A 461,373-nucleotide genomic window follows, 5' to 3' on the forward strand; every position below is an offset into this window, starting at 1 on the left:
ACCAATACCCAGCGCCAGCAGTGGCAATGCCAAATAGAACAGCCACTCGTACGGAAGCGACCACACGACACCCGCGACAATCAGCGACGTGTTCGCCACGCCGTTGAGATCCGGCTCACCTAAAGCGGAGAAGCTAAGCCACTGAACGACGCCTTTAAGGAGTGGTAATAGCGGCTCCCGGAGGGTCCAGTTCGACAGGTAAAACACGACAATAAACAGCAGCACCATTACCAGCAGGTACAGCGGCGCCAGCCTCAATACTCTGGAGACATAAAGCCGGCCCCAATCTACAGGCTTGGTCTTAGCGTCCAGTAATTTAGAAAAGAATAGAAAACCGGTGATCATAAAGAACAGAAAGACGCTGGTTTGTCCGAAGTTCGTGTACAGGTTTGACGGAGGCAAATCCCAGCTATGGGATTGCGCGTAAAAGTACCAAATACACGAATGGTGCAAGAACACGAAAAACGCCAAATAACCCCGCAGACCATCGATTGACGCATATCGACCTCGGACAGGGGTGACGCCAATCCATTTTGCCAGTAGGCCGGCTGTTGCCAATGCGACGCACACCGCTACTATTGCTGGGAGGAAACTGACCGGACTCATGGGACATCCCCTATTATTTGAATTTTCGCGCATTGTTACATAGTCGCGCGCACGGAGATAAGTCAAATAAGACCCGTTTTATTGGTCAAAATCCACTAAACACATCGTTTTCAAGTCCTCTCATCACCCGTCGCAACTACTCCAAGTGTTTGGATTTCCACCCCACGCTTCACTTAAAACAATGAGATTCCTCATTATTTTTAAACTGCATTACCCTCAAACCCCCCGGAGCAACGTATGCGTCCGGCAAAGTCATCTATCGAAGCCTTTTTGAACCCGAATGCCAACTATTTCAGCAGAGCGGGCCATTTTCGAGGTACCTACTTCCGCTCCTTACGGTTCGGAAATTCAATACCTCACCGTCAAATGGGATGAGCAATCGCTTAGCGACATTCGCGCGCTCTGCCGCCATTGCTAGCTCTTCGCGGGACACCGGACAATGATTAAGGGCCTCCAAATGGTTTGCAATGACCCTGCCAGCAACCGACCGTGTGTACTCGATGACTTCTTCAACCCCCATGATTATCTCGCTACCGACATCCAGACACGCACCTCCGGCAGGAACCACCGAAACCGCAGGCTGATGGAGAGCCACAAACCGTCGAACCTGGTCGGTGAGTACCGTATCGCCGGCCAGGTATAGGGTGGGCTCTCCCTCTATCTCGATGAAATACCCGACACCATGTTCCATGAGTCGACCGACAAGCCCCCGCCCATGGGTGCATGTAACAGTTCTGATCTTGCCGCCGAGAAATGGCTGCGGACAGTGATGATTGTCTGGCAATGATGCGACGTTCAATCCGCGCCGGATCAAGTACCTGGCATCATGCGGCGTACAGATCACTGGGATTTGTTTCTCACGCAACCATTTTATTGCTGCCCGATCCAGATGATCGAAGTGGCCTTTCTGGCAGTGCGTTATCAAACAGTGCGTGATCGACTCGAGCAGCAACTTTGTAGTCGCTGGTAACGGCACCGTTGGATTGCGCTGCCTATTGCTGAAGACCTTTAGAGAGGGATATGCACCCCGCTTTCCCAGCATAGGATCGACAATGACTCGACAAGGGCCGATCTCAAGCACGATTGTTGCACTTCTAAGTTGATGAATCCGCATTACTAACCTCTGGAAAGTCCATTTAATCGGGGCTAAGGGCTTTGTCGCCGGCTGGGAAGAAGTCAGCGAGCCTTGCCTTTGGCTATGCAATATGAGTTGACGAACGTTGCAGTGTGCTGCAAAGACTGACGTATATCCGGTTTGGCTATTCCATGGCTGTTGGCAAATTGCTCGACCGCCGCTGTATCAAAACGAGTGGTCTGGATAAAGTCCAAGGCTTCGGCGTTTGTATTCAAAAACCGCGCGACGGGAGGAATACTCAGTAGCAACTTCAGCAATCGGAGCGAAATGAAATGCTTGGGAGGCTTTAAGCCAACGGGTTGTGCCACCTGTACCAGGAGTTCTCGCAAGTTGGGCGTTTGGTCATCAAGCGCCAGCAGTTCCTGGCCCACCATGGCAGGATCAAAAGCACAAACCGCCACCAGCTCAACCAGGTAATCCACGGTGACCAACGGCAACCAGTGCTCGGCGGTACCGGGCACTGCAGTCAGCTTTCCCTGCACAAGGTTGCGTATCAGCTCCACCAGCGGTTGACCGTCAAGGATATGCCCCGTGCGGCTGTGGCCACAAACCGTCGCGGGGTGGACAACGGTAATCTCCCCGCCCTTGGCCGACATGACCTCCAGGGTTGCAAAATGCGCCTCCAGCTTGCTCCCCTCGTAACCACCGACATGCCCGTAGACGGCAGGCCAATTGGTCTGCTCCGGATAACGAGGATCAATTCCGATGCGTTGCAGATGTTCATGATTTTTCAGCATGTAGCCGCCGATCATCACTAACCGGCTTTTTTGTTCAGCCGCCAACAGCGCCACGCGCTTTGCCCCTTCTACATTCACCGCACGTGAATGCTCCGATGAAAGCCCCCAAGCGAAGTGGACGCCCAGGTGGAATACGACTCTGGCGTGCCTTAGCACTTCTCTGTCAGCAAGGCTCAGCCCGAGGTTGTCCCGCTCCAGATCGCCAGCTACGGCAAATACCCGGGTTGCGTTCCCTCCCAAATCGTCGACTTGCTCCCGCAGTGCAGCTAGTCGCTCTGGGCGACGCATCAACACCCTAATGGTGTGACCTTTTGCACTCAGGTGCGCCACCAAATGTTGACCGATGAAGCCGGTACCCCCCGTGACAAAGCACTCGACGCGCATTTCCCTGCTCCTTGGTAAGGTGAGAAATCAAGCGTAAACTGTCGACCCAACTCTATAGTCAAGCGGTGTTTTCATGAAAATCGGCGAACTTGAGGCCCGCAGCGGCGCCAGCCGCCATACGCTGCGTTACTACGAGCAAATCGGCCTGATCTCACCGCTGCGGCGACCTAACAACTATCGCGTTTACACCGCGCAAACCCTGCAGGATCTGGACTTTATCCAGCGCGCGCAAAGCATGGGGTTTTCCCTGGGGGAAATAGGCGAGATTCTGGATGCGCAGCGGAACAAGCTGATCGATTGTGCTGACGGCGCTAAGCTAATTGAAAAGAAGATGGTAGAAATCAGACAGAAAATCGCCAATTTCCAAAGCATTTATCGGTATTTGGATGAAGAGCGTGCAAACCTCGAAGCCAGTGCTGCCAAGCAACTTGAGCTTCAGCAGCTGAACAACTCTTCCAACTGAACTGTCAGCCAGCCTGCTTACAGCTTCTGCCGGTCAAATCACGAGGACCGCACCCCTCGGGTAAGCGTCTGTCCAACTCAACTTGCGTAAGTCAGGAAGGCACCCACTGATGCGGCAGCAACTCGTAAATCTCACTCGCACACTGCGTCGACAAGCGCTTGAGAACGTCCTGCCCGGCGAGCAAACTAGATGCGCTCTTCCCGCTCCGTTCTCGCCAACTTCTTTTCCCTATTGGTGGGCCACTTGAACTTGTCGTAACGCTTTCGCATGACACGCGCAGGGGCGTGCGCCGAATTTTCGGAACCGATTAATGCTGCATTAGTGAGGAATCGACTGGAGCCACCATCCCGATAAGTTGGTCAAGCTTCCAGCCGAGATCTCCGTTCTCGTCTAAGTAGATGAATAATTTCGTCATAGAAAGCTGAGTAAGGAAGTGGGCGGTGCAATCCCTAGGGCCGACGCTCTTCCAGAGCGCTTACGATACAAATCATGCTTCGCGGTTTGCCTAGGATTTACTTGCACCGGATGAGAAGGGTATGAATCCATGGTCACATGTCAACAAGTTGTTGATTAATTCGCTTGGGTTGTGCTGGGTGCACATTTTTTATAAAAAACGCTAGCTGCTTGGTGCGCCGAATTTAGCAGGGCTGGCCAACCTACTTTGACGGTGCCACGCGGGTGCGGGATTTCGAGACAGATGGTCGCTGAAGTGATATCTGATCGTGAGGCTGACGACTGTAATGCCAGCGGAATGAAGGCCGGTTGCACGGCAACACTTGTCTGCGATTGCAGTCGAATCCATTTATGGACGAGGTTTGCGTTGATGCTGTGGCTGAGTGCGACGCTGGCAATCGAAGCGCCGGGCTGGGCGCACTCTAGAATGACCTGAATCTTGAAGGATTTGGAGTAAGAACGACGTGGTGGCTGCATGCGATACCCGCTTAAAAGGCTAGAACTGGTGTTCACTTAAATTTAGGTGGACACCATCGCCTTTGGCATCGGGATCAGAAAGGTGTGTTGGCCGGACCATACCGAACGCTCATCCTTCTCCTTGATGTAATGCACCAGTAAAATCTCCCCTAATGAGCCAAAGTGGACAGTGTGCTAATGAACCTATCCCTGACTCTTAATCCGGTTGGGACTCTGTTTGGCTTCTCATCTTGCTCCAGTTGAACGAACGCTAACGTTCGACTCCCTTTGGTTGCATATCCTACAAACCAACCGTACCCGCGAGACTCATCGCTTACGCCGCTTGTGTCACAGGGATAAGTGGTACCTGTCTTACCGTGGATCTCCCATCCATCAGGATGAGTTTCAAGGAGCGATATGCGGGAGGTCAAGATGAAGGCTTTCTCACTCACAGGCAATTCTCGCCTAGCGATTTTCTCTTGAAAGTGGAGCTGTTCGATGGGGGAGATTTTTAACGAGGAGCTGATCCAAGCCCTATCAAGTCCATTTGACGCCCCAGGATCACCGGAAAGATCGGCATTACCGAATCCGAACAATCTAGCGTAATGCTCGACTTGGGCAATCCCCAATGCATGGGTTACTCGCTGCGAGTACCAAACTACCGAGTATTTTATCCAGCGTTCAGGATCGGTGGGTTGAAGCCAGTTAGGGCCTCCCCAATCAGGATCTCCCGGCTTATAGGTCAGCGCAGGGCTGTGTCGATCATGAAGAAAACCAGAATCAAACCCCATTAGGCTAAGCGCCAGTTTGAATGTGGAGGCAGGTGACAATCGGGCCGAGCACTCACCACGCTGATAAAGGATGGCGGACATATTCACATCGCTGATCAGAGTACAAATATGGCCCGCCTCTACACCACCCACCATCCCAACCCAAAGACTAACCACCATGCCCAGCCTCCGTACTGCCATACAGTTGAATCCTTGAGATCTAGTAAGCCATAGAGACTACATTCATGAACTTCCACATGGCAAACGGATGCGGATGTCGCTCCTCTCGCACATTGCATACAGCCCCGGGCTGGAATTAGATAGGTGTGTCCGCCGTCCGCTTACTGAGTAATTGCATGGACTTGACCACCCATTTGCATTCGACTTGACCAGTGCACATGAGCTCCATGACTGGCTAGACTCGACCTAAAGCAAACGGTGGCGCCAGGCAAAAATCGGCCGATTGTGTTGAAAAAGTCGGTCCGGCCAGATTGCCCATGCATCAAGCGGTGAAAATGCCTTTTTTGCACGCTGCTACACCAAATCTGAGCCCTGAACCTTCTGCTTAAAGTTCAGATTTCAATCTCAGACGCGTAATTTTCTGCCGTGGAAACCGAAGCCGACTTTTTCAACAGAATCGGCCAAAAGCGGTCAGTGGCTAGGCGAAATTTAGATCTTGATCGCTGCTGGTTGCGTGCAAGTGTTGAAGCTGATGCCTAATTCACCCACGTGCTGACACAAGACTGGCCCACCTCCAAATCTGCACAAATCCAGCAAAGGCTATTGTTCGCGAGGAACAGACTGGATCAGTGACATTTCGACAAATGGGTCAATTCGGCGTTGGTGCCGACAAACATGAACTTCATCAGCTCCTCCACAACATCGACAACCCGGTCGTACGTGACGATGGTTTCATGCGCCCGGCTTCGTCGAACTCAAGGAAGGCTTTTGGCACGGATGATTGATTATCGTGACCATGCCCATCCAACGACCATGTTTGTGATGCAGGCAATTACATTCGCGCCTTGGTTTAAGCCGGACACGACCCGATGGCTCATCGCCCCCGCGCGCTCTGTGTTCGCTGCCGGATTGTTTCTCGTGCCATGGGCGTCTGATTTTAAATTGATGCTAGTCGTGATCGGTGCGGTTGCGGCCAGTGCTGGCATTTTGTCGCCGATACTTACCTATTGGATCTCAGCCAAGGCCGGAAGCGCGCAGGGCTGGGAACTCGGCAAGCAGACGGCAGCGTTCAGTCTTGGGACAACCCTGGGATCGGCTGCGGATGGAATCCTCTACAGCACTGTCTTTCTCCCTGGTGCCTATTTCGTCTTGAGCGCGAGCCTCGCAATGCTGGGCTTTCTGTTAAGCCTCGGGTTGCCACGTTTATTTATGACTTCCAGTCCATGCTCTCGCCCTTATCCGTTAGATACAGCACGAAAAGTGAAGATTAGTAAGGCATAAAAGTCCGGATTTTCCCGCAAAAAATGGATAGTCGAACCACGAAGGCAAGGGGCGCTCACACCACGGAACTCCGTTAAGCCTCGCCCCAAAAGCCATCTCAGTATTTTCGCACCTACCGTGGGGCAGATCGCTATGGCGTGTACATGCCGTGATCATTTAATATATACCCCCCTATAGTATTTTTTGATTTCAAGGTGCAATCATGGGTCACACCATTAAGGACAAGAAAAAGCTATTGAACCGTGTCAGTCGTATTCGTGGTCAGCTCGAAGCTATCGAGCGTGCGCTACACGAGGAGCGTGATTGCATTGAGGTACTACAGCAAATCACCAGTTGCCGGGGGGCCATGAATGGCCTCTTGACTGTGGTGTTGGAGGACCATATCCGCACGCATTTGATTGACGCGGATTTTGCTGACGGCAAGGAGCCGAATGATGCCAAAGAGCAACTGATCGAAATCGTCCGCAGCTACTTCAAGTGAAATCAATATGAACAACCTGTACGAAGCACCGTTCAATGTCGGTCATGACCACGTCTTTCTAGGCGCTGGCCATGAAAAAAATGAGCGCAAGACATGGGCTGTGATTGTACTGTGCACGGCCATGATGTTGGCCGAGATCATCGGTGGGAACCTGTACGGTTCGCTGGCACTGGTCGCAGACGGCCTGCATATGTCCACACACGCCGGTGCTATGTTGATCGCTGCACTGGCCTACACCTATGCGCGTAAACACGCCAATGATCGGCGGTTCGTGTTTGGTACGGGCAAGCTCGGTGATCTAGCGGGTTTCACCAGCGCCATCATTCTCGCGATGATCGCCTTACTGATAGGCTACGAAGCCGTTTCCCGTTTCCTGTCCCCGGTCCCCATCCATTTCAGCGAAGCCATACCGATTGCTGTCGTTGGCTTGGCGGTGAATATTGCCAGTGCCTGGCTGCTGAGCGGTGCAGATCATGGACATGACCACGGGCACAGCCATGGACACAGTCATGGGCATGCCGGAGGCGATGAACATGACGACCATCATGAAGAGATGCAGCGTATTGTCACTTCTGATGGGGTGTTCGAGCTGTCCATTTTCGAAGAAGGTGTTCCACCGGTATTTCGCTTCTCCAGCGAAGGCTCAGCCCCCTCGCTCTCGCCAAGCGATGTCACGGTTACGACGATACGGTCGGACGGATCTCGGCAAGTCTTTAACTTTCAGCAGAAAGCCGGCTTTCTGGAATCCACCAGCGACATTCCGGAGCCACATGGTTTCAAGGTAGCCGTTGCCCTGCCGTCTGGTGAGCAGATCGTCGAATTCGCGGAGCATGCTCACGACGACCATGAAGTGGATAGCCGTGATCACAATATGCGAGCGGCTTACATTCACGTTATCGCGGACGCGGCCGTGTCGGTAATGGCCATCGTCGGCCTGCTGCTGGCCCAGGCATTTGGCTGGCTGTGGATGGATCCGCTTGCCGGTATCGTTGGGGCGCTCGTGATAGCCAACTGGTCCTATGGACTGATACGCCAGACCGGTGCGATCTTGGTAGATGCCAGTGCAGACACTCGAATTGAAGGCAAGATCAGGACGGTCATCGACGAGGCCGGTGACAAACTGGCGGACTTGCATGTTTGGCGGCTGGGCCCTGGGCATCTCGGAGCGGTGGTTTCGGTCGTCACACGCGAGCCAAATCGGACCTCGCAGTTTTACCATCAGCATCTTGCCCAATTCAAAGGGTTATCCCATCTCACCGTTGAAGTGCATCCGGAAACGAAGGTCTGAGCAATGGCTCTCAAATCCCCTTGCACTGAAGTCTGTAAATTCGATGGTAAGACTACTCTTTGTGTAGGCTGCTTGCGCACCTTAGAGGAGATTCGCGGCTGGAAAAAAATGACGGATCATCGTCGTCATCAGGTAATCAACGAGCGCTCAAAGCGATTAGCGAAATTGCAACGAGAGGTGGCCTCACGATAGCTTGGATCCAGCTTTATGCGGCAATCCAAACATACATTGCGCCGTGAGCGTAGATCTAGGTAGCAGCGTTGGTTGGCAGCTACTACTGGTCGACAATCGCGGCAGCATTTTCACCCAGGCGTGGTGACTAGCGGTCCATGCGAGGCTCTTGGTGGTGCGTAAAAACATATAGCAACAGACGCCATCGAAAGAACAGTGTCGATCAAAAGGGCAAATGGTTTCATCAAGCTAACTCCATGCTCATGCTGTTATTCAGGGCGAGATCTCCCATGCCATGCAGAGTACGGCTAATAGCCTTCGCCGGGCAGCATGCTTGCTTACTCCCCCTCCATGCATTCGATGGAAGGCGCATCGCCTATTCCTTGAGCTGCCATTGCCTATAGTTTAGGATCCAGATATATCCCCCTAGGGGGGATGTCTGTTCATCCATAAAGACGAAGTCAATAACTCGCTGTTTTGCGAGAGAAGTCGGGCAAACGACTCGTCACGCGCTTCGCTATTTGAGATTTATCATGCTGAAAATCCTAGCCAACCGAACCTACCGTCACCTCTTCCTGGCCCAGGTGATTGCACTCGTAGGGACTGGCCTTGCCACTGTCGCGCTGGGACTGCTGGCGTTTGATCTCGCAGGTGCTCAAGCGGGTGCTGTTCTCGGTACAGCGTTGGCGATCAAAATGACGGCCTACATTGGCGTTGCACCAATCGCAGCCGCTTTTGCAGAGCGTCTACCCCGTCGGACTATGCTGGTGTCGCTGGATCTGGTGCGAGCACTGGTCGCGCTCGCTCTGCCGTTTGTGACTGAAGTTTGGCAGATCTACGTGCTGATTTTTGTTCTCCAGTCAGCCTCGGCGGCGTTCACCCCGACGTTCCAGGCGACCATCCCTGACATCCTTCCGGATGAAGACGACTACACTCGCGCCTTGTCGCTTTCGCGTCTGGCCTACGATCTCGAAAGCGTCGCCAGCCCGATGCTCGCCGCCGCGTTGCTGACGGTGATCAGCTTCCACAACCTGTTCGCAGGCACGGTCATTGGTTTCCTTGCCTCAGCGGCCTTGGTCGGCACAGTGTTGCTGCCAAAGGCGAAGCCGACGCCACGACGCAGCATTTATGAGCGAACTACCCGAGGCATGCGCATATTCTTGGCCACCCCCCGCCTGCGAGGACTGCTGGCTCTCAATCTCACGGTAGCGGCCGCGAGTGCGATGGTCATCGTCAATACGGTGGTGCTGGTGCAGTCGCGCTTCGCTCTGCCGCAGAGTTCTACAGCATTGGCGCTGGCTGCGTTTGGTGGTGGCTCGATGGTCGCCGCCCTGGTCCTGCCTCGCCTTTTGAGAAACATCAAAGATCGAACGGCCATGCTGTTTGGTGGGGGAATATTGGTTGCAGGCTTGGCGGTTGGCATCAACCTGACCACCTACAACTTCCTGCTGCCGCTGTGGATGGTGCTCGGCGTTGGCTACTCCCTGGCTCAGACCCCGAGCGGCCGACTGTTGCGTCGCTCGGCACATGCCGAAGATCGCCCGGCGTTGTTTGCCGCACAATTTGCTCTATCTCATGCCTGCTGGTTAATTACCTACCCATTGGCGGGATGGCTGGGTGCCAACATCAGCCTCACGGCGTCGTTTGTTGGGCTCGCTGTCGTGGCAGGGAGTGCACTGGTGGTCAGTATGGTGATCTGGCGTCCTGCTCATGACCAGGAGTCGATCAAACATACCCATGAGAACCTGCCGGAAGATCACACTCACTTCGCCGGCCAAGACGATGCGTGCCACGAACACCCTTATGTGATCGACGACCAGCATCGGAAATGGCCGAACTAAGAACCCGACAGGACGCCGGTCTTTAAGGAAGGTCTCTGCCTACGCCCTAAACCTAGAGGTACTTGGTGATTTGTTTGAAGGCTTCCAGTGGTGCGCGCTCGCCATTGTTCAATGCCGAGACGGTGACCTCCAGGCAATGATCAATGTGATCCTGGATAAGCGTGCGTTTGGCTTGGCACACCGCCTTTTCCACGGCATGCAGCTGCTGAGCAATGTCGACGCACTGACGACCTTCTTCAATCATGGTGATGATGCCGCGTAAATGGCCATCCGCTCGTTTGAGGCGCTTGATGATTGCCTCGTGACTTTGGTGGGTATGGGGACGCGGGTGTTCGTGCTCGCTCATATCTTGAGTCTTCGTCGTAAGTGATTGCGCAAATCATATCCCCCCATAGAGGATAAATTCAAACGCTTACCCTCGCAGCGCTGATCGCGATAGTGGTCGAAGCAGATCATCAGGGTCGAAAATCTCTAGCTATAAAAACAGCAAACTCCCTACACAAAGTACTTCTGATGCTGGCGATGGAGCTTCAGGCGCGCGGTGTTGCCGTTGGCCTAATTGATTGGCTGGCGCTCAACGTCTTACCTCTTGGCGTGCCTGCGCACTTGCAGATCTGGATGAGCAGCGCTGACTACATCCACGCGTCAGCCCATTTGAATACCATGGTTTACCAGCATCCGGAAAGGCGCGGAAAAACCTTGCCTTGGAAGCTTCGTACCAAGCTGATGTGCAAGCTTCTTGCCGGGGATATGGGAATTGACGTTCTGCACGCAATGCGCCCGCAGTTCGAATTGCGGACGGACATAGGCGAAATCCCAGACGACCTGATGAAGGAGTTTAAGAAGACGTCGGCGCTCAGGACTTGGGGATGAATGTGCATCATTGATGGCACGCCACAGGTAGTGCCACCCGTAGCGCTGCTGTAGCCTAACCATGACTCGCTAGGCGAGTGGTCAAGTCGAATGCAAATGCCTGGTCAAGTCCGGTGCAAACAACTGGTCAAGTCGAATGCAAACGGGTGGTCAAGTGGAGTGCAATTTCCCACTTACCAAAAATTAAACAATTTCACAGCTGCAATCACCGCTATGGGGCGACGCTGATCACGTCCTGCTCAGCGCCCAAGACCGCGATTAGATAACGCTTTGGAGGGTAAAAGTTAGGTTCAGATGCTTTCGGGCAGCCGCTCCAAGGAGTGACTTCACCGAACGTGTTCACGATCCGCTTACGCGGCAAACGCGCGGCAGCGCTGATGAGCCTGATCCAGTCGGCCAAGCTCAATGGGCATGACCCATAGGCTTACTTGAAAGACGTTCTGGCACGACTGCCAATGCAGCGGGCAAGTGAGATCGCCGAGTTGTTGCCGCATAACTGGATGCCGCTGCGCAACCTGTGATCCCATTCGGTTACGTAGTTAAGAGGTGGGCCGCGCGTTTGATGCCGTCAGTGATTGTACCCACTGGGTCTTCGTGAGCCCGTAGCATTTCCCTTCCTGAGGCGCCGTCGAAAGGTTCAGCACCGCGTCATACAGATGTACTGCGCCAAGCTTCATTGTGGCTGTCTGCGATCTGATATTCGTGGGAGCGATGTGAAAGTACACGATGTCAAAAACGGTGAAAGCATGCTCAACCATCAGCTGTTTTAGCTCACGATTCGCAGCACCACCCCATTTGGCGCGAATCAAAAATGTAAATCCGATGGCGATGCTATGAGGCAGGTCTGGCGGGGTGTAATAGCTCGACATCCCCACAATTTTTCCAGACTGTGTGTCGATGATAGTAAGCGCTGTTTTCGTTGAGAGGCGGGATGCGAAGTAAGGCTCGAAGATCTCCCGTTTGTATCGATCCTTAGCCGGGTGGCTAGCCCATATCTCTGGATCACCAGCGGCGCCACACATACCCTCAAGGTCATTCTGATTGAGGGCGCGAAGTGTCAAAGTGGTTCCGCGTAGGGTGGGCTGGCAATCGAAAGAGTGTGCAAGCATGGCTTAATCCAATCCTGACTGGAGGTTAGAACGCTAGCCTAGAGCCTTTATGGGTGAGGGATTCATAAGCCAGAAGAGCTTTTTATTTATCACCTCGAATCGCTGAGAGCAAGGCTGGAGCAGAATTCCGGTAGATGTCTGACCTTCGCGACTTCTTTCATAGGTCATTTTCGGTAAACCATCATCTAGTTAATCTCGTAAGGCGTGTTCGGCGGACGCTTACGACCACGTCGCTGAACGTTATGCTTAACCTGCAATACGTCGCTCATCCGGGTGGCGTGCGGGATGTACAGAATGGCGTAGTGGCAGGTTTGCAAATTCAGCCGCAGTTCTCGCCCCTTGGCGACCGGACGTAGTGCCAAGGTAGCAGGACGTAAAGTTTGCTAGGCTTGGCCTTCACCTTAAAACAAGAGACAGCGTTATGACCCAGAACCTCTATCAAATTCCGGTCAAATCCATCACTGGGGACTCAACAACACTGGCGCCGTTCGAAGGCAAAGTGCTGCTTGTCGTCAACGTCGCCTCGAAATGTGGCCTCACGCCGCAGTATGAGGGTCTGGAAAAGCTTTATGAAGCCAAGCGCGCTGAAGGTCTGGAAGTGCTCGGTTTTCCGGCGAATAACTTCAACGAGCAGGAACCTGGCAGCGAAGCCGAAATTCAGGAATTTTGCAGCCTGAATTACAGCGTGCAATTCCCGCTGTTCGCCAAAATCTCTGTTGTGGGCTCGGACAAGCACCCCCTTTATCAAGCGCTAACAACCGCTCTACCCGATGCGACGGGTGAAGGCCCAATGCGCGAAAAACTGTTGGGCTATGGCATCACTGCAAACCCAGCTCCGGAAGTGCAGTGGAATTTTGAAAAATTCCTGATCGGTCGCGATGGTCAAGTGGTTGCGCGTTTTGCGCCTGATGTGACGGCGGATGATCCACGGATGGTCGAAGCGGTTGAGAAAGCGCTGAAAGCAGGTGTTTGATCGTTGAGCAAAAAGACCCACCGATAACGGCGTTAGCGGTCAAGTAGCGTCCAGGTCCGACGTTTCAGCATGTCCAGAAATGTTCGCACCTTGACGCTCAACAAGCGCCTCGAATGCTAGAGGGCCCCACTCCATCCTAGAGTAAGGGTGAAGTGGCGGAACGTGGTGGGACGTAGATGAAGGGTTGAGTTACAACAGGCGCCAACCCAATACCCGTGACAGAAAAGTTTCGACCCGCCAACCCATGATCCCGACTTCAGCCCGAGACGGTGAAGTTGAGGTAATAGTCCCTGAAGCAGCGGCTCCGCGAGAGTTTGTCAAATTATGGAACGACGTTTCGAACTGATTAAGATCTATTGTTGAGCTGCGCCTACTCTTTTGAAAATTGAAGCTATAGTCCTGTCTCCTTCATTTTCATCGGATGAAAACATGAGCACTGGAAGCAGTCAGCAGTCCCCCGCCTACGCCCTGATACCTTTTACGGGTTATTACTCCCTGGACGCACAGGCCGGCTCGTTCCTCATGGTCGATACGCATGAAGAATGTACGATTTCCCCCGCCGGTGGTTCCCTTACCTGTGAGTATTTCGGCAAGATCACGCTTTCCCCCGATGGCAAAACCTCAGAAGTTTTTCCGCTAGGAACAGGTTGCACCTTCGATGGCAATACCCTGCTCATCAATGTTGGTGAGACGCTCGCTAAACTCACTTTTTCCAATACATCGGGCACCAGCTCGGTGTCGGGCACAATCAACGACAACCCTGTGGCCGGCTCTACACCGTTCGGCCCGGTCCAGCTCTCACTGTGGACCGGGACCTATTACCTGCAACAAGCAGCGGTTCAGCATGGCGGGTTGCTGGAGTACCCCTATACAGCGACTTTGCAGGTCAATCCTGACGGCACAATGCTATTTGCTGCAGATCACATCAACCTGACTCCGGTACCCAAGTATTGGTACGACTATGGAATGTTTGTCATCGGGCTGATGCTCGATCCCAACGCTCCAGAAATTCCATCGATCCTTTACGAAATGGGCACATCGTCTGGCTGGGGTCGTGTGGCAGGTACTGCTATAGGCGGCACCTTATTGGTCAGTATTCAATTGCAGGAACCCGCGCCGCATCTGTGACGTTGGCAGAGGCTAATGGCCCTCGGTGTGGGAGGTCGATCCGCTATGGACGATCCTGCGCTGGGGGCCTGCGTTAAAGGCAACCGACCGTTTGGCTCCTGAACCAGCCCCCGCCTATTGGAAGACAATTGCACTATCTTGGCTGCAGCTCATTCGACGCAAAACCTTAAAAGCCTGATCGCAAACATATCAAGCAGGTAGGCGCCCCTACAGACGGCCTCCGGTCCGTAATGGTCAGCAGCGAATACTCGCCTCTAAATCGTAACCGTCCGGCGGGGTCAGCGTCCTGACCCTGACGCCATAAGCTTTACGCCCTCTGCCTAAACGCGACTTCTAATGAACAGCTTTCTGGGGTTAACTGGCCCTTAAAATAACGCCGAGGCCCTCTAACTATGCCTATTGCTGACAACCTTATTGCGTTTACCTTCGCAGCGACGCTGTTAACCATCACGCCTGGCCTAGACACCGCTTTGATATTGAGAACCGCTACAGTGGAAGGAAAGCAGCAGGCTTTTCGTGCCGCACTGGGCATCAATACCGGTTGCTTGCTGTGGGGTGCCGCTGTGGCGTTTGGACTAGGCGCACTCATTGCGGTATCAGAACTAGCGTTCAACATCTTGAAATACTGCGGTGCTGGTTATCTAGCTTGGCTCGGGCTGAACATGCTTTTGCGTCCGCGCAACTCGTTGTCGCCTGTCGAGACGGCATCAATGCAAAGTCATAATTGGTTTCTTAAGGGAATGATAGGAAATATCCTAAATCCCAAGATTGGTATTTTCTATGTCTCTTTTCTGCCCCAGTTCATTCCCCAAGGCCAGCCATTGGTTGCCTGGACGTTTGCCTTAGTAAGCATTCACGTCGTAATAGGGGTGCTATGGTCGATAATTCTAATCGCCGCGACCCAGCGCCTGGCCAGAATATTGCTGAGTAAAAAAGTAGCCACATGGATGGATCGTGCGACGGGAATGATCTTCATTCTTTTTGCCGCGCGTCTTGCGTTCAGTAAACGTTAAGTCGTTGAGAAACGCGACAGTAGAAATCATCTGCCCCCTGCCTACCAACCTAAAATGCAAGTAGCGCGTCAGTAAGCGTCCGCCGAAGTTACCTTGCTTCGGTTCGCTCTCGCGATGGCGCCGGGTTGGTCCAACTCCGGCTCACACGAACGCGTCCAAGCCTGCGCTGCCTGTTTCCGGGCGAAGGTCTTACTCTCTTGGTAGACTTGCACTCCTTCACGCTGATTCGGATTGGAGTGGGATAGCTGGCCGTTGCATCGTCCCGTTTTTTGATCCTGATAGTTGCCAAATCGATTGGGTACGCGCCAGTTTTGAATGAGTATATTGCACCATCAAGTTTGAAAAACGTTCGAAACCACCCTGAAACCCGCCATAAACACGTAGAGCAAAATGTTACCGAAATCAGCTCCATACCCAGTAAACACAAGCTCTACATTATCAAGACGCTTCAGCGTTGCGCCTATGATGGATCGGACCCGCTAAGAATGCGCAGTGCGGGAACAAAGGCCTGTGGGCGTTTTAGGCTTCTCTCGTAAAAGTTCGTACCAATCAACACCCCAGCGCCACTGGCTCGACCTTCCACGCGCACCTGACTCGCTTCAAGTCGGTCGGCGACTATGCCTTCAACTCATCTGGCGTATGCGTCTTGAGCCAATCAGCTAAGGCGGCATTCATCCGGGTTTGCCAGCCAGGTCCAGATGCCTTGAATTGCGCCAATACATCGGGTTCAAGCCGAATCGTTATTCGCTCGCGAACCACGTCCGCCTTGGGTCTACCGCGCCGGATTAGTCGTGCACCCTTGAACTCGTCAGCCTGCTTAAAAAAAGCATCTGTGAGTTCGGGTGCATCGTCTGGGTCAACCCAGGCGGCTTCGGTATTGCGCTTGTTCGCGTTCATTGGCTTTCCTCATAGAAATGATGCGACGAGCCCCGCCGCGAGGTGTCCAGACAATTACAACCATGCGGCCAATCAACAGACCCACGGTGATAAAGCGGGCCTCTCCATAGTCCTCTCGTGTGTCTTCGCCAGTGAAGTGATGCCCGGCAAAAACGGCCCCAGCGTCAGCAAAATCAACGCCGCGCTCCATCAAAGTTTTGTCACGCTTGGCAGCATCGAAGGTAATTTGCATGCATTAATTGTATGCACACAAATTCGTGGACGCAATGTATTTTGTCATGACGATAATAAGACGGCCATCCACTGATCGTCCCGTGTTCGTTGGTGTGGCGTTGGGTGCCGGCTCGCCGCATTGATGATCGTTATGCGAAACGGGAGCGATTGGGCTCACCGCTGCGGACTTGGAGATGGTCCGCGACGGTTATTGAGGCACATATGTGAGTGAAAGCTTATGCGATTAATCGTTTTTGAGCACACGACCACTACTGGCTCATCATGCCCATTATCTGCAACAACGCTCACGGCCTGCAACCGGGCGCAAATATTGGTCACTCCCGCCGCTTTAGCCAGGCCTGCGCCGTCTGCTTACGATCAAAGTCTCGGCTTCCTGATAAACTATGACACCGTTGCGCCGGAGACTGATCTGCGCCGGGTACTTGTTGCCGCCATTTTGTTCTTCCTTTGCGTATTCAAAACCCGGCTTAAAACACCCTAACCGCTATAAACCGACCATTTAAAATGCCTCTAGATATTGCGTCCAGTTACCAGCACACAACACCTAGCCTCTCCCGCCGCTTCAGCGTTGCGCCGATGATGGATTGGACCCGCTAAGAATGCGCAGTGCGGGAACAAAGGCCTGTGAGTGTTTTAGGTTTCTCTCGTACCAGTTTCGTACCAATCACAACCAAGGAGTTATGAATATGAAATGCCCTGTTTGTGGTGCGGCGGAACTGATCCACGACACTCGCGACCTACCCTATACACACAAGGGTGAAAGTACTGTTATTGCTGCGGTGACTGGCGACTTTTGCCCGGCTTGTGCGGAATCCATACTGGACGCAACTGAATCGGATCGGGTTATGCGTGAAATGCGCCACTTTTGAAACCAGTAAATGCAGCCATTGTTAACCCCGTTTTTATCTCAGGTATCGTTTGAGCCAAGCTCCGCCACCTGCAAGCTGCCGGCTTGGCTTGACCCCTCACCGCCCCAGCGCCACTGGCTCGACCTTCCACGCGCACCAGACTCGCTTCAAGTCGGTCGGCGACTATGCCTTCAACTCATCTGGCGTATGCGTCTTCAGCCAATCAGCTAACGCGGCATTCATCCGGGTTTGCCAGCCAGGGCCAGATGCTTTGAATTGCGCCAATACATCGGGTTCAAGCCGGATCGTTATTCGCTCGCGAACCACGTCAGCTTTTGGTCTACCGCGCCGGATTAGTCGTGCGCCCTTGAACTCGTCAGCCTGCTTAAAGAAAGCATCTGTGAGTTCGGGTGCATCGTCTGGATCAACCCAGGCGGCTTCGGTATTGCGCTTGTTCGCGTTCATTGGCTTTCCTCATAGAGATGATGCGACGAGCCTCGCCGCGAGGTGTCCAGACAATTACAACCATGCGACCGATCAACAGACCCACGGTGATAAAGCGTGCCTCTCCATAGTCCTGCCGTGTGTCTTCGCCAGTGAAGTGATGCCCGGCAAAAACGGCCCCAGCGTCAGCAAAATCAACGCCGCGCTCCATCAAAGTTTTGTCACGCTTGGCAGCATCGAAGGTAATTTGCATACATTAATTGTATGCACACAAATTCATGGGTGCAATCTATTTTGTCATGACAATAAGATGGCCAACCTAGGCTGATCGGCCATTCACTGATCGTCCTGCGTTTGTTGGTGTTTCTTGGCACTGCATTAGCGTTTGCACCATCGCAGTCATGGGCAAATCGCCAGCACAAGCCTATAGTCTGATTTGTGCGTATAGCGCGTAACTTCAGTCAAAGGGAATTTTATGATTGGCTCCGTGTGGAACAAATGGGATCTTCACCTCCACTCCCCGCTTACTAACCTGAGTAACAATTTCGGACCATCAAGCCTGCAAGAATACGCGCGGGCTATTAAAAGTGCTGATCTATCACTGATAGGAGTTACTAACTACTTCTATTTCAAGGAAGACGAACTAGAGCATGTTAGAGCTGCACTCAAAGAAATTGACGCCAAAACTGTCGCTCTTGGGAACGTTGAGTTTAGAATCAATCAACCAAATAAAGATGGAGAATGGATCAACATCCATGTTATTTTTTCAGAAACTATAACGACAAAAGCGGTCAACGAACTGTTATCAAAATTTTCAGTGACCAACACTACAGTGGACGGGAAAAGCATATGGTGCTCCGAAGAATCATTTAAAACATGCGGTGTAGATGCTGGTGAAATAGTAATAGATCCTAAGGCCTTGATAAAACATCTTGACGCCAACCTAGTTGTCGGAAAAGACTACATGATCGCGATGTGCCCAAATGGCTATGGCGGATTCCAACCTGATAGAAAAGAAGGGCGATCAGTAGCAGTAGCATTGGAAATTGATAAATTCAGTCATATCATCTTCGGCAGACCGCGAGACCGTAGTTTTTTTCTTCTGACTGATCGGTTTGAAAATGCAATAGCAAAGCCGGTCTTCAATTGTTCGGACGCTCACGCAATTGGCCAGATAGGAGAAAAATATACATGGGTAAAGGCTAAGCCAAATTTCCAGGGACTTCGGCAGTCTATTTTTGAACCATCGGACAGAGTTCAGCAAACTGATGATTTCATAGAAAGATCATTTATCAAACCTTACTTTAGAAAAATATCAGTCCACGGTAAAATTTTTGACGAGGGAGATATAAGATTTTCAGATCAGGAATTACTGTTAAACCCTAACATGGTCGCGATTATTGGAGGCCGTGGCACAGGTAAAAGCTTATTGTTAGACGCAGTATTTTCAAGGTTAGGTAATTGCCAAGGCACGGACAGGGTCAGAGGGGTTAACGTTGAAAATCTATCAATTACCCTCAACCAGGGAGGCGTAGACGGAGCAGACATCGAGTTCGACAACTTAACCGAAGATGCGTATACCTACCTACATGTTTCCCAAGGTAACATACACAGCTATAGTAAAGACCCTATTTCACTTAGTAACGAAATTAAGCGAATGCTGGGTATACGCTCGATATCGTTTGATCCAGTGATCTCACAAGAGTTGATACAAATATTGGGAAGCTATAGGGCCTTCGTTGAGTACTGGAACGCCAAAGATGCAAACGGCTCTCCAGTGAATAAGCCGGGTTACCAGAACGCGATAATAGAGAAGAATACACAGCTGATAAGCACCCTCACAAACCCGCAAAACCAAGCACTGATAGAACGCTACCAAGCAAATTCAAGCATAATAAATGAAAAGAAAGCGTTTACCGGACGATCATCTGAAATATTATCAGAGATGACCAGAACAATAGGTAAACTCAATGAACGACTTGTTGAATACAATGGCTATCGGGACACACTTACAAAAGTACCGTATATCATAACGGATCAAATCGTATTAGGCATAAATCTAAACAACAGCTCTGCCGACGCTAAAATATTAGAACTTAGCAGAGATAATGAACAAATTCGTGCTGAGTTCGCCAAGCAAGGCATAAATCAAGACATATCATCTCTACTCCATAAAATTACCGAATATCAATATGCAATTAATATCGCCAAAGATAAGCTTACTGAAATAGACACGAAAACGAAAGAATACCACAAGTATGTAACCCGACGAGGCGAGTTGGGAGGGGAATATAATTCTTATATTGAAAACATGCGACTAGATGTGGATAAAGCATTTGGTCAACTCCAGCAGCCAAACCCCGAATGGAATGATGAACAAAATGGTTTGGTACAGCACATATTGAAAGACATCAATATAATTGGAACCACAATATTTGATATTGTTAAATTTTATACCGGATTGGAACGCTGTATAAATAGAGGGAAATTTAGAGGTTCCGCTGAAAAAACAACAACAGAGAAATTGGAGTCGACTTTTTGCGTACGAAATAAAGACGATTTTTTCAGGTTGCTGGCCGGACAAAAAATCATCAACATTGATGAAACCCTTATATCAATTGAAGAGTTTTTTTGGAAAGATGAGTATTTCAATCAGGGGGGAAGATACGAACTCATAAACTTTTTATTCTCCCCTGAGAGCATGAAGCTATTTTTATACGTCAACGCAGAATTCACATATAAGGCAAAACCCGTCAATAAACTGTCTGTAGGCCAGCGCGGTACATTTTACGTATGTCTGAAGCTGGCCACAGATCCTTTTGGCAGTCCGTTTATCTTTGATCAACCCGAAGATGATTTAGATAACGAATTCATAGTTACACAACTCGTACCTCTTTTTAATACCATAAAAAAATATCGACAAGTAATTATTGTCACACATAACGCAAACCTAGTTGTAAATTCGGATGCCGAGCAGGTGATTGTAGCCGACAACGATGGGGAGATCATTACATATAGCTCGGGCGCTTTAGAGGACGGAGATGTCAGGAGCGGTAAAGGCGTGAAAGCCAAGGTTTGCTCTATATTGGAGGGTGGACATACAGCGTTTGAACGCAGAGAAAAAAAATACGGAATCTAAACAACTCTAGAGTCTGGAGGAAAGGGTAAGTTTGTTTTTTGGTGATCCTAGTCGCGGGGGCTTTTCGTTTACGGTCGATCTTTGATTGTAGCAATTGCCCCCATGATCCGATTCTGATCTAACGAATGAGCTCTCTTCCGTATTTGTTCTGAAAACGCCGCTTTCCAAGCTGATGCCTAGGGTTCGATTCCCTTCCTTCACCCGCTCCAATAAATTCAAGGCCTTCGGCGCAGTCGACGGACTTCCTATCGCGTCTGGTGACAGTTTCAGTGACAGTTTTCAAGAGTCCACCCTCCCCCATGCTTACCGCCAGCAAGCTGCAGGGTCCAACCTTGAGAGCCTCGCCCGTCAGACAGAGCACCGCCAGCCCGAGATGATTTTTCAGGTTGCGGTTTAAAGTGAGTATTAAAGGTATTTATTTTCTTCTCTACTCTACAGGCCTTATAAACCAGGGTTTCCAGAGCGTTCGACCACTCTCTTTTTTCCGCCTCCCAGACTATTTATGGGGCTATCAGGAGAGCTATTTTCAAATATAGTTAAACTGATGATTTATATAGTTTTTTTATTTTAATACCTTGGAAAATAGTCCACCTGTCCACATAATCGCCACGTACAAAAGCCCCGGATAACGTGGCCTCCAGGGAATTTATCTATCGTTTCCGTGGGGGGTGGCGAAAAATAGCCACTTTCGAAGGCCACCTGAAAACATCGCTTCAAATAGGTGTTCTCGATCTGCTTCCGAATGTTCATCACACGTTGTGAAACCAGTTCAGAGTGAAAAGCGCCAATACACCGCGAACCCACGCCGTGCCCGGCCTTTGGCGCTTTCAATGCCCTCTAGGCAAATATTAATCTGCGCTGAATAGATCGTGTGCAATTTTGAAAAAGACACTGAAACTCGTGTTTTAGTTGTTTTCGCCCAATGAAAGCGGGACTTACGCCTCCGGCTTGCCTTCGCCACCGAGCTCGCGTAGTGCAACCGCATTGCATTTCTTTGCAGAACCTTTCAAAGAATGCAAAACGGCCCAGACCCGCAAGGCCCGCAGCGGGCTTGGCCGAGCGGAGGGTTTGCATAACTCAAATGTTTGCACAAAAAAATTGTACAAGGCCCGTCGGCGGGAGGGGGACAGTGCATTTCTAGCCCAATTTTTTCTCTTCGCAAATATTTGCATTTGAATTCGCGCAGACGTTCGTGCATTTTCCTCTCGGATCTTATCTGGCTGATGCACGCTTCAGGACGTAGGCTGCGCATCTACAGCCAGAGTCCATGATTAAGGGGACAATCACGCACTCGACAGAGCGATGTCAAAGCGCTATCTTTTGTGTAGATGATTACTTGAGCGCGTTTGGCGGGTCCACGAGTCCCTAATCTAAGTCTGGCTTACAAGGTAGTTTTAGTGCAATTAATTATAAAAGAACGTTCCCGAACTACTGCTAGCAGGGATGACGAAATGAGTAACGCAGTAGCACTCTGCAGTCTGGCGATGCTAAACGTGAGCATCAACACCGGCGGCGATTATTTAGAGTATCTCAGACCCTATATTCTAGACGTCTTGGTTAACGATCCTCCAGAGCTGATAACTGATGCAAGTGTCGCAGAAAAGTTGCTAGCTAGATGCGGCCTAAAGATTCCTTCCCGGACTGTCCAAATAATTCTGCAGAGACTCGCCAAAGAGCGTTTGCTTGTAAAAGAATCTGGCGTATTTGTTGTTAGCAGTGAACTGCCCCCTAGCGATTTATCGGCTGCCAGGGCGAATGCTAGCCGACATATTACACTAATAGTAAATGAGCTTATCGGATTTGCCCATAGCAACTCCAACCGCATATTGTCTGAAGAGTCAGCCACTGAAAGCTTAGTATATTTTCTGTCTCAATTTTCTATACCATGTTTGAAATCCTATCTTCGAGGCACAACACTACCGGAAATCAGATCAGGTGCCGACTGGCAAATTTCATTAGTTGGCCACTTCGTAACAGCCCTTCAGGCACAACCAAACTTACTAGATTCTTTTATGATGTTAATGCATGGGCACATGCTGGCGAATGCGCTACTGTGTCCTGATTTGGATTCAGTGACTGATTCATACGCGGGCGTCGTATTCTATTTCGACACACCTCTATTGATTAGGCTACTCGGGTTAGACGGGGAACGAGAGGAGCAAGCAATCAAAGAGATTGTCGCCTTAGTGCAAAGACTGGAAGGACAAGTTCGCTACTTCTCCCATACCTACGACGAGCTAACTACGGCTATAAAGATATCAGCAGACTTCATTGATTCCTATAAAGGTCGAGGAACTATCGTCGGGGAAGCTAAGAAATCAGGCAAGCAAAAATCAGATTTAATCATGATCGCCAGCAGGGCAGCTGAATTGCTGGAACTCCAAGATATAAAGGTTGTGTCGACTCCCTCGTACGGTAAAGAAAATCATAAATTTGAAATATCAGAAGAAGCTTTTTCGGCGGTCTTGTGTGAAGAGATAGAATATAATAATCCTCGAGCCAAAGATTACGACATAAGGTCAGTCCGGAGTATATATGTACTTAGACGGGATACGTCGCCTGTATCGGTAGAGAAAGCTAAAGCAGTTTTAGTGACAAGTAATAGTTCATTGTCTAAAGCAGCGTATGAATATGGAAAAAGCTTTCAAACTTCCCGTGAAGTTTCGACCGTTATAACTGACTTCAGCCTGGCCAATACGGCATGGCTTAAAGCTCCGCAAGGCGCCCCTGCCTTACCCAAAAAAGAAATATTGGCGTTTGCTTACGCGGCTGCGCGCCCGACTAAAGATTTTTGGGACAAGGTTCTGATAGAAGCAGAAAAATTAGAGAGCAGTGGAAAAATAACACCAAGAGAGCACCAACTTATCCGAAGTAGCTATAGCGTGCAAACCGAGCTCACTAGACTTACACTCGGAGTTGAGGCAGCACTGACAGACGAAGGTATCACTGCAACCCTTGCACGAATCTCGGATGAGATTCGTAAAGAAGAGCTAGTTCAGAAGAACATAGTTAACGAAAAACTTGAGCAAGCGAACAGTAAGCTCGAGATGCTTACTGGAAATCTCGACCTGGTGAGGCAAACCATCTATTGGAGTAGTAAATCTAGAGCATCCTTGGAAGGAAGTATTCTCTCTCTAAGTATTTGGACGGGCCAAGCGCTAGTTGCCATTTTCGGATGTTTAAATTTAAAGGATGATACTTCATTAGGATGGTTGATTATTTGTTTGGCAGCAATTAGCGGAGGGCTTAGGGTAGCCGGTACACATTGGGATATTAAACCAGTCAATATCAAACCCCGCTATATCAACTGGAGGTTGAGCAAGCTATACGAGAGGCGTCTGACCAACGTAGGGCTACCGTTCGACGTGGCTCACGAAGAAACCATCAGGAAGTGACGGTTTAACGTATCAAACCGGAGTGATCCAAAAATGACCTTCGGGCAGTCGAAATTGGTCGGGACTGAAGTGAATAAGGAACAAACTCGCAAATTCCGCATCGGCAACCAACGACGAATTGAGCTGTACGCAAATAGCGCTTAGCAAATCGAAAGCGGTTGAAATGTTGCAACCCTATTCGAAGAACCACGCGAACGCCGCGTTGGGCGAGGGCTGGAAGCCTTTTGGCTTTACCTCCGGAACCAATGGCGTAATCTAGGTATTCCGTAAGGCGGCGCCTGAGCCTAAAATGGCAAAGACATTGAGCATCCGCTTTCCGAGCTGATGGGTTACGTCACAAACAAAAAAAGGCGAGGGTTAAGGCATGAGCGGTCAGGACGAAGTAAAGTCTCGATCCAATAAAGCTATGCAGGATTGGGTGGACGGCTGGTGGTTGCGAATCGACGGTCGGTTGCGTGTCTGACTTGCAGCGTTGCGCAACCGGTAAGCGAAAGCTTGGTACCATTTCAGCATCTACCTATTTGCTCACGAACAAGTAGATTCGCCCAACACCCATGGCGCGACTTGGCCAACTGTCTCAGCGGGTAAGCCCCGAAACTATGGCGCAACTAATTTATAACGGCCTGTCGACTTGTTGGTTCAGCGAGGCAAAGTCAGACGGAGACAATTGGATTGATAGTGCAGTTTTCATTAACCCTCAGCCGATCACGCCCTTTATTTTAATCCGGACTTTACCCTAACGAGTGACTATCACGCAGTTTTCAGTCTCGCTGACGGGCTGCTTTTATATTAAGGATGTGGAGATTTCAGCCCATGCGATACCCGACTCTTTCAAGGATACAAAGATTTCGCAAAAACTGAACAGCCTCCATGCCCCCAACAACGCCTAAACATGAGCGAGTTGCACGCCTACAAAATACTAATTGCGCAGCTTTGACAGCTTCTCTCGGGCTAAGAAGAAATTTTTTGCAGCGTTGTAACTAAGCGAATGGCCGCTTCTGAATTCGCCATAAACTGTGCTGCAGTATCTGGTGGTGGGGTAATCGCATGTGTGTGCGCAGCCAGTTGCGTATTCATCTGTCCGATCAACTCCATCAAGTCGCCCAAAAGCTGCAGCACATTGATATCCTCCGACCCTATCCACGTTTTTGGCGCAATTAGTCGCTGGCTGACTGCGGTCATACTATTCCGCAACCCCTGAATTCGCTCCTGCATGTCGCCACCAATTGCGGCATTGTGCGTCTGCCCCACCACCAGATTCAGGTCACGCCCCGTGGCCAGATGCAAGTCGTCCACCGCGCCCAGACTGGCCGAGCCCCCCGACAACAGCTTTAATGCGCCCAGCGCTTCAACGGTCTTACTGCCCCCCACTGATTCGATGCTGTGATCGTCCGTGGTGATTTGGCTGCTTTGGTAGCGCTCGTTGTTGCCTAGGGCATGCACCTCGCGCTCGCTGGCTCGGTCGGTGATTTTGGCATCGGTTTGCCGGGTCCAGTTGCCTTCGGCGTCGGCGCGCTGCTGGACAGCTTCGCAGTGCTGCCATAACTGATCGCCCCTAGGCACTTTGGGCAGGCTCAACCCATGTGGCAGGATCTGCACTATGAACGGCTTGCTGGGTAGCCCGTAGGCAAAGCTCACCACCACCGTGGTGCCTTCGTGCGGAAACCCAAAAAAGCCCGCTTCTTCACCGCCCGCTGGCACCGGCAACGCTACGCCCAGCAGCGGCGGCAAACTTTGATCCGGCTTATCGTCCGGTCCCAGCACCTGCAAGTCCACCGCATAGCGTGGCCGAAAGTCATCACACAGGCCGCTGTCCGCTGGCGGATCGGCCACCCCAATCACGGTGGCAAAGCGCGGCAGGTGGTAGTTTCCGGTCAGTTCCGGAAAGCGGCGTTCAATGATGCGGGTTACGGTCTGTTCCATGTCAGCGACATCTCCGTGCCGGCGAGGATCACGGACGTGACCCGTTCGCCTTGGTTAAGGGTGGCACCCGGCCGCAAACCCGGAAGGGCGGCGACCGTGGCGCTGTGATTCTGGTAGTTGTCCAGCAGCTCGGGCGGTAACTGCAGGGGCGATTTGCTGCCCCAGAAGCTGTCGGTCCAGCTGCCCACGAACACCTGGCCATCGCCCTGCTGCTGCCAGACAAAATCCGGAATACCAAACACCTGCGCCAGGCTGTCCATGGTCTGGATCCCAGCGGCCAGCGAATAAAAATACGGTGTCTTGGTAGTTGCGTAGGTTTTTTGTTCCGGCACCCGAAAGGTCAGCCCGGTCTTTTTCGACACTTCGATCAATACTTCGCTGAGGTTCACATGGCGCAGTCCCATGGGCAGCGGATGGGTGAGGATCGCGGATACTTCGCGGCACAACAGCACCCGCTCGCGGTTGTTGGGTGCCGTGCAGCGCTCCACGTAGCCGACAAAATGACGCTGCAGGGGTTTGTCGTTGTAGCCCAGGTCCAGCGTCACCAGCCCTTTGAGCGTGGCGTCGGCCTTGACCACAAAGCTGGCTCGCCCGGGGCTGCGCAAGTCTAGGCGCACCTCGTCGCTGACCAAGTCATAGGGGGTGCCGTCAACGGTCAAGACCTTGTGTAATTTCATGTCGGGGGCCCCAGGTAGTCATCCATGCGTTTCAGGATCCCTTCAAAGCCGCTCAATGGCGGGTCACCGGAGGCGGCGTGTTCACCGGCCACCGAGGAATCGACAATTACCGTTCCTGGGCCACCCTGCTGCTGCACGGGGTTGTTGGGGCGGCGCATTTCCACCCGCTCCGGGTTGGAGAGTTTTTCAGTCAGGGTAAAATTCACTCGCCACGCGGCCATGGTCTCGTCTTCGCGGGTGCTCAACGTGTCGCTGAATTGCACCTGGCGCATGCCAAAAGCCTGCGCCGTGTCGTTGACCAGGCGGTACGTCTTGAGCTGGCCACCGGCTTCGGTCGCTTCCACCAGGCGCAACAGTTCGCCCAGGTGCAGGCTGTCGCGGTAGGGAATCAACAACGAGACCGACAAGGTCTTGGGCTTGAACCCTTGGTGTGCGCTGTCGGTGTTGCTGGTCTGGCCTGACAAGTCACCGCTTTCGATGCGCAGGTTGGCCACCACTTTGAGCGATTTGCCGTTGACCTTCTGCCCATCGAGCAGCAACGTCATAGACCCACCAGTTCTTGGACCAGGCTCAGGCCTTCCAGCGGACCGACCAACATCAACCCCGCGCACAGCACCCATTCGTGGCCCGGGGCGGCGGCAGCCAGCAAATCGCGGCGCAGCTCGGTGGGGTTACCCGGACCCAGCTGACGCACGAGCATGGAACCGTCCGGACTGGGGTTGGCCAATTGCTGCTTGAGCGCGTCCAGCTGCTGATCGCGGGCCGCGCTTTGCGCCGCCTTGCGTTGGGCCAGGGCGGAAAGATCCCCCAGCGGTGAGCTGTCAGCGGTGTAGCCTTCCAATACCGCCAGTTGCCCGGACAATGTTTGTTTGATCGTCTTGGTCAGCGTGCAGCGCTCTAGGGGCAAGGCATCCCATCGGGGTAACGGGCCCGCGCTGGGCAGTTCCCATTTTTCAATCTCCAGGCGCGACAGGTGCCGGGCACGCTTTTCGGTCCGCACTAGGTCTGGTACCGGTAGCACCGCATTGAACCGCGCCAGAGTCGCGGCTAACTGCTCGACCCCTGTGGACAAAAATAAGATGACCAGGGCGTGCTGTTCACCGGCCAATAGTTGAGTCCCGGAACCGTCCAGCAGCTTGTCGGCCAGCAACTGCACCAGGTTGGGGGCCGACAGGAATCGTTGGTAGCCCTGCCCTTGACCGACACCGGGCTGGAACGGCGTCACCGCAAGACAGGCCGGGGCCTGGCCTAGCTGGCCAGCCAAGGCGGCACGACCCAACTCAACCGCTGCTTTGGCAGCACCGGCGACCGGCCCCGGGGTGGTGGTGGCCAACCCATCCAGATCAGCCAGGCGCAGCGCGGTGCCGACCAATTCCGAACCGGCCAGCGTCTTGGCCATCTCTAGCCCACCCAGCCATTGGGTGGCCTGTTCGGGCCAGCGCAGGGTGACCGGAGCCCAACTGTTGGCCAAGGGCGCGGTCATGCCGGCGGGCTCCAGGCAATGGCTTTCATCGCGACCAGGTCTCTGTCGGCCAGTGCCTGGGCCAGCCGGGTTTTCAGGCGCTCAGCCTGCTGCAGGGTGGTTTGCTTGAAGGTCACCTGGTGCTGGCCCACGCGGTGCAGTTGCTCGGCGCTGTGCTCGATAAACGCCGTGTCGCCGGCCGGGTCGTGACAGGCGCACAATGCGCTCAGGCCGCTTAGGATGGCGCCGGTCAGGTTGACCTGGTCTTCCAGCGCACTGTCGTAGCCAAACGCCGGACCCAGCGCATCGGAATAGAACCCCGACCCGATGTGGGTGGCGCAGCCGCTGTTAATGGCCGCCCGTTTTTCCCCGTACAGTTTGGCCAGCAGCGTGTCAAGGTCATCGACCCATTTGCCATACTTCCACACCTGGCCGGGCCCCGGCGTCTTGACCGTGTAGCCGTGGGGAATCGCGCCCGGGCCGGATAGGGTCAAGGCCTCACGGGAGGCCGTGTTGTAGACGATCAGTCCGTTAAAATAGTCCAGCAACTGCCAGGCCTTGCCGCTCCAACAGGCGGCTTTGAATTCAGGCGCCTCGGGTGGAGGGGTCGTCACGCAGCCACCTGGAATCAAAAACACTTCCGGCTCCAGCGGCGACGGCTCGGCCTCGATCGGGCCGACGTACACACCCAGGTGATTGGTTTGATAAACAATAAGCGTAGTCATGTGCACCTCAGTATTTGACGCAGATCAGAAAGGCGACGTTGCCCGGACGGTTTTCGCTGCCGCCCGAGGCGTGCACCGTGATGCCATGGGCGTGGTTGCCCTCGGGCTGAATGTCTAACCCGTGGCCGTGATCACCTATTGCGTGAGCCGTGCCTACAAGGGTGTGTGCATGCTCACCGGCGGCCTCGGTGACAGTCACGGGACCTACGCCTTGACCGTTGAACGAAGAGGCGCCTTGGGCTCCGGCCCAAGGGCCATAAGTTTGCAGGTTGTGCACATGGTTCCCGGCGTTGTGCGTCGCGCCCGAGACTTCGTGCCCGTGACTGCCTCCGCCACCCACCGAACCGCCGTGGCCGTGCCAGCCCGCCTCGCTCGAGACGGCCCCGTGATCGTGCACCAGGTTCTGGCCTTCCTGTTCGCTGCCCAGCGCCCGATCCGGGTCCAGACCCCGACCGTCATCCAGACCCCGGATAAACCGGCCACGGCTGTCACCCACGTTAAAGGTGGTGTCGCCATCGCCAGCTCCGTAACGAGTGCCAATCACCTCAAAAAGCTTGGCATAGGCGGTGCGCGACACATCCGCACCATTGCGCTTGAGCCAGCCAGTGGGTGCGCTCACCGTATCGAACGCTGCAACCATGCCCACTAGTGAATCACTGATCTGCTGGTTAAGGCGATTGAGCGCGGCGGTGCTGGCGACGATCTCGCTGCTGTTGGTCTCAGGGTCATCGCTGATGGCATTGGGGATCTGGTCCAGCCCCACGTCATCCTTGGTAGTGCCGCGTGCCCGAAGTTCGGGGTAATCGCCCTTACGCGCTGCGTAATGACGGATGACCGCCGATTCAAACGGCTCATAGGTGCGGGTGTCCTGGGGTGCGATGTCGCCCTGGACCATGGCAATCTCCACGCAAAAATGAGCGATGCCGTCGGCGTCGACGTAGTCGTCGAACTTGTCCTGGCTGTAGATCAGGGTCCAGCGCGCCACGCGGTCGTTGAGCTCACGGCCGAGGGTTACGTCCAGCCAGGCATAACCGACACTCGACGGCGGCGGCTCGACCGGCTCGGCCAGAGAGCTGGCCAAGCGGATGCCCTCGACATAGCCCACCCCGGGCAACAAGTGGAAAACAGAGGGTTCGTCTTCCTCGCCGTCTGTTTTTTCCAACCTGAAACCATCGGCAAAAAAGCAGACCCGGCCATACAGATCCCGGTTGTGCAGGCGCTCACGCTCATCAATGCTATTCAGACGCACGGTAAAGTCGTGTTGCCAGGTGCTGGCGTCCACCGTGATCGCAGTCAGGGCCTGTGCCCCGTCGAACACCACCAGGAAGTTGCGGGTGACGTTGTTGCCGATCTGGTGCGGCGGGATGTTTTTGCGCTTTTGCTGCAGCGGCACATAGGCCACCGACAGCAGCACATCTTCCTCGGTTTCCAGACCGATCCAGTTCCAGTCAAAGTCGCCGATATCGCTGCCCAACATCAGGCTGTAGATCACCTGATTGGGGTTGACGAAGCCGCGCTGGGTGATCGCCTGGCTGTACATGATCTGCTCGGGGATTGGTTTTAGGCCGTCGCGGTCCACCGGTGCGTCCGGGTCCAGATCCGGTACCAAAGCGATGACAAACCGCACGACATTGAGGGTTTCACCGTCAGCCTGCTTTTGTGCAATCAGGCGTTCCCCGGCTTTGGTGATGGCAGCGCCCATGAGGCGAGTACTCCTGAAAAAAAACTAAAAACTAGAGGGTCGCGATCAGCGTTTGCTGGTCGTCGTTGAATTCGGCTACGCCGATTAGCAAGGTCACCGGGGTGATGGTTACAAAGTCATAGCGCCGGCAGGTGCGGCCGTACTGGCGCACGATCACCCGCAGCAGCTCGGGGTTTTCCGACAGCTGCGAATCACTGAGCTTGAGCAGCACCACGTCCCAGTCGCGCTCGGGCAGGCGTTCGTCGATCTCGACATAACCCACACCCAGACGATTGAGGATGCGCATCAAGCCGGCGGTGGACCCTGCGTCAATGGAATTAATAAAAGCGAACTTGACCCGGATCCGGAACAGGCTTTCGGGCTCACCGCGAAAACGGCTGATGTCCCGTTGCCAGGCGAGCAACTGCAAAATGGTCAGGTGGCAATGTTCAGCGTCCAGCTGTTGCAGCGGCCACTGCAACCATCCCTCGACGGTTTCCCACCAGACTTGGGCGGCGGCCTTGAGCTTGGCCAGCTCGCCGGCACTGAGCCAGAACGGCAAGTCGAGCTTAAGCATCGAGCACCACCGACAAGGTCTGGATCCGTGGAATGTTCAGCTCCGACAGGATGTCGCTGTTGGCAAACTGCAGCGATTCAATCTGTTGGAATTGCTCGTGCAGCTCTTCGCCCAGACGGCTGAAGGAAAAGCGCGCCTGGGGATAGGTCAGGCTGGGCTCATAACCGCTGGCGGTGTTCTCGCGAAAGGCGGCGCGGATGAACTGCTCGACCTGGTCCTGCAGCGTTTGCCGTTGTTCGTCCGTAAGGTTGGCCCATGGCCAGAGGTTCAGTGCAACATCGTGTTCGGTCTCGGGCATGACCAGGACCAGCAAGTCATCGCCGTGGCCATGGTTGCCACCTTCGCGCAGGTAGGCATTGATCGTGGCCAAGTACTCGTCCGCCGGCACACCGGCTTCAAACAGCACAAAGGCATTGGCACTGCCCGGGCCACGCGGGGCGCCGTGCTCAAAGTACACGCCGTCCGGACGCACGCCGGCGAAGCTGGCGATCATCGCCCGGTACACCGCGTCGGTGTGGTACTGGTTGACCGCCGAGAACTGGTTGCGGGTGCGCAGGCGCAGTTGCTCGTTGGGTTCGCGGTCATCGCCTGGCTGAATCAGCCAGGCCTCGGTGTTGACCACCTGGGCAATGCCCGGTACCGGTACCGGCAAGATGGCGTAATAGCCCGGCGCCAGGTTGAACCCGCTGCCGGCCTCGAGCGCTTCGACCGGGATGCTCAATTGGCTCTCACCGTCGACAAAGCTGCCCACGGCGGTGGTGCGCAGTTCAAACACCCGGTCGTTGATCGCGGCCGACTGCACGCGGGTGCCGATGGCCACGTCCAAAGCGCCGGCGGCGGAGGTCCGGGTAAACAGCAACTCGCCCTGGGCTCGGGTACTGTTTTTACGCTCCACGTTCACCGCCCAGGCCAGCAGGTCCAGCCAGCCATCCACCGCGGTCTTGACGAAGAAGTTAGGCAGCACGGTACTGACCACAAACTCCAGTAGCCACAGCACCGGCTGGGTGACCAGCGCAGTGACCACCCGCCAGAACGGCGAATAGGCGCCAGTGTTGCTGAGTCGGCAGCCCTGGGCGGTGACCTCCTTTTCCCAGGCCTTTTTTAATTCTGCCTCGGTCACCGGAATGCCGGCGTCACGTAGTGCAGCCTTGAAATCCACGTCTTTACTGTCGTTACTATCGCTCACAGGGTCACCTTGATGTGGCCAAATTGCACGGTGGTGGCCGTGACCAGGTACACACCCGGCTGGGCCGGATCAGGTAAAAACATCCGCGCCGTGCCGGGCACCAGGCGCACGTCGACCTCCACCTTGAGTTCGATTTGTTGAATACAGTCGCGCTGCCGGAGGCGGTCGCGCTCGGCGACCAGAGTCACCAGCAAGCCGCTGTCGCGGATCAGGTGCGCAATGTCCTGGGCGATGCTGGCCCGGTCATCGATCATCAGCGGCTGATTTGAGGGGTCGAGCACCAGGTCGTTGTCGACGATCCACAGGTCGATGTACTGGCTGTCGTCACGTAGTCCGTTCATCCGGCCATGTCCATCAAGCCCTTTAGCTGGTGCGGGGTCATGGGCTTGTTGTTGTAGATGGTCTGGTTTTCTACGCGCACGCCCTGGTTCTGGGTGTTGCTGTTCTGAATGCTGGTCAGCAGGCCACCGGGCGGCACGGCCGAGGCACGGTTGGGTGATAACGAGGGAATGGCCGCGTTGATGGTCTGCTGGGCACGGCGGGCCGCGTCCAGGCTGTCCAGGTTTGGTCCCGCCGGCAGCTCGCCAAAGCTGGCCTTGATGTCCACCCCGGGGATTTTGTTAAGCATCGCGATGAGGCTGTTGATGGCGTTATGAAAGATCGCCACAATCCCGTCCCACGCTGCTCTGGCCATGCCCGACCAGCCGCCCATCGACTCGAACCAGCTGGACAGCGCACCGAGCTGATCACTGACCCAGGCGAACGCCGCCGACTCCATCAGCGCGCCGGTCCACTCGTCCCAGTAATAAATGGCCGCCACGATGACCGCGACCAGGGCGATGATCCCCAGTACGATCCACGTCACCGGGTTAGCCATCAACGCGGCGTTGGTCAGCCAGATGACGCCCTGCCACAGGGCCATGGCGGTGGTCGCCGTGCGCAGCCACAGGACCAGCACCGCCATGCGCATCCACGATAAAGTTGCGGCCGCCGCATTGGCGATGTAGGCCACGGTGCTGCTCCAGGACGCCTTCGCGAGCAGCTTCCAGAGCATCAAAATGGGCACAGCGGCGGTGCGCCAGACGCCAAAGACAAAGGTCATCAAGGCGACGCCGGCGGTCAGCGCAACAATCCCGAGGATCGTCAGGCCGATCACCCTGGTCAGGTTGGGAAACAGCGTGGTCCAGCGAATTACCGACAGTCCGCCAGCGGCGAGCTGTTCAATGATCGGGCTGAGCGTCGGCAGAAGTTTTTGCCCGAAGACTATACGCACCGCCTCGACGGCGCTGGCAAAGCGCTGCCACGGGTCGACCATGGCATCCGCCATACCCTTCGCCTGGTCTATGCCCTTGACCTTACCCAACTGGTCGATGTTGTTGGCCAAGCCTGCGGTGTCGTTCATCAAGAGCTTGATCAGGCCCACGGCCTCATCAGAGCCAAAGGCTTTTTTCAGCACATCGGAATCGGCCACCGTCAGGGTGTCGCCAAACTTCACCTTGAGCTTGTCCAGGATACTGAGCATGGGCAGCAGCCGGCCCTGGCTGTCGGTGAACTTCATGCCCAGTTTTACCTGGGCACTGCCCACGCCGGAGAGGAATGACTTGTACTTGGTGCCGGCTTCGCCGCCGCTCATGGTCGACTGCAGTTGGCCCAAAATGGCCATCTGTTCGGACAGGCCGACGCCGGCGGAGGTGGCATTGGCGCCGATGCCGGTAAAGGCCGCGCTCATCTGCGAACCGGTAGTCTTGAACATCTGCACTGCCAATGCGGTTTGTCCGGTCAGGTTCTCGACCCACTCGCCCTTGCCCATGACGTCGGCTTGCTGCTTGAAGATGCCGTACATGGTGCCGACATAGTCGGTGATGGTGGCCGCATCGGCTTTGGTGGCCTTGGCCAGCACGTTGGAGGCGTCGGTAAATGTTGCCAGCTGCGTGCCGGTCAGACCTGCTATCGCGCTCTGAATGTCATAGGCCGAGCGCACGAAAGCCGTGGCGTTTTCACCGTAGGCAACGCTGAACTGCAGGGATTTGGTGTTAAGCAACTCCAGCGCATCGCCGGCCACGCCCAAGCTTTTCACCTCGCCCAGCGCCGCATTTTGCGCCAGTGCTGGCGCCATGGCGGACTTGAGCGAATAGGCGGTGCCAATCAGGCCGGCAAGCCCCACGCCCATCTGTTTGATGCCAGCCTGACCCTGCTGGCCCAGCTGGCTGAAGCTGGCGTTAACCCGCCCCAATGGCTGACTGATCCGGTCGACCAGGCGCAGGACAAAGTCCAGTTTGCTGGTGGTGTTAGCGCTCATAAGACTGATCGCTCATTGACGCTATGCAGAATGGGTCTAGCCCATACCGGTGATGTGCATTGAAGCTTCGGGCTAGGCCGTATTAAATTAATACGCACCCAGACTCGATGGGGTGAAACGTGGAACGTTCCACGCATTGCAATTAGGAGAAAGGCCAGCATGGACAGCACAGCACGCAATGCCGTGGTCGATTTGATCATCGCCAGCGACACCCTCAACAGCTTCGTCAAAGAAGCCATCGCAACATTGAAGACCGGGGCGCCGTATCCGCTGGAAGATGAAGTGCGGGACGAGCTGCGACAGAGCATGGCGCTTATGTCGGCGACCCTAGCGGAGCTGTAGCCATTCATTCTGGAGACCATTGGCTGGTTTAACAGGGAGGCCCGAAGGCCCGTCTTGTATCTGGTGTGATTCATCGAACTGACCTCCCGGGCGAACCCATCCGGTGTTATTGCGGCTAGCTGGCCAACGCCATATCGGCTGAGGCTGCCACGGCCAAGCGTTCGTGGCAGATCGTCACGTTGTGCTCTAGCATTTCACTGCCCAGCCAGTCGTACCCTTCCGTCGCGGCCGCAACCAACGTAGTGCCCGATCCGGCAAACGGGTCGAGAATGACGCCACCGCGTTCGCAGATCTTCACCACGTCTCGCATCAATGCCGTAGGTTTGCCGGTCATGTGAAACTTGTCGGCACGCAGCACGGGATGACGAAACACGCCGGGTAAGACTGACGCCTTACGATCCAGCGGCATGGCGTCCTTGCTGCCCCAGATGATGTATTCAGCCTGGGAGCGGAACCGGCCCGACTGCGGGCGAACGCCTTCGGTCTTGTCCCACACCGCAATACCGCGCCAGGTAAACCCGGCCGCCTGCAGCGCATCGGTGGTCAGCGGCAGCTGCCGCCAATCACTGAACAGGCACACCGGCGCGCCCGGCTTTAAAACGCGGTACGCCTCGGACAGCCACAGCACGTACCAGCTCAACTGTGAGCGTTGGTCCCGGTTATCGCCGACAAATTCTGCGTAGGCCTTTTTCTGCCCACCTTGCACGTACTTGGTCGACGGTGACTGTTGCCGGGTAGCGGCGTGCAGTCCGCCGCTTGAATAAGGAGGATCGGTGATCAAGGCGTCGACGGACGCCGTTTCAAGCGTGGCGAGAAACTTCAGGCAGTCACCTTGGTACAGGTGGTTTTTACGGGTGTGCGACATGACTTAATCCTTAACCTTTGAGTGCCATGGAGATGCCGTTAGCCACGGCGATCTCCATACGTTTCCAATGTTCGTCTTCCAGGTACTTGGCCGTGCCCAGGTTGTGGGCACTGGGTTCAAGGCCCGGCAGCCAGCGCTCGACCAGGGCCATCAACTGGCCCAGGCCGCCCTCGCTCAGACGCTCGGCGCGGTCGAGGGCTTTTTTACGACGATCTCAACGTCCGGCGCGTACTCCTCGAGCAAGGTGCCCGCCAGCTGCATGGTCAACACCGGGTTGCGCAGCAACGGGCGCAGCGCGCCCAGGTGCTCGGCGATCACGGTGTTGGTCAGCAGGTTGTTGGACGGCGCCACCTTGTTGTTGGGGGTCACCGCGTTGAAGTACTTGGTGACGTCGGCCGGGGCCAGGGTGAAGGTAAAGTCGGTGTCGCCGATGCTCAGGGTAATGTCGCGTTTGTCAGTCATGGCGTGGATCCGTTCAGAGGTGAAAAGGTGGGTGAAGTCAGCGCAGACAAACCTGGCGCACATGGTCTTGCAGACCAAGAATCATTTGCCGACTGAGGGCGAGCTGATCTTTGAGGGTGAAATAATCCGGTCGAGCGTCTGCTGTGAGTTCGGCGCTGGCTGCATCAGCCAGGCGGCCGGTGCTGGGGTCAGAGGGCACTGCGGCGCTGCAGGTGGCGTTAACGCGCAGCCGCTGACGGCCATCGTCAACAGCGCGGCGCAGCCCATCGTTTTCAGTGCGTTCATCGTTCAGTTCCTGGGTACGTTGAAGGTCAATCGCGTCACGGGCGGCCAGACGTTCGCCGCTGAGCCGGGCCGCTTCGCGCACGCCGGTCAGTTCATGCACGGCGCTGTCGCGTTCGCGTTGGGCGGTGCCCAGCAGGTCAGCGCCGATCCAGATCAGCAGCCCCACCAGTAACGGGATCAAGGCATAACGGATCACAACCCCACCTCGCACAATTCACCTTCAGCCGCTCGACGCTTGACCAGGCCGGCCAACGGTTTACCGCCGGCATAGACCCAGCGACTCAGTTCGGTACAGGCGCCCTGGGCGTTGCCGTCATTCAACTTGCGCAGCAGCGTGGAGCGGGCGAACTGGCTTTCACCGACGTTGTAAACAAACGAGCCCAGGGCGGCGCGACGGGTCTCGGGTAATGGCACGCGTACCTGTCGGTCAACCGCTGCCAGGGCGCTGTTCAGCTCCTGTTCCAGCAACTGGTTGCACTGGACAGGCGTGGCCACGTCGCCCAGGGACACGCCTCGGGTGATGCCTTCGCAAAGGGTGGGGATGCCGACCGGGTCCAGGTAGGCCACCAGTGAGCGGCCTTCGAACCATGTCACCAGGGCGCCGGCCATGCCCATGCTGCCGGTCAGTGCACCGATGATGACCTTCTGGCGTAGGTTCATGGCCATAGCACCCGCATCAGCACGGGGCCGAACATCTGCAGAATGGCCCACAGCGTGCTGGCCACGGCCAGCGCCCAGGTGATCCTGGTGCTGATACCGGACACCACGCTGGTCAGTTTTTGCTGGCCCACGTTGAGTTCAGACAGCTGACCCGACATGTGTTCGAACTGTTGTTCCAGCTTGGTGACCCGTATCGGCACCGATTCGTGCCGGTTCTCCATATGAGTCAGGCGGTGTTGAATGACTGCCATATTCTGCTCCAGGCTGGCCAGGCGTCCGGACTCTGAACTCGCCTCACCGAGGCTTGGCCATAGACTGTGGGTCATCGGCGGTTTCCTTTCTCGAAAGTGGTCTGGCACGGCACACAACGGACGATCGCGCCCATTGCCTGGCGCCGTGCAGGGATCTTGTCGTCACACGTCAGGCAGTGGCTGCGGCTCGGCCCCGAGGGGCGCGGCCGGGCCAGCAGGCCCTCAATCGACCGCTTGCGCTCCAGCTCCTCGATCACCTGGGCGTCGTCGAGCCAATCGGCCATCAGCTGAACCCTTCGGTTTCGGTCGAGTCCAGGTACGGCACGCCGTTGATGCGGATAAAGTCTGGACTGGTGACGTCGAAGGCCACCTTGTGCGTGGACTTGCTGCCGCCCTTGGGATCGATGTCCAGCAGGCCGGCAATCTTGAGCTTGCAGCCGAAGGCTTCCACCCGCAGTTCATCGGTCGCGGTCTTGGCAAAGAACAGCACGTCAAAGGCTTCCAGCTTGCGAAACGAGCCTGCGCGGCCGGCGGCTTCGATCAGCAGGGAAAAGTTGGTACTGTCCAGCTCGAACTCGCCGCTGGCCGCCACGTCGCCGTCCACGTGCCCGTCAGGCACGCCTCGGGTCTGGGCCACGGCGCTGTTGTCGGTCAAATCCAGTGAGGCTTTTTCGATGTGCACCTGCAGGTCGCCCAAGGTGACGTCGAAGTTCATACCGCTAATGCGTGACATGCTGCTTTCCTCTTACTTTTATTACTCGTCATCGCCCAAGGACAAATCCAGCGCGATGTTGGCGGTCAGGTCCTTGGGGCAGTTGTAGGGGCGGACCATCAGGTAGGCCTCAATCGCGGTGCGGCTTTTCCACACCAGGGTGATGTCGCCATCTTTGGGGGGCTGGATGTCGCCGGGAAACACCAGACCGGCAAAGCTTGCTGAACGCGACATCTCGCGCAGCGGGCGCATTAACTTGAGCTTGGTGCTGGCCATGCTGTTGGGGGTGCTGTTGACCGTGCGGTCCGCCACCAGGCGAATCAGCAAGATCCGGATCAGGCGGGCCGCCTTGTCGACAATGCGCAGGTTCTCGATCACCGTGAAATCGCTGCCCGGAGCGTCGAGCAAAGTGGCGTCACCCCAGAACATGCCGGGGTAATCGGCGTAGGACTGCGGCACCGAGAGGCGCGCCTTGTCCAGTTCACTCAAGACCGCCGAGGACAACGCCTGGCCTTCTGAGTCGGTCGGCACTGGACCCAGGGCGACCAGCGCACCGGTGGCCACCCGCATCGGGCTGTCGGCAATGCTCACCTGAGCACTGGCCAAACGACCGGCCAGCACACCCAGATCATTGCCGTGCAACTGCGGCACCAGCAGCACCCGAGGCGCGGCCACATTCGCTGTCAGGGCGCGTTGTTCAATCAGGTACTCGGACCACTCCTGATCCTTGGCGATGCCAATCGAGCAAGCCATGACAAACAGGCGACGCCCGTAGCGGTTGCCCAGGGCGATGGCGGCGGCGTGCAGGGCTTCCAGTTCCGCCGGGGCGTCCACCGGCTTGGTGATGATCACGGCTTCAACCGCCACGTTAGCGTCTTGCGCCTGGTCCAGCGCCGCTTGCCACTCGCCGTCGGCAGCCAGAGGCGCGGCGGTGCAGGCCCAGCGGTCACCGCCGTTAAAGCGCGCCGCGCTGATCTGGGTCTTGAGGTCCGAAACCGCCTCACCCAATTCAATGTCCAGGTCGCTGTCGGTGTTCAAGGCCAGCAGCTTGCCGACGTTTTTCGGCGCCGGGCCGATGAACAGAAAATAGCGCTCAATCGCCGTGACCGGGCCTTGGCCCAGATTCAGGTTATTGACGCTGACGTTGCCTTGAGCCATGGGAGGTCTCGCTATCGGGGGGCGTTAAGGGTTTGCTGCAGCACGGTGCTCAACACCTGGCGCACGTCCTGGGCAGAAGCGCCCAGCACGGCGCGCGCCGGGAGCACCACGTTCCAGCTGTGTCTTTTGGGGGTCTTGCCTTGCAGCTGGGCCAGGATCAACCCGGCCTGTCCGCTCTTGAGGTGTTCGACGATCCAGCCCAGCGCCGGCCGCTTCCGGCGTTTTCCATTCTTTCCACTGCGCACCTGATAGCCCGCCTTGAGCAAACCCTTGGCCTGCTCACGGGTGGCCGGGGCGGCGTAGTCCGGGGCCTTATTCTGGCGGCGCAGACGGGCCGGGGTCATGGTCTCGGTCTTGCCGGCCTGGTGTTCGTCGGCGATGCGCGAGGTCACGCGGCTCTTCCAGCCCAGAACGGCGCTCTCGCTGCTGACACTGACCACCTGCAGGTTTTTGCCCAGGCCGCTCAACAGCTTGCGTTTGCTGCCCCCGTTGCGTGGCGCGTAGGCCGTGCCGTCCAGGTTGCGCTGGGCGCGGATGCGTTGCCGGTTCGACGTGCGCAGGCGCTTGGCGGCGGTGTTCAGCAGGCGCCGACGCTGGGCTGCTGACAAGGCCAGCAACTGCAACTGCTGCTGGGCACCGACCAGTCCACGCACATCAAAATTAAACATCGGCTGGCTCATGAATCACGGCCCCCTGTTCGGCAATCCACAGGTCATAGGGGACAAAGGCCCAGCGTTTGCCAAATGCTTCGAACTCGCCGTTGTCGTCTTCCGCCAGGTGCTGCGGCTCGATGAAATCCAACTGCAGCTCGACGTCGGCAACGTCCGGGTCCAGTTGGTCAATCTCAAAGCTGGGCGGGGCCAGGTCATCGTCTTCACGGTTGACGTCGTGCAGTTCGAGCCAGTACCCCACCAGGGCCATGAGGCGCGCCGGATGATCGGCAAAACGCTCAAGTGATATGACCGCCCGATAGTGCATGTCGCCCATGTGCAAACCCTTGTCGGTGGGCTTCCAGCGCAGCGGTAAGGTGATGTGTTCGGCCCAGCTGTCGAGCTGCTCGGGCAGCACCACGCGGCGCTCGATCAAGAAGGCGGTCAAGGCCCGCAGCTTGTCCATCAGAGCAGCTCTGCAGTGATGCGCGAACGGCCCTGAATCAGGCGCACCGCTTGTTGGCTGAACGCCAGAAAGGCCGCCGCCGTGTCCGGGGCTTCCTTGGCCAAGTTCTCGGCCGACTCGCGGCGCACCACGGTGACGAATTGGGCCAGCAGGTAGGACTTGGCGCGGCAATACACGGCGCGCTTGTAGCTCAGGACCATCAGTTCTCGTCTTGGCAGCAGCACCAGGTCGGCGGTCGCGAGGGTATCGATACCCAGCGCCTGCCAACGCAGCTGACGCCGGCACAGGTCCAGGTTGATTTCGCCCATGGCCAGGGTAATGCCGTCCACCAGCAACTCGACCAGGTACTCCGCCGGCAGCCGATAACCACGTTGAAATTCAGCCACGTCCAGGTCCGGCCAAAAGCCGTCATTGGCGATCGGCTGATCAATCAAGGTGGTGGGCCTGCCCGAGAAACTCATACCGCCGCGCTCCAGGAACTAAAAAAAGGAAAATGGCTTACAAATAAAAAATAGAGCGGGGAAACGATGTCACGTGAGGCGGACCACTCAAGGCGACTCAGGTCGATCGTTCCCCGCTGGGGGGGGTAGTCTTTTTTAATCGGCCTGCTGTTTCTTGAGGGCCTTGTGCGCATCGTCCTGTTTGGTCTTCACACCGATGCCAGGGTACAAATGCGTGGCCCGCTCAAAGTGGGCAATGGCCTCGCTCCAGCGCTCCTGGTCAAAGGCGATCAGGCCGAGCAACTTGTGGTAGCGCGCAGGGATTTTTTCGAACAGTTGCCACTCGCCATCGACACGCGGCAGCAGTTGCGACAGGTACGGCTCCGGGCTGCGCCCGGCCTTGTACTCGGCGTCAGCCCAGTCGGCCACGGCGTCGCCAATGAAGGTCGGGATGTCGCGCTTGAAGCGCTCGGGCATGGCCTGGTTCTGTGCCATGGCAAAGTCGGCCAGCTCCAGGCCTTGCTCAAACTGCTCGGTGTCAAACAGCCAGACCAGCACCTGCACCAGTACCGGGTTGGGGTGGTTCAGGCCCGACTCGTGATAACGCTCCACGTACTCCAGGTACTTGGGCAGCAGCTCTTCACGCTTGAGGCGCTGGCGGGCTTCCATGGCGTTCAAGTCCGAGAGCCTGGCGCAATCCACGGCCAGGGCACTGGTCATCAATGCCAGGTGTTTTTGTGCATTGGCGGGACCGGCCAGCGCTGTGGCCGGGGTGTACGGCGTCCCGACGGCAGCGGACCCGTGATCGAGCACGCGGCGTTTGTGTTTCAGGGCCAGGCTCATACGCCGAACTCCTCAGGAACATCAGGTACCAGTGGCGTCACGAACTCGACGTTGCGCGGTTCAATCGCGGCAAACTTGCCCAGTTGCTCGATCACATAACCCTCGTTGCGAGCGTTGTAGTCCTCGATCTGCGAGCGTTTGGGGTTCTCGATGATCTGGCGGCGCCAGCTGGTGTCCTGAAAGTAGATCGACAGGTTGTCCCAACTGGTGACCACCACGCCGGTGCTCGGAAAGTGCGGGCACGTGAACGTCGGCAAGCCGCCATACGTGGCGATGACCTGCGCCTGCTCAATGCGCTCCTTCTCTGTCGGGGTGTCGCCCTGGGCGGCGTACAACTTGCCCTTCTCGCGGGCCAGCATATCGCGGCCAATGATCGCGACCAGGTCGCCGCCGTCGCGGAATTCTTCGTCGATCATCAACGAGACGTCAAAGACCAGGGCGTCGAGGTTGGCGTAGTCACCCCCCACGCCGATCTTGATTTTCCATTGGGTCTCGCCACTTTCAAGAATCTGCTGCGGGGCCTGCTCGCGGGCAATCTGCAGCCAGCCCTTGTTCACGTCCTGCAGCAGCGGGTTGGCAATGCGGTCGGTGTTGGCGGCAATGCTGGTGCCATTCCAGCCGATGATGATCCGGTCCAGACCGATCTGCTTTTGCACTGCGGCGGCATAGCGCTTGGCAAAATCGGGGAACTTGGCCCAAGCATCGATCGTGGCGTATTTGAGCGCCACGTCGCTGTGGGTGTCGAACAATTCGTAACCCAGGCCGTCAAGGCCCAGCACGTTGTGCGCTTCGCGGTCGGTGGTATTGGTGTTAGTGCGGCCGGTCACGGTGCCATTGACGCCCAGCATGACTTTCTCGCCCTTGATCTCGCTGACCGGCAACACATTGATGCGCTGCAGGAAGGCCGAGCTCAGGGTGATCTTGTCGTTAAGGGTCTGGGCATGGGTCGGGTCGACATTAAAGGCCTGGCGCACGTCCTCCACGGCATAGGTGGAGGCGATGGCCAGCGCCAGGGTGCTGAATTTCAAACGGGCGGTTGTGCTCAGGCTCATCAGTACACGGCCTCGGGTTTTTCATCGACAGCGCCGGTGACCAGGGGCACGTGTTGGCCTTGGCCCTGGTTGAGCGCGGTGTTGAACAAGTGGGTGAGCGACTGCAGTGAGCCTTGCAGCTCACTGAATTGTTCGGCGGTCACGCCGACACCCGGCGCGGTAATCGTTTCGGCGACGGGAACAGCGGGAGCGATGGGAGCAGCCGGCTGAGCGGCAAACGTGGCCGCGCTTGTTTCGAGGCGGATGGCCACGGTGTCGAGCTTGGCCACGGCGGCAGCAAAGACCTCGGCGGTTTTGGGGTCCATGGAGGAGTTCTCTTCAAAGGGAGGAGCGAGGGGGTTGGCTTGAAACAGGTTCATCAGGCGGGCAAAAAACTTGAGCTCAGTGTCACCCGCGTCGCCCGTCCCAGCAGGCATCAGGTCACCCAGTGGCTCGACGTTGGCAAAGTGATTGCCGGTGGCGGCTTTGCGGGAAAAATGCAGCGGCTCGGTACCGAGGCTCGCCGGTTCATCAGTGACCGCCAGGCCGCACAGGTAGGCCTGGCCGCTGTCACCGAAATTCGGCTGAATTTCCACGCTGCTGAAAATCTTCTGGCCGTCCTTGTTCAGTTGGAGCAGCCGATCGTTGGGCTGCAGTCGGGCGAACAACGCAACGTGGCCACCGTCGAGCTCTTCGGCTTTCACCTGGGCGACGGTGCCCATGCTGCCAAAATAGCGAATGTGCTCGTACCAGATGGTCGCGGTGTAGGTCGCGGGGTTGTAGCTGGCCGCCATGTCGCGCAAATCCTGCGGATCGATGGTGCGACCGTCGGCGGTCTTGCCGCTGGTAGCGACACGTTTCCAGTCAGTAATGAGGGTGCGGGGCATGGGGCCAAATCGCTCGGTGTGGATCTAGTGGCCGCCACCATAGGCAGCTGTTTCGACCCAAACAATCGACTCAACTCCGTGTTTCACCTATTCCCGGGAAGTAGGAGGAACGCGGATTTTTAGCGCGGGTTTCCGGGCGTTGGCCTGCCTAAACTGCGGCCCATGCCCTACGCCCCCGAAGTCAAAGACGCCGCCAAACGCCTGTATTTGCGCCGCTATAAGCCACGCGAAATCCAGGCACAACTGCACCTGCCCAACATCCGCATCGTCTATTACTGGATCGCCAAAGGCGGTTGGGATGACCTGCTCACGGATGAAGAACCGTTGAGCGCGGTCAGCCGGCGCATCACCCTAATCCTGGAAAAGAAAGAAGGCCTGGCCAAGGTCGACCTGGACGAACTGGATCGGCTGATCCAGGTACGCGGGCGCTTGCAGACCCAAACGGCCAAACCCGCCCCGCGCCCTGCAGACGACCTCGAACCTCCCCCGGTATCGCAGCAACGCCGCGATCACGCAGACCGCACCCGCCGCCATGATCGGGACACCCAAAAAAAAGAAAAAAAGAAGACTTTAAAAAACGATATCTCGCACCTGACTGAAGTGGACTTTCTGGAGAAGTTCGTCAGTCGGCTGTTTGGCTACCAAAAGGAGTTGTTTGCCGCCAAACAGAACCCGCTGACCCGGCGCATTCGTAACGTGCTCAAGGCGCGCCAGACGGGACTGACCTATTACTTTGCCGGCGAAGCGTTCATGGACGCGGTGTTGACCGCTGACAACCAGATGTTCCTGTCGGCCAGCCGGGCCCAGTCCGAGATTTTTCGTAACTACATCATCAAGTTTGCCCGCGAGTGGTTTGGTTTGGAGCTGACCGGCAACCCGATTATCTTGAGCAACGGCGCCGAGCTGCGGTTCTTGAGCACGAACAGCAGTACCGCCCAAGGGCACCACGGACACGTATATGTGGATGAGTATTTCTGGATCCGCGACTTTGAAAAACTCAACACCCTGTCCGGGGCCATGGCTACCCACAAAAAGTGGCGCAAGACGTACTTCTCAACCCCGAGCGCGGTCAGCCACCAGGCGTACCCGTTCTGGACGGGCGACACGTTCCGCCGTGGCAAACACAAGGCGGCGAGTCAGTCGTTCCCGAGCGCGGAGGAGTTACGCCGGGGCACGCTGTGTCCGGACGGTCAATGGCGCAAGGTCATCACCATCCACGACGCCATTGCCGGCGGCTGTGATCTGTTCGACCTGGAGCAACTGCGCCTGGAGAACTCCGACGACCAGTTCAACCAGCTGTATTTGTGCCAGTTCATCGACAGCACGCAGAGCGCGTTCAACTTGGCGGACCTGGAGAAGTGTTACTCGGACCTGACCCTGTGGACCGATTACAACTCGGACCCCAAGTGCGATCAGCCCTTTGGCAATGCACCGGTGTGGATTGGATACGACCCCAGCCGCACCCGCGACGACGCGTCGTGCGTGGTGGTGGCGCCGCCGCTCGAACCAGGGGGCAAGTTTCGGATTCTGGAAAAGCACTCCTGGCGCGGTCACTCGTTTACCTACCAGGCGGCGCAAGTCAAAAAGCTCACCGAACGGTTCAACGTGCAGCACATCGGCATCGACATCACCGGGGTGGGTTACGGGGTGTTTGACCTGGTACGGGACTTTTACGCTCGGGCCACACCGATCCACTACAGCCTGGAAACCAAGAACACCTTGGTGCTCAAGGCGCAGGACACCATTCAGGGCCGACGCATTGAGTGGGACGCGGACTGGAACGACATAGCCTCGGCCTTCCTGACCATCAAGCGTGGCGCCACCGGCAGTGGCCAGATCACCTACAGCGCCTCACGCACCGACGCCACTGGCCACGCGGACGTCGCCTGGGCGGTGATGCACGCACTCGCCAATGAACCCCTCAACATTCACAAAAAGCGCAAAAGTCGCTGGTCAACCGTAGAAGGCACCCATGCACGATCACACGCAGGACAATCCGGCGAATCCGGTTCATCAGGGCTCCGCGCCCAACGACAAAAACCAAAAGACGCGGGCCTTCAGTTTTGGAACGCCCGAGTCGGTGCTGACCAGCAACATGGGCGACTACCTAGGCGTGTTCGCCAGCGAAGACGGGCGGATTTACACCCCACCGGTGTCGCGGATCGGTCTGGCCAAGCTGCTGCGGGCCAACGCGCACCACGGCACCATCCCCCGGTTCAAGCGCAACCTGCTGCTGCGTAATTTTATTCCGTCCGCCGGCTGCAGTGCTCATACCATGGGCCGCGCAGCTTTGGACTTCATGGTGTTTGGCGAGGCGTATTTCCAGCGGCTCACCAACGTGATCGGCCAAGTCCTGGAGCTGCGGCATTTGCCAGCGATTAACATGCGTCGAAAAGTGGGGGGAGACTTTGTGATGCTGTTGCCGAACGGCAAAGAGCTGCACTTTGAAAAGGACCAGGTCGAACACGTGATGGACTACGACGTGGAACAAAGCATTTACGGAGTGCCCGATTACCTGGGCGGGATGCATGCCCTGCTGCTCAACGAGTCGGCCACCTTGTTCCGGCGCCGGTACTACAACAACGGTGCCCACGCTGGTTTCATTTTCTACACCAACGACCCAGACCTGTCGGAAGAGGATGAGATCAAGCTCAAAAGCCAGATCAGTGCCAGTAAGGGAGTCGGTAACTTCCGGTCGATGTTTGTGAATATTCCGGGCGGCAGCGACAAAGGTATTCAGATTATTCCGATCGGCGATATCGCCACCAAGGACGAGTTTGAACGGGTCAAGACCATCACCCGCAACGACGTGATCGCGGCTTGGCGGATGAACCCGGCGCTTGCTGGTGTCATGCCAGAGAACGCTGCCGGCTTTGGAGACATTGAAAAGATTGACCGGGTCTACACTAATAACGAAATTCGTCCCATCAGTCAGTTATTTAATCAGCTGAATGGGACGTTACGGACCGACAGGCGATTCGCTTGGAAAGATGCTGAAACCATATAACCAACACTACATGTAGCGCTTGGAAGAAAGATTAACACTACATATTGTGGCAGTATGGAGGCATTGGACGCCCTGGGGAGGGACACAATGCGAGTCGAATGCAAATGCGGGCACAAGGGTCGGATCGCTTCCAGGGAGAAGTTATCGACGGAGTTTGCGAAGCTGTACTGTCAATGCCTCAACGCAAAATGCGGACACACCTGGGTCGCCAACTTGACCTTTTCTCACACGCTGAGCCCGTCAGCCGAGTTATTTGAGAGAGTGCTGCTCGATCATTTGAAAGAGATGCCCAGAGCAAAACAGAGGGAACTGTTCGAACAGCTTGGGGCGCAAGCGGGCGTGTGAGATGCAAACCGCCGACCCAGAACGTCGGCGATGGAAAGAACGAAAATGGTTCGGGCAAAACGATTGTCAGCGGTCTTTTGATCTTTCTGAGTGAGCGGCAAGTACCTCAGAAAGCCTGCGGAGCTGACCTTGATCCTGTCCACTCAACGTTCGGTAAAAGCCAATTAGACGGCGTTCTGCTTTGGTGAGCCCAAACCATTCGAACTCGCCAAACCCAAAGCAAACGAGCAGTTTTTTGATGCGATCCAACATGCTTGGTACTCCATGACTGCATTGCTGAATCAGTGTTTTGGAGTAAGAGAGCACTAATGCCCAACACGCTTTTGTTACGAGTTAAGTCATCCTTTAGCGGCGTCATCTGCCATGGCTCTCAAAAATCGACGTATCGCCTTCTGATCATCGTCCGGAATGCTTCTGTACTGGTTAATCAACTCCTCCTCTCCAGCTGTAATCAGTTGGCCAAGTGGCGTAGATCTGCGCCCGGTCAACACAAAACCAGCGTCCACACCGTTTTCCTCAAGCGCAGCGACGTAGCGAAGGTCGAGCGAGTTAGCCCCCAATTCATAGTTCTTTTGCGTGCCCCTACTGACTCGCAGAAGTGCTCCAAACTCCGTTTGAGTCAGTCTTAAACGCTCTCGTTCTTCCCGAAGGCGTTCACCAACCTGATCCGCTATGAGCATTTTTTTAATCACCAGCATTGACATGAATAAATTTTTGACCAAGAATCGCCACAGAGAGACGCAACCAAACACAACTCAACAGAGTACGCACTATGCCCGCCACCATTACAGCCGAGCAAGCCCGTGAGGGTCTGAATTACAAAGGAATGAGTATTGCTGAGTTCAGCCGCAAACACGGACTGAACAAAAATTTAGTCAGCGACCTATTGAACGGCCGGATCAAAGGTCGCCGTGGGGAGGCGCATCGCGCCGCCGTGCTACTCAGGATCAAAGACGGCGTAATCGAACAGTAAGCGCACTTACTAGCAGGGAACAGCAGAACATGAAAAGCCCCATTCTAAATACACGCCGGCAAGTCGTTAGCGCGATCATCTGCAGCTATCCAGGCGGACGAGAATGCGCAGCAGCCCGTATCGGCCTGGCGTTAAAGAAGTTTGATAATCACGCCTACGAGAACAATAGCAGTCGCCCTTTGACTGATACCCAGCTCTACCAGCTAGAGCAGGAAGCAGGCACACAGTATTTCCCAAACTACGTTGCAGCAATGTACAGCGGCTTGTTCGTTCCTGTTGCGGAGCCAGACACTTTGGATAATGTCGAGATGTACACCCTCTCTGTCCAAACGGCCGCAAAGCGTGGATGCGTAGACACGGAAATAGCCAAAGCGCTTGAGGATGGTTGCATCAACGATATCGAAGCAGAACAGATCTTCAATGCACACAATCTTCACATGGCAGCCCGTCACGTCGAGGTGCTTGCTGCGATTGATCTTTACCGTAAAAAGTCAGGGCCTGCTCAATGAACGGTCTACCTGCGGTCCAGGAATACCAAGACATGCTGAAAGCGTCCGCACTTTCGTTTCTAAAGCGTCATCAAGGCGAGCATTTGGGGGAACCGGTAAAACTTCTGGATCGAGCAATCAATCACCTGGTTTCTAGCTTTAACGAAACTGAATCGGCTGCGATCAAGCTTGTGTCATTGGCATTTATCGACCTGACTGGAATCTCACTTCGTCAGCGTATTGACTTGGACTACAGCACCGATACCACCGTCGTTGTGCGTGATCCGGTCAAGGGTCTGAGCTGGGCCATCCCGGTCGACCTGATCTATGACCGGATCATCAAGGCGCCGGATGCTGGGCGTCTTCGCTTAACTCTCCACTAACACCTACCCCAACAAACCGCCCGCCCCACACCCTGTGGGTATGGGTGAGCTGCGTCCGTGATTGAGGTTTGAAGATGGAAAACGCTATGAACATCAACGCAAAACTGACCCCAGAAGAGGGCAAAGCACTTCTGTTCAATCTGCGCGAACAATACCGTCTCCTCTTCAATGACCTTTGGTACGCAGATCAATATCGCTTGATTCCTGACGGCTTACGGCACGGATCAATTCTCGCTGATAGCCCGGTTATGGCAGCTCAGAAACGTCTGATCGGCGCCCTCACCCACGGCCTCGGCCTTAGTCTGAAAGCAGTGAAATAACCATGAGAGACGATCTGCGTCACGATGTTTTACAGCGTCTCGAGTCCGACTACGGACTCAGACATCGCAGCGGTACTGACTACATGCGTGGCGGTACTTGCCCGAATTGCAATCAAAAGACTCTCTTCACGCGGTTTTCTGCACCTTGGTTGGTTATTTGCGGTCGCCCTGAAAAGTGCAAACACACCATGCCCGTCAAGGAGATTTATAACGATCTTTTTGAAGACTGGAGCAAGCGCGCACCGGCAACAAATGACCAGCCAAACGCGACGGCGCGAGCCTATCTGGAGTTCGCTCGCGGATTTCGATTTGAGGTTGTTACCGGCTGGTTCAGCCAGGAGAGCTATTTCTCTCCTGAAGTGAATGCCGGTAGTGCAACGGTGCGCTTCATCCTTGAGAAAGGCGGTTATTGGGAACGCTTGATTGATCAACCTCACCGTTTCGGCAAGAAAAAAGCTCGATTCAAGCCTGGGGAAAGTTACAAGGGCGTTTGGTGGTGCCCTCCGTGCGTCGATCTGCTTGAGGTTGAAGAGCTCTGGATCACCGAAGGAATTTTCGACGCAATAGCGCTTATCCATAACGACATCGCCGCAGTGGCGGCTATGTCATCCAATGCCTTCCCAGAAGAGTCGCTTAAGAAACTTATTGAATTACGTGCTGCCAATTTGCCAACACTCGTATGGGCGCCAGACAACGAGCCTGAGGCGTGCAATTACGCGCAACGCTGGGTTCGTCTTGCCCGCGAAATGGGCTTTACCTGCAGAGCAGCGTTAATCCCTCAGCCTGGCCGCAAAGTTGACTGGAATGACTTGCATCAGCGCTGGCAGTTCGAAGACGACGAACAAAAGCGTAATCATAGACGCAAGCGTGATTTGGAAGCCGCTCGCCACCAAGGTGATTTGATGGTGGCTGAATCGCCTCGCGATAAAGCGATGTTGATTTACACCTGGGAAGAAAATGGCGCGGAATTCCACTTCGATTTTGCCAACCGTTTGTACTGGGCAAAATTCGACCTGCACAAGTTGGACGACGAGCAGAAGAAGATTTTCAAAAGTGAGAATCACGACGACCAGTTGCTCAATAGCAAAGGAGCCAGGCTCAAAGCACTGGATACTGCTTGTTCTTTGAAGCTGTTGGCCAATTGCAACTTCAACACGTTGTACAAGCAATTAAATGAGTCAACGGGTGAAGCTTGGTATTACGTCCGCATAAATCCGCCTGGCGATGCGCCCAGCGAAAAAATCACTTTCACTCTTAAACAGTTTGCGTCCAGTAGTGAATTCAAAGCACGCCTTCTGTACTCCAGCGCTATTTGGCTTGGTGCGCAAAAGCACCTGGATCAGATTTCGATGAAGCAAATCGAGGGGATCAAGACGGTCGAAACCATCGACTTCGTGGGTTACAGCAAGGATCATGGCGCTTACATTTTTAGCGATTTAGCCTGTCATAACGGAACGGTGTACAAGGCCAATGCGGAGGACTATTTCGAGTTTGGCAAACGCCGCGTGAAGTGCTTGGTCAAAAACGTAAAGATCAACCCAAAGGCCAGCAGCGATGGCTATCGTGATGAGTGGCTTGCGAAGCTGTGGCTCTGCTTCGGTGAAAAGGGATTGATCGCATTGACGTATTGGTTCGGTTCGCTGTTCTCAGAGCAGATACGGGCGCAGTACGAAAGTTTTCCATTTTTGGAAGCAACTGGAGAGCCTGATGCAGGCAAGACCACCTTAATCATGTTCCTTTGGAAACTATTCGGTCGCCACTATGAGGGCTTCGATCCTACCAAAGGCACAGTAGCAGGACGTAGCCGTTCCATGGGCCAAGTCGCGGGGATGCCTATAGTACTGATTGAAGGCGATCGCAATAGCGACGCGTCAAACACCAAATCGTTCGATTGGGATGAGCTCAAAGACTACTTCGGCGGAGGACTGCTGGGCACACGCGGCGTGAAGAACAACACTAACGAAACCTATGAGCCAGAGTTTCGCGGAACAATCGTTATCAGCCAGAACGCACCGGTAACGGGCCATGAGGCCATTATTAGTCGGATCGTCAAGCTACACTTCCTCAAGCCCAAAATCACCCCAGAAAGCAGCGCCGCCGCTGACGCCCTCAATCTGATGGAAATCAACGATGTCAGCAACTTCATCGTTCAGGCGATCAGTCACGAGCCACAGGTAATGGCTCGCTTTTGCGAGACTTATCCGACTCACCGAGAACAACTTCGCTCGCTGCGTACGCTGGGCTCGGCTCGAATCATCAAGAACCACAGCATGATGCTCGCGCTTGTTGACTGTCTCGCCCTGGTCCTGCCGCTGAGCGACGCCATGATCAGCGGTACACGCAAAGAAATCGTTGAGATGGCGCACGAACGACAGGCAGCGATCGTCGTAGATCCGCCTGAGGTGATCGAGTTCTGGCAAGTCTACGAGTATCTGGAATCACTCACTACTGAACCCCTGGTCAACCACAGCAAGAAGGCTGATGTCATTGCGATCAATCTCAATGGGTTCGCAAAAATCGCCTCCGAACACCGTCAGAAGCTGGCCGACATTGGCACCCTGCGCGCCCTGCTACGCGACTGCCGCACGCACAAACTCATTGATATCAACCGCACCACTTCCAGCGCGATCAGCAGCATTCAACGTCGGAACAATTTGGTGAACCCGCCTCCTGAGTCGGTGAGCTGCTGGCAATTCAAGTCTTGATATGGAACGACGAGAAATGCAAATTCAAGTGATAAGTGGATCCCTTAGCGATGAAGCATCAGACCTGATTGGGTTCTTAGTCGCAGGTCTTAAAGAGACAAGCCATGGCTACCCGATAGGTTGAAGGCCTGCTGTTAATTCTGGAAGTGCGCGCCGCTCGAGGCGAGCGGGAGATTCTGGCCATAGAGTGCAGCCGTGACCAGATTCAGGCGGTGTTGGAATGGCAGTCAGTAACGGAAAATAACGTCGATCTGGAGGACCTGGTGATTCACCTTGTGCGAAAGGATCCGGACATAACGAATGCCGATTGAAGCTGGAAAGAAATCGCTTCCAAGCCTGACGAATTAAACAACAAATAACGTCATAGTTAGTTTGAGGATTATCACGATGAAAACGCTGTTCGTCCTAATGGCCCAATACAACGGCCAAGCAGTTATCTCTTTAGATCGAGTCTGCAGAGACTATTTCACCCATCTCACCCCTGATATGTTTCAGCGTAAAGTAGGGGCTGGGCAGATCAAGATTCCCATAACGCGCATGGAGCCTAGTCAGAAAAGCGCAAAAGGAATTCACATTACAGACCTGTCGGAATACTTAGATGCCCAACGCGCAGCGGCTGTCAAAGAGAGCAACCAGTTAAACAGCCCGCCACGCAGCAGCTAAAGTTTTTTCAACGTCCTGGCGCCCAGTTTCACGGGCGCTTGTAAGACTTTCTCAAACCACTCCCAGTTTAAGTAAACATCACCACGTCCCCGCAGGTGCGTGTAGCGACGCATTGAGTTCCAATCTCGGTGGCCAGAAACACTTGCGACTCGAGGAATGTCCCAATCCATCTCAAATAGACGGCTGATTCCATCGTGGCGCAAGTCATGAAAATGCAGATTTTCAATGCCCAGTATCTGACAAGCCCTAGTCCATGAAGTGGATACAGACTCTGCGCTATAAGGAAATATCTCAGGTAAAACCTTCGGCATAGTCTCGACGATGGCCCACGCCTCCGGTGGCAAATGGCACCAAACATCGTTACCCAGCTTTTGACCTGGATTCTTCATGTCTCGCACTAACACTCGTTGCCCGACCTCATCTAGGTCCGACCACAGAATCCTCGTTATTTCTTCCTGGCGCCGTGTCGAGAACATCGCAAATCCGGCCATTTTGAGCATGTTTATCGATGTTGGGCGCCGGGCTTGGATTTCTTGAAAGTGCGTCAGTAGCTTGTTGAATTCCTGTAACGACGGTCGGCGGTCGCGTTCGCGACTTTTCATGTTGTATCCGAGCTTTTTCAACACTCTGCGGGCATCGGTCATTGCGTGTGGATCGACCTCGTAGCCCCAAGCAGGCCGAGCGATCGACAGCACCGCGCCGAGATGCGCCAGATCGTTACCTGCCGTCTGAGGCTGAACGTTCCCGCCCTCTAGCCCCATTCGCCATAATGCATATTCCACCAACTGTTGGCTGTTGATGTCCTGGTCATTTATTTTCCCCAGGTACGACTCGCTGATCGCTTTCAGCGTGGCAAGTTTGGTCTTTCCTAAAGGCCTGACCTTTTCCATCTCCAGCAAGTATCGGTCGATCATCTCTTTGACGGTCGCGCCCTTACGATTCGCTCGTTCAATTGCTCCTGGTTGGTCCAATTCAGCTTCGCGTTTGCGAACCCAAGCCTGAGCGGCCTGTTTCCGGGCAAAGGTCTGGCTCTCTTGGTAGACTTGCAACCCTTCACGGGCCAAGCGTATCTGAACGGTATAGCTAACTGTTCCGTCAGCTCTGGATCGCTTTCTTATCGTAGCCATGGGCAACTGGTACACGCCTGATTTCAACTGGTACATTGTACCAGTGACCCCTAAAAAACGTCCGAAATCGCCCCTAGATAGGCATTAAACACGCAGAGTAAAATGATACAAAATGTAGCTGAAACCCGCGTAATACCTAGCCTTAAGCCTTCTAGACGCTTTAGCGTGGCCCCTATGATGGATTGGACTGACCACCATTGCCGGTACTTCCTACGGCTCCTGTCAAAGCACGCCCTTCTCTATACAGAGATGGTCACCACCGGCGCATTACTCAACGGCGATCACGAGCGCTTTCTGCGCCATGACCAAACTGAGCATCCATTAGCGTTGCAATTGGGTGGCAGCGTCACTGCGGACTTGGCCGCATGCGCGCGGATGGCGGAGGCTGCGGGTTATGACGAGGTTAATCTGAACGTCGGCTGCCCGAGTGATCGGGTGCAGCACAATTTGATCGGTGCGGTGTTGATGGCGCATCCGGGGCTGGTGGCGGATTGTGTGAAGGCAATGCGGGATGCGGTGGCTATTGCGGTGACGGTGAAACATCGCATCGGAATCAATGGCCGAGACAGCTACGCTGAGTTGTGTGATTTTGTTGGTCAGGTGCATGAAGCGGGTTGCACCAGTTTTACCGTGCATGCACGGATAGCGATTCTTGAGGGCTTGTCGCCCAAAGAAAACCGCGATATTCCGCCGCTTCGGTACGACGTGGTAGCAAAGCTGAAGGCAGACTTTCCCAATCTGGAAATCATTCTGAACGGTGGCATCAAGACCCTTGACGCGTGCGCCGAGCACTTGGAGATCTTTGACGGGGTGATGCTGGGCCGCGAGGCTTACCATAATCCGTACATTCTGTCTGACGTCGATCAACGGCTGTTTGGCAGCACCGCGCCGGTAATTTCCCGAGCGCAAGCGCTGTCGGCCTTGCGGCCTTATATTGCTGCGCATATCGAAAGTGGTGGATCAATGCATCACATCACTCGCCACGTACTGGGTCTTGGCACGGGCTTTCCAGGGGCACGGCGCTTTCGGCAACTGTTGTCAGTCGACATCCATAAAGCACAAAACCCGCTGGCGCTGCTCGATCAAGCGGCAGAGCTGCTGGATGGTCGCTAGTTATCTATAAGTTAACGGAACAAGCTGTGCGGATGGGGCTCAAATGTTTCTGGATTGCCCATCCGCCTCAGGACGCATCGACGAAGATGCTCTCTTGAGTGGCCGGCAGCGCTCGGGTAATGTCATCTAACCGCACAGGACAGAGCACACTCATGACTTCCAAGCTGGAACAACTCAAGAAAATCACCACTGTAGTCGCCGATACCGGCGATTTTGATGCCATCGCCCGTCTTAAGCCGGTGGATGCCACGACCAACCCGTCCTTATTACTCAAAGCTGCTTCAAGTTCGAGCAACGAAGAATTGCTCCAGGAAGCATTTAAGGGCAGTAAAAACGATATCGGCTTGGCCTGCGACCGTTTCGCTGTCGCTATCGGTCAGAAAATTCTTAAAGTCGTTCCGGGCCGCGTATCTACCGAAGTGGATTCCCGCCTCTCGTTCGACACCAACGCCATGATCGAACGTGGCGAACGCCTTATCGGTTTGTACGACGAAGCCGGCATCGGCCGCGAGCGGATTCTGATAAAGCTGGCATCGACCTGGGAAGGTATCCGTGCCGCCGAGAAGCTGGAAAAAAGCGGCATCCAAACCAACCTCACCCTATTATTCTCGTTTGCTCAGGCGGTAGCCTGCGCCGAAGCCGGCGTGTTTTTGATCTCGCCGTTTGTGGGTCGGATTTACGACTGGTACAAAAAATCGGCTGGTCACGACTTTGTGGGCGCCGATGATCCTGGCGTTCAGTCGGTCAGCAAGATCTACAACTACTACAAGTCTAACGACTACAAGACAGTGGTCATGGGCGCCAGCTTCCGCAACCTGAGCCAGATTGAGCAATTAGCCGGCTGTGATCGCCTGACTATCAGCCCAGATCTGCTGGAGCAACTGTCGAAAGACATGGGCACGCTGGAGCGCAAACTCGCACCGGGCAACCCGGGCGAACCGCGTCAAAGCCTGACCGAAAACCAGTTCCGCTGGGCATCGAACGAAGACGCCATGGCCACCGAAAAATTGGCCGAAGGTATTCGCCAGTTCGCTCGCGATCAGGAAAAACTTGAGGCATTGCTCGCCGCTAAGGCCTGAATGCATAAAGGGCGGCACCTTTTTGTAGGTCCGCCCTTTTTTATGCCCGCCCAAAGCGATGACTGTGCCAGTCGTTTTAGTGGGCCTTAATGCCCTCAAGCGCATTGACCAGATCATGAAACGCTTCGCGATTCGAGTCGTTAAGGCCCATCAAAATCTTGTGCGCCTCCAACACCTTCGCTTTTACCACTTCCTCGGACTGATCTTGCGAGGGCAGGTCCGTCAACGAGTCAGGGCAGCGAATCGGCCGATCAACGATGTTGAACACCTGATCGAACCCCATCGACTGCAGTAGCCGAGTAATGTCTTCGTGGGTGGTGACAACCGTCGGCAGCAATCCAACTTTTTGCCGCGACATGATCGACAGCTTGGCCAGCAAGCCGAGCGTCGTGCTGTCTATGCTGCGGGTTTCGGTCAAATCGATGACGATTGCCGAAAAATTCCGCGAGGTGAAGATTCTTTCAATAGTTGTATCCAACGCCGAACAGAGCGTCAGCCGCACTTCCCCAACGAACTTGAGAATGAACGTGCCTGCTTGCTCGGCGAACTGGATTCTACCGGTACTCATTAAAGGTTCCTGCTCAACACCAACAAGGCGATATCATCCGGCATCTCCCCTAGCGTGGCCAATCCAAACACTTGACGCAGGCCTTCCAGGCTGCCGCCTGCCGCTTTCACCAATTGAGGTAAAACGGCTTCTTTCTCTTTGAGTGTATCACCCGGTAAAAGGTCCAATATCCCATCAGACAGCAAGGTCAGACTGAACGCTTCGGGCAAATCCAACACATGATCCTGATAGGTCGCTTCATTGAACAGTCCTACTGGCAAGCCTCGACCCTCCAGATAGTGCACTTCAGTGGGCGTATACATAATCGGTAGCGGTAAATGGCCGCCGATGCTGTAGGTCAATTTTCCGGTGTCTTCGTCGATGACGCCGCCAACCATGGTGACATGCTTACCCAGGTTGCAGTTGATCAATCCACGATTGATGTGACCAAGTACTTCCGAAGGCTTGAAGTCGGGCATGGTGCCGTTGCGCTTGAATTCGAACATCAAACGCGTGGTCATGAATTTCAGCAGGACCGTAACAAACGCGGATGAAGCTCCGTGCCCCGAGACGTCAGCCAAATAGAAGGCTACGCGGCGCTCGTCGACGCGAAAGTAGTCTACAAAATCGCCAGACAAGTACAACGACGGAATGATCTCGTGAGCGAACTGAAACTCGCCGACTTCCCACGGGTTCACTGGCAGCATGTTCATCTGAACCTGGCGACCGGCATTCTGGTCTTCCTGGAGCAAATGCAAGCTGGCTTCGAGTTCCCGGTTAGCCGTTTCCAGCTTTTGCCGATAGCGTTGGTTTTCCAGCAGCAAGCGTGCTCGATCCAGGGCTCGACGCACTGAATGCTCGAGCACTGCCAGATCTTCCAACGGCTTGACCAGGTAGTCTGCCGCGCCCAAACGCAAGGCTTCGACAGCGTCGTTCATCACGCCAGCGCCGGAAACGACGATGACCGGCATATCAGGGGCGAGGTCTGTCACCTGACGGATAAGTTCAAGGCCGCCTACCTGAGGCATACGCAGGTCGCAGATCACTAGATCGGGCTTTTTTTGCTCGAAGATCTGAAGGCCCTGCAAGCCATTGCTCGCTTGCAGGACGCTGAAGCCACTGTCTTCCAAATAGGCGGCGATGCTCGCGCGCACTACCTCGTCGTCATCGATTATCAGCAGCGTGGCACTGGTTTTCTGCATGTGGGCAAACGGCGCCAGGGGTAGGTTGGCGTAAGCGATTCGGATCTACCGGAGCGCTTACTGGATTCGCTTCTAGCCTCTCTAAAACGGTAGCGACAGACTTTTCGGTCGCTGACATTGCCATTCAGAGGTGCCCTTCAAGGCGCAGACGGTACTCCCATCCGACGGGCGTTTCAAGCTCATGCCTGTGGTGCCTTGGAGTCTTTACATCACAAATCACAGAGAGTTATAAGAACAGACAAATCAGCAACTAAATCGAAGGACTAGCCATGAGCCAAAATGATCGGGACTACGCGGAAAAGAGAGATTACATCCGCATGCGTGTGGATGCCGACATCACCTTGCTGTATGCAGGCCAGATCATCCCTGCATTCTGCGTAGACCTGTCAAGCTCGGGCATGCAGGTGCAGGCGCCGCGTGCATTCAAGGTGGGCGACAAGCTGAACGTACACATCGACTCGGACCATTCGGCCCTCAAAGGATTGGAAGCTGAAACCGAAGTGGTTTGGCTTGTGGACCATGAAGAAGGCGGTCAAAAACTCGGCCTGACGATTATTTCGATGAATTGATACTAATTTTGTCGTTGCGAATTTATTGAAAAAAAAGGCGCCCCGAAGGTCGCCTTTTTTTCAGATCAAGAACGATTAGAAATCGTCTTTCACCTTGCCGTCTTTGACCTTGAACTCGCGATGCTGCAAGTAAGCGTTACGGATGAACGTGTACTTGTCACCGCTGATCAACTTCTCAGCCGACAGCAGGCTGGCGCGGGTATCAATGATATCCAGCGCCTCAAGCGAATTACGCCAGGCGATGTCATTCATGTAGGGGTACGGCGCGTCATAGGTGTCAGGAAACCTGGCGAGGCCATCACGCACGGTGCTTGGGCCAAGCAATGGCAGCATCACGTAAGGACCGCTGGAAACACCCCAGTAACCCAAGGTCTGACCGAAGTCTTCGTCGTTACGCTGCAAGCCCATACGGGTGCCGACGTCGATGAAGCCAGCAACACCCAGCGTGGTGTTCAACAACAGACGCGCTGTATCGACGCCAGCAGCGTGGGGTTTGGCCTGCAATACATCGTTGGCAAAGTTGCGGACGTCGCCAATGTTGTTGAAAAAGTTATGGATGCCGTCTTCAACGAATTGTGGCGTGATGAACTCATATCCTTGAGCCAGAGGCTTCAGCGCGTAAGTATCAAGCGTATCGTTGAAGCGAAAAATAACGCGGTTGACGCCTTCCCACGGATCTTCATCCGCCGCCTGGGCTGCCAAAGGGACCAGTGCTACACCGGCTATAAAGCACAGTTGAGCCAGACGATTGATTAAGCCTGCACCAGTCACGGGCATAGCTGACACTCCTAATTAATGGGTCGGGCTCTTGCCCTGCACGTCAAGGCCGGCAGTATAAGGCCTTATGCGACATTTTTGGCAGTCTCCCTGATACTGATAGTGCTAATGCACAAAATCGATAGCGTTCTGCCCCTCAAGCGTTCATCTGACTGTCATAAAGCCTCCGTAGCGTAGGAGAATATTTCAGGGACGCCACTATGCCTGCGCCACACGCCCTACATCCGCCTGTACCCGCTCCCGCCTTCACCGCGTTGCTCTTCGGCCTCAGTGGCTGTTTGGTGGACTTTGGCGCCTGTGCAGCGTCCTCATCGAGCAGTAACTCGACCAGTATCAAGCCCGAAAATCTGCGCGATGGGATCAACGAATACGCCAGCGTTACCCCCGGCTCCCTCGCTATTCTGCAAACCCTCAACCGCCAAGGGGTGCCCTGTGCCTGGCTGGATGAATTACCCGAAACCCTGAGTCAACACCTCGCCAAGCCACTCGAAAACTGGATAAAGCCGGCAGGCCGTTCCAAGGCCTGCGCGGATTGGCCTGCACCGGATGCTTGCTGGCAAGCGTTAATGAGCCTCAACGTGCAACAGTTGGACGGCTGCGTGCTGGTTAGCGGCGAGCCACGGCTGTTGCAGTCAGCGCTGAACGCGGGACTTTGGACTGTCGGCTTGGCGACCTGCGGGCCACTTTGCGGTTTGTCGCCCAAAGACTGGCAGGCGCTTAGTGACGCCCAGCGCGAATATCGACGGGGCCAAGCTACCTTGCAGCTCTACAGCCTCGGTGTTCATTCGGTGATCGATCACTTGGGCGAGCTCGCGTCCTGCCTGGCGGATATCACGTTGCGAAGGACCAAAGGCGAGAAGCCCTGATAACGTCTGTTTGATCAAGATCATGCACTTAGGAGCGGAGTGGATTAGTCTTACGCACATCACGGACCTTTTAGCCTTGCGCTGGGTCCATGCCAGAGCCTATCCATAGAGGGAGCACGCTATGCCTGCCCGCGAACTGCAAGAACAACTCAATACCCTGCGCGAGCAACTGGAGAAGAATCCACCGCTTTCCGAATCTGAACGTCAGCATCTGCACGAACTGATGGTGCAAATCGACCGTAAAATCAAACTGGAGTCCATGACCCAGGACCAGGATTCAAGTCTGTCCGACGGTGTTAACCTTGCGGTGGAACGCTTCGAGCTGAAGCATCCAGCCATTGCCGTCACACTGCGCAATATCGTGCAGACCCTCGGCAACATAGGGATTTAAACCTTTTCAGGTTTTATCTTCTGTAAAAAAACCCGTCCTGCCGACGGGTTTTTTTATCACTGTCGCGCCAGCCGGCGATTTTCATGACTGATCGCTTCGGTGCTGCGGTAGGGGTTGATATCGAGACCGCCGCGGCGTACGTAACGCGCGTAAACCGTCAATTTTTCCGGTTTAAGCAGGCGTTGCAAATCAAGAAAAATTCGCTCGACACATTGCTCGTGAAAGTCGGAGTGCTGACGAAAGCTGACGATATAAGCCAACAGACTGGCAGGCTCGAGCGCCCGACCGCGATACTCCACGACAACGCTGCCCCAATCGGGCTGACTGGTCACTGGGCAATTGGATTTAAGCAGATGACTGTGCAGGCTTTCTTCGATCACTCTCGATTCATCGCACCGCAATAACTCCGGACGTGGCGCCTCGTAGCTGGTGACGTTGATATCCAAGTCGTCGATGCAAGCACCGGGCAGTGACGCAACCCCTTCTCGCTCAATGTCGACCAGACTGCGAATGCGCACGCCCACCGACTTACCCGCAGATGCTGACAAGTCTTTTTCCAGTACCGCCACCAGCACCGCGCGATCAGCGAACACGGTTTGGTTCAGCGAGTTTAGGTAGAGCTTGAACGACTTGGATTCGATGATATTCGGCGAGTCTGCCGGAATACTGAACTCACCGATGGCCACAACCGGTTTGCCGGATGGCAATAACCATGACAGCTCATAGCAGTTCCAGAAGTCGACCCCCTGATAGGGCAAGGTTTCAGCGGTCAGACCGAGTTCGGCCCACTTCGCGGCACGGGGAATCGGGAACAGCAATGAAGGCGTGTAGGTGGCGATGTATTCACTGGATTTGCCCAGCGGCGAATGTTCGGCTGCGGGATGCATAGCGGAGACCTGACTAAATTATCCCGCCGAGTTTATAGGGTTTACCCGCCGCTTTCAGCGCTTAGTCGACGATCTCGACGTTGCCAACCATTCCCGCCTGATAATGCCCAGGAACATTGCACGCGAATTGAATGCCACTGGCCTTGCTGAACGTCCACGTCAATTCCGCGGTTTTACCCGGTTCGACCAGCACACTGTTAGGGTCATCGTGCTTCATCGCTCCACCCATCATGCTGCCGTGATCCATGGCGTCATAGTTGACTCCGGTCGGCAGAAGCATTCCGTTTTCCTGCATTTCACGCATTTCTTTTTGATGTTCAGCATGCATGGACGCGCTGCCGAGGTTGAACTCATGCAGTAACTGTCCCTTATTGGTCAGCACAAAGCGCACCGTCTCACCGGCTTTGACCTGCAAGACCTTGGGCTGAAAATAAATATCACCCAGTGTTACCTGCTCGGTGCGCGTGGCTTGTGCGGCCGGGGATGCATGTCCAAAACTCAGGGTTTCGTCAGCGCTGGCCAGCAGGGGCAAACTCAACGCACACATCCCCGTTGCGACTAACAAGCGAAAAAGCGTGGTCATAATTTCTCTCCCTTATGGAATCCATGAATCCTGAAAATCACTCGTACCGCAACGCGTATGCCGGCTGGATCTGCGCCGCACGCCAGGCTGGGTACAGGGTAGCCAGAAAGCTCAGAATAAACCCGGCGCTGCAGATCAAGACGACATCGCCGCCTTGTAATTGGGACGGCAGGTTGTTAACAAAGTACACGTCTGAACTGAAGATGTGCTGACCACTGACACGTTCGAGCCAGCCGACCATCGCGCTGACATTGATCGCAGCAATGACGCCCAAAACGCCGCCGATCAACGTACCAACGATGCCGATAACAGTACCCTGAACCATAAAAATAGTCATGATCTGCCCGGGCGTGGCGCCGATGGTGCGCAGGATCGCAATGTCAGCGCCCTTATCATTCACCACCATGATCAATGTTGCGATGATGTTGAAGGCAGCCACGGCCACAATCATCAGCAACAACAGACCGATCATGGTCTTTTCCATTTTCATGGCGCTGAACAGACTGCCTTGGGTATGGGTCCAGTCATCGGCACGGTAATCAGCCCCCAAACCGGCGACGATGGACGCTGACACCTGGGGTGCGGTATACAAATCCTTTAGCGCCAACCGCACGCCTTGCACTTGATTCGGCTGCCAATGCTGTATCTGTGCAGCATCGGCCACGTTGATCAGTGCCATGGTGCCATCAAGCTCTGCGCCAACCTTGAAAACGCCAACCACGGTCAAACGCTGCAGGCGCGGTGTAATGCCACCCGCAGCCGTCGCGCTGGCTTCCGGGACGATCAAGGTAACTTTGTCGCCGACATTCAAACGAAAGCGTCGGGCAGTGATTTCACCCACCACCACCCCGAACTCACCGGCTTTAAGGTCTTCCAGACGGCCTTGAGTGATGTGTTGAGCCACAATTGATACTTCGTGCTCCAGCGCCGGATCAACACCGCTGACCTGGATCGGCTGCATCGAGCCCTTATAGGAGAACATGCCGTCCATTTCGGTAAACGGAACGGCAGCGGTCACCTCAGGGTTCTTCAGTGCCGCCGCCGCAACGGGCTTCCAGTTGTCGAGCGGCGTTACGCCATTGATGACGGCGTGGGGCACCATGCCGAGAATCCGCGAACTCATTTCACGCTGAAAGCCGTTCATGACCGATAGCACAACTATCATCGCCAGAACGCCCAACGCGAGGCCGATCATCGAGGTCATGGAAATAAACGAAATAAAATGATTTCGGCGCTTGGCGCGGGTATAGCGCGTGCCAATAAAGATCGATAACGGTCTGAACATTCGCGGAGCACCGTAAAAAAGTGTGAAAAACCCGACGCCGTTATGGGCGTCGGGCTAATGGGTCAGCCTTCGACCAGTCGGCCTTCTTCAAGACGCAACACACGGTCCATCTGGCTGGCCAGGCTCATATCGTGAGTCACCACCAAAAACGCCGTGCGCGACGAGGTGCTGAGCTCCAGCATCAAATCCTGAATACCCTGAGCCGTATGCTGATCAAGGTTACCCGTAGGTTCATCAAGCATCACTAAGCCTGGCTGATTCACCAATGCCCGGGCAATCGCAACACGTTGCCGCTCGCCACCTGACAACTCCGACGGCTTATGCGCCAGCCGATGCCCAAGCCCCACGCGTTGCAGCAAGGCCGTAGCGCGCTGTCGTGCTTCCGGGATCGCCGTACGCCCGATCAAGAGCGGCATGCACACGTTCTCAAGCGCGGTGAATTCTGGCAGCAGGTGGTGAAACTGGTACACGAAACCCAGCGATCGATTGCGCAGCAGCCCGCGAGCTTTCTCGCCCAATGCCGACAGCTCTTCGCCCGCCAGCCACACGCTACCTTGCGAAGGTGTATCCAGACCACCCAACAGATTGAGCAGCGTACTTTTACCCGAGCCGGAACTGCCGACAATTGCCACGCGCTCGCCAGGGTGCAATTCCAACTGCAAACCCGACAAAACCACCACGGACTCCGGGCCTTCCTCGTAGGATTTGCCCAGATTGCGGCAACTCAGCACTGCTTTATCACTCATGCCCGACTCACTCATAACGTAACGCCTCCGCCGGCTGGGTGCGCGCAGCACGCCAAGCTGGATACAGGGTGGCGAGGAAACTTAAAACCAATGCGGCGCCGCAGACCAAAACCACGTCTTCGGTCATCAACTGCGACGGCAGATAGTCAATGAAGTAGACATCTGAACTGAGAAACTTGTGCCCTATCAGACCTTCAAGGGCGGAAATGGCTGCGCTGACATTGAGTGCGGCAAAGATCCCGACCACCGCGCCAATCAACGTACCAACCACGCCAATGACGGTGCCTTGGACCATGAAAATACCCATGATCTGCCCAGGCGTCGCACCGAGGGTACGCAAAATTGCGATGTCGCCCTTCTTGTCGTTAACCACCATTACCAGCGTAGAAATGATGTTGAAGGCCGCAACGGCGACGATCAGCAGCAACAACAGGCCGATCATGGCTTTTTCCATACGAATCGCTTGATACAGATTGCCATGGGTTCGGGTCCAGTCACGGGCATAAAACTCGTGATCGCCCAGCTTCTGGGCAATTTCCCACGCCACGCGTGGCGCTTGGAACAGGTCATTGAACTTGAGTCGCAAGCCCTGCACCTGATCCGGCTTCCAGCGATGCAGGCGGGCCAGATCCGTCAGATTGGTCAGGCCAAGGTAGCCATCCAGCTCACCGGCACCGACGTGAAAAATGCCGACCACAGTGAAGCGCTTCATGCGCGGAAAGATGCCGCCGGGGGTCACGGTGACTTCCGGGGCAACGAAGGTGACCTTGTCACCCAGACCAACACCCAGGTTGGTGGCGGCCTTGTCACCGATCACAATCCCGAAACTGCCAGGTGTCAGATCGTCGAGGCGACCCTGCTGCATGAAGTTATCGATAATGGAGACTTTGCGCTCTTCGACCGGATCGACCGCGTCCAGGAGCACCTTCTGCACTTTACCGTTGTTGGTCAGCAAACCCTGCATCTGGGTAAACGGCGCGACCGCCTGGACTTCAGGATGCGTTTTGACCTTTTCAGCCAGCGCATGCCAGTCGTTGATCGGTCGATCCCCCTCAATGGTGGCGTGGGGCACCATGCCGAGGACGCGGGTTCGCATCTCATGATCGAACCCGTTCATCACCGACAACACGACAATCATTACAACCACGCCAAGGGCAAGGCCGATCATCGACGTCAGGGAAATGAAAGAGACAAAATGATTACGACGTTTCGCACGGGTATAACGCGTGCCAATAAATACAAAAAGAGGTCTGAACATTTAGGGGCTTGTTCGGAGGAAAAGGAACGTCCTTGTGGCGAGGCTCAACGAGCAGCTTTACACTCAGACCACCGCCGCTACCATGGGTTCGCCATGTCGACATTAGATGAAGAAGATCGCCGCGAATACTACCGTATCGAGGACACGATCGCACTGGAAATAAACCAACTGTCAGGCTCCGGGCCAGGTCATCCGGCGTCCGCGCACGACACCTCTATTTTGTTCAACCTGCTCAGCGATCTGCATGTCAGCGAGTTCGAATCTCAGCATCTGCTGCGCCAGCTTGGCGAAAAAGACCGCGTGCTGAATAGCTTTCTGAAGGCCCTGAGCAAGCGCATCGATTTACTGGGCCAAGTGGTGGCACATACCGTTCTAGGCAGCATCGGCGAGCCCCAGCTGGTGACGCTGTCCGAAGGCGGTGTGCAATTTCATCATCCGCTCCCCCTTCCAGCCGGCACTCAGCTGTCGGTCAAGATGGTGTTACTACCCGAGGCAAGAGGCCTCATGGTTAACGCAAGAGTCACCCATTGTGATGCCCATGAAATCGGCAATTATGAGATTGGCACCGAGTTCGAAGACCTCTCGGACGCTCAACGACAGCTGCTTGCCCGACACATCCTGCAACGACAATCTCAGCAACGGCGCTTGGCGAAAGAACAAAGTGAGACGCCTGAGTCATAGGATTGCCGGGGCCGCCTGACCATGCTGGGTTGGCGCCGACCTCTTCGAAACTGAATTTACCCTCACAACACATCAGGGCCGGGCGCCACCAGCCCTACCCTTTTCAACCTTGAGTCAATATTGACGGACGCCCCCTAGGAGTAAACGTGACGCTCATTTACGGCCACCGCGGCGCCAAAGGCGAAGCACCGGAAAACACCCTGACCAGTTTCCAGGAATGCCTCAAGCATGGCGTTCGTCGATGTGAACTCGACCTACACCTGTCGCTGGACGGTGAGCTAATGGTCATCCACGACCCAACGCTCAAGCGCACCACTGATCGACGCGGCAAAGTGGTCGAGCACTCCGCCGCCGACCTTGTGACCTATGACGCACGTAAAGGTGGCCCAGGCTGGTTCCAACCTTGCCCGATTCCGCGTTTGGAAGAATTGTTCGAAACCTGTGATTTTGACCATTGGCAATTGGAAGTCAAAAGTGCCTCACGCACCCGCGCTGCAACCACTGTGTTGGGGATTCGCGAAATGGCGCAACGTCATGGCCTGTTGGACAAAGTGACGGTGACGTCGAGTTCCAGGGAAGTTTTGCGAGCAGCGCTGGACCTGACCCCCGATTTATCTCGGGGATTAGTCGCCGAATACGCTTGGCTCGACCCATTGAAGGTCGCGCACGGTTATGGCTGCACGGTATTGGCGTTGAACTGGACCCTATGCACACCTGAGCGGCTACAAAAGGCCCAGCGTCAGGGTTTGCACGTGTCCGTGTGGACAGTCAACGAACCCGCGCTGATGCGCAGGCTCGCCGACTTCGGCGTAGACAGCCTGATTACAGACTTTCCCGGTTTGGCCAGCGCCACGCTCGGGAATCACTGAAATCGGTCTCCCCGACCGGCTCAGGCCACCGGCCGGAGCCGCTTAAAAAAGCCGGTTGAGGCCGTCGTAAGCAGCTACCCGATAGGCTTCGGCCATGGTCGGGTAGTTGAACGTGGTGTTAACGAAATACTTCAGCGTATTGGCTTCGCCCGGCTGGTTCATGATCGCCTGACCGATGTGCACAATCTCTGACGCCTGGTCACCGAAACAATGCACGCCCAGCACTTGCAGCGTGTCGCGGTGGAACAGGATTTTCAGCATGCCCACCGGTTCGCCGGAAATCTGCGCCCGCGCCATGCCTTTAAAGAACGCCTTACCGACTTCGTACGGCACCTTCGCCTGGGTTAGCTCGTGTTCGTTTTTACCGATCGAGCTGATCTCGGGAATCGTATAGATACCGGTTGGCACGTCGTTGACGAAGCGCCAGCTGCCGTTGTCGACAACACTGCCTGCCGCTGAACGCCCTTGGTCATAAGCCGCGCTGGCCAAACTCGGCCAGCCGATTACGTCACCTGCACCGTAGATGGTCCCCACACTGGTGCGGTAGTTCTCATCGACTTCAATCTGACCACGGCTGTTGGCTTTGATACCGACGTTTTCCAGACCCAGCTTGTCAGTGTTACCGGTGCGGCCGTTACACCACAGCAAGGCATCGGCCTTGATTTTTTTGCCGGACTTGAGGTGCAGGATCACACCGTTTTCCAGGCCTTCAACTTTCTCGTAATCTTCGTTATGGCGAACCATTACGTTGTTGTTGCTGAAGTGGTAGCTCAGCGCCTGGGCAATTTCCGAATCGAGGAAGCTCAGCAACTGCTCACGGTTATCCACCAACTCAACCATCACACCCAGGCCACTGAAGATCGATGCGTATTCGCAACCGATAACCCCAGCACCGTAGATAATCAGTTTGCGCGGGGTATGCCCGAGGCTGAGAATGGTGTCGCTGTCATAGATACGTTTGTGGGAAAAGTCGATGTCGGCCGGACGATAAGGGCGCGAACCAGTGGCGATGATAACCTGACTGGCCACCAGCTTTTCCACTGCGCCGTTGGCGCACACCACGTCGACGGTACGCTCGTCAGCAAAACTACCGGTGCCAAAAAACACGTCGACTCGGTTGCGGGCGTAATAACCCGTACGCGAGGCCACTTGTTTATTGATGACCTTTTCGGCGTTTTTCAACACGTCTGGGAACGAAAACCAACGCGGTTCGCCAATCGCCCGAAACATCGGGTTGGTGTTGAACTGGATGATTTGCTTGACCGAGTGACGCAATGCCTTGGACGGGATAGTGCCCAGGTGAGTGCAGTTGCCGCCGACCTGCTGACGGCTATCGACCATCGCGACCTTGCGCCCCGCTTTCGCGGCGTTCATTGCCGCACCTTCTCCCGCAGGACCGGAACCCAGTACCACTACGTCGTAGTTGTAGACAGCCATGCGTACTCCTATAGAACGGGCCGAAACGCCACTCTGGCGTCTCTGGCTAAATCACGTCGCGGCCAGCGACATGAAGGATCAAAACCTGGGGCGCAGTCTAACCAAGCGCCGACGCGGCGAACATTAACCCTTGGTCGCGTCGTAGGCTAATGTTGTATGCACTACATCGCCCATCGCATCGAAAAACCTGCGCTCAGCTACTGTAATTTGCCGGGAAACAGGCGGTCGAATTCCGCACTGCTGCGGATGATAAAGCCGTTATCGGCTCGGATCACAAAAAATGCTGCGATTTTATGCGCGTCGGCAAAGGCCCACCCCCGTTCCGGGCCGAGAATCTCTAATAATGTGGAGAGCCCATCAGCCACTAACGCGGAATGATCAATGACCGTGACGGATGCCAGCGCATGCACAATTGGCGCTCCGGTCAGCGCATCGAAAGTGTGGGAGTAGCGTTTGCCGTCCTGCTCGAAATAATTTCGATAGTCGCCGGAGGTAGAAACGCCATACCCGTCCAGTTCGACAATTTTTTCGGCAACCTGCTGATCGTCTCGCGGCGTTTCAAGGGCTACGCGCCAAGGCGACCCGTCGGCTTTTTTGCCGACCGCCTTGAGTTCACCAGTGGCCTCGGCCAAAAAACTCTGGATGCCCAATGCCTGTAAGCGAGCGCTGATGAGGTCCACCGCGTACCCGGCGGCGATGCTGTTGAAATCGACTTCAACCGGCGCGTCCTTGCACAACTGATCGCCGTCAACGCTAAGGTGGCCGTGACCCACGCGCTGAAGCACCTGCGCCAACTGTTCCGGCGTCGGCACACGTTCGACCCGGGCTTGCGGCCCAAAACCCCATACATCGAGCAATGGCTCGACGGTTAGGTCGTACGAGCCCTGGCTGTCGTTGGACAACTGCTCACCGAAACGCACCAACTGCAGCACGCCTGCGGGCATCGGCTGACAGCTGTTTCCTGGCAGCTTATTGAACCGCTCAATATCGGAGTCGGCGCGGTAGGTCGACATTTGCCGATCCACTTCGGCCAGAATCGCCTCAACCTCCGGCTGAATATCCTTGGCCTGTGGTCCGCCAGAGTGCCTGACGTACTGCACCGAATAGGTGCTGCCCATGGTCGGACCCGTAAAGCTTTCAAGACTGTCACCCGAATCGCACGCGGTCACGGCACTTATCAGCACCAAAGACATCGAAATTCTTACCAGATGGGGACAGAGCCGAAGCGACGTCAGCCGCATACGCCAATCAAAACGCATAGTCACTCTCAAAACCCGTCGTTGGGCAACAATTGTCGTACCTGTTTACGCTAAACACCAATGAGGCTCGGCCGTTATGCGATATCTGCTTCTCTGCTTGTTACTGTTGTTGAGCCCGATCGTCTCGGCCGACTCAGCCGATCGACTCAAGGAAGCCGCGTTTCCCAGCCAATTGAGCGACAAAACACCTGCGCTTGCGCTAAAAGGCCAGGGGGTACTGACTTATTTATGGGCTGACGTTTATGCCGCCGCCCTGTTCAACGAGCCGTCATTGAGCGCCCAACAAGCGTTTAGCGAACAGCGTGCGCAATGTCTTGAGCTGTATTACTTCCGAGACATTGATCGCTCGGACGTGATCAAGGCGGCCGATGCTACGCTGGCCCGTCAACAAGACGAAGCCACCCTCGCCCGCTTGAAACCGGAACTGGATCAACTGCACGCAAGCTTTCACAACATTCAGCGCGGGGACCGCTATCTACTTAGTTTTCTACCGCAGCACGGCCTTAGCTTAGAGCGAAATGGCCAAGTAATTTTCAAAAGTGCAAACCCGGAATTGTCGCGGGTCTACTTCGGTCTCTGGCTGGGGCCCGACGGTTTGTCGAAAAGCTTGCGTAAAGCCCTGTTAAATCGAACTTAAACCGCGTTTTCCAGTTGTCTTGGCGACTTATTAAACATATTGTTACATCTATGTGCTGCATGCCGGCAGGATGCCAAGGTGCAACAACAAAAAAAACAAGGGATTTCAGCGACATAGCCTAACGTGAGTAATTTGAAATGGCCTCGAATACGGGCAAGGGCAAGGCGATTTTTCGCGTTGTCAGCGGCAACTTTCTAGAAATGTTCGACTTTATGGTCTACGGCTTTTACGCCACGGCCATTGCGAAGACTTTCTTCCCTACCGATAGCGCTTTTGCTTCACTGATGCTGTCGTTGGCGACATTCGGTGCCGGCTTCCTGATGCGCCCATTGGGTGCGATTTTCCTCGGCGCTTATATTGACCGTCACGGCCGTCGCAAAGGCCTGATCATTACATTGGCGATGATGGCCATGGGCACGGTGCTTATCGCCTGTGTACCGGGTTATGCGACGCTTGGCGTTGCAGCGCCGCTGCTGGTGTTGTTCGGGCGTTTGTTACAAGGCTTCTCCGCTGGCGTGGAACTGGGCGGTGTCTCGGTTTACCTCGCAGAAATCTCAACGCCGGGTCGTAAAGGCTTCTTCGTTAGCTGGCAATCAGCTAGCCAACAAGCTGCGGTGGTATTTGCCGCCTTGCTCGGTGTCGGTCTCAACCATTGGCTGAGCCCGGAACAAATGGGTGATTGGGGCTGGCGCGTACCGTTCCTGATCGGCTGCATGATCGTTCCGGCGATCTTCATTATTCGTCGTTCGCTGGAAGAAACGCCTGAGTTCCAGGCCCGCAAGCATCACCCAACCTTAGGCGAAATTATTCGTTCGATCGGCCAGAACTTTGGCTTGGTATTGGGTGGCACCGCGCTGGTGGTGATGACCACTGTGTCGTTCTACTTGATCACCGCTTACACACCGACCTTCGGTAAAACCGAGCTGCACCTGACCGACTTGGAAAGCTTGCTGGTCGCAGTATGTGTGGGTATCTCGAACTTCATCTGGCTGCCAGTCATGGGCTCGTTGTCTGACCGCATCGGCCGCAAACCGCTGCTGTTGGCCGCAACTATCCTGGCATTGCTCACGGCTTACCCTGCTCTGTCTTGGCTGGTGGCCCACCCAAGCTTCGAAAACCTGTTGATTGTCGAGCTGTGGTTGTCGTTCCTGTACGGATCTTATAACGGTGCCATGGTTGTAGCCCTGACCGAAATCATGCCCGTCGATGTACGGACAACCGGTTTCTCCCTGGCCTACAGCCTGGCAACGGCGACCTTTGGCGGCTTCACCCCGCTGGCCTGCACCTACTTGATCCACGTTCTGGACAACAAAGCAGCGCCTGGCATCTGGCTTAGCGGTGCCGCCCTCCTGGGCTTGGTCGCAACGCTGGTGCTGTTCCGCAAAGGCAAAAACCGACTGGAAGCGCCTCAGGCGGTTCCCGTTAACGGCTGATAGCTGGATACAAACGTCGTGATAAAAAATGCCCCGGTTAGCCGGGGCATTTTTTTGTCTTGAGTTTGGTATTGACCTACTTACGCAACTATCAGCCGCGATGACGACCCGTGGCTTGCCGACGAATGCGGTCAGTCACCACCGAGTCGCGACTTTCGCAGACAAGCCTGCTCCCACCGTTTTTGATCGTCATGTGGGTGCAATATCCATCGAACACCAGACAGCAGACAAAAAAATGCCCCGACTCATCAGGGCATTTTTTACAACCGCTGCTTACTTCGGAAAAGCTGGCGGGTTAACCCCAGCAATATCTTCCATAACGCGCACCACCTGGCAGCTGTAACCGAATTCGTTGTCGTACCACACGTACAGAACAACGCGGTTGTCGTTGCAGATAGTCGCTTCAGCATCGACAACACCGGCGTGACGCGAGCCAACGAAATCGGTTGAAACCACTTCCAGCGAGTGAACAAAATCGATCTGCTTATGCAGATCCGAGTGCATTGCCATGTAGCGCAAGTACTCGTTGATTTCTTCGCGGGTGGTGGGTTTTTCAAGGGTCAGGTTGAGAATCGCCATCGACACGTTAGGTGTCGGTACCCGGATCGCATTGCCGGTCAACTTGCCAGCCAGCTCAGGCAGGGCCTTGGCGGCGGCGGTGGCGGCACCGGTTTCGGTGATGACCATGTTCAGCGCGGCACTACGGCCACGGCGATCACCCTTGTGGAAGTTGTCGATCAGGTTCTGGTCGTTGGTGTACGAGTGAACCGTTTCAACGTGACCGTTGACGATACCGAACTTGTCGTTGACCGCTTTGAGCACCGGCACGATGGCGTTGGTGGTGCAAGAAGCCGCCGAAATGATCAAGTCATCAGGGGTAATCTGGTCATGGTTGATGCCATGCACGATATTCTTCAGCTTGCCTTTACCCGGCGCAGTCAACACAACGCGGGCGATGCCCGGGCAGGTCAAATGCTGGCCCAGGCCTTCGGCATCGCGCCACACACCGGTGTTATCTACCAGCAAGGCATTCTTGATGCCGTACTGAGTGTAATCCACGTCAGTAGGGTTCTTGGCGTAGATCACCTGAATCAGGTTGCCGTTGGCGGTGATGGTGTTGTTGGCTTCATCAATGGTGATGGTGCCATCGAACGGGCCATGTACCGAGTCGCGACGCAACAGGCTGGCACGCTTGATCAAATCATTGTCGGCGCCTTTGCGCACAACAATCGCCCGCAGACGCAAGCCATCGCCGCCGCCGGTTTTTTCGATCAGAATCCGCGCCAACAGGCGACCAATCCGGCCAAAACCGTACAGCACGACATCGGTGCCTTTGCCCGAGGTAGCGCTTTGCTGACCCACTACATCGGCCAACTCATCACGTACAAATTGCTCGGCGCTGCGGCCCTTGCCTTCAGCCTTGAATTTCACGGCCAGCTTGCCCAGGTCCACCGAAGCGGCACCCAGTTTTAGCTCACTCATGGCTTTAAGCAGCGGGAACGTCTCATGCACGGACAACTCGACGCCATCGGCCTGACGGTGACGAGCAAAGCGATGTGCTTTAAGAATTGCGATGACTGAACGGTTGATCAGGCTGCGGCCATAAATCGAGCTCACCACATTATTATTGCGGTAGAGCTGACCGATGAGAGGGATCATTGCCTCGGCGAGGGCTTCACGATCGATCCATTCACCAAGACACTGGTCGGGCTTCTGAGTCACGGGAACCTTCCACATGTAGGGGCTGAAAAAAGGGACTACATTATGCCGCCGCCTTTGTTTATGAGCAATGCGTGACAGTGAGATCACACAGCACTACATAAATTCCATGCACGTGAAACGCTGAAAACTGACAGCACACGCCTTCGTTCGCTACAATCGCCGGCCCTGTCGCAACGCTGGAGCTCAACCTTCCGTGCCCGTTCTGCGTCTACCGATACTCCCTGCTGCGGCAGGCAAACAACACTGGGGCAATTTGCCCGGTGCTGCCCTCAGTCTGGCCATTGCCGAGGCCGCCAGTGCTGCCAAGCGTTTTACGCTGCTGCTAACCGCTGACAGCCAAAGCGCCGAGCGTCTTGAGCAAGAACTCGGCTTTTTTGCGCCGGACTTGCCGGTTCTTCATTTTCCAGACTGGGAAACCCTGCCCTACGACCTGTTTTCTCCGCATCAGGATATTATTTCCCAGCGCATTGCCAGCCTGTACCGGCTGCCAGAACTGGCGCACGGCGTGCTGGTGGTCCCCATCACCACCGCCCTGCACCGACTGGCGCCGACCAAGTTTTTGCTCGGCAGCAGCCTGGTGCTGGACATCGGCCAAAAGCTCGACGTCGAACAAATGCGCACCCGGCTCGAAGCCAGTGGTTATCGCTGCGTTGATACCGTGTACGAGCACGGTGAGTTTGCCGTCCGTGGCGCGCTGATCGATCTGTTCCCCATGGGCAGCAAACTGCCGTACCGGATCGATCTGTTCGACGACGAAATCGAAACCCTGCGCACCTTTGACCCGGAAACCCAGCGCTCCATCGACAAGGTGCAGTCGGTTCGGCTGCTGCCCGCGCGCGAGTTTCCGCTGCAAAAAGATGCCGTGACCCGCTTCAAGGCCCGGTTTCGCGAGCGCTTCGACGTAGATTTCCGCAAGTGCCCGATCTTTCAGGACTTGAGCAGCGGGATCACGCCGGCCGGAATCGAGTACTACCTGCCGCTGTTCTTCGATGAAACCTCGACCCTGTTCGATTACCTGCCCCAAGACACCCAGGTGTTCTCGCTGCCCGGCATTGAACAAGCGGCCGAGAACTTCTGGAGTGATGTGCGCAACCGCTATGAAGAGCGCAAAGTCGATCCCGAACGGCCGTTGCTGCCGCCCAGCGAATTATTCCTGCCGGTAGAAGACTGTTTCGCCCGCCTGAAAAGCTGGCCACGGATAGTCGCCAGCCAACAAGACGTCGAAACCGGCGTCGGCCGTGAACGGTTCCCGGTTCTGCCGCTGCCAGACCTGGCCATCGAATCCAAGGCCACCCAACCACTGGCCGCGCTATCAAAGTTTCTCGACGATTTTGCGGGGCGCGTGTTGTTTACCGCCGAGTCTGCCGGGCGCCGCGAAGTGTTGCTGGAGCTACTGGAGCGCCTGAAGCTGCGGCCAAAAACCGTCGACGGCTGGACAGACTTCATCGAAGGCAAAGATCGCCTGTCGATCACCATTGGGCCGTTGGACGAAGGCCTCATTCTGGAGCAGCCAGCTCTTGCGCTGATCGCAGAAAGCCCGCTGTTCGGCCAGCGGGTCATGCAGCGTCGACGTCGGGAGAAACGCACCGACGGTGGTAATAACGACGCAGTGATCAAAAACCTCACTGAACTGCGCGAAGGCGCCCCCGTGGTCCACATCGACCACGGCGTAGGTCGCTATCTTGGGTTGGCAACACTGGAAGTCGAAAACCAGGTCGCCGAGTTTCTGATGCTGGCGTACGCCGAAGAGGCGAAATTGTACGTGCCGGTGGCCAGCCTGCACTTGATTGCACGTTATACCGGCAGCGATGACGCCTTGGCGCCGCTGCATCGGTTGGGTTCTGAGACCTGGCAGAAAGCCAAGCGCAAAGCCGCCGAACAAGTCCGTGATGTGGCCGCTGAATTGCTCGACATCTATGCCCGTCGAGCCGCCCGTGAGGGCTATGCCTTCGCCGACCCGAAAGCCGACTACGCGACCTTCAGCGCCGGCTTCCCGTTCGAAGAAACTCCAGACCAGCAAACCACCATCGATGCCGTGCGCGCCGACATGCTCGCGCCAAAGCCGATGGACCGCCTAGTGTGCGGCGACGTGGGCTTCGGCAAAACTGAAGTGGCCATGCGCGCGGCGTTCATCGCCGTGCACGGCGGTCGCCAGGTCGCCATTCTGGTGCCGACCACCCTCCTCGCCCAACAGCACTACAACAGCTTCCGCGACCGCTTTGCCGATTGGCCGGTCAGCGTCGAGGTCATGAGCCGCTTCAAGTCCGCCAAAGAGATCAACGCCGCTGTCGCGGACTTGGCCGAGGGCAAAATCGACATCGTGATTGGCACGCACAAGCTGCTGCAAGACGACGTGAAGATAAAGAACCTCGGGCTGGTGATCATCGACGAAGAACACCGTTTCGGGGTGCGCCAGAAGGAACAGCTCAAGGCCCTGCGCAGTGAAGTCGATATCCTGACCCTGACCGCAACACCGATTCCGCGAACGCTGAACATGGCCGTGTCGGGGATGCGCGATTTGTCGATTATCGCCACCCCGCCGGCGCGTCGTTTGTCGGTGCGCACCTTTGTCATGGAGAACAACAAAAGCACCGTCAAAGAAGCCTTGCTGCGTGAACTGCTGCGTGGTGGGCAGGTTTACTACTTGCACAACGACGTCAAAACCATCGAGAAATGCGCCGCCGACCTCGCTGAGCTGGTGCCGGAAGCGCGCATCGGTATTGGCCACGGGCAAATGCGTGAACGCGACCTCGAACAGGTAATGAGCGATTTCTACCATAAGCGCTTCAACGTGCTGATCGCCTCGACCATCATCGAGACCGGCATCGACGTGCCCAGCGCCAACACCATCATCATCGAACGGGCCGACAAGTTTGGTCTGGCACAACTGCACCAACTGCGCGGCCGGGTGGGTCGAAGTCACCACCAGGCGTACGCCTATTTGCTGACCCCGCCTCGAGCACAAATCACCCCGGACGCCGAGAAGCGTCTGGAAGCGATTGCCAACACCCAGGACCTCGGAGCGGGCTTCGTGCTCGCCACCAACGACTTGGAAATCCGTGGCGCGGGCGAACTGTTGGGCGATGGCCAGAGCGGGCAAATTCAGGCCGTGGGCTTTACCCTGTACATGGAAATGCTCGAACGCGCAGTCAAGGCCATTCGCAAGGGAGAACAACCGAACCTCGACCAGCCCTTGGGTGGCGGCCCGGAAATCAACCTTCGGTTGCCGGCCCTGATTCCCGAGGCGTATTTGCCTGACGTGCATACCCGCCTGATCCTCTACAAGCGCATTGCCAACGCCGCCGACGAAGATGGCCTCAAGGACTTGCAGGTCGAGATGATTGATCGCTTCGGCCTGTTACCTGAACCGACTAAGAATCTGGTGCGTCTGACGTTGCTCAAACTGCAAGCCGAGCAATTGGGTATCAAGAAAGTCGACGCTGGGCCGCAAGGTGGGCGTATTGAGTTCAGCGCAAGTACCCAAGTCGATCCGCTGGTGCTGATCAAGCTGATTCAGGGTCAGCCAAACCGCTACAAATTCGAAGGGGCCACGCTGTTCAAATTCATGGTGCCCATGGAACGGCCAGAAGAGCGCTTTAACACGCTAGAGGCGCTGTTCGAACGTCTTGCTCCGAAAAAAGCGTGATTCCAGAAAAGCGCTCTACTTGAACCGCGCGCCCGGCCATACTGGTCGACGTTTATCACAAAGCACTCAAGGGGCGCATTGCGCCTCTTGCCTTTTGAGCACCGCTGCGGCGTAGGGCTGTATTGAACTGTGTCGTCAATTCTTGAAAGAGTTTTAGCCTCTTCGTGGGCAGATGGTTTCAAAGCTCAGAGCCTTGAGCGAGGGCGTGACTATGCCCGGCAACAACGCATCATGTTGCACCACCTGAGCGGTGAATTAGTCCAGACGCTATGCCGAGGCTCAAGCCTGGAAATCTACACCCAGACCCTCAAGCTCAAGGACCCCGCGAAGTACAGCCAGTTCGTGATCGCCAAATGCACCTGTCCAGTCCGTAACAACTGTAAGCACTGCGCCGCCGCGTTGTTTTTCCTGCAAGCCCCGGAAAATCAGCCGTCAATCCTTGCTGCGCTGGACATCGCCGAACCCACGATCGATCTCGCTCCCCCCGTAAAACAAAAACCGGCGCTGCCCGAACGCGCAATCGACTACTTTCCACGACCACGGCTGACAGTCGCCAGTGTCGAGTACAGTGCCTACGAACCCCGTAACGGCCGTATGCAACGGCACCTCCAGCACCGCGCGGCCTTGGCTTTTGGCTATGGTCCTTACTATGCGGCGGGCAAACCCGTCGATATGGTTTTGCACGAGCAAACCGAGACCCTGCGCCTCCATCGCCACGCCGATGAGGAAAAACGCTGCTACGAGGCGATGCAGGAACGTGGCTTTAAGCTGGCGACTCGGCAAAGCAAGGCACTACCCGACAGCGCCGGGGATATGTTCGAACTGCCGAACGATAAAGCCTGGCTGCATTTCATGACCCACCAATTGCCGCTGCTGCGCGACCAAGGCTGGGAAATTGATATTTACGACGACTTCAGTTTCGACGTCACGCCGGTCGAAGACTGGTATGCGGTCATTCAGGAGCAGCCAGAACACGACTGGTTCGACCTGGAACTGGGGATTATCGTCAACGGCGAGCGCCTGAGTTTATTGCCGATTTTGATCAACCTGCTGCGCACTCACCCTGAGTTGATGAGCGCCAGCGGGATAGCCAAACGCCGCGACGACGAACAGCTTCTGGTACAGCTCAATCATTTCACGCAGAAAGGCGGCGAACCGATTCAGGTGGCGCTGCCTTATGGTCGGCTGAAACCGGTGCTGGCAGCCTTGGGCGACTTCTATTGGCACGACGACGGCAATAACGCGCTACGGCTGAACACTGCTGACGCTACGCGCCTGACGGTATTAGACGACTTGCAGTTGATTTGGGAAGGCGGCGAGCGCGTGCGTCGTTTCGCTGATCGCTTGGCCAACATCAAGAATTTTTCGGTCGGTGTACCTGAGCGCTTGAACGCAACGTTGCGGCCCTATCAGCACGAAGGCTTGAGCTGGATGCAGTCACTGCGCGAGTTGGAAGTGGGCGGCATTCTTGCTGATGACATGGGTCTGGGCAAAACCCTGCAAACCTTGGCTCACCTGCTTATAGAGAAACAAGCGGGTCGAATGGATCGCCCTTCTCTGGCGGTCATGCCGACCAGCCTGATCCCTAACTGGATGGACGAAGCCGAGCGCTTCACCCCTGACTTGAAAATCCTGGCGCTGCATGGCGCTGGCAGAAAACGCGAATTTGCGAACCTGCAGGATTACGACCTGATCTTGACCACCTATGCGTTGCTGCCGCGTGACGTCGAACTGTTGGCGCAGCAACCGCTGCACGTGCTGATACTCGACGAAGCGCAATACATCAAGAATCCCCGCAGCAAGGCCGCTAATGCTGCACGCAGCTTGAATGCCCGACAACGTCTATGCCTGAGCGGTACACCGCTGGAAAACCACTTGGGCGAGCTGTGGTCGCTGTTTCACTTTTTGATGCCGGGCTGGCTGGGTGACAACAAACACTTCAATAGCAATTACCGCAAAGCCATCGAAAAAGACGGCAGCGAGGAGCGGCTGCAGCATTTGAATGCCCGAATCAAGCCGTTCTTGCTGCGCCGAACCAAAGAACAAGTCGCCACCGAGCTCCCGCCGAAAACCGAAATTGTGCATTGGGTCGAGCTCAACGACACCCAGCGTGATGTATACGAAACCGTCCGGCTGGCCATGGACAAGAAGGTTCGCGAGGAGATCAGTCGCAAAGGCATGGCGGGCAGCCAGATCATTATTCTTGAGGCGCTGCTGAAACTGCGCCAGGTGTGCTGCGATTTACGCCTGGTCAACAGCGCTCCTACCACCGGGCGCCATGGCAGCTCAGCCAAACTGCACAGCCTGATGGAGATGTTCGACGAGTTATTGGCCGAGGGTCGAAAGATCCTGTTGTTCTCCCAATTCACGTCCATGCTCGCCTTGATCGAGGCGGAGCTGAAACAACGCGGAATCGAGTATGTGCTGCTTACCGGCCAAACCCGCGACCGCCGTGCGCCGGTGCACGACTTTCAGAGCGGCAAGGTGCCGGTGTTCCTGATCAGCCTGAAAGCCGGCGGTACCGGTCTGAACCTGACTGCCGCCGACACCGTGATTCACTACGACCCCTGGTGGAACCCGGCAGCGGAAAACCAGGCCACCGACCGTGCGTATCGCATCGGTCAAGACAAACCCGTGTTCGTTTACAAAATGATCGCGCGCGGCACCGTCGAAGAGAAAATCCAGCGGTTGCAGCAAGAAAAATCAGCGCTGGCCTCCGGTGTGCTGGATGGCCGAGCGGCGGGTGACTGGCGACTGGAGAGCGAAGACATCAGCGCGTTGTTCGCGCCGCTGCCTTTGCCCTCACCCAAGCCGAAAAAGGCCAAGCACTAACGCAAAATACTCTGAGCTAACTTGTTGGCGAGGCCCTTTAAAGCGAACTGCACTAGACCGCCTCGCCAACAAGTTGGCTACAGAGTGTTGCGGTACTCAATCAGCCGCCAACACTCGGGCCAATGTCGCTTTAACCTTGCCCATTCCGTCGTGTAATGCCTGTTCGATTTCCGCCATGGTAATCACCGCCGAAGATTTTCCCGCAGCAGGGTTAACCACCAACGCCAAACACGCGTAAGCCAGGTCGATCTCACGAGCCAATGCAGCCTCGGGCATACCGGTCATGCCGACGATATCGCACCCGTCGCGCTCCAGACGAACAATCTCCGCCACGGTTTCCAAGCGCGGGCCCTGGGTGCAGGCATACACGCCTTGATCGCTGTAATCACAGCCTTCAGCAGCCAGCGCAGCGATCAGCCGGGCGCGCAGCTCTTCGCTGTAGGGGTAGCTGAAATCGATGTGGGTCACGTGCTCCAAGTCATCGGCGAAGTACGTGTGTTCACGGCCGCTGGTGTAATCAATCAACTGGTGGGGTACGCAAAAGTGACCGGTGCCCATCGCCGGGTGAATTCCGCCGACCGCATTGACCGCCAAAATCGCCTGCGCTCCGGCCTGTTTCAAGGCCCAGAGATTGGCGCGGTAGTTCACTTGATGCGGGGGGAAGCGATGGGGATGCCCGTGGCGCGCGAGAAACAATACTTCGCGCCCGGCGTAGTCACCAACCTGAATCTCGCCAGAAGGCAGGCCGTAAGGCGTGTTCATGGGCAAAGACTGACGGATGTTAAGTCCTTCCAGCTGGGTCAGGCCGGTACCGCCGATAATCGCGTAAACAGTCATGGGAAAAGTCCTTTAATCGATCAGTTGGGCAGCGCGCAATGCTTCAAGCGCTGCCAGCCAGCGCGGGTGCTGACGGTATTCAGTGGTGGCATAGGCCTGCCCGCGCATCCGCGCGATTCGCAGCGATGGCGTGACCTTCATCCGCTGCACCGCGCTGAGGGCCAGTTCAGCCGCCACACGATCGTTACACACCAAACCCATGTCACACCCTGCCGAAAGCGCCGCTTCGATACGACTCGCCGCGTCCCCAACTACATGGGCGCCGGCCATGGACAGGTCATCACTGAAGATCACGCCATCGAACTTCAATTCGCCACGCAAGATATCTTGCAGCCAAAGGCGGGAAAAGCCCGCGGGCTGTGAATCAACCTGTGGGTAAATCACATGAGCGGGCATCACTGCCGCCAGTTGCTTGCTTAGCCTGGCAAACGGCACCAGGTCGTTGGCCCGAATCTCATCCAGGCTGCGTTCGTCGGTCGGTATCGCGACATGGGAATCGGCCTCAGCCCAACCGTGGCCAGGGAAGTGTTTACCGGTGGCGGCCATGCCAGCGGCGTTCATCCCTCGAATAAACGCCCCCGCCAGCAAGGCTACGCGCTCGGGATCACCGTCGAACGAGCGGCTGCCCACGACCGCACTGCGCTGATAATCCAAGTCCAGAACCGGCGCAAAACTCAGGTCCAGCCCCACCGCCAGGACTTCAGTCGCCATCAACCATCCGCAATGCTCGGCCAGTGCTTCTGCATTCGGGTTGTCGGCAATCGCCCGCATCGCTGGCAAGCGGACAAAGCCCTGACGCAAACGCTGCACGCGCCCGCCTTCTTGATCCACCGCGATCAGCACGTCCGGTCGAACGGCTCGGATCGCCGCGCTCAGCTCCCGAACTTGACGAGGATGCTCGATGTTGCGGGCAAAAATGATCAAACCACCCACTTCGGGCTGACGCAGTAGCTGACGATCTTCAGCGGTCAGCCACGTACCGGCGACATCGACCATCAACGAGCCTTGCAGGCCTGAACTCATCATGAAAATTCCTTAACTCAACACTGCCAAGCCCTGCAAGGGCGCGGCATCAAGCACAGTGGAGACAGCCAGACGCGCAACTCGTTGAGGACAAACGAGTGGGCGAGGGAGACATGGATAAACCGAGGGGTACGCATAAGCGGCTAGCTTAGCGGATGAAGGCCGTCACGCCCACCCGTCACCCGCTAAACCTTGGCGGCTACCGGGCTTTTGCTGCGAGGCTTGAGCTGTGCTGAAACCATCGCATCGTCGGTGACACCGGTTTCGGCGCGCATGCCAGCTGCCAGGAACGGCACCATCAGTCGCATCACCTGTTCGATAGAGGTGTTCACGCCGAAATCCGTTTCGGCAATGGCGCGCAAAGCTTTGATCCCGGACATGCTGAAGGCTGCCGCCCCGAGCATAAAATGCACACGCCAGAACAGCTCGATCGGGGGAATGCGCGGTGCGGCTTCGTTGACCAACAGCATGTAGCGCCGGAAGACTTTGCCGTACATGTCTTCAAGGTAACGCCGCAAGTGGCCTTGGCTCTGGCTGAACGCGAGACCGAGCAAACGCATGAATATAGAAAGATCGTTGTTGCTGCGAGGCTGGACTGCCAAGGCTTGCTCGACAAGGATTTCCAGCAGCTCTTCCAGCGTAGGTTTGTGTTCGGGCTTGGTCTGACGGCGCTCCAGCTCACGGTCTAGGCTGACGCAGAAAGGCCCGAGAAAGCGCGAGAACACCGCTTGAATCAAGGCCTTCTTCGAACCGAAGTGATAATTCACGGCCGCCAAATTGACGGATGCTTTGCTGGTAATCAACCGCAGCGAAGTTTCGGCAAAGCCTTTCTCCGCAAACAACTGCTCAGCAGCATCAAGGATGCGTTCTACTGTTTCCGACTGGGCCATGATCTTCGCCTGACAAACACTTGTTTGAAACATACGTTTCAAGCGGGCTGTTTGTCAACCCTGTCCGTTCATTTTCTGGCTGGGCAGTCACGCTTGTATTCAACCATACAACATTGCTTAGACAGCATACGAACCGGGGCCTAAGGGCTTAGCGGAACCGGTGACCGCAGCGAGTCTTTGGTTACTTGGTAGAGACCGTCCAGCGGTCAGGATAAAAAGGACGATTGCCAAGACGCAATCACTGTATATAATCCCAGTCACTGTATAAAAAGCCAGAGCGATCAACATGCTGAAACTGACGCCACGCCAAGCCGAAATTCTGGGTTTCATCAAACGCTGCCTTGAAGACCACGGCTATCCACCGACCCGTGCGGAAATCGCTCAGGAACTCGGCTTTAAATCGCCCAACGCAGCGGAAGAACACCTCAAGGCGCTAGCCCGCAAGGGCGCCATCGAGATGACCCCTGGTGCTTCCCGAGGCATTCGAATTCCGGGCTTTGAAGCCAAATCAGAAGAAAGCAGCCTGCCCATTATCGGTCGCGTCGCTGCTGGTGCCCCGATCCTTGCGCAGCAACATATTGAAGAGTCCTGCAACATCAACCCGGCCTTTTTCCACCCCGCTGCCGACTATCTGTTACGCGTCCACGGCATGAGCATGAAAGACGTCGGCATTTTCGACGGTGATCTGATTGCCGTGCACACCTGCCGCGAAGCGCGTAACGGGCAGATCGTGGTCGCTCGGATAGGCGACGAAGTAACGGTAAAACGTTTCAAGCGAGAAGGCAGCAAGGTCTGGCTGATTGCCGAAAACCCTGATTTCGCCCCTATCGAAGTGAACCTTAAAGATCAGGAGTTGGTGATCGAAGGTTTGAGCGTCGGCGTCATTCGCCGCTAAAGGAGACGTTATGCAGTTCCACCAAGCCCCACAGCATGCTCAATTACCACTGTTCGAGGCATTTATGGCACAGCCCATCGCCCCGCTGCTTACAGATGTGGTCGAAACGCCCTGGAATACAGCGCCAGAAGCTTTTAGTGAACTGTCGTTGCGCGGCGCGGCCGGGAACTGCCTCAACCTTTTGGCGCCCATTCTGCGGGAATTGAGTCAGGATCAGGATGCGCGATGGCTAACGCTGATTGCACCCCCGTCTAGCCTGACTCAGGCCTGGCTGCGTGACGCGGGGCTCAACCGAGAGCGGATTCTACTGCTTCAACCGCGTGGCATTCAAAGCGCACTGCAGTTGACGTGTGAAGCCCTGCGCTTGGGCCGCAGCCACACAGTGGTTAGCTGGATCAATCCGATCAATGGCGTGGGACGCCAACAACTGATCAGTGCGGCCAGGATCGGCGATGCGCAAAGTTTGAATATTCGACTGGGCTGATTATCAGCCCGCAACTACCCGCGATCAGTGGAGAATCCGCGGGCCATTGTGTTTATCGAGGTCACCTTCCGCGAGACGCCCGGCCATCTGCACGCCAACACTCAGCATCGCTTTAGCAATTTCTACGTGCTGTCCCTGCAAGAACGCTTTTGCATCTGCAGAAAAATCCAACGTAACCAAAGACCCTTCGTCCTCGGCGCGGCGCAACTCAATGCGACCGTCAGGCAACTCGACAATTTCTAAAAAAGACGTTGGCATAACGACTGCTCCCCACGAAAGGGCGGCATTGTATCAGCCACTCGACTCAAGCCCTAGCCCATCGATCACTCAGCATTCACTGAGCCCTTCGCGAAAACGAACCGTCAGACCCTTGAGCTGCTGACGCCAGTCTTCCATTTCCGTGCGAGTCAAGGCAGGAGCAGGCTCGTCACCTAGGCTGATGGCAATGATAGACGGCTGAGTCACGTCACCCTTTGGCTTCTTCGGTGCCCGAGGCGGCTGGAACAGCGCGTTATACGCCGCCAACAACTGAGCCAGCCAGGTTTGCGAATGCTGAGCCAGTTCGATCAGTTCTGCCATTTCAGGAATCGCAACGGCGCTCAACACCTCCTGCGTCAGCAACATTTCTGCCCGGGGTGCATTGGCCTGAGGCAAACGATAGAAACCGGCGATTTCATGGCAAAGGCCCAGCAAGGCGCCATACAAATGAAACAACGCACATTCGCGCTCGGACTGGATCAGCGCCTGTGCATTCATGGCGCGGCTGTCTTCAGCTTTGCCAAGCGCTTCCAGGGCGAGCCCAGCGAAATAGATTTTCTGGTTGGTGCGGGTATAAAGCTCATGGGCCATGGCGCGACTCTCCATAACAAACAGTTTTAGCCATCAAAAACAATTTTAGAACAGCTGGACTCAAAGCAAATCTGGCTCGCGCAATACGCATTATGCGTACCGGGCGAGCCAGCATCCGACAACTGAAAGCACCCGACCCAACGGTCAGGCGCACATCATCAACGTTTGTCTTCGACCTTCCAGGCCTTACCGTCGTAGAACGCACGCCAGCCTGTCGGCTTGCCTTCCACTTCAGTCTGCACATATTGCTCTTTGGTTTTGCGGCTGTAACGTATCACCGCTGGGTGCCCGTCCGGATCCTTCTTCGGCGCGTCGCAGAGGAAGTGATACTTGGGGTCGATTTCGTCCCGGTGAGGAACAATCTCGATCACCAGTGGCGCACGGGTCTCGCGATTTTTCGGGAACTGACTGGCGGCCAGGAACAAACCTGAAGCACCGTCACGCAAGATATAGGTGTCGGTAACCTTCTCGCACTTTAGCTCAGGCATCTTCACCGGGTCCATTTTCGGCCCGGCCGCTTCACCGCTTTTCAGCAGTTTGCGGGTGTTTTTGCACTCGGGGTTGGTGCAGCCGAAGAACTTGCCGAAACGACCGGTCTTGAGCTGCATCTCGCTGCCGCACTTGTCACATTCCAGGCTCGGGCCTTCATAGCCCTTGATCCGGTAGGTGCCCTCTTCAACTTCATAACCCACGCAATCAGGGTTATTTCCGCAAATGTGCAGCTTGTGTTTCTCGTCCAGCAGGTAAGCGTCCATCGCCGTGCTGCAGATGTGGCAACGGTGCTTGCCACGCAATACACGGGATTCAGACTCGCCTTCATCGTCCTCGGCGATTTCATCGCCTGGCGTCAGATTGACCGTTGCCTTGCAGCGCTCTTTCGGCGGCAGGCTGTAACCGGAACAACCGAGGAACACGCCGGTGGAGGCGGTACGGATTTGCATCGGGCGACCGCACACCTTACAGGCGATATCGGTCATCACCGGTTGGTTGGCGCGCATGCCGCTGTCGGCAGCCTCGGCCACTTCAAGTTTTTTCTTGAAGTCACCGTAGAACTCGTCGAGGACGTTTTTCCAGTCGCGCTGACCTTGAGCGACGTCATCGAGGTTCTCTTCCATGCCGGCGGTAAAACCGTAGTCCATGAGATTGGAAAAGCTTTCAGACAGGCGCCCGGTAACGATGTCGCCCATTTTTTCGGAATAGAAGCGGCGGTTATGCAGCGCCACGTAGCCTCGATCCTGAATAGTTGAAATGATCGCGGCGTAGGTCGATGGACGGCCAATTCCGCGTTTTTCCATTTCTTTGACCAAACTCGCTTCGGAGTAACGCGCAGGCGGCTTGGTGAAGTGCTGGGTCGGGTCAATCTTGTTGAGCTTGAGGTTGTCGCCCTGCCCCATGTCGGGCAACACATCGTCGTCGCCCGGCTTGGCCATCTGCGGCAGAACGCGGGTGTAACCGTCGAACTTGAGGATGCGGCCCTTGGCCCGCAACTCGAAGGTCCCAGCGGCGACACTGACGGTAGTCGACAGGTATTGCGCCGGAGGCATCTGGCAGGCAACGAATTGGCGCCAGATAAGCTCATAGAGGCGCTCAGCGTCACGCTCCATCCCCGTCAGCTTGCTAGGGTGGGTGTTGACGTCTGAAGGACGAATCGCTTCGTGAGCCTCTTGTGCGCCTTCTTTGCTGCTGTAGACGTTTGGCGCCTCCGGCAGGTATTTCTTGCCGAACTCGGTTTCGATGTAAGCGCGAGCCATGGTCACGGCATCGACCGACAGATTAGTCGAGTCGGTACGCATGTAGGTGATGTAACCCGCTTCGTACAAGCGCTGGGCCATCATCATGGTTTTCTTCACGCCATAGCCCAGGCGGTTGCTGGCGGCCTGTTGCAATGTGGACGTGATGAACGGCGCCGACGGTTTGCTGCTGGTCGGCTTATCTTCGCGCTTGACGATGCTGTAGCTGGAAGCCTTGAGCTTCTCCAGCGCGGCCATGGCGGTGGTTTCGTTCAGCGGTTTGAACGCTTCGCCGTTTTCACGAGCGACTTCGAAACGCACGTTTGCGCCCTTGGCGGTGCCGAGGTCTGCGTGGATTTCCCAATATTCTTCGGGGTTGAACGCGCGGATTTCCCGTTCGCGTTCCACCACCAGCTTCACCGCAACCGATTGAACGCGACCTGCCGACAGGCCACGGGCAACTTTCTGCCAGAGCAGCGGCGAGACCATGTAACCCACGACGCGGTCGAGGAATCGACGTGCTTGTTGCGCATTGACCCGATCAATATCCAATTCGCCCGGTTTAGAGAAGGCTTCCTGGATTGCTTTCTTGGTGATCTCGTTGAACACCACACGCTTGTAGCGGCTGTCATCACCACCGATGGCTTCGCGCAGGTGCCAGGCAATGGCTTCCCCCTCGCGATCCAAGTCGGTTGCGAGATAGATGATGTCAGCATCTTTGGCAAGCCGGCGCAGCTCTTCGATCACTTTCTCTTTACCAGGAAGGATCTCGTACTTGGCTTTCCAGCCGTGATCAGGATCGACACCCATCCGCGACACAAGCTGGCGCTTGGCCTTTTCTTTAGGTGTCAGGACAGGCCCCTCGCCCACAGCAGCCTTGCCGCGCTTGGCAGCAGGCTCTTTGCTGGCGCTAGCCGAACCGCTGGTGGGCAAGTCTCGGATATGGCCGATACTCGACTTCACCACGTACTGGTTACCCAAGTACTTGTTGATGGTCTTGGCCTTAGCCGGGGATTCCACGATGACCAGCGATTTGCCCATGGATCAGAAAATTCCTGAATTTAGAAATGAAAGGCGCTTGGTGCCCTGTTGAGGCACCGCTATATATAGTGGCAATAAGGCGAGGTCAAGCACAGGCTATTGCGCGATCTCTACTCAAGGCCTTGAAAACAGGCTCGGTTCGGCTTGAACCAAAGCAAAGCGTGGCACCTGTTCGCCGTCAACTTCGACGGACTCCAGGAACATGCTCAAGGGACGTACCCAAAGGCCGTAATCGCCATAGAGCGCTTGATAGAACACCACTTCTTCTTCGGTTTCGGAGTTTCGGGCGATGCTGAATACGCGGTACTCAGGGCCCTTGTAATGGCGATAGAGTCCAGGCTGTAACTGCATACTGCGGCCCTCGAAAATGAAACTCGAAAATAAATTATTTTAAAATGCAACTTTTTGCAAAAAACCAGCTTTTTAGAAAAACAAAAGCCGGGGCACTTGGCCCCGGCTTCCCATCTGAGGAACCGTTAAACGCGTTCGAAGACGGTGGCAATGCCCTGACCGAGGCCAATGCACATGGTAGCAACGCCAAGGTTCCCGCCATTCTGTTTCATGACGTTCAGTAACGTACCGGAGATACGAGCACCAGAACACCCAAATGGATGGCCAAGAGCGATAGCGCCGCCGTGCAGGTTAACCTTCTCGTTCATCTTGTCGAGCACTTTCAAATCTTTCAGCACTGGCAGGGCCTGTGCGGCGAAAGCTTCGTTAAGCTCGAAGAAGTCGATATCAGTAATATTAAGGCCTGCACGCTTCAAGGCTTTTTGGGTCGCTGGCACCGGACCATAGCCCATGATTGCAGGGTCCACACCGGCCACCGCCATCGAGCGAATCACCGCCATAGGCTGAATACCGAGGTCGTGAGCACGCTGTGCCGACATGACAATCATGCACGATGCACCGTCGGTGATTTGCGAGGAGGTGCCCGCCGTTACCGTACCGCCTTTAGGGTTGAAGGCCGGTTTCAAGGCGGCCAGGCTTTCCAATGTTGTATCCGGACGAATGGTTTCGTCGTAGTCGAACATTTTCAGGAAGCCATTCTCGTCATACCCGTGCATCGGGATAATTTCGTCTTTGAACTTACCTTCGATCGTTGCCTTGTAGGCCAACTGATGCGAACGCAGACCAAAAGCATCCTGGGCTTCGCGGGTGATGCCGTGCATTTTACCGAGCATCTCTGCAGTCAGCCCCATCATCCCCGACGCCTTGGCAGCGTACAGCGACATGTGCGGGTTCGGATCTACACCGTGCATCATGCTGACGTGGCCCATGTGTTCGACACCGCCGACCACGAACACATCGCCGTTACCGGTCATGATCGCTTGCGCGGCAGTGTGCAGCGCACTCATGGACGAACCACACAGGCGGCTGACCGTCTGCGCAGCGGCGGTGTGCGGAATCTGAGTCAGCAGTGACGTCATGCGGGCGATGTTCCAGCCCTGTTCCAGGGTCTGGTTTACACAACCCCAGATCACGTCTTCAACTTCCGCAGGGTCAACCTTGACGTTGCGCTCCAGCAATTTGCTGATCAGGTGCGCGGACATATCTTCAGCGCGGGTATTACGGTGCATGCCACCCTTGGAGCGGCCCATCGGGGTGCGACCGAAGTCAACAATCACGACGTCTCTCGGATTCAAGCTCATAAATTCCTCTCTGTCGTTGGGCGCTTAACCGAAGAAGCTTTGGCCATTTTCGGCCATCTCACGCAGCTTCGCGGTCGGGTGGTACAAGGCGCCCAGATCAGCATATTTGTCAGCCAGGGCAACGAATTCGGCCACACCAACGGAGTCGATGTATCGCAGCGCACCGCCACGGAAAGGAGGGAAACCGATGCCGTAGATCAAGCCCATATCGGCTTCGGCAGCAGTGTCAACGATGCCGTCTTCCAGGCAACGAACCGTTTCCAAGCACAGCGGAATCATCAACCAGTTGATAATGTCGTCGTCGGACACTTCGCGTTGTTCGTAGACAATCGGCTTAAGGACTTCAAGCACAGCGGCATCCGTGACTTTCTTCGGCTTGCCTTTCTTGTCCATTTCGTACGCGTAGAAACCCTTGCCGTTTTTCTGGCCCAGACGATTGGCTTCGTAAAGCACGTCTACCGCCGAACGACGGTCGTCCTTCATGCGATCAGGGAAACCTTCAGCCATCACGTCGCGACCGTGGTGACCGGTGTCGATACCGACCACGTCCATCAGGTACGCCGGGCCCATTGGCCAGCCGAATTTTTCCATCACCTTGTCGATACGGACGAAATCCACGCCGGCGCTGACCAGTTTGGCGAAACCGCCGAAGTACGGGAACAGCACACGGTTGACCAGGAAGCCTGGGCAGTCATTGACCACGATCGGGTTTTTACCGATTTTCTTGGCGTAGGCCACAGCGGTTGCTACTGCTACTTCGCTGGACTTCTCGCCACGAATGACTTCCACCAGCGGCATCATGTGCACTGGGTTGAAGAAGTGCATGCCGACGAAGTTTTCCGGACGCTTTAGGGCTTTGGCCAACAGACTGATAGAGATGGTCGAAGTATTCGACGCCAGAATCGTATCGTCTTTAACTTGACCTTCTACTTCGGCCAGTACCGCTTGCTTGATCTTTGGGTTCTCGACCACGGCTTCAACCACGAAGTCGACGGTGCCGAAATCGCCGTAGGAAAGCGTAGGACGAATCGCGTTTAGCGCGACGGCCATCTTCGCCGAGGTCAAACGACCTTTGTCGACACGATTGCCCAACAGCTTGGACGCTTCGTTCAGACCCAATTGAATGGCGTCTTCGCGAATATCCTTCATCAGGATCGGCGTGCCTTTGACGGCCGACTGATAGGCAATGCCGCCGCCCATGATCCCGGCGCCGAGTACGGCGGCCTGTTTCACGTCTTTTGCGACCTCATCGTAGATCTTGGCTTTTTTCTTCAGTTCCTGATCGTTCAGGAACAGGCCGATCAAGCTCTGCGCAGCCGAGGTCTTGGCCATTTTGACGAAGCCGGCGGCTTCGATTTCCAGCGCCTTGTCACGGCCAAAGTTGGCGGCTTTCTGGATAGACTTGATCGCCTCAACCGGTGCTGGGTAGTTCGGGCCAGCCTGCCCCGCAACGAAACCCTTAGCCGTTTCGAACGCCATCATCTGTTCAATAGCGTTGAGCTTGAGCTTGTCCAGCTTAGGCTGACGCCTGGCCTTGTGATCGAACTCGCCGGAAATAGCGCGTTTGATCAAATCCAGCGCAGCTTCGGCCAACTTCTCTGGCGCAACAACCGCATCGACCGCGCCGACTTTCAGCGCGTCTTCAGCACGGTTTTCCTTGCCTGAAGCGATCCACTCGATGGCGTTATCGGCGCCAATAAGGCGCGGCAAACGAACGGTGCCGCCGAAACCGGGGTACAAGCCCAGTTTGACTTCAGGCAAACCGACTTTGGCGCTGCTCGACATGACACGGAAGTCAGCCGCCAAGCACATTTCAAAACCGCCGCCTAGCGCGATTCCATTGATGGCTACGACGGTTGGAACACCGAGGTCTTCGAAATCGCTGAAGATCTTGTTGGCTTCGAGGTTGCCAGCCACCAGCTCAGCATCCGGCAACTTGAAGTTCTCGACGAACTCGGTGATGTCGGCGCCGACGATGAAAACGTCTTTGCCACTGCTGACGATCACACCTTTGATCGAACCATCAGCCTTGATGCTATCTACGGCCTGACGCAGTTCGTTTAGGGTTAGACGGTTGAACTTGTTGACGGACTCACCCTTGAGATCGAACTTCAGTTCGACGATGCCACTTTCAAGGGCCTTAACCGTGATGGCTTTACCTTCGTAAATCATCAACTGATCTCCACGATATGGAAGCTGAACAATACGCGCTGGACGCTAGAGGCTGACGTAAACACGGCTTACGCCGTTGCTACTACCAACCGCCTAGGCACACCCGCCGACGCGATACTCGGGATTCTGTAAGAGCTTTCTCGATGCAAACGCTCATTTCATACGCCCGTTTGATTTGGGTGTGGACACCATCACGGAAATCCTGGCAATTGTCAATTCCGCAAAATGCCGGTGAATGCAGCGAAATATCGACACGCCAGTAACCAACGCCACATCAGCCGCAGGTTTGATACGGAACGGATGTAGGAATATTCGCTGGAATAATAATTCGCAGACTCACGCGACTGCCGCACCCAATCGGGGCAATTCAACCGGGCACGGATAAAAAAGAGGCACTATCGCGACAAACCCCGCAGGAAGGTCTACATTCAGCGCACTGACGAATCAGCCCTATGAAAACGGGCTTCAGGTTCGTGACGACAAGTCCGCCCCCGCGTTGCGCAAGGGGTCGCTGCAGATTATCCGGCCTGCCTGGCCAACCCTGGCCCGATGTTGTTGTCGGGCTTTTTATTGCCTGCCTTTCGCTGAAAGCGTATTCGTGGCGTTAAGCCAACGCTCTGAGCGCCGCAGAAATTCGCTGCAATATTTCGGGCTCGCCGCGCTCAGCCCAATACAGGGAAATGAGCTGTTGGCCCGCTTCGACCTTGAAAACGTCGGAGGGCAGCAGACAAAACTGCGCCATCAATGATGCGTTGTCACAGGGTTCGCGCCATTGATTTAGCCAGACGCCCGGCTCGGCTTGCCAGTAAACCCAGCACGCCGGCTCTTTGCGGCTGCGCGGTAGGTGATATTGCGCACAAGGGCTGGGCGGTTCAGTAGGCAGCCAATGCGGCCAATCTTGAGGCGCGAGCTGCATCCCCAAACCGATACGACGCGCCTCCATGCGCAAGGCCATTCTTCCACTTTGCCGGCGTGAAGGTCGCAACCAAGCTAAAGGGCTCAAAATCAGCGCAAGTATTGACAGCACTATCCAGACCGTCATAGTTCTTTCCCAGAAATAACCATCATTTAATAGCGCACATGGTTGTGCGCGAAAGAGCCATACTCAAGGCTATCGTAATCCTCAAGGGGTACTCCTCATGCCGTACGAACATATCTTGGTCGCTATCGACCTTACTGAAGAGTGCGATCCCGTTATTCGCCGAGCGCGTGAATTGGCGGTCAGCAACCACGCCAAGCTCTCACTGGTGCACATCGTTGAGCCCATGGCGATGGCGTTTGGCGGCGACGTGCCCATGGACCTGTCGCAACTGCAGCAACAGCAATTTGATCAAGCCAAAGAAAAGCTCGAAGCCTTGAAATTGAAGTATCCGGAAGTGAGCATCGGCGACGCCCATCTGACTTACGGCCAGCCTCGTCAGGAAATTCATCAGCTGGCCAAAGCGCAAAACTGCGATTTGATCGTTGTCGGCAGCCATGGCCGGCACGGCCTGGCCTTGCTGCTGGGCTCCACGGCTAACGACGTTCTTCACGGCGCGCCATGCGACGTACTGGCTGTGCGCTTGAAAGTGCAGAGCTGACAAATCTGTAGAAGCCAGCTTGTTAGCGAGGCGGTATAGGCGGTGTGTCTGGCACACCGCGTAATCTTTCGCCAACACGCTGGCCGCTACAAATCAACGATCACGCGTCCAGCTCAGCCCAACGTTCCAGCAAGGTGTCGAGCTGCGCTTGCAGGTTTTCCAGTTGCGCCAGCACCGCAGCCGATTGCTCGGCAGGCCGCTGATAGAAACCGGCATCGGCCATTTCAGCGTTCAACGAAGCCATTTGCGCTTCAACGTCGTCGATCTGCTTAGGCAACGCTTCCAGCTCGCGCTGGAGCTTGTAGCTGAGTTTTTTCTTGGCAACCGGCATGTCCTGAGCGGCAACCGGGGTTGCCGCAACGGCAGCGGTAGCCAGTTCAGCTTTACCGGACTTGTTCTCGGTAACGCCCAACAGACGTGGCGAACCACCCTGACGCAACCAGTCCTGATACCCACCGACGTACTCACGAACCTTGCCTTCGCCTTCAAACACCAAGGTACTGGTCACCACGTTGTCGAGGAATGCCCGGTCGTGACTGACCATCAGCACGGTGCCTTTAAACGTCAGCAGAACCTCTTCAAGGAGCTCAAGGGTCTCCACGTCCAAGTCGTTGGTCGGTTCGTCAAGGACCAGCAGGTTGGCTGGTTTGCTGAACAGTTTTGCCAGCAACAGACGAGCACGTTCACCGCCGGACAACGCCTTCACCGGTGTACGCGCACGTTGGGGGCTAAACAGGAAATCACCCAGATAGCTCAGCACGTGACGGCTCTGACCATCGATATCGATGAAGTCGCGACCTTCGGCCACGTTGTCGATAACGGTTTTTTCCAGATCGAGCTGGTGACGTAACTGATCGAAATAAGCCACGTCCAGGCGTGTACCCACCTCAACCGAACCGCTACTTGGCTGCAGGCTGTCGAGCATCAACTTGAGCAAGGTGGTCTTGCCGGTACCGTTGGCACCCAACAGACCAATACGGTCTTCGCGCTGCAAGACCATGGAGAAGTCTTTGATCAGGAACGGACCGCCTGGGTGAGCAAAGCTGACGTTATCCAGAACCATCACTTGCTTACCGGATTTATCGGCCGTATCGAGTTGGATATTGGCCTTGCCGGTGCGCTCGCGACGCTCGCCACGCTCTACACGTAATTCTTTCAGAGCACGTACGCGGCCTTCGTTACGCGTGCGACGGGCTTTGATGCCCTGGCGAATCCAGACTTCTTCTTGGGCAAGACGCTTGTCGAACAAGGCGTTGGCAGTATCTTCGGCCGCCAACTGGGCTTCTTTGTGCACCAGGAAACTGGCGTAATCGCCGTTCCAGTCGATCAAGCCGCCACGGTCCAACTCAAGAATCCGGGTGGCCAGGTTCTGCAGGAATGCCCGGTCGTGCGTGATGAACAGAACCGCGCCCTGAAAACCAAGCAGGGCCTCTTCGAGCCAGGCGATTGCGCCAATGTCCAAGTGGTTGGTTGGTTCGTCGAGCAACAGCAGATCCGGCTCGGATACCAAGGCCTGGGCCAGCAGCACCCGGCGACGCCAGCCACCCGAAAGCTCAGCCAGGGTTTTGTCGGCCGGTAATTGCAAGCGGCTCAGCGTACTGTCGACCAATTGCTGCAAGCGCCAGCCGTCACGGGCTTCGAGGTCTTGCTGAACGTGCATCAGCTTGTCTAGGTCCTCGGCGGTGACGATGTTCTGGCTCAGGTGGTGATATTCGGCAAGCAGTGCGCCGACGCCGTCCAGGCCTTCGGCAACCACGTCGAACACAGTCCGCCCGTCTGCTTCCGGCAACTCTTGCGGCAGTTCGCCGATTTTCAGGCCCGGCGCGCGCCACACAGCGCCGTCATCCGGCTTCTGAATGCCTTTAACCAGTTTCAACATACTGGACTTGCCGGTGCCGTTGCGGCCGATGATGCACACCCGCTCACCACGGGCGATCTGCCAGGACACCTTGTCCAACAACGGCATAGCGCCGAAAGCAAGGGACACATCGCTGAATTTGAGCAGGGTCATGATCTTCTCCAAAAACTGGGGGCGCATTCTACCTGAGATACCCGCCGCATGTTGGCATTCAATAACAATCAAACAGGCGCCATTGGCCCTCGTTGCGCTGAGACGCTGATGAATATCCAACAACATCGAGCCTATTGCCCCGCAAGCACAGGCAATGCTTTCACCCGGAGTAGGCAAGGGCTAAGCTAACGGAACTTTTATCGTTTCCTCTGCACGGAAGTCTCATGCGCAGTCGTTTGCTCGGCCTTTTATCCTGTCTGCTTGTCTCTGCCACCGCCGCCCAATTTGCTCAGGCGGGGGACATTATCCAACAGCGTCAGTATTACGATGAAGCAAAACGGGCATTGGCCAAAGGCGATACCGGGCCTTATATGCGTTACAGCGAAGCGCTTGCCGACTACCCGCTGGAACCGTATCTGGAATATGACGAACTGACCGCTCGCCTCAAAACTGCCAGTAACCAAGAGATTGAAAAATTTCTCGCGCAGCACGGTGACCTGCCCCAAGCCAACTGGATGAAATTGCGCTGGCTGCGCTGGCTGGCCGATCGCGGCGACTGGCAGCCCTTCGTCAAGTATTACGACCCCAAGCTCAATTTCGTTGAGCTGGACTGCCTGTATGGCCAATACCAACTGAGCCATAACCTGCGCTCCGAAGGCTACGCCAACGCCGAAAAACTCTGGATGACCAGCAAGACTTTGCCAGCCTCGTGTGACGGTTTGTTCGCGCGCTGGGCAGCGGAAGGTCAGTTAACCGAAGAGAAACGCTGGAAACGCGCAAAACTAGCCGCGTCGGCGCGCAATTACAGCCTGGCCACGACCCTGGTCGACAGCCTCGTGACCCTCGCCCCCCAAGGCCGACTACTGATCGCGGTCGCACAGAAGCCCGAGTTGCTCAACGACCCTTCGCGCTTCCGGCCGGTCGATGAGGCCATGTCGGACGTGGTGGGCCTCGGCTTGCGTCGTTTGGCCAGGAAAGACCCACAGAAGGCCTTGGAGATGCTGGACAGCTACTCCTTAACCATGCACTTCTCCCGTGACGAGCAAGTAGCGATTGCCAAGGAAATCGGCCTTACGTTAGCGCGCAGCTTCGACGGTCGTGCCTTGGAAGTGATGACCAAATACGACCCGGACCTGCGCGACGACACCGTCACCGAGTGGCGCCTGCGTTTATTGTTGCGACTTGGCCGTTGGGACGATGCGTACCAACTGACCCGCCGACTGCCTCAGGACCTCGCCACAACCAACCGCTGGCGCTACTGGAAAGCGCGCTCACTGGAACTGTCCCAGCCCAACAATCCGCTGGTGCCTTCACTCTACAAAGCCGTTTCCAAAGAGCGTGACTTCTACGGTTTTCTTGCCGCCGACCGCACACAAACTGCGTATCAGTTGAATAATCACCCGCTGATGCTCAGCCAGCAGATCATCAATAAGGTGCGCAACACCCCTGGCGTGCGTCGAGCGTTGGAATTTCATGATCGCGGCGAAGTCGTCGACGGCCGACGCGAGTGGTATTACGTCAGCCGCTTGTTCAATCGCGATGAGATGGTTGCCCAAGCGAAGCTCGCCTACGACATGCATTGGTACTTTCCAGCCATCCGCACCATCAGTCAGGCGCAGTATTGGGATGACCTGGACATCCGCTTCCCGATGGCTCACCGCGACACTCTGGTGCGCGAAGCCAATGTGCGTGGCTTGCATTCCAGCTGGGTATTCGCCATTACTCGCCAGGAAAGTGCATTCATGGACGATGCCCGCTCCGGCGTTGGCGCCAGCGGCCTGATGCAGTTGATGCCAGCGACTGCCCGAGATACCGCGCGTAAATTCAGCATCCCGCTGGCATCACCGCAGCAAGTGCTTGACCCCGATAAAAACATCCAACTGGGCGCCGCGTACCTGAGCCAAGTGCACAGCCAGTTCAACGGCAATCGCGTGCTGGCCTCGGCCGCCTACAACGCTGGCCCGGCGCGTGTTCGTCAGTGGCTCAAAGGTGCAAATCACCTGGCGTTTGACGTTTGGGTTGAAAGCATCCCGTTCGACGAAACCCGTCAGTACGTCGAGAACGTGCTGTCTTATTCGGTCATTTACGGAGCAAAACTCAACTCGCCGCAACCGCTGGTGGATTGGCATGAACGGTTTTTTGATGATTTGTAAGCAGTACGCGGCGCATCTGTAGGAGCCAACAAGTTGGCTCCTACAGAGGACTGCGAATCACTGTGGGACCGAATTCATTCGGGAAGGCTTCAGCCCTGACACATCGGACGCTGGGGCCTCTCTACAGATCTTTACTCCAACACCGTGACCGGCATCCCAACCTCAAGGGTGCCGGGCCCGTCATTGACCATGTTCTGCCCAAACCATATGTCCCCGTCCCGTTCACGGTAGGTTTTCAGGGTCGCCATAGGTTCGCGGTCCGGCGAGCGTTCGCCGGTCTTTGGATCGAGGGTGGTCAGTATGCAGCGGGTGCAGCCTTTGAGCAGACGAAATTCGATGTCGCCGATGCGGATACGTTTCCAACCATCTTCAGCGAACGCCTCACTGCCCTCCACTACCAGATTCGGTCGAAAGCGCAGCATTTCCAGTGGCCGTCCGACCTTGGCCGACAGGTCATCAAGGGACGCTTGGCCAATCAACAGCAACGGAAAGCCATCGGTGAAACCCACTTTATCCTCAACCGTGCCGTAACCGCTGGGCAGCCAGCGCGCACGCTCGGCCGGGACATGCACCATGCGCGTCGGCCGCCCCATGAACGCGGTAAGCCAGTGTGCGGCAGCATCGCCAGCGTCTGGCACACGCAAGGTGTCACGCCAGATGGTCACGCCAAGCAATGAACTCTCGGTAACTTCCGGTACGGGAACATCAAGCGCTGCGAGGCCTGGCGCACTTAAGGTCAAGCCACCCGTTGCGCTCCATAACGCCGACAATTGCGACATTTGTGGCATGGCCCGCTGGGTGAAAAAACGTCCGGTGCCCTCCTCTACCAGCATCCAGCGACGATCACCGGTCAACCCCAACCCGTCGAACGCTGCTTGCTGGAGCGGCTCGGCAATGCCGGACTTGAGTGGGTATCGATAAAGGGCGCTGAGGCGCAGCATGGTCGGTTTTCCTGAATGCGAAAAAAACCAACTTATACGAGTTGCCGGCGCCCTCGACAACCCCCCTTGCTGAGCCTCAACTCAAATCAGCAGCCGTAATCAGCTCTGATCGAGCATCAAACGCTCACGCACCACGTCAACCAATTTATCCGGCTGGAATTTGGAGAGGAAGTTGTCGCAGCCAACCTTTTTCACCATGGACTCGTTGAAACTGCCCGACAACGAGGTGTGTAACACGACATACAGTTTGCGCAAGCGCGGATCGCTGCGAATCTCGGTGGTCAACCGATAGCCATCCATTTCTGGCATTTCGGCATCGGTGAAAATCATCAACAACTTGTCAGTCATCACTTCGCCGGAGTCCGCCCAGCCTTTGAGCATGTTCAGCGCCTTGAGGCCGTCACGAGCCACGTGCATCTTTACCCCGAGCTGAGACAACGTCTCGCGCAGCTGGGACAGCGCAACGTTCGAGTCATCCACCAACAACACTTCGCGGCCACGGGCTAGCTCTAACACTGGGTCCAACAGCTTTTCGCGAGAAACTTTTGCGTTGTAGGGCACGATCTCGGCGAGGACTTTTTCCACGTCGATGATTTCCACCAACTGGTCATCGACCTTGCTGATAGCCGTCAGATAATGCTGACGACCCGCACTGGCAGGCGGCGGCAGAATCGCTTCCCAGTTCATGTTGACGATACGGTCTACGCCACCGACGAGAAATGCCTGCACTGAGCGATTGTACTCAGTGACGATAATGGTGCTGTTTGGCCCTGGAATCAGTGGGCGCATGCCGATGGCTTGGGACAAATCGATTACCGGCAATGTCTGTCCACGCAAGTTGACCACACCACAAACAAAGGGATGACGCTGCGGCATCAATGTCAGCTTGGGCAGTTGCAGCACCTCTTGAACCTTGAACACGTTAATCGCAAATAACTGCCGACCCGCCAGGCGGAACATCAGGATTTCCAGGCGATTCTCACCCACCAGCTGCGTACGTTGATCTACCGTGTCGAGAATGCCGGCCATTATGACTCCTGGAGGTGGTTCAAGTATTAGAGCGCTTCGTAGTGTATCGGCTGAAGCAGGCGAGACCTTAATATCTGGAAGTATGGCACGGAGCCATTGATATCATATTAATATTAAGGGAAACCCTTAGCCGTCATCAGGCCCAACCTGATATTCGCCCTGTGTAATAGACATTAATGTGACGTTATTCTCATTGCATGAACGGAGTCAGGCTTGTGTCGGCTATAACGCGGCCCAAATCAAGCAATACCAGACGCCTTATTGCCTCTCTCGGGCGCCGAGCAGGCCGTGCCGCCATTGGCAGTGAAGGGGCGCCCCGAGCCCCTATAAGAAGGTCGTACAGACAACAGATCGAATCGGTCGATACAGTTCAAAAACAAAACTCGGAAACGGCCTACAGACTTCCGTTTGATTTCAACATTAACTTGAGGCCACTCGCCAAGCGAGATTTACGTTCGCTGACCAAGAGCTGTGGAGATAAAGCATGTTGAAGGACAAAGAGTGGCAACATTCGCTTCCTGATTTTTTGACAGGAGCCCAAACGCTTCTTACCAAATCGGACGAGTGCCTGAGTCACCTCGAACTGTTTACTAACGATAAGGACGCTATCGAATGCTTGCTTGGCACCTTACTGACCCTCGCCCATAAGGCCGACGCGCTCGGCCTCGACGGTATCACTGATTTTTCCCTGCGAATTAATCGCCTGTTAAGCCTCGCTTATCCGCATATCAGCCTGCAGGGTGACACGCTGCGAGCGCTAAAGAACTGCTTCACCCTCCTGGCCTGGCAACTGGAACTAATCGATGCCGACACCGGGCTTTTGCTCCTTGATGACAGCGAACAAGTGGAGTTGCTATACGCCTTTGCAACCATCGCTGGGCTCGAACATGAACTGGCGAGTCTAATGCCCAGCGCGACGTGGTCGACGCCTTTGGCGCTTCGATTAAACGTCATAGCACACAGGCACTGATTCATCAGGCTTCGCCGACCCTGAAAGGCTAACAAAGCATCTTGGGGTCGCGCATAGACTTTCAAGGCGCTACGCTGATCACCTGCTCTGACGCCCTGCCAACTAGTGGCATTGCGTCAGCGCACTCATTTGCATACTTCCCAACCCGAAATTGACTTAATAACAATCCAATCGGGTTATCCGCAGCAAACATCAAACGGCTCCTGCGCTATGTACGCCAGCATCAAATCACTCAAATTTCGGCCGCTGAGCAAGAACACTGCTCGTTGGTTGACCGTCGTGCTCTGCGGGGGGTTGATTGCGGGCAATGTCGCCGTTTATTTCACGGCAATGGCCTTGCCGCCTGAACTGTTGGCGCTAAACCTGGCCACTGTCGCCAGCGTCTGGTATGTCCAGCGCCGGTCGGGTGACTCGATCAACTTTCAGCCGCAAGAACTGGCTGAACGCATGCTCGAAGTTCAAGAAACCGAACGTCATCGACTTAGCCGGGAACTGCATGACGACATTGGGCAGATGCTCACCGCCGCCAAACTGCAAACCGACGTGCTGCAACGTCATATGCCCGCGCAGCTGAATAAGCAGTTTTCAACGTTATGCACCACCCTGGATGAAACGCTGGCGAAGGTGCGCGATGTGTCGGCCATTCTCAATCCCCGCCAACTGACCAGTCTTGGACTGGAAGCCAGCTTGCGTGAGCATCTGTTGCGCACGCTGGGTAATACGGCGGTGCATTGGAGTCTAGAGTGTCATCAACGCCTGGCAGGTATCTCGGAAGAGGTCGCGGTTGCGGCGTTTCGGATCACCCAGGAGGCCGTGACAAATATGCTGCGCCATGCTGCGGCAACAAATCTGCTGGTGCGTCTGCAGCGCTCACCGGAAGGATTGTCACTGCACATAACCGATGACGGCACAGGCTTTCTGCCCGCAGAAAACCCGGGGCAACAAGGTCAACGCGGCATGGCGGGCATGGCAGAGCGGATGGCGCTGCTGAGCGGCACGCTGACGGTCCAAAGCCACCCCGGCAAAGGTACTCACATCGAAGCGCTTTTTCCTTGGGCGCCCCGCGTTCGTGAACGCGCCAATACAAGCAGCGGCTCATGACCTGCAACCTGCTTCTGGTCGATGACCACGCGCTTATCAGGGCCGGAGTGCGCGCGCTGATTGCGGAATTTCCAGGCTACGCCGTGATTGGCGAAGCCAACGACGGCTCGCAACTACTTGAACTGGCGCGTCAGTTGCGGCCGGACATCATTCTTCTGGATATTTCCATGAAGGACACCAACGGCTTGGATGCTCTGGAACAGTTGCTCAGCGAGCTACCCTTGAGCAAGGTGCTGATCTTGTCGATGCACACCGACCCACAGATGATCATGCGAGCACTGGAGAGAGGTGCCCATGGTTACTTGCTCAAAGACGCCACCGGCACCGAACTTGAACAGGCCTTGGCGGCATTGCTTAATAACGAGCGCTACCTGAGTCCTGCCATCGCCCACGCCGTTATCAATCAAGCGCTCATCAGCGCGCACGCGCACCGCCCCGACAGCGTTGACCCGCACAATTTGACCAGTCGCCAGCTGGAAATCCTTCGCCTGATCGTACGCGGCAAATCCACCCGAGAAATCGCCGGAGGTCTTGGTCTGAGCATTAAGACGATAGAAACCCATCGTGCGCAAATCATGAAGCGTTTGCAGATATTCGACGTCGCAGGCTTGGTGCTGTTCTGCGTGCGTGAGCGAATCATAAGTCTCGACGACTGAGGGTCAAACATCGCTCAACAACGGCGAATGCTCGGGCAAATGCACCCGCAACGCCCCTGGACGAATGGAAAAACGCAGGCTTTCGCCACTCAACGGCTCACCGTCAAGATTGATGTCCAATCCCCGAGTTGATTTGAGTTCGACCCACGGCAACCGTGCGCGGATGAACATATTGTCAATTCCCAGCCCCCCGTCGAGCAATCCTTTTAGGGTGCTCACGACGTCCTGAGGTGCAGGCAAAATACTGATATCCAGCAGGCCGTCATCCGCCAGGGCCGTCGGGCACAATACATGCCCACCTCCCGCTTGACGCCCGTTGCCAATACCCAATGCCAACAGGTCGCCACTCCAATGAAAATCAGGCCCGGTCAACTCACCGTAGGCAGCCCGCAACTCACTGAAGCGTGACAAACCGGTAAATAAATACGCCGCGCCACCCAAGACTTTCTTCAGGTCTTCAGACGTATTGGCTGTCACCTGGCTACCAAAACCACCGGTTGCCATATTTAAAAACAACTGCCCGTCGACATCACCCACGTCCACCTCACGAGCAGGCAACTCAAGCAAATCCAACGCCGATTTGGCCGCTAATGGCACACCGGCCGCACGCGCAAAATCATTGGCGGTTCCCATGGGCAACAGCGCCAAGCTGACTTCATGTGGATACTGAGCATCCGCCAATACCAAGGCTTGGGCGATTTCACGCAGCGTTCCGTCGCCACCGCCGGCAATGATTATTCGATAACCCGTCGCCAGCGCCTCGTTCACCAGACGCTGAGCATCCCCCCCTTCCCAGGTCACTCTCACCTCAAGCTGCCAGCCCTCCTCGCGTTTGGCCCCGACAGCGGCGCGGACTTCTTCGTTGAGCGCTTGCTTGCCGTGCAATATCAGAAGTGCCATGCGTTGCGTCATTCAGATTCCCTCCAAGCAGGCTGCAGACGTGCAAACCACTGTCCTTGCGAAGACTGTGACCGCACGGCAGCTGAAAAAAATCCGGTTCTGTGGATAAATTTTCAGTGACGGCATCGGTTTTGACGGCGGGCACTGTTTCATAGGCTTAACGCTCAAAAACAGACCACTCACTTGGATAGCATCAGTGACAATCGCCTCACATTTGTCACCTTTTTGAAGATAATTTCAATTTTTTGAAAAATTCCGATTGAAAAGAAATGAACGGCCATGGTTTATTCGACAAAATATTGGCTTTCATGGAAAGAAATCGCGCAAAAGTCATTTTATTGACTTTCCGATAAATACCGGCCGTTGTGCTGTGAAATCCGGCAACGGTTCATGCCGTAAAGGGGTAAGGAGTTTTATGCGCTTGCGACCGGTTAATAGTCTTTTGCTGACCCGCACTAGCCTCGTCGAATACTTCTTATTCGGCGTGCGCGTGATGCACGGTGTCACTTGTATATTGCCAGGGATGTTGATTTTGGCGTTCTGGCAAAATGACTACCCTGTTGCGCTGAAGAGCTATGTCGCCGTGCTGATGTTTTTCGGATTTATCAGCGTGCTGATCTTCCAAGCCATCGGGGTGTACTCAGAAACTATTTTCAGCAACCTGCTGCGCTTTCGCCTGACACTGTTTGCCTGGTCTTCGGCATTTTGTTTGTTGCTGTTCATGCATCAGGCGCTCTCACTGCTCAGCTACATCACCGACGTCCAGTTGGTGCTCTGGTTCGCGACTAGCTTCATGCTGTTTGGCGTTGAACGGTTGTTGGTGCTGATGGCGTTCCAGCGCTTGATGCAAAAAGGCTTCTTTCTGCAAAAGGCGATAATTCTTGGCGCAACAGAAAATGGCCAGCGGCTGGCGCAATACCTCGAACAGAATCAAGACATTCGATCCGGGGTTTCCGGGTTCATCGACGACCGCATAGGGCGTATGCCCGAGACCGTAGCGAATCTGCCGCTGATAGGAAACTCGGGCGACCTTGAACGGCTGATTCGCGAAGAAAAAGTCACGCAGGTGCTGGTCGCCTTGCCCTGGTCCGCAGAAAACCGCATGGACTACATCATTCGCGAACTGCGCAGGCTACCGGTCAATGTACTGTTAGTGCCAGACATGGTCGCCTTTCGCCACGCCCACAACCGAATCACCGAAGTCGCCAACCTACCGATGCTTAACGCATCCGATGTGCCGTTAAACGGTTGGTCGCCGTTCTTCAAACGCCTTGAAGACATGCTCTTGTCGAGCATCGCGCTGCTAGTGGTTGCGCCAGTCATGGTAATGGTTGCAATCGCGATCAAGCTCGACTCTCGCGGCCCGGTGCTGTTCCGACAAAAACGCTACGGTTATAACAACCGCCTGATTGAAGTCTGCAAGTTTCGCTCAATGCATCAACACCAAGCCGATGCAAACGCTGAAATCCAAACCATTCGGGGTGACGCCAGAATCACGCGCGTTGGGCGATTTATCCGCAAAACCAGCCTGGACGAACTTCCGCAGTTGTTCAACGTCCTGGCGGGGAGCATGTCGATGGTGGGTCCAAGACCCCACGCCACTGCAACCAAGGCCGCCGGCATCCTGTTTGAAGAAGCCGTCAAGGAATACACCTCCCGTCACAGGGTCAAGCCCGGCATTACGGGCTTGGCACAAATCAACGGCTACCGGGGGGAAACGGACACCTTGGAGAAGATCGAGAAACGCGTCGAGTTCGATCTTGAGTACATAGAAAACTGGTCGGTGTGGTTCGATTTATACATCCTTTTGCGTACTGTTCCGGCAGTGCTCTTCACTCGTGAGGCTTATTAATGAGCATCCTCATTCCTTGCATCATCGCTGGCGGCGCCGGCACCCGTTTGTGGCCGGTGTCTCGCGAGGCCATGCCCAAGCCATTCATGCGTCTGCCCGATGGCGAGAGCTTGTTGCAGAAGACCTTCGTCCGCGCCTGCGAGTTGCCGGAGGTTGATCGGATTGTCACCGTGACCAACCGCGACGTGTATTTCCGGACAGTGGATGACTATCGGCAACTGAACAAAACCCACGCGAAACTGGATTTCATTCTCGAACCGTTCGGGCGCAATACTGCGGCGGCCATCGCCTGCGCGGCTCTGCATGTCGCCCGACTGTATGGCGAAGATGCGCACTTACTGGTACTGCCCGCCGATCACCTGATCAAGGATGTAAACGCCTTTGCCGAAGCCGTTGCTGTGGCCAGGCAACTGGCAGACAAAGGCTGGATCGCCACGTTCGGCATTGTCCCAACCAAGGCCGAAACCGGCTTCGGCTACATCGAAAAGGGCCAGATGCTGAACGATTCGGCCTATCAGGTGGCGCGTTTTATCGAAAAGCCCAACGCCGCGACCGCTCAAGACTATCTGGATGGCGGCCTTCATTTGTGGAACGGCGGCATGTTCTGCATGCGCGCTGACACCCTGCTGAGGGAGCTTCAGGAACATGCACCTGACGTATTGAACAGCGTCCGCGCCTGCTTGGAGCAAAGCCCAAACAAGGAAGGCAATCACGAACTGCAAGTGGAATTGGACAGTGAGCTGTTTGCGCTGACGCCGGATATTTCAATCGATTACGCGGTCATGGAACCTTCGCAGAACATCGCTGTGGTGCCCTGCCAGCTTGGCTGGAGCGACATTGGGTCATGGCAGGCGATGCGCGAATTGAGCCCGGCCGATGACAATGGCAACCAATGCAATGGCCAGACCGTGCTCCAGGACGTGACCAATTGCTACATCGACTCGCCGCGACGGCTGGTGGGCGGCATCGGGCTGGACGACTTGATCATCATTGACACGCCGGACGCCTTGTTGATCGTCGACGCAAAGCGTAGTCAAGATGTCAGCATTATTGCCAAGGAACTCAAACGCCAAGGTCATGATGCCTACCGACTGCACCGCGCTGTCACTCGCCCGTGGGGCACCTACACCATCCTCGAAGAGGGCAAACGGTTCAAAATCAAACGCATCGTCGTTCGGCCGCAAGCGTCGCTGTCATTGCAAATGCACCACCACCGCAGTGAGCATTGGATCGTCGTCAGCGGCATGGCGCTGGTCACCAATGGTGAAAGCGAATTCCTGCTCGACACCAACGAATCGACCTTCATAAAACCGGGTCGCACCCACCGTTTGGTCAACCCTGGGGTCATCGACCTTGTGATGATTGAAGTGCAAAGCGGCGAATACCTGGGCGAAGACGATATCGTGCGCTTCACTGATATCTACGGCCGCGTGCCTGTGGAGATCGCCAAGCCCTGACCCCGCCCACCATAGGGGGCGGATAGCCCTCTGTAGGAGCCAACGTGTTGGCGAAGGTCCTTCGCCTTCGGCTCCTAAAGCATGTGTGCATCGCCAACATCTGTGGGACCGAATTTATTCGGGAAGGCTTCCGTCCTGACACCCTGCAACCTCAAACCACACAAAGTGCCACCCAGTTTGCTGCGCGACAGCGCGGCGTCGAAGACGTGGCGGACCCTCCTACAGATTTAGCGGGTGTCGGACCGATATTCAGGCAATCGCGGATCAAACGTATTCAGAGATTTCGATCAAATTCAAATCCGGATCACGGAGGTAAACCGAACGAATCGGCCCTGTGGCGCCGGTGCGCATGATCGGGCCTTCGATAATTGGCCAGTTGGCCGCCCCCAAACGCTCAATTACCTGATCCAGAGGAATCGACGCGATAAAGCACAAATCTAATGCACCGGGCACGGGCAAATGGGCCTTGGGCTCGAACTCCTGCCCTCGAATGTGCAGGTTTATTTTCTGATGACCAAAAATAAACGCCATGCGTCCTGCACCGAAGGTCTCCAGCCGCATGCCTAACACGCGAACGTAAAAATCCTGAGTGGCTGCGGCGTCGGTGGCAGTCAGCACCAGGTGGTCCAGGTGATCAATCATTGTGTGAGCTCCTCAAGCATTTTTGTCGCGAAGGGGCTGTAAACCACTCGCTACTTATGCGGTTACTTGTGCGGTGTACGTGTGCGGTCGCACCTACCAGGCACCGCGAGAGCGCCCTAACCCATGAAATGCTTCACGTGCTCAATAAACCGCGCCACGGCCGGCGCCTTTTCGAAACGTCGATGCACCAGCGACAAGCATGACGAAGGGTGGCAGTCCTCAATACGTCGGTACACCACATTGGGCAGGTTGATGTGGTCCACCACGGATTCAGGCACCACCGCCACCCCCTGTCCAAGGGAAACCAGCGCGATGACCGAGACCAGTCCGCCCGGTTGAGGGCCGAGCGTCGGCGCGAAACCACCGTGGGTCGCTACCTGCAAGGTGCCGGAGATCTGTTCGGGAAGAATGAACGTTTCATTTTGCAAATGCACGGCGTTGACTTCCTTCAAACGGCACAACCATGAGCTGTCGGGCAGCGCCAAGGTAAAGCCTTCCGCCAACAGGCTAATAGTGCTGAGCGAATCGGGCACGTGCATGGGTGAGCGGATGTAACCGACATCCAGCCGTCCTTCCTCAATCAGCGTCGGCAACGCAGGCATCAAGCGCTCGCTGATGGCAAACCCAACGTCGGGATAGCGCTGACGAAAGCTGCTGACCTGCTGCTGCAACGCACCGGAAAACACCGCTGAAGCAACGTAACCCAATTCGATATGCCCGGTCTCGCCCCGGCCAGCCCGCTGAGCGTTGAGTTGCGCGGTTTCAAATTGCCGCACCGCCAACTCCGCTTCCACCTGCAATGCCCGGCCGGCGTCAGTCAGGCTGACCTCCCGCTGTAACCGCAGGAACACCCGTGTGCCCAGTTCATTCTCCAGGTCCTGAATCTGCCGCGTCAGGGTCGGCGGGGCGATGCCCAACTGTTCCGCAGCACGGGTGAAGTTGCGGTGCTTGGCAACGGCCAAAAAATAGCGAAAGTGGCGTATTTCCATGACTGGATTAGCTCAAAGGTAATGAAACTCGGGCGCTTGGGTAATTCCAGGATCATGACGGCGCTTTATGCTGGCAGCGGCATTACCTGCAAGACAATCATGAGTATGAGCAACCGGAGGCACAATTGAAAATCGTTAGCCCGCGCATGACCTTGTTGACCGCTTCCGGGGTCTGCTCGCTCATCGTTCTAGACACCAACATCGTTGCCGTCACGCTGCCCAGCATCGCCCGTGATCTGGGTGCGGGCTTTGCCGACATTGAGTGGGTGGTCAGCGCCTACATGCTGGCGTTCGCGGCATTGCTGTTACCGGCCGGCAGTATCGCTGATCGTTTCGGCCGCAAAAAAACTCTGATCAGCGGCTTGGTGCTGTTTATTTTGGCGTCGGTAGGATGCGGTGCGGCACCGAACATCCTATTGCTCGACATCGCGCGTGCGATCAAAGGTGTGGGTGCCGCGTTGCTGCTGACCTCTGCGCTGGCAACCATCGGTCACGTTTTCCACGACGAAACCGAGCGCGCCAAAGCCTGGGCGTTTTGGGGCGCATGCATGGGCGTGGCAATGACCGCAGCGCCCACCGTGGGCGGATTGATCGCCTCGTTCGTCGGCTGGCGTTGGATCTTTTACCTAAATCTGCCGGTTGGAGCGCTGCTGATGCTCATGGTCTGGCGCAACATCCCCGAGTCGCGTAATGAGCAATCGGCGCGCCTGGACCCTTGGGGCAGTTTGGCGTTTAGCGGCAGTTTGTTGTGCTTGATCTGGGGTTTGATCGAAGCCAACCGCATTGGCTGGGACAACACGCTGACCACCCTGCGCATCGTCGGCGGAATATTACTCTTGGCGCTGTTCGTGGTTGTCGAACGCCTACAGCATCGGCCGATGGTTGACTTGCAATTGTTCAAACACCCACGCTTCATCGGCGCGCTGCTCGGGATGTTCGCCTACGCCGGTTGTGCGCAGGTGATGATGACCATGTTGCCGTTCTACTTGCAAAACGGCTTGGGCTTTACCGCCATTGCGTCAGGGTTAGGCATGCTGCCGTTCGCGGCGACCATGTTGATTTTTCCGAAAATAGGTGCCCGGTTATCGAGCCGGATTTCACCAGCAGGCATGATGACCATCGGACTGATCCTGGTGGGCTGCGGCAACTTGCTCAGCGCGTGGGCGGCTTCGGCCGGGGGTTATCTAGGGTTTGCCTGCGCGATTGCAGTGACCGGCGCCGGCGCGGGTTTGCTCAATGGCGATACACAGAAAAACATCATGGCGTGTGTGCCCAGGGATCGCGCCGGCATGGCATCGGGCATGAGCACCACCATGCGTTTCAGCGCCATCGTATTGGCCATCGGCGTCTACGGCGCGGTGTTGGCCAGCCACACACAACACGCGTTGAATGGCAGCCTGCACGCGGCGGCTCCCGAATGGTTAATGCACACCGATTACATTGCCTCGCGGGTCGTGGCCGGTGACATGGCCGCCGCATTGTCGCCCTTGACGGAGAGTGCCCGGTTGGTGATTCAGCCCTTGGCGCAACAAGCCTTCGTCGCGGGCTTCAGCACCCTACTTTGGCTAGCCGGGTTGTTGGCGTTGTTCGGTGCGGTGTTGGTGGGCACATTGATGCGTAATCCAATTCCGTCGGCGCAGACGAGTCCGGCGTATGAGGTCGAACCCCTGTAGGGTCGCCACGTCTTCTTACAATTCAAGGGGTTATGTCGTGTTTGATGAGGGCTGCCGAAGGCTGCGATCCGTTCGAAGAATCTTCGCCAACAAGCTGGCTCAGATAAAATCGTCAAAAAATTTTCCGTCCCCGGGAATAAACCTCAATGCCCTTCGTCGTACAGGCTCAAGAATTTGAACCCAACCACGAAGAGTGCCTCACCATGAACACTTCACTGAAAAGCACACTGATCGCTTTTTCTCTCTTGGCCCTCAGTGGCGCAGCGTCGGCCGCTGGGAATGATCAAAAATCGGCAGGCGTCGAGGATTACAGCTATACGACCAAACTCGATATCGCCAAGGTGGTCGCCGGTCCAGACCTCAACTACTGTGGGATTCAGCCGGTTGAAATGACCTATCGCGACCACACAGGCAACACCCACACCGTGCGTTACGAAGCATTCGGCAGCGGCTGTAACAACATGGGCTGAAGCTGCACCGATGACTTTTTCGGCACCTGCTTCTGTTTCGAGAACCTGCCGCTTTTTATAGTGGGCCCTCAGCGGCGCATTCAATGCGCCGCGGTTTTCGAGACCTCAACCATGTACCACGCGCTCACCCTGCCGTGCTCTCCCGACGACGTCCATGACCAGCTCTACAGGGGTCATATCCTGGCTATCGACGCTCAACCAGCAATGGCGAAACTGGTGACGTTCGCCGATGGTTTTTTGCGTGAGGCCTTGTTCCCCCACACCCCTACATTGATTCATCAGCACTGGTCCCACGCTCAACAAGCCGAAGGATTCACTCGCTGCCAACAGGACTTTCATCAGGCACAAGAAGTAAAAAACCTCTGGACCCAGCTGATGGAAGACATCGGCTTCGACCCGACGGAGCTTGCCTGTGACCGGCTGCATTTACGTTTCCAACCTCCGCCCTGTCTCGACGCACCCGCGTCCCGCGCACGTGCGACCGCAACCATCGCGTTTCATCGTGACACGTGGGGTTCGAACCTCTATGCGCAGACCAATTGGTGGGCACCCCTCTACCCCGTGAATGCCGAAAGAACCTTCGCCATCTACCCGCACCTATGGGAGCAGCCGTTGCACAACAGCAGTGCTGGGTTCGACCTTGCCGCAGTGCTGGCGCAATCCCGAGCCGGCGGCCGTAACTCGGTAGACGCCGATCAGGCCACGCCGCATTTACTCGAAACCGTGGACGCTAGCCTTGGGCAACCGGTGCTCATCGCGCCCGGTTCGATCATCGCCTTTTCCGGTGCCCACGCCCACGCAGGCGTGCCCAACAGCAGCGCCCTGACGCGCCTATCTTTCGAAACCCGGACTCTGTGGCTCAACGACCTGCGCACCGGGCGCGGCGCACCGAATGTCGATGGCCACGCACGGTGGATGTCACCGGGATTTTTTCAGCGTCTCAGCGACGGCCAACGCCTGAATGAATGGCTGGGGTGTGGCTACATCACCCCGTACACAAAAGGCCAAAAACACGCTTAGCGCGACGCCGCCAACTGCCAGACCTTGGCCAGATCGCGGGCCCGGTCATGCAACAAGTCGGCAGCGTTGCGGCAGGCGTGATCGAGGGTCATCGGGCCGCTGGTCACGGCGAACGCCGCGCTGATGCCGTGTTCGTAAAGCTCGGCATAGCCCTCGCCCAAGGTCCCCGCCAAAACGATCACCGGAACGCCTTTGCGCTGGGCAATTTTTGCAACGCCAAACGGGGTTTTACCGCGCAGGGTTTGGGCGTCGAAACGGCCCTCACCAGTGATCACCAAGTCGGCGCCGTCGAGTGCTTCGGCCAGCCCGACCAAATCAGCCACGACCTCCACGCCAGGCCGAAAGGTCGCGTTCAGGTACGCCTTGGCGGCGAAGCCCATGCCGCCCGCTGCGCCACAGCCAGGGTTGTCCCGCAGGTCACGGCCCAGCACGGCGACGGATTGATCGGCGAAATGGTCCAGCGCAGCGTCCAGTTCCAGGACTTGCTGGGGCGAAGCGCCCTTTTGCGGCCCAAAAATATGCGACGCTCCGTGCAGCCCGCATAGCGGGTTATCAACGTCCGCGGCGACTTCGAAGCGCACGTCGCGCAAACGGCTGTCGAGGCCGTCCAGTTCAATTCGTTGGACCTGCGCCAATGCGATGCCGCCTGGCGCGACACGGTGACCCTCGGCATCCAGGAACCGCGCACCCAGCGCCGACAGCATGCCGCTGCCGGCGTCATTGGTCGCGCTGCCGCCGATGGCCAAAATGATCCGTTGCGCACCGGCATCCAGCGCCGCGCCAATCAATTCACCGGTGCCGTGGGTCGTGCTGATACAGGCGTCTCGTTGCTCCAGGGTCAAGAGTTGCAGACCACTGGCCATGGCCATCTCGATGATTGCGGTGCGACTTTGCTCCAGCCAACCCCATTGCGCGTGTACTGCATCGCCCAGCGGACCGGTGACCGCGGCACGCATCCACTGGCCGTCGCACGCTGCCAAAATCGCCTCGATAGTGCCTTCACCGCCATCCGCCATTGGGCATTGAACGAGTTCGGCATCTGGCCAGACATCGGCCAAACCGCTCGCGACAGCAACGGCGACACCTTGAGCGCTCAGGCTGTCCTTGAAAGAATCCGGGGCGATGACGATTTTCATAGTTATTTTCCTGTGCGTAATGAGTGGATGTTCTCACCCTGGTCGACATTTTCCGCCTGACCTTCGCACAACTAACACCAGGCGTTATTGGTCATCGGAACAACGGTTGCGGTTGTGTTAATCGGCATCACTGCGCGGGGTCATTTGCAAACCCAAATAAAGCCGCAGCAGGTCGTTGGTTCGATAAGGGTCGCAGCCGCTGAGTTCGGCGACCTTCTCCAGTCGATAGCGCAGGCTATTGCGGTGGATACCTAATGCGTCGGCGCAGGCTTGGCTTTCGCCGCTGTAATCGAACCAACTGCGCAAGGTTTCCAGCAACTGGCTGCTGTTGCTGTTCTGTAATCGGGTGATGGGATCGGCCACACCCTGGGCGAGCCAATCGTTACGGTAGCGCCAAAACAACACCGCCAGCCGATGCACCGCTAAACGAAACAGGCGCTGCTGCGGATGAACGTGGCGGGCGTAATCCAGTAAATCGCGGGCAGCGGCGCAGGCGTGGCGTAAGGTCGACAGACCGGCAGACTGCTCCACAGTGACCAAACGCAGAGCTGGCCAACCCTGCTCCGCCAGTTGCTCCAGCAACAGCGCGTCATCGCGTTCTTTACCATTGGCCCGGCACCAATACACCAGCGTCGACTCGCGAACGACGCACCAACTGTTGACGTAACGGGCGTTCAGCCAGTTGCTTATTTGACTGGCGGTAGAGGTGTGCGCTGGCAGTTCAATCAATACCACCTGACGCGGCAACTGCGGTTGCAATCCCAGGTGCTCCGCCTCCTCGACCAGGCTGCTTGGGCAGTCAGGCAGTAACAGCCGCGAGAGCAAATCTTCGCTACGCTGATGCCGCCATTGCTGGTCCGCTTGCTGACGACGATGTTCCATGAGCATTTCGGCGGTCATCTTAACCAATTCGCCATAGACCCGAACCTCGTCCGGTTCGCCGGTGATGCCCAGCACACCGACCAATTGCTGATCCAGCATCAACGGCAAATTAACCCCCGGCCGCACACCGCTCAAGTGCTTGGCGGTCTGCGAGTCGATTTCCACCACCCGGTGATTGGCCAGCACCAACTGTGCCCCTTCATGCCGAGTGTACAAGCGGTCGGCCTCGCCACTGCCGATGATAATGCCCAGGTAGTCCATCACATTGACGTTGCACGGCAAAATCGCCATAGCCCGGTCAACGATGTCCTGAGCAAGAGCGTGGTCGAGCGCAAACATAAAAGGCTCCGGGCAGAGGGGAATGAGGGTGAGTTTGCATGATTCGGAGCGCTGAATCATAGACTCCCGGTAGGAGCCCACTTGTTGGCGAAGCGGCTTGTCTGGCACATCGCTGAAAAAGCATCGCCAACACGTTGGCTCCTACAGAGGGTTGTAGAAATCCCTATTCCAACGGCGCCAATCGCTCTCGACTGTTGCTCAAATGCGTCCACATGGCCGCGCGGGCTGCGTCAGGGTCTTGGCGGCGGATCGCGCTCAGCAAGGCTTCGTGTTCGAGGTTGGCCAAATAACCGTGATGCGCAAGGTTAATGCCCCTGCGTTCGCTGGAGCCAATACGGCTACGCGGGATCATCGCCGGACCCAGGTGCTGCATGATTTCGACGAAGCACGGATTGCCCGTGGCTTCAGCAATCAACAGATGAAAACGTCGGTCGGCCTCAACGCAGCTGTCTTCCTTCGCCAACAGGTCCTGATAGTCATCCAGCGCCTGACGCATAGCCCCCAACTGTTCATCGGTACGGCGTAACGCCGCCAGTGCCACGGCCTGAGTTTCCAAGCCAATGCGCAGCTCAATAATGTCACGCACGCTGGCGGCGGTTTCGACCTTCAAGCGCATGCCAGTCGGGCCGCGATGCTCCAGCACAAAGGTGCCGATGCCGTGCCGGGTTTCTACCAGCCCGGAGGCCTGCAGCTTTGAAATCGCCTCGCGGACTACGGTGCGACTGACGCCGTGCTCACGAACGATTTCGCTTTCCGAAGGGAGCTTTTCACCGGGGCTGATTTTGCCCAATAAAATCCGCTGACTCAGTTGCGTCACCAGATCGGTGGCGAGGCTGTTAGGTCGTCGCTTGGTCAAAACGGGCGGCAAAGTGTGCATGCAAATGATGTCCAGATAGACGCGCTAAGACCCGCGCTGGCGGGGATGATACCACCTGTTTCACTTGCAATGAATTGCTCGCCAGCTTGTATGACAACTATGAATTTTTTAAGTATCCCGCCTACGACAGCCTTTTAGAACAACGCCAAAACCCCAATAAAACTTGGATAATCGGCACCTAACCCACTTGCGCGACGTAATTTTACTTGTATGATGACTGCCAACTGGACGCATGATCCGGTTGCAACATTACCCGCATAAAAATAACGAGTGGGAGTTCAGATTGTGACTACATCCAATGCCAGGGTGAGCGACGGCACGGTGTCCGTGCTCCTTTCAGCCGTATCAAAAGTGAAGCGTCGTGTACTGCCGCTGTTCGTCATCATGTTCATCGTCAATTACATCGACCGCGTCAACATCGGTTTCGTCCGAAGCTACATGGAACACGATCTGGGCATCGGTGCCGCCGCCTACGGTTTGGGCGCCGGGTTGTTCTTTATCGGTTACGCGCTGTTCGAAGTACCCTCCAATATCCTCTTGCAGAAAGTCGGCGCCCGTATCTGGCTGACACGGATCATGCTGACGTGGGGCTTGGTGGCCGCCTGCATGGCCTTCATCCAAACCGAAACCCATTTTTATATCCTGCGTTTTCTGCTGGGCGTTGCTGAGGCCGGCTTCTTTCCTGGGGTGATTTATTACTTCACCCGCTGGTTGCCGGGCGTCGAGCGCGGTAAAGCCATTGCGATATTCCTCAGCGGTTCAGCCCTCGCGTCACTGATTTCCGGCCCCCTCTCCGGCGCCCTGCTGCAAATCAGCGGCATGGGGTTGCATGGCTGGCAATGGATGTACTTGATCGAAGGGTTGTTTTCGGTCGGCCTATGCTTTTTCGTCTGGTTCTGGCTGGATTCCAAACCCCATGACGCCAAGTGGCTGACCATCGCCGAAAAAGACGCCTTGGTCGAGGCCATCGAGACCGAACAGGCAGAACGTGAAGCCGCCACACCGATCAAGCCGTCGATGATGACCCTGCTCAAAGACCGGCAGATCATCCTGTTTTGCGTGATCTACTTCTTCATTCAATTGACGATCTACGCCGCGACGTTCTGGCTGCCCAGCATTATCAAGAAGATGGGCGACCTCAGTGACATGCAAGTCGGGCTGTTCAACTCGATCCCTTGGCTGCTGTCGATCATCGGCATGTACGCTTTTGCTGGACTCTCGGCGAAATGGAAGCACCAGCAGGCCTGGGTGGCCGCCGCACTGCTGATCGCCGCCGCCGGGATGTTTATGTCCACCACTGGCGGACCGATCTTCGCCTTTGTTGCGATCTGCTTTGCCGCGCTGGGGTTCAAATCCGCTTCGTCGCTGTTCTGGCCGATCCCCCAGGCGTATCTGGACGCACGTATCGCTGCCGGAGTGATCGCACTGATCAACTCCCTCGGCAACCTTGGCGGCTTTTTCGCCCCGGCGACCTTTGGCTGGCTCGAAGAGCACACCGGTTCGATTCAAGGTGGCCTGTACGGCTTGGCCGGCACTTCGATCATCGCCGCGATCATTGTGTTCTACGCCCGCAACACGCCTAAACGTTCGCCCGCCACCGCAGTGACCGGCAAACAGGCGCCGACTCATTCCTGAAGCAACGTGGCCGCGCGCCGCGATCCTCAGTGGCGCCGCTGATAAACCACTGCCTCGCACTGTTTATAGGACTCCAGTATGAATACCTCAAACGCCCAAGCTGTCGGCAACGCCCCCGTGATTACCAGCATGCAAATTGTTCCGGTTGCTGGCCATGACGGCATGCTGCTGAACCTGAGCGGCGCCCACGGCCCGTTTTTCACGCGCAACATTGTGATTCTCAAGGACAACGCCGGGCACACCGGCGTCGGCGAAGTGCCCGGCGGCGAACGCATTCGGCAAACCCTGGAAGATGCCCGCTCGCTAGTCGTGGGCAGCCCCATCGGCACGTACCAGAAGATTCTCAATCAAGTGCGCCAAGCGTTCGCCGATCGTGACTCAGGCGGACGCGGCCTGCAGACTTTCGATTTGCGCATCACCATCCACGCCGTTACTGGCCTGGAGGCAGCGATGCTCGACCTGCTCGGCCAGCACCTGGACGTACCGGTTGCGGCCCTGCTCGGCGAAGGCCAGCAACGCGACGAAGTAAAAATGCTCGGTTACTTGTTCTACATCGGCGATCGCAACAAGACCGACCTCGCCTACCGCAGCGAGCCGGAGGCTGAAAACGATTGGTTCCGTCTGCGCCACGAAGAAGCGATGACCACCGAATCTGTGGTGCGCCTGGCCGAAGCGGCCCACGCCAAATACGGCTTCAAGGACTTCAAACTCAAGGGCGGCGTGTTGCGCGGCGCCGAAGAAATCGAAGCCGTCACCGCCCTCGCCGAGCGCTTTCCCGATGCGCGCATCACCCTTGACCCCAATGGCGCTTGGTCACTCAAAGAAGCGATTCACTTGTGCCGCGATCAGCACGCGGTTTTGGCTTACGCAGAAGACCCCTGTGGCGCCGAAAATGGCTACTCCGGCCGTGAAGTCATGGCCGAATTCCGTCGCGCCACCGGCCTGAAAACCGCCACCAACATGATCGCCACCGACTGGCGCGAGATGGGCCATGCGATTCAGTTGCAATCGGTGGACATCCCCTTGGCCGACCCGCACTTCTGGACCCTGCAAGGCTCAGTGCGCGTGGCGCAGATGTGCCATGAATGGGGCCTGACCTGGGGTTCGCATTCGAATAACCACTTTGATATTTCTTTGGCGATGTTCACCCACGTTGCTGCAGCGGCACCGGGCGACATCACGGCCATCGACACCCATTGGATCTGGCAAGACGGCCAACGCCTGACCAAAGAACCGCTGCAAATCGTTGGCGGCTGCGTGCAAGTGCCGAAAAAACCGGGGTTAGGTATCGAACTGGACACCGATCAAGTGGCAAAAGCCCACGCGCTGTACAAAGGCATGGGGCTTGGGGCCCGGGACGACGGCATTGCCATGCAGTATTTGATTCCAGGCTGGTCATTCAATAACAAGCGACCGAGCCTGGTGCGCTAAACCCCTTCATCGCGTTTTCGCCCCCTTAGGCGTGCGGCGCTGAAACACTCGCGCGCCGTTTTTTCATCTGCCACAGAGAGCGTGCTAAGGTTCCCGCAGACCCTCACCGCGATGCTCTCCAATGCCCCACCTTTCCCGTACTCACCCCCGTCTGACCGCCGCTGGATTGGTTGGCTGCGCCAGCGGCATCGCCTGCAGTTTCATTGTTCCCGGCCTCACGCTGACCACCCACATACTGATCGGCTGGAACGTTGGCGTCTGGACCTACCTGATTTTGATGATGTGGCTAACCACGCGCACAGATGCCGACGACGTCAAGCGTTTCGCCATCATTGAAGATGAAAATGCCGGGCTGGTGCTGGCGATGGTTTGCGTCGCGGCAATTGCCAGCCTGGCGGCCATTAGCGTGGAGTTGATCGGCAGCAAAGACCTCAGCACCAGTGCCAAAGCACTGCACTACGGTTTCACCGGGCTGACGGTGGTCGGTTCCTGGCTGATCACCGGGGTGATTTTCAGTCTGCACTACGCGCGCTTGTTCTACACCGCCGACACCCAAGAACCGGCGCTACGCTTTGCCGACGGGGAACAAAACCCGAACTACTGGGACTTTTTGTATTTTTCTTTCACCATCAGCGTCGCCGTGCAAACCGCCGACGTCGGTGTCGCCAGCCGCGATTTACGCAAAACCGTGCTCGCGCAATCGTTGATTGGCTTTGTGTTCAATACCGCGATTCTGGGGTTTTCGATCAACATTGCGGCGGGGTTGTTTGGTTAGGAGAAAGACCCTGGAAGCTCAGGCGTTGTTTCTCTTGCAGCAAAAACCGTCTGAATGACTGCAACCACATCCACGCCGACTGAGCCCTCCGATAACAGCGGAAACTCCTTCAACAATTTATTTGATAACTTCCCGCCGTTCTCTCGAACCGAACGGATAATGCGATCTATGTCGCTGTCAGGGCCTTCCAGCACATTTTTGACCTGCTCACGGGCCAGTCGAAGGGCGCGCAAATGGTCGGCCTCTTTGCGCATTTCTAGTTCGATAGTGACCTTTACCACGTGGCCGAGGTATTCAACGTGGTCCGTCAAATCCGGATAACGCCAAGCAGGTAGCGCGTCCTGGTAAGCGTCGAATTCCAAGCTGTAATGCACCCCATCTTCAGCCACCTGCTCGGCGGCAAATCGCCAGTCGGCAGCATAACGGCGCATCAGAGGCCGAGAAAACAATTCGAGAATCTGATCGTAGCCACGGCGATTCACCAGGCTGCTTGTGATAGTCGCCGATACAGGGAGGATGAAGGGTTCGGGAATAGCTCGATCTCGCCGCAGCACATCGTTGATCAAGAAACGTGAAATTCGACCGTTACCATCAGCCATCGGGTGGATATACACAAAGCCGAACGATAGAACGGCCGCTCGTATCAACGCCGATGCACCCTCAGTACGTTGCGCAACCATCCGTAAACCGCTTAGCAATGAAGGCGCGTCGTTCCAATGGGGTGCGATGTAATGTACGACATCTGTGAAGCCATCCACCTCCCCCACAAATACCGGCGAACGGCGAAGCCCGTAGCGGGTCGCACGCGGACCGAGAATCTGAGCCTGCAGGTCAGTCAACGCAGAATCAGACAACGGCTGCTCATACTGACCACAACGTTGTTCCATTACGGAGGCAAAACGCTGAACGCGATCAGTGTGCTGCTCTTCATGCTCAATAGCGAAACTCGCGCGGCTCTCCTTAATCGTCAACCACACCGAACTGCGTTGCAGTAGATCAGACCCAAACTCGATCTCAAGGGCGTTTAGTTGCTGCGCACAGTTGTATTCTTCGATCTGCCTGATGCGTTCGTTGCGCAATACCATCGGGCAATAGTCACGTGTCCCCGGTAGATTATTGCGCACCCGCCAACGTGGATTATTTTCTGGCCGTGGGGCTGTCAGATAAAGGTTTTCATCAAGGGCCGAGATGTAATTCCCGCTGATAACGCCCTTAAAACTTAAACGGTTTCCGGTCAGAAACTCGTAGAAAAAACCGGCCCGTCGTGCGTACTGCCCGGTAGGTTCAGCATCAATCCAGCGGTCCAACTGCTCTGCTGAGACCTCGTTAAATAGGCGTGCAAGTAACTCAAGATGAATGCCTTCGTGCTTAAAGGCGAAAGCCAAATGGCCTGCAAAGGTGTCGACAGGTCGTGACGTGGCTGGATAGTATTCGTGGACGTAACCGTCTTCACGTTCGGTGGTTCGTGACTTGGAAATTTGACTGTCAACGCGCAATGCCTGTACGCACTGCAGCGAATAATGGTGTTGCAGCCATCGATAACCGATCCAGTCCGTCACTTAAAACCTCCACAAAGTAGCTTAAACCGCTTATTCCCGAGAAGTTTCGATTAGAAATCAGCTTTTCGTCAACAAAACGATTACTGCGCACTCATAATTCCAACGCACCTTAGCGAGGCACTTTGAATGACTTCCCTCCTGCGAATCGCCGTCCTCGACGACTGGCAATCAGTGGCCAGCGACGTGGTGGACTGGGCGGTTCTTAACGCCATCGCCGACGTCAGTTTTTTGCATGAGTTCCCGGCAGACACTGCAACCATGGTTGCCCGGCTGGCATCGTTCGAGGTCATTTGCGTCATGCGAGAGCGTACGCAGTTCAACGACGCCTTGTTGAGCCAACTGCCGCACCTGAAGTTGTTGGTCACCGGCGGCATGCGCAATGCGGCTATCGACCTCCCCGCTGCGGCACGTCTTGGCATTCAAGTGTGCGGCACCGACAGCTATAAAAACGCCGCACCAGAAGTGACTTGGGCCTTGATCATGGGCATCACCCGCAACCTCGTGGGGGAGGCCAATTCCTTTCGCGACGGCGGTTGGCAAATCGGGTTGGGCAGCGACTTGTATGGCAAAACGTTGGGGATTCTGGGCTTGGGCAGCATCGGCAAATGGGTTGCCAAATATGCCCAGGCGTTCGGCATGCGGGTGATCGCCTGGAGTGAAAACCTTACCGTCGAACGTGCCGCTGAAGTGGGCGTTACCTACGTGACCAAGCGCGAACTGTTTGAGCAATCGGACGTGCTGAGTGTGCATCTGGTGCTCAGTGACCGCAGCCGCGGCATTGTCGATGCCCAGTCGCTGAGCTGGATGAAACCGACCGCCTACCTGATCAATACAGCGCGCGGCCCCATCATCGACGAAGCGGCGCTGATCAGCTTGATGCAGCGCGGCGATATTGCCGGGGCCGCGTTGGATGTTTTCGACCCCGAACCGCTGCCCGCCGACCATCCGTTTCGTACCCTGAGCAACGTGCTGGCCACACCGCACATCGGTTACGTCACAGAGAATAACTACCGGATGTTCTTCAGCCAGATGATCGAAGACATTCAGGCGTGGCAAGGTGGTAAACCGATTCGGGTTTTGGGGTAACTGACTGCGGGAGGTCCGCTTTTGTGTGGCTGAGATCACTGATTTTGGCGATGCACAAACTTTTGTAGGCGCTGCCGAAGGCTGCGATCAGATGTTCAGTGCTTACTATTGCGTGTCTGCCAAAAAATCTCTGTGGGAGATTCTATGTTTGAGGGCAGGCGACCCAGGTTTCAGGTCGACATCAGCGGCGCGACTACGGGCCTCTTCGCAGGCAAGCCTACTCCCACAGTATCTGCGGCTGCTTGCAATCTACCGTGTCAATGAAACCCCAAAGCCGTACCGGCTTCGCCCCCAGGGTCCAGATGCGGTTGGCACCGAGAACAATCCGCCCCATGCGTTGCTGCGGTAACCGACTTCAGCACTCAGATCGACGTTGGGATAGAACGCCGCTTCCTGTTGGCTGGTGGAACCGATTTTGATCAGTTCGCGCTACCGCGCCAAATCGCACTCAGCGTTGGTCACTACGGCTTGATCACGCGCGACAACTTGGCCGCAACCACCACCACCGGCTCACCCACACCCGATCAACAGCGAATCGCGCAGCGTTAAAACCGGCAGGCTGCACGGACATTGATAAATGGCCAATAGCCTAATCATTGGGCTCAAGCGAGCAGTGCTACCGCCCGCAAAACATCAAGTGTTCAGCTCGGTGACAGCTGCACCCCACAGGTTCAGGGGCTATGCGCCGTGACGGGCATTCTTGAGCCCGTCGCAAGGCCGGTGCTACCATGCGCAACCGCCAGGACTGGCAAGGAATTCTCTGGTTTATGAGCAGCATTCGCGAGCGAAACAAAGAACTGATCCTAAACGCAGCCAGTGAGGAGTTTGCCGACAAGGGCTTCGCCGCCGCCAAAACCAGCGACATCGCGGCCAAGGCCGGGCTGCCAAAGCCCAATGTCTATTACTACTTCAAGTCCAAAGAGAACCTCTACCGCGAGGTGCTTGAAAGCATCATCGAGCCAATTTTGCAGGCTTCGACGCCCTTCAACCGCGACGGCGTGCCGGCCGAGGTACTCAGCGGCTACATTCGCTCGAAAATCCGCATCTCCCGCGACCTGCCCCACGCCTCAAAAGTGTTCGCCAGCGAAATCATGCACGGCGCGCCGCACCTGACCGCCGAGCAAGTCGGGCAGCTCAACGAGCAGGCCAAGTACAACATCGAGTGCATCCAGTCCTGGATCGACAGCGGCCAAATCGCCCCCCTCGACCCCCACCACCTGATGTTCACCATCTGGGCCGCGACCCAAACCTACGCCGACTTCGACTGGCAAATTTCCACCGTTACCGGCAAATCCAAACTCGAAGACAGCGACTACGAAGCGGCTGCCGAGACCATCATCCGGTTGGTGCTTAAGGGTTGTGAGCTAGACAAGTAGCCCTTGGCCTGACCCCACATTCCCTGGTTCTCGGACTTATCGCAGCCTTCGGCAGCTCCAACAGAAATCTATGCATCGCCTGAATCTGTGGGAGCAGGCTTGCCTGCGAAGACGCCGGTAATAGCGCCGCTGATGTCGACCTGAAAACTAGGGCCCTTGCAACGGCGCTTTCGTTGGCAAGCCACAGAGACTTTTCGGCAAACACGAAAGAGTCGGCACTGAAAATCTGTGGGACCGAATTTATTCGGGAAGGCTTCAGTCCTGACACGCTGCAACCTCAAGTCATCCACTCCACAGAAAGAAAAAAGCCTTTGACCGACGTGCCTCGTCGTGAATAAACTTCGCCCCCAGACATATTGTATACAAATACATACTTAATTGATCACAATAAAATATAAATCCATGAACAAAATCTCCTGCCCCGACTGGGCCGAAGCCATCCTCAACGGCTTTAGCCAAGTCCTGCTGCAACGCCATCCTTTTTGCGGAATGCTTTGTCTGCTGGCAATCCTGCTCACCGCACCTGAATTGCTGGGGGGCGCGTTGCTGGGTGCGGTGGCCGGTTTACTCACTGCTCAACGGCGTGGCTATGACAAAGCTGAACGCCAAGCCGGTCTCTACAGTTACAACGGGGTGCTGCTGGGCGTGTTGTTGTGTCATCAGTTGCCTTGGTCACCCGTATTGCCGTTGCTAATTATGGTCAGCGGTGGCTTAAGCGCGATGCTCATGCACCATTGGTTGGCGAACACCCGGCAAGCGCATTGCCTGAAGGCTTACACCGCGCCGTTTGTGCTGTTCAGTTGGTTGTTACTTGCCGTTGTAATGCCCCACACACCCGCACTCAACACTGCCGACAACACCTTGCTACACGCCGTGTCCCAAGGATTGGGACAAATATTTTTGCTCGATCAACCGTTAGCGGGGCTGATGATCGGTGCCGGCCTGCTGATCGCTGATCGACGTGGCGCCTGTTGGGCGTTGCTGGGCTGCACCGCCGGAATCGCCGTGGCACTTGTACAAAATGAACCCTCCAGCGCCCTGTTCGGCCTCGCCAGCTACAACCCGGCGCTGGCCGGCTTGGCGTTCAGTCATCAGCGCACCAAACCGTGGCTGCCGTTGTTCGCGATCGCTCTGGCCATTGTCCTGCAGCCCGGATTTTCCCAACTGGGTCTGCCGACCTTGACCGCGCCATTTGTCCTGGCTTGCTGGCTGGTTCAGGCCAGCGCCCGTCTGCTGCGACAGTCCACATCCGATCACGGCTTGCACTGGTGAGCCGAAAGCTCCAGGCTTTGCAAAAATTCACTTCGGAATTGACCCATGGACAGCAACACTGGCTGGCGTGAACAGCTACGCATCATCATTTTTCAGACCGACACCGTCGCCGGTCGACGCTTCGACACTGCCCTGCTGCTAATCATCTTAAGCAGCCTATTCGTCGTCATCATTGACAGTATCGACAGCATTCACCGCAATTACATCGATTTGTTCGCCTACATCGAATGGGGCTTCACGCTCGTATTCGCTGTCGAGTACGCCTTGCGGCTGTACTGCTCGCCGAAGCCGATGCGCTATGCCTTCAGCTTTTACGGGCTGGTCGATCTGCTGGCAATTGTGCCGGGAATTCTGGCGCTGTATTACGCTGACGCACAATATTTGCTAATCATTCGGATCATTCGGATGCTGCGAATCTTCCGGGTGCTCAAGCTCAGTCCCTATTTGAAGCAAGCCAATTTCTTGTTATTGGCACTGCGTGGCAGCAAGCAAAAAATCATCGTGTTTCTCGCGACAATTTCCACCTTGGTGATCATATTTGGCACCTTGATGTATGTGATCGAAGGGCCGGCGAACGGTTACACCAGTATTCCGGTTGGCATTTATTGGGCCATTGTCACGATGACCACCGTAGGCTTTGGCGACATCGTGCCGAAGACGCCAGCCGGGCAAATGCTAGCGTCACTGTTGATGATTACCGGTTATTCGATCATCGCCGTGCCCACCGGCATTTTCACAGCCGAACTGGCCAACGCCATGCGCGGCGGTGGGCTTGAGCATGAATGCCCTGTGTGCGCCAAGACCAACCACGAAAACGAAGCGGCGTTCTGCGCCCGTTGCGGCAATGCGCTGTTTCCAAACGTTGATAAACAGGCATAAGTACCTCCGTTTTTAGTATTTATAAGCCGCACTGCATCCGGCTATAGTCGCGCGCACTAAGCCCCACCCAACCTCGAACAAGGAATTCGCCGTGAACAAACTTTTGGGTGCCTCACTATTGGCCGTAGGTCTGGCCATCGCCAGCACGGTCCAGGCTGCTCCGCCGCTGCTCAACGTCTCTTACGACGTCATGCGCGACTTCTACAAAGACTACAACAGCGCGTTCCAGAAGCACTGGCAGGCCGAGCACAACGAGAACATCACGTTGCAGATGTCCTTTGGCGGCTCCAGCAAACAGGCCCGCTCGGTGATTGATGGCCTGCCGGCTGACGTGATCACCATGAACATGGCCACCGACATCAACGCCTTGGCCGACAACGGCAAGTTGGTACCTGATAACTGGATCACCCGCCTGCCGAATGACAGCGCGCCCTTTACGTCTGCCACGGTATTTATCGTGCGCAAGGGCAACCCTAAAGGCCTCAAAGACTGGAACGACTTGGTAAAAGACGGCGTGCAAGTGATCGTGCCCAACCCTAAAACCTCGGGCAATGGCCGTTACACCTACCTGTCGGCGTGGGGCTATACGCTGAAAAACGGTGGTGACGAAGCCGCCGCGAAACAATTCGTCGGCAAGCTATTTGCCAACGTACCGGTACTCGACACTGGTGGCCGTGGCGCAACTACCACGTTCATGACTAACCAGATCGGAGATGTGTTGGTGACCTTCGAAAACGAAGCCGAAATGATCGCCAAAGAGTTTGGCCGCGATCAGTTCGAAGTGGTCTATCCAAGCGTCTCGGCCGAAGCAGAGCCACCGGTGACGGTGGTCGATAAAGTCGTCGACAAAAAAGGCACCCGGGCCGTGGCCGAAGAATACTTGAAATACCTCTGGTCACCCGAAGGCCAGGAAATCGCCGCCGCCAACTACCTGCGCCCACGCGACCCCACCGTACTGGCGAAATACGCCGACCGCTTCCCGAAAGTCGACTTTCTGTCGGTAGAAAAAACCTTCGGCGACTGGCGCACCGTGCAGAAAACTCACTTTGGTGACGGCGGGATTTTCGATCAGATTTATTCGGGTAAATAGTGTTGGATTTCGCTCTGTAGGAGCCAACTGGTTGGCGAGGCAATAGCCCTGACAGGCTCAATCAGGCTGTTTCGCCAACACGTTGGCTCCTACAGATTCGGGTATTTATAGGAGATCCATCATTAATTACATCCTCCGTTTAATACTAAAAATCACTTGCCGAACCTCCTCGACGGGCAGGCGAATTGTTATAAGCTCCACGTTCTCACTCCCCAAAATCAGTACGGTATGAAAATCGTCCTTCGACCTACTTGGCTGCCAAATCACATCCACTGACCCACCAATCAAATAGCGGGTGACGTGCGCATTACAATCCAGCTTTAAAAGGGAGCGCTGGCGCTTCAGCTCTTCAACTTCTTCGTGGTTAAGATTTTCCCCAGACGAAACGCCATATATCAGCCGATAAGCATCTGCAACAGCGTGGGATGACGAGGTAAATATCTCGGCCTGGTCACTCCAGGGTCTCGACGTTACGTGTTGCTGCCCGACGTACCCTTGGCTCGGATAACTGGCTACAAACCCATCGCCACTCAGCAAGGATCGAGGCTTACCGGGCAAGTTAAATTGATAGGAAGAAAAATAAACCGGCGTAGATAACCCTTCTTGATAAGCCGCTTTCATAATTGAAGGCGGTGAATAGTCGCATTTATCAGCCGATGCATTAACGGCGACAATCATTAGTACACTTGGCAACAGCATTTTTTTCATTACATGCTCCTTTGTATCTATGACAAACGCGTGGACTTCAATCATGCCCTGCCAATATAAGGGTCGGGCTGGGGCGGGCGGACGCAACTTGGCCAACCAGCAAGGGCAATCGTCTGACGTAACTATATTTCAGACTCTATAAATATTTCGCGTATATACCTTAATCTTTCTATCTCTTCCCTCACTTCACAGTCACCCTTTAGCATCTCACCTCGCTGACCACCGAGCTCTAAAATAACGGTGCATTTTTCCCTTACAAATAAGGCCCACATAGAATCCATATTTTTTATCTTTAATGCTAGCTTAGTTTGTTCGTCATCATGAATGTCATCATGAAGACGTTCCAAACTCATTTTACGAAGTAGTATTTTTTCATCTTCAATGCAGCTCATAACACTGGGATGCTCACCCTTAGCATTATCCAAGCATTTTGTGTATGCTGGACTATATAGATTATTTCGATCGATCTGAAGAGCGAAAGGTGCAGCGGAGTAAGAAAGCAAAATGAACGCCATAATTTTTTTCATATCTACCAACATCTATTCTGAAATTTCAAAATCTAAAGAACATAGCTCAATAAGTTGTCGCTTTTCTTCTTCAGCTCTAGCAACAAGTCCGCCCCAAAGGCTGGGAGAACTAGCAAATAGCAAGTTATTCTTTTCAATTTTATAGTTTTGTACTTTTTTAACAAAACTGAAATCAGAGATAGATTCCAAATCTGCGCCTGACAACGCCTTGATTATCAATTTTGTTTTAGGTCCAAATTGGACAGCGGTAGACCAAATCAGATCATGGATGGCAGCCCTTTTGTGATTCATAACGACTCCATTATCGCGGAGTACTTCCAACTGGACATCGTAGTGGGTTTCTTTGATAAATTTGTGCTGAGCGGACTTAAACTTGTCTTCCTCTCTTGCCGCTATGGTTTTCCATTTACGATTGAAGTCATCAGATGCCGCAGTCATCCCGATGAATTCAGACTCGAATTCCGATTTTAAAATAAACTTTTGAACTACCCCCATTGCGGAGGACATCTGATAAGTACCATAGGATACTCCACCGTGATCCCCTCGCCCGGTGGAAACGGTTCCTGGGCCTCGTCCTCCTGATTCATATCTCTCTGACGTCGAACCTAATATCCATTTTTTTACGCTGACTACCATCGCCCCAACAAACTCCACCGGATGAAAATAAGAAACCCATCCATCCTTGGGCAGTCCAACCTTCTCCGCTACTTCATCCCAAAACACCAAGTTATTAATCCGCTCACTCTCATGCCGCAGCCACTCAGGGTCGTGACTCAGGCGGTCCCGAAACGCTTGCCAGTTGGCAGCGTCGGCGGTGGTTTGCCATTCGGTGTGGTGGTGGGTAATGAGTTTTGACCAGCGATTTCTGAACGCGGGGTTTCTCAGTGTCAGCCGCAGTTCTTCAGCGCTGACGTTTCCGTCGTGATTGACGTCGGCCAAAGCGTGCAGGTGTTTATAGAAATTACACACCTTCCCCGAAATCAACGGGCTGCAGCTATTGGCACCTTGCTCAACGATCTTGAAGCCAAGCGCCTTGAAGTCGTGTTGACTGACGATCTGGGCCTTGGTTGTGCCGTCCTGTACTCCTTGTTTACTGATCAATGCTTCAAAATTACGGATCGGCGCTTTGGGGGTAGGGACCTTTTCCTGGACGTTAATCTTGTAGGCCAGGGCGCCGTCTTTGTCTTTTACGACCGGCAACTTGTTCAGGTCAAACACATGGTCTTGAAACAGAAATCTCCGGAGCTCGCTTTCGGTGTCTTGGGCCACGATGTCCGGTTGCAGTTTGGGTACGTGGAGGTATTGCTTGCCGTGTTTGAGACCGGCTTCGTTGCTGAGAAAAGCGTCGAGGTTCGGGTCGCAGGTGAAGACTTCCAAATGCACTTGGTGTTTGGATGTCTTGCCGGTTTCGGCGGGTGTTTCGTACAACCCAAGGTAGCCCACCGGGGCGCCAGCTTTGATCGGGATCGGTTTTTCGGGAACGATAACGCTGTCCAGACCCACCGGCTCAGTGCGCGGAAACTCCAGCTCAATGTCATCCACGTAGGCCCAAAACGCTTGAATGAGAGGCTCGCCTCTGATGGTGGTCGGGGCAATGGTGCAGCGCGCCATGGGCCGTCGGGTGCCATCCGGTGCGTTGACCAACACAGTGTGTGCGTTATCAAAACGAAAGGTATAGCCCGAGGGTAATTGTTCCCGCACGCCGTAGCTGGCGCCCGGATCGTTATTCTCAGGCGCGCGATGCATGTCCAACCCGTGGAACTGCCGCACGCGGGCTTCAACCATGCCTTGCCAATACACAGGTCGGGCTCGCGCAGGTGGCAGCACCTTGGCCAACAGCAACCGACAGTTATCTGGGCTGATGGGTTGCCCGTGTTGGTGGCTGGCGAACCAGAGTTCTGCACCGGAATTGAACGGGCCTTCCGGTGGTGCCCAGACAAGGCGGCCTTTGGCAAAGCGATAGCCTTCGGCGCCTTCTCGCTCTTCAAGAATGTCGAACACGCTGCCGGCGAGGATTACACCGATCTTTTTACTGCCGGGTTCACCCAAGGGCACATTGCGGGCTGCGCGGTCGCCGAAACCGACTTGCACGCGGTTGGCGTAGGTCGGGTCGTCATTCGGGTAGCGTTCGAAGGGCAGCAGGTGCATGTACAGGCTGTAAAAGGTCAGGCTGTTTTGCTTGCCGTGGTTGGGCCCTTCTTCGGGATTGGGCGGTGACTGATAAGTGTGGCGGACTAGGCAAAACGAGGTGGAGTATTTCAGTTGCAGGCAACTTGCGTCCTGTTCGAACTGGGAATCGAGGTAGTCGGCATTCAAGCGGTATGCGACCACTTCACCGTCGGCGATGCAGCGCACCGGTTCGTTGTGGACGCAGTGCGGGGCGCTTTCATTGCTGATATGAATACCGCCGTGCCAGAAGCCGCTTTTGCTCAATAAGTAGAACCCCGACGTTTCTTTTTCCAGCAGTTGATGCAGTTGCTCGGCGTCAGCAAAGGGTTTGCCATCTGCTTTGCGGATCGGGAACTGGAAGGAGTTGCTCAGGCTGGATTTCGGGGTATTGGACATGGGCCGGTCTGCATAGTGGAGAGGCCGGGCAAGTTTCCGGTAGAAAAACATACGTATATAGACGCTATGACCGACTAGCGTCGTAGGGTAAATCCCACATAATTGTGGGCATCGACCTAAAGACGGGGATTCAGCTAAAACCTGTTATCCGGCAGTCAAAGGCTATGGAAAGCAGAAAAAAACACTTTGGTGACGGCGGGATTTTCGATCAGATGTATTCGGGTAAGTAAGCCAATTCGCTAGATCCACTGCGGGATATGCGTAATGTCGAAATTTCTGTAGGAGGGGCCACCACGTCTTCGAAGCGGCGCTGTCGCGCAGCAAACTGAGTGGCATTTTGTGTGATTTGAGATTGCAGCGTGCAGGACTGAAGCCTTCCCGAATAAATTCGGTCCCACGGTTTTTGGCGCTGCAAAGATTCTGTAGGAGCTGCCGGAGGCTGCGATCAGGTCGAAGGACCTTCGCCAACAAGTTGGCTCTACAGATGGCCGCCCGCCCGTAGATCGGCTGTGAATTGAATATCGAATTGCGGAAAGAGGCCCCACGAAACCATGCGGCCCCTGGAGCGACGCCGGTGTGAGGGGAGACCGCCTAAGCCTCTCGCCAACACGGTGGCTTCAACAGAGAATTTCTGTCAGGCAAACATCAATGCCCAAACTGCCGACCCAACCCCGGCGGGACACCATTAACGTCGGTGGCTTGCCACGGTCCGTTACGGGCGGTTGACCAGCTCCAGCCGTTGTCCCAGCGGTAGTAGGTGCGCTGGCGGTAGAAGGTGTCCGGCTGGTCGTCCAGCACGTACACCCCGAGCTGTGAGTCCCAGTGGCTGTTGCCACCCGGTGGCGGGGCGAAGTGGGCAGAGGTTTGCGGCGCGCCCGGTGCCGGGTGTTGTGGCGCGGGCTGCGGCGCTTTGTGGGGCACGCTCGGTTGTGACGTGCCGGGCTGCGGCGGGATGGGTTCGCTGCTTTGCGGTGCCGGTGGTTGCACCGCACACGCACTCAAGCCCAGCACCAGACTCAACAAGGTAATGCGTGCGGCGGCGCTCATGGCGTTCTCTTTAATGATCTGGGCTGTCGATGGTCAGCGCTTGCAGCTCCGTGGTGCTGCTGGACAGGGGCGCGCTGCGGCCAATCCACTCACCCGTTGTCGCTTGGCCGGCGCGGGAGATGCGCGCAACCAGTTGGACTTCAGGGAAGTTCGACAGTTTCAGTTGCGGCATCATCGCGTCCGCATCGGCCAGTTCGACTTCAGCGGGCAGGTCAGCCACGGTCAGGCGCTTGACCGCCAACGGCATGGGCGGGCCGGAGGTGGCGCGGGCAAAGATAAACACGCTGTCGCCGGGTTGGACCTTGGCTTTGAGGGCTTCGGCGAGGTCAACATGAACCTTGATCAGTGCCGGCACCCTGCTTTCAACCGCTGACGTCTCTGGCGCCTTGACCGCGACCACAGGTGTCGCAACGACTGGAGCGCCACTGCCAAGTTTCTCGGCAGCGCGGGCAATGCCACCTTCCAGCGCTGAGCGGGAAGGATCATCTGCCGGTAACACCGCTAACAGGCGTTTCCAGTAATCCATGGCTTGCTGATAGCGCTCGCCCTCGAAGGCAGCGATCCCCAACAGCCCGAGGCTGGTGACTTCATTGGGATCGGCTTTAAGCGCTTCGGTGGTCAGCGCCTGGACCTGCGGCGAGAACTTTTTGTCACCGGCGAAATACAGCGCTTGCGCCCACTGCCCGAGCAGTTCTGGCTGACGCCCGGCCAATCCGACCGAACGTTCAAACAGACCCGCCGCGTCCGCAGGCCGGTCCTGCGCCATGTAACTGCGCGCCAGGAAGTACAAACCTTCCGCCGAATCCGGCTGAGCCTTTACCGCACGCTCCAGGCGTGTAGTCATTTCCGCCAGGGACGTTGGCGCCTGAGCGAATTCGCGACTCAGTTCGACCTTGTCACTGGCACCGAAATGCAGGTACAGCGCCAAGCCCAGGACCGGCACCAGCACCGCCGCCAGCAACGGCAATGATTTGCCCAAGCGCGCCGAGCGCGAGATATCGGCGCCTTCGGTGTCGGCCAGCAACTCACGCGCGGCTTCGGCACGGCCGGAATCCATTTGCAAGTCAGAGAGCACGCCCTCCTCCTGCTGGCCCACTAGCTCGGCCACACGCTCCTGATACAGGGCAACGTTGAGCGCGGTACGATCCTCTTCACTTTGAGCGCGACGACCACGCAGAACAGGGATCAACAAAAAACTCAGGGCCACCAGCAACAGCAGGCCGGCAGCTAGCCAGAAATCAATCATTCGTGGTTTTTATCCAACAGGTGGGCGAGGCGCTGACGCTCCTCGTCGGAAAGAACATCTGCATCTTCGGCGCGCTTGCCGCGTCGGCGCGTGATCATGACGCCGATCACCAACACGCCGCCCAACAGTAAACCCGCCGGGCCAAACCAAAGCAGCCAGGTCCCCGAATTGAGCGCCGGTTTGTAGCGCACGAAATCGCCGTAGCGATCAACCATGAAGTCGATGATCTGCTGATTGCTTTGGCCTTCGCCTAGCATCCGATAAATCTCTTTACGCAGGTCGGCGGCGATGGGCGCGTTGGAGTCAGCGATGTCTTGATTCTGGCATTTCGGGCAACGCAGTTCTCGGGTCAGGTCGGCGTAACGCGCGCGCTGAGCCTCGTCTTTGAATTCATATGAATCGATGGCGGCCTGGGCGACACCCGCCAGCCCTGCACTGAGTACCGCTGCGGCTAACCAACGCTTCATGGTTTGGCCTCATCTACCAGGCCTTGATACAGGCCGGCCAGTTGTTCATGCCAAACCACGTCGTCGATCACGCCGACGTGCTTGTAACGAATAACGCCCTTGCTGTCGATCAGGAAGGTTTCCGGCGCGCCGTACACCCCCAGGTTCAGACCGAGGCCACCGGCCTCATCGTTGATGTTGATCTGGTAAGGGTTATGAAAATCCTTCAGCCATTTCTGTGCATCAACGTTGACGTCTTTGTAGTTGATGCCATAAATCACCACGCCTTGCTGCGCCAACTTATTCAACACCGGATGCTCGACGCGGCAGGAGATACACCACGTGCCCCAGACGTTGACCAGCGCCGGCTTACCCAGCAAATCAGCCTGGGTGATGACTTTGCCGCTTTGCACGTCAGGCAAGGAAAACGCCGGGAACTGCTTGCCGATCATCGCTGACGGCAACTCGGCAGGGTCAAGGTACAGGCCGCGATAGAGAAAAGCCGCCACGCCCAAAAACAAGGCCAGCGGTATCAACAGAATCCAGCGCTTCATGCAGCGGCCCCCGTCAGGCCCAGCGCATCACGCACTTTGCTTTTGACTTTGACTCGATAACGACGGTCCGACGCCGCCATCAGGCCGCCCAAAGCAGTGAACAATCCGCCGAACCAAATCCAGCGCACGAACGGTTTGACGTGCAGGCGCACAGCCCACGCACCATTCTCCAGCGGTTCACCGAGGGCCACGTACAGATCACGGCGAAAACCTGCGTCGATACCGGCTTCAGTCATCATCGATTGCTGCACGCTGTACAAGCGTTTTTCCGGGTGAAGCAGCGCAACTTGCTTGCCGCCTTCGAGGACGCGAATAGTGCCTTGGTCGGCAGTGAAGTTCGGGCCCTGAATATGCTTGGCGCCTTCGAACTGGAAGACATAACCACCCAAATACAACGAATCACCCGGCGCCATTCGCAGATCCCGCTGAGCACTGTTGGAACTGGACAGCACCACGCCCAACGCACAGACGGCGATGCCGATGTGCGCAACCTGCATGCCCCAATAACTGCGGGTCAAACCACGAACGCCTTTGATCAGGCCTTTGTGGCGGGTTTTGTCGAGGATGTCGCGAACACCGGCCAGCAAGACCCACGCCGCGAGCATGAAGGTCGCCAGGGAACCCCATTGCGTGTCATGCAGCACGAACGCGGCGACTCCCGCCAGCAACGCGCTGCCGACCAAAACTGGCGCCAACATGCCCAGCAACCATTTCACCGGGGTGTCTTTCCAGCGCACCAACATACCGACGGCCATCACTGCCATCAGTAACGCCATCAAGGGCACGAACAACGCGTTGAAGTAAGGCGGGCCCACCGACATTTTGGTGCCGCTCATCGCATCCACCGCCAGCGGATATAAGGTGCCCAACAGAATCGTTGACGCGGCGACGACCAAGATCAGGTTATTGCCCAACAGCAGCGTTTCACGCGACCACAATGAGAAACCTACGTGGCTTTTCACCACCGGGGCACGGAACGCGAACAGGGTCAGCGAGCCGCCGACCACGATCAGCAGGAAGATCAGAATGAACACGCCACGGGCGGGGTCAGAAGCAAACGCGTGGACCGACGTCACCACCCCGGAACGCACCAGAAAGGTGCCCAACAAGCTCAGCGAAAACGCCGCAATCGCCAACAGCACGGTCCAGCTTTTGAAGACACCGCGCTTCTCAGTCACCGCCAGCGAGTGGATCAACGCCGTGCCGACCAACCAAGGCATGAACGAGGCGTTTTCCACTGGATCCCAGAACCACCAGCCGCCCCAACCGAGTTCGTAGTAAGCCCACCAGGAACCGAGGGTGATGCCGACGCCAAGGAAGGCCCAGGCAATGATCGTCCACGGACGTGACCAGCGCGCCCATGCAGCGTCCAGACGCCCGCCGAGCAGCGCAGCAATGGCAAATGCGAAGGCGACCGAGAAACCGACGTAGCCCATGTACAGCATCGGCGGATGCACAATCAGGCCAATGTCTTGCAGCAAGGGGTTAAGGTCGTGACCATCTGCGGGAATTTGCGGCAGGATCCGCGTAAACGGATTGGAGGTGAGTGTCAAAAACAGCAGGAAGCCCACGCTGATCATGCCCATTACGGCCAATACCCGCGCCAACATGATCTGCGGCAGTTGACGAGAAAAGATCGATACCGCAAAGGTCCAGCCACCGAGGATCAACGCCCACAGTAACAACGAGCCTTCGTGTGCGCCCCATACGGCGCTGAATTTGAAATACCACGGCAACGCACTGTTGGAGTTATTGGCCACATAGCCGACCGAAAAGTCGTCGGTCATGAATGAGTACGTCAGGCAGCCGAAGGAAAACACCAAGAAGGCAAACTGCCCCCAGGCCGCTGGCTGGGCCAGGCTCATCCATTGACGGTCACCGCGCCAAGCGCCGATCAAGGGCACGCTGGCCTGCACGATGGCAAGGCACAGCGCCAGAATCATGGCCAGATGGCCGAGTTCAGGAATCATGGGGTCAGCCCTGTTTCGATGGTAGAGAGGTCGACGAAGACGACACGGGCGCCGACTGGCCGCTGTCTTTCAATGCTTTTGTCACTTCAGGCGGCATGTATTTCTCATCGTGTTTGGCCAGTACCTCATCGGCGACTACCACGCCATCGGCGTTGAGCTTGCCCAAGGCGACGATGCCCTGCCCTTCACGGAACAGGTCAGGAAGAATGCCGCGATAGGTAATGGTCACCGACTTATTGAAATCGGTGACGATGAATTTGACGTCCAAGGAATCGCCGGAGCGTTGCAACGAACCTTTTTCCACCATGCCGCCAGCGCGAATACGCGCATCAACCGGGGCCTCGCCGTTGGCGATCTGAGTCGGGGTGTAGAACAGGTTGATGTTCTGTTGCAGCGCACTCAAGGCCAGGCCGACGGCGACGCCCACTCCGGCCAGTATTCCGACAATGATCAACAGACGCTTCTTACGCAGCGGATTCACTTCTGATTCTCCCAGCGCAGACGTCGCGCCTCTTGTTGCAAGTAACGCCGACGGGCCAAGACCGGCAGCGCGACGTTTAGAGCCAATACCGACAGGCAAATGCCATACGCAGACCAGACATACAGGGCATGACGGCCCATGGCCAAGAAATCACCAAACGAGTCGAAACTCACTGTACGACTCCTTTGACGGGCACTTGATTCAGGCTTTTCATGATTTCGTCCTTGACCCAACTGCTGCGCGCTTCGCGCTTTAGGACTTCAAGGCGCATGCGCAGCAACAGCACTGCGCCAAAGAAGCAATAGAACCCCAAGACCATGAACAGCAACGGCAGCCACATCTCGGCCGGCATCGCCGGTTTTTCCGTGAGGCTGAAGGTCGCGCCCTGGTGCAAGGTGCTCCACCATTCCACCGAGTATTTGATGATCGGTATGTTGATCACGCCAACAATCGCCAGTACCGCGCAGGCTTTGGCGGCGCTCTCGCGGTTGGTAATGGCGTTGCCGAGGGCAATCAGACCGAAGTACAGGAACAACAGAATCAACATCGATGTCAGGCGCGCATCCCACACCCACCACGAACCCCAGGTCGGTTTGCCCCAGATGGCGCCAGTCACTAACGCCACGGCGGTCATCCAGGCCCCCACGGGAGCAGCACACTGCAGCGCAACATCGGCTATTTTCATCTTCCAGACCAGCCCGACCACACCGGCCACGGCCAACATCACGTAGCAGGACTGGGCGACCATGGCGGCCGGAACGTGAATATAAATGATGCGAAAACTGTTGCCCTGCTGATAGTCCGGCGGCGCAAAGGCGAGGCCCCATACCAGACCGATACCGATCAGCAACACGGCGGCGATGCTCAGCCAGGGCAGCATGCGCCCGCTGATACCGTAAAACCATTTAGGTGAGCCCAGCTTGTGGAACCAGGTCCAACTGATGTTGCTTTTCATCACGCTGCCTTTCATCACAGTACTTTCAGGGTCTTTATTGATCAGCGCCCTCGGGCGGCGATGATCCAACCTCAATTATTCGCCGACGCTGATCTTCAGGCCAGCGGCTATTGCAAAAGGTGTCAGGGTTACTGCCAAAGCGGTCAGGCTGCCAAGCCAAAGCAAGTAACCGGTGGCGGGCATGCCATGCAGCGCCGCTTGTAACGCGCCGCTGCCCAGAATCAATACCGGGATGTACAACGGCAATATCAATAACGCCAACAATAATCCGCCGCGCTTCAAGCCGACGGTCAATGCCGCACCCACCGCGCCGAGCAAGCTTAGTACCGGCGTACCCAGCAGCAGCGAGAGCAACAATACAGGCAGGCATTCACTGGGCAAACCCAGCATCAATGCCAATAACGGCGCCAATAGCACCAGCGCCAGTCCGGAAAACACCCAGTGTGCCAGCACCTTGGCTGAAACTAGAAGAGCCAGGGGGTGCGACGAAAGGACCCACTGCTCCAGTGAACCGTCTTCAAAATCACTGCGAAACAGCCCGTCAAGCGAGAGCAGGACTGACAATAGCGCTGCCACCCAGACTAATCCCGGCGACAAGGTTTGCAACAATTGAGTCTCCGGGCCGACGGCCAGCGGGAACAAGGCGATCACGATTGCGAAAAAAACCAGCGGGTTAGCCAATTCCGCCGGACGACGAAATAACAAACGTGCTTCACGGGCGACCATCAGGGTAAACACATGACTCATACCGCCCACTGCCCCAGATCAAGGTCTCGATAACCGCCAGGCATATGGCCCAGCGTATGGTGAGTGGTCAACACAACCATGCCGCCGCGCTCGCAATGTGCCGCCAGGTGCGTTTCGAGTTGAGCCACACCTTGTTTGTCCAACGCGGTGAACGGTTCATCGAGGATCCACAACGGCGGGCTATCGAGGTACAGACGCGCCAACGCGACGCGCCGTTGCTGGCCTGCCGACAAGGTATGGCAAGGCACGTCTTCGAAGCCGCGCAAACCGACCGACTCCAGCGCGCGCCAAATATCGTCGCGGTGGGCGGGACGGTGCAAGGCACACAGCCATGTGAGGTTTTCCTCGGCGGTGAGCAGGTCCTTGATACCGGCAGCGTGGCCGATCCACAGCAGGTTGCGCGCCAGCTCGGTCCGCTGCGTCGCCAGCGGCTGGCCGTTAAGCAGCACGTCCCCCGCCGTCGGCTGCATCAGCCCGGCCAGCAACCGCAACAGGCTGGTTTTACCACTACCGTTCGGGCCGCTTATTTGCAGCATATCGCCGGCAGACAGACGCAGTTCGAGGTTCTCGAAGAGCATCCGCCAGTCACGCTCGCAAGCAAGCGCCACGGCTTCTAGAAGCGGGCTGGGCATGGCTGACCTTTCTTTGATGATCAAGGGCTAAGCGGTTCAAGTCGGCTAAAAACCGGCCGTTATACTGATGACGTTTAAACGTGCACCTACCCGAAAGGAGGGGTGACTTAAATTTTTATCCGCACCCTCCTAGACGGGGCGGCATTATACATGTCATGTCCTACTTTCAAGAGGGCAATTTCCACAGGTTGTAACTCTCCATGACTGGCGACATTAGCAGCCTCCCACCGCTCTCCCCTGCCGCAGTGCTCATTAAGGCTGGGGTTGCGCCGAGTGACGTTCTCAAATTGCTTCAACCTGCGGCGGGATTGTTGGCGGCGGGCGAAATCGTTACCGCAGAAGTCGTCACGACTAAACCCGTGGATCAGGCGTTTCAGTTGCTGTTACGGCTAAACCTGGTGAGCGGCGGTCAAACCCTGATACAAGCCATCAGCCCGCAGCCGTTGCCGGTGGGCGCTAATTTGTTGGTGTCGCAGCCCACGCCCAGCAGCCTGGCCATTACTGTGCAACAGAGCTTGAGTTCGGCGGTTGCCAGCTTACTGACCATCGACACCAAACAATTGCCGGTGGGCACCTTGCTGCAAGGCACTGTGCAGAGCAGCCAGCCATTGCCATTGCCTCAGGGTCAGGGTCAGGGTCAGCCTGCGCTGTTTCGCAACATCATCACCCTGATCAACACCGTTCTCGCCGGCACCAGCCTGACGGTGGACAGCCCCCAGCCATTGGCAGTTGGTAGCCAACTCAACGCTCAGATCCAGGGGCCGCAGTTCTTGAGTTTCGTACAACTGAGCACGCACCTGGATCAAGTGGCGGTTTCCCAGCAGCTCAGCACCCAGCAAAGCCGCCAAGGCTCACTGGACGGTTTGTTCAAGGTGCTGCAGAACATTCAGCAAAACCAAAGCTTGCCACCCGCGCTGCAAGAGAGCATCGATACGTTGTTGGCCGATCTGCCGGATATTCAACAATTAAGTGACCCCAAAGTCGTCGCGCAGGCCTTGAGCGGCAGCGGCGTGTTTCTTGAAGCCAACCTCCTCGGCGGCCAAACCGTGGCCGCCGGTCCAGACCTGAAAGCCAATTTATTAAGGCTGATTGCGCAGATCCTGCCGAACGTTCCTGACAACACCGATTACGACGCCGCAGCGGCCGCTAATAGCATGGCCCGGGTCATGCCGAGCATTATTCGCAATGCGTTGGGCACGCTGGGGTTGGTAGGCGCACGCCCGCACCTCAGTGGTTTCCCGATTCCGTCGCGTCACTTCGGCGCAGAGAATGCGGAAGACCTTGAGACCTTGTTAAAGCTTACCGCCGCGGCCATTTCGCGCCTGCAAAGCCATCAATTGTCCGGGCTCGAACAGACCCGCACCAGCGCCGACGGAAGCCTGTTGACCACGTGGCAATTGGAAATTCCCATGCGCAATATGCAGGACATCGTGCCACTACAGGTCAAAGTCCAACGTGAAGAAACGTCGGATCAGGATCAGAGTGCCGAGAAAAGCGACAACCCGAACAAGCCCGCCAAAGAGAAGCTCTGGCGGGTCGAACTGGCATTCAATTTGGAGCCGCTAGGGCCGCTGCAAGTCCAGGCGCAACTGGTACGCGGTAGTTTGTCTAGCCAGTTGTGGGCCGAGCGTTCGCAAAGCGCCGAGCTGATCGGCCGTGAATTGGGTTACCTGCGCGAGCGTCTGGTGGCGTCTGGCATCACCGTCAGCGAGTTGGCCTGCCATCGCGGCACCCCGCCACAAGGCCAGCGCACCGCCCTTGAACAACGCTGGATCGACGAGAAAGCCTGATGACTCAATCCGACCACACCCCGCGTCAGGCCATCGCCCTCAGCTACGACGGGCAACAAGCGCCAACCCTCACAGCCAAAGGCAACGACCAATTGGCCGAAACCATTCTGGCCATCGCCCGGGAATACAAGGTGCCAATCTACGAAAACGCCGAACTGGTCAAACTGCTGGCCCGTATGGAATTGGGCGACAGCATCCCTGAAGCGCTGTATCGCACCATCGCCGAAATCATCGCGTTTGCCTGGCACCTGAAAGGCAAGTTTCCTGCGGGCCGTGACCCTAACGCCGAGCCAGTGGAACGGGACATCACGCCGAGCGCCTGAGAAACCGCATCAAGCCCTTCGCCAGCAAGTCGGTGCCTACAGATCGGTAAGGCTTTTTCAGCTTTCCGACGCCAGCATATGGTCGAACAGCAGTCGCGCAGTGACCGACAGCGCTTCCCGGGAGCGTACGCACAAGGTCAGTTCGCGGGTAGCCCAGGGTTCGTCCAGCGTGAGGGTTTTTGCATGCTCAATGGCATAAATATCGACACTGCCCTGAGGCAATATCCCGATCCCGATACCCGCTTGAACCATCAAGCATAAAGCGTCGTAACTGGACACTTCCATCCGCAACTTGAGCGATCTTCCTGCATCACTGGCCGCTTTGATCATCTGAAAATTGAGATGGGTGCCGCTGCGTAACGCCACGTATTCATAATCGAGGGTGTCGGCGAAAGTCACGCTGTCGCGGGCTGCCAATGGATGGCCATCGGGGACCAGCAGCACCAATTGATCCGTGCGGAACGGATACACCTCTACGTCCGAGCCATGCGGTAATTGAGTAAATACGCCGATGTCGGCGAGGTTTTCCGCGACGCCCTTCGTAATCGCCAGGCTTTGCTTTTCTTCCAGGGTTATCTGAATCTGCGGGTAAAGGTCCATGAACGACTTGAGCAGTGAGGGCATGAACTGAGTGATGGCTGAGATGTTAGCGAGCACATGAATAGAGCCGCGTCGACCGTGGGAAAAATCGTGCATCTGCACGACAATCTCATTCAAGTTGTTTAGCACGCTACGGGCCATGTAAAGCAAGGAAATACCTGCGGCCGTCGGAGTAATCCCCTTGTTGGTGCGCACCAGTAACTGCGAGTTGAGCAGCTCTTCCAGCTCACTCAAACGCTTGCTGACCGCCGCGGCCGCAATGTGTTCGCGCTTGGCGGCGGCAGCGATCGTGCCTTCTTCAATGACGCTGACAAATAGACGCAACGAGATGGGATCGAGTTTCATAAGGGCCAACAGGCTCAACGGTGTGGACTGCGCCGATGGTAACCCTTTACGTCGGCTTCAGAATGCGCCAGAAAGCAGATAACCCGCGTTTGGCACTTGGGCTTTCAAGCCCAGGGTTTTCAGGATCTGGTAAACGGTGGCGACTGACGCTGACAACACCGGCAGGTCGATACGGTCTTGGACCACTTGGATCGCCGGCAGCGATGGCATCTGTACACAGGCTGAAAGCACCACGCCGTCCGCTTGGCCTATATTCAGGCGATCAGCGTGCGCCACCAGATTCATCGGGTCCAGACGACCCACCGCGAGGTTGTCAGAGACCTCCAAACTGATCGAGTCGGTCACTTCAATTCCGGCGGCTTCGATGTAGTCGATGACTTGTTGGGTCAGCGGCTTCATGTACGGGGTGATCAGCGCGACTTTCTTGTAGCCCAGCACGTTCAAGCTGTCGATCAACGCGCCCGCCGAACTCAACACCGGGGTCGGCGCATTGTTGCTCTTAACGGTTTCACTCAGGCGGGCCTGGGAGACTTTGTGGTAACCGGCGCCTTGGCACATGATCGCCACCAGGCAGGCATAGGCCATGACGTCGACTCGGGCATCGCTCAGTTCCAGTGCGCAACGGTCACTGTCGACGTCCATTCTTTTAAGTTCTTCCGGGCTTACATTCATCATCCGCATGCGCGCGGAGTGAAAGGTGAAATGCTCCTCAGGGAACAGCGAGTATCGCGAGGTCAGCATCGCTGGGATTTCGGTTTCCATGGTGGTGTTGGAGCTTGGAACGATTTGGCCGATACGAAAATTTTTCATAATTCAGTCCTTCTCTAGAAGTCAGTTGCCGCTGGTCAGTTGAGCGCCCTTGGTTTCCTGAAGCGTGAACACCAGGACGGCGGCGATCGCATAAGAAACAGAGGCAAGAGAAATGGTCGCAGTGAAGCCAACAAGCGGGATTAAAATCGGTACCAGCTTGATCCCGGCGATGGCGCCGACACGACCGAAGTTGAAGCAAAAACCTGACGCGGTGGAACGAATGCTGGTCGGGAACAATTCCGAATACCACGAACCGAAACCGCTGAAGTAGCCGGTAAAGAAGCCCAGCAATGCAGCCAGGGAGCCGAGGGTGATCACGTTCTGGGTGGTGAACAGCAGTTTGCCGTCAGTCAATGGCATCAGCGTCGCTGAGTAGGCAAACACCGGCACCATGATCGCCATCCCCGCGAAAAAAATCGCGAACGACAGACGCCGGCCAATTGCTTCGGCTAAATAGCCATACGCCAGGTAACCAATGGTCGCGCCAATGCCGATCCAGATCACAAACACCGGTGCTTGATCAATTCGCACGTTGAGGATGTTCTGCAGATAGGCGGGCATAAAGGTCATGATGATCCAATAGCCGTACATGCCGAGTACCGAGATGCTCAAACCGAGCAGGGTCAGCTTCAGGTGTTGCGGACTAAAGATCTCCATCAGCCGGCCTTTTTTGGCGTTCTGGCGCATAAATTCGCGGTTGGCCAGCCAAACGGGCGATTCTTTGACGAACAGCATGATGAACACCAGCGTGAAATAGGCTGGGATCGAGGCGTAGATAAACAGCGAGCGCCATGATTCGGGGTCGCTGGTCTTTAGAAAGGTCCACGCGAATATTGCTGCCAGAAGGCCACCGCCCGACCAACCGGTTTGCATCACCGCGAAGGCTTTGGCGCGACCGGCCGGCGGCCAGATCTCCGAGACCAGTGCTGCGGCTGCAGACCACAACCCACCCACCGCGATACCGACACAAAAGCGGCAGACGTTGAGTTGCCACAAGCTGTCGGCGTAACCACACAACAGGGTTCCGGTGCCGTAGACAAACACCGACAACAACATGGTTTTTTTGCGGCCGATCTTGTCAGCAATGTTGCCCAGGAAAAAACCACCAATACCGGTCGCTAGCAGGAACCAGGCAACAGTGGAAACCACCTCACCCATGCCGACCGAAAAGCTTTTCGCCACGGCCAATAGGACAAAGCCAAACACGGTGGCGTCCAGCGCGTCGAATAACCAGGCGGCCCAAGAGCCTCCAAGCGTCAGGTAGCGTTCACCCTGAGTAAGGCTGTTGGCGCCCGTCGTGGTAGAAGGTGCTGCAATCGGTCTCGCAGTCATGGTTTTCATCGCATTATCTCGTCGTGATCGACTTATTGTTTTTGCGGACTCACTCGCGACAGCGGTGCGAGATGAGCAATCTGTGAGATGAATACTAAAAGCGGGGATTTGGCGCGTATATCAGGCATTCACGAGCCTGCCATCGCGTATGGCGATGGCTAGCTCCTGAAAGGCATGTTTGCGGGGAATTCAGAGATTCTGGAGGAGCTGCCGAAAGCTGCGATAGGTCCGAAGGACCTTCGCCAACGAGCTGGCTCCTACAGGGATAGGGGCCGTAGACGTGTGCCCTACCCGCGCCGTGGCGACTCGTGCATTTTGCTCATCAACCGAGCTTCTGCCTGGGTCAGGCCGCAGGATTGGGTCAGTTCATCGACGCTGGCACCCATGCCGACCAATCGGGCGGCTTGGGCGAAGGACAGCGTGGACGGGTCACGCTGCTCAAGCTGGCTCAACTTGTCCGGCAGCGGCGCGACGACTGAGCGCAATTCGTGCAAGTCCTCGCCCATGCGAATGGTGCCGCTCTGGTAGTTATCCAGACGTCTGGCCAACTCTCGGATGCGTTGATCACGCACCGTGTCGTCTTCGGCCTGTTGCGTCAGCAATAACCGCTGGCGTTTGGCGTAAGACAGAAACAGCACCAACGAGAGCACCCAAAGGATGCCCAGGAAAATTACCGCAGCCTCAAGAATCAATCAGATGTTCTCCAGGTCCGACCACTCTTCTTCCGACATCATTTTGTCCAGCTCAACAAGGATCAGCAGTTCACCGTTCTTGTTGCACACGCCCTGGATAAACTTGGCGGATTCGTCATTGCCCACGTTCGGCGCGGTTTCGACTTCAGACTGACGCAGATAAACCACTTCTGCCACGCTGTCGACCAGAATCCCGACCACTTGCTTGTCCGCTTCGATGATCACAACGCGGGTGTTGTCGCTGACTTCAACCGGGGCCAGACCGAAACGCTGACGGGTGTCGATGACGGTCACGACGTTACCGCGCAAGTTAATGATGCCCAGCACGTAGCTTGGCGCACCCGGAACAGGAGCGATTTCGGTGTAGCGCAGCACTTCCTGAACCTGCATCACGTTGATGCCATACGACTCGTTATCCAGGCGGAAGGTAACCCACTGCAGGATAGGATCTTCGGAACCTTGTGCTGACGACTTATTCATACCCCTAACCCCTCAAGTGTGTGCTGTACAGACGGCACTGAGCGCCGCCCTATGATTATTTGATAACGCCCATTTGCTTGACCGCGCCACTGGCTATCAGCTCGGCCAATTCGGAAACATCCAGCAATGCACACATGTGTTCAATCACTGTGCCCGCCAACCAGGGGCGTTGGCCGCGCTGGCTGCGCCATTTGATTTCGTTGGGGTCCAGGCGTATTGAGCGGCTGACGTGATGCACGGCCAGCCCCCATTCATAACCCTGAACCGAAATAACGTATTGCAAGCCCTGGCGGAAATCGTCGCGGTAGCGGTCGGGCATCACCCAGCGCGCCGTGTCGAGTACCTTCAAGTTGCCGCTTTGGCTGGGCAAGATCCCCAGAAACCAGTCCGGCTGGCCAAACAACGGTGTCAGCTCAGTCCCGGCCAAGGAATAGATCGAGCCCAAGCACACCAACGGCACGGCCAATGTCAGGCCGGCGACGTCGAACAACAAGCATTCGAACGGCTCGGCAGCCCACGCGGGGCGGCCGTCTTTGGCCAACGGCGGTGGCGTGCCCTGAGCCAAAGCAACGGGCACGTCCACCACGGAGCTGAACATGGTCACCGAACGCTCAACAACTGGCTTCGCTTCGATCACCTTGGGCACAAGCGCCACAGGTGCGGGCAACGCCAGCTCATGAACCACGCTCGGCACAGGCACAGCAACGACAACCGCCGCCAACGCCGCGCTAACCACCGCATCACGGGCTTGCTCTTCGAGCACCGCAGCCTGGAATTCATCCAGGTCGGAACTGACCGTCAGCTCTTGCGTGGCGTCGAAAAGCAACGCATCCAGATAAGACTGCAGCGCCAGTTGTGGCCGTGTTGCGATATCGACAGGGCGGTTCATGACTCAGATCCGAAAAGACGACCTTTAGGGTTTATCGGCCGTGTTGGCACCCGACTTGAATGTGTCGGCAACTCAGCCATAAGCACCTCAAGCGACCTGCGCGAGAAGTTGTTGGGACAGCAAATCTTTGAGCAGCGCGCGGTAAGCCAGCACGGCCCGACTCTTATTGTCGAACTGCGAAGGCGTCACGCCCACCCGGCTGGCGTCACGCAAACGGGTATCGATCGGCACGTAGGCTTTCCAGAGGTGTTCCGGGTAGCTATCACGCAGCACCTTTAGCGTGCCCATGGACGCCTGCGTCCGGCGATCAAACAAGGTCGGGACGATGGTGTAAGGCAGCGCGACTTTGCGTGAACGGTTAATCATTGCCAGGGTGTTCACCATCCGCTCCAGGCCTTTAACGGCGAGGAATTCGGTCTGCACCGGGATCACCAGTTGCTGACTGGCCGCCAAAGCGTTGACCATCAACACCCCGAGCAACGGCGGGCTGTCGATAATCGCGTAATCGAAATCTTGCCAGAGCTGCGCCAAGCTTTTGGCGATCACCAGACCCAAACCGCTTTGTCCCGGCGATTGGCGTTCAAGCACAGCTAGGGCGGTGCTCGACGGCATCAGCGAAATATTGTTATCGCTGGTCGGCAGCAACAGTTGGCCGGGCAACCCCTCTGGCACCAAACCCTTGTGCAGAAACAAGTCATAAGCACTGTGTTCGAGGGTATCGGGGTTGTGTCCGAAGTAACTGGTCATGGAGCCATGGGGGTCAAGATCGACAACGACCACGCGCTTGCGGGCCTCAGCCAGCAAACCGGCTAAAGCGATGGTAGAAGTGGTCTTACCGACCCCACCTTTTTGATTAGCTACTGCCCAGACTCTCATGGTGCTTTTTCCGCTCGGCAATCCATTGACCTACCGAGAATTGGCTATAAGGCGGGCGGCGGAGAATTGACGGCGTTCGCGCGTACCGGCGGTATTAATCGGGGCGGTGCAGTTTGTGTGCCAGCACGCCTTAATGCTGCGTCCGGCTTGGCGTTGGCAGTGCCAGAGCCGGTGAGGCTGCGACGAACTTCCAGGTTGCGGGAAATGACTAACACCACGCGCCGATTGCGGGCACGGCCCTCAACGGTGGTGTTGGGCGCCACTGGCTGAAACTCGCCGTAACCGACCGAGGCCATACGCGCCGGGTTGATCCCGTCAATCGCCAGCATGCGAACGATGCTCGCCGCTCGGGCAGACGACAGCTCCCAGTTTGTCGGGTACTGAGCGGTGCGGATGGGTTGGTCATCGGTGAAGCCTTCGACATGCACCGGGTTGTCAAACGGACTCAGGATCTTCGCGACCTTTTCGATGATATTGAACGCCGCGTCGCTGGGCATCGCATCACCGCTGCCGAACAACATGCTGGAATTGAGCTCGATCTCAATCCACAGCTCGTTACCCCTGACGGTCATCTGGTTGGATTTGATCAGATCGCCAAAACCATCGCGCACGTCGTTGGCAATGGTTTGCAAGGGTGCAATCGGACTTTGCGCGAGGCCGGCATCGACCTCTTGGCTGTCTTTGATCAACGGCTTGGAGGGCGTGATGGTCAGTGGCTTTTCATCGCCAATAGGAATCGGCTTGAGGCTGCGATCGGGCTCGTTGAAGGCCCCGATGAGTGCCTGTGAAAGCACCTTGTATTTACCTTCGTTAAGCGACGAGATCGAGTACATGACCACAAAAAACGCGAACAGCAAGGTGATGAAGTCCGCGTAGGACACCAGCCAACGTTCATGATTATCGTGCTCTTCAACTCGACGACGACGGGCCATGGTTAATCCATCACTCCATGAAGCCTTGCAGCTTCAATTCAATCGAACGCGGGTTCTCGCCTTCGGCAATGGACAAAATGCCTTCGAGCAACATTTCACGGTAGCGCGACTGGCGGACGGCGATCGCTTTGAGTTTGTTGGCGATGGGCAGCAGGATCAAGTTGGCCGAGGCCACACCGTAGATCGTGGCGACAAACGCCACAGCAATGCCGCTACCCAATTGACTCGGATCGGCCAGGTTGCCCATCACATGGATCAGCCCCATGACGGCACCAATGATGCCAATGGTCGGCGCGTAGCCACCCATGCTTTCAAATACTTTGGCGGCCTGAATATCGCGGGTTTCCTGGGTGATGAAATCCACTTCCAGAATGCTTCGGATCGCTTCAGGTTCAGCGCCGTCAACCAGCAATTGCAGACCTTTGCGCGCGTATTGATCCGGCTCTGAGTCGGCGATGCTTTCCAGTCCGAGCAAGCCTTCCTTGCGTGCGGTCAGGCTCCAGTTAACGACGCGATCAATGCCGCCGGGCAGATCGATACGTGGCGGAAACAGAATCCATCCCACGATTTGCATGGCGCGCATGAACGCACTCATGGGCGACTGCAGCAGTGCCGCCGCCATGGTGCCACCCAATACGATCAACGCTGCCGGACCGTTGAGCAGCGCAGCCAGATGACCGCCTTCGAGAAAGTTACCGCCAATGATCGCGACAAACGCGAGGATGAGGCCAATAAGACTCAGTACATCCATCAGATGCATGCCTCGACGAGGTGCTTGCCAATCTCATCCAGGCCGTACACCGCATCGGCGAGGTCAGCTTTGACAATCGCCATCGGCATGCCGTAAATCACACAGCTCGCCTCGTCCTGCGCCCAGATATGACTACCGCCCTGCTTGAGCAGGCGAGCGCCTTCACGACCGTCAGCGCCCATGCCTGTGAGCACCACCGCCAAAACCTTGTCACCGTACGACTTGGCGGCAGAGCCGAAGGTGATGTCTACGCACGGCTTGTAATTCAGGCGTTCATCACCGGGCAGGATTTTCACCGCTCCGCGACCGTCGACCATCATTTGTTTGCCGCCAGGCGCAAGTAACGCCAGGCCCGGACGCAAAATATCGCCGTCTTCGGCTTCCTTCACGCTGATCTGGCACAGCTTATCCAAACGCTCGGCAAACGCTTTGGTGAACGCTGCGGGCATGTGTTGAATCAACACGATGGGCGCCGGGAAGTTGGCTGGTAATTGCGTCAGCACACGCTGCAGTGCGACGGGACCACCGGTTGAAGTACCAATGGCGACCAGCTTGTAGGCTTTGCGCTTGGGAGCAGGCGAGTAGTGAGCCGCCGGCGCGTGAGGCGTGACCGCACGCGCCGGCGTGCTACGAGCAGCCGTGGTTGCGCTACTGAAACTGCTGGCCGTTGAGGTCGAACTGGAGGACGACGAAACGGACGACGCTGAGGCTTGCGGTGTCGGGGTGCTATAGCCGCTGAAACGACTGCGCGAAAGGGTGTGGATCTTTTCGCACAACAGTTGTTTGACCTTCTCTGGATTGCGCGAGATGTCTTCGAAGTTCTTTGGCAGAAAATCAACTGCACCTGCATCCAGCGCATCCAGAGTGACGCGCGCGCCCTCGTGGGTTAGCGAGGAAAACATCAGGACCGGGGTCGGAATGCGCTGCATGATGTGACGCACGGCCGTGATGCCGTCCATCATCGGCATTTCGTAGTCCATGGTGATCACGTCAGGCTTGAGCACCAGCGCTTGTTCAATCGCTTCCTTGCCGTTGGTTGCCGTACCGACAACCTGGATATTGGGATCAGCAGAAAGAATTTCCGAGACGCGGCGGCGGAAAAATCCAGAATCGTCCACCACAAGCACTTTAACTACCATAAACACTCCGTAGGGTATTGCGGGCGCTTAGCACGACCCGCAACCCCAGAATCAAATACGCCGAGCGGCGTAGCGCTTGAGCATGCTCGGTACATCGAGAATCAAGGCAATCCGACCGTCACCGGTAATGGTGGCGCCCGACATCCCCGGCGTTCCCTGGAGCATTTTGCCCAGCGGCTTGATAACCACTTCTTCCTGGCCCACCAGTTGATCGACGACAAAGCCGATGCGCTGAGTACCCACGGACAGAATCACGACATGACCTTCTCGTTGTTCTTCATGGGCGGCTGAAGCGACCAGCCATCGTTTGAGATAGAACAGCGGCAACGCTTTTTCGCGAACAATGACCACTTCCTGGCCATCTACGACGTTGGTTCGCGACAGGTCGAGATGGAAAATCTCGTTGACGTTGACCAACGGGAAAGCGAACGCCTGGTTGCCCAGCATCACCATTAGGGTTGGCATGATCGCCAAGGTCAATGGGACCTTAATGACGATTTTCGAGCCTTGGCCCTTGGTCGAGTAAATATTGATCGAACCGTTGAGCTGGGCGATTTTGGTTTTCACCACGTCCATGCCCACGCCACGGCCTGACACGTCGGAAATCTCGGTTTTGGTCGAGAAACCCGGTGCGAAGATCAAGTTGTAGCAATCGGTTTCGCTCAAGCGGTCAGCGGCGTCCTTGTCCATCACGCCACGTTTCACGGCGATGGCACGTAGAACAGCCGGGTCCATGCCTTTACCGTCATCGGAAATCGACAGCAATATGTGGTCGCCTTCCTGTTCCGCCGACAGAATCACACGACCGCAACGGGCTTTACCCGAGGCTTCGCGCTCTTCCGGCGATTCGATACCGTGATCGACCGCGTTGCGCACCAAGTGGACCAACGGGTCGGCAAGGGCCTCGACCAGGTTTTTGTCCAGGTCGGTTTCTTCACCCACCAGTTCCAGGTTGATTTCTTTCTTCAACTGACGCGCAAGGTCTCGGACCAAACGCGGGAAGCGACCGAAGACTTTCTTGATCGGCTGCATCCGGGTTTTCATCACCGCGGTCTGCAGGTCAGCGGTAACCACGTCCAGATTCGACACGGCCTTGGACATGGCTTCGTCGCCGCTGTTCAGGCCCAAACGAACCAGGCGGTTGCGCACCAGTACCAGCTCGCCAACCATGTTCATGATTTCGTCGAGGCGTGCAGTGTCAACCCGTACGGTGGTTTCAGCTTCGGACGCTGCCGGTTTTTCTGGCGCGGCTTTGGCCGGGGCAGCGACCGCTCTGGCGGGCTCAGGCGCATGCACCGCGGCCGCAACCACGGGCGCAGGAGCAGGCTTAGGGGCCGGTGCTGGCGCAGCGGCGGCTATTTTTGCGACCGCTTCTGGCTCGAACTTGCCTTTGCCGTGCAGCTCGTCAAGCAGTGACTCGAATTCGTGATCGGAAATCTGGTCGCTACCGGGCGCTTTACTTGGCGCGGCGACAGCGGCCGGTGCGGTCACTGCCAGTGCGTCGGCAGCGAAAGAACCCTTGCCATGCAATTGATCGAGCAGTGCTTCGAATTCGTCGTCGCTAATGTCGTTGCTGACGGGCGCGGCGAGCGTGGCAACAGGTGCAGCGGGTTTTGCATCGGCGGCAAACTTGCCTTTGCCGTGCAACTGATCAAGCAGCGAATCGAATTCAGCATCGCTGATCTCGTCGCTGGCGGCCGAACCACCGGCGTAGGCGGCAACCGGTGCCGCTACTGCTGGGGCTGATGCAGAGGCTTCCGCCTGCGCTTTGACCGCATTGAGCGAATCGAGCAATTGTTCGAATTCGGTATCGGTAATGTCCGCAGTGGCTTCGACCGGCATCGGCTCAACGCTGACGGGCGCGGCGACAGCGCTCGCTTTGGGTGCTGGCTCTGCCAGGCGCGCCAATTTCGCGAGCAACTCCGGCGTAGCCGCCGTCACGTCGGTGCGTTCACGCACTTCGGTGAACATGGCATTGACCGCGTCCAACGCTTCCAGAACCACGTCCATCAATTCCGAATCAACGCGACGCTCACCCTTGCGCAGGATGTCGAAGACGTTCTCGGCGATGTGGCAGCACTCCACCAGCTCATGGAGCTGGAGGAAGCCGGCGCCCCCTTTTACAGTGTGAAAACCGCGAAAAATTGCATTGAGCAACTCCGCATCATCGGGACGGCTTTCCAGCTCGACCAACTGCTCGGACAATTGCTCGAGAATCTCGCCAGCCTCTACCAGAAAATCCTGAAGGATCTCTTCATCGGCGCCGAAGCTCATTGGGGTGCTCCCTAAAATTCAATCAATCGACCTAGAAGCCCAGGCTGGATAGCAGATCGTCAACATCATCCTGACCGGATACAACGTCTTCACGCTTATCGGCATGAATCTGCGGACCTTCACCTTGAGACAGATTTTTTTCTTGATCTTGTTCTGTACGGATCGATTGATGGTCATGTTCGATCCCTGCAAAGCGATCGACCTGGCTGGCCATCAGCACCAGTTTGAGCAAGTTGCTTTCCACTTCCGTAACCAGTTGCGTAACGCGCTTGATCACCTGACCGGTGAGGTCCTGGAAGTCTTGAGCCAGCAAAATATCGTTGAGGTGGGCGGAGACTTCGCGGCTGTCTTTCTCTGTACGCGCCAAGAAACCTTCGACCCGTCGAGCCAGTTCGCGAAACTCTTCGGCACCGACTTCGCGACGCATAAAACGCGCCCAATCGGCACTCAAGGCGCTGGCTTCAGACGCCAGCCCGCCCATCAATGGCGTGCTTGCCTCTACCAGGTCCATCGTGCGGTTGGCGGCATTCTCGGTCAGCCTGACCACATACGACAGACGCTCGGTGGCATCAGTGATCTGCGAAACTTCTTTGGCTTGCGGCATGTTCGGGTCAATTTGAAAATTGACGATCGCACTGTGCAGCTCACGGGTCAGTTTGCCGACTTCCTGATACAGACCTCGGTCGCGAGTCTGGTTCAGCTCATGGATCAGTTGCACCGCGTCGCCAAATCGGCCTTTTTCAAGACTTTCGACCAACTCGTGTGCGTGTTTCTTCAGGGTCGACTCGAAGTCGGCCTGGGTTGAATCTGTGTGCTCCATACAGCCCCCACGGCGGACATCAGCTATTGACGCGCTCGAAGATCTTTTCGATCTTTTCTTTCAGCACTTGGGCCGTGAAGGGCTTGACCACATAACCGTTAACACCGGCCTGAGCGGCTTCGATGATTTGGTCACGTTTGGCTTCGGCCGTTACCATCAATACTGGCAAGTGCTTGAGACGATCATCGGCGCGCACATGGCGCAGCAAATCGATACCGGACATGCCAGGCATGTTCCAGTCAGTCACCAGAAAGTCGAAGTTACCGCTTTGCAGCATGGGCAGCGCGGTAGTTCCGTCGTCCGCTTCTGCCGTGTTGGTGAACCCAAGGTCACGCAACAGGTTTTTAATGATCCGCCGCATCGTTGAGAAGTCATCAACGATGAGGATTTTCATGTTCTTGTCCAATTCGACCTCCAAGCAGTCTTAAACGCATTCAGCACCTGAATACGCTGTTCAATCAAAACCGGCACAGCACACATAGGCTGCACGAAAACGACGACGGGCTTGGTAAATCAACACGCCGGAATGGACACAGAAAGTCTAAAGGACTCTCTGAACGGCTTCCGCCTAGTCTTATGCTTCGCACGCAACGCTTTGCACAGCCGGCTTACAGGCAACTCGTCACCACCAGGGGTCACGCCTTGCCCATCAACGCGCTCGCCATTCTCCCAAACGCCCTCGCAAACGAGCTGCGCACTGGCTGTGTAACTGGCTGACCCGCGATTCGCTAACCCCCAATACTTCACCAATTTCTTTGAGGTTCAGCTCTTCGTCGTAGTACAGCGCCAACACCAGTCGCTCACGCTCCGGCAAGTTGGCTATTGCATCCGCTAACGCTGCCTGGAAGCGTTCATCCTCCAGATCGCGTGACGGCTCAAGCTGAGCGCTTGCGCCATCCTCATGCAGCCCTTCATGTTCGCCGTCCTGTAAAAGATCGTCGAAACTGAACAACCGGCTGCCCAAGGTATCGTTCAAAATCCCGTAATAATCATCAAGACTCAATTGGAGTTCGGCCGCAACTTCGTGATCTTTAGCGTCACGACCTGTTTTAGCTTCAATTGATCGAATTGCGTCACTGACCATGCGTGTATTGCGGTGCACTGAACGAGGGGCCCAATCGCCCTTTCGCACTTCATCGAGCATGGCGCCACGGATACGAATCCCGGCATAGGTTTCGAAACTTGCGCCTTTGGTGGCGTCATATTTGGTAGACACTTCTAGCAAACCGATCATGCCGGCTTGGATCAAGTCTTCAACTTGTACGCTGGCTGGCAGGCGTGCCAGCAAGTGATAGGCAATGCGTTTCACCAGCGGCGCATACCGCTCGATCAGCTCGTACTGGGAGTCCTTGGACGCCTTGCTGTACATGCGATAGCCGCTGGCTGTCATAGGACTGGTCCTGCACTCGTCTGATGTACGAGCCGTTCAACGAAAAATTCAAGGTGTCCGCGCGGGTTGGCCGGCAATGGCCACGTGTCGACTTTCTGCGCGATGGCCTTAAAGGCCAGGGAACACTTGGAACGAGGAAATGCTTCGTAAACTGCCCGCTGCTTTTGCACGGCCTTGCGCACACATTCGTCGTAGGGCACAGCACCGACGTATTGTAAGGCGACGTCTAGAAAGCGGTCCGTGACCTTAGTCAACTTGGCGAACAAATTGCGCCCTTCCTGAGGGCTTTGCGCCATGTTGGCCAGCACTCGAAAGCGGTTCATGCCGTAATCGCGGTTCAGCAGCTTGATCAACGCGTAGGCGTCGGTAATCGACGTGGGTTCATCGCACACCACCAGCAGCACTTCTTGAGCTGCGCGCACGAAACTGACCACTGACTCACCGATCCCGGCCGCCGTGTCGATCACCAGCACATCGAGGTTGTCACCGATGTCGCTGAACGCCTGAATCAGCCCGGCGTGTTGCGCAGGCGTCAGGTGAACCATGCTCTGAGTGCCCGAAGCCGCTGGCACGATACGAATCCCGCCAGGGCCTTGGAGCAACACGTCGCGCAGTTCGCAACGCCCCTCGATCACATCGGCAAGGGTTCGTTTGGGTGTGAGGCCAAGCAAGACGTCGACGTTTGCCAGACCCAGATCAGCGTCCAGCAACATGACGCGTCGGCCAAGCTCTGCCAGCGCCAGTGAGAGGTTCACTGAAACGTTTGTCTTACCGACGCCACCCTTGCCGCCAGTTACTGCGATGACCTGTACGGGATGCATGCTACCCATTTTAGTTCTTTACCTTGACTTGCTTAGACCGAGGCCACATCAGTGATTGCGCGTGCGTTGCATGAACAACGTCGGCGCCACCCTTGATGCAGGTACATTCCAATGTCTTGCCCTACCCAACCCGCTTGTTCGGGCTGTGATAAAGATCCGCGAACATATCCGCCATAGCTTCTTCGCTTGGCTCTTCCTGCATTTGCACACTCACCGCACGACTGACCAGCTGGTGCCTACGTGGCAAATGCAAGTCGTCCGGTATTCGCGGTCCATCCGTGAGATAAGCCACCGGTAACTCATGGCTTATTGCCAAACTCAACACCTCTCCCAGACTGGCAGTTTCGTCCAGTTTGGTGAGGATGCAGCCCGCCAGCCCGCAGCGTTTATAGCTGTGGTATGCAGCGGTTAGAACCTGCTTCTGACTGGTAGTTGCTAACACCAGATAATTACGTGCTTTGATACCGCGACCCGCGAGACTTTCCAGCTGCATTCGCAGAGCCGGATCGCTGGCTTGCAGACCGGCGGTGTCAATTAACACCACGCGCTTGCGCAACAGCGGTTCCAACGCCTGGCCCAACGACTGGCCAGGATCGATGTGGGTGACGGATACATTGAGGATCCGGCCCAGGGTTTTAAGCTGTTCCTGAGCACCAATTCGGTAGCTGTCCATGCTCACCAGAGCGATGTTTTGCGAACCGTATTTCAAGACATAACGCGCGGCCAGTTTCGCCAGGGTCGTGGTCTTGCCCATACCAGCCGGCCCTACCATCGCAATCACGCCGCCTTCTTCCAGCGGCTCGACATCCGGGGTCACAATCATCCGCGCCAGGTGCGCCAACAACATGCGCCACGCCTGACGAGGCTCTTCAATTTCAGTGGTCATCGCCAACAGGTCCCGGGACAGCGGACCCGACAAACCGATGCGTTGCAGGCGACGCCACAGGTTGGCCTGTTGTGGACGGCTGCCTTGCAGCTGATTCCAGGCCAGCGAACCGAGCTGTACTTCGAGCAATTCGCGCAGACCGTTCAGCTCCGAACGCATCGATTCGTAAGCTTGCAGCCCGATCATTGGCTCGCTGGCGGCGCTTGCCATCGGTGCAGCAGCACGTCGAGGCTCGTCGAACGTCGGTTCGATGTGCGTTTCACCAGCTTCCAGAGACGCGCCCGTGAACAACTGGCGATTAATCAACGAATCGTTGTCGCCACGCGAACCCAATTCAGCTTGAGCGGAGACGATGCGCGATTGAGTTTTGCGCAACTCGTCTTCAAGCTCGATGTTCGGTACACGCGGTGCCAACGCGGAAAGTTTGTAATCCAGGGCAGCAGTCAGCTCTACGCCACCAGCGATTCGGCGGTTACCAATGATGGCGGCGTCAGCGCCCAGCTCATCACGAACCAGCTTCATGGCTTGACGCATATCGGCGGCGAAAAAACGCTTAACTTGCATGACTCACTACCTCAGCCGTTTGGCCCGACAGTCGCGACGATCGTGACTTGTTTGTTGTCGGGAATTTCCTGATACGCCAGCACATGCATGTTCGGTACAGCCAGCCGTCCAAACCGTGACAGCATTGCGCGAACCGGTCCTGCGACCAACAAAATCACCGGTTGCCCCTGCATTTCTTGGCGTTGTGCAGCATCGATCAAAGAACGCTGGAGCTTTTCAGCCATACTTGGCTCAAGAAGAACGCCCTCTTCCTGACCCTGACCAGCCTTCTGAAGACTATTGAGCAATATCTGTTCCAACCTTGGCTCAAGAGTGATAACAGGCAGCTGCGGCTCAATGCCCACAATGCTTTGCACGATTGCGCGGCTCAATGCGATACGCACGGCGGCCACCAAAGCGGCGGTATCTTGACTCCGAGGGGCCGCATTCGCGATCGCTTCGGCGATGCTACGAATATCCCTGACGGGAACCTGTTCTGCCAACAAGGCCTGCAGCACTTTGAGCAATGCAGAGAGCGAGAGAATTCCCGGGACCAACTCTTCAGCCAGTTTTGGTGATCCTTTAGCCAGCAATTGCATTAATTGCTGAACTTCCTCATGGCCAATCAGCTCATGGGAATGCTTATACAAAATCTGGTTAAGGTGGGTCGCTACCACGGTGCTGGCATCTACCACGGTATAGCCCAACGATTGCGCCTGACTGCGTTGACTGACTTCGATCCACACCGCTTCCAGACCAAACGCGGGGTCTTTGGCCGTAATACCGTTGAGCGTGCCAAAGACTTGCCCAGGGTTGATCGCCAGTTCGCGGTCCGGGTAAATCTCGGCTTCGGCCAAGGTCACGCCCATCAGCGTCAGACGGTAGGCACTGGGCGCCAGGTCGAGGTTGTCGCGGATATGCACCGTGGGCATCAAAAAGCCCAGCTCTTGCGAGAGCTTCTTACGCACGCCCTTGATTCGCGCCAGCAGTTGACCGCCTTGATTGCGGTCCACCAACGGGATCAGCCGATACCCCACTTCCAGACCAATCATGTCGATGGGCGTCACGTCATCCCAACCCAATTCCTTGGAGTCCTGCGCGCGTGTTGGTGATGGCAGCAGATCTTGTTGACGCTGAACTTCCATCAAGGCGTTAACCTTGACCATGTTCTGCTTCTTCCACACCAGGTAGGCAGCACCTCCAGCCAACATGCCCAAGCTGATGAAAGAAAAGTGCGGCATCCCCGGCACCATCCCCATCACCACGATCAAGCCGGCGGCCACCGCCAATGCCTTGGGTGAGGTGAACATTTGCCGATTGATCAGCTTGCCCATTTCTTCCGAGCCGGAAGCACGGGTCACCATAATCGCGGCGGCCGTGGACAAAAGCAGTGATGGCAATTGCGCCACCAAACCGTCACCGATGGTCAGCAGGGCGTAAACCTTGCCCGCATCAGCAAACGACATGTTGTGTTGAAAGACACCAACGGCCACGCCGCCGATCAAGTTGATGAACAGAATCATCAAGCCCGCGATGGCGTCACCGCGCACAAATTTGCTGGCACCGTCCATCGAACCGTAGAACTCAGCTTCTTGAGCGACTTCCAGACGACGATGTTTGGCTTGGGGCTGGTCGATCAAACCGGCGTTAAGGTCAGCGTCGATGGCCATCTGTTTACCGGGCATCGCGTCGAGGGTGAAGCGCGCACTCACCTCGGAAATTCGCCCGGCACCTTTGGTCACTACGACGAAGTTGATGATCATCAAAATCGCGAACACCACGATACCGACCACGTAGTTACCGCCGATCACCACCTCGCCAAACGCCTGAATCACCTTACCGGCGGCGGCGTGGCCCTCTTGGCCATGAAGCATGACCACGCGCGTGGAAGCAACGTTGAGCGCCAGTCTCAGCAGCGTAGCCACCAGCAGGATGGTCGGAAATACCGAGAAGTCCAATGGGCGCAACGCGTAAACGCAGACCAGCAGAACCACGATCGACAGCGCAATGTTGAAGGTGAAAAATACGTCGAGCAGGAACGGCGGGACTGGCAACATCATCATTGCCAACATGACCAACAGCAGCAGCGGCACACCCAGGTTGCCACGACCGACGCTGACCAGGTTGTTACGTGCTGCGTTGATTAATTGAGAGCGATCCACCAATTCTTTTCCTGCCCACTAAATCAAACTTTTGACGCCAAATGCGCCGTAGCAAGGGCATTGCAAGAACCTTTCCAACTATTGAAATATTGCTAAAGAACAATGAGCGCCCTTCGAGCTTGCTGCTCGCGCCTGATTCACCTGTGAAAGCTGGCTTGCCAACGAAGGCGATGTGTCAGGCGCCACTGAGTCAAGCCATTCGCAGGCAAGCCTGCTCCCACAGGTTGGGGGCTTAGCTGAGCAATACTTCAACCTGTGAAAGTTGGCTTGCCAACGAAGGCGATGTGTCAGGCGCCACTGGGTCAAGCCATTCGCAGGCAAGCCTGCTCCCACAGGTTTTGGGGCTTAGCTGAGCAATACTTCAACCTGTGAAAGTTGGCTTGCCAACGAAGGCGATGTGTCAGGCGCCACTGGGTCAAGCCATTCGCAGGCAAGCCTGCTCCCACAGGTTTTGGGGCTTGGCTGAGCAATATCTCAAACCTGTGAAAGTTGGCTTGCCAACGAAGGCGATGTGTCAGGCGCCACTGAGTCAAGCCATTCGCAGGCAAGCCTGCTCCCACAGGTTTTTTGGGGCTTGGCTGAGCAATATCTCAAACCTGTGAAAGCTGGCTTGCCAACGAAGGCGATGTGTCAGGCGCCACTGAGTCAAGCCATTCGCAGGCAAGCCTGCTCCCACAGGTTTGGGGCTTGGCTGAGCAATATTCAACTCGTGGGAGTTGGCTTGCCAACGAAGGCGATTGTCAGGCGCCACTGAGTCAAGCCATTCGCAGGCAAGCCTGCTCCCACAGGTTTGGGGCTTTGCTGAGCAATATTCAACTCGTGGGAGTTGGCTTGCCAACGAAGGCGACGTGTCAGGTTTCGCTGAATCAAGCTGTTCGCAGGCAAGCCTGGCACACAAGTTTATTCATCGCGCTGCAAGTCGGTCGGGATCGGCAGGTCGCCAAGGGGATCGGGGCGTTTGCCTCGGCCGGCGCGGTGTTGGCGGATTTGATAGACGTACGCCAACACTTGGGCCACCGCCAGGTACAGCCCGGCGGGGATTTCCTGGTCAAGTTCGGTGGAGTAGTAGATCGAACGCGCCAAAGCAGGAGACTCAAGCATCAGGATAGTGTGCTCACCGGCGATTTCGCGGATTTTCAGCGCCAGGAAATCAGTCCCTTTAGCCAGCAACATCGGCGCCCCGCCCTTCTCGGGGTCATATTGCAGCGCGACAGCGTAGTGGGTCGGGTTGGTGATGATTACATCAGCCTTGGGCACCGACGACAGCATGCGTCGCTGAGACATTTCTCGTTGCAGTTGACGAATCCGCTGTTTGACCTCGGGCCGACCTTCGCTGTCCTTGTGTTCGTCGCGTATCTCTTGCTTGGTCATCATCAGTTTTTTGTGGGCTTCGTACACCTGGAACGGAACGTCCACCGCTGCAATGATGATCAACCCACAGGCCATCCACAAAGCACTCCAGCCCAAGAGGCGAATGCTGTGGATAATCGCCGAGTCCAACGACTCATGAGCGATAGAGATCAGGTCACTTTGGTCCTTCTGCAACACGAATAACGCCACCATCAGCGTGATGCAAAACTTCGCAATGGACTTCAACAGCTCGACCAAGGCATGGGTCGACACCATGCGCTTGAGGCCCGACAAGGGGTTCATTCGGCTGAACTTGGGCGCCATGGAACTGCCCGAGAATATCCAGCCACCCAAGGTGATAGGACCAATGACCGCCGCCAACACCATGACCAGCATCAACGGCTGTATAGCCACCAGCGCTGCTTTACCGGCGTTGAGAAAATACAAGCCCATGTAGTGATCGTCCATGATCACCTCGCGCGACAAGGTGAAATTGGTGCGCATCAGATCGAGCATCATTTGTGCGATCTGACCGCCGAACACCAGCAAGCTACCCGCGCCGGCCATGGTGACGATTAACGTGTTCAGCTCCTTGGAACGGGCCGTCTCGCCTTTTTCGCGGGAGTCTCTGACCCGTTTGTCCGTGGGGTCTTCTGTTTTATCCTGGCCATTCTCGTTCTCGGCCATATCAGCGCGCCCTCACCAGGCCGCGTAGCAATTCCAATGCATTGGCGGCCAGCGGTGGAAATTGATTGAGCATATCGCCGAGGGTCATCCACAGGATCACCATCCCCAGTACCAGCGTCAGCGGAATGCCGATGGAGAACATGTTCAGCTGCGGCGCCGCGCGTGTCATGACGCCAAACGCAACGCTGACGATCAGCAAGGCGGTAATAGCGGGTAGCACCAACAGTAATCCCGCGCCTAATACCCAGCCAAAACGACCGGCCAGTTCCCAGAGATTGCCGACGTCAATACCGCTGCCGACCGGCAACGTGGTGAAGCTTTCAACCAAGACCTCAAACACCACCAGATGGCCATTCATGGAGAGAAATAGCAGCGTCACCAGCATGCTGAAAAACTGCCCGAGAACCGCTACCGAAACGCCGTTCGTGGGGTCAACCATTGAAGCGAAGCCCATGCCCATCTGGATCGAAATAATTTGCCCGGCGATGACGAACGCCTGAAAAAACAACTGAAGGGACATGCCCAGCATGGCGCCAACGATGATCTGTTCACCAATCAGCAGCAGCGCACTGAGGTCCAGCGCATGCACGGCTGGCATCGGTGGCAGGCTGGGCGCAATCACCACGGTAATCGCCAGCGAGAAATACAACCGCACCCGTGTCGGCACTAACGTCGTGCCAAAAATCGGCATGGTCATCAACACGGCCGCGACCCGGAACAGGGGGAGCATAAAGCTCGCCACCCAGGTCCCGATCTGCGTGTCAGTCAGGGCAAGTACGGAGGGCATGCGATCAACCAATCACGGTCGGAATGCTGCCGTATAGCGATTGGATGTACTCCATGAACACCCGAACCAACCAAGGGCCGGCGACGATCAACGTGACCAACATCACCAGCAGGCGAGGGAGAAAGCTCAAGGTTTGTTCGTTGATCTGGGTCGCCGCCTGGAACATGGCCACCAGCAGTCCGACGATCAGGCTCGGTACCACCAATACCGACACCATCATGGTGGTCAGCCATAACGCGTCGCGAAACAGATCGACAGCAACTTCTGGCGTCATTGCGTGCTCTCCCTTCTCATGGCGATACGCCGCCGAAACTGCTGGCCAGCGTGCCGATGATCAAGGCCCACCCGTCCACCAGTACGAACAGCATGATCTTGAACGGCAACGAAATAATCAGCGGCGAGAGCATCATCATCCCCATCGCCATCAGTACGCTGGCGACCACAAGGTCAATGATGAGAAACGGAATAAAGATCATGAAGCCGATCTGGAACGCGGTTTTAAGCTCGGACGTCACGAACGCAGGGACCAGAATCGTCAGGGGCGCCTGATCCGGACTGGCGATGTCGGTGCGTTTTGACAAACGCATAAACAGGTCCAGGTCGCTCTGACGGGTCTGCGCCAACATGAAATCCTTGATTGGCACTTGCGCCTTGAGCACCGCGTCCTGCGCCGTGAGTTTTTCGGCGAGATAGGGCTGTAAGGCGTCAACGTTCACTCGATCAAACACCGGCGCCATGATGAAGAGGGTCAGGAACAGCGCCATGCCGGTCAAAATCTGGTTCGACGGCGTCTGCTGCAAGCCCAAGGCCTGACGCAGGATGGAAAAGACGATGATGATCCGGGTAAAGCTGGTCATCAGCATGACGAACGCCGGGATAAAACTCAGCGCGGTCATGATCAGCAGAATCTGCAGATTGACCGAATATTCTTGAGCGCCGTTGGCACCGGTGGACATGCTGATCGCCGGGATCGTCAACGGATCTGCAGCGAACACCAAAGGCGCGGCCAGTACCAGCAGCAGCGTCAATACGATGCGCAACGCGGTCATTACTTCTTATCCTTATGATCCTTGCCCAGCAGCTCCATCAGACGCTGGGCGAATTCTGGCGTGGCATTTTCGCTATCAGGCACCTGCACCGGCTCTTTAAGCACATGCAGTGGCGTAATTCTTCCCGGCGAGATCCCGAGCAAAATCTGCTCCTTGCCGACTTGTACCAATACCAGCCGATCGCGAGGACCGAGTGCCCGCGACCCGAGCAGTTCGATCAACTGACCGTTGCGCGGGTTGGCGCCCTGAACCCGACGCAGCAGCCAGGCGAGTCCGAAGATCAAGCCGACAACTAACAACAGACCCAGCACCAATTGCGTCAACTGGCCCCCGATGCCGCCGCTGATCATTGTGCTAGCGGGCGCCGCGACGGCCGGCATGACCGGTTCTGCCGCCATTGCACCCACAGCTATTACGCTGAGCAACAGGGCGAAAATCACACCGGGGAGCCTGTTCATTTAGCGTAACTTCTTGATGCGTTCGCTAGGACTGATCACATCCGTCAGGCGGATCCCGAACTTTTCGTTGACCACGACCACTTCACCGTGAGCGATCAACGTACCGTTGACCAACACGTCCAGCGGCTCACCGGCCAGACGGTCGAGTTCGATCACCGAGCCTTGGTTGAGCTGCAACAGGTTACGAATATTGATGTCGGTGCTGCCCACTTCCATGGAGATCGAAACCGGAATATCCAGAATCACATCCAGGTTTGGACCGTCCAGGGACACCGCAGCATTGTTCTTTGCCACGCTGCCAAACTCTTCCATCGGCATGCGATTGGAGGCTGAAGCGTTCCCGGCATCCGCGGCGAGCAAGGAATCAATATCGTCCTGGCTGGCGTCACCGGATTCACCCAGTGCAGCGGCCCACTCATCGGCCAATGCCTGATCTTCAGCGGAGGTTATTTCTTTTTCATCGGCCATCGGTTGTCCTCGGCGAGCTTTGTTTCGTTAAAACAGCACGTAGTTCTGCTGAAATGGATGTCAGCGGCGTTCGATCGGTTCGATCACTTGCAACGCCAGGTGTCCTTTGTGTGTTCCCAGTTTGACTTTGAACGCTGGCACGCCGTTGGCGCGCATGATCAGCTCTTCGGGTAACTCCACCGGAATCACATCACCCGGCTGCATGTGCAGGATGTCGCGCAGGCGAATTTGACGACGGGCGACGACGGCGCTCAACGGCACGGAGACATCCAGCACGTCCTCTTTCAGGGCGTTGCCCCAGCGCTCGTCCTGGTCATCCAAATCGGATTGGAAGCCGGCGTCGAGCATTTCGCGAACCGGCTCAATCATCGAGTAAGGCATGGTGACGTGCAGGTCGCCGCCACCGCCGTCGAGTTCGATATGGAAGGTGGAGACCACCACCGCTTCGCTTGGACCGACAATGTTGGCCATGGCCGGGTTCACTTCCGAGTTCATGTACTCGAAGCTCACTTCCATGATCGCCTGCCAAGCTTCTTTCAGGTCGGTAAAGGCCTGTTCAAGCACCATCCGCACGACACGTAATTCTGTCGGCGTGAATTCACGGCCTTCGATTTTGGCATGCCGCCCGTCACCACCGAAAAAGTTGTCCACCAGCTTAAACACCAGCTTGGCATCCAAAATAAAGAGTGCAGTGCCGCGCAGTGGCTTGATCTTGACCAGATTCAAACTGGTCGGAACGTACAGCGAGTGCACGTACTCGCCAAACTTCATTACCTGAACGCCGCCCACCGCAACATCTGCGGAACGCCGCAGCATGTTGAACATGCTGATACGGGTGTAACGGGCAAAACGCTCGTTGATCATTTCAAGCGTCGGCATCCGCCCACGGACGATTCGATCCTGACTGGTCAGGTCATAACTTTTTACGCTGCCGGGCTCGGGTGTGCTTTCGGTCTGGACCAGACCATCGTCGACGCCATGCAGCAGCGCATCAATTTCTTCCTGTGACAGCAGGTCTTGCACGGCCATGTCGTGGTCCTACTGCAATACGAAGTTAGTGAAAAGCAATTGCTCTACGACGACTTTGCCGACTTCTTTCTGCGCCACTTCCTGCACACTGGCAAATGCTTTTTGACGCAGCAGTTCTTGTCCGATCGGCTGGAGCAGCGAGTCGAATGGCTGTCCAGAGAACAGCATGACCAGGTTGTTGCGGATAACCGGCATGTGGACTTTCAACGCGTCCAAGTCAGCCTGATTGCGACCCAGCAAGGTAATACTGACCTGCATGTAGCGCTGGCGGCCGCCTTGGTTGAAGTTGACCACAAAGGCTGGGGCCATTGGTTCGTAGATCGAAGGGAGCCTGACATCAGCGGCTTGCGCCGCGTCCACGGGCTTGGCTTGCGCCTTATGCAGAAAAAACCAGGTTGCGCCTACCGAAATGCCGACGGCCAGCAGCAACCCAAACACCACTAGGAGAATGAGCTTGAGTTTGCCTTTAACGGCGGGGTCTTTAACTTCTTCGCTCTGCGCCATGCCAATAATCCGTCACTATTCGGGGAGTTCGTAATGCGTGACGGAAGAAGAGCAAGTGTTATGCCAGATACGCGAGCGGCGGCGCCTCAGGCACACCGAAGTAGCGGGTAAGCCCGCTACCAATAGGGTCAAGCGTAGTAATCGACCTGGCTACTGCCAATGACGGTCATCGGTTGACTAACAGCAGCCACGTCCTGAATCGTGCCGTCATCAAGGCCGTCGTGGCGGTCAGAACCGCTGTTTGCGACGCTACTGCTGCCTTGGCCCTGGTTGGTCTGTTGCTGGTTCTGGCCCTGACCCTGCCAGCCGCGTGACTGATCGAAAACGCTGACATCAACCTGCCCTAGGCCTTGCTGAGCAAACGAATCTCGCAGCTTGGACATCTGCCCTTCCAGCGCTTCACGCACGCCAACATGGGCGCTCATGAAGGTGATTTGCGTCTGCTGGTCTGCGGCCATGTTGACGCGAATATCCAAACGGCCCAACTCAGCCGGGTCCAACTGGATATCGGCGGACTTCAAGTTTTGGCTTGAAAGGTACATGACCCGGTCTACTACCGCTTCACTCCATCCACTTTGGTGCATCGCCAACGGCTGGGTTAACGGCGACGCAACAGCGGTGGTAGTTAGCGCAGACACTGCGGCTTTCGGTTGTACCGCCTGACTCAACGCGGCCAAGCGGTTGGCAAAGTCATCGACACGGGTATCGGACGCTGCACTTTTCGTATCTTTCAGTCCGCCTTCGATCAAGCCCTTGAAGGCTTGATCGCCATCGCCAGGACCGGTGTTGGTGCTGGTGTTATCGGTCGGCTGCTGGTCTACAGGAACCGCCAGGTTATTGGCGACTGTCAGCAACGGATCAGTATTCTTTTGAGTGGTTGAAGTTTTTTTGTCAGCAACGGTCGCGGTCACGCCGTCAGTGGGGGTGGTCGTTGCTGCACCTTTAGTCGTGTTGATCTGCACGGCCACCTGCACAGCGGCGAGCCCCGCCAACGGGTCCGATGCAGGGTCGAACGCCGGAGCGGCGGCCGCAGTCGCCGGGGTCGCCGCAGTGGCTGGCTGCGCAACAACAAGGGCAACCATGGACGCGGGAATTTCAATCGGCGGCGGTGCGATGGCAACCGGTGGCGCAGGGTCTGGGACCGGCGGCGCAACGGCGGCAATCAAGGTTGGATCGGGAACCGGGATGACGGGCGCGGCGTCGAGCGCCAATGGATCCTTCGCCTTATCATCCGAATCTTTGTCATCGTTATTGCTATCGTCGGACCCATCGCTTTTATTGCTAACCTTGTCGGCAGGCAAGTATTTGCCGCTATCGGCAACGTCTGACGTGGAGGCGGCAGGCTTGGCGTCCGGGACAGCCTTGCCGTTGGCAACGACGGTTTTGTCTTTGATTGGCTTTTGCGCAACCTCATGGGTCGCCGCTGGCTTGGGGTCCGCCTGTTTGGCATACACGTGAGCGAAGCTGGGCGTGTTGTCCTTGACGGTCTCAACGGGTTTTACCACGTTGGTGGCGACCGTCGGTTGGGACTTGACTACAGGGGTAGTCAGCAAAAGAGGATTAGGGGCAAGGGCCATGGCGGTCTCCGTACGGGGCGCGAGTACAAAGACACTAAGCAAACGACGGGCCAGCTTTCTATTCGACTTGGATTATTCAGAGAATCGCTGGCGTTCTGCGCAGAACAAACGGCGGACGGTGGCAAATTCGCGCTCTATCTTGTGTACCCATTCCGGCGCGTCCTCCATTTCCCCGCGCTGGGTGCGCTCTTCAAGCTGTCCGCACAGCTCGGCGAGCCGAGCGGCGCCCATATTGCCGCTGCTGCCTTTGAAGCTGTGGGCCGCCATGCCCAGCCCTTCCAGGCAAGAAGCCTGGGTCAACAACGCATGGTGCAACTGCAGCAGCCGTTGTTCTGAATCGTCCAGAAAGGTATCGATCAGTATCGGGTATTCACTTTCCATGACGTCTTGCAAATTACTCAAGACACCGTAGTCCACATGGATCATCGCCACTTGTTCGCTCCTTGATCAAGAATCTGGGAATTATGCCTGAGCCCCCCAGGAAAATTCCACGCATGCCGTACGTCCATCCTCAGACCAGTGGCAATGTTGACTTAGCTTACGGACCAGATTGAGTCCGCGCCCCGATAACTCATGACCGACTGTCGGTAGACTCATCGCACGTTTCACGTCAAACCCCGCGCCACTGTCTTCAATGCGGACAGTCAACCGCCCGCCGTCTCCGAGAGGCACCACCTGCAAATGCAGGCGTATATAGCCCTCTTCAAGGTTAGCCAGACGGTTATTGCGTTCTCGGTAATAGTGGGAAAACCCCGAGGCATCGCGCTTGAGGCCGGAGTCCAGTCCAAGCACTCCGTGTTCCAACGCGTTGGTGTACAACTCGGCCAGTACGCTATAAAGCGCGCCGCTTTGACTCCTTAGCCCGTGCACTTCCAACAGCAACTGCAACAGATAGGGGAGCGGATTGAATCGTTTCAGGGTCGCCGCGCGGTATTCGAAACTCACCGACCAGTCCAGCGGGCTCGACTCACCACTGTCGGAATAGGTCACGACTTGGGCGCCCAGCAACTCGGGCTCGACCAAGGTGATTTCGACCATACTCACGTCATCCCTAACGTCTCCACGGAAGTCGTTCAGGGCCTCCTGGATTTCACCAATCAGCGCGTCGGGTTCGCGATTGGCCGCAAAAACAGTGTTAAGGCGCTCCACCCCAAACAAGCGGTCGTCGATGTCACTGGTGTCGAGCACCCCGTCTGACAATAGAAAAATCCGGTCGCCCATCGCCAACGGATGGACTTCGGTTTTGTCATCAAAACGATTGGGATCCAGCACGCCCAGGGGCAAATGACGCGATACCAACGGCGTGCGCTTCCCGCTGGCAACGTGATGCAAATAGCCGTCGGGCAGTCCACCGTTCCACACCTCGACCTGACGCACGTTGAAGTTGACGCTCAACAGGGTCGCGCAACAAAACATGTCCACCGGCAAGATACGCTTGAGCTTGGCGTTCATCTCTCTAAGGGTTTGCGCCAAACCGTAACCCTTTGCGGTCATTCCATAGAACACCTCGGCCAACGGCATCGCGCCCACTGCCGCAGGCAAACCATGGCCGGTGAAATCACCGAGCAATACGTGCATGTTCCCAGCCGGGGTGTAGGCCGCGAGCAGCAAATCGCCGTTGAACAGCGCGTAAGGCGATTGAAGATAACGAATATTCGGTGCGCTCAAACAGCCGGAGTGCGCAACCTGATCAAACACTGCCTTAGCAACCCGCTGCTCATTGAGCAAGTAATCGTGGTGCTTGGTGATTTGATCGCGTTGTCGAAGCACCGTTTCGTGCAAGCGCCGCAAGCGGTCCATGGCGTTGATTTTGGCCGCGAGGATGATTTGGTTGTAAGGCTTGGCAACAAAATCATCGCCCCCGGCATCGAGGCAACGCACCAACGCTTCGCTTTCGCTCAGCGACGTCAGAAAGATGATCGGCACCAACGACTCGCCCGCCATCTGCTTGATTCGCCGCGCGGCTTCAAATCCGTCCATGACCGGCATCAAGGCATCCAGCAACACTAACTGTGGACGCTCCCGCTCAAAGACCTCCACCGCCTCCTGGCCATTGCTGACGCTTATCACGCGATGACCCTGTCGCCGAACGATGGTGCTCAACAGCAAGCGATCACTGGCATTGTCGTCAGCAATCAAAATGCACAGGCTCTCGGGCGCGCCGGTCACCGGTCAGCCGATCGTGAAGAGTTTGGAAAAGTTGGAGATGGTCAGAATGGTGTCCACGTCCTTGTTGCAGTTGATCAGGCTTATCTTCGAGTTTTCTCCGCCCGCATGGTCGCGCAGCAGCAGCAACATACCCAGTGCTGAACTGTCTAGGTAACTCGTGCCTTTGAGGTCGACCACAAAACGCCGGGGGATTCCTTGGGCCCCTTCATAAGCACTCCGAAAATCTTGGTGCGCTGCGAAGTCAAAGCGGCCGATGATGGTAATGGTCAGCTCTTCCCCGTCGCGGGAGAGGTCGGAAGTAACGGACATGTGTGAATTCCTTGGGTCAACGAAGGGCACAGTGCAGAAAGGTTTTTAGCATTTCTAATGACCGTGCAGCAAATTCCTTATTTGGCGGCACTGACGAACCTGGCGCTTATAGAAAATCATGGCGGGGCAACCGCTGGGACAATTCGTCGAGCAGTTTTTGCTCACGCTTGTCTTCCAGTTGCCGGGCCTCGTCGATGTAACGTTGAACCAGTTTGCGAAGGCCTTCGACCCGCGCATAACACTGCTGCCAGGCGCCGCGCGCTTTGTCGAGGTTCGTTTGGTGCCAGCTCAGGCTTTGTCGTTGTTGAGAGACCGCCGTTTCCAGTTGATTAAGGAAGTTTTGGTAGTTCATCAGCCACTGGCCGGAGACGCCGGTGGCGCCCTTTTCGATCCACTGCATTTGATAGTCAGTACGGAAACGCTCAAGGTCGCCAAGCTTGGTTTCTGCCAGCTTGACCTGTCCTTGAAAATGCCCGAGCCGCTGAACCGCCGCACGCTCGGCTTTTTCCGCCATGTCGACCACCGGTGCCAGACGCACTGCACGGGGCTGAGCCATGACTAACCGCCGCCGGCGATAGGGTTGAACACTGCCGCCAGCCGCGCGCCGCTTTCTTGCAGGCTTTCATTGTCATTCAGCCCTTGGCGCAGGTACCGCACCAGTGTGGGCTGCAGCGAGATTGCCATGTCGGTTTCACGGTCACCGCCGGCCACGTAGGCGCCCACACTGATCAAATCACGGCTCTGCTGATAGCGTGACCACAGCTGTTTGAAGTGCTGCGCCTGCTGCATATGTTCTGGTGTGACCACCGAAGGCATGACCCGGCTGATGGACGCTTCGATATCGATGGCCGGGTAATGACCCTCTTCGGCCAACCGCCGGGACAACACGATGTGCCCGTCGAGCACGCCCCGCGCCGCATCCGCGATGGGATCTTGTTGATCATCGCCCTCGGACAATACGGTATAAAACGCAGTGATCGAACCGCCACCCGCCTCGGCATTACCGGCACGCTCGACCAGCTTAGGCAGCTTGGCAAACACCGAGGGCGGATAGCCTTTGGTCGCGGGCGGCTCACCAATGGCTAACGCGATTTCGCGCTGGGCCTGCGCAAATCGAGTCAATGAGTCCATCAACAGCAGGACATTTTTGCCCTTGTCGCGAAAGTATTCGGCGATTCGCGTGCAATACATGGCTGCCCGCATCCGCATCAGCGGCGCATCGTCGGCAGGGGAAGCCACCACCACCGAACGCTTGAGGCCTTCTTCGCCGAGAATATTCTCGATGAATTCTTTGACCTCACGACCGCGCTCGCCGATCAGCCCAACCACGATGATGTCGGCCTCGGTAAAGCGCGTCATCATGCCTAGCAGGACACTTTTGCCGACGCCGGTACCCGCAAACAAACCCAGGCGTTGGCCACGGCCGACCGTTAATAATCCGTTGATGCTGCGAATGCCGACGTCCAGCGGTTGGCTAATGGGGTCGCGCTTGAGCGGGTTGATGGTGGGGCCATCCATCGGCACCCAATCTTCAGCTTTCATGCCGCCCTTGCCGTCGAGCGCACGCCCGGCGCCATCGAGCACACGACCGAGCATGCCCATGCCCATGGGCAAACGACCGGTATCGGCCAACGGGACGACCCGGGCACCGGGCGCAATACCCGCGACGCTGCCGACAGGCATCAAAAATACTTTAGAACCGGAAAACCCCATGACCTCAGCTTCGACCTCCACCGGGTGGTGGCTGTCATCGTTGATCACCACGCAGCGGCTGCCCATGGCGGCGCGTAAACCTTCAGCTTCCAAGGTCAAGCCAACCATGCGCAACAAACGTCCTTCCACCACCGGTTGAGCCGCCAATTCGATGGCTTCGGTGTAGGAGCTCAGGCGCTTACTAAAGCTGGTCCGCTCAAGGTGCATCGGCGGCTTCTTTTTTAATCACGGGCTCAACGGACGGCTCGGCGGCGGACGGCACAACAGCGGCAACTGCTGGCACCGCGTCGAGATCAACACTCAGGTCGGGTGCTGCCGGGTGCAGCGCTTGATCGTGCAACTGGTCGAACATCTTCGCCAGTGCCTGGGAAATACGGGTTTCAATGGTGGCGTCGATGCGACTGTATTCGGTTTCAACCCGACAGCCTCCGGCCTCCAGGGTATCGTCCTCAACGATGCGCCAGGTTTCTTCGTGGCGCTCGCGCAAGGCTTTGACTTGCGAGAAATCTTGAGGATTGATGAAAATCCGAATGTTTTGCGCCCCCATGGGCAACAACTTCAAGGCGTCACGCAAGACCCGGCCGATTTGGCTGGAGTCGGTGACCAGTTCGCGCTGAATGACCTGACGGGTGATATGACCGACCAGTTCGATCAGGGATTTTTCAATCTGCGAATCCTGCTCGGCGATGGGTTCAAGCAAGTGCATCATCAAGCGCTCAAGACTGGCCAGCTTGCCAGCCAAGGCTACGTCAGCTTCGTGACGAACCTTAAGTTGGGTGCTGTGAAAACCTTCTTTCTCGCCGGTTGCAAAGCCCTCGTTATAGGCTTCCTGACGAATACCTTCCAACTCTTCGAGGGTCAGCGGCTGAACTTCGTCCAGCGGCACTTCTTCCATCTCGGCCGGGGTTTCCAGAGCTGGTTCTGGCTCTGGCGGTGGCTCTTGATACGGGTCGAAGCTGGGCAGCGACCAAATATCGAAGCCGCCCACGTCCTTGGCGCGAATCAGTTCGCTGGGTGCTTCTTTTTTCGGACTAAACATGTGTCGGTCCTCAGATCATTTCTTCGCCGCCCTTGCCACCGAGAACGATTTCTCCGGCTTCGGCCATACGGCGAGCGATGGTGAGGATTTCTTTCTGCGCGGTTTCTACGTCGCTGACGCGCACCGGGCCTTTGGCTTCGAGATCGTCGCGCAACAATTCGGCGGCGCGCTTGGACATGTTCTTGAAAATCTTTTCCTTGATCGCTTCGTCGGAGCCTTTGAGCGCCAACACCAGCACATCGGAAGACACTTCGCGCAGCAATGCCTGTATACCACGGTCGTCAACATCGGACAGATTGTTGAAGACGAACATCAAGTCTTCGATCTGCGTCGACAATTCGCCATCGACTTCGCGGATCGCGTCCATCAACTGACCTTCCACCGAACTGTCGAGGAAGTTCATGATATCGGCAGCACGCTTGATACCGCCCAAGGTGGTGCGCGCTGCGTTGGAATTACCGGAGAACTGTTTCTCCAGAATCTGGTTCAGCTCTTTCAGGGCCGCAGGCTGAACGGTATTGAGCGAGGATACCCGCAGAATGATGTCCAACCGCACTTTCTGATCGAAATGACCCAGCACTTCACCGGCTTGGTCCGGGTCCAGATACGCCACCACGATCGCTTGAATCTGCGGGTGTTCGTAACGAATCACGTCGGCAACGGCGCGGGGCTCCATCCATTTAAGGCTGTCCAGGCCGCTGGTGTTGCCGCCAAGCAGGATCCGGTCGATGAGGCCGTTGGCCTTGTCTTCGCCCAGGGCTTGGGTGAGCATTTTGCGAATGTAACCGTCGGCACCGACGCCCAGGCTGGTTTGGTCGCCGACGATTTCAACGAACTCGCTCATGACCAGTTCGACTTCTTCGCGGTGCACATTGCGCATTTGCGCCATGGCAACACCGACCCGCTGAACCTCTTTTGGCCCCATGTGCCGGAGCACTTGTGCGGCGTCGGTTTCACCGAGGGAGAGCAATAAAATCGCGGCCTTATCAACCCGGGTCAATTTGGTGGGAAGCGCTCGAGTTTCACTCATCTGCATTAATCCACTCTTTCACGACCTGAGCCACGCGACCCGGGTCTTCAGCCACCAGACTCTTGATCGCATTCAATTGCGCGTCATAACCTTCGGTGGGGCTAGGCAGCATGATGCTCTGCGGTCCACCGAGGCTTACGCGGTCGTTAGCCAATTCGCCACCCAGTCCGCCCATGCCACCGAGTTCAACATCGCCCTCAGAGCCGAGCAGTTGCCGGCTCTTACCGCTGGTGATGTTGTTGAGTACCGGGCGCAGAACACCAAATACCAAGACCAGGATGAACAACACACCCAGCACTTGTTTAACAATGTCCCAGAACCATGGCTGCGAATAGAACGCTATGTCAGGAATCACTTCGCCACGATCAGGTGCGAATGGCACGTTGACCACGCTTACGCTGTCGCCACGACTGGCGTTGAAACCCACCGCGTCTTGCACTAATCGGGTAAAGCGCGCCAGCTCATCGGCATTCCACGGGATGTGGGTGACGTCGCCGGTCTTGGCGTCAATCCTGGATTTATCGTCCACGACCACGGCCACCGACAAACGATTAACCCGACCCTGCTGCTGCTTGGTATGGCTGATGGAACGGTCCAGCTCGAAGTTCTTGGTGGACTGTTGGCGTTTGTCTGCCGGGTACGGCGCGAGCATTGGCTGGCCCGTCGTCGGGTCCATGATTTGCTGGCCGTTCGCATCGAGCAACGGCTGGCCTGGCTGAATCGACGCGGTGGCGGAACTGCTCGCCGCACCCGCACTTTGTGGCGCAGTCGCCGGACCCGGCGGCTGGTTGCTCAAGGCACCTGGAACCCCCGACGGCCCTGAACTGGACGTGCGCTGTTCGTTGACTGATTGCTCACTGCGCAAGGCAGGTTGATCGGGGTTGAAGCTTTCAGCAGTCGATTCAACAGCGCTGAAATCAACGTCAGCCGTCACTTCTGCCTTGTAACGGTCATTGCCCAAAATCGGTTGCAGAATGCTTTGCACACGCTGGGTCAGCATGCTTTCCATCCGGCGGCTGTAATCAAACTGCTTGCCGGCCATGCTTAATTCGGAGTTCTGGTTCTGATCGGACAACAGTGTGCCCTTCTGATCGACCACGGTGATTTGCGACTTGCTCAATTCAGGAACGGCGGTCGCCACCAAGTTCATGATCGCCAGCACTTGGCCTGGCTCCAATGAACGGCCCGCGTACAACTCGATCAATACCGACGCGCTTGGCTTGCGCTCATCACGAACGAACACCGAGCTTTTTGGAATCGCCAGATGCACCCGCGCACCTTTGACGTTGTTCAAGCTAGAGATGGTCCGCGCCAATTCACCTTCAAGGCCGCGCCGATAACGCGTGGCTTCCATGAACTGGCTGGTACCCAACCCTTGGTCTTTGTCGAGAATTTCGAAGCCGACGTTACCGTCGCTTGGCGCAACACCGGCGCCGGCTAACTTGATCCGGGCGCGCTGCAGATCGTCGGACTTGACCAACAAGGCACCGGAGCTTGGCTCAACGGTGTATGGAATGTCCGCTGCGGACAGGGTTTCCATGACTTGTTTGGTGTCCATGCCTGCAAGGCTGGCATAAAGCGGCTTGTAATCGGGCTGCTGCGACCAGAGCACCACAGCAAAACCAATCGCCACACTGGCTGCCAGACCGACCATGAGGCCGACCTGCCGCAGCATGGTCATTTCGGCAAGGTTCTCCAGAAATGACAAACCGAACAAAGGCGACTTGCCCGAAGCGGCGCCCGACTTAGCGGGCAGGTTGTCGCCGACTGGTTCAGCCATGACTCAAATCGTCCTTAAACCGGCATCTGCATGATGTCTTGATACGCCTGAACCAGCTTGTTGCGAACCTGGGTCAGCGCGGTGAACGAAACGCTGGCTTTCTGCGAGGAGACCATCACGTCGGTGAGGTCTACACCGCTTTTTCCGACTTCGAACGCGCTCGCCAATTGGCTGGAAGCCTGCTGGGTATCGTTCACCTTGTTGACCGCCTGACCGAGCATGTCCGCAAAGCTACTGGTGCCCACAGCGGGAGTGCTTGCAGCCTTCGGCATCGACATGGCGTCCATTTGCATGGAGCGCATGTCCAACATCAAGCGATTAAATTCAACACCTTGGCTCATGACGTTTCTCTCAAAAGGGCCGCAGATTTTTGACACTCGTTAAGCGGTTATCTATGACATAGCAACAAGGGTGCCAGCTGAGTGCTGGCATTTTGACATAGAACGCAGCGACGAGGGGTTAAGATGCGTAGCTATCTGTGCAGGGGCTGAATTTCCGCCGCCTGGCGCGGTAGACCAAGGCCTGGCAAACAGGGCTTCTTTTTACTTCAAGCAAACAAATAAGCCTCGACATCCATCCCGGCATCACGCATCTGCGCCAATTTATAACGCAAGGTTCTAGGGCTGATGCCCAGCCGTTCGGCCGCTTCTTTGCGACGCCCACGCTCGGCGCGCAGGGTGTCGATAATCATTTGAAACTCACGGCGCCGCAGGTCATCACCTAAGGCGCCGGCAGATTCGCTTGCCGGGGCGTCGGGCAGTGAACCTTCCAACGGCACGCGCGCCGCTGCGACCAGCCGTGGCTGAGTGGGTACGCCCAACGCAGGCAGAGGCAAGGCCGCTATCGGCCCGGCCAAACAGAAGTCTTGCGCTTGAATGACGCCGCCCTGCTGCAAGATCAATGCGCGTTGAATCGCGTTGTCCAACTCACGCACATTGCCCGGCCACGGGTAGCCGATGAGGCAGGCTTGAGCCTCTGCCGACAATCTAACGGCAGCATGTTTCATTTTATTGACGTGTTTAGACAGCAAGCGTTCAGCCAGTGGCAGAATGTCGGCGGTCCGCTCGCGCAATGGGCGCCATGCCAACGGAAACACCGAAATCCGGTAGTAAAGGTCTTCCCGAAACCGCCCGGCCGCCACTTCACCGGCCAGATCGCGGTTGGTGGTGGCCAGCACGCGAATATCCAAGGCGATGGGTTTGCGCGCACCCACGCGCTCAACTTCTCGCTCTTGCAGCACTCGCAGCAGCTTGGCTTGCAGACCCAACGGCATTTCCGAAATTTCGTCCAGCAGAATGGTGCCGCCGTCAGCCTGTTCGAATTTGCCCGCTTGGGCGGCGATTGCGCCAGTGAACGAGCCTTTTTCATGCCCGAACAAGGTCGCCTCAAGCATGTTGTCCGGGATCGCCGCGCAATTGATCGCAATGAACGGTTTGGTGGCGCGGGTCGATTGCTGATGAATGTAGCGTGCCAGCACTTCTTTGCCGGTACCGGATTCACCAGAAATCAGTACCGTCGAATCACTGCGCGCCACCCGCGCCGCCAAGTCCAGCAATTGCGCGCTGGCAGGCTCAGCGGCTACCGGCCCTTCGCCATCAACCGGTCCAGGACGCCCCAATGCATGGCGCGCAACCAGTTCCATGAGTGCTTTGGGCTCGAACGGTTTGACCAAATAGTCCACCGCGCCCTGACGCATCGCATCTACGGCACGATCAACCGCCGCGTGCGCTGTCATCAGCAACACCGGCAACTGCGGATGGCGAATGCGCAGGGCAGTCAGCAACTGGTGGCCGTCCATGCCCGGCATGTTGACGTCACTGACCACCAAACTGAACAGCTCTTCGGCCGCCGCCTCCAGCGCTTCCTCGGCAGAACCGACCGCGCGAAAATCATGACCGGCCAGCAACAGGGTTTCGCCCAATGCTTCACGCAGCGACGGGTCATCTTCGACCAGTAATACTTTGATCGCCATCAGTTGAGGCCTGTTACGTTGGCAGCGGGTATCAATGGCAGGGAAATAATCGCGCAAGTGCCACGGCCCGGACGGGAGCGAAACTGTAACTGCCCCTGATGCGCACGCGTCACTGCATTGACAACCGCCAAGCCCAAACCGGTACCGGTCGCTTTGGTGGTGAAAAACGGCTCGCCAATCCGTGCCAATGCCGCGGCATCAATACCGCTGCCGTTGTCACTGATGCAGACACGAAGGGTATCGCCGCGCCCGTATAGGTGTATTTTCAAGCGGGCCTTACCGGCACTGGCTTGGATCGCGTTTTCAATCAGGTTGAGCAGTGCACCCACCAAGGTGTCGCGATTGCAGAGTAATTCGCCCTCAAGCGGATCGCATTGCCAGCGCACCGGCATCTCTCGCACCTGAGTCTGGGCCGACGCCTGCAAGGCTTGAAACAATTGCTGCGGCGCAAGGCGGTCGGTCATCGGCAGCTCACCGCGAGCAAACACCAGCATGTCGCGCACCTGATGCTCAAGCTCGTGCAAACGCTCTTTCAAGCGGCCAGCGAACCGCTGTTGAGTCGCCACCGGCAACTCTTGCTCAGTCAAATGACTGGCGTAGATCAACGCGGCGGACAGCGGCGTGCGAATTTGATGCGCCAACGAGGCAACCATTCGGCCCAACGATGACAGGCGCTCATGGCGAGCCAGCTGTTCCTGCAAGTGACGGGTTTCAGTAAGGTCAGTCAACAGCACTAACTGCCCTGGCTCGGCGTCGAGTGAACGCGTAGCAATCGACAGCCGCCGCCCGTCTTTGAGCGAGACTTCATGACCGTCATCGTCACGCGGCGCGAAACAGCGCCCGATCACTCGCCACCACAGCTCGCCCGCCAGGGGTTCGCCCAACAAATCGCAAGCCGCCGGGTTGGCTTCACGCACTCGACCGTGGTCGTCGATGACGATTACGCCACCGGGCAATAACGACAACAGGTTTTGCAAGCGGTTGGCCAGCAGCTCTTTCTCGGCCAGCTCCTGCATCCGTTGCGCACTGACAACGGCCAGCTCGCCTTTAAGCTCGGCGACCCGCGCTTCGAGCAAGCTGTAAGAGTCACTTAACTGGTTCGACATCTGATTGAACAGCGAGAACGCCTGCTCAAGACCAGCCCGACTCTCTTCTTCTAGAGAGGGCTGCGCTCCGAGAGGAACGGCAGAAGACAACAGAGCGGCCTGGGGCATAGTGATCTCTCGCATGGCGAACCGTCATTAAACGGTGTGTAGCCACTGACGTAGCAATACCCGTGCCTAAAAAAAACCCCTGAATATTCAGGGGTTTAGTTATCAGGCGAAAATCCGGGCGTCAATCATCTGCCTGCTCATCACCCTCACGGCGGCTCATGCCGTACTTACGCATCTTTTCCACCAGCGTGGTGCGGCGAATACGCAGTCTTTCAGCGGCACGGGCCACGATGCCATTGGCGTCGTCCAATGCCTGCTGAATCAAGCCCTGCTCAAGCCCACCCAAATAATCCTTGAGGTCCAGACCTTCAGGCGGCAACAGCGCGCTAGAACCAAAATTCGGCGTGTGGCCATTGATCGCCACCCGCTCCTCCAGGTCGCTGCGCAGGCTGTCGACCAATTGCTCGTCTTCATCATCGACGTAGCGAAATTTCTTCGGCAACTCAACAACGCCAATCACACCGTACGGGTGCATGATCGCCATACGCTCGACAAGGTTCGCCAGTTCACGCACGTTACCCGGCCAAGGATGGCGGCAAAGCGACATGATGGCGGCCGAGTTAAAGCGGATCGAGCCACGTTTTTCGTGCTCCATGCGCGAGATCAACTCGTTCATCAACAACGGAATGTCTTCTACGCGCTCACGCAGTGGGGCCATTTCGATTGGGAAAACGTTCAGGCGGTAGTAAAGGTCCTCACGGAACGTGCCGACCTCAATCATGCTTTCAAGATTCTTGTGCGTCGCAGCGATGATTCGCACGTCAACACTTTGAGTCTTGTTGCTGCCAACGCGTTCGAAGGTACGCTCTTGCAGCACGCGCAGCAGCTTGACCTGCATCGGCAGCGGCATGTCGCCAATTTCATCGAGGAACAACGTACCGCCATTGGCCAGTTCAAAGCGCCCGGCACGGCTGGTGATCGCCCCGGTAAACGCACCCTTCTCATGGCCGAACAACTCGCTTTCGAGCAACTCGGCGGGAATCGCACCGCAATTGACCGGCACGAACGGCGCATCACGACGCTTGGAATGATAGTGCAAATTACGCGCGACCACTTCCTTGCCGGTGCCGGATTCCCCGAGGATCAGGACGCTGGCGTCGGTGTCCGCGACTTGCTGCATCATTTGCCGAACATGCTGAATCGCGCGGCTGGTACCCACGAGGCTGCGAAACAGGTTCGGTTCACGATGACGACCGCGCTCACGGGCCTGATCGTACATTTCACGATAGACCTGCGCACGGTGCAGAGAGTCCAGCAACTTGCTGTAGCTCGGGGGCATTTCCAGGGAAGACAAGACACGCCGGCGCAGATCATCCGGCAGGTCAACGGAACAGACTTCACCCATTAACATGACTGGAAGGAACTCATCCCACGCGGCGATTGTCTTAAGCAATCCTTGAAGGGTCCCCGGCGCGCTGACTGCGCCAACCAGCACGCATAGCACTTCACGGGTCGAGGCCAGAGGAGTAACCACCTGCTGCCACTCCTGGCTTGAACAGGCCAAATTTTCTTCGCCGAGAAAATTTAAAATAACCGCCATATCACGGCGGCGTTGGCTATCGTCATCAATCAGCAGAATCTTGATTTCACGCCACATGCAATAGCAACTTCCCTAGTCAACTCAATGCCCATGAAATAAGGCAGCTTGGCATCTATAGCCCATACGGCAAATTAGACGCCAGAAAATGGTAAGCATCACTAGTTAAGTCAAAAAGCCATACAATGTCAAATTTATGGCGCACTGCTTTTGATCCACCCAGCGTTAACCGAACAGATGGTAAACCTTTGCCGCGTTTTTGGCATGCTGGATCTGCGACATCTCATCGACTATCGCTTGGCGCTCACCCGTGGCGACCTCAAGCAGTTGGCGATAAACCCCTAGCAACTCTTCCAAATTACTGCGCACTGCCGTTTCGTCGAGCGGACTTTCGCTGATTACGTCATCGACACAGGCGCGGCACGCCAGGTCCAATTGACCGATAGCATTCCAGTCGCGCTCTGCCAGCGCACCGACTAAGGCTTCACGGGTTTCTTCGATACGCTGCAATGCAAGACTCATGGTGCTTTCCTCAGAACAGCAGGCAATTAGACCGCAATCGCATCCCAGCCATCTTTGACCGTGCGCAACAGGTCACTGACTTCGTCGAGAATTTTTGGGTCATCTTTTATATTGGCTTCGGCCAGGCGGGTCATCATGTACATGTACAGATTGTCTTGAGCGGTCAGGGTGTCCGCCAAGTTGTGCATGTCCAGGCCTTCGCGCAAGCCACCGATGATGCCGATGGCTTTGCTGATCAGCGTGCCCTTGCCTGGTATGTCTTTGCGCTCCATGGCGCCCTTGGCTTGAGCAATACGGTCCAGGCCGCCTTCCATCAGCATTTGCACCAAGCGGTGCGGGCTGGCTTCAGACGTTTGAGCCTGCGCACCAATTTTCTGATACTGCCGTAGAGCTAACATCGGGTTCATGTTCTGCCTCATAAAATCTCAAAATTCGTATAACAGGCTATCGACGCAACACACTGAAACTTTAGACCTGGAATGAAAAACCCGGCATGCAGACAAGCGCAGCCGGGTTTTTTTATCGATCTCAGTTAGCCTGTTTTTGACCCATTCAACGATGCAAAGAACGAAGTGATGCTGGTCGCGGTAGCTTTGAGCTGTCCCACAATCAAATCCATCGCGTTGTACTTCGCCGTCAGTTGAGTCGTCAGGTCGGCGGTCCGCGTGTTCAGCGCAGTCTGCCGATCCGTCAGGTCACTTTGCTGGGCAGTCAAGGTGGAGGTACGCGTTGCCAGAATGCCGCCGGACTGGGTATAGGGCGTGAGGATCTTTCCCATGCGCACCAGCATACCGTTGGCACCAGCCGTGCCATCGGCATTGGGTGTGCCAGAAAACAGGGCCTGGACTTGCCCGCCCAGGTTTTTGTCATTCATTGCCGACGCAAACTTGACGGTGTCCAAACTCAAGGTCCCGTCCGCCTGCGAAGTCTGAATACCCAACTGCGAGAGCACCGACAATTGACTGCCCGGTCCAGGCGTCACCAGCACACTGCGAAGAGAAGAAATCAATGAGCGTGGCAACGGGTCGTTCGCCATCGCCCCGCCATCGCCCACTGTGCCGTTAGCCGCGATGGCACCAGGCGCCGTTAGCGTATTGAGGGTTTTGGTCAATGCATTGTAGGCATTGATGAAGGTTTGCAGGGATGTCTGCAGCCCCGAGGTGTTGGTCGCAACGGTCACCGTAGAGGTTGCGCCTGCCCCCGCCAGCAGCGTCATACTGATGCCGCTGATAGGGGTCACGGTGTTGCTGGCGCTGCTCACCGCCAAACCGTCGACGGTAAACTTCGCATTCTGAGCAACAGCCCCGACATAACCAGCGCTGCCGGAGGTGCCGTCCATTGCCGTAGTGCCGTTGATTTCAAGGCCCGCAATACCGCTGACGCTGAGGTCGCTGCCAGCACCGGTATTGGTAGAGCCCAACACCAGACGCGAGCCATTGGCGTCCGTCACGATGTTGGCGGTAATCCCGTTACCTTTGAGTGCCGTGTTGATCGCATCGCGGGTTGACTGCAACGTCGAGCCGTCTGGAATAGTGACTTTGTACGAAGTGCCATTTTGACTGATGTTCAAGGTCCCAGTCGGAATGGCACTGGTAGCACCGCCAGAAAAAGAGGCACTGGCGACTTTAGAACCGGTGGCCAGTTGTTGCACGGCGATCACGTAGTTACCACTCACTGCCGTGTTATCTGACGTGGTGGTCAAGGTTGCCGGAGTCGACGAAGAGGCAGAAAAACCGGTAAACGCTGGAGCGGTGGGGCTGCTCAAAGCGGTTAGAGCTGTCTGGAAGGTCGCCATGGCGCTGTTCAGCTGGCTGACACCGGACAGCTTCGCCGTTACATCGGCGGTTTGAGACTTGATCTGGGTCGTATCGGCTATGGTGTCAGACGCAACCAATGCATTAACAATCGACCCGATGTCCAGGCCTGAACCAAGGCCCGTGCTGGTAGTAATTGGACTTGCCATTAGGTGGATCTCCTTTCTTTTTTACGACAGTCTTTTGACCACTAAGCGGTCAAAAGAACTTAAAACACAATTCATGCCAGCTTTATGCTTTGCCTGAAAACAGCACGCTGCTTGCATCCTTCATGCTGTCTGCCAATTTCAGCACCTCTGCCGAAGGAAGCTGCCGAATAACTTCGCCGGTTTCACTGGCGATCACCTTAACTACCACCTTACCCGAGCGCTCATCGATGGAAAATTCCAGGTTGCGCTTGGCGGCATCCACGAATTTCTCGATCTGTTGGACGGCCAACTTCAATTTGTCTGCGTCCGTGCTTTTGTCTGCCGACATTGCCGCAACAGTTGTAGCAGGAGTAGCAACCGGAGGCGGCGCAGCGGGCTTGGCAGCAGCCGTCGTAACGGGCACGGGCGTCGGGTAAGTCGAGTTCAGCTTGGCGCTCATATCCATGTCCATCACCTCCTCTAAAAGCAAAAAAGCGAGAAAGCACGTAAACGCGCTCCCCCGCTAAAACTCTTTCCGAAATTACTGAAGCAGTTTCAGTACAGCGGAAGGCAGTTGGTTAGCTTGGGCCAGAACAGCGGTAGAGGCCTGTTGCAGCGTTTGCTGTTTAGTCAGGTTAGCCGTTTCAGATGCGAAGTCAGTGTCTTGAATACGACCCAGTGCAGCCGTGGCGTTCTGGTTTACGTTTTGCAGGTTGGCGATGGTGCTGGACAGACGGTTCTGCGAAGCACCCAGGTTTGCACGGGTGCTGTTGATGGTTGCCAATGCAGCATCGATCGCGGTGATCGCGTTGTCGATGTTGCCGCTAGCGGTACCGGCAACAGATGGAGCAGACGCTACAGAAGCGACATAAGCGACAGAAGCTGTCCCTGTAGTTGCAGCAGCTGAAGCCTGACCGGTAGGGTGGCTAGCATCCGAAGCAACGGATGCAGTAGATGCGGTGGAGCCAGCTGAAGCTGCAGAAGCCTGACCCGTTACCCCAGCGATCGCTTGAGTATCCGAAGTACCCGAAACAGATACTGAAGCACTGGCAACTGCCAGCGATGAAGCGTCGAACTTACCACCCAATGCCAAGCTAATGTGGTTAGCCGAACCGGTGTTAGAACCGACCTGCAGGGTCAATGTACCGGCCGAGCCGTCCAGCAAGTTCTTGCCGTTCAAGCTGGTGCTTGCAGAGATACGGGTCAATTCGTCAGACATTTGACCGAATTCAGCGTTCAGGGCCACACGGTCTGAGCTGCTGTTACTGTCGTTTCGTGATTGAACTGACAGTTCACGCATACGTTGCAGAATGTTGGTTGATTCTTGCAGCGCGCCTTCAGCGGTTTGCGCCATCGAAATACCGTCGTTAGCGTTTTTGATCGCTACGGTTTGGCCGCGGATTTGGCTGGTTTCGCGGTTAGCGATCTGCAGGCCGGCTGCGTCATCTTTAGCGCTGTTGATTTTCAGGCCGGAGGACAAACGAGTCATCGAAGTGGTCAGTGCGTCAGACGCTCTGTTCAGGTTGTTCTGAACCGCCAGGGAAGCAATGTTTGTGTTTACGCCTAACATAATGAATTCCTCATCGATTGGTTATTGCGGCTTCCGGCCCTGGCAACCGCCGGGATGGCTAGAGAACCTTCATGATGGTTATCGTCGTAACCGCACGGAGCTTGAGGGCTTTTTTAAAAAAAATTGCCATTACCCTGACATCCCTACAGTTGTCGGGGGTTGCAGGGCTTTGTTCCTCGTTGTCCATTACCGGTTCAAACCATCAATTCCCAATCTTTTGAGGCCTGACATCCCAAAAGGACGTCAGGGTGGCAGCTGCCCGAAGGCGTTTTGTTTACTGCAGCAACTTCAGAATCGCCGCCGGCAATTGATTGGCCTGGGCCAAAATCGCCGTGGAAGCTTGTTGCAGAATTTGTTGCTTAGTGAGTTCGGCAGTCTCTGCGGCGTAGTCGACATCCTGGATCTGCCCCCGAGAAAACGTCGCGTTATGCACCATGTTGGTCAGGTTCGAGATGGTGCTGGTCAGGCGGTTTTGCTTGGCCCCCAACTCGGCGCGGGCGCTGTTGATTTTTTGCAGCGCCGCGTCGATTGCTTTGAGGGTTGAATCCAGGTTGTCGGAAATGGCCTTGTCGATTAAGGGCTTCTTCTTGTCCAGGTCAACTTTTAGTGCTGCGTCGGCCACGTTCTTCTCCTCTTGGGCAGCTGCGACTTCGGCTAACTTCGCCTCATAGGCAACTGCGGCTGGGTCAGGCGCAGGGGGGGTGCCGCCAGGCGGGGTAACGGCTGGCGCGGGCGGCATGGGCAACGCGGCCAGCTCTTCCTTTAAGAGGTCCAACGCTATGGTTTTATCAGCAACGGCGGCCTCCAGCACCTCATCGCCAGTGGTCTTGCGACTGCCTTTCCCGTCGATTGAAAACGCTGTGTACTCACCCGCCACGATGGCTTTAGAACCGGTGGTGGTAGCGTCCTCCTGGACAGCGGCCACATTTTTAGCCGCCACAAATAATGACTCTGAGGAAAAGTCGTCGGACAGCGAGAGACTGATCTTCTCGTTAGAACCTGCGTTAGCCCCGACTTGAAAGGTCAAGGTGCCCGCACTGCCGTCCATTACGTTCAAATCGCCACCGAAGGTCACAGACTTAGAAGCCCGGGTGAGTTCCTCCAGATTTTGTTTGAACTCGGCATTAAGAGCGATGCGCTCTTTGGGACCGTTATTGCCGTTTTGAGACTGAATCGTTAACTCGCGCATCCGCTGCAACTGGCTGGCTGATTTGTCCATCGCCCCTTCGGCGGTTTGGGCGATAGAGATGGCGTTGCCAGCGTTTCGGATGGCAACGGTCATGCCTCTGATTTGTGTGGTTAGGCGACTCGCAATCTGCATACCGGCGGCATCGTCTTTAGCGCTATTAATGCGCAAGCCGGAAGACAAACGCGACATGGTGGTGTTCACCGAATCAGAGCTCTGGCTCAGGCTGTTCTGAACCGACAACGAAGCAGTGTTGGTGTTAATGGTTAAAGCCATGGTGAATTCCTCTCAATAAAGATTGCTGGCGCTCAAAAGCGGGCTGCATCCGGCTTGCCCTGAACGCCTACAAATGGTTATCGGAAAAATTACAAGTGGCTTTAATGTGCTTTTTAAGACTGTTTGGATATTAGCAAGCACCAATACCCGACATATGTAGGGTATTTAAGTTATAAGCAGCGATTTTATAAGGATTTATTTTTTGGCGAAAAAATATAAGAAAAGAGGGAAGAAATGTGGGGAAGGTGAGCTGATCGACACTGATCGATGGTCGCATCAAGCCATTCAGACATTCAGACATTCAGACATTCATGAATGCCGAAAATTTTCGGCTGGCCGAGCTACTGTAGATAACAACTTTTTGGCGAGGCGGCGTATCTGGCAACCGCGTCAAGCCTTCTCGCCAACACGTTGGCTCCTCAGATTCAGGCGTTTGGGTACGGCACAGAAATTCAGGGACGTGACCCCAACAATTCAACGAGTTCACATTCGAGATAATCCGCCAGCCCCAGTACGTCGCGCGCCTCCTGGCAGGCCAACATCACTGTCAGCAACCGCAGCCATTCCTGTTGCACTTCGGCCGGCTCTTCAGAAAACAGCGGCATCAGCCGGGTAAACAGCTCGACCATCTCAGACACCGCCTCGACATCCCGTCCCAATCGAAACAGCCCAGCGCACTGGCGCGCTGCCAGGGTCAACTCTGGCGCAGGGTTCATTGGCAAAACTCCGGGTCGTAGGCAGTGCCCGCGATCATGGCGCCCGCCCGACTGCTGTTGAAGAAGCGCACGTCGGGATGTGCGGCAATGTAGCGCTCTAGCACGATCAGGTAACCACGGAAGTTGAGTTGCGTCTTGACCCGTTGCCCATGACCATCGAGCACCCAATGTTTGGCCAGGTCCGCACCGGGGCCCAAATCACCGTCATTCCAACCCGCATGGGTTTTATTCATTGGAAAGGCGAAGTCGGCACCGAACAAAGTGATCTGTGTGGCCCCCATTTTCACCGCCAGGTCCACCGCCGGGTGCATCACGCTGCCGCCCACATTGAGTTGTGCTTTGCTGAGCTGTTGGCGCAGTTCGGCATAGATCGGGCTGGCGGAATAGGCGGTGTAGCGCTTCCCTCGCCAGCCCTGCACTACGCTTGGGTTGCTCATGGGCACGTAGACCAGCGGCAGATCGTCTGAGCCCTCTAGCGGCAAATGCCGCAGCGTGATGTTTTTATCGACGGTGACCACCAGGTCCGGCTTGATGCCGTGCTCCAGCAACGGCCGATAGGCCGTATCAACGCTGATGAACAGCGGTCGCGGCGACTGCGCACGGAGAGCCAAGAGCTTTTCAAAGTGCAATTCCAGGGTTGGCCCGGTGCCGATCACGTAAACCTCACGCCCCGGCTGCGTAGCGAAAAGCTCAGCGACGTCCGCATCACCGCGCACGCATTCAAGGTTGTCCTGCAAACGCTGGAGGATCTCAGGAGCCTGCGGGTCGAAATGGCGGTTATTGAAGCTCAAGTGCACTTCGCTGATCAGCCGATCGCGAATTCTGGCATTTAGCCCATCCGCCAACTCGAGTTCACCCGGCAACGCAAAGAACGGCAACTGGATATCCGGGCAGTCAGCCGCGTAGCAAAGCGCTACCCGAGGATCATTCAGCCATGCCGTTTGGTCGAGCAGTTCAAGCACCCGCTTGAACAGCCCGCCATTGAGGATATGGACGTGTAAACGCTCAAGGGCTGGACGCTCAAGCAACACCCGTTGCAGATCGCCTAGGCCGGTGCCATAAACGTGCAACAGCGGACTTTCAACAGTAAGGATGGCAGCCTGAAGCCGCGCCTCAGCGTCGCGGTCATGACGACTGGTCAGTTGGATGCCGCCGGTTCTCAGGGTTGAGTCCAGCCCTTGCACCCACTCAATCTGCAATGCCTCACCCTCTTCGGCTACTAGGCGGGACAACACCGTCGGCCAACGACGACCCAGGACTGTGGCATTTTGCTGAAAACATTCGCTCATGCGGCCTCGCTCAAACCCTGCGCAAAAAAATAGCGCTTCAGGTTACTTCACCTGAAGCGCCACTTAGCTGTCGGCTGCCTTTACGGGCGGTGGAGAATCGCCGATCCCCACGACAAGCCCACCCCGAAACCGCTGATTGCCACGCGTTTCCAGGTTGAATTCAATACATGCTTCTCTAACAACAGCGGAATACTCGACGACACGGTGTTCCCGGTCTCAAGCATGTCCTTGATGAATTTTTCTGGCTCGCCTTCGAAGCGCCGTGCCACGGCATCGACAATGGCCGCACTGCCTTGGTGAATGCAGTAAGCGTCAATGTCGTCGCCTGTCAGGCCGGACTCGTCGAGCAGTTCATGCAAATGCGCCGGGACTTTTACCAACGCGAAATTGAACACTTGACGGCCGTTCATGAAAAACACGCCGTTGCTGACCTTCAGGTGCGGTGCGCCCGAGCCGTCGGTACCAAACTTGGCCTTGCCCAACTGCCACGCCGCGTCTTCACCTATCCAGGTCGCGGTGGCCGCGTCACCGAACAGCATGGTGGTGTTGCGGTCTTGCGGGTCGACAATTTTCGAATACGGGTCAGCAGTCACCAGCAGGCCGTTTTTCATGCCCGTGGCTTCCATGAAGCCTTTGATCGCGTAGATGCCGTAGACGTAACCCGAGCAGCCGAGGGAAATATCGAAGGCGGCGACGGTGGTGGGCAACCCCAGCTTGTCCTGAACGATGGCCGCCGTGTGGGGTAGGCCTTCTTCGTCACCGTTCTGGGTAACGACGATCAGTACATCAATGGATTCGCGCTTGAGATCCGGGTTGTTCGCAAACAACGCGTTCACCGCCTCAACGCACAGATCCGAGGTTTCTTGCTCAGCCTCTTTGCGCGGCAGAAAGGCAGAGCCAATCTTGCCGAGGATGAAGTCTTCGTTCTTATCGAACTTGGCACCTTGTGCGTAGTTATCGACGCCGGCTACGGGCACGTAACTCGCTATGCTTTTTATGCCAATCATTATGGCTTCCCAATCATGTGCTGCTGAATACCACCACTCGCGAATGTCGAGGGGGCTTTCAATCAGAGATTATGTCGTCCCAAGGAGCGACAACGAGAGAGAGTAAAAGGCAATCACTGGACCCGTTAAGGAGCCAGGCGCCGTCATCCCCGGTCAATACAATACAGTGAAGATGCGCGTTATGACTCACAGGTCACTCTATTTTGCCGAATCATCGACACAAGCCGTTATTCGACCATCGACCAGTCCAGCGGAGTACCCCGTTTCAACGCCTGTCTGGCACGCCGACCGATGACCGCGTCGCTGTGTTTGGGCGCTAATCCAAGGCCGGGACGGATGGCCCGAAAATTGTGGGCGCTGAACACCTCACCCGCCGCCATGTCCTGAGTGACATATAGCGACCGACGATAAACCAGCGACTTGCGCTCAGCCTCCGTCACCCCGTAATGCACCTGCCCCATGGCCTGCCAGGCACGCTCGGTCTCAATCACCAGGCTGGCCAACTCCGCCGGTTCCAACGAGAAACTGGCATCAACCCCGCCCGCAGAACGGTCGAGGGTGAAGTGTTTTTCAATCACAGTTGCCCCGAGCGCCACCGCCGCAACGGACACGCCCACGCCCATGGAGTGATCGGACAGCCCCACTTCGCACCCGAACAGTTCGCGCAAGTGTGGAATCGTCCGCAGGTGGCTGTTCACTGGCGAAGCGGGGTAAGTGCTGGTGCATTTGAGCAGTATCAAGTCTTTGCACCCGGCCGCACGGGCAGCACGGACGCTTTCGTCCAACTCGGCAACGCTGGCCATGCCGGTAGACATAATCATCGGTTTACCGGTGGCAGCCACGCGGCGAATCAACGGCAAATCGGTGTTTTCAAAACTGGCGATTTTGTAGGCCGGAACATCCAGGCTTTCCAGGAAGTCCACAGCACTTTCATCGAAGGGCGTCGAGAACGCCAGCATACCCAGCGCTTTGGCCCGGGCGAAAATCGGCGCGTGCCATTCCCAGGGCGTATGGGCTTTTTCGTACAGTGCATAAAGCGAGGAACCGGCCCACAGGCTATCGGGATCCTTGATGAAGAACTCGCCGTGATCAAGGTCCAGGGTCATGGTGTTGGCGGTGTAGGTTTGCAGTTTCAGGGCATGAGCGCCGGCCTTGGCCGCCGCCTCGACAATCTGCAGCGCGACCTCTAATGACTGGTTATGGTTGCCGCTCATCTCGGCGATGATAAAGGGCGCCGAGCCCGCGCCAATCGAACGCTGGCCAATCTTGAAGCTAGTCATCTGAATGATCCCTTAAAGCGCGCTCGAAGCGGCAGTCGGCTTGAACATACCCGGCCTCTTGAAACAGACAAATTGACGCTTTATTGGCGGGCAATACCTGAGCGTCAATGGTGTGTAATTGAGGCCAATGCGCCCGGACGAACTGTTCGCCTTTTAGCAACAACGCCCTGCCCCAACCAAGACCAAAGCGCCCGTAGAGCAAATAGACCGACACTTCGGCTCGACCGCCAGCGAGGTCATAACGCAAGACCCCTACCGGCCGGTCGCTCGCTTCGGCAATCAACAATAATCGCTGAGCGTTGTTGAGCGTGGCTGCCAACCACGCAAGGTGAACATCCCAGCCGATGGGTTGCGCTTGCACAGACCATTGGCGAACGGCCTCTGCATTGCGTCCGTCGAATAATAAACGAGCGTCGGCCACGGTTGCCAAACGCATCTGCAGAAACTCGCCTTCCAGCGCGGCCGCAACGCGCCTTGCGCCTTGGCCATCGACCAACTGACGGGAGCGCTCAGCGAAGCTCTGGCGTATACCTTGATTGGTCAGCAGCACACCGATGGCATCCCGCAACGCCCCGACAGAAACGTCTTCACTCGGCCCTAGATATAAATGCGCGCCAATCGTGGCCAAGGCTTCGGCGTTGGCCCGTTGATTAGCCGCCACGGCAATGCAAACTGTCGGCAATCCCAACGCCGCGCGCTCCCAACTGGTACCGCCGCCCGCGCCGATAAACAGGTCGGCTTGCGCCATCAGCTCAGCAAAGTGTTCCGTGTGAGCTTGAAAGCGCCACGTCGGCCGAGTGCTCGCCATGGCCTGCATCGACGCCCCTTTTGGGTTGCCGGTGCCAGCGACAAAATCAATCTCCAGCTCATGAAAGTCGACAAGCGCCAACATGGCTTTCCAGGTCTCACCCGCTGCATCGAAGCCGCCGAAATTCACCAGAATCCGCTTAGCCTGCGCCCGAATCGGTACCGGGGGGCGCTTGAACTCGTCACGAATCATCGCAAAGCGTGGACCCAATAAGCATCGGCATGCGGGGGTAGTCCAGGGATCGTACGCCTCGGGTGTGCCGCTGAAATTCTGGTCGAGCAGTAAATCCGCAGCGTGACGGCGATTGGCCAAGTCATCGATGGCCGCAATTTTTAATCCCCATTGCCGCGCTGCGGTCTGCCACTGATGGTCCAGGCCGTAATGATCGACGATGATCCAATCGAAGCGCTCATCCACTGGCAACAACTGTTGCAGCGCTGCGATATCGACCTGCCAGGGCAATGCAGCTTCAATGTTTTGTCCGGCATCGGACGTTTCGGCATACGCCGCTGGCAAGCCGTAGGTGCGCCACCCTTGAGCGGCTAGCCGGTCGAGTAGATGCCCTGGCAATAAACGGCAGGCAAAGCTGACCTGCGCGCCGCTGTTGCGCAACACCGTTGCCAAGGTTAGGCAGCGCGCAATATGGCCGCTGCCAATGGCATGGGACGCGTCGGCTCGAATCAGGACGTTCACGGCGCCAGCTCCCCGCCCGCAAGCAAGGCGGCGTAAAGGTATTCAGCCCGAGTCCAGTCTTCTTCGTTGTCGATGTCCTGAACCAAATGCCGAGGCAGGATAACCGGCAGACTTTGCTCGGAAAACAACACATCGCCACGCAGCCACGCCTCGCTACGCCCCCAATAAAATTGCCCGGCGTCTTGATAGGCCACGGGCAAATCTTGCGAGCGGGTTTCCCGGAATTGCGGATACATCGATTGCAAGGCGCCCTCCTCGGTCAAACCTAAAGCCCGTTGCACGGCGAAACCAAAACCGCACACTGAAAAGGCGTAGGATTTTTCGGGGTGCTGCTTCAGGAGGGTCAATCCTTCAGCCAGGTAGCGGGCTTGCAGTAACGGCGCGGTGGCATAAATGCAGCACGCATACTCGAAGCGCTGGCCTTGCTCCTGAAGCGTGGTTAGGGCGTGAACGATCACCGCTGCCGTGCCCGTGAAATCATCAGCCAGACGTGCCGGGCGGATGAATGGCACCTGCGCTCCATTCGCCCTGGCTATCGCTGCAATTTCATCGTCATCCGTACTAACCACAACCTGATCGAACAACCCGTATTTAAGCGCGGCGCGTATCGACCAGACGATCATCGGTTCGCCGTTGAACAGCTTGAGATTCTTGCGCGCAATCCGTTTGCTGCCGCCCCGGGCCGGGATTATCGCCACCGCTGTCATAGGCGTTTTTCCAGCAGAAACCAGTTGATGTCGTCCGTGGGAAATTGCGGATCGCGGTGGTAACTGAAGCCGTAATCCAGCAGTTGCAGATCCGGGTAACAGTCAAGCATTTCACCGGCGAAATCACGCTTGAACAACTTGCCGGCGTTGCCGCGATAAGCCACTTCAACCGGCACCGGGTTGTAGTATTCGCCGATCAGAATGTAACGCTGGCTTAGGGCATGCAGTTGCGCATAGGCCGCCGGCAGTAACTCAGGCGCCAAGTGAATCAGCACGCCTTTGCTCAGCGTCAGGTCGAAAGTTCGTTGACGGGGATAGTCGAACAACGAACCGTGCCAGACATCTCCAATGCCCAGCGCTTGAGCGTAGGCCTGAGCCTGTGCGTTGATCTCGACGCCCTGCAAGACGCAGTTCGGAAATAACTGATGCAGCGCCAGCAAGTTATTGCCTGTATTGGTGCCCAGCTCCAACAGACTGTTCAGCCGCGACGTGCGTGCCAGCGCTTTGGCGAATAACGCCAGGTTGGCAGCGGTCAGCGGCTGGCCTTGGTTGCGCCCCACGTACTGATCACCAAAGTCGCCCTGCCAGAACTGTTCTTGCTCACTCAAGTCACGCATCGATCATTCTCATCAACGAATCGCACAACGCTTAGGCCAAAAGGCGGCGCAGCTGCTCGATCACATAGTCTTGTTGCTCATCGGTCAGATCAGGGAACAGCGGCAAGCTGACTGCTTCACCGAAATAACCTTCGGCCACCGGAAAATCACCCTCGCCAAAGCCCATACTTTGGTAATACGGTTGCAGATGCACTGGAATGTAATGCAGGTTCACCCCGATACCCGCCGCCCGCATGGCGTCGAACAAGTCTCGCTGGCTGAGTGTGAGCCGATCAAAATGCACCCGCACCACGTAGAGGTGCCACGCCGATTCAGCACCGGCTTGTGCGCTGGGGAGCTGAATGGGAAGACCGGCCAACAGTCGATCATAACGAGCCGCCAACTGGCGCCGTCGCGCGATAAAACCCTCGAGCCGGGCTATCTGCGAAAGCCCCAGCGCAGCGTGCAAATCTGTCATCCGATAGTTGAAACCCAGCTCGACTTGCTGGTAGTACCAAAGCCCCTCGCTGGGCACCGACACCTGCGCCGGATCAGCGGTAATCCCATGGCTGCGCAACCGACGTAACCGTTCGGCCAACGCCGGTCGATTGGTCAAGACCATCCCGCCTTCGCCCGAGGTAATAATCTTCACCGGGTGAAAACTGAAAATGGTCATCGCCGCGTACGCGCCACACCCAACAGGACGCCCAAGGTACGTCGCGCCCACTGCATGGGATGCGTCTTCAATTAACGTAAATCCGTAACGTTCAGCCAGTGCCGCCATCGCGCGCAGGTCACAGCTTTGGCCGGAAAAAGCGACCGCAACCACTACTTTGGGCAATGCCCCAGCGGCCTCGGCAGCGACGAGCTTTTTCGCCAGCACATCCGCATCAAGGTTCCAGGTCAGCGGGTCAATGTCGACAAAATCAACCTCGGCACCGCAATAGCGTCCGCAGTTGGCGGAGGCCACAAAGGTATTGGGCGTGGTCCATAACCAGTCACCCTCGCCCAACCCGGCAGCCAGACACGCGATATGCAGCGCCGCCGTGGCATTGCACACCGCTACCGCGAAATCAGCCTCGCAATGCTCGGCCATTGCCGCTTCAAAGCGTTCAATGGTCGGGCCTTGAGTCAGCCACGGCGATTTAAGAACCGCCACTACGGCGTCGATGTCCGTTTGGTCGATGTTCTGTCGCCCATAAGGAATCGAAAAGGTGCTCATGCCGGCAGCTCGACCGGCCGCTGGGGAGGTGACTCTTCGTGCAGGGCTGAAATCTGCCCCACACTCAAAAATTCGGGGTTGATGTCGGAGCGGTATTCAAAATCTTCATTCACCGCCACGCCCTGCTCACCCACACCGTCGATGGCAAAATCGACATCGACGCTGGTGAAGCGAATCGACGGTTGAATGGTGTAATGATCCTTGAACTCTATGGTCATGCGCGCGTCGTCCAACGGCACCATCAGTTCATGAAGCTTTTCACCGGGACGGATACCGACAATCGTGTGCGGCAAATGCGCCGCCATGCCTTTGGCCAAATCCACCACCCGAATCGACGGAATTTTCGGCACGAACACTTCCCCGCCATGCATCCGGGCAAAACTGTCGAGCACGAATTGCACGCCATGATCGAGGGTGATCCAGAAGCGTGTCATGCGCACATCGGTGATTGGCAGTTCCCGCGCACCTTCGCTGATCAGCTTGCTGAAAAATGGAACTACCGACCCTCGGGAGCCCGCGACGTTGCCGTAACGTACTACCGAGAAACGGGTCGATTGGTCTCCGGCAATATTGTTCGCCGCGACGAACAGTTTGTCTGACAGCAACTTGGTTGCGCCGTACAAATTGATCGGGCTGGCGGCCTTGTCTGTAGACAAGGCGATCACCCGCTTCACCCCGTTGTCGATGGCGGCGGCAATAATATTTTCCGCGCCATTGACGTTGGTTCGGATGAACTCCGTCGGGTTGTATTCCGCTGCTGGCACCTGCTTAAGAGCAGCCGCATGCACCACGTAATCGATCCCTCTCATTGCCACCCGCAAACGCTCGGCATCGCGCACATCGCCAAGAAAATAACGCATGCACGGTGCATTGAACGTTTGCTGCATTTCGTATTGCTTGAGCTCGTCGCGTGAAAACACCACGACGCGCTTGGGCTGGTACTGTTCCAGCAAGCGACGAATGAAATTACGGCCGAATGAACCCGTGCCGCCAGAGATGAAAATCGATTTGCCGTTGAACATGCTGTGAGTCCTTAGACCAATACCTGACTTAAACGAGCAATGGAGCCCAGTTCACACTGGACGCGTCACCGAGGGTGAACCCCTTGCCTATCAGGGACAGGTTGCTGTTGTAGGCTGGGTCGTGGGCAAACTGACTGCTCCATTTGGTGCGCAGTTTTTCTAGCGCGCCTGCAGACTTCGGCATCGTGCCCGGATGAATGATTTCGACCTGTGGCGTCCACACCGTCATGTGGCCGGTTTGTCTAATTTTCAGGCACAGATCGACGTCACTGTAGGCCTCGGCGAAATCGGTCTCGTCCAGACCACCGACGGCGTCGAAGAGTGCTTTGCGGACCATCAAACAGTTGGCTGACACGGCGGAATAGCTTTGTTCTACCCGTAGACGTTGCAGGTATCCGTTGGCGTCTTCCTTTTCACCCACAAACGGCGAACCAACGCCGTCGTTCAAACCGAGAATCAACCCGGCCTGGGTGATTGTGCCGTCACGCTCCATCAGCTTGGCGCCGACGACCCCGACTTCAGGGCGTTGGGCTTGGTTAAGCAGCAACTCGATCCAGTTCGGGCTAACGACCTCACCGTCGTCCGACAGCAATACCAAGTAATCGCCTGTTGCCTGGCGGCAGGCTTCATTGAGCAACGCAGAGGCATTAAGGCCTTGTTCGTTGCGTAACACGCGCACTCGACGTCCTTCATGCTCCTGTTGACCCAACCACGTAACCGTCTCTGGGTCGGTACTCTGGTTGTCCACAATCAGTACTTCATACAGTCTGTAGCGAGTTTTCAGCAACACGCTGGTTAAACATTGCTTAAGCGAACCTACGTTATCGTGGCTTTGCACGATGATCGACACCTTGGGTTGGGTGCGGTGACGATAATCGACTTGATAAGTGCCCGGCAGTTTGGAGTTAACTTTCGCCTTATAACCGTAACTGGTGAGGTGACGGTTCAACGCCAGGCTTTCATGGCTATTTTCATCTGTCCACGGCTGATCACAAATTAGCAACGGCTCGTCTAAATGCGCCAACCAATCCATACCGCCACGTTCGATGATGCGCAACAGCAAATCGAATTCTAATGCTCCGGAAAAATCGGCTGAGTAACCACCGGCCTCTACGAATACGTCTTTGCGGATCAGCCAATGCCGCGCCATTAATGAGGGCAGGCTTCTCAGCATGTCCAAGCTAAATCCCTGACGGAACACATCGTGTAGCGAGCCACCAGGCACGCGTTGAATCTCGTCGGCAAACACTGCACGGCATTGAGGTGCTGCCAACAACTCCAGGCTCGTGCGTAATAAACCGCTGCGGGTGAACTGATCACCACCGTTTGCCAAGATTACCCAGTCACAGGACGTTTCCCGTGCTACTTGATTAAGTTTATCTATATAGTTATCAGCATTAACTTTAACGAAGTGAAGCATGTCTTGTGCCGTTGTAGTAGTCGCCGGCATGCCGTTGGTAAACACGACTATCTTGAACGCTCTAAACTCGCTTTCCATCAAGCTATCGAGCGTGATCTGCAACTTACTGTTGTCGTTGTCGGTGTTCAACAACATAATGCAAAACTGAGGGCCGCCCTGGTGGATCTCAAGGTGCCCGGCAATCAACGCTGCCTCGTCCACGCTAGGCGTACGCTGTTCAAGCCATTTTAATAAACGACCGGAGGGCATGCTTGCCAGTTGGGCGCTGCGGTCTTCAATCGATATAGCGTCCAGCCGCTGCACCCAATCAAACATCGCTGCGGCCTCTTCCGGCTCCGCCAACAGCTTCAGATTATTCGCGAGCGTTTCAACGAGCCGTTTATTAAACGGACTAAGGTCCATCGCTGGCCACAAACGCCCCGTGATTGTTTTAAGGTTATCGGTGTCGTGTACCCGCAGCGCCTCATCTTGCTGGACCCAGATACCCTCAAGTACCTCGAGCTGCAGCAGCCCCGCAGGCATGGCGTGAGCCAAGAATTCAATATCAGTCAGTTGATCAAAAAACGCCTTGTTGTAAAAAGGCATTTCAACAAACTGCTCAGGATTGAAACGTCGTTGTGGCCCCTCGAGTGGACTGCTCCAACTCGAATCAAAGATAGGCTTCACCGTCAACGCTACTGCGGTCATTAGCCCCTCCTTCATCGCTTCAAAACTTTCCAGCGTCGATTGCTTGATTTGCTCAAGGCTGAGATCGGTGATGGTCGTAGAAAGGCTGGAGAAGAACTCAGCGTAGTGCTGCCGCTCTGACTCTAATTTAGGATCGAGCGGTTTGAGAACGTTGACTACGTTACTTCCGTGGTCTGACGTATACTTCGTCTCACGCACACTGTACGGAATCGGAAGAATCCTGACTTTGGCGGACATGGAAAGATAATAAGCATGGCCAATTTCGGCCCACTCAAAACCGATATCCAGAGGCACTACTGCGAACCAATCACGTAGAATCTCTGTCCGTGTTACTGAATAGAACGGCGGTATGAACTGACTTAAGAAATCCCTAATACGTCGCTCAGGCCGGTCAGATGAATAATCCTCCTGCACTTTCTTATCGCGACGATAATATTGGACCTTATTGCCTTGCGTCATATACATCACGCTATAGCCGTAACAGGCGCCATAGTCAGGCGTCGCTTCAAGGAACTCCAGCGATTGGGTAATCCCGCTGTGCAAGATGAAATCATCATCAGCAGCGAACAACATATACGGGGTCGTTACCAAGGCGACGCCATGAGCAAGTTTAGCCTGCAACACACCGTAGCCAAACTGCGGGAGATGCTGGTAATCGACATTCGGAAAACGTTCAGCGAGTCCCTTACAGAGCACCGGGGAGGAATCAAGTACAAGAATCTTGCAGGGAAAATCAACGTAATACTGCAGCGCCCTGAGTAAAAACGCCGGGCGATTGTGAGTCGTTATTACCAGCGTAAGGCGCTCAGACAACGACGATGCAAGATCAAGACTGTACGTGTTTTTCATAAACTTCCCCAACCGGCAAACCAAAAATAAGGTAACTGTCGCATTTTCATTAATGCACTTGGCACAGCAGTGTGTCTAACCGCGCGAATCTGACAACCCCTCGCCAACAAAGCCTCGACTAGAGGGCGACCGACAAACCCCGTCGCCCCCGTGACCAGACCATGCATACCCTTCACAGGACAATCAATTTGGGCACGGCAATGACAAACTGCCCGCCCCACTCGCGAACGTGCGCCTGCTGCTCACTGACTTCGCTTAACAAATTCCAAGGCAGAATCAGCACGTAATCCGGCTTTTCAATGGCCAACCGTTCAGGCGCCACCACCGGAATCCGGCTACCCGGCAAAAATCTACCCTGTTTATGCGGGTTGGCATCTGCCACCCATGCCAACAAGTCAGGCTTGACCCCGGCGTAGTTGAGCAACGTATTGCCCTTCGCCGCAGCACCGTAGCCCACCACACGCTTGCCGTCGGCTTTCGCTTGCAGCAAAAACCGCAACAGATCGTGTTTGATCTGCTCGGCAGCGGGTGCCAGCGTGGAATAAAACTCACGCGTTTTCATCCCGGATGACAATTCGATGTCCAGTACTTGTTGCACCGCCGGTTCAAGCGCCCGACGCGTCCCATCGGCACGTTGCACAAACACCCGCAACGAACCGCCGTGTGTAGGCAGCTCGCTCACATCAAAAACTTCCAGGCCATTGCGCTCGCACAACAGCTGGACCGCCGTCAGCGACAAATACGAATAATGCTCGTGGTAAAGCGTATCGAACTGGGCGCCCGCCATCAGTGTCAGCAGGTGCGGAAACTCGAACGTCGCAACGCCGCTCGGTTTCAACAACAGGGCAAAACCGCTGAGAAAGTCATTGATGTCAGGGACGTGTGCCAAGACATTGTTCGCGGCCATCAAGTCCGCAGCCCAACCCTGCGCCAACAGTTGCGCAGCGGCCGTCTGACCGAAGAACATTTCACGAATATCCAAGCCTTTTTCTCTGGCCGCCAGTGCTGTGCTGTGGGTGGGCTCAATCCCAAGACATGCAATGCCACGTTGAGCTACGTATTGCAGGAGGTAGCCGTCATTAGCGGCAATTTCTACAACCCGGCTTTGCGTGGTTAAACCAAAGCGCTCGACCATCTTGGCCACGTATCGCTCGGCGTGCGCCAACCATGTGCTGGAGTACGAACTGAAGTAGGCATAATCGGCGTCGAACAAACTTTCAGCGCTGGTGTAGTCCTCGGTCTGTACCAGCCAACAGGCCTGACACACCTGAACCTTGAGCGGCACCCACTGCTCCGATTGCCCAAGTTGCTCCTCGGTAATATAAGCGTTGGACGGGGGCGCCGTACCGAGATCAATCAACGGAAAAGCCAGTGGAGTGGCGCAACCTCTGCACTTCATGGCAATACTCCGGCGAGCACAGGGTACGAGCGCCCTCGTTCCGACAGACCTCGATACTGATTCAATTGAGCCAGCGTCACCTCACCCATGTCAGCGCCACCCTTCCAGGCCAAGTGCCAATCCAGTGTCTGTTCAAGACCCTGCTGCAGCGACCAGCGTGGATGCCAAGCTAACAACTGGTGAGCGCGACTGCTGTCGAGGCGTAACAGAGCGGCCTCATGCAAATCGCTGGGTTCGATACGCAGTCCGGGCGCTAGCGGCCAGCGTTGAGCGAGCTGATCCACCACCTCGCCGACGCTGCACATATCGCTCTCGCTTGGACCAAAATTCCAGGGGCCGCCAAATTCCGGGCCTTTTTCATACAGCGCAGCAGCCAATTGCAAGTAGCCCGCCAAGGGTTCCAAGGCGTGTTGCCAAGGCCTGACAGCCTGTGGATAACGCAACGTGACCGGTTCGCCCGCTGACCAGGCTTTAAGTACGTCAGGGATTAAACGCTCAGGCGCGAAATCGCCACCGCCGAGCACATTGCCGGCTCGCGCGGTGGCTAACGCCAGACCATGTTCGGCGTAGCGATCAGCAGCGAAGAATGACGCAGCATAGGATTGAGCCAACAGCTCACAACAGGCTTTGCTGCTGCTGTAAGGATCATGCCCACCCAGCGCTTCACTCTCGCGGTACGGCCACAGCCATTCTTTGTTGGCGTAAACCTTATCGGTGGTCACTAACACGCAGGCCCGGACACAGCCTACCTGACGAATAGCCTCAAGCAGGTTAAGGGTGCCCATCACGTTGCTGGAATAAGTGCCTAACGGGTCACGATAGCCTTCGCGCACCAGCGGTTGGGCCGCGAGGTGCAACACAATCTCGGGCTCGACATCCGTCATCACTTCCAGCAACGCGCCCAAGTCACGCAAGTCGCCGCGCTGATCGTTTAAGCCAACGCCCACCTGCGCAAGCGCATACAAATTCGGCTCGGTCGAAGGATCCAATGCAAAGCCGGTGACATTAGCACCCAGGCTCTTTAACCAGAGCGCTAACCAGCTGCCTTTAAAGCCAGTGTGACCGGTGAGCAGAACCCGCTTACCACGCCAGAATTCTGGGCTCAGTCCCACTGCTTCCATGGGGCCTCCCCTTTTTGCCACAGCTCTTCGAGATGATTCTTGTCGCGCAAGGTATCCATGGGTTGCCAAAAACCATCATGTTGGAACGCCATTAGATGGCCGCCAGCCGCGAGGTCTGCCAAAGGCTCAGCTTCCCACGGGGTTAAGTCGCTTTTAATGAAAGGCAAAACTTTTGGCGAAAGCACAAAAAAGCCACCGTTGATCCAACCGCCATCGCCTCGGGGCTTTTCAGTAAAACCCTGTACCGAATTGCCCAGGCGATCCAGGGCGCCATAACGTCCTGGCGGTTGCACTGCGGTCACGGTCGCTAATTTGCCGTGAGACAGATGAAAATCCACCAACGCGCCGATATTCAGATCCGAGACGCCATCACCGTAGGTAAAACAAAAGGCTTCTTCGTTCTCAATATGACTGGCAGCTCTTCGCAGACGGCCACCGGTCTGAGTGTCTTCACCGGTATCCACCAGTGTGACCCGCCACGGCTCGCTATAATTCTGGTGCACGTCCATGCGGTTGGCGACCATGTCGAACGTGACGTCCGAGGTGTGCAGAAAGTAGTTGGCGAAGAAGTCCTTAATCGCGTAACCCTTGTAGCCGAGGCAGATGATGAAGTCGTTGATACCGTGAGCCGAGTACTGTTTCATGATGTGCCAAAGAATTGGCTTACCACCAATTTCGATCATCGGTTTGGGCTTGAGATGCGACTCTTCACTGATTCGTGTACCCAGACCGCCCGCCAGAATTACTGCCTTCATCCTGCTCTCTCTTGTTCCATTAACGGTTCAGCCAAGCGGTATAGGCTTCGCAGACCGTATGAATGTACCGTCTGCTACCTGATGCGCAACGTTCGCTGCTGCGCCGGGACTAAACAATTTATGGCACATGAGGGAGATTTAGCAGGAAGCATGCCAGCTCAGATTGCCCGAGCTGACCTGCATTTTATAAAAAATCGACGTTAATCTGCCAACCAGCCGGTAACCCACTGCTGCAAATTGTTGTCGCGCAGCATGTAGTCGCGCAGAACGACCTCACGTAGGTCATCGCCCATTCGGTAGCTGGCCTCGGGATCGGCCAAGTGCATGCGGATGGCCTGCAGCCACTCATCGGTCGTATTTGTCAAAATGCGCGTACATGGCATGTATCCCTCATACGCCTTGGTGTTGGTACAAATGACCGGGAAACCGCACGCGCCATATTCCAACAACCGAAGATTGCTCTTACAGTCATTGAAAATATGAAACTCCAGCGGTGCCAGCGCAAGATCCAGGTTCAAACTTGCCAACTTCGCTGGGTACTGGTCCATACCAACGACCGGATGAAACTCGTGCAGGTAGGGGCGTAGCGCCTTTGGACACATACCAAAAAACACCCACTCAACTTCATCCGCCAACTCGCGAATAACATCGGCAATGATCTCAAGATCGCCGGTGTGGCTGGTGCCACCGCCCCAGCCAATCCGGGGCTTTGTTGATGTTTGGCGAGCACCGCGAAGATTACTCCACAACCGAGTAGCCAGCATATTGGGCACGACCCTGATGTCAGAGTGCATACTCGAAAGAACATCGCCCAACGCTGCAGTAGACACGACTACCCGATCACAAAGGGCAATACCTTGACGGATCACTTCAGTCATCACATCGGCCGAGGGAGAGTTGCGCATATGTCCGTTCTTCTTCGGGACCTCGATGACGTTATCATCAAGCTCATAAATGCGCCGCGTGTTGAAATGCTTCTTCATCGAGCCGATTTGCAGAACGCCGCCCTGAAAATACCGTCCTTGAAACACCGCAACATCAGGCGCTCGACGTTGGATTTCTGCCAAGGTGGGCCATTCATAAGCTATTTGCCCAACGACCCTGCCTACCGCTTCGAGCTGAAAAAAAGGTTCGCTCATGCGGTAGTGCCCAACAGCCGAAGAGTTAATTGGCAAAATTAATAGTTCAGGCAATGACGTGGATGAGAATGGACTCCAGCCAGTTTTCATGCAGGATTCCAATCGATAGCTGCAACCGTTCATTGCAAAATTCTGATTGTAGGCCGGGTCATGTGCAATTAACGCTAACCGATGTTCAAGAAAGGCGTCCTGCTGTAGCGCCCTACGTTGAGCTTGCGCCTCAGTCGAACCCACCACACGTCGACTACCAATAGCCAGTTGCACCTCAGGGGTCCAAACCACTAAAAACCCCGCGTCGCGTACTCGCAGGCATAAATCGATTTCGTCGAACCCTTCACTGAACTCAACGTCGTCTAATCCGCCAATGCTGACGAAGAGACTCCGGCGTACTATCAAGCAATAAGAGCCTACCGCACTTAAATTCTGTGGCACCTGCAATCGATGCATATAGCCGTTGGCATTCTTGTTTTCGCCGTAAAACTGATAACCCGCGCTCCCGTCCAGCCCGAGAATGATACCCGCCTGCAAAACCAGACCTTGCGGGTTGAAGACTTTGGGGCCAACCACACCTACCTCAGGACGTTGCGCATGGCTCAGCAGGCCATCCAACCATTCGGCTTGAGTGATAACGATGTAGGTGCTGAGAATCAATAAATAGTCGCCCCGCGCATGCGCGGCGCCGAAGTTACGTAGCGTGGGCACGCTAGCAGGCTCTGAGTGCTCAAGAACGCGTAACTTGTCCGAGTTCATCTGCGCTATGCCACTTAGCCAGTCACGGGCTTCAACGGATATGCTGCCGCTGTCGACAATCAACACTTCGAAATGGGGATAGGCTGTTTTTTCCAAGAGCGATTCGATACAACGCTGCAAGGCTATCAACTGATCCGTATGAAGGATAATAATCGATACCAGCGGACGCTCGGCGTGCAGGTAAGTGATTTTGTTGACCGCTGTCTCAACGTTGGGCTGGATGCTGTAGGCGATACCCGAACGCTGCAAATGAGCACCCACAACACGGGCATTTTGCTCAACAACCGATGCCGACGATAACCATTGAGCAAAGGTTAACTGCGACTCCAGTACGATATCCGCAATATGATGTACCGCCCTTTCACCATGACACTCATACACACGCCATAACAGGTCGTGCGGCGCCAACTCGCCATGGTTTGAATCAAAACCACCCAGCGCTAAGTAGCTTTCGCGATCAAAGGCCAAACACCGGCCTACAAAAGGATAGCTGCGGAACAAATCGAGATTGAAGTCAGGCTTGAATACGGGCTCTGCCGACTCGCCGCTGTGCAAGGCACCTTCATCCGTATAAATGCACTTTATGGCCTCATTATTGACCACCCGGTCGGCCAACATTAACAGCGCAGACTCCACCAAGCGATCACCCGCCCGAAGCAGGTAGAACCATTCGGCGCCGTTGAGTTGCGTCAACAACTCATTGACCTGAGCAATCCAATCGTCCTGCAACGGTAGCGTAAATACGTTGCCCTTTAGAGAGGTTTCGGTACAGCCCGCAGATAAAACGATCACTAAATCCGGAGCATAAAGCTGCGTTGCAATACTGTGCGAGGTAATCGCCAGACTGGCACGACTGCCTTTGTCATCAATGATGACAGGAACAATTTTGGGTTGTTTTGGCCAATGCGACAGTGTGACCGGCAGCATGTTCTTCTGCCCTGCGGATATAACTTTGTACGCCAGCCATTCAGCATAAAACTCTGAAAAATTTTCACTGTAGCTCCCTACTTTCCCCTGCATGCTCCCCACTCGATTGCCCAAGGAACGACTTGTACCCAATTCGGACCAGACAATTGGCACCGCGTTCGCAGCAGCCAAGGGTACAAAACGGACGTATCCTGAGGCTGGCGGCAATTCGCCGCTACGCGCTTCCAACATCGCTATAGCCAGTGGAATTTCGTCAACCATCGCATCAATCATTAACTGCTGGTGGCTTAAACGATCATGATGAAGCCGCTCAATTATTAAAACGTCACACAGTGCCACCATATTGCCGCGACGCAACAAGCAGCTGTACAACATCATGTCGAGTAATGCGACGAATTGGTTCCCTTCTGCCAATAAAGGCAGATATTCCTGTACTACCGAACACCGCATCAGCGCACTGCTCAGACCACCTACAAAATTATTCGGATAGAGCTCAAAGATACCAAGTACGTCCCCGCCTTTTAATACGCTATTCACGTGACAGAGCGCAATATTACCGATGCGATCCGGCAGTTGGACGTCGTCGGCATCCCAAAAATAACGCTGACCAATCACCAGATTAATATCTTTGTAGTCAGTAAAGCCCTTTACCTGCGATTCAAGACACAACGGAAACAACTGATCGTCATCGCACAGAAACTTAATGAACTCGCCTTGGGCTTCACTCAGGCAGTTGAGCAAATTACCAACAAACCCCAAACGCTGCGGGTTTTTGATATAGCGAACTGGCACCGCGCTGAATTCGGCAAACGAATCAACAACCTCTTTGATCCCTTCCGTACGGCAATCGTCACAAATCACAATCTCATAATTTGTGTATGTCTGATTCAACGCACTGTGCAATGTCCGCTGAAAAAACCGTGGGTTATAGGCGGGGATCACAATACTGACGAGGGGAAGTGGATTCACGGCGAGAACTCATAAGCGGTGGGCGGCGGGCGCTGCGCTCGACCAGCGAGCGCCCTGAACCAGTAGATAATCATGACCGCCGTTAGTAGCCGGTCGTAACGTCGAACGAGCGTTTTTAGACTTTGTTGAACAGACCCAACTGTGAGATTTTGCTGAAGGCGAGCTGTGCAGCCGACAACATGGTGGTCTGCAACGTCAAGCGGGTGTAGGCCTCGACCGGATCCGAGTCGCGAATCACGCCTTGGGCGACGGTGTTGCCAATGACCAAGGTGTCGTTGGTAGCACCTTGGTTGATGATGATTTTTTGCCGTGCACCGGAGTTACTAATGGCGCTTTGGACCAAGGTGTTGGCTTTATCCAAGTTACCGATGGCCGCATCCATGGATGCAGCCAGTTTCTGCTGGGCAACCGGGTTGCCGTCAGACGGTGCAGCCAATGCAGCCGCAGCGGCCGCCAAGGTGTTCAGTACGTTTTGCGACTGGTGGGTATTGGCCTGAACCGAGAAGGTATCAGACGCCGCTGGCGTACCGCTGAGGCTGAAGGTAATACCGGCCGCCGTGGCCGTGGTAATTGATGGGGTGCCCGAGGTGTTTACGGTACCGCTGGATACCGCCTTGCTGGTGGATGTAATAGGCGCGGCATACAAATCAAACTGGGTGGGACTGGTGAATTTCAGGACCGCTCCGCCCGGTGGGAAGCTGCTGTTATAGGCGGTGGCATCGGTCTCGGCAGCACTGGTGATGACCGTAGTCGAGGCATTGCCGGGGCTGCGCGACGTTGAAAAAGTGTCGGGGGTTGCGGCCAGTTGGAACGTGTGTCCCGCGACTGCGGCGTCGGCTACTTGCGTTGCCGTCTGCGTTCCCGTCGCCGTTTTGTCGGCAGTGCTCAGGTTGGTATTCAGGCTAATTTCAAGCCCACGAAACCCGATGGTCTGGGTGGTCGTGCCCGTGGAGCTAAACGTGCCGTTTCCGCTGGATGCCGACGTAACGTTTAGGCCTGTACTGTCAGTAATCTTGTACGTGGTGCTGCTGAGAAAACTGACTGTGTAGGGCTGACCACTGGCGAACGCAGAGTTAAACGTTACGCTGTTCGTCACCTGACCAGCAGACAGATTTATCCGCCCGTCATCGGTAGTCGGTGAAGTCATGGTCGTGGACGTACGGGCGGTATTGGTAGCTTGTTCAAACGCGTCCCAACCGGTGGTGTTGGTGGCAATCGACAAGCCGTTGCCGATCGGCACGCTGCTCGAGGTCTGGTCACCGTTGTAGCTGTACGTTCCGTCTGAGTTCTGCGAATAAGGCGGTGTCGACGACTTGGAACCGGAAAATATGTACTGACCGTTGGCATCTTGGCTGTTCATCAGCGACAAGACTTGCGCCTGGATCTGGGTTAACTCTTCAGAGTTGGCTAGACGGTCCTTATCGGTGTTCGTGCCGTTAGCACCGCCGACTACCAATTCCTGTGCCCGCCCCAACGCGGTTTGGATACCGGTCATTGCCGACTGCGCCTGGGTCATCGTCGCGTTGGCCGCTGTCATGTTCGAGGAGTATTGACCGAGCAGAGAACTTTGTTGCCCCAGTTGCAGCAAACGCGTCGCGCCGTCCGGATCATCAGCGGCGGTATTAAGCTTGATCTGACTGCTGACTTCCTGGCCAGTGGACAGCGTGTTGCTGTAGATGCGCTGATAGTTGGCCGCACTCGCGTCGAAAAACTGACCTGTAGAAATACGCATGATTTACGACCCCTTAGAGAGCGTTGATCAAAGTGGTAAACATGTCTTGTGCAGTCTTGATGATCTGCGACGAGGCGGTGTAGTACTGCTGATACTTGACCAGGTTGGCGGTTTCTTCGTCGAGGTTGACACCCGACACCGAATCCCGAGCGGCCTTGGCTTGGGTCACGATGGCCGTGGTCGCGGCGTTGTCGCTTTTGGCCTGGGCCGCTTGCGCGCCCACGGTGCCTACCAGCTTGCCGTAGGCGTCAGAAAGACTGATACCGGTGCTGGTGCCCGAGACACCTATCGTTGGTGCCGACTGCAAGGCCGAGGTCGCTGAAGCGTTGCGGTTATCGGAAGACCCCGCTGCCGTCATTGACAGGCTGTAGCTGTCGTTAGCGGTAGGTGTTCCGGAAATAGTCATCTGAACGGTGAAGGTCTTCTGTACCGGCGACGCACCGGTCGTGTTGATCGCATTGCCGCTGGCATCGACCATCGGCACCTTCAGGTTCAAGGTGTTGGATTGGCCTGGGACGATAGTGCCGCTGCCAATCGACGTGCCTTGGGCGTTGAACATCGTGTAGCTCTGGGAACCACTAGTCGCGGCACCGAAAACCAACTTGATGGGTGTCGAATTGGTAATGCCCGTGCGCAGATCCGCGCTGCTAGAAGCGTCGTAAATATCGATCGGGGTGGTGATGGTCGGTTGTTGCGAAATCGTCGTGCTGCCCTTGTTGCTGGCGCCCGCCGAGGCGGATATGGGCGCTGCAGCCGCCAGGGCGTTGGGGTCGGTCATGGTCGTGGTTATGTTACCCGCAGCGTTACGGGTTGGCGTGACTTTGAAGCTATCGCCGGCACTGAACGCCCCACCATTTTTCGCGATGGAAAAACCATCGATAACGGGTGTCGGTGTGGTCGCAAGGTCGTACGCGCCCATGTCCGTGCCGTCCGGCAGACGCTTGACGTCGTAAGCGGTGGCGCTGGTAAAGGTGACTTGATAATCACTGGCGGTAATCTTACTGGTGTCGGCGATGGTGACATCCAGGTTGCCCGACCCGGCACTGTTGCCCATAGAAGCAATACTGCGCTGGCTGACCTGAGTGGCCGTGTTGATGCTGCTGAACAGATTGGAGCCAAATGCGCCGTTTAGGTCGACGCCTTGATTCAACTGGCTGTTGATTTGATCCGATACGGTCAACGCAACGCGCCCCAGCTCGTTGGTCGCTGGCGCCAGCACATCGCTGCGGTAACGCAACAGGCCGCCAATGCTGCCGCCGGTCACTACCGAGGTCACGTCTGTACTACTTTGTCCGTAGCTTACCGATAGGTTGTATTGGCTCGGGTCACTGCTGCTCGGGCCTGCGGACAAAGTATTGACGCTGGTGCCACTGACCAAGGTCTGGCCGGTACCAATGGTGATGTCGTAGCTGCCATTGTTGTCGATGACTTTTGCGCCCACCAGCATGTTGAGCTGGCGCACCGCTTCGTTGCGCGAGTCGAGCATAGAATTGGGCGTCGAGCCAGTGGCTGACGCTTGGGTAATCTGTTTGTTCAAATTTGCAATCGACGCCGACAGCGTATTGACCTGCGATGCCAGGGTAGTCAATTGACTATTGATGTCGGTGCTCTGGCTGCTTAGCTGTGCTGAAATCGAGTTAAAGCGGCTGCTCAGAGAACCTGCGGTGGTGAGCAACTGCGAGCGGGCACCGGCATCGGTGGGGTTCGTCGAGACGGCTTGCAACTGAGTGAAGAAGGTCGTCAATACGCTGGCGACGCCGGTACTGGAATCGGAGAGCAAGGTATCGGTCGAGCTGACTTGCCCAAGAAACGCCGTGGTGTCAGAGCTCAACGAAGTACTGGTTTGCAATTGGCTGTCGAGGTAGCTGTTATAGATTCGACGGACGTCCATCAGCGTAGTGCCGGTACCGATATAGCCGTAACCGACGTTCTGCGGCGCCGAAGCACTGGTAACCACCTGCTGACGCGAATACCCGGCGGTATCGACGTTGGAGATGTTGTTACTGATGGTGTTGAGCGCTGCAGAGTTTGCAGTCAGCCCCGAAAGCCCAATTGAAATCAGAGACATGGTTCAAGCCTTATAAAGTCGTGGAAGAGCCCGCTGCGGCGTAGGTTTGGTAACTCTTCATCTGCTTGGCAATTTGCGAAATCTTGCTGGCGTAGTCTGGGTCAGTGGCATAGCCAGCCTTCTGCAGCTCTTTCACAAACTGTTCCGGGTTATCGGCAGATTTCAGCACACCTTGATAGCGACTATTGTTCTGCAGCACCGTCACCAGATCATGGAAGCTGTCGGCGTAGGAATCATACGAGCGGAAGTCCGCTGTCTCCTTGACCATCTGCCCGTCGCGAAACTCGCTGGTGATTGCTCGCGCCTCTGGACCTTGCCAGCCACCCTGAGCCTTGATACCGAATAGGTTGTGGCTGTTGCTGCCGTCCTGTTGACGCATGATGGATTTACCCCAGCCCGTTTCCAACGCGGCCTGTGCAACCAGCACCGTCGGATCGACACCAATACGTGCGGCCGCGTCCTTGGCCAGGGGCAACATGGTCGCGACGAACGCGTCTTGGCTGGCGAAAGTTTTCTTGCTCGGCGCCAAGGGTATCTGGGCCATGGCCCGACCCAAAATCTGCATCGCGCCCCCGGATGCTGTCAGCGACGGGTTTTGAGTCCAGTCGCCATTCCCGGCGTAGGTCGCGCCATTGCGCGCCGCTGCGGTTGCCGTACCGGCGCTCGCGCTCGCTTGGCCAAGGGTTGGCGTGGTCGTCGGGACGATTCCGGCCAGCAAGCGATCGGCAAGGCTGCTGGGCAGCGCCAATCGACGGGCATTGAGCTTCGCAACGTCGTTATGCAAGCCCACATCGGCGGAAGCAGTCGCCGCCGCCAATCGATGATCCGCTGCCACTGAGCGCGTCGCCCACAGCGGGCGCTGAGCAATTTGCAGCGCCAGACCGGTGCTTTTGACGGCATCAGCATCCGTATCCGGACTGGCCTGATCGGCCAAAAGGCTGGTGTCTGGACGCGGCACGTTCGAGCGTTTCAGGTCGGTAAATTTGCCACCCAACGTTGTCAAGTTGCCGGCGGTGGTCGCCGGAGCTGTCTCGGAAGCCTTGATTTTCGACAGTTGCCGCATCAACACGTCTTGCAGACCGATACCGCCGCCCTGCCGGGACATGGTGACGGACAGTTGCTGGTCGTACATTTCCTGGTACTGGCGCATTTCCGAGGTGTTCATCGGATTGTCTTTGGCCAGCACTTCGTTAGCCGAGCGCATAGACTTGAGCATCTGGCTGACGAACAGCGACTCAAATTCCTGGGCCACCTTTTTCAGGTTGCCGGTGCTGTCGCGATCGCCGGTTTTCAGGGAGTTCAGGCGATTGAGGTCAGAGTAAGCACCCGAATCGCCGGCGGTTGGCGCGGCACTGGAGGGAATGTCCATGGGCGGCTCCTTAAATCACAATCAGGTCGGCTTGCAGCGCGCCGGCTTGTTTCAAGGCTTCCAGAATCGCCATCAAGTCGCCTGGAGCAGCACCGACCTGGTTAACCGCGCGTACGATTTCATCCAGCGTGGTACCTGGACCGAACTTAAACATCGGGTGCAGTTCTTGTGCCGCGTTGAGTCGAGAGCGTGGAACCACCGCCGTCTGGCCGCCGGACAGCGCGCCTGGCTGACTGACGATTGGGTCTTCAGTGATGGTGACAGTCAAGCTGCCGTGGGTAACGGCCGCCGGAGAAACCCGAACGTTCTGGCCGATCACGATGGTGCCGGTACGCGAGTTGATAATGACTTTGGCTGAGGCCTGGCCTGGATCGACTTCCAGGTTTTCCAGCACGGACAAGTACTCAACCCGCTGGCTTGGGTCCATCGGCGCGGTCACCCGTATCGAGCCGCCGTCGAGGGCTTGTGCAACGCCAGGGCCGAGCATGTCGTTGATCTTGTCGACCACCCGCTTGGCGGTGGTGAAGTCAGAACGGTTGAGGTTGAACGTCAGGCTGTTGCCTTGATTGAACCCACTCGGTACAGCGCGTTCGACCGAGGCGCCGCCAGGAATCCGACCGGCTGAGGGAACGTTAACGGTGATCTTTGAGCCGTCACGACCTTCAGCATCGAAACCACCCACCACCAGGTTGCCCTGGGCGATGGCGTAGACGTTGCCGTCAACACCCTTCATGGGTGTCATCAACAGGCTGCCGCCGCGCAGGCTTTTCGAGTTACCGATGGACGACACCGTAATATCGACCATCTGACCCGGTTTGGCGAACGCTGGCAGGTCCGCGTAAATGGCCACCGCTGCAACGTTTTTCAATTGCACGGTGCCGGAACCCGCAGGAACCTTGATCCCGAACTGAGCCAGCATGTTGTTGAAAGTCTGCAGGGTAAAGGGCGTCTGGGTGGTTTGGTCGCCGGTGCCGTTGAGGCCAACCACCAAGCCGTAACCGATCAATTGGTTAGTCCGCACCCCGGAAATACTGGCGATGTCTTTCAACCGCTCGGCGTGTGCGCCGAGGGCAGTAGACGAGAGCAGTATCGCCACCATCAGTTGTTTGAACGTGGTCATGTCTCACCCGCTATCAGAAAGGGAACAACGGGCTGAGGAAGAAACGATCGAACCACCCCGGTTGGTTGGAATCGGCAAACGAACCGGTCCCCGCATACGTGATACGTGCATCCGCTACCCGCGTCGACGACACGGTGTTGTCGGTGGCGATGTCATCGGCGCGAATCAGGCCGGCAATTCGCACCAGTTCGTCACCGGTGTTAAGAGTCATCCACTTTTCACCCCGGACCGCGAGAATACCGTTGGGCAACACTTCTGCCACCGTCACTGTCACCGAGCCGGTCAGGCTGTTGCTTTGCGCCGCCTTGGCATCGCCTTTGGTGGTGCGGGCGCCGTTATAGCCCACGTTCAAACTCAGGTCGCCGCCGCCCAGCGGGTTACTGGTGTTGAGGCCACCACCGAACAACGAGGTCAGGCCGATGCTGTTGCTGCTGTTTTTGGTGATGCCGTCACTGGCCGCTTTACTGGCCGCCATCTTCTCGGAAAGCGTGATGGTGATGATATCCCCCACCCGATAAGCCTTACGGTCGTCGTAGAGGTTCTGCTCAAAACCGGCTTGGTAGATCGAACCGTTATTGGCAGCGGAGGGCAGTGGCGTTCGTGGCAACACCGGCGCGTAGAAAGGGTCATTGGGCTTGGCCACAGGCGCAACACAGCCGGCCAGTAATGCGATTGCGCAAAACGGGGCTACCAACAGAGCAGTCAGTCGGACAAGCCGCAGAACAGGAAGCCGTTTCATGACACTTAAAACCTCGCGGTGCAGCAGGTACTTATCAGGTACCCCATCCAGTTGATCAGGTAACGTGACAGGCCGAAGTGGCCCATCAGGGTTTTACAGATTTTGCGTGACGTATTGCAGCATCTGGTCGGCGGTAGAAACCACTTTGGAGTTCATCTCATAAGCGCGCTGGGTAGTGATCATGTTGACCATCTCCTCAACGGTGCTCACGTTTGACGCTTCCAATGTGTTCTGCTGAGTGGTACCGAAGCCATTCAAGCCAGGTGTGCCGACTTGTGGCGCACCGCTGGAAGCGGTTTCCAGAAACAGGTTGCTGCCTTTCGATTGCAGACCGGCCGGGTTGATGAAGTCAGCGGTCTGTATGTTGCCGATGATCTGCGGCGTGGCACTGGAGCTCGCCAAGGTGATTGACACCGTGCCGTCCTGGCCGACAGTGAATGTCTGGGCTTGCTGTGGCACGACGATAGCGGGTTCCAGAGCGAAACCACTCGCTGTCACGATTTGGCCATTGGTGTCCAGGTGGAACGTACCGTCGCGGGTGTAGGCGACCGTGCCGTCAGGCTGGCGAATCTGGAAAAAACCGCGACCGTTAACCGCAAGGTCGAGGGGCTGATCGGTGGTTTGCAAGCTGCCGGCGCTGAAGTTCTTTTGCGTACCGACGATGCGCACACCCGTACCCAATTGCAGGCCGGACGGCAGTTCGCTGTCCTGCGTCGACTGGGCACCAGGCTGACGCTTGATCTGATAGAGCAAGTCTTGGAATTCAGCACGATCACGTTTGAAACCAGTGGTCGAGACGTTTGCCAAGTTGTTGGAAATGGTCGTCAGGTTAATGTCCTGAGCGGCGAGACCGGTTTTGCTGACGTAAAGTGCCGGAAGCATTATTTCTCTCCTCGAGCGCCTGGTATTCGGCGCAAGCTATCAATGGTTAGCTCTGCAAGACTCGCGCCACCGACTCATCGTTGGTTTCGGCGGTTTTCATCATCTTGATGTGCAATTCGAATTGGCGCGAAAGGGCCAGCACCTGGGTCATTTCTTCCACCGCGTTAACGTTGCTCGCGTGCAAGAACCCGGACTCGACCTGAACGTCACCGTTTACGGCGGCAGGCTTGCCGTCCTTGGTATGAAGCAGGCCATCAGGGCCTTTTTCCATGTTGCTCAAGTCCGGCTTGACCAGCTTGATGCGATCAATCTGTGCCATCACTTTCGGGCTTTCGCCCAATGAGCGAATACTAATAGTGCCGTCGGCACCGATTTCGATTTGCTGCTCGGGCGGTACGGCAATGGGCCCACCATTGCCCATGACCGGCAAACCATTGCCATTGCGCAACACACCCAGGGCATCGACGTTCATGCTCGCGGTACTGGTATAGGCTTCGCCACCGTCGGGAGTTTGCACCGCGATCCAGCCGCCGCCTTTGACGGCAACATCGAGATCACGGCCGGTTTCCATCATCGCGCCTTCAGAAAGATCAGTTCCCGGACGTTCGCTCAAGGCGTACGCCCGCGAAGGCATGACGTCCCCGTACACCGGCATCGAACGCGCCTGTTCGAGGTCACGCTGAAAGCCAGTGGTGGTGATGTTCGCCAGGTTGTTGGCGTGAGCCTTCTGGGCTATCGCGTTCTCAGACGCTCCGCTCATGGCGACGTAAAGCAACTTATCCACAGTTTTCCTCCTCTGACAGACGCTTGCCGTATGTAGATGTTCTAATCACGCAGAAGCAATATTCGAACCAACTTGTCAGGACTGATACAAAGCGTTGATTCGCCAATGTTAATGGGCTAAGGCTAATCGTCAGATCTCGGTGAACGAACGAACGCGGCGGTGGATTGCCGCATTTGCTCATCCTATGAAAAGGACCGCGCCAAAAAAACCTCGCTCGACGCAAGCGCACGGTCGCGCGACAAGCAGAAACTGCGCGGCAGACAAGTGAACCTACAGACCCATGAGGCTTTTATGCCATTCATTCACGCACTAACCCTTTGTCTGCTAGTCGCCTGCGGCGCGGCAATGGCTGGGCCTGCGCCTTGGTATACATGGCAAGGCTCAACCCGGGTTGTCTGCGCGCAAAACAGCCCAGGATCCGGTTGGGTTCGGTTGGCCGGCCCTTTTAAAAAATCTGACTGCAAGCTCTGAACCGAACGGCACGCTCAACAAAAGCCCCGACAGGTCGAGGCTCTTGCTCGCCTGCGCTGCTTAGGGAAACTCTGAAAAAGGTTTTCAAATCTGGTGAAATGTCCCCCATCACATGAGCCGAGCGGTTGCCCCCCATGAAGCAAATTTCTTTCGCCGATGCCGAGTACGCCGGTAAACGTAAGCGAACCCGCCGTGAGATTTTCCTGAGCGAGATGGACAAGGTCGTCCCCTGGAAGGGGTTGATCGCTTTGATCGAGCCGCATTATCCAAAAGGCGAAGGGGGCCGCCCGGCGTATCCCTTGATGGCCATGTTGCGTGTGCACCTGATGCAGAACTGGTTCGGCTATAGCGATCCAGCAATGGAAGAGTCTCTTTATGAGACCACGATTCTGCGCCAGTTCGCGGGGTTGAATCTGGAACGCATTCCCGACGAAACCACGATTCTCAACTTCCGTCGCCTGCTGGAGAAAAACCATCTTGCCGGGGGAATCCTGGAGGTCATTAATGGCTACCTGGGAGACCGAGGTTTGATGCTTCGTCAGGGCACAATTGTTGATGCCACGATCATTCATGCGCCGACGTCGACCAAGAATAAAGAGGGTAAACGCGACCCCGAAATGCATCAGACCAAGAAAGGTAATCAATATTTTTTCGGGATGAAAGCGCACATCGGAGTAGACGCTGATACGGGTCTGACGCACAGCGTGGTGGGCACGGCAGCCAATGTCGCGGACGTCACTCAAGTCGATCAGTTGCTGCACGGCGAAGAGACCCATCTCTGTGGCGACGCGGGCTACACCGGCGTAGAAAAGCGGCTTGAACATGAGGGGCGCGAGATGATCTGGTCGATCTCCGCCAGGCCCAGCAGCCGCCGCAAACATGGAGAAAAAAGCGTCATTGGCCGTGCGTTGCGCAAGATTGAATACGCCAAATCGCAAACTCGGGCCAAGGTTGAGCACCCGTTTCGGGTGATCAAGCGCCAGTTTGGTTACACCAAGGTGCGGTTTCGCGGGTTGGTAAAGAACACGGCGCAGTTGGTGACACTGTTTGCACTGTCGAATCTGTGGATGGCGCGCCGACATTTGATGGAGCCTATAGGACAGGTGCGTCCGCAGTATGGAAATTAAGGGTTAATAAGTGCTTAAAACCGGCTTATTCATCAATAAAAGCCGATATTTTCGAAATTTCAGTGAAGTACTTTCTTTCGGAGCGCTTGACGCCCGATTTGCCAGAAAAAGAAGGTCTTATTTCAGACCTTCCTTAGATGGCTTGTATTAAGGTCTGCATCAACGTTGCCTCAGTGGACAATGCTTTAGAGTTGGCTTGATAGGCCGTTTGCGCCTGAATCAACTCCACCAGCTCATCGGTCAGCTTGACGTTGGAGCCCTCTAATGACCCAGAAACAATGCCGCCTATTCCACCCGATCCGGGTGCGTCCAATTTGGCCATGCCAGAAGCGCTGGTTTCTCTCCAGCGGGTTGTGCTGTCTGGCAGTAGTCCCTGCTCATTGGCAAACGTGGCAAGCATCAGTTGGCCAATACTCTTGTTTTGGCCATTGCTGAAACCCGCTTGGATCACACCATTAACGCCGATGCTGACCACCTCAAGCTGCCCTGCCGCATAGCCGTCTTGCTGGGCGGTGGTGCGGCCGGTGGTTGCGTTATGTTGGGAGAGATTTTTCATATCGATGGCGATACCGGCCACGCTGCCCTGAGCGCCGTTTGTAGTCCACTTCTCACTGCTTTTGCCTGCATCGAGCACCCTGGCCGGGACCCAGCTTTTTAACGTGACAACGTTATTTTCCACGCTCAAGCCTTCGCCTCCCGTCATTGATCGAACGCTGCCGTCGGCATTGAAGATCAGGCTAGCGGTAAGCGGCGCTTCTAGATCCGGTGTTGTCGGATTGCGCCCGCTGACCAGCACATGCATCTTCCAACTGTTAGTACCGTCTTTGACAAAATGTTGAGTCAGCTCGTGCTGATTGCCCAAACTGTCAAAGATCGCCGTGGAAAACAGCTTGTTGAACGTGGTGATATCGGCCGCATTGAACCTCGGCACGCTCCGGCTCATTACCGCACCTACCTCATCAAGCCCGTTGACGCCTCCCTCGCTGAGCGACAGCACAATTGGACCGTTGTTAACGGCGGGGCTTGCGGACCATATGCCATCAACCTCACGAGAAGGCGTCCAACCCGCCAACGGAAACTCCGTGTTAGAGGTCTTCTTGATCAGGTCGCCCTCGCTTACCAATGAAATGCTGCCATCTGGCTGTTTAGTGATCGTTGCCACCAGCGGCGAGGTAGTGCCTGGATCAATTGGGTGACGGCCATTGATCAACGTGTACATCGTCCAACGGTTAGCATCCGTTTTCACAAAGTATTGTTTAAGTTCGTGGTCCGCTGGAGCAATCGCAGGCGTGGCCGAAACACGTACCGCCTCGTTACCTTGAACATCTTTTCCTTTGACCTCCGCTACTGCCGCCGCCCCGCCGTCCTGAATAGTTTTAGTCAGCACACTGGAATAAGTAGCAGGGTCATCCCGGTTGAAGTTCGGCAGTGCAGCCAGCGAGGGCAGCGAAGAGTCCAGGTTGATTGTCTGGCCAATTACGCTGGTGGTTTTAGCGGCCATGTTACCGGTGTTGATTTTCAAGTCGGCACGAATACCATTAACCACGGCACCTTTATCATTAACACCGTAGCCCTGCAGACGACTGCCTTGAGTATCCACAATATAGTCGTTCGCGTCCTTTATAAACGCTCCAGCGCGGGTGTAACTTAATGCGCCACTATCACTGACCACAAAAAATCCTTTTCCCTGTATGCGCAAGTCCAGCACCCTCTCAGAACTTGAGCCGATCTCCCCCTGGCTGAAATTCTGTGCAACGTTCGCCAGCCGCACGCCATCGCCTACCGCATTGCCAACGCGCCCCAGCATGGCGCCGGAATACAGCGCCGTGAACTCTGCCCGCGATGATTTGAACCCATGGGTTCCGACGTTAGCAATATTATTGCTGGCCACTTCCAGTCTTTTATGGGCAGCGTGTAACCCATTCAGCGCAACATTGAATGACATAGAGACTCCCGTACCATCATCGATGGCACTATCGTTAAATGCGTTTTTTTTCGCAGTGTCTATCTGCGGTTTTTATTCTCGCATTAACTAAAGTAGGAAATTTCTATGTATATAGTAGGAAATGGCTGATTTATTTACTTAGAACCTCTAAAAAAAAACATAAAAAAACCCCTTCGAAAAGAGGCTTTTTAGAGGTGAACTTAACCAGTCTTACCCGACCATTTGAATAGTGGTCTGCATAATAGCGCTTTGAGTTGATATAGTTTTAGCGTTCGCCTGGTAGTTACTTTGCTCGCGAATCAAGGCCACTAACTCAGAGGTCAAGTCGACGTTGGAGTCTTCCAGTGCAGACCCGACGATGGAGCCCAAGGTGCCGGTTTGAGGCGCACCGGTAACCGGCACACCCGATGCAAACGACTCTTTCCAGCTGCTGCCGCCTACCGAGATCAGCCCTTGAGAGTTGGCGAAGTTAGTGATCGACACCTGGCCAATGACTTTGGATTGAGAGTTGGTGTAGGTGGCGAACAACACACCGGTTGAGTCTACCGACAAGCCAGCCAATTGGCCGGTGGCATAACCGTCCTGGCTTTTGGTGGCCACACCGCTGGCCGCGTTAGTCTGCGTAGTGGTCAACATATTGATCTGGATGCCGGCCGTGTTGCCGCTCGCTCCGTTAGCCCCCCAAGCAAGCGGGGTGCCGGACTGTGTAGCCGGAACCCAGCCACTGAGGGTATAGGTACCGTCGGTGTTAACCGCCAGGTTGGCAGTGGGCGATGCCGACGATTTCAACGAGCCGTCGGTGTTAAAGGTCAACGCTAAAGAATCTGGCGTTGTCGATGTCGGGTCTTTAGCATTACGACCATCGACCAAGGTGTACATGGTCCAATCGTTAGTGCCCGTTTTAACCATGTACTGGTCCAGAGAGTGTTGATTTCCCTGGCTGTCGAAGATAGGTGTACTGACGCTAAAGTTATAGCTGGCAGTGTTGCCTGGAGTGAAACTAGTCACTTTAGGAACAGTCGCCGTAGAGTCCAAGTTTGATGCAATCGTGACCAGACTCGTTGGCTTAGGTGTCAGGTTCGACGAGTCGATGACCAAATTGGTCGACACACCCGTTACCACTTTGCCGCTCGCATCAACGCTGTAGCCCTGCAGCTTCTGGCCGCTGCTGTTGACAATGTTGCCGTCTTTGTCTGGATAGAATGCGCCGTCGCGAGTGTAGAGCTTCTCGCCGTTGTCGCTGACCATGAAAAAGCCGTTACCTTGAATCGCCAAGTCAAGGCTGCGCCCGGTGCCGGTGGTCAAGTTGCCTTGAGTAAACTGCTGAGACACAGCAGCAACCCGTACGCCACTGCCTGAGTTAGTGGCGCCAGAGGCACCGCTGACTGCCGCCGAGTACTGGTCCTGAAATTCGGTCCGGGACGATTTGAAACCGGTGGTCGCGACGTTGGCAATGTTGTTGCCGGTGACGTCGAGACTTTTGTTTGCTGCATAGAGCCCACTGAGACCGATGTTGAATGACATGTTTCGCTCCTACGCCGTCTAGTCGGCTCTATATACCGATTGTTTGAACTTTGGACAGGCCAACACTGCTGCCACCCGCCAAATTTAAAGTCATTTCCGCGCCAGCCAAACCCATCGTCACGCTGTTCACAGTGGCGGGCAGGTAAGTCGTCAATGCAGTGGCCGTACCACCAGCAGTACCCGTGGCCACAACGCTGTATGTACCCGCCGGTGCAACGGTGCCGTCACTTGCCTTGCCGTCCCAAGTAAAACTGGTCGTGCCTGCCGGTTGAATACCCAAGTCGATGGTGTCGACCAAATTGCCTGAGGCGTCGTTGATCTTGACGACTGTAGAACTAGAAGCGGGCACCGCGACCGAGCCGGTCATCCCTTTAGTGGTATCGACCACTGCCGTGCCGGTCGCGACGACGACCGAACGCCCGACCAGTGAAGACGCTTGCAGCGCTTGGGACGATTGGTAAGTGGTAGCAATCGAGCCGACCGAAGTGTTGAGATTCTGTGTCGCCTCCAGATTGCTAAACTGGGCCAGTTGGGACACAAACGCAGTGTTGTCCTGCGGGGTGAGCGGGTCTTGGTTTTTCAACTGAGTTACGAGCAGTTGCAAGAAGGCATCTTTGCCCAGCGCTGAGGAAGGATTGGTAGTGACCGAAGTCCCTGATGTTTTTGAAAGCTGGTCTAGGACCGATTGGCCGACCGCGGTAGTCGTTGTCATTAGCTGCGCCCCTTATTACTGACCCAGGGTCAGAACCTTCTGCATCATGGTTTTGGCGGTATTCATCATGTCCGCGTTGGTTTGAAACGAGCGACTGGCAGAAATCATGTCGGCCATTTCTTGCACAACGTTGACGTTGGGGTAGTAGACGTAACCGTTTTTGTCGGCAGCCGGATGGTTCGGCTCATAGCGCGCGTCGAGGTTGCTCTGGTCCTGGACAATACCGGCAACCTGAACACCCTCGCCCGCTTCGCTCTCGCTACCGAACAGCGAACCGCTGTCGCCATCGGTTTGACCTTGCATGACGGTGGCAAACACCGGGTGACGGGCGCGATAGGTCCCACCTGCGCTCGACGAAACTGTTTCGGCGTTGGCAATGTTGCTGGCCACGGTATTCAATCGCGTGGTCTGCGCGCTCATGCCGGTACCGGCAATGCTAAAAACGCTGGCAAGGGACATGAATTACTCTCCTCGCAGGGCTGACATAAGCCCTTTGAATTTGTTATTGAGAAAGGTAAAGCTGGCTTGGAAGCCCACCGAGTTCTGCGCGTAGTTGGCCTGTTCAACCTGACCATCAACGGTGTTCTGATCCAGGGATGGCTGACTCGGGGTGCGATAAAGCAACGTCCCGTCCATGTTGCCCAGGGTGTTAGCTTCGATGTGGCCGGCATTGGTAGTGTTCATCGCGAACGTGCCGTTCTTACTCTTGTCGGCCTGGGCCGCGAGCACGGCGGCGAAGTCCAGGTCTCGCGCCTTGTAATTCGGCGTGTCGGCGTTGGCAATGTTATTGGCCAACACTTCTGCACGCTGAGCGCGGAAGGCAAGCGCCTGCTCATGAATGCCTAACGCTTTATCGAAGCTGATGCTCATCTCGGGAAACCTTTAGCGGCTGACCTGTTTTCGTATCTGAGACAAAGCAATCAGCGTGCCAGCTTCTTTAGAGCCGTAATTCAAGGGCTTCAAGCAGGTTGACCAAGCGGCAAGCCAAAATAGCGGCAATGGATTTCCGCTGACCGCCAGTAAAGCGGCAATGGGCACCGGCATCGGTTGCCGTTGGCTTAACCTTGCAACGCGCGATCTGCGCACACAAAAATGCCCCGATCTTGCGACAGGGGCATTTTTAAGTGGCGATGACACTTACTTGGTCTGGTAAATAATCCCCGGACTGCATTGCACCATCTGGTAATGGTCAGGCAAACCATTGAGTGCTTCGGAGGCGCCAAGGAACAGATAACCACCCCGCTTGAGTGTGCTGTGAATGCGCAGCAGGATGTCTTTTTTAACTTCAGCCGAAAAGTAGATCAATACGTTGCGACAAAACACGACATCGAACTTACCCAGGCTGGCGTAGCTGTCGAGCAGGTTAAACGAGCGAAATTCCACACGGTTCTTGATGGGTGCTTTGACCGCCCAGCGTCCCGGTGTCTTGACGTCGAAGAATCGCTGTAGCCGCTCGGGAGAAAGCCCCCGCCCAATCGCCAAACTGTCGTACTCACCCGATTTGCAGTTGGTCAGCATCGCCCCGGATAAATCCGTGGCAACGATTTGCACGCCGCCTTTGAGATGACCGATGTTGGTCCGCTCAAACTCGTCGATCGACATCGACAGCGAATACGGTTCCTGCCCAGAGGAGCATGCCGCCGACCAGATTCGCAGACGCTGATTGGGGCTGGCTTTGATCGCTTCCGGAAGCACCCTGTTTTTCAGCACTTCGAACGGATAGGTGTCACGAAACCATAAGGTTTCGTTGGTCGTCATCGCGTCGACTACCTGCTCACGCAAACCACTGCGTGGCTGGGCCTGGATCCGCTGAATCAACTCACCCAAGGATTTGATGCCCTGCTGCTCCATCAGCTTGTTGAGACGGCTGGAAACCAGGTACTGCTTATTTTCACCCAGCAAGATGCCACAGGCTTTTTCCAGGAAGACCCGGAACTGTTCGAAATCCAAATTACCCGTAGACAAAGAAACCGCCTCTTAACTCGTATGTACCACCGCAGGGCACTGCCTGCGGTGATTATTTCGCTGCGTTGATCCGGGCAACTACCCGGGATGCGAGATCATCAGGTCGGAACTTTGCGAGAAAATCATCGGCGCCGACTTTCTTGACCATCGCCTGGTTGAAGACACCCGACAAGGAAGTATGCAGGATGATATGCAGCTTTTGCATGCGCGGATCGGCGCGGATTTCTGCGGTCAGGGTGTATCCGTCCATTTCAGGCATTTCGATGTCCGAGATCATCATCAAAAATTCTTCTTCGGGCTTCTTGCCTTCCTCAACCATCTTGCGCAAGTAATCCAACGCCTGCCGGCCATCGTTCAAGGCCACCACCTCGACGCCGACCGTTTGCAGACAACGCGAGACCTGCTTGCGCGCGACCGAGGAGTCATCCACCGTCAAGACGCGCAGCGTGACTGCTTTCGCCTGAGTCTCAACGTCTATCACGCCGACAGAAATATGCTCGGAGGTGGGCGCTACTTCGGCGAGGATTTTCTCCACATCGATGATTTCAACCAACTGATTGTCGACTCGAGTCACTGCCGTCAGGTAGTGATCGCGCCCGGTCCCCTTGGGTGGCGGATGGATCTCCTCCCAGTTCATATTCACGATGCGTTCTACCGAATGCACCAGAAAACCCTGAATCTTGGTGTTGTATTCCGTGATGATCACGAAGGTGTTACTGACGTCTTTCAACGCCTGCGCGCCGGTGGCCATCGCCAGATCAATGATCGGAATGGTCGCCCCACGAATATTTGCAACGCCGCGCACCACTGGGTTGGACCTGGGCATCACGGTCAATTTAGGGCATTGCAGCACCTCTTTGACCTTGAACACGTTGATCCCGTAGAGCTGCTGTCCGTTGAGACGGAACAGCAAAAGCTCAAGGCGGTTCTGCCCTACCAGTTGAGTGCGCTGGTTCACCGAATCCATTACACCAGCCATGCCGTGACTCCTAGACCAAAAGCTTCGAACCGAAGCGCACTCACATGAGGAAGCGGCACGGGGCTTGCTTTTTAACTGTTATGAATTCGAAAACGACATTTTCCCGACGCATGGCATCATTTCCCGGCAGCTTACACTGCGCGGTTGCCGCGCTGTGTTTTTTCAGTGTCTGCCAACCGGCGCAGGCCGTGCTTTTAAGCGTGCCTGATCAACTTATCGGCGCGACCCAAGGGTTTCTTGAATTCTCTGTCGAGGACTATCAGGCCACGACACATTTAGAGGGCCGCTATCAGATACAGGTCAATACACTGGATCCACGGATGACGCTGACCCAGTGCGACAAGGAATTGACAGCCAGCCTCGAAAGTCCTGCCCAACCCATCGGCCGTGTCACCGTAAAAGTTCGTTGCGAAGGAACCTTGCCGTGGACGGTTTACGTGCCCGCACAGGTTCATTTATTTCGCCAGGTGGTGATTGTGAAGCGCCCCCTCAAACGCGCCTCGATCATTGGCGAAGATGACGTTTACATGGCTGAACGTGACATCAGTCAAATGCCTCAGGGCTTTATGACCTCGATTGATGATGCCATCGGGCAGAAAGTGACCCGACAAATGATCAACGATCAGGTGCTTACGCCGCTGCAGTTGGAGCAAGCCGAGGTTATTCGCAAGGGCGATCAGGTGATCATCACCGCTAAAAGCGGCACACTCCAGGTGCGTATGCCGGGCGAAGCGCTATCCGACGGTGGAATGAGCGAGCAAATCAGGGTGCGGAACTTGAATTCGCAACGCGTGATCAAAGCGCGGGTAACCGCACCGGGACAAGTTGAAGTCGCCTTGTGATTGCTGGCGTGATGGTGCAGAGTTTCCTAGACTGATTCAGCCTGCGACGGCGTTACCCTCACTTCAATTAAGCGCTAAAGTTATTTCGTGTTTGGCCGAAAACAAGGCAAGCGTCCAAACACTTAGAGGTTTTTAAAAATGGTCATCGACTTTAGTCGTTTAAACAGCACTGCACCTGCTACGGGCAGCTCGCGCTCCGGTACCACCAAGGAGACCAGCACCACCGTTGCGGACTCCTCCAGCGCGACCCCAAAAGCAAGTACCGTCAGCCAGTCCAGCGGAGAAGCGGTGCACCTCAGTGATGAGGCTCAGCGACTGCAAACCATCGGCGATAAAGTGCGCAGCCAGCCCGTCGTCAACAGCGCCCGCGTGGCCGAGTTGAAGCAGGCCGTTGCCGACGGCAGCTACACAGTCGACAGCGGCCGCGTCGCCAGCAAACTGCTTAATTTCGAAGCCCAGCGCTAGCCTTAGGCTTGCGCGGGCTTTTGGACGCTTAAAACCCAGAGCCAGCCATGCACGACACTACTCTGCTGCAACTGATCAACGATGACATGGCGCCAGCACAACATCTGCTGGAGCTACTGCAGGCCGAATCCCTGGCTTTGCATGGCCGCGACCTGTTTTTGCTGGAGGAAATCCTCGCGCAAAAGCAGGCGCTGGTGATCATGCTTGAGCAGCGTGGCCGCAAGCGCAGTCAAATTCTTATCGACCTCAAGCTGAGCCCGGACCGGGACGGCCTTGTTGAATTGGCAGGCCATTCGTCTGTAGGCGAAGCGCTCCTCACGCAGGGCGATATGTTGGCCGGCCTCATGTCCGAGTGCCGCACTACCAACCAGCACAACGGCGTATCGATTCAGTTACAACAGGCGACCACCGCCAACCAGATGAAGATTCTGACCGGGGGCGATGCGCCAACGCTCTACGACAATCGCGGATCTACCTCCCGGTTCACCAAGCCGCGCCCTCTTAGCCAGGCTTAAATTCCTGTATCAAGGCGTTACACATGCTGGCAAAATGCTGGCGATTGAGAGCTATAGTATTCTGCTTGGGATGATGAACAGTGTTCAATGCCGTAAACGCGGAAGATGCTCCGCAACCGCCAAAGGTCCTCACTACGTCGCTGGAGATTTCCGCTAATTTGCGGTTGCTTCTGGACAGTCACGACCCGTTGATCATTACGTTTCATGAACGCACCCAGCGCTTTCAGAGTTTTCTGATTGAAGTCGACCGCGACAGCAACAGCCTTGCGCTTGATGAAATGATCCCGCGCGACGGTGAGCGTTTCTTGACCAATGGCGAAGCCTATCGCGTCGAAGGCTTCCACGACGGCGTGCGAATCGCTTGGGAAAGCGTGGATGCCCTGACTATCGACGATGGCGAGCACCGCTGCTACAGAGGCGTCCTGCCCAAAGAAGTGGTTTATCACCAACGCCGCAATGCCTTCCGTGCAGCGCTGAAACTGGCCCAGTTGGTAAATGTGGAGATTGGCGGCGACAAACTCTTGTCACCTATTAATGGCAAGTTGCTGGATATTTCCGCCACCGGCTGCAAGCTGCGTTTTGAAGGTGATATTTCTGACCGGCTACAGTTGGGTCAGGTTTATGAGCGCTTTATCGCCGCCCTGCCCTTTGGCAAAATGACCGCGCCTGTGGAGCTGCGTTACCTGCACTACGAAGAGCGCATCGACGTGACCTTTGGCGGTATCCGTTTTCACAACATGAGCGGGCTGGTGCAACGGCAGGTTGAGCGCTTTGTGTATCAATTGCAGCGCGAAGCGCGGCGATTCGATAAAGACGACGACTTCTGATCAGACCTGTGTCTGTTGGCTAAGGGCCCGGCGCAATTTCCTCCGCAAACGCTTCGCCAACAAGCTGGCCGCTACCGAAGCGGTCATAATTAAATTGTAGAGTCCCTGTGGCTTGCCAACGAAATCGCTAACGCAGACGACACAGGTTTTAGGTCGAGAGAAGCGCCGCCATTCAGGCCTCTTCGCAGGCAAGCCGGCTCCCACAGTTGACGGCTCCTTTTCTTAAACAGACTCTTTCTCAGCATTCTCTGCCGGTTGTGGCTCGCCCTCGACCGGCGCTTGCATCTGCTCTTGAACGACTTGTTCATCCACCCGTGGATCCAGAGCTACCACCAGCGGTGAGCTGGACATGCTGTCTGGCATGGCGACGTGGTGCAGCGGCGCATCTTCGACCTGGTGCAAGTTGGTCACGGAGTCGGGTCGAATTCTTAGCGCCAGGGCCAAGGCGGCAAAACAGACGAAGGCGTACAGCATGTTGCTGCCAAACATCTTCATCAGCACACCCGCTGCCAACGGACCGATGCTGGCGCCAATGCCGTAGGTCATCAGTAACATCGCGGTCAACGACACCCGGCGCTCCCCTTCCACGTGGTCGTTAGAAAAGGCCACGGCCAACGGATAAAGACAAAATTGCATCAGCGATGCAAAGAAGCCGACGACGAATAAAACCTCCACCGGCACTTGAGGCATGACCGCCAACGGAAACGCGATCAACGCCAGCGCAGCAGCAAACGCACGAATCAATACCGCCCGATCGTAACGATCCGACAGGCGACCCAGTGGCCATTGCACCACCAGCCCGGCCAAAATGCAGCTACCCATGAACAAACCCACCGTCTCGGTGGGAAGTCCTTGCTGGGAGGCGTACAACGGGGCCAAGCCGTAGAAAGCGCCAATGATCAACCCGGCAGCCAATACCGTACTCAGGGATTGCGGCACGCGCTTGAGAAAAAATCGAGGTTCCAGCGGCGCAGGGTGCATGGGCGCCGGGTGAATGCTGCGGGTCATTGCCACAGGCACAAGACACAGGGCGAAGCACAGCGCCACCAACATCAGCAGTTCAGGCCCCAACGAAGGATGGATGACCAGAATCAATTGACCCAGCACCAGCCCCAGGTACGACGCGATCATGTAGCCGCTGAACACGGCGCCGCGCAGCTTGGCTTGAGCCTGCTCGTTAAGCCAGCTTTCGATCACCATGTACTGGCACATCATCCCCAGGCCGACAATCATCCGTAGGAACAGCCAAGCCGGTAACCAGTCAATCAGCCCATGTCCCAACACGGCAGCGCTGACGATACCGGCGCACGTTGCGTAGGCGCGAATGTGTCCGACACGCCCGATGAGCCGGTGGCCGATTTTTCCGCCCAGCACCAGCCCGAAATAGTTGGCGGCCATCAGCCCACCCACCCACAGACCGTCGACATTTTCTGCCCCCAGGCGCAAGGCGAGGTAGGTACTTAACAAACCAGAGCCGATGAGCATCATCAGCGAGGCGAAATAAAGCGCTCGAAAAGATTTCCAGATTTGGCGCATTGCGGTCCAGACGTTCCTATAAAAAGTGAGGAGTTACCCGGACGGGCAACCCCCAAACAACAGTTTCTAAGCCTGAGCGGCCAATACGCGCCGCTCCCAGGGCGTGATTTCATCAAAGAAGCTGGTCAGCTCCATGCTCTTCGAGGCGACGTAACCGTCAATGAATTCACCGCCAAACAGCTCTTTCGCCAGTTGGCTGCGTTTCAGACGCTCTAAGGCGGCATGTAAGGTACATGGCAACGACAAGTTATCCGGCACTTCAATTTCGCCCTGCATGGCCGCCGTGGGTTGCAGCTCATGTTCAATGCCATACAGACCCGCCGCAAGGCTCGCGGCAATGGCCAGATAAGGATTAGCGTCAGCGCCAGGGAGACGATTCTCTACCCTTCTGGCAACGGGCGCACTCGCCGGAATTCGCAAACCCGCTGCGCGGTTGTCGTAGGACCAACACGCATTGTTCGGCGACGCGTAGGGATGGCACAAGCGCTGATAAGAATTCACGTTGGGTGCAAATAGCGCGGTGAAATCCGCCATGGCCGCTTGCTGGCCACCGATGAAATGTTGGAATGCCGCCGTCTCGTTACCCTGCTTGTCACTGAACACGTTGTTGCCAGAGTGCAGGTCTACCACGCTTTGATGGATGTGCATCGAGCTGCCGGGCGTATGCGCCAACGGCTTGGCCATGCAAACCACAATCAGGCCATGCTTGAGCGCGACTTCCTTGAGCAAGTGCTTAAACAGAAACGTCTGGTCGGCCAGCAACAAAGGATCGCCGTGCAACAGGTTAATCTCAAACTGACTGACGCCCATTTCATGCATGAAGGTGTCACGCGGCAAACCCAGCGCTGCCATGCAGGCATAGACCTCGGTAAAGAACGGTCGCAAGCCATTATTGGAACTGATGCTGAACGCCGAATGCCCGTCTTCCCGACGACCATCCAGGCCTGTTGGTGGCTGGAACGGCTGGGCGGGGTCGGAATTGGGCGCAAAGACAAAAAACTCCAGCTCAGTCGCCACCACCGGTGCCAGCCCAAGAGCGGCATAACGTGCAATTACCGCTTTTAGTTGAACGCGGGTCGACAGACTGGACCCTGCGCCCTCCAAGTCATCGGCGTCACAGATCGCAATAGCTCTGGGCTGCACGCTCCAGGGTAGACGATGAACCTGTGTCGGATCTGCCACCAGTGCCAAATCACCGTCATCACTGCCGTAAAAGCGTGCCGGCGGATAACCGCCCATGATGCATTGCAGCAAAACCCCACGGGCCAATTGCAGCCGCCGACCCTCAAGAAACCCTTCGGCGGTCATGACCTTCCCCCGAGGCACCCCGTTCAGATCAGGCGTTACACATTCAATCTCATCAATGCCTGCCAATCGCTGCGCGAATGAACTGTGGTCATTAACCGTCATGATTCAAATCCTTGATAGCGACAAAAGCCGTTCAACGGCAACCCGTACAAAATACGCATCACCTGTTCGAGATTTCAAGCACGGCTTTTCAGTGCGTTTTTTAGTAGCGCAAAACCCACGGATTGGCCGATAAATTGCTAGTTCCAGAGCGTCCTACGATTAGTTGCCATTTTTATGGCAGTTGGGTGATTTTAAATCCGCAAGCGGCGCATCAGCAAACTGCTCGGCTGAGTGACACTCCTCGAATTAGCAAGAGTATGGCAACTAATGAAAACGCTGATCCCTGTCGCAAGTCCGCTGCTGCCACCCTTAGAGGAGTTCATCCCCTATCTCGAGGAAATCTGGAAGACCAAGCGTTTGACGAATGGCGGCCCTTTTCACCAACAGCTCGAAAAGGAGTTGGCGGACTATTTAGGGGTGAAATACCTTTCATTATTTGCCAACGGCACCCTGGCACTGGTCACCGCGCTGCAGGCGTTAAGGATCAGCGGGGAAGTCATCACTACACCCTATTCATTTGTAGCCACCGCGCATTCTCTACTTTGGAACGGCGTCAAACCGGTGTTTGTGGACATTGATCCGCACACCTACAACCTTGACCCGGACCGTCTTGAAGAAGCTATCACGCCAGCGACCACCGCTATCATGCCGGTCCATTGCTACGGCATTCCCTGCAATGTCGAGCGAATTCAGGAAATCGCTGATCGCTACGGGCTCAAAGTTATTTACGATGCCGCACACGCTTTCGGGGTCCGCCATAACGACCAGAGCCTGCTGTGCCATGGCGACATGTCGATACTTAGCTTTCATGCCACAAAAGTGTTCAACACCTTTGAAGGCGGGGCAATCATTTGCCCCGATGCCAAGACCAAACAGCGCATCGATTATTTAAAAAACTTCGGCTTCGCAGACGAAGTGACTGTAGTCGCGCCCGGCATCAACGGCAAGATGAGTGAAATAAACGCTGCGTTTGGGTTGCTGCAACTCAAATATATCGACGCTGCGCTACAGCGAAGAAAGCGGGTTGATACCATTTATCGTGAGGCCATTGCCGCGATCCCAGGCATCGAACTGGCCTGGACGGTGCAAGACGGCCACAACTATTCTTATTTCCCAATACTCGTGGGCCCTGGCTTCAGCCTCTCAAGAGACGCTTTGTACGAGCGCTTCCGCGAACAGAATATTTTGGTTCGCCGCTACTTTTATCCGCTGATTACAGAATTCCCCATGTACCGGGGACTGGAATCAGCGCGAAAAACGAACGTGCCTTTCGCCGACGATATTTCCCATCGAATACTGTGCCTGCCCATTTTTGACAGCCTTACGGATGACGAGATTGAACGGGTCATTCATCTCATTAGCTCTGCCGCCAGCGAGTCTCTTTAATATGCGTACATGCCCTGTCTGTTCAACGCGCTTTCCAAATTTTTTGCCGTTGCCTGCAAGCTATTTCGAGATATTCAATCGCTTAAATGCTGCCTATTCTTTGGACGATTTTGAAACGCTCAACCTCGGTCAATACGGTTGCCCTAACTGCGCTGCCTCAGACCGAGACCGTCTTTATGCCCTGTTTGTCAATCAAATACTAGGCCGCTCCAATGACAGCCCTATGCGAATTCTGGACATTGCGCCCGCACCGGTTTTATCTAAATTCTTGCGTGCGCTTCCCAATGTTGAATACCGCTCCGCCGACCTGTTCTCTCCCTTGGCGGATGATACTGTCGACATCATGGATATGTATATCTACCCGGATAACGCGTTCGATTTCATCGTGTGTTCGCACGTTTTGGAGCATGTGCCTAATGATGCCCTCGCGATCGCAGAGCTCTACCGAGTGCTGTCGCCTGGAGGAATAGCGATCCTCATGGTACCTATACTGCTGACGGCCACCGAAACAGATGAAGACCCACTGGTAACAGACGTCAATGAGCGCTGGACGCGTTTTTGCCAAGATGACCATGTACGTCTTTATGCTAAAAACGATTTTTTGAATCGTTTAAAGACCGGCGGCTTCCACGTGATTTCTCTGGCAAGTGGCGCCTTTGGCAGTGGGACGTTCACTGAGCACGGCATTACTGAAAAGTCAGTATTACATGTCGGTCAAAAAATGTGACCGACTGACCGATGATCCGATTCACGCCGATGGACCAATCGGCGCTTGAGTCATGATCGAATGCCCCTGAATAAGAATTCCTGTTTTAGAATTAGGTATATAGATGAAGCCCTCTCGACTGGTCAGTATTGCTATTCCCGCCTACAAAGCCATTTACTTCGAGGCAAGCATAGCCAGCGCGCTGAGTCAGAATTACGATGAAATCGAAATCGTTATCTGTGATGATTGCCCAACCGAAGAAATTGCCATCATTGTCGAAAGAATACAAAAAACCAGTCATTGGCCGATCCGCTATTTTCGAAATGAAGTACGGCTGGGTGAAACAAAGAACGCGGCGCGGTGCATTGCAGAGGCCAAAGGGCATTACATAAAATTCTTATATGACGATGACATTATTCTCCCCGATTGCGTGCGCCTGCTGGTCGATGTGCTGGAGCGTAATCCTGAAGTCATTTTGGCGAGTTCGCGCCGCCAGTTCATCGATGAAAATGATGACTTTAGCCCAGTAGACCGCGCCATATTCTTTCCATTTGATCAAAATACGATTATAGAAGGGAAGTCGTTGGTTTCGTTTTTAGGCCAACATATTATTAACTTTATCGGCGAACCTTCATGCGTCATGTTTCGGCGGGCAGATGTATTAGCCTTCGGTGATGATCTCATGTCATTAAATGGGAGAGTCAGCAAAACGTTGGGAGATTTGACCATTTACGTGAAGTTGCTACGCGCTGGCAACTTGGCAATCATCAAAACTACACTGTCTTACTTTCGTATCTCCACGGTTCAGTTCAGCCACCACCTGCGCGAGAATAACACCCTCGGGTGGGACGACCATCAATTTCTCAAGCAAACATTAGACGAATTAGGCTGGATAAATCACGAGATCGCTAATTGTTTAATAGGCGTAGCGCCGTTTGGCGACCCTCTGAATTTTAAACCTTTCAACCTGCTCAAAATTTTCGTTCCTAACGCTGTTACGACCGACAGCGCCATCAATGTTCAAGGATGGTTAAAAAAACGAGTAACCCCTGCCGGTCAGCGCCTGCTGTTAGATCAGCGCCTAAGCAAACCTGGAGCCCCCACATTTCTAATTGTCATTTCTAATTTGGACAACGACGCGAAAAAATTACTGAGTTCGTTGACTAGCCTGTCTACGAACGAATCCAAGATTACCGGGCTGTGCGTTGTTGTGCTGTCGGCTTACGACGACCTTCCCGATAAAGATTTTGGCACGGCATTGATGTGGGCAGAAGCAACGGTGGATAACCGCTCACTGGTTATCAATGACTTGGTTGCTCAGTCCAGTAGTGCGCAATGGATTATCTTAATCGACGCAGGCACAACGTTTACCCACAGTGGCCTACAGTCGGTCGCCCTGCAATTGACGGCCATTACCACTAACCAAGCAGTGTACGCCGACGAACTTTATCGCCAGCCTGGAGATGCACCAGGACCTGTACTGCGTCCAGATTTCAACCTTGACTACCTGCTAAGTTTCCCCCTCGTCACGTCCAAACACTGGTTATTCCATCGGGCTGCGTTCCTTAATGTAGGTGGACTTGACCCGCATGTTCCTCACGCCTTGGAGTTCGACCTAATTCTTAGATTGATCGAACGCCACGGGATGGAAGGATTCGGGCATATCAGTGAGCCTTTGCTGGTTTGCGATGCACCTAGCGCAGAGCAAAACGCTGATGAACACTCAACGCTCCAACGCCACCTTCATGTCCGGGGTTATGAAAATAGCCAGGTCATTCAGACATTACCCCGGCGCTACCATATCCAATACGGTCATGCTGCTGTACCGGTTGTATCGATAGTCATTACCTTGAACGGCCATCTAAACAGCTTGATTCGTTGCGTAGAAAGCATTTTAGAAAAAACCACTTACCAGCAATACGAACTCTTGATTATCGATAACCACAGCCAAGACCCCGATACCGTTGACTGGCTGGCCGGGATCGAGAGCATGGGCAGCGAAAAAATCAAAGTGGTGAGATGTGCGCATACGTTGAATTATTCAGCGAGCAACAACCTGGCAGCACGACATGCTAAGGGTGAATACCTTGTCCTGCTCAACGATGAGACGGCGATTCTCCAAAATTCCTGGCTTGATGAATTGCTCAACCACGCCATGCGCCCAGAGGTCGGTATTGTAGGTGCCAAGTTATTAGATGCCGAGGGCAATATTCAACATGCCGGTTTTGTTTTAGGGTTAAATGGGCCGGTGCAAAGTGTATTCATGCAACAACCACATTTGGGCCCTAGCTATATGCAGCGCCTGGAGGTGGACCAGAATTACAGTGCCGTTTCCGCCGCGTGTCTCATGGTTCGCACGTCACTCTTTAACGAGGTCGACGGCTTGGACGAAGTGCAGTTTGGCAGCGCCTACAGCGATGTCGACCTGTGTCTGAAAGTTGGGGCACACGACCTTCTAGTCGTTTGGACGCCGCATGCGTCGCTGCTGTATGAACCACGCTTAAATACGGCAGGCTCGGAGGAAGCCGACACCCTGGATTTGAAAAACGGCGAAGAGGGGCTGTATGCCAAGTGGTTACCCATTATCGGCAACGACCCTGCTTACAATAAGAATTTCTCCCTGACGGGCGCTGATTTCCACCTGCAATTCAACAGTGACCTGACATGGCGACCGCTCTCGTGGCGGCCGCTGCCGGTGGTACTGTGTCATCCAGCGGCACCGTGGGGTTCTGCCGCCTATCGGTTGATAAAACCGTTTGAGACATTGCGCGACACCCTTCGCCTTGACGGCGCGTCCACTCCAACACTGCTGTCGATGAGCGAACTGGCTCAGTTCAATCCTGATTCAGTTATTCTTCAGCGGCACCTGGATGAACACGGTCTGGAATCGTTGCGCCTGTTCCACGCATATTCAAAAGCCTACACCGTATACGAAATGGACGAATATCCACTTTCCATAGATAACGTCGATAACGTGCAATCGCTCCAAGCGCTTCGCAGCTGTTTGAATTTGGTTGATAGGGTTGTGGTTTCCTCGGCGGGGCTTGCTGATGCGCTGTCGAGCATGCATTCAAATATTCACATCTTGGAAGATCGCCTGACGTCGGACTGGTGGCTTGGCCATCAATCGTTACGCCGTCAAGGCAATAAACTGAGAGTTGGTTGGGTGGGTGAAGCGCAACAACTGGATGACCTGGAACTCCTTATTGACGTAGTGAAAATTCTCGCCCATGAAGTCGAATGGGTCGTTATGGGTGATTGTCCGTTAGCAATAAGACCCTATGTCCATGATTGTCGACCCTTGCCCTTCGTTGAAGGTTACCCCGCGTCGCTGGCAAGCCTGAACTTAGACCTGGCACTCATACCGCTCAAACAAACCCTGTCCAACGAACTCAGAAGTAATCTGATGGTGCTGAAGTACGGCGCTTTTGGAATACCGGTTATCGCCAGCGACATCCGTTGTTTCCAAGATAGTTTGAACATCACACGGGTAAAAACCACGACTGCGGCATGGGTAGAAGCCATCCGCGCCCATATCAACGACGCCGACGCGTCTGATCACATGGGTGATGAATTGCATCGTCAGGTCACAGGCAATTGGATGCTCGATAAAGACCACGCTGATCATTGGTTAGCCGCCTGGTTGCCTGACTGATAGTGATAACGGTCATGTCTGGGTACACTTGGGCTTCTCGCCATCAACACCGTCGTAGATGATGTTGACGGCGGAACTCATGGGTACCCAGACTTTCCTCAGACCTCAAGCCTCTCAATGAAAAAAATCCCAGTCAGCATCAGCGACATCGCCAGGCGGGTGAATATGACGCCGACCACGGTGTCGCGGGCGTTGAACAAGCCTGACTTGGTCAAGCCCGCCACCTTGGCGCGGATACTTGAGGTGGCCCGTGAGCTTGATTACGTGCCGAATGCGTTTGCTCGCGGCCTGAAGAGCAGTGAAAGCCTGATCCTTGGGGTGATCACTGCGTCTGTGGATAACCCGTTTTACAGCGTGATGATCAAGGCAATTTCCCGAGAAGCGAAAAAGCACGGCTACACCATCATGCTGGTGGACACCGATGGCTTGGACGAGCTGGAAACCAAAGCCGTGGAAACGCTGTTGAGCTACCGTGTGGCCGGGATCATCTTGTCGCCGGTCTCGGATGAGCCGGGCTATCAACCGGATTACCTGGCGCGCTTGAGTTCAGGCGAAACACCGGTCGTCATGCTCGACCGGGTGCTGCACAACAGCGCGTTCAGCCAGGTCGCCCTGGACAATTATCAAAGCGGTTTCAAAGGTGCCCGGTACCTGCTTGGGCAGAACCCGAATATCGAGCGTTTGCTTGTGTTGACCGGCCCTGAGCACTCACACATCACCGAACAACGCTTGAGTGGGTTTCGCGCCGGCCTTGAAGGCCACGGTAGGCCGGTGCAGGTGGACGTTTGCCCTGGCGATTACACACTTGAACCTTCACACCAAGCCACCCTCGCCTACTTGGCTCATAGCCGGCCAGACGCGATTTTTGGCTTCAATCAACTCATCACCCTGGGCGCCATGAGCGCATTGCGCGACATGAATATCGCCCACGACAGTGTGGTGATCTGCGGTATCGACCGGCTGCCGTTTGCCGATATTTTCGGCGTGCCGATTGCCTGTATTGCTCACGATGCCGAACGGGCTGGCACCAGCGCCGTGAGTCTGTTGCTCAAACGCATCCACCAACCCCATGCGCCGCAGGAACAGGTGGTGATTGTCGGTGAGTTGGAAACCGGGATTCAGCGGCTGGTGTAACCGCCATCGATCGCTAGGCTCACGCCGCTGATCATCGACGCGGCTTCGCTTAGCAAAAACAGAATCGGTCGGGCCACTTCCGCTGTTTCAGCAAAGCGTCCGAGGGGAATCGCCGCCAACGCTGGGTCGCGTTTTTCCGGGGCGCTCCAGACCTGTTGCGCCATGGGCGTCAGGGTTACCGTCGGGTTGACACTGTTGACCCGAATCCCAAACTTGCCCCACTCCGCACATTGCACCCGGGTCATGGCATCCAGCGCCGCTTTCGACGCGCAATAACTCAGATGATCATCCAATGCCACCAGCGACGCCTGGCTCGACACATTGACGATGCTGCCGGCAATCCCCGCCGCGATCATGCTTTTCGCTACCCGGCCTGCGACGAGAGCGGCTGCGCGAGCATTGACTGCCATCACCTGATCAAACGACTCGGCGGTGACTGAATCAGCTGCTTCAAGGTTGGCGATGCCGGCGCAATTGACCAACCCGTGCAGGGCCGGAAACGTGCTCAATGCCACTTCAAGGGCCGCACTGTCGGCGATGTCCAAACGCAGGACATGGCAGCCCTGCGCTTCCAGTTGCTTCAATGCCGAGGGTTCACGGCCAATCGCAAAGACTTCGGCACCCGCGGCCAGCAGTTGTTGCACCACTTCCCAACCAATGCCGCTGCTGGCACCGGTCACCAAAAAGCGTTGATCACTAAAGTCGAAAGACATCCGATCCATGCTGCAAACCTCTGAGTGGTGTTACCCAATAAAACAGAGTCTCAAGGAGCCAACTTGTTGGCTCCTACAGATACCCGGATTAAGCCTGCTGCAAACGGTGCATGATCGGTCTAAGCGCCGGGTACAGGTTCAGGTAGTCGGCAAATGCCGCGTCGTAAACGGCGACATGTTCGGCCACCGGCTCAGCGCGCAGGCGTAGCTTGATCCAGCCTTCATCAACCTGCTGGTCATCCACCAGACCCACGCTGTGCGCCGCCAACAAGGCGGCGCCCATTGCCGCTTCGACGTCCTGGACGATGGTGTAAACCGGGTAGTGGGTGATGTCAGCGATGATCTGCATCCACAGGTCTGAATGACTAGCGCCACCCACCACAATCAACCGAGGGTCCAGGGAATGCGCGCCGCGTGCCCCGGCTTCGATGTTGTGCCGCAACGCAAAGCTGACCCCTTCCAGCACCGCGCGGTACAGGTGAATACGGCTGTGATACAGGGTCAATCCGACGAAACTGCCGCTGGCTTTGGCGTCCCAGATTGGGCTGCGCTCGCCCATCAAATAGGGCAAGAACAGCAAACCTTCGCTGCCCGCTGGAATCTTTTGCGCCAAACGCTCGAGCAGTACGTGGCTGTCTTCCCCGGTGTCCAGCGCCTGCTGCTCTTCGGCCTGACAAAACTGCTCGCGAAACCAACTGATCGACGCCCCGGCGGTGATGGCTCCGCCAAAAATATAGAGGTCCTTTTGACCGTTATACACGTGGGGCATGCTGACCAACCCGTGGCGTGCATCCACCTGCTGATTCAAATAGCCCCAGCACATGCTGGTGCCAATCATGGCCACGTGGTTGCCCGGCTGGGTAACGCCGGCGGCAAAGGTTGCCATGGCCGCATCGACGCCACCGGCCAACACCGGTGTTCCTGTCTGTAATCCCAAGCGCTCAGCCCAGCTGCCGAGCAATCCACCCACCGCTTCGCCGGAATACAGCAGCCGCTCAGGCATCATTTCCGAGGGGATGCCCAAGGCCGCGAGCAGCTCTTGAGACCAGCGACGCTCAGCAACGTCATAAACACCGCCGATGTTGCCCGCCGAACTGTGGTCCACGGCGATCTCGCCGGTCAGGCAATAGTTGAGGTAACTGTTGGGCGGCAGCAGGTAACGCATTTTGGCCCACACTTCTGGCTTATGTTGCTTGAGCCAGAGCATTTTGGTGAAGCCGTAATAACTGTCCACCGAGTTGCCGGTAATTTGATACAGGCGCTCCAGATCGACGTGTTGCCGAACCCACTCAACCTGTTCTTCCGCGCGCCGGTCCATCCAGATCAGGCACGGGTGCAGCGGCTGCATATTGGCGTCCACGGCAATCCCGGATCCGCCGTACAAACTGCTGATGCACAGCGCTTTGATCTGTTCTTTCGCAACGCCAGCCATACCCACGCAGCGCGCAACGCAGGATTCAACCGCGTCGAGCCAGACCTGCGGCCATTGTTCGGCCCAGCGCAATTTTGGCGTGTCGACCCGGTAACCTTGACTGTGCTGAGCGACGATGTTGCCCGTGCTGTCGACCAGCAGCGCCTTGGTGCTTTGCGTGCCGACGTCCACACCGATTACATAGTTCATCATGGCGTTCGCGCTCTAGATTACGGGCTTCAACAGCACTTTGATTGACTTCACCGAGTCTGCCAGGGCGAAGGCTTCGGCATAGTCATCCAAACCAAAATCGTGGGTAACGATGCCTTTTGAGGTGATCAAACCGCGCTCGAACAAGTCGATGGCAACCGGATAGCAATACGGGCCCAAATGCGCGCCACGCACGTCAAGTTCCTTGCGGTCGCCGATGATCGACCAGTCAGCACTGGTTTCAGCACCGAACACGCTGAACTCGACAAAACGACCGAGTTTGCGGATCAACTCCAGACCTTGGGTGACACCTGCGGGTACCCCGGTGGTTTCGATGTACACGTCGCAACCGTAGTTGTCGGTAAGGCTGTTGATAACCGCTCGGGCGTTGTCCCGGGACGGGTTGATCACCACGTCGGCACCGAGCTTCAGCGCCAGCTCCAGGCGCTCATCAACCATGTCGATGACCACCAGCTTTTTCGGGGTCTTCAGCGCGGCGATCTGCACCATGCACAAGCCAAGGGTGCCTGCCCCAGCAATGACCAACACATCGTCGAGTTGAATGTCACCTCGGTTAACGGTGTGAATCGCGCAGGACATTGGCTCGATCAGCGCCGAATCTTCCAGGCTCACCGATTCGGGAATCTTGTGGACGATGGCGGTCTTGGGGATGCGCATGTATTGCGCCATACCGCCCTCGGCCACTTCGCGCTGGAAGCCAAAGATATTGTGCACTTCGCACATCCAATACTTGCCGGTTTTGCAGAAACGGCACTTGTCGCAGGGCACGATTTGCTCAGCGATCACCTTGTCGCCGATCTGCACGCCGAAGTGCTCTTCAGCACCCTCGCCCGCTTCGACGACGTAGCCGAAAAATTCATGGCCCGGTACCACGGGCGCCTTGACCCACGGGCTCTCGCCGCCCCAAAACATCGCTGCGCCGGAGTGGCATTTGCAATCGCTGGCGCAAATCCCGCAGGCGGCGATGCGAATCACCAGTTCGTTAATCCGCGCTTGGGGCTTGGCGATCTGCTCCAGGCGATAGTCTTTAGGGCCGTGGCAAACAACGGCTTGCATGGCGTGTTCAGGTTTATCGTTCATGAGGCTCTACCTTTATCAGCGTGTAGTTATCGTTGTAGGGGCGCGCTTGCCCGCGATCGGCTACGCAGTAGTTGAAAATGAGGCAACTCGGTTTTCCGGTCTGAACTGGGTTGCACATTGGGACCGCTTCGCGGTCCATCGCGGGCAAGCGCGCTCCTACAGGTTTGATCTATTTATGCCGCTGGCGGCTGATGTAGATCGCCAACAAAATGATCCCGCCCTTGATCACACTTTGGACGTAGGGCGAAACACCCAGCATGTTCAGGCCGTTGTTGAGGACGCCCAGCAGTAATGCGCCCACCAACGTCCCGAGAATCACCCCGCGACCACCGGCAATTGAGGCGCCGCCGAGCACCACGGCGGCAATCGCATCGAGTTCGAACGACACCCCGGCGTTGGGCTGGCCGCTCATCAATCGCGAGGTCAATACCAGACCCGCTATGGCGGCGGTCAGGCCACTGATGCCGTACACCAGCAACTTGAAGCGCGCCGCCCGTACCCCGGACAAACGCACCGCTTCTTCGTTGCCGCCAATGGCATAGATATAGCGGCCAATTCGCGTGTGTTGCAGCAGCACGTATGCGAAGAAGTACGTGAGCAACATGATCAAAATCGGCACTTGAACGCCGAACAAGCTCTCGCGACCGAAAAACCCAAACCAGTCCGGCAGGCCGGAAATCGGGTAGCCATCGGTGTACATCAAGCCCAGTCCGCGGGCGATGCCCATGGTGGCCAAGGTCACGATGATCGGTGGCATCTGCAGGTAAGCGACGAACAGCCCGTTGCCCAGGCCAAAAGCGATACCGATCAACATTCCAGCACCAATCGCCAACGGCGGTGGCAGGCCTGCGGCCATCAAGCCTGCGGTCAAGGTGCCGGATAAGGCCATGACCGGACCCACCGACAAGTCGATGCCGCCGGTCAAAATCACGCAGGTCATGCCCACGGCGATGATCGCGTTGATCGACACCTGACGACCGATGTTTGCCAGGTTTGCCGAGGTGAGAAATTTATCGCTGGCAAAGACCATCACCAGGGTCACGATCACCAGGCCCACAAACGGCAGAAAGGCCGGTGAGCGCATGAGCTTGGCCAGATTAAGGCGCAGCACCGCGCCGCCGAGGGTGTTAATGGACGTATTCACGTTGAGTGTTCCCCGTTGCATGGCGCATGACCTCCTGCGGATTGACGTCGGACGATTCCAATACGCTGACGATCGCCCCTTTGTGAAACACCGCGACGCGGTCACACATGCCAATGATCTCGGGCAGTTCCGAAGAAATCATGATGATCGCGAAACCTTTCTCGGTGAGCTTGCGCATCAAGGCGTAGATCTCGGCTTTGGCACCCACATCAATCCCACGGGTTGGCTCGTCAAACACCAGAATGTCGCAGTGATGGTTAATCCAGCGGGCAATCACGACCTTCTGCTGATTCCCGCCGCTGAGGTTGAACACCCGGCTTTCACAGCTGGGCGCCTTGATTGCCAACTGGCTCATCAGCCCTTGGGTGGTGTGGGTTTCTTTGCTTGTGTCCAGCAATCCGCCACGGTTTTCGTACTTCTTCAGGTTATTCAGGGAGATGTTTTCGCGGATGCTGAAATCAACAATCAGCCCCTCGCTCTTGCGGCTTTCCGGCAGTAACCCGATGCCCAGTTTTAAGGCCTCGGCCGGGTCGCGCAACGCCACCTGCTGGCCGCGCAGCCGTACGGTTTTAGCGATCACCGGAATCGCACCGAGAATGCCCAGTGCCAGTTCGGTACGCCCCGATCCCACCAACCCGGCGAAACCCAGAATTTCGCCCTGATGCAAATCAAAGCGGTTATGCGGACCGTTGCGGGTCAGTTGAATATCGTCCACCTGCAACAGCACCGCACCGCGCTCGGTCTGGGATTTCGGCGGAAAACTGTTTTCCAGACGGCGACCGACCATCATCTCAACCAAGCGGTCGATGTCGCTGTCAGCCACGTCGGTGACACCGACGTTTTTGCCATCGCGCAGCACACTGATGCGGTCACATACTTGGAAAATCTCTTCCAAATGGTGAGAGATAAAAATCACCGCCACGCCTTGGCGCTTGAGTTCGCGCATGATGTCGAACAGTAATTCGGCTTCGCTGGGAGTCAGGGTGGCGGTGGGTTCGTCGAGCACCAACAAACGCGCATCAAGGTTCAGCGCCTTGGCGATTTCGACAAACTGTTGTTCGGCAACGCTTAGGGCTTTCACCGGGCAATGAAGGTTGATGGTCACCCCGAGCCGCTTAAACAACTCCCGCGCCTTGACCTCCATGTCACTTTTACGCAGCAGGCCAAAACGGTTGACCCATTCGTGACCGAGGAAAATATTTTCCACGGCGTCCAAGTAAGGAATCAGGCTGAACTCTTGAAAGACGATGCCGATTCCGGCGGCAATCGCATCGTTATAGGTCGCGAACTGCTGCGCCTGACCATCGATCAAAATACTGCCTTCATCCTGATGCTCGACGCCCACCAGAATCTTCATCAGGGTTGATTTACCAGCGCCGTTTTCGCCGAGCAAGGCGTGGATTTCGCCCCGTTCAACTTGCAGGTTGATCGCGCTGAGCGCCTGCACGCCGGGGTAGCTCTTGCAGATATTTTCAAGTTTAAGAAGACTGCTCATGCTCAGGTGCTCCGCGCCAATCCTTCGAGTTCGTAAGCCCTGCTCCGTGAACCGCCACGGAGCAGGTATCGCTTACCAGCTAAAGTCTTTCGCTTTGCTCTGGTCGATCAGCGCGATGTCCACCGGGATAGTGGCTGGCACCTGCGCGCCCCACTTTTTGGCCAGCGCGATGCCTAACGCCAAACGCACTTGGTCACGAGGATACTGTGCTGAGGTCGCAATGAACTTGCTGCCCGGTTTGAGGATGGCCTTGATCGCTTCCGGCGCGCCGTCAACGCTCACCAGTTTGACGTCGAGCCCGCTCGCTTCGATGGCGGAAAGCGCGCCCAATGCGCCGGTGTCATTGACGCTGAACAAGCCTTTCAGACCCGGCTGCGCCTGGAGCATGTTTTCAGTCACGGTCAGCGCCTGATCACGCTCTTGCTTGCCGTTTTGGATGCTGACAATCTTGATTTTCGGGTGTTTGGACAGTGCGTCCTTACACCCCTTAACGCGATCAAGAATCGGCACTACCGCAATGCCATCAAGAATACCTACATCACCGGCATCACCGATGTGCTGAGCCAGGTACTCACAGGCCTGGTAGCCGGCATCAACGTTTTTTGAACCGACGAATGAATCCAGCGGCCCCTTCGCCTGTGCATCTACGGCAACGACTACGACCCCGGCTTTGTGTGCGGCTTGTACAGCCGATTGCACACCTACAGAGTCAGTCGGATTGATCAGCAGAATATCGATGCCCTGTTGCAGCATGTCTTCGATATCGCTGACCTGCTTGGAGACATCATGACCGGCGTCAGTGACGATCAGTTGCGCACCGATGGTTTTGGTCGCGTCGGTCAACGCGTCCTTCATGGTGACGAAGTAGGGATTGTTGATTTCCTGGAAGGACACGCCGACTTTCAGCGGGCCGGTCTTGCTGTCGGCAAAAGCACCCGTGGCGATGCCACAGCTGATGCTTAACGCCAGTAAACACAGAGCTTTAGGGAGCTTTACCATGGACGATTTCCTTCTTGTTTTTATTTTTTTTAAAAATGTCATCGTTAACATTTTCAAATAAAGTAGCAAAGGAATCGGAGGTCAGCAAGGTGGGGAGAGAAGGAATTAGCGGGCAGGATGATGGCAGATGGGTGCTATTGCAGCGCCGATTTCAGGATATTCAAGGGGTTAGTGAGCAGTGTTTGTATAGAATATTTTCTGGTTTGCTACAGCCCCAAGGGGCCAACTTGTTGGCGAAACGGTTGAAGCGATGTCTCAGACACATCGCTTCTCCAACAAGTTGGCTTACAAAGATGATGTGAGCCTATTTTCTCCGCATCGCTGCGGTCAACTTGTCGACGTTGTAGCGAAACATCTGTGCATAAGTCGCGGCGGGGCCATCGGCTGGGGACAGGGCTTCAACGTACAGTTCGCCGCCGGGTTGAGCGCCGCTGGCGGCGGCGATTTGTTTGACCAGACGCGGATCACCGGAGTTCTCAAAGAAGTAAGCGCTGACGTGCTCGCTCTTGATCTGACGAATCAACCTGGAAACATCCGCCGCCGATGGCTCCGCTTCGGTGGAGAAACCGAGCGGTGAGAGGAAGGTCACGCCATACGCATCGCCGAAGTAACCGAACGCGTCATGGGAGGTCAGCACTTTGCGCTGGGCAACGGGAATTGCCTGCACTTGAGCGCGAGCATAGGTGTCCAGGTCTTGCAGTTGAGCGGTGTAACGGTCGCCGTTGGCTTGATAGATATCGGCGCCTTCGGGGTCGGCTTTCTTCAGCGCGGCAATGATGTTGCGCACGTAAATCGCAGCATTGGCGGCGCTGTTCCAGGCGTGTGGGTCGGTGATGCGCTTGCCATCTTCTTCCATGCTGCGGGTCTTGATGCCGGTGGATAACACCACGGGCTCACCGCGATAACCGGACGCTTTGATCAAACGGTCCAGCCAACCTTCCAGGTGCAAACCACTGACAAACGTCAGATCAGCTTTTTTCAACGCTTGAGCGTCGGCCGGGTTTGGCTCATACACGTGGGGGTCGCCATTGGGGCCAATCAGCGAGGTCACGTGAACCCGATCACCGCCAACGGTGTGCACCATGTCGGCGATGACGGTGAAGGAAGCCACCGCTTCCAGCTGTTTAGCCGACGCGAAACTAGAAAACACAGACAGCACAATGGCTGCCATGGCGCCCGATAGCATGGGTTGTTTCATGTTAATCCTCGAAGTTGCGTAAGAAGCAGCGTTAAGAACTGGCGTTAGAAAGTTGGGTCAGTTAGCCAAGTGAGGTTTGGGGAACAATCGACGCAGAATGCCGCTGCGACCGAACAACAATGAGAAGCCATAAAACGCACTGGCGGTCAGCACGATGGCCGGACCGGATGCGACGCCCAGGTGATAAGACACGATCAAGCCGATGAGCCCAGAGAGCGTGGCCACCAGTGTCGAAATCATCATCAAGGCGCTCAAGGATGTGGCCCAAAAACGTGCTGCCGTGGCCGGAAGCATCATCATCCCGACCGCCATCAAGGTGCCCAACGCTTGGAATCCAGCTACCAAATTCAGCACCACCAGCAGCAGAAAAAGCACATGGTAGAGGGAACCGCGACCGCCCACTGCCCTCAAGAAACCGGGGTCGAAACACTCCAACACCAGCGGTCGGTAGATCAGTGCGAGCAGGATCAGGGTGAACGATGCGATCCCGCCGACCATATAGATTGCGCTGGAGTCGATGGCCAAAATGGTGCCGAACAGCACATGCAACAAGTCCACGTTTGAACCGTGCAGTGAGACGATCAATACCCCAGCCGCCAATGATGTCAGGTAAAAACTGGCAAAGCTTGCGTCTTCACGTAGGGCGGTGAGTCGGCTGACCAACCCGGACAATAGCGCCACCGCCAAGCCGGCAATTAATCCGCCGAAACCCATGGCCGGCAGCGACAGACCCGCGAATAAAAAGCCCACCGCGGCTCCAGGCAACACCGCGTGGCTCATTGCATCGCCGACCAGGCTCATGCGCCGCAACATCAACAACACGCCCACTGGCCCGGAACCGATGCCCAATGCCAGGCACGCAACCAGCGCGCGGCGCATAAAACCGAACTCGACAAAGGGTTCAACCAACGTGGTGTAGAGCATCATGACCGGTCACCTGCGGCGTCATCGTCGTGGGTCGCGCATTGGTCGGCGTCAGCGCTCCAGAATTCGGCCATGTTGCGGGCCTTGCGCAGGTTTTCGACGCTCAACACCTCGGCGGTGGCGCCCCAGGCAATGGTTTCGCGGGCCATCAACAAGGTTTGCGGAAAGTGCTTGCGAACTTGCTCCAGGTCGTGAAGAACGGCGATCACCGTGCGGCCCTGACCATGCCAGACGCGGACCAACTCCAGCAAATCGCGGGTGGTGCGGGCATCAATGGCGGTGAACGGTTCGTCCAGCAGGATGACCGCAGCGTCTTGTAACAGCAGCCGCGCAAACAGCACCCTTTGAAACTGCCCTGAAGACAGCGAGCCAACGCTGCGCGCCTCAAATCCTTCTAGACCAACCGCCAGAAGTGCGTCTCGGGTGCGTTTGCTTTGGTCGCGACTCAGGCCACGGAAAGGACCGATGCTGCGCCACGCGCCCATGGCCACGGTGTCGGAAACGCTCAGTGGGAAACTGCGGTCGATCTCGGCAGCCTGTGGCAGATAGCCCAGCGTGCGAGTGGCGATCTTACCGAGGTCAACCCGCCCCGACGCTGGCTTCATGGTGCCGGCGATGGCTTTGATCAGGGTCGATTTTCCCGCGCCATTTGGCCCGACGATCGCCGTCAGGCTGCCCGCCTCGAAGCGCCCACTGATGTGGTGCACCGCTGGGCGACGCTCGTAGGCGACGGTGAGATTGTCCAACGCGATGGCGGCGCTCATGGAATAGCCACCGCCCAAACGATGGCTACCCATAGCAGCACGAGCATGGCCAGCGCCAGCAGCACCCGTTTCCAGGCAGATTGGGCCAACACTGAGCTGGCAATAGACGGAGCGAGGGGTGCTTTCACGGGAGGAGAACCTGACACGATTTGTTATAGTATTACATAACTTATCGGGTTTGGTTCCAGATGTTTCAAAAAAATCAAAGGGCAAGTCGAAATCTGTAATTGGATGGACTCGCCCAAGCCGAGGCGTCAATGCGCCACGGTGGCAGTCTAAGAAGCCAACGACAGCGAGGGCGAGTCCATGAAAAAGAATACGACGATTAATCAGTCTTTGTCTTCTGCCGCTCTATCGGCCTGCACGACAGTGGCGGTCGATCTTGCCAAGCGGGTATTCCAGGTCGCCGGGGAAGATGCCCTGGGCCATGTACTTTACGAAGAGCGGATCAAGTCGCGCGAAGCGTTTTTTACATTTCTGCGTCACCTGCCGCCAGAGGTCATAGTGCTGGTGGAAACTGGCCCAGGCGCTCAGTCGTGGGCGCGGCAGCTCCAGGATCAGGGCAATCTGGCGCGGATTCTTCCAGCGGGGTTGGTGGCTAATCATCGCAGCGGTGCCAAGAACGATCGCAACGATGCGCTGGCGATATTGCGTGCCGGCCGCGATAGCCGCATTGCGGCTGTGCCCATCAAAAGCACCGCAGCGCTGGCCATGCAGGCCTTGCATCGGGCTCGTCAGGGTTATGTACGCCGCCGTACAACGATCAGTAATCAGATGCGAGGCTTACTGTTAGAGCACGGCGTTGCGCTGGCGCAGGGCGATGTTGCTATCAGCCAAACCATACCCCGAGTGCTGGAAGACGCTACTCAGCCGTTGCCCGATATGTTGCGCGAACTGATAGACGAATTACTGGGTGAATGGCACCACACGGGCGAGCGAATCAACATCTTGACTGGCCGTCTGGAGACTGCTGCGAACGATGACAAAACCGCCAAACGGCTAATGACCGTGCGTGGTATCGGTCCGATTATCGCCACGGCACTGCTGGCCAAGCAGACTGAACCTGAACGCTTCTCCAATGCGCGCATGTTTGCCGCCTACTTCGGCATGGTGCCTGAGCAGCACAGCAGCGGGGAGCAGGTGCGCCTGGGCAAAATGAGCAAGCGAGGCGATGGCTACATACGCAGCTTGATGGTTCAGGGTGCCCATTCGGTGTTGAGGCAACTGCGGCCTGATTCACAGCAGCCCGACGATCTGCGGCTGCTGCGCTGGTTAGGGCGCCTGGGTCGAAAAGAGGCGGCGGTCCGGTTAGCGAACCGTAACCTGCGCATCGTCTGGGCGCTGCTACAGAATGAACAGACTTATCGCCGCCAACCGGCCAATGGCCAAGCTGCGATGGGCCACTGATCCACAGAGTTCTGCCACCGTGGCGCGAAAGCGCTTCAACCCTTGCTAGAAAACATTGACCCCAGGTCAGACCGTCGCGGATTGATGCCTTGGCTCCTACTGGCCCTTGAGGCCTGAATGTAATTGGCATACCGCGAGCTGAACCAATGTTGGCCAGAAGCCGAAGACGGCTTCCTCGAATAGGCCTTATACATAGATGCAACCGGGTAGCGGTGTTTAAAAGCGGGTTGACAGTGGAGGCGAGTCCATACATAGGAGCCAGCGTGTTGGCGAGGTGGTGTGTCAGGTACACCGTTTCGCCAACACGTTGGCTCCTACAGAGTCATTGTGGGCATCAGGCCTTAACAATCCAGCCTTCAGGCCCTTCGATATCCCCCGATTGCACGCCGGTCAGCTCGTTGTAGAGCTTCTGTGTGATCGGCCCCACTTCTTCCTGGCTGAAGAACACGTGAAGGTTGTCGTTGTAATCAATCCCGCCGATAGGCGTGATGACGGCAGCTGTACCACAGGCGCCGGCTTCCTTGAAGTCGCTCAGCTTGTCGATGAACACATCACCTTCAACGACCTTAAGGCCCAGACGGCTTTGCGCCAGTTCGATCAGCGACAGGCGAGTAATGCCTGGCAATACCGACGGCGACTTCGGGGTGACGAACACGTCGTCGTGGGTGATGGCGAAGAAGTTGGCAGAACCGACTTCTTCGATCTTCGAATGCGTTAGCGGATCGAGGTAAATGCAATCGGCGAAATTCAGTTTCTTGGCTTGGGAGTTCGGCAGCAGGCTGGCTGCGTAGTTACCGCCGACCTTGGCTGCGCCGGTACCGTTGGCGGCGGCGCGGTCAAAGCTGGAAATCTGGAAGTTGTTCGGCTTCAGGCCGCCTTTGAAATAAGCACCCACCGGCATGCAGAAGATCGAAAAAATAAACTCAGGCGCAGTGCGCACGCCGATGTTGTCGCCCACGCCGATGATGAACGGACGCAGATAGAGGGAGCCGCCAGTACCGTAAGGTGGAATAAAGCGCTCGTTGGCACGCACGACTTTTTTACAGGCTTCGATGAAATCTTCGGTCGACACGTGTGGCATCAACAACCGCGCACAGCTGCGCTGCATGCGCATTGCGTTCTGGTCTGGGCGGAACAGGTTGATCGAGCCATCTTTGCAACGATAGGCCTTTAGCCCTTCGAAGCACTGCTGACCATAGTGCAACGCCGTTGAGCCCTCACTGATGTGCAGCACGTTGTCTTCGGTCAGCGTCCCTTCCTGCCAGGCGCCATTACGCCAGTGCGACAGATAACGCAGATCTGTTTTGATGTAATCGAAACCCAGCTTGTCCCAATTTATGCTTTCGTAACTCATGACACCCTCTACCTTTAAAGACCGCCTGAACAACCCAAGCTTTTCGTTTCTATCCGATGGCAGCAACAATACTTTATTCAGGGGCCAGCTCGCATCCTCTCAATGGCATGACAGGAAATATCAGGCGAATGATCGCCGGCACTTGACGACATCTGGCTTACCGCAATCGCGAAATTGGGCCTATTCTTGATGGCATGTACGACAGACTCCTGACCTTGACGGCGGCCCGGGGCATGCCTGACACGTCCGCAACCGGACGGGAGAGAACCAAGGCAAGGCAGCAAAAAACGGCCGCAGTGAAATTCTTTGGCAGACATCATGAACATTGATTCGATAAAACGTTTTGTTCTTGCGGGACTGGTGGTGATCGGCGCGGGATTATCGGTCCCAGCGGTTGCGCAGTCCTATGGAGGCGGTGGTTACCACGGTGGCGGGTATCACGGCGGCGGGAATTATTACCACGGCGGTGGCGGCTATTATCGGGGCGGCGGATATCACGGTGGCGGCTGGTATGGCAACGGCGCATGGTGGGGACTGGGCATCGGATTAGGCGTGGGCTATGCCGCCGCGACGTATGCCAACTCCTATTACTATCCGACGTATTACTACCCCGCACCCGGCTACTACTACCCTTCTACTGCTTACTACCCGGTGGCTCAGCCTGCTCCGGCGGTTGACCCGTACTATTCGCAGCCAGTCTCCGAACCTGCCACGGCCGCACCGCCGCCGATGTCACAGGCGTCCAACTGGTATTACTGCGTTCCGACCAAGGGTTATTACCCTAACGTGCGCCAATGTTCCGAGCCTTGGCGCATCGTGCCGGCCACACCGCCCGGCCCGATTAACTGAAAGCCGGTTACAGCGTCGGGTGGGCAATGGGTCACCCGACGCGGCATTTTTCCTATCCCCTTGACCGCGATTTACCGTACCAATAACGGCACAACGTATCACTGAGGCTGTGCCATATGTGCCACAGCCTCATTGATAGCCCTTCCACCCCCTACCTCGAAACCCCCTCTAAATCAGGCCATTCACGGCACTGGCCTAATCCTTGCTGAGTGAGTTGTAAGCGCACCGACGCTTGCTCCGACAAAAACACAAAACCAAGGAGATCTTATTTATGCGTTCCAATCAGTCCGATGACGCCCCTCCCCAGCCCCCCAGCCCGGAAGCCATCACCAACGCGTGACCCCCTACTTGCTACTGTCGTTAAAGGATTTCTATCATGCAAAAAACAATGAAAGCCGCAGTCGTCCATGCCTTCGGCAAACCACTGGAAATTCGTGAAGTACCTGTGCCCACTCCGGGTTACGGCCAAGTATTGGTAAAAGTCGCGGCTTCCGGCGTCTGCCACACCGACCTTCATGCTGCTGAGGGCGACTGGCCGGTCAAACCCAACCCACCGTTTATCCCAGGTCATGAAGGGGTGGGTTATGTGGTCGGCGTCGGTCCGGGCGTTAAACACGTTAAAGAAGGTGATCGGGTCGGCGTGCCATGGCTCTATTCAACCTGCGGCCATTGCGAACATTGCCTCGGCGGCTGGGAAACCCTGTGTGAGAAACAAGAAAACAGCGGTTATTCAGTCAACGGTGGATTCGCCGAATACACCCTGGCGGACGCCAACTTCGTCGGCAAATTACCGGACAACGTCGGTTTCATTGAGATTGCCCCCATCCTGTGCGCCGGCGTAACGGTTTACAAAGGCCTGAAGATGACCGAAACCAAACCCGGCCAGTGGGTGGTGATCTCCGGCATCGGCGGCCTGGGTCACATGGCTGTTCAATACGCCAAGGCCATGGGCATGAACGTGGCGGCGGTCGACATTGACGACGGTAAGCTCGACCTGGCCCGCAGGCTTGGTGCTGAAGTCACGGTTAACGCCCGCCATCATGACCCTGCTGCCTTTTTGAAAGACGCCATCGGCGGCGCTCACGGGGCATTGGTTACTGCGGTTTCGCCAATAGCATTTAAACAAGCCATGGGCATGACCCGTCGCGGCGGCACTATCGCGCTCAATGGCCTGCCCGCAGGTGAGTTCCCTATATCGATCTTCGACATGGTACTGAACGGCACCACGGTGCGTGGTTCTATCGTCGGCACCCGTCAGGACCTTCAAGAGGCATTGGATTTCGCCGGCGAAGGCAAAGTAAAAGCGACGGTTTCAACGGAGAAACTGGAGAACGTCAACGCGGTGTTTGATCGGATGCGTGAAGGCCAGATCGAGGGACGCGTGGTTATCGACATGCAGGACTGATTACAAACGAATCCAAGCCCGGCGTAATGCCGGGCTTTGTCGATTTCATTATTTGCCAGCGTGTTTAACCATCTGATTGTAGACCTTGACCCTTCGGTGACTCCCCGCGTAACCCCCCACCGCTGACACCGTGCCGCTTTGCAGGTGATCCAGATAACCAAACAGCGTCCTGGGCGAGATGAACCTAATCGTATATCCCAGCGCCACCATTCTGTCCTGCAACTCATAACCGGGGTTACGATCGTCCATTAAAAATTGCAAGCCATGTTTTTTAACCAGCCTCACATTCCAGAGCGCACAAAAGCTCTTCAAGTGCTTTTCCATAAATGGCTTCGGCGCTTTGGATTTTATGCCCAGGGCTTGGAAAGCTCGACGCGCGTAATGTTTTACACAGCGTGAAACCAATCGCCAAGCGGAACGACCTAGGCCTCGATTTAATTGTTCAACACACCCCACTGCGGCAACTTCTCGCGGACCTGCACATTGACTGAGCATCATGTCAAACACAGAAAGGTCGTACACAAAAGTGTCGGTGTGCAATAAAAAAACATATTCCGTCTTGACCTGTTCTAAGGCGAGGTCCAACGCCCGCCCGTGTGCGACGCTGCCGGCTTCCGCCCGAACCCTTTCGCGCTCAATCAGCGTGATCCAATCCAACGTACGCAAATACTCAGTACTGGCGTCAGCAGAATAATTGTCTACGACCAACACAGGAATACCCCAACGGCACATCCCATCGCGTAACAAATCCAAACACGCCTTAGTCAGTTCGAGGGACTTGTAATTAACTAATATAATACTAAAGTTTTTCATAGGTCGATCGATCAAACCTGAATGTGGGACGCCCGTGGCAATCAGCGCGCCCTGAATTTAACTGATCGTTCGTCATGAGGTTGTTAGGTAAATGAGAAAAATGTGTCGTTAACAAACCTGACTTTCTTTAATAAAATAAACAGCGACCTAGCAATGTAAATATTAATTTACTTAAATAATTATTTATATACACAGCCCTACCTGTCTGCGCACACGCAGAAAATGCTGATTAGCCTTCGGTAGTTCTCTTCTCAAAACGACGCGTACCTTATTGAGTCACAGCTATTAAACTGTAGGAACGGGATGCTCTGGATAGGCCCGGGGGTCGCGCTCGACTGAAGCGGTCCCAAAAACCGGCCCAGCTCCAATTGAAAGAAATGAATCGCTGATCTAAGGACTGCTAGGCAGCCGATCGAAAACAACCCTGCGGCGAAAACGCGGCGGTACATTGACGACGTCCAGCCATATTTAACGCTACCACCGTCAGATCAAGCGTCTTCTTCTATAACAACCTTTATAAAATATTTCTTCCCATCAATATCAGTGAAGTAGGCATTCTTAAAATCGCCGTGCGAGGTCGCTCGCAATAAATTTATGTGCTCACCGAGCGAACCAATTGATTTAAGGGACAGCTCACACATCGCTCGATAATCTTTAATACCGTTATAGTTTATATCTTCTGTTGGTGTCGTTGTCTCAAACACACCTTGAATAATACTAAAGATATTTTTTTGAATAAGATCTTTCTCTGCCTGTATGATTTTCCTGTAAACCTCAAGCGAGGTGTCTGAAATATGGATATCAACAATTTTCTGGTCAATAATCTCGCCATGATCCACTTCGGCGTCCATTAGATGAATAGTTGAGCCAGTGGGCAAACCATTCACGATCGAAAAAGCTTGTGGAAACCAGCCGCGATTATAAGGATTTAAACCCGGGTGAAAATTTATACAGCATATATTTTCAACGAGCCGTTTAGGGAAAATTTGCTTACAATGTAGACTAAAGGCCAAATCATAGTCTTTTATTACTCTGTCTATAGTCGCTTCATCTTTCACGTTAATTTTTTCTGCACCTATTTCAATCATTTGTTGCGGAGTCTGATTGACGGACGTGTAGCAGAAATCAACTTTTAACAGATACTCAAATGAGTGTTTCTCAAGTTCACTTTTCAAAAAAAGCGACAATTCTTGATTTTCTGAAACGACAAGTAGTCTTTGTGCTGGACGCTTAGGTCTAGAGGCATGTGGGCTTGGAAATTTCTGTACATCTTCCATTACTGTTTCTCGTTGGTACTAATGCTCAGACTTGATTTTACGTGTAGCAACTATTTGTGGGAAGCAAAATAAGCAGCATGAAACGTTGCGCGAATGTCCGCGCAAGGCGTGACGTGTAAAATCCAGTGTAAACATTGGATTAAATAATTATTAGGCGCTCACAGTGCTGTACGGTGACCCAAAAAGCATGCACTCAACTGTCGAGATGTAAGTGATTGAAAAATTAAAAAAATAATCGAACTATTGAATCCTTTCGCCTTTTTTTGACCTTCATCTATTTTAGGAAGGTATTTTGGCGCGCCTGTTCAGTCTCGAAATAAGACCCCTGAGACTGACGATACTTATTAAGCTTCGCTGCCTTGGAGGCGAATACTTGAACCACACACGTGCCACCCAGTTTGCTGCGCGACAGCGCGAGCGTCCGAGACTGGGCGGCAGCTCCTGCGGTGGTTAACGCAAATTAGTTTCCGCCAGTTCGAGCACCTCATCACCCCGTCCGCTGAGCACTGCTTTGAGCATATACAGGCTGAAACCCCTGGCCTGAGCCCATTTTATTTTCGGCGGCATTGCCAACTCATGCTTGGCTGTCACCACGTCGATCAGTACCGGGCCGTCATGGGCCAATGCCTGACGCAGCGCCTCGGGCAGCGCTTCAGACGATTCGACGCGAATTCCCAGAATCCCTGCACCCTTGGCGATGGCGGCGAAGTCAGTGGTCTGCAAATCAGTATCGTGGGGCAGATAACCGCTGGCTTTCATTTCCATCGCCACGAACCCCAGCGAACTGTTGTTGAATACCACCATTTTAATTGGCAAGTTCAACTGGCGGGTGCTGAGCAGATCGCCCAGCAACATCGACAACCCGCCGTCACCGCACAGGGCAATCACCTGCCGGCCGGGATGCGCAGCCTGTGCGCCCAGCGCTTGAGGCATGGCATTGGCCATCGACCCGTGATTGAACGAGCCGTGTAACGACCGCTTACCGTTCATGCTCAGGTAACGCGCAGCCCATAACGTGGGGGTACCGACGTCAGCGGTGAATACGGCGTCCTGATCGGCCATTTCGTTGATCAGGTGCGTCAGGTATTGCGGGTGGACCGGTTGACCAGCCGCCGAGGGCCGTGCCAGTTCATCCAGGTCTTTGCGGGCGTTAGCGTAATGTTTCAGAGCTGTTTCAAGAAAGCGTCGATCCGGCTGGCGTTCGAGCTTTGGCAACAGAGCGGTGAGGCTTTCCCGAATGCCACCGACCAACCCCATCGCCAACGGCGTACGCCGTCCAAGTGCGCCTGGATCGATGTCGATCTGCACGATGTTGGAGTGGGTCGGGTAGAAGTTGCGATAGGGAAAGTTGGTGCCCAGCAACACCAAGGTGTCGCACGACATCATGGCGTGATAGCCGGAGCTGAAACCAATCAATCCGGTCATGCCGACATCGAACGGATTGTCATATTCCACGTATTGCTTGCCGCGCAAGGCATGCACGATTGGCGCGCCCAGCACGTCTGCCAGGGCAACGACCTGATCATGGGCCTGCGCACATCCCGCGCCACACATTAAGGTCACGGCTTTGGATTGACTCAACAGGTTGGCAAGCTTTTCGAGCTCCTCGTCGGCAGGCGTCACGTTTGGCGCTGCGGCAGCGGCCCAGCTCGCAGTGATGTCCGGTGCTTCGCTAAGCGCTATATCCCCGGGCAACACAATAACGGCGACCCCGCGCTGGCCAATGGCGACCCGCATTGCCCGCTCCAGCACCCGGGGAAATTGTTCAGCGCTGGTCACCAATTCGACAAAATGGCTGCACTCTTTGAACAACTCGGTGGGGTGAGTTTCCTGAAAATAACCCAGCCCGATTTCGGTGGACGGAATATGCGCTGCAATGGCCAGCACGGGCACTTGATTTCGATGACAGTCATAAAGGCCATTGATCAAATGCAGATTGCCAGGCCCGCAGCTGCCCGCGCACACCGCCAGTTTGCCGCTGGCTGCCGCTTCCGCCCCGGCGGCGAACGCAGCCACTTCTTCATGACGGGTATGCATCCAACGGATAGAACCCAGTTGCTCCAGGCTCTCGGTCAGGCCGTTAAGGCTGTCACCGGTTACGCCCCATATGTTAGAGACGCCTGCTGCGGCAAGGGTCTGTGCGAGATGGTCGGCGATGGTTCTGGACATGTGGATAATTCCTTCTCAAAGCAAATGAAGTTCGCAGGCCTTTAAAAATGGCGATGCCATACCCTGTGACAACCAAATGCGTGTGAGTTCTCGATGTTGTGGTGCGTGGGGCGGGGATAAGCTGGGTCGGGCGCTGTAACTGAAGGTTTTATGCTCAAAACAAAAAAGCCCTGCCAGGATGAACCTGAGCAGGGCTTTCTTTTTTTGCTGGATCGTTTACACGCTTGCTGAATCCGACACGCCGTATTCCAACGGCGCAACCTGGACGGTGCTTACGCTGGTATACGACACGTAGTACGCCAAGCCGACGAACACCGCACCACCCACCGCGTTGCCGAGGAACACCGCGACAAAGTTTTCAAAGAACTGACCCCAGCTCAAGGCATCTGCGAAAATTGCTGCCGGGATCAGGAACATATTGGCGACCACGTGTTGGAAACCGATGGCGACAAAGGCCATCACCGGGAACCACATGCCCAGGATCTTACCGGCGGCGTCTTTGCTGGAATAAGACAGCCAGACCGCCAGGCACACCAGCCAGTTGCAGCCAATACCCGAGATGAAGGCATGTCCGAAGTCCGCACTGACTTTAGCCGTCGCTGCAGCCACGGTTTTAGCCAGGTACGGGCCTTCGGTGAGGCCCAGAAAATGGCCGAAGAAATAGGCCACGAAAAGCGCGCCGAGCAGATTGGCAAGTGTGACCACCAGCCAGTTACGCACCACCGCCGACAGTCGGATTCTTCCGGCGAACATTGCCATGGGCAGGCTCATCATATTACCGGTGAGCAATTCGCCCCCCGCCAGAACTACCAGAATCAGACCGATGGGAAACACCGCTGCGCCCAGCAGATTGCCCAACGACGCCCATTGCGCAGGAATCATGGTGCTGACGTGGATATCCAGTAGAAAGCCTAACGCAATGAAAGCGCCGGCCAGAAAGCCTAAAACGAGAATTGAGAGCATCGGTAAGTGAGCTTTCCTCACCCCGGCTTCGACGGTCATTTCAGCAATTTGTAGAGGTGAATTGACGGGCATGGTATTGGTCTCAGGCTGGACGGCAGCCAAGGCAACGTGCGGGAGCGACGTGACCTGGTTAAACGCCGAAAATTAGTTTTTTTAGAGTCCAGTCTTGATGCGCAACTTGAATGAACAAGATGGCATGTCCAAGGTGTAGCGGCAGGAGAAACAGAGCTGCAAGGCAGGGAACAATCAATTCATAGACTAAATCGATCAGCACGCTAACTGAGTCGAATTGCCACAGTCCAATCGCTTGTACCGATGAAGTGATCGACTGGCTCTATGGGGAGGTTCTAACGATGTTGGCCAGCGCACGCCAAGTCTGGTTAGTAGGGCTGCCAATAGGGTAGGCGTACTGCATTATCCAAACCGCCATTCGGTCGCACAGCAGTCTCTTGTTTTGAAAATGTTCACGCGCAGACCTACGCCAAATCAACGGGGGTCAATTTGGCGTATAGGCGCTGACTGAAAGATCAGTGCGAGTGACGTGGTTGGCCGCCTGATCGCGCAATAACATTCAAATGCAAGGTGGCCGGTTCCAGACAACCGCCCGTGGACAACTGGCCCACCATCTGACGATAGAGCTCCTGCCAAGGCGTTTGCGAAGGTGGATAGCTCGGTTTCCAAGTGCTGCGGCGTTCGGCCATTTCTTCATCGCTGACCAATACATTAACCGAGCGTTTGTTGAGGTCGACCCGTAGCCGGTCGTCTGTGCGCAGCAGCGCCAAGCCGCCACCAATCGCTGCCTCGGGAGACATGTTGAGAATTGACGGGCTCGCAGACGTGCCGCTCTGGCGACCATCCCCCAAACACGGCAAAGAATCGATGCCTTGTTTGATCAGGCTGGCAGGTGGCGCCATGTTCACAACCTCGGCGCTGCCGGGGTAGCCGACGGTGCCCGCACCACGAATCACCAGGATGCAGCGCTCGTCGATTTCCAAGGCAGGATCGTTGATTCGAGCGTGATAATCCTCAGGCCCCTCAAACACAATGGCGCGCGCCTCAAAGGTGTTTTCCGCGCCAGGTTCCGACAGGTAGGTTTTGCGAAAGGCCTCGCCCACCACTGACATTTTCATGATCGCACTGTCGAAAAAATTTCCGCTCAGCACAATGAAGCCCGCACCATGCTTCAAGGGCGCTTCGTAGGGGTAAATGACATCGACGTCGCTGGCAACGGCATTGCGAACCTGTCCGGCTTAACCGGTTCGATGATCACCGCCGTCGCTGAAAATCTTACGGGAAACATTAACAACGGCACCTACGTCCTGGCGCTTTGCTTACTCGTCAGTGGCGGCTTGATTCTGGCTATCCCCAAATCGATGATCGACAAGCCAGCGTAAAGAGGCGCCCACTCTAGCCCGCGAAGACTATCAATAAAAAGCCCCGCCAGGCATACCTGAATGAACTGACCCCCACATACCTACCCAACACTGCCACTCATCAATCAAACATTGAACGCCACCTGCGCAGCCATTGAGTAACTGTTCTTGCCTGCGCTTTTCGCGTCATACAGGGCCACATCAGCGCGACGCATCAAGCTGAAAATGGACTCCTCCGGTTCGTGATTCGCCAATCCCACGCTGATGGACAAGCTCAGGCCGAACAACTGGCTTGAGTTGACTGCGTTGACGATGCTCCGCGCCAGTTCCTGCGCCACCGCGACATTCGCCACCCGCGCAGCGACTGCGAACTCTTCACCGCCCAGCCGGGCAAAAGTTATGGCCTTGGCTCCGGTGTCGCAGCATCTTGGATACCTCCACCAACACTTGATCGCCGACATCGTGGCCAAAGCCGTCATTAATCCTCTTGAAGTCGTCTATGTCGAGCATCAAGAAAAACAACGGCGCGGGTGCAGAGCTGTCGGCCAATGTCACGGTCAGCCGCTCCATAAATGCGCGCCGATTGGGCAGACCAGTCAACGTATCGTTATAGGCCATACCATGCAGTTGGCGCTGCAAGTCGAATACGTCTTCGCGTATACCGCAAAACTTCGTGCACACCAGCGTGGCAACCAGCAGGCTCCCCCCAATAAGTATCAGCGTCAGCGTGAGGTCCAGTCGCTGGTCAAAACTGAGCTGAACTACATAAAACAATTCATAGGAGGCATCCACATCCGCTATAAGAATATTTTTGGCGACGGACATTGCTCTGACAAGCAGTAACTACTGGCTAGCAGAGTAACCCTTCAACACACCTTCGAAACGGTCAACTACCTGATCTATCTGCTCCAAGGTAACGATTGGCTGGCCACCAGGCCACGTCACCGGCTGACGCTATTATCAGGCCTCACGGTGTGATTTTTTTGGAGAATTGCGATGCGCTGGCATCTACTCGCTATCACCCTACCCATGACACTACCGCGAAAGCTGCTGACAGCTCTGGCAGATACTCTCGGCAGCGTGGGACTGCTTGAAGTCTTACAGGGCGAATCCAAGACGGAGGACGAGCACCGGGTGCTAAAGGGGGTTAGAACGAGCAACGAACTTGTGGAGCGGGAGGGCTACTACAAACGACATGACAATATAATTCTGTCACCACCCTGCCCCGGACGCTAGCCCGGCGCTATCCCAACAATCTCCTTCAAACTGTATATATATGGAGGCTGTGTTTTATATGGTGTCCCAGGGCAGGTTCGAACTGCCAGCCTTCCCCTTAGGAGGGGGATGCTCTATCCAATTGAGCTACTGAGACACAGGTGCCAACACGCAGAGAAGGTGCCAGCGAGGACGGCGTGCATGTTAACGGCACGGCCCGGTTTTGTCATGTCGTCCGTGGCTTTTTAACCTGTAGTCCATTGCCATCCAAGGTTGTCCAATCCAGCCAGTGATGCAGTCGTCGTGCAATTTGCAATACCCCAAATTGCCACCATTGCAAACTGCAACGTCACTCCTTTCATAGCAACGATTAACCTATTGATTTTTAACAATTTTCTATATAGTCAGCGCTTGGCACAGGGCGTGCAATAAATTAGGCATACAGATAATTCCTACAAAAGTTCCAAGCGAAGGTGCACGACATGAACAACATTGTTCTTTCATTTCTAAACGCCGTTGCACTGGTCGTTTTGGTGAGTTTTCAATTTCAAGGCAGTGGGAAGGAAACTGAACAGGTTCAAGCCCAGTCTTCACATGTCATGCACCAATCGGCACAGGTTGCGGTGATGCATCAGCAGCGCGGCATCCAGGCGATGCTCGCAAAAGACAGCAATGAAGCCACGCCGACGTCGGTTGACCGTTCAGAACGCTGGGTGTTTTGAACCAATGGTTGGGCGCTTTGTAATTTCGTGATGTTCGCTTGGAGAATCGCCATGTCAAAATATGCCCTGTCGTTTCTAATCTTGACGGTGATGGCACTCGCATTCGACATTTCACTCCCTTACGACGAAAACGTAGCGAGTCTGGTGTTAAAAATTGCCACGGGCACCTTTTTTATTCTGTTTATCGCAGCCTTGGTGGTGGGACGCAGGATCAAGTTTGATCCGCTGCTCCGGTAGCTCAACCCGGCCCTCTCCGTTGGGCTGCATTTTACTGGCGTTGCTAGCAAATCCATAAAACAGCTCTACGCTCAATTGATGGCTACGTAGTATCAGCTTCAGAATACCCCTCTGAAACTGCCGTTTAGGTCAATGAAACCGGATTCTTTGCAAAACAGTCGACATTTTGGATAATTGGTACTGGCTAAGCGCCTTTATTGAGTTCAATATTTGTCACAGAATTGGCGCCAAGGAACCGGCAAATTTGAGGCATGATGCTGGCCTCTTAACAACTGAGGTTGAACATTTGCCCAAAAGGACTGTCACAGAATGACGTCTGGCGGCCAAATGCTAGAAACCGCTCCCTCTGAACTTATCCGGTTAATCTTATGAGCCCTATGAAACAGGCTATTTATTCCAGCCGAACGGCTGATAAATTTGTTGTTCGACTACCTGATGGCATGCGTGATCGCGTCTATCAAGTAGCAAAAAATCATCACCGCAGCATGAATTCCGAAATCATTGCTCGTCTCGAGCAGAGTTTAATTCAGGAAGGCGCTTTGGGCGATGAGCCTAGCTTACGCCTTGACAGCCCTGAGCTGTCCTTGCATGAGCGCGAATTACTTCAACGGTTTCGTCAACTTTCACACCGTCAACAGAACGCACTTGTTTCGTTGATTGCTCATGACAATGAGCTGGCTGCAGACGACGAGTCCTGACAGCCCGCTCAGCCATTCAGGCCAGCATTTAGCTGGCTTTTTTTTGCCCGCTGAAAATTGCTTGTACGAGCGAACTTGTTCGTGAGGCGGTGTCCCGGGCAAACCGCGCTGGGTCCTTCGCCACCCAGTAAGCTCCTAGAGAGAAGGCAGCAAATTTATAAGCTGCCTTCCATGTCTTCCAAGCTGAACGTCTCAGTGTGGTCGTTGTACGAGAAAATCTCTGCGTATCGTCCCCAACTGATGACGCTGTCGAGCGTTTCTTTCGCGATGGACTCGTTGAGCGAGTCTTCCAGTTCCTGCTCAAAACGCACACGCGGCGCCCAATGCCCGTTTCGCTCTTGCAGTACCTGCCGTATGCGGGCAGCCAGTGGCACATGCTTGACGAGGTGTTCGGCAAAAACCTTTTTGCGCTCCTGTGTGCCGTACTCAGCGAATAATTTCCCTGTTTCTGTCAGCGTGATGTCCGCGCCCTTGAGTTCGGCGAAGCCCAAGTACTCAAGCATTTCTGCCACCGGAAACAAATCATCGACCTCCAGCAGCAACCGCGCAGAGATTTGCGGCAATCCCGCGTGGCCGTGGTAAGGCTCAGCCGCCAGCGCCTCGATCAGGCCCGCCATCAGGTTAGTGGAAACATCCGGCAACGGACTGCCCATCTGAAGTTCGGCTTTACCCGCAGTGGCATCCGCACTACGACGGTGGGTCATCAAGGCGTAAATGTCGTCGACCATGTGCCGAAACGTCGGGTCCAGGCGGTTACGCGGATGGCCAAACGGCACTTTGATTTGCGCCACGACCCGACCGGGATTCGATGACAGGACCAGAATGCGGTCGCACATCAACACGGCTTCTTCGATGTTGTGGGTCACGATCAGGATGGATTTGATCGGCAGTTGCTTGCCGCTCCACAGATCCAGCAAATCGGACCGCAGTGTTTCAGCAGTCAACACGTCCAGTGCCGAGAACGGTTCGTCCATCAGCAACAAGGTCGGATTCACCACCAGACCACGGGCAAAACCCACGCGCTGGCGCATCCCCCCCGACAATTCTCGCGGGTAGGCGTTTTCAAAACCGTCGAGACCAATCAAGTCAATCGCGGCCAGCGCGCGTTTACGCGACTCCTTGGGCTCTACCTGCAACGCCTGAAGACCGGCCTCGACGTTTTCCAATACGGTCAGCCACGGGAACAGCGCAAAGGTCTGAAAAACCATGGCCACGCCTTCCGCAGGGCCGTTCAACAGCTCACCGTTATAGCGGACCTCTCCAGATGACGGCTCGATCAGCCCGGCGATAACCCGCAGCAGCGTCGACTTTCCGGACCCGGAACGGCCCAACATGCCAACGATTTCGCCTTCGCGCAGGGTCAGGTCAACGTTGCTAAGTACCTGCAACTCATCTTTGCCTTTGCCAAAACTGCGACTGACTTCGCTCAGAGAGTAAATTTCGCGTGGTACGCCAGTGTGTTCGGTGAAAGTATTCATAAGATCGACTCCAATTAATTCAGACGGAGTTTGTTTTCAGCGATGGCGTACATCGGGCGCCACACCAAGCGATTGAAGGCCACGACAAACAGCGACATCACCACCACGCCCAGCGTGATTTTTGGGAAGTCACCGGCGGCAGTGGTTTCAGCGATGTAAGCGCCTAGACCGTGCGCCACTACTTTGTCCTGGCCCCACGAAACGTATTCAGAAACGATACTGGCGTTCCATGCGCCGCCCGAGGCCGTGATTGCCCCGGTCACGTAGTACGGAAAAATGCCCGGCAGCATGACTTTGCGCCACCACAGCCAGCCGCGAATGCGGAAGTTGGCGGCCGCTTCACGGAAGTCATTGGGGAACGCACTGGCACCGGCAATGACGTTGAACAGGATGTACCACTGCGTACCCAACACAATCAGCGGACTCAGCCAAATATCCGGGTTCAAGTTGTAGTGCAGGATAACGATCACAAACACCGGGAATAACAGGTTCGCCGGAAACGCCGCTAGAAACTGCGCCAACGGCTGAATCTTGCCCGCGAGCCGCGGCCGCAAACCAATCAGCACGCCCAGCGGCACCCAAATCAGCGAAGCGACCACAATCAGCAACACCACTCGCAGCAACGTAATCATAGCCAACCCGAACACGTGCCACACCTCGCCGAAGGTGACTTCGGTGCTGACGTAAATCGCTATGCGGTACAACACGTAGAGCGTAAGCGCCGCGATCACGACACCCCAGATAAAGTCGATCAACCGCGACCTTGCTTCACTGTAGTGGACCGGGGCTGATTTGGAGCGCGGCAGACTCAAGCGCATATGACCGATTCGGGTAATCGCGCGCGCAAACGGACGCAATACTCGTTGAATGAAGCGAGTCCGTTGAATCAAATTTAGCACCCAGGACTCAGGTGATCCGCCTTGAGACGCAGTGTCTTCCATGCGGAACTTATCCGCCCACGCCACCAGCGGCCGGAACAGAAACTGGTCGTAAATCAGAATTACCGCCACCATCGCTAAAATTACGTAGCCCACAGCGTGCATGTCTTGCTGTTGAATAGCAGTGGCCAGATAAGACCCTACGCCCGGCAAGGTGATGGTCTTGTCTCCGACAGTAATAGCTTCCGAGGCCACCACAAAAAACCAGCCGCCCGACATGCTCATCATCATGTTCCACACCAGTCCTGGCATCGCAAACGGCACGTCTAGCTTCCAGAATTTTTGCCAGCCGGACAGCTGGATATTCTGCGCCACCTCTTCCAGATCACGGGGCAACATCCGCAGCGACTGATAAAAGCTGAACGTCATGTTCCACGCCTGGCTGGTAAAAATCGCGAAAATGGCCGCGCATTCCGCGCCCAACACGCGCCCCGGAAACAGCAGCAGGAAAAACGTGACGGTGAACGAAATGTAGCCCAGCACAGGCACCGATTGCAGGATGTCCAAAACCGGCACCAGCAGCTTCTCAGCGCGTCGGCTTTTTGCTGCCAGCGTCCCGTAAATCAGGGTGAATATCAGTGATGCAACCATGGCTGCGAGCATGCGCAAGGTGGTGCGTATCGCGTACTCGGGCAGATTGGACGGGTCGAGGGAGATCACCTCGCTTTGCAACGTTGAAATCGGCGCCCACGTTTCACGTGCGCCGATCGAGAAGAACAGCAAAAACCCGATAACCAATGGCATGGCTACCAAATCCCAGCGGTTGGGCAGCAGCCGTCGCGCCGTTGCGGGGATGTAATGACGGAATACTTTATTCATGTTCGGTGATTCCAGTAGCGTTCCGGGCGTGATCACAGATCACAAACCAACGTCCTCCAGAGCACAAATTGCGCGTAACTGCCAGCAGGCAATCGACACCCAGCACACTGTATTGAGGCTGTAAAACGACGGAGATTGGCCACGCAAACGAACGCTAGCTGGCATTACAGAAGTGATCGCGCTATTCAGTGATCCAAATCGCTGAATAGATCCGCGCACCTACTGCATCCGGTCTGGCATCCCACTGTGTGACCCACCGAGAATGGTCAGGGTCCATGGGGATCTCCTTTGGTAAGGTTAAGATGATGTCAGGGTGCAAAACGAACAGCCTTCATGTGTTTTTCAATGAACATAAATGCAGTGCTTTTCGCGGCCGGATAATACCTATCAATATGTGACACAAACATGAATCAGGCTTAATTATTGCTCAATCATTCTGTCTGGCACCTGTCGCTACACCTTCCAGCGTAGCCATCTGACGGGGGTAAAACATCCGAGGCTGGCTTAAAGCAAAAATATCGTCGCCAGCCCCAGGAAGATAAAAAATCCGCCACTGTCGGTCATCGCGGTGATCATTACGCTTGCACCCATGGCCGGATCCCGCCCCATACGCACGAGCGTCATCGGGATCAATACGCCCATCAGTGCCGCCAGCAACAGGTTGAGAGTCATGGCAGCGGTCATCACCACGCCAAGCGACCAACTTCCGTAAAGCAAGTAGGCAACCACACCGATTACCCCACCCCAGACCAACCCATTTATCAAGGAGACGATCAGCTCTTTGCGCATCAGGCGCGAGGTGTTGCCGGTACTGACCTGATCCAGCGCCATTGCACGCACGATCATGGTGATGGTCTGGTTGCCGGAGTTGCCACCAATGCCGGCGACGATGGGCATCAAGGCGGCCAGAGCCACCAACTTCTCGATCGAGCCTTCGAACAGGCCAATGACCCGTGAGGCGATGAAGGCGGTGATCAGATTGATTGCCAGCCACGCCCAACGGTTACGCAGAGACTTCCAGACCGACGCGAAGATGTCTTCTTCTTCACGCAGACCCGCCATGTTTAGGACTTCGCTTTCGCTCTCCTCACGAATCAAATCGACCATTTCGTCAATGGTCAAACGGCCGATCAGCTTGCCGTTCTTGTCGACCACGGGGGCAGAAATAAGGTCATAACGCTCGAAGGCCTGAGCGGCGTCGTAAGCGTCTTCGTCCGGGTGAAAACTGACGGTGTCATTGGCCATGACCGCCGCGACTCGCTTCTCAGGGTCGTTGACCAACAACCGCTTGAGTGGCAGCACGCCTTTGAGTATGCCGTCGTTGTCGACCACAAATAATTTATCGGTATGGCCTGGCAGATCTTTGAGCCGGCGCAGGTAACGCAAGACGACTTCCAGGCTGACGTCCTCGCGAATCGTCACCATCTCGAAGTCCATCAGGGCGCCAACTTGATCATCCTTGTAGGACAACGCAGAGCGCACACGCTCACGCTGCTGGACGTCCAGTGCCTCCATCAGTTCGTGAACGACGTCACGCGGTAATTCAGGGGCAAGGTCAGCGAGTTCGTCGGCGTCCATTTCCTTGGCCGCAGCCAGGAGTTCGTGATCGTCCATGTCGGCGATCAGCGTTTCACGAACGGAATCTGAAACTTCGAGAAGGATGTCTCCGTCACGCTCGGCTTTGACCAACTGCCAGACCGTCAGACGATCTTCGAGTGGCAAGGCTTCTAGGATGTGGGCAACGTCGGCAGAGTGCAGGTCATCAAGCTTGCGTTGCAACTCGACGACGTTCTGCCGGTGAACAAGGTTTTCAACACGGTCGTGGTGCTGACCTTCCTGACGATGAGTCAGGTCTTCGACCACTCGCTGCCGCTGCAGCAACTCAATGACTTGAGCGAGGCGGTCCTGCAAGCTGTCTTGCGATTTTTTTACTTCTGTTTCGGTCATAGGCGAACTCCACTCCCAGCAGCGGAGCACGCCGGGGAGATCAATCAGTCAATTCATGATTGGTAAAACGTGTTGCCGAGTTACTACTGGGTAAGTCCATGGAGGTATTCCACAAGCCCCGGCGGGGCTGACGGGCGCAATGATACACGCATGCCGCCTTCGCACCCTATAAAATCTTGGCAAGAACAAGCGCTTGCGACGCACAATTAATTCAACAGTGCTGTGACGTTACATCCTGCGAAGAAAACACGCGGGTTACACATTAGGCCAAGCGTTAAGCTTGGAGGCGAGCGTCACGGAGGACCTCAAATGCTTGCCACTGCCCGAACAACGCTAATCGCCGCCCTGCTCAGTTGCGCACCTTCAGCACCCGCCACCACCGTTCAGCGCTGCGAGGACCCCGAAGGTCGTGTCAGCTTCACCTATCACGGCTGCCCCGACGGCCATCGCATGCAGTCGCAAAATGCTTACAACCCCACACCCGGCAGCACGATGTCGCTTTTGCCCGAAGCCGAGCCCTTTCGAGACCGGCGGGTAACACGCACAGACTCACAGCGAACCGATAAAGAATTAGTCGTTGTAGGGCGACATGATGATGGCTGTGGAAATGTGTTGAGCAGCGAGCAACGACGTCGCGCGATTATTCAGCAGCAGATCCGCGTCGGCATGACGCTGCGCGACGTAGAAAGCTCTTTGGGCAAGCCGGATAAAGTGGTGAGTCGCAACGGAGAAACTCGCTATACGTACGAGCCAAAAAATGGACGCAGCAGCCAAGTTGTTTTCGATGAGGAAGGATGCGTAAAAGGCAAACGTTAGACAGCAAAAAGCCCGCATCAAGATGCAGGCTTTTTGGTGTTTGGTGCACTCGACAGGATTCGAACCTGTGACCGCTCGGTTCGTAGCCGAGTACTCTATCCAGCTGAGCTACGAGTGCATTTTGTGTTTGATAAACCAGACCACCGCTGGTTGAAGCAAGTTACTTACATCACTGTAAACAACCTTTGAAATGGTGCACTCGACAGGATTCGAACCTGTGACCGCTCGGTTCGTAGCCGAGTACTCTATCCAGCTGAGCTACGAGTGCATTTGTTGCCGCGCATTATAGGTCGTTAAATCATTTAGTCAAGAACTTTTGCTAGTAAAATCAGACACTTACCGCTCAAGCCAGATTACAACGCACTACATAAATAATGGCGGAGAAGGGGGGATTCGAACCCCCGACACCCTTTTGAGGTGTACTCCCTTAGCAGGGGAGCGCCTTCGGCCACTCGGCCACCTCTCCGCAACACGGGGCGTATAATAACCAGCTTTCCCCCGTTTGCAAAGCCTAAATTTCAATAAAAATTAATGACTTGGTTCTTCGTCCTTCTCTTTCTTAATACGCAGGTAAATTTCCTCACGGTGAACCGCAACCTCTTTCGGGGCATTGACGCCGATTCGTACTTGATTACCTTTAACGCCGAGCACAGTCACAGTGATTTCGCCATCACCAATGATCAGGCTTTCTGCGCACCGACGAGTCAGAATCAGCATACCTTTCTCCTCATGCATTGCTTTCAGGGACAACAGTCTGCAAAAACTACAGGCGCGTTTCACCGCGCCTTATGGCAACGCGTCACTCGCCTTGGCGGGCCGGTGCGTCCAATTCAAAAGCAGTGTGCAGCGAACGTACAGCCAGCTCCAGATACTTCTCTTCGATGACCACTGAAACCTTGATTTCAGACGTGGAGATCATCTGAATGTTGATGCTCTCCTTGGCCAACGATTCGAACATACGGCTGGCAACTCCTGCATGGGAGCGCATACCCACACCCACGATAGACACCTTGGCAATCTTGGTGTCGCCAACGACTTCCCGCGCGCTGATTTCACGCGCGGTATTTTCCAGCACCAACAAGGCGGCCTGATAGTCATTGCGGTGTACGGTAAAGGTGAAATCGGTGGTGTTATCGTACGCAACGTTCTGCACGATCATGTCCACTTCGATGTTCGCGGCGCTGATCGGGCCGAGAATCTTGAAAGCCACACCAGGGTTATCTGGCACGCCACGGATGGTCAGCTTGGCTTCGTCGCGGTTGAAGGCGATGCCGGAAATGATCGGCTGTTCCATGGATTCCTCTTCATCAATGGTAATGAGGGTGCCCGGACCCTCCTGGAAACTGTGCAATACGCGCAGCGGAACGTTGTATTTACCGGCGAACTCGACCGCGCGGATCTGAAGCACTTTTGAACCGAGGCTGGCCATTTCCAGCATCTCTTCAAAGGTGATCTTGTCCAGCCGTTGAGCGCTCGACACCACACGCGGGTCGGTGGTGTAGACGCCATCGACGTCGGTATAAATCTGGCACTCATCCGCTTTCAGTGCAGCCGCAAGGGCTACGCCTGTCGTGTCTGAACCACCACGACCCAGGGTCGTGATATTGCCGTGCTCGTCGACGCCCTGGAAGCCAGCGACGACCACTACTTTGCCTGCTTTCAAATCAGCACGAATCTTCTGATCATCAATCTGCAGAATACGCGCCTTGTTGTGCGCGCTGTCGGTCAGGATGCGCACCTGGTTGCCGGTGTAGGACACCGCAGGCACACCGCGCTTGATCAGCGCCATGGCAAGCAAGGCGATGGTCACCTGCTCACCGGTGGAAACGATCACGTCCAGCTCACGCGGAACCGGTTGATCGCTGATTTGTTTCGCCAGGCCGATCAGACGGTTGGTTTCGCCGCTCATGGCCGACAACACAACGACCAGCTCAGTACCTGCATCGTGGAACTTCTTAACCTTGTCGGCCACTTGCTCAATTCGCTCGACAGAGCCAACCGAAGTGCCCCCAAATTTCTGTACGATCAAAGCCATCTTAAAGCCGCCTCAGCCCATGAAGGGCGCCCAATAAACATTCATACCCCAAGCGCCAAAGCCTGCCGCATGCGGCAGGCCTGGAGGACGACTAGATACCCTGCTCGACAAAAGGCACGGCCAACGCCAGCGCTGCATCCAGCGCCCCGGCGTCCACGCCGCCACCTTGAGCCATGTCAGGACGACCACCGCCTTTACCTCCAACGGCGGCGGCCGCTTGCTTCATCAAATCACCGGCCTTGAGTTGGCCAGTCAGGTCCTTGGTTACGCCTGCAACCAGTACGACCCTATCTTCATGGACACTGCCGAGCAGGATCACTGCGCGGCCGAGTTTGTTCTTCAACTGATCAACCAAGGCCAACAGGGCTTTACCATCCTGACCGTCAAGGCGCACGGCGAGGACTTTGACCCCTTTGACGTCCAGCGCGGCCGATGACAGATCGTCACCCGCTGCGCTCGCCGCCTTGGCTTGTAATTGGTCCAGCTGTTTTTCCAAAAGACGGTTGCGTTCAATCACTGCGAGAAGCTTGTCCAGCAGGTTGTCGCGACTGCCTTTGACCAGAATTGCGGCTTCCTTGAGTTGATCTTCGGCAGCATTGAGGTACGCCAGTGCCGCAGCCCCTGTCACCGCTTCGATGCGTCGAACCCCCGCAGCCACACCACTTTCATTGGTGATTTTCAGCAGCGCGATGTCACCGGTGCGATTAGCGTGAATACCGCCACACAGCTCAACGGAGAAATCACCGCCCATGCTCAGCACACGGACGTTATCGCCGTACTTCTCGCCGAACAGCGCCATGGCGCCCTTCTTCTTGGCGGTCTCGATATCGGTTTCCACGGTTTCTACCGGAGAATTCTTACGCACTTCGCGGTTGACGATTTCTTCCAGCGCTTTCAACTGCTCTGGCTTGATCGCTTCGAAGTGGCTGAAGTCGAAACGCAAGCGCTGACTGTCGACCAACGAACCTTTCTGCGTCACATGCTCGCCCAACACTTGGCGCAATGCCGCGTGCAGCAAGTGTGTCGCCGAGTGGTTCAAGGAGGTGGCATGACGAACGTCGGCATTAACTTCGGTGGTCAGCTCGGCGCCTGCGTTAAGACTGCCTGAAGCGAGCACACCGTGGTGAAGGAACGCGCCACCGGTTTTAGTTGTATCGCGCACATCAAAGCGCACACCGGCCGCTTCGAGGTAACCGCAATCGCCGATCTGCCCGCCGGACTCAGCGTAGAACGGGGTTTGGTCGAGGATCACAACGCCCTCTTCGCCCTCGCTCAACTGATCAACCGCTTGGCCGTCTTTATAGAGAGCAACCACTTTGGCCGTGCCTCGGGTCGCGCCGTAACCGAGAAACTCGGTCGGTACGTCAACTTTGACCAGGCTGTTGTAATCCATGCCGAACGCACTGGCTGAACGAGCGCGCACGCGCTGAGCGTCCATTTCACGCTCAAAGCCTACTTCGTCGAGGGTCAGGTTACGTTCCCGAGCGATGTCGCCTGTCAGGTCCATCGGGAAACCGTAGGTGTCATACAACTTGAACACGACGTCGCCGGGCACCACCGTGCCTTTCAGTTCAGCCAGGTCCAGCTCCAGAATCTTCAGGCCCTGTTCCAGGGTTTTGGCGAACTGCTCTTCTTCAGCTTTCAGTACGCGCTCAATGTGCGACTGGTTCTGCGTCAGTTCAGGGAACGCGCTGCCCATTTCCGCGACTAGCGCCGCGACGATCTGATAGAAGAAGCTGCCGGTGGCGCCAAGTTTGTTGCCATGACGGCAGGCGCGACGAATAATCCGACGCAACACGTAACCGCGCCCTTCGTTGGACGGCAGCACGCCGTCAGCGATCAGGAAGCCGCACGAACGAATGTGGTCAGCCACGACTTTAAGCGACGGCTGCGCGTCGTTCGTGCAACCAACGGCCTTGGCCGATGCCGCCAACAGGCTTTGGAACAGGTCGATTTCGTAGTTGGAATGCACGTGTTGCAGTACGGCGCTGATGCGTTCCAGGCCCATACCGGTGTCCACCGACGGCGCTGGCAACGGGTGCAGCACGCCATCCGCAGTGCGGTTGAACTGCATGAACACGTTGTTCCATATTTCGATGTAACGGTCGCCGTCTTCTTCTGGTGAACCGGGTGGGCCGCCCCAGATGTCAGCGCCGTGGTCGTAGAAAATCTCGGTGCAGGGGCCGCACGGGCCGGTATCGCCCATGGTCCAGAAGTTATCGGATGCGTAAGGCGCGCCTTTGTTGTCGCCGATACGGACCATGCGCTCAGCTGGCACACCAATTTCCTGGGTCCAGATGTCGTAGGCTTCGTCATCGCTGGCGTAGACCGTAACCCACAGTTTGTCTTTGGGCAGGCCCAACACCGATGTCAGGAAGGTCCAGGCAAAGGTGATCGCGTCGCGCTTGAAATAATCACCGAAGCTGAAGTTACCCAGCATCTCGAAAAAAGTGTGGTGACGCGCGGTATAACCGACGTTCTCCAGGTCGTTGTGCTTGCCACCGGCGCGTACGCATTTTTGACTGCTGACGGCGCGGGTGTAGGCGCGCTTTTCCTGGCCCAGGAAGCAGTCCTTGAACTGGTTCATGCCTGCGTTGGTGAACAGCAGGGTGGGATCGTTGCCCGGAATCAACGAGCTGGAAGCTACACGGGTGTGACCTTTCTCTTCGAAGAAACGAAGGAAGGCTTCACGAATTTCTGCGCTTTTCATAGGTTCTTCCACGGAGACTGCTGCCAAAGGCAAGTGCAAAACGTCCAAAAGAGGGTGCGACTTGCAAAGGGCCGCATTATATAGGCGTTGGCCGCTCGGCACAGCGTGTTTGTACATTGTCAGCCGGCAATTGGACTGTCGGCGTGTTTAGCGGCGGGCGAAGTCCGCAAAAGCTGCGATCACCTGCTTAATCTGGGCCGACGAAACGTCCAGATGCGTCACCATCCGCAAACGAGGTGCCGCGCTGAGTTTGATCCCCCGCTCGGCGCAGAAGGATTTAAGCCCGTCAGCTCGCGCACCCAGCTGCACGTACACCATGTTGGTCTGCACCGGCTCAACTGAATAACCAAAGCCCCGCAAGCCTTCGGCCAAGGCGCTGGCGTTGGCATGATCGTCAGCCAAGCGCTCGACCTGATGCTCAAGGGCATACAGCCCGGCCGCTGCGAGTCCGCCGGCCTGGCGCATACCGCCACCCACCATCTTGCGCAAACGTCGAGCTTTGCCAATCAATTCAGCAGTGCCCAGCAGCACTGAGCCGATCGGCGCACCCAAGCCTTTGGACAGGCACACAGAGACCGAATCGAAATGACGGGTAATCTCTCTGGCATCGACACCCAGTTTGACTGCGGCGTTATACAACCGCGCGCCGTCCAAGTGCAGTGCCAGCCCGTGTTCGTCGCAGAACTCACGCGCAGTCGCCAGGTACGAGAGCGGCAGCACCTTGCCCTGCACGGTGTTTTCCAACGCCAATAACCGGGTGCGGGCAAAGTGGAAGTCATCGGGCTTGATCGCGGCCAGCACCTGTTTCAAGTCCAACGAACCATCGTCTTGGAAGTCCAGTGGCTGCGGCTGAATCGAACCGAGCACCGCTGCGCCGCCGCCTTCGTATTTATAGGTGTGCGCCTGTTGGCCGACGATGTATTCCTCGCCGCGTCCGCAATGAGCCATCAACCCAAGCAGGTTGCTCATGGTGCCGCTGGGTACGAACAGGCCGGCGGCAAAACCCAAACGCTCAGCCAGGGAGGCTTCAAGCCGGTTAACCGTCGGGTCTTCGCCGTACACGTCATCGCCCAACGCCGCGCTAGACATAGCCTCAAGCATCCCGGCAGTCGGCTGGGTCATGGTGTCGCTGCGCAGATCAATAGCCGTCACGGTGAAGCTCCTGAAAGAGTTAAGACGTCGATATTAAGTCGAAGGACGAATTGGGGATAGGTCATTACTGAGGTCACCGGGTTGCTTATTCAAGGTCTGCACTCAATGAACCTATGGGTTCGATATAAGGGAATGTCCGGGTGCATAGACGAAAGTGACCAAGCACGGCCAGAGAATCTGTGATAAAAACTCACCGCCGACAGGAAATGCTGTTGGCAACGTTCTCAGGGCGGGGTGCGATTCCCCACCGGCGGTAATGGCGCGCAATGCGCTTAGCCCGCGAGCGCTTGTGGTGCGTAAAGCTTCGGTTTTCGCACTGACAAGGTCAGCAGACCCGGTTTGATTCCGGGGCCGACGGTCATAGTCCGGATGAAGAGAGAACGGGATTGGTACCACTGGGTCGTATCGTGCGCACCGTCGTGAACAGCTTTTTTGTTGCGGCCGTGATCTCGACGTACCTTGGCATCCCATTCGATCCAAACGCCCTGTTTTTTTCATTAAACAGGAGTCAGAACTGATGCAACCCACCGCAATCGATAGCAAAAACAAAAGCCATCCCAACGAACGCATTGCCTTCATCCAGGCCTGCTGGCACAAGGATATTGTCGATCAAAGCCGTAAAGGTTTTATCGCCGAGATCGCCAACCATGGCTACGCCGAGACCGATATCGATTTCTTCGAAGTCGGCGGTGCGTTTGAAATTCCTCTGCACGCCAAGTTGCTGGCCAAGAGCGGTCGCTATGCCGGCATCGTCGCCGCTGGTTTAGTGGTCGATGGCGGTCTGTATCGCCATGAGTTCGTCGCTCAATCGGTGGTCAGCGCGCTGATGCAAGTGCAGATGGAAACAGAGGTCCCGGTTTTTTCCGTGGTGCTCACCCCTCATAACTTCCACGCAGGGGACGAACACCAGCAGTTCTTCTTCAACCACTTCGTGCAAAAAGGCGCAGAAGCGGCCGAGACCTGTGCAGACACCCTGCACAAAATCCGCAGCCTGCGCCGTAACGAACTGCCGCAGCGCGTCGCGGTTTAAAGGTAACCACCTCTGTAGGAGCCAACGTGTAAACGAGAGGTCTGATGAGGTGTATCAGGTCTAATGCCTCGCCAACACGTTGGCTCCTACCGATTGAGCGGCATCAAACCAATGCTTCACCTTTGCTTGGCACGATCAAAATCCCCGCCCGCAACCCATTCTTGACCTTGGGATTGGGGAAGATGATCCGGGCGCCCTGCTCTTCAACGACCCAAAGGCTGCTCGCCAAATCGTTAGCCAACACAAACCCCTGCTTCAACTCCGAAAAATTCTCGACGTCCGCAGGCAAATTAAGCTGAAACGCATCGCTGTGCTTGATGATTTCCCGGGCAACGCTGAATAACTGCAGACCCCTGAGCGACGAATCTGCACCTTCAGGCTCTATGCCTTCGATCAACTCTGTCAGGTAGATTTCCAACAGCAGCAGGTTGACCTGCTGGTTCTGCCCGAATGGCCGCGCTTTGCCCAGCTCCAGCGTGAAAGACTCAGCGCCCAGTTTGTCGTAGGTATAGGAACTGAACACGATGGAGGGTTTGTTCTGCAGCACGACAGCTTTTATTCCGGCTGCGTGCAAACGCGCAAGTTCCCGGCGTGAATGCCGACGGCCTTCTTTCCAGGGATACAGCGCGAATTGCTCGATCTTCGAACCACGAATGGCCGTGTGCAGGTCGTAATGCAAGCGGTGGCGACGCGGCAGACTGAAAAAGCTGTCTGCCAGACGCTCCAGTTCACAGGCGCGAAGTGCCTCAAAACCCGTTGCTTGCTCATGCCGACCGTTGAACAGCCGATTCAGGTCCTGCTCGATATACCGCTCGCCCCGACGCATGGCCTCAGGGTTACCCAGCAGAAACAGAATGCGTGCCCGCGGCACTAAATCGCCACACGCAATGTCGCGCAGCAATTGATCAAGCAGTTCAATGGGCGCCGTTTCATTACCGTGGATACCGGCAGACAGCAGCAAGTCCATCCCGTTGTCCTGCCCTTCGGCTGGGCTCACTTCAAGGGCCCCTTCGCTCAGCCAATGCAAGCGCACGCCATCAACCGTCAGTTGAGTCTTTTGCGCCGGTTCGCGACCGGCCAGGGTCAGTTCAAGCAGCTTGCCGAGAGCGAGCATAAGTCATGCACCTAATTGAGCGACGTCAGGAAGATTGATTCAGTCGTGATCGCAGTCAGGGCCGTGAACGTGCTCTTGGCCGTCGCCGACGTCGGCCGGTTCCATTTCCAGTTGCAGGCTCACCAGGTTGGTCGCCAGCGGACGCAGCAACAGGTTGGCGTATTCGGCATCGCCTTCTTCAACGTCAACGCCAATCAATAACTGGCCACGGCCGTCGTGCTGAATCCACAATTCCTTGCCCTGCCACAGAACGGCCACGCGGGTGCAGGTGGTTTCCAGCTGGGTGCCATCGGTGTCTTCAAGGATTAACTGCAGGGTGTCGCTCATGATTCAGTGCTCTGTAAAAGGATTGAAAGTCAATTAAGTTGAAAAGGATAGACCGAGCCCAGCTTAAGGAGCTGGGTTAGTTCATCCAGTGCCGCACGGCATTCGACCAGCAAGGTCGGATCAGCCAGGTCGTTTTCGCTCACACGGTCGCGGTAATGCTTTTCGATCCAGTGCGTCAACGTGCCGTACAGCGGCGCGGTCATGATAACGCCTTGGTTCACCGCTGCCAGTTCGGTTTCGTTCAGCGCGACGCGCAAACGCAAGCACGCCGGGCCACCGCCGTTCTGCATGCTTTGCTTGAGGTCGAAGACCTTTACTTCTGCCACAGGGCCGTCGTCGGCCAGCAGGCGCTGCAAATACTGCCACACCCGCTCGTTGCCACGGCACTCTTCGGGAACGATGAGCAACATCGATCCATCGGCACGCGAGAGCAACTGACTGTTAAACAGGTAAGAGCGCACGGCGTCTTCCACTGCAACTTCGGCGCGTGGCACACAGATCGCCCGAAAACGCCCACCGCGACGGCTCAGTTTGTCGTGCAATTGAGCCAGCATATGGTCGGTATTGAGAAACGCATCCTCGTGATAGAACAGCACTTCACCGTTCCCCACCGCGATCACATCGTTATGGAACACACCCTGATCGATCATCGCCGGGTTTTGCTGGGCAAAGACCACACCCTCCTCGCTCAAACCGTGCAAACGCGCCACCGCCTGTGAAGCTTCGAGGGTTTGTCGCGCAGGGTATTTCTGCGGGGATGGGTAACGGGTGTCGAACGCACTGCGCCCGAACACGAAAAACTCGACGCCGGGCTGGCCATAATCGTGGCAAAGGCGCGTGTGGTTAGCCGCGCCCTCATCGCCGAACTGCGCCACGGCGGGTAACGCCGCATGGTGGGCGAAGTGCTGCTGATTGGCGAACATCGAGCCCAGTACGCGGCTGGTGGTCGGGTGTTCAATGCTGCGATGGTATTTACAGTTCAGGTTGGCGGCGGTGAAATGCACCCGACCATCAGCGGTATCAGCACTTGGGCTGACTGTGGCGGCGTTGGCCACCCACATGCTGGATGCCGAGCAACTGGCAACCAGCAAGGGCATCGCGTCTTTGGCCGCTTTTTCGATCACCTGCGCGTCGTTGCCGGTGAACCCAAGGGCACGCAATCCGGCCAGATCCGGACGTTCTTGAGGTGCCAAGACGCCTTGGACATACCCCATTTCCATCAACGCTTTCATCTTGGCCAAGCCCTGCAGCGCGGCTTCCTTGGGATTGGAAGACTGCTGGCAGTTGCTCTGTGACGCAACGTTGCCGTAAGACAAGCCGCCGTAGTTATGGGTCGGGCCCACTAAACCGTCAAAATTGACTTCATAGGATTTCATAGGGTTTCATCGGCAAGGCTCGGTCGGTAAATGTGTTTTTTATGACTGCTATTGTGAATCACCTAAATTCCGGTGGGACCGAATTCATTCGGGAAGGCAACAACGCGGTCAAGTCAGACAATCCGCATAGCCGGCTTCCCGAATAAATTCGGTCCCACAGAAATGCTGCATCAGGAAAGCGTGATGCCCGGCGTCAACGTCTCCGGCAAACTGATGCGCGGCGCTTCCAGTGAGGCCACCGGATAAGCGCAATAATCTGCCGCGTAGTAGGCGCTGGCGCGATGGTTGCCCGAGGCGCCGACCCCGCCGAACGGCGCGCTACTTGCAGCGCCGGTCAATTGCTTGTTCCAGTTGACAATACCCGCCCGGCTTTCCAGCCAAAACTGCTGATAACGCGCTTCGGAGTCGGACAACAGCCCCGCCGCCAAGCCGTAGTGGGTGTCATTGGCTTCGGCGATGGCCGCCTCAAAATCAGCATAGCGGATCACTTGTAGCAGCGGTCCGAACAACTCTTCATCGGCCCGATCAGTCACGTCACTGACGTCGAGAATCCCTGGGGTGAGCAATGCGGCGTTCGCCTGCGGCTGCGTCATTTCCAATAAGGCCACGGCGCCATTGGCCAATAGCAACTCCTGGGCATCGAGCAACGCACGCGCCGCGCCCAAGGAAATGACCGAACCCATGAACGGTGCTGGCTGTTGATCGAACGCACCGACTTCAATCGTTGCGGTCACTGCCACTAGCCGTGCAAGCAACGCATCGCCCCATGCACCTTCGGGCACCAACAAACGCCGGGCGCAGGTACAACGCTGGCCGGCAGAAATAAAGGCCGACTGAATCACCGTGTACACAGCGGCTTCAATGTCTTCAACATGATCGACGATCAGCGGATTGTTGCCCCCCATTTCTAGCGCCAGGATCTTCTCCGGGCGTCCGGAAAATTGGTGGTGCAGCAAGTTTCCGGTACGGCTGGACCCGGTGAAAAACAACCCGTCGATGCCAGGGTTCGACGCCAGCGCAACGCCGGTTTCCCGAGCGCCTTGCAGCAGGTTCAACACCCCGGTTGGCAAACCGGCTTCGACCCAACACTTGACCGTCAGCTCGGCGACTTTTGGGGTCAGCTCGCTTGGTTTGAACAACACCGTATTACCCGCCAACAACGCTGGCACGATATGGCCATTGGGCAGATGCCCAGGAAAGTTGTACGGACCAAACACCGCGACCACGCCATGGGGTTTATGCCGCAGCACGGCAGTCGCATCGCCCAATGGGCCGCTTTTTTCGCCGGTTCGCTCACGGTAGCTCTGCACCGAAATCGCGATCTTGTTGATCATGCTGGTGACTTCGGTGGCCGATTCCCACAGCGGTTTACCGGTCTCTTCGCCAATGCAGCGAGACAAGGCGTCGGCATGGGTTTTCAGGCTCGCGGCAAACGCTTCCAGCAGCACGATGCGCTCATCCAGCGAACGTTTGGCCCAGGCTGGGAATGCGTGTCGCGCCGCCTTGATCGCGGCATCAACCTGCTCAGCGTTGGCGCCTTGCCCAGACCACACCACCGCCTGAGTGACCGGGTTCAACGACTCGAACGGTTCACCCTGCCCGGCGTGCCAGGCACCCGCGATATACAGCGTGCTCATCACACACCCTCCCTTGTGGCGGACAACGGCACCGCACGCACTTGATCACCGGCGCTCAGCCGCAAGCGTTTTGCGGTCATCGGATCCACCACCAGCGTGCCGGCGGCCAACCGCGCCGGGGCAGCAGTGATGCGGCAGTCTTCGCGTTTGCGGTTATGAATCAGAAACGGCGTCGCGTCGTCCCCCGGCGTACCGATGGCCAGGACCAATGCCTGACTGTCGCGTACGGCGCGGATCTTGGTGGTTTCACATTCAACGGCTGGGCCGGCGTCGAAGATGTCGACATAACCCTGATAACTGAAGCCTTCGCTCTTGAGCATTGCCAACGCCGGTTCGGTGTCGGTGTGTACACGGCCGATAATGTTGCGCGCATCTTCGGAGAGGAAGCAGGTGTAGAGCGGGAACTTGGGCATCAGTTCGGCGATGAAGGCTTTGTTGCCCACGCCCGTCAGGTAGTCCGCCTGGCTAAATTCCATCTTGAAAAAGTGCCGCCCCAGGCTTTCCCAGAAAGGTGAACGCCCGGCTTCGTTGGACATGCCGCGCATTTCGGCAATGATCTTATTGCCGAACAGCTTCGGGAATTCCGCAATAAACAGCAGCCGCGCTTTGGCCAGCAACCGACCGTTAACACCGGTACGACTGTCACCACGTAAAAACAACGAACACAGCTCTGAATTGCCGGTCAGGTCGTTGGCGAGGAACAGCGTCGGTATTTCGCGGTAGATGTTCAGTTCTTGAGACGCACTGACCGTCAGGCCTACGCGGTAGTTGTACCAAGGCTCTCGCAGTCCAACGGCACCGGCGATTGCGCAAATACCTACCACGTGGCCGTCATCGTCTTCCATGACAAACAGGTAGTCAGCGTCGGCGCGCTCGGCTTCGCCACGAAAGGTTTTCTCGGCCCAACTGATTCGGTGCGCCAAGCGCTGTTCATTGGCCGGCAGCGTGGTCAAGCCGGGGCCAGTGGTGTGCGCCAACTCGATCAGTTTCGGTAAGTCGCTGCTGCGTACGGGACGAACGATCATGCTTTCTCCTCAACCGGGCACCCGTGGGAACCCGCGAATCTCGCTAAACCTGCAAACCAGACGCCAACGGCGCCTGTTAAACCGCCACGATACGAACGCTGGCGCCTTCACCCACGCCCAGTGCCTCGGCGGCTTCCAGACTCAGGCTGACCGGTTTGCCCGGCGCCCAGTCGAGCTCCAACAGCACCGCGCGGTAATCCTGCAATTGGCCGTTGGCGACCAGATATTGGCGCCCGCCTTTGCCGATATCAGCGGTTTTTACCGTATCGAGCTTCACCGGGACCAATCGGCTCTGAGCGATCGAGCGGATACCGGACACTCGCGCATGCAAGGTCGGGCCACCGTCGAAAATATCGATGTAATGGTCGGTCTCAAAACCTTCGCGCATCAGGATGTCGAAAGTGATCTGCGCACGCGGATGCACTTGACCCATGGACTCTTGCGCGGCGTCAGGCAGCAATGGCACGTATATCGGGTAATGCGGCATCAATTCAGCGAGAAAGGTCCGGCTTTTCAGGCCGCACAGACGCTCGGCCTCGGCGTAGTTCAGGTCGAAGAAGTTACGGCCGATGGCGTCCCAAAACGGCGAGTCGCCGTGCTCATCGCTGTAACCGACGATTTCGGTGACCACCGAGTCGGCAAAGCGCTCCGGATGACCGGCGACGAACAGCAGGCGCCCACGGGAATTGAGCTCAGACCAGTGGGTGCCGACCAATTCCGGGATCACATAAAAACTGGTGAGCAGGCTGTTGCCTGTCAGGTCGTGACATTGCGACAGCACGTGAATCTTGTTGTGAATCTTCAGTTCGCGAGACGCGTGAACAAAGGTCTCGTTACGAAAACTATAGAAGGGTTCGGAATAGCCCGCTGATGCGACAATCCCAGAACACCCCACCAGGCGCCCGGTGTCGCTGTCTTCGAGCACGAAGAAGTAGCTTTCTTCACCGTTGAAACTGACTTCAGCGGCGAACGACGCTTCCGAAGCCGCGATCTTGTCGGTCAAACGGTCAGCATCGTCCGGCAAGGAAGTGACACCAATCGGGCTGTCTGCGGCCAGACGCTGTACCTCGCCCAGATCAGCCATTTGCGCGGGGCGCATCACCAGCATGGTGTCACTCCTTACCAAAAATACAGGCCGGCATCGCCGACACAGAAAAAAAACCGACGCTGGCAATATGACCAACGCCGAGGGGTACCGCTTTAGAACAACAGCAACAACATATCAGCAGCCCTTCACGCCTGAGTCAGCTTGGCGATAGCGCGTTCAAAACGGTTCAAGCCTTCATCAATATCGACTTCAGTCACCACCAGGCTTGGCGCGAAACGGATCACATCTGGACCGGCTTGCAGGACCATCACGCCTTCTTTTTCGGCGGCATTGAAGATGTCTTTGGCTTTGCCTTTCCAGGCATCGCTGAGCACACACCCGATCAACAGGCCCAAGCCACGCACTTGGGTGAAGACGCCGTATTGCTTGCCGATCTGTTCCAGACGCGCTTGGAACCGCGCGCGTTTGGCGTGAACGCCCGACAGTGTTTCCGGGGTATTAACGATGTCGATCACCGCTTCAGCCACGGCGCAGGCCAGCGGGTTGCCGCCATAGGTTGTGCCGTGGGTGCCTACAGTCAGGTGATTGGCCAGTGTTTCGGTGGTCAGCATCGCGGCAATCGGGAACCCACCGCCCAAGCTTTTGGCGCTGGTGAGGATGTCTGGGATCACGTTGTAATGCATGTAGGCAAACAGCTCGCCGGAACGGCCCATGCCGGTCTGCACTTCGTCGAATATCAGCAGCGCCTTGTGCTTGTCGCACACATCCCGCGCGCCTTGCAAATAGGCCAATTCACCCGGAATAACACCGCTCTCGCCTTGTACCGGCTCTAGCACCACGGCGCAGGTCTTGTCGGAAATCGCCGCTTTCAGCGCGTCCAGGTCATTGAACGGAACATGGGTGATGCCGACGATTTTCGGACCGAAGCCATCGGAATATTTGGACTGACCGCCAACGTTCACGGTGAACAAGGTGCGACCGTGGAAGCTGTTGAGCGCGGCAATGATTTCGTATTTTTCCGGGCCGTACAGGTCATGAGAGACCCGACGCGCCAGCTTGAATGCAGCCTCGTTCGCCTCGGCACCTGAGTTACAGAAAAACGCACGCTCAGCAAAAGTGGCGTCGACCAGCTTCTTCGCCAGCCGCAGGGCAGGTTCGTTGGTAAATACGTTGGACACGTGCCACAGGGTATTGGCTTGCTCGGTCAGCGCACGGACCAATGCCGGGTGGGCATGGCCGAGCACGTTTACTGCGATGCCGCCGGCGAAATCCACCAATTCGCGACCCGATTGATCCCAGACGCGGGAACCCGCACCACGCACAGGGATAAAGCCCGCTGGCGAGTAGTTAGGGACCATTACCTGGTCAAAATCGGTGCGTTGCACCTGAGCATGCTCAACGGACATCGGAGTCTCCTGAAGAGGTACGTCTGCCTGAAACGGGCAAACGATGGGAGGATTGTAAGGACTGATGTGGGTCCGACCTTGCCGCCAAGCGACAACTTGTTACAGCGCAAAACCGTGTTTATCAGTGGCTTTCGGCAATGCGACATATAACGTCGGAAAAAGGCAGTTTAAACGTTTTCATGGTTTGAGCCGCAATCTACGGGTATCAACCTCGCTCAGACGGCACCGATGACAATTCAAACGGGCTGCTGCTGCGGCGCTGGTTACGGTCTTCTCGAGGGGTGGCGCCGAAGAAGTTACGGTAGGCGCTGGAGAAATGCGGCCCGGAGGAAAATCCGCAGGACAAACCGATCTGGATAATCGATTTACTGGTCTGCATCAGCATCTGCCGCGCCTTGTTCAAGCGCAGCTCCAGGTAGTACTGGCTTGGTACGCGATTGAGGTATTGCTTGAAAATCCGCTCCAGTTGCCGACGTGACACGCACACGTGCTGAGCGATTTCGTCGGTGGTCAGCGGCTCTTCGATATTGGCCTCCATCAGCAACACGGCCTGAGTCAGCTTCGGATGGCTGGACCCCAGACGATTTTGCAACGGAATCCGCTGGCGCTCGCCGCCCTCGCGAATGCGCTCCACCACCAATTCTTCCGACACCGCACCGGCCAGCTCGGCGCCATGGTCACGGGCCAAAACGGCCAACATCAGATCCAGCACCGACAACCCGCCGCAGGCGGTCAAACGGTCGCGGTCCCAATCGAATAAATGGCTGGTGGCGATCACCTTTGGAAAACGCTCGGCAAAATCGTCCTGCCAGCGCCAGTGCACCGCCGCACGGTAACCGTCGAGCAAACCGAGCTGGGCCAAGGGATAAACCCCGGCAGACAGCCCGCCGATCACACACCCGGCACGCACCAGTTGCTTGAGCGAGGCACTCAGTGCCGAGGTCATTGACGCCGGTGGCTCATCGGCCAGCAGAAACAACTTCTGACAGCCTTCCAGACGCCCCAGCCATGGTTCACCCGGCAATTGCCAGGCACCTTCCACGGGCGGTTCGGCCTGCAAAAACAGCAAGTCGTAAACCACTTCTGGGTGGACGCGCTGTGCAACACGCAAGGCTTCCTCGGCCAGTGCCAGCGTCAAGGCTTTGGTGCCGGGCCAGATGAGAAAACCAATTCGATGGGCAGTCATAGCGTGCAATCCGAAACGTATGGCGGTTGTGGGTCGAGCATCAGTGCGCTCGATCTTTATCGGTGGAACCAAGTCTTGCGGTGACGCGGAGCATGACGTGTTCTGGTGCGAAAGGCACAGTCAAAAATGTTTCGTTACTTCAAGCTGCCAGACAGAAACTGCTGAAGACGCTCTGACTGAGGGTTTATCAATACCTCACGAGGGTCGCCGCGCTCTTGGACCTGACCCTTGTGCAGAAAAATCAGCTGGTTCGAGACTTCACGGGCAAAGCCCATTTCGTGCGTGACCACCACCATGGTTCGCCCTTCCTGTGCCAGCGCTTGCATCACCTTCAGCACATCGCCAACCAACTCAGGGTCAAGCGCCGAGGTTGGCTCATCAAACAGCATGACCTCGGGCTCCATCGCCAACGCCCGTGCAATCGCTACGCGCTGTTGTTCGCCGCCGGACATATGCCCCGGATACGCATGCTTGCGGTGCGAAACGCCGACTTTGGACAGGTAATGCTCGGCCTTTTCCAGGGCGTCTTTTTTTGACATGCCCAGCACATGGATGGGCGCTTCGATAATGTTTTCCAAGGCTGTCATGTGTGACCACAAATTGAAGTGCTGGAACACCATCGATAACCGCGACCGCATACGTTGCAGCTGTTTCGGGTCAGCGGCTTTCAAGCCGCCCTCCTTGTTCGCCATCAATTTCAGCTCTTCGTTGTTCAGGACGATTTTGCCGGCATGGGGTTGTTCAAGCAGGTTGATGCAGCGCAAAAAAGTGCTTTTGCCCGAACCGCTGGAACCGATGATGCTGATCACATCGCCCGCCTTGGCCGTCAGGGTCACGCCCTTGAGCACTTCATGACTGCCGTAGCGTTTGTGCAGGTCGTGGACTTCTAGCTTGTTCATCGTTGGGTTCTCACAAAACAGTTCGCGGCGCTGGTCATGGTTCAAGCCTTGCGCGGGGCGAGATAGCCCAGCCAATGGCGCTCGGCCATTTTGAACAGTCGCACCAGAATGAAGGTCAGGCACAAGTAGAACGCGCCAGCGGTGATGTACGCCTCGAACGGTAAATAGAACTGGGCATTGACCGTGCGTGCCGCGCCAGTGATATCGATCAGGGTCACGATCGACGCCAGACTGGTGGTCTGCAGCATCATGATGACCTCGTTGCTGTACTGCGGCAGCGCCCGACGCAATGCCGACGGCAACAGAATCCGTCGGTACATTTTCGAGCGGGACATGCCCATGGCCCTGGCCGCCTCTATTTCCCCGGCCGGGGTCGATTTGAGGCTGCCTGCGATGATTTCAGCGGTGTAGGCGCTGGTATTGATCGCGAATGCCAGGCACGCGCAAAACGTCGCGCTCGACAAAAATGGCCAGAGAAAACTGTCGCGCACGGCTTGGAATTGGGCCAGACCGTAATAAATCAAAAACAACTGCACCAGCATCGGCGTGCCGCGAATCACATAGGTGTAGAGCCAAGCGGGCAGATTGACCCAAGGGTTTTTCGACACCCGCATCAACCCCAGCGGCAACGCCGCCAGCAGGCCGAACACCAGGGAAATCCCCAGTAATTTGAGGGTAATCAGCAAACCACCAAGGTACAGCGGCAGGCTTTCCCAGACGACGTTGTAATCGAAGATCATAAGTCAGCCTCCCTAACGCCTACTGAGTAGCGTTTTTCGAGGTAGCGCAGCACCAGCAACGACACACTGGTAATCACCAAGTACATCCCCGCCACGGCTAGATAAAAGGTGAACGGCTGTCGAGTCGCATCTGCCGCCTGCTTGGCTTTGAACATCATGTCTTGCAGGCCGACCACCGAAATTAGCGCCGTGGCCTTGGTCAGCACCAACCAGTTATTGGTGAACCCAGGAATTGCCAAACGAATCATCTGCGGCACCAGAATCCTGAAAAACACCTTGAAACCGCTCATTCCATAGGCCATACCCGCTTCCGCCTGGCCCTTGGGTATCGCCATGAACGCACCGCGAAAGGTTTCTGACAGGTACGCACCGAAGATGAACCCCAAGGTGCCAACACCGGCCGCCAACGGGTTCAAATCAATGTAATCGTCGAAGCCTAAGAGCGGTGCGACACGGTTCAGCAGGTCCTGGCCGCCATAGAAAATCAGCAGGATCAGCACCAGATCGGGGATCCCGCGAATCACCGTGGAATACAGATCACCCAAGCCGGCAAGCCAACGTACTGGCGACAACCGCAACGACACCCCAACCAGTCCGAGAACGATCGCCAAGGCCATGGACGACAAAGCGAGTTGCAGCGTGAGCCATGCGCCATCGAGGATGACAGCCCCGTAGCCGTTCAACATGATTCAGGTCCTCCAAGCACGACAATGAACAACGGCGCAGGCCAACAAGTCTCTGCTGGCAGCACCGCCACAAGCGTTATTCGCCGTAAATATCGAAGTTGAAGTATTTGTCCTGAATCTGTTTGTATTTGCCATTAGCACGAATGGCAACGATGGCCGCGTTGATCTTGTCCAGATCAGCCTTGTCACCCTTGCGTACAGCGATACCAATGCCATCGCCGAAATATTTTGTGTCGGTGAAGGCCGGACCGGCGAAGGCATAACCTTTGCCTGCATCGGTGTTGAGGAAGCCGTCTTGCAATAGGGTGGCGTCAGCCAAGGTGCCATCGAGGCGACCGGCAGCAACGTCCAGGTAAATTTCGTTCTGTGAGCCGTACGGTACGATTTCAGCGCCTAAAGGCTTCAGGACTTCCTGAGCGAAACGGTCGTGAATCGACCCGCGTTGCACGCCGATTTTCTTGCCTTTGAGTTCGGTCAGATCGGCGCTGATTACCGTGCCGTCTTTCATGACCAATCGGGCTGGGGTGTTGTAGTACTTATTGCTGAAATCGACCGATTTCTTGCGGTCTTCGGTGATGGACATCGAGGACAGGATGGCGTCGATCTTGCGCACTTTCAGCGCCGGAATCAGGCCATCGAACTCTTGCTCGAACCACGTGCACTTGACCTTCATTTCCTCACACAGCGCGTTGCCAATGTCGTAGTCGAAACCCACGATGCTGCCGTCCGCAGCTTTGGATGCAAACGGAGGGTACGCCGCTTCGATGCCAATTTTCATCGGTTTTTCATCCGCAAATACGGGCTGCACCAACACAGACAACGCCATAGCGCCGAGAAGCATGAATTTTTTCATTATTAGAGCTCCATCGGCGTGAACCGACATAGGACAGCGGTGAGCCACAGGCTCAATAGGCAAAGGAAAACGAGGGCAGCAACGTCTGGGCCGAATGAGGGGCATTCTAACGAGAGGTCCAAAGTCGATATTTCTTCAATGCGACAACTAGTTACAAATGCACTGAAAAAGCGGATTTGGAATATTGACAGTGTTGGAAAATCGTGGGGAGCGAAAAGGAATTTAACCGTTTATACCAGCAAAGAACGCGCCGCTTATTCAGATAAGGCTCTATATCAATGGTTACAATGCTTGGCGAGATTTTGGAGGTCAGTATTTCAAGTTAAATCGCTTCCTAAGACCCCGAAGAAATGATTGGCGGTTACACATTCGGTTACCCGTAAACGTCTGAGTAACGTCGATAAATATCCTGTAGGGGATGCCGTCCCCTCCTCGACGCCGCGCGGTCTTGCTGAATGACCGCGTGGCGCCATTCCCGAATAAATTCGGTCCCACAGATAAACCGCGACCCCTGCAGGACTGAACTTATTCGGGAAGCGTAATAGCTGACACCCCCACTAATCGCCTCGCCAACAAGTTGGTATCTAAAGGGAAAGTGGTCTGGAGCAGGGGCGATAGGTCCGAAGGACCTTCGCCAAAACAAAAACGCCCCGCTCGGCAGCACCGGGCGGGGCGTTTTTTTAACTGCCTGGACTCAGGCGTTCATGGTCTTGTGCGTTTCGATCAGGTGTTGCACTACGCCTGGGTCTGCCAGGGTGGATATATCACCCAAGGAACCGTATTCGCCGGTGGCAATCTTGCGCAGAATGCGGCGCATGATTTTGCCCGAACGGGTTTTCGGCAGCCCCGGTGCCCACTGGATAAAGTCCGGTGAAGCAATCGGACCGATTTCCTTACGCACCCAATTTCTCAATTCCAGGCGCAGCGCCTCACTTGGCTCTTCGCCACCGTTCAGGGTGACGTAGACATAAATGCCCTGCCCTTTAAGGTCGTGTGGCACACCCACAACAGCGGCTTCGGCCACTTTAGGGTGAGCAACCATGGCGCTTTCGATTTCGGCGGTGCCCATGCGGTGCCCGGAAACGTTAAGCACGTCATCCACACGCCCGGTGATCCAGTAATAGCCGTCCTCGTCGCGGCGGGCGCCGTCACCGGTGAAGTACATGCCACGGAAGGTTTTGAAATACGTATCGACGAAGCGGTCATGGTCGCCGAACAACGTACGTGCCTGACCTGGCCACGAATCGAGAATCACCAGATTGCCTTCAGCCGCGCCTTCAATCAGGTTGCCCAAATTATCAACAAGCGCCGGCACGACGCCGAAGAACGGCCGTGTCGCCGAGCCTGGTTTAAGCGCTGTCGCCCCCGGCAGTGGGCTGATCAACACCCCCCCCGTCTCGGTTTGCCACCAAGTATCGACAATCGGGCAGCGCTCTTTGCCGACGGTCTTGTAGTACCAGTTCCAGGCTTCCGGGTTGATCGGCTCACCGACCGAACCCAACAGGCGCAGGCTTGAACCGTCCGCACCCTCAACCGCTTTGCTGCCTTCGGCCATCATGGCGCGAATGGCGGTCGGTGCGGTGTAGAGGATATTGACTTTGTGCTTGTCGATAATCTTCGACACGCGGGTAATGTCCGGGTAATTGGGCACGCCTTCAAACAGCAGGGTCGTAGCACCGTTGGCCAGCGGGCCATAAACGATATAGCTGTGGCCGGTGATCCAACCTACGTCAGCGGTGCACCAGTAGACTTCGCCTGGACGGTAATCGAACACACGTTCGTGGGTCATGGCCGCATAGACCAAGTAACCGCCCGTGGTGTGCTGCACGCCCTTCGGCTTACCGGTGGAGCCCGAGGTGTAAAGAATGAACAGTGCTTCTTCGGCGCCCATTTCTTTCGGCGCGCAATGGCTCGACGCAACCCTCATCAGGTCTTCGTACCAGATGTCACGGTGTTGGTGCCAAGCGATATCGCCGCCGGTGCGTTTGCACACGATGATCTTCTGAACGCTGGCGGTTTCCGGGTTGGTCAACGCCAGATCGACGTTGCTTTTCAGTGCCGTGCGCTTGCCACCGCGCAAACCTTCGTCAGCGGTGATCACGATTTTCGATTTGCAGTCGATGATGCGACCGGCGAGTGCTTCTGGGGAAAAGCCACCGAAGACCACCGAGTGAATAGCGCCGATCCGGGTACACGCCAGCATGGCGACCACAGCTTCGGGAATCATCGGCATATAGATAGTCACCACGTCGCCGCGGTGCACATCCTGGCCACGCAGGGCGTTAGCGAACTTGCAGACTTCTTCGTGCAGCTCGCGATAAGTGATGTCGCGGTGTTCGGAAGGATCGTCGCCTTCCCAGATGATTGCGATCTGATCGCCGCGCTCGGCCAAATGACGATCAAGACAGTTGTAGGAGACGTTCAGGGTGCCGTCAGCGAACCATTTGATGTCGACATGGTGATCGTCGAAAGAGGTTTGCTTGACTAGGGTGAAGGGGGTGATCCAATCAAGACGCTGGGCTTGCTCGCGCCAGAAGCCATCGGGATTGACCACCGACTGCTGGTACATGGCCTTATAGGTCGCCTCGTCGGTCAGCGTTGTCGCTAAAACCTCGGGACGAACAGGATATAGGGAAGCCGCACTCATCTTTGGTACCTCGGTGGACAGTTGTTTTTATATGGGCCCAGTTGTATCGCGTCCGCCCCCGGTAAAGCCATTCGACGATGGTCTTACCGGATTTGGACCACACACTATCCTACGCCCTCTGCCGGTTCGCAACAGCGCGGCCACAACCCGTGTTATCGGCTTCGACGGGGCAGCCAGTCACCCGATACGATCGTTTTCGGGGATTGTTGCAAATTTGATCAATAGCTTTATCAGAACCCCTCGTATATGAAGTGCCGCGACACGCATAGAATCAATCTCGCCAACCGGCAACTGATTAACATGTAACGCCCCCACAAAGGCTTGTTAATCCACTTGTACACTTCGTGACATGCCTGGCTTCACAAGGGTCAGGTTTCCCTCACGCTTAATATAGGAAGTTTAGTGATGAAAGCTGCACTGTTAGTTCTGGCCATGAGTGGTTTTTGCGCATCAGCCTTTGCCGCCGAAGCACCTGACGCAACAGCAAGTTCGAACCTTCCTGTTGAACAATACACTTACGCCAGCCACCTGGACGTTGCGAAAGTTATTTCCATGAGCCCTGCTTCGGATGCTTGCCAAGTAGTGCCAGCGCGTATGGACTACCTCGACTCTGCCGGTAAAGAGCACGTCGTTGAATACCGCGCCATGGGTAACGGTTGCATGGAAGGTTGATTGTACCTGCAGCATCGCTAACCAAACGCCTCGTGGGAGTCATCCCAACGGGGCGTAGTTTTGTCTACGCGTAAGAAATAACTATTAACCGGCGACTTAATACCCACAGACTCCACATTCTGGGTATCACTGCGCGCCTGTTTTCTATGCCGCCCTGTTTATCAAAAACAGCACATTAACTTAATCGTGTTCATCTTCACGCCCAGCCTTCTCGGCGCTCAGTTGATAACCGCGTAACTTGTTCGCAATAGTGGTGTGGGAGACTCCCAACCGCTTGCCTAATTGCCGACTGCTCGGGTGTTGCGCATACAGTTGCTCCAACACCGCCTTTTCAAAACGCCCAACAATGTCATCCAAACCGCCCTCCAGTGAAAAGTCTCCCAATGGCTGGCGTGCGCCGTAGTCGGGAAGCCGGATGTGTTCGGCTTTAACCATACCGCCTTCGCACAGGGACACCGCCTGAAACAGCGCATTTTCCAGTTGGCGTACGTTGCCGGGCCAATGGTAATGACTCAAACGCTCCATCGCCGCTGGTGACATTTTCGGTAGCGGACAGCCTATTTGACGACTGGCCTGATCGAGGAAGTGATTCACCAGCGGTGTTAGACCGTCCAGGCATTCGCGCAGCGGTGGAATGTGCAGCGACAACACGTTGAGCCGGTGATAAAGGTCCTGACGAAACTCACCCTTGGCGCACAGTTCAGACAGGTCGACTTGGGTGGCGCAAATCACCCGCACGTCCAGGTGCATCTCCTCATCGCTGCCCACCCGACGAAAACAGCCATCCTGCAAAAAACGCAGCAGCTTCACTTGCAAACGCGGGCTCATTTCGCCCACACCGTCCAGGAACAAGGTGCCGCCCGCCGTCAGCTCAAGCAAACCGAGCTTGCCCTCAGCCCGCGCGCCTTCGAATGCGCCGGGGCCGTAACCGAACAATTCGGTCTCGGCCATGGATTCCGGCAGTCCGGCGCAATTAAGCGCCATCAACGGTGATTGCCCACGCGGACTGGCCAAGTGGCAAGCGCGCGCCAGCAGCTCTTTACCGGTGCCGGTTTCGCCCTCAATCAACAACGGCGCATCCAATGGCGCCATGCGCCGTGCTTCACGGACCACGGCGGCCATGACTTTTGAGCTTTGGAAAATACTGTCGAAACCGCGCATTTCCTGCTTGCGCACGTGGTAAATCCGCTCGCCCACGCGGTCCGCCCGGTGCAAGGTCAACACCGCGCCCGCCATGGCTTCGCTGTCATCGTGCTGGGATTGTAACGGTGCAATGTCCGCCAGAAACACATCGCCCCGAACCTTGACCCGTAACCCGTTGATCCTGGATTTGTTGGCCCGAACCAGCGCCGGCAAGTCGAAATCTTCGGTGTAACGCGACAGCGCAATGCCCGGTACCTCGTCGACCCGCACACCCAGCAATTGCGCCGCTGCCCGATTGGCCGCAACGATGGAGCCGCCCATGTCGATGGACAACACCGGAAACTCCAAGGCGCCGAGCAGCGCGTTAAGTTCCATGTGTCGACGTTCGCTGGGCATCAATCCGACACGCTTGACCCCGAACACACCGGTGATGGCTTCGAATTTAGGGCGCAGGGTTTGGAACTGGAGATTGATCAGGTTCGGACAAAGTAAATAAATCGCGTCGCCGCGCTCACCGCCGACTTCACCTAGGGCAACGTTGACGCCGTACTCCACCAACAAATTAAGGATGTCGCGGAGAATGCCGATGCGGTTTTGGCAGTGCACTTTGATGCGCATAATCGGTTTGATCCTGAAAAACGGTCTTTTTTATTTTTCGGCTGTTTTAGTCGTCAAGATTATGTGACAGCCGCCGGGCAATTCCCATCACCTGCGCCCCGTCTTTTCGGAACACATAGGCATTAACGTAAACCTTTCGTTACGGCTAGCTGTTTTATTACGGTTATTCCCGCTGTTTCCCCGCATTCGGGTGCCATCAAATGCGTTATCTCTAAGGTCATACCTAACAAGAAGCTTCCCCCGAGGAGAACAGCATGACGCAGACCTCGTACGTGGCCCGCGAGCCCGACGTGAATGGCTTTATCGACTACCCACCTGCCGAGCATGCAGTGTGGAACACCTTGATCACGCGGCAACTCAAGGTGATAGAAGGCCACGCCTGCCAGGAGTATTTCGACGGTATCGAACAGCTGGGTTTGCCCCATGACCGCATTCCGCAATTGGCCGAGGTCAATAAGGTGCTGGGCGCCACCACGGGCTGGCAGGTCGTTCGCGTTCCAGCATTGATCCCCTTCCAAAAGTTCTTCGAATTACTGGCTAACAAACAATTTCCGGTGGCGACCTTTATTCGCAGTCAGCAAGAGTTGGATTACCTGCAAGAACCCGACATCTTCCATGAGGTGTTTGGCCATTGCCCGCTGCTGACCAACCCGTGGTTTGCTGAATTCACCCACACCTATGGCAAGCTGGGTTTGAGCGCGAGCAAGGAACAGCGTGTCTATCTGGCGCGCCTGTACTGGATGACCATCGAGTTCGGGTTGGTGGACACGCCCCAGGGTCGGCGAATTTACGGTGGTGGGATTCTGTCCTCACCCAAAGAAACGGTTTACAGCCTGTCCTCCGCGCCGGAACATCAGGCGTTCGACGCTCTGGAAGCGATGCGCACGCCGTACCGAATCGATATTTTGCAGCCGCTGTATTTTGTCCTGCCAAGCTTGAAGCGGCTGTTCGACCTCGCCCACGAAGACATCATGGGCCTGGTTCGACAGGGTATGCAGCTCGGGTTGCACGCCCCGAAATTCCCACCAAAAATCAAAGCTGCCTGATCAGGAATCTTTTTATGAGCACCCTCAACCAAGCCCACTGCGAAGCCTGCCACGCCAACGCGCCACAGGTCAGCGACGAAGAATTGCCTGTTCTGATCAAGCAGATCCCGGATTGGAACATCGAAGTACGCGATGCCGTGATGCAGCTGGAAAAGGTCTTCGTGTTCAAGAATTTCAAGTTCGCGCTTGCGTTCACCAACGCGGTCGGCGAAATTGCCGAAGCCGAGGGTCATCACCCTGGCTTGCTCACCGAATGGGGCAAAGTAACCGTGACGTGGTGGAGCCACTCGATCAAAGGGCTGCACCGCAACGATTTCATTATGGCCGCCCGCACTGACGAAGTGGCCAAAGGTGCCGAGGGCCGCAAGTAATGCATTTCAACGATATCCAGCGAGTACCAGGCGATCCGATTCTGGGGTTGATCGAGGCGTACGCGACTGATACGAACCCGAACAAATTCGACCTTGGCGTGGGCGTCTATAAAGACGCTGCGGGCCTGACGCCGATTCTGCGCTCGGTCAAACTGGCCGAGCAGCGTCTGGTGGATCAGCAAACCACCAAGACTTATATCGGTGGCCACGGCCAGTCGAATTTCGGCACCCTCATCAGCGAACTGGTGCTGGGCAAGGACTCACCCCTGTTCGCGCAGAAGCGGGTCGGCGCAACGCAAACGCCAGGCGGTACCGGCGCCTTGCGTCTGTGTGCGGATTTCATCGCCCGTTGTCTGCCGGGGCGCGGTATCTGGTTGAGCGATCCGACCTGGCCGATTCACGAATCCATCTTTAGCGCAGCCGGGCTCAATGTCAGTCATTACCCGTACGTGGGCAGCGACAACCGCTTGAACGTCGAGGCAATGCTTGCCACGTTAAATCAGGTGCCACGTGGCGATGTGGTACTGCTGCACGCCTGCTGCCATAACCCGACAGGTTTTGATCTGTCCCAAGACGATTGGCGGCAAGTGCTGGAGATTGTGCGCCGCCGCGATCTGCTGCCGTTGATTGATTTCGCCTACCAAGGCTTCGGCGACGGCCTGGAGCAGGATGCATGGTCGGTGCGACTGTTTGCCGACGCATTGCCGCAATTGCTGATTACCAGCTCGTGCTCAAAGAACTTTGGCCTGTACCGCGAGCGCACCGGCGCATTGATCGTGTGCACCGACACCGCTGAAAAGCTCTTGGATGTGCGCAGTCAGTTGTCGTCCACCGCGCGCAATTTGTGGTCGAATCCGCCGGACCATGGCGCCGCCATCGTTGCTGAAATCCTCGGCGACCCTGAGCTGAAAAGCCTGTGGATGGATGAGGTGGAAGAGATGCGCGCGCGCATTGCGCAGCTCCGTGCAGGTCTGGTCGAGGCTCTGACACCGCTGGGCTTGGGCGAACGTTTTGCGCACATTGGCGTGCAACGCGGGATGTTTTCCTACACCGGACTGAACGACGCTCAGGTGGCCAGATTGCGTTATGAACACAGCGTGTATTTGGTCAGCGCTGGACGCGCCAACATTGCCGGCATCGATGCCTCGCGCCTCGACCTGTTGGCCCAGGCAATCGCCGACGTCTGTCACGACTGACAGGATTTTCCTATCGTTGTCATCAATCGCGCCCTTCCTGGGCGCGATTGCGTTGTGCCACCCAAGCAGCCTGTCGCTAAATGGCAAAAGAGTGGCAGATAAAGTCTGATTGTCATTTCCAGTGCTGTATCCTGCCCAAGCTTTACATAAGCACGGATCTTTCCAGCACCTTCAATCAGATCTTGCGCGGAGCGACGACGATGCATGAAATACCGAACTTCCCTTACCCAAGCCTTCACGAACCACAGCAATCCCCCAAGGCCCAACAAGCACCCGGCCGACAAGCCGAGTTGAAAGCCAATCCGGTCAAAGCTAAAGATAGCCAACGCGCTAAAAGCCGAGACTGACGGCAGTTATTCAGACCGTATGCCAAACCAGTGTTTTGCGCCTGTTTGCATACGGTCTGTTATGCCTCCTGCCCCCCCCCGCATTCGTGCATCGCTCTGAACAACACAAGTGAGCAGTGAAATGGCTAACCTTTCCGACCCCACCGCCCGCGTCGTGATGGAAACCACTGAAAGAATGGTCGAAATATGGTCCCGCCTCAGCACCGAAAAACAGACGGCTTTACTCCAGCGCTTCGGCACCAAAGAAACCGCGCTCGCCGCACTGGTCACGACCCAACTGCTTAACCCTGCCAAACGCTGATCTGTTTTTTGCCTTTGGCAAAACAGTCCGCTAGATTTTTCCGTATTTTTTCTAAGCCAATCTCCAGCGATGTCTCAACCGCCGCTATGATAAGCAGCCTTGATCGCGCCTAAAGCTGAAACGTTTCTTCTGCAACGCGTTGCGCGCCACCATTTCCTGCTAAAACGTGGATTTTTACCCATGCCAGACTCCTCGCCCGCCGCCGCAGAACGACCGATGGCGGTCACCCTGCAGGTTGTTTCCATTGTCTTGTTCACCTTTATCGGCTACCTGAACATTGGTATCCCGTTGGCGGTCCTGCCGAGCTATGTCCACACCGATCTGGGTTTTGGCGCCGTGGCTGCCGGACTGGTGATCAGCGTCCAATACCTGGCGACACTGCTCAGCCGCCCGTATGCCGGCCGGATCATCGACAACCGTGGCAGCAAAAAAGCCGTGATCTACGGTTTAGCGGGGTGTGGGCTCAGCGGTGTGTTCATGCTGGTGTCCGCTTGGCTGCACAACGCGCCGATGCTCAGCTTGATCTGTTTGTTCATCGGTCGACTGGTGTTAGGCAGCGCTGAAAGCTTGGTGGGCTCCGGCTCCATTGGCTGGGGGATCGGCAAGGTTGGCGCGCTTAATACGGCCAAAGTGATCTCTTGGAACGGCATCGCCAGCTACGGCGCGCTAGCGATTGGCGCACCGCTTGGGGTGTTGTTGGTCCAGGAGTTTGGCTTATGGAGCATGGGATTCAGCATTATCCTGCTCGCGGCTCTGGGCCTGAAACTGGCCTGGAACAAGGAGCCAGCACCCATCGTGATGGGTGAACGTTTGCCGTTTATGCACGTGCTGGGTCGCGTGCTGCCCCATGGCACTGGGTTGGCATTGGGTTCGATTGGCTTCGGCACCATAGCCACGTTCATCACGTTGTATTACGCCAGCCACAGTTGGCCGAATGCAGTGTTGTGTTTGAGCCTGTTTGGCGCCTGCTTCATCGGTGCGCGCTTGCTGTTCGGGAAATTCATCAACCGCCTCGGTGGCTTCCGCGTGGCGATTGCTTGCCTATCCGTCGAAACGCTGGGCTTGGTGCTGTTATGGGTCGCACCCACACCGTCGCTGGCCTTGGCCGGCGCGGCACTCACCGGTTTCGGATTTTCCTTGGTGTTTCCGGCATTGGGGGTAGAGGCCGTGAACCTGGTACCGGCCTCCAGCCGGGGTGCAGCAGTGGGTGCGTACTCGCTGTTCATCGACCTGTCACTGGGCATCACCGGCCCGGTCGCCGGAGCCATCGCCTCGGGCTTCGGCTTTGCTTCAATCTTCCTCTTCGCCGCCTTGGCGGCGCTGACCGGATTAATCCTCAGCGTTTACCTGTACCGCCAGGCGGTACATCTACGGGATTACAAGCCGTAGCGAGCCAACGTGTTAGCTCCTACAGTGTGCGCGTTTTGCCGAGTGCAAGCAGATGAGTTCGCTTTAGACACATCAGGGCGGATTAGATAAGACCGAGCTTGACTATCAAACCCAACCCTAGCACTACCAATATCGGAATCCAGCCGGCCCAATGCAATATGATCAGATTGCGCTTGAGATCGGCCGGAAATTTTTTTAAATCTTCGGCGCTAGCCCCACCGTCCCGTAGGTATAGGTGAGGTACGATCATTAGGGCTGTAATTATTCCTAATACATGCAGTTTTCCCTTCAGACCTGCATGGATTAAGAAAGATCGGGTTGTGAGAGTTTTACAGTTCTTTAACGACTCTAACATTTGATCCATTTTGGTGGCGACCAGGTACAGCGCAACGCCAAGAAATACGAATATTCCACCGAAACCAATCAGGCCAATATAGAGAAATGTATGCTCACCAGCCGTTAGACTCATTTATTTTTCTCGTAAATAAACTCACCTAACTTCTCACCGGCGGGCCCTGCTAGAGCACCTGCTGCGAAAGATCCTACTCCGACTACTACAATTCCGCATACAAGCGTACCGACTCCAACAGTGGGCAGACCGATGGCTGCACAGATAACACCCGTTGCAACACCACTGCCAGCACCGACGGCAGCCCCGGTAAATACCGTCCCTAAAAAAATCCCGCCTTCGGTATATTTCACCTTTTTACACGCCCCAGTATTTCCCGCGGCGGACACATGTTGAACCTTCATGTACGAGGTGCCACCGCCGATAGAATTAAACAAGACCGAGCTTGGCAACTATACCCATCCCAATCATTACCAATAAAAGTAACCCGCTGGTCCAGTGCAACATGACAAGTTGCAGTCTTAGGTCAGCTGGGAAATTTTTCAAATCCTCGGCACTAGCCCCTCCATCGCGGAGGTGGACACGAGGCATGGTCATTAATCCCATAATTGCACCCAGAAGATGCAACCGCCCCCATGGACCTGCATGCAATAAAAATGCTCGAATGGTAATAGTGGGGCAATTTTTCAGATGGCTTAACATCAGTTCGACTTTGTTGTATGCAAGATACAACGCTATGCCAATGCAAGTGAAGACGCCTACAAAACCGATTAAACTTATGTAGAGATAACCGTTTTCACCAGTACTAAGGCTCATTTACTTTTCTCGTAAATGAGTTCACCCGCTTTTTCACCTGCCATTGCGAGGCCAATGCCAGCTGCAAAAGAACCCGCTCCGACTACTACGATGCCGCAAACAAGCGTTCCCGCTCCAAGCGTTGGTACCCCTAGCGCTGCACAGATAACGCCAGTGGAGCCGACTAATGCGAAACTACCTAACGCACCCCCACCCACCGTACCTACAAAACTTCCGCCCTCGGCATATTTCACCTTTTTACAAGCCTCAGTATTTCCCGCTACGCAAACATCCTGAACCTTCATGTAAGAAGCTCCGCCGCCAATTGCTATCCCCACGTACCCGCCGTATTTGAGATATTTGGATGCCCTAGCCACGCCGGCAAGGTGAGTGGCATAACCGGAGTTCATGCCGTAGTCGCCAGCTCTTCCCCAACGGTGTACCAAACTACGACTGGAAATACCTAGGGCGGTTTTTAGTTTCGGGTGATCGGGGAAGCCGATGCCTTTTTTAGTCATCGACGTAAGCTGGGTGTCGAGCTGGGCAAGCAGACGCTTGCGTTCAGAAAAGAATTCCGCTGACCGCAGATGTCCGTGCTTTTGAAAACTACTTGTATGTAGGTCATCAATCTTTCTAAATAGCATTCCAACAGTCTTCAAATTATCAGCGAAAATCGCCTCGCCTATTCCAATCGATGTAGATCCCCGTGTAAGAAACGTTTCAATCTCTTCTCTGTGGCGGACCATAAAATCCGCCTCTTCCGGGCTTAGATCGGCCAGCGCTTCATTCACTCTGCGTGCCGCAGCCATCAGCCGAGCGTCTTCATCTGTGCATTGGTAGTTTTCAGGATCGCTGAGCACAATCATCTGACCGGCTTTTATTTGGTCCAACCCAGGATTAAGGGCTCTGAACTTGGCGATAACGGCCGGGGTGGGAGATGTAAACAGTTGAGCTTGTAGCTTTTCGAGCGTGGTGCTATTGGGCACGATGTAGAACCCTGGGTCGTATAGCTCGACGACGGTAGGCCATTGTTCTGGTGGGAACATTTTGTACTTGTCTATCGGCGCTGGCCGAGGTGCCGCCGGGGCTGTGCTAATAGCCTTCTGCTCAGATCTTTCGAGCTGTTGTCGTTGTTGTTGAGCATGGACAAAGCGCAATAAACGTCCGGGGTCGGGCCCGGTTGCAGAACGAATGCGGTTAAATGCGCTTAAGTAGCTCACGCCATTCGGTGCCGCCATTTGGTTTAAGTCATACGCCCGTAAGCGTCCGGATACATTAACTTTCATGCCTCGGTTTTCAAGGTCTATGGCACGCGATTGATCGATCAAGCTGCGCAATTCTTTCGTCAGTGCGTCCATGCCTTGCTCTGGAGTTTTATGGCCAAACTCAACGTCATTGATAATACGTTTTGCATAGTTAACGACTTCGCGATTGAACTGGAGTCGCAGAATGCCGTCCGTAAGATGTGCATAGCCTGACAACATAGATTGAGATGACAACACCCCAGCCGTATGCTTTACATTCCAGATGTCATAACGATTCGGGTTCATGACTTGCCGCTCTGTTCGTTGGAATGGCCGATCTGATAGTCGGGGCCAATCGCCTCATAGGTGAGCGTCATGTATCCGTGCAGAGTCATAAACCCAATTCCTTTTTTCGATAGCTATTTAGGCTACTGAAAAACGGACTGAAGGGCTGTAGGACGCTTCTGAAAATGCAGGTTGCTGGCGCATTTTTGTGGCGCTAAGTGACCTCCAGCTAAAAATCTACCTTCCCACGCCCAGCCTTGATACTGCCGCGTAGCGTCTTGCCTTCCAAACGGCGTTTCTTTGAACCCAGGGTCGGCTTGGTTGGGCGTCGTTTCTTCTCGACTTTGGTTGCGTTGATGATCAACTCGGTCAAGCGTTCCAACGCATCGGCGCGGTTTTGCTCTTGAGTTCGGTACTGCTGGGCCTTGAGCACAATCACACCGTCACCGGTGATGCGACTGTCGCGCAGCGCGAGCAAGCGCTCCTTGTAGAACGGCGGCAAGGACGAGGCGTTGATGTCGAAGCGCAAATGCACCGCGCTCGATACCTTGTTGACGTTTTGCCCTCCGGCACCTTGGGCGCGGATCGCCGTCAACTCGATCTCGGCATCGGCGAGCTGCACGTTATTGGAAATCACCAGCATATGAGCATTACATGGTCCTGAAGCGTTCAACGATCTGCAACGAACGAAGTTAAAACGTGGCACATTGTACACCGCCGCACTCCACCGATTTATTGCAACCGCCTACATAGACCTGTAACTAGTTCCTGACCGAACGGATGGGAAACGGTCCACACTCACTTCAAACAAATAGCTGACTGTATTTTGGCGCGAAATAAGTTTTGTTCATTCAGAACTGCATTCGGTCCCCGGCTGCCCGTCAAACCTCCACGCTTCAGCGCCTGTAAGTGACTCATTGGCGTTACACCATTCGAAAAATTTATTGCGCATAAAACATTCATAAACTAGTTTTTCTACTGTCTGCTGGCCAATCATGGTTAGCGCGATTTTCGGCGGGGACATTTAGAACCAAGCAATTAAAGGTGATGAATGTGCCCGCCGCTTTCTCTTCAATCAGCTTTTCTAACACGCCCTCCAGCAGATGCGGTGTGCTGCACCTGCAACGCCTGGCTGCCCCTCCTCGCAACGGGATGGATCCATGGACCAGATCAGCGCAATCGAACATTTTTTGCACGACCTGAAACATCACCCGGCCGTCGAATACACGTTTAAACCACAAGTGCTCATCGGCTACACCGACGCCTATTCAGCGCTCGTCAGTAACATCATCGAAACCGCCCTGGAAGATGACTCCTTTCGTTTCAGCGCAATGAACTTGAACACGTCGTCCACTGACTCGCTGAAAAACGCAATCATAGAGAACGACCTGTACATGCTGCTGTATGACACCTCAACCCAGTCCGACCTAAGCACTAAGGGCCCTGGGTTCATTCAGGAGTTGAGGACTGTTATGAACGAAAATCCGAAGAAGTCGTTGCTGCTCAAAAATTATGGCCGCTTCTTCTAGCGACGTCGTGACCCCGCTATACGTCCCTGTCACCCATAAAAAAACGCCAACCTCTCGGTTAGCGTTTTTTTACATCTGCTGCTAAAGCCAGACGATTACTGCGGTTTGCGACGACCAAAGCCTGGACGCTGGCCAGAGCCTGCTGGCGGACCGTTGCGTTTGCCCGAAGGCTTGCCGTTGTCTACCAGAACAATGCCCGCACGCTGCTGTTTAGGCTTGGCTGGGCGCTTGCTCACGTCACTTGGACGTTCTGCGACTGGCGTGCCGCGGCTGTCCGAACGCCCGTTGGCTGGACGCGGAGTGCGAGGTGAATCACCACGCGGCGCACGTGGCGAACGCTCGGCCGAATCACTGCGCGGAGTATGCGGAGCGCTGGCACCGTCTTCACGCGGTTTGCGTGCAGGACGTTCAGCACCTTCGCTGCGGCCACGCAACGGACGATTAGTCTCGCCGCCTGCACCGGAACGCCCGGTGGCAGGGCGCGGAGCACGACCCGACGAGTCGGAACGCGGGCCTGACGGACGCGTGTCACGGTTGCCTTCCGAACGAGGACGGTCGCGCTCGCTACCGGTCACTTGCGGCTGACGTGGCGCACGCTCACCAGTCGGTGCCGGAGCGCCCGGGTTGGCCGGACGCAAGGTACGAACGCGCTCGCCTTTGCCCAATGGGCGCGACGATTGACGCTGAAGACGCTCCATCTTGTCTTTGGTCTTGGCGTTCATTTGCGGCTGAGCAACCGGCGTCAGGCCCACTTCGGCGCTGAGGGTGTCGACTTCGTACTGGCTCATTTCGCGCCAGCGACCCATCGGCAGGTCCGAGTTAAGGAAAACCGGACCGTAACGCACCCGCTTCAAGCGGCTGACCACCAGGCCCTGGGATTCCCAGAGACGGCGGACTTCGCGGTTACGACCTTCCATCACAACGCAGTGGTACCAATGGTTGAAGCCTTCACCGCCCGGCGCTTGCTGAATGTCGGTGAAACGCGCTGGACCATCTTCCAAGACCACACCGGTCTTGAGGCGCAGCAGCATGTCGTCATCGACTTCGCCACGCACACGGACCGCGTATTCACGGTCCATCTCGAAAGACGGGTGCATCAGGCGGTTGGCCAATTCACCGTCAGTGGTGAACATCAGCAAACCGGTGGTGTTGATGTCCAGACGACCGATGTTGACCCAGCGGCCCTCTTTCGGGCGCGGCAAGCGATCAAACACCGTCGGGCGACCTTCTGGGTCGTCACGGGTGCAAATTTCACCGTCTGGTTTGTTGTACATGATGACGCGACGTACCGATTCGGCCGTCTCTTCGCGTTTTATCACGCGGCCATCAACGCTTATGGCGTCATGCAGGTCGACGCGTTGACCGAGGGTCGCGTCTTTGCCATTGACCTTGATTCGGCCTTGGCTGATCCAGTCTTCGACGTCACGTCGTGAACCTACGCCAATACGTGCCAGAACCTTTTGCAGTTTTTCGCCTGCTGGGCCGTCTTCTTTGCTGTCAAGCGTGTCTTTGTCACTCATCTGGGCACCTCCCGGTGTGTCGATAACAGGTCGCGCTGAGAAATGGCGCGAGCTGATTGCTGAATCTGAAGCCTATGGCGATGTATGAAATCGCAAAAGGTAGCGAATCATACGCGCAAGGCGCCTACTGCGCACCAAAGACTAGTGCAATTGCGTAGGCTTACTTCTTTTTCCGCCGATCGGCCGCCTTCATTTGAATCAAACGCTGGGCGGAATCGGCCAGCACCTTGCGCCTGTCGCCTTTGTCGAGCTTTTTCCAAGCCTTGATTTCGCGCTTGCTGCGGCCACACCCTACGCAGATATCGTCATCGAACTTGCAGACGCTGATGCAGGGATTTTTGCTGCTCATGGAAGAGTCCTAAGTTTTTCTGTAGGAGGGCCCGTGTCTTCCACGCCGCGCAATGGCGAAGCAAACACAGGCCTTTGGGAGCGCGCTTCTACAACAAATAGCCGTGATTCAATACGTTATTCGTTGTTTGAGGGTTCGGTGCCGCCTTCTTCGTCCTGCTCGGCGAGATCAGCCCGCAGCAAGTCGTCGAAGTCTGTCTTGAGACCCAACTCCATGGAGTCAAGTTCGACCAATAAACTGCGGAAACTGGTTTCGTCCCGTGGCGGCTCAGGTTCCGCGTCCGGGTCGAGGCTGGCGTCGGCCATGGCTTGGAGGTTGGCGGGCACCGGGGCGTCGTCGAAATCGAGCATGGGCTCAGGTTCCAGCTCGCGCAGTGCAGCCAACGGCGGCAGGTCATCCAGGTTTTTCAGGTTGAAGTGATCGAGAAACGCCTTGGTCGTGGCAAACATCGCAGGCCTGCCTGGCACTTCACGGTAGCCGACAATCCTGATCCATTCGCGTTCCAGCAGTGTTTTAACGATGTGGCTGTTGACCGCCACGCCCCGTACGTCTTCGATTTCGCCCCGAGTGATCGGTTGGCGGTAAGCAATCAACGCCATGGTTTCCAGCATTGCCCGTGAATAACGCTGCGGCCGTTCTTCCCACAAGCGGCCCACCCATGGCGAATACTGCTCGCGGATCTGCAAGCGATACCCAGAGGCAACTTCTCTTAATTCAAACGCCCGGCCCTCGCAGGATTTCCCCAACAATTGCAGGGCTTTTTTAAACACCGGGGGCTCAGGACGCTCGCCGTCTTCGAACAGCTCGAACAGCCGTTCCAGGGACTGAGGTTTTCCAGATGCCAGCAAAAAAGCTTCGAGCAGGGGGGCCAGCTCGCGGGGATCAGTCAGGTTCATGCGTTGGCTCTTTGCTCGGTTATTCGGCTCTTGCCCGGACGTGTATCGCCGCGAAGGCCTCGTTTTGCACCAGGTCCACCAAGGATTCTTTGACCAGTTCCAGAATCGCCATGAAGGTTACGACCACACCGAGGCGCCCTTCTTCGGCGGTGAACAGTTCGGAAAACGGCACGAATCCGCCGCCCTTGAGGCGCTCCAGCACATCACTCATGCGCTCCCGGGTCGACAACGCTTCGCGACTCACCTGGTGACTTTCAAACAGGTCGCCCCGGCGCAGCACTTCGGCCATAGACATCAACAGTTCGTCGAGGCTGACATCGGGCAGCAGTCGGCGCGCTCGGGCTTCGGGGGCGTCCAGCTTAGGCACCACCACGTCACGCCCAACCCGACTCAGACCATCGATGCCTTCGGCCGCCGCCTTGAAGCGCTCGTATTGTTGCAGACGCCTGATCAACTCGGCGCGTGGATCGTCTTCTTCGGCTTCGATCTCCGCCGAGCGTGGCAGCAGCATCCGCGACTTGATCTCGGCCAACATGGCTGCCATCACCAGATACTCCGCCGCCAACTCTAGGCGCACGGTTTTCATCAGCTCGACGTACCCCATGTATTGCCGAGTAATTTCGGCTACTGGGATATCGAGGATGTTGATGTTCTGTTTGCGAATCAGGTACAGCAGTAAGTCTAGCGGACCTTCGAACGCGTCGAGAAACACCTCCAGCGCGTCCGGCGGAATATAGAGGTCTTGCGGCATGTGCATTACCGCTTGGCCGTAGACCATGGCGAACGGTAACTCTTGCTGAGCGCCCGCTTGGCTGTCTAGCGTTTCAAGCGATGCCATTCAGGCCTCAACCTCGAACGGTCGCGGGTCGCCGCAGCCCACCCGGATGATCTGGGCTTCGCCGTCTGCCAGATTGATAACAGTGGACGCCGAAATACCGCCGATACCGCCGTCAATGATCAGGTCAACCTGATGCTCCAGCAGTTGGCGCATTTCATACGGGTCGCTCAAGGGTACGGTCTCGCCGGGCATGATCAAGCTCACACTCATCAACGGCTCGCCCAGCTCCACCAACAACGCTTGCGCAATCGGATGGCTTGGCACGCGCAGGCCAATGGTCCGGCGCTTGGGGTGCAGGATCAACCGTGGTACTTCGCGGGTGGCGTTGAGAATGAAGGTGTACGGCCCCGGCGTGTGGATTCTGAGCGCACGAAACGCCGCCGTATCGACTTTGGCATAGGTACCCAGCTGCGACAGATCACAGCACATCAGGGTGAAGTTGTGCTTGTCGTCCAATTGGCGCAAACGGCGAATACGCTCGATGGCGCTTTTATCGCCGATCTGACAACCCAGCGCGTAAGACGAATCCGTGGGATACACCACCAGTCCACCGGACTTGATGATCTCAGCTGCTTGCTTTATCAGACGCGCCTGCGGGTTTTCCGGGTGCACCTGGAAAAATTGACTCACGGTATCTTCCTGTTCAGACGGCAGTAGGCTGGTCATGTTTGAATCGACACCAAAGTGGCGGTAGGTCCTCAGGCAACGGGCGGTAAACGCCAATCTCGGACCAGGCGCCAGGGGCATGAAAGTCACTGCCGGCAGTTACCAGCAGACCAAACTCACGAGCCAGAATAGCCAGACCACCGACCTGTATTGCGGGTTGCAGGCCGTTGACTACTTCAATCGCGTGGCCGCCAGCCTGAAGATAGTCGGCGACCAATTTACGACGTTTACTGCGGGTGAAATCATAATGCCAAGGGTGTGCCAGGCTGACCCAGGCTTTGGCTTCGCGCAGGGTCGCTACGGTTTCTTCCAGCGTAGGCCAATGTTGTTTGACGTCGCCCAGTTTGCCAGCGCCCAGCCATTTACGAAACGCCTCGGCGCGATCCTTGACAAAACCGGCCCGGACCATAAAGTCCGCGAAGTGCGGTCGAGCCGGTGCATTACCACTGTCACCAAGCTCCTGCTGGATGGCGCGAGCACCTTCCAGTGCCCCCGGCATACCTTTGATCGCCAATTTTCGGCTTATTTCTTCAGCGCGCAACCAGCGACCATGGTGTAAACGCTCAATAGCGTCGACCAAGGCGGGCGCGTTCATGTCGAAACCGTAGCCTAAAACATGGATGGTGGCACCGCCCCAGGTACAGGATAATTCAACACCGTTGACCAACTGCATACCCAGCGCAAGCGCCGCAGTACGGGCCTCTTCGAGTCCTTCGAGGGTATCGTGGTCGGTCAGGGCGAGCACCCGCACACCGTTTTCAAACGCACGCGCAACAAGGACCGCAGGCGCTAGTGCGCCATCGGAAGCAGTGCTGTGGCAGTGCAGGTCAACATTCATAGGTGGCGCTTTCGCTGTCATTGATGTTTGTTATTATGCCGCCACATCCTGCATCTGGCTGCCATTGTGAAACAATTCATCGACTTCATTCCGCTGCTGCTGTTTTTCATCGTGTACAAAATCGATCCTCGCGCCGTCGACATTCTTGGCCACAGCGTCATGGTGGGCGGCATTTTCAGCGCCACGGCCATGTTGATCATCAGTTCGATCGTGGTGTATGGCATTTTGTTCATCACTCAACGCCGACTGGAAAAAAGCCAGTTGCTAACCTTGCTCGCCTGCCTTGTGTTTGGCAGCTTGACCTTGGCTTTCCATAGCGAAGCCGTCCTCAAGTGGAAAGCACCAGTGGTCAATTGGGTGTTCGCCCTGGCCTTTGCCGGCAGTCACTTCATCGGTGATCGTCCGCTGATTCAACGCATCATGGGCCACGCACTGACCTTGCCGCAGGCGATCTGGACCCGACTGAACATCGCCTGGATCATCTTTTTCGTATTCTGCGGTGCAGCCAACTTGTACGTGGCCTTCACGTATCAGGATTATTGGGTGGACTTCAAAGTGTTCGGCAGCCTCGGCATGACCTTGCTGTTTTTGCTCGGCCAAGGGATATTCCTCGCCCGCCACCTGCACGATGCGGATTCCTCAACGCCTGAAACCAAGGATTGAATATGCTCTACGCTATCATTTCGACCGATGTCGCCAATTCATTGGAAAAACGCTTGGCTGCCCGGCCTGATCACTTGGCACGCCTGACCCTGCTGAAAGAACAAGGCCGCATGGTCTTGGCCGGGCCGCATCCGGCCATCGACAGCAATGATCCCGGCACCGCAGGTTTCTCCGGCAGCTTGATCGTCGCCGAGTTCGAATCCCTGACAGCCGCGCAAGCCTGGGCCGACGCTGATCCGTACGTCGCCGCTGGAGTGTATGCCAACGTGATGGTCAAGCCGTTCAAACAAGTAATGCCGTAACACAGCGTGCGGGCGCCGCGCTTGAGCGCGGCGCCCATGGATCATTGCGGTATTGCTCACGATTGCGTTAAACCTGCCGATAACCCGCCGATACTCAATAAAAATATAAGGCGTTCAGATGCGTTCAGGTTCGATGTATTTGTTGTGGGCCCTATTGAGCGTTGGCGTCAACGCTCAGGCCGAAGAACCCTCCACTCCATCGGTGTCCACTGCGGTACCGCTGAACACGGGTAGTCGGATCGCCGATTTGCAGCTGCGCCTTACAGCAAGCGAGCAAAAGCGCGAGAAATTGAGCCAGCAAATCCTGAGTAAAGACACTGAACGTGAAAGCCTGCTGAGTCGACTGCGCCAAGAGAACCAACGCCTCACGTTGCAACTCAAAGAATCGCAGACTGCCGCGCCGCAACGTATGCTCACCGAGCAACAACAATGGTTCGTTACTGGCGGCGGTGTCGCTATGATTGCCCTTCTTTGCGGTATCTTTGCCAGCGGCTGGCGTAGACAACGTCGGCAGTGGCTAAATTGAGTGAGTCATGAGCGAACTGTTACTAATTGATGATGATAAGGAGCTCTGTGAGCTTCTGAGCAGTTGGCTAAGCCAGGAAGGCTTTCAGGTGCAGTCTTGCCACGATGGCAGCAGCGCTCGACGCGCATTGGCGCAATCGCCGTCGCCAGCCGCCGTCGTACTGGACGTGATGCTGCCGGATGGCAGCGGTCTCGAACTGCTTAAACAATTGCGTACCGACCACCCTGATTTGCCGGTGCTGATGCTGTCAGCCCGTGGCGAACCGTTGGACCGCATTCTCGGCCTCGAACTGGGCGCCGACGATTACCTGGCCAAACCTTGCGACCCGCGAGAGCTGACCGCTCGCTTGCGCGCCGTCCTGCGCCGCAGCCACTCCTCGGCGGCATCCAGCCAGCTCGAACTGGGGGATCTGTGTTTCAGCCCGGTGCGCGGCGTGGTCACCATCGACGAGCATGAATTTACCCTGACCGTTTCGGAAAGCCGTTTGCTCGAAGCGCTGCTGCGTCAACCCGGCGAGCCGCTGGACAAGCAAGAACTGGCGCAGCTGGCACTGGGTCGCAAGTTGACGCTGTATGACCGTAGCCTAGACATGCACGTCAGCAACCTGCGCAAGAAAATCGGCCCCCACGCCGACGGCCGCCCAAGAATCGTCGCCCTGCGCAGTCGCGGTTATTACTACTGCGTTTGAAACGCTTGTGTCTTCGAGGCGGCAGAGCGTCAGGACTGAAGCCTTCCCGAATGAATTCGGTCCCACAGACTGAACTGACCCCAAAAAATTCTGTAGGAGCTGCCAAAGGCTGCGATAAGGTTTGAAGGACCTTCGCCAACAAGTTGGCTACAGAAAACAGCGTTTACAGCGCGATTCAAAGGACGCGGCGGGAATCTATTCCAGGTGATTTCGTCTTTACCCAAGCTTTACTGTCGCCTGACCGCCGTTGACCTTGTTCTCCCTACACTGGCCTCAACCGGCATCGAGTCGGATCCGAGACAAGGAGATTCACCATGCGTAAGACTTTAATCGCCCTGCTGTTTGCTGCTGCTCTGCCTACTGTTGCGATGGCCATGCCTCCCGAAGACGGTGGCGGTCATAGCGGTGGCATGCACAGCCACAGCCCCTACAGCCAATTGAACCTGACCCCGGATCAACGCCAACAAATCGGGCGGATCATGTTTGAGCAGAAGCGTAACCGCGACGAAGTCACCGAGCGTTACCTGCAAATGCTGACCCCTGCCCAACAGAAAAGCATGCAGGACGAGCTAGCCGCCAAACACATCAAAGCCCAGAGCGATGTCCGTGCGCTGCTAAAGCCTGATCAGCAAAAACAGTTCGACGTGATCCAGCAACAAGAAGCTCAACGCCGTGCCGACCACGCCGAGTTCCAGGCATGGAAAGCGCAAAAGGCTCAGCAAGCTCAATAACTGCTGGCTTGCCCTACCCGACACATTTAAATGTGTCGGGTTTTTATTGTTTTGAGGAATTCACGTGCGTTCATTGTTCTGGCGAATTCTGGCAAGTTTCTGGTTAGCCATAGCCCTGGTGGCAGGGCTGTCGATTTTGCTCGGGCACATGCTCAATAAGGACGCCTGGATCCTCAGTCGCCATCCAGGCATCGCCAAATTGGCGCAGAACTGGACGCAACTCTATGAAGACAAGGGTCAAGAAACCGCACAGGAATACCTGCAACAGCGAAAACGGCGTTATCACGTTGATGTTCAGGTGCTCAACGAAAGCGGTGAAGCGCTGGTACGCGGGACATTTCCACCTCGGGCGGCGGCCTTCGAAGCGCGCCAGCACAACGACCCCGAGCAACTTCCGTGGCGTCGTCTAACCAGCGAGTACACCAGCCCGAAAAGCGGCGAAACCTATTTATTCATCTACCGCATCCCCCACCCGGAGCTGAATGCGTGGCACCGTAAAAGCTTGATCTGGCCCCTCAGCGCTCTGGGTATTGCGCTGGTGGTACTGACGCTGTTCAGTTTAATGGTGACGCTGTCCATCACTCGCCCGCTCAGTCGGTTGCGCGGTGCGGTGCATGATTTGGGGCAAACCACTTATCAACAGAACAGCTTGGCGCAACTGGCAAATCGTCGTGACGAGTTCGGCGTGCTGGCTACCGACTTCAACCGTATGGGCGCCCGCCTGCAAGCCTTGATCGGTAGCCAGCGTCAGTTACTGCGTGACGTTTCCCATGAGTTGCGCTCGCCCTTGGCGCGGTTGCGTATTGCGTTGGCGCTGGCTGAGCGAGCCGAACCGGCAGAACGCGAGAAGCTCTGGCCGCGCCTGGCCCGGGAATGCGACCGTCTCGAAGCCTTGATCAGCGAGATTTTGGTGCTGGCGCGTCTGGACGCGGATTTTGGCGAGGCCGAGCCAGTGGACTTGGCTGAGATGCTGCACCACTTGCAAAGCGACGCCCTGCTCGGCGCCGCAGATCAGCAAGTACGGGTCGATGTTCAGAACGACGTTGAACTGCAAGGTTGGCCCGACATGCTTGAGCGGGCGCTGGACAACCTGTTGCGTAACGCCCTGCGTTTCAACCCTGCGGGGAAAACCATTGAGTTTCTGGCACAGCGTGACGGCGATCGGTTACTCATCAGCGTGCGTGACCACGGCCCCGGCGTGTCTTCAGAATTTTTACCGCAATTGGGCGAACCCTTCTACCGCGCCCCCGGCCAGACAGCGCCGGGTTACGGCTTGGGCTTGGCCATCGCCAAACGCGCCGCAGAACGCCATGGCGGCAACCTGACGCTGGCCAACCACCCTGAAGGCGGGTTTGTGGCAAGCATGGATTTGCCGCTAGACCCGATAGTTTCCAGTGCTGCTTAGTGGCCATCTGTAGGAGCGAGCTTGCTGCGCGACAGCGCGGCGTCTAAGACGTGGCGGCCCCTCCTACAGAACCCCCCATGCGCTTACAAAATCAGCGGTATCGAGCTTAGGCGCGGTGCGCGGTTCGTTTTGCGGGGTGCCTAGGTAGAGGAACGCAACGACCTCTTCCCCTGCTTCCAACCCCAGCCCTTTTGCGACGTGGGCTGAATAAGCCAGCTCGCCGGTGCGCCAGACAGCGCCCACTCCCAATGCAAAAGCCGCGTTAATAATGCCGTGGGCAGCGCAGGCGGCGGTGATCAGTTGCTCTTGCTTGGGCACTTTAAAGTGATCCTGCAATTTGGCGATGACAACCACCACCAACGGCGCGCGTAATGGCCCAAGGCGCGTTTTTTCCAAGGCCTGAGTGTTGGGCTCGGCACCGCTGAATTGCAGCGCCTGCGCCAGCAACTCGCCCATTTGTTCTCGGGCATGACCTTCGACGGTCAAGAACCGAAACGGCCGTAACTGACCATGGTCAGGCGCGCGCAGGGCTGCGGCAAACAACAGTTCTCGCTGCGCGGCGTCGGGTGCCGGATCAACCAGCCGTGGGACTGATACGCGGTTGAGCAAAGCGTCGAGCGCCTCCATTGGGTATCTCCTGAAAAAATGATCGGTCATTCTAGGTGGGGTACGTTACTACTAACGAGCGAGCGCATAATTTAATTACTACCATTTATATCCGAGCGCGGTATTCCCCCGGCGTTGCATCGAACCAACGACGAAAAGCCCGGAAGAAGTTGCTGGGGTCGGCGAAGCCCAACAAGTAGGCGATTTCCAACAGGGTCATTTGCGGCTGCGCCAAGTATTGCTCGGCCAGTTCACGGCGGGTGTCATCAAGCAATGTCTGAAAACTGGTGCCCTCCTCCTGCAAACGTCGTTGCAACGTGCGTTGAGACAAATGCAAACGTTGCGCAACCATCTCACGCTTGGGCTCGCCCTGCGGCAGCAACCGGCACAGCACTTGACGGGCTTGATGAGTCACACGACTTTCAGAAAACCGCGCCAGGTACTCTCCGGCAAAACGATCATGCAGTTGCGCCATGGCCTCATTGGCCGTGGGCAGAGGCGCGTCCATGTCGGCACGGTCAAACACCAGGGCGTCGTAGGGCGCATTGAACGTCATCGGCGCATGGAAGGCCTGTTTGTACGGTTCCATGTTCTTGGGCGGATCACCCTGAATCAGCACCTGGCGCGGTTGCAGTGTCCGTCCGGTGAGCCAACTGCAAAACGCCAGGACCGACGCCATCGAGGCTTCGGCGCTTTGCCGGGTGGGCGGCAGATGATCGCCGTGCACGGTCAAGATCAGCGCATAGCCTTCGGCCAGCAGACGGAAACTCAAGTCAGCACTTTCGGCGATGATTCGCTGGTACCTGACCAAACGCGAAAAACCGTCCTTGAGCGTCTGACTCGACATCAGTGCGTAACCCGCCACGCTGAAGGAACCCGGACGGACGACTTTGGCCATGTTCAAACCAATCGCTGGATTACCCGACAGCGCAACCGCCCGCTGCCAAAGCCGGGTCAGGGAATCTTGTGGGAAACGCGCGTCGGGGTTGTCCAGGTCGGAGTAATCAAGCCCCAGCTCCTTGAACAGTACGCGGCAGTCCAGGCCATCCAGCTCCAATGACCTGACGATACCCATGGCCCAACTGGCAGAAGTCGTTCTTTCGCTCATGATTTTTCTTATTCGGAATAAGCTGCGTCCCGCAGCCAGTGCGGCCAAGGATACGCTGGAGGCTTAATCATGTACCACGAGATGTTGCTGGGCAAAGTACGCTTTTAGCAGAGCATTAGCGTTCTACGGCGCGTTGGGCCAGCAAAGCGTCCTTCACGGCCACTGCCGGAAAACCTGCAACGCCTAGACTGAACCCGTCCACTTCTAATAACGACAGGACCGATGATGAACACTCAGGCGCGCTTCACCCACATGCAGGACGGCACTCAAGAAGACTGGATGATTATTGCCAAGGACTTCGCCGCTTACGCCAAGCAACTGCCGGGACGAATTCTGACCCACCTTCGACTGCTGGACGGAGACTTTGGCGGTTTCCCGGTAGACCGACTGACCCATTCGCTGCAAACCGCCACCCGGGCGCACCGCGATGGTCGCGACGAGGAGTACGTGGTGTGCGCGCTGCTCCACGACATCGGCGATACGCTGGGCTCGTATAACCACCCGGACATCGCGGCCGCCATTCTCAAGCCCTTTGTCAGTGCGGAAAACTTATGGATGGTGGAAAAGCACGGGATCTTCCAGGGCTATTATTTTTTCCACCATTTGGGCATGGATCGGCTGTTGCGCGAACAATTCAAGGACCACCCGCAGTACCAACGAACCATCGAATTCTGCGCCAAATACGATGCCGCAGCGTTTGACCCCAGTTACGACACACTGCCGCTGGGCTTCTTCGAACCCATGTTGGAGCGGGTATTCGCGTTCCCAAAAAACTCGATTTACGCATCAGCGGCCAAGGAAAACCCTGAGTTGGCGTGAGGCCTCCTTAAGCCCGCCCGCCAACTAGTCTTGCACGCGATCGTTGTGCCCAAGGTCGCGTTGCGGGTCGATCTGATCGCGAACGCGCTGCTTGAGCACCTTCGCTTCGGGAAAGCCGCCATCGGCCTTGCGTTCCCAAATCTGCACGCCGTTGCAAGTGATGCGAAACGCCCCACCGGTCGCTGGTTCAAGAGAAACCCTGCTCAGGTCATCGGTAAAGGTACTGAGCAGCTCTTGAGCGAGCCAGGCGGCACGCAGAAGCCAATGGCACTGCGTGCAATAGGTGATGACAATTTCAGGTTTGGTGTTGGGCATACTGGCCTCAGCTGATTCCCGCTAACAAGTCCTGAGCCTTGCGCTGGTGCTCGACGTCACCCTCCTTGATCACTTCTTGTAACAGTGCCCGCGCTTCGTCCAGCTCGCCTTCATCGATCAGAAGTTGCGCGTGGTTGATTTTGCTCAGCGGCTCATCATCGGCGAGGTCCAGCACATCAAACTCAGTCGAGTCGTTCATGAAGCCGTCAAGAAAACCGTCATCCAGTGCGTCGTTGTTGGACTGGATGTTCGGTTCCAGCTCAGGTTCAGGCTCAGGCTCAGGCTCGGCGAAGTCGCTGAGAAACAGCTCATCAGGGATTTCGAAAACCTCAGGAAGCTCCGTCAGGTTGGATGCAAATTCCGGCTCAGCTTGCGGCGCAATTTTGTTGCGCGGGGCCGGCGGGGGCTCGAAGGGATCGACCAGATCCCATCCAGCGTCCATCGACAGATCATCCAGGTTCAGGTGGAATTCATCCACAGGCTGAGCGACTGGGATCGGAGTTTCGGGTTCAACGAACCGAGAATCGGACTGCACCGGCGCTAGGCCTGGTTTCAACACAACTTCGGCTGGCACCTGCGGCAACGGCACTGCAACCGGCTCAGGCTTGATGAACATCTGCGGATAACGCGCACGAACCTCCTGCACGGCATCGGCGCTTATGCCGTGATCAAGCAACGCTTGCTCTTCGCGAGCAAAACCATCGACATCGCCTTGCTCGGCCAACAGCTCCAGGATTCTCAGGCGCAGATCAGTACGTTGCGGCTGCTTGAGCGACGCCTCACGCAAAATACCTAACGCTTCAGTGAACCGGCCATACGCGATATAGATGCTTGCACCGTCCAACGCATCGGTGGCAGCGCCGGCAAGGCGCTGACTTGAGGAACTCGCCGCAACGACAGCGGGCACCACGGGCGCGACCACCGCCTCGACCCTGGGTGACTCGACCACCCGAGCCCGCATGGGAGAGGGCGTTGTGGGGTCCGGCGTTACCTGAACCGCTTGCTCAGGCGGTACGCTTTTCAGTCGTTTGCGTCGCACTGAGTACGCCACTCCCAGCAGCAGTAGCAGTACCAACACCGCGCCAATCAGCAAGGGGATACTGATGAATGAATCAGCTATAGGCGCCGCCACAATGGGCGCAATCATTACCGCAGGCACAGCAGCAGTCGGTGCCACCGGTTTGGCTCTCAGTTCTGCCAACGCGGTTTGTAGTTCGATGACTTGCTTGTCTTTGCCTGACACCTGGTCCTGAAGGCCCTGTATCTGGCCTTTCAAATCACCGACGGATTTCGTCAGTTGTTGGTTTTCAATGGCATCTGCCGCCAGCCGTTCAGCGGTTTTTTGTTCATCACTGACAACGGCGGCCGGCGCCGTGCTGTCGGCGACGGCCGGCTTAGCTGAAGGAGTAACGGGCACTGCTACCGAGCGCGGCAATACCGCGCTGTCCGGCAGTAATAAATTTTGGCCGACTTTCAGTCGCGTGCCGCTACCGTTGGGAAACGCCTGGGGATTAAGCGCCTTTATGCCTTGCGCGATATCAGCTGCGGAGGTTTGACTGCCTGGGCCGAGCAAACGACGCGCAATGGCGCCCAAATTGTCACCGCTGACGACCGTGTAGTGATTCCCTTGCACGGCCTGAGGTGGCGCGACTGGCATGCGTGCATCCGCATGGTTATTGTCCTTGGGTTCTACCCAGCGGGCACGTGACGCTGCCCGGCCTTGGGCAGATTCAGGAGGGTCGATCAACACCGTATAAGCGTGGACCAGATCACCGTTCGGGCGGGCCAACCGCACCAGAAAGCTCAGATAGGGCTCGCTAACCGGCTTTTTCGAAACCACATGCACGACACCACGATTGCCATTGATGACCGTCGTAAAGCGCAGGTCATTCAAAAAGAACAGCCGTTCGACGCCCGCTCGGTTAAAGGCATCTTGCGAAGCGAGACTTACATGGATGTCGTCGGCAGTCAGGCCAGCCGTTTCAATCAGCTCTATGTCGGCGTTGAACGGTTGTTCCAATGCCGAATGCAGCGTGATCTCACCCAGCCCCAAGGCCGAAGCCATAGCCGAGTACAACAACGAGGCTGCGGCCGCAGCCATACAGCAACGACGCACGAATGACCGCGACGGACGATTTACCCGGGGGAGCGCAACCTGAGAACTCTTCAGCATGAAAATCCCTATAGAAACCAAAGCTCGCTTCTCGGCACACTCAACATCTACACATAGATGGCGCTAGTACGGAGGCAATTCCAGCGCAACCCTCTTACGCGTGAAACAATGCTCAAGCTTATAAGAATCACCCCATCGCTGAATACTGACGCTTACGATTTTTCGAGGTTTGACAGGATTCTGGCGTGAACTTGCATGCAGATGCGTAGTTCCTCTTCGTCAACACCCTCAAACAACTCTTTGCGCAACGCTGTGGCGATGGTTTCGATCTTGTCGATCAATGGGCGGGCGGTGGAACTTAGCAGGATCTTTTTAGCTCTGCGGTCTTCAACGACTGCCTGACGGCGAACCAGCCCTTGGGTTTCCAGACTGTCCAGCAGCCGCGCAAGGGTCGGCCCTTCCACGCCAACGCTCTGTGCCAGCTCGCGCTGGGTCGGCGGTTCGTCAAAACGTGCGAGGTGCAACAACACCAGCCAGCGCGCTTGCGACAATCCGAGGTCAGCCAAACGTCGGTCCAGTTCGGCGCGCCAGCCGCGAGACATGTGCGCCAGTTGCATACCGAAGCGATGTTGATCAGTGAGGGGCATAGAAAACTCAAGGTTAGAGGCTTGTACTAATTATTAGTAAGCTAACCATGCCACTTACACAGAGGCAAGTGGCCCGTTTGTAGCGAATCGTCGCAGGTGCCATGGTGGCACTGATTGTAGGACAACTTATTAACGAGGCGATTGATGCGCTATAAGCAAAAAGCTTCCCGAATAAATTCGGTCCTACAGGGATTGGCCCATTACTTTGGGACCGAATTTATTCGGGAATGAAGCCGCGCAATATTAAACTTCAAACTCCGATTGCAACGCCGCCCTTACGCAATACAACACGCCTTCCGGCACGCGACCGGCGAATTGTGCAGCCACGGCAGACACCGACGGCAACTCACCTTCGCCATCAAGGAATGCGTCCTGCACTTCGCTGAGCAAATCCTCGGGAAGGTCCAACGCCTGTTCCAGTGACAACTGCTGTTTGCCAATGGCCTCGGCCAACATCGTATAGACGTTCTTTTCAGAGCATTGCAACTGACCGGAAATTTGCAACGGGGTCATGCCAGCACGGGCCAGACTGATCAATTCATGCCGCAGATCAGCGACGACCCTTGGCGCCTCGGCCGTGCCACCCAGCACTTCGAGGAACGCTTCGCCATACCGCTCGAGTTTGCGCGCACCGACACCGCTGACCTGGGCCATTTCCGACATCGAACCGGGTTTGCTACGAAGCATTTCAAGCAGCGTGGAATCGGGGAAGATCACGTAAGGCGGCACCCCATGTTCTTCGGCCAACTTACGCCGCAGGGCACGCAGGGCCTCCCACTGTTCGCGCTCTTCAGCACGAACCAACTGGCTGGCGGGGCTGCTGCCAGATCCGCTTTTCGGGGTTGTTTGTGGTTTCAGGTCACGGCGTAATTCCAGCGTCACTTCACCGCGTAGCAGCGGTCGACAGGTGTCGCTCAAGCGCAGACCGCCATAGCCTTCGAGGTCGATATCAGCCAAACCGCGAGCGACCAATTGGCGAAACAGTGAACGCCACTCACCTTCGGCGCGCGCCTTGCCAACGCCAAATACCGCCAAGTGCTGATGGCCGAAGCTTTTCACTTTGTCGTTGTCGCGGCCCAGCAGCACGTCCACCAAATGCCCCACGCCATAGCGCTGGCCGGTGCGGTAGATTGCCGACAACGCCTGACGCGCTGGCTCGGTGGCATCCCAAGTTTGCACGCCATCGACGCAGTTATCGCAATGGCCGCACGGCTTGGGCATGTCTTCGTCGAAATACGCCAACAGCGTCTGGCGACGGCAACGGGTTTCTTCACAGAGCGACAACATGGCATCAAGCTTGTGCTGCTCAAGACGCTTATGGCGTTCGTCTCCTTCGGAGTTTTGCAGCATCTGTTTGAGCATCAACACGTCTTGCAGACCGTAAGCCATCCACGCATCAGCAGGCAGACCGTCGCGACCCGAGCGGCCGGTTTCCTGATAATAGGCTTCCAGTGACTTGGGCAAGTCCATGTGCGCGACGAATCGTACGTTGGGTTTGTCGATGCCCATACCGAAGGCGATGGTCGCGACCATGATCAAGCCTTCCTCATTGAGGAAGCGCTTTTGGTTGGCGGCTCGGGTTTCGTTGGGCAGGCCCGCGTGATACGGCAGGGCCGGGTAGTTGTTTTCACACAGGAAGGCCGCGACTTCATCGACCTTTTTACGCGACAGGCAATACACGATACCGGCGTCGCTGCGTCGCTCGGAGAGGAACGCCAACAACTGCTTGCGCGGTTGCTCTTTGGGCACGATGCGATAAAAGATATTCGGGCGATCGAAACTGGACAGAAAACGCTCGGCCTTCTGCAAATGCAGACGCTCGACGATCTCTTCTCGGGTGCGTTTATCGGCCGTGGCGGTCAGGGCAATACGCGGCACGTCGGGGAACAGTTCAGCGAGCTGCCCCAGCTTCAGGTATTCGGGGCGAAAATCGTGACCCCATTGCGACACGCAGTGAGCTTCGTCAATGGCGAACAAGGCAATTTTCAGGTTCTGCAAGAACGCCAGCATGCGCGGCTGGACCAGCCGCTCAGGCGCCAGGTAAAGCATTTTGATCTCGCCCAGACGAATCCGATTGGCCAGATCACGCTGCTGCTCGGCGTTTAGCGTGGAGTTCAGCGCCGCTGCTGAAACACCCAATTCTTCAAGGGTTGCCACCTGATCATCCATCAATGCAATCAGCGGTGAAACCACCACGGCCAAGCCATCGCGTAACAGCCCAGGCACTTGGAAACACAAGGACTTGCCGCCACCGGTGGGCATCAATACCAAGGCATCGCCGCCGTTGGCAACGCGTTCAATAATGGCACCCTGGCGACCACGAAAACTGTCGTAGCCGAAGATGTCTTTAAGTACGCGTTGAGCCTGTTCGAGCATAAAAACCCCAAAAATTGCAGAAACAACCTGCTACAGCCGGTCGCGACCCTTGGCAGCATCGCAAAGCGCGGCATTATACCCGAGGGTTTCCAGGCCAGGGACGGCAGTGACATCAGTGGTCGAAATTAAACCTGTAACCGTTTCTAACACCTGTCTCGCTGGCGCGCAGGCCTTACACAGCCTAGAATTCAGCATCGTTTATTCCCAAGGTAGTCTTTCAATGTCCTTCGCTGAGCAACTAACCCGCCTGCAAGTTTTCCTCGACGCCGACGAGCTGCACGACGAAGCGTTGGACTATGTGGCCGCCCATGGCTACCTGACCGCGCTGTCGATTTGTGCCGAAACAGTGCCGAGCCGTGAATGGATCGACACCTTGTTCTCTGAGCCACCGCAATACACCGACAACGCTCAACGCGAGGAAATCGAAGCCACGTTGATCCAGTTGCAAGCGCACATCGCGCGCCAACTGGCTTCAGACGAAGAATTCGAGTTGCCATGCGACCTGGACCTGGGCGAAGATCCGGATGACTCCGAGTTGCGCGGCTGGTGCATCGGCTTCATGGAAGGCGTGTTCTTGCGTGAAAACGCCTGGTTTGAAAGCGCTGAAGAAGAAGTCAGCGAAATGCTGCTGCCCATCATGGTTGGCTCGGGCCTGTTTGACGAACAACCGGAGTTCGAGGACATCGCAAAAGATGCGAACCTGATGGATGACATGATCGTACAGATCCCGGAAGCCCTGACTGCTCTGTACCTGCTGTGCCAGGCACCCGACGAAAAGCCCGCTCCAGCGATCCTCAAACCCCGCCATCACTGATCCAAAGGCCTCTCGCCAACACGTTGGCTCCTACAGCGAAGTGAAACGACGCGGTTTACCAGACACACCGCGCCGTTACCTTCGCAGGCAAGCCTGCTCCCACAGACTATTGCCAGGTGCAGAGTCTCTGTAGGACTAACGTGTTGGCGAAGCACACGACGCGGTTTACCAAACACACCGCGCCGTTACCTTCGCAGGCAAGCCTGCTCCCACAGAACTGCAACCAGACCCAGATGCAGCCAAGCGCGGATTCTGTGGGAGTTGGCTTGCCGACGAAGACGATTTTTCAGGCAACCCGTTTCAAGCCCTTCGCGAATAAATTCGCCCACCGAATCCTCCGCTGTATTTCACACCGTATCCACCTTCAACGAGTGATCACTGATCATGCCGGTGATGATGGACGCCGTGTCATGCCCACTCGCAACCATCCCGCCCGACCCCGGCGTTACGCCGTAATGATTCGCCAGATCGACCCCCGCCAGGTCGATGGTTTGGGTCGGGGCTTGGCCAACGATGGGGTTGACTTCAATCGTGGTAACCACGCTTGCCCCGGCGCCAGTGACTTTGAAGTGCAGATAGTCATCCAGTGACGCCGAGCTTGAGTTATCACCTTGCAGTAATTGCGACAGATCAAGCTTGTCGACGCCGATGCTGAAATCCGTTACCAGGTCATGGCCAACATTGCCTTGGTCCCATTTGAAGGTGTCGTTGCCGCCACCACCGGTCAAGGTATTGTTGCCCAAACCGCCATTGATGATGTTATCGCCACCGTCCCCGATTAAGGTGTCGTTGAAGTGCGAGCCAATGAGGTTTTGGATGTTGACCAGGGTATCGGTCCCGGCGCCGAGTGTGTTCTGCGCGGTGGTGATGCTCAGATCAACATGGACCCCCGCCGTGGCGTTGACGTAGCTGGCGGTGTTGTTGCCCGCGCCGCCGTCGAGCAAGTCATTACCCGGCCCGCTGATCAATACATCGTTGCCGTTGTCGCCAAACAACTCGTTATTACCGCTGCCGGCCTGCAACACGTCATCACCATCGCCGCCGTGCAGATGAACGTCGCCTGGGCCGCCGATCAATATGTCGTTGTGGTTGGTGCCTTGCACCGTGTCGCCCGCTTGATAATGCAGGGCGACGTCCGCGACGCTGGTGCCACCGTGACTGTCAGTGACGGTGTAGCTGCCGTGAGAATCCGCCGTCACGTCTTGCGCACCGGCGTAATTGACCGTCAATTGAAGTTGGTAGTTTTCGTCCCCCGTTGCGCTCGTCGCACCGCTGGTGTTGACGATGTTGGTCACATGTAGGTGATACACACCATCGTCGGTGGCCGTAAACGAATGCCCATCGGCAATGGTGGAGAGCACACCATTGCCGTCCTGCCATTGCGTTGAAACGTGACTGTCATCCTGAGAGTTATTCAGGGTCACGGTTTCGCCTTTGTGCAGGGTCACGGTGTAGGTGTCTTGCGCGTTGGCAGCCTCAGCGTTGGTTGCGCCCAAATACCCGTTAAGCACCACCAATGCCGTCAACGCCGAGGCGCTGTTGAAAAAGTCGCTGCGCTCCACGGTTTTCAGCTGATTGGCGCTGCTATTGCTGGTACTGGCAAAGTTGATGGCGTTCGCATTGGTCGCAGTGAAGTCGGCACCTTTTGCCGCCCACCCCGTGGTGAAGGTGGTGGAAGTGGTCGTCAGTTTGTCGCCATTAGAATCGGTGTTATTGGCCAACAACAACTGCGCCGCCACCGTAAGGGTCGGCGACAGAATGTTGGTGATGACATTGTCGGCCAGCGCCACGGCCACGTCCGCCACCGCCACCGCCACCGGGGCGGCGCTCGGATTGACGTGAACCACCAGATTGGCGCCAGCCGTGTCGCCGTCGTTATCGCTCGCCACAAAACCAAAGGTTTCTGTCACCGCCGTGCTGCCGATTTTTGGCGGCGTGTAGGTGTATTGGCCATTGTCCATGTCCACCACCAGCGTGCCGCCATCGTTGCTAGCGACCGTGGCGCTGTGAGTGCTTGAGTCAAACGTGCCGTGGCTGGTACCCGATACGCTAAGGCCGCCCTGTCCGTTGTTGGCTTTGGGGTCATAGAGGTAGGACGTCCCATCAACGACGATCGCCTTGATAAACCCACCATCGGCACCAAAAGTGCCTCCGGTCATCAGGCTGCCGGTAATAGGCGTGCTTTGCACCGTACCGCTCAGAACCGAATTGAGTGCGCTCAAGTCGGTGACCAGCACCGCATTGGTGTCGGTGTGAGTACTGCCGTCATACGCCAAAGGATCGAGGTAGGTGTTGGTGATGCCGGAGCCCAGGCCAATCGCGTAGGCCTTGATGTCATTGGAATTGAGGAAAGCTTTCCACGCGGCCTCGTCGGACGGACTCAGGTTCTCGCCGATGGTCGGGTTACCGTCTGACAGGAAGTACGCGACATTTTGCGCACCCGCAATTGCACCGTCGGTGGGGAATGCCTGCTTGGCTGCCGCGACGGCCGCATCGTAATTGGTTTCGCCGCCCGCGGTCAGTGTGCCAATGATCGCTTTGGCCGCGCTGACATCGACCCACACTGGCGTTTTGTCCGCCGCCGAATCGCTGAAAGTAACGATCTGAACCTTCACATCACCCAAGTCCTGATACTTGTCGAGTAACGTGCTGATCGCCTGTTTCTCCAGGTCCAGGCGTGACAAGCCGGAAACGCCCGACGCATCGGCCATGCTGCTGGAGACATCAATGATCAGCAGCACGTTCGAATCGACCCCCACCACGGTCGAGGTGCGTTCGCTGCTAACGGCTGTTGGCACGTCATCGACAATGTTGATGACCAAGGAGTTACTTACCGAGTTGCCCGAGGCGTCGGTGGCCTGGTAAGTGAAGATCTCGTGCTCAACGTTTGCTCCATCGTTAGCAACGGGCGAGGTTTTTGGTGCGGACGTCAGGGTATAGGTATAGGTGCCATCGCCGTTGAGATGAATCTCTCCGTATTGGCCCACCAGCGTTCCGTCAGCGCTGCCGACCAAACTGAAGCTGACCGCGCCCACCGCCCCGGACACCGCGCCCACCAACGTGCCAGAAGCGGTTTCCGCGGGGGAATCCGGCGTGCTACCAATCACCGTGCCAGGGGCCAGGTCGTGGCCACTTTGGGTCAAGTCCAAGGCATTTTCAAACACCGTGACCCCTTGGGCGGAGACCGCCTTAAGGCAGGAATCAGACACGTTTATAGTGAGCGTCGTGGTACTGACATCGCCGTCTGCATCGCGGATTGAATAAGTGAACACATCATGCGCACCTGAATGACCCACCGAATCCTGATTGCTGTGGTAGGTCGCATTGCCCGATGCATCCAGCACCAGCGTGCCGTAAACCCCGTCGATGGAAGCGCCCAAGCCTCCGTAGGCTGCTTGCGAAGTGTCACCACCGGCACGCACGCCCACCACCGGGCCTCCCGCGCCAGGTCCGTCAGCCCCCATGACGTCATTGATCAATACGTTGCCGCTGACGGTCCCGCCCTCCACCACGCCGACAGTATCGGCATGGGCAGTCGGCACGTCATCAACCACATTGACGTCAATGACGCCAGACGCCGAGCTGCCGTCGCTGTCGGTGGCGACCACCGTGAAGTGTTCGCTGATGCTGTTGGCACCGTTGTCGTCGGCCTGCAATGCGTTGTGTTGAAGGGTGTAGCTGTAGCTGACCACGCCGGTTTGGGCGTTATAACCGGTCACCGTTAGTAAACTGCCAATGACCGTTGAAACCGAGCCAGGGAAGCCTTGCACCACCCCACCACTGACGACGTTGATTCCGCCGACATTGAGGCTCTGCAACCCATCCGGGGCATGAACCACAAACTCGCCGTGCTGGGTCAGTGCCGCTGCATTCGGGCTGGAGCCGTTGCTGAGGTTTTTCTCATAAACGGTCAGCTCGCCGCCGCACACGTTCAGGCCATCGACAGTCACCGGTTGACCGTTGTTATGAATGGTTAGCACCAGGTTCGCCTGGCTGGTATCGCCGTCGGCATCCTTGAGCGTGTAAGTAAACACTTCAGTACCATTGGCGCCGCCGTGCAGGGCGATGAAATCCGCATCGTGGGGGTTGAGCGTGTAGGTATAAGAACCGTCGGTCTCCAGCACCAACGTGCCGTAGGTACCGGCGAACGTGCCGCCGACAATTGGCCCGCTGGCGATCCGGTCTGCACCTTGAACGTCGTTGATCAGCACGTTACCCATCAAGACCGGGTTGGTTTCTGTGGCGGAGTACGGGTTGCTATCACCGTGGGCGGTGGGCACGTCATCAATGACGTTGACGTTTAAAGACGCATTCGACGTGTCACCATCGTTATTGGTAGCCACAACATTGAAATGCTCGGTAAGGCTGTTAGCGCCATTGCCGGTTGGGTGGGTGTCGGCGCCGTTCAGGGTGTAGCTGTAACTGACCACCCCGGTTCCAGCGTTGTAACCGGTGATGGTCAGGGTGTTGCCCAATCCGGTGGTCAACGACTGGCCGACACCGCTGGCCACGCCAGCCACCACAACGTTGAGGCCGCCGATGGACAAGCTTTGCACCCCATCGTTGGCGGTCACGGTAAAGGTGCCGTTTTGGGTCAACGCGGTCGCGTCCGGGCTGCTGCCGGTAGCGAGGTTTTTCTCATACACCGTGTCGTCGGGACCTTCGCCATTCAGGCCGGTGATAATCACGCCGTTATCGTTGTTGTGGATCTGCAACACCAGGTTCGCCTGGCTGGTATCGCCGTCGGCATCTTTAAGCGTATAGGTGAACGTCTCCGTGCCGTTACCGTTGCCGCCGTGCAAGGCGACGAAGTCCGGGTTATTCGGATTGAGGGTGTAGGTATACGTGCCGTCCACTGCCAGCACGAGAGTGCCGTAGGTTCCGACGAACGTCCCGGCCACAATCGGTCCCGTCGGGATCCGGTCGGCGCCTTGGATGTCGTTGGTTAATACGTTGCCGGCCAAGGTGATCAGGTTTTCGGTGGCGGTGCCGGGGTTGCTGTCGTTGATCGCAGTGGGCACGTCATCGACCACGCTGACGTTCAACGAAGCGTTGCCCACCGAACCTCCGGTGTCAGTGGAGACCACGGCGAAATGCTCGGTAAGGCTGTTAGCGCCATTGCCGGTTGGGTGGGTGTCGGCGCCGTTCAGGGTGTAGCTGTAACTGACCACCCCGGTTCCAGCGTTGTAACCGGTGATGGTCAGGGTGTTGCCCAATCCGGTAGTCAACGACTGGCCAACACCGCTGGCCACGCCAGCCACCACCACGTTGAGGCCGCCGATGGACAAGCTTTGGACCCCGTCGTTGGCGGTCACGGTAAAGGTGCCGTTTTGGGTCAACGCGGTCGCGTCCGGGCTGCTGCCGGTAGCGAGGTTTTTCTCATACACCGTGGCGTCGGTGCCCTCGCCATTCAGGCCAGCAATAATCACGCCGTTATCGTTGTTGTGGATCTGCAACACCAGGTTCGCCTGGCTGGTATCGCCGTCGGCATCTTTAAGCGTATAGGTGAACGTCTCCGTGCCGTTACCGTTGCCGCCGTGCAAGGCGACGAAGCCCGGGTTATTGGGATTGAGGGTGTAGGTATAAGTGCCGTCCACTGCCAGCACGAGGGTGCCGTAGGTTCCGACGAACGTCCCGGCCACAATCGGTCCCGTCGGGATTCGGTCGGCGCCCTGGATGTCGTTGGTTAATACGTTGCCGGCCAAGGTGATCAGGTTTTCGGTGGCGGTGCCGGGGTTGCTGTCGTTGATCGCAGTGGGCACGTCATCGGTGATGTTGACGTCGACACTGCCAGTGGCCACGTTGCCGTCGTTGTTGGTCGCTACCACCGGCAGATGGTCAATCAGGTTGTTAGCACCATCGCCCGGTGAGTGGGTTTCGGCGCCGTTGAGGGTATAGGTGTAGGTGACTACGCCGGTCACCGGGTTGTAGCCGGTCACAGTCAGGGTATTGCCGAGCCCGGTATCAATCGCTTGGGGAAATCCACTGGCCGTGCCGTTGGTGATAACGCTGACGCCGCCAATGGTCAAACCTTTCACACCGTCCGCCGCGTTGATCGTGAAGCTTGCGCTTTGGGTCAAAGCACTCGGATTGGACGCCGACCCCAAAGGTAAATTGGCCTCGTTTACAGTCAACTCGCCGCCACTCACGTCCAATCCGACGATACTGATACTGGTGTCAGGCGGCGCAACGACCACTGCCGGCGTGCCCGAGCCGTTATCGGGAAGAGTAGCGACCTGACCTTCAGGAAATATCGCTGAGCTGCTCAATCCCGCCGTCGGGAAACCGACTGTCGGCGCAACTGACCCACCCACTTCCGTTAGCAATACAAAGGAGTGCCCGCCCCCTTGCTCGCCAGGAACACCATTGACGGTGGGACCTGCGGCGGTTGGATCAGCGACTTTGGTCGGGTCATCACCGGCCGCGATGGCGCGTTGCAATTCTTGCACATCGGTCAACTGCGCCTGGCTCGGCGCCATCGTGTCCGGAGTGTCGATGTGTGTTGCATGGTTGGCCAGAATTTCGGGGGTCAGCGGCATGCTGCTGTCTCGCCCCAACGTCAGTTCGCCACCGTCCGCAAGGTGCACGGCAACAGCACCTAGGGGTCCGGTTTGCAGCTGCTCGCCTGCGAACACCCGATCACCTGCTACTAAAGCACGGCGGGCCCCATCACCTGCCACCGCGAAGACTTCACCCACAACGTGCGTGATGGTACCGATCAACTTGGCCATATCCACTCCTCCGTTACCGACGTCTGTCGGCTATTGGATCTGTAAAAACGCCGGACTTTAAAAAGCGGCTTTCTTACAAATCCCGAACTAAACGTTACATATCGACCGAAAACCGTTCACAAAAAGCAACGCAATATCACTAGGCCAGCAGCAAAGTGACAATAAACCGTCACCTCGTATAACCTTGTTTTTGACCCTTTTTACACTTTCATTTTATTTTTTTAATCGTATTTGAAGTTTGCTTGAAATCGACTAAAACCCCTATGGCGCTAGCGATAAAGCGTTTTAAGAGTTGAACAATGTCCGTAAATCAGAACGACGCATAAGTTTTTTTTGGCATAAACGTTATGAAAAAATCGTCTTAACGGAGCGTCAAAAACTTCTTAACCCTGTTGTTACAATTCTGATACGGTTTTAGCAGTGTTTTTCGCCAATTTATTGGCGACGATGACACTTCATTGAGTTATAGGGAGAAGTACATGCGCGTTTTAAACCCCCTCTGCAGCGCAATTTTGTTAGCAATGACCTGTGCAAATGCTCAAGCCATGTCAATCACCGAGGCGATACAAAGCACTATCCAATATCACCCGGAGATTCACTCCAATTCGAACAATCGACTGGCCGCAAATGAAGACGTCAAAATTGCCAAGGGCGGGTACCTGCCGACTGTGGATTTAGTTGCCGGGTACGGCCGTGAGGGCACCGACAGCCCCACCAGCCGAGCGCTGACCGGTAACAACGGTAGAGAGACGCTCAACTACACCCAGTCTGAGCTGCGGTTGCGGCAAATGCTGTTCGATGGGTTCAATACACCCAACGAAGTTCAACGCACCCAGTCGGTGGTTAACTCCCGTGCCTATTACGTTCAAGGCGTATCGGAAGATGTCGCGTTGCGCGCCATCGAGGTGTACCTCGATGTGCTGAAGCGGCGAGAACTGTTGACCCTTGCCAAGAACAACCTTCAAGCGCACCTGCGTATCAATGATCAGATCGGCTTACGCAGCACCCGGGGTGTAGGCACCAATGCCGACCTCGACCAATCCAAAGCCCGTCGCGCCTTGGCAGAAGATAACTTCTATACCGCTCAGGTAGACCTGGCTGATGCAGAGGCGAACTTCTTCAGTGCCGTGGGCCGTATGCCCGACGAGCTGGAGACCCCGCCGACCATCAAAGGCCAAGTGCCGGTCAACTTGGTGGATGCCCAGCACTCGATGCTGGAAAACAACCCGTACTTGAAGTCAGCCCAAGCCGACGTGCAATCAGCAGAAAGCCAATACGAAGTCGCCAAATCACCGTTCTACCCGCGTTTCGATGCCGAGCTGGCAACCGGCGCCAACGAAAACTTGCAAGGCGAACCCGGCTACGACAATGAATGGCGCGCAGCCGTGGTGATGAATTACAACCTGTTCAACGGTAGCCGTGACAAGGCCCGCTTGCAGGGCGACGCATACCGCATCAATCAGTCCATGGACATTCGCGACAACGCCCTGCGCACGCTGAACGAAAACCTGTCGCTGGCCTGGCATGCCATGAATAACGCCCACGTCCAGACCCCCATCGCCCGGGAATATGCTGAAACCACGACCAAGGTTCGCGCGGCGTATCAGGATCAGTTCGGCCTCGGCCAGCGGACCCTGCTCGACTTGCTGGACAGTGAAAACGAACTGTTCAATGCCGCCCGCCGCTACACCGAGGTGCGTTACACCGAGGAGTACTCCATGTATCGCGTGCTAGCGACCACTGGCGATTTGTTGCGTCAATTGCGCGTGGTGTTACCCGCCGAAGCCGTGGCGCTCTCGGACGTCAAAAGCGAAGCCCATTTGCCCGAACTGAAATGACGGTTGTCGTCCGGAGTAGCCTAATTTGACCACCATGGAAAACGTGTCAGTTGACCCTCGGTTGAGCTTCGATGACCCCTTGCTTGATGGTCTATTGATTCTCTGCAAACTGCATGACTGCACTGTGAGTCGGGCCAGCCTGAGTGCTGGCCTGCCACTGAAGCAGCAGCGGTTGACCCTTGATCTGCTGCCTCGGGCTGCCGCTCGCGCGGGTTTGCAAGCGCGCCTGTTGCGACGGGAACTCAATGACCTGTCGGCTTTGAGCCTGCCGGTGCTGTTAGTGCTGAAAAATAACCGCTGCGCCATCCTCAGGCGGTGGTCCGACGACGGGCAGGCGCTGATTCTGCCCAGCGAAGCCGAGGGCGGCGAGCAGTGGGTTAGCCGCGAAGAACTGCTGGAAAATTACGGCGGCCAAGCCTTGTTCGCCCGCCCGCGCCACGAACTCGAAGACTTGCGCTCACCGCTGGTGCCTCGGGTTGAAGCCTGGTTTCGCGACACCCTGAAACTCTCGCGTTGGCTATACAGCGATGCGATTCTCGCCAGCTTGTGCATAAACGTACTCGGGTTAATGGTGCCGTTGTTCGTCATGCAAACCTATGACCGAGTCGTGCCCAATCAAGCCACCTCAACCCTGTGGGTGTTATCCATCGGGCTGTTGGTCGGTACGGTATTCGAGCTGATCCTGCGGTTGGTTCGCGCGCATCTGCTGGATCAAGCCGGCAAGAAAACCGACGTTATCCTCTCGGCGACCCTGTTTGAACGCATTACCGGGATGGCGATGAAGGCCAGACCGGCAACCATCGGCGGCTTCGCGCAAAGCATTCATGACTTTCAGGGCCTGCGGGAATTTCTCACGGCAGTCACCCTGACCAGCTTGATCGACTTGCCGTTCGCCGTGCTAATGCTCGGCGTGATCGGCCTGCTCGGCGGTTGGCTGGTGGTAATTCCTATGGTGGCGTTTCCGATCACCATCATCTTCGCCCTGGTGATCCAGGCACGACTGCGCGACACCGTGCAGCGAAGTTTATCCTTGGGCGCCGAACGCCAGGCACTGCTGATCGAAACCCTCGGCGGTCTGGAAACCCTCAAGGCCTGCAGCGCCGAAAGTGAGCGCCAACACAAATGGGAAACCACCCACGGTGCCCTCACCCGCCTCGACAGCCATGCTCGCAACCTCTCGGCGCTGGCCACTAACGGCACGCTGTTCATCCAGCAGTTTTGCGGCATGGCGACCATTGTTGCCGGGGTGTACAGCATCATCGCCGGTAATTTGAGCGTCGGTGCGCTGGTCGCTACCTACATGCTCGGCAGCCGGGTGCTGGCGCCGCTCGGGCAAATCGCCGGGTTGATTACGCGCTACCAGCAAGCGCAACTGACCATGAAAAGCACCGACGCGCTGATGGCCCTTCCGCAAGAGCGCGACGCTAAGCAAAGACCTTTGGAACGCACCCAACTTAAAGGCGCGCTGGAGGCACATCACGTTACCTTCCGCTATAACGGTCAAAGCACCCCGGCGCTGCACGCGGTCAACTTTTCGGTAAAACCCGGCGAGCGAATCGGCATCATCGGCCGCAGCGGCTCAGGCAAAAGCACCTTGGCGCGACTGGTCATGGGCTTCTACGCCCCGGAAGAAGGCCAGCTATTGCTCGACGGTCTGGACCTGCGTCAATTGGACGTGGCAGATCTGCGCCAACAAATCGGTTACGTGGCCCATGACTTGCCGCTGCTTGCCGGCAGCCTGCGCGATAACCTGACCTTGGGCGCGCGCTACGTCAGCGATGCGCGAATGCTTGAAGTGGCGGAAATGACCGGCGTCAGTGAACTGGCCCGGCAACACCCGCAGGGCTTTGATCGGCCGGTGGGCGAACGCGGGCAACTGCTCTCCGGCGGACAACGCCAAGCGGTATTGATGGCCCGGGCGTTACTGCTGGACCCACCGATCTTGTTGCTCGACGAACCCACCAGCGCCATGGACAACAGCAGCGAAGAGGACTTGCGTCAGCGCCTGCATGGCTGGATGCAAGGCAAAACCTTATTACTGGTCACCCACCGCACCTCAATGCTCAGTCTGGTGGATCGGTTAGTGGTATTGGACAACGGCAAAGTCGTCGCCGATGGCCCAAAAGACATCGTCATCGAAGCACTACGCAAGGGCCGCGTCGGCTCGGCAGCGGTCTAGGAAGCCCCTCATATGTCAGCAACGACCGGCCAACGCGGCTACTTTCATTTCGGCAAATCCGCCGACACCGAATTCATGCCTGAAGTGGCCGGGGTTGCCGCCCAGGACTCGCCTCGAGGCTCACGCTTGACCGTCTGGATTGCCGCGTCGTTGATCATCGCGGCCTTGGTTTGGGCCAAGTTCGCGGTGCTCGAAGAAGTCACCATGGGCGAGGGCAAAGCGATTCCGTCGAGCAAAGTGCAGGTCATTCAGAACCTGGAAGGCGGGATCGTCACCGAGATTTTTGTCCATGAAGGGCAAATGGTGAACAAGGGCGACACCCTGCTGCGCCTCGACGACACGCGTTTTCTGTCAAACAAAGGCGAAAGCGAAGCCGACCGATACGCCCTTATCGCCCAGGTTGAGCGTTTGTCGGCGGAAGCCGAGGGCCGGCCGTTCAAGCTGTCGGACGAGGTGATAAAAAAAGCCCCACAGGTCGCCGCCGATGAGCAGTCCTTGTATGACTCCCGGCAGCGGCGCCTGAGCAGCGAACAACGCACGCTGAACCAGCAACTGCTGCAAAAGACCCAAGAGCTGGCCGAGTTTCGCTCCAAACAGGAGCAATTCCGCAACAGCCTGAGCCTGCTTCAGCAAGAGATGAACATGTCGGCACCGCTGGTGAACACCGGCGCCGTATCACCGGTGGAAATTCTCCGGTTGAAACGCAATGCCGTCGAAGCGCGGGGTTCCATGGACGCCACTACCTTGGCGATTCCTCGGGCTGAAGCAGCCATCAACGAGATCAAAAGCAAGGTCCAGGAATCGGAACTCGTGTTCCGTTCCGACGCCTCGAAAGACCTCAATCAAAAACGCACCGACCTGTCGAAACTCACGGCCACCAGCATCGCCATCGACGACCGAGTCAGCCGCACCACGGTGGTCTCACCGGTACACGGCATCATCAAGGTGATGAAGGTCAACACCATCGGCGGCGTGGTTCAGCCTGGCAGCGACATGGTGGAAGTCGTGCCGCTGGAAGACAACCTGCTGATCGAAGCCAAAGTCCGCCCGCAAGACGTGGCGTTCCTGCACCCGGGACAACCGGCGATGGTCAAATTCAGCGCCTACGACTACACCATCTATGGCGGCCTGAAAGCCAAACTGGAACTGATCGGCGCCGACACCATCACCGACGACAAGGGCAACAGCTTCTATTTAATCCAAGTCCGCACCGACAAAAACCACCTGGGCTCCGACGCCAAACCGCTGCTGATCATCCCCGGCATGGTCGCCACCGTGGACATCATCACCGGCGAAAAAAGCGTCATGGACTATCTGCTCAAGCCGGTGCTGAAAGCGCATACCGAGGCGATGAGGGAGCGGTAGACGCTCAGACAAGTCAAATCTCTGAAGGAGCAGATCTGCGCGGGCGACACTCCAAGGAGAGTCAGGCAGATCGAGTAATGGCATTGGCAGGCAAGCCTGCTCCCACAGAATGTGTGTCATTCACAACGAGGGCGATCACGTCATTCGCTTCCCCATAAATGGGCACCAATTCATATCGGGAAAAGGCCATACCGTTTTACTTCACCGCCTCAAACAACCCCGTAGCACCCATCCCGCCGCCGACGCACATGGTGACGATGCCGTAGCGCAGGTTGCGGCGTTGCAGTTCGCGGACCAGGTGGCCGACTTGGCGTGAGCCGGTCATGCCGAAGGGGTGGCCGATGGAGATGGAGCCGCCGCTGAGGTTGTACTTTTCGTTGTCGATGCCCAACCGGTCACGGGCGTATAAACACTGTGAGGCGAAGGCTTCGTTGAGTTCCCAGAGGTCGATGTCAGCGACTTGCAGGCCCTTGGCTTTCAGCAGTTTGGGCACCGAGTACACCGGGCCGATGCCCATTTCATCCGGGTTGCATCCGGCCACGGTGAAACCACGGAAAAACGCCCGGGGTTTCAAACCCAGTTCCAGCGCTTTATCCAGGCTCATGATCAGCGTCATTGACGCGCCGTCGGACAATTGCGACGAGTTTCCCGCTGTCACCGAACCGTCTTCGGCAAACACCGGTTTCAGACTGGCCAGGCTCTCCAGCGTGGTGTCAGGGCGGTTGCAGTCGTCACGATCAACGATGCCTTCCACCAAACTGATCGCACCCGTGGCTTTATCCTCCACGCGGTAGGTCACCTTCATCGGTACGATTTCGTCATCAAACAGCCCAGCCGTCTGAGCCGCCGCCGTTCGTTGCTGGCTCTGCAAGGCGTAAAGGTCCTGCTGCTCGCGGCTGACGTGGTAACGCCGCGCCACGATTTCAGCGGTTTGACCCATGGGAAAATAAATGCCGGGCACCTGCTCTTTCAGCAGCGGGTTGATCAGGTTGTCCATATTGACGCTTTTCATCGTCAAGCTGATGGACTCAACCCCGCCCGCGACGATGACGTCGCTGCATCCGGAAGCAATCTGGTTAGCCGCGATAGCGATCGCCTGCAAGCCCGACGAGCAATAACGGTTGAGGGTCATGCCGGGCACGTTAATCCCCAGCTTCGACAGCACCGCCACGTTACGCCCGATGTTGTAACCCTGAGCGCCTTCGTTGGAGCCCGCACCAACGATGCAATCTTCTACCAGCGCGGGGTCCAAACCGTTACGCGTCAACAGCGCGTTGACGCAATGCGCCGCCATGTCATCGGGACGGGTCTGGTTGAACTTGCCGCGAAACGACTTGGCCAGGCCAGTCCGCACGCTGTCGACAATCACCACTTCACGCATGGCACATCTCCGTTCTTATTTGGGGCGAGGAAGGTTGCTAAAACTCCCTTGAGCATAAGTCCAGGTCACTGCACTGCGCGATGATCATTCATTGGCTGTATGGAAAATCATCGGATCACTTGGATTTGTTGTCCTTGGCGAATGCCGCTTCCAGTGCTTCGTTAATGGTGCGCAACACCTTGACCCGCGCCCAGTGCTTGTCGTTGGCTTCAACCAAGGTCCACGGGGCAATTTCGGTGCTGGTGCGGTCAACCATGTCATTCACTGCCGCGCGGTATTGCGGCCATTTTTTACGGTTGCGCCAATCGTCGTCGGTGATTTTGAAGCGTTTGAACGGAATTTTCTCCCGTGCTTCGAAGCGCTCCAGCTGGGTTTTTTCATCGATGGCCAACCAGAACTTCACCACCACGACGCCGGCCTCGGTCAATTGCTCTTCGAAGTCATTGATCTCGCTATAGGCACGCATCCAGTCCGCTGGGCTGCAGAATCCCTCGACCCGCTCAACCAGCACTCGGCCATACCAGGAACGGTCGAACACGGTGAATTTGCCCCGCGCCGGGACCTGCCGCCAAAAGCGCCACAAATAGGGCTGCGCACGTTCGTCTTCGGTGGGTGCAGCAATTGGGATAATCGCGTACTGACGTGGGTCCAACGCCGCTGCGACACGCCGAATAGCCCCGCCTTTACCCGCCGCGTCGTTGCCTTCAAACACCGCCACCAGCGCGTGTTTGCGCATACGTTTGTCACGCATGTTGCCCGAGAACCGCGCTTGCTCGGTGATCAGTTGCTCTTCGTAGTCGTCCTTGTCCAAGTGCAGAGTCATGTCGAGGCTGGTTAACAGGCTCAGCTCGTTGACGGTGGGCGCTTGCGGCTCCAAAGGCGTCGGCACCGACTTGGCTTTGCCATTGGCCAACGCGGCCTGCATGCCTTGGAGCAATAACCGTCCAGTGGTCAAGCTGCGGTAATGCGGGTCTAAGCCTTCGATCACGTACCAAGGCGCGTAATCTCGGCTGGACCGGCGCAGTACGCGCTCACCGTAACGCACGAACTTGTCGTAGGTTTTCGATTGCTGCCAATCCAGCGGGCTGATGCGCCAGCTGTGCAACGGGTCATCCTCAAGCGCCTTAAGCCGAGCTTTCATCTGTTTCTTGGACAGGTGAAACCAGAACTTGAAGATCAGCGCACCTTCATCGACCAGCATTTTTTCCAGACGCTCGGCGCTGTTGATCGCTTGATCAAGTTTGGCGTCCTTGAACGTACCGTGGACCCGGCCCTGAATCATCTGGCTGTACCAGTTGCCGAAAAAAATCCCCATGCGGCCTTTGGCTGGCAATTGCCGCCAATAACGCCAAGCCGGCGGATGGGCCAATTCCTCATCCGTCTGCTGATCGAATGTACGCACCTCGATCAACCGTGGGTCCATCCATTCGCTGAGCAGTTTGATTGTCTCGCCCTTGCCCGCGCCTTCAACGCCGTTGATCAACACGATCACCGGGAAACGCGCCTGCTGTTGAAGCTCGTACTGCACGTCAAGCAATGCTTCGCGCAGCGCGGGCACTTCGGCGTCGTAAGTTTCTTTGTCGATGGCGTGACCGATTTCGGCGGATTCGAACATGCACACATTCCTCTTTCAAGATCGCCCAAGACTAACGGATAGCGTGAATCAATGTCCGGTTAAGACAGCCAATCCTTGCGATGGGTCAACGGAAGGGCGATTTCATTCGCGACGCCCTCCCCATACCTTGGCCGCCACGGTGATTACGTTAATATGTCGCGCTTCTGAACTCTGTCGAGCCCGCCATGACCCTCACCCGCAACGCCCAGATCGAATGGGATGAACAGGGCAACCCCCACTCGCCGGCGTTTTCGGATGTCTATTTCTCGACGCAATCGGGCCTCAATGAAACCCGCCACGTCTTTCTAAAGCAGAACAACCTGGCGCAGCGCTTCACGGCGTTAACGGCAGGCGCGCGGTTGGTCATTGGTGAAACCGGCTTTGGTACAGGGCTGAATTTTCTGTGTGCCTGGCAGCTGTTTGCCCAGTGCGCCCCGGCCGAAGCTCGGTTGCATTTCGTCAGCGTTGAAAAGTTTCCGCTGACCCACAGCGACCTGCAACGCGCCCTCCGCTTGTGGCCGGAACTGACCGTCTTTGCCGATCAACTCCTGACGCAGTACGTGGCCGTGCATGAAGGCTTCCAGCAGTTTGTATTCGATGGCGGGCGAGTGACCCTGACCCTGTTGATCGGTGAGGTGCTGGAGATGCTGCCGCAACTGGACGGGCAGATCGACGCGTGGTTCCTCGACGGCTTCGCCCCGGCAAAAAACCCGGACATGTGGACCCCGGAACTGTTCGCCGAGCTGGCGCGACTGGCAGCCCCTGATTCAACCATCAGCACCTTTACCAGCACCGGTTGGGTGCGTCGGGCATTGAACGCCGCCGGGTTCAAGATGAAACGCACACCGGGGATCGGCCACAAGTGGGAAGTGCTGCGCGGGACATTTGTCGGCTGGCCGGACGATGCGATTAAACCGCTGGCGGCCAAGCCTTGGTTCGCCCGTCCTGCGCCCTTCACTGGCCCACGTAAAGCGCTGGTGATTGGCGCAGGCCTGGCAGGATGCGCGACCGCCGCCAGCCTCGCGGCACGCGGTTGGCAGGTGAGTTTGCTGGAGCGTCACAACGACGTCGCCCAGGAAGCCTCGGGCAATCCACAGGGCGTGCTGTATTTGAAATTGTCCGCCCATGGCACCGCGCTGTCGCAGCTGATCGTCAGTGGTTTCGGCCATACACGGCGGCTGTTGGAGCGCCTGCAACGCGGCCTCGACTGGGACGCTTGCGGCGTGTTGCAACTGGGGTTCAATGACAAGGAAGCCGAGCGTCAGGCACAGTTGGCCGAGGCATTCCCTGCCGACTTGTTGCAACTGCTGGACTTGCCGACGGCCCAGGCGAAAGCCGGTATCACCCTGGCCTGCGGCGGTTTGTTTTTCCCCGAAGGTGGCTGGGTCAACCCGCCATCGCTGTGCCGACTCCAAGCGTTGCACCCGAACATCCAATTGCTCACCCACCACGATGTGCTGGAACTGCGCCGTGATGGCGAACGTTGGCAAGCGTGGGCCGGCGAGCATATGCTGGAACAGGCACCGGTGGTGGTGTTGGCCGGGGCCGCTGAGGTCAAGCGCTTTCCAGCCAGCGCCGAGCTGCCGCTCAAACGCATTCGCGGACAAATCACCCGACTGACTGAAACCCCGGCCAGTGCGGCGCTGAGTACCGTGGTCTGCGCTGAAGGCTACATCGCACCGGGCCGCTCTGGCGAACACACGCTGGGCGCCAGTTTCAACTTCAAGAGCAATGACCTGACGCCCACCACCGCCGACCATTTGGACAACCTGCAACTGCTGCAAGAAATATCTGTCGACCTGGTGAAACGCCTCGGCGCCGATACCTTAGCCCCCGAGGACTTGCTCGGCTTCGCCGGTTTCCGCTGCACCAGCCCGGACTACTTGCCCATCGTCGGGCCGCTGGCGGACAAAGACGCGTTCGTCGAGGCCTACGCCGTGCTGGGCAAAGACGCCCGCCAAGTACCGGATACCCAATGCCCGTGGCTTGACGGTTTGTACGTCAACAGCGGCCATGGTTCTCGGGGATTGATCACCGCCCCCTTGTCCGGCGAACTGCTCGCCGCCTGGCTGGACAACGAACCGCTGCCACTGCCCCGCAGCGTCGCCGAAGCCTGTCACCCGAATCGTTTTGCGTTGCGAGGGTTGATACGGGGTAAGGCGTGAGGCGGTTGTTTTTGGCGCTGCGCGATTGACGCCTACAGATGGCCTCCCGCCCGCAGGTCGCCTGTGAATTGAATATCAAACGTCGGCAAGAGGCCCGTCGCAGGCAAGCCTGCTCCCACAGTACCGCAGACAAACATAGAGACTGTGGCTTGCCGACGAAAGCGGCGAATCAGACGCCACCAAGTCGCGTTTTCACCAAAATCAATGCCACTAAACCCCACACCAGCTATCCTCTCCCCACCCCAATTGCCCAGGCGAACCTCCATGCTGCAAGTGCAAGCCGTGTTCAAAAGTTACCCCACGCCACAAGGTCCATTGGCGGTGTTGCAGGGGGTGGATTTGAACCTTGAACACGGCAGCAGCCTCGCATTGATGGGCGAATCAGGCAGCGGTAAAAGCACCGTGTTGCACTTGGTCGCTGGGCTAGACAACGTTGATCGCGGCGTCATCCGTATCGGCGGCCATCGGCTGGACCAGATGAACGAAACCCAACTTGCCCACTGGCGACGCACCGAAATCGGCCTGGTATTTCAACAATTCAACCTGATCAGCAGCCTCAAGGTTGAAGACAACCTGGCCTTTCAAGCACGCCTGGCCGGTCGATTCGATCCGGTCTGGCAAGCGCAACTGATCGAGCGCCTGGGGCTCGGCGATTTACTCAAACGCTACCCGGAACAACTTTCGGGCGGGCAACAACAACGCGTCGCCCTGGGGCGCGCCCTCGCCTCGCGTCCCGGTTTATTGTTGGCCGATGAACCCACCGGCAACCTGGACGAAGCCACCAGCGATGAAGTCCTTCAGTTGCTCCTCGATTTGCTCCGGGACAGCCCCACCAGCCTCCTGATGGTGACCCATAGTCCGCGTATCGCCGCTCGCCTGGCGAACAAAGTGGTGCTGCATGCCGGGCGCTTGGCCGCTGCAGGCGAACGCTAACGTGCAGGTTTTTTATTGGACATTGCGTGCACTGCTGAGCCATTGGCGCAGGCACCCAGTGCAGTTTTTCAGCGTGCTCACCGGGCTATGGCTGGCGACCAGTTTGCTGACGGGGGTGCAAGCGCTGAACAGTCAGGCGCGGGAAAGTTATGCACGTGCCAGCCAATTGATCGGCGGCGAACCTCAGGCCAGCCTCAGCGCACCCAATGGCGCTACCTTTCCTCAAGCGCTGTTCATCAGCCTACGCCGTGCGGGTTGGCCGGTGTCACCGGTATTGCAGGCGCGGGTGACGCTCAAAGGTCATGAAGACCAACGCCTGCAATTGATGGGCATCGAGCCGCTGTCGCTGCCCGACGGTGCGGCGGTGGCGGGCAAAGACTTAGACATTGCGCAGATGGTCGGATTTTTCAGCGCGCCGGGCAGCACCTGGATCGCGCCGCAGACCTTACTGGCATTGGGTTTTCACGAAGGTGACACGCCGTTGACCGACAGCGGCCGCACCTTGCCACCGCTGCACAGTCAGACCGACATGGCGCCCGGTTTGTTGTTGGTGGACATCGGCTTCGCGCAACACCTGCTAGACGCGCCGCAACAGCTTTCCCGGCTTCTATTGCCCAAGGCATTCGCGGACAACAAACCGGTGTTACCGGCCAATCTGATGGGCCAGTTGATCCTTAAAACCAGTGGCGAAGAAAATAACCTGGAGCGCCTCACCGAAAGCTTTCACCTGAACCTCGATGCCTTGGGGTTCCTATCGTTCGTGGTGGGGTTGTTCATCGTCCACGCCGCCATCGGTTTGGCCCTTGAACAACGCCGGGGCCTGTTGCGAACCCTGCGGGCGTGCGGGGTCAGCGCCCGGTTGTTGATCATCAGCCTGGCTGTCGAACTGGGTTGCCTGGCCGTGCTCGGCGGGATTGCCGGGGTCATCAGCGGCTATGTGCTGGCCAGTGTCTTGTTGCCCGATGTCGCCGCCAGCCTGCGGGGCTTGTACGGCGCCGAAGTGGCGGGACAGTTGAGTTTGAGCCCGTGGTGGTGGGCCAGCGGAGTCGGTTTAAGCCTGCTCGGCGCGCTGCTGGCCGGGGCCAACAGTTTGTTGCGCGCCGCCCGCATGCCGTTGTTGGCGTTGGCCAATGCACAAGCCTGGCACCAGGCGCACAGCCGTTGGCTGCGTCGACAAGCCTGGGTCGCAGGGTTGGCGATGCTGGTGGCGTTGATTGCGTTACTTTTTGGCGACAGTTTGACCAGCGGTTTTGTACTGATGGGCACCTTATTGCTCGGCGCCGCGCTTGGGCTGCCGGTATTGCTCAACGCCCTGCTCAATCGGCTACTGGGGCGAAGCCGTTCGGTTCTCGGTCAATGGTTTCTCGCCGATTGCCGCCAACAGTTACCCGCCTTGAGCCTGGCGTTGATGGCGCTGTTGCTGGCGTTGGCGGCCAATATCGGCGCGGGCAGCATGACCTCTGGTTTCCGCCAGACCTTTACCAACTGGCTGGAGCAACGCCTGACCGCCGAGTTGTACCTCAACCCGCAAAACCCGGCCCAGGCACGGGACATGCAGACCTGGCTTAGCAGCCAACCGTCAGTCACTGCAGTGCTACCCAACTGGCAAGTTTCGATTCAGTTGCAGGGCTGGCCAGCAGACCTGTTCGGGGTCATCGACCACCCCACCTATCGTCAACACTGGCCGCTGCTGCAATCGGCAGCGGGCGATCCTTGGGATCAACTGGCTCAGGACGACACCGTGATGCTCAGCGAACAACTGGCGCGACGGTTGAAAGTCGAGGTCGGTGATCAACTGACGATTCCCACACCTCAAGGCCACTGGACGCCCCGCGTCGTCGCGATCTACGCCGACTACGGTAATCCCAAGGGCCATTTGCTGGTCAACGCTCAACACCTGCTGCGCTATTGGCCGCACCTGTCGCCCAACCGATTCAATCTGCGCATCGCCCCGGCCTCGGTGCCGGCGCTGGTGCATGACCTTCAGTCGCGGTTTGCGCTGGAAGACAATCGCATCGTCGACCAAAGCCAACTCAAGGGTTGGTCAACCCAAGTCTTTGAACGCACCTTCGCCGCCACTGCCGCGCTCAACAGCCTGACGTTGGGCGTGGCCGGCGTGGCGCTGTTTATTAGTTTGCTGACCCAAAGCCAAAGTCGTCTTGGCCAGCTTGCACCGCTGTGGGCGCTGGGCGTAACCCGACGTCAACTGATGCTGCTCAACCTCGGGCAAACCTGGCTGCTGGCGGTGCTGACACTGGTACTTGCACTGCCGCTGGGGTTGCTGTTGGCAGGGTGCCTGGACGCGGTGATCAATGTGCAAGCCTTTGGCTGGCGGCTGCCGTTGCAGATATTCCCCGCGCAACTGCTGCAACTGATGGCGTTGGCGTTGTTGGCCACGCTGCTGGCCTCGGCTTGGCCCCTGATCAAGTTGTATCGCAGCCGCCCAGCGGATTTGCTGAGGACCTTCGCCAATGAAGATTAACTGGCTGCTGCTGGCGATGAGCGTCCTGTTATTGAGCGCCTGCGATGACGACAAGGCACCGGCCACCGGTTTTGCCGGGCTGGGCAACGACGCGGCGGCGTTTGCTCAAGTGGTTCCTGGCAAAGTCTTCAGCTTTCCTGAGGACCACGGCCCGCATGATGGTTTCCGCATCGAGTGGTGGTACGTCACCGCCAACCTCAAGGATGACCAAGGCCACGATTTCGGCGTGCAATGGACGCTGTTTCGCAGTGCGCTAAAAGCCGGGCCTGAACAACAAGGCTGGGGCGATCAAACCCTCTGGATGGGCCACGCCGCCGTCACCTCGGCCACTCAGCATTTCGCCGCCGAGCGCTACGCCCGAGGCGGGGTTGGGCAAGCCGGGGTCAGCGGCGCGCCATTCAAGGCATGGATCGACGATTGGACATTCGACAGCCAATCGACCGGCGACAACCCGCTGACCGACATGCAACTGCACGCTCGAGGGCCGTCGTTCAGCTATCAATTGCACCTCACTTCGACCCAGCCCCTGGTCCTGCAAGGGGCGCAGGGATTTAGTCAAAAATCCGAACAAGGCCAAGCATCGTATTACTACAGCCAGCCGTTTTTTCAGGCGTCGGGCAGCCTCGACATCGACGGTAAAACCTACCACGTCAGCGGTCCCGCCTGGCTCGATCGGGAATGGAGCAGCCAACCATTGACTGCCAATCAAACCGGCTGGGACTGGTTTTCCGTGCACCTGGAAAGCGGCGCGCAAATAATGCTGTACCGCATGCGCCAGAAGAGCGGCGAGCCGTACGTGACTGGCACCTGGATCGACGCCGACGGCAAGACCCAATTGCTAAACGGCTCGCAGATCCAACTCACCCCGATGTCCACCAGCGACATCGCAGACCATGAAATGCCCACCCGCTGGTCAGTCAAAATCCCCGGCAAACAGCTGGATATCGTCACCGCCGCGCTAAACCCAAAAGCCTGGATGGACCTGCGAATTCCCTACTGGGAAGGCCCGGTAACCGTAACCGGCAATCAAAAAGGCATCGGATACCTGGAGATGACAGGGTATTGAGTCACCACCCCCTGTAGGAGGGTCCGCCACGTCTTCGACGCCGCGCTGTCTCGCAGCAAACTGGGCGGTACTTTGTATGGCTTGAGGTTGCAGTGTGTCAGGTCGGAAGCCTTCCCGAATAAATTCGGTCCCACAGATTCTGGCGCTGCACAGATTTCTGTAGGAGCTGTCGAAGGCTGCGATAGGTCCGAAGAATCACCAGTGAATTGAATATCAAATTACGGAAAGAGGCCCCGTGAAACCATGCGGCCGAACGCAGGCGTTGCGCAGGGGGTGACGAGGCAAGAATGCCGAGTAAGCCGTGCGCGGCCAGGGATGGCCGCTCACGGCGACCCCCGGAGCGACGCCGGAGCGAGGGAAGACCGAGCCTAAGCGAGGTTCCGCATGGTGGGGCAAGCGTTTTGGGTTACCTTTTTGGCGTTTGAAAAAGGTGACTCGCTGTAAAAGCGAAACCCTACTTTCAGCAACCACAAATGCCGGATATACACACAAAACACAGCGCCAACCCACTGTTTTAAAAGATAAAAAAGCAGTTTGATAAGAGCCAACTTGTTGGCGAGGCGTCTGACGGTTGTGTCAGGAATAGCGCATCGCGAACAAGTTCGCTCCTACAGTTATAAAACTGTCTTATTCCCGATCGATCTAAAACATTCGCAAACCTCACGGGTCAGTTTCTGGTGTAGGCGACGCATCGTCTGCCCTCCCCAACGGACACCCGGTAAGGACTTTATGTGCGGATTAGCAGGTGAGCTACGCTTCGACCATCAACCCGCAGACCTCGCTGCGGTTGAGCGGATTACCCATCAACTGGCCCCACGCGGCCCGGACGCCTGGGGCTTTCATTGTCAGGGGCCGGTTGCCCTCGGTCATCGTCGGCTAAAAATCATGGACCTGACGCACGCCTCCGGGCAGCCCATGGTTGACCATTCTCTTGGCCTGTCGTTGGCGTTTAACGGAGCCATTTATAACTTTCCGGAATTACGCACCGAACTGGAAATCCTCGGTTATACCTTTTACTCCGGTGGCGACACCGAAGTGCTCCTTAAGGGCTACCACGCCTGGGGCGCCGATTTACTGCCCAAGCTCAACGGCATGTTCGCGTTCGCCATCTGGGAGCGGGACACAGAAGAATTGTTCATCGCCCGCGACCGTTTGGGCGTCAAACCGCTTTATTTGTCCCGGACCGACAAACGTTTACGTTTTGCTTCGACCCTGCCGGCGCTGCTCAAAGGCGGAGATATTAGCCCGTTGCTGGACCCGGTCGCGCTGAACCACTATTTGAATTTTCACGCCGTCGTGCCCTCACCGCGCACGCTGTTGGCCGGCGTTGAAAAACTCCCGCCCGCCACGTGGATGCGCATCGATGCTCGCGGGAAATCGGAGCAGAAAGTCTGGTGGCGCCTGCCCTACGGACCACACCCCGATGAAGCCAATCTGAACTTGAATGATTGGCGCGACCGGGTACTGGACAGCACCCGAGAAGCGGTGGCGATTCGGCAACGGGCGGCGGTGGACGTGGGCGTTCTGCTGTCGGGCGGTGTCGACTCAAGCTTATTGGTCGGTCTGCTGCGTGAAGTGGGCGTGGAGAATCTGTCTACGTTCTCTATTGGCTTTCAGGACGCGGGCGGCGAACGCGGTGATGAGTTTCAATATTCAGACTTGATCGCCCAGCACTACGGCACTCAACACCACCAACTGCGAATCAACGAAGACGAAATCATCGAGCAACTGCCGGCGGCGTTCCGTGCCATGAGCGAGCCGATGGTCAGTCACGATTGCATCGCCTTTTACTTGCTGTCGCGGGAAGTCGCCAAGCACTGCAAGGTGGTGCAAAGCGGGCAAGGCGCTGACGAACTGTTTGCCGGTTACCACTGGTACCCACAAGTGGACGGCGCCAGTGATCCGTATGCGGCCTACCGTGCCGCGTTTTTTGACCGCACTTACGACGAATACGCCGCCACCGTACAACCCAAATGGCTGACCGCGAACGATGCTGCGGGCGACTTTGTGCGCGAACATTTTGCCCAGTCGGGGGCCGATGCGGCGGTGGATAAAGCGTTGCGGCTGGACAGTACGGTGATGCTGGTCGATGACCCGGTGAAGCGCGTCGACAACATGACCATGGCCTGGGGCCTGGAAGCGCGCACGCCGTTTCTGGATTACCGTCTGGTCGAGCTGTCTGCCAGGGTGCCGGGTAAATTCAAACTGCCCGACGGCGGCAAGCAGGTGTTGAAAGAGGCCGCTCGGTTGGTCATTCCAGCCGAAGTCATCGACCGTAAAAAGGGTTACTTCCCGGTCCCTGGCCTTAAGCATTTGCAAGGTGACACACTGAAGTGGGTGCGTGAACTGCTACTCGACCCGAGCCAGGATCGTGGTCTGTTCAGGCCCGAGATGCTCGACAGTCTGCTGACTGATCCTGACGGTCAACTGACCCCACTGCGCGGCTCCAAGCTATGGCAGCTCGCGGCGCTGAACCTATGGCTCAGCGAGCAAGGACTTTGACCCATGAAACATAACGCTTCCGTGTTTGGCCAACGGCTGTTGCGCGGTCAATCGCCGTCTTATGAACGCCTGCAGGCACAACTTGCCGAAGACGGCAGCAACCTCGGCACCGAACCGCTCGCGCTGCATTGCGGCTGGGGTCGGTTGCTGATTGGCCACACCTACCGCGATCCGGCCGCGCTGGCCCAAGAACTGCTCAACGAAAAGCCTGGCGAGCGCGACATTGCGCTGTACGTCGCCGCACCCCAGCAAGTCTTGGCGCAGGCGCCGCAACACCTGTTTCTCGACCCGTCCGACACCTTGCGGCTGTGTTTCACCGATTATCGCCCGGCGCAAAAAGTGTTTCGGGGTTATCGAATTCGACGGGCACAAAACGAGGCCGATTGGCAGTCGATCAACACCTTGTACCTGACGCGCGGGATGCTGCCCATCGATCCTGCGCTGCTCACCCCGCGCCACCAGGGCGGGCCGGTGTACTGGTTGGCGGAGGATGAAAGTACTAACGCAGTGATTGGCAGCATCATGGGCCTTAACCACCAAAAAGCCTTCAACGACCCCGAGAACGGCAGCAGTTTGTGGTGCCTGGCGGTTGATCCGCAGTGCACGCGGCCTGGGGTGGGTGAAGTATTGGTGCGGCACTTGATCGAGCACTTCATGAGCCGGGGGTTGAGTTACCTCGACCTCTCGGTGTTGCACGACAATCAACAGGCGAAAAAGCTCTACGCCAAGCTCGGTTTTCGTAACCTGCCAACCTTTGCCATCAAGCGAAAAAATGGCATCAACGAACGTTTGTTTCTCGGTCCTGGCCCGCAGGCAAACTTCAATCCGTATGCCCGAATCATTGTCGAAGAGGCGCATAAACGCGGCATCGACGTGCAGGTCGATGATGCCGACGCTGGTTTGTTCACCCTTAGCCATGGCGGGCGTCGGGTGCGCTGCCGGGAGTCATTAAGCGACCTGACCACCGCAGTGAGCATGACCTTATGCCAAGACAAAAGCCTGACCCATCGCGCGCTCAAGGCTGCGGGCTTACGTTTACCGGCGCAACAGTTGGCCGGTGAAACCGACAACAATCTGGCTTTTCTTGAAGCGCACAAACACATCGTGGTCAAGCCGCTGGACGGTGAGCAAGGCCATGGCGTTGCGGTGGATTTACACACGATAGAAGAGGTGGAGGCGGCTATCGAACGCGCTCAGTCCTTCGATACCCGGGTGCTGCTTGAGAGTTACCACCAAGGGCTGGACCTACGCGTAGTGGTGATCGGATTTGAGGTAGTCGCTGCTGCGATCCGCCGCCCGGCTGAAGTGGTGGGTGATGGAAGCCACAGCATTGGCGAATTGATCGACGCCCAAAGTCGGCGTCGTTCCGCGGCCACGGGCGGCGAAAGCAAGATCCCGCTGGACGAAGAAACCGAGCGCACGTTGCACGACGCCGGGTACGACTACGCCAGCGTGTTGCCGGCCAATGAACGTCTGGCGGTCCGGCGCACCGCCAACCTGCACACTGGCGGCTGCCTTGAAGATGTCACCGGGATTCTGCACCCGGTGCTGGCCGATGCGTCGATACGGGCTGCCAGGGCCTTGGACATTCCGGTGGTAGGCCTGGACCTGATGGTGCCCGCCGCCGACCAACCGGAGTATGTATTCATCGAAGCCAACGAGCGTGTAGGACTCGCCAACCACGAACCCCAACCCACCGCCGAGCGGTTTGTAGACCTGTTGTTCCCCCACAGTTTGCCCGCGCACAGCTGACGTTCAAGACCACAAATATCTGGCCAATTTTGCCGCGTCAACGTCGTCTCGTATTAGGAGCCACCACATGACACCTGCAAACATCCCCGAACCGGATCTGACGTACCTGCAGAAAGTCCTGCTGGAAATGCTCGCGATTCCCAGCCCCACCGGATTCACCGACACCATCGTGCGTTACATCGCCGAGCGCCTGGAAGACCTCGGTATTCCGTTCGAACTGACCCGGCGTGGGACCATTCGCGCCACCTTGAAGGGCAAGCAAAACAGCCCGGACCGCGCCGTCTCTGCGCACTTGGACACTATTGGCGCAACGGTGCGGGCGGTGCAGGAAAATGGACGTCTTTCGCTGGCGGCGATTGGCTGCTGGTCCAGTCGTTTTGCCGAAGGCAGCCGCGTCAGCGTGTTCACCGACACCGGGGTTATACGCGGCAGCGTCCTGCCGTTGATGGCTTCTGGTCACGCGTTCAACACCGCCGTGGATGAAATGCCTATTAGCTGGGACCACGTCGAATTACGCCTGGACGCTTACAGTGCAACCCGCGCCGACTGCGAGTCGCTGGGTGTCAACATTGGCGATTTTGTGGCCTTTGACCCGCTGCCAGAGTTCACCGAAAGCGGCCACATCAGCGCTCGTCATCTGGATGACAAGGCCGGCGTCGCGGCACTGCTTACTGCGTTGAAGGCCATCGTCGACAGCGGCGCCGAACCCCTTATCGATTGCCATCCGTTGTTCACCATCACCGAAGAAATCGGCACCGGCGCAGCGGGCGTGCTGCCGTGGGACGTCAGTGAATTCGTCGGTATCGACATCGCCCCGGTCGCGCCCGGTCAACACTCCAATGAACACGCGGTCAGCGTGGCCATGCAGGATTCTGGCGGCCCGTACGATTACCATTTGTCCCGGCACCTGCTGCAACTGGGGCTCGAAAACGAACTGCCAATTCGTCGGGACGTGTTCCGCTATTACTTCAGCGACGCCCATTCAGCGGTCACGGCCGGGCATGACATTCGCACCGCGCTGCTCGCTTTTGGCTGCGATGCGACCCACGGTTATGAACGCACGCACATCGACAGCCTCAACGCATTGAGCCGGTTGTTAGCTGCGTACATCCTCAGCCCACCGGTGTTTGCCAGCGACGCGCAACCGGCGAAAAGTTCTCTGGAGCGCTTTAGCCATCAGATCGAACACGATGCGCAGATGGAATCTGATACCCGCGTGCCGGCGGTGGAAAGCCTGGTTGGGCAGAGGACTGATGAGACCTAACCCGTAGGGCGGCGCGAAACTGGGCGCCGTCTTGACTGAAAGGTCCTCACCCGCTGTAGCCTGTCGGTACCAAGCGCGTTAGCATCGCCGGGAATTCATGTGAGAACGCCATGCTGATCCCCTACGACCAACTTGAAGCCGACACCCTTACTCGCTTGATCGAGGACTTCGTCACCCGTGACGGCACCGACAACGGCGATGAAACGCCGCTGGAAACTCGGGTACTTCGGGTGCGCCACGCCCTTGGCAAAGGCCAGGCGGTAATTGTGTTCGAGCCGGAAAGCGAGCAGTGCCAGTTGATGCTTAAGCGCGACGTACCCAAAGAATGGCTCGACTGAGGTTATGGGGTGGGTGGCAGTGATGATTTCTCCGCTGCCAGCCGTCGGGAGATGCGGTAATGCACCTCCATACGATTGACCTTCACTTCTTTGGGCGCAGTGATTCCTAGACGAACCTGATTACCGTTCACGGCCAGAATCTGCACGGTGATGTTGTTGCCGATGATGAAGGTCTCACCAACTTCTCGCGTCAATACAAGCATTTTGCCTGCCCTCTTTTTGTTACAAAGAGAGCAGATTGCCCTGCCCGATTGCCCCCTTCAATCCGTCAGAAGCAAATCAGTAACGCCCTTCGGCAGCGCCAGACCGTTCCTACGGAATTGCCCTATTTTGAGGTAAAGGTATGGGAAAAGTCCGCATGTGCTGCCGGGTTTGGTCGCCTACGATTGTGAGAATCGCGGACCGAACAGGATGATGCCGGCGCCGATTACACACAGCGCCGCGCCCAGCCAATCGGACGTGAGAGGCCGAATGCGCTCTATCAACCCCAGCCAGCCAATCGACGCAACGATATAGATTCCGCCATAAGCAGCGTAGGCCCGACCGGCATACGTCGCCTCGACCCGGGTCAGCAGCAAGGCAAATAGCGTCAAGCTGACCAGCGCCGGAATAACCCACAAAACACTTTTGCCAAGCCGCAGCCACATCCAGAACGCATAGCAGCCGGCGATCTCGAACAGCGCGGCGAGGAAAAACCAAAGGTAATTGAGCACGGCGAGAACTCGCAGGAATGAGTGGCGGTAACCCTAGCGAGATGGGCACGGCAGAGCAAGGAATGCGCGATTTCGTATGCACTGTGCAGCCTGTGCAGGACCTATATCGGGAAGGCAACGGCGAGGAGCTTCAGAAAAACCGCGTCGTTTGCTTCCCGAATAAATTCGGTCCCACCGTTTTCTCGGGCAATGCACACTTTTGTAGGAGTCGCCGAAGGCTGTAATGAATGTTCGGTGCCTACTCTTCCAGACCTGCCGAAGACCCCTGTGTGAGTTGGCTGCCAACGAAGGCATCATTGCAGGCTACCTGGGTTTCAAGTCGACATCCGAAACGCGATGACGGGCCTCTTCCAGGCAAGCCTACTCCTACGGGATGTGCAGCGGCGTGGGTCCTTAAGCGCCGCTTTACAACTTCGCGCGCATTTTGTCTGACATCGAAGCCATTTCGTTGTACATCAACTGTGGGTTTTTCTGCTTCAGCTGCCACGCCATGCGCCCTTGTTCGTGGGGCAGGATCATGAACTCGCCTTTGGCTACTTGTTCGAAGATGTAGTCCGCAATATCGCTGGCACTGATCGGTGAGCTTTCCAGCAGTTTGCCCACTTGGGTTTTCATCGCGGGGGTCGGGCCACGGAACGAGTCAAGTAAATTGGTCTGGAAAAACGACGGGCATACCACGTGGACACTCACGTCCTGATGCCGCAACTCGATCAGCAGGCTTTCCGACAACGCCACGACTCCGGCCTTGGCTACGTTGTAGTTGCTCATGGCCGGACCTTGCATCAACGCTGCCATAGACGCGATGTTGATGATTTTGCCTTTGCTCAACTCCAGCAGCGGCAAGAACGCCTTACAGCCCTTGACCACGCCCATCAGGTTGATTGCAATCTGCCAATCCCAATCTTCCAGCGACAGCTCCGCAAAGAACCCGCCAGACGCCACACCGGCGTTGTTGACGATGACGTCAATGCCGCCAAACTTCTCTTCACAGGCTTGAGCAAAGGCGGTCAATTGGCTGTAATCGCGCACGTCACAGCGCTGAACAAACCCATCACCACCCGCCTCGCGCACTAATTTCAGGGTTTCTTGCAGGCCGGGCTCGCTGACATCCGACAACGCCAATTGCCAGCCTTCGCGGGCCCAGCGCAACGCGATTTCACGGCCCAGACCCGACCCGGCGCCAGTGATCATCATGCGATTTTGCATAGGGAACTGCCTTGTTATTCTGGGGAAGTTGAGCCGCAGTGTAGCGAAGGTTATCGCCGCCGCGCCCTACCATCAGAATGCTGAATGCCAAGGGCAAACCCACGGGTTATAAGGCTTTGCGCCGAGACAGGCAGGCGCTTAACAGCCCGACATAAACCGCTGCATTGATCACCACCACGACCGCGCCCAGCCATAACTGAGTCTGCGGCGTGAGCCCTACCGGGTAGATCAGTGGAATCAGGTAATGCTCAATGAAGTCGCCGTTATAGCCCTGCTCACCGGCCCGTAACCGCAACGCATTTTCCAGAGGGGTCAGCGGGCAATACAGGTGAAAGAATTCAACAACCGCGCCCCACACTACCGCCGGAAGGTGTAATGCCATCAACCAGCGCCAGCGAATAGTCAGCACCCCACCGATCACCACAAAGGCAATGAACAAAAGGTGCAGAACCACTACCGCGTCTGCCGCCAGACGATAAAGCATATTTCACCCTCTTCTAACGTTTTTACTTCAGGTGCTACGAACTTTTATAAAACGACGACAGTCGGAATAGTCACGCAGTACATGCTTTACGCATTAAGCGTCCAGCGTGCGACCTGTAGAAGCCATCCATAAAGAAAAGAAGGAACTCATCATGGGCATCGGCACTATTCTTATCATCATCCTGATCCTCCTGCTAGTTGGCGGCCTGCCTGTATTCCCACACTCCAGAAGCTGGGGATATGGGCCATCGGGCATCATCGGTACGGTTCTGGTCATCCTATTGATATTGGTCTTGCTCGGCAGGATCTAAGCTTGCGGAGTCAGAACCAGGATGAATTGAAAGCACAAAAAAAGCAGCCCTAGGGCTGCTTTTTTCGTAGCGGCTTTAATGCGTGTTAGTGAGCCACCGCACCGGTTGCACCCAGGCCAGTCTGCGAGCGCACAAACTGTGGGAGGAACAAGGCACGTTCGCCCTCTGCTGCTTTCGATTTATCAGTAATCGAGAAGAACCAGATACCGATGAAGGCCACGGCGATGGAGAACAGCGCCGGGTATTCGTACGGGAAGATCGGTGTAGCGTGGTGCAGGATCTGCACCCAGATGGTTGGGCCGAGGATCATCAGGCCAACCGCTGTTATCAAGCCCATCCAGCCGCCGATCATGGCGCCACGGGTGGTCAGGTTTTTCCAGTACATGGAGAGCAGCAGTACCGGGAAGTTACAGCTTGCCGCGATGGAGAATGCCAGGCCAACCATGAACGCGATGTTCTGGTTTTCGAAGAGAATGCCCAGGCCGATCGCTACGACTGCCAACACCAGCGTAGTGATCTTGGAAACCCGAATCTCATCCTTTTCGTTCGCCTTGCCTTCTTTGATCACGCTGGCATACAGGTCATGGGACACCGCCGACGCACCGGCCAGGGTCAGACCCGCAACCACTGCCAGGATAGTGGCGAATGCCACTGCCGAGATGAAGCCCAGGAACAAGCTGCCACCGACCGCATCGGCCAAGTGGATCGCGGCCATGTTGTTACCACCCAACAGAGCGCCTGCAGCGTCCTTGAAGACTGGGTTGGTGCTAACCAGCAGGATCGCGCCGAAGCCGATGATGAAGGTCAGGATGTAGAAGTAACCGATGAAGCCTGTTGCGTAGAGCACCGATTTACGCGCTTCTTTAGCGTCGCTCACGGTGAAGAAGCGCATCAGCACATGTGGCAGGCCAGCGGTACCGAACATCAATGCCAAGCCCAGCGAGAACGCCGAGACTGGATCTTTCACCAGTCCACCTGGGCTCATGATCGCGTCACCTTTAGGGTGAACTTTGACCGCCTCGGAGAACAGGGTGTTGAAGTCGAAGTTGACGTGTTTCATGACCATGATCGCCATGAACGTTGCGCCAGACAGCAGCAGCACGGCCTTGATGATCTGTACCCACGTGGTGGCCAACATACCGCCGAAGAGTACGTACATGCACATCAGAATACCGACCAGGATCACCGCTACGTAGTAGTCGAGACCGAACAGCAGCTGGATCAGCTTGCCAGCGCCAACCATCTGCGCGATCAAGTAGAACGCCACGACCACCAGCGAACCGCAGGCGGACAGGGTGCGGATTTCTTTTTGCTTGAGGCGATAGGACGCCACATCAGCAAAGGTGTATTTGCCCAGGTTACGCAGGCGTTCGGCGATCAGGAACAGAATGATCGGCCAACCCACCAGGAAGCCGATCGAGTAGATCAAGCCGTCATAGCCGGAGGTGTACACCAACGCGGAAATACCCAGGAAGGACGCCGCCGACATGTAGTCGCCAGCAATCGCCAGGCCGTTTTGCAAACCGGTGATTTTGCCGCCCGCTGAGTAGTAATCCGCTGCCGACTTAGTGCGCTTGGACGCCCAGTAAGTAATGCAAAGGGTGATACCCACGAACAGGACGAACATAACGATCGCCGATACGTTTAAGGGTTGTTTTTGCACAGGTCCGGAGATGGCCTCGGCCGCCCACAGGCTCGGTGCGAATACTGCCAGGCCAAGGGCCGCTAGTAGACGCCGGATCATTGCTGAGCCTCCTTTAGAATTGCTTTGTTCAGGTCGTCAAATTCACCGTTGGCACGGTAAATATAGATCCCGGTCAGGATGAACGCTGAAAGTATCAGGCCCACTCCGATGGGAATTCCCCAGGTGATCGATGAGCCAGGGCTTATTTTTGCCCCGAGTACATGCGGTCCATAAGCAATCAGAAAGATGAAGGCGGCGTATAGCCCAAGCATGATCGCCGAGAGTATCCAGGCGAAACGTTCTCTTTTCGAAACCAGCTCTTTGAAAAGCGGACTTTTTTGAATCGAGAGGTAAATGCTGTCATTCATTATTTTTATCCTCAGCACAGATGAGATGTAACGCATTGCACTTTGAATGTGCTCTAGCCCGCACTCCAGACGACTTTAGTAGTAGAAAGGCAGTTGTCGTGAACGTCGTCAGCGCCTGTACTTAGCGTAGTGTCTGGGAAGATAAGCGAAGGGGATTGACGCGAGGAATTTCAGAATGAAAGCAAAAGGCCACCTGACGATAACGTCAGATGGCCTTGAAAGGTGCTAACTAGACACGTTGCAGTCGATTACTTGGTCCACGCAGCAACACGGTCTGGGTGCTTGGCAACCCAGTCCTTGGCAGCTTGTTCAGGCTTGGCGCCGTCTTGAATAGCGAGCATGACTTCTCCAATTTCATCTTTGGAAGCCCATTGGAATTTTTTCAGGAAAGCGACCACTTCAGGTGCTTTCTTCTCAAGGCCCAGGCTACCGATGCTGTCAACCGTCTCGGCGGCGCCATAAACGCCCTTTGGATCTTCCAGGAACTTCAACTTCCACTTGGCGAACATCCAATGCGGAACCCAACCGGTTACGGCGATGGATTCATGCTTGTTTTCCGCACGGGTCAGCTCGGAAATCATCGCGGCGCCAGAGCTGGCCTGTAGTTTGTAGCCGGTCAGGTCATAGTCTTTGATTGCTTGATCGGTTTTGAGCATCACGCCTGAACCGGCGTCGATCCCGACGATTTTATTTTTGAAGCTGGTGTCTGTTTTCAAGTCGGCAATGCTGTTGGCGGTCACGTAATCAGGCACGATCAGGCCAATTTTTGCATCCTTGAAGTTAGGACCGTAGTCGACCACCAAGTCTTTGTTCTTGGTCCAGTATTCGCCGTGGGTCACGGGCAGCCAAGCGGAGAGCATGGCGTCAAGCTTACCGGTCGCAACACCTTGCCACATGATCCCGGTCGCAACAGCCTGGAGTTTGACAGGGTAACCGAGCTTCTGCTCGATCACTTGGGCGGCTACGTTAGTGGTTGCAACGCTGTCAGACCAGCCGTCAACATAACCGATCGACAGTTCGGGTTTTGCGTCTGCAAGGGCCAGCGTGGAACTGATCGCCAGTGCCAGAGCAGCACCTGCGCCAAGGATTAGTCGCATCTTCATCGTTACTTCCCCAAAATGCTGCACCCGACGAGTGTCGGGCATCTTTAACGTTTTTTTAAGGGACCGCTGTTCATGCCCGGTTTTGGAGCGCTGCCGCCCCTTCACGCTTCACCCGTTCACCGCTCGCGAGAGTAGCAGTGTGCTGGCGCCCTGATAATCAACCTGCGATGGGAACCTTCCTGCTCTGTCAGCGACCTCAAGACAGCGAGAAACGACATCACGATGCTACTAACGACAAACCGACGCAAATAAATGACCGGGTCCGCTCGAACCTTGCATGTCTTTTCCCATTGACCCTCTTTCGTCAATTGCCTAGGTCTCGCCAGCCCCAGGATAAATACAGGTACCATGCCGGCCTTCGCCCCATTTCGGCCCGATCATGCCTGCCATTTCACGTTTTCCCGTTGCACCTTATCTATTCGCCTGCGTCCTCGCCGTGATTGCCCTGTGTGTCTTTTGGTATGGCCTGGGCAAGCCGGTAATCCTGCCAGACGCCGCCACTCCTACGCATAAATTGCAGTGCGCGTCTTACACCCCGTTTGATAAAGACCAATCGCCTTTCGATCAGCCGTTCACGCCGCGCCCGGAGCGGATGGACGCCGACCTTGCGCTGCTGGCCAAAGACTTCCAATGCGTTCGTACCTACTCAATGACGGGCCTCGAAGACATCCCCGCGTTGGCACGTAAACATGGCCTGAAGCTGATGATCGGCGCTTGGGTCAACGCCAATCCAGTGGACACGGCGAAGGAGATCAACGCCTTGATCGCTTCGGCCAATGCCAACCCGGATGTGGTGACGTCGGTGATCGTGGGTAACGAAGTGTTGCTGCGTAAGGAAGTGACCGGGGCGCAACTGGTCAAACTTATCCTTGAGGTCAAAAGCAAGATCAAGCAGCCGGTGACCTACGCCGACGTTTGGGCCCTCTGGCTGCAATACCCCGAAGTGGCGCCGGTGGTGGATTTCGTGACCATCCACCTGCTGCCTTACTGGGACGATAACCCCAGCGGCATCGATGATGCGCTAAAGAACGTGGCGCAGATCCGTGAGACCTTCGCTAAACACTACGCGCCCAAAGACATCATGATTGGTGAAACCGGCTGGCCCAGCGAAGGCCGCCAACGTGAAGCCGCCGTGCCAAGCCGGGTTAACGAAGCGCGCTTTATTCGCGGCTTCGTCGCGATGGCTGAACAGATGGGCTGGCATTACAACTTGATCGAAGCCTTCGACCAACCCTGGAAGCGGGCGTCTGAAGGCGCAGTCGGTGGTTATTGGGGTTTGTTCGATGCGGATCGCCAGGAAAAAGGCGTGCTCGACGGTCCGGTGTCGAACCTGGCGTACTGGCCGTTCTGGCTGTCGGTCAGCGGCCTATTGTTCGTCTTGACCCTGGCGCTGGCCGGACGTGTATCGACCACCCGCTCGGCGCTGGTCTTGCCATTATTGGCGGCGCTGGGTGCCTGCTCTATCGGCACCTGGGGTGAATTGGCGCGGGTCACCTCACGCTTCACTGGCGAGTGGGTCTGGGCGGCGGCATTGGTCGGCCTGAACCTGGTGGTACTGGCCCACGCGGCGTTGGCGCTGTCGGCAAAAGACGGATGGCGCGCACGGGCGTTTATGTGGTTCCAAACCCGGGCCGGTTGGTGGGTAGCCGCCACCGGTTTCGTCGCCGCCGTCACGATGCTGGGACTGGTGTTCGACGCCCGTTACCGCAGCTTTCCAACGCCAGCGTTGTTACTTCCGGCGATGTTCTACTTGTTCCGGCCGGTGGCGGTGCCGCGCAGAGAAATCGCCTTGCTGACCTTTATCGTCGGTGCCGGTATCGCCCCGCAGTTATATCAGGAAGGGTTACTCAGCCAGCAAGCCTGGGGCTGGGCGCTGGTTAGCCTGCTCACCACTGCCGCACTCTGGCGCTGCCTAGGTGTGCGTAACCGCTGAGTGTGAAAATTGTGTTACCGGCCCCACAACGGCCGGTGCTTAAGCGGGTAACACGGAAACAAAATCTGATTTTGTTCGTTGGCTCTTTTGATCTGAATTTTTCAAGCTTTTGATTTATAAGGAATTTATAAAGTTGGCACGGGTTCTGCTATCTTTACTGCATAACAAAAACAAGAAACGCAGCAGCACCCAATAAAAACAATACGTATCGGCTCTGACATAACAAGAACAACACGGACAGAGGCGTAGCTAACAGATTTTTTTGGAGTGGAAATGCTTTATTGGGATTTCGATCCCACAACCGGGCAGAGAACAATAAAACTACCGTCAGGTAGCTCCCGAACTGGTTGGATCACGCAAGTGATGAAAGCAGGACAGCGCTCAAAAAAATACGTTTGCTCTTGATCCTGAATGGGGATCACACGAACAGCAGTAAGGGATTGGTCGCCAAAAACAATAACAGGCCGCCCTAGAATAATAAAAATAGAGCACGCAATACGATTAGAGGGGAGCCCAGGCTCCCCTCAGTGCTGTCTGGGGTTTGAGAATTTTTGCGGGCGCTGCCGATGGCAGCGATCAGATATTCAGTGCCTACCGGTCCGTGCCTGCCGAAGCTTCTGTGGGAGATGGCGTGCCAACGAAAGCGTCATTGCAGGCAACCCAGGTTTCAGGTCGACATCAGCGGCGCGATGACGGGCCTCTTCGCAGGCAAGCCTGCTCCCACCGGTTTCTCGGGCGATGCTCCTACCGAGGATTGGTTCGACCGGCCCGAACCAACCGCAGCCCCGCAATCACCACCCCGAATACCGCAAGGCCGGCACTGTAGAGCACCAGCGCTGGAATGCCACACAGCATCGCCAGCACCGCCAACGCCCAGCCCGCACGACCCGGCACGCAGAACGCGATGATCGAAATAATCAGCGTCGCCCAGCCCATGGTGCCAAAGTGGATCATCAGCCCGATACTGGACCGCGCCTGGCACTGCCAATCCAACGCCTCATTGGCGCAAATACCCACCCAGCGCGCATCTTCCATCAACGAAAAACGCACGCCATAGCTAGCGGCAAACCACAGTGGCAGAACAATAAGCAGCACAATCAGCGGCAAACGGCGGGACATGCAGTACTCCAGAAAACCAACGAACGAACGCCAAACGGCGCCCAGCATAATCGCCCAACGCCGGTATGCAAGACACTGAATCAAGTTTAAGACCACGCGTACTGTTTATCGCACGGGGGGACCGTGTATCGTCGCGACTTATTTATTGGGCGTTTCCTTGCAAGTGCGGCACTTTGGCACTACACCCGTGGTCATAGCCTGCGTATCTCATCCTGCACTTTCCTAAGGAAACTCTGAAAAAGGTTTTCAAATCTGGTGAAATGTCCCCCATCACATGAGCCGAGCGGTTGCCCCCCATGAAGCAAATTTCTTTCGCCGATGCCGAGTACGCCGGTAAACGTAAGCGAACCCGCCGTGAGATTTTCCTGAGCGAGATGGACAAGGTCGTCCCCTGGAAGGGGTTGATCGCTTTGATCGAGCCGCATTATCCAAAAGGCGAAGGGGGCCGCCCGGCGTATCCCTTGATGGCCATGTTGCGTGTGCACCTGATGCAGAACTGGTTCGGCTATAGCGATCCAGCAATGGAAGAGTCTCTTTATGAGACCACGATTCTGCGCCAGTTCGCGGGGTTGAATCTGGAACGCATTCCCGACGAAACCACGATTCTCAACTTCCGTCGCCTGCTGGAGAAAAACCATCTTGCCGGGGGAATCCTGGAGGTCATTAATGGCTACCTGGGAGACCGAGGTTTGATGCTTCGTCAGGGCACAATTGTTGATGCCACGATCATTCATGCGCCGACGTCGACCAAGAATAAAGAGGGTAAACGCGACCCCGAAATGCATCAGACCAAGAAAGGTAATCAATATTTTTTCGGGATGAAAGCGCACATCGGAGTAGACGCTGATACGGGTCTGACGCACAGCGTGGTGGGCACGGCAGCCAATGTCGCGGACGTCACTCAAGTCGATCAGTTGCTGCACGGCGAAGAGACCCATCTCTGTGGCGACGCGGGCTACACCGGCGTAGAAAAGCGGCTTGAACATGAGGGGCGCGAGATGATCTGGTCGATCTCCGCCAGGCCCAGCAGCCGCCGCAAACATGGAGAAAAAAGCGTCATTGGCCGTGCGTTGCGCAAGATTGAATACGCCAAATCGCAAACTCGGGCCAAGGTTGAGCACCCGTTTCGGGTGATCAAGCGCCAGTTTGGTTACACCAAGGTGCGGTTTCGCGGGTTGGTAAAGAACACGGCGCAGTTGGTGACACTGTTTGCACTGTCGAATCTGTGGATGGCGCGCCGACATTTGATGGAGCCTATAGGACAGGTGCGTCCGCAGTATGGAAATTAAGGGTTAATAAGTGCTTAAAACCGGCTTATTCATCAATAAAAGCCGATATTTTCGAAATTTCAGTGAAGTACTTTCTTTCGGAGCGCTTGACGCCCGATTTGCCAGAAAAAGAAGGTCTTATTTCAGACCTTCCCTAAGGGATTTCGTCATGCCCCGTTATCAGCGCTTCGCTGCCTTTATAGGTGGCCTCGTTTTAAGTGCGTCTGCCTTGGCGGTCGATATCGACCCTGCCACCTATGGCTACCCTTTGACGAACCCGTTTGAAGCGACAATCGCCTCAACCCCACTGGACCTGCAGCCGAAACTTCCGGCCGATGCAGACATCAATCAGTCGGACTACACGCTCAACCTGCGTCCTGAGCGTGAATTCACCCTGCCGGATAACTTCTGGGCAGTAAAAAAATTGCGTTACCGCTTGGCGAAACAAAACCACCCTGCCCCCCTGATTTTTTTGATCGCGGGCACGGGCGCGCCTTACACCAGCACCATCAACGAATTCCTGAAGAAGCTGTATTACGGCGCTGGCTATAACGTCGTGCAGTTGTCGTCGCCAACCAGTTACGACTTTATGAGCGCCGCCTCACGATTCGCGACCCCAGGGGTAACCGCAGATGACGCCGAGGACCTGTACCGGGTCATGCAAGCGGTCCGCGCGCAACAGTCGGACTTGCAGGTCACCGATTACTACCTGACCGGTTACAGCCTGGGCGCGCTGGACGCGGCGTTCGTCAGCCACTTGGATGAAACCCGTCACAGCTTCAACTTCAAGCGCGTGCTGCTGCTCAACCCGCCCGTGAACCTTTACACCTCGATCAGCAACCTCGACAAACTGGTGCAGACCGAAGTCAAAGGCATCAACAACAGCACCACGTTCTATGAACTGGTACTGGGCAAGCTGACCCGTTACTTCAAACAGAAAGGCTACATCGACCTTAACGACGCGTTGCTGTTCGACTTCCAGCAATCCAAGCAGCATTTGACCAATGAACAGATGGCAATGCTGATCGGCACCTCGTTTCGCTTCTCGGCAGCCGACATCGCCTTCACCTCTGACCTGATCAACCGTCGCGGGCTGATTACGCCGCCCAAGTACCCGATCACCGAAGGCACCAGCCTGACGCCGTTTCTCAAGCGTGCGCTGCAATGTGATTTCGACTGCTACCTGACCAACCAGGTGATCCCAATGTGGCGCGCTCGGACCGACGGCGGCAGCTTGTTGCAACTGGTGAATCAAGTGAGCCTCTATGCCCTCAAGGATTACCTGCACAACAGCCCGAAAATAGCGGTCATGTCCAATGCTGACGACTTGATTCTGGGTGCTGGCGACCTCGGTTTCTTGCGCAAGACCTTCGGCGACCGTTTGACCCTTTACCCGTACGGCGGCCATTGCGGCAACCTTAATTACCGCGTCAACAGCGACGCCATGCTGGAGTTCTTCCGTGGCTAAACGTCTTTTGTTAATCGCTGCCCTGCTCTGCGCAGGCGTTGCTCATGCGGCAGATGTCACTCCGGCCGCGCACCCTGCGACGGTTGCCAGAGCTTCTGACCCGGACGGTTTTACCGAGCCGTTGAAATCACTCAAGTTCAACCCTGGTTTGGACCAGCGCGAGTTTGAGCGCGCCACCTTAAACGCACTCAACGTGTACGACCCCATCGAGTCGTGGAACCGTCGGGTTTACCACTTCAATTATCGCTTTGATGAGTGGGTGTTCCTGCCGGTGGTGAATGGCTATAAATACGTCACCCCAAGCTTCTTACGCACCGGCGTGAGCAATTTCTTCGGCAACTTGGGTGACATTTCCAACTTGCTGAACAGCCTGTTCCAATTCAAGGGCAAGCGCTCGCTGCAAACCACCGGACGCCTGCTGCTCAACACCACCCTCGGGGTTGCCGGGCTGTGGGACCCTGCCACGTCGATGGGCCTGCCCCGCCAAAGCGAAGACTTCGGTCAGACTTTGGGCTTCTATGGCGTCCCGGATGGCCCGTACCTGGTACTGCCACTGCTAGGCCCATCGAACTTGCGTGACACCGGTGGCCTGGTGTTTGACTTCACCGCCGAATCGCAGATCAACTTCCTGAACGTGTCACAGGTCAGTGAAAACCACCCGGAAATCTACCTACTGCGCGCCATCGACAAGCGCTACATCACCACCTTCCGTTACGGATCGCTGAACTCGCCGTTCGAATACGAGAAAGTGCGTTATGTGTACACCGAAGCGCGCAAGTTGCAGATAGCTGAGTAACAGCCTGTGGATAACTTCTTCGCACCCTTTCTGTAGGCGCCTACTTGTTGGCGAGGGCAGCACTGCGGTATCCCAGAGGTACCGCATCGTTTGCATGATCGCCAACACGTTGGCTCCTACAGAGACTGCATCCCAATGCAGAATCGCATGCCAACCGTACAGGCTGCGTGGGGCCGAATTCTTTTATCAGCTTCTTCGCGAACAAGTTCGCTCCCACCGAGATTGAGGTGGGCTCATACCAATCGCAGCCTTCGGCAGCTCCTACAGAAATGTGTGCATCGCCATAATCCGTGGGACAGAATTCATTCATGTATCAGACGCAAACGGCTATATAACTAGCGCGGTTGCACCGACTTACCTGCATCACCATCACCCTCTATCAACGGATCTTCCCCGTATTTATTCTCTCCGACAGTCCCGGGGGTACACATAAACCCTAGCATTATGAGAGGGCCCGCAATCGGAACCAGAGAGACCAGGAATAACCAACCGCTTCGGTCACTGTCGTGCAGGCGTCTAATCGTCACTGCCGTAGTTGGCAAGAAAAGCAGGAGAAACCAGATGCCGGAAATTGGACCAAAACCGAAATCCCGATTATACAAGTCCAAGTTGACATCAACGATAAATAACGGCACACCCACCAGCAGCGTCCACAGCGTATAAATCCAATACTCCTTACGACGTGCGCGCCCACTAAAGTCTGTACAGTTGAAAATCACATCAAAAAACATAGCCATCCATCACATACCTTAAGTAAGAACTCAGGGCACGCAATATAAAGAAATCAATTTTTCTGTATGCCAGACTCCTCCCCAATTATGCGTAGGAATATCCAACACCAACCGTAAGACACTGCATCAACAATCCAACCCATCGACAAATCCGATCGACACCCCGCAAAAAACCCATCCATTGATCAGCCCGTTCGGCATAGCATGGCGGCCATTCCCACTTGATCAGGAGTTGCCGCAATGACTCAATTTCGCAACGTGTTGGCAATTCATACCGGCCAGCAGACTTGCGACGGTGCTGGCGTAAAGTTGACCCGGGTGTTCGGCGGGCAGAGCGCGGAGTTGTTTGATCCGTTTCTGATGCTGGATGAATTTGGCTCGGACACACCGGACGACTACATCGCCGGCTTCCCGTCGCACCCGCACCGTGGCTTTGAAACTGTGACCTACATGATCGAAGGCCGTATGCGCCATGAAGACCACATGGGCAACGTCGGGCTGCTGCAAGGCGGTGGCGTACAGTGGATGACCGCCGCGCGCGGGATTATCCACAGCGAGATGCCGGAACAGGAAGAAGGCACGATGCGTGGTTTTCAGCTGTGGGTCAATTTGCCCGGCAAGACCAAGCTTGGCCCTGCGAGCTACCAGGATATACAGCCGGAAAACGTGCCCAGGTTGACCACTGAAGCGGGCGTCACTGTGACGGTGATGGCCGGTACCTTCGACGACGGTCAGGTGCAACAGGCCGGTGCGGTGCAACGGCCGGACACTGAGCCGTTTTATTTCGACCTGCACCTGCCTGCAGGCACCGGCGTCAGTCCACACATACCGAAAGGCCACCGGGTGTTTCTATACGTGTATGAAGGCACTGTTGAGCTGGCGGGCCAGCCGCAAGCGATTGGTGCCGGTCGGATGGCCAGATTGTCCGAGGACGGCGCTGTGCAGCTGCACAGTGCGTCGGGTGCGAAGGTGTTGTTGATTGCCGGCAAGCCGCTGCGTGAGCCTATCGTGCAGTACGGTCCGTTTGTGATGAACACCCGGGAAGAGATCGAACAGGCATTGCGGGATTTTCGCGATGACAAGCTGACGGCTTAATTCGCTCAAAAAATATGGATTCTGTGCAGACTCTGTGGGAGCAAATTCATTCGCGAATGCAACAACGCGGTCTTTCAGACAGACCGCGCCGCCCGCTTCCCGAATAAATTCGCTCTCACAGGCTGCACAGGTTTCGCAGGTACCGGCGAAGCCTCACCCCAACCGCAAAAATTGCTTCAGTTGATCACTCTGAGCCAGGGCATCGCGGCGGCCCAGTTCGATCAATTCGCTGCAATAACCCGCCTCGAATAGCAAATAACTGAGCACCCCGGCGCCACTGGTTTTTGTCGCGCCAGGCCCGCGCAGAAACATCCTCAGCGCGGGAGGGAGTTCATGGCGATGACGGGCGGCGATCTCATCAATGGGCTGACTCGGCGAGATTACCAACACCTCCACCGGCGCCAGGCCCAGGGTGCGTACCGGCTGTTCTCCCGGCAACATATGGCTCAACATGTTAAGCCGCTCCAGCAGCTCGATATCACTTTCGAGACTGTCGATGAACGTGCTGTTGAGCATGTGCCCGCCGATCTGCGCAAGGGTCGGTTGCGCGCCGACCATCACCCGTTGCAGCGGATTATTGGTTTCAACGCCACGCGGATTGCCGCTGACCCCCACCACCAATACCCGATTGGCCCCCAAGTGCAGCGCCGGACTGATCGGCGCGGATTGCCGCACGGCACCGTCGCCAAAAAATTCCTGCTCGATTTTGACCGGTGCAAACAGCAGAGGAATCGCGGAACTGGCGAGCAGGTGATCCACCGTCAATTGGGTCGGCAAGCCGATCCGGCGATGACGCAGCCACGAATCAATCGTGCCTTTGCCCTGATAAAACGTCACCGCCTGCCCCGACTCGTAACCGAAAGCGGTCACTGCCACGGCGCGCAAATGCTTGGCGGCAATGGCGCGATCAATCCCGTCAAGGTCCAGCCGCGAGCTGAGTAGATCACGCAGCGGCGAGCTGTTAAGCAACGCCACCGGAACTTGCGAACCCACGCCTAACAAGCTGTGACCGACGAAGCGACCGGCCTGCCGAATCACTCCAGCCCAATCGCTGCGCAGCACTTGATGGCTGCGAAAGCCTTGCCAAAAGTCGACCAGTTGATGAATCGCGGTACAGAAATGTGCCGCGCCGCTCGCCAGTTTGACCGCGTTAATGGCGCCTGCCGACGTGCCCACGATCACCGGAAAGGGATTGGGTGCGCCCGCAGGCAGCAACTCGGCGATTCCGGCAAGGACACCAACCTGATAGGCCGCCCGCGCGCCGCCGCCCGAAAGGATGAGCCCGGTGATGGGCTCTGCCGCGCTACTGACAGCAACGCCACCGACTAACTCGCCAGTGTGGGTGATGATTTGTTCTGCGGCGGCGGTCGGCATTTTTTATTGATTAACCTTTCTTTTGAAGATCCCGCCTCTTATACAGCTTCGGCTCCCCCGGTGGTCGGCTTTTAAAGCGTCGATGGGCCCACAGGTATTGGGCCGGACACTCAAGTACCGCGCGCTCGACAAACTGGTTGATCCGCAAACAATCGACCTCGTCACTTTCGCCGGGGAAATTGCTAAACGGCGGGTGAATCACCAGCCGATAACCGCTGCCGTCGTCCAGACGCTGCTGAGTAAACGGAATTACCCGCGCGCGGCCCAGTTTGGCGAACTTGCTGGTGGCCGTGACCGTCGCCGCCGGAATGCCAAAGAACGGCACAAACACACTTTGTTTGGCGCCGTAGTCCTGATCCGGTGCATACCAGATGGCGTGCCCAGCGCGCAGGACTTTGAACATGCCGCGCACGTCTTCGCGCTCTACCGCGAGGGAATCAAGGTTGTGGCGCTCACGACCACGGCGCTGGATGTAATCAAACAGCGGGTTGTCGTGCTCGCGGTACATGCCATCGATGGTGTGCTTCTGGCCTAACAACGCCGCGCCGATTTCAAGCGTGGTGAAATGCAACGCCATGAGGATCACGCCCTGACCGTCCAACTGCGCTTGCTTGAGGTGCTGCAGACCTTCGATGTGCGCCAGCTTGGCCAATCGTTGAGGGGACCACCACCAACTCATGGCCATTTCGAAGAAAGCGACGCCGGTGGAGGCGAAATTTTCTTTGAGTAGATGCTTACGTTCGTCGGATGAAAGGTGCGCAAAACACAACTCGAGGTTGCGCCCGGCAATGCGTCGACGGTCGTCGGCAAACCGGTACATCACCAGCCCCAGCACCCGGCCAATTGCCACAAGCACTCGAAAGGGTAACTGAACGACCAGCCAGAGCAAGCCCAGGCCCGCCCAAAGCGGCCAAAAGCGTGGATGAAGAAAGTGAGCTCGAAATCGCGGGCGGTCCATTAAAGCTTCCGTCAAGACAGTGGCCGCGCATTCTACATTGTTCAGCTTGGCTTGCGGCCTGCGGGCGTTCTCGTTATAAGTCTCGGCACTTTTAGCGACAAGCTGCTTTATGCCGACCATGAGCCAAATCGAATTGCAAGACCAGGATCCAGTGTTCCAGTTGAAGGGCAGCATGCTTGCCATCACGGTGCTTGAGCTGGCCCGAAACAACCTCGAAGCCCTTGATCGCCAACTGGCGGCAAAGGTCGCCCTGGCCCCCAATTTTTTCAGCAATACGCCGCTGGTGCTGGCGCTGGACAAGCTACCGGCCGGTGAAGGCGCAGTGGACTTGCCCGGCCTGATGCGCGTCTGCCGTCAACACGGCTTGCGCACCTTGGCGATTCGCGCCAATCGCATTGAAGACATCGCCGCGGCAATTGCCATCGATCTGCCGGTACTGCCACCGTCAGGCGCACGGGAGCGCCAGCTAGAGCCTGCGGACGGTGAAGCGGCGAAGAAAAAACCGGAAAAACCGCCTGAGCCGACGATCAAACCGACCAAGATCATTACCTCGCCCGTGCGCGGCGGCCAGCAGATTTACGCTCAGGGCTGCGACCTGGTGGTCATCGCCTCGGTCAGTCCCGGCGCGGAACTTCTGGCCGATGGCAACATCCATGTGTATGGCCCAATGCGCGGAAGAGCGCTGGCCGGAATCAAGGGTGACACCAAAGCACGCATTTTTTGCCAGCAACTGGGCGCTGAACTGGTTTCCATCGCTGGGCAATACAAGGTTTCCGAAGACCTGCGCAGAGATCCGCTGTGGGGTGCCGGGGTACAGGTCAGCCTGTCCGGTGACGTGTTGAACATCACCCGTCTTTAACGGATACTGCCGCTTTTTTAAAGCATCTCTGATTCGTTGCAAAATCGTAGCAAATGTCGTCGGAAATCGAGAAAAACCAGGATTATCTGCCCGTTAAACCTGATTCAGGCTTCACGATTTCCAGCATTGCTCGGTGGTTGCCGTTTCAAAGGGATGCCCTTCAGGGACTAACTGTCCTTTTTCCTCTAGGGGTGAAACACCTTGGCCAAGATTCTCGTGGTTACATCCGGCAAGGGTGGTGTGGGTAAGACCACCACCAGCGCCGCTATCGGTACCGGTCTCGCATTGCGCGGCCACAGAACAGTGATTGTCGACTTCGACGTCGGCTTGCGTAACCTCGATTTGATCATGGGCTGTGAACGCCGCGTGGTGTACGACTTCGTCAACGTGGTAAACGGCGAAGCGACACTGACCCAGGCCCTGATCAAAGACAAACGCCTGGAAAATCTTTACGTGTTGGCCGCTAGCCAGACGCGCGATAAAGACGCGCTGACCCAAGAAGGTGTTGAGAAAATCCTGATGGAATTGAAAGACACGTTTGAATACGTGGTCTGCGATTCCCCGGCGGGCATCGAAAAAGGCGCACACCTGGCGATGTATTTCGCCGATGAAGCCATTGTCGTGACCAACCCGGAAGTGTCGTCGGTACGTGACTCGGACCGCATGCTTGGCCTGTTGGCTAGCAAGTCCCGTCGTGCCGAGAAAGGCGAAGACCCGATCAAAGAGCACTTGCTGCTGACCCGTTACAACCCTGAGCGCGTCACCAAAGGTGAAATGCTCGGCGTTGAAGACGTTGAAGAAATCCTCGCCATTCGTTTGCTGGGCGTGATTCCTGAGTCGCAAGCGGTGCTGAAGGCCTCCAACCAGGGCATTCCGGTCATTCTCGATGACCAGAGCGACGCCGGTCAGGCGTACAGCGATGCCGTGGACCGTTTACTCGGCAAAGAAGTGGCTCATCGGTTTATCGATGCGCAGAAAAAAGGATGGTTCCAGCGGGTCTTTGGAGGTCGTGAATGAATATTTTTGACTTCTTTCGTGACCGTAAAAAAGAAAGCACTGCTTCGGTAGCGAAAGAGCGTCTACAGATCATCGTGGCGCATGAACGCGGCCAACGTAGCACACCGGACTATCTGCCCGCGCTGCAAAAAGAGTTGGTGGAAGTGATTCGCAAGTACGTCAACATCGAGTCCGACCAAGTGCACGTCGCCCTGGAAAGCCAGGGCAGCTGTTCGATTCTGGAACTCAATATCACCCTGCCCGATCGTTGATCAAGCAGTTGCCCACGGCGGTAGCGCGCACCCTTTGATTCAGTTGGTGCGCGCTACCGCCGTTGGCGTTTCTAGCGCTTCGAGGTTTGTTGCACATGCCGTTGTCGAACATCCGCATCATTCATCAGGACGCCGGCGTTCTGGTGGTCGATAAGCCGACCCTGCTGCTTTCCGTCCCCGGCCGTGCCGATGACAACAAGGATTGCCTGATTACTCGCTTGCAGGAAAACGGTTACCCCGAAGCCCGCATCGTCCATCGTCTGGATTGGGAAACCTCGGGCATCATTCTGTTGGCACGGGACCCGGATACCCATCGCGAACTGTCGCGGCAGTTTCATGACCGTGAAACGGAAAAGGCTTACACCGCGCTGTGCTGGGGCCAACCGGAATTGGACAGCGGCAGCATCGATTTGCCGTTGCGTTACGACCCACCGACCAAACCCCGGCATGTGGTTGATCATGAATTCGGCAAACACGCGCTGACGTTCTGGAAAGTGCTTGAACGCTGCGGCGATTACTGCCGCGTGGAATTGACACCGATTACCGGCCGTTCACATCAGTTGCGGGTACACATGCTGTCCATCGGTCATCCCCTGTTGGGCGATGGTTTGTACGCGCACCCCCAAGCATTGGCGGCCTTCCCGCGCCTGTGCCTGCACGCCAGCATGCTGAGCTTCACCCATCCGCAAACCAGCGAGCGGTTGCGTTTTGAGTGCCCTGCGCCGTTTTAAGTTGAAACTGTTTCGCGACCTTCGCAGGCCTGCTCCCACAGGGTTAACCGCGACCGGTGGGAGCAGGCTTGCCTGCGAAGGCATCAGTACAGACACCATAAAACCCCACCGTGTGACCACACGACGCAGGCCAATACGGTAAACTCGCGCCATCGCTGTCTGGAGTCACTTATGCGCGAAACGTTGAATCAAGGCCTGATCGATTTCCTCAAGGCCTCCCCCACCCCTTTTCATGCCACCGCCAGTCTTGTCCAACGACTGGAAGCGGCCGGTTATCAGCGTCTTGACGAACGTGAAACCTGGACCACCGAAGCCGGTGGCCGGTATTACGTTACTCGTAACGATTCGGCGATTGTCGCGTTTAAGCTGGGACGTCTTTCGCCCGTGGCCGGCGGCATCCGCTTGGTCGGTGCGCATACCGACAGCCCCTGCCTGCGGGTCAAGCCACAGCCTGAGTTGCAACGCCAGGGTTTCTGGCAGTTGGGCGTCGAAGTCTATGGCGGCGCATTGCTCGCCCCGTGGTTCGACCGCGACTTGTCACTGGCGGGTCGGGTGACCTTCCGCCGTGACGGCAAGGTCGAAAGCCAACTGATCGATTTCCAGTTACCCATTGCGATCATTCCAAGCCTGGCGATCCACCTGAATCGCACCGCCAACGAAGGCTGGGCGATCAATGCCCAAAACGAGTTGCCGCCGATTCTGGCCCAGGTCGCCGGTGATGAACGCGTAGACTTCCGTGCCTTGCTCACAGAACAACTGGGCCGCGAACACGGTCTCAACGCCGACGTGGTGCTGGATTACGAACTGAGCTTTTACGACACCCAAAGCGCCGCGGTTATTGGCCTGCACGGTGATTTTATTGCCGGTGCGCGGCTCGACAACCTGCTGTCGTGCTTTGCCGGTTTACAGGCATTGTTGACCGCCGAAACCGACGAGACCTGCTTGCTGGTGTGCACGGACCACGAGGAAGTCGGCTCGTCGTCTACCTGTGGCGCAGACGGCCCGATGCTGGAGCAGATTCTTCAGCGCCTGCTGCCTGACGGCGAAGATTACGTACGCACTGTTCAAAAATCCCTGCTGGTTTCGGCGGACAATGCCCATGGCATCCACCCCAACTACGCCGAGAAGCACGACAGCAATCACGGCCCGAAACTCAATGCCGGCCCGGTGATCAAGGTCAACAACAACCAGCGCTACGCCACCAGCAGCGAGACGGCCGGTTTTTTCCGCCATTTATGCATGGCCCAAGAAGTCCCGGTGCAGAGCTTTGTGATGCGCAGCGACATGGCCTGTGGCTCGACCATCGGCCCGATCACCGCCAGTCATTTGGGTGTTCGCACCGTCGATATCGGCTTGCCGACCTTCGCCATGCACTCGATCCGTGAACTGGCAGGCAGCCATGACCTGGCGCATCTGGTAAAAGTGCTTACCGCGTTTTATGCGAGCCATGATTTGCCGTAACGCAACCCCCTGTGTTTGTTACGCAACAGTCATTTCGCTTTTGAGGTTCTCTGCCCAGTGCCTGTTTTCTTGCGTCTATTGCTGCTCTGTCTTGTGGGGCTACTGCCCTTTACCACCGCTCAGGCGGTGAGCCTGCCGGGCATTCTTGCGGGTTCGTCAAAGGCCCAACCGCAGGCGCAGGAGCCGTTAGGGCAGTCTCTCGACGACGTGATCAAGACCCTGGAAAACGATCAACAGCGCACTAAACTGCTCGATGACCTGAAAAAGCTTCGCGACACCGCCAGAAAAGCCCAACCCCCCGCCGAGGAAGGCGTGCTCGGTTTGATCGGCAGCACCTTCAGCGGTTTCGAAAAACAATTTTCAGGCGAGGAGAGCCCGGCGAGTCGCTGGTCCGAAGAGTTCTCCCTGGCCCGAGAAGAATTGGTAGCGCTTACCCCGCCGGCCGATCAGTGGTTGCCAGTGATTCTCGGCTTCGCCGTGGTGTTGATGATTTGGGGCCTGCTGGCGGCGGGGTTGATCTGGTTTGGCCACCGAGTGCGTGTTCGTTACGGCTTGTCCGAAGACCTGCCGCAACACCCGCGACTCTGGGACATGCTGCGCTTCGCCCTGCGAAAACTGGGGCCGTGGCTGGTGGCATTGATCATCACGGTGTACTTGAGCTATTCCCTGCCCTCCTCGCTGGGCAAGGACCTGGCAATGGTCTTGGCCTACGCGCTGGTGGTCGGCACGCTGTTTTCAGCGGTGTGCGTGATTGCCTTTTCCTTGCTGGACGGCCCTCACCGCCATCGCGCGCTGTATATCTTGCGCCATCAGGCGTTTCGGCCGCTGTGGACCATCGGCAGTTTTGCCGCCTTCGGCGAGGCATTGAGTGACCCTCGTCTGGTTGCCAGCCTCGGCGAGCACCTGGCGCATACCGCCGCCACCTTTGCCAATGTAATGGCGGCGATCTCCACCGGGCTGTTCATCCTGCGATTCCGTCGGCCGATTGCCCATTTGATCCGTAATCAGCCGCTGTCTCGCCGCCTGACCCGCCGCGCATTGAGCGACACCATCGAGATTCTCGGCACCTATTGGTACGTGCCGGCACTGATGCTGGTGGGCGTGTCGTTGTTTGCGACGTTTTTCTCGGCCGGAGATACCAGCACCGCATTGCGCCAGTCGCTCATCTGCACAGTGTTGCTGGTGCTGTGCATGGTCATCCACGGTTTGGTACGGCGTCATGCGTTGCGACCGCATCACGGGCACAAACGCCATGCGCTGTACTCGGAACGGCTGAAAAACTTTATCTACACCCTGGCACACCTTGCGGTTTGGCTGCTGTTTACCGAGTTGGGCCTGCGCGTATGGGGGATGTCGCTGATTCGCTTCGCCGAAGGCGACGGTCACGAAATCGTGGTCAAGCTGTTCAGCCTCGGCGCGACGCTGCTGTTTGCCTGGCTGGTGTGGATTCTCAGCGACACCGCCGTGCATCACGCGCTGACCCGTTCGCGCAAAGGTCTGGCCAACGCCCGCGCACAAACCATGATGCCGCTGATCCGCAACGTGCTGTTCGTGGCGATTTTCATCATCGCGTTGATTGTCGCACTGGCGAACATGGGCATGAACGTGACCCCGCTGCTGGCCGGCGCGGGTGTCATCGGCCTGGCCATCGGCTTCGGTGCGCAATCGTTGGTGGCGGACTTAATCACCGGCCTGTTCATCATCATCGAAGACTCATTGGCCATCGATGATTACGTAGACGTCGGTGGACACATGGGCACCGTCGAGGGGCTGACCATTCGCACCGTGCGCTTGCGCGACATCGACGGTATCGTCCACACCATCCCGTTCAGCGAAATCAAAAGCATCAAAAACTACTCGCGGGAATTCGGTTACGCGATCTTCCGCATCGCCATCCCGTTCAACATGAACATTGATGACGCGATCAAGGTAGTCCGCGAAGTCGGCCACAAAATGCGCACCGACCCGCTGGAGCGCCGCAACATCTGGTCGCCGCTGGAGATTCAAGGCATCGAGAGCTTTGAGTCCGGCAGCGCGATATTACGGGCCCGCTTCAAGACCGCCCCGATCAAACAATGGGAAGTGTCCCGGGCGTTCAACCTGTCGTTGAAGCGGCACCTGGATGAGGCGGGTCTGGACCTGGCAACACCGAGGTTGAGTGTGCAAGTGAATGCAGTGGCAGGTAGCGTGACCAAGGTCGGGGAAAATCTGTAGGAGGGTCCGCCACGTCTTCGACGCCGCGCTGTCGCGCAGCAAACTGTGTGGCACTTTGTGTGGTTTGAGGTTGCAGGGTGTCAGGACTGAAGCCTTCCCGAATAAATTCGGTCTCACAGATGTTGGCGATGCACAGATTTCTGTAGGAGCCGAAGTTGGCCCCTACAGAGGGTGTTTTTACCCCTCCACCACCGCGCTCACATGTATCGCATCATGCCGCCAATATTCGATATCACAGTCAATCAGCCTGCCCTGCTGATCATGGTTAACCCGTTCGATACGTAATCCTGGACTGCCCAGCGACACTTTCAACGCCGCCGCCGCGTCGATCTGTAACGCGGTCGGGACCATTTCAAAGCGAACCTTCCCGTACCGAATGCCATAGTGGCTCGCATATAACTCAGTCAGGGACTGATTCAGATCGAAGTCCAATATCTGTGGGAAATACTCTGGGTTGAGGTAGTGCTCCACATACAGCACCAGCCGTTGATCAATCCGTCGCGCGCGGCAGATCTGGATCACGCTGGAAAATGCGGGCAGTTGCAGCAACCCACACATCTGCGCCGACGCCGGTTGCAAGCGCGCAGAGATAACCAGGGTTTCAGCGACCCGCCCTTGAGCGCCGACCATGGCGTGAAAGTGGCTGCGGCGCATCAAATCGTACGCCAGGCGCGGCGGCGAAATAAACCAGCCACGCCGTTCCTCGCGGTACACCAGCCCCTGTGCTTCCAATTGCAGCAACGCTTCGCGCACGGTGATCCGTGTGGTGTTGAAGAGTTCGCTAAGCTTGCGTTCAGCGGGCAGCTTGCTACTGGGTGGCAACAAGCCATGTTCAATCTGTTCCTGCAAGGCCAGACCGATGGCTGTCACCGCTTTTGGTGCATCGTCACGCATCAACGTTACCTATCTGGACTAGTCCAGCGCAGTGATTGGACCACACCGAGGGCGAACACTGCCCTGCGACGCTCAACAAGCGTAGTCAATACTCATGACTGGAAGATGACACAGCTGCGGGCTGAGGTGGTTCAAACAGTCCTTTAAAAAAATTAACCTTATGAACATCAATAGCTTAACCATGGTCTACGCTTACCGAGCACGGCCTGACGTTAGCTGAGCAAAACCCTTGCAGGACTGATGCCGACATTAAAGTGTCATGCGCCAAGCCTAGATTGGCTCAGGTATTGCTGACCTAGACCAACCCAACCGCATCACCGTCGATAAAAATGCAGCGTTAAAACGCCCAAAGGAGCTTCGGATGAAACATATTTTCCTGGCATCACTGTTAGGTTCGACCATTGCCTTGTGCACCGCAGCCATGGCAGCTGACACCGACTTGCAAACCCTGGAGGCCGCCGCTAAAGCGGAAGGTGCGGTTAATAGCGTCGGCATGCCCGATGACTGGGCTAACTGGAAAGGCACGTGGGAGGACCTGGCCAAAACCTATGGCCTGAAACACATCGACACCGACATGAGCTCGGCCCAAGAAGTTGCCAAGTTCGCGGCGGAGAAAGACAACGCCAGTGCGGACATCGGCGATGTTGGTGCAGCCTTCGGACCAATCGCTGTGAAACAGGGCGTTACCCAGCCGTACAAACCAAGCACATGGGATCAAGTCCCGGCGTGGGCAAAAGACAAAGACGGCAACTGGGCGCTGGCTTATACCGGCACCATCGCGTTCATCATCAACAAGAAGTTGCTGCACGGTTCTGATGCCCCAAAAAGCTGGGCTGACCTGGAAAAGGGCAAATACAAAGTCTCCATTGGTGACGTAAGCACCGCAGCACAGGCCGCCAACGGCGTGCTCGCAGCAGCGATTGCCAAAGGTGGCGACGAAAAGAACATCGAGCCCGCGCTGCTGATGTTTAACAAGCTCGCTAAAGAAGGCCGCTTGTCACTGGCTAACACCACCATCGCCACCATGGAAAAAGGCGAAATTGAAGTCGGCGTGGTCTGGGACTTCAACGGTTTGAGCTATCGCGACAAGATGGTCAATAAAGATGACTACGAAGTGCTGATCCCGTCTGACGGCTCGGTAATTTCAGGCTATACCACCATTATCAACAAATACGCCAAACACCCGAACGCGGCCAAACTGGCGCGTGAATACATCTTCAGTGATGCGGGGCAAACCAACCTGGCCCGTGGCAACGCGCGTCCGATCCGTGCTGATCACCTGACGCTGCCAGCGGATGTGCAAGCCAAACTGCTGCCCAATGAGCAATACAAGAAAGTGACGCCGATCAAGGACGCAGATGCTTGGGAAAAAACCTCCAAGTCGCTGCCGAAGAAGTGGAACGAGCAAGTCATTATTGATATGAAGTGATGTCCCTGCTCCAGAAATAACGGGAGCAATCCATCACCTGTAAGAGCTGCCGAAGACTGCGATCAGCTTATAAAACTATCGCGGCCTTCAGCAGCTCCTACAGGGTATAGCGTCCAATTAAAGCTGGAGTGATCCCCATGAAACACAACGTCATCCTGGTGCTACTCGATGGGCTAAATCATAAGGTCGCCCGAAATACCTTGGGCCATCTTCAGGCCTATGCCAGTGCAGGACGCGCGGTGTTGTACAAACTGGAATGTGAGTTGCCCTCACTTTCCAGACCACTTTACGAATGCATTCTGACCGGCGTTAAGCCGATCGACAGCGGTATTGTCCACAACAACGTAACGCGGTTGTCGAACCAGCGCAGTATCTTTCACTACGCCACAGAGGCAGGCCTCACCACTGCCGCCGCGGCCTACCATTGGGTCAGCGAGCTGTATAACCGCTCGCCGTTTAACCCGGCCCGCGATCGTCATATCGATGAGCCCAGCCTGCCGATTCAGCACGGGCACTTTTACTACTCCGATCACTACCCTGACTCGCACCTGTTCGTCGATGCCGAAAGCCTGCGTTTGCGTCACCTGCCTAACTTCCTGCTGGTGCACACCATGAACATCGACGACGCCGGACATAAGCACGGCATCGACACCCCGCAATACCGCAACAGCGCGCGGACCGTTGACATGATTCTCGCCGAATACCTGAAAGACTGGATCGACGCCGGCTATCAAGTGGTCGTGACCGCTGACCACGGCATGAACAACGACCGCTCGCACAATGGCCTGCTCCCGGAAGAGCGCGAAGTGCCGCTGTTTCTCATTGGCGACGCTTTCAGCCTTGATGCAAACGCCGCCCCGAAGCAGACAGACCTGTGCGGCACCATCTGCGAATTACTCGGTATTGCTCACGATAAACCTGTATGCAGGGAGCTGTTGAAGTGAAATCAGTCCGAGGCAAATGGCTGGCCGTACTCTGTCTGGTGCCCTTCGCCGTATTTTTTATTGTGTTTCAGATCGCGCCGCTGGTGTGGGTGCTGATCAACAGCGTGCAATCGGAAGACGAAGGCTGGGGGTTGGCGAACTTCACCGAAATTTTCAGCTCGCGGTTTTACCTGCAAGCCATCGGTCACAGCCTGGAAATCAGCTTTTGGTCCAGTGTGTTCGGGATTCTTATCGCGGTCCTCGGCAGCTACTCCCTGCGCCGAGTCGATTCGCGGCTGCGTAATTTCGTCAATGCCTTCGCCAACATGACCAGCAACTTCGCCGGCGTGCCGTTGGCGTTTGCCTTCATCATCCTGCTGGGGTTCAACGGCACCATCACCATCATGCTCAAGCAGGCCGGGGTGATTCAGGACTTCAATCTGTACTCCGAAACCGGCCTGATTATTCTGTACACCTACTTCCAGATCCCACTGGGCGTGTTGCTGCTGTACCCGGCGTTTGATGCCCTGCGTGAAGACTGGCGCGAATCGGCTTCGCTGCTTGGGGCCAGTAGCTGGCAGTTTTGGCGGTACATCGGCTTACCGGTGCTGACCCCGGCACTGATCGGTACCTTTGTGATTTTGCTGGCCAACGCCCTTGGCGCCTACGCCACGGTGTACGCGCTGACCACCGGTAACTTCAACGTGCTGCCGATTCGCATCGCGGCCATGGTTTCCGGCGACATCACCCTAGATCCGAACATGGCCAGCGCCCTTGCCGTGGTGTTGGTGGGACTGATGACCCTGGTGACCATCGTCCACCAATGGCTATTGAAGAGGAGCTACCATGTCGCGCGCTGAATCCGGCTCCGCCGTCGTGTATCACCGAGTCGTGGTTTACCTGTTATTCATCATTCTGTTGCTGCCACTGGCCGGGACCTTGATCTACTCGCTGGCCAGCAGTTGGTCGGCGACCATTCTGCCCAGCGGTTTCACCTTCAAATGGTATGAGCAACTGTGGAGTGATCCGCGCTTCCTGCACGCGTTCTGGCAATCGTTGCTGGTGTGCGTCGGCTCGCTGATCCTCTCGGTCATCTTGATCCTGCCGCTGCTGTTCGTGGTGCATTACCACTTCCCCAAGCTCGACGCGCTGATGAACATCCTGATCCTGCTGCCGTTCGCCGTGCCGCCGGTGGTGTCCTCGGTGGGGCTGTTGCAGCTGTATGGCTCTGGGCCGTTTGCGATGGTCGGCACACCGTGGATTTTGATCGGCTGCTACTTCACCGTGGCGCTGCCGTTCATGTACCGGGCGATCACTAATAACTTGCAAGCGATCAACCTGCGCGACCTGATGGACGCCGCCCAGTTGCTCGGCGCCAGCACTTGGCAAGCCGCCATTCTGGTGGTGCTGCCAAACCTGCGCAAAGGGCTGATGGTCGCGCTGCTGCTGTCGTTCTCGTTCCTGTTCGGTGAATTCGTGTTCGCCAACATTCTGGTCGGTACCCGCTACGAAACCCTGCAGGTCTATCTCAACAACATGCGCAACAGCAGCGGCCACTTCACCAGCGCCTTGGTGATTTCGTACTTCCTGTTCGTATTGGTATTGACCTGGGTTGCCAATTTACTGAACAAGGACAAAAGCCAATGAGCTTCGTCAGCGTCGAACACCTGCAAAAGAACTACGCCAGCACCGCCGTGTTCAGTGACATCAATTGCGAGATCAAAAAAGGTGAATTCGTCACCCTCCTCGGTCCCTCCGGCTGTGGTAAATCCACCCTGCTGCGCTGCATCGCCGGCCTGACGTCGGTCACCAGCGGACAGATTCTATTAGACGGCCAAGACCTGGTGCCGGTGTCGCCGCAAAAGCGTGGCATCGGCATGGTGTTCCAGAGCTACGCGCTGTTCCCGAATATGAACGTCGAGCAGAACGTCGCGTTCGGTTTGCGCATGCAAAAAATCAATCCGGACGAAAGCCGCAAACGTGTCGCCGAGATTTTACGCCTAGTGGAACTGACTGACTTCGCCAGCCGTTACCCGCATCAAATGTCCGGTGGGCAGTGCCAGCGCGTGGCGTTGGCTCGTTCGCTGGTCACTCAGCCACGTTTGTTGCTGCTGGATGAGCCGCTGTCGGCGTTGGATGCACGCATTCGTAAACACCTGCGTGAACAGATTCGTGCGATTCAGCGCGAGCTAGGCTTGACGACGATCTTCGTGACCCACGATCAGGAAGAAGCCCTGACCATGTCCGACCGGATTTTCCTGATGAACCAGGGCCGGATCGTGCAAAGTGGCGACGCCGAAACCCTGTACACCGCCCCCGTTGATGTGTTCGCCGCAGGCTTTATCGGTAACTACAACCTGCTGGACGCAGCCACCGCCAGCCGCCTGCTGCAACGGCCGATCACCAGCCGCCTGGCCGTTCGCCCGGAAGCCATTGAACTGAGCCTCACGGGTGCGCTGGACGGCGAAGTGCGCAGCCACAGCTTGTTGGGCAACGTCATTCGTTATCGTGTCGAAGCACGAGGCGTGGAATTGGTGGTGGACGTGCTCAACCGCTCCGCCGCCGACCTGCACCCCGACGGTCGCCGCGTGAGCCTGTCCATCGACCCCTCGGCGCTGTGTGAGGTAGCCTGACAAACCGGTGGGAGCTGCCGAAGGCGGCGATTCAATACCTCGCACCAAGTCGCTGTGGGCGTTGGCTTGCCAACGAACGCGTTGGATCAGGCACCACGAGTCAAGCCAATTCGCAGGCAAGGCTGCTCCCACAGATTTGAGGAATAACGGGGTGGGGTTTGCCTTCAAACATAGAATTCCCCACAAGGCACCGCGTAAGCACTAGCACTACATTCAGAGGACAGCAGTAATGGCGTTAGCAATTTTTGACCTAGACGAGACCTTGATCGGCGGCGACTGCGCCAGCCTGTGGAGCGAACAGATGGTCCGCCTCGGCTGGGCCGACAAAGAATCGTTCCTGCGTAAAAACGATGAACTCATGGCCGCCTACAGCGCCGGCCAACTGGCCATGGAAGACTACATGGCCTTCAGCCTGGAACCCATGGCCGGTCGTACCCCGGAAGAAGTCGATCACCTGGTCGAACCTTGGGTCGAAGACTTCATCGAACCGATCATCTTCAGCGACGCCTGCACTGCTATCGCCAACCACCGCGCAGCCGGGGACAGAATTCTGGTGATATCCGCCTCGGGCACCCACTTGGTTAAAGCTATCGCCGCACGCATCGGCATAGACGAAGTGCTGGGCATCGAACTGGAGGTCAAGCATGGCGTGTACAGCGGCGCCACCACCGGCGTGCTGACCTACCGCGAAGGCAAAGTCACCCGCTTGATGGAATGGCTGGAATCTGAAGGCGAAACCCTAGACGGCGCGAGCTTTTATTCAGATTCGCGCAACGACTTGGCGTTGTTGCTGAAGGTTGAGTATCCGCATGTTGTGAATCCTGACTCAGCGTTGCGCGAACACGCGGAAAAGGCAGGATGGCCGATTCATCGTTGGTCATAGGGAACTGCCCCCCGCGGCGGTACTTGCGCGGAACATCCTGAAACGATCCATGAATTGAATTAACGACAAGAATGGTTTTACGTCGATTCGTCTAATGACATTAAAACCACTCGCCATTCATTCAGGGCCATTACATGACTAGCCGCGTTAACTATTCCTATACACCCGACGACGTAGATCGTGCTTTCAACGAAATAGCCGAACAGCTATTTGACAAAACACGAGACATCGACCAAAGCACAAACCCTACCCCAAAAGCACTGATCGTCGCTGGTGTCCAAGGCTCCGGTAAAACATACCTGCTAGAAAACACCCTGCTCAAAGACCCAAAATATTCGAACTATGTTCGCCTGTACCTGCCGGAATATCGAAAAAAACATCCTCAATACGCAGACATGGAGGGTATCGGGGTGTTGCATGCGTATCAGCACACCGAACAGTTCACTTGGGCGTTGGGCGCAAAAATTTTTCAGTATGCCTTTGCCAACAAATACAACTTCATCATGGAAACCGCGCTGGACAGCATAGATTTCGCAGCCTTTCCAATGACTGCGGCCAATGATGGCTACCAATTCGAGGTTCATTTGATTGGCTGCAAAAAGGAATTCGCGCACCTGTCCACCATCAGCAGAGCCCTGAAAAGCCTCAAGGATAAGGCACTGGAACGCTTCGTCGACCTTTCGGCCATCGAAGCCAGCATGGCCAACGCCCAATCGATATTGACAGCCTTCGAGAGCGCTTGCCTCTTGGTGCCCGGCTCGGAAATCATCATGTATGAGCGCGGCTTCGGTGTCTTGAAGGACCGAACTGTGGTGTGCCATAGCCGTTGTGATGCACCTGAACAACTGACTCCGCAGCCAATCAACACCCGCGATGGGCAAGTCATCAGCCCTGCGGAAAATACCGTTCGAATCGAACGCACCCCAATACTGAATGTGCCCTGCACTTATAACAATTACGCGACAATTGTGAACGCGCAGATTTTCACCCGGGATGAACGGGGGGAAACACTCAAAGAATGTCATCTGGCGCTGTCGCAGGTTGCGGAGTTTGCCAAACACATTCCTTATGCGGTTTATAGCGATCTTTATGCTTACATCGTCAAGTATGTATTTCGATAGGTGATCGATTGGGCTCACTGATCAACGTCGCCGCCAATAGTCACCTCGGCAGCTCCACATTTCTTTGGTAACCGGCACTTCGATTTTGGTTGTCACCTGCCAATCAGTGTTAAAGGTCATCTGGCCTTCCCCGCTGCACAAATGTTTTGTAGCAACAAGGGGACTGATTTATTTTCAAAGCCTCACCGAGAATAAATCAGTCCGATAAATAAATCAGACTCCTTTAATCTCTGCAAAGTGGCGACGCCGAAACCCTGTACACCGCCCCCGTTGATGTGTTTGCCGCAGGCTTTATCGGTAACTACAACCTGCTGGACGCAGCCACCGCCAGCCGCCTGCTGCAACGGCCGATCACCAGCCGCCTGGCCATTTCGCCCGGAAGCCATCGAACCGAGCCTGAGTGGCGAACTGGACGGCGAAGTCCGCAGCCACAGCTTGTTGGGCAACGTGATTCGTTATCGTGTCCAAGCACGAGGCGTGGAATTGGTGGTGGACGTGCTCAACAGCTCCGTCGCCGACCTGCACCCCGACGGTCGCCGCGTGAGCCTGTCCACCCACCCCTTCAAGTTTAAACATACAAGTTGGCTTGCCAACGAACGCGTTGGATCAGGCACCACGAGTCAAGCCAATTCTCAGGCAAGGCTGCTCCCACAGATTTGAGGAATAACGGGGTGGGGTTTGCCTTCAAACATAGAATTCCCCACAAGGCACCGCGTAAGCACTACATTCAGAGAACAGCAGTAATGGCGTTAGCAATTTTTGACTTGGACGAGACCTTGATCGGCGGCGACTGCGCCAGCTTGTGGAGCGAACAGATGGCCCGCCTCGGCTGGGTCGACAAAGAATCGTTCTTGCGTAAAAACGATGAACTCATGGCCGCCTACAGCGCCGGCCAACTGGCCATGGAAGACTACATGGCCTTCAGCCTGGAACCCATGGCCGGTCTTACCCCGGAAGAAGTCGATCACCTGGTCGAACCTTGGGTCGAAGACTTCATCGAACCGATCATCTCAGCGACGCCTGCACTGCTATCGCCAACCACCGCGCAGCCGGGGACAGAATTCTGGTGATATCCGCCTCGGGCACCCACTTGGTTAAAGCCATCGCCGCACGGATCGGCATCGACGAAGTGCTGGGCATCGAACTGGAGGTCAAGCATGGCGTGTACAGTGGCGCCACCACCGGCGTGCTGACCTACCGCGAAGGCAAAGTCACCCGCTTGATGGAATGGCTGGAATCTGAAGGCGAAACCCTAGACGGCGCGAGCTTTTATTCAGATTCGCGCAACGACTTGGCGTTGTTGCTGAAGGTTGAATATCCGCATGTTGTGAATCCTGATGCGGCGTTGCGCGAGCACGCACAGAAGGCAGCGTGGCCAGTGCATGACTGGAAATAACGCTAGGGGACTGATAATTTTCAATGCTTCACCGAAAAATCTATCAGTCCCCATTGGCATAAACAAATCAAACCCTTTTAATTGCATTAGGGATAAACAACCTGGTCTGCACTGACAAACTGAAACCGACTGGCAGCAGCAGCCGTAAAATTAATCCTGAGTATAGGAGCACGCTTACCGGTGGCTGCCATTTTTCGCTGAAATGACTGTGCGTCAGCCAACCCACCTGCTTTTGCTACATCGTAAAAGAAGGCCACGGTCCATTTGCGCGTGTTTTCATTCCAAGTGGCGTTTCCAGCGCCTTCAGGTCCTCCATTAAAAAGCATCACCTCATTCCATGAACTTTGGCCTGGGAATGCATTATGCGATGCAATAGCATTGCGCCAACCCTGGGTATTATCAGCGCTCCAAGAACATTGTTTATAATTTACCTGACCCGCAGATTGGAAATGTTGATTCCACTGCGCCGCTGTCGAATAACCTAACTTATTGTCACAACTTCCCCACGCATAGCCAATATTAGGACTGCCAAGCCCAGTCGACTCAAAGTCACAGCCTAGATAGTTTCGATTCATTGTTCTTGTGGTATAAGCGTCAAAAGGATAAATGCATTCAATTAGGGGGTTTCTGGTGGTTGAATAAACGGGATAAGTTATACCGGGTACCGTTTTCGCAATCGCATCAGCCGGATCCAGCAAAATATACCCTGCTCGTTTATAGAACGCAGTTGTATTCAAATCATGGCGAATCCACGAATACGAAGTCGCACGTAACTGCAGCGCAGTAGGGCTCGGTTCCCAAGGATTGAAAGCGCCATCGTCTGTCGTCCTCAATAGTATCCCCGTGCAGAAATAATAGCCTCGTGCTTTGCCCGTTCCATACTCCGTACAGGCGGTGGTGTCTTCGTTGTAGTTCTTGTTCATCAACGCCGTAATACCCGGCCCGTCGCCCAAATCAGCTTGTATCGACGCCTTCCCCTGCATCGATGGGACAGGGGTGACATCTACAGGGACAAGCTCCACACCCTGCTCAGCAGGCTCGTACGTGGAAGGTACAGTACAGCCCATTAACACACTTATAAAACATACATATATCAACATTCCGCGTTTCATGATTATCACTCCTTGATTTGATTTGACTGACCTTCAGTCATAACACTACTCATTCAAGATTAGGTTAATCTGGGTGTGCGCTATGCGGCACGTGCGATAATACCTTCCGTACAGGTCTAAGGCTGAGCGGCTTGATCGGTAGCGGCATAGCTGAACGGTTCGCCATTCAACTGGGCTAAATTCAGCCGCACTATCGGCACCCAACGACCCGTCTTGTTCTTGAACTTGGTCTGGTACGCCTTCGCTTCAGCCAATCCAGCACTCGCAGAGGTCTTATAAAAGAACGCTTCGATGGGCAGGCTTGCTCCGTAATCTTGGGGCCAGGTAGTTATCATAATCTCATTCCAAAGTGCTTCCATATTGGGAGGGCGTTTAGCGCGTACCTGATAGCTGGTGGCAAACTGTACGGCATCTGCAGTACTGAGTGAGCATTGATAATCGCGATTTAGAAGAGTCTGAGTATACGTGTACCACTGTTCCACTGTTCTAACATTGACACTAGAACAGGAGCTTAGATCTGCGGCCGGAACACTACGTGGCTTGAGACCACACCCACTGTTAGATCGAACACCGACAATAGTTCCCGCATCGTAGGCATATATACACAGGTAGACAGGTGCTTTTTGTTGAGCAATCGCACTATTCTGGTCGAAAAAGATAAACCCGCTGTTGTGATAAAGGCTATCTACATGAGCGTCTACGCGCATATAAGAGAATGAAACCCCTCCCAGCTTTACGGCGCTAGGGCTTGGGTCCCAAGGGTCGAAATTTCCATTTTCCGTGGCCCGTATGACAACACCATCGCAATAGTAGGCTGGTGTGTCACCCGAACACGAATCACGTGTATCACGGTATCGCGCGTTGATTGCTTTTGCTGCGTCCTCGCCTGGCGTCGAGCCCGCGATAATATGGAGGGTTAACGGCTGCGATATCTCGAGAGGATTGCCATCGATACCGACACTGTAAGTCACCACTGCATCGCCATCGACATCTTTGGCGATCTCGGTTTTAGGGAAACTCTGAAAAAGGTTTTCAAATCTGGTGAAATGTCCCCCATCACATGAGCCGAGCGGTTGCCCCCCATGAAGCAAATTTCTTTCGCCGATGCCGAGTACGCCGGTAAACGTAAGCGAACCCGCCGTGAGATTTTCCTGAGCGAGATGGACAAGGTCGTCCCCTGGAAGGGGTTGATCGCTTTGATCGAGCCGCATTATCCAAAAGGCGAAGGGGGCCGCCCGGCGTATCCCTTGATGGCCATGTTGCGTGTGCACCTGATGCAGAACTGGTTCGGCTATAGCGATCCAGCAATGGAAGAGTCTCTTTATGAGACCACGATTCTGCGCCAGTTCGCGGGGTTGAATCTGGAACGCATTCCCGACGAAACCACGATTCTCAACTTCCGTCGCCTGCTGGAGAAAAACCATCTTGCCGGGGGAATCCTGGAGGTCATTAATGGCTACCTGGGAGACCGAGGTTTGATGCTTCGTCAGGGCACAATTGTTGATGCCACGATCATTCATGCGCCGACGTCGACCAAGAATAAAGAGGGTAAACGCGACCCCGAAATGCATCAGACCAAGAAAGGTAATCAATATTTTTTCGGGATGAAAGCGCACATCGGAGTAGACGCTGATACGGGTCTGACGCACAGCGTGGTGGGCACGGCAGCCAATGTCGCGGACGTCACTCAAGTCGATCAGTTGCTGCACGGCGAAGAGACCCATCTCTGTGGCGACGCGGGCTACACCGGCGTAGAAAAGCGGCTTGAACATGAGGGGCGCGAGATGATCTGGTCGATCTCCGCCAGGCCCAGCAGCCGCCGCAAACATGGAGAAAAAAGCGTCATTGGCCGTGCGTTGCGCAAGATTGAATACGCCAAATCGCAAACTCGGGCCAAGGTTGAGCACCCGTTTCGGGTGATCAAGCGCCAGTTTGGTTACACCAAGGTGCGGTTTCGCGGGTTGGTAAAGAACACGGCGCAGTTGGTGACACTGTTTGCACTGTCGAATCTGTGGATGGCGCGCCGACATTTGATGGAGCCTATAGGACAGGTGCGTCCGCAGTATGGAAATTAAGGGTTAATAAGTGCTTAAAACCGGCTTATTCATCAATAAAAGCCGATATTTTCGAAATTTCAGTGAAGTACTTTCTTTCGGAGCGCTTGACGCCCGATTTGCCAGAAAAAGAAGGTCTTATTTCAGACCTTCCCTAGGAATTTTGAACTGTATCGGGCGCTCCGTGCCCACCTTTTGTACCGGCGCGTTGTAAACAGACTTGCCGGTCCAGCGCATGCCCACGGTATGACCACTTTCGGCCTCGTAGGTGGTAATGGCTGTTGCGGTTGTGCCCAACGTACTTAAATCGATTTCGTTATCAGGAGCTTCCGTTACAATCGGTTTAGGCAATTTATCGGGTGTTGATCCACTGATAACACTGATGGATTGCGGTCGAGAAATTTCAAGAGGGTTGGTCCCGACGCCTACGCTGTAAGTCACCACTGCACTACCACCGACGTCTTTGGCGATCTCGGTTTTGGGAATGTTGAACTGTATTGGACGCGCCGTACCCACTGTCTGTACTGGCGCATTGTAAACAGATTTGCCGGTCCATCGCATGCCCACGGTATGACCGCTTTCGGCCTCGTAGGTGGCAATGATGGTTGCGGTTGTGCCTAAAGTGCTTAAGTTGATTTCGTTATTAGGAGCTTCCGTTACGATGGCGGGTGGCAAGTCGAGTGCCTGCGTAGAACGGGAGAGAGTCGACACAGTATTTGTTGCGCTGTAGCTACATCCAAAGAGCAGGCAACTTAATATCAGGGGCAAATAGTTAATAGGAGTCATGATTCGATATCTCGTTTACAAAAATAGCAATTTAGGTATTTCTCCAACCAACCTTACGTGCGAGAGGTGCATGTAAGGTTGACGCCCTGGGAGGCTATATTTATTCAAACGGCGGCTGCGGCTTAGGCGTTACCACATTACAACCCGCTGCGACGCTGTCTGCATTCCCGACATAGGGCCGCCATGGGTCGAGGTTCCATTCGGGCTTAGTCCTGGCAATTTGCAAATGACAGGTCAGCTGATTAATCATGCCTCGGGTATTGACCCAATACTGATCTCCCGAAAACTTCTTGGCTATTTCATAAAACATGTAAGCCGTTTCATCTGCACCAATCCCCCGCCCACAGACAGTCGGCTTTAGTTCCAGGGTCCACTCATTAAACCGATATACCCACTGACCGCTTTCAATATATTCCGCACACCCCGGCACACGCACGGGGTCGGCGGCATCCGAATAGTTAATCCATCCAATACTTGAAAGGACAAATAGGCAGAATGCTGCGATTTTCATGATCTTCTCCTTAATATATAAGTATGGCGCATCGCCAGAATTACTGCGAAACTGCCTGATCGGTAACTACATACGCGAAACGTTTTGCCGCCGCCGCCGTAAAATCCAATCTCAATATGGGAACATTATAGCCATTGGCATTTAACTTTAATTGAAAGTTTTTTGCCGCTGCTAAACCACCCGACCGATTGACATCATAAAAGAATGCGGCGATATACGGCTTCAGACTGTTGCCGTTATCACCTGTCTTATTATTGAGCAATATTTCATTCCACACGTTTGCGTGTTGAGGAAAAGCAGGCCGTGAAGCAATCATCGCATTCCAGCCACTTTGGCTTTCCATATTCCATGAGCATTGACCTCCTAGCGCTGGTCCGTGCGCAACTAAATAGGCATTCCATTGTGATGCTGTCGTAATTCCCAAAGCGTCACATGAGCCCCAGCCATAGGAGTTGTTGGTTTGTACTTCGCGTTGCAATGGTGTGTCATTTAAGGTTGGCGTTTGCTTGACGCGCCTCACACCGCACCCTTGATGATTATTGGGATTTGCCAGCGTGCCCGCATCAAAGGGATATAAACAGATGAACCCCGTGTCCAGTGCCTGCAACCCATGCGAATTGCCCTCTGCTTTGTTGCGCAAAATCAATCCGGCGGGGTGATACAGCGTCTTATTGCTGATGTCCTGCCGTATCCAGGAATAAGACGTAGCTCCCAAGGCAATCGACGACGGGCTGTAGGTCCAAGGGTCGAAGTTTCCATCGTCAACGGTGCGCAACAGTACACCGCTACAGTAATAATGCCCTCTAGGCAAACTGGTTCCGTACTCCCGACAATTATTCTGGGACTCTCCGTAATTTCTGTTCATGGCCTCAAGCACATCAGCAGGCGGCTGAACGCCTTTGATGGCCTGCGGTTTTTGTTCCTGCTGCAATTCGTTAAAAGTTCCACGACGCTCTGGTGAGACGTCGAGTTGTTGCTCAGCACAGGCGACCAGCCACAGGCTGAAAATGCACGTCACTATCCGATTCGTCTTCATGACAAATACCTCTCCTTGTTAATTACACCGCCGCGTGTCAGTGTTATAAACACTGACTTCTCATCAAGGGATATCAATTCGCAGCAGTTGTGAGTAGATCAATAAGTTATTGCCCACCCCGACGCTGTAATTGATTAGCACTCTTGCACCCCGATTTTCGATAACCCACTGCGAGGGGATCGTAAACCGGGTTACTCCACCATTACTTGGCGGATGCTGTACACCGGTAACACGATCCGTCATACCTCTCCAGCGAATAGCAATCGTATGGCTGGTCAAACTGCCCATGTAGGTGACACTCACGGTTGTATTACCCGCATTTATGGTCGGTGCCACCAGATCCAGCGCTTGAGGCAATACATTCAAACTCAATATTCTTGAAGCAATGATCGGCCCATCCAGCTGTTCCACAACTGAATAATTAACATCCACCAGACGACCTATTGAATCGATGACTTCATCGCGCCAGATCGTAAAATTAATCGGCGCAATGCGCTCAACAATTTCGACAGTGGTTTGAAATACAACCCGAGAAGCCCAGCGCACCCTCACCGTTTGGCCCACATCCATGCCCGTATACTGTGGCACCACAACAGTGACATCCGCACCGCTTGAAAGCATTGAAAAATCCAGCTGATCTTTGTCATCGCCAATTGCACCGACCACCTCGGGCCGAATCAGGTCAAGACTTTCTCCCGTTTCCACAACCGAGATGGCTAAGGGCAACGAAACAATAATTGGCCCCTTTCGCGAGTAGCTATAGGTAACAGTTACCCGTTTTTCGATATCTTCCCGCGCCCATGCCAATGGGATCTCGAAATCCAGAGGGGCAATGGCATCAATCGTTTTGATAGCCGTCTCGTGCAGATTTACACCCACCCAGCGAACACGCACGGTATCGTCGATATTCATATCGTAATTTGGCACTCGCACCGTGACCTGAGTCAGCCCTGTGAGATCCAGAATGTTTGCCGCATTGTCTTCCAAAATATCCGGCGCGGGGGGCTCGGGCACCGCCTGAAATTCGATGGTAAAAGTACGCACACTGGACTCTAGCCCGGCGCCATAAAGCGCCTTGGCTTTCATGACGTAAAGCCCGCTCGCCCGATTGGGAAACATTCGGGTCCACTCACCACCGTTATTCGCCGTTGCAGCGCCAAGACTCTGAGTTCGATCAAAGATTTCAACCATTTTGTTGGCCTGCGCCGACCCGCTCAGGGTCACGTTGGTGTCGAAAGTTATGGTGTTTTCCGGAATCTCTATGCCTTGGGAGTCCTTGACGTGGGTGATGGTTGGCACTACTGAGTCATCAAACTTCTTGACGGTGTAAACTGCCGCGGGAAATGCAATGGAGGAAGCCTCGCTAGACGCACCGTCAAACGTTACTTTGACCACCACTCGCAACTCATTTCCGTTCGAAAACTGCTCCAACTGCGCCCGTGAAATATCGCGACTAATACCATTAATCACATCCTCTACAGTAATGGGATAAGCCTCTAACAACTTCAAGGTAGGCACCCCATTCGGTCCACTTACCGTTAACCAAACCCTTTGCCCCGTTGCACTCAATGGCCATTTAGCCACCACCACATGGGCATCGCCGGTAAAGGTGTTCAAATCCAGTACTCTGGTAACTTGATCGGCCTCTGTCACCACCGGCCTGGACTTGCCCAGCTCGCTGTCGGGTAGTGGCGATACGGTCAATCGCAATACATCCGAGGACGACACCTCCATGCCGCGAACCACGCCATAATCCACGTCGAAGGTCTTCCCTAATGAAGCTGCCACCACGCTGGGAGGGACAAGAAAGTCGACTGACTTGTTGGTATTACCTGGTTGCCAATCCACTGTATCGTTTTTGCCATTCCAGATCGGCGCAATGGTGTCGGTGGGCAGCATGTCGTCATAGGCCACCGTCATTGTCGCTCCCGCCAGGGCCTTCATGGGGTCGAGCACGCCACCCGGGGCATCTTTCACTGTTGGTGCTGGGTAGGTCGCAGGGATTGCCGCCTTGACTTGATAAGTTGTCGATGCCGATCCCTGCGAAATACCAGTCGCCTTGAACACCACCTGATAGGTCAACTCCAGCGTACCGCCGCCCAGCGGGTCGAGGTTTTGCCGAAGGACAACAAACGTGGTCGCAAGCAGTTCCTCACCGACCTTGATGACGTATTCATCGGTGTAGTTGACCGGACCACCGGCGGTAGGCGTGCCTTTCCAACTGAGCAGGATTTTGTCTCCGGCATTCTGTCCGGTGTAGGCCGCAATGCTCACAGTAACGCTGTCGCCCGTGACGAGTGCCAGATCAATGATGGCGGTACCTCCAGCCTCCAGCACCACCGGCCCGGCAAGTTCAACCGGCAGCCCGGTGAGGGTGATGCTGGTGGTTTTCGATTGCTTGGGTTCGGTTACGCCTTGTTGAACCAGGCTGTAGCGCGCCACCGCCGAGCCGCCAGCGATTTGTCTCAGGTGAACGTTGGGGATGATGAACGTCGCATGGTCGAAGACCGGGTCGTCTATGGGTAGTGGCGGTAGGTTAAGGCTGATATCAGCCATTGGTGTCTTGCCCACCCACGTAAGAGTGACCACATAGGCATTACCATTGCCGATATAACTTGGGATGACCACATGCGCATCGTTATCGCCCAGCGCTTCCAGATCGAGAATTAATGTCGCGCGGTCCGCTTCCTCAACACGAGGAGCAGGCAGCGCGTCAGGGTCGATTTCTACCGTGACGTAGGTCGAAGGCGAGACCAGGGAGTAGTTGTCGACGATGTCGCGAATTTCATAATTGACCAGCAGCTTGTCGCTGCTCATACCCTGTTCGAGCACCTCGGGCGGAATGATTACATCCACTGGTCCCAACGTTTGCAACTTCGGATACGGCACCCGGATGTTGTTCCACATCACGGTTAGTTCATCGCCGACCTCTTGATTGATCCACTTCGGGACCGACACGGTTACCGTCGCCTCTGGACTGCTGACCGGGTCCGGGCTCACGGTGCAGAGCGCCATGTTTTCGTTGAACGCCGTATCCGTTTCGGGGTCAAGTCCGCCTGGCACCCGCCGATTGACGGCAATGATCCGGCTAGGCGATTTTTGCAGGTCCTCGGCTTCATGGTCATATAGCGTGTAATACACATCACCCTCGGGGTCGAGAATACGGCTGGGCGAGACGTTAAAACTTAGCCAGCCCTTGTCGATGGTGGGCTGATTCAAATCGTACTGTTGCGCTATATCGCCATCCCAAAACAGGGTAATGGTGTCTCCTACTCGCGTGACATCGGGGAGTTTGGAGATCAGCCCGATAAACGAAGTAGGGTCGTACAATTGGTGATACCCCAAGCCAAGACGTGGGTTGTCAGGAGAATCGTTGATGTCGGTAAAAACCAGATCGTTGAGGGCCATGATTGTTCTTCCTTGAAGTATGAAACCGAACCGAAGTGTGCGCCGTGTCTAAAAGTGGCAGCTGTAGTGCCACTGATTGACCCTCGTCTTTTTGGCTAAGTGCCTATCAGTGATAGGGGCGCCTTATTCATTTATTAAGGTAGAGTGCAAGTACCACCGCCCTGATTCATGGCAAAACGAACAAACCTCTGCGCCGCGTCAATGGGACCGCTGTTGTTGGTGAGCGTATAGCCGAGGGTTGCTCCATTTCGGCAAATTGGATACGTTAGTGTGTAAGGCAATGGAACTTCATAAAAACCCGCGGTTAACATTGCCTGAGTAATAGGAATATCAGTGCCAGTGAGTCTCGACGCTTCGATAGGCGCAGAGCTACCTGGGACGCTGGCATCACCACTGCTCACGCCCACAAAATCATAGCTAATCTTAGGCTCCCTTGTTAATTCAATATTAGTGACACCTCGAAGTGGAATTTGGAAAGTAGTGCCATCTATGCCGGAAGCCCGGGTGATTATGTTGCTAGCATTGGCGTCAGGAAAATAACCCTGTTCCAAGGGGAGGCCATCACCCGGGAGATCGCCGCTTGAAGTGACGGTTACTGTCTGAACCATTGATTTAACCGTCACCGAATTGGTACCATCCAGCACTCTTGTGATGGTGAAATATACGGGCACTGGGCCCGTAGAACCTTCGATAGTTCCCGCAAACGGAACGGGTATCGTTATATTGGCTCCTGTATTACTTGAAATAACGGTAACGGGGTTCCCAGCAGCAGCGGGAGGTGTGCCCCAGTACAGTTGAATCTCATCATCAAGTAGCCAAATGGCGCTCAAGTCCACTCCAACACGAAAGATAGTTGCTGTTGCATCTTTCCCATAATCGGCTGGATTGATTGTGTTGACCGGGCTTGTACCGCACACGACATCGGGTGCCTTGATGTTTTCATGCTCTGGCGTTTCCGGATCAGGGTCGGGATCAGGACCACCAGGCGTTGTAAGGTTCACGTTAACCAGCGTCTCCGGCGAATCAATACGCGGAGTACCGGCCCGTTGTAACCAATAACTAACGGCAAGGCCAGTCACCCTCGGAAATTGCGCGACCGTCACATAGGGTACTGCGATGCTTGCCAGCGGGTCGGCGTCTTTATCGCTGATGGGATACGGAGCAATCGTAATACCAGACCAAACAACATAAATATTGTCGCCTTCCGCCGCGCCATCAAAATGAGGAATTTCCACTCCAACGTCATCTACGGCATCGTTGTAGGTGATTAGACCGTCATCGTTTTCAGGCACCAAGGGCGCTGGTAGGTCGGGGAGGTCAAGAAATACGGGGACCATGACCAGCTCTGAAAGCTCGCTGACATTACCTGCCCAGTCCGTAACCCGGTAGCCAAAATATTTTGCGCCATCCGGGGTGGCGGCGAGGTCGTCCTTGGTAATGGTGACAGGGTTGGGAGTTTTAGGGTCGCCCACACCGAACGACGGCGTAAGATAAACGCCTTGGGTGTCGCTGGTTCCTAGCCAAAGTTGTATGTTGTCGTCCTGTTCACTGTCGAAAAAAGGGTCGACGGTAAGATTAAGCAGTCCGTTTACCAGATCACTCACGGTGATACCCGAAAGCTGGTCGTCTGTGAAAAATAGCGGTGGTAATTTATCACCGCCCGGCGCGCGCTGATCAAATCTGACGACCACTGGCAGGTTGGACAGTTGACCGTCTTCGGAAGCAGTGTCAAAAACCTCATACTCCAGAGTGACATCGACGTCGGTACCCTCAGGCGGAAAATCCACGACTTCGATGAGCAACTCAAACTCTTGAATAGAGGGATCCTCAAGATCGACCGCAGATAAGTCCACCGGATCGCCATAAGGAGTTCCGTCCTTATAAAGCTTAATAGAATCAGAGTTCTTCATGCCGTCGGACTTAGGCACTATTACAACGACCGCGGAGGCCAGTTCAACGATCGGAATAATACCCTTGACAGGGTCGGCGACTGGCACACTGAGCTTCAGCAGTGCGGTGGGCAGTGCAAGGCCTGCAGTTTTTTTAGCGCGAGCAAATACTTGATGTGTTGACATGATATTCATCCTGAATATGAATTTCCTGGTTTATGACTTATGACGGCTGGGTCCAGCGCTGTACAACCGCAACGGTTTTTAGATTACCCACGGTGGATAATTTCGTCACCTGTCATTTCTGACAGGGGTAGGCTGGGGTTAACAAAAATATGAGTTAACTCAAGGAGAACGCTACAAATATTAATTGGCTATAACACTTATTTTAAACCGCTCTTATCAGTTGATCGGCAATACCACCATTGGTCTTGACACACTTGCTGTTATGAACTTAGTTATAGACACATTGATGCTTGCAACAAAAGTTTATAGCGTTTGATCCAAGCAGTAGCAGGCTCGTAAGCGAATACGGTGTTTCACGCCACGAAAAAAAACAGGGAGATCGATAAGCATGGAGGCCGACTGCAAAGCTCTGTTACGTCGCCAATGGTTTCTTGCACTCACCCTGGTAGCTACCTGTGAACACACGTGGGGAGTTAATTTGCCACCCGGCGCATCGGTTACCGTCGCTGCTGGGGAGCCCGCGCAAAGCTGGGCCCTGAATGCCGCTAACCTGTCAGTCTCTCCGGGAGGACAAACCTTAGATATTTCTACAACCACAGGCTCTACTGTCACTCTTAATGGCGCTACTGTTTCCGCCACCTCGCTGCGGGCATTGGTGCTTACCGAAAGCACTGGCGTTATCACTGACTCAACACTTACCTCCACCGGTAATACCGGCTTGTCGGTTGTTCGCGGTAACGACGTCAATGTTCCGGGCTCTACCGCGACGGTCACTAATAGCGTTATTACTGCAGCGGGTCGGGGCTTGAATGTGTCCGGAGGCAGTACTGCAACGGTTATCAATTCCACCATCACCGGGACTGGCGCTGTTGGGGCGTCCGTTGCCGGAGACGGCTTGGGCATTTCCCTGGTGGGCGGTGAAGCAATACTTCAGGGTAGCCAGGCAACTGGCAGTACGCACGGGGCCGGCTTGTTTTCCAACATACCCAGTACCGCGACCCCCACGCTTGTACTGGATGGCTCGGGCCTGACTTCTGGTACAGGCAGCGCCATTCTTGTGGGTAACATCGGCACGCCGCCAATGAGAGCGGACATTGAGGTATTGAACGGGTCCACATTGACGTCAGGCAATGGGGTGTTGCTCGAGGTCGGACTTGCGAGTTCTCCGGCAGGCTCGGTTACTGCCGCCCAGATGACCATTGATAACAGTCACCTAGTGGGGGATGTACAGGTGCTGGCCGGGTCCACCGCCGATATCGTGATGCGCAACGGTGCAACGTTGACCGGGACAATGAGCAATATCAGCAGCCTGGATATGAACGGCAGTAGCGTCACCGGGAACGTGGTCGAACTGTCTGGCTCTGCGGCACCGGTCAGTTTGTCAGCAGGCTCTACATTTACGGGTTCGCTGACCAATATAGGCAGCCTGCGCCTGGATAACAGCGCGATGACCGGTGACATCGTTCAAGACCCGCAGACCCCGGCCTCATTGACGCTCGCCAACGGTGGGCGTTTGACCGGCACCGTTACCGGGGCGCAAGGCATGTCGGTCGACAACACCTCGGTATTTAACATGGTCAATGACTCCAGCGTTGGCGCACTGACGCTGGAGGGAGGGACCGTTAACCTGCGTGGCGGCCAAGGCGCTTTCCGCACTTTGACCGCATCGAGCTTGTCAGGAAACGGTACGTTTGCGTTGGGAACCGACCTTGCGGGCCATCTGAGTGATCTGGTCAACATCACCGGTAATGCCAGCGGCAGCCATACGCTTGAGATCCAGAACACCGGTGCCGAACCGGTTAAGGAGGACTACGCCCAGCAGGTGGTACACACAGGCAGCGGCCCCGCCAGTTTTTCTGTTGCGGGCGGCCGGGTCGATGCCGGCACGTTCACTTACGATTTGCAACAGCGTGGCACGGACTGGTATCTGGTACAGGCCACCGTCGATGAGGGCGGGGCTGGTGGAGGTGATGGTGGAACAGGCGGAGAAGAGCCGGTTATCAGCCCTAGCGCCGAAGCAGTCATCGGCGTGTTCAGCGCAGCGCCAACCGTGTGGTATGGCGAGCTGACCACGCTGCGCAGTCGAATGGGCGAACTGCGAAATGGACACGAGCAAGGCGGCGATTGGGTGCGCACCTATGGCAACAAATACAACGTGTCAGCAACCGACCAAGTCCAATACAGCCAAACTCAGCAAGGCATCTCGTTCGGTGCCGACACTGCCCTCTCCAGCGACGGAAAATGGCTGGTCGGTGTGCTGGGAGGCTACAGCAACTCCCAACTGGATATGCAGCTTGGCACTACTGGACAGGTCAACAGTTACTACTTGGGCCTTTACAGCACGTGGATGTCAAAGGATGGCTACTACATCGATGCGATCGTCAAAGCCAACCGCTTCAAGAATAAGGCTGATGTGACGATGAGCGACGGCAACAACGCCAGGGGCGATTACAACAATTACGGAACTGGCGGCTCCGTGGAGGCCGGCAGGCATTTTGATCTCTCTAACGGTTGGTTCATCGAACCCTACGTACAAGGATCGGCCTTGTGGGTGCAAGGCGAAAACTACAGCCTGGACAATGGACTGAATGCCAGAAGCAATAAGGCTGACTCGTTCCTGGGCAAAGTCGGAACGCATGTGGGGCGAACAATTCCACTGGAATCGGGTGGTTTCGTTCAGCCTTACGTGAAACTGGCTGCAGCCCATGAGTTTGCCAAAAGCAATGAGGTTCGCGTCAATAACACCACCTTCAGTGATGACCTTTCCGGTACTCGTGGCGAAGTAGGCGCGGGGATGGCCGCACAGATATCCAACGTGCTGCAACTGCACGCAGATGTCGATTACAGCAATGGCAAAAACATCGAACAGCCTTGGGGAGTAAGCGTCGGCCTACGTTTTACCTGGTAACGTGTCCGCATTGCGTTTCTAAACACTGCTTAAGCGCCGTAAATCATGCCCATTCGTCAATGTAGGACGCTTCCTACAAGAATTGCTGAATTGTCTGATCTTTTTTTGTAGTCCTTTTCTGTCAAATAGCGCGCTCGATTATTCAAGGCATGGGCGTAGCAATGAAACGGTTCAAGGGGCAAGCCGGGCAACTGGCAATGGTACTGGGTGTGATGACGATCAACGTGTGCGAGGCGGCCATTGACTTGCCCCCTGGACAGAAGATGACGATTGGGGACGGCGACCCTATTTATGAGTTCAATCTTGTCGGATCCCACCTGATTGTGGAAACAGGCGGCGAAACCGGACGTATCGTAGCCAACTCAAACGCACAGCTCGACATGGACGGTGGCACGGTCACCTCAACGGGCATGCCCGCCATCGCGCTGTACAACAGCAGCGCCGTCATCAATAACAGCACAATCATTGCTTCGGCCGATCCTGCCCGTCCCAACGTCAGTAGCTTTGGCATTCGCCTTTCCGGGTTTGAGCAGGCGTCCAGCGCGGTGATCAGCAACAGCTTCGTTTCCGGAACGGGGCGCGGCATCAACGTTACCGATAGCGCCTCCCTGGTACTGAACAATACCCAAGTAGAAGGTCACGTCGGAGATCCTGGTAATGGGTTTGTTTCCGGCGGCGCGGGTGTGGTGGTGGCCGGTGCCAGCGCCTCATTCAATCAGGGGAGCACGGTAACAGGCGATAATAATGGCGTGGTCATTTGGGGTGACGCCACCGGATCCGTTGAAAAGCCTGCGTCACTGGTGGTTGATCAGTCTGCCGTAGTAGGGCGCAGTGGCAGTGCCATTGTAATAAGCAAATCGGCGGCCGCGGATCAAGATGTCAGCATTAAAATTCAAAACGGCTCGACGCTAAGCGGCGGCAACGGTATCGCTTTGGAAGTCAATAACGGCGCAAGGGGCTATGTTGACGTCAACAACAGCCAATTGATCGGTGACGTGCTGGTTGAAAGCGGCTCCACTGCTGACCTCGACCTGCAAAACAATGCGTCCATCACTGGCACCATGACCAACGTCACTGCCCTGAAAATCGACGGCTCGTCGCTGTGGACCATGGAGCAAAACTCGACGGTCGGTGCGCTGAATCTTGATGGCGGTACGGTCAACCTGCGCGGCACCGATGGTAATGCCAGCTTCCATCAGTTGGACGTTAATGAACTGTCCGGCAATGGCACCTTCGTGTTCGGCACCAATATCGGCGCGAATATCGGCGACACACTCAATGTGAGCGGCACAGCGACCGGCAGCCATAGCCTGATCGTGGAAAACACCGGTGCCGAACCCCTTGCAGGCGGCCCTGATCTGGCGTTGGTGCACACCAACAGTGGCGATGCCACGTTTTCGGTCAACTCCAAAGATGGGCTGGTGGATGCCGGCGCATTCGCTTACCAATTGCAGCAACGTCCGGGCTCAGCAGACAGCAATGACTGGGTCCTGTCGCAAACCGGCGAGCTGTCCAACAGCACTGAAGCCACGATTGGCATGTTCAGTGCGGCACCGACCATCTGGTACGGCGAGACAACAACCCTGCGCTCGCGCATGGGTGAGTTGCGCAACGACAAAGATCAGGGTGGCGGCTGGATGCGCACCTACGGCAACAAATACAACATGTCGGCAGGCGGCGGGGTTGATTACTCACAAGTTCAGCAGGGCATTTCCTTCGGTGCCGACATGCCGATTTCCAACAGCAATGGTCAGTGGTTGCTGGGGGTGATGGGCGGTTACAGCAAGTCTGATCTGGATCTGCGTGAAGGCAGCCATGGCACCGTTCACAGTACGTACATCGGCGCCTATAGCACTTGGCTGTCGGACAACGGCTTTTACGTTGACGCACTGATCAAGGCTAACCACTTTAAGAATCAAACCGATGTAGTGATGCGCGACGGTGTTAAAACCAAGGGCAAATACAACAACTACGGCGTGGGTGGCTCGATCGAAGCGGGCAAACACATCAAGCTGGCGGATGAATGGTTCGTCGAGCCTTTTGCACAAGTTTCAACCTTGTTTGTAAGTGGCCAAAGCTACGATCTCGACAACGGGCTTGAAGCGAGCAGCAATAAAGCCGATTCGATCCTGGGCAAAGTCGGCACCCACGTGGGCCGCACGTTTGCACTGGATGATGGCGGTTTCGTTCAGCCCTTCGTCAAAGTGGCTGTGGCGCAAGAGTTCGCCAAGAACAACCAGGTGAAGATCAACGACAATCGTTTCACCAATGACTTGTCGGGCACCCGTGGTGAGTTCGGTGTCGGTGTCGCCGCGCAGTTAACCGATGTGTTGCAAGTACACGCCGGTTTCGACTACATGAAAGGCAGCAACATCGAGCAGCCGTGGGGCGTGAATGTCGGGTTGCGTTACAACTGGTAAGTAAACGCTGGCAGCGCGGTTTGTTTGTTGTACCGCGCCGCACCCTTCCCGAATGAATTCGGTCCCACAGGTCTTTGGCAATGCACGAATTTGTAGGTGCCGAAGGCTGCGATCAGATTTCAGTGCCTACTATCCGGCGTCTGCCGACCTCTCTGTGGGAGTTGGCTCGCCAACGAAAGCGTCATTGCAAGCGCCCCAGGTTTCAGGTCGACATCAGCGGCCCGATTACCGGCCTCGCAGCCTTCGGCAGCGCTTACAACAGCTTGGTGTCCGCTGCGACCATGCGTTGACGAACCACCTCAGGGCATGAAGAAGTCCGGTCCCACAGTTATAGGTGTAATCCCTGTAGAACCGGAATTTAGTCGGGAAGCTTTTTTGCCAATCTCAGACCAGACTTTCGTCAATCACCAACACGACCTTGCCTGACACCTGATTAGTTGCCAGTTCCGCGAAGGCCGCTTCGGCGTCCTTCACCGCAAACGAGCGGGCTAATTGTGGTTTGAGGCGGCCTTCGGTAAACAGCGGCCAGACATGCTGACCCAGATCACTGAGCAGGTCGGCCTTGAACTGGTCATCGCGGCTGCGCAATGTCGAACCCAATAGATGGATGCGCTTGCCCAGCACCAGTGCCAAGTCCAACTGCGCTTCACGCCCGCCCATTAGCCCGATCAATACCAACCGACCATCGACCTTGAGGATTTTGAGGTTCAGTGCCGCGTAATTCGCGCCCACTGGGTCAAGAATCACGTCGAACGGCCCCAAGTCTTTCAAACTCTCCAGATTGTCGCTGCGCACTACCCCGCCTTGTGCGCCCAACGCTTCGCAATACGCTAACCGCTCGGCGGAACCGACGCTGACCCACACGGGGTTGCCAAACGCTTTGCACAGCTGAATGCCGGCTGAACCAACACCACTTGCGCCGGCGTGCAATAAGACCTTTTCACCGGGCTTCAATGCGGCCAGTTGAAAAAGGTTCAACCACGCCGTGGCGTACACCTCGGGAATGCCAGCGGCCTCCGGCAATGTCATTCCGTCGGGAACCGGCAACACGTGCCGGCCATCGACGACCACTTCTTCGGCCATGCCGCCGCCCGACAACAGCGCACACACCCGGTCGCCGACCTGCCAGGCCGAGCCCGCACCGACTTCACTGATAACCCCGGAACACTCCATCCCCAGCACCTGACTGGCCCCCGGCGGTGGCGGGTAGAGTCCGGCGCGCTGCAATAAGTCAGCCCGATTGAGGCCAGCGGCGGCGATACGAATACGGACTTGTCCCACGTCACACGTCAAGTCAGGCTGTTCGAGCCATTCCACATGTCCTTCAACGCCTTGCAATGCTTTCACGGTGCCTCCATAGTGACTCTGGACTGAGCCGGTGCTATAGACGCACGGGCTTTTTGCATTATGCGACCGGATCCGACGGAACCGGCGATCTCAAAGACGGCCTAATATGCGTTATCAATTGCCCCCGCGTCGAATCAGCATGAAGCATTACCTCCCTAGCACCGCACTCGCCTTCTTCATTGGCCTCAGTGTCTTGCCCATGTCCGCCAGTGTTTTTGCAGCCAACAGCTGGGATAACCTTCAGCCTGACCGCGAAGAGGTCATTGCGAGCTTGAACATCGTAGAGCTGCTCAAAAGGCACCACTACAGCAAGCCGCCTTTGGACGACAAACGTTCGGTCATCATTTACGACAGCTACCTGAAACTGCTCGACCCGTCGCGCAGCTACTTTTTGGCCAGTGATATCGCTGAGTTCGACAAGTGGAAGGTGCAGTTCGACGATTTCCTCAAAAGCGGCGACCTGAACGCCGGTTTTACCATCTATAAGCGCTACCTGGATCGCGTCAAAGCGCGTCTGGATTTTGCGTTGGCGGAACTGAACAAGGGCGTCGACAAGTTCGACTTTACCACCAAGGAAACCTTGCTGATCGATCGCAAGGACAGTCCGTGGGCCAAGTCTGACGCTGAGCTGGATGATCTGTGGCGCAAACGGGTCGAGGATGAAGTGCTGCGATTGAAGATCGCCGGCAAAGAACCCAAGGCCATTCAAGAACTGCTGACCAAGCGCTACAAGAATCAATTGGCGCGACTGGAGCAAACCCGCAGCGAAGATGTGTTCCAGGCTTACATCAACAACTTCGCCATGTCCTACGATCCGCACACCAACTACCTGTCTCCGGACAGCGCGGAAAACTTCGACATCAATATGAGCTTGTCGCTGGAAGGCATCGGCGCCGTGTTGCAAAGCGACAACGACAACGTGAAGATCGTGCGTTTGGTTCCGGCTGGCCCTGCCGCCAAAACCAAACAGGTTGCGCCTTCAGACAAGATTATCGGCGTCGCCCAAGGCGACAAAGAGATGGTCGACGTGATCGGCTGGCGTCTGGACGAAGTGGTCAAACTGATTCGCGGCGCCAAAGGTTCAGTGGTGCGCCTGGAAATAATTCCAGCCACCAACGCACCGAACGACAACACCAGCAAAATCGTTGCGATCACCCGCGAAGCCGTGAAACTTGAAGAGCAGGCGGCGAAAAAGTCGATCCTCAACCTCAAGCAAGACGGTCACGACTACAAACTCGGCGTCATCGAAATTCCGGCGTTCTATCTGGACTTCAAGGCCTACCGTGCTGGGGATCCGCAATACAAGAGCACCACCCGTGACGTGAAGAAACTGCTGACTGAACTGATGGCAGACAAAGTCGATGGCGTCGTGATCGACTTACGTAACAACGGCGGCGGCTCGTTGCAGGAAGCCACTGAGCTGACCAGCCTGTTCATTGACAAAGGCCCTACCGTGCTGGTGCGTAACGCCGACGGCAAGGTCGATGTCCTTGAAGATGAAGACACCGGTGCCTTCTACAAAGGCCCCATGGCTTTGTTGGTCAACCGCTTGTCGGCATCGGCTTCGGAGATTTTCGCCGGCGCCCTGCAGGACTATCACCGCGCGTTGATCATTGGTGGCCAGACTTTCGGTAAAGGCACCGTGCAGACCATTCAGCCGCTGAACCATGGCGAACTGAAACTAACGCTGGCCAAGTTCTACCGGGTCTCCGGACAGAGCACCCAGCACCAAGGTGTACTGCCGGACATCGCCTACCCGTCGATCATTGATACCAAGGAAATCGGCGAAAGCGCGCTTCCAGAATCGATGGCCTACGACACTATCCCGCCTCGGATCAAGCCTGTGGCAGACCCGTTCAAACCGTTCCTTGAGCAACTGAAGGCACGGCACGATGCGCGGTCGTCAAAAGACCCTGAGTTTGTCTTCATCGAAGACCGTCTGGCTCTCGCTCAGAAGTTGATGCTCGAAAAAACTGTCAGCCTGAACGAAGCCGAACGTCGCGCTCAACACACCGACATTGAAGGCAAACAACTGGCGCTGGAAAACGTCCGTCGCAAGGCTAAAGGTCAGGACCCGCTTAAAGAGCTGAAGAAAGAAGACGAAGACGCACTGCCCGCAGAAGACGACAAGACCAAACCCGAGGACGACGCTTACCTGTCGGAGACCGGGCGGATCCTGATCGACTACCTGAATTTGAGCGCGGCGGTGGCAAAGAAGTAAGCACGCAGGGTGCATGACTGAGATGGAACGATGGCCAATTAGTTTTTGTTAATGGCATTTGGTCATCAAACAGTCATGAATCTGTCGTGAAATAGGGGGGCTGAACACCTGCGTGTTTAGCCCCTTTTTCTTGCCCAGAGATCGCCATGACTGCCACTGAACAGCTGAGTGCATTGAGCTTAATTTTGGCTCAACGCGATCTACACAGCTTGTTCCAACCGATAGTGTCGCTATCGGATCGCCGAATTCTAGGCTACGAAGCCTTGACCCGAGGCCCTTCAAACAGCTCGCTGCACTCCCCCGTCAATCTGTTCGCCATTGCCCGCCAGGCAGGTCGACTGAGTGAACTGGAGATGGCTGCAAGGGAATCTGCTTGCCGACGTTTCAGCGCCCAGAAACTCGATGGAAAGCTGTTCCTCAACGTCTCACCCGAGTCCCTGCTGGAACCTACTCACCCGCCCGGCCGGACGCTGGAGCTGCTGCAAACCTACGGCATCGCCCCCAGTCAGGTAGTCATCGAGCTGACCGAGCAAACACCCACCGAAGATTTCGATCTGTTGTACAAGGCGCTGCATCACTACCGCGACATGGGGTTTTCCATTGCGCTGGATGATCTCGGTGCGGGCTATTCAAGCCTGCGCCTGTGGTCAGAATTGCGCCCGGACTACGTCAAGATTGATCGGCATTTCATCGACGGCATTCATCAAGATGCGGTCAAGCGCGAGTTCGTCGGCTCCATGCTGCAAATGGCCAAAGCGTCTCGGGCACTGGTAATTGCCGAAGGCATTGAGTTGCAGGAAGAGCTGGCCGTGTTAATCGACATGGGCGTGGATTTGGTTCAGGGCTATTTGCTTTGCCGTCCGCAAGAACACCCACCGCGTGACGCCCATGCATTGCTGCCCACACTCAACCCGGCGGCGCCTGCGCTAAACGAAGATGCCCCTGACCTGCGCGCATTGCTGATTGAGCAACCAGCGGTCCATCAGTCCACTCCGACAGCCAGCGTGCTTGAGTGCTTCCGCAAGCAAGCGAACCTGAACTCGCTGGCGGTGCTTGACGAATCGTCGAAGCCCTGCGGCATCGTCCACCGGCATTCGCTGTCAGACGCGCTGCTCAAGCCCTTCGCCACTGACCTGTTCGCGCGCAAACCGATCAGCCGCTTGATGAGTAGCGATTTTCTCGCGGTGGAGTTGAACCAGTCGCTGCAGCAGGTAAGCCGCCTGTTGACCAGCCGTGCCCGGCAGCGCATCGAAGAAGATTTCATCATCACCTTGAACGGCAACTATCTGGGGCTGGGCCGGGTGATCGACGTGTTGAAACTGATCACTGAACTGAAAATCCAGCAAGCACGTTACGCCAACCCATTGACCTTACTGCCCGGCAACGTGCCTATCCAACAATGCCTTACGCGCCTGCTGCAACAAGGCCGAGAGTCGATGATTTGCTACGTGGATATCGACAGCTTCAAACCGTTCAACGACATCTACGGCTATGGCCGGGGCGACGAAGTGCTGCTGTGCCTGGCGCAATGCCTGAACGACCGCATCGACCCGAGTCGAGACTTTGTCGGGCACATCGGCGGCGATGACTTTTTGATGGTGCTCGGTTCCGAAGACTGGCGTAAACGCCTGAACCTGCTGCTGGAGGACTTTCAGAACCAGTGCCGACGCTTCTATCGGGCCGAGCATCTGGAGTCTGGTTGCTTCACCGGATTGAATCGTCAGGGCCAGCGCCAGGAATTCTCGCTGCTGTCGCTGTCCATCGGCGTCGTTCACCTACGCCCCGAAGCCTGCGCTCATCTGGATGCCAGTCAACTGGCCGAACTGGCATCGCAAGCCAAGCACTTCGCCAAGGGTGTCGCCGGGGCCAGCGTGCATGTGATTGACAGCCTGGACTCGGTGCAGGCTTAAGGTTGCAGCGTGCCAAGGGCCGTAGCGTTCCCGAATGAATTCAGGGCCCCGGTTTCCTCTTAAAACCCATGCGGCTTGCCCATGCCCTCAAACTGCTTGGCGCGCTCTGGGTCGGCGTACAAGCCCGGTCCACCCTTTTTGTATAACTGCGACAACTTGATCGGTGCCAATGGGTGGCCAGCTTCTACGGCCATTTCCCACCAGCGCGCCGTTTGCGCTGCATCCGGTGGGTTGTCAGTGTCTCCCTCCAAACTGACCACACCCAGTTGATAGGCCGCTTTGCTGTCGCCGCCGTGTGCCGCCAGGCGCAACAAACGCAGACCTTCGTTCCGTGCGGCCAGACCTTGGCCACGAAACAGCAGGATATGCCCATAGAAGCTCTGAGCACCGACATCGCCCAAGTTGGCCATGCGCGAGTACTGGCCTTCAAGCCACTGCCAGCCTTTTGGCTGCTGGACAAACCAGTACCAATGAAACAATCGTCGGGCCAGAAAGTAGGTCACTTTTGCCCGCACATGCCATAAAAACCGCATTACGCTCACTCCGGGTAGCTGTATTCAAAAACCCGCACCACTTCAGAAGCATGCCACGACGCGGCGGCAATACCGTCCGATGGGCCGGAAAATCGCCCAAGCCGTTCGACACACTCGAAAAACCCGGTGCGCGGCAAGCGGCTGGCGCCCTGGCTGATTACCAATGAGCTGCGCAACGGTTGCTCCGCACGAGCATCCAATGCAGCCAGATGCTCAAGCGCGGCGGTGAGTGTTTGCATGGCGGGGCTGGGTAATTGGAGGCGTTCGAGCAATGCTCGATAGGTCAATAGATGGCGCTGTCGACGGGCCTGGTCCAACTCCGTCAATAGCCCTTCCCAGTGTTGACGACTGATGCGAACCGTCATGATTCACCTCGCCAACCAGGAACACCTAGCTCCCAGGCCAGGCTGCGCCGAATAGCAGCATCCGGAACGCGCTCGCCGCTTTCGATCAACGCCAGGTATGACGGGCTTATTCCCACCGTGCGCGCCAATTGCGCAACTTCCAGACCCTTGGCATCGCGCAGGGCGCCCAGCTGATCCAAGCCTGGAAGGTCACCGGATGCGACGGCGGCAGACGAAGTCGGAGCGCGTTGCGCAGGCTGATCATCGACGCCTGCGGCTTTCAATAAAGCCTGGTACTGAGCCCATGGCAAAACTGCGTACTCTGGCTCTCCATCGCGTCTGATTATCTGAAGATCCATACAACCCCCTGAAGGACTACAACACTGTGCGTGTGGGCTTTTCCGTGTGTTGGCATCTTAACAGTGGACAGAGTCCGGGTGCGTACTCTGAATGCGCAGCGCTTTTAATGATTTAGCCCAATGCCGACTCATGACCTTTCACATCAGTCTTTGCGATGCTCAAGCTCAAGCAACGCTGGCGTCGCAGGCAACCGCTCGACCACCGCCAGTTTCTCTACGGATTGCATGGCTCGCCACGCGCGAAAGGCGTCTAGCTCGGCTTCCAGGGTCTTCATGACCCATCCCAGCACAACGATGTCGTCCAGCATGCCAATGACCGGAATCCAGTCGGGAATGAGATCGATGGGGCTCAGGAAATACATCAACCCCGCCACCACCGAAACCATGGCCTTTGGACTGATCGCGCGGTATTCCCCACGCCAATAAGCCAGGCATAACGCTTGTAGCAACCGCAGATCGTCTTTGAGCTTGCCCAGGCGATTCCCTTCTGCGGCCCCCTTGCGTGCCACTGCGAACAGCAACGCCGGCAATCGGCCAGCGGTGATCACGCGCTGAGCCATGGGGATAAACCGAAGCAGATTCCAAGGTATTTTCATCACGACTCCCGTTGAATGATCGCTACCAGTTGTAGGATAGCGGCCGTGGCGGTTGCGCTACACAGAGCAACGTTAACGTCGCATAAATGTTATCCACACAAGTTGTGGATAACCTTGTGAACAGAGCCATTTTTCTGGCCTGAGACCCCCGTATTACAGGGCTTACGCTCAAATCGGGCGTTTTTTACTCACATTAAAAATCGCATAAATTCGTTGACTTGGGACCTGACAGAAGTTACCCCCACTGCTTCATGGGAAGCCGAGTTGATCGTCCTACAATCGCGCCGCAATCAACACGTCTTTCAACGTTATTACGACTGCGTTAAAGGCGATCTGTTCGCCGCCGAACGCCAGATACGACAACGCCCCGTCGGGACGGGGCGTTGCGGTCAAACCAGTGAGGCTCTATTACTTGGCGGCTGGCACGTCAGGCGCGTCTGCAGCAGCGGCAGGGTCCTTGATGGCGAGCAGCTCAAGATCGAAAACCAATACCGAGTTAGCGGGGATAGTCGGGCTTGGGCTCTGAGCGCCATAGGCCAGGTCGCTAGGGATGTACAGTTTGACCTTTTCGCCAACGTGCATCAGTTGCAGACCTTCAACCCAACCTGGGATCACGCCGCTTACCGGCAGATCAATCGGGCTGCCGCGTTCAACGGAGCTGTCGAACACTTTGCCGTCAGTCAGCTTGCCAGTGTAGTGAACAGTCACTACGTCAGTAGGCTTAGGCTGAGGGCCATCGCCTTTCTGGATAACTTCGTATTGCAGGCCGGAAGCAGTAGTCGTCACTTCCTTACGCTTGCCATTTTCTTCAAGGAACTTTTTGCCAGCAGCTGCCGACTCTTCGCTCATCTTGGCCATACGCTCTTCAGCACGTTTTTGCAGAGCAGCAAAGGCTTCGACCAGTTCGTCGTCCTTGAGCTTCTGTTCTTTCTTGCCGACGGCGTCTTCAATGCCTTGGGCTACGGCTTTGGAATCCAGGTCATCCATGCCTTCTTGAGCCAGGCTTTTGCCCATGTTCAAGCCGATGCCATAGGAAGCTTTCTGTGCCGGAGTTTTCAGCTCTACGTTGGTATGCGAGTCACAACCCGCCAGTACCAGACCAACCAGGGCTACTGCCGCCGCCAACCGATGCTGTTTCATACTGATTCCTTGTTCATGCGCCAATAGGGCAAACGAGTAAAGCCGCGAGCTTATCAGGCTGCCGCGATCAATGGCTACCGGCATGAGAGGCGATAAAGACAGATAAGTTCAGGTATCCAAACGTTTTATTACCTTGCATCCACCTCGTACAGCATTGATTCAGCTATACAAAAGTAAGCCATTTGCCATCTGAGGCTGGTTTGACAACCGACCTCCTCGCCCTGTGGGCGTATCACCTATCTTCGCCAGCCCCCTGTTCAACCAGACCATAGCGTGATTACGTGGCCCCCGTATCGAGCGAAATGGCTACTTGCCACCAGCCCGCCAGCTCAGGCATAAGGTGGGTATTACGAGACAAGGAGGTTCCACGTTGCGTTTTTTTTCCCGTTTGTTTCTGGTGATTGCGGCCTTGATTCTGCTGGCGTTGGCGGTCGTTCTTTATTATGTCGCCAATCCTAGATTGCCGCTTTATGTGCCCGCCGAGCAGGTGCATTACCTTGGGCAATGGAGCGACGAGGACCGTCAGACCTTTTATTACACGCCCCAGGGTACTCAGGTAAAAAACCTGCGTTACAACTGGTTCAACGCACTGGAACTGCCTTTCTCTGACAAGCGCTTCGCCACCCCTGAGTACTTGGCGCGCTTCGGTTTCCTGGTGGACCCGAAACAGCACGCAACAACCACCAATCCGGGCAACCTGCCGGTCGGCTTTGCCCAGCATCAAAATCCTGGCAGCAGCGAGCAATACCTGGACATCACCTGCTCCGCTTGCCACACCGGCGAGTTGCGTTTCAAAGGCCAGGCCCTGCGCATCGACGGCGGATCGGCTCAGCATGTGTTGCCTTCCAGCGTACCCACTTTACGCGGTGGCAGCTTCGGCCAAGCGTTGGTCGCCAGCCTGTTCGCCACCTATTACAACCCTTGGAAATTCGAGCGCTTCGCCCGCAACGTGCTCGGTCAGAACTATGACGCACAACACGAGCGCCTGCGCACCGAGTTCAAGCAGTCATTGGACATCTTTTTACACGCCGCCTGGAACGACACCCACCGTGGGCTTTATCCCACCGAAGAGGGGCCGGGCCGGGCCGACGCTTTCGGGCGCATCGCCAACGCCGCTTTTGGCGATGCCATTTCCGAGAAGAACTACCGCGTCGCCAACGCGCCCGTGGACTACCCCCAGCTCTGGGATATTTGGACCTTCGATTGGGTGCAGTGGACCGGCTCAGCACGGCAGCCCATGGCACGTAACATCGGCGAAGCCCTGGGCGTGGGCGCAACCCTGAGTTTGTTCGATGCCCAAGGTCATGCCCTGACCGGTGACGCCCGTTACCCCTCAAGCGCACGGGTTCAGGACCTCCATCGAATAGAGGAAACCCTGCAACGGCTCAAACCACCGACATGGCCTGAAGAGCTACTGGGCGCTGTCGATCGTCCACGCGCCGCGCAGGGAAAGGTTCTGTTTAAAGAACATTGTGCCGGGTGCCACGTACCCTCAGTGACGCAAACCTATGGCCGTCCGATACAAGAGCTGAAAATGCTGCTTGTCGCAGCTATCGGCACCGACCCGAACACCGCTAACAACATTGCCGATCAGCGTTATGACTTGAGCGCCCTGAAATGGGACCCGCAAGAATTGGCGGCACTGAACGTCGAGCTGCTGCCTAAGCCTGAAGCACCGGTGGACCCAAGCCACATCTCGATGGCCAAAGGGCTGGCGTATATCACCGCGTTTGTCGAAGGCCGGGCCTACCGCGACTTGAAGGTTTCGCCGGCTGAAAGCCAGCGTCTGAACGGCTTCGGTTTGCCGATCAGCGTTCGTGAAGTGCGTGCTTACCGGGCACGACCGCTGGATGGCGTTTGGGCCACCCCACCGTTCTTGCACAACGGCTCGGTTCCGACTATTTACCAATTGCTGTCGCCGCAGGACGAACGCGCCACGACCTTCTACACCGGCAGTTTTGAATACGATCCCAGCCACCTGGGCTACCGCACCGAGGCCTTCCCAGGCGGATTTTTATTCGACACAAAAATCTCTGGCAACCACAACAGCGGTCATGAATTTCGCGCTGGCCCGCGCGGCGGCGGCGTGATTGGCAGGCAGTTGCAACCGCAAGAACGCTGGGCGCTGCTGGAGTACCTCAAGGTACTGGGCGGCCCACTCGACTCACTACTGCCATAAGCGCGTCAACGCGCTAGATACAAGGATCGACACATGCTCACCACACTCTGGGTCCGCCTCGGCGCGTTTCTGGGCAAGACCTTTCTCGTGTTGCTGACACTCGGCCTGGTCGGGTGGCTGCTGGCAAGCACTTGGTTCACGTGGCATTACCGAGGGCCGGTATCGGCGCAGGAGCAAGTTCCACCGGGGGAGTCGGCGATGTCTCAAGACATCATCCAGACCGCTATCCGGATCGTCGATCAACACCGCGAAAGCACGCGCTATCTGCGTGACGCCCATGCCAAAGCCCACGGCTGTGTGAAAGCTGAGGTTCAGGTCTTAAGCGACCTCTCTCCTGCCCTGCGCCAAGGTGTATTCGCTGAGCCCGGTAAAACCTGGCAAGCGTCGATGCGTCTGTCCAACGGCAACGCGTTCCCGCAGTTCGACAGCATCAAGGATGCGCGGGGCATGGCGATCAAATTGATGGATGTGCCCGGAACGCAGTTAGTAGCGAGCCAACAAGGACGCGACGAGCAGGATTTCGTGATGTTCAGCCATCCGAACTTCTTCGTCAGTGATGTCGCTGAATACCGTCAGAACATTGCGGCTCAAGCCAACGGTCAAACCGGCCTGGCGTTCTTCCCCAGCTGGGACCCGAGCAGTTGGCAGATCCGTCATCTGTTCATTGCGCTGGGTACGCTGGCACCGGCGCCAGATAGCCCGACCCAGGTCACCTACTACTCGGTATCGCCTTACAAATTCGGCGCCGCCAATGCCAAGTTCCGGGTCGCGCCAGACGCCCAAAACTGTCCCGACTACCGCTTGCCGCCTCAGAACGAAACGCTGCCGAACTTCCTGCGCAGCGCACTGAATCAGCAATTGTCGACCGATCGAGTTCCCGCCTGTTTCGTCCTGCAAATCCAGCGCCAAGACCCGAGCAAGTTCATGCCCATCGAAGACACCAGCATTGAATGGAAAGAAAGTGATGCGCCGTTCGAAACAGTCGCCAGAGTTAAAATTCCGGCGCAGGACTTCGACACCCCGGAGTTGAATCTGGCCTGTGACAACCAGTCATTCAGTCCGTGGTTCGGTATCGCTGAACACCGCCCGATTGGCGGCATCAACCGTCTGCGCAAAGCCGTTTACGACGCGGTGAGCGAGTACCGCCATGCGCGTAATGCCGAGCAATAGCCTTCGACGTCGCGCTGTCGCGCAGCAAACATCAGACCACCGTAGAAGCGGACTTGCTCGGGACCGGCTGCGAAGCAGTCGTGAATTAGGCAACTTAGTTCTTCAGTCGAGCGCGACCCAGGGCCCATCGCGAGCACGTCCGCTCCGGCACGCTGAATATCGACATTCAAAAATTAAATTTCAGACAAAAAAAAGCGACCCTAAGGTCGCTCTTTTTTGCTTCAAGGAGTTCAAGGGCCTTGAAGCGGAATATGGCGCAGCGGACGGGACTCGAACCCGCGACCCCCGGCGTGACAGGCCGGTATTCTAACCGACTGAACTACCGCTGCGCGTAACACTAAGAAGGAATTGGTGGGTGATGACGGGATCGAACCGCCGACCCGCTGCTTGTAAGGCAGCTGCTCTCCCAGCTGAGCTAATCACCCTTCACTCTCGGTGTGGCGCGCATTCTATATAGCGACCCTACCTCTGGCAAGCACTTTCTAAAATACTTTTATAATCCCGCCAAAGGCTTAGCTCAGGGTTGGCCGCAGGGGCTGAGGAGGGAATAATGCCCCCCTTTGCACATAAGGAGAGCTTTACCCCATGTGGTTCAAAAACCTGCTTGTCTATCGCCTGACCCAAGATCTGCCTTTTGATGCTGAGGCGCTGGAAACCGCATTGGCGACCAAACCCGCGCGCCCATGTGCCAGCCAGGAGTTGACCACTTACGGTTTCGTGGCGCCCTTCGGCAAAGGCGAGGACGCACCCCTTGTCCACGTCAGCGGCGATTTCCTGCTGATCGCTGCGCGCAAAGAAGATCGTATTTTGCCCAGCAGCGTTGTGAATGACGCAGTAAGAGAGAAGATCGAAGAGATCGAAGCCGAACAAATGCGCAAGGTCTATAAGAAGGAGCGCGATCAACTCAAGGATGAAATCATCCAGGCCTTCTTGCCTCGCGCCTTTATTCGTCGCGGGTCGACCTTTGCCGCCATCGCACCGAAGCAGGGTCTGATCCTGGTCAACGCTTCCAGTCCGAAACGCGCTGAAGACCTGCTGTCTACGCTGCGTGAAGTGATCGGCTCACTGCCGGTCCGCCCTCTGACCGTGAAAGTCTCGCCAAGCGCGACCATGACCGAATGGGTCAAAACCCAGAAAGCCGCTGACCACTTCTTCGTGCTCGACGAATGCGAATTGCGCGATACCCACGAAGACGGCGGCATCGTGCGCTGCAAGCGTCAGGACCTGACCAGCGAAGAAATTCAGCTGCACTTGACCACCGGCAAGGTCGTTACCCAATTGTCGCTGGCTTGGCAGGACAAGCTGTCGTTCGTACTGGACGACAAGATGGTGGTCAAGCGCCTGAAGTTCGAAGACCTGCTGCAAGACCAGGCAGAACAGGACGGCGGCGAAGAAGCCCTCGGCCAACTGGACGCGAGCTTCACCTTGATGATGCTGACCTTCGGTGAGTTCCTGCCGGAACTGTTCGACGCGTTGGGCGGCGAAGAGTTGCCTCAGGGCATTTAAGCTTCATAAAGCCAGCTGTTTTGCGCTACCGGCAACGGTAGCGCACGCTTTCTCATTATAAAAAAAAGGATCGGACCATGCGTGCGCTGGCTGCATTGAGTCGCTTTGTCGGTAATACCTTCGCTTATTGGGTGTTGCTGTTTGCCGTGTTGGCATTTGTGCTGCCCGAATGGTTTATCGGTTTAAAAAGCGCCATCGTGCCGTTACTCGGTCTGGTGATGTTCGGCATGGGCCTGACGCTCAAGCTCGACGATTTTTCAGAAGTCGCTCGCCATCCGTGGCGAGTGGCCTTAGGCGTGATCGCGCATTTCGTGATCATGCCCGGCGTGGCCTGGCTCTTATGCCGGGTGTTTCACCTGGACCCAGAAATCGCCGTCGGTGTGATTCTGGTGGGCTGCTGTCCGAGCGGGACTTCGTCCAACGTCATGACTTGGCTGGCCCGGGGCGACTTGGCATTATCGGTCGCGATTGCCGCCGTAACTACCCTCCTCGCCCCGTTGATGACACCGGCTTTGATCTGGTTATTAGCGTCAGCCTGGTTGCCGGTGTCCTTCATGGAGATGTTCTGGTCCATCCTGCAATTGGTGCTGCTGCCTATCGTCCTCGGCGTCGTTGCACAACGCTTACTCGGCCCACGGGTCAAAGCCGCAGAAGACGTATTGCCACTGGTGTCGGTGGTCAGCATCGTGATGATCGTCGCCGCCGTGGTCGCTGCCAGCCAAGCAAAAATCGCAGAATCCGGACTGCTGATCATGGCGGTGGTGATCCTGCACAATAGCTTCGGCTTTGTGCTGGGCTACTTCACGGGCAAGGTGTTCAAGTTGCCGTTGGCACAGCGCAAGTCGTTGTCACTGGAAGTGGGCATGCAAAACTCCGGGTTGGGCGCCGCCTTGGCCAGCGCACATTTCTCGCCATTGGCGGCGGTGCCAAGTGCCTTGTTCAGCGTTTGGCACAATATTTCCGGGGCGCTGCTTTCTACTTATTTCAGGCGCATGAGTGAGAAGGCCGACAGGGAAGCGGCTAAGGCTTCGGTGTGACGAACACACAATTCCAGTATTGATTGAGTGCTGCTGTGGGAGTCGGCTTGCCGACGAAGCCGGTGTTTCAGGCAATTCGCAGGCAAGCCTGCTCCCACACTGTCGGCCGCCCGAAAATCCAAGCGGTCACAATCCGCCGCTACTTGCCCTTAGGCCGGGAATGTGCAAAATACTGCCCACAGCCAGGACGACCTGACTGTTCCGTCAGAAAAACCCATCCGAGGACGACCTCTTGTTAGGAGATCATCATGTCCTGGATCATTCTGGTTTTCGCCGGTCTGTTTGAAGTTGGTTGGGCCGTCGGCCTGAAGTACACCGACGGTTTCTCCCGCCCGCTCCCCACTGCCCTCACCGTCACTGCGATGATCATCAGCCTCAGTTTGCTGGGCCTCGCCATGAAAGAATTACCACTGGGCACCGCCTATGCGATCTGGACTGGCGTCGGCGCGATTGGCACGGTGATCGCGGGAATCATTTTGTTCGGTGAGTCCATGACACTATTTCGGCTGGCCAGTGTGGGGCTGATTCTGTGTGGGTTGGTGGGGTTGAAGTTGAGTGTTTGATACGCGTGCCGGCTACCTGACCGCCCCTCTCAATGCCGTGACCTGCGCTTGCAAATTGGCAGGTAACGCGGCATCGCCAGTCACTGCGGGCCCGGCAACCAAGGTGATGCGCGACCACAGCCGACGCAGTATTCCCTTGTTCGGATCACGGCTGAAAAAACTGCCCCACAACCCTTGCAACGCCAGCGGTATCACCGGTACTGGGAAATTCTCCAATACGCGGGTCAGGCCGCCCTTGAATTCGTTGATTTCGCCGTCAGTCGTCAGTTTGCCTTCGGGGAAGATGCACACCAGCTCACCGTCTTTGAGGTACTCGGCGATTTTCTTGAACGCTTGATCGTAAACCAACAGGTCTTCATTGCGCCCGGCAATCGGGATGGCGCCCGCCGTACGGAAGATGAAGTTCAACACCGGCAGGTCGTAGATTTTGTAGTAAGTCACGAAGCGAATCGGCCGACGCACCGCGCCGCTAATCAGCAGCGCATCAACGAACGACACATGATTGCACACCAACAGCGCTGCGCCTTCGTCAGGAATCAGATCAAGATGGCGGTGTTCAACCCGGTACAGAGAATGACTGAGGAGCCAGATCAGGAACCGCATGCTGAACTCGGGAACGATCTTGAAGATGTAAATGTTCACAGCGATGTTCATCAGCGACACCACCAAAAACAGCTGCGGGATGGACAGTTTGACCACGCTGAGCAACACGATCGAGACAATGGCCGAGACCACCATGAACGTCGAATTAAGAATGTTGTTGGCGGCAATCACCCTGGAGCGCTCTTTCTCCACTGTGCGTGATTGAATCAACGCGTACAGCGGCACAATGTAAAAGCCGCCAAAAACCCCGATACCCAGCACGTCCGCCAAGACCCGCCACGCCTGACCGTACGACAACACCGCTAACCAATCATTGGCCTGCACGTTCTGCGGAAATCCACCCGAGTGCCACCACAGCAACAACCCGAACACCGTCATCCCCATGGAGCCAAAGGGCACCAGACCGATCTCGACCTTGCGCCCGGACAAGCGCTCGCAGAGCATCGAGCCCAAGGCAATGCCGATGGAAAACACGGTGAGAATCAGCGTGACCACGGTTTCATCGCCGTAGAGCCAGTCTTTGGCGTACGCCGGAATCTGCGTCAGGTAAATGGCACCCACAAACCAGAACCAGGAGTTGCCGACAATCGAGCGCGATACCGCGGGCGTCTGCCCAAGACCCAAGCGCAACGTGGCCCAGGACTCACTGAAGATGTTCCAGTTCAGGCTTATTTCCGGGGAATCCGCCACCGCACGCGGAATGCTGCGGCTGGCGAGGTAACCCAAGCAGGCCACCAACAACAATGCCGTGGCAACGATGGGCGCGTAATGCTCAGAAGACATCATGACGCCGGCGCAGATAGTCCCCGCCAGGATCGCCAAGAAGGTGCCCATTTCCACCAGCCCGTTACCACCGACCAGTTCGTTCTCATGCAAGTGTTGCGGCAGGATTGAATACTTCACCGGGCCGAACAACGCCGAGTGGGTACCCATGGCGAACAGCGCCAACAACATCATCCATAAGTGATTGAGCATAAAGCCTGCGGCACCCACCACCATGATCGCGATCTCACCCAGTTTGATCAGACGGATCAGGGCGTCCTTGGAATACTTCTCCCCGAACTGCCCGGCCAACGCCGAAAACAGGAAAAACGGCAGAATGAACAGCAGCGCACACAGATTGACCCAAATCGAACGATCACCATCGATGGCGAGTTTGTAGAGAATGGCGAGAATCAACGATTGCTTAAGCACATTATCGTTGAACGCCCCTAGGGACTGAGTGATGAAAAACGGCAGAAAGCGCCGCTTCCCCAGCAAAGTGAATTGCGATTGTTGACTCATCGAAACCTGCATCCCATGACGCCGTACCCGGCTTTCAGTGGCCGACATTGAAAACGCTCGGTACACGAATGTCGATAGGATGCGTCTGATTCTGTTGCCGTCTATTTCCTGTAACCGTATACCACTGCTATTTACCCAACCCAGCAATACACGGCGAAACAAACAACTCACCTCGATAAGCACCGCAAACGGTGCGGGTCATGACGATCACCCACAGCAGCGCCAAACACAGCACTAACAGCGTACCGACCACCGAAAAGAACGCCAGATCTAACCTCGCCGCCAGCTTCAACGTCGCCAACGCATAGACCCCAATCGGAAAGGTAAACCCCCACCAGCCAAGGTTGAACGGAATGCCGGTGCGCAAGTAGCGAACGGTAATCAGCACTGCGATCAGCATCCACCACAGGCCAAAACCCCACAGCGTAATCCCCGCCACTAAACCGATGCCGTCGGCTATTGCACCGAGGCCTGGCAAACCGTTGGCCGCGAATATCGCCGGAGCGTCGGCGCCTATCACCAGCATGCCCAACGCGCCAGTGCCAATCGGCCCCAACGCCAGCCAGCTTGAGGCGGCCATGCTTTCGTGTGGCAATTTATGCAGCGCCATGCGCAGCAGCAAAATGGTCAGAATGCTGAACGCCACTGGCACCGAGAACGCCCATAACACGTAGCTGGTGATCAACACGCTGAACTGGGACGAGGCGCCTATCAGATGCGGCGCAAGCAATCCTCCGCTGGCCGCAGCGACCTCAGCGGCCACCACCGGCAGCAGCCAGACGGCAGTCATCTGGTCGATGCTGTGTTCCTGACGGGTGAACATCATGAACGGAATCAAAACACCGCAAGCCACGGCCATGGCGACATCCAGCCACCACAGCACATCAACGACCGAGATCACCCCATCGCCCCAGCGCGGCAGGCCGAACAGCAGAAAGCCATTGATGATGGTCGCCAGCCCCATGGGGATGGTGCCAAAAAACATCGAGACGGTTGAATGACCAAACACCCGCCGCGCCTCATCGAAGAACAGCACCCAGCGCAGCGCATACACCACACTGAACAACACGAACAAACCGATATTGAGCAGCCACAGCGCTTCGGCTATTTGCCGCACGCCGGGAATGTACAGCGGCAGTTGAGCCAGCGTCAGGGCAAGAACGCCGGTGCCCATGGTTGAGCCGAACCAGTTTGGGGTGAACTGGCGAATAACTTCTCGCGGGTGGCTCAATTGGCTGAGTGGGCGAATGCGGTGGACGGTCGTCATGAAAATCTCCTGTCCTCTGATGAGGTGAAGAAAGCTTATAGCGAGCCTATATATCTATATAACGGGTAATATCGCTATAGGTCATCTGTTTTACCTATATGTAACGCCGCGTGTGGCATCAAACCACGCCGCGACCTTGGTAGACACTGACGAAGTCCCAGCATCATGCGAAACTGTGCCGCCCGTGCTGTTCAAAGCGTTGGCGCTACCTGGAGCTTTACATGTCGTTGTCCAGCGGACTCATCGCTGCGGTCGCCGTTGCCTACATGGCCATTATGTTCGCCATCGCCTTCTACGGTGATCGGCGCAGCACGCCGCTGTCGCCACGTTTGCGAGCGTGGGTGTATAGCCTGTCACTGGCGGTGTATTGCACCAGTTGGACGTTCTTCGGCGCGGTGGGTCAGGCAGCGGAACAGCTCTGGTCTTTTCTGCCGATCTACCTCGGGCCGATATTGCTGCTGATGCTGGCGCCTTGGGTGCTGCAAAAGATGGTGATGATCAGCAAGCAGGAGAACATTACCTCCATTGCTGACTTCATCGCCGCCCGCTACGGTAAATCGCAATCGCTGGCGGTAGTGGTAGCGCTGATCTGCATGGTCGGGGTGTTGCCCTACATCGCGTTGCAGCTCAAAGGCATCGTCTTGGGCGTGAACCTGCTCATCGGCGCGGTGGCTGAATCCACCGGCGTCCGCGCTCAAGACACTGCACTGATTGTGTCGCTGGTCCTTGCCCTGTTCACCATTTTGTTTGGTACGCGCAACCTTGACGCCACCGAACACCACCGCGGCATGGTGATGGCCATCGCCTTTGAAGCACTGGTCAAGCTGTTCGCGTTTCTCGCTGTCGGAGCCTTTGTCACGTTCGGCTTATATGACGGTTTTGATGACTTGTTCAGTCAGGCGATGCTCGCACCGCGTCTGGAAGAGTATTGGAAAGAAACTGTCAACTGGCCGTCTCTGGTGGTCCAGACCGGCGTAGCGATGATGGCGATGATCTGCCTGCCACGGCAGTTTCACGTCATCGTGGTGGAGAACATCGAGCCGCAGGACCTGCGCCTGGCAAAGTGGGTGTTCCCGGCCTATCTGGCCTTGGCGGCGTTGTTTGTGGTGCCTATCGCCCTGGCCGGGCAAATGATGCTGCCCAGCTCGGTGTTGCCTGACTCCTTCGTGATCAGCTTGCCGTTGGCTCAGGCCCATCCGGCGCTGGCGCTGCTGGCCTTCATTGGCGGCGCGTCGGCGGCCACCGGCATGGTCATCGTTGCCGCCGTGGCGCTGTCGACCATGGTTTCCAACGACATGTTGCTGCCGTGGCTGCTGCGTCGGCAAACTGCAGAGCGTCCGTTCGAAGTGTTTCGTTACTGGATGCTGTCGGTGCGCCGGGTCAGCATCGTAGTGATTCTGCTGCTGGCCTATGTCTGCTACCGGTTGCTCGGCTCGACGGCCAGTTTGGCCACCATTGGCCAGATCGCTTTCGCCGCCATCACCCAGTTGGCACCCGCTATGCTCGGCGCGCTGTACTGGAAACAGGCTAATCGCCGGGGTGTATTCGCAGGGCTGGCGGCCGGGACGTTCCTCTGGTTCTACACCTTGGTGTTGCCGATTGCGGCCAACCGTCTGGGCTGGTCGCTGAGTGGTTTTCCGGGATTGGCGTGGCTGCATGGCAACCCGCTCAACTTGCCCATTTCCCCGCTGACCCAAGGCGTGGTGCTTTCACTGGCGGGCAACTTCACCCTGTTTGCCTGGGTTTCACTGTTGTCTCGCACGCGGGTTTCCGAACATTGGCAGGCCGGGCGGTTTATCGGTCAGGAAATCAGTGCACGTCCGCGCAGCCGTTCGTTGCTGGCGGTGCAGATCGAAGACTTGCTTACCCTGTCGGCGCGCTTCGTCGGTGAAGAACGCGCGCGGCAGAGTTTTATTCGCTTCGCCTACCGCCAGGGCAAAGGCTTCAATCCGAACCAGAACGCCGACGGAGAATGGATCGCCCACACCGAACGATTGCTGGCCGGCGTGCTCGGCGCGTCATCGACCCGCGCCGTGGTCAAGGCCGCCATCGAAGGCCGCGACATGCAGCTTGAAGACGTGGTGCGGATCGCCGATGAAGCGTCGGAAGTGTTGCAGTTCAACCGGGCGCTGTTGCAGGGTGCGATTGAAAACATCACCCAAGGCATCAGCGTGGTCGATCAGTCGCTGAAACTGGTGGCCTGGAATCACCGCTATCTGGAAGTGTTCAATTACCCAGAAGGGCTGATCAGTGTGGGCCGTCCGATTGCCGACATCATCCGTCATAACGCTGAGCGTGGCCTGTGTGGTCCGGGCGAGGCGGAGGTGCATGTGGCGCGTCGACTGCACTGGATGCGGCAAGGTCGCGCGCACACCTCGGAGCGGTTATTCCCCAGCGGGCGAGTCATTGAACTGATCGGTAACCCAATGCCGGGCGGCGGCTTCGTCATGAGCTTCACTGACATTACGGCGTTTCGCGACGCCGAGCATGCACTCAAGGCCGCCAACGAAAGCCTTGAACAGCGCGTCATCGAGCGCACCCACGAGCTGTCGCAATTGAACGTCGCACTCACCGAAGCCAAGGGCACGGCAGAAACCGCCAACCAATCAAAAACCCGCTTTCTCGCGGCGGTCAGCCATGACCTGATGCAGCCACTGAACGCGGCGCGACTCTTTTCCGCGGCGCTGTCTCATCAAGAAGAAGGGGCGTCCAGCGACACTCAGCAATTGGTGCAACATCTGGATGCCTCGCTGCGTTCAGCCGAAGATTTGATCAGTGATCTGTTGGACATGTCCCGCCTGGAAAACGGCAAAATCACCCCGATGATTCAGCCATTCCCACTCAATGCGCTGTTCGATACTCTGGGTGCCGAGTTCAAAGCGCTGGCAAAAGAGCAAGGTTTGAAGTTCCGCCTGCGCGGGAGCCAACTGCGGATCGACAGCGACATGAAGCTGTTGAGGCGGATTTTGCAGAACTTCCTGACCAACGCCTTCCGCTACGCTCAGGGTCCGATATTGCTTGGGGTTCGGCGCAAAAAAGGACAGCTGTGTCTTGAGGTCTGGGACCGTGGACCGGGTATTCCCGAGGACAAGCGCCAAGTCATTTTCGAAGAATTCAAACGCCTGGACAGCCACCAAACACGCGCCGAAAAAGGCTTGGGGCTTGGGTTAGCAATTGCTGATGGGTTGTGCCGTGTGTTGGGTCACAACCTGCAAGTACGCTCATGGCCAGGCAAAGGCAGCGTGTTCAGCGTGACCGTGCCGCTTGCCCGCAATCAAACCGCCGCAGCCCCACTGCCAGCCGCACCCAAACACCAGCCGTTGAGCGGGACACATGTGCTGTGTGTCGACAATGAAGACAGCATTTTAATCGGTATGAACAGTCTTCTGACACGCTGGGGTTGTCAGGTACGAACCGCACGTAACCGCAGCGAGTGTGAAGCCATTTTGAACGAGGGCATGCGCCCACAATGGGTGTTAGTCGATTACCACCTGGACGAAGGCGAAACCGGCACCGCGTTGATGGCGTGGCTGCGTACCCGCTTGGGTGAACCCGTGCCTGGGGTTGTCATCAGCGCCGACGGCCGACCCGAACTGGTGGCGCAGATCCATGCCGCCGGCCTTGATTACCTGTCCAAACCGGTCAAGCCAGCGGCGTTGCGGGCGCTGTTGAGTCGTTGACCTCTGTAGGGGAGCCAACGTGTTGGCGAGAGGCTAGACGCGGCGTTTCAGGTACGCCGCCTCGCCAACACATTGGCTCTTATCAAACTACTTTTAAATCTTCTAAAAACAATGGGTTGGCGCTGTGCTTTGTGTGTATATCCGGCATTTTTGGGGGCTGAAATTATGGTTTCGCTTTTACAGCGAGTCACCTTTTTCAACCGCCAAAAAGGTAACCCAAAACGCTTGCCCCACCATGCGGGCCCTCGCTTAGGCTCGGTCTTCCCTCGCTCCGGCGTTGCTCCGGGGGTCGCCGTGAGCGGCCGTCCCTGGCCGCGCACGGCTTACTCGGCATCCTTGCCTCGTTACCCCCTGCGCAACGCCTGCGTTCGGCCGCATGGTTTCACGGGGCCTCTTTCGCAATTCGATATTCAATTCACAGACGATCTGCAGGCGGGCGGCCATCTGTAGAGCCAACTTGTTGGCGAAGGTCCTTCGGACCTTATCGCAGCCTTCGGCAGCGCCAGAATCTGTGCAGCGCCAAAACCGTGGGTCCGAATTTATTCGGGAAGGCTTCAGCCCTGACACCGTGCAACCTCAAACACAAACACAAAGTGCCACCCAGTTTGCTGCGCGACAGCGCGGCGTCGAAGACGTGGCGGACCCTCCTACAGATTTATAGTTATGCGTTGCTTGGCCTCCGTTCTTTGCGTCGATACGGAAATACGTCGATGACCTTCCCGTCACGAATCGCTTGCTGCAGGCTTTTCCAGTAGTCCGCGTCGTACAGTTCGCCATGCAGTTTGGCGAACAACCGACGCTGGCCCAGGTCAGCGAACAGGAACGGCGGAAACTCTTCCGGGAAGACGTCCAGCGGACCAATTGAGTACCAAGGCTCGGAAGACATTTCGTCCTCGGGTGTGCGCGGCTCCGGGATGCGGCGGAAGTTGGCTTCGGTTAAAAAACAGATTTCGTCGTAGTCGTAAAACACCACGCGTCCGTGGCGAGTGACACCGAAATTTTTCAACAACATGTCACCGGGGAAGATATTTGCCGCCGCCAGTTGCTTGATCGCCAGCCCATAATCCTCTAGGGCCTCGTGCACCTGGGCGTCGTTGGCGTTTTCCAAATACAGGTTCAGCGGGGTCATTCGCCGCTCGGTCCAGCAGTGGCGGATCAATACGCTGTCGCCCTCCACCTGGACCGTCCTCGCGGCCACGTCCAGGAGTTCGGCGAGGCATTGCGGGTCGAACTTGCTCAGCGGAAAACGGAAATCGGCGAACTCTTGGGTATCGGCCATGCGCCCTACCCGATCAACTGTTTTGACCAGCCGGTATTTTTCAATCACCGTCGCCCGATCAACGTTTTTCGACGGTGAAAATCTGTCCTTGATGATCTTGAACACCGTGTTAAAGCCCGGAAGCGTAAACACGCTCATGACCATACCGCGCACGCCCGGGGCCATGATGAAGCGGTCGTCGGTGCTGGCCAGGTGATTGATCAAGGCCCGGTAAAACTCGGATTTTCCGTGTTTGTAAAAGCCGATTGAGGTGTACAACTCGGCAATGTGCTTACCCGGCAAAATGCGCTTTAAAAAGCCGACGAATTCAGCCGGCACCGGCACATCGACCATGAAATACGAACGGGTGAACGAGAAGATGATCGACACATCCGCTTCGTCGGTGATCAGTGCATCAATCTGAATACCCTGGCCTTCATGGTGCAACAGGGGAATCACCAACGGCCATTGCTCGTCGAGGGTGAAAATCCGCCCGACCAGGTACGCACCTTTGTTGCGGTACAGAATCGAAGAAAACAACTCAACCCTCAGCCCCGGATCCTTGCACACCCAATCGGGCAAGTTGTCGCGCAACTGAGCCTCCAAGCGCAGTATATCGCCCGGCAAATCAGCAAACGGAACGTCAAACCGGTATTGGGTAAAGACCTCCGAGAGCATCTTTGAAAAATCGCCCTGGGGTTTGTAAATACGGGTTTGCGCGGCTTTGCCTTGGTGATGCAGCGACGGCCGCGTGGTGTGGATGAACATGCACCCGTCGCTGATCAGGTCGTGGCTGAACAGCCCGCAAAATAGCGAGTTGAACCAGGTTTCTGCCAATTCGTCGTCGAACCGCAAATCTATCAGGTCGATGTAAGCGCTCTTGACCAGTGGCCAGCACGCCACGTCCAACAGGCTATCGGCGTCGAATTGAACGCGAAGGCGCGCCCCGGTTTCGCTGACCTTTTCTTCATACAGACTGATCCGAGCCGCCGACGCGCGCTGGGCTTCCTGCCACCGCGCTTGCTCGAAACGTGCCTTGGCGCCGTCGGCGATTTGCCGGAAATGATCACGATAATCGTCGAAACCATCGAGAATCATTTGCGCGATGTCGGCGGCGGGCCATTGTGGGGGCATGAAAAAGACCTCTGCGGGCGTTCAAAAAATTGAGCTTAGTCAGCGGATTGCTTGCCAACAAGTGGGCGCCTACTGGCGCTCTGTAGATACCAACTTGTTGGCGAGACGCTATATCAAACGACGCGCGGCTTACGGAACACAAACACCAACCCAATGATGATCAGCAGCATCCCGAACAGGCTCAGCAGCGCGAGTCGGTTCCCAAAAATCAGGTAATCCATCACCGCCGTTACCGCTGGCACCAAATAGAACAGACTGGTCACGTTGACCAAATTGCCACGGGCGATCAGTCGATACAGCAGGAAAGTGGCCAGCACCGAAACCACCAGCCCCATCCACAGCACGGGCACGATAAAGCCGGTACTGAGTTCAAAGTGGAACGGTTGAAACGGCACGAACACTGAGCACAGCAGCAGCCCGGCAAGGTATTGCACCGGAAGGGTTCCGAGTGGGTTGTCGGTGATGCGTTTCTGCATGATCGAGCCAAAGGTCATGCTTGCCAGCGCCAGCAATCCAAACACCATGCCCGCCAATGACATCCCGCCTAGACCGATGCCTTGATACACCACCAACACCAAGCCGGTCAGGCCCAGACTCAAGCCGAACAAACGCGTCCATGAGCGACTGCGCTCCATCACCACCGCAGTCAGGATCGGCTGCACGCCCATGATGGTGGCCATCACGCCAGGCGTGACTTTGAGGTCCAACGCCAGCAGATAGAAAATCTGATAAGCGCCCAACAACACCGCACCGGTCGCGGCGGCATACAGCAGCGGTTTACGGGCGCGGGGTAATTTGAAGCCCAGCAGCGGAATCAGAATGGCCAGCGCCACCAGCGCCAAGGAGAAACGCACCAGCAGAAAAGCGAACGGCGCGGCGTGGGCCAAGCCCCATTTGGAAAAAATTGCGCCGCTGCTCCAGAGCAAAACGAACAGCGTGGTTGTGGCCATTGAGGCCAACGCATCGCGGGAAAAAAACATGAGTGCCACCTGTGATTCAAGCGCGCTAGATGCGCGACATCACGACTCGGTTTGATCGAATCAGTGAGTGTATGAATGGTTGTGCGGGCGCAGGTATCGGCGAAAGATGCCGATCAGCCCAGCAAGACGACGCTTGGCGGTGCAGCAATGCACGCGACCGGGCCGGTCACAGGTGAAGGTGGCGGGTAATGACTGCGGAAGATCAACTGCTGACACCCACGCGGTTCGGCAACAGCGAAGGCTGCGGCGGCGAACTGGAATTCGATGTGGGAAGCAGGCATGGTGCACTTCTTCGTTGGAATGGGGTTGGGTGCGAGGTGGTATGCACCGCCGCCGACTATAGCCAGCGTCCGGTGCATTGTGCAATCAGGTTTTCAGCCAAACAGCCAATAACCCAGCAAGGTGAACACAATGATCGCCAGCACTGGACGCATTGCCCGGTAGCCCTTGGGATAACGGCGTTTTAACTTTTTCACGCCACCGCTGAAGCTGTTGCTGAAACGTTTGCTGTAGGCGTACGCCTGATTGATGCCGCCGACCCGTTCATCGTCCAGGTTCTGCGGCGCGGTAGCGCGACCCAGAAAGGCACTCATCGAACGATTGATCCGGGTCATGAGCTTCGATTTCAAAGGCCGCTCGACGTCACAGAACAGAATCACCCGGGTCTGCGCGGTCTGATTCTTGACCCAATGCACGTAGGTCTCGTCGAACATCACGTCCTGACCATCACGCCATGCATACACCTGACCGTCCACATAAATGCGGCAGTCGTCGGAGTTTGGTGTCGACAAGCCTAAGTGATAACGCAGCGAACCGGCGAACGGGTCGCGGTGTGGGTTGAGATGGCTGTCACCCGGCAACAGCGCAAACATTGCACCTTTGACGTTGGGGATTCGGTTAACCAGCTCGACCGTCTTCGGGCACAGCAGCTCGGCGGACGGCAAGGCTTTGTCGTACCACTTGAGGTAAAAACGCTTCCAGCCTTTCTTGAAGAACGAACCGAAGCCGGCGTCGTTGTCCTTGGCAGCAGCGCGTATATAACCTTCGTCGAACAAATGCATGGCTTCGTCGCGGATGATTTCCCAGTTGTCCTTGAGCAAGTCCATTTCAGGGAATTTGCTGCGGTCCAGATAAGGCTTCGAGGGCACGCCGGAGAACAGATACATCAAGGCGTTGTAGGGCGCGAACAGCGCGGAATGGTTGACGAACTGACGCAACAACGGCAGCCGGGCCTTACCGCGCAGGTGGACGTACAGCGTGCTCCCCAGGAAGAGCATCAAAATCGATGCCTTGGCAGCAAAAGAAAAGGTCATGAAACACTCCTGAAAAATAGGCAAATAACTGCACTACGCGGCACTGTTCTGATTAGTGATCCCGAGGGCGGTCGCCAGGGGCAACCGCCTTCTGCATTGCGTCTTCGCGAAATGCACACTGAAGCGGATTTGAAGCCGGCCATGATAAGCCTTCAGGAGCCAGGTAAAAAGCAGCCTGTTAACAACGAACCGTTACTGCTGGTTTTCCTGATCAGTGAACAAGTCACTGAATAGCATGCTCGACAGGTAGCGCTCACCCGAATCCGGCAGAATCACGACGATGGTTTTACCCTGCATTTCCGGGGTTTCGGCCATCCGCACCGCCGCCGCCATGGCCGCGCCACAGGAAATGCCGCACAAAATTCCTTCTTCACGCATCAGACGCAGGGCCATGGCCTTGGCCTCCTCGTCCGTAACGAGTTCGACCCGATCAATAACGGAAAGATCAAGATTCTTGGGGATGAAACCGGCGCCGATGCCCTGAATCTTGTGGGGGCTGGGGGTGATGTCTTGCCCGGCCATGGCCTGGGTAATGATCGGCGACACGCTGGGTTCTACGGCTATCGACAAAATCGGCTTGCCCGCCGTGTTTTTGATGTAGCGCGAGATACCGGTAATGGTGCCGCCAGTACCGACGCCCGCGACCAGCACATCAATGGCACCGTCGGTGTCGTTCCAGATTTCCGGGCCGGTGGTCTTCTCGTGAATCGCCGGGTTGGCCGGGTTATCAAACTGTCCCGGCATGAAGTAGCTCGACGGATCGCTGGCGAGCAGTTCTTCAGCTTTGGCAATTGCGCCCTTCATCCCTTTGGCAGGCTCGGTCAGCACCAACTCGGCGCCCAACGCCTTGAGCACCTTGCGTCGCTCGATGCTCATCGATGCGGGCATGGTCAGCACCAGTTTGTAACCCCGTGCGGCGGCAACGAATGCCAAGCCGATGCCGGTGTTACCAGAGGTCGGCTCAACGATGGTCATGCCGGGTTTGAGTTTGCCACTGCTTTCAGCGTCCCAAATCATGCTGGCACCGATGCGGCACTTAACCGAGTAACCGGGGTTGCGCCCTTCGATCTTGGCCAGGATAGTGACCCCGCGTGGTGCAATACGGTTGATCTGAACCAGCGGCGTGTTGCCGATGGAATGGGCGTTATCAGCATAAATGCGGCTCATGGCAGTGTCCTTGTGCACGTTATCGAATGGGCAAAGCCTATGCCCCCAACTTGCGTGCGTCCAGTGCAGCGAACGGATGCCAAACCGGGCAGTCAACAGCTTACGCAAACGGAGGCTTTGATCATGAAACGTCGCTATAGCGTCGCGCTGTGGACTGTCCTGGGTATCATAGTCTTGCTGGTTGTGGTGCAAATCGCCCTGCCCTATGTGGTGCGCAACTACCTGAACGAAAAACTCGCCGACATGGGCGATTACCGCGGTCAGGTCACCGATGTAGATTTAGCCTTGTGGCGTGGCGCTTATAAAATCAACGGCCTCGATATTGTGAAAGTCTCCGGCAACGTGCCTGTTCCGTTCGTCAAAATCCCCGTCATCGACTTGGCCGTGAGCTGGCACTCTTTGTGGTACGACCACGCCGTCGTAGCGCGCGTGCGCTTTGTCAGCCCCGAGCTTAACTTCGTCGACGGCGGTGACAACAAGGAGGCGTCGCAAACCGGTCAGGGCACCGATTGGCGCGCCCAGCTGAACAAACTGTTGCCCATCACCCTCAACGAAGTTCGTATCAGTGACGGCAAAATCACTTTCAACAATTTCACCTCCACTCCGAAAGTCAAAATCGAAGCCGATAAAGTCAACGCCAGCCTGTACAACCTGACCAACGTGGCGGACGCCAAAGGCCAGCGTGAGGCCCGGTTTTCAGGCAAAGCCTTGCTGATGGGCAAGGCGCCTTTGGACACCGCCGCCACGTTTGATCCGTTCAGTAATTTCGAAGATTTCGACTTCCGCCTCCGCGCGACCGGAATCGAACTGAAAAGCCTCAACGATTTTGCGTCTGCCTACGGAAAATTCGATTTTAACGCTGGTAACGGCGATGTGGTGATCCAGGCCAAAGCGGTCAAGGGTCAACTCAGTGGCTACATCAAACCGCTGCTGCGCAACGTCGAAGTGTTCAACTGGCAGCAGGATGTGGAAAACCAGAACAAGAGCTTTTTCCGCTCAGTCTGGGAAGCCGTGGTCGGCGCCAGCCAGGCAGTGCTGAAGAACCAGAACAAAAACCAGTTTGCGACCCGTGTTGACCTCAGTGGCAGTGTGCACAAACAGGACATCAGCGCGTTTCAGGCGTTTTTGCAGATCCTGCACAACGGTTTTATCCAAGCGTTCAATACTCGCTATGACAACGGTAAAACCCCGTGATCAAGGGTCAGCGTTTTTTGTCAGCTGCTGGCGTGCTTGGGGCTGAATACTGCGTCGTGTCTTCCGCAACCAAGCGCAGCTTTGGCGCTTGGCGCTGCAGTGCGTCCCAGCCCAGACAGGCCAACGCCAAGGTCCGCGGTGTGGGCTCTCGGGCATTGCTGTAACGGGAGATGCTTCGCGCACTCACGCCCAACGCTTGCGCGGCTTGCGCCAAGGGCAAACCGGTACGGGCACGCCAACCGATGAAGATGCGGGTGTTTTCGTCCGTTGTTGCCTGAGCTTGCGCGTCGAGGTAAAGGGTATCGGCGCCGAGCTGGATATCCAGCTCGGGCCATTCCACGGTCCAGCCATCATCACCCAGTTGCGCGCCGACAAAAGCGCCGTCGCGCGTTAACGGCTGTAAACCGGGGTAATCGGCCAAGTCAGCGGTGAGGTCCAGAATGAAGTGTTGACCGTCAATAAACGTCAACGCCAACCGGTTATCACGGGTTGCCTGCACAGCCTGCAGACGGGGGCGTTTCATGGATGCCATAGCGTCCATTCCTCCATCAATTGTTGTTGGTGAGCCCGTATCCAATCCAACGCTTCCGGCAGCACTACGGCGGGAGCATGCCCTCGTATCGCCACGACTGAGCGCAGGCCGATCAACACATCGATACCGCCACCGGTCAGGTGAACATGAGGTGGCAGAGGGTCCTTCTCGCGCAATTGGATACGGTATTTCTCGCGAAATCGGTATTGGGTCGACATGCGACACAAGGTATAGCCAAGTTAGCTATACCTCAATAATGGCAGACCGTTGAACTGAGTCAAAGTGTGACGCGGCATTCAGAGACTGAATGCCGCGTCTGCGTTCACAGTCGCCCGACCTGCGCGTTATAGTCCGCACATTGAGCAACCGCTTATTACGCCCTTTGCGGCGACTCCGTTCGAGGATTTCAAAATGAAGTTTGAAGGCACCAGCGCCTACGTCGCCACCGACGACCTGAAGCTTGCGGTCAACGCAGCCATCACTCTGGAACGCCCCCTGCTGGTCAAAGGCGAACCTGGCACCGGCAAAACCATGTTGGCCGAGCAACTGGCTGAATCTTTCGGTGCCCGCCTGATCACGTGGCACATCAAGTCCACCACTAAGGCGCATCAAGGCCTCTACGAGTACGACGCGGTGAGCCGCCTGCGCGATTCGCAACTGGGTGTGGATAAAGTCCATGACGTGCGCAATTACTTGAAGAAAGGCAAACTCTGGGAAGCCTTTGAAGCCGAAGAGCGGGTCATTTTGCTGATTGATGAAATCGACAAGGCCGACATCGAATTCCCCAACGATCTGCTGCAAGAACTCGACAAGATGGAGTTCTACGTTTACGAGATCGACGAGACGATCAAAGCGAAAATCCGTCCGATTATCATCATTACGTCAAACAATGAAAAAGAGCTGCCAGACGCGTTCTTGCGCCGCTGCTTCTTTCATTACATCGCCTTCCCGGATCGCGTCACCCTGCAAAAGATCGTCGATGTGCATTACCCGAACATCAAAAAAGAGTTGGTCAGCGAAGCCCTCGACGTGTTCTTCGACGTGCGCAAAGTTCCCGGTTTGAAGAAGAAACCGTCGACCTCGGAACTGGTCGACTGGCTGAAGTTGTTGATGGCCGACAACATTGGTGAAGCGGTGCTGCGTGAGCGTGATCCGACCAAAGCCATTCCGCCGCTGGCGGGTGCGCTGGTCAAGAACGAGCAAGACGTTCAGCTGCTCGAACGTTTGGCCTTCATGAGCCGTCGCGTTAACCGCTGAATCTGAACCACGCTGCCCGAACCGCTCAGCGTCCAGACACACGACATCAAGGGCGACAGCCATGCTGCTCAACCTGTTCAATGAAATGCGCGCAGCCAAAGTGCCGGTCTCGGTGCGGGAGCTGCTCGATTTGATCAATGCGCTTAAACAGCGAGTGACCTTCGCTGACATGGACGAGTTCTACTTTCTCGCCCGCACGATTCTAGTCAAGGATGAACGCCACTTCGACAAATTCGACCGGGCGTTCGGCGCCTATTTCAACGGCCTCGAAAAACTCGACGACCATCTAAAAGCGCTGATTCCCGAAGATTGGTTGCGCAAGGAATTCGAGCGCTCGTTGAGTGAAGAGGAACGTGCGCAGATCCAGACCTTGGGTGGCCTGGACAAGCTGATCGAGGAGTTTAAGAAACGCCTGGAAGAGCAAAAAGAACGTCACGCCGGTGGCAATAAATGGATCGGCACAGGCGGCACTAGCCCTTTCGGTTCAGGCGGGTATAACCCGGAAGGCATTCGGGTCGGCGACGCGGGCGCACGCCAGGGTAAAGCGGTAAAAGTCTGGGAGCAACGCGAATACAAAAACCTCGATGATTCGGTGGAGCTGGGTACCCGCAATATCAAGATTGCCCTGCGTCGCTTACGCAAATTTGCCCGTCAGGGTGCGGCTGAAGAACTCGACATCGACGGCACCATCGACCACACCGCCCGCGACGCCGGCTTGCTGAACATCCAAATGCGCCCGGAACGCCGCAACACCATCAAGTTGCTGTTGCTGTTCGACATCGGCGGCTCAATGGACGCCCACGTCAAAACCTGTGAAGAACTGTTTTCCGCGTGCAAGACCGAGTTCAAACACTTGGAGTACTTTTACTTTCACAACTTCATTTATGAATCGGTGTGGAAAAACAACCTGCGCCGCAGCTCTGAATCCACCGCCACTCAGGATTTGCTGAACAAATACGGCGCCGACTACAAAGTAATCTTCATCGGCGACGCCGCCATGGCGCCCTACGAAATTACCCAAGCAGGCGGCAGCGTCGAACACTGGAACGAAGAGCCCGGCTACGCCTGGATGCAGCGTTTCAAAGAGAAATACAAAAAGCTCATCTGGATCAATCCGTATCCGAAAGACACTTGGGCCTACAGCACATCGACCAACATCGTCCGAGACTTGATCGACGATCAGATGTATCCACTGACGTTGCGCGGGCTGGAAGAAGGGATGCGGTTTTTGGCAAAGTGAACCTATAAATCCCCTGTAGGCGCTGCCGAAGGCTGCGATAGATTTTTCAGCACCTACTATTTCGTGTCGGCCTAAGTCTCTGTGTGAGTTGCCAACGAAAGCGTCCTTGCAGTCAACCCAGGTTTCAGATCGACATCGGCGGCGCGATGACGGGCCTCTTCGCAGGCAAGCCTGCTCCCACAGTCTCTGCGGCTGCTCGCTACCAACCGTGCCAATTAAATCCCAAAGCCGTACCGGCTTCGCAGCTTCGGCAGTCTTGTGTTGTTTATTTCAGTTGGCAAATCCAACGGCAACATGTCTCTCACTACAGCGACATTTAACTTAATCAAATCCACAGGACCACTCTCCTGCGGACGCAGTTGTGCGCCGCATGGGAGCAACTGGCAAGTCAGTTAATGCAATGTCTTTTTTGAACACAGAAGAGATCGAGACCGAAATCGCGCAGCCGCAATACACTGTCTTGCCGGACAAACTGAATACCATGACTGGAACGTTAGACAATGATCTGGATGTGAAGTACTACACCTTCACCGCTGTTCGGGGTCAGAAGGTGATGATTCACGAACTCGGTAGAACATCTGCGAACTCGCCGTGGAAGATTGAATACAAAACCGACAAGGATTAACGTACGCACACTCTGTAGAGCCAACTTGTTGGCGAGAGAGGTTACCTGACAACCACATCATTCCTTCGCCAACAAGTTGGCTCCTACAGTCGAGGGAGATTAATGTGGCCCGCTAAACACCTGTAAATACCGCACCTGTTGCTGATGCGCGGTGTTTTGCACTATTGGCTTTAAGCGGATAACACTGCCCGGCAGGCATTGCGCCAATCTCGCCAACGACAACGGTGTCAACGCGCCCAGTCGGGGATAGCCGCCGATGGTTTGTCGGTCGTTGAGCAGGACGATGGGTTGGCCGTCGGGGGGGATTTGTAGGGCGCCCAAAGGGATGCCTTCGGAAATCATCGGCGACCCCAGATAGGTCAACGCCGGTCCCAATAAACGAATGCCCATGCGGTCGGCGCGGGTGTCGAGGGTCCAGTCGCTGTTGAAGGCGTCGAACAGGCTTAATCCGCTGAATTGGCCAATTTGAGCGCCCAGTACGACGTCTAAGGGAGTGCTTACAGCAAAATCTGGAATCTGTTGATTGGGTAATGCTTGCAGCACGAAAGCCGCGCCGGAGTAGCTTAACCGGTCACCTTTGCCCAGCGGCTTACCCAAGCCATCAAGACCGCCGAGTGCTTCGCGTACCACGGTCGAGCAACTGCCCAACACCGCTGGCGCAGTGAAACCACCCGGTGCCGCCAAATAGGCACGTGCACCGACGATGGGCCGGTTAAAGCGTAATCGCTGGCCTTTGCCCATAAAAAAACTGCGCCATGGCTTAAGTGGCCGGCTGTCGAGCATGGCGTCGAGATCAGCACCCGCCAACGCCAGGCAGCAATCCTCCTCGGCGAGCAGGGTCATACCACCAAGGGTCACTTCGACCACGGCGGCGTCCAGCGGGTTGCCCAGCAGCTTATTGGCCAACGACATCGAGACCCAATCTGCCGCCCCGCCTTGGGTTACGCCCAAATGCCGCACGCCGAAACGACCGGCGTCTTGCAGCAGGCACAGCGGCGTACTGGTTTCGATCAACAACGCGCTCATGCCTGGCCCGTCAATGGCGTGTCGTCGCCACCCAAGCGAATAAACTCGGCATGGTCTATGGATGCAAAGCTCACGCTGTCGCCAGGCTGCATCAAGCTGTAACCCTCACGCTGCCGATCAAACAGAAAGCTGGGCGTGCGGCCGATCAAGTTCCAGCCACCGGGCGAGACCACGGGATAAGCAGCCGTCTGGCGTTCGGCGATGCCGACGCTGCCGGCCGCGACGCGTTTGCGCGGGGTGTTCAAACGCGGTGCGGCAATGATTTCTTCGACCAGACCCATAAAGGCGAATCCTGGCGCAAAGCCCAGCGCGAACACCTGATACTCGCGCTGGCTGTGGCAGGCAATGACTTCACGGACGCTCAAGCCGCTGCGTTTTGCCAGCAAGCTCAGTTCCGGCCCGACGCTCGGGTCGTACCAGACCGGCAACACATGGTGCGTGCCATTGGCGTATGGATCTGGGGCTAAATCGGTCAACGCGGCGTGTATCAACTCACGGGCTTGATTCGGGTTCAGCTGCGTCAGGTCGTAATGAACCATCAGCGTGGTGTAGGACGGCACTAAATCAATCAGAGTGCTTGCAAAGTGTTCGCGCAAACGCGCTACGGCGGCCAACATCCACGGCATGTTGGCTTCGTCGATGACCTCGAACAGCCTCACCATGAGGCAGTCGATGGCCACCACTTCGATCCGCACCTTCATGACGATCGCAGCTCACCCAGCGCCTGTCGAATGCGTTGCACGGCGGCCACCGAGCTGATGTTGTCGCCATGCACGCACAGCGTGTCGGTGGTCAGTAACAGGTCGCTGCCGTCCGACGCACGTAAGATTTCCCCACGCGCTAAGGTCAGTGCCTGGGCAATGATCGTTTCCGGGTCATGGTGAACAGCACCCGGCAATTGCCTTGAAACCAGATGGCCTGCAGGGTCGTACGCCCGGTCGGCGAAGGCCTCAAACCACAACTGCACGCCAAACTCATCGCCCAACGCTTGCGCCGCACTGTTATCGCGGGTGGACAACAACATCAGCGGTAAATGGACGTCGTAGCGGGCGATGGCCTGGATGACCGTACGCATCTGGTCGGGTTTGGCCATCATGTCGTTGTACATCGCCCCGTGGGGTTTAACGTAGTGCACGCGACTGCCTTGCGCCCGGCAAATACCGTCCAGCGCGCCGATCTGGTAATGCAGCAGGTCTTCAAGCTCGGCGGCGCTGCACGCCATGGAACGCCGGCCAAAACCGACCAGATCAGGGTATGCCGGGTGGGCGCCGATCATCACGTTATGGGACAGCGCTAGGCTTACGGTTTTGCGCATCACACTCGGGTCACCGGCGTGGAAACCGCAGGCGATATTGGCGCAGTCGATAAAGGGCATGACTTCAGCGTCCAGACCCATGGTCCAGGCGCCGTAGCTTTCACCGATGTCGCAATTCAATAACAGGCGGCGCAAAGGAAATCTCCTGTGTGCGTTGAATGGTTCAGGGGCATCTGAAGTCTTAACATTTGCGTAGGAGCTGCCGAGGCTGCGATAAGATTTTTCAGTGCCTACCCTTTCGTGTCTGCCTAAGTCTGTGTGTGTGGGCTTGCCAACGAAAGCGTCAATGCAGGCGCCCCGGATTTCTGATCGACGTCAGCGGTGCGATGACGAGGCTCTTCGCAGGCAAGCCTGCTCCCACAGTGTCTGCGGCTGCTTGCTATCAACGGCGTCTGGAACCCATACCTATCGATCCCGCTCCAGCACCGGCGTTCTGCGCCGTCCGCCGAAGATCACCCAGCCGATTAGCAGGAAGAAGCTTTCTACGACCAACGCCAGTAGCAAGGCGCAGACGATGCCCCAGCCGATGACTTCCGGGACCAATAGCACTTGGTAGGTGTAAGCATTTAACGTTTCCCGGCGAATGTCCGGGTTGGCGGAGGTCGCTACGTGCCAAGCGCGGGCGTACCACGGCGCTTGCATCGCTTGCCATTCCTGATCCAATGCCTGATTTCGCATCAGCAACTGGTTAAGGCTGTCAGCATCGCTGCGAAACACCGGGTCATCGCTGGCTCGGTAATGCGCAACCAACGCCTGCAAATCGCCGCTGAAGAATTGCTGTGCCGTGTCTTTGTAGCCTTTGAGGCCTTGTTGCGCCTCGATCATGTGCGCTTCTACGCGCTTGGTGTAATCGCTGATAAAACCGGGGATTTGTACCCCAATCAACAAGCCCGCCGTGAACAGCACTAATCGCAGATAGCTTCGCAGCATAGGTCCTTCTCCTTCAGGCTTTGCCGTGGGCCACGCGTTCGCCGCGACGCCATAAATCCCATTCTCCCGGCTCATACCGCGTCCAGGTTTCGTTCTCGGTCAGCGGTTCAGTCGCCATAACTGTGACAACGTCGTTGGCGGTAGTTTCAGCCTGGAAGTCGACAATCACGTCGACGTCCTTCAAGCGCGCCGGGCCGAAAGGTGCGCGACGGGTGATGTGGGCCAGCTTGGTGGAACAAAAACAGAACAACCAGTCACCGTCGCTGAGCAGACAATTGAACACGCCTTTATTGCGATAGTCGGCACAGGCTTGCACCAGCGAAGGCAGTAACTGTTCGATCTCGACCGGTTCCGGGAACGCTTCACGGACTCGATTGAGCAGGTCGCAGAACGCCGCTTCGCTGTCGGTATCCCCCACCGGGCGATAAAACGTCGCACGAGGGTTGAAGTCCGCCAGTTGACCGTTATGTGCGAAGCACCAATTGCGACCCCACAGCTCACGGGCAAACGGATGGGTGTTGGCCAGGCAGACTTTGCCGACATTGGCCTGCCGGATATGGCCAATCACGACTTCGCTTTTGATCGGATAACGCTGCACCAGTTGCGCGACTTGCGATTCGCTGCTGGCAGCCGGGTCTTGAAACAGGCGCAAACCGCGTCCTTCGTAAAATGCGATGCCCCAGCCGTCGCGATGCGGTCCGGTTCGGCCGCCGCGCTGCATCAGCCCGGTGAAGCTGAACACGATATCGGTTGGGACGTTGGCGCTCATGCCCAATAGTTCACACATGTTCACTCTCGCTTCAATACGTTCAGCACTGCGGGGTGCGCCTGAGAGGATCAGGCGCGGCGCCAACGAAGCGATGTCTACAGGCGCGGCTCAACCCGTATACGGCTGCTGGCGCCTGGAAGTGCTGCGGGTTTGCGACCGTAACCGTCATCGTCGACCGGAGCAAAAGGTTCGTCAGCAACCGGCAAGGAGGCGCTTGGCTCAGTAGGCGCTTTGGGCTGGTTGGCCCGACGGCGTTTTTCGATGGGCCAGCGAATCAAGATGAAAATGACATAAAGGCCTGCGGCGATCATGGCGTACATGGCCAAATCCGAGACCGCTCGCCAGATATTGGTATTGACCTTGAAGGCCAGATCCAGCGCAGTCATTGCCACGGCAGGCGCAAACTGTTCTTTCACCGGATCAATGATCGTAGGGCTGAACAGCAGCACCGCAACCAGTACCCGCAGGGGTTCGCGCAGGAAGCGCCACATCCAACCGGTCATCTTGAACACGACCAATAGGCAGCCGAGTGCAGCAAAAGCATAAACGCCCCAGGCGATCAGGTAGTCGTTCTCGTTCATGACGTTCGTGGTAAGCCAGGCAAAGAGGCGCTTATGATAACGGCTTTTCGTTAGCCCGGCTTCCCCGACGTCAGTAATCGACTGCCGTTGACGGTAAGAACCGGCCAAGCCCTGGCCTCCCCGCGTTGCTTGCGGGGCCGATTGCCTTATAGAGAGTCCAGCATGCCGTCATCCAAACATCACGCCATCGCACCCATCGCGCGCAAGGACGAGGGCTCCGACCCGTACGCCTGGCTGCAAAATCGTGACACCGAAGAGGTGCTTGATTACCTCAAGGCCGAAAACGATTATCAGCACGCCGAACTGGCGGATCAGGACGCCTTGCGCGAGTCGCTGTTTCAGGAAATCAAAGCGCGCATTCTTGAGACTGACCTGTCGCTGCCCTCGCCGTGGGGGCCTTTCCTGTATTACACCCGCACCACCGAGGGCGACGAATACGCGCGGCACTATCGCTGCCCACGCCCGGCCGATGATTCATTGACCATCGATGAAAGTCAGCAAGCGTTATTGCTGGACCCCAACGTACTGGCCGCCGGTGGTTTCTTCTCCTTGGGCGCGTTCAGTATCAGTCCCGACCATCAACGGCTGGCCTACAGCCTCGATAGCAGCGGCGAAGAGGTGTATCAGCTGTTCGTCAAAGAACTGAGCACTGGCCAAGTGACCAGCCTGCCGTTCGAGGATTGCGATGGCAGCATGACCTGGGCCAACGACAGCCAAACGCTGTTTTTCGGTGAACTGGACGAGACCCATCGCCCACACAAGTTGTACCGCCACCGGCTAGGCAACGAGTCGGCGGACCTGGTGTTCAACGAGCCAGACGGTCGCTTCTTTCTGCATTGCTACCGCAGCAGTTCGGAACGGCAATTGGTGCTCTCGCTCAACAGCAAGACCACCAGCGAAGCCTGGGTGCTGGACGCGGAAAAACCGGAGCAGGCGTTTATCTGCCTCGCACCCCGTGTCGAGGGCCACGATTACTCCCCCGACCACGGCCAAATCGACGGCGTATGGACATGGCTGATTCGGAGCAATCAGGACGGTATCAATTTCGCCCTCTATCAAGCCGCCGAGCAAACCAGTGGCGTGCCGTCCCGCGACCAGTGGCACACCCTGGTTGCCCACAGCGACACGGTGATGCTCGAAGGCATCAGCTTGAACGCCAAAGGCATGACCTTGAGCCTGCGCGAAGGTGGGTTGCCAATTATCGAAGTCCACCCACGCAGCCAGCCTGCCTACCGCGTGCAATTGCCCGACGCGGCGTACAGCTTGCACGTGCAGGACACGCTGGAATTCAACAGCGACACGATTCGCCTGCGTTACCAATCGCTAAACCGTCCGTCACAAGTCCGTCAGTTGACCTTGGCCAGCGGCGAGCAAGTGGTACTTAAAGAAACCCCAGTTCTTGGCCCGTTTGACGCCGATGCTTACGTCAGTCAACGACTGTGGGCGACGGGCGTCGATGGCACCCAAGTGCCGATCAGTCTGGTGGTCAAACGCGAATTACTGGGTCAGACCACGCCACTGTACCTCTATGGTTATGGCGCCTACGGTGAAAGCCTTGATCCGTGGTTTTCTCATTCGCGCTTGAGCCTGCTGGATCGTGGCATCGCGTTTGCCATCGCGCATGTGCGTGGCGGTGGCGAATTGGGAGAAGGGTGGTACCGCGATGGCAAACAGGAACACAAACAGAACACCTTCAGCGACTTCATTGCCTGTGCTGAACACCTCGTCAGCAACGGCCTGACCAGCGCCGAGCAATTGGTGATCAGCGGTGGCAGCGCGGGCGGTTTGTTGATCGGTGCTGTCCTTAATCAACGCCCTGATTTATTCAAAGCAGCCATCGCTGAAGTACCGTTTGTCGACGTGCTCAACACCATGCTTGATCCCGATCTGCCGCTGACCGTTACTGAGTACGACGAATGGGGTAACCCTCAAGAAGCAGAGGTGTACGCACGCATCAAGGGTTACGCGCCGTATGAAAATGTCAGCGCTCAGGCTTACCCGGCGACCTTGGTGATAGCCGGCTACAACGACAGCCGAGTGCAGTATTGGGAAGCGGCCAAGTGGGTGGCAAAACTGCGCGCCACCAAAACCGACGACAACCTGTTGCTGTTGAAAACTGAACTGGGCGCTGGGCATGGCGGCATGAGTGGGCGCTATCAAGGCCTGCGTGATGTGGCGCTGGAATACGCATTTGTGTTCAGAGTGTTAGGTATTTGAATCTCTGTAGGAGGGTCCGCCACGTCTTCGACGCTGCGCTGTCGCGCAGCAAACTGGGAAGCACTTTGTGTGCTTCGAGATTGCAGCGTGTCAGGACGGAAGCCTTCCCGAATAAATTCGGTCCCACAGATTTTGGGGCTGCACAGATTTCTGTAGGAGGTGCCGAAGGCTGCGATAAGTCCGAAGGACCTTCGCCAACAAGTTGGCTCCTACAGATGATCGCCCGCCTGTATATCGCCCGTGAATTGAATATCAAATTACGGAAAGAGGCCCCGTGAAACCATGCGGCCGAACGCAGGCGTTGCGTAGGGGGTGACGAGGCAAGGATGCCGAGTAAGCCGTGCGCGGCCAGGGATGGCCGCTCACGGCGACCGCCGGAGCGACGCCGGAGTGAGGGAAGACCGAGCCTAAGCGAGGTTCCGCATGGTGGGGCAAGCCCTTTTGGCGGGACCTTTTTGGCGTTCGGCGCGCGTCAAGGTACCTGTCGCCTTGGTACCTCTGATGTTAGGCCCTTGCCGCTCTAACATCAGGCCGCTCTGGGTTTAAGTACACCTCGTCAGAGAGCTTCCAGTTACGTGTACGAGTACTCCAGCGGCTTGGATTCTCTGCTTTGGCATTTTCATAAAGTATTTCTCTAGCCTGTAGCAATGCTGTTGATTTGCCGTCGTGACGCTCGTTAGGCGTCACGTACTTCAGGGCGCTGTGGCGATGATCCTCGTTGTACCACTCGACGAACTGTTGCACCCAAAGCCTTGCCTCGTTGAGGTTATCAAACTGCTGGTCTGGCCAGAGCGGACAGTACTTCGCAGTACGAAAAAGCGCTTCAGCATAAGCGTTATCGTTGCTAACACGAGGCCTGCTAAAGGACGGCTCAACACCTAGTGCAACCATGCTTTCGCGTAATAACGTGCCTCTCATGATGCAGCCGTTATCCGAGTGCAGAACCAGCGGATTACCTGCCGTGTGCTCACGTAAGCATCCCTTTCTGAGCAATTCACACGCGTGCTCAGAGCTCTCCACATCATGCACTTCATTAGCGACCAGCTTTCGGCTGTAAACGTCTTTGACCATGTACCAGTAGAAGAAACGACCTCTAACCGTACTCGGCAGCCAAGTGATATCCCAACACCAGACCTGGTTAGGTCCGTCAGCGCGATGCGTCGTCAGTACGCGACGTTTGGGGGCTTTGGCACGGCCACGTCGCACGTTTTGATTAGCGGCTTTCAATACGCGGTAAAACGTCGACTCCGATGCAAGGTAGATACCCTCGTCTGCGAGCTTGGGAACAATTTGATGCGGGGTAAGGCTGGCGTAGCCGTCCTTATTGGCGGCATCAAGTACCGCCTGACGCTCGACCTCACTAAGCTTGTTCGACGGAGGCGCCCTTTGAGTTAACGATCGTCCATCACAGTCAGCGTGTTTCCAGCGTTGAACGGTGCGCAGGCTTAGCCCTAACTCGTTACAGGCCCTAAACCGCCGGGAGCCTCCTATTACCGCTTCTGCTATCAGTTTCATCGCGTGCATGCGATCAGAGGCGTTGATCATTCTTCCTTGTCCTCGCCCCAAATCGCATTGGCTTTTTTTCTGAGTTCCAGCAACGCCACTGCCTCCGCAAGTCCGGCATCGGACTTGAGCAATTTACGCTCAAGTACCTTGATACGTCGTTGTTCGGCGCTTTTGACCCCATTGGGGTCCAGGTCTACCACCGTATTGGCGTTTTGGCACATCACCCTCCATTCCTGGATTTGTTCAGGGTAGATGCCTTTAATTCGACAGTATTGAGAGATCTCCACCTCGCTCAACGGTGCAGTTTCCATGACCGCGTTAAACTTATCAGCGCTGGACCATTGGTAGCTGGTCTTCCCGTTCCCGGGAACAATCGAACCTTTATCTCTAGCCATTTGTCTCCATGCTCGTAGCGACTTCGGAAGGAGATTGAGCGTGCCCGCAAGCTCTGCAACAGAACGATTGAGCGGTGGCATCATTTGCAGAACAACCCAGTCTTTGAAGTCTTCGTCATAACGCTTGGACATTGATATTCACCTTCGCCCCCTTGAATGAAAGAGTCAATCAACAGGGGCGACAGGTAGCCTGACACGGAGGGCGTTTGAAAAAGGTTCCTCGCTGTAAAAGCGAAACCATAATTTCAGCAACCACAAAGGCCGGATATACACACAAAAACACAGCGCCAACCCGTTGTTTTTAAAAGATTAAAAAGTAGTTTGATAAGAGCGAACTTGTTCGCGAAGCGGCTTATCTCTGACACGCCGAATCAAATCGCCTCGCCAACAAGTTGGCTGTCTACAGATCGTAAACGCGCCGGTTTTCCCCTCCATCCAAACAAGACTGTTGAGCCATGTCAGAACCGACTTACCTGAACAAAGAAATTCGCGACCTGTTAATGGACTGCGGTCTGTTTAACACACTGCTGCCCGCTGACTTTCAGGCGGCGGCGGGTTATTTCAGCATCAGCGCCATCAATCAGGGCGAGGCGATTTTCCACGAGGGGGATGCGGGCAGTTTCATGTGCATCATCCACTCGGGCACGGTGTCGGTGCGCAAGCTCAACAGCAATGAACAACCGGTCGAGATCGCAACGTTACGCAAAGGCCGTGCGTTCGGTGAAATGGCGGTGCTGGATGGCGAACGTCGATCCGCCAGTTGCATCGCCGCCGCCGACTGTCAGCTGTTGAACCTGGGCAAGGACTCCTTGGACAAAATGCTCAATGAGGCTCCTAAGACTGCTGCGAAAATCATCCGCGCCATCGCCGTCGCGCTGTCCCGGAGGCTGCGTATGGCGGATGGGCAATTGCTTTCGCAGCAGGAATGATCGCTACGGATTTTTCGGCGGACCGACTTTATCCGGGCTGTTGGACACTTCGTTCTGTAGTCCCGGTAATGATGGGTCTTTCGGTGGCCCCGGGATGTCTATCTTCGGCAACAGCGGTGGATTTCCTTCATTGCCACCGGTGCGGGGAATGCTCGGTGGTGCGACTTGTGGATAGGGTGTCGGTGTTGCGGTACCCGGCGAACCAGGCTCCGCTGCACCGGGGCCTGTTTGCAGATTGTCTGCACCAATAGCAGTTACCGAGAGCGTCATCAGGACAATCGCCGTTAGAATAGAACACTTCATCAATGGCCTCCGATGTCTGCCTTATTTTAGTCCGGCTCAGGCTACTCCTTGCGCGACAAAGTTGCCCTCTGAAAAATCACCCTCTCGATGAGTTCTCCATGAAACGTTTCGTTCTACTCGACACCACTCCGATTCCCGATAATGGCGGTGCCTTGTGCCTGTTCGAGTACGGCGAAGATTTTGTGATCAAGATTCAGGGCGGCGACGGCGGCCAATTGATGAACACACGCATGCACGGCTCTGAAGATGCACTGGCCGAAATCCCCTGCAAAAAAGTCACCCACCGCGTGCTTCCACGGGTATTGATCGGCGGGCTGGGCATGGGTTTTACCTTGGCCTCTGCGCTTAAACATTTGGGCAAAAACGCGGAAGTGGTGGTGGCCGAATTGGTGCCAGGCGTGGTCGAGTGGAACCGTGGGCCGCTGGGTGAAAAAGCCGGCAACCCTCTGCTCGATCCTCGGGCAAAAATCGTGATTGAAGATGTCGCGCTGGTGCTCAAGAGCGAACCCAATGGTTTCGACGCCATCATGCTGGACGTCGATAACGGCCCGGAAGGCCTGACGCAAAAAGCCAACAGTTGGCTGTATTCGTCCGGTGGTCTGAGTGCGTGCGCCCATGCCTTGCGCCCCAAAGGCATTCTCGCCGTGTGGTCGGCCAGCGCTGACACCAAGTTCTCCGACAAACTACGCAAAGCCGGTTTTAAAGCTGAAGAAGTGCAAGTCTTTGCCCATGGCAACAAAGGCACGCGGCACACCATCTGGATTGCGGAAAAACTCAAAGGCTAAGCAGGGGCATGGCTTACCGGCGAACCGGTACGCCATGGGTTTTAAGCCCTCAGTGCAAGGCGCTTTCTCGGCTCTTTGCCACATCCGCCGGTTTGACCTGCGCGTCGTTTTGCCCAAAGCGACGCAATACAAAGGTGCTGACAGCTGCCAGCTCGACGTCGTTGTAAGCCCGTGCAAAGTCCGGCATTTTCTGATCAACCGGCGACTTGACGAGGTTATGCCCGCTCAGCAGCGTCGCGACCAGGTTAGTGCCAGCAGGGTCATTGACGGTTTTCAGCCCTGACAGCGTGGCAACCGGGGTTTGGTTTCCGCTTCCGTCCAAGCGGTGGCACGCCGAGCACGCGTCGCTGAAAATCTTCCTGCCCAGCGCATAACTGCTGTCCATCGACGCCGCATTGATCGCAACTGCTGGGCGCGACACGCCTTCAGCGCGGGCGGTTGTGGTTTTGAGGTACACCGCTATCGCTTTTAAGTCAGCCGGATCGAGGTACTGCAAGCTGTGCTCGACCACATCCGCCATCGGTCCACCCGCTCCGCCGTAGCCCGGCGCATACCCTTGCGCCATATAGCTGATCAGCGCCTCATTTGGCCAAGCGCCGATGCCCCTTTTCACATCTGAGCTGATGTTATAAGCCTGCCAATTGCCCAGCAGATTGCCCGCCAGCGAGTGGCTGGCACTCACCGCCTGGAACAAATTGCGGGGTGAATGACATTCGCCGCAGTGCCCCGGCCCTTGGACCAGATAAGCACCGCGATTCCACTCTACCGATTGCTTGGCGTCCGGCGTGAACCGCTCATTGGCGTTGAACACCAGGTTCCAGAAGAACATCCCCCAGCGCTGATTGAACGGAAACGACAGTTCATTTTCCTGAGGCTTTTGCTGGACGGGCGCAAGGCTGAACAAGTACGCCTTGATCGCCAAAATGTCTTCACGGGGCATCAAGGTGTAGGACGTGTACGGAAAGGCCGGGTAGTAATGTTTCCCGTCCTTGCCGACGCCCTGCTGCAAGGCGCTGACAAACTCATCGTCGGTCCAGTTCCCAATCCCGGTGTCCTTGTCGGGCGTAATGTTCGGGGAGTACAGCGTTCCGAAGGGCAATTTAAAACCCAGTCCACCCGCGAAGGGTTTACCGCCGGGCGCCAGGTGGCAGGCCACGCAATCGGCGGCGCGGGTGAGGTATTCACCTTTGCTGATCAAGGTAGAATCGGCCGCATTGGCGGACAGCGCCAACCCAGCCGCCACGAAAGCAAACGCATACTTAACGACGTTCATGGCAGCTCCTCAGACGGTGAAATAACCGGCGCGGCTCAACGGCAAGCGTCGCACTCGAACCTGCGATGCGGCATAGAGCGCATTCATCAACGCCGGCGCAGCGGGCACGACGCCGGTTTCGCCGACACCCCCGGGGCTTTCGAGGCTGTTGATCAAGTGCACCTGAACCGGCGGCGCGTCGCTTATGCGAATCTGCCGATACTGGTTGAAGTTGTTTTGCACCACTTGGCCCTTTTCAATCAGGATCTCGTTGAACAACGCGGCCGACAGACCAAACAAGGTGCCGCCTTCAATTTGGGCCAACACTGACGTGGGGTTGTTGACAAAACCGCAATCGATGACCGACGTCAGGCGCTTGATCCGAAACCCGTGTTCGCCTTGCATCTCCAGCTCTACGACCGTCGCGATAAAACTGCCAAATACCGCGCTGACCGCCACACCGCGCCCTTGTCCAGCGGGCAGTGGTGTCTTCCAATCAGAGAGTTCCGCGACCCGTTTCAATACGGCCTGCGCACGCGGCTGGCTTTGCATCAAACTCAGGCGGAACTCAATCGGATCATCCTTGGCGTTGTGCGCCAGTTCGTCGATAAAAGACTCCACCGCGTAAGTGCTGCGCAGCGGCCCGACACCACGCCACCAGGACACCGGAATGGTTTTCGGTTCTTCTTGGATGTAGCGCACTTGCAGATGAGGAAGTTCGTACACTGGATCGATAGCGACCTCGACCGCATCCCCATCGACGCCACTGGCGGGTAATTTGCCTAAATACGCAGCGATGACCGAGGCGCCAGCAATCCGGTGCTCCCAGCCAATCGGGCGCAGATTCGCATCCAACGCGGCATTCATTCGGTCAACGTAATGTGGGCGATAACGGTCGTGCGTCATGTCCTCTTCACGGCTCCAGATCAACTTGATCGGGTAGCTCAACTGACGGGCGATGTCCACGGCCTGGAAAATGAAGTCCGATTCCAGGCGACGGCCAAACGCGCCGCCGATCAATTGGTTGTGGATAACTACTTTTTCAAGCGGCATGCCGCTGATCTTGGCAGCACCGGCCTGAGCAAAGGTTGGCGCCTGACAACCCACCCACAACTCACAGGCATCAGCGCGCACATGGGCGACGCAGGTCATCGGTTCCAGCGGTGAATGGGACAGAAAGGGTTGTTCGTAAACCGCTTCGAAGTGATGAGCCGCAGACTTTAAGGTGGTTTCGATATCGCCGGTGCGCTTGGCAACCACGCCGTCCTTAGCGCTGGCGTCGAGCAAAGCCTTGTCCAACTGGGCCGAATCGATATTTGCGTTTGCGCCCAGGTCCCAGTCGATCACCAGCGCCTTGAGCCCTTGTTGGCAGGCCCAAAAATTACTGCCCGTCACCGCGACCGCATTGCTCAGACGAACCACATCGCGCACGCCCGGTACCGCTCGCGCCGCGCTGTCATCTACGCTGCGCAGCGTGCCGCCGAATACTGGGCAGGTCAGCGTGGACGCAACCGACATGTCAGGCAGTTGCAAGTCGATGGTGAACAACGCTTTGCCATTGACCTTGTCCGGCGTGTCGATGCGCTGCGTCGCGGTGCCTAATAACTTGAAATCGCTGATGGCTTTGAGCGCTACGTTCTGTGGCAGCGGCAGCGCGGAGGCCGCGTCGACCAGATCGCCATAGTCGGCGGCTTGCCCATTGGGCCCCACGACCCGACCGTTTTCCGCATGGCACTGGCTCGGTGCAACATGCCAGCGCATCGCCGCTGCTTGAATCAGCAACACGCGGGCACTGGCCCCGGCGCGGCGCAGCGGTTCCCAGGTGTAACGGGTTGAGGACGAGCCTCCGGTGGCCTGAAACTGCAACACCGTGTCGGTGTACAACGCGGCGTCGGGCGGCGCTTCTTCAAGGTCGATCTGGTCCAGACCAACTTCCAGTTCTTCGGCCACCATCATCGAAATGCCGGTATGAATACCTTGGCCCATCTCGATTTTTGGCGAAATAACCGTGACGCGGCCATCGTGGCCAACCCGCACGAACGCGCCGTAACCTTTACCCGCGTTGTCACCCAGGCGTGCTGCATCGGTGGCTTGAGCGGCAGCACTGCGTGCCATCAACGGTGGCAGCCACGTACTGATGACCAGCCCACCCAGCGAGAGCGCGCCGCCTTTGAGCAAGCCACGGCGCGAGACCGTCGAGGCAGGTCGATTTACATTGGACATGATCGATTCCTCAGGCTTGGCTGACGCTTTTGACGGCGGCGAGAATTCGCGTGTAGGTCGCGCAGCGGCACAGATTGCCGGCCATGGCCGTCACAATTTGCTCGTCATTGGCGTGGGGATTGGCTTGCAACAATGCCACTGCGGACATGATCTGCCCGGACTGGCAATAACCGCACTGCACCACTTCGTGTTCGAGCCAGGCTTTTTGGACTTCCTGGCCCACCGCCATCTTCTCGACACCTTCGATGGTAGTCACCGCATGACCCACCGCAGCGCTGACCGGCAGCACACAGGAGCGAACGGCCCGACCGTCAAGGTGTACCGTGCAAACGCCACACTGGGCGATACCACAACCGTATTTGGTGCCTGTCATCCCTAGCACATCACGCAATACCCACAGCAAGGGCATTTGCGCAGGGACGTCCACTTCATGTGGGACCCCGTTGATCGTTAGTGTTTGCATGGCAACCTCTGGCGTCAATCACGTGAGCCAAGCCGACTCAGGCCCAAAGTTTGCCATAAACATACCGATCACATGGGCCAAAAAAAATCTTTACGGGTCTTTGTCAGTTTTTTTTACATCCAAATGACTACTTTTCGAACCCGCGGCAAAGCAGTCGGTAAACCGGGCGTCGCGCGGCTCGTAACCCGCGCCGTGGTTGTCGGTATCAAAACTCGAAGGCTGATGACGTCGCAAAGCGCTAGACTTATGCCCAATACAGATCACGCACACATGTGCACACTCGAACAGGTGACACCATGAGCACGGCAAACCCACCCTCCCACACCGCCAAACTGGACCGCATTCTGGCCGACGCCCAGCGCGACCGTGAGATGGGTTATCGCGACAAGGCGCTGAAGATGTACCCCCACGTCTGCGGCCGTTGCGCCCGGGAATTCGCCGGCAAACGCTTGAGCGAACTGACCGTCCATCACCGCGACCACAACCACGACCATAATCCCCAGGACGGCTCCAATTGGGAGCTGTTGTGCTTGTACTGCCACGACAATGAACACTCGCGCTACACCGATCAGCAGTACTTTGCGGAAGGCTCGACCAGCAGCCCGAAAATCGCCAAAGCAACGCATAACCCGTTTGCAGCGTTGGCCGGGTTGATGAAAAAAGACGAGTAGCCCATTACTCCGTGTGTCCGGGATTCCGTCGCCCAATGTGCCGTATAATCGCCGCCTTTCCTTAAAGAGCACTGGCACGTGGCGAATCAACGGTACAGCTGCATTGGTTTATACAACCCCAAGTCGCCGGAAAACGTCGGCTCGGTCATGCGTGCAGCTGGCTGCTATGGCGTGGCGTCGGTGTTTTACACTGGCACTCGTTATGAGCGCGCTCGTGACTTCATTACCGACACCAAAAAAGTTCACCAGGACATTCCGCTGATCGGCATCGATGACCTGAGAAAGATCCTTCCCCTGGGTTGTGTTCCGGTGGCAGTGGAGCTGGTTGAAGGGGCGCGTCCGTTGCCTGAATACACCCACCCTGACCGTGCGATTTATATTTTCGGCCCGGAAGACGGGTCGCTGGATAAAAGCATCCGCGACTGGTGCGAGGACGTAGTGTACGTCCCCACCCACGGCTGCATGAACCTGGCCGCCACGGTTAATGTCGTGCTGTATGACCGCATGGCCAAAGGCAACAACACCCGCTCCGGCCCGAAATTCGGAACCCGGGTCGCGACCAGTGACGGCGCTTCTGATTGAACAGTTTTGTACTGAGGCAGTCAGCTTAAGTGAACCTACTCACCTCATCATGGAGAACCCACATGAGCGATATTCCGGTCGTTGAACGCATAGATTCCACTCCGTTTCAAACCCATCCCCAGCAAAACGTCCATGGTTTAGAGCGCGCTGGCTCGTTGGCCGGCGGGATATTGATGGTCGGCAAAGGCCTGCGCCGTGGCGGCTTTTTCGGTCTGATCGAGTTGGCGATTGGCGGAGCGGTGCTGGCCCGTGGAATCACCGGTTACTGCGGCGCGAAAAACCTGATTGAAAAGAGCCGCGACGAAATGACCAAGGCCCGTGGGCGCATTGAGCGAGTGGGTGCGGAGCTGGGGCAATTGAAGGCCAAAGCAGAAATCGCCACCGAAAGCGCGACAGTGACCGGCAATGATTCGCTGGTAAGCCCGGTTACGGATATCTGATCCGCGCGCTGTATCTGACACACCGCGCAGCTCGCTTCCCGAATAAATTCGGTCCTACAGATTGCATATATCGTCTGTGGGACCGAATTTATTCGGGAAGTTTTTTATCAGACACAGTGCATCGAGCCCCTCGCCAACACGTTGGCTCCTATGTATGGACTCGCCTCCACTGTCAACCCGCTTTTAAACACCGCTACCCGGTTGCATCTATGTATAAGGCCTATTCGAGGAAGCCGTCTTCGGCTTCTGGCCAACATTGGTTCAGCTCGCGGTATGCCAATTACATTCAGGCCTCAAGGGCCAGTAGGAGCCAAGGCATCAATCCGCGACGGTCTGACCTGGGGTCAATGTTTTCTAGCAAGGGTTGAAGCGCTTTCGCGCCACGGTGGCAGAACTCTGTGGATCAGTGGCCCATCGCAGCTTGGCCATTGGCCGGTTGGCGGCGATAAGTCTGTTCATTCTGTAGCAGCGCCCAGACGATGCGCAGGTTACGGTTCGCTAACCGGACCGCCGCCTCTTTTCGACCCAGGCGCCCTAACCAGCGCAGCAGCCGCAGATCGTCGGGCTGCTGTGAATCAGGCCGCAGTTGCCTCAACACCGAATGGGCACCCTGAACCATCAAGCTGCGTATGTAGCCATCGCCTCGCTTGCTCATTTTGCCCAGGCGCACCTGCTCCCCGCTGCTGTGCTGCTCAGGCACCATGCCGAAGTAGGCGGCAAACATGCGCGCATTGGAGAAGCGTTCAGGTTCAGTCTGCTTGGCCAGCAGTGCCGTGGCGATAATCGGACCGATACCACGCACGGTCATTAGCCGTTTGGCGGTTTTGTCATCGTTCGCAGCAGTCTCCAGACGGCCAGTCAAGATGTTGATTCGCTCGCCCGTGTGGTGCCATTCACCCAGTAATTCGTCTATCAGTTCGCGCAACATATCGGGCAACGGCTGAGTAGCGTCTTCCAGCACTCGGGGTATGGTTTGGCTGATAGCAACATCGCCCTGCGCCAGCGCAACGCCGTGCTCTAACAGTAAGCCTCGCATCTGATTACTGATCGTTGTACGGCGGCGTACATAACCCTGACGAGCCCGATGCAAGGCCTGCATGGCCAGCGCTGCGGTGCTTTTGATGGGCACAGCCGCAATGCGGCTATCGCGGCCGGCACGCAATATCGCCAGCGCATCGTTGCGATCGTTCTTGGCACCGCTGCGATGATTAGCCACCAACCCCGCTGGAAGAATCCGCGCCAGATTGCCCTGATCCTGGAGCTGCCGCGCCCACGACTGAGCGCCTGGGCCAGTTTCCACCAGCACTATGACCTCTGGCGGCAGGTGACGCAGAAATGTAAAAAACGCTTCGCGCGACTTGATCCGCTCTTCGTAAAGTACATGGCCCAGGGCATCTTCCCCGGCGACCTGGAATACCCGCTTGGCAAGATCGACCGCCACTGTCGTGCAGGCCGATAGAGCGGCAGAAGACAAAGACTGATTAATCGTCGTATTCTTTTTCATGGACTCGCCCTCGCTGTCGTTGGCTTCTTAGACTGCCACCGTGGCGCATTGACGCCTCGGCTTGGGCGAGTCCATCCAATTACAGAGGGGCGATGTTATTGCAGGTTTACCGGTCCGTTGTCAGCCAGCACGAAAGATCAGGTGCTCTTCCCAGTCGTCCTCGGACACGCTGTTTTCACTGAGCATGCGCCCGGATTGCGAGATGCGTTCGTGATGCACCGCGTCACGGTCGCCGCACACCAGATGGTGCCAGAGCGGCAGGTCTTTGCCTTCGCTGACCAAACGGTAGCCACAGGTGGGTGGCAGCCATTTGAATTGGTCAGCCTGCCCCGGTGTCAGTTGAATGCAATCTGGCACCGTTGCGCGGCGGTTGCTGTAGTCGGTGCATTGGCAGGTTTTCAGGTCCAGCAATTTGCACGCGATGCGCGTGTAATAAACGCTGTTATCGTCTTCATCCTCAAGCTTTTGCAGACAGCACAGGCCACAGCCATCGCACAGCGACTCCCACTCGTCCTGATCAAGTTGCTCGAGGGTTTTACGTTTCCAGAAGGGTTCGACTTTAGCGGCCATGGGTTTGGGCAATCAGCGTTAGAGAGTGAAAAGGCCGCCAGTCTAGTGGCACGCGAGACGTGGGCCAAGCGCTTGCGACTGTCGGTAAGGACGTACTTGTTATATGGGCATTGGCAACGTAACTTTACGAACCGATTTCGACGATGCCTGCCGGCCACGGCCCATCTCCCTTATCCGGCCAATACGCCGGTCTCGCGTACTGCTCGATAGTGTTCTTTTAATACTCTGTCAGGACCTTTATGACCGTTAATTCCCGTGTCGCCGACTACCCGATTGACCCGCAATTCACTGAGCGCTGGTCGCCACGTGCATTCACCGCCGAAGCCATCGGCCAGGAAACCCTGCTGAGCTTTTTTGAAGCGGCTCGCTGGGCACCGTCCGCTTACAACTCGCAACCATGGCGCTTTCTGTATGCGCGCCGCGATACGCCGAACTGGGAACGCTTCCTCGGCCTGCTGAATGAGTTCAACCGTGGCTGGGCACAGCATGCGTCTGCGCTAGTGATCGTGATCTCGAAAACTACCTTTACTGCACCGGGCGCCACTGAAGAAGGCCCGGCGTTATGTCACAGCTTCGACACCGGTGCCGCCTGGGGCTATCTGGCGTTGCAAGCCAGCCTGAGCGGTTGGCACACCCATGCCATGGCGGGTTTCGATAAGGACCTGACCCGTCAGGAGCTGAACGTTCCCGAAGGCTATGCGCTGCACGCGGCGGTAGCGATTGGCAAACTTGGCGACAAATCGACACTCGCTGAGTACCTGCAAGGCCGAGAAACCCCGGGCCCGCGCCGACCGCTGTCAGAACTGGCAGCCGAAGGCGGTTTCAGCCTGTAACGACAATCGGGATCTGCCCTGGGCACGCCAGAACAGATCCCGATGAGCGAAGTTTTTTTCAATAACCGCGAGAAAAATCCACTTCGCCGCGCAATGCCTCTCCCGCTTCAAACGCTGTCACGTTCTCAATGAACAACCGCACCATCGCCGCCGGCGAGGTCGGTGCCGAGCTGTGCCCGGTCAACAATAAGCCCCACGCGGTCCAGAACGGATGCTGCTGCGGCAAGGGTTCCTGACGGCAAACGTCGATGACCGCACCGGCCAAGTGCCCGTCCTTCAGCGCCTCAACCAAATCAGCATCGACCACTGCCACGCCGCGCCCGACATTGATGAACAAACCGCTCGACTTGAATTTTGCGAAGAGCTTCGCGTTGTACAGATCGTGGGTTTCAGGGGTATTGGGCAGCAGGTTGATCACGTAATCGACTTCACCAACCAGACGCTCCAAATCAACCAAACCGCCTACTTCAATGAACGGCGCCTGAGTGCGTGGCGTGGAGGCGATCCCGTAAAACTCGACGCCAAACGGCAGCAGAAACTGCGCCACGCTAAGGCCGATATCGCCCGCGCCAACGATCAACGCTTTGCGCCCCGCCAGGCTATGGCTCAAACGGCTGTCCCATTTACGCTCGACCTGGCTGACCAGCCGCGCCAGCACTTCACGCTCATGACCGAGCATGTAGGTCAGGACAAACTCCGCCATCACTTGACCAAAGATGCCCACCGCACGGGTCAATCGATACTCGCGCGGCAAACCTTCAGCGAGTAACGGCGTGATGCCGGCCCATGTCGATTGCAGCCACTGCGGGGTGTGCCCCTGCCGCAGCAAGGTGGCCAACAGGTCTGGCGCACCTAGCCACACCGCGCATTGTTCGGCCATTCGTGACAGCTGGGCACCATCGCCGGTGCTCATCACTTCAATATCAGGTGCCCATTGACCCAGCAGTTGGGTGTAGACCGGGTAATCGTGTTCAGCAATCAGAACGCGCATGACTTAAAACCTATAAAAACTAAACATGCACCGTCAACAGGGTTAACCCCGTTGACGGGCGCACTCAAAAAAACTTCAGACGCGCACGATGTTCCGGCGCTCTGGCCCAGCGCCGCTTACAGTGGATCGTTACGGCGCAGCAGCTCTTCTGGCAGGTGTTCGATGTACTCATCTTCTGCCGGGGGCATTTGCAGGTGATAGCCTTGGGTATCGAGGTTCTTGAGCACTTGATCGATGTCCTCGCGGGACAGCTTGCGCTCAGGGCTGAGTACCAGGTCGAACGTATGCTTTGGCGGGCCGAAAGCGATCAGCAGATCTGCTGGCACTTTCTTGAGTGCATCGCTTTTGAGGACGTACAGGTACATCTCGTTTTTACGCGGGCTTTTATAAATAGAGCAAATACGTTTCAAGACTGTTCTCCAACAGTGGCCAGGCTGTCGAGGAGCGCCTGGCCCATCAGCTCGCGGCGCCAGCCACGCAGCGACTCTGGCAATTGATAGGGACCGTGGGGGTAGCCGCTTTTCAGCAGGGCTTCGAGGGTCTTTTTACGCAGCATAAGTTCAGGGGCCATGTTCAACTGCTCGGCGTACTGCTGACCAATCACACGCAATGTCTTCAAGACAACGGATGCTTCGATCGGCAGCGGCTCGGGCAACGCGGCTGGCCACTGTTCTGGCGGCAGGCAGGCAGAGGTCTTGATCAGTTCGATCAAAAACTCTCCGTCCTGGCGCACGGTTTTAGGGTGAATGTCTTCGATTTTCGCCAACGCGGTGAGGTTGTCCGGCTGGGTTTTGGCCAATGGCCAGAGTGAGTGCTCACGGACCACGCGATTACGCGGCAAGTTACGCGACCGCGCCTCACGCTCACGCCACGCACATAACTCACGCAGTACCGCCAATTGTGCGCGGGATAACTTCCACGCCAACTTGGCATCACGGTACAGATCATACGGGTCGATTTCGCGCCGAAGGTTCGCAACCAGTTCAGCACCGTCGTCCAGCAGCCAAGCGTGTTTGTCTGTGGACAGTTTCGGCTGGAGGATGCTGTAAACCTCGGCCAGGTGTACGGCATCCTCAGCGGCGTAGCTGATTTGGGTTTCAGACAGCGGACGCTGTAACCAATCGGAGCGGGTCTCCCCCTTGGGCAGGTCGATCCCCAGCACTTCCTGGACCAGACGTGAGTAGCCCATGGAAAAACCGAGGTTCAGGTACGCGGCGGCCAATTGTGTATCAAACAGCGGCGCTGGCAGGCTGCCCGTTAAACGCAGCAGGACTTCGAGGTCTTCACTGCAGGCGTGGACAACTTTGATGACATCGGGATTCTCCAGCAGTGCCGACAGCGGTGCCCAATCATTGATCAGCAGCGGGTCAATCAGAAAGGCGCGAGCGCCGTCTCCAATCTGCAGCAACGCGGCGATGGGATAAAAAGTGTCGACCCGCATGAATTCGGTGTCGAGGGCGACAAAGGGCAAGGTTTGCCATTCGACGCAATGTTGGGCGAGGCTGGCGTCGTCACGAATCCAGTGAATATCAATGGCCACACGGCTCTCCCTTGAAGAATGGCGCGCAGTATATATCGCATCACCGATAACCGGGCATTCACACTTCAAGTCTTGAGCAACTTCCTGCCATACACCGGGTAAATGCAGACCGGTCATCGGATTAAGCCTTAGACCTTTTGCAACACGTAAACCCGCCACATGGCGTAGCCGGGCAATACATCGTGGTGGCCAAGGATTTGAAATCCGGCGGTCGCGAACTCAGTTTCTATTTCCGTGCGATTCACCACGAAACGATTCATCCGCAACACCTCAGGTTCAACACGTGCTCGAACCCGCTCCAAGCGCTTGCGTCGCCATGATTTGATGTTGCCATCGACCCACAGCGCAATGATTACCGTGTCGCGCGTCACCCGATGGAATTCTCGCAAGATGGCTGCACGATGATCCCGATCAGGGATGTGGTGGAATAAACGCATGCAAAAGATGCAATCCACCGCGTTTGCCGACAACTCGATGGAAAGCGGTGAAGTCTGGAAGGTTTTAATACGTTTAAGCTTTTCAGCGGAAAAACCGGCCTCACCTAAAGCCAGCATTTCCGGCGAATGGTCGGCCGCCAGCACAACCCGGTTGCTGTGTTCGGTTAACACCGCCCAAAAGCGACCCGCACCACTGGGTAAATCGAGCACCAACCCAGGTTCGCCCGCGATTTTTAGCGCTCGCCGCGCCAACTGCTCGTCACGCCATTGCGCCAGGCGCCCGGAAAAGCCTTGTGGCTGGACAGGCTTGCCGCCATCAGTTTCAGAGCGTAACGCTTTAACATTCAGCATGAACACTCTGCTTATAAGGTAACCGCTTAATAAGTAAGAATTCGCCAGAGCGACCAAGTTAAAAACGTCTTCACCTATAAATTTTAATCAGCCGTGCATCAATTTTTTGTGAAAAGAATGCGGATTGGAACGCGTGATACGTTTTTTGTGTAAGAGCGGGCTTGCTCGCGATCGGCTGCGCAACTGACGTAAAACCAAGCAGCTCGGTTGTTGCAGTTGGAACCGATTGGGACCGCTTCGCGGTCCATCGCGAGCAAGCTCGCTCCCACAATTGTGTTATTCCACAGCGTGTGGGTTTATTTGATAAGCCCTCTTCTATTTAGCCGCGTACTGCATTTCGCCGCCGCCGAACGACCAGTCTTCGCGGTTACTTTCGACGAGGCTGATCCAAACGTCTTCTTTGCGAATCCCGGTCTTCTCATGAATCCCCTCGGCAATGGCTTTATAGAAAGCCTTCTTGACCTCGACGCTGCGTCCGGTACTCCACGTGATCTGGATAAATACGATTTTCGAGGTGTAGGTGACGCCCAAGTAACCGGCGGCCGGATACACCAGTTCATCCCCGGCGTGGCGGTTCACGATCTGAAATTTGTCGTGTTCTGGGACGTTGGCGGTTTGGATCATGGCGTCGTACACCACGTCACCAATGGCTTTGACGATTTCAGGCGAGGTGTCTGCGGCTAAATCAATTCTGGCTAGTGGCATGGTGGGACCTTCGGATCGTGGCAGAGAAGAAAGACTTCGTTCAGGCAGCAAATTTAGCGTCGCCGACGGCCTTCCACAAGCGCATAATTATTTCGCTAATGATGAGGATTACGCATGCTATTCGAAGATTTGAAGGCGTTCGTCGCAGTGATTGACCACCACTCACTGACCCGCGCCGCCCAAGCGTTATGCCTGACGCAATCGGCGGTGTCGCGCCGCATTCAACATTTGGAAGAGTCCCTCGACGCCAATCTGTTTGATCGCACCAGCCGTCCCCCCAAAGCCACGGCGCTGGCCCACCGCATTTATCAACACGCGGTTATTCTGCTGCGCGATGCCGAGCATTTGCTGGAGGTGCCACGGGAAGGCGCGGCCCCCAGTGGGCCGTTTCGTTTGGGGTTTACCCAAGTGGTGGCGGACGTGGTGGTGTTCGACGTGGTGATGAAGATGAAAGCAGAATTTCCGGAGCTGGAGGTGCAGTTGCACACCCATTGGAGTTCCGAACTTCAGCAGCAAATTCACGCCGGTAGCCTGGATGCCGCGACATTGATGCTGACTTCACCCAGCCGTCTGCCTGAAGGCGTGACCGGGCAATTCATCACCACCCTTGAAGTGCTGGTGGTGCAAAGTAAACGCGCGCCGTTGGTCGATAGCCGTTCTGATATGCAAGCCCTCGCCAGCCAGCCGTGGATCTTGAACCCTGACGGCTGCGGTTATCGGGCCGCACTGGAACGGGCCATTGCTGACACCGGAAAAACCATTCGCTTAAGCGTTGATACCCACGGCACCGAGATGCAACTGAGGATGGTCGCCGCCGGATTGGGCTTGGGGTTGATCCCCCGCGATGTATTGCGCCACAGCCGAGCGGTCGACGAATTGACGGTGGTTGAGGTCAAGAGCTTCTCCCTGAGCCTCGACATTTGGCTAGTGCATCCCTATCAGCTGGGTAATCTAAAACGCGCGATGGATATTCTCGGACAGACCGTGGTGGATGGATTTGTTAATCATCAAGCGCACACTTTGTAGGGGCCTTCGGAAGGCTTTCAAGAAATGACAGTAAAGCCGAATTGAATTCGTCCGCCGCAGTGATGTTATGCGCATGGGCGCCGTGTGCAACGCAGTGCCAGACCGTGTTAGCCAAGTGCTCAGAGAGCTTTTGCGAGCAAGTCCAAGGAACTAGCACATCGTCTTTGGCGACCGAGATTAATGTCGGCGCACTGATTCGGACAGCCGTCGCGTCACGTTGAATCGTCGCAAGGCTGCGATACGCGCACGCATCGTAGCGGCCCCCGGAAAATGCGCCAGAGCATGATCCACTTCCGCCTCGACACGGCTGGCATTGGCCGCACACCAGCTTGCCGGGTAAAGGAAAATGGGCTGAGCTAAGGATGCACGCCACAAAAGCCTATCGCCAATACGTTGGCTCCTACAGGCTCGCGTCAGCGATGATCATCTCAGCCGCCTTTTCGGCAATCATCAGGGTCGGCGAGCAGGTATTACCCGAGACGATGTTCGGCATGATCGACGCGTCCACGACCCGCAAACCTGGAATGCCTCGCACCCGCAGACGCTCATCCACCACCGCATCACTGCCCTGCCCCATTTTGCAGGTGCCGACCGGGTGGAAAATCGTTGTGCCGATACTGCGTGCAGCCTGTCGTAACTCGTCCTCGCTTTGCAGGCTCACACCCGGCAAATACTCCACCGGTTGAAAGCGGGCCAACGCCGGGGCCGCCGCGATGCGTCGGGTCAGGCGGATGGCGTCGGCAGCGACCCTCAGGTCCTCGTCATGGCTGAGGTAATTGGGTCGAATCGATGGCGCATCCTCCATCCGCGCAGAGCGAATTTCTACCGTGCCGCGACTCTGGGGACGAAGGTTGCATACGGAGGCAGTAAACGCTGCGAAGGTATGCAGCGGTTCACCGAAGCGTTCCAGCGATAAGGGCTGCACGTGGTATTCAAGATTGGCCGATGGCTGTTCTGGCCCGGAGCGCGCAAAAGCGCCCAATTGGCTCGGCGCCATGGCCAGCGGTCCGCTGCGATTGATCGCGTAGCGCAGGCCCATGTTCATCTTGCCCCAGAGGCTGCCGACCATTTGGTTGAGCGTCTTGCCGTTGCTGATTTTGTAGATCAAACGCAGTTGCAAGTGATCCTGCAGATTACTGCCCACGCCGGATAATTCGTGACGCACGCTGATACCGAGTTTTTCCAGCAACGGCCGTGGCCCAATGCCCGAACGCTGCAACAGCGCCGGCGAGCCAATTGCGCCACAGCACAGGATGATTTCCCGGCGCGCGCGAAACTGTTCTTCTCGTTGCTCAACGCGCGCGACCACCGCACTGGCGCGGCCGTTTTCCAATTCGATACGCGACGCCTCGACGCCGGTCAGCACCGTCAGGTTTTTACGCTGGGCAATCGGACGCAAAAACGCTTTCGACGCGTTCCAACGCACACCGCGTCGTTGGTTGACTTGAAAGTAGCTACAGCCTTCATTGTCGCCACCGTTGAAATCCTCGACGGACGCAATGCCGGTCTCGGCGGCGGCGTCACGAAACGCATCGAGAATGCCCCACGATAATCGCTGCTGCTCCACCCGCCATTCGCCGTCTGCGCTGTGCATGTCTGAATTGCCGGCGTAGTGATTTTCCGAGCGTTTGAACTGCGGTAGAACGGCGTCCCAGCCCCAGCCGGTATTGCCCTGGGCCGCCCACTCATCGTAATCACGGGCTTGGCCGCGCATGTAGATCATGCCGTTGATCGAGGAACAGCCGCCCAGCACTCGGCCGCGCGGGTAATTCAGCGAACGCCCGTTCAGGCCAGGTTCGGCTTCGGTTTTGAAGCACCAGTCAGTCCGTGGATTGCCGATGCAATAGAGGTAGCCCACGGGGATATGAATCCAGTGGTAATTGTCTTGTCCGCCCGCTTCGAGCAACAGCACGCGGTGCGCCGGGTTTTGTGACAATCGATTGGCCAGTAAACAGCCGGCAGGTCCGGCGCCGACAATCACATAATCGTAGAGCTCAGCCGTCGCTTGCATGAATTCCCCCGCTAAGTTTTTATTGTTATCTGGGGCCAAGCTATAAGGGGTTTTCGCGCAAAAAGAAAGGCCGCAGCACGTTGCCGTGCGGCGGCCTTCTTAATCGAAGCAGGTTAGATCAGCAGATGATCAGACCGAGCGACGACGATAGGTGCGGTAGTTCGGCATCCAGAAATTACGCTCGATCGCTGCCAGCAACATCTCTTCCGAGGTTTCCAGCGCCAGGCCTTCAGCCTGAGCTTCTTTGGCGACGGCCAACGCGATCTTGCGGCTAACGGCTTGAATGTCGGTCAATGGCGGCAATACCGCGTCACCTGAACCGGTGACCATCGGCGAGCACTCTGCCAAAGCGTTGGATGCGGCCATCAGCATTTTGTCGGTGATGCGCGACGCCTTGCTGGCGATCACGCCCAAACCGATGCCAGGGAAGATGTAGGAGTTGTTGCACTGCGCGATGTGAATCGTGCGGCCGTTGAACTCCACCGGTGCGAACGGGCTGCCGGTAGCAACCAATGCATTGCCGTCGGTCCAGCGCAGGATTTCTTCCGGCGTGGCTTCGACTTTCGATGTCGGGTTGGACATCGGCATGATCAATGGCTTGGCGCAATGCTTGTGCATTTCACGAACCACTTGTTCTGTGAACAGACCGCGTTGGCCTGACACACCGATCATCACGGTGGCATTGGCGTGACCGACAACATCCAACAAGGTCGGGAAGCCTTCAGCGCCCCAGCTCGTTACATCTGCGGTTTTCTGTGCCAGACGTGACTGGAAGTCCAATAGACCGTCCATTTTGTCGGTCAGTAAACCGTGGCGATCGACCATGAAGATGCGCTTACGTGCTTCGCTCTCGCTCAGCCCTTCGATCGTCATCGCCGCAATGATGTGCTCGGCGATACCACAGCCGGCAGAACCTGCGCCGACGAACACCACCACTTGCTGAGCCAGCGTTTCGCTCTTGGCTTTGCAGGCCGCGAGCAACGTGCCGACGGCCACCGAAGCAGTGCCTTGAATGTCGTCGTTGAAACAGCACAGTTCGTTGCGGTACTTCTCAAGCAAGGGCATGGCGTTGGGCTGAGCGAAGTCTTCGAACTGCAACAACACTTCCGGCCAGCGACGCTGTACGGCGTCGATGAACAGTGCCACGAAATCGTAGTATTCCTGGCCCGTTACACGCTTGTGGCGCCAGCCCATGTACATCGGGTCGTCGAGCAATTCCTGGTTATTGGTGCCGACGTCCAGCACGATCGGCAGGGTATAAGCCGGGCTGATGCCGCCACACGCGGTGTAAAGCGACAGTTTGCCGATGGGAATACCCATGCCGCCAATGCCTTGGTCGCCCAGACCGAGGATGCGTTCACTGTCGGTGACCACAATGATCTTGATCTGATCCTTGGTCGCGCTGCGCAGGATGTCGTCGATGCGGTCGCGTTCCGGGTACGAGATAAACAGCCCACGGTGGGTGCGGTAAATCTTCGAGAATTCCTGACACGCCTGGCCGACCGTCGGGGTGTAGATGATCGGCAGCATTTCATCGAGGTGCGAGTCGAGCAGGCGGAAGAACAACGTTTCGTTGTTGTCCTGAATCGAACGCAGGTAAATGTGTTTGTCGAGGTCGCTAGCGCATTGGTTGTATTGGCTAAAGACCCGCTCGACTTGCTCTTCGATGGTTTCCACGTTTTGTGGCAACAGACCGATGAGGTTGAATTCGACGCGCTCTTGCGGCGTGAAGGCGCTGCCCTTGTTCAGCAGGGGCATCTCCAGTAGCGAAGGGCCAGCATAGGAAATGTATAAAGGACGCGAGGATTTGGTCATTTTCAGTGTTCGCCTTTTTTCGTTTACTCTGAAATTTCTTGGTGAAACCGAGGCGGGCAGCTGGAACTTGGGGGTACAGCTAGACAGTTCTCTATTCAACCCGACTCAGCGAGGATCGTAAGACGATACCGCGGGGGCTATCTTACTCGTGCTGGAGGTGTTGCGGCATATCAGTGATTAGACGGGCTTTTTTGCCGGATCCGCATCTTTGCGCAGAATGTAGGCGCTGAAGGCCAAAAAGTCGCCAAGGTGCTTCGTGATGATCGCGACGGTAATGGGCAACTGAAGGGTTTGGTATTCGTGCACGGCGATATTTCGGAAGCCGACTATATTTTTAAGTCCAGACACCAACACCGTGTCCACCCATCCGCTACGAGACAACAACTCAAACACGTCGCGCGAACTTTGCAGAATACCCAGCCGTTCGCGACGCACCAAATGCTGGCCCATGCCCATCGCGGCTTCGCATGCGCGTTGAATATTCAGGATCGCGGCGTCCTGTCGAGTAAAGTCGGTCGCAAAGCTGGCGGGGTCTTTGTCGTACTCCTCCCGAGCTCGAGCGACGCAGCGCTCAATCGTTGCAGCCTTGTTGATCAGCACATTATCGGCCATAGATGCTTCCGTCCTTTTGAATATCCGCGAGCAATCCAGCCCGAGCGGTATCCAATTCAGTTTTTTCGCTCAATACAAAGCATTCGAAAAGCCCCACTTGCACGTCATCGCCCCAGACCCGCAACCCAGTGGTAATCACTTGATATTGCATAATCGTCGACGCGGCTCGCATGTCCAGCAAATCGACCGGGATCCCGGCGATATCAGCCAGCTCTCCCGACATTTCCCATAACCGCATTGGGTCGAGCTTGCCAGCCAAAAGCACCGCCACATCCAAGTCGCTCTGCGCAGTGGCATGGTCGGTAACTTGGCTGCCAAAAATGTAAACCGCCAATAATCCGGGAATGTGCGCTTGCAAGTGCGCGACGAGTCTTTCGAAATTCATGACAATGCTCCCGACTCGCGCTGAAGTGCACACATCATACAGTGTGCGAATACGGCTAAAGGCGATCAGCTGCGATAGTTTTACACAGACTGGATTACACTCCGCAACTCCACCCCTCCATAGATCACTCCCCATGTCTGAAGACTTCGAAGTCCCGAGCCCGCACGAGCACCATTTGGAACACGCGACCGAGCATGCTCAGGCGCGCGGGGATAATTTCGCCGGAAAAATCGCGGTGATGACAGCGATCATGGCGACCATAGGCGCCCTGCTCAGCTATCAGGCCGGGTCGACGGAAAGCGAAGCGGCAATGGACAAAAACAACGCCGCCATTAAGAAAACCGAAGCCTCCAATCAGTGGAATTACTACCAGGCCAAATCCAGCCGCCAAAACCTGTCGGAACTGGCGACCCACATACCCGGCGTCGATGCGGCGCACTACACGGCCGAAGCTGAACGCTATAAAGCTGAAAAAGAAGTGGTCCGCAAGAAAGCTGAACAGCTCGAAGAAGAAGTGACGGCGTGGGATGAAAAATCAGAAGTCGCGCTGCATCAGCACCACCGCTGGGCGCAGGCGATGACCGCGATTCAGATCGCCATCTCGCTGGCGGCGATCACGTTACTGACGCGTAAAGAGTGGCTGAAAAAAGTGGCGTATGGCGCGGCGGGGATTGCCGTGGTGTTGGGGACGCTGGCGTATTTGCATATTTGATGAACGCCGCTGGGGATCAAACACGGCACATCCCTGCGGGAGCCAGGCTTGCCTGCGAACGAGGCGACGCGCTGGTGACTGTGACACCGCTTTGCGTGGTCAATGCCGCCGAGAAACGCCATTTCGCTTGGGCGTATTGGGAGTTTGAGGGGAGCTTTGGTGAGTTTGATGTGGGTCCAGGGCAATGGAATGAGCAGATTCATAGAGCGTTGGTGTCGAGTGACCATGCGTACTTCAAGGACAAGTAATGAGCTAACACCGGCCCCTGTAGGAGACCCAGATCACAGTGGGACCGAATTTATTCGGAAGCAGGCGACGCGCTATATCAGAATGAAAAAGGTTGCGACCAATTGGTCCAATTACAGAGAGCCACGTCAGTGCGCGAACGCTTCGGGGTATTTGGCCAGATAGGCATCATTGAGCTGCGTATCCGGCGAGCGCATGAACGTTTTGAAATCGGGGACCAAAAACACCAGCGCAGACAACAGCAAAACCATGACGCCCAGTAACGTGATGGTTAATGCGATTCCCAGATAAGCAATCAAGGTATTCATCGCGAAACTACCCACCGGGCTGGCCGCCGCCGACAAAAATGAAACCGTGGCAAAAATCCGATTGCGATGGCGCTTGGGCGTTGCCAGCAACCTTACAGCGGAGGTCGGGATGTTGATCAGCATCAGGCCGACGCCGCCACAAAAAAAGGCGACGGGCACTATGAACGACGATGACACAGTGCCAACCACCACCAAGTTACACCCCAGCAGTGCAAAACCTGCGGACACACACAAATCACGAGGTACACACCCGGATAACCAACCGATGATTTTGTAACTGCCCGCCAGAATGCCCAGCCCGAAGCACGAATCCAGCAGACCGATGTAAGTGACCGGGTACTGAATAACGTCCTTTACGTACAAGGGGATCAGTATCGTGAAGAACGGAAACAGCGCAAAGTTGATCAGCATCGCAATGATCGCCAAGTAAAACTCGGCCTTAACGCCATAAACCACTTTGAAGCCGGAATAGATCATATTGAAGCCGCTGGCCGGGGCTTTCTCACCTTCGTCAGTGGCGCCGATGTGACTCGGGACAGTCGCAATCAACGCCCCAGCAATGAGAACCGCAACAAAATCGGCGGCAAAAGCGAACGTGATACCGCCCGCGTAAATCAACACGCTGGCCAGTACCGGCCCCAGCAGAATGGAAAAAGACGACATCACGCTTTTTGTGCGAAAAGCCAAGGAGACTTTATCGTCGTCTGCAAACAACGGAATCACCGACGCTTGGAGAGGATCGCGCACGCCGACGATTGCACTGCTGATCATCATCAGCGCGCCCACCGCCCAAGGGTTGAACGACCCCATGGCAGACAGCACCACCATCAGCAGCGCCGTCAAAAGACTGATCCATGAGGCCAGCTTGATGATCAATATTTTGTTGTACTTGTCCCCTAGCCATCCCAGTAGAGGTTTGGCCAACACCTCCGCCGTGATGGAACAGGCAATCATGTTCGCGAAGTAAAGTGCAGAGCCCGTTTCCTGCAACGCCCACCACGCCACCGCCAATTGATTGCACCGTCCGCCCAGAACCATTAGTAAAAAACTGAATTGTAGTTTTAGTAGACGGAGGTCGATATCGGGGAAGGCCCGAGTGATGCGTGAAAAGTTTGTAAGCATTGGCGGGCCTTGATTCGGGTGGGGCGAGTGCTTGAGAACTAGCTTGATTGAGGAAAGCCTACATGAGCCAACTCAAGCCTTTCGAGGCTACAAAATATCGGACTGACAAAGACATCATCAGTGAATTTCTCACAGTGTCGCTTGAAGACCCAAAGGCTTCAAAAAATAAACAACCCGCTCGGTCTCAGCGAAGCCCAATGCCTTATGCATAGCGTGGCTTCCCTGGTTATCTAGCAGTGCGTCCGAAGCCAGTTCAGTGCAGCCCATTTCTTCGCCCCATTGCTGGACGCCCACTACGAGTTGCCGCGCTATGCCTTGGCCCCGGCTGGTGGGCCGGACGTAAAGACCTTCGAGAAAAGCCACAGGCGAGGAACGGGTGCCGTTGACGTAATCCACTCGGATCGAGGCCTCGGCAAACCCTAGAGCATTGCCGTTCTCACTAACGAAGATCAGCACCAGATAGCGCTCTGGCGCGCTCAGTAGAATCTGTTTTTCATGGTCGTTGTGCGGGCCGGAATCAGGCCACAGGGCGACACGCAGGGGAAGCCAACCGTTATGGTCGAACAAAGTGCAGCGCTTGATCATTGAGGGGAATACTCGAAGGAATAAATGCGGAAGGTTATTGATCATCCTCCGTCATGTTTGAAAGATCAGCTGGCGCTGGCAGGGGTGGTGTTACGGGTTATTACAGCCGAATCAATTTGTGGAGGAGAGACGGCTACAGCGTGCGTTACTCGCGTTTTGCAACGGCGAATGGAGGTACTGGGCATGACTCATGGCGCCGGTCGTTTAGCCAACCAATAACCAGCTACGCCAAGACCGAGCTGCTGATCCTTGATACTGGTAATTGACGCCGTTTATTGCTGCGCAACGCCGCTACATGGTGGAACCGCTTGACGACTGAAATAGTGGCCAGCCGGATTCCGGTGGACAAGTGGCACGAGCTGATCGACGACCTTAGGCAACTGACTGTTACTTCTGGGCGGCCTATACGGCAGTGAACGCGGAATTGGCCCTGGCAGTGAAGCGCTTATCCTTCTGAGCTGCCTATACGGCAGTGAACAGCCGCGCTAGTCGTGACCGTGGCTATAACTACTTCTGAGCTGCCTATACGGCAGTGAACTGCGGGAGCGCTGGCACTGGCAAGGTCGTTGTCTTCTGAGCTGCCTATACGGCAGTGAACTTTTTTCTGTGTCCATGTGCGTGGTCTCGGTTCTTCTGAGCTGCCTATACGGCAGTGAACTTCGTCGTCGTTATGCATAGCTGTGGTCTCGTCTTCTGAGCTGCCTATACGGCAGTGAACGCTGCCGGTGATGCGCCACTGTCAGTCCTGACCTTCTGAGCTGCCTATACGGCAGTGAACCCAAGGGGCTGCTGACCCTCCCTTTGCGCTGCCTTCTGAGCTGCCTATACGGCAGTGAACGTCGTTTTCGTCGTCAAGATCGGTCTGGTTATCTTCTGAGCTGCCTATACGGCAGTGAACGACCACATCCCAGCGCACCCGCCGCGCAGTCTCTTCTGAGCTGCCTATACGGCAGTGAACGTCGCGTCGATCTTCTTTGCAGTTTGCGCGGTCTTCTGAGCTGCCTATACGGCAGTGAACCACAGCGGGTAGCGAAACCGCTTACCGAATTTCTTCTGAGCTGCCTATACGGCAGTGAACATGAAGGACCTAAATGCGGCGCATACGATTGCTCTTCTGAGCTGCCTATACGGCAGTGAACACAGAAACTTTCGCTGCGCTGGTGTTTGCCATTCTTCTGAGCTGCCTATACGGCAGTGAACGTAATGGTGCGGTCGATGATCATTTAGATCGTCTTCTGAGCTGCCTATACGGCAGTGAACGTAATGGTGCGGTCGATGATCATTTAGATCGTCTTCTGAGCTGCCTATACGGCAGTGAACATAGACCTTTGTTACCAACGAGTCTTCCTCTGCTTCTGAGCTGCCTATACGGCAGTGAACATGGTCCGGGGCAGCAAGCAAACGATCTTCCCCTTCTGAGCTGCCTATACGGCAGTGAACACTTAGACGACGGACCAGCCGATGGCTACCGTCTTCTGAGCTGCCTATACGGCAGTGAACCCCAGAAGCCGCGTCGATCAGCGCTGCCGTCTCTTCTGAGCTGCCTATACGGCAGTGAACGATGACCTGGCATCGAAGCTCGGAGCCAAGTTCTTCTGAGCTGCCTATACGGCAGTGAACGTAATGCCCCGCCATTCGCCCTTGGCTGCTTTCTTCTGAGCTGCCTATACGGCAGTGAACTAGCTGCGTCAGTCATTGCAGCGTGCAGTTCCCTTCTGAGCTGCCTATACGGCAGTGAACCAAGCCATCTCATTTTTCGCAAAGGAGAAGATCTTCTGAGCTGCCTATACGGCAGTGAACATTGCTTGGCGGCTCATATGGGGAGGTTTACCCTTCTGAGCTGCCTATACGGCAGTGAACGCACATACAGGGCACGCCCATACCGAACCACACTTCTGAGCTGCCTATACGGCAGTGAACGCGTAAGCATAATCAACAAGCTGAGCAACCTCACTTCTGAGCTGCCTATACGGCAGTGAACGCTGCGGCTGCGGGCCCTCGCCGAAGCGCGTCCTTCTGAGCTGCCTATACGGCAGTGAACTTCGTCGTTACCGATACGCAGCGATTGCCGCTCTTCTGAGCTGCCTATACGGCAGTGAACGTGACTTCTTGCAAGGCATGGACGCGCACCACCTTCTGAGCTGCCTATACGGCAGTGAACCTGTGTAAATTGAGCGCAGGTCAAAACAGTTTCTTCTGAGCTGCCTATACGGCAGTGAACACCAAGTTATTCCCAAAGGTGTCCGTCTCTATCTTCTGAGCTGCCTATACGGCAGTGAACTAACAGCTGTGCATTTATTATCTGGTGTAGGTCTTCTGAGCTGCCTATACGGCAGTGAACCGCTTCATCAGGGCTTGTGCTTCGCGGGCTTTCTTCTGAGCTGCCTATACGGCAGTGAACAGGTCGTCGGTCAGCTCAGTGACTTCGACATCCTTCTGAGCTGCCTATACGGCAGTGAACCCGCGTCGGAACTTGATTGCCTCTTGGTTGACCTTCTGAGCTGCCTATACGGCAGTGAACAGTCTGGTCATCACGTTGCCCCTTCTTGTTCACTTCTGAGCTGCCTATACGGCAGTGAACCGGTCCATCAGATCCTTGAAGCTGTAAAGTCTCTTCTGAGCTGCCTATACGGCAGTGAACTTCTTGTACTTCTTTGAATGTGGTCATCTGCTCTTCTGAGCTGCCTATACGGCAGTGAACCGGATTGCCATCAAGCGCTTCTACGGTGATCACTTCTGAGCTGCCTATACGGCAGTGAACGGGTTAACGTCTCGTTCGATGATGGCGAGAAACTTCTGAGCTGCCTATACGGCAGTGAACTAATTGGTTTTCACGTAAGGGTCATATTTTTACTTCTGAGCTGCCTATACGGCAGTGAACAAACCCCCCCATGATTGCTTGGCGGCTCATATCTTCTGAGCTGCCTATACGGCAGTGAACGATAGGTGGAGGGATTTCCCTCTGAGATTGCACTTCTGAGCTGCCTATACGGCAGTGAACGGCCAGCTTTGCGTATTTATTGCGCACCTCTTCTTCTGAGCTGCCTATACGGCAGTGAACTTGGAAAGGAGGTTGTTGCCTCGGTGCTGGGTCTTCTGAGCTGCCTATACGGCAGTGAACGGGTACGACTCCGTGTAAGCCTTGCCTGATTTCTTCTGAGCTGCCTATACGGCAGTGAACTTCTCGGATGCAGCGTCGGCCTGGCGCTACTTCTTCTGAGCTGCCTATACGGCAGTGAACGTGGAGACCCTTACGCGACCCGCGTCGTTCTCCTTCTGAGCTGCCTATACGGCAGTGAACACTACGCGCTACGGTGTTTTCCCGCCCGTACTCTTCTGAGCTGCCTATACGGCAGTGAACATGCACTGATTGGAACCGTGACAGTGATCGTCCTTCTGAGCTGCCTATACGGCAGTGAACACCCGCCGCCATATGCTGCCCCTGCTTGTGTTCTTCTGAGCTGCCTATACGGCAGTGAACTTACCCAGCCTAAGATTGACGCTATTCCGCGTCTTCTGAGCTGCCTATACGGCAGTGAACACATTTGTTGACATGATAATTAATCCATATTTCTTCTGAGCTGCCTATACGGCAGTGAACAGGATCTCGTTGGCGACCTTGGCAGTTTCTTTCTTCTGAGCTGCCTATACGGCAGTGAACATTTAGTAGGGCTGAGCATTATGGTGATCCGTCTTCTGAGCTGCCTATACGGCAGTGAACATTTGTTGACATGATAATTAATCCATATTTTGTCTTCTGAGCTGCCTATACGGCAGTGAACGACCGCCAACGCCATAGAGACGGACGCCCTTTCTTCTGAGCTGCCTATACGGCAGTGAACTAGACTATTAAGCACATAACACATTGTTATTAAATGATTAATACCCCCGCTAATCGCAATTTACCCTTTTTTTTAGCGGCCTTTATAAGCCGCTGATTCGTATGGTATCCGCCCAGCGTAATAAAAAAGGGTAATTATTCAAACCAAGGAATAGTCGCTCCGTGTCCAAGACCATAGGCATTGAACGTACCGTTTCGTGGCTTTTTTTGTAGCGGTCCGTGGTGGATAAACAGTCGAAAGGCCTGCTCAGTGCTTTGGCTGCGCAAGCTGATAAAGGGCAGGGTAAGGCAACTCTCTACGCTATCCGGGATCCGTTGCTGGGCTTCATCAGCCGTCAGGCTATGCCGACGCATCAGTCGCCGACGCAAGCGTTCGGCGCTGCTCTTGACCTGAATTCGGCAGACATTTCGGTATTGCACCTCGTCAGGCACGCCCGTCACATCACCTAACTGCACATGACTACTCAAGCCTGTCAGCCAGGGTTGCGCCAGCAGTTGATGCAAGCCTGCGGCCGAACCATGCAAACGCATGCGGTCACCCAGCGCCGGACGTGCCGGTTGTACATCGGGAAAACTGATGCCAATAGCAGGACTCGGCAATCCCGCCAGCGCACGGTGCAGCTTGCCAAATAAGGCGTTCATCAGCTGCGCCGGCGAAAACTCTGGATCAGGTCGCAAACCAATATCAAGGTAGTGGTCCATGCTTAGCCCTTGTCACTGTCACCGAAAACACCACCTCGAATGAGGGTGGCGACGACAAAATGCTGCTGCCCTTCATCTGGCATCTGCTCTTTGAGCACCCAGTTGTCCAGCAAGGTATAGAAATCAAGCTTCTGCTTTGGCTGGCGATACGCTTTGCCTTGAGCCGTGACGGAGCCGTAGGGTTCCACAGCGATTGGGCCTAGACCATTCTCGTCGGGATACCAAGTGTCGATGGTGCGTAGGGCATTGCCGATTTTCTGCGAGTGCATAGCGGCGGTATCACTGACTTGGTACAGCGTTTTGCTCTTCTGCCCCTTCTTATCCCCACGATCAAGAATCAACTCTTGAGAGGGGAACACTTCTTGGCCGTCGCCTATACGCGCAAAGGCGGTGATATCGAGCAATACATAATCGTTACCCGCCAAACCGTTTTCAATCACAGTGGCCAGCGCTGCTAGGCTTTCGACCGCCGGTCCTGTCGTATCAAAATCACGCCATGGCAAACTTAGCGCATCAAAAGTCCAGAGCGCCGCATCGCCACCCTCACGTTTGTGCCGCACTTGTACCTCAATCACTTCGGCGCCCATACGGTTGCGCCAAAGAAACCGTGCGTTGGCCACGTTGAGGGCATAACGTCGCGCGAGCTCTTTAAACCCGTGATTGCCTACATAGCTCTGTACTGCGGCCTTCAATTGCTGCTGATACTCAACGTTGTTGCACGCTGAAGGCGACCCTGCACCACCGAGTACGCGCAGGGTAAACCGTACGCGCAAGGTGTCAGCATCGTTAGGCAGTGTGGCGACATCCACAGTTTGCAAATTAGGCGACTGGATCGAGGCATCCAGCTTGGCTGGGTCTAGGTCTTTGCTTTTTTGACGGTTCGAGATGGTGCCGCGAACCGACTTTTCCCTAACGGCAATGGCGGGCCACTGAGTGGCATTCGAACGATCGTCCCAACGTCCAGCACTGAATAGTGCATCGGATGGGTCCAGCTTTCGTTCAAAAGCCAGAACGGAAGCAGTTTTTAAATCAATTTTAGCCACTGTGCAGTTTCCTTATGCATGGATTTCCGGAGAAGAAAAGTCGTTGCTGCAACGGTATAACCCGCTAGTCGGATCGGCGCGGTGATACCAAAGCAAATCAAGCAGATTGTCGATTCGATGCGGGCTTAACCACTCGCCCAGCCCAAGCAGGCTTTCAGCGAAGCAAAACGGGGTTTCGTTATCCCGCGCGTTGGCAACCACACCCGCGGCGTACAAGGGTGATACTGCCGCGTAGCCAAGCGGCACTGGCACCAACCAACCAGGCTTGCGGCGCAGGTTCCAGTGAGCAGTTTGTGGCGTTTGCGGGTCCGGCGATTCCGGCTCGAAATTCAACCTCGATACATCCAGTAGCGCCTCCAAAGGATTTGCCCCCTGTGCCGCGATTAAATCCTGGCGCTCAACTAATGCGAAGCCTGGCAACAACTGACGACGCAGCTTGCGTGATTGAGTGCGCGCATCAGCGGGGTCCTCAGGCCACAACTGCAAACGCGGCAAATAATGCCGCCCATTCGGATTGGGCAGAATGCTACCTCCCGCCAAGCGCAAGCCAGCGGCGATGCGGAAGATCCGCTCGGCAACTTCAACTAAAACATCCTTGCCCTCGAATAATTCACCGCCACAAACACCGACCAGCAGGCTGACCTCGAAATGGGCGCGGCCCTCTTCAACAATGGCAGCGGTTGTGCCGTCTTTATCAGCCGGGTTGCGACTCAGGCTGAAAACCCTCGTACGCCGCCCCGCCGGTTGAAACACCTGAGGTTCAAACCAATGGCAGATAATGCCGACCCCATCTAGTTGCAAGTCAAACTCGCTGGCAACCCGGCGCCCCAGTGCA

General features: G+C 56.2%; 422 protein-coding genes, 6 tRNA genes, 10 pseudogenes, 1 CRISPR repeat array and 1 riboswitch (2 of these 440 cut by a window edge). Of the genes and pseudogenes, 152 read left to right on the forward strand and 286 right to left on the reverse strand.

Annotated features, from left to right (window positions below; translation table 11 throughout):
• The 3 genes from RHM65_RS22065 to RHM65_RS22075 all read right to left on the reverse strand — a co-directional run.
• Window positions 1-606, reverse strand: the start of a protein-coding gene (locus tag RHM65_RS22065) for an acyltransferase (protein WP_322168771.1). Its footprint begins 621 nt before the window's first position; 606 of the gene's 1,227 nt are visible here — the first part of the coding sequence; it begins with the start codon at window positions 604-606; its stop codon lies beyond the left edge, outside the window.
• 292 nt (window positions 607-898) lie between these two features.
• Entirely contained in the window at window positions 899-1,720 is an 822-nt protein-coding gene (locus tag RHM65_RS22070; protein ID WP_322168769.1) for an MBL fold metallo-hydrolase, read from the reverse strand.
• 62 nt (window positions 1,721-1,782) lie between these two features.
• Window positions 1,783-2,862: an SDR family oxidoreductase gene (locus RHM65_RS22075; RefSeq protein WP_322168767.1), complete on the reverse strand. Its 1,080-nt coding sequence runs from the start codon at window positions 2,860-2,862 to the stop codon at window positions 1,783-1,785.
• Window positions 2,863-2,935: 73 nt separating this feature from the next.
• On the opposite strand from RHM65_RS22075, the gene RHM65_RS22080 reads away from it, so the two are divergent.
• Window positions 2,936-3,325, forward strand: coding sequence for a MerR family transcriptional regulator (locus RHM65_RS22080; RefSeq protein WP_322168764.1), 390 nt, complete (start codon window positions 2,936-2,938; stop codon window positions 3,323-3,325).
• A 570-nt stretch (window positions 3,326-3,895) separates the two neighbouring features.
• On the opposite strand, the gene tnpA is transcribed toward RHM65_RS22080, so the two are convergent.
• The 3 genes and pseudogenes from tnpA to RHM65_RS22095 form a co-directional block, all read right to left on the reverse strand.
• Entirely contained in the window at window positions 3,896-4,255 is a 360-nt protein-coding gene (tnpA, locus tag RHM65_RS22085; protein WP_322168761.1) for an IS66-like element accessory protein TnpA, read from the reverse strand.
• Between the two features lie 149 nt (window positions 4,256-4,404).
• Entirely contained in the window at window positions 4,405-5,184 is a 780-nt protein-coding gene (gene blaOXA / locus RHM65_RS22090; protein WP_322183983.1) for a class D beta-lactamase, read from the reverse strand.
• 677 nt (window positions 5,185-5,861) lie between these two features.
• A pseudogene (locus RHM65_RS22095) lies at window positions 5,862-5,971 on the reverse strand (arsenical resistance protein ArsH); the annotation flags it as partial.
• Window positions 5,972-6,003: 32 nt separating this feature from the next.
• Here RHM65_RS22095 and RHM65_RS22100 point away from each other — a divergent pair.
• The 5 genes from RHM65_RS22100 to RHM65_RS22115 all read left to right on the forward strand — a co-directional run bounded on the left by RHM65_RS22100 (window position 6,004) and on the right by RHM65_RS22115 (window position 10,246).
• A complete protein-coding gene (locus tag RHM65_RS22100) occupies window positions 6,004-6,465 on the forward strand; it encodes a hypothetical protein (protein ID WP_322183985.1) in 462 nt (153 codons plus the stop codon).
• A 202-nt stretch (window positions 6,466-6,667) separates the two neighbouring features.
• Window positions 6,668-6,946, forward strand: a complete 279-nt coding sequence (locus tag RHM65_RS22105; protein WP_322183987.1) for a metal/formaldehyde-sensitive transcriptional repressor — start codon at window positions 6,668-6,670, stop codon at window positions 6,944-6,946.
• Between the two features lie 7 nt (window positions 6,947-6,953).
• Entirely contained in the window at window positions 6,954-8,234 is a 1,281-nt protein-coding gene (gene dmeF / locus RHM65_RS22110; protein ID WP_322183989.1) for a CDF family Co(II)/Ni(II) efflux transporter DmeF, read from the forward strand.
• Between the two features lie 3 nt (window positions 8,235-8,237).
• Window positions 8,238-8,426 carry a DUF1289 domain-containing protein gene (locus RHM65_RS25550; RefSeq protein ID WP_369124930.1) on the forward strand — a complete coding sequence of 63 codons (189 nt, stop codon included), beginning with the start codon at window positions 8,238-8,240 and terminating at the stop codon, window positions 8,424-8,426.
• A gap of 512 nt (window positions 8,427-8,938) precedes the next feature.
• Complete coding sequence (locus RHM65_RS22115; protein WP_322183991.1) at window positions 8,939-10,246, forward strand: MFS transporter; 1,308 nt, start codon at window positions 8,939-8,941, stop codon at window positions 10,244-10,246.
• A gap of 52 nt (window positions 10,247-10,298) precedes the next feature.
• On the opposite strand, the gene RHM65_RS22120 is transcribed toward RHM65_RS22115, so the two are convergent.
• Window positions 10,299-10,592 carry a metal-sensing transcriptional repressor gene (locus tag RHM65_RS22120; RefSeq protein WP_322183993.1) on the reverse strand — a complete coding sequence of 98 codons (294 nt, stop codon included), beginning with the start codon at window positions 10,590-10,592 and terminating at the stop codon, window positions 10,299-10,301.
• Between the two features lie 92 nt (window positions 10,593-10,684).
• Here RHM65_RS22120 and RHM65_RS22125 point away from each other — a divergent pair, with 92 nt between their 5' ends.
• Window positions 10,685-11,119, forward strand: coding sequence for a hypothetical protein (locus tag RHM65_RS22125; protein ID WP_322183995.1), 435 nt, complete (start codon window positions 10,685-10,687; stop codon window positions 11,117-11,119).
• A gap of 356 nt (window positions 11,120-11,475) precedes the next feature.
• Window positions 11,476-11,640, forward strand: a pseudogene (locus RHM65_RS22130) (transposase domain-containing protein); the annotation flags it as partial.
• 18 nt (window positions 11,641-11,658) lie between these two features.
• Here the strand turns inward: RHM65_RS22130 and RHM65_RS22135 are convergent.
• Window positions 11,659-12,228, reverse strand: a complete 570-nt coding sequence (locus tag RHM65_RS22135) for a GNAT family N-acetyltransferase (protein ID WP_322168755.1) — start codon at window positions 12,226-12,228, stop codon at window positions 11,659-11,661.
• Window positions 12,229-12,470: 242 nt separating this feature from the next.
• Here RHM65_RS22135 and RHM65_RS25555 point away from each other — a divergent pair, with 242 nt between their 5' ends.
• The 4 genes from RHM65_RS25555 to RHM65_RS22150 all read left to right on the forward strand — a co-directional run bounded on the left by RHM65_RS25555 (window position 12,471) and on the right by RHM65_RS22150 (window position 15,342).
• Window positions 12,471-12,584 (forward strand): carbohydrate porin, encoded by a 114-nt coding sequence (locus RHM65_RS25555; protein WP_416195061.1) that lies wholly within the window; start codon window positions 12,471-12,473, stop codon window positions 12,582-12,584.
• A 65-nt stretch (window positions 12,585-12,649) separates the two neighbouring features.
• Window positions 12,650-13,201, forward strand: a complete 552-nt coding sequence (locus tag RHM65_RS22140) for a glutathione peroxidase (protein WP_322168753.1) — start codon at window positions 12,650-12,652, stop codon at window positions 13,199-13,201.
• Window positions 13,202-13,630: 429 nt separating this feature from the next.
• Entirely contained in the window at window positions 13,631-14,329 is a 699-nt protein-coding gene (locus RHM65_RS22145; RefSeq protein ID WP_322168751.1) for a hypothetical protein, read from the forward strand.
• Between the two features lie 392 nt (window positions 14,330-14,721).
• Window positions 14,722-15,342: a LysE family translocator gene (locus RHM65_RS22150; RefSeq protein ID WP_322168747.1), complete on the forward strand. Its 621-nt coding sequence runs from the start codon at window positions 14,722-14,724 to the stop codon at window positions 15,340-15,342.
• Between the two features lie 77 nt (window positions 15,343-15,419).
• Here RHM65_RS22150 and RHM65_RS25560 read toward each other — a convergent pair.
• From RHM65_RS25560 to RHM65_RS22160, 3 genes and pseudogenes are all read right to left on the reverse strand, one after another.
• A pseudogene (locus tag RHM65_RS25560) lies at window positions 15,420-15,631 on the reverse strand (site-specific integrase); the annotation flags it as partial.
• Window positions 15,632-15,957: 326 nt separating this feature from the next.
• Window positions 15,958-16,239 carry a BrnA antitoxin family protein gene (locus RHM65_RS22155; protein ID WP_322168745.1) on the reverse strand — a complete coding sequence of 94 codons (282 nt, stop codon included), beginning with the start codon at window positions 16,237-16,239 and terminating at the stop codon, window positions 15,958-15,960.
• Entirely contained in the window at window positions 16,199-16,471 is a 273-nt protein-coding gene (locus RHM65_RS22160; RefSeq protein WP_322168742.1) for a BrnT family toxin, read from the reverse strand. Before RHM65_RS22160 ends, RHM65_RS22155 begins: the two co-directional genes overlap by 41 nt.
• Window positions 16,472-17,159: 688 nt before the next feature.
• Between RHM65_RS22160 and RHM65_RS22165 the strand changes: the two genes are divergently transcribed.
• The gene (locus RHM65_RS22165; protein ID WP_322183997.1) at window positions 17,160-17,342 is read left to right on the forward strand and encodes a type II toxin-antitoxin system MqsA family antitoxin; all 183 of its coding nucleotides are present in this window, start codon (window positions 17,160-17,162) and stop codon (window positions 17,340-17,342) included.
• 162 nt (window positions 17,343-17,504) lie between these two features.
• Here RHM65_RS22165 and RHM65_RS22170 read toward each other — a convergent pair whose 3' ends face one another.
• Both RHM65_RS22170 and RHM65_RS22175 read right to left on the reverse strand, forming a co-directional pair.
• Window positions 17,505-17,786, reverse strand: a complete 282-nt coding sequence (locus RHM65_RS22170; protein ID WP_322168745.1) for a BrnA antitoxin family protein — start codon at window positions 17,784-17,786, stop codon at window positions 17,505-17,507.
• The gene (locus tag RHM65_RS22175; protein WP_322183999.1) at window positions 17,746-18,018 is read right to left on the reverse strand and encodes a BrnT family toxin; all 273 of its coding nucleotides are present in this window, start codon (window positions 18,016-18,018) and stop codon (window positions 17,746-17,748) included. The genes RHM65_RS22170 and RHM65_RS22175 overlap by 41 nt, the downstream gene beginning before the upstream one ends.
• A gap of 222 nt (window positions 18,019-18,240) precedes the next feature.
• Between RHM65_RS22175 and RHM65_RS22180 the strand changes: the two genes are divergently transcribed.
• Window positions 18,241-20,904, forward strand: coding sequence for a TrlF family AAA-like ATPase (locus RHM65_RS22180; RefSeq protein WP_322184001.1), 2,664 nt, complete (start codon window positions 18,241-18,243; stop codon window positions 20,902-20,904).
• Window positions 20,905-22,388: 1,484 nt separating this feature from the next.
• Complete coding sequence (locus tag RHM65_RS22185; RefSeq protein WP_322185365.1) at window positions 22,389-24,299, forward strand: hypothetical protein; 1,911 nt, start codon at window positions 22,389-22,391, stop codon at window positions 24,297-24,299.
• 951 nt (window positions 24,300-25,250) lie between these two features.
• On the opposite strand, the gene RHM65_RS22190 is transcribed toward RHM65_RS22185, so the two are convergent.
• Genes RHM65_RS22190 through RHM65_RS22235 form a run of 10 tightly spaced genes read right to left on the reverse strand, consistent with a single transcriptional unit; the run spans window position 25,251 to window position 34,829 of the window.
• Entirely contained in the window at window positions 25,251-26,222 is a 972-nt protein-coding gene (locus tag RHM65_RS22190; protein ID WP_322184003.1) for a hypothetical protein, read from the reverse strand.
• A complete protein-coding gene (locus RHM65_RS22195; RefSeq protein ID WP_322184006.1) occupies window positions 26,207-26,899 on the reverse strand; it encodes a hypothetical protein in 693 nt (230 codons plus the stop codon). The genes RHM65_RS22190 and RHM65_RS22195 overlap by 16 nt, the downstream gene beginning before the upstream one ends.
• Window positions 26,896-27,444 (reverse strand): DNA-binding protein, encoded by a 549-nt coding sequence (locus tag RHM65_RS22200; RefSeq protein ID WP_322184008.1) that lies wholly within the window; start codon window positions 27,442-27,444, stop codon window positions 26,896-26,898. The genes RHM65_RS22195 and RHM65_RS22200 overlap by 4 nt, the downstream gene beginning before the upstream one ends.
• Window positions 27,441-28,382: a hypothetical protein gene (locus RHM65_RS22205; RefSeq protein ID WP_322184010.1), complete on the reverse strand. Its 942-nt coding sequence runs from the start codon at window positions 28,380-28,382 to the stop codon at window positions 27,441-27,443. Before RHM65_RS22205 ends, RHM65_RS22200 begins: the two co-directional genes overlap by 4 nt.
• Entirely contained in the window at window positions 28,379-29,086 is a 708-nt protein-coding gene (locus RHM65_RS22210; protein ID WP_322184012.1) for a hypothetical protein, read from the reverse strand. The genes RHM65_RS22205 and RHM65_RS22210 overlap by 4 nt, the downstream gene beginning before the upstream one ends.
• A gap of 7 nt (window positions 29,087-29,093) precedes the next feature.
• The gene (locus RHM65_RS22215; protein WP_322184014.1) at window positions 29,094-30,788 is read right to left on the reverse strand and encodes a phage tail protein; all 1,695 of its coding nucleotides are present in this window, start codon (window positions 30,786-30,788) and stop codon (window positions 29,094-29,096) included.
• 31 nt (window positions 30,789-30,819) lie between these two features.
• Window positions 30,820-31,344 (reverse strand): phage tail protein, encoded by a 525-nt coding sequence (locus RHM65_RS22220; protein WP_322184016.1) that lies wholly within the window; start codon window positions 31,342-31,344, stop codon window positions 30,820-30,822.
• Window positions 31,337-32,530 carry a baseplate J/gp47 family protein gene (locus tag RHM65_RS22225; protein ID WP_322184018.1) on the reverse strand — a complete coding sequence of 398 codons (1,194 nt, stop codon included), beginning with the start codon at window positions 32,528-32,530 and terminating at the stop codon, window positions 31,337-31,339. The genes RHM65_RS22220 and RHM65_RS22225 overlap by 8 nt, the downstream gene beginning before the upstream one ends.
• Window positions 32,527-32,871, reverse strand: coding sequence for a DUF2590 family protein (locus RHM65_RS22230; protein ID WP_322184020.1), 345 nt, complete (start codon window positions 32,869-32,871; stop codon window positions 32,527-32,529). Before RHM65_RS22230 ends, RHM65_RS22225 begins: the two co-directional genes overlap by 4 nt.
• Complete coding sequence (locus tag RHM65_RS22235; RefSeq protein ID WP_322184022.1) at window positions 32,868-34,829, reverse strand: phage tail tape measure protein; 1,962 nt, start codon at window positions 34,827-34,829, stop codon at window positions 32,868-32,870. Before RHM65_RS22235 ends, RHM65_RS22230 begins: the two co-directional genes overlap by 4 nt.
• A 159-nt stretch (window positions 34,830-34,988) precedes the next feature.
• Here RHM65_RS22235 and RHM65_RS22240 point away from each other — a divergent pair, with 159 nt between their 5' ends.
• Complete coding sequence (locus tag RHM65_RS22240) at window positions 34,989-35,171, forward strand: hypothetical protein (protein ID WP_322184024.1); 183 nt, start codon at window positions 34,989-34,991, stop codon at window positions 35,169-35,171.
• Window positions 35,172-35,286: 115 nt separating this feature from the next.
• On the opposite strand, the gene RHM65_RS22245 is transcribed toward RHM65_RS22240, so the two are convergent.
• The 15 genes from RHM65_RS22245 to RHM65_RS22315 all read right to left on the reverse strand — a co-directional run bounded on the left by RHM65_RS22245 (window position 35,287) and on the right by RHM65_RS22315 (window position 43,881).
• Window positions 35,287-36,036, reverse strand: coding sequence for a site-specific DNA-methyltransferase (locus RHM65_RS22245; RefSeq protein ID WP_322184026.1), 750 nt, complete (start codon window positions 36,034-36,036; stop codon window positions 35,287-35,289).
• A 10-nt stretch (window positions 36,037-36,046) separates the two neighbouring features.
• Complete coding sequence (locus RHM65_RS22250) at window positions 36,047-36,187, reverse strand: DUF6890 family protein (protein ID WP_322184028.1); 141 nt, start codon at window positions 36,185-36,187, stop codon at window positions 36,047-36,049.
• 23 nt (window positions 36,188-36,210) lie between these two features.
• The gene (locus RHM65_RS22255) at window positions 36,211-36,498 is read right to left on the reverse strand and encodes a putative phage tail assembly chaperone (RefSeq protein WP_322184030.1); all 288 of its coding nucleotides are present in this window, start codon (window positions 36,496-36,498) and stop codon (window positions 36,211-36,213) included.
• Between the two features lie 37 nt (window positions 36,499-36,535).
• Entirely contained in the window at window positions 36,536-36,979 is a 444-nt protein-coding gene (locus tag RHM65_RS22260) for a lysis protein (RefSeq protein ID WP_322184032.1), read from the reverse strand.
• Window positions 36,976-37,443: a lysozyme gene (locus tag RHM65_RS22265; protein WP_322184034.1), complete on the reverse strand. Its 468-nt coding sequence runs from the start codon at window positions 37,441-37,443 to the stop codon at window positions 36,976-36,978. Before RHM65_RS22265 ends, RHM65_RS22260 begins: the two co-directional genes overlap by 4 nt.
• Window positions 37,440-37,769 carry a hypothetical protein gene (locus RHM65_RS22270; RefSeq protein ID WP_322184036.1) on the reverse strand — a complete coding sequence of 110 codons (330 nt, stop codon included), beginning with the start codon at window positions 37,767-37,769 and terminating at the stop codon, window positions 37,440-37,442. The genes RHM65_RS22265 and RHM65_RS22270 overlap by 4 nt, the downstream gene beginning before the upstream one ends.
• The gene (locus RHM65_RS22275; protein ID WP_322184038.1) at window positions 37,766-37,978 is read right to left on the reverse strand and encodes a TraR/DksA C4-type zinc finger protein; all 213 of its coding nucleotides are present in this window, start codon (window positions 37,976-37,978) and stop codon (window positions 37,766-37,768) included. Before RHM65_RS22275 ends, RHM65_RS22270 begins: the two co-directional genes overlap by 4 nt.
• On the reverse strand, window positions 37,978-38,427 hold the full coding sequence (locus RHM65_RS22280) for a phage protein (protein WP_322184040.1): 450 nt from the start codon (window positions 38,425-38,427) through the stop codon (window positions 37,978-37,980). The genes RHM65_RS22275 and RHM65_RS22280 overlap by 1 nt, the downstream gene beginning before the upstream one ends.
• 21 nt (window positions 38,428-38,448) lie before the next feature.
• A complete protein-coding gene (locus RHM65_RS22285; protein WP_322184042.1) occupies window positions 38,449-39,564 on the reverse strand; it encodes a DUF2586 domain-containing protein in 1,116 nt (371 codons plus the stop codon).
• 11 nt (window positions 39,565-39,575) lie between these two features.
• A complete protein-coding gene (locus RHM65_RS22290; protein ID WP_322184044.1) occupies window positions 39,576-40,244 on the reverse strand; it encodes a phage virion morphogenesis protein in 669 nt (222 codons plus the stop codon).
• A complete protein-coding gene (locus RHM65_RS22295; RefSeq protein WP_322184046.1) occupies window positions 40,225-40,680 on the reverse strand; it encodes a phage tail protein in 456 nt (151 codons plus the stop codon). The genes RHM65_RS22290 and RHM65_RS22295 overlap by 20 nt, the downstream gene beginning before the upstream one ends.
• Complete coding sequence (locus RHM65_RS22300) at window positions 40,680-41,141, reverse strand: head completion/stabilization protein (protein WP_322184048.1); 462 nt, start codon at window positions 41,139-41,141, stop codon at window positions 40,680-40,682. The genes RHM65_RS22295 and RHM65_RS22300 overlap by 1 nt, the downstream gene beginning before the upstream one ends.
• Before the next feature lie 135 nt (window positions 41,142-41,276).
• Window positions 41,277-41,963, reverse strand: coding sequence for a phage terminase small subunit (gene gpM, locus RHM65_RS22305; protein ID WP_322184050.1), 687 nt, complete (start codon window positions 41,961-41,963; stop codon window positions 41,277-41,279).
• On the reverse strand, window positions 41,960-43,015 hold the full coding sequence (locus RHM65_RS22310) for a phage major capsid protein, P2 family (protein WP_322184052.1): 1,056 nt from the start codon (window positions 43,013-43,015) through the stop codon (window positions 41,960-41,962). Before RHM65_RS22310 ends, gpM begins: the two co-directional genes overlap by 4 nt.
• Complete coding sequence (locus tag RHM65_RS22315) at window positions 43,015-43,881, reverse strand: GPO family capsid scaffolding protein (RefSeq protein ID WP_322184054.1); 867 nt, start codon at window positions 43,879-43,881, stop codon at window positions 43,015-43,017. The genes RHM65_RS22310 and RHM65_RS22315 overlap by 1 nt, the downstream gene beginning before the upstream one ends.
• Window positions 43,882-44,043: 162 nt before the next feature.
• On the opposite strand from RHM65_RS22315, the gene RHM65_RS22320 reads away from it, so the two are divergent.
• The 3 genes from RHM65_RS22320 to RHM65_RS22330 all read left to right on the forward strand — a co-directional run bounded on the left by RHM65_RS22320 (window position 44,044) and on the right by RHM65_RS22330 (window position 47,233).
• Complete coding sequence (locus RHM65_RS22320; RefSeq protein ID WP_322184056.1) at window positions 44,044-46,122, forward strand: terminase large subunit domain-containing protein; 2,079 nt, start codon at window positions 44,044-44,046, stop codon at window positions 46,120-46,122.
• Window positions 46,034-46,888: a phage portal protein gene (locus RHM65_RS22325; protein WP_322184058.1), complete on the forward strand. Its 855-nt coding sequence runs from the start codon at window positions 46,034-46,036 to the stop codon at window positions 46,886-46,888. The genes RHM65_RS22320 and RHM65_RS22325 overlap by 89 nt, the downstream gene beginning before the upstream one ends.
• Before the next feature lie 87 nt (window positions 46,889-46,975).
• Window positions 46,976-47,233, forward strand: coding sequence for an ogr/Delta-like zinc finger family protein (locus RHM65_RS22330; RefSeq protein WP_322184060.1), 258 nt, complete (start codon window positions 46,976-46,978; stop codon window positions 47,231-47,233).
• 66 nt (window positions 47,234-47,299) lie between these two features.
• On the opposite strand, the gene RHM65_RS22335 is transcribed toward RHM65_RS22330, so the two are convergent.
• Window positions 47,300-47,485, reverse strand: a complete 186-nt coding sequence (locus tag RHM65_RS22335) for a hypothetical protein (protein WP_322184062.1) — start codon at window positions 47,483-47,485, stop codon at window positions 47,300-47,302.
• A gap of 86 nt (window positions 47,486-47,571) precedes the next feature.
• The gene (locus tag RHM65_RS22340; RefSeq protein WP_322185367.1) at window positions 47,572-47,913 is read right to left on the reverse strand and encodes a helix-turn-helix domain-containing protein; all 342 of its coding nucleotides are present in this window, start codon (window positions 47,911-47,913) and stop codon (window positions 47,572-47,574) included.
• A gap of 92 nt (window positions 47,914-48,005) precedes the next feature.
• Between RHM65_RS22340 and RHM65_RS22345 the strand changes: the two genes are divergently transcribed.
• The 7 genes and pseudogenes from RHM65_RS22345 to RHM65_RS22375 all read left to right on the forward strand — a co-directional run bounded on the left by RHM65_RS22345 (window position 48,006) and on the right by RHM65_RS22375 (window position 52,765).
• A complete protein-coding gene (locus RHM65_RS22345) occupies window positions 48,006-48,206 on the forward strand; it encodes a DNA-binding protein (protein ID WP_322184064.1) in 201 nt (66 codons plus the stop codon).
• Between the two features lie 29 nt (window positions 48,207-48,235).
• The gene (locus RHM65_RS22350) at window positions 48,236-48,715 is read left to right on the forward strand and encodes a YmfL family putative regulatory protein (protein ID WP_322184066.1); all 480 of its coding nucleotides are present in this window, start codon (window positions 48,236-48,238) and stop codon (window positions 48,713-48,715) included.
• Complete coding sequence (locus RHM65_RS22355; RefSeq protein ID WP_322184068.1) at window positions 48,712-49,077, forward strand: hypothetical protein; 366 nt, start codon at window positions 48,712-48,714, stop codon at window positions 49,075-49,077. Before RHM65_RS22350 ends, RHM65_RS22355 begins: the two co-directional genes overlap by 4 nt.
• Window positions 49,078-49,151: 74 nt before the next feature.
• The gene (locus tag RHM65_RS22360) at window positions 49,152-49,397 is read left to right on the forward strand and encodes a hypothetical protein (protein ID WP_322184070.1); all 246 of its coding nucleotides are present in this window, start codon (window positions 49,152-49,154) and stop codon (window positions 49,395-49,397) included.
• Between the two features lie 2 nt (window positions 49,398-49,399).
• The gene (locus RHM65_RS22365; RefSeq protein WP_322184072.1) at window positions 49,400-52,102 is read left to right on the forward strand and encodes a toprim domain-containing protein; all 2,703 of its coding nucleotides are present in this window, start codon (window positions 49,400-49,402) and stop codon (window positions 52,100-52,102) included.
• A gap of 16 nt (window positions 52,103-52,118) precedes the next feature.
• Window positions 52,119-52,413: pseudogene (locus RHM65_RS22370) on the forward strand (hypothetical protein).
• Window positions 52,414-52,489: 76 nt separating this feature from the next.
• Entirely contained in the window at window positions 52,490-52,765 is a 276-nt protein-coding gene (locus RHM65_RS22375; RefSeq protein ID WP_322184074.1) for a pyocin activator PrtN family protein, read from the forward strand.
• Here the strand turns inward: RHM65_RS22375 and RHM65_RS22380 are convergent.
• The gene (locus RHM65_RS22380) at window positions 52,762-53,892 is read right to left on the reverse strand and encodes a tyrosine-type recombinase/integrase (RefSeq protein ID WP_322185369.1); all 1,131 of its coding nucleotides are present in this window, start codon (window positions 53,890-53,892) and stop codon (window positions 52,762-52,764) included. The genes RHM65_RS22375 and RHM65_RS22380 overlap by 4 nt on opposite strands.
• 102 nt (window positions 53,893-53,994) lie before the next feature.
• On the opposite strand from RHM65_RS22380, the gene dusA reads away from it, so the two are divergent.
• Window positions 53,995-55,005: a tRNA dihydrouridine(20/20a) synthase DusA gene (dusA, locus tag RHM65_RS22385; protein ID WP_322184076.1), complete on the forward strand. Its 1,011-nt coding sequence runs from the start codon at window positions 53,995-53,997 to the stop codon at window positions 55,003-55,005.
• Between the two features lie 152 nt (window positions 55,006-55,157).
• Window positions 55,158-56,084, forward strand: coding sequence for a transaldolase (gene tal / locus RHM65_RS22390; RefSeq protein ID WP_322168736.1), 927 nt, complete (start codon window positions 55,158-55,160; stop codon window positions 56,082-56,084).
• Between the two features lie 76 nt (window positions 56,085-56,160).
• On the opposite strand, the gene rssC is transcribed toward tal, so the two are convergent.
• Both rssC and rssB read right to left on the reverse strand, forming a co-directional pair.
• On the reverse strand, window positions 56,161-56,652 hold the full coding sequence (rssC, locus tag RHM65_RS22395; protein ID WP_322168732.1) for an anti-sigma factor antagonist RssC: 492 nt from the start codon (window positions 56,650-56,652) through the stop codon (window positions 56,161-56,163).
• The gene (rssB, locus tag RHM65_RS22400; protein WP_322168730.1) at window positions 56,652-57,833 is read right to left on the reverse strand and encodes a two-component system response regulator RssB; all 1,182 of its coding nucleotides are present in this window, start codon (window positions 57,831-57,833) and stop codon (window positions 56,652-56,654) included. The genes rssC and rssB overlap by 1 nt, the downstream gene beginning before the upstream one ends.
• Before the next feature lie 269 nt (window positions 57,834-58,102).
• Here rssB and RHM65_RS22405 point away from each other — a divergent pair, with 269 nt between their 5' ends.
• On the forward strand, window positions 58,103-58,402 hold the full coding sequence (locus tag RHM65_RS22405; RefSeq protein ID WP_322168728.1) for a PilZ domain-containing protein: 300 nt from the start codon (window positions 58,103-58,105) through the stop codon (window positions 58,400-58,402).
• Between the two features lie 75 nt (window positions 58,403-58,477).
• On the opposite strand, the gene RHM65_RS22410 is transcribed toward RHM65_RS22405, so the two are convergent.
• Entirely contained in the window at window positions 58,478-59,179 is a 702-nt protein-coding gene (locus tag RHM65_RS22410) for a VacJ family lipoprotein (protein ID WP_322168725.1), read from the reverse strand.
• Between the two features lie 200 nt (window positions 59,180-59,379).
• Here RHM65_RS22410 and RHM65_RS22415 point away from each other — a divergent pair, with 200 nt between their 5' ends.
• Together RHM65_RS22415 and RHM65_RS22420 are read left to right on the forward strand one after the other, a co-directional pair.
• The gene (locus RHM65_RS22415; RefSeq protein WP_322168722.1) at window positions 59,380-60,045 is read left to right on the forward strand and encodes an HAD family phosphatase; all 666 of its coding nucleotides are present in this window, start codon (window positions 59,380-59,382) and stop codon (window positions 60,043-60,045) included.
• Window positions 60,046-60,166: 121 nt separating this feature from the next.
• The gene (locus RHM65_RS22420) at window positions 60,167-60,436 is read left to right on the forward strand and encodes a DUF4404 family protein (RefSeq protein ID WP_322168720.1); all 270 of its coding nucleotides are present in this window, start codon (window positions 60,167-60,169) and stop codon (window positions 60,434-60,436) included.
• 56 nt (window positions 60,437-60,492) lie between these two features.
• Here RHM65_RS22420 and queF read toward each other — a convergent pair whose 3' ends face one another.
• The 5 genes from queF to RHM65_RS22445 form a co-directional block, all read right to left on the reverse strand.
• Window positions 60,493-61,323, reverse strand: a complete 831-nt coding sequence (gene queF, locus RHM65_RS22425; RefSeq protein WP_322168717.1) for an NADPH-dependent 7-cyano-7-deazaguanine reductase QueF — start codon at window positions 61,321-61,323, stop codon at window positions 60,493-60,495.
• A 61-nt stretch (window positions 61,324-61,384) separates the two neighbouring features.
• A complete protein-coding gene (locus RHM65_RS22430) occupies window positions 61,385-61,906 on the reverse strand; it encodes a cupredoxin family protein (protein ID WP_322184078.1) in 522 nt (173 codons plus the stop codon).
• A gap of 37 nt (window positions 61,907-61,943) precedes the next feature.
• Window positions 61,944-63,191, reverse strand: a complete 1,248-nt coding sequence (locus tag RHM65_RS22435) for a lipoprotein-releasing ABC transporter permease subunit (RefSeq protein ID WP_322168712.1) — start codon at window positions 63,189-63,191, stop codon at window positions 61,944-61,946.
• Between the two features lie 62 nt (window positions 63,192-63,253).
• On the reverse strand, window positions 63,254-63,937 hold the full coding sequence (gene lolD / locus RHM65_RS22440) for a lipoprotein-releasing ABC transporter ATP-binding protein LolD (protein ID WP_322168709.1): 684 nt from the start codon (window positions 63,935-63,937) through the stop codon (window positions 63,254-63,256).
• A gap of 7 nt (window positions 63,938-63,944) precedes the next feature.
• Window positions 63,945-65,195, reverse strand: coding sequence for a lipoprotein-releasing ABC transporter permease subunit (locus RHM65_RS22445; protein WP_322168706.1), 1,251 nt, complete (start codon window positions 65,193-65,195; stop codon window positions 63,945-63,947).
• Window positions 65,196-65,288: 93 nt separating this feature from the next.
• Here RHM65_RS22445 and RHM65_RS22450 point away from each other — a divergent pair, with 93 nt between their 5' ends.
• Together RHM65_RS22450 and RHM65_RS22455 are read left to right on the forward strand one after the other, a co-directional pair.
• Window positions 65,289-65,876 (forward strand): PilZ domain-containing protein, encoded by a 588-nt coding sequence (locus tag RHM65_RS22450; RefSeq protein ID WP_322168704.1) that lies wholly within the window; start codon window positions 65,289-65,291, stop codon window positions 65,874-65,876.
• Window positions 65,877-66,022: 146 nt separating this feature from the next.
• The gene (locus tag RHM65_RS22455) at window positions 66,023-66,745 is read left to right on the forward strand and encodes a glycerophosphodiester phosphodiesterase (RefSeq protein WP_322168701.1); all 723 of its coding nucleotides are present in this window, start codon (window positions 66,023-66,025) and stop codon (window positions 66,743-66,745) included.
• Between the two features lie 42 nt (window positions 66,746-66,787).
• Here the strand turns inward: RHM65_RS22455 and sthA are convergent, their stop codons facing one another.
• A complete protein-coding gene (gene sthA / locus RHM65_RS22460; RefSeq protein WP_322168698.1) occupies window positions 66,788-68,182 on the reverse strand; it encodes a Si-specific NAD(P)(+) transhydrogenase in 1,395 nt (464 codons plus the stop codon).
• Window positions 68,183-68,379: 197 nt separating this feature from the next.
• A complete protein-coding gene (locus tag RHM65_RS22465) occupies window positions 68,380-69,375 on the reverse strand; it encodes an FAD:protein FMN transferase (RefSeq protein WP_322168695.1) in 996 nt (331 codons plus the stop codon).
• Window positions 69,376-69,517: 142 nt separating this feature from the next.
• On the opposite strand from RHM65_RS22465, the gene RHM65_RS22470 reads away from it, so the two are divergent.
• Window positions 69,518-70,078, forward strand: a complete 561-nt coding sequence (locus tag RHM65_RS22470; RefSeq protein ID WP_322168692.1) for a chalcone isomerase family protein — start codon at window positions 69,518-69,520, stop codon at window positions 70,076-70,078.
• Window positions 70,079-70,215: 137 nt separating this feature from the next.
• Entirely contained in the window at window positions 70,216-71,511 is a 1,296-nt protein-coding gene (locus RHM65_RS22475; RefSeq protein WP_322168690.1) for an MFS transporter, read from the forward strand.
• 273 nt (window positions 71,512-71,784) lie between these two features.
• On the opposite strand, the gene RHM65_RS22480 is transcribed toward RHM65_RS22475, so the two are convergent.
• The gene (locus RHM65_RS22480) at window positions 71,785-73,248 is read right to left on the reverse strand and encodes a glyceraldehyde-3-phosphate dehydrogenase (protein ID WP_322168687.1); all 1,464 of its coding nucleotides are present in this window, start codon (window positions 73,246-73,248) and stop codon (window positions 71,785-71,787) included.
• A gap of 178 nt (window positions 73,249-73,426) precedes the next feature.
• Between RHM65_RS22480 and mfd the strand changes: the two genes are divergently transcribed.
• Complete coding sequence (mfd, locus tag RHM65_RS22485; RefSeq protein WP_322168683.1) at window positions 73,427-76,879, forward strand: transcription-repair coupling factor; 3,453 nt, start codon at window positions 73,427-73,429, stop codon at window positions 76,877-76,879.
• A gap of 129 nt (window positions 76,880-77,008) precedes the next feature.
• Window positions 77,009-79,711, forward strand: coding sequence for a DEAD/DEAH box helicase (locus tag RHM65_RS22490; RefSeq protein WP_322168681.1), 2,703 nt, complete (start codon window positions 77,009-77,011; stop codon window positions 79,709-79,711).
• A 96-nt stretch (window positions 79,712-79,807) separates the two neighbouring features.
• Here RHM65_RS22490 and RHM65_RS22495 read toward each other — a convergent pair whose 3' ends face one another.
• The 3 genes from RHM65_RS22495 to RHM65_RS22505 form a co-directional block, all read right to left on the reverse strand.
• Window positions 79,808-80,548: an S-methyl-5'-thioinosine phosphorylase gene (locus tag RHM65_RS22495; RefSeq protein ID WP_322168678.1), complete on the reverse strand. Its 741-nt coding sequence runs from the start codon at window positions 80,546-80,548 to the stop codon at window positions 79,808-79,810.
• A 12-nt stretch (window positions 80,549-80,560) separates the two neighbouring features.
• Window positions 80,561-81,559 carry a beta-N-acetylhexosaminidase gene (nagZ, locus tag RHM65_RS22500; protein ID WP_322170838.1) on the reverse strand — a complete coding sequence of 333 codons (999 nt, stop codon included), beginning with the start codon at window positions 81,557-81,559 and terminating at the stop codon, window positions 80,561-80,563.
• A 197-nt stretch (window positions 81,560-81,756) separates the two neighbouring features.
• The gene (locus tag RHM65_RS22505) at window positions 81,757-82,461 is read right to left on the reverse strand and encodes a TetR/AcrR family transcriptional regulator (RefSeq protein WP_322168675.1); all 705 of its coding nucleotides are present in this window, start codon (window positions 82,459-82,461) and stop codon (window positions 81,757-81,759) included.
• A 286-nt stretch (window positions 82,462-82,747) separates the two neighbouring features.
• On the opposite strand from RHM65_RS22505, the gene lexA reads away from it, so the two are divergent.
• Together lexA and sulA are read left to right on the forward strand one after the other, a co-directional pair.
• On the forward strand, window positions 82,748-83,356 hold the full coding sequence (gene lexA / locus RHM65_RS22510) for a transcriptional repressor LexA (protein ID WP_322168672.1): 609 nt from the start codon (window positions 82,748-82,750) through the stop codon (window positions 83,354-83,356).
• 10 nt (window positions 83,357-83,366) lie between these two features.
• Window positions 83,367-83,840 carry an SOS-induced cell division inhibitor SulA gene (gene sulA, locus RHM65_RS22515; RefSeq protein ID WP_322168669.1) on the forward strand — a complete coding sequence of 158 codons (474 nt, stop codon included), beginning with the start codon at window positions 83,367-83,369 and terminating at the stop codon, window positions 83,838-83,840.
• Window positions 83,841-83,864: 24 nt separating this feature from the next.
• Here the strand turns inward: sulA and RHM65_RS22520 are convergent, their stop codons facing one another.
• The 7 genes from RHM65_RS22520 to RHM65_RS22550 all read right to left on the reverse strand — a co-directional run bounded on the left by RHM65_RS22520 (window position 83,865) and on the right by RHM65_RS22550 (window position 92,326).
• Window positions 83,865-84,098 carry a hypothetical protein gene (locus RHM65_RS22520; protein ID WP_322168666.1) on the reverse strand — a complete coding sequence of 78 codons (234 nt, stop codon included), beginning with the start codon at window positions 84,096-84,098 and terminating at the stop codon, window positions 83,865-83,867.
• 69 nt (window positions 84,099-84,167) lie between these two features.
• Window positions 84,168-84,689, reverse strand: a complete 522-nt coding sequence (locus RHM65_RS22525) for a DUF6586 family protein (protein WP_322168663.1) — start codon at window positions 84,687-84,689, stop codon at window positions 84,168-84,170.
• Window positions 84,690-84,847: 158 nt separating this feature from the next.
• A complete protein-coding gene (topA, locus tag RHM65_RS22530) occupies window positions 84,848-87,460 on the reverse strand; it encodes a type I DNA topoisomerase (protein WP_322168660.1) in 2,613 nt (870 codons plus the stop codon).
• Between the two features lie 114 nt (window positions 87,461-87,574).
• The gene (locus tag RHM65_RS22535; RefSeq protein WP_322168656.1) at window positions 87,575-87,811 is read right to left on the reverse strand and encodes a DUF1653 domain-containing protein; all 237 of its coding nucleotides are present in this window, start codon (window positions 87,809-87,811) and stop codon (window positions 87,575-87,577) included.
• A gap of 125 nt (window positions 87,812-87,936) precedes the next feature.
• On the reverse strand, window positions 87,937-89,112 hold the full coding sequence (gene fadA / locus RHM65_RS22540; protein ID WP_322168653.1) for an acetyl-CoA C-acyltransferase FadA: 1,176 nt from the start codon (window positions 89,110-89,112) through the stop codon (window positions 87,937-87,939).
• Between the two features lie 24 nt (window positions 89,113-89,136).
• Entirely contained in the window at window positions 89,137-91,284 is a 2,148-nt protein-coding gene (fadB, locus tag RHM65_RS22545) for a fatty acid oxidation complex subunit alpha FadB (RefSeq protein WP_322168651.1), read from the reverse strand.
• A 604-nt stretch (window positions 91,285-91,888) separates the two neighbouring features.
• Window positions 91,889-92,326, reverse strand: a complete 438-nt coding sequence (locus tag RHM65_RS22550) for a hypothetical protein (RefSeq protein WP_322168648.1) — start codon at window positions 92,324-92,326, stop codon at window positions 91,889-91,891.
• Window positions 92,327-92,423: 97 nt separating this feature from the next.
• Between RHM65_RS22550 and RHM65_RS22555 the strand changes: the two genes are divergently transcribed.
• Entirely contained in the window at window positions 92,424-92,864 is a 441-nt protein-coding gene (locus RHM65_RS22555; protein WP_322168645.1) for a universal stress protein, read from the forward strand.
• Window positions 92,865-92,964: 100 nt separating this feature from the next.
• Here the strand turns inward: RHM65_RS22555 and RHM65_RS22560 are convergent, their stop codons facing one another.
• Window positions 92,965-94,875, reverse strand: a complete 1,911-nt coding sequence (locus tag RHM65_RS22560) for an ATP-binding cassette domain-containing protein (protein WP_322168643.1) — start codon at window positions 94,873-94,875, stop codon at window positions 92,965-92,967.
• Between the two features lie 224 nt (window positions 94,876-95,099).
• Between RHM65_RS22560 and RHM65_RS22565 the strand changes: the two genes are divergently transcribed.
• Window positions 95,100-97,028 (forward strand): transglycosylase SLT domain-containing protein, encoded by a 1,929-nt coding sequence (locus RHM65_RS22565; RefSeq protein WP_322168640.1) that lies wholly within the window; start codon window positions 95,100-95,102, stop codon window positions 97,026-97,028.
• Between the two features lie 131 nt (window positions 97,029-97,159).
• On the opposite strand, the gene RHM65_RS22570 is transcribed toward RHM65_RS22565, so the two are convergent.
• Together RHM65_RS22570 and RHM65_RS22575 are read right to left on the reverse strand one after the other, a co-directional pair.
• Window positions 97,160-97,969 (reverse strand): MOSC domain-containing protein, encoded by an 810-nt coding sequence (locus RHM65_RS22570; RefSeq protein ID WP_322168638.1) that lies wholly within the window; start codon window positions 97,967-97,969, stop codon window positions 97,160-97,162.
• Window positions 97,970-98,068: 99 nt separating this feature from the next.
• Entirely contained in the window at window positions 98,069-98,998 is a 930-nt protein-coding gene (locus tag RHM65_RS22575) for a chemotaxis protein CheV (RefSeq protein WP_322168636.1), read from the reverse strand.
• Window positions 98,999-99,482: 484 nt separating this feature from the next.
• On the opposite strand from RHM65_RS22575, the gene RHM65_RS22580 reads away from it, so the two are divergent.
• The 3 genes from RHM65_RS22580 (at window position 99,483) to RHM65_RS22590 (ending at window position 101,725) form a co-directional block, all read left to right on the forward strand.
• On the forward strand, window positions 99,483-99,968 hold the full coding sequence (locus tag RHM65_RS22580) for a hypothetical protein (protein WP_322168634.1): 486 nt from the start codon (window positions 99,483-99,485) through the stop codon (window positions 99,966-99,968).
• A 210-nt stretch (window positions 99,969-100,178) separates the two neighbouring features.
• Window positions 100,179-101,069: a sensor histidine kinase gene (locus RHM65_RS22585; protein WP_322168632.1), complete on the forward strand. Its 891-nt coding sequence runs from the start codon at window positions 100,179-100,181 to the stop codon at window positions 101,067-101,069.
• Window positions 101,066-101,725 (forward strand): response regulator transcription factor, encoded by a 660-nt coding sequence (locus RHM65_RS22590; RefSeq protein ID WP_322168629.1) that lies wholly within the window; start codon window positions 101,066-101,068, stop codon window positions 101,723-101,725. Before RHM65_RS22585 ends, RHM65_RS22590 begins: the two co-directional genes overlap by 4 nt.
• 3 nt (window positions 101,726-101,728) lie before the next feature.
• Here RHM65_RS22590 and yegS read toward each other — a convergent pair whose 3' ends face one another.
• Window positions 101,729-102,637: a lipid kinase YegS gene (gene yegS, locus RHM65_RS22595; protein ID WP_322168625.1), complete on the reverse strand. Its 909-nt coding sequence runs from the start codon at window positions 102,635-102,637 to the stop codon at window positions 101,729-101,731.
• A gap of 403 nt (window positions 102,638-103,040) precedes the next feature.
• Here yegS and RHM65_RS22600 point away from each other — a divergent pair, with 403 nt between their 5' ends.
• Window positions 103,041-104,477: an undecaprenyl-phosphate glucose phosphotransferase gene (locus RHM65_RS22600; RefSeq protein ID WP_322168622.1), complete on the forward strand. Its 1,437-nt coding sequence runs from the start codon at window positions 103,041-103,043 to the stop codon at window positions 104,475-104,477.
• Window positions 104,477-105,934 (forward strand): mannose-1-phosphate guanylyltransferase/mannose-6-phosphate isomerase, encoded by a 1,458-nt coding sequence (locus RHM65_RS22605; protein ID WP_322168620.1) that lies wholly within the window; start codon window positions 104,477-104,479, stop codon window positions 105,932-105,934. Before RHM65_RS22600 ends, RHM65_RS22605 begins: the two co-directional genes overlap by 1 nt.
• A 264-nt stretch (window positions 105,935-106,198) precedes the next feature.
• Here RHM65_RS22605 and RHM65_RS22610 read toward each other — a convergent pair whose 3' ends face one another.
• Entirely contained in the window at window positions 106,199-106,576 is a 378-nt protein-coding gene (locus tag RHM65_RS22610) for a VOC family protein (RefSeq protein ID WP_322168617.1), read from the reverse strand.
• Between the two features lie 116 nt (window positions 106,577-106,692).
• Entirely contained in the window at window positions 106,693-107,565 is an 873-nt protein-coding gene (locus RHM65_RS22615; RefSeq protein WP_322168614.1) for a LysR family transcriptional regulator, read from the reverse strand.
• Between the two features lie 125 nt (window positions 107,566-107,690).
• On the opposite strand from RHM65_RS22615, the gene RHM65_RS22620 reads away from it, so the two are divergent.
• From RHM65_RS22620 to RHM65_RS22630, 3 genes are all read left to right on the forward strand, one after another.
• Window positions 107,691-109,238, forward strand: coding sequence for an MFS transporter (locus tag RHM65_RS22620; RefSeq protein ID WP_322168611.1), 1,548 nt, complete (start codon window positions 107,691-107,693; stop codon window positions 109,236-109,238).
• 203 nt (window positions 109,239-109,441) lie between these two features.
• Window positions 109,442-109,708, forward strand: coding sequence for a DUF2790 domain-containing protein (locus RHM65_RS22625; RefSeq protein WP_322168609.1), 267 nt, complete (start codon window positions 109,442-109,444; stop codon window positions 109,706-109,708).
• Window positions 109,709-109,819: 111 nt separating this feature from the next.
• A complete protein-coding gene (locus RHM65_RS22630; RefSeq protein WP_322168606.1) occupies window positions 109,820-110,728 on the forward strand; it encodes a hypothetical protein in 909 nt (302 codons plus the stop codon).
• On the opposite strand, the gene RHM65_RS22635 is transcribed toward RHM65_RS22630, so the two are convergent.
• From RHM65_RS22635 to RHM65_RS22645, 3 genes are all read right to left on the reverse strand, one after another.
• The gene (locus RHM65_RS22635) at window positions 110,725-111,864 is read right to left on the reverse strand and encodes a glycerate kinase (RefSeq protein WP_322168603.1); all 1,140 of its coding nucleotides are present in this window, start codon (window positions 111,862-111,864) and stop codon (window positions 110,725-110,727) included. The genes RHM65_RS22630 and RHM65_RS22635 overlap by 4 nt on opposite strands.
• A gap of 117 nt (window positions 111,865-111,981) precedes the next feature.
• On the reverse strand, window positions 111,982-113,085 hold the full coding sequence (locus RHM65_RS22640) for a sugar diacid recognition domain-containing protein (RefSeq protein ID WP_322168600.1): 1,104 nt from the start codon (window positions 113,083-113,085) through the stop codon (window positions 111,982-111,984).
• A gap of 163 nt (window positions 113,086-113,248) precedes the next feature.
• Window positions 113,249-113,962 (reverse strand): FadR/GntR family transcriptional regulator, encoded by a 714-nt coding sequence (locus RHM65_RS22645; protein ID WP_322168597.1) that lies wholly within the window; start codon window positions 113,960-113,962, stop codon window positions 113,249-113,251.
• 285 nt (window positions 113,963-114,247) lie between these two features.
• Between RHM65_RS22645 and RHM65_RS22650 the strand changes: the two genes are divergently transcribed.
• The 3 genes from RHM65_RS22650 to RHM65_RS22660 all read left to right on the forward strand — a co-directional run bounded on the left by RHM65_RS22650 (window position 114,248) and on the right by RHM65_RS22660 (window position 117,803).
• Window positions 114,248-115,597 carry an MFS transporter gene (locus RHM65_RS22650; protein WP_322168594.1) on the forward strand — a complete coding sequence of 450 codons (1,350 nt, stop codon included), beginning with the start codon at window positions 114,248-114,250 and terminating at the stop codon, window positions 115,595-115,597.
• Window positions 115,598-115,675: 78 nt separating this feature from the next.
• The gene (gudD, locus tag RHM65_RS22655; protein WP_322168591.1) at window positions 115,676-117,028 is read left to right on the forward strand and encodes a glucarate dehydratase; all 1,353 of its coding nucleotides are present in this window, start codon (window positions 115,676-115,678) and stop codon (window positions 117,026-117,028) included.
• A 121-nt stretch (window positions 117,029-117,149) separates the two neighbouring features.
• Complete coding sequence (locus RHM65_RS22660) at window positions 117,150-117,803, forward strand: DUF1345 domain-containing protein (RefSeq protein ID WP_322168588.1); 654 nt, start codon at window positions 117,150-117,152, stop codon at window positions 117,801-117,803.
• On the opposite strand, the gene RHM65_RS22665 is transcribed toward RHM65_RS22660, so the two are convergent.
• A complete protein-coding gene (locus tag RHM65_RS22665; RefSeq protein WP_322184080.1) occupies window positions 117,800-119,188 on the reverse strand; it encodes a Fic family protein in 1,389 nt (462 codons plus the stop codon). The genes RHM65_RS22660 and RHM65_RS22665 overlap by 4 nt on opposite strands.
• Window positions 119,189-119,488: 300 nt before the next feature.
• Here RHM65_RS22665 and RHM65_RS22670 point away from each other — a divergent pair, with 300 nt between their 5' ends.
• From RHM65_RS22670 to RHM65_RS22690, 5 genes are all read left to right on the forward strand, one after another.
• Window positions 119,489-120,448 (forward strand): D-2-hydroxyacid dehydrogenase family protein, encoded by a 960-nt coding sequence (locus tag RHM65_RS22670; protein WP_322168582.1) that lies wholly within the window; start codon window positions 119,489-119,491, stop codon window positions 120,446-120,448.
• Between the two features lie 767 nt (window positions 120,449-121,215).
• Window positions 121,216-121,824, forward strand: a complete 609-nt coding sequence (locus tag RHM65_RS22675) for a TetR/AcrR family transcriptional regulator (RefSeq protein WP_322168579.1) — start codon at window positions 121,216-121,218, stop codon at window positions 121,822-121,824.
• Window positions 121,825-122,226: 402 nt separating this feature from the next.
• Window positions 122,227-123,096 (forward strand): urea transporter, encoded by an 870-nt coding sequence (locus RHM65_RS22680; protein WP_322168576.1) that lies wholly within the window; start codon window positions 122,227-122,229, stop codon window positions 123,094-123,096.
• A gap of 45 nt (window positions 123,097-123,141) precedes the next feature.
• Window positions 123,142-123,975 carry an ion transporter gene (locus RHM65_RS22685; protein ID WP_322168573.1) on the forward strand — a complete coding sequence of 278 codons (834 nt, stop codon included), beginning with the start codon at window positions 123,142-123,144 and terminating at the stop codon, window positions 123,973-123,975.
• Window positions 123,976-124,066: 91 nt separating this feature from the next.
• Window positions 124,067-125,065, forward strand: a complete 999-nt coding sequence (locus tag RHM65_RS22690; RefSeq protein ID WP_322168570.1) for a sulfate ABC transporter substrate-binding protein — start codon at window positions 124,067-124,069, stop codon at window positions 125,063-125,065.
• Between the two features lie 126 nt (window positions 125,066-125,191).
• Here the strand turns inward: RHM65_RS22690 and RHM65_RS22695 are convergent, their stop codons facing one another.
• From RHM65_RS22695 to ccmA, 13 genes are all read right to left on the reverse strand, one after another.
• A complete protein-coding gene (locus RHM65_RS22695) occupies window positions 125,192-125,773 on the reverse strand; it encodes a hypothetical protein (protein ID WP_322168568.1) in 582 nt (193 codons plus the stop codon).
• 122 nt (window positions 125,774-125,895) lie between these two features.
• On the reverse strand, window positions 125,896-126,300 hold the full coding sequence (locus tag RHM65_RS22700) for a hypothetical protein (RefSeq protein WP_322168564.1): 405 nt from the start codon (window positions 126,298-126,300) through the stop codon (window positions 125,896-125,898).
• 12 nt (window positions 126,301-126,312) lie between these two features.
• On the reverse strand, window positions 126,313-128,616 hold the full coding sequence (locus RHM65_RS22705) for a hypothetical protein (protein ID WP_322168561.1): 2,304 nt from the start codon (window positions 128,614-128,616) through the stop codon (window positions 126,313-126,315).
• Between the two features lie 894 nt (window positions 128,617-129,510).
• Entirely contained in the window at window positions 129,511-129,912 is a 402-nt protein-coding gene (locus tag RHM65_RS22710) for a hypothetical protein (RefSeq protein WP_322168559.1), read from the reverse strand.
• Between the two features lie 10 nt (window positions 129,913-129,922).
• Entirely contained in the window at window positions 129,923-131,158 is a 1,236-nt protein-coding gene (ccmI, locus tag RHM65_RS22715) for a c-type cytochrome biogenesis protein CcmI (protein WP_322168556.1), read from the reverse strand.
• The gene (locus tag RHM65_RS22720; protein WP_322168553.1) at window positions 131,155-131,625 is read right to left on the reverse strand and encodes a cytochrome c-type biogenesis protein; all 471 of its coding nucleotides are present in this window, start codon (window positions 131,623-131,625) and stop codon (window positions 131,155-131,157) included. Before RHM65_RS22720 ends, ccmI begins: the two co-directional genes overlap by 4 nt.
• Window positions 131,622-132,158 (reverse strand): DsbE family thiol:disulfide interchange protein, encoded by a 537-nt coding sequence (locus tag RHM65_RS22725; RefSeq protein WP_322168550.1) that lies wholly within the window; start codon window positions 132,156-132,158, stop codon window positions 131,622-131,624. Before RHM65_RS22725 ends, RHM65_RS22720 begins: the two co-directional genes overlap by 4 nt.
• Window positions 132,155-134,128: a heme lyase CcmF/NrfE family subunit gene (locus RHM65_RS22730; RefSeq protein WP_322168546.1), complete on the reverse strand. Its 1,974-nt coding sequence runs from the start codon at window positions 134,126-134,128 to the stop codon at window positions 132,155-132,157. Before RHM65_RS22730 ends, RHM65_RS22725 begins: the two co-directional genes overlap by 4 nt.
• Before the next feature lie 4 nt (window positions 134,129-134,132).
• Window positions 134,133-134,609 (reverse strand): cytochrome c maturation protein CcmE, encoded by a 477-nt coding sequence (ccmE, locus tag RHM65_RS22735; RefSeq protein WP_322168544.1) that lies wholly within the window; start codon window positions 134,607-134,609, stop codon window positions 134,133-134,135.
• Window positions 134,606-134,782, reverse strand: a complete 177-nt coding sequence (gene ccmD / locus RHM65_RS22740) for a heme exporter protein CcmD (RefSeq protein ID WP_322168542.1) — start codon at window positions 134,780-134,782, stop codon at window positions 134,606-134,608. The genes ccmE and ccmD overlap by 4 nt, the downstream gene beginning before the upstream one ends.
• On the reverse strand, window positions 134,779-135,564 hold the full coding sequence (locus RHM65_RS22745; protein ID WP_322168540.1) for a heme ABC transporter permease: 786 nt from the start codon (window positions 135,562-135,564) through the stop codon (window positions 134,779-134,781). Before RHM65_RS22745 ends, ccmD begins: the two co-directional genes overlap by 4 nt.
• 75 nt (window positions 135,565-135,639) lie before the next feature.
• The gene (gene ccmB, locus RHM65_RS22750) at window positions 135,640-136,311 is read right to left on the reverse strand and encodes a heme exporter protein CcmB (protein WP_322168538.1); all 672 of its coding nucleotides are present in this window, start codon (window positions 136,309-136,311) and stop codon (window positions 135,640-135,642) included.
• Window positions 136,308-136,943 (reverse strand): cytochrome c biogenesis heme-transporting ATPase CcmA, encoded by a 636-nt coding sequence (ccmA, locus tag RHM65_RS22755; RefSeq protein WP_416194763.1) that lies wholly within the window; start codon window positions 136,941-136,943, stop codon window positions 136,308-136,310. Before ccmA ends, ccmB begins: the two co-directional genes overlap by 4 nt.
• A gap of 200 nt (window positions 136,944-137,143) precedes the next feature.
• Here ccmA and RHM65_RS22760 point away from each other — a divergent pair, with 200 nt between their 5' ends.
• Together RHM65_RS22760 and RHM65_RS22765 are read left to right on the forward strand one after the other, a co-directional pair.
• Entirely contained in the window at window positions 137,144-138,733 is a 1,590-nt protein-coding gene (locus RHM65_RS22760) for a flagellar hook-length control protein FliK (RefSeq protein ID WP_322184082.1), read from the forward strand.
• Window positions 138,733-139,056, forward strand: coding sequence for an EscU/YscU/HrcU family type III secretion system export apparatus switch protein (locus RHM65_RS22765; protein ID WP_322168534.1), 324 nt, complete (start codon window positions 138,733-138,735; stop codon window positions 139,054-139,056). The genes RHM65_RS22760 and RHM65_RS22765 overlap by 1 nt, the downstream gene beginning before the upstream one ends.
• A 57-nt stretch (window positions 139,057-139,113) precedes the next feature.
• On the opposite strand, the gene RHM65_RS22770 is transcribed toward RHM65_RS22765, so the two are convergent.
• The 66 genes and pseudogenes from RHM65_RS22770 to RHM65_RS23100 form a co-directional block, all read right to left on the reverse strand.
• Window positions 139,114-140,001 (reverse strand): LysR family transcriptional regulator, encoded by an 888-nt coding sequence (locus RHM65_RS22770; RefSeq protein WP_322168533.1) that lies wholly within the window; start codon window positions 139,999-140,001, stop codon window positions 139,114-139,116.
• Between the two features lie 57 nt (window positions 140,002-140,058).
• Window positions 140,059-140,811 carry an Asp/Glu racemase gene (locus RHM65_RS22775; RefSeq protein ID WP_322168531.1) on the reverse strand — a complete coding sequence of 251 codons (753 nt, stop codon included), beginning with the start codon at window positions 140,809-140,811 and terminating at the stop codon, window positions 140,059-140,061.
• Between the two features lie 21 nt (window positions 140,812-140,832).
• On the reverse strand, window positions 140,833-142,152 hold the full coding sequence (locus RHM65_RS22780) for an MFS transporter (RefSeq protein WP_322168529.1): 1,320 nt from the start codon (window positions 142,150-142,152) through the stop codon (window positions 140,833-140,835).
• A gap of 278 nt (window positions 142,153-142,430) precedes the next feature.
• On the reverse strand, window positions 142,431-142,835 hold the full coding sequence (locus tag RHM65_RS22785) for a DUF2802 domain-containing protein (RefSeq protein WP_322168528.1): 405 nt from the start codon (window positions 142,833-142,835) through the stop codon (window positions 142,431-142,433).
• The gene (locus RHM65_RS22790) at window positions 142,836-143,315 is read right to left on the reverse strand and encodes a chemotaxis protein CheW (RefSeq protein ID WP_322168526.1); all 480 of its coding nucleotides are present in this window, start codon (window positions 143,313-143,315) and stop codon (window positions 142,836-142,838) included.
• 55 nt (window positions 143,316-143,370) lie between these two features.
• On the reverse strand, window positions 143,371-144,204 hold the full coding sequence (locus RHM65_RS22795) for a CheW domain-containing protein (RefSeq protein ID WP_322168524.1): 834 nt from the start codon (window positions 144,202-144,204) through the stop codon (window positions 143,371-143,373).
• 87 nt (window positions 144,205-144,291) lie between these two features.
• A complete protein-coding gene (locus tag RHM65_RS22800) occupies window positions 144,292-145,080 on the reverse strand; it encodes a ParA family protein (RefSeq protein ID WP_322168522.1) in 789 nt (262 codons plus the stop codon).
• Between the two features lie 44 nt (window positions 145,081-145,124).
• Window positions 145,125-146,012 carry a flagellar motor protein MotD gene (gene motD / locus RHM65_RS22805; protein WP_322168521.1) on the reverse strand — a complete coding sequence of 296 codons (888 nt, stop codon included), beginning with the start codon at window positions 146,010-146,012 and terminating at the stop codon, window positions 145,125-145,127.
• A gap of 10 nt (window positions 146,013-146,022) precedes the next feature.
• On the reverse strand, window positions 146,023-146,763 hold the full coding sequence (locus RHM65_RS22810) for a flagellar motor protein (protein WP_322168519.1): 741 nt from the start codon (window positions 146,761-146,763) through the stop codon (window positions 146,023-146,025).
• Window positions 146,763-147,902 (reverse strand): chemotaxis response regulator protein-glutamate methylesterase, encoded by a 1,140-nt coding sequence (locus tag RHM65_RS22815; RefSeq protein ID WP_322168517.1) that lies wholly within the window; start codon window positions 147,900-147,902, stop codon window positions 146,763-146,765. Before RHM65_RS22815 ends, RHM65_RS22810 begins: the two co-directional genes overlap by 1 nt.
• A gap of 51 nt (window positions 147,903-147,953) precedes the next feature.
• Entirely contained in the window at window positions 147,954-150,176 is a 2,223-nt protein-coding gene (locus RHM65_RS22820) for a chemotaxis protein CheA (protein ID WP_322168516.1), read from the reverse strand.
• A 31-nt stretch (window positions 150,177-150,207) separates the two neighbouring features.
• Window positions 150,208-150,996: a protein phosphatase CheZ gene (locus tag RHM65_RS22825; protein WP_322168514.1), complete on the reverse strand. Its 789-nt coding sequence runs from the start codon at window positions 150,994-150,996 to the stop codon at window positions 150,208-150,210.
• Window positions 150,997-151,015: 19 nt separating this feature from the next.
• A complete protein-coding gene (locus tag RHM65_RS22830; RefSeq protein ID WP_322184084.1) occupies window positions 151,016-151,390 on the reverse strand; it encodes a chemotaxis response regulator CheY in 375 nt (124 codons plus the stop codon).
• A 255-nt stretch (window positions 151,391-151,645) separates the two neighbouring features.
• Window positions 151,646-152,386 (reverse strand): RNA polymerase sigma factor FliA, encoded by a 741-nt coding sequence (fliA, locus tag RHM65_RS22835; RefSeq protein WP_322168512.1) that lies wholly within the window; start codon window positions 152,384-152,386, stop codon window positions 151,646-151,648.
• The gene (gene fleN, locus RHM65_RS22840; RefSeq protein WP_322168511.1) at window positions 152,383-153,216 is read right to left on the reverse strand and encodes a flagellar synthesis regulator FleN; all 834 of its coding nucleotides are present in this window, start codon (window positions 153,214-153,216) and stop codon (window positions 152,383-152,385) included. Before fleN ends, fliA begins: the two co-directional genes overlap by 4 nt.
• 112 nt (window positions 153,217-153,328) lie before the next feature.
• On the reverse strand, window positions 153,329-154,657 hold the full coding sequence (flhF, locus tag RHM65_RS22845; RefSeq protein WP_322168509.1) for a flagellar biosynthesis protein FlhF: 1,329 nt from the start codon (window positions 154,655-154,657) through the stop codon (window positions 153,329-153,331).
• An 11-nt stretch (window positions 154,658-154,668) separates the two neighbouring features.
• Entirely contained in the window at window positions 154,669-156,798 is a 2,130-nt protein-coding gene (flhA, locus tag RHM65_RS22850) for a flagellar biosynthesis protein FlhA (protein WP_322168507.1), read from the reverse strand.
• 900 nt (window positions 156,799-157,698) lie between these two features.
• A complete protein-coding gene (gene flhB / locus RHM65_RS22855; RefSeq protein ID WP_322168506.1) occupies window positions 157,699-158,835 on the reverse strand; it encodes a flagellar biosynthesis protein FlhB in 1,137 nt (378 codons plus the stop codon).
• A 1-nt stretch (window position 158,836) separates the two neighbouring features.
• On the reverse strand, window positions 158,837-159,622 hold the full coding sequence (gene fliR, locus RHM65_RS22860; protein ID WP_322168504.1) for a flagellar biosynthetic protein FliR: 786 nt from the start codon (window positions 159,620-159,622) through the stop codon (window positions 158,837-158,839).
• A 4-nt stretch (window positions 159,623-159,626) separates the two neighbouring features.
• Entirely contained in the window at window positions 159,627-159,896 is a 270-nt protein-coding gene (fliQ, locus tag RHM65_RS22865) for a flagellar biosynthesis protein FliQ (RefSeq protein WP_322168501.1), read from the reverse strand.
• Between the two features lie 16 nt (window positions 159,897-159,912).
• Entirely contained in the window at window positions 159,913-160,671 is a 759-nt protein-coding gene (fliP, locus tag RHM65_RS22870) for a flagellar type III secretion system pore protein FliP (RefSeq protein WP_322168499.1), read from the reverse strand.
• Window positions 160,671-161,129 (reverse strand): flagellar biosynthetic protein FliO, encoded by a 459-nt coding sequence (fliO, locus tag RHM65_RS22875; protein WP_322168497.1) that lies wholly within the window; start codon window positions 161,127-161,129, stop codon window positions 160,671-160,673. The genes fliP and fliO overlap by 1 nt, the downstream gene beginning before the upstream one ends.
• Window positions 161,130-161,597 (reverse strand): flagellar motor switch protein FliN, encoded by a 468-nt coding sequence (fliN, locus tag RHM65_RS22880; protein ID WP_322168496.1) that lies wholly within the window; start codon window positions 161,595-161,597, stop codon window positions 161,130-161,132. It lies immediately after the preceding gene.
• A 60-nt stretch (window positions 161,598-161,657) separates the two neighbouring features.
• Window positions 161,658-162,626 (reverse strand): flagellar motor switch protein FliM, encoded by a 969-nt coding sequence (gene fliM / locus RHM65_RS22885; protein WP_322168494.1) that lies wholly within the window; start codon window positions 162,624-162,626, stop codon window positions 161,658-161,660.
• Between the two features lie 9 nt (window positions 162,627-162,635).
• Window positions 162,636-163,130, reverse strand: a complete 495-nt coding sequence (gene fliL / locus RHM65_RS22890; RefSeq protein ID WP_322168492.1) for a flagellar basal body-associated protein FliL — start codon at window positions 163,128-163,130, stop codon at window positions 162,636-162,638.
• A gap of 128 nt (window positions 163,131-163,258) precedes the next feature.
• Window positions 163,259-164,707 carry a flagellar hook-length control protein FliK gene (locus tag RHM65_RS22895; protein ID WP_322168490.1) on the reverse strand — a complete coding sequence of 483 codons (1,449 nt, stop codon included), beginning with the start codon at window positions 164,705-164,707 and terminating at the stop codon, window positions 163,259-163,261.
• A gap of 72 nt (window positions 164,708-164,779) precedes the next feature.
• Window positions 164,780-165,133 (reverse strand): Hpt domain-containing protein, encoded by a 354-nt coding sequence (locus RHM65_RS22900; protein WP_322170832.1) that lies wholly within the window; start codon window positions 165,131-165,133, stop codon window positions 164,780-164,782.
• 36 nt (window positions 165,134-165,169) lie between these two features.
• Window positions 165,170-166,876 (reverse strand): fused response regulator/phosphatase, encoded by a 1,707-nt coding sequence (locus tag RHM65_RS22905; RefSeq protein WP_322168488.1) that lies wholly within the window; start codon window positions 166,874-166,876, stop codon window positions 165,170-165,172.
• Window positions 166,877-166,879: 3 nt separating this feature from the next.
• Window positions 166,880-167,185 carry an STAS domain-containing protein gene (locus RHM65_RS22910; protein ID WP_322168486.1) on the reverse strand — a complete coding sequence of 102 codons (306 nt, stop codon included), beginning with the start codon at window positions 167,183-167,185 and terminating at the stop codon, window positions 166,880-166,882.
• Window positions 167,186-167,291: 106 nt separating this feature from the next.
• On the reverse strand, window positions 167,292-167,741 hold the full coding sequence (gene fliJ / locus RHM65_RS22915) for a flagellar export protein FliJ (RefSeq protein ID WP_322168484.1): 450 nt from the start codon (window positions 167,739-167,741) through the stop codon (window positions 167,292-167,294).
• A gap of 2 nt (window positions 167,742-167,743) precedes the next feature.
• Window positions 167,744-169,105 carry a flagellar protein export ATPase FliI gene (fliI, locus tag RHM65_RS22920; RefSeq protein ID WP_322168482.1) on the reverse strand — a complete coding sequence of 454 codons (1,362 nt, stop codon included), beginning with the start codon at window positions 169,103-169,105 and terminating at the stop codon, window positions 167,744-167,746.
• On the reverse strand, window positions 169,095-169,937 hold the full coding sequence (gene fliH / locus RHM65_RS22925; protein ID WP_322168480.1) for a flagellar assembly protein FliH: 843 nt from the start codon (window positions 169,935-169,937) through the stop codon (window positions 169,095-169,097). Before fliH ends, fliI begins: the two co-directional genes overlap by 11 nt.
• A 10-nt stretch (window positions 169,938-169,947) precedes the next feature.
• The gene (gene fliG, locus RHM65_RS22930) at window positions 169,948-170,967 is read right to left on the reverse strand and encodes a flagellar motor switch protein FliG (protein ID WP_322168478.1); all 1,020 of its coding nucleotides are present in this window, start codon (window positions 170,965-170,967) and stop codon (window positions 169,948-169,950) included.
• Window positions 170,960-172,747, reverse strand: coding sequence for a flagellar basal-body MS-ring/collar protein FliF (gene fliF / locus RHM65_RS22935; protein WP_322168476.1), 1,788 nt, complete (start codon window positions 172,745-172,747; stop codon window positions 170,960-170,962). Before fliF ends, fliG begins: the two co-directional genes overlap by 8 nt.
• A 14-nt stretch (window positions 172,748-172,761) precedes the next feature.
• Entirely contained in the window at window positions 172,762-173,088 is a 327-nt protein-coding gene (gene fliE, locus RHM65_RS22940) for a flagellar hook-basal body complex protein FliE (protein WP_322168474.1), read from the reverse strand.
• A gap of 206 nt (window positions 173,089-173,294) precedes the next feature.
• The gene (locus RHM65_RS22945; protein ID WP_322168472.1) at window positions 173,295-174,719 is read right to left on the reverse strand and encodes a sigma-54 dependent transcriptional regulator; all 1,425 of its coding nucleotides are present in this window, start codon (window positions 174,717-174,719) and stop codon (window positions 173,295-173,297) included.
• Window positions 174,719-175,933: a sensor histidine kinase gene (locus RHM65_RS22950; protein ID WP_322168470.1), complete on the reverse strand. Its 1,215-nt coding sequence runs from the start codon at window positions 175,931-175,933 to the stop codon at window positions 174,719-174,721. The genes RHM65_RS22945 and RHM65_RS22950 overlap by 1 nt, the downstream gene beginning before the upstream one ends.
• Window positions 175,934-176,054: 121 nt before the next feature.
• Window positions 176,055-177,530, reverse strand: a complete 1,476-nt coding sequence (locus RHM65_RS22955) for a sigma-54 dependent transcriptional regulator (RefSeq protein WP_322168468.1) — start codon at window positions 177,528-177,530, stop codon at window positions 176,055-176,057.
• A gap of 165 nt (window positions 177,531-177,695) precedes the next feature.
• Window positions 177,696-177,992, reverse strand: coding sequence for a flagellar protein FliT (locus tag RHM65_RS22960; RefSeq protein WP_322168466.1), 297 nt, complete (start codon window positions 177,990-177,992; stop codon window positions 177,696-177,698).
• 26 nt (window positions 177,993-178,018) lie between these two features.
• Window positions 178,019-178,399 carry a flagellar export chaperone FliS gene (fliS, locus tag RHM65_RS22965; protein WP_322168464.1) on the reverse strand — a complete coding sequence of 127 codons (381 nt, stop codon included), beginning with the start codon at window positions 178,397-178,399 and terminating at the stop codon, window positions 178,019-178,021.
• Between the two features lie 125 nt (window positions 178,400-178,524).
• Entirely contained in the window at window positions 178,525-179,955 is a 1,431-nt protein-coding gene (gene fliD, locus RHM65_RS22970; protein WP_322168463.1) for a flagellar filament capping protein FliD, read from the reverse strand.
• 82 nt (window positions 179,956-180,037) lie between these two features.
• Window positions 180,038-180,400, reverse strand: coding sequence for a flagellar protein FlaG (locus tag RHM65_RS22975; protein ID WP_322168461.1), 363 nt, complete (start codon window positions 180,398-180,400; stop codon window positions 180,038-180,040).
• A gap of 75 nt (window positions 180,401-180,475) precedes the next feature.
• A complete protein-coding gene (locus RHM65_RS25565) occupies window positions 180,476-181,507 on the reverse strand; it encodes a flagellin (RefSeq protein ID WP_416194788.1) in 1,032 nt (343 codons plus the stop codon).
• 271 nt (window positions 181,508-181,778) lie between these two features.
• Entirely contained in the window at window positions 181,779-182,966 is a 1,188-nt protein-coding gene (locus tag RHM65_RS22990; protein ID WP_322168459.1) for a flagellin, read from the reverse strand.
• 452 nt (window positions 182,967-183,418) lie between these two features.
• The gene (locus RHM65_RS22995) at window positions 183,419-183,682 is read right to left on the reverse strand and encodes a hypothetical protein (RefSeq protein WP_322168457.1); all 264 of its coding nucleotides are present in this window, start codon (window positions 183,680-183,682) and stop codon (window positions 183,419-183,421) included.
• Window positions 183,679-184,971 carry a motility associated factor glycosyltransferase family protein gene (locus RHM65_RS23000; RefSeq protein ID WP_322168455.1) on the reverse strand — a complete coding sequence of 431 codons (1,293 nt, stop codon included), beginning with the start codon at window positions 184,969-184,971 and terminating at the stop codon, window positions 183,679-183,681. Before RHM65_RS23000 ends, RHM65_RS22995 begins: the two co-directional genes overlap by 4 nt.
• Before the next feature lie 80 nt (window positions 184,972-185,051).
• Entirely contained in the window at window positions 185,052-185,978 is a 927-nt protein-coding gene (locus RHM65_RS23005) for a ketoacyl-ACP synthase III (protein WP_322168453.1), read from the reverse strand.
• Between the two features lie 227 nt (window positions 185,979-186,205).
• Complete coding sequence (gene pseI / locus RHM65_RS23010) at window positions 186,206-187,258, reverse strand: pseudaminic acid synthase (RefSeq protein WP_322168451.1); 1,053 nt, start codon at window positions 187,256-187,258, stop codon at window positions 186,206-186,208.
• On the reverse strand, window positions 187,251-188,759 hold the full coding sequence (gene pseG, locus RHM65_RS23015; protein WP_322184086.1) for a UDP-2,4-diacetamido-2,4,6-trideoxy-beta-L-altropyranose hydrolase: 1,509 nt from the start codon (window positions 188,757-188,759) through the stop codon (window positions 187,251-187,253). The genes pseI and pseG overlap by 8 nt, the downstream gene beginning before the upstream one ends.
• Entirely contained in the window at window positions 188,756-189,466 is a 711-nt protein-coding gene (gene pseF / locus RHM65_RS23020) for a pseudaminic acid cytidylyltransferase (RefSeq protein ID WP_322168447.1), read from the reverse strand. Before pseF ends, pseG begins: the two co-directional genes overlap by 4 nt.
• Window positions 189,463-190,083, reverse strand: a complete 621-nt coding sequence (locus tag RHM65_RS23025; protein WP_322168445.1) for a pseudaminic acid biosynthesis-associated methylase — start codon at window positions 190,081-190,083, stop codon at window positions 189,463-189,465. The genes pseF and RHM65_RS23025 overlap by 4 nt, the downstream gene beginning before the upstream one ends.
• A gap of 31 nt (window positions 190,084-190,114) precedes the next feature.
• Window positions 190,115-191,284 (reverse strand): UDP-4-amino-4,6-dideoxy-N-acetyl-beta-L-altrosamine transaminase, encoded by a 1,170-nt coding sequence (gene pseC, locus RHM65_RS23030; RefSeq protein ID WP_322168443.1) that lies wholly within the window; start codon window positions 191,282-191,284, stop codon window positions 190,115-190,117.
• Window positions 191,281-192,306 carry a UDP-N-acetylglucosamine 4,6-dehydratase (inverting) gene (gene pseB, locus RHM65_RS23035; RefSeq protein WP_322168441.1) on the reverse strand — a complete coding sequence of 342 codons (1,026 nt, stop codon included), beginning with the start codon at window positions 192,304-192,306 and terminating at the stop codon, window positions 191,281-191,283. The genes pseC and pseB overlap by 4 nt, the downstream gene beginning before the upstream one ends.
• Before the next feature lie 28 nt (window positions 192,307-192,334).
• Window positions 192,335-195,262, reverse strand: a complete 2,928-nt coding sequence (locus tag RHM65_RS23040) for a glycosyltransferase family 2 protein (protein ID WP_322168439.1) — start codon at window positions 195,260-195,262, stop codon at window positions 192,335-192,337.
• Between the two features lie 53 nt (window positions 195,263-195,315).
• Window positions 195,316-195,429 (reverse strand): annotated as a pseudogene (locus RHM65_RS23045) (NAD-dependent epimerase/dehydratase family protein); the annotation flags it as partial.
• Window positions 195,430-195,434: 5 nt separating this feature from the next.
• Window positions 195,435-196,661 (reverse strand): class I SAM-dependent methyltransferase, encoded by a 1,227-nt coding sequence (locus RHM65_RS23050; RefSeq protein WP_322168437.1) that lies wholly within the window; start codon window positions 196,659-196,661, stop codon window positions 195,435-195,437.
• A complete protein-coding gene (gene rfbG, locus RHM65_RS23055; RefSeq protein WP_322168435.1) occupies window positions 196,658-197,782 on the reverse strand; it encodes a CDP-glucose 4,6-dehydratase in 1,125 nt (374 codons plus the stop codon). Before rfbG ends, RHM65_RS23050 begins: the two co-directional genes overlap by 4 nt.
• A complete protein-coding gene (gene rfbF / locus RHM65_RS23060; protein ID WP_322168433.1) occupies window positions 197,764-198,537 on the reverse strand; it encodes a glucose-1-phosphate cytidylyltransferase in 774 nt (257 codons plus the stop codon). The genes rfbG and rfbF overlap by 19 nt, the downstream gene beginning before the upstream one ends.
• A 200-nt stretch (window positions 198,538-198,737) precedes the next feature.
• Window positions 198,738-202,322 carry a glycosyltransferase gene (locus tag RHM65_RS23065; RefSeq protein ID WP_322168431.1) on the reverse strand — a complete coding sequence of 1,195 codons (3,585 nt, stop codon included), beginning with the start codon at window positions 202,320-202,322 and terminating at the stop codon, window positions 198,738-198,740.
• A gap of 115 nt (window positions 202,323-202,437) precedes the next feature.
• Entirely contained in the window at window positions 202,438-204,054 is a 1,617-nt protein-coding gene (locus RHM65_RS23070) for a flagellar hook-associated protein 3 (protein ID WP_322168429.1), read from the reverse strand.
• A gap of 13 nt (window positions 204,055-204,067) precedes the next feature.
• On the reverse strand, window positions 204,068-206,122 hold the full coding sequence (gene flgK / locus RHM65_RS23075) for a flagellar hook-associated protein FlgK (protein WP_322168427.1): 2,055 nt from the start codon (window positions 206,120-206,122) through the stop codon (window positions 204,068-204,070).
• A 10-nt stretch (window positions 206,123-206,132) separates the two neighbouring features.
• Window positions 206,133-207,491: a flagellar assembly peptidoglycan hydrolase FlgJ gene (flgJ, locus tag RHM65_RS23080; RefSeq protein ID WP_322168425.1), complete on the reverse strand. Its 1,359-nt coding sequence runs from the start codon at window positions 207,489-207,491 to the stop codon at window positions 206,133-206,135.
• A 10-nt stretch (window positions 207,492-207,501) separates the two neighbouring features.
• Window positions 207,502-208,611 carry a flagellar basal body P-ring protein FlgI gene (locus RHM65_RS23085; RefSeq protein ID WP_416194762.1) on the reverse strand — a complete coding sequence of 370 codons (1,110 nt, stop codon included), beginning with the start codon at window positions 208,609-208,611 and terminating at the stop codon, window positions 207,502-207,504.
• Window positions 208,612-208,624: 13 nt separating this feature from the next.
• Window positions 208,625-209,350 (reverse strand): flagellar basal body L-ring protein FlgH, encoded by a 726-nt coding sequence (flgH, locus tag RHM65_RS23090; protein WP_322184088.1) that lies wholly within the window; start codon window positions 209,348-209,350, stop codon window positions 208,625-208,627.
• 93 nt (window positions 209,351-209,443) lie between these two features.
• Window positions 209,444-210,232, reverse strand: a complete 789-nt coding sequence (gene flgG, locus RHM65_RS23095) for a flagellar basal-body rod protein FlgG (protein WP_322168421.1) — start codon at window positions 210,230-210,232, stop codon at window positions 209,444-209,446.
• Between the two features lie 46 nt (window positions 210,233-210,278).
• Window positions 210,279-211,016 (reverse strand): flagellar basal body rod protein FlgF, encoded by a 738-nt coding sequence (locus tag RHM65_RS23100; protein WP_322168419.1) that lies wholly within the window; start codon window positions 211,014-211,016, stop codon window positions 210,279-210,281.
• 605 nt (window positions 211,017-211,621) lie between these two features.
• Between RHM65_RS23100 and RHM65_RS23110 the strand changes: the two genes are divergently transcribed.
• Entirely contained in the window at window positions 211,622-212,614 is a 993-nt protein-coding gene (locus RHM65_RS23110) for an IS5 family transposase (protein WP_322165339.1), read from the forward strand.
• A gap of 133 nt (window positions 212,615-212,747) precedes the next feature.
• On the opposite strand, the gene RHM65_RS23115 is transcribed toward RHM65_RS23110, so the two are convergent.
• The 7 genes from RHM65_RS23115 to RHM65_RS23145 all read right to left on the reverse strand — a co-directional run bounded on the left by RHM65_RS23115 (window position 212,748) and on the right by RHM65_RS23145 (window position 219,739).
• On the reverse strand, window positions 212,748-214,559 hold the full coding sequence (locus RHM65_RS23115) for a flagellar hook-basal body complex protein (RefSeq protein WP_322184090.1): 1,812 nt from the start codon (window positions 214,557-214,559) through the stop codon (window positions 212,748-212,750).
• A gap of 210 nt (window positions 214,560-214,769) precedes the next feature.
• On the reverse strand, window positions 214,770-216,083 hold the full coding sequence (gene flgE / locus RHM65_RS23120; RefSeq protein WP_322168414.1) for a flagellar hook protein FlgE: 1,314 nt from the start codon (window positions 216,081-216,083) through the stop codon (window positions 214,770-214,772).
• A 28-nt stretch (window positions 216,084-216,111) separates the two neighbouring features.
• On the reverse strand, window positions 216,112-216,795 hold the full coding sequence (locus RHM65_RS23125; protein WP_322168412.1) for a flagellar hook assembly protein FlgD: 684 nt from the start codon (window positions 216,793-216,795) through the stop codon (window positions 216,112-216,114).
• 15 nt (window positions 216,796-216,810) lie between these two features.
• Window positions 216,811-217,254, reverse strand: a complete 444-nt coding sequence (gene flgC / locus RHM65_RS23130; protein WP_322168411.1) for a flagellar basal body rod protein FlgC — start codon at window positions 217,252-217,254, stop codon at window positions 216,811-216,813.
• Between the two features lie 3 nt (window positions 217,255-217,257).
• A complete protein-coding gene (flgB, locus tag RHM65_RS23135; RefSeq protein WP_322168409.1) occupies window positions 217,258-217,665 on the reverse strand; it encodes a flagellar basal body rod protein FlgB in 408 nt (135 codons plus the stop codon).
• 267 nt (window positions 217,666-217,932) lie between these two features.
• Window positions 217,933-218,760 (reverse strand): protein-glutamate O-methyltransferase CheR, encoded by an 828-nt coding sequence (cheR, locus tag RHM65_RS23140; RefSeq protein WP_322168408.1) that lies wholly within the window; start codon window positions 218,758-218,760, stop codon window positions 217,933-217,935.
• A gap of 52 nt (window positions 218,761-218,812) precedes the next feature.
• The gene (locus tag RHM65_RS23145; RefSeq protein WP_322168407.1) at window positions 218,813-219,739 is read right to left on the reverse strand and encodes a chemotaxis protein CheV; all 927 of its coding nucleotides are present in this window, start codon (window positions 219,737-219,739) and stop codon (window positions 218,813-218,815) included.
• Between the two features lie 80 nt (window positions 219,740-219,819).
• Here RHM65_RS23145 and flgA point away from each other — a divergent pair, with 80 nt between their 5' ends.
• From flgA to RHM65_RS23165, 4 genes are all read left to right on the forward strand, one after another.
• On the forward strand, window positions 219,820-220,581 hold the full coding sequence (gene flgA / locus RHM65_RS23150; RefSeq protein ID WP_322168405.1) for a flagellar basal body P-ring formation chaperone FlgA: 762 nt from the start codon (window positions 219,820-219,822) through the stop codon (window positions 220,579-220,581).
• 138 nt (window positions 220,582-220,719) lie between these two features.
• Window positions 220,720-221,046, forward strand: a complete 327-nt coding sequence (gene flgM / locus RHM65_RS23155; RefSeq protein ID WP_322168403.1) for a flagellar biosynthesis anti-sigma factor FlgM — start codon at window positions 220,720-220,722, stop codon at window positions 221,044-221,046.
• Window positions 221,047-221,093: 47 nt separating this feature from the next.
• Window positions 221,094-221,561 carry a flagellar protein FlgN gene (locus RHM65_RS23160; RefSeq protein ID WP_322168401.1) on the forward strand — a complete coding sequence of 156 codons (468 nt, stop codon included), beginning with the start codon at window positions 221,094-221,096 and terminating at the stop codon, window positions 221,559-221,561.
• 80 nt (window positions 221,562-221,641) lie between these two features.
• Entirely contained in the window at window positions 221,642-222,388 is a 747-nt protein-coding gene (locus tag RHM65_RS23165; protein WP_322168399.1) for a flagellar brake protein, read from the forward strand.
• 222 nt (window positions 222,389-222,610) lie between these two features.
• Here the strand turns inward: RHM65_RS23165 and RHM65_RS23170 are convergent, their stop codons facing one another.
• Window positions 222,611-223,924 (reverse strand): MFS transporter, encoded by a 1,314-nt coding sequence (locus RHM65_RS23170; protein WP_416194761.1) that lies wholly within the window; start codon window positions 223,922-223,924, stop codon window positions 222,611-222,613.
• Between the two features lie 66 nt (window positions 223,925-223,990).
• On the reverse strand, window positions 223,991-225,232 hold the full coding sequence (locus RHM65_RS23175) for a glutamine synthetase family protein (RefSeq protein ID WP_322170823.1): 1,242 nt from the start codon (window positions 225,230-225,232) through the stop codon (window positions 223,991-223,993).
• Window positions 225,233-225,601: 369 nt separating this feature from the next.
• On the opposite strand from RHM65_RS23175, the gene vioA reads away from it, so the two are divergent.
• The 4 genes from vioA (at window position 225,602) to RHM65_RS23195 (ending at window position 232,215) form a co-directional block, all read left to right on the forward strand.
• Entirely contained in the window at window positions 225,602-226,720 is a 1,119-nt protein-coding gene (gene vioA, locus RHM65_RS23180) for a dTDP-4-amino-4,6-dideoxy-D-glucose aminotransferase VioA (RefSeq protein ID WP_322168397.1), read from the forward strand.
• A 1-nt stretch (window position 226,721) separates the two neighbouring features.
• Complete coding sequence (locus tag RHM65_RS23185; protein ID WP_322184093.1) at window positions 226,722-227,447, forward strand: class I SAM-dependent methyltransferase; 726 nt, start codon at window positions 226,722-226,724, stop codon at window positions 227,445-227,447.
• Window positions 227,448-227,550: 103 nt separating this feature from the next.
• Window positions 227,551-231,081: a glycosyltransferase gene (locus RHM65_RS23190; protein WP_322168393.1), complete on the forward strand. Its 3,531-nt coding sequence runs from the start codon at window positions 227,551-227,553 to the stop codon at window positions 231,079-231,081.
• 117 nt (window positions 231,082-231,198) lie between these two features.
• A complete protein-coding gene (locus RHM65_RS23195; RefSeq protein WP_322168391.1) occupies window positions 231,199-232,215 on the forward strand; it encodes a LacI family DNA-binding transcriptional regulator in 1,017 nt (338 codons plus the stop codon).
• Here the strand turns inward: RHM65_RS23195 and RHM65_RS23200 are convergent.
• The 10 genes from RHM65_RS23200 to RHM65_RS23245 form a co-directional block, all read right to left on the reverse strand.
• Complete coding sequence (locus tag RHM65_RS23200; protein WP_322168389.1) at window positions 232,200-232,937, reverse strand: SDR family oxidoreductase; 738 nt, start codon at window positions 232,935-232,937, stop codon at window positions 232,200-232,202. The genes RHM65_RS23195 and RHM65_RS23200 overlap by 16 nt on opposite strands.
• 79 nt (window positions 232,938-233,016) lie before the next feature.
• Window positions 233,017-234,549: an FGGY-family carbohydrate kinase gene (locus RHM65_RS23205; protein ID WP_322170820.1), complete on the reverse strand. Its 1,533-nt coding sequence runs from the start codon at window positions 234,547-234,549 to the stop codon at window positions 233,017-233,019.
• Between the two features lie 15 nt (window positions 234,550-234,564).
• Entirely contained in the window at window positions 234,565-235,650 is a 1,086-nt protein-coding gene (locus tag RHM65_RS23210) for an alcohol dehydrogenase catalytic domain-containing protein (protein WP_322168387.1), read from the reverse strand.
• Between the two features lie 169 nt (window positions 235,651-235,819).
• A complete protein-coding gene (locus tag RHM65_RS23215) occupies window positions 235,820-236,815 on the reverse strand; it encodes an ABC transporter permease (protein WP_322168385.1) in 996 nt (331 codons plus the stop codon).
• Window positions 236,778-238,289: a sugar ABC transporter ATP-binding protein gene (locus tag RHM65_RS23220; RefSeq protein ID WP_322168384.1), complete on the reverse strand. Its 1,512-nt coding sequence runs from the start codon at window positions 238,287-238,289 to the stop codon at window positions 236,778-236,780. Before RHM65_RS23220 ends, RHM65_RS23215 begins: the two co-directional genes overlap by 38 nt.
• Window positions 238,290-238,361: 72 nt before the next feature.
• Entirely contained in the window at window positions 238,362-239,288 is a 927-nt protein-coding gene (locus RHM65_RS23225; RefSeq protein WP_322168382.1) for a substrate-binding domain-containing protein, read from the reverse strand.
• 304 nt (window positions 239,289-239,592) lie between these two features.
• Window positions 239,593-240,486 carry a metal ABC transporter substrate-binding protein gene (locus RHM65_RS23230; protein WP_322184096.1) on the reverse strand — a complete coding sequence of 298 codons (894 nt, stop codon included), beginning with the start codon at window positions 240,484-240,486 and terminating at the stop codon, window positions 239,593-239,595.
• Between the two features lie 57 nt (window positions 240,487-240,543).
• Window positions 240,544-241,413 carry a metal ABC transporter permease gene (locus tag RHM65_RS23235; protein ID WP_299828461.1) on the reverse strand — a complete coding sequence of 290 codons (870 nt, stop codon included), beginning with the start codon at window positions 241,411-241,413 and terminating at the stop codon, window positions 240,544-240,546.
• Complete coding sequence (gene aztA / locus RHM65_RS23240; protein ID WP_322168377.1) at window positions 241,410-242,174, reverse strand: zinc ABC transporter ATP-binding protein AztA; 765 nt, start codon at window positions 242,172-242,174, stop codon at window positions 241,410-241,412. Before aztA ends, RHM65_RS23235 begins: the two co-directional genes overlap by 4 nt.
• Window positions 242,171-242,302: a hypothetical protein gene (locus RHM65_RS23245; protein ID WP_322168375.1), complete on the reverse strand. Its 132-nt coding sequence runs from the start codon at window positions 242,300-242,302 to the stop codon at window positions 242,171-242,173. The genes aztA and RHM65_RS23245 overlap by 4 nt, the downstream gene beginning before the upstream one ends.
• 178 nt (window positions 242,303-242,480) lie before the next feature.
• On the opposite strand from RHM65_RS23245, the gene RHM65_RS23250 reads away from it, so the two are divergent.
• Entirely contained in the window at window positions 242,481-243,581 is a 1,101-nt protein-coding gene (locus RHM65_RS23250) for an IS110 family transposase (protein WP_322167083.1), read from the forward strand.
• Window positions 243,582-243,915: 334 nt separating this feature from the next.
• Here the strand turns inward: RHM65_RS23250 and RHM65_RS23255 are convergent, their stop codons facing one another.
• A complete protein-coding gene (locus RHM65_RS23255; RefSeq protein WP_322168373.1) occupies window positions 243,916-244,935 on the reverse strand; it encodes a branched-chain amino acid aminotransferase in 1,020 nt (339 codons plus the stop codon).
• Between the two features lie 318 nt (window positions 244,936-245,253).
• On the opposite strand from RHM65_RS23255, the gene RHM65_RS23260 reads away from it, so the two are divergent.
• The gene (locus RHM65_RS23260; RefSeq protein WP_322168371.1) at window positions 245,254-245,784 is read left to right on the forward strand and encodes a hypothetical protein; all 531 of its coding nucleotides are present in this window, start codon (window positions 245,254-245,256) and stop codon (window positions 245,782-245,784) included.
• Window positions 245,785-246,160: 376 nt separating this feature from the next.
• A complete protein-coding gene (adhP, locus tag RHM65_RS23265; protein ID WP_322168370.1) occupies window positions 246,161-247,189 on the forward strand; it encodes an alcohol dehydrogenase AdhP in 1,029 nt (342 codons plus the stop codon).
• A 48-nt stretch (window positions 247,190-247,237) separates the two neighbouring features.
• Here the strand turns inward: adhP and RHM65_RS23270 are convergent, their stop codons facing one another.
• The 5 genes and pseudogenes from RHM65_RS23270 to RHM65_RS23290 form a co-directional block, all read right to left on the reverse strand.
• On the reverse strand, window positions 247,238-248,002 hold the full coding sequence (locus tag RHM65_RS23270; RefSeq protein WP_322168367.1) for a glycosyltransferase: 765 nt from the start codon (window positions 248,000-248,002) through the stop codon (window positions 247,238-247,240).
• A gap of 488 nt (window positions 248,003-248,490) precedes the next feature.
• A complete protein-coding gene (locus RHM65_RS23275) occupies window positions 248,491-249,279 on the reverse strand; it encodes a dTDP-4-amino-4,6-dideoxyglucose formyltransferase (RefSeq protein WP_322168365.1) in 789 nt (262 codons plus the stop codon).
• A gap of 450 nt (window positions 249,280-249,729) precedes the next feature.
• Window positions 249,730-251,448 carry a ubiquinone-dependent pyruvate dehydrogenase gene (poxB, locus tag RHM65_RS23280; protein ID WP_322168363.1) on the reverse strand — a complete coding sequence of 573 codons (1,719 nt, stop codon included), beginning with the start codon at window positions 251,446-251,448 and terminating at the stop codon, window positions 249,730-249,732.
• A 216-nt stretch (window positions 251,449-251,664) separates the two neighbouring features.
• Entirely contained in the window at window positions 251,665-252,483 is an 819-nt protein-coding gene (locus tag RHM65_RS23285) for a formate/nitrite transporter family protein (protein WP_322168361.1), read from the reverse strand.
• Between the two features lie 455 nt (window positions 252,484-252,938).
• Window positions 252,939-253,634 (reverse strand): annotated as a pseudogene (locus RHM65_RS23290) (dihydroxy-acid dehydratase); the annotation flags it as partial.
• A gap of 3 nt (window positions 253,635-253,637) precedes the next feature.
• Here RHM65_RS23290 and RHM65_RS23295 point away from each other — a divergent pair.
• Window positions 253,638-253,805 (forward strand): annotated as a pseudogene (locus RHM65_RS23295) (MFS transporter); the annotation flags it as partial.
• Window positions 253,806-253,909: 104 nt separating this feature from the next.
• On the opposite strand, the gene RHM65_RS23300 reads toward RHM65_RS23295, so the two are convergent.
• The 3 genes from RHM65_RS23300 to RHM65_RS23310 form a co-directional block, all read right to left on the reverse strand.
• Window positions 253,910-254,122 carry a diguanylate cyclase domain-containing protein gene (locus tag RHM65_RS23300; protein WP_322168359.1) on the reverse strand — a complete coding sequence of 71 codons (213 nt, stop codon included), beginning with the start codon at window positions 254,120-254,122 and terminating at the stop codon, window positions 253,910-253,912.
• Between the two features lie 37 nt (window positions 254,123-254,159).
• Window positions 254,160-254,609: a GGDEF domain-containing protein gene (locus RHM65_RS23305; protein ID WP_322168358.1), complete on the reverse strand. Its 450-nt coding sequence runs from the start codon at window positions 254,607-254,609 to the stop codon at window positions 254,160-254,162.
• A gap of 470 nt (window positions 254,610-255,079) precedes the next feature.
• A tRNA-Arg gene (locus RHM65_RS23310) sits at window positions 255,080-255,156 on the reverse strand.
• Between the two features lie 325 nt (window positions 255,157-255,481).
• Here RHM65_RS23310 and RHM65_RS23315 point away from each other — a divergent pair.
• From RHM65_RS23315 to RHM65_RS23325, 3 genes are all read left to right on the forward strand, one after another.
• Window positions 255,482-255,721, forward strand: coding sequence for a hypothetical protein (locus RHM65_RS23315; RefSeq protein WP_322168356.1), 240 nt, complete (start codon window positions 255,482-255,484; stop codon window positions 255,719-255,721).
• A gap of 51 nt (window positions 255,722-255,772) precedes the next feature.
• Complete coding sequence (locus RHM65_RS23320) at window positions 255,773-255,958, forward strand: PA3371 family protein (RefSeq protein ID WP_322168354.1); 186 nt, start codon at window positions 255,773-255,775, stop codon at window positions 255,956-255,958.
• A gap of 368 nt (window positions 255,959-256,326) precedes the next feature.
• Window positions 256,327-256,656 carry an Arc family DNA-binding protein gene (locus RHM65_RS23325; RefSeq protein ID WP_322168352.1) on the forward strand — a complete coding sequence of 110 codons (330 nt, stop codon included), beginning with the start codon at window positions 256,327-256,329 and terminating at the stop codon, window positions 256,654-256,656.
• 155 nt (window positions 256,657-256,811) lie between these two features.
• On the opposite strand, the gene RHM65_RS23330 is transcribed toward RHM65_RS23325, so the two are convergent.
• The 3 genes from RHM65_RS23330 to mgtE form a co-directional block, all read right to left on the reverse strand.
• Window positions 256,812-258,134, reverse strand: a complete 1,323-nt coding sequence (locus RHM65_RS23330) for a nitrate/sulfonate/bicarbonate ABC transporter ATP-binding protein (RefSeq protein ID WP_322168350.1) — start codon at window positions 258,132-258,134, stop codon at window positions 256,812-256,814.
• 14 nt (window positions 258,135-258,148) lie between these two features.
• On the reverse strand, window positions 258,149-259,891 hold the full coding sequence (locus RHM65_RS23335) for an ABC transporter permease subunit (protein WP_322168349.1): 1,743 nt from the start codon (window positions 259,889-259,891) through the stop codon (window positions 258,149-258,151).
• Between the two features lie 504 nt (window positions 259,892-260,395).
• Complete coding sequence (mgtE, locus tag RHM65_RS23340) at window positions 260,396-261,838, reverse strand: magnesium transporter (protein WP_322168348.1); 1,443 nt, start codon at window positions 261,836-261,838, stop codon at window positions 260,396-260,398.
• A gap of 309 nt (window positions 261,839-262,147) precedes the next feature.
• Between mgtE and RHM65_RS23345 the strand changes: the two genes are divergently transcribed.
• Window positions 262,148-262,654: a cell envelope protein SmpA gene (locus RHM65_RS23345; RefSeq protein ID WP_322168346.1), complete on the forward strand. Its 507-nt coding sequence runs from the start codon at window positions 262,148-262,150 to the stop codon at window positions 262,652-262,654.
• A gap of 41 nt (window positions 262,655-262,695) precedes the next feature.
• Here RHM65_RS23345 and RHM65_RS23350 read toward each other — a convergent pair.
• The 7 genes from RHM65_RS23350 to ltaE form a co-directional block, all read right to left on the reverse strand.
• Window positions 262,696-262,772 (reverse strand) — tRNA-Arg (locus RHM65_RS23350).
• Window positions 262,773-262,845: 73 nt separating this feature from the next.
• Window positions 262,846-262,922 (reverse strand) — tRNA-Arg (locus tag RHM65_RS23355).
• A 107-nt stretch (window positions 262,923-263,029) separates the two neighbouring features.
• A tRNA-Ser gene (locus RHM65_RS23360) sits at window positions 263,030-263,120 on the reverse strand.
• Between the two features lie 62 nt (window positions 263,121-263,182).
• Window positions 263,183-263,371 carry a carbon storage regulator CsrA gene (csrA, locus tag RHM65_RS23365; RefSeq protein WP_002554426.1) on the reverse strand — a complete coding sequence of 63 codons (189 nt, stop codon included), beginning with the start codon at window positions 263,369-263,371 and terminating at the stop codon, window positions 263,183-263,185.
• Between the two features lie 82 nt (window positions 263,372-263,453).
• A complete protein-coding gene (locus RHM65_RS23370; protein WP_322184099.1) occupies window positions 263,454-264,689 on the reverse strand; it encodes an aspartate kinase in 1,236 nt (411 codons plus the stop codon).
• A 91-nt stretch (window positions 264,690-264,780) separates the two neighbouring features.
• Window positions 264,781-267,399 carry an alanine--tRNA ligase gene (gene alaS / locus RHM65_RS23375; RefSeq protein ID WP_322184101.1) on the reverse strand — a complete coding sequence of 873 codons (2,619 nt, stop codon included), beginning with the start codon at window positions 267,397-267,399 and terminating at the stop codon, window positions 264,781-264,783.
• Window positions 267,400-267,546: 147 nt separating this feature from the next.
• On the reverse strand, window positions 267,547-268,551 hold the full coding sequence (ltaE, locus tag RHM65_RS23380) for a low-specificity L-threonine aldolase (RefSeq protein WP_322168340.1): 1,005 nt from the start codon (window positions 268,549-268,551) through the stop codon (window positions 267,547-267,549).
• A 216-nt stretch (window positions 268,552-268,767) separates the two neighbouring features.
• Window positions 268,768-268,937, forward strand: a riboswitch (FMN riboswitch).
• A gap of 131 nt (window positions 268,938-269,068) precedes the next feature.
• Here ltaE and RHM65_RS23385 point away from each other — a divergent pair.
• On the forward strand, window positions 269,069-269,581 hold the full coding sequence (locus tag RHM65_RS23385; RefSeq protein ID WP_322168338.1) for a 6,7-dimethyl-8-ribityllumazine synthase: 513 nt from the start codon (window positions 269,069-269,071) through the stop codon (window positions 269,579-269,581).
• Between the two features lie 103 nt (window positions 269,582-269,684).
• Here the strand turns inward: RHM65_RS23385 and astE are convergent, their stop codons facing one another.
• From astE to acs, 13 genes are all read right to left on the reverse strand, one after another.
• Window positions 269,685-270,695, reverse strand: coding sequence for a succinylglutamate desuccinylase (astE, locus tag RHM65_RS23390; protein WP_322168336.1), 1,011 nt, complete (start codon window positions 270,693-270,695; stop codon window positions 269,685-269,687).
• Between the two features lie 39 nt (window positions 270,696-270,734).
• Window positions 270,735-271,022, reverse strand: a complete 288-nt coding sequence (locus tag RHM65_RS23395) for a topoisomerase II (protein ID WP_322168334.1) — start codon at window positions 271,020-271,022, stop codon at window positions 270,735-270,737.
• 29 nt (window positions 271,023-271,051) lie between these two features.
• Window positions 271,052-272,398: an N-succinylarginine dihydrolase gene (astB, locus tag RHM65_RS23400; RefSeq protein WP_322168332.1), complete on the reverse strand. Its 1,347-nt coding sequence runs from the start codon at window positions 272,396-272,398 to the stop codon at window positions 271,052-271,054.
• A 170-nt stretch (window positions 272,399-272,568) separates the two neighbouring features.
• On the reverse strand, window positions 272,569-274,038 hold the full coding sequence (astD, locus tag RHM65_RS23405) for a succinylglutamate-semialdehyde dehydrogenase (protein ID WP_322168330.1): 1,470 nt from the start codon (window positions 274,036-274,038) through the stop codon (window positions 272,569-272,571).
• The gene (gene astA, locus RHM65_RS23410; protein WP_322168328.1) at window positions 274,035-275,060 is read right to left on the reverse strand and encodes an arginine N-succinyltransferase; all 1,026 of its coding nucleotides are present in this window, start codon (window positions 275,058-275,060) and stop codon (window positions 274,035-274,037) included. The genes astD and astA overlap by 4 nt, the downstream gene beginning before the upstream one ends.
• A gap of 76 nt (window positions 275,061-275,136) precedes the next feature.
• Window positions 275,137-276,168, reverse strand: coding sequence for an arginine/ornithine succinyltransferase subunit alpha (aruF, locus tag RHM65_RS23415; protein WP_322168326.1), 1,032 nt, complete (start codon window positions 276,166-276,168; stop codon window positions 275,137-275,139).
• Window positions 276,169-276,293: 125 nt separating this feature from the next.
• The gene (locus tag RHM65_RS23420; RefSeq protein ID WP_322168324.1) at window positions 276,294-277,514 is read right to left on the reverse strand and encodes an aspartate aminotransferase family protein; all 1,221 of its coding nucleotides are present in this window, start codon (window positions 277,512-277,514) and stop codon (window positions 276,294-276,296) included.
• 205 nt (window positions 277,515-277,719) lie between these two features.
• Complete coding sequence (gene argR, locus RHM65_RS23425; RefSeq protein WP_322168322.1) at window positions 277,720-278,700, reverse strand: transcriptional regulator ArgR; 981 nt, start codon at window positions 278,698-278,700, stop codon at window positions 277,720-277,722.
• 134 nt (window positions 278,701-278,834) lie between these two features.
• Window positions 278,835-279,599, reverse strand: coding sequence for an ABC transporter ATP-binding protein (locus RHM65_RS23430; protein WP_322168320.1), 765 nt, complete (start codon window positions 279,597-279,599; stop codon window positions 278,835-278,837).
• A 41-nt stretch (window positions 279,600-279,640) separates the two neighbouring features.
• Window positions 279,641-280,339 carry an ABC transporter permease gene (locus RHM65_RS23435; RefSeq protein ID WP_322168318.1) on the reverse strand — a complete coding sequence of 233 codons (699 nt, stop codon included), beginning with the start codon at window positions 280,337-280,339 and terminating at the stop codon, window positions 279,641-279,643.
• Window positions 280,336-281,025, reverse strand: coding sequence for an ABC transporter permease (locus tag RHM65_RS23440; RefSeq protein WP_322168316.1), 690 nt, complete (start codon window positions 281,023-281,025; stop codon window positions 280,336-280,338). Before RHM65_RS23440 ends, RHM65_RS23435 begins: the two co-directional genes overlap by 4 nt.
• A 76-nt stretch (window positions 281,026-281,101) precedes the next feature.
• The gene (locus RHM65_RS23445) at window positions 281,102-281,878 is read right to left on the reverse strand and encodes an ABC transporter substrate-binding protein (RefSeq protein WP_322168314.1); all 777 of its coding nucleotides are present in this window, start codon (window positions 281,876-281,878) and stop codon (window positions 281,102-281,104) included.
• A 694-nt stretch (window positions 281,879-282,572) separates the two neighbouring features.
• The gene (gene acs, locus RHM65_RS23450) at window positions 282,573-284,525 is read right to left on the reverse strand and encodes an acetate--CoA ligase (protein ID WP_322168312.1); all 1,953 of its coding nucleotides are present in this window, start codon (window positions 284,523-284,525) and stop codon (window positions 282,573-282,575) included.
• A 405-nt stretch (window positions 284,526-284,930) separates the two neighbouring features.
• On the opposite strand from acs, the gene RHM65_RS23455 reads away from it, so the two are divergent.
• Window positions 284,931-285,197 carry a DUF2790 domain-containing protein gene (locus RHM65_RS23455; RefSeq protein ID WP_322168310.1) on the forward strand — a complete coding sequence of 89 codons (267 nt, stop codon included), beginning with the start codon at window positions 284,931-284,933 and terminating at the stop codon, window positions 285,195-285,197.
• 180 nt (window positions 285,198-285,377) lie between these two features.
• On the opposite strand, the gene RHM65_RS23460 is transcribed toward RHM65_RS23455, so the two are convergent.
• Window positions 285,378-286,958, reverse strand: a complete 1,581-nt coding sequence (locus RHM65_RS23460; protein ID WP_322168308.1) for a sigma-54-dependent transcriptional regulator — start codon at window positions 286,956-286,958, stop codon at window positions 285,378-285,380.
• Window positions 286,959-287,212: 254 nt separating this feature from the next.
• On the opposite strand from RHM65_RS23460, the gene phhA reads away from it, so the two are divergent.
• The 6 genes from phhA (at window position 287,213) to RHM65_RS23490 (ending at window position 291,608) form a co-directional block, all read left to right on the forward strand.
• Window positions 287,213-288,004, forward strand: coding sequence for a phenylalanine 4-monooxygenase (phhA, locus tag RHM65_RS23465; protein ID WP_322168306.1), 792 nt, complete (start codon window positions 287,213-287,215; stop codon window positions 288,002-288,004).
• Window positions 288,005-288,018: 14 nt separating this feature from the next.
• Complete coding sequence (locus tag RHM65_RS23470; protein WP_322168304.1) at window positions 288,019-288,375, forward strand: 4a-hydroxytetrahydrobiopterin dehydratase; 357 nt, start codon at window positions 288,019-288,021, stop codon at window positions 288,373-288,375.
• Window positions 288,375-289,571 carry an amino acid aminotransferase gene (locus RHM65_RS23475; RefSeq protein WP_322168302.1) on the forward strand — a complete coding sequence of 399 codons (1,197 nt, stop codon included), beginning with the start codon at window positions 288,375-288,377 and terminating at the stop codon, window positions 289,569-289,571. Before RHM65_RS23470 ends, RHM65_RS23475 begins: the two co-directional genes overlap by 1 nt.
• A 200-nt stretch (window positions 289,572-289,771) precedes the next feature.
• Window positions 289,772-289,918: a hypothetical protein gene (locus RHM65_RS23480; RefSeq protein WP_322168300.1), complete on the forward strand. Its 147-nt coding sequence runs from the start codon at window positions 289,772-289,774 to the stop codon at window positions 289,916-289,918.
• Between the two features lie 121 nt (window positions 289,919-290,039).
• On the forward strand, window positions 290,040-290,219 hold the full coding sequence (locus tag RHM65_RS23485; protein ID WP_322168298.1) for a hypothetical protein: 180 nt from the start codon (window positions 290,040-290,042) through the stop codon (window positions 290,217-290,219).
• A gap of 180 nt (window positions 290,220-290,399) precedes the next feature.
• On the forward strand, window positions 290,400-291,608 hold the full coding sequence (locus RHM65_RS23490) for an MFS transporter (protein ID WP_322168296.1): 1,209 nt from the start codon (window positions 290,400-290,402) through the stop codon (window positions 291,606-291,608).
• Window positions 291,609-291,690: 82 nt separating this feature from the next.
• On the opposite strand, the gene RHM65_RS23495 is transcribed toward RHM65_RS23490, so the two are convergent.
• From RHM65_RS23495 to arfB, 5 genes are all read right to left on the reverse strand, one after another.
• A complete protein-coding gene (locus tag RHM65_RS23495) occupies window positions 291,691-292,077 on the reverse strand; it encodes a hypothetical protein (RefSeq protein WP_322168294.1) in 387 nt (128 codons plus the stop codon).
• Window positions 292,074-292,361, reverse strand: a complete 288-nt coding sequence (locus RHM65_RS23500; RefSeq protein WP_322168292.1) for a hypothetical protein — start codon at window positions 292,359-292,361, stop codon at window positions 292,074-292,076. Before RHM65_RS23500 ends, RHM65_RS23495 begins: the two co-directional genes overlap by 4 nt.
• 25 nt (window positions 292,362-292,386) lie before the next feature.
• The gene (locus tag RHM65_RS23505) at window positions 292,387-292,773 is read right to left on the reverse strand and encodes a hypothetical protein (RefSeq protein ID WP_322168290.1); all 387 of its coding nucleotides are present in this window, start codon (window positions 292,771-292,773) and stop codon (window positions 292,387-292,389) included.
• Window positions 292,770-294,302 (reverse strand): hypothetical protein, encoded by a 1,533-nt coding sequence (locus tag RHM65_RS23510; protein WP_322184103.1) that lies wholly within the window; start codon window positions 294,300-294,302, stop codon window positions 292,770-292,772. Before RHM65_RS23510 ends, RHM65_RS23505 begins: the two co-directional genes overlap by 4 nt.
• 208 nt (window positions 294,303-294,510) lie before the next feature.
• Window positions 294,511-294,924, reverse strand: a complete 414-nt coding sequence (arfB, locus tag RHM65_RS23515) for an alternative ribosome rescue aminoacyl-tRNA hydrolase ArfB (RefSeq protein ID WP_322168288.1) — start codon at window positions 294,922-294,924, stop codon at window positions 294,511-294,513.
• 517 nt (window positions 294,925-295,441) lie between these two features.
• Here arfB and RHM65_RS23520 point away from each other — a divergent pair.
• Window positions 295,442-295,810, forward strand: coding sequence for a hypothetical protein (locus RHM65_RS23520; protein ID WP_322168287.1), 369 nt, complete (start codon window positions 295,442-295,444; stop codon window positions 295,808-295,810).
• Between the two features lie 95 nt (window positions 295,811-295,905).
• Here RHM65_RS23520 and rluB read toward each other — a convergent pair whose 3' ends face one another.
• From rluB to RHM65_RS23550, 6 genes are all read right to left on the reverse strand, one after another.
• Window positions 295,906-297,330 carry a 23S rRNA pseudouridine(2605) synthase RluB gene (gene rluB, locus RHM65_RS23525; RefSeq protein ID WP_322168286.1) on the reverse strand — a complete coding sequence of 475 codons (1,425 nt, stop codon included), beginning with the start codon at window positions 297,328-297,330 and terminating at the stop codon, window positions 295,906-295,908.
• A gap of 160 nt (window positions 297,331-297,490) precedes the next feature.
• Window positions 297,491-297,679 (reverse strand): DUF1289 domain-containing protein, encoded by a 189-nt coding sequence (locus RHM65_RS23530; protein ID WP_322168285.1) that lies wholly within the window; start codon window positions 297,677-297,679, stop codon window positions 297,491-297,493.
• Between the two features lie 116 nt (window positions 297,680-297,795).
• A complete protein-coding gene (scpB, locus tag RHM65_RS23535) occupies window positions 297,796-298,575 on the reverse strand; it encodes an SMC-Scp complex subunit ScpB (RefSeq protein ID WP_322168284.1) in 780 nt (259 codons plus the stop codon).
• A 19-nt stretch (window positions 298,576-298,594) separates the two neighbouring features.
• Window positions 298,595-299,293 carry a ScpA family protein gene (locus RHM65_RS23540; protein ID WP_322170817.1) on the reverse strand — a complete coding sequence of 233 codons (699 nt, stop codon included), beginning with the start codon at window positions 299,291-299,293 and terminating at the stop codon, window positions 298,595-298,597.
• A 120-nt stretch (window positions 299,294-299,413) separates the two neighbouring features.
• Window positions 299,414-300,043, reverse strand: a complete 630-nt coding sequence (locus RHM65_RS23545; protein ID WP_322168283.1) for an L-threonylcarbamoyladenylate synthase — start codon at window positions 300,041-300,043, stop codon at window positions 299,414-299,416.
• A 13-nt stretch (window positions 300,044-300,056) separates the two neighbouring features.
• Window positions 300,057-300,917 (reverse strand): PHP domain-containing protein, encoded by an 861-nt coding sequence (locus RHM65_RS23550; protein ID WP_322168282.1) that lies wholly within the window; start codon window positions 300,915-300,917, stop codon window positions 300,057-300,059.
• Between the two features lie 66 nt (window positions 300,918-300,983).
• Here RHM65_RS23550 and RHM65_RS23555 point away from each other — a divergent pair, with 66 nt between their 5' ends.
• The 6 genes from RHM65_RS23555 (at window position 300,984) to RHM65_RS23580 (ending at window position 305,232) form a co-directional block, all read left to right on the forward strand.
• Window positions 300,984-301,580 (forward strand): septation protein A, encoded by a 597-nt coding sequence (locus RHM65_RS23555; RefSeq protein ID WP_322168281.1) that lies wholly within the window; start codon window positions 300,984-300,986, stop codon window positions 301,578-301,580.
• Between the two features lie 2 nt (window positions 301,581-301,582).
• The gene (locus RHM65_RS23560; RefSeq protein ID WP_322168280.1) at window positions 301,583-301,882 is read left to right on the forward strand and encodes a YciI family protein; all 300 of its coding nucleotides are present in this window, start codon (window positions 301,583-301,585) and stop codon (window positions 301,880-301,882) included.
• Between the two features lie 118 nt (window positions 301,883-302,000).
• Window positions 302,001-302,408, forward strand: a complete 408-nt coding sequence (locus RHM65_RS23565; RefSeq protein WP_322168279.1) for a translation initiation factor 2 — start codon at window positions 302,001-302,003, stop codon at window positions 302,406-302,408.
• Between the two features lie 7 nt (window positions 302,409-302,415).
• Window positions 302,416-303,096 (forward strand): response regulator transcription factor, encoded by a 681-nt coding sequence (locus tag RHM65_RS23570; protein ID WP_322168278.1) that lies wholly within the window; start codon window positions 302,416-302,418, stop codon window positions 303,094-303,096.
• A 314-nt stretch (window positions 303,097-303,410) separates the two neighbouring features.
• A complete protein-coding gene (locus tag RHM65_RS23575) occupies window positions 303,411-303,827 on the forward strand; it encodes a Spy/CpxP family protein refolding chaperone (RefSeq protein ID WP_322168277.1) in 417 nt (138 codons plus the stop codon).
• A gap of 64 nt (window positions 303,828-303,891) precedes the next feature.
• Window positions 303,892-305,232 (forward strand): HAMP domain-containing sensor histidine kinase, encoded by a 1,341-nt coding sequence (locus RHM65_RS23580; RefSeq protein ID WP_322168276.1) that lies wholly within the window; start codon window positions 303,892-303,894, stop codon window positions 305,230-305,232.
• 63 nt (window positions 305,233-305,295) lie between these two features.
• Here RHM65_RS23580 and RHM65_RS23585 read toward each other — a convergent pair whose 3' ends face one another.
• Together RHM65_RS23585 and RHM65_RS23590 are read right to left on the reverse strand one after the other, a co-directional pair.
• Entirely contained in the window at window positions 305,296-305,859 is a 564-nt protein-coding gene (locus RHM65_RS23585; RefSeq protein ID WP_322168275.1) for a nitroreductase family protein, read from the reverse strand.
• 85 nt (window positions 305,860-305,944) lie between these two features.
• On the reverse strand, window positions 305,945-306,946 hold the full coding sequence (locus RHM65_RS23590; RefSeq protein ID WP_322168274.1) for an AraC family transcriptional regulator: 1,002 nt from the start codon (window positions 306,944-306,946) through the stop codon (window positions 305,945-305,947).
• 225 nt (window positions 306,947-307,171) lie between these two features.
• Between RHM65_RS23590 and RHM65_RS23595 the strand changes: the two genes are divergently transcribed.
• A complete protein-coding gene (locus RHM65_RS23595; protein WP_322170814.1) occupies window positions 307,172-307,765 on the forward strand; it encodes an HD domain-containing protein in 594 nt (197 codons plus the stop codon).
• Between the two features lie 24 nt (window positions 307,766-307,789).
• On the opposite strand, the gene RHM65_RS23600 is transcribed toward RHM65_RS23595, so the two are convergent.
• The 4 genes from RHM65_RS23600 to recQ all read right to left on the reverse strand — a co-directional run bounded on the left by RHM65_RS23600 (window position 307,790) and on the right by recQ (window position 313,216).
• Window positions 307,790-308,080: a SelT/SelW/SelH family protein gene (locus RHM65_RS23600; protein ID WP_322168273.1), complete on the reverse strand. Its 291-nt coding sequence runs from the start codon at window positions 308,078-308,080 to the stop codon at window positions 307,790-307,792.
• A 7-nt stretch (window positions 308,081-308,087) separates the two neighbouring features.
• The gene (locus RHM65_RS23605; protein WP_322184105.1) at window positions 308,088-310,253 is read right to left on the reverse strand and encodes a FimV/HubP family polar landmark protein; all 2,166 of its coding nucleotides are present in this window, start codon (window positions 310,251-310,253) and stop codon (window positions 308,088-308,090) included.
• A 152-nt stretch (window positions 310,254-310,405) separates the two neighbouring features.
• Window positions 310,406-310,840, reverse strand: coding sequence for a MarR family transcriptional regulator (locus tag RHM65_RS23610; RefSeq protein ID WP_322168271.1), 435 nt, complete (start codon window positions 310,838-310,840; stop codon window positions 310,406-310,408).
• Between the two features lie 243 nt (window positions 310,841-311,083).
• Window positions 311,084-313,216: a DNA helicase RecQ gene (recQ, locus tag RHM65_RS23615; protein ID WP_322168270.1), complete on the reverse strand. Its 2,133-nt coding sequence runs from the start codon at window positions 313,214-313,216 to the stop codon at window positions 311,084-311,086.
• A gap of 220 nt (window positions 313,217-313,436) precedes the next feature.
• Here recQ and RHM65_RS23620 point away from each other — a divergent pair, with 220 nt between their 5' ends.
• Window positions 313,437-314,030, forward strand: coding sequence for a YecA family protein (locus RHM65_RS23620; RefSeq protein WP_322168269.1), 594 nt, complete (start codon window positions 313,437-313,439; stop codon window positions 314,028-314,030).
• A 347-nt stretch (window positions 314,031-314,377) separates the two neighbouring features.
• On the opposite strand, the gene RHM65_RS23625 is transcribed toward RHM65_RS23620, so the two are convergent.
• Window positions 314,378-320,761, reverse strand: coding sequence for a retention module-containing protein (locus RHM65_RS23625; RefSeq protein ID WP_322184107.1), 6,384 nt, complete (start codon window positions 320,759-320,761; stop codon window positions 314,378-314,380).
• Window positions 320,762-321,240: 479 nt separating this feature from the next.
• Here RHM65_RS23625 and RHM65_RS23630 point away from each other — a divergent pair, with 479 nt between their 5' ends.
• From RHM65_RS23630 to RHM65_RS23640, 3 genes are read left to right on the forward strand one after another with little or no spacing between them, the layout of a single operon-like run.
• Window positions 321,241-322,599, forward strand: a complete 1,359-nt coding sequence (locus RHM65_RS23630; protein ID WP_322168267.1) for a TolC family outer membrane protein — start codon at window positions 321,241-321,243, stop codon at window positions 322,597-322,599.
• 34 nt (window positions 322,600-322,633) lie between these two features.
• Window positions 322,634-324,778 (forward strand): type I secretion system permease/ATPase, encoded by a 2,145-nt coding sequence (locus tag RHM65_RS23635; RefSeq protein WP_416194787.1) that lies wholly within the window; start codon window positions 322,634-322,636, stop codon window positions 324,776-324,778.
• A 12-nt stretch (window positions 324,779-324,790) separates the two neighbouring features.
• Entirely contained in the window at window positions 324,791-326,143 is a 1,353-nt protein-coding gene (locus RHM65_RS23640) for an HlyD family type I secretion periplasmic adaptor subunit (RefSeq protein ID WP_322168265.1), read from the forward strand.
• 196 nt (window positions 326,144-326,339) lie between these two features.
• Here RHM65_RS23640 and RHM65_RS23645 read toward each other — a convergent pair whose 3' ends face one another.
• A complete protein-coding gene (locus RHM65_RS23645; protein ID WP_322168264.1) occupies window positions 326,340-327,524 on the reverse strand; it encodes a thiolase family protein in 1,185 nt (394 codons plus the stop codon).
• 115 nt (window positions 327,525-327,639) lie between these two features.
• Window positions 327,640-329,139: a polyphosphate:AMP phosphotransferase gene (gene pap, locus RHM65_RS23650; protein ID WP_322168263.1), complete on the reverse strand. Its 1,500-nt coding sequence runs from the start codon at window positions 329,137-329,139 to the stop codon at window positions 327,640-327,642.
• 185 nt (window positions 329,140-329,324) lie between these two features.
• On the opposite strand from pap, the gene mnmC reads away from it, so the two are divergent.
• From mnmC to RHM65_RS23690, 8 genes are all read left to right on the forward strand, one after another.
• The gene (gene mnmC, locus RHM65_RS23655; RefSeq protein ID WP_322168262.1) at window positions 329,325-331,304 is read left to right on the forward strand and encodes a bifunctional tRNA (5-methylaminomethyl-2-thiouridine)(34)-methyltransferase MnmD/FAD-dependent 5-carboxymethylaminomethyl-2-thiouridine(34) oxidoreductase MnmC; all 1,980 of its coding nucleotides are present in this window, start codon (window positions 329,325-329,327) and stop codon (window positions 331,302-331,304) included.
• A gap of 264 nt (window positions 331,305-331,568) precedes the next feature.
• A complete protein-coding gene (locus RHM65_RS23660) occupies window positions 331,569-332,237 on the forward strand; it encodes an ABC transporter ATP-binding protein (protein ID WP_322168261.1) in 669 nt (222 codons plus the stop codon).
• A 1-nt stretch (window position 332,238) separates the two neighbouring features.
• Window positions 332,239-334,719 carry an ABC transporter permease gene (locus RHM65_RS23665; RefSeq protein WP_322170811.1) on the forward strand — a complete coding sequence of 827 codons (2,481 nt, stop codon included), beginning with the start codon at window positions 332,239-332,241 and terminating at the stop codon, window positions 334,717-334,719.
• Entirely contained in the window at window positions 334,709-335,785 is a 1,077-nt protein-coding gene (locus RHM65_RS23670; RefSeq protein ID WP_322168260.1) for a lipocalin-like domain-containing protein, read from the forward strand. Before RHM65_RS23665 ends, RHM65_RS23670 begins: the two co-directional genes overlap by 11 nt.
• A 729-nt stretch (window positions 335,786-336,514) precedes the next feature.
• A complete protein-coding gene (locus RHM65_RS23675) occupies window positions 336,515-338,287 on the forward strand; it encodes an N-acetylglutaminylglutamine amidotransferase (protein ID WP_322184109.1) in 1,773 nt (590 codons plus the stop codon).
• A gap of 3 nt (window positions 338,288-338,290) precedes the next feature.
• A complete protein-coding gene (gene ngg, locus RHM65_RS23680) occupies window positions 338,291-340,039 on the forward strand; it encodes an N-acetylglutaminylglutamine synthetase (RefSeq protein WP_322168258.1) in 1,749 nt (582 codons plus the stop codon).
• A gap of 67 nt (window positions 340,040-340,106) precedes the next feature.
• A complete protein-coding gene (locus tag RHM65_RS23685; RefSeq protein ID WP_322168257.1) occupies window positions 340,107-341,303 on the forward strand; it encodes an osmoprotectant NAGGN system M42 family peptidase in 1,197 nt (398 codons plus the stop codon).
• A 110-nt stretch (window positions 341,304-341,413) separates the two neighbouring features.
• Window positions 341,414-341,641, forward strand: a complete 228-nt coding sequence (locus RHM65_RS23690) for a YheU family protein (protein ID WP_297844929.1) — start codon at window positions 341,414-341,416, stop codon at window positions 341,639-341,641.
• Window positions 341,642-341,643: 2 nt separating this feature from the next.
• Here RHM65_RS23690 and csrA (RHM65_RS23695) read toward each other — a convergent pair whose 3' ends face one another.
• From csrA (RHM65_RS23695) to RHM65_RS23710, 4 genes are all read right to left on the reverse strand, one after another.
• A complete protein-coding gene (gene csrA / locus RHM65_RS23695; protein ID WP_322168256.1) occupies window positions 341,644-341,844 on the reverse strand; it encodes a carbon storage regulator CsrA in 201 nt (66 codons plus the stop codon).
• Window positions 341,845-342,021: 177 nt separating this feature from the next.
• The gene (locus tag RHM65_RS23700) at window positions 342,022-342,354 is read right to left on the reverse strand and encodes a YnfA family protein (RefSeq protein WP_322168255.1); all 333 of its coding nucleotides are present in this window, start codon (window positions 342,352-342,354) and stop codon (window positions 342,022-342,024) included.
• Window positions 342,355-342,759: 405 nt separating this feature from the next.
• Window positions 342,760-343,560, reverse strand: coding sequence for an SDR family oxidoreductase (locus tag RHM65_RS23705; RefSeq protein WP_322168254.1), 801 nt, complete (start codon window positions 343,558-343,560; stop codon window positions 342,760-342,762).
• Window positions 343,561-343,666: 106 nt separating this feature from the next.
• Window positions 343,667-344,044 carry a DUF2784 domain-containing protein gene (locus tag RHM65_RS23710; protein ID WP_322168253.1) on the reverse strand — a complete coding sequence of 126 codons (378 nt, stop codon included), beginning with the start codon at window positions 344,042-344,044 and terminating at the stop codon, window positions 343,667-343,669.
• A gap of 151 nt (window positions 344,045-344,195) precedes the next feature.
• Here RHM65_RS23710 and RHM65_RS23715 point away from each other — a divergent pair, with 151 nt between their 5' ends.
• Window positions 344,196-344,354: a DUF3309 family protein gene (locus tag RHM65_RS23715; protein ID WP_322168252.1), complete on the forward strand. Its 159-nt coding sequence runs from the start codon at window positions 344,196-344,198 to the stop codon at window positions 344,352-344,354.
• A gap of 85 nt (window positions 344,355-344,439) precedes the next feature.
• Here the strand turns inward: RHM65_RS23715 and RHM65_RS23720 are convergent, their stop codons facing one another.
• The 3 genes from RHM65_RS23720 to RHM65_RS23730 form a co-directional block, all read right to left on the reverse strand.
• On the reverse strand, window positions 344,440-346,098 hold the full coding sequence (locus RHM65_RS23720) for a cation acetate symporter (protein ID WP_322168251.1): 1,659 nt from the start codon (window positions 346,096-346,098) through the stop codon (window positions 344,440-344,442).
• Complete coding sequence (locus RHM65_RS23725) at window positions 346,095-346,406, reverse strand: DUF485 domain-containing protein (RefSeq protein WP_322168250.1); 312 nt, start codon at window positions 346,404-346,406, stop codon at window positions 346,095-346,097. Before RHM65_RS23725 ends, RHM65_RS23720 begins: the two co-directional genes overlap by 4 nt.
• A gap of 248 nt (window positions 346,407-346,654) precedes the next feature.
• Complete coding sequence (locus RHM65_RS23730; protein ID WP_322168249.1) at window positions 346,655-347,509, reverse strand: glycine betaine ABC transporter substrate-binding protein; 855 nt, start codon at window positions 347,507-347,509, stop codon at window positions 346,655-346,657.
• 379 nt (window positions 347,510-347,888) lie between these two features.
• Between RHM65_RS23730 and RHM65_RS23735 the strand changes: the two genes are divergently transcribed.
• The gene (locus RHM65_RS23735) at window positions 347,889-349,442 is read left to right on the forward strand and encodes a glycosyl hydrolase family 17 protein (protein ID WP_322168248.1); all 1,554 of its coding nucleotides are present in this window, start codon (window positions 347,889-347,891) and stop codon (window positions 349,440-349,442) included.
• A 744-nt stretch (window positions 349,443-350,186) separates the two neighbouring features.
• Here the strand turns inward: RHM65_RS23735 and RHM65_RS23740 are convergent.
• Complete coding sequence (locus RHM65_RS23740; protein WP_322168247.1) at window positions 350,187-350,561, reverse strand: hypothetical protein; 375 nt, start codon at window positions 350,559-350,561, stop codon at window positions 350,187-350,189.
• A 296-nt stretch (window positions 350,562-350,857) separates the two neighbouring features.
• Here RHM65_RS23740 and RHM65_RS23745 point away from each other — a divergent pair, with 296 nt between their 5' ends.
• The 3 genes from RHM65_RS23745 to RHM65_RS23755 all read left to right on the forward strand — a co-directional run bounded on the left by RHM65_RS23745 (window position 350,858) and on the right by RHM65_RS23755 (window position 354,093).
• Window positions 350,858-351,850 (forward strand): IS5 family transposase, encoded by a 993-nt coding sequence (locus tag RHM65_RS23745; RefSeq protein WP_322165339.1) that lies wholly within the window; start codon window positions 350,858-350,860, stop codon window positions 351,848-351,850.
• A 148-nt stretch (window positions 351,851-351,998) separates the two neighbouring features.
• Window positions 351,999-353,297, forward strand: a complete 1,299-nt coding sequence (locus RHM65_RS23750; RefSeq protein WP_322168246.1) for a serine/threonine protein kinase — start codon at window positions 351,999-352,001, stop codon at window positions 353,295-353,297.
• On the forward strand, window positions 353,290-354,093 hold the full coding sequence (locus tag RHM65_RS23755) for a VacJ family lipoprotein (protein ID WP_322168245.1): 804 nt from the start codon (window positions 353,290-353,292) through the stop codon (window positions 354,091-354,093). Before RHM65_RS23750 ends, RHM65_RS23755 begins: the two co-directional genes overlap by 8 nt.
• 335 nt (window positions 354,094-354,428) lie before the next feature.
• On the opposite strand, the gene RHM65_RS23760 is transcribed toward RHM65_RS23755, so the two are convergent.
• The gene (locus RHM65_RS23760; protein WP_322168244.1) at window positions 354,429-354,830 is read right to left on the reverse strand and encodes a DUF805 domain-containing protein; all 402 of its coding nucleotides are present in this window, start codon (window positions 354,828-354,830) and stop codon (window positions 354,429-354,431) included.
• A gap of 234 nt (window positions 354,831-355,064) precedes the next feature.
• Between RHM65_RS23760 and RHM65_RS23765 the strand changes: the two genes are divergently transcribed.
• Window positions 355,065-355,919 carry a pirin family protein gene (locus tag RHM65_RS23765; RefSeq protein WP_322168243.1) on the forward strand — a complete coding sequence of 285 codons (855 nt, stop codon included), beginning with the start codon at window positions 355,065-355,067 and terminating at the stop codon, window positions 355,917-355,919.
• Window positions 355,920-356,072: 153 nt separating this feature from the next.
• Here the strand turns inward: RHM65_RS23765 and RHM65_RS23770 are convergent, their stop codons facing one another.
• The gene (locus tag RHM65_RS23770) at window positions 356,073-357,293 is read right to left on the reverse strand and encodes a patatin-like phospholipase family protein (RefSeq protein ID WP_322168242.1); all 1,221 of its coding nucleotides are present in this window, start codon (window positions 357,291-357,293) and stop codon (window positions 356,073-356,075) included.
• Between the two features lie 10 nt (window positions 357,294-357,303).
• Complete coding sequence (locus RHM65_RS23775) at window positions 357,304-358,251, reverse strand: lipid A biosynthesis lauroyl acyltransferase (RefSeq protein ID WP_322168241.1); 948 nt, start codon at window positions 358,249-358,251, stop codon at window positions 357,304-357,306.
• A gap of 118 nt (window positions 358,252-358,369) precedes the next feature.
• Here RHM65_RS23775 and minC point away from each other — a divergent pair, with 118 nt between their 5' ends.
• The 6 genes from minC (at window position 358,370) to RHM65_RS23805 (ending at window position 364,784) form a co-directional block, all read left to right on the forward strand.
• Entirely contained in the window at window positions 358,370-359,110 is a 741-nt protein-coding gene (gene minC / locus RHM65_RS23780) for a septum site-determining protein MinC (RefSeq protein ID WP_322168240.1), read from the forward strand.
• Between the two features lie 201 nt (window positions 359,111-359,311).
• The gene (minD, locus tag RHM65_RS23785; protein ID WP_322168239.1) at window positions 359,312-360,127 is read left to right on the forward strand and encodes a septum site-determining protein MinD; all 816 of its coding nucleotides are present in this window, start codon (window positions 359,312-359,314) and stop codon (window positions 360,125-360,127) included.
• Complete coding sequence (gene minE, locus RHM65_RS23790; protein WP_322168238.1) at window positions 360,124-360,378, forward strand: cell division topological specificity factor MinE; 255 nt, start codon at window positions 360,124-360,126, stop codon at window positions 360,376-360,378. Before minD ends, minE begins: the two co-directional genes overlap by 4 nt.
• Before the next feature lie 95 nt (window positions 360,379-360,473).
• The gene (locus tag RHM65_RS23795; protein ID WP_322168237.1) at window positions 360,474-361,109 is read left to right on the forward strand and encodes an RluA family pseudouridine synthase; all 636 of its coding nucleotides are present in this window, start codon (window positions 360,474-360,476) and stop codon (window positions 361,107-361,109) included.
• 171 nt (window positions 361,110-361,280) lie between these two features.
• Entirely contained in the window at window positions 361,281-362,570 is a 1,290-nt protein-coding gene (locus RHM65_RS23800) for a M18 family aminopeptidase (protein WP_322168236.1), read from the forward strand.
• A gap of 57 nt (window positions 362,571-362,627) precedes the next feature.
• On the forward strand, window positions 362,628-364,784 hold the full coding sequence (locus tag RHM65_RS23805; protein WP_322168235.1) for a mechanosensitive ion channel domain-containing protein: 2,157 nt from the start codon (window positions 362,628-362,630) through the stop codon (window positions 364,782-364,784).
• A gap of 177 nt (window positions 364,785-364,961) precedes the next feature.
• Here RHM65_RS23805 and RHM65_RS23810 read toward each other — a convergent pair whose 3' ends face one another.
• Entirely contained in the window at window positions 364,962-365,678 is a 717-nt protein-coding gene (locus tag RHM65_RS23810) for a UTRA domain-containing protein (protein WP_322168234.1), read from the reverse strand.
• Between the two features lie 361 nt (window positions 365,679-366,039).
• Here RHM65_RS23810 and RHM65_RS23815 point away from each other — a divergent pair, with 361 nt between their 5' ends.
• The 9 genes and pseudogenes from RHM65_RS23815 to RHM65_RS23855 all read left to right on the forward strand — a co-directional run bounded on the left by RHM65_RS23815 (window position 366,040) and on the right by RHM65_RS23855 (window position 374,063).
• Window positions 366,040-367,107 carry an ABC transporter substrate-binding protein gene (locus tag RHM65_RS23815; protein ID WP_322168233.1) on the forward strand — a complete coding sequence of 356 codons (1,068 nt, stop codon included), beginning with the start codon at window positions 366,040-366,042 and terminating at the stop codon, window positions 367,105-367,107.
• Window positions 367,108-367,244: 137 nt separating this feature from the next.
• Complete coding sequence (locus RHM65_RS23820) at window positions 367,245-368,051, forward strand: alkaline phosphatase family protein (protein ID WP_322168232.1); 807 nt, start codon at window positions 367,245-367,247, stop codon at window positions 368,049-368,051.
• The gene (locus RHM65_RS23825) at window positions 368,048-368,890 is read left to right on the forward strand and encodes an ABC transporter permease subunit (protein WP_322168231.1); all 843 of its coding nucleotides are present in this window, start codon (window positions 368,048-368,050) and stop codon (window positions 368,888-368,890) included. Before RHM65_RS23820 ends, RHM65_RS23825 begins: the two co-directional genes overlap by 4 nt.
• Window positions 368,877-369,677 (forward strand): ABC transporter permease, encoded by an 801-nt coding sequence (locus RHM65_RS23830; protein WP_322168230.1) that lies wholly within the window; start codon window positions 368,877-368,879, stop codon window positions 369,675-369,677. Before RHM65_RS23825 ends, RHM65_RS23830 begins: the two co-directional genes overlap by 14 nt.
• A complete protein-coding gene (locus RHM65_RS23835) occupies window positions 369,674-370,663 on the forward strand; it encodes an ABC transporter ATP-binding protein (RefSeq protein ID WP_322168229.1) in 990 nt (329 codons plus the stop codon). Before RHM65_RS23830 ends, RHM65_RS23835 begins: the two co-directional genes overlap by 4 nt.
• Window positions 370,664-370,892: 229 nt before the next feature.
• Window positions 370,893-371,546: an HAD family hydrolase gene (locus RHM65_RS23840; protein ID WP_322168228.1), complete on the forward strand. Its 654-nt coding sequence runs from the start codon at window positions 370,893-370,895 to the stop codon at window positions 371,544-371,546.
• 134 nt (window positions 371,547-371,680) lie between these two features.
• Window positions 371,681-372,667 (forward strand): zeta toxin family protein, encoded by a 987-nt coding sequence (locus RHM65_RS23845; protein WP_322184111.1) that lies wholly within the window; start codon window positions 371,681-371,683, stop codon window positions 372,665-372,667.
• Between the two features lie 230 nt (window positions 372,668-372,897).
• Window positions 372,898-373,228: pseudogene (locus tag RHM65_RS23850) on the forward strand (TOBE domain-containing protein); the annotation flags it as partial.
• Window positions 373,229-373,410: 182 nt separating this feature from the next.
• A pseudogene (locus tag RHM65_RS23855) lies at window positions 373,411-374,063 on the forward strand (HAD family hydrolase).
• A gap of 86 nt (window positions 374,064-374,149) precedes the next feature.
• Here RHM65_RS23855 and RHM65_RS23860 read toward each other — a convergent pair.
• Window positions 374,150-375,175, reverse strand: coding sequence for a hypothetical protein (locus RHM65_RS23860; RefSeq protein WP_322168226.1), 1,026 nt, complete (start codon window positions 375,173-375,175; stop codon window positions 374,150-374,152).
• A 116-nt stretch (window positions 375,176-375,291) separates the two neighbouring features.
• Complete coding sequence (locus tag RHM65_RS23865; protein WP_322184113.1) at window positions 375,292-375,510, reverse strand: hypothetical protein; 219 nt, start codon at window positions 375,508-375,510, stop codon at window positions 375,292-375,294.
• A gap of 747 nt (window positions 375,511-376,257) precedes the next feature.
• Between RHM65_RS23865 and RHM65_RS23870 the strand changes: the two genes are divergently transcribed.
• On the forward strand, window positions 376,258-377,250 hold the full coding sequence (locus tag RHM65_RS23870; RefSeq protein ID WP_322165339.1) for an IS5 family transposase: 993 nt from the start codon (window positions 376,258-376,260) through the stop codon (window positions 377,248-377,250).
• A gap of 117 nt (window positions 377,251-377,367) precedes the next feature.
• On the opposite strand, the gene RHM65_RS23875 is transcribed toward RHM65_RS23870, so the two are convergent.
• The 5 genes from RHM65_RS23875 to RHM65_RS23895 all read right to left on the reverse strand — a co-directional run bounded on the left by RHM65_RS23875 (window position 377,368) and on the right by RHM65_RS23895 (window position 385,054).
• Entirely contained in the window at window positions 377,368-378,015 is a 648-nt protein-coding gene (locus RHM65_RS23875; protein ID WP_322184115.1) for a hypothetical protein, read from the reverse strand.
• A 100-nt stretch (window positions 378,016-378,115) separates the two neighbouring features.
• Complete coding sequence (locus RHM65_RS23880; RefSeq protein WP_322168224.1) at window positions 378,116-378,526, reverse strand: DUF2599 domain-containing protein; 411 nt, start codon at window positions 378,524-378,526, stop codon at window positions 378,116-378,118.
• Window positions 378,527-378,566: 40 nt separating this feature from the next.
• Window positions 378,567-379,562, reverse strand: coding sequence for a hypothetical protein (locus RHM65_RS23885; RefSeq protein WP_322168223.1), 996 nt, complete (start codon window positions 379,560-379,562; stop codon window positions 378,567-378,569).
• Window positions 379,563-379,625: 63 nt separating this feature from the next.
• Window positions 379,626-382,970 (reverse strand): hypothetical protein, encoded by a 3,345-nt coding sequence (locus RHM65_RS23890; protein WP_322168222.1) that lies wholly within the window; start codon window positions 382,968-382,970, stop codon window positions 379,626-379,628.
• A gap of 134 nt (window positions 382,971-383,104) precedes the next feature.
• Complete coding sequence (locus tag RHM65_RS23895; RefSeq protein ID WP_322168221.1) at window positions 383,105-385,054, reverse strand: hypothetical protein; 1,950 nt, start codon at window positions 385,052-385,054, stop codon at window positions 383,105-383,107.
• Between the two features lie 379 nt (window positions 385,055-385,433).
• Here RHM65_RS23895 and RHM65_RS23900 point away from each other — a divergent pair, with 379 nt between their 5' ends.
• From RHM65_RS23900 to RHM65_RS23910, 3 genes are all read left to right on the forward strand, one after another.
• The gene (locus tag RHM65_RS23900; RefSeq protein ID WP_322168220.1) at window positions 385,434-387,953 is read left to right on the forward strand and encodes an autotransporter outer membrane beta-barrel domain-containing protein; all 2,520 of its coding nucleotides are present in this window, start codon (window positions 385,434-385,436) and stop codon (window positions 387,951-387,953) included.
• Window positions 387,954-388,114: 161 nt separating this feature from the next.
• Complete coding sequence (locus RHM65_RS23905; RefSeq protein WP_322168219.1) at window positions 388,115-390,373, forward strand: autotransporter outer membrane beta-barrel domain-containing protein; 2,259 nt, start codon at window positions 388,115-388,117, stop codon at window positions 390,371-390,373.
• An 80-nt stretch (window positions 390,374-390,453) separates the two neighbouring features.
• Complete coding sequence (locus RHM65_RS23910) at window positions 390,454-390,663, forward strand: hypothetical protein (RefSeq protein ID WP_322168218.1); 210 nt, start codon at window positions 390,454-390,456, stop codon at window positions 390,661-390,663.
• 94 nt (window positions 390,664-390,757) lie between these two features.
• Here RHM65_RS23910 and RHM65_RS23915 read toward each other — a convergent pair whose 3' ends face one another.
• On the reverse strand, window positions 390,758-391,720 hold the full coding sequence (locus RHM65_RS23915) for an NAD(P)H-quinone oxidoreductase (RefSeq protein WP_322168217.1): 963 nt from the start codon (window positions 391,718-391,720) through the stop codon (window positions 390,758-390,760).
• 139 nt (window positions 391,721-391,859) lie between these two features.
• Here RHM65_RS23915 and RHM65_RS23920 point away from each other — a divergent pair, with 139 nt between their 5' ends.
• Together RHM65_RS23920 and RHM65_RS23925 are read left to right on the forward strand one after the other, a co-directional pair.
• Window positions 391,860-393,941: a carboxy terminal-processing peptidase gene (locus RHM65_RS23920; RefSeq protein ID WP_322168216.1), complete on the forward strand. Its 2,082-nt coding sequence runs from the start codon at window positions 391,860-391,862 to the stop codon at window positions 393,939-393,941.
• Between the two features lie 146 nt (window positions 393,942-394,087).
• Entirely contained in the window at window positions 394,088-395,851 is a 1,764-nt protein-coding gene (locus tag RHM65_RS23925) for a bifunctional diguanylate cyclase/phosphodiesterase (protein WP_322168215.1), read from the forward strand.
• 59 nt (window positions 395,852-395,910) lie between these two features.
• Here RHM65_RS23925 and RHM65_RS23930 read toward each other — a convergent pair whose 3' ends face one another.
• The 5 genes from RHM65_RS23930 to RHM65_RS23950 form a co-directional block, all read right to left on the reverse strand.
• Entirely contained in the window at window positions 395,911-396,384 is a 474-nt protein-coding gene (locus RHM65_RS23930; RefSeq protein ID WP_322168214.1) for a sel1 repeat family protein, read from the reverse strand.
• A gap of 5 nt (window positions 396,385-396,389) precedes the next feature.
• Complete coding sequence (locus RHM65_RS23935) at window positions 396,390-396,749, reverse strand: hypothetical protein (RefSeq protein ID WP_322168213.1); 360 nt, start codon at window positions 396,747-396,749, stop codon at window positions 396,390-396,392.
• Window positions 396,746-397,087, reverse strand: coding sequence for a helix-turn-helix transcriptional regulator (locus tag RHM65_RS23940; protein WP_322168212.1), 342 nt, complete (start codon window positions 397,085-397,087; stop codon window positions 396,746-396,748). The genes RHM65_RS23935 and RHM65_RS23940 overlap by 4 nt, the downstream gene beginning before the upstream one ends.
• 143 nt (window positions 397,088-397,230) lie before the next feature.
• The gene (locus RHM65_RS23945) at window positions 397,231-397,683 is read right to left on the reverse strand and encodes a YkvA family protein (RefSeq protein ID WP_322168211.1); all 453 of its coding nucleotides are present in this window, start codon (window positions 397,681-397,683) and stop codon (window positions 397,231-397,233) included.
• A 408-nt stretch (window positions 397,684-398,091) separates the two neighbouring features.
• On the reverse strand, window positions 398,092-398,823 hold the full coding sequence (locus tag RHM65_RS23950; protein ID WP_322168210.1) for an FKBP-type peptidyl-prolyl cis-trans isomerase: 732 nt from the start codon (window positions 398,821-398,823) through the stop codon (window positions 398,092-398,094).
• Window positions 398,824-399,193: 370 nt separating this feature from the next.
• On the opposite strand from RHM65_RS23950, the gene RHM65_RS23955 reads away from it, so the two are divergent.
• Together RHM65_RS23955 and RHM65_RS23960 are read left to right on the forward strand one after the other, a co-directional pair.
• Window positions 399,194-401,002, forward strand: coding sequence for a di-heme-cytochrome C peroxidase (locus RHM65_RS23955; RefSeq protein WP_322168209.1), 1,809 nt, complete (start codon window positions 399,194-399,196; stop codon window positions 401,000-401,002).
• A 33-nt stretch (window positions 401,003-401,035) separates the two neighbouring features.
• Complete coding sequence (locus RHM65_RS23960) at window positions 401,036-402,172, forward strand: catalase family protein (RefSeq protein ID WP_322168208.1); 1,137 nt, start codon at window positions 401,036-401,038, stop codon at window positions 402,170-402,172.
• Window positions 402,173-402,424: 252 nt separating this feature from the next.
• Here RHM65_RS23960 and RHM65_RS23965 read toward each other — a convergent pair.
• Both RHM65_RS23965 and RHM65_RS23970 read right to left on the reverse strand, forming a co-directional pair.
• Window positions 402,425-402,501, reverse strand: a tRNA-Asp gene (locus RHM65_RS23965).
• A gap of 20 nt (window positions 402,502-402,521) precedes the next feature.
• A tRNA-Val gene (locus tag RHM65_RS23970) sits at window positions 402,522-402,597 on the reverse strand.
• Between the two features lie 160 nt (window positions 402,598-402,757).
• Here RHM65_RS23970 and rdgC point away from each other — a divergent pair.
• The 3 genes from rdgC to sugE all read left to right on the forward strand — a co-directional run bounded on the left by rdgC (window position 402,758) and on the right by sugE (window position 405,278).
• Complete coding sequence (gene rdgC, locus RHM65_RS23975) at window positions 402,758-403,678, forward strand: recombination-associated protein RdgC (protein ID WP_322168207.1); 921 nt, start codon at window positions 402,758-402,760, stop codon at window positions 403,676-403,678.
• A gap of 77 nt (window positions 403,679-403,755) precedes the next feature.
• Window positions 403,756-404,715, forward strand: a complete 960-nt coding sequence (locus RHM65_RS23980; RefSeq protein WP_322168206.1) for a bile acid:sodium symporter family protein — start codon at window positions 403,756-403,758, stop codon at window positions 404,713-404,715.
• 248 nt (window positions 404,716-404,963) lie between these two features.
• Window positions 404,964-405,278, forward strand: coding sequence for a quaternary ammonium compound efflux SMR transporter SugE (sugE, locus tag RHM65_RS23985; protein ID WP_322168205.1), 315 nt, complete (start codon window positions 404,964-404,966; stop codon window positions 405,276-405,278).
• Window positions 405,279-405,290: 12 nt separating this feature from the next.
• Here the strand turns inward: sugE and RHM65_RS23990 are convergent, their stop codons facing one another.
• Together RHM65_RS23990 and RHM65_RS23995 are read right to left on the reverse strand one after the other, a co-directional pair.
• Window positions 405,291-407,165 carry an MFS transporter gene (locus RHM65_RS23990; RefSeq protein ID WP_322185373.1) on the reverse strand — a complete coding sequence of 625 codons (1,875 nt, stop codon included), beginning with the start codon at window positions 407,163-407,165 and terminating at the stop codon, window positions 405,291-405,293.
• A 127-nt stretch (window positions 407,166-407,292) separates the two neighbouring features.
• Complete coding sequence (locus RHM65_RS23995; protein ID WP_322168204.1) at window positions 407,293-408,432, reverse strand: TDT family transporter; 1,140 nt, start codon at window positions 408,430-408,432, stop codon at window positions 407,293-407,295.
• A gap of 221 nt (window positions 408,433-408,653) precedes the next feature.
• Between RHM65_RS23995 and RHM65_RS24000 the strand changes: the two genes are divergently transcribed.
• On the forward strand, window positions 408,654-412,112 hold the full coding sequence (locus RHM65_RS24000) for a PAS domain-containing hybrid sensor histidine kinase/response regulator (protein WP_322168203.1): 3,459 nt from the start codon (window positions 408,654-408,656) through the stop codon (window positions 412,110-412,112).
• Window positions 412,113-412,773: 661 nt separating this feature from the next.
• Here RHM65_RS24000 and aceK read toward each other — a convergent pair.
• From aceK to cysK, 5 genes are all read right to left on the reverse strand, one after another.
• The gene (gene aceK / locus RHM65_RS24005) at window positions 412,774-414,504 is read right to left on the reverse strand and encodes a bifunctional isocitrate dehydrogenase kinase/phosphatase (protein WP_322168202.1); all 1,731 of its coding nucleotides are present in this window, start codon (window positions 414,502-414,504) and stop codon (window positions 412,774-412,776) included.
• Window positions 414,505-414,617: 113 nt separating this feature from the next.
• The gene (locus tag RHM65_RS24010) at window positions 414,618-415,484 is read right to left on the reverse strand and encodes a DMT family transporter (RefSeq protein ID WP_322168201.1); all 867 of its coding nucleotides are present in this window, start codon (window positions 415,482-415,484) and stop codon (window positions 414,618-414,620) included.
• Window positions 415,485-415,597: 113 nt separating this feature from the next.
• The gene (locus RHM65_RS24015; protein WP_322168200.1) at window positions 415,598-415,765 is read right to left on the reverse strand and encodes a hypothetical protein; all 168 of its coding nucleotides are present in this window, start codon (window positions 415,763-415,765) and stop codon (window positions 415,598-415,600) included.
• Window positions 415,766-415,858: 93 nt separating this feature from the next.
• Window positions 415,859-416,797 (reverse strand): aspartyl/asparaginyl beta-hydroxylase domain-containing protein, encoded by a 939-nt coding sequence (locus RHM65_RS24020; RefSeq protein WP_322168199.1) that lies wholly within the window; start codon window positions 416,795-416,797, stop codon window positions 415,859-415,861.
• A 192-nt stretch (window positions 416,798-416,989) separates the two neighbouring features.
• Window positions 416,990-417,964, reverse strand: coding sequence for a cysteine synthase A (gene cysK, locus RHM65_RS24025; protein WP_322168198.1), 975 nt, complete (start codon window positions 417,962-417,964; stop codon window positions 416,990-416,992).
• A 123-nt stretch (window positions 417,965-418,087) separates the two neighbouring features.
• Between cysK and RHM65_RS24030 the strand changes: the two genes are divergently transcribed.
• Complete coding sequence (locus tag RHM65_RS24030) at window positions 418,088-419,158, forward strand: DUF748 domain-containing protein (RefSeq protein WP_322168197.1); 1,071 nt, start codon at window positions 418,088-418,090, stop codon at window positions 419,156-419,158.
• 7 nt (window positions 419,159-419,165) lie between these two features.
• Here RHM65_RS24030 and RHM65_RS24035 read toward each other — a convergent pair whose 3' ends face one another.
• Both RHM65_RS24035 and RHM65_RS24040 read right to left on the reverse strand, forming a co-directional pair.
• A complete protein-coding gene (locus RHM65_RS24035) occupies window positions 419,166-419,681 on the reverse strand; it encodes a DUF2442 domain-containing protein (protein WP_322168196.1) in 516 nt (171 codons plus the stop codon).
• Window positions 419,678-419,908, reverse strand: a complete 231-nt coding sequence (locus tag RHM65_RS24040; protein ID WP_322168195.1) for a DUF4160 domain-containing protein — start codon at window positions 419,906-419,908, stop codon at window positions 419,678-419,680. Before RHM65_RS24040 ends, RHM65_RS24035 begins: the two co-directional genes overlap by 4 nt.
• 193 nt (window positions 419,909-420,101) lie before the next feature.
• Between RHM65_RS24040 and RHM65_RS24045 the strand changes: the two genes are divergently transcribed.
• The 3 genes from RHM65_RS24045 (at window position 420,102) to RHM65_RS24055 (ending at window position 422,812) form a co-directional block, all read left to right on the forward strand.
• Window positions 420,102-420,947, forward strand: a complete 846-nt coding sequence (locus tag RHM65_RS24045) for a MoxR family ATPase (protein ID WP_322168194.1) — start codon at window positions 420,102-420,104, stop codon at window positions 420,945-420,947.
• Between the two features lie 61 nt (window positions 420,948-421,008).
• Window positions 421,009-422,187, forward strand: a complete 1,179-nt coding sequence (locus tag RHM65_RS24050; protein ID WP_322168193.1) for a VWA domain-containing protein — start codon at window positions 421,009-421,011, stop codon at window positions 422,185-422,187.
• A 361-nt stretch (window positions 422,188-422,548) separates the two neighbouring features.
• The gene (locus RHM65_RS24055; protein WP_322168192.1) at window positions 422,549-422,812 is read left to right on the forward strand and encodes a hypothetical protein; all 264 of its coding nucleotides are present in this window, start codon (window positions 422,549-422,551) and stop codon (window positions 422,810-422,812) included.
• A 99-nt stretch (window positions 422,813-422,911) separates the two neighbouring features.
• On the opposite strand, the gene RHM65_RS24060 is transcribed toward RHM65_RS24055, so the two are convergent.
• The 6 genes from RHM65_RS24060 to RHM65_RS24085 all read right to left on the reverse strand — a co-directional run bounded on the left by RHM65_RS24060 (window position 422,912) and on the right by RHM65_RS24085 (window position 427,433).
• On the reverse strand, window positions 422,912-423,838 hold the full coding sequence (locus RHM65_RS24060) for a biotin-dependent carboxyltransferase family protein (RefSeq protein WP_322168191.1): 927 nt from the start codon (window positions 423,836-423,838) through the stop codon (window positions 422,912-422,914).
• Window positions 423,835-424,539 (reverse strand): 5-oxoprolinase subunit PxpB, encoded by a 705-nt coding sequence (gene pxpB, locus RHM65_RS24065; protein WP_322184120.1) that lies wholly within the window; start codon window positions 424,537-424,539, stop codon window positions 423,835-423,837. Before pxpB ends, RHM65_RS24060 begins: the two co-directional genes overlap by 4 nt.
• Window positions 424,536-425,288, reverse strand: coding sequence for a 5-oxoprolinase subunit PxpA (locus RHM65_RS24070; protein WP_322168189.1), 753 nt, complete (start codon window positions 425,286-425,288; stop codon window positions 424,536-424,538). The genes pxpB and RHM65_RS24070 overlap by 4 nt, the downstream gene beginning before the upstream one ends.
• 270 nt (window positions 425,289-425,558) lie before the next feature.
• Complete coding sequence (locus RHM65_RS24075; RefSeq protein WP_322168188.1) at window positions 425,559-426,083, reverse strand: DUF2937 family protein; 525 nt, start codon at window positions 426,081-426,083, stop codon at window positions 425,559-425,561.
• Between the two features lie 13 nt (window positions 426,084-426,096).
• Window positions 426,097-426,870, reverse strand: coding sequence for a class II glutamine amidotransferase (locus RHM65_RS24080; protein WP_322168187.1), 774 nt, complete (start codon window positions 426,868-426,870; stop codon window positions 426,097-426,099).
• A gap of 77 nt (window positions 426,871-426,947) precedes the next feature.
• Entirely contained in the window at window positions 426,948-427,433 is a 486-nt protein-coding gene (locus RHM65_RS24085; protein WP_322168186.1) for an MFS transporter, read from the reverse strand.
• A gap of 162 nt (window positions 427,434-427,595) precedes the next feature.
• Between RHM65_RS24085 and RHM65_RS24090 the strand changes: the two genes are divergently transcribed.
• Window positions 427,596-429,650: a S9 family peptidase gene (locus tag RHM65_RS24090; protein WP_322168185.1), complete on the forward strand. Its 2,055-nt coding sequence runs from the start codon at window positions 427,596-427,598 to the stop codon at window positions 429,648-429,650.
• A gap of 504 nt (window positions 429,651-430,154) precedes the next feature.
• Here the strand turns inward: RHM65_RS24090 and RHM65_RS24095 are convergent.
• A protein-coding gene (locus RHM65_RS24095; RefSeq protein ID WP_416194713.1) for an IS3 family transposase occupies window positions 430,155-431,683 on the reverse strand; the annotation gives its coding sequence in 2 pieces (ribosomal slippage) (window positions 430,155-431,242 and window positions 431,242-431,683; 1,530 coding nt in all).
• A 323-nt stretch (window positions 431,684-432,006) separates the two neighbouring features.
• Between RHM65_RS24095 and RHM65_RS24100 the strand changes: the two genes are divergently transcribed.
• Entirely contained in the window at window positions 432,007-432,480 is a 474-nt protein-coding gene (locus RHM65_RS24100; RefSeq protein WP_322168184.1) for a cyclic nucleotide-binding domain-containing protein, read from the forward strand.
• A gap of 3 nt (window positions 432,481-432,483) precedes the next feature.
• On the opposite strand, the gene RHM65_RS24105 is transcribed toward RHM65_RS24100, so the two are convergent.
• Complete coding sequence (locus RHM65_RS24105) at window positions 432,484-432,783, reverse strand: hypothetical protein (RefSeq protein ID WP_322168183.1); 300 nt, start codon at window positions 432,781-432,783, stop codon at window positions 432,484-432,486.
• A gap of 98 nt (window positions 432,784-432,881) precedes the next feature.
• Here RHM65_RS24105 and RHM65_RS24110 point away from each other — a divergent pair, with 98 nt between their 5' ends.
• Window positions 432,882-433,568 (forward strand): hypothetical protein, encoded by a 687-nt coding sequence (locus RHM65_RS24110; protein WP_322168182.1) that lies wholly within the window; start codon window positions 432,882-432,884, stop codon window positions 433,566-433,568.
• A 49-nt stretch (window positions 433,569-433,617) separates the two neighbouring features.
• Here RHM65_RS24110 and RHM65_RS24115 read toward each other — a convergent pair whose 3' ends face one another.
• The 3 genes from RHM65_RS24115 to RHM65_RS24125 are packed head-to-tail and all read right to left on the reverse strand — an operon-like array spanning window position 433,618 to window position 437,506.
• Window positions 433,618-434,841: a cytochrome c gene (locus RHM65_RS24115; RefSeq protein ID WP_322168181.1), complete on the reverse strand. Its 1,224-nt coding sequence runs from the start codon at window positions 434,839-434,841 to the stop codon at window positions 433,618-433,620.
• Window positions 434,842-434,850: 9 nt separating this feature from the next.
• The gene (locus RHM65_RS24120) at window positions 434,851-437,043 is read right to left on the reverse strand and encodes a xanthine dehydrogenase family protein molybdopterin-binding subunit (protein ID WP_322168180.1); all 2,193 of its coding nucleotides are present in this window, start codon (window positions 437,041-437,043) and stop codon (window positions 434,851-434,853) included.
• A gap of 10 nt (window positions 437,044-437,053) precedes the next feature.
• Window positions 437,054-437,506 carry a (2Fe-2S)-binding protein gene (locus tag RHM65_RS24125; RefSeq protein WP_322168179.1) on the reverse strand — a complete coding sequence of 151 codons (453 nt, stop codon included), beginning with the start codon at window positions 437,504-437,506 and terminating at the stop codon, window positions 437,054-437,056.
• A 296-nt stretch (window positions 437,507-437,802) separates the two neighbouring features.
• On the opposite strand from RHM65_RS24125, the gene RHM65_RS24130 reads away from it, so the two are divergent.
• From RHM65_RS24130 to RHM65_RS24140, 3 genes are all read left to right on the forward strand, one after another.
• Window positions 437,803-438,177: a YajD family HNH nuclease gene (locus RHM65_RS24130; RefSeq protein WP_322168178.1), complete on the forward strand. Its 375-nt coding sequence runs from the start codon at window positions 437,803-437,805 to the stop codon at window positions 438,175-438,177.
• Between the two features lie 78 nt (window positions 438,178-438,255).
• Window positions 438,256-438,759: an RNA methyltransferase gene (locus tag RHM65_RS24135; RefSeq protein ID WP_322168177.1), complete on the forward strand. Its 504-nt coding sequence runs from the start codon at window positions 438,256-438,258 to the stop codon at window positions 438,757-438,759.
• A gap of 62 nt (window positions 438,760-438,821) precedes the next feature.
• The gene (locus RHM65_RS24140; protein WP_322168176.1) at window positions 438,822-439,199 is read left to right on the forward strand and encodes a DUF2892 domain-containing protein; all 378 of its coding nucleotides are present in this window, start codon (window positions 438,822-438,824) and stop codon (window positions 439,197-439,199) included.
• Window positions 439,200-439,602: 403 nt separating this feature from the next.
• Here the strand turns inward: RHM65_RS24140 and RHM65_RS24145 are convergent, their stop codons facing one another.
• The gene (locus RHM65_RS24145; protein ID WP_322167083.1) at window positions 439,603-440,703 is read right to left on the reverse strand and encodes an IS110 family transposase; all 1,101 of its coding nucleotides are present in this window, start codon (window positions 440,701-440,703) and stop codon (window positions 439,603-439,605) included.
• 120 nt (window positions 440,704-440,823) lie between these two features.
• Window positions 440,824-441,273, reverse strand: coding sequence for a YcgN family cysteine cluster protein (locus tag RHM65_RS24150; RefSeq protein WP_322168175.1), 450 nt, complete (start codon window positions 441,271-441,273; stop codon window positions 440,824-440,826).
• A gap of 239 nt (window positions 441,274-441,512) precedes the next feature.
• On the opposite strand from RHM65_RS24150, the gene RHM65_RS24155 reads away from it, so the two are divergent.
• Complete coding sequence (locus RHM65_RS24155) at window positions 441,513-442,106, forward strand: nitroreductase family protein (protein WP_322168174.1); 594 nt, start codon at window positions 441,513-441,515, stop codon at window positions 442,104-442,106.
• Window positions 442,107-442,164: 58 nt separating this feature from the next.
• Here RHM65_RS24155 and RHM65_RS24160 read toward each other — a convergent pair whose 3' ends face one another.
• The 5 genes from RHM65_RS24160 to RHM65_RS24180 form a co-directional block, all read right to left on the reverse strand.
• Window positions 442,165-443,097, reverse strand: coding sequence for a D-2-hydroxyacid dehydrogenase (locus tag RHM65_RS24160; protein ID WP_322168173.1), 933 nt, complete (start codon window positions 443,095-443,097; stop codon window positions 442,165-442,167).
• 116 nt (window positions 443,098-443,213) lie between these two features.
• Window positions 443,214-443,507, reverse strand: a complete 294-nt coding sequence (locus RHM65_RS24165; RefSeq protein WP_322168172.1) for a YcgL domain-containing protein — start codon at window positions 443,505-443,507, stop codon at window positions 443,214-443,216.
• A complete protein-coding gene (gene rnd / locus RHM65_RS24170) occupies window positions 443,504-444,637 on the reverse strand; it encodes a ribonuclease D (RefSeq protein WP_322168171.1) in 1,134 nt (377 codons plus the stop codon). The genes RHM65_RS24165 and rnd overlap by 4 nt, the downstream gene beginning before the upstream one ends.
• Window positions 444,638-444,765: 128 nt before the next feature.
• Window positions 444,766-445,425 carry a class I SAM-dependent methyltransferase gene (locus RHM65_RS24175; protein WP_322168170.1) on the reverse strand — a complete coding sequence of 220 codons (660 nt, stop codon included), beginning with the start codon at window positions 445,423-445,425 and terminating at the stop codon, window positions 444,766-444,768.
• A 315-nt stretch (window positions 445,426-445,740) separates the two neighbouring features.
• A complete protein-coding gene (locus RHM65_RS24180; protein WP_322168169.1) occupies window positions 445,741-446,130 on the reverse strand; it encodes a tautomerase family protein in 390 nt (129 codons plus the stop codon).
• A gap of 114 nt (window positions 446,131-446,244) precedes the next feature.
• Here RHM65_RS24180 and RHM65_RS24185 point away from each other — a divergent pair, with 114 nt between their 5' ends.
• Window positions 446,245-447,156 (forward strand): LysR family transcriptional regulator, encoded by a 912-nt coding sequence (locus RHM65_RS24185; RefSeq protein WP_322168168.1) that lies wholly within the window; start codon window positions 446,245-446,247, stop codon window positions 447,154-447,156.
• A 400-nt stretch (window positions 447,157-447,556) separates the two neighbouring features.
• Here the strand turns inward: RHM65_RS24185 and RHM65_RS24190 are convergent, their stop codons facing one another.
• The 4 genes from RHM65_RS24190 to mntA form a co-directional block, all read right to left on the reverse strand.
• Window positions 447,557-449,167: a GMC family oxidoreductase gene (locus RHM65_RS24190; protein ID WP_322168167.1), complete on the reverse strand. Its 1,611-nt coding sequence runs from the start codon at window positions 449,165-449,167 to the stop codon at window positions 447,557-447,559.
• A gap of 129 nt (window positions 449,168-449,296) precedes the next feature.
• Window positions 449,297-450,982, reverse strand: coding sequence for an NAD-dependent malic enzyme (locus tag RHM65_RS24195; RefSeq protein ID WP_322168166.1), 1,686 nt, complete (start codon window positions 450,980-450,982; stop codon window positions 449,297-449,299).
• A 177-nt stretch (window positions 450,983-451,159) separates the two neighbouring features.
• Window positions 451,160-451,594, reverse strand: coding sequence for a type VII toxin-antitoxin system HepT family RNase toxin (gene hepT / locus RHM65_RS24200; protein WP_322168165.1), 435 nt, complete (start codon window positions 451,592-451,594; stop codon window positions 451,160-451,162).
• A complete protein-coding gene (gene mntA, locus RHM65_RS24205) occupies window positions 451,584-451,979 on the reverse strand; it encodes a type VII toxin-antitoxin system MntA family adenylyltransferase antitoxin (RefSeq protein ID WP_322168164.1) in 396 nt (131 codons plus the stop codon). Before mntA ends, hepT begins: the two co-directional genes overlap by 11 nt.
• A gap of 133 nt (window positions 451,980-452,112) precedes the next feature.
• Between mntA and RHM65_RS24210 the strand changes: the two genes are divergently transcribed.
• Window positions 452,113-452,691 (forward strand): DUF4337 domain-containing protein, encoded by a 579-nt coding sequence (locus tag RHM65_RS24210; RefSeq protein WP_322168163.1) that lies wholly within the window; start codon window positions 452,113-452,115, stop codon window positions 452,689-452,691.
• A 74-nt stretch (window positions 452,692-452,765) separates the two neighbouring features.
• Window positions 452,766-452,939: a hypothetical protein gene (locus RHM65_RS24215; protein WP_322168162.1), complete on the forward strand. Its 174-nt coding sequence runs from the start codon at window positions 452,766-452,768 to the stop codon at window positions 452,937-452,939.
• A 126-nt stretch (window positions 452,940-453,065) separates the two neighbouring features.
• Here the strand turns inward: RHM65_RS24215 and RHM65_RS24220 are convergent, their stop codons facing one another.
• Together RHM65_RS24220 and aac(6') are read right to left on the reverse strand one after the other, a co-directional pair.
• A complete protein-coding gene (locus tag RHM65_RS24220) occupies window positions 453,066-454,367 on the reverse strand; it encodes an MFS transporter (RefSeq protein WP_322168161.1) in 1,302 nt (433 codons plus the stop codon).
• Between the two features lie 129 nt (window positions 454,368-454,496).
• The gene (gene aac(6') / locus RHM65_RS24225; protein ID WP_322170807.1) at window positions 454,497-454,952 is read right to left on the reverse strand and encodes an aminoglycoside 6'-N-acetyltransferase; all 456 of its coding nucleotides are present in this window, start codon (window positions 454,950-454,952) and stop codon (window positions 454,497-454,499) included.
• 125 nt (window positions 454,953-455,077) lie between these two features.
• Here aac(6') and RHM65_RS24230 point away from each other — a divergent pair.
• Window positions 455,078-455,323, forward strand: a pseudogene (locus RHM65_RS24230) (ATP-binding protein); the annotation flags it as partial.
• A gap of 19 nt (window positions 455,324-455,342) precedes the next feature.
• A CRISPR array of direct repeats spans window positions 455,343-458,794; the repeat unit is 28 nt; unit sequence CTTCTGAGCTGCCTATACGGCAGTGAAC.
• Window positions 458,795-458,928: 134 nt separating this feature from the next.
• Here RHM65_RS24230 and cas6f read toward each other — a convergent pair.
• The 3 genes in view from cas6f to csy2 are tightly spaced (at most 12 nt apart) and all read right to left on the reverse strand, a layout consistent with a single transcriptional unit that may run on beyond the window.
• Window positions 458,929-459,495, reverse strand: coding sequence for a type I-F CRISPR-associated endoribonuclease Cas6/Csy4 (gene cas6f, locus RHM65_RS24235; RefSeq protein WP_322168160.1), 567 nt, complete (start codon window positions 459,493-459,495; stop codon window positions 458,929-458,931).
• Window positions 459,496-459,497: 2 nt separating this feature from the next.
• Window positions 459,498-460,538, reverse strand: a complete 1,041-nt coding sequence (csy3, locus tag RHM65_RS24240; protein WP_322168159.1) for a type I-F CRISPR-associated protein Csy3 — start codon at window positions 460,536-460,538, stop codon at window positions 459,498-459,500.
• A 12-nt stretch (window positions 460,539-460,550) separates the two neighbouring features.
• Window positions 460,551-461,373, reverse strand: partial view of a type I-F CRISPR-associated protein Csy2 gene (csy2, locus tag RHM65_RS24245; protein ID WP_322168158.1) — the 3' portion only. The gene runs 122 nt beyond the window's last position; 823 of the gene's 945 nt are visible here — the last part of the coding sequence; the start codon falls outside the window, past its right edge; its stop codon occupies window positions 460,551-460,553.

The organism is Pseudomonas sp. CCI4.2 (assembly GCF_034350045.1).
GTDB lineage: Bacteria > Pseudomonadota > Gammaproteobacteria > Pseudomonadales > Pseudomonadaceae > Aquipseudomonas.

Bases quoted from the DNA above. Each gene is read 5' to 3' on its own strand.
- RHM65_RS22070 (WP_322168769.1), bottom strand. From the start codon at position 1,720: ATGCGGATTCATCAACTTAGAAGTGCAACAATCGTGCTTGAGATCGGC.
- RHM65_RS22075 (WP_322168767.1), bottom strand. From the start codon at position 2,862: ATGCGCGTCGAGTGCTTTGTCACGGGGGGTACCGGCTTCATCGGTCAA.
- RHM65_RS22080 (WP_322168764.1), top strand. From the start codon at position 2,936: ATGAAAATCGGCGAACTTGAGGCCCGCAGCGGCGCCAGCCGCCATACG.
- tnpA (WP_322168761.1), bottom strand. From the start codon at position 4,255: ATGCAGCCACCACGTCGTTCTTACTCCAAATCCTTCAAGATTCAGGTC.
- blaOXA (WP_322183983.1), bottom strand. From the start codon at position 5,184: ATGGTGGTTAGTCTTTGGGTTGGGATGGTGGGTGGTGTAGAGGCGGGC.
- RHM65_RS22105 (WP_322183987.1), top strand. From the start codon at position 6,668: ATGGGTCACACCATTAAGGACAAGAAAAAGCTATTGAACCGTGTCAGT.
- dmeF (WP_322183989.1), top strand. From the start codon at position 6,954: ATGAACAACCTGTACGAAGCACCGTTCAATGTCGGTCATGACCACGTC.
- RHM65_RS25550 (WP_369124930.1), top strand. From the start codon at position 8,238: ATGGCTCTCAAATCCCCTTGCACTGAAGTCTGTAAATTCGATGGTAAG.
- RHM65_RS22115 (WP_322183991.1), top strand. From the start codon at position 8,939: ATGCTGAAAATCCTAGCCAACCGAACCTACCGTCACCTCTTCCTGGCC.
- RHM65_RS22120 (WP_322183993.1), bottom strand. From the start codon at position 10,592: ATGAGCGAGCACGAACACCCGCGTCCCCATACCCACCAAAGTCACGAG.
- RHM65_RS22135 (WP_322168755.1), bottom strand. From the start codon at position 12,228: ATGCTTGCACACTCTTTCGATTGCCAGCCCACCCTACGCGGAACCACT.
- RHM65_RS25555 (WP_416195061.1), top strand. From the start codon at position 12,471: ATGCTTAACCTGCAATACGTCGCTCATCCGGGTGGCGTGCGGGATGTA.
- RHM65_RS22140 (WP_322168753.1), top strand. From the start codon at position 12,650: ATGACCCAGAACCTCTATCAAATTCCGGTCAAATCCATCACTGGGGAC.
- RHM65_RS22145 (WP_322168751.1), top strand. From the start codon at position 13,631: ATGAGCACTGGAAGCAGTCAGCAGTCCCCCGCCTACGCCCTGATACCT.
- RHM65_RS22150 (WP_322168747.1), top strand. From the start codon at position 14,722: ATGCCTATTGCTGACAACCTTATTGCGTTTACCTTCGCAGCGACGCTG.
- RHM65_RS22155 (WP_322168745.1), bottom strand. From the start codon at position 16,239: ATGAACGCGAACAAGCGCAATACCGAAGCCGCCTGGGTTGACCCAGAC.
- RHM65_RS22160 (WP_322168742.1), bottom strand. From the start codon at position 16,471: ATGCAAATTACCTTCGATGCTGCCAAGCGTGACAAAACTTTGATGGAG.
- RHM65_RS22165 (WP_322183997.1), top strand. From the start codon at position 17,160: ATGAAATGCCCTGTTTGTGGTGCGGCGGAACTGATCCACGACACTCGC.
- RHM65_RS22170 (WP_322168745.1), bottom strand. From the start codon at position 17,786: ATGAACGCGAACAAGCGCAATACCGAAGCCGCCTGGGTTGATCCAGAC.
- RHM65_RS22175 (WP_322183999.1), bottom strand. From the start codon at position 18,018: ATGCAAATTACCTTCGATGCTGCCAAGCGTGACAAAACTTTGATGGAG.
- RHM65_RS22180 (WP_322184001.1), top strand. From the start codon at position 18,241: ATGATTGGCTCCGTGTGGAACAAATGGGATCTTCACCTCCACTCCCCG.
- RHM65_RS22185 (WP_322185365.1), top strand. From the start codon at position 22,389: ATGCTAAACGTGAGCATCAACACCGGCGGCGATTATTTAGAGTATCTC.
- RHM65_RS22190 (WP_322184003.1), bottom strand. From the start codon at position 26,222: ATGGAACAGACCGTAACCCGCATCATTGAACGCCGCTTTCCGGAACTG.
- RHM65_RS22195 (WP_322184006.1), bottom strand. From the start codon at position 26,899: ATGAAATTACACAAGGTCTTGACCGTTGACGGCACCCCCTATGACTTG.
- RHM65_RS22200 (WP_322184008.1), bottom strand. From the start codon at position 27,444: ATGACGTTGCTGCTCGATGGGCAGAAGGTCAACGGCAAATCGCTCAAA.
- RHM65_RS22205 (WP_322184010.1), bottom strand. From the start codon at position 28,382: ATGACCGCGCCCTTGGCCAACAGTTGGGCTCCGGTCACCCTGCGCTGG.
- RHM65_RS22210 (WP_322184012.1), bottom strand. From the start codon at position 29,086: ATGACTACGCTTATTGTTTATCAAACCAATCACCTGGGTGTGTACGTC.
- RHM65_RS22215 (WP_322184014.1), bottom strand. From the start codon at position 30,788: ATGGGCGCTGCCATCACCAAAGCCGGGGAACGCCTGATTGCACAAAAG.
- RHM65_RS22220 (WP_322184016.1), bottom strand. From the start codon at position 31,344: ATGCTTAAGCTCGACTTGCCGTTCTGGCTCAGTGCCGGCGAGCTGGCC.
- RHM65_RS22230 (WP_322184020.1), bottom strand. From the start codon at position 32,871: ATGAACGGACTACGTGACGACAGCCAGTACATCGACCTGTGGATCGTC.
- RHM65_RS22235 (WP_322184022.1), bottom strand. From the start codon at position 34,829: ATGAGCGCTAACACCACCAGCAAACTGGACTTTGTCCTGCGCCTGGTC.
- RHM65_RS22240 (WP_322184024.1), top strand. From the start codon at position 34,989: ATGGACAGCACAGCACGCAATGCCGTGGTCGATTTGATCATCGCCAGC.
- RHM65_RS22245 (WP_322184026.1), bottom strand. From the start codon at position 36,036: ATGTCGCACACCCGTAAAAACCACCTGTACCAAGGTGACTGCCTGAAG.
- RHM65_RS22250 (WP_322184028.1), bottom strand. From the start codon at position 36,187: ATGGCCCTGGTCGAGCGCTGGCTGCCGGGCCTTGAACCCAGTGCCCAC.
- RHM65_RS22255 (WP_322184030.1), bottom strand. From the start codon at position 36,498: ATGACTGACAAACGCGACATTACCCTGAGCATCGGCGACACCGACTTT.
- RHM65_RS22265 (WP_322184034.1), bottom strand. From the start codon at position 37,443: ATGAACCTACGCCAGAAGGTCATCATCGGTGCACTGACCGGCAGCATG.
- RHM65_RS22270 (WP_322184036.1), bottom strand. From the start codon at position 37,769: ATGACCCACAGTCTATGGCCAAGCCTCGGTGAGGCGAGTTCAGAGTCC.
- RHM65_RS22275 (WP_322184038.1), bottom strand. From the start codon at position 37,978: ATGGCCGATTGGCTCGACGACGCCCAGGTGATCGAGGAGCTGGAGCGC.
- RHM65_RS22280 (WP_322184040.1), bottom strand. From the start codon at position 38,427: ATGTCACGCATTAGCGGTATGAACTTCGACGTCACCTTGGGCGACCTG.
- RHM65_RS22285 (WP_322184042.1), bottom strand. From the start codon at position 39,564: ATGGCTCAAGGCAACGTCAGCGTCAATAACCTGAATCTGGGCCAAGGC.
- RHM65_RS22290 (WP_322184044.1), bottom strand. From the start codon at position 40,244: ATGAGCCAGCCGATGTTTAATTTTGATGTGCGTGGACTGGTCGGTGCC.
- RHM65_RS22295 (WP_322184046.1), bottom strand. From the start codon at position 40,680: ATGGACAAGCTGCGGGCCTTGACCGCCTTCTTGATCGAGCGCCGCGTG.
- RHM65_RS22300 (WP_322184048.1), bottom strand. From the start codon at position 41,141: ATGAGTTTCTCGGGCAGGCCCACCACCTTGATTGATCAGCCGATCGCC.
- gpM (WP_322184050.1), bottom strand. From the start codon at position 41,963: ATGAGCCTGGCCCTGAAACACAAACGCCGCGTGCTCGATCACGGGTCC.
- RHM65_RS22310 (WP_322184052.1), bottom strand. From the start codon at position 43,015: ATGAGCCTGAGCACAACCGCCCGTTTGAAATTCAGCACCCTGGCGCTG.
- RHM65_RS22315 (WP_322184054.1), bottom strand. From the start codon at position 43,881: ATGCCCCGCACCCTCATTACTGACTGGAAACGTGTCGCTACCAGCGGC.
- RHM65_RS22320 (WP_322184056.1), top strand. From the start codon at position 44,044: ATGCCCTACGCCCCCGAAGTCAAAGACGCCGCCAAACGCCTGTATTTG.
- RHM65_RS22330 (WP_322184060.1), top strand. From the start codon at position 46,976: ATGCGAGTCGAATGCAAATGCGGGCACAAGGGTCGGATCGCTTCCAGG.
- RHM65_RS22335 (WP_322184062.1), bottom strand. From the start codon at position 47,485: ATGTTGGATCGCATCAAAAAACTGCTCGTTTGCTTTGGGTTTGGCGAG.
- RHM65_RS22340 (WP_322185367.1), bottom strand. From the start codon at position 47,913: ATGCTCATAGCGGATCAGGTTGGTGAACGCCTTCGGGAAGAACGAGAG.
- RHM65_RS22345 (WP_322184064.1), top strand. From the start codon at position 48,006: ATGCCCGCCACCATTACAGCCGAGCAAGCCCGTGAGGGTCTGAATTAC.
- RHM65_RS22350 (WP_322184066.1), top strand. From the start codon at position 48,236: ATGAAAAGCCCCATTCTAAATACACGCCGGCAAGTCGTTAGCGCGATC.
- RHM65_RS22355 (WP_322184068.1), top strand. From the start codon at position 48,712: ATGAACGGTCTACCTGCGGTCCAGGAATACCAAGACATGCTGAAAGCG.
- RHM65_RS22360 (WP_322184070.1), top strand. From the start codon at position 49,152: ATGGAAAACGCTATGAACATCAACGCAAAACTGACCCCAGAAGAGGGC.
- RHM65_RS22365 (WP_322184072.1), top strand. From the start codon at position 49,400: ATGAGAGACGATCTGCGTCACGATGTTTTACAGCGTCTCGAGTCCGAC.
- RHM65_RS22375 (WP_322184074.1), top strand. From the start codon at position 52,490: ATGAAAACGCTGTTCGTCCTAATGGCCCAATACAACGGCCAAGCAGTT.
- RHM65_RS22380 (WP_322185369.1), bottom strand. From the start codon at position 53,892: ATGGCTACGATAAGAAAGCGATCCAGAGCTGACGGAACAGTTAGCTAT.
- dusA (WP_322184076.1), top strand. From the start codon at position 53,995: ATGATACAAAATGTAGCTGAAACCCGCGTAATACCTAGCCTTAAGCCT.
- tal (WP_322168736.1), top strand. From the start codon at position 55,158: ATGACTTCCAAGCTGGAACAACTCAAGAAAATCACCACTGTAGTCGCC.
- rssC (WP_322168732.1), bottom strand. From the start codon at position 56,652: ATGAGTACCGGTAGAATCCAGTTCGCCGAGCAAGCAGGCACGTTCATT.
- rssB (WP_322168730.1), bottom strand. From the start codon at position 57,833: ATGCAGAAAACCAGTGCCACGCTGCTGATAATCGATGACGACGAGGTA.
- RHM65_RS22405 (WP_322168728.1), top strand. From the start codon at position 58,103: ATGAGCCAAAATGATCGGGACTACGCGGAAAAGAGAGATTACATCCGC.
- RHM65_RS22410 (WP_322168725.1), bottom strand. From the start codon at position 59,179: ATGCCCGTGACTGGTGCAGGCTTAATCAATCGTCTGGCTCAACTGTGC.
- RHM65_RS22415 (WP_322168722.1), top strand. From the start codon at position 59,380: ATGCCTGCGCCACACGCCCTACATCCGCCTGTACCCGCTCCCGCCTTC.
- RHM65_RS22420 (WP_322168720.1), top strand. From the start codon at position 60,167: ATGCCTGCCCGCGAACTGCAAGAACAACTCAATACCCTGCGCGAGCAA.
- queF (WP_322168717.1), bottom strand. From the start codon at position 61,323: ATGCATCCCGCAGCCGAACATTCGCCGCTGGGCAAATCCAGTGAATAC.
- RHM65_RS22430 (WP_322184078.1), bottom strand. From the start codon at position 61,906: ATGACCACGCTTTTTCGCTTGTTAGTCGCAACGGGGATGTGTGCGTTG.
- RHM65_RS22435 (WP_322168712.1), bottom strand. From the start codon at position 63,191: ATGTTCAGACCGTTATCGATCTTTATTGGCACGCGCTATACCCGCGCC.
- lolD (WP_322168709.1), bottom strand. From the start codon at position 63,937: ATGAGTGATAAAGCAGTGCTGAGTTGCCGCAATCTGGGCAAATCCTAC.
- RHM65_RS22445 (WP_322168706.1), bottom strand. From the start codon at position 65,195: ATGTTCAGACCTCTTTTTGTATTTATTGGCACGCGTTATACCCGTGCG.
- RHM65_RS22450 (WP_322168704.1), top strand. From the start codon at position 65,289: ATGTCGACATTAGATGAAGAAGATCGCCGCGAATACTACCGTATCGAG.
- sthA (WP_322168698.1), bottom strand. From the start codon at position 68,182: ATGGCTGTCTACAACTACGACGTAGTGGTACTGGGTTCCGGTCCTGCG.
- RHM65_RS22465 (WP_322168695.1), bottom strand. From the start codon at position 69,375: ATGTCTTTGGTGCTGATAAGTGCCGTGACCGCGTGCGATTCGGGTGAC.
- RHM65_RS22470 (WP_322168692.1), top strand. From the start codon at position 69,518: ATGCGATATCTGCTTCTCTGCTTGTTACTGTTGTTGAGCCCGATCGTC.
- RHM65_RS22475 (WP_322168690.1), top strand. From the start codon at position 70,216: ATGGCCTCGAATACGGGCAAGGGCAAGGCGATTTTTCGCGTTGTCAGC.
- RHM65_RS22480 (WP_322168687.1), bottom strand. From the start codon at position 73,248: ATGTGGAAGGTTCCCGTGACTCAGAAGCCCGACCAGTGTCTTGGTGAA.
- RHM65_RS22495 (WP_322168678.1), bottom strand. From the start codon at position 80,548: ATGACTGTTTACGCGATTATCGGCGGTACCGGCCTGACCCAGCTGGAA.
- RHM65_RS22505 (WP_322168675.1), bottom strand. From the start codon at position 82,461: ATGGCCCAGTCGGAAACAGTAGAACGCATCCTTGATGCTGCTGAGCAG.
- lexA (WP_322168672.1), top strand. From the start codon at position 82,748: ATGCTGAAACTGACGCCACGCCAAGCCGAAATTCTGGGTTTCATCAAA.
- sulA (WP_322168669.1), top strand. From the start codon at position 83,367: ATGCAGTTCCACCAAGCCCCACAGCATGCTCAATTACCACTGTTCGAG.
- RHM65_RS22520 (WP_322168666.1), bottom strand. From the start codon at position 84,098: ATGCCAACGTCTTTTTTAGAAATTGTCGAGTTGCCTGACGGTCGCATT.
- RHM65_RS22525 (WP_322168663.1), bottom strand. From the start codon at position 84,689: ATGGCCCATGAGCTTTATACCCGCACCAACCAGAAAATCTATTTCGCT.
- topA (WP_322168660.1), bottom strand. From the start codon at position 87,460: ATGGGCAAATCGCTGGTCATCGTGGAATCCCCGGCTAAGGCCAAGACC.
- RHM65_RS22535 (WP_322168656.1), bottom strand. From the start codon at position 87,811: ATGCAGTTACAGCCTGGACTCTATCGCCATTACAAGGGCCCTGAGTAC.
- fadA (WP_322168653.1), bottom strand. From the start codon at position 89,112: ATGAGCTTGAATCCGAGAGACGTCGTGATTGTTGACTTCGGTCGCACC.
- fadB (WP_322168651.1), bottom strand. From the start codon at position 91,284: ATGATTTACGAAGGTAAAGCCATCACGGTTAAGGCCCTTGAAAGTGGC.
- RHM65_RS22550 (WP_322168648.1), bottom strand. From the start codon at position 92,326: ATGACGGTCTGGATAGTGCTGTCAATACTTGCGCTGATTTTGAGCCCT.
- RHM65_RS22555 (WP_322168645.1), top strand. From the start codon at position 92,424: ATGCCGTACGAACATATCTTGGTCGCTATCGACCTTACTGAAGAGTGC.
- RHM65_RS22560 (WP_322168643.1), bottom strand. From the start codon at position 94,875: ATGACCCTGCTCAAATTCAGCGATGTGTCCCTTGCTTTCGGCGCTATG.
- RHM65_RS22565 (WP_322168640.1), top strand. From the start codon at position 95,100: ATGCGCAGTCGTTTGCTCGGCCTTTTATCCTGTCTGCTTGTCTCTGCC.
- RHM65_RS22570 (WP_322168638.1), bottom strand. From the start codon at position 97,969: ATGCTGCGCCTCAGCGCCCTTTATCGATACCCACTCAAGTCCGGCATT.
- RHM65_RS22575 (WP_322168636.1), bottom strand. From the start codon at position 98,998: ATGGCCGGCATTCTCGACACGGTAGATCAACGTACGCAGCTGGTGGGT.
- RHM65_RS22580 (WP_322168634.1), top strand. From the start codon at position 99,483: ATGTTGAAGGACAAAGAGTGGCAACATTCGCTTCCTGATTTTTTGACA.
- RHM65_RS22585 (WP_322168632.1), top strand. From the start codon at position 100,179: ATGTACGCCAGCATCAAATCACTCAAATTTCGGCCGCTGAGCAAGAAC.
- RHM65_RS22590 (WP_322168629.1), top strand. From the start codon at position 101,066: ATGACCTGCAACCTGCTTCTGGTCGATGACCACGCGCTTATCAGGGCC.
- yegS (WP_322168625.1), bottom strand. From the start codon at position 102,637: ATGACGCAACGCATGGCACTTCTGATATTGCACGGCAAGCAAGCGCTC.
- RHM65_RS22600 (WP_322168622.1), top strand. From the start codon at position 103,041: ATGCGCTTGCGACCGGTTAATAGTCTTTTGCTGACCCGCACTAGCCTC.
- RHM65_RS22605 (WP_322168620.1), top strand. From the start codon at position 104,477: ATGAGCATCCTCATTCCTTGCATCATCGCTGGCGGCGCCGGCACCCGT.
- RHM65_RS22610 (WP_322168617.1), bottom strand. From the start codon at position 106,576: ATGATTGATCACCTGGACCACCTGGTGCTGACTGCCACCGACGCCGCA.
- RHM65_RS22615 (WP_322168614.1), bottom strand. From the start codon at position 107,565: ATGGAAATACGCCACTTTCGCTATTTTTTGGCCGTTGCCAAGCACCGC.
- RHM65_RS22625 (WP_322168609.1), top strand. From the start codon at position 109,442: ATGAACACTTCACTGAAAAGCACACTGATCGCTTTTTCTCTCTTGGCC.
- RHM65_RS22630 (WP_322168606.1), top strand. From the start codon at position 109,820: ATGTACCACGCGCTCACCCTGCCGTGCTCTCCCGACGACGTCCATGAC.
- RHM65_RS22635 (WP_322168603.1), bottom strand. From the start codon at position 111,864: ATGAAAATCGTCATCGCCCCGGATTCTTTCAAGGACAGCCTGAGCGCT.
- RHM65_RS22640 (WP_322168600.1), bottom strand. From the start codon at position 113,085: ATGTTTGCGCTCGACCACGCTCTTGCTCAGGACATCGTTGACCGGGCT.
- RHM65_RS22645 (WP_322168597.1), bottom strand. From the start codon at position 113,962: ATGCACACTTTGCCGCCCGTTTTGACCAAGCGACGACCTAACAGCCTC.
- gudD (WP_322168591.1), top strand. From the start codon at position 115,676: ATGAATACCTCAAACGCCCAAGCTGTCGGCAACGCCCCCGTGATTACC.
- RHM65_RS22660 (WP_322168588.1), top strand. From the start codon at position 117,150: ATGCCCCACCTTTCCCGTACTCACCCCCGTCTGACCGCCGCTGGATTG.
- RHM65_RS22670 (WP_322168582.1), top strand. From the start codon at position 119,489: ATGACTTCCCTCCTGCGAATCGCCGTCCTCGACGACTGGCAATCAGTG.
- RHM65_RS22675 (WP_322168579.1), top strand. From the start codon at position 121,216: ATGAGCAGCATTCGCGAGCGAAACAAAGAACTGATCCTAAACGCAGCC.
- RHM65_RS22680 (WP_322168576.1), top strand. From the start codon at position 122,227: ATGAACAAAATCTCCTGCCCCGACTGGGCCGAAGCCATCCTCAACGGC.
- RHM65_RS22685 (WP_322168573.1), top strand. From the start codon at position 123,142: ATGGACAGCAACACTGGCTGGCGTGAACAGCTACGCATCATCATTTTT.
- RHM65_RS22695 (WP_322168568.1), bottom strand. From the start codon at position 125,773: ATGAAAAAAATGCTGTTGCCAAGTGTACTAATGATTGTCGCCGTTAAT.
- RHM65_RS22700 (WP_322168564.1), bottom strand. From the start codon at position 126,300: ATGAAAAAAATTATGGCGTTCATTTTGCTTTCTTACTCCGCTGCACCT.
- RHM65_RS22710 (WP_322168559.1), bottom strand. From the start codon at position 129,912: ATGAGCGCCGCCGCACGCATTACCTTGTTGAGTCTGGTGCTGGGCTTG.
- ccmI (WP_322168556.1), bottom strand. From the start codon at position 131,158: ATGATTGATTTCTGGCTAGCTGCCGGCCTGCTGTTGCTGGTGGCCCTG.
- RHM65_RS22720 (WP_322168553.1), bottom strand. From the start codon at position 131,625: ATGAAGCGTTGGTTAGCCGCAGCGGTACTCAGTGCAGGGCTGGCGGGT.
- RHM65_RS22725 (WP_322168550.1), bottom strand. From the start codon at position 132,158: ATGAAGCGCTGGATTCTGTTGATACCGCTGGCCTTGTTTTTGGGCGTG.
- RHM65_RS22730 (WP_322168546.1), bottom strand. From the start codon at position 134,128: ATGATTCCTGAACTCGGCCATCTGGCCATGATTCTGGCGCTGTGCCTT.
- RHM65_RS22745 (WP_322168540.1), bottom strand. From the start codon at position 135,564: ATGAAAAGCAACATCAGTTGGACCTGGTTCCACAAGCTGGGCTCACCT.
- ccmB (WP_322168538.1), bottom strand. From the start codon at position 136,311: ATGAGTCATGTGTTTACCCTGATGGTCGCCCGTGAAGCACGTTTGTTA.
- ccmA (WP_416194763.1), bottom strand. From the start codon at position 136,943: ATGCCCAGCCCGCTTCTAGAAGCCGTGGCGCTTGCTTGCGAGCGTGAC.
- RHM65_RS22760 (WP_322184082.1), top strand. From the start codon at position 137,144: ATGACTGGCGACATTAGCAGCCTCCCACCGCTCTCCCCTGCCGCAGTG.
- RHM65_RS22765 (WP_322168534.1), top strand. From the start codon at position 138,733: ATGACTCAATCCGACCACACCCCGCGTCAGGCCATCGCCCTCAGCTAC.
- RHM65_RS22770 (WP_322168533.1), bottom strand. From the start codon at position 140,001: ATGAAACTCGATCCCATCTCGTTGCGTCTATTTGTCAGCGTCATTGAA.
- RHM65_RS22775 (WP_322168531.1), bottom strand. From the start codon at position 140,811: ATGAAAAATTTTCGTATCGGCCAAATCGTTCCAAGCTCCAACACCACC.
- RHM65_RS22780 (WP_322168529.1), bottom strand. From the start codon at position 142,152: ATGAAAACCATGACTGCGAGACCGATTGCAGCACCTTCTACCACGACG.
- RHM65_RS22790 (WP_322168526.1), bottom strand. From the start codon at position 143,315: ATGAATAAGTCGTCAGCACAAGGTTCCGAAGATCCTATCCTGCAGTGG.
- RHM65_RS22795 (WP_322168524.1), bottom strand. From the start codon at position 144,204: ATGAACCGCCCTGTCGATATCGCAACACGGCCACAACTGGCGCTGCAG.
- RHM65_RS22800 (WP_322168522.1), bottom strand. From the start codon at position 145,080: ATGAGAGTCTGGGCAGTAGCTAATCAAAAAGGTGGGGTCGGTAAGACC.
- motD (WP_322168521.1), bottom strand. From the start codon at position 146,012: ATGGCCCGTCGTCGTCGAGTTGAAGAGCACGATAATCATGAACGTTGG.
- RHM65_RS22810 (WP_322168519.1), bottom strand. From the start codon at position 146,763: ATGGATGTACTGAGTCTTATTGGCCTCATCCTCGCGTTTGTCGCGATC.
- RHM65_RS22815 (WP_322168517.1), bottom strand. From the start codon at position 147,902: ATGGTAGTTAAAGTGCTTGTGGTGGACGATTCTGGATTTTTCCGCCGC.
- RHM65_RS22820 (WP_322168516.1), bottom strand. From the start codon at position 150,176: ATGAGCTTCGGCGCCGATGAAGAGATCCTTCAGGATTTTCTGGTAGAG.
- RHM65_RS22825 (WP_322168514.1), bottom strand. From the start codon at position 150,996: ATGGAGCACACAGATTCAACCCAGGCCGACTTCGAGTCGACCCTGAAG.
- RHM65_RS22830 (WP_322184084.1), bottom strand. From the start codon at position 151,390: ATGAAAATCCTCATCGTTGATGACTTCTCAACGATGCGGCGGATCATT.
- fliA (WP_322168512.1), bottom strand. From the start codon at position 152,386: ATGACAGCCAGCGGCTATCGCATGTACAGCAAGGCGTCCAAGGACTCC.
- fleN (WP_322168511.1), bottom strand. From the start codon at position 153,216: ATGGGTAGCATGCATCCCGTACAGGTCATCGCAGTAACTGGCGGCAAG.
- flhF (WP_322168509.1), bottom strand. From the start codon at position 154,657: ATGCAAGTTAAGCGTTTTTTCGCCGCCGATATGCGTCAAGCCATGAAG.
- flhB (WP_322168506.1), bottom strand. From the start codon at position 158,835: ATGGCCGAGAACGAGAATGGCCAGGATAAAACAGAAGACCCCACGGAC.
- fliR (WP_322168504.1), bottom strand. From the start codon at position 159,622: ATGCCCTCCGTACTTGCCCTGACTGACACGCAGATCGGGACCTGGGTG.
- fliQ (WP_322168501.1), bottom strand. From the start codon at position 159,896: ATGACGCCAGAAGTTGCTGTCGATCTGTTTCGCGACGCGTTATGGCTG.
- fliP (WP_322168499.1), bottom strand. From the start codon at position 160,671: ATGACCGCGTTGCGCATCGTATTGACGCTGCTGCTGGTACTGGCCGCG.
- fliO (WP_322168497.1), bottom strand. From the start codon at position 161,129: ATGAACAGGCTCCCCGGTGTGATTTTCGCCCTGTTGCTCAGCGTAATA.
- fliN (WP_322168496.1), bottom strand. From the start codon at position 161,597: ATGGCCGATGAAAAAGAAATAACCTCCGCTGAAGATCAGGCATTGGCC.
- fliM (WP_322168494.1), bottom strand. From the start codon at position 162,626: ATGGCCGTGCAAGACCTGCTGTCACAGGAAGAAATTGATGCGCTGCTG.
- fliL (WP_322168492.1), bottom strand. From the start codon at position 163,130: ATGGCGCAGAGCGAAGAAGTTAAAGACCCCGCCGTTAAAGGCAAACTC.
- RHM65_RS22895 (WP_322168490.1), bottom strand. From the start codon at position 164,707: ATGGCCCTTGCCCCTAATCCTCTTTTGCTGACTACCCCTGTAGTCAAG.
- RHM65_RS22900 (WP_322170832.1), bottom strand. From the start codon at position 165,133: ATGATCCATGTGGACTACGGTGTCTTGAGTAATTTGCAAGACGTCATG.
- RHM65_RS22910 (WP_322168486.1), bottom strand. From the start codon at position 167,185: ATGTCCGTTACTTCCGACCTCTCCCGCGACGGGGAAGAGCTGACCATT.
- fliJ (WP_322168484.1), bottom strand. From the start codon at position 167,741: ATGGCTCAGCCCCGTGCAGTGCGTCTGGCACCGGTGGTCGACATGGCG.
- fliI (WP_322168482.1), bottom strand. From the start codon at position 169,105: ATGCACCTTGAGCGGACCAGCTTTAGTAAGCGCCTGAGCTCCTACACC.
- fliH (WP_322168480.1), bottom strand. From the start codon at position 169,937: ATGTTTAGTCCGAAAAAAGAAGCACCCAGCGAACTGATTCGCGCCAAG.
- fliG (WP_322168478.1), bottom strand. From the start codon at position 170,967: ATGAGTGAAACTCGAGCGCTTCCCACCAAATTGACCCGGGTTGATAAG.
- fliF (WP_322168476.1), bottom strand. From the start codon at position 172,747: ATGGCTGAACCAGTCGGCGACAACCTGCCCGCTAAGTCGGGCGCCGCT.
- fliE (WP_322168474.1), bottom strand. From the start codon at position 173,088: ATGAGCCAAGGTGTTGAATTTAATCGCTTGATGTTGGACATGCGCTCC.
- RHM65_RS22945 (WP_322168472.1), bottom strand. From the start codon at position 174,719: ATGGCGATCAAAGTATTACTGGTCGAAGATGACCCGTCGCTGCGTGAA.
- RHM65_RS22950 (WP_322168470.1), bottom strand. From the start codon at position 175,933: ATGCCCCAGGCCGCTCTGTTGTCTTCTGCCGTTCCTCTCGGAGCGCAG.
- RHM65_RS22955 (WP_322168468.1), bottom strand. From the start codon at position 177,530: ATGTGGCGTGAAATCAAGATTCTGCTGATTGATGACGATAGCCAACGC.
- RHM65_RS22960 (WP_322168466.1), bottom strand. From the start codon at position 177,992: ATGAGTCTTGCATTGCAGCGTATCGAAGAAACCCGTGAAGCCTTAGTC.
- fliS (WP_322168464.1), bottom strand. From the start codon at position 178,399: ATGAACCCGATGTTAGCTCTACGGCAGTATCAGAAAATTGGTGCGCAG.
- fliD (WP_322168463.1), bottom strand. From the start codon at position 179,955: ATGGCAAGTCCAATTACTACCAGCACGGGCCTTGGTTCAGGCCTGGAC.
- RHM65_RS22975 (WP_322168461.1), bottom strand. From the start codon at position 180,400: ATGGATATGAGCGCCAAGCTGAACTCGACTTACCCGACGCCCGTGCCC.
- RHM65_RS22990 (WP_322168459.1), bottom strand. From the start codon at position 182,966: ATGGCTTTAACCATTAACACCAACACTGCTTCGTTGTCGGTTCAGAAC.
- RHM65_RS22995 (WP_322168457.1), bottom strand. From the start codon at position 183,682: ATGAACCCTGCGCCAGAGTTGACCCTGGCAGCGCGCCAGTGCGCTGGG.
- RHM65_RS23000 (WP_322168455.1), bottom strand. From the start codon at position 184,971: ATGAGCGAATGTTTTCAGCAAAATGCCACAGTCCTGGGTCGTCGTTGG.
- RHM65_RS23005 (WP_322168453.1), bottom strand. From the start codon at position 185,978: ATGATTGGCATAAAAAGCATAGCGAGTTACGTGCCCGTAGCCGGCGTC.
- pseI (WP_322168451.1), bottom strand. From the start codon at position 187,258: ATGACTAGCTTCAAGATTGGCCAGCGTTCGATTGGCGCGGGCTCGGCG.
- pseF (WP_322168447.1), bottom strand. From the start codon at position 189,466: ATGACAGCGGTGGCGATAATCCCGGCCCGGGGCGGCAGCAAACGGATT.
- RHM65_RS23025 (WP_322168445.1), bottom strand. From the start codon at position 190,083: ATGCGTGACTTGAGTGAGCAAGAACAGTTCTGGCAGGGCGACTTTGGT.
- pseC (WP_322168443.1), bottom strand. From the start codon at position 191,284: ATGAGCACCTTTTCGATTCCTTATGGGCGACAGAACATCGACCAAACG.
- pseB (WP_322168441.1), bottom strand. From the start codon at position 192,306: ATGTTCAACGGCAAATCGATTTTCATCTCTGGCGGCACGGGTTCATTC.
- RHM65_RS23040 (WP_322168439.1), bottom strand. From the start codon at position 195,262: ATGAAAAACACGTACAGTCTTGATCTTGCATCGTCGTTGTCTGAGCGC.
- RHM65_RS23050 (WP_322168437.1), bottom strand. From the start codon at position 196,661: ATGAAGTGCAGAGGTTGCGCCACTCCACTGGCTTTTCCGTTGATTGAT.
- rfbG (WP_322168435.1), bottom strand. From the start codon at position 197,782: ATGGAAGCAGTGGGACTGAGCCCAGAATTCTGGCGTGGTAAGCGGGTT.
- rfbF (WP_322168433.1), bottom strand. From the start codon at position 198,537: ATGAAGGCAGTAATTCTGGCGGGCGGTCTGGGTACACGAATCAGTGAA.
- RHM65_RS23070 (WP_322168429.1), bottom strand. From the start codon at position 204,054: ATGCGTATTTCTACAGGTCAGTTTTTCGACGCGAGTGCGGCCAACTAT.
- flgK (WP_322168427.1), bottom strand. From the start codon at position 206,122: ATGTCTCTGATTTCAATTGGGCTTTCGGGGCTGACTGCAAACTCTGCA.
- flgJ (WP_322168425.1), bottom strand. From the start codon at position 207,491: ATGGACATTCCCTCCAGTGCCGCGCCAACCGCCGGCGATTCGGGTGCT.
- RHM65_RS23085 (WP_416194762.1), bottom strand. From the start codon at position 208,611: ATGACCACGTTCAAACAACTGATGGTGGCGATACTGCTCTCGTCTACT.
- flgH (WP_322184088.1), bottom strand. From the start codon at position 209,350: ATGAAACGGCTTCCTGTTCTGCGGCTTGTCCGACTGACTGCTCTGTTG.
- flgG (WP_322168421.1), bottom strand. From the start codon at position 210,232: ATGCTTCCGGCACTTTACGTCAGCAAAACCGGTCTCGCCGCTCAGGAC.
- RHM65_RS23110 (WP_322165339.1), top strand. From the start codon at position 211,622: ATGAAGCAAATTTCTTTCGCCGATGCCGAGTACGCCGGTAAACGTAAG.
- RHM65_RS23115 (WP_322184090.1), bottom strand. From the start codon at position 214,559: ATGTCATTCAATGTTGCGCTGAATGGGTTACACGCTGCCCATAAAAGA.
- flgE (WP_322168414.1), bottom strand. From the start codon at position 216,083: ATGTCATTCAACATCGGTCTCAGTGGGCTCTATGCAGCAAACAAAAGT.
- RHM65_RS23125 (WP_322168412.1), bottom strand. From the start codon at position 216,795: ATGACAACGACTACCGCGGTCGGCCAATCGGTCCTAGACCAGCTTTCA.
- flgC (WP_322168411.1), bottom strand. From the start codon at position 217,254: ATGTCCCTTGCCAGCGTTTTTAGCATTGCCGGTACCGGCATGAGCGCG.
- flgB (WP_322168409.1), bottom strand. From the start codon at position 217,665: ATGAGCATCAGCTTCGATAAAGCGTTAGGCATTCATGAGCAGGCGCTT.
- RHM65_RS23145 (WP_322168407.1), bottom strand. From the start codon at position 219,739: ATGGCTGGTGTAATGGATTCGGTGAACCAGCGCACTCAACTGGTAGGG.
- flgA (WP_322168405.1), top strand. From the start codon at position 219,820: ATGAATTCGAAAACGACATTTTCCCGACGCATGGCATCATTTCCCGGC.
- flgM (WP_322168403.1), top strand. From the start codon at position 220,720: ATGGTCATCGACTTTAGTCGTTTAAACAGCACTGCACCTGCTACGGGC.
- RHM65_RS23160 (WP_322168401.1), top strand. From the start codon at position 221,094: ATGCACGACACTACTCTGCTGCAACTGATCAACGATGACATGGCGCCA.
- RHM65_RS23170 (WP_416194761.1), bottom strand. From the start codon at position 223,924: ATGCGCCAAATCTGGAAATCTTTTCGAGCGCTTTATTTCGCCTCGCTG.
- RHM65_RS23175 (WP_322170823.1), bottom strand. From the start codon at position 225,232: ATGACCGCCGAAGGGTTTCTTGAGGGTCGGCGGCTGCAATTGGCCCGT.
- vioA (WP_322168397.1), top strand. From the start codon at position 225,602: ATGAAAACGCTGATCCCTGTCGCAAGTCCGCTGCTGCCACCCTTAGAG.
- RHM65_RS23185 (WP_322184093.1), top strand. From the start codon at position 226,722: ATGCGTACATGCCCTGTCTGTTCAACGCGCTTTCCAAATTTTTTGCCG.
- RHM65_RS23190 (WP_322168393.1), top strand. From the start codon at position 227,551: ATGAAGCCCTCTCGACTGGTCAGTATTGCTATTCCCGCCTACAAAGCC.
- RHM65_RS23195 (WP_322168391.1), top strand. From the start codon at position 231,199: ATGAAAAAAATCCCAGTCAGCATCAGCGACATCGCCAGGCGGGTGAAT.
- RHM65_RS23200 (WP_322168389.1), bottom strand. From the start codon at position 232,937: ATGGATCGGATGTCTTTCGACTTTAGTGATCAACGCTTTTTGGTGACC.
- RHM65_RS23205 (WP_322170820.1), bottom strand. From the start codon at position 234,549: ATGAACTATGTAATCGGTGTGGACGTCGGCACGCAAAGCACCAAGGCG.
- RHM65_RS23210 (WP_322168387.1), bottom strand. From the start codon at position 235,650: ATGAACGATAAACCTGAACACGCCATGCAAGCCGTTGTTTGCCACGGC.
- RHM65_RS23215 (WP_322168385.1), bottom strand. From the start codon at position 236,815: ATGCAACGGGGAACACTCAACGTGAATACGTCCATTAACACCCTCGGC.
- RHM65_RS23220 (WP_322168384.1), bottom strand. From the start codon at position 238,289: ATGAGCAGTCTTCTTAAACTTGAAAATATCTGCAAGAGCTACCCCGGC.
- RHM65_RS23225 (WP_322168382.1), bottom strand. From the start codon at position 239,288: ATGGTAAAGCTCCCTAAAGCTCTGTGTTTACTGGCGTTAAGCATCAGC.
- RHM65_RS23230 (WP_322184096.1), bottom strand. From the start codon at position 240,486: ATGAAACAACCCATGCTATCGGGCGCCATGGCAGCCATTGTGCTGTCT.
- RHM65_RS23235 (WP_299828461.1), bottom strand. From the start codon at position 241,413: ATGATGCTCTACACCACGTTGGTTGAACCCTTTGTCGAGTTCGGTTTT.
- aztA (WP_322168377.1), bottom strand. From the start codon at position 242,174: ATGAGCGCCGCCATCGCGTTGGACAATCTCACCGTCGCCTACGAGCGT.
- RHM65_RS23250 (WP_322167083.1), top strand. From the start codon at position 242,481: ATGAAAAAGAATACGACGATTAATCAGTCTTTGTCTTCTGCCGCTCTA.
- RHM65_RS23255 (WP_322168373.1), bottom strand. From the start codon at position 244,935: ATGAGTTACGAAAGCATAAATTGGGACAAGCTGGGTTTCGATTACATC.
- RHM65_RS23260 (WP_322168371.1), top strand. From the start codon at position 245,254: ATGAACATTGATTCGATAAAACGTTTTGTTCTTGCGGGACTGGTGGTG.
- adhP (WP_322168370.1), top strand. From the start codon at position 246,161: ATGCAAAAAACAATGAAAGCCGCAGTCGTCCATGCCTTCGGCAAACCA.
- RHM65_RS23270 (WP_322168367.1), bottom strand. From the start codon at position 248,002: ATGAAAAACTTTAGTATTATATTAGTTAATTACAAGTCCCTCGAACTG.
- RHM65_RS23275 (WP_322168365.1), bottom strand. From the start codon at position 249,279: ATGGAAGATGTACAGAAATTTCCAAGCCCACATGCCTCTAGACCTAAG.
- poxB (WP_322168363.1), bottom strand. From the start codon at position 251,448: ATGTCCAGAACCATCGCCGACCATCTCGCACAGACCCTTGCCGCAGCA.
- RHM65_RS23285 (WP_322168361.1), bottom strand. From the start codon at position 252,483: ATGCCCGTCAATTCACCTCTACAAATTGCTGAAATGACCGTCGAAGCC.
- RHM65_RS23305 (WP_322168358.1), bottom strand. From the start codon at position 254,609: ATGTCCGTCGCCAAAAATATTCTTATAGCGGATGTGGATGCCTCCTAT.
- RHM65_RS23315 (WP_322168356.1), top strand. From the start codon at position 255,482: ATGAACAACATTGTTCTTTCATTTCTAAACGCCGTTGCACTGGTCGTT.
- RHM65_RS23320 (WP_322168354.1), top strand. From the start codon at position 255,773: ATGTCAAAATATGCCCTGTCGTTTCTAATCTTGACGGTGATGGCACTC.
- RHM65_RS23325 (WP_322168352.1), top strand. From the start codon at position 256,327: ATGAGCCCTATGAAACAGGCTATTTATTCCAGCCGAACGGCTGATAAA.
- RHM65_RS23330 (WP_322168350.1), bottom strand. From the start codon at position 258,134: ATGAATACTTTCACCGAACACACTGGCGTACCACGCGAAATTTACTCT.
- RHM65_RS23335 (WP_322168349.1), bottom strand. From the start codon at position 259,891: ATGAATAAAGTATTCCGTCATTACATCCCCGCAACGGCGCGACGGCTG.
- mgtE (WP_322168348.1), bottom strand. From the start codon at position 261,838: ATGACCGAAACAGAAGTAAAAAAATCGCAAGACAGCTTGCAGGACCGC.
- RHM65_RS23345 (WP_322168346.1), top strand. From the start codon at position 262,148: ATGCTTGCCACTGCCCGAACAACGCTAATCGCCGCCCTGCTCAGTTGC.
- csrA (WP_002554426.1), bottom strand. From the start codon at position 263,371: ATGCTGATTCTGACTCGTCGGTGCGCAGAAAGCCTGATCATTGGTGAT.
- RHM65_RS23370 (WP_322184099.1), bottom strand. From the start codon at position 264,689: ATGGCTTTGATCGTACAGAAATTTGGGGGCACTTCGGTTGGCTCTGTC.
- alaS (WP_322184101.1), bottom strand. From the start codon at position 267,399: ATGAAAAGCGCAGAAATTCGTGAAGCCTTCCTTCGTTTCTTCGAAGAG.
- RHM65_RS23385 (WP_322168338.1), top strand. From the start codon at position 269,069: ATGCAACCCACCGCAATCGATAGCAAAAACAAAAGCCATCCCAACGAA.
- astE (WP_322168336.1), bottom strand. From the start codon at position 270,695: ATGCTCGCTCTCGGCAAGCTGCTTGAACTGACCCTGGCCGGTCGCGAA.
- RHM65_RS23395 (WP_322168334.1), bottom strand. From the start codon at position 271,022: ATGAGCGACACCCTGCAGTTAATCCTTGAAGACACCGATGGCACCCAG.
- astB (WP_322168332.1), bottom strand. From the start codon at position 272,398: ATGAAATCCTATGAAGTCAATTTTGACGGTTTAGTGGGCCCGACCCAT.
- astA (WP_322168328.1), bottom strand. From the start codon at position 275,060: ATGATCGTTCGTCCCGTACGCAGCAGCGACTTACCGAAACTGATCGAG.
- aruF (WP_322168326.1), bottom strand. From the start codon at position 276,168: ATGCTGGTGATGCGCCCCGCGCAAATGGCTGATCTGGGCGAGGTACAG.
- RHM65_RS23420 (WP_322168324.1), bottom strand. From the start codon at position 277,514: ATGTCCGTTGAGCATGCTCAGGTGCAACGCACCGATTTTGACCAGGTA.
- argR (WP_322168322.1), bottom strand. From the start codon at position 278,700: ATGACTGCCCATCGAATTGGTTTTCTCATCTGGCCCGGCACCAAAGCC.
- RHM65_RS23430 (WP_322168320.1), bottom strand. From the start codon at position 279,599: ATGAACAAGCTAGAAGTCCACGACCTGCACAAACGCTACGGCAGTCAT.
- RHM65_RS23435 (WP_322168318.1), bottom strand. From the start codon at position 280,339: ATGATCTTCGATTACAACGTCGTCTGGGAAAGCCTGCCGCTGTACCTT.
- RHM65_RS23440 (WP_322168316.1), bottom strand. From the start codon at position 281,025: ATGTTGAACGGCTACGGGGCTGTCATCCTCGATGGCGCATGGCTCACG.
- RHM65_RS23445 (WP_322168314.1), bottom strand. From the start codon at position 281,878: ATGAAAAAATTCATGCTTCTCGGCGCTATGGCGTTGTCTGTGTTGGTG.
- acs (WP_322168312.1), bottom strand. From the start codon at position 284,525: ATGAGTGCGGCTTCCCTATATCCTGTTCGTCCCGAGGTTTTAGCGACA.
- RHM65_RS23455 (WP_322168310.1), top strand. From the start codon at position 284,931: ATGAAAGCTGCACTGTTAGTTCTGGCCATGAGTGGTTTTTGCGCATCA.
- RHM65_RS23460 (WP_322168308.1), bottom strand. From the start codon at position 286,958: ATGCGCATCAAAGTGCACTGCCAAAACCGCATCGGCATTCTCCGCGAC.
- phhA (WP_322168306.1), top strand. From the start codon at position 287,213: ATGACGCAGACCTCGTACGTGGCCCGCGAGCCCGACGTGAATGGCTTT.
- RHM65_RS23470 (WP_322168304.1), top strand. From the start codon at position 288,019: ATGAGCACCCTCAACCAAGCCCACTGCGAAGCCTGCCACGCCAACGCG.
- RHM65_RS23475 (WP_322168302.1), top strand. From the start codon at position 288,375: ATGCATTTCAACGATATCCAGCGAGTACCAGGCGATCCGATTCTGGGG.
- RHM65_RS23480 (WP_322168300.1), top strand. From the start codon at position 289,772: ATGCATGAAATACCGAACTTCCCTTACCCAAGCCTTCACGAACCACAG.
- RHM65_RS23485 (WP_322168298.1), top strand. From the start codon at position 290,040: ATGGCTAACCTTTCCGACCCCACCGCCCGCGTCGTGATGGAAACCACT.
- RHM65_RS23490 (WP_322168296.1), top strand. From the start codon at position 290,400: ATGCCAGACTCCTCGCCCGCCGCCGCAGAACGACCGATGGCGGTCACC.
- RHM65_RS23495 (WP_322168294.1), bottom strand. From the start codon at position 292,077: ATGAGTCTAACGGCTGGTGAGCATACATTTCTCTATATTGGCCTGATT.
- RHM65_RS23500 (WP_322168292.1), bottom strand. From the start codon at position 292,361: ATGAAGGTTCAACATGTGTCCGCCGCGGGAAATACTGGGGCGTGTAAA.
- RHM65_RS23505 (WP_322168290.1), bottom strand. From the start codon at position 292,773: ATGAGCCTTAGTACTGGTGAAAACGGTTATCTCTACATAAGTTTAATC.
- RHM65_RS23510 (WP_322184103.1), bottom strand. From the start codon at position 294,302: ATGAACCCGAATCGTTATGACATCTGGAATGTAAAGCATACGGCTGGG.
- arfB (WP_322168288.1), bottom strand. From the start codon at position 294,924: ATGCTGGTGATTTCCAATAACGTGCAGCTCGCCGATGCCGAGATCGAG.
- RHM65_RS23520 (WP_322168287.1), top strand. From the start codon at position 295,442: ATGGACCAGATCAGCGCAATCGAACATTTTTTGCACGACCTGAAACAT.
- rluB (WP_322168286.1), bottom strand. From the start codon at position 297,330: ATGAGTGACAAAGACACGCTTGACAGCAAAGAAGACGGCCCAGCAGGC.
- RHM65_RS23530 (WP_322168285.1), bottom strand. From the start codon at position 297,679: ATGAGCAGCAAAAATCCCTGCATCAGCGTCTGCAAGTTCGATGACGAT.
- scpB (WP_322168284.1), bottom strand. From the start codon at position 298,575: ATGAACCTGACTGATCCCCGCGAGCTGGCCCCCCTGCTCGAAGCTTTT.
- RHM65_RS23550 (WP_322168282.1), bottom strand. From the start codon at position 300,917: ATGAATGTTGACCTGCACTGCCACAGCACTGCTTCCGATGGCGCACTA.
- RHM65_RS23560 (WP_322168280.1), top strand. From the start codon at position 301,583: ATGCTCTACGCTATCATTTCGACCGATGTCGCCAATTCATTGGAAAAA.
- RHM65_RS23565 (WP_322168279.1), top strand. From the start codon at position 302,001: ATGCGTTCAGGTTCGATGTATTTGTTGTGGGCCCTATTGAGCGTTGGC.
- RHM65_RS23570 (WP_322168278.1), top strand. From the start codon at position 302,416: ATGAGCGAACTGTTACTAATTGATGATGATAAGGAGCTCTGTGAGCTT.
- RHM65_RS23575 (WP_322168277.1), top strand. From the start codon at position 303,411: ATGCGTAAGACTTTAATCGCCCTGCTGTTTGCTGCTGCTCTGCCTACT.
- RHM65_RS23585 (WP_322168275.1), bottom strand. From the start codon at position 305,859: ATGGAGGCGCTCGACGCTTTGCTCAACCGCGTATCAGTCCCACGGCTG.
- RHM65_RS23590 (WP_322168274.1), bottom strand. From the start codon at position 306,946: ATGAGCGAAAGAACGACTTCTGCCAGTTGGGCCATGGGTATCGTCAGG.
- RHM65_RS23595 (WP_322170814.1), top strand. From the start codon at position 307,172: ATGAACACTCAGGCGCGCTTCACCCACATGCAGGACGGCACTCAAGAA.
- RHM65_RS23600 (WP_322168273.1), bottom strand. From the start codon at position 308,080: ATGCCCAACACCAAACCTGAAATTGTCATCACCTATTGCACGCAGTGC.
- RHM65_RS23605 (WP_322184105.1), bottom strand. From the start codon at position 310,253: ATGCTGAAGAGTTCTCAGGTTGCGCTCCCCCGGGTAAATCGTCCGTCG.
- RHM65_RS23610 (WP_322168271.1), bottom strand. From the start codon at position 310,840: ATGCCCCTCACTGATCAACATCGCTTCGGTATGCAACTGGCGCACATG.
- recQ (WP_322168270.1), bottom strand. From the start codon at position 313,216: ATGCTCGAACAGGCTCAACGCGTACTTAAAGACATCTTCGGCTACGAC.
- RHM65_RS23620 (WP_322168269.1), top strand. From the start codon at position 313,437: ATGTCCTTCGCTGAGCAACTAACCCGCCTGCAAGTTTTCCTCGACGCC.
- RHM65_RS23625 (WP_322184107.1), bottom strand. From the start codon at position 320,761: ATGGCCAAGTTGATCGGTACCATCACGCACGTTGTGGGTGAAGTCTTC.
- RHM65_RS23630 (WP_322168267.1), top strand. From the start codon at position 321,241: ATGCGCGTTTTAAACCCCCTCTGCAGCGCAATTTTGTTAGCAATGACC.
- RHM65_RS23635 (WP_416194787.1), top strand. From the start codon at position 322,634: ATGGAAAACGTGTCAGTTGACCCTCGGTTGAGCTTCGATGACCCCTTG.
- RHM65_RS23640 (WP_322168265.1), top strand. From the start codon at position 324,791: ATGTCAGCAACGACCGGCCAACGCGGCTACTTTCATTTCGGCAAATCC.
- RHM65_RS23645 (WP_322168264.1), bottom strand. From the start codon at position 327,524: ATGCGTGAAGTGGTGATTGTCGACAGCGTGCGGACTGGCCTGGCCAAG.
- pap (WP_322168263.1), bottom strand. From the start codon at position 329,139: ATGTTCGAATCCGCCGAAATCGGTCACGCCATCGACAAAGAAACTTAC.
- mnmC (WP_322168262.1), top strand. From the start codon at position 329,325: ATGACCCTCACCCGCAACGCCCAGATCGAATGGGATGAACAGGGCAAC.
- RHM65_RS23660 (WP_322168261.1), top strand. From the start codon at position 331,569: ATGCTGCAAGTGCAAGCCGTGTTCAAAAGTTACCCCACGCCACAAGGT.
- RHM65_RS23670 (WP_322168260.1), top strand. From the start codon at position 334,709: ATGAAGATTAACTGGCTGCTGCTGGCGATGAGCGTCCTGTTATTGAGC.
- RHM65_RS23675 (WP_322184109.1), top strand. From the start codon at position 336,515: ATGTGCGGATTAGCAGGTGAGCTACGCTTCGACCATCAACCCGCAGAC.
- ngg (WP_322168258.1), top strand. From the start codon at position 338,291: ATGAAACATAACGCTTCCGTGTTTGGCCAACGGCTGTTGCGCGGTCAA.
- RHM65_RS23685 (WP_322168257.1), top strand. From the start codon at position 340,107: ATGACACCTGCAAACATCCCCGAACCGGATCTGACGTACCTGCAGAAA.
- RHM65_RS23690 (WP_297844929.1), top strand. From the start codon at position 341,414: ATGCTGATCCCCTACGACCAACTTGAAGCCGACACCCTTACTCGCTTG.
- csrA (WP_322168256.1), bottom strand. From the start codon at position 341,844: ATGCTTGTATTGACGCGAGAAGTTGGTGAGACCTTCATCATCGGCAAC.
- RHM65_RS23705 (WP_322168254.1), bottom strand. From the start codon at position 343,560: ATGCAAAATCGCATGATGATCACTGGCGCCGGGTCGGGTCTGGGCCGT.
- RHM65_RS23710 (WP_322168253.1), bottom strand. From the start codon at position 344,044: ATGCTTTATCGTCTGGCGGCAGACGCGGTAGTGGTTCTGCACCTTTTG.
- RHM65_RS23715 (WP_322168252.1), top strand. From the start codon at position 344,196: ATGGGCATCGGCACTATTCTTATCATCATCCTGATCCTCCTGCTAGTT.
- RHM65_RS23720 (WP_322168251.1), bottom strand. From the start codon at position 346,098: ATGATCCGGCGTCTACTAGCGGCCCTTGGCCTGGCAGTATTCGCACCG.
- RHM65_RS23725 (WP_322168250.1), bottom strand. From the start codon at position 346,406: ATGAATGACAGCATTTACCTCTCGATTCAAAAAAGTCCGCTTTTCAAA.
- RHM65_RS23730 (WP_322168249.1), bottom strand. From the start codon at position 347,509: ATGAAGATGCGACTAATCCTTGGCGCAGGTGCTGCTCTGGCACTGGCG.
- RHM65_RS23735 (WP_322168248.1), top strand. From the start codon at position 347,889: ATGCCTGCCATTTCACGTTTTCCCGTTGCACCTTATCTATTCGCCTGC.
- RHM65_RS23740 (WP_322168247.1), bottom strand. From the start codon at position 350,561: ATGTCCCGCCGTTTGCCGCTGATTGTGCTGCTTATTGTTCTGCCACTG.
- RHM65_RS23745 (WP_322165339.1), top strand. From the start codon at position 350,858: ATGAAGCAAATTTCTTTCGCCGATGCCGAGTACGCCGGTAAACGTAAG.
- RHM65_RS23750 (WP_322168246.1), top strand. From the start codon at position 351,999: ATGCCCCGTTATCAGCGCTTCGCTGCCTTTATAGGTGGCCTCGTTTTA.
- RHM65_RS23760 (WP_322168244.1), bottom strand. From the start codon at position 354,830: ATGGCTATGTTTTTTGATGTGATTTTCAACTGTACAGACTTTAGTGGG.
- RHM65_RS23765 (WP_322168243.1), top strand. From the start codon at position 355,065: ATGACTCAATTTCGCAACGTGTTGGCAATTCATACCGGCCAGCAGACT.
- RHM65_RS23770 (WP_322168242.1), bottom strand. From the start codon at position 357,293: ATGCCGACCGCCGCCGCAGAACAAATCATCACCCACACTGGCGAGTTA.
- RHM65_RS23775 (WP_322168241.1), bottom strand. From the start codon at position 358,251: ATGGACCGCCCGCGATTTCGAGCTCACTTTCTTCATCCACGCTTTTGG.
- minC (WP_322168240.1), top strand. From the start codon at position 358,370: ATGAGCCAAATCGAATTGCAAGACCAGGATCCAGTGTTCCAGTTGAAG.
- minE (WP_322168238.1), top strand. From the start codon at position 360,124: ATGAATATTTTTGACTTCTTTCGTGACCGTAAAAAAGAAAGCACTGCT.
- RHM65_RS23795 (WP_322168237.1), top strand. From the start codon at position 360,474: ATGCCGTTGTCGAACATCCGCATCATTCATCAGGACGCCGGCGTTCTG.
- RHM65_RS23800 (WP_322168236.1), top strand. From the start codon at position 361,281: ATGCGCGAAACGTTGAATCAAGGCCTGATCGATTTCCTCAAGGCCTCC.
- RHM65_RS23810 (WP_322168234.1), bottom strand. From the start codon at position 365,678: ATGCGTGACGATGCACCAAAAGCGGTGACAGCCATCGGTCTGGCCTTG.
- RHM65_RS23815 (WP_322168233.1), top strand. From the start codon at position 366,040: ATGAAACATATTTTCCTGGCATCACTGTTAGGTTCGACCATTGCCTTG.
- RHM65_RS23820 (WP_322168232.1), top strand. From the start codon at position 367,245: ATGAAACACAACGTCATCCTGGTGCTACTCGATGGGCTAAATCATAAG.
- RHM65_RS23830 (WP_322168230.1), top strand. From the start codon at position 368,877: ATGTCGCGCGCTGAATCCGGCTCCGCCGTCGTGTATCACCGAGTCGTG.
- RHM65_RS23835 (WP_322168229.1), top strand. From the start codon at position 369,674: ATGAGCTTCGTCAGCGTCGAACACCTGCAAAAGAACTACGCCAGCACC.
- RHM65_RS23840 (WP_322168228.1), top strand. From the start codon at position 370,893: ATGGCGTTAGCAATTTTTGACCTAGACGAGACCTTGATCGGCGGCGAC.
- RHM65_RS23845 (WP_322184111.1), top strand. From the start codon at position 371,681: ATGACTAGCCGCGTTAACTATTCCTATACACCCGACGACGTAGATCGT.
- RHM65_RS23860 (WP_322168226.1), bottom strand. From the start codon at position 375,175: ATGAAACGCGGAATGTTGATATATGTATGTTTTATAAGTGTGTTAATG.
- RHM65_RS23865 (WP_322184113.1), bottom strand. From the start codon at position 375,510: ATGATAACTACCTGGCCCCAAGATTACGGAGCAAGCCTGCCCATCGAA.
- RHM65_RS23870 (WP_322165339.1), top strand. From the start codon at position 376,258: ATGAAGCAAATTTCTTTCGCCGATGCCGAGTACGCCGGTAAACGTAAG.
- RHM65_RS23875 (WP_322184115.1), bottom strand. From the start codon at position 378,015: ATGACTCCTATTAACTATTTGCCCCTGATATTAAGTTGCCTGCTCTTT.
- RHM65_RS23880 (WP_322168224.1), bottom strand. From the start codon at position 378,526: ATGAAAATCGCAGCATTCTGCCTATTTGTCCTTTCAAGTATTGGATGG.
- RHM65_RS23885 (WP_322168223.1), bottom strand. From the start codon at position 379,562: ATGAAGACGAATCGGATAGTGACGTGCATTTTCAGCCTGTGGCTGGTC.
- RHM65_RS23890 (WP_322168222.1), bottom strand. From the start codon at position 382,970: ATGGCCCTCAACGATCTGGTTTTTACCGACATCAACGATTCTCCTGAC.
- RHM65_RS23895 (WP_322168221.1), bottom strand. From the start codon at position 385,054: ATGAATATCATGTCAACACATCAAGTATTTGCTCGCGCTAAAAAAACT.
- RHM65_RS23900 (WP_322168220.1), top strand. From the start codon at position 385,434: ATGGAGGCCGACTGCAAAGCTCTGTTACGTCGCCAATGGTTTCTTGCA.
- RHM65_RS23905 (WP_322168219.1), top strand. From the start codon at position 388,115: ATGAAACGGTTCAAGGGGCAAGCCGGGCAACTGGCAATGGTACTGGGT.
- RHM65_RS23910 (WP_322168218.1), top strand. From the start codon at position 390,454: ATGCACGAATTTGTAGGTGCCGAAGGCTGCGATCAGATTTCAGTGCCT.
- RHM65_RS23920 (WP_322168216.1), top strand. From the start codon at position 391,860: ATGAAGCATTACCTCCCTAGCACCGCACTCGCCTTCTTCATTGGCCTC.
- RHM65_RS23925 (WP_322168215.1), top strand. From the start codon at position 394,088: ATGACTGCCACTGAACAGCTGAGTGCATTGAGCTTAATTTTGGCTCAA.
- RHM65_RS23930 (WP_322168214.1), bottom strand. From the start codon at position 396,384: ATGCGGTTTTTATGGCATGTGCGGGCAAAAGTGACCTACTTTCTGGCC.
- RHM65_RS23935 (WP_322168213.1), bottom strand. From the start codon at position 396,749: ATGACGGTTCGCATCAGTCGTCAACACTGGGAAGGGCTATTGACGGAG.
- RHM65_RS23940 (WP_322168212.1), bottom strand. From the start codon at position 397,087: ATGGATCTTCAGATAATCAGACGCGATGGAGAGCCAGAGTACGCAGTT.
- RHM65_RS23945 (WP_322168211.1), bottom strand. From the start codon at position 397,683: ATGAAAATACCTTGGAATCTGCTTCGGTTTATCCCCATGGCTCAGCGC.
- RHM65_RS23950 (WP_322168210.1), bottom strand. From the start codon at position 398,823: ATGAAACAGCATCGGTTGGCGGCGGCAGTAGCCCTGGTTGGTCTGGTA.
- RHM65_RS23960 (WP_322168208.1), top strand. From the start codon at position 401,036: ATGCTCACCACACTCTGGGTCCGCCTCGGCGCGTTTCTGGGCAAGACC.
- rdgC (WP_322168207.1), top strand. From the start codon at position 402,758: ATGTGGTTCAAAAACCTGCTTGTCTATCGCCTGACCCAAGATCTGCCT.
- RHM65_RS23980 (WP_322168206.1), top strand. From the start codon at position 403,756: ATGCGTGCGCTGGCTGCATTGAGTCGCTTTGTCGGTAATACCTTCGCT.
- sugE (WP_322168205.1), top strand. From the start codon at position 404,964: ATGTCCTGGATCATTCTGGTTTTCGCCGGTCTGTTTGAAGTTGGTTGG.
- RHM65_RS23990 (WP_322185373.1), bottom strand. From the start codon at position 407,165: ATGAGTCAACAATCGCAATTCACTTTGCTGGGGAAGCGGCGCTTTCTG.
- RHM65_RS23995 (WP_322168204.1), bottom strand. From the start codon at position 408,432: ATGACGACCGTCCACCGCATTCGCCCACTCAGCCAATTGAGCCACCCG.
- RHM65_RS24000 (WP_322168203.1), top strand. From the start codon at position 408,654: ATGTCGTTGTCCAGCGGACTCATCGCTGCGGTCGCCGTTGCCTACATG.
- aceK (WP_322168202.1), bottom strand. From the start codon at position 414,504: ATGCCCCCACAATGGCCCGCCGCCGACATCGCGCAAATGATTCTCGAT.
- RHM65_RS24010 (WP_322168201.1), bottom strand. From the start codon at position 415,484: ATGTTTTTTTCCCGCGATGCGTTGGCCTCAATGGCCACAACCACGCTG.
- RHM65_RS24015 (WP_322168200.1), bottom strand. From the start codon at position 415,765: ATGCCTGCTTCCCACATCGAATTCCAGTTCGCCGCCGCAGCCTTCGCT.
- RHM65_RS24020 (WP_322168199.1), bottom strand. From the start codon at position 416,797: ATGACCTTTTCTTTTGCTGCCAAGGCATCGATTTTGATGCTCTTCCTG.
- cysK (WP_322168198.1), bottom strand. From the start codon at position 417,964: ATGAGCCGCATTTATGCTGATAACGCCCATTCCATCGGCAACACGCCG.
- RHM65_RS24030 (WP_322168197.1), top strand. From the start codon at position 418,088: ATGAAACGTCGCTATAGCGTCGCGCTGTGGACTGTCCTGGGTATCATA.
- RHM65_RS24035 (WP_322168196.1), bottom strand. From the start codon at position 419,681: ATGAAACGCCCCCGTCTGCAGGCTGTGCAGGCAACCCGTGATAACCGG.
- RHM65_RS24040 (WP_322168195.1), bottom strand. From the start codon at position 419,908: ATGTCGACCCAATACCGATTTCGCGAGAAATACCGTATCCAATTGCGC.
- RHM65_RS24045 (WP_322168194.1), top strand. From the start codon at position 420,102: ATGAAGTTTGAAGGCACCAGCGCCTACGTCGCCACCGACGACCTGAAG.
- RHM65_RS24050 (WP_322168193.1), top strand. From the start codon at position 421,009: ATGCTGCTCAACCTGTTCAATGAAATGCGCGCAGCCAAAGTGCCGGTC.
- RHM65_RS24060 (WP_322168191.1), bottom strand. From the start codon at position 423,838: ATGAGCGCGTTGTTGATCGAAACCAGTACGCCGCTGTGCCTGCTGCAA.
- pxpB (WP_322184120.1), bottom strand. From the start codon at position 424,539: ATGAAGGTGCGGATCGAAGTGGTGGCCATCGACTGCCTCATGGTGAGG.
- RHM65_RS24075 (WP_322168188.1), bottom strand. From the start codon at position 426,083: ATGCTGCGAAGCTATCTGCGATTAGTGCTGTTCACGGCGGGCTTGTTG.
- RHM65_RS24080 (WP_322168187.1), bottom strand. From the start codon at position 426,870: ATGTGTGAACTATTGGGCATGAGCGCCAACGTCCCAACCGATATCGTG.
- RHM65_RS24085 (WP_322168186.1), bottom strand. From the start codon at position 427,433: ATGAACGAGAACGACTACCTGATCGCCTGGGGCGTTTATGCTTTTGCT.
- RHM65_RS24090 (WP_322168185.1), top strand. From the start codon at position 427,596: ATGCCGTCATCCAAACATCACGCCATCGCACCCATCGCGCGCAAGGAC.
- RHM65_RS24100 (WP_322168184.1), top strand. From the start codon at position 432,007: ATGTCAGAACCGACTTACCTGAACAAAGAAATTCGCGACCTGTTAATG.
- RHM65_RS24105 (WP_322168183.1), bottom strand. From the start codon at position 432,783: ATGAAGTGTTCTATTCTAACGGCGATTGTCCTGATGACGCTCTCGGTA.
- RHM65_RS24110 (WP_322168182.1), top strand. From the start codon at position 432,882: ATGAAACGTTTCGTTCTACTCGACACCACTCCGATTCCCGATAATGGC.
- RHM65_RS24115 (WP_322168181.1), bottom strand. From the start codon at position 434,841: ATGAACGTCGTTAAGTATGCGTTTGCTTTCGTGGCGGCTGGGTTGGCG.
- RHM65_RS24120 (WP_322168180.1), bottom strand. From the start codon at position 437,043: ATGTCCAATGTAAATCGACCTGCCTCGACGGTCTCGCGCCGTGGCTTG.
- RHM65_RS24125 (WP_322168179.1), bottom strand. From the start codon at position 437,506: ATGCAAACACTAACGATCAACGGGGTCCCACATGAAGTGGACGTCCCT.
- RHM65_RS24130 (WP_322168178.1), top strand. From the start codon at position 437,803: ATGAGCACGGCAAACCCACCCTCCCACACCGCCAAACTGGACCGCATT.
- RHM65_RS24140 (WP_322168176.1), top strand. From the start codon at position 438,822: ATGAGCGATATTCCGGTCGTTGAACGCATAGATTCCACTCCGTTTCAA.
- RHM65_RS24145 (WP_322167083.1), bottom strand. From the start codon at position 440,703: ATGAAAAAGAATACGACGATTAATCAGTCTTTGTCTTCTGCCGCTCTA.
- RHM65_RS24150 (WP_322168175.1), bottom strand. From the start codon at position 441,273: ATGGCCGCTAAAGTCGAACCCTTCTGGAAACGTAAAACCCTCGAGCAA.
- RHM65_RS24155 (WP_322168174.1), top strand. From the start codon at position 441,513: ATGACCGTTAATTCCCGTGTCGCCGACTACCCGATTGACCCGCAATTC.
- RHM65_RS24160 (WP_322168173.1), bottom strand. From the start codon at position 443,097: ATGCGCGTTCTGATTGCTGAACACGATTACCCGGTCTACACCCAACTG.
- RHM65_RS24175 (WP_322168170.1), bottom strand. From the start codon at position 445,425: ATGCTGAATGTTAAAGCGTTACGCTCTGAAACTGATGGCGGCAAGCCT.
- RHM65_RS24180 (WP_322168169.1), bottom strand. From the start codon at position 446,130: ATGCCACTAGCCAGAATTGATTTAGCCGCAGACACCTCGCCTGAAATC.
- RHM65_RS24185 (WP_322168168.1), top strand. From the start codon at position 446,245: ATGCTATTCGAAGATTTGAAGGCGTTCGTCGCAGTGATTGACCACCAC.
- RHM65_RS24190 (WP_322168167.1), bottom strand. From the start codon at position 449,167: ATGCAAGCGACGGCTGAGCTCTACGATTATGTGATTGTCGGCGCCGGA.
- RHM65_RS24195 (WP_322168166.1), bottom strand. From the start codon at position 450,982: ATGACCAAATCCTCGCGTCCTTTATACATTTCCTATGCTGGCCCTTCG.
- hepT (WP_322168165.1), bottom strand. From the start codon at position 451,594: ATGGCCGATAATGTGCTGATCAACAAGGCTGCAACGATTGAGCGCTGC.
- mntA (WP_322168164.1), bottom strand. From the start codon at position 451,979: ATGAATTTCGAAAGACTCGTCGCGCACTTGCAAGCGCACATTCCCGGA.
- RHM65_RS24210 (WP_322168163.1), top strand. From the start codon at position 452,113: ATGTCTGAAGACTTCGAAGTCCCGAGCCCGCACGAGCACCATTTGGAA.
- RHM65_RS24220 (WP_322168161.1), bottom strand. From the start codon at position 454,367: ATGCTTACAAACTTTTCACGCATCACTCGGGCCTTCCCCGATATCGAC.
- cas6f (WP_322168160.1), bottom strand. From the start codon at position 459,495: ATGGACCACTACCTTGATATTGGTTTGCGACCTGATCCAGAGTTTTCG.